This window comes from Streptomyces sp. NPDC018029 (genome assembly GCF_044327655.1).
Lineage (GTDB): Bacteria > Actinomycetota > Actinomycetes > Streptomycetales > Streptomycetaceae > Streptomyces.
Genome location: NZ_JBIRFV010000007.1, coordinates 1 through 461,373 on the forward strand (window position 1 = coordinate 1; position 461,373 = coordinate 461,373).

The 461,373-nt window shown below is 71.0% G+C and carries 353 protein-coding genes, 1 tRNA gene, 1 rRNA gene, 3 pseudogenes and 2 riboswitches (1 of these 360 only partly in view); of the genes and pseudogenes, 201 read left to right on the forward strand and 157 right to left on the reverse strand.

Features of this window, described 5'->3' with window-relative positions; all coding sequences use genetic code 11:
- Together rrf and ACH4D5_RS21690 are read left to right on the forward strand one after the other, a co-directional pair.
- Positions 1 to 93, forward strand: a 5S ribosomal RNA gene (gene rrf, locus ACH4D5_RS21685); the annotation flags it as partial.
- Positions 94 to 209: 116 nt separating this feature from the next.
- Complete coding sequence (locus tag ACH4D5_RS21690) at positions 210 to 881, forward strand: DegT/DnrJ/EryC1/StrS family aminotransferase (RefSeq protein WP_398305999.1); 672 nt, start codon at positions 210 to 212, stop codon at positions 879 to 881.
- 39 nt (positions 882 to 920) lie between these two features.
- Here ACH4D5_RS21690 and ACH4D5_RS21695 read toward each other — a convergent pair whose 3' ends face one another.
- Positions 921 to 1,793, reverse strand: coding sequence for an alpha/beta hydrolase family esterase (locus ACH4D5_RS21695; protein ID WP_398304909.1), 873 nt, complete (start codon positions 1,791 to 1,793; stop codon positions 921 to 923).
- A 158-nt stretch (positions 1,794 to 1,951) separates the two neighbouring features.
- Here ACH4D5_RS21695 and ACH4D5_RS21700 point away from each other — a divergent pair.
- Positions 1,952 to 2,024: transfer RNA gene (locus tag ACH4D5_RS21700), tRNA-Thr, on the forward strand.
- Between the two features lie 84 nt (positions 2,025 to 2,108).
- Here ACH4D5_RS21700 and ACH4D5_RS21705 read toward each other — a convergent pair.
- The gene (locus tag ACH4D5_RS21705) at positions 2,109 to 4,730 is read right to left on the reverse strand and encodes a SpoIIE family protein phosphatase (RefSeq protein ID WP_398304912.1); all 2,622 of its coding nucleotides are present in this window, start codon (positions 4,728 to 4,730) and stop codon (positions 2,109 to 2,111) included.
- 446 nt (positions 4,731 to 5,176) lie between these two features.
- Between ACH4D5_RS21705 and ACH4D5_RS21710 the strand changes: the two genes are divergently transcribed.
- The 10 genes from ACH4D5_RS21710 (at position 5,177) to ACH4D5_RS21755 (ending at position 20,435) form a co-directional block, all read left to right on the forward strand.
- Entirely contained in the window at positions 5,177 to 10,585 is a 5,409-nt protein-coding gene (locus ACH4D5_RS21710; RefSeq protein ID WP_398304915.1) for a HAMP domain-containing protein, read from the forward strand.
- Positions 10,586 to 10,829: 244 nt separating this feature from the next.
- Complete coding sequence (locus ACH4D5_RS21715; RefSeq protein WP_069886868.1) at positions 10,830 to 11,513, forward strand: two-component system response regulator; 684 nt, start codon at positions 10,830 to 10,832, stop codon at positions 11,511 to 11,513.
- A gap of 146 nt (positions 11,514 to 11,659) precedes the next feature.
- Entirely contained in the window at positions 11,660 to 14,473 is a 2,814-nt protein-coding gene (locus ACH4D5_RS21720; protein ID WP_398304918.1) for a DNA translocase FtsK, read from the forward strand.
- Positions 14,474 to 14,685: 212 nt separating this feature from the next.
- Positions 14,686 to 15,618, forward strand: a complete 933-nt coding sequence (locus ACH4D5_RS21725; protein ID WP_398304920.1) for a helix-turn-helix domain-containing protein — start codon at positions 14,686 to 14,688, stop codon at positions 15,616 to 15,618.
- Positions 15,619 to 15,767: 149 nt separating this feature from the next.
- The gene (gene rimO, locus ACH4D5_RS21730; protein ID WP_398304922.1) at positions 15,768 to 17,240 is read left to right on the forward strand and encodes a 30S ribosomal protein S12 methylthiotransferase RimO; all 1,473 of its coding nucleotides are present in this window, start codon (positions 15,768 to 15,770) and stop codon (positions 17,238 to 17,240) included.
- A complete protein-coding gene (pgsA, locus tag ACH4D5_RS21735; protein WP_398304925.1) occupies positions 17,237 to 17,935 on the forward strand; it encodes a CDP-diacylglycerol--glycerol-3-phosphate 3-phosphatidyltransferase in 699 nt (232 codons plus the stop codon). Before rimO ends, pgsA begins: the two co-directional genes overlap by 4 nt.
- Before the next feature lie 68 nt (positions 17,936 to 18,003).
- The gene (locus tag ACH4D5_RS21740; protein ID WP_398306002.1) at positions 18,004 to 18,615 is read left to right on the forward strand and encodes a CinA family protein; all 612 of its coding nucleotides are present in this window, start codon (positions 18,004 to 18,006) and stop codon (positions 18,613 to 18,615) included.
- Positions 18,616 to 18,724: 109 nt separating this feature from the next.
- Complete coding sequence (locus ACH4D5_RS21745) at positions 18,725 to 19,102, forward strand: helix-turn-helix transcriptional regulator (protein WP_361166030.1); 378 nt, start codon at positions 18,725 to 18,727, stop codon at positions 19,100 to 19,102.
- A 215-nt stretch (positions 19,103 to 19,317) separates the two neighbouring features.
- Positions 19,318 to 19,788 carry a Dps family protein gene (locus ACH4D5_RS21750; RefSeq protein ID WP_398304928.1) on the forward strand — a complete coding sequence of 157 codons (471 nt, stop codon included), beginning with the start codon at positions 19,318 to 19,320 and terminating at the stop codon, positions 19,786 to 19,788.
- 305 nt (positions 19,789 to 20,093) lie between these two features.
- On the forward strand, positions 20,094 to 20,435 hold the full coding sequence (locus ACH4D5_RS21755) for a hypothetical protein (RefSeq protein WP_398306005.1): 342 nt from the start codon (positions 20,094 to 20,096) through the stop codon (positions 20,433 to 20,435).
- Here ACH4D5_RS21755 and ACH4D5_RS21760 read toward each other — a convergent pair.
- The 3 genes from ACH4D5_RS21760 to ACH4D5_RS21770 all read right to left on the reverse strand — a co-directional run bounded on the left by ACH4D5_RS21760 (position 20,383) and on the right by ACH4D5_RS21770 (position 26,943).
- Positions 20,383 to 21,213 carry an SDR family NAD(P)-dependent oxidoreductase gene (locus tag ACH4D5_RS21760; RefSeq protein ID WP_398304931.1) on the reverse strand — a complete coding sequence of 277 codons (831 nt, stop codon included), beginning with the start codon at positions 21,211 to 21,213 and terminating at the stop codon, positions 20,383 to 20,385. The genes ACH4D5_RS21755 and ACH4D5_RS21760 overlap by 53 nt on opposite strands.
- 69 nt (positions 21,214 to 21,282) lie before the next feature.
- Positions 21,283 to 22,083 carry a DNA-formamidopyrimidine glycosylase family protein gene (locus tag ACH4D5_RS21765; RefSeq protein ID WP_398304934.1) on the reverse strand — a complete coding sequence of 267 codons (801 nt, stop codon included), beginning with the start codon at positions 22,081 to 22,083 and terminating at the stop codon, positions 21,283 to 21,285.
- 174 nt (positions 22,084 to 22,257) lie between these two features.
- Positions 22,258 to 26,943, reverse strand: a complete 4,686-nt coding sequence (locus ACH4D5_RS21770; protein WP_398304937.1) for an ATP-dependent helicase — start codon at positions 26,941 to 26,943, stop codon at positions 22,258 to 22,260.
- Between the two features lie 79 nt (positions 26,944 to 27,022).
- On the opposite strand from ACH4D5_RS21770, the gene ACH4D5_RS21775 reads away from it, so the two are divergent.
- The 3 genes from ACH4D5_RS21775 (at position 27,023) to ACH4D5_RS21785 (ending at position 29,114) form a co-directional block, all read left to right on the forward strand.
- Positions 27,023 to 28,024: an AraC family transcriptional regulator gene (locus tag ACH4D5_RS21775; RefSeq protein ID WP_398304940.1), complete on the forward strand. Its 1,002-nt coding sequence runs from the start codon at positions 27,023 to 27,025 to the stop codon at positions 28,022 to 28,024.
- Positions 28,025 to 28,113: 89 nt separating this feature from the next.
- Positions 28,114 to 28,809 (forward strand): AzlC family ABC transporter permease, encoded by a 696-nt coding sequence (locus ACH4D5_RS21780; RefSeq protein WP_398306007.1) that lies wholly within the window; start codon positions 28,114 to 28,116, stop codon positions 28,807 to 28,809.
- Positions 28,806 to 29,114: an AzlD domain-containing protein gene (locus ACH4D5_RS21785; RefSeq protein ID WP_398304943.1), complete on the forward strand. Its 309-nt coding sequence runs from the start codon at positions 28,806 to 28,808 to the stop codon at positions 29,112 to 29,114. The genes ACH4D5_RS21780 and ACH4D5_RS21785 overlap by 4 nt, the downstream gene beginning before the upstream one ends.
- A gap of 54 nt (positions 29,115 to 29,168) precedes the next feature.
- Here ACH4D5_RS21785 and ACH4D5_RS21790 read toward each other — a convergent pair whose 3' ends face one another.
- Both ACH4D5_RS21790 and ACH4D5_RS21795 read right to left on the reverse strand, forming a co-directional pair.
- Entirely contained in the window at positions 29,169 to 30,488 is a 1,320-nt protein-coding gene (locus ACH4D5_RS21790) for an MFS transporter (protein ID WP_398304946.1), read from the reverse strand.
- A 166-nt stretch (positions 30,489 to 30,654) separates the two neighbouring features.
- Positions 30,655 to 31,617, reverse strand: coding sequence for a hypothetical protein (locus ACH4D5_RS21795; protein ID WP_398304949.1), 963 nt, complete (start codon positions 31,615 to 31,617; stop codon positions 30,655 to 30,657).
- Between the two features lie 79 nt (positions 31,618 to 31,696).
- Here ACH4D5_RS21795 and ACH4D5_RS21800 point away from each other — a divergent pair, with 79 nt between their 5' ends.
- The 6 genes from ACH4D5_RS21800 to ACH4D5_RS21825 all read left to right on the forward strand — a co-directional run bounded on the left by ACH4D5_RS21800 (position 31,697) and on the right by ACH4D5_RS21825 (position 38,913).
- Complete coding sequence (locus ACH4D5_RS21800; protein ID WP_362992571.1) at positions 31,697 to 31,891, forward strand: DUF3046 domain-containing protein; 195 nt, start codon at positions 31,697 to 31,699, stop codon at positions 31,889 to 31,891.
- Between the two features lie 104 nt (positions 31,892 to 31,995).
- Positions 31,996 to 33,273 carry an AI-2E family transporter gene (locus ACH4D5_RS21805; RefSeq protein ID WP_398304952.1) on the forward strand — a complete coding sequence of 426 codons (1,278 nt, stop codon included), beginning with the start codon at positions 31,996 to 31,998 and terminating at the stop codon, positions 33,271 to 33,273.
- 328 nt (positions 33,274 to 33,601) lie between these two features.
- Positions 33,602 to 34,723, forward strand: coding sequence for a recombinase RecA (recA, locus tag ACH4D5_RS21810; RefSeq protein WP_398304955.1), 1,122 nt, complete (start codon positions 33,602 to 33,604; stop codon positions 34,721 to 34,723).
- A 3-nt stretch (positions 34,724 to 34,726) separates the two neighbouring features.
- Positions 34,727 to 35,458 (forward strand): recombination regulator RecX, encoded by a 732-nt coding sequence (gene recX / locus ACH4D5_RS21815; protein WP_398304958.1) that lies wholly within the window; start codon positions 34,727 to 34,729, stop codon positions 35,456 to 35,458.
- A gap of 144 nt (positions 35,459 to 35,602) precedes the next feature.
- Entirely contained in the window at positions 35,603 to 36,340 is a 738-nt protein-coding gene (locus ACH4D5_RS21820; RefSeq protein WP_398304961.1) for an ArsR/SmtB family transcription factor, read from the forward strand.
- Complete coding sequence (locus tag ACH4D5_RS21825; RefSeq protein ID WP_398306010.1) at positions 36,340 to 38,913, forward strand: FtsX-like permease family protein; 2,574 nt, start codon at positions 36,340 to 36,342, stop codon at positions 38,911 to 38,913. Before ACH4D5_RS21820 ends, ACH4D5_RS21825 begins: the two co-directional genes overlap by 1 nt.
- Positions 38,914 to 38,982: 69 nt before the next feature.
- Here the strand turns inward: ACH4D5_RS21825 and ACH4D5_RS21830 are convergent, their stop codons facing one another.
- The 8 genes from ACH4D5_RS21830 to ACH4D5_RS21865 all read right to left on the reverse strand — a co-directional run bounded on the left by ACH4D5_RS21830 (position 38,983) and on the right by ACH4D5_RS21865 (position 45,645).
- Positions 38,983 to 39,429, reverse strand: a complete 447-nt coding sequence (locus tag ACH4D5_RS21830) for a rhodanese-like domain-containing protein (protein WP_398304964.1) — start codon at positions 39,427 to 39,429, stop codon at positions 38,983 to 38,985.
- Positions 39,426 to 39,965 (reverse strand): cysteine dioxygenase, encoded by a 540-nt coding sequence (locus ACH4D5_RS21835; protein ID WP_398304967.1) that lies wholly within the window; start codon positions 39,963 to 39,965, stop codon positions 39,426 to 39,428. Before ACH4D5_RS21835 ends, ACH4D5_RS21830 begins: the two co-directional genes overlap by 4 nt.
- A gap of 80 nt (positions 39,966 to 40,045) precedes the next feature.
- Positions 40,046 to 40,132, reverse strand: a complete 87-nt coding sequence (locus tag ACH4D5_RS21840; RefSeq protein WP_336621184.1) for a putative leader peptide — start codon at positions 40,130 to 40,132, stop codon at positions 40,046 to 40,048.
- A 143-nt stretch (positions 40,133 to 40,275) separates the two neighbouring features.
- Positions 40,276 to 41,961 carry an FAD-dependent monooxygenase gene (locus tag ACH4D5_RS21845; protein ID WP_398304970.1) on the reverse strand — a complete coding sequence of 562 codons (1,686 nt, stop codon included), beginning with the start codon at positions 41,959 to 41,961 and terminating at the stop codon, positions 40,276 to 40,278.
- A 211-nt stretch (positions 41,962 to 42,172) separates the two neighbouring features.
- Positions 42,173 to 43,159, reverse strand: a complete 987-nt coding sequence (locus tag ACH4D5_RS21850; protein ID WP_398304973.1) for an amino acid ABC transporter permease — start codon at positions 43,157 to 43,159, stop codon at positions 42,173 to 42,175.
- The gene (locus ACH4D5_RS21855) at positions 43,156 to 43,803 is read right to left on the reverse strand and encodes an amino acid ABC transporter permease (RefSeq protein ID WP_398304976.1); all 648 of its coding nucleotides are present in this window, start codon (positions 43,801 to 43,803) and stop codon (positions 43,156 to 43,158) included. The genes ACH4D5_RS21850 and ACH4D5_RS21855 overlap by 4 nt, the downstream gene beginning before the upstream one ends.
- A 95-nt stretch (positions 43,804 to 43,898) precedes the next feature.
- Positions 43,899 to 44,819, reverse strand: coding sequence for a glutamate ABC transporter substrate-binding protein (locus ACH4D5_RS21860; protein WP_398304979.1), 921 nt, complete (start codon positions 44,817 to 44,819; stop codon positions 43,899 to 43,901).
- A gap of 46 nt (positions 44,820 to 44,865) precedes the next feature.
- A complete protein-coding gene (locus ACH4D5_RS21865; RefSeq protein ID WP_398304982.1) occupies positions 44,866 to 45,645 on the reverse strand; it encodes an amino acid ABC transporter ATP-binding protein in 780 nt (259 codons plus the stop codon).
- Between the two features lie 303 nt (positions 45,646 to 45,948).
- On the opposite strand from ACH4D5_RS21865, the gene ACH4D5_RS21870 reads away from it, so the two are divergent.
- Both ACH4D5_RS21870 and ACH4D5_RS21875 read left to right on the forward strand, forming a co-directional pair.
- On the forward strand, positions 45,949 to 46,638 hold the full coding sequence (locus tag ACH4D5_RS21870) for a response regulator transcription factor (protein WP_398304985.1): 690 nt from the start codon (positions 45,949 to 45,951) through the stop codon (positions 46,636 to 46,638).
- A 16-nt stretch (positions 46,639 to 46,654) separates the two neighbouring features.
- Positions 46,655 to 48,070 carry a sensor histidine kinase gene (locus ACH4D5_RS21875; RefSeq protein WP_398304988.1) on the forward strand — a complete coding sequence of 472 codons (1,416 nt, stop codon included), beginning with the start codon at positions 46,655 to 46,657 and terminating at the stop codon, positions 48,068 to 48,070.
- A gap of 56 nt (positions 48,071 to 48,126) precedes the next feature.
- Here the strand turns inward: ACH4D5_RS21875 and ACH4D5_RS21880 are convergent, their stop codons facing one another.
- A complete protein-coding gene (locus ACH4D5_RS21880) occupies positions 48,127 to 49,122 on the reverse strand; it encodes a TAXI family TRAP transporter solute-binding subunit (protein WP_398304991.1) in 996 nt (331 codons plus the stop codon).
- Positions 49,123 to 49,260: 138 nt separating this feature from the next.
- Between ACH4D5_RS21880 and miaB the strand changes: the two genes are divergently transcribed.
- Both miaB and ACH4D5_RS21890 read left to right on the forward strand, forming a co-directional pair.
- Positions 49,261 to 50,751: a tRNA (N6-isopentenyl adenosine(37)-C2)-methylthiotransferase MiaB gene (miaB, locus tag ACH4D5_RS21885; protein WP_398304994.1), complete on the forward strand. Its 1,491-nt coding sequence runs from the start codon at positions 49,261 to 49,263 to the stop codon at positions 50,749 to 50,751.
- A 47-nt stretch (positions 50,752 to 50,798) separates the two neighbouring features.
- Entirely contained in the window at positions 50,799 to 51,524 is a 726-nt protein-coding gene (locus ACH4D5_RS21890) for a class III extradiol dioxygenase subunit B-like domain-containing protein (protein WP_398304996.1), read from the forward strand.
- Between the two features lie 212 nt (positions 51,525 to 51,736).
- On the opposite strand, the gene ACH4D5_RS21895 is transcribed toward ACH4D5_RS21890, so the two are convergent.
- Together ACH4D5_RS21895 and ACH4D5_RS21900 are read right to left on the reverse strand one after the other, a co-directional pair.
- Entirely contained in the window at positions 51,737 to 52,012 is a 276-nt protein-coding gene (locus tag ACH4D5_RS21895; protein ID WP_398304999.1) for an antitoxin, read from the reverse strand.
- A gap of 24 nt (positions 52,013 to 52,036) precedes the next feature.
- Positions 52,037 to 52,327, reverse strand: a complete 291-nt coding sequence (locus ACH4D5_RS21900; protein WP_398305002.1) for a hypothetical protein — start codon at positions 52,325 to 52,327, stop codon at positions 52,037 to 52,039.
- A 182-nt stretch (positions 52,328 to 52,509) separates the two neighbouring features.
- On the opposite strand from ACH4D5_RS21900, the gene miaA reads away from it, so the two are divergent.
- From miaA to hflX, 6 genes are all read left to right on the forward strand, one after another.
- The gene (miaA, locus tag ACH4D5_RS21905) at positions 52,510 to 53,448 is read left to right on the forward strand and encodes a tRNA (adenosine(37)-N6)-dimethylallyltransferase MiaA (RefSeq protein WP_398305005.1); all 939 of its coding nucleotides are present in this window, start codon (positions 52,510 to 52,512) and stop codon (positions 53,446 to 53,448) included.
- Positions 53,449 to 53,555: 107 nt separating this feature from the next.
- The gene (locus ACH4D5_RS21910) at positions 53,556 to 54,017 is read left to right on the forward strand and encodes a hypothetical protein (protein ID WP_398306013.1); all 462 of its coding nucleotides are present in this window, start codon (positions 53,556 to 53,558) and stop codon (positions 54,015 to 54,017) included.
- Between the two features lie 73 nt (positions 54,018 to 54,090).
- Complete coding sequence (gene dapF, locus ACH4D5_RS21915) at positions 54,091 to 54,969, forward strand: diaminopimelate epimerase (protein WP_398305008.1); 879 nt, start codon at positions 54,091 to 54,093, stop codon at positions 54,967 to 54,969.
- 142 nt (positions 54,970 to 55,111) lie between these two features.
- On the forward strand, positions 55,112 to 57,250 hold the full coding sequence (locus tag ACH4D5_RS21920) for a RelA/SpoT family protein (RefSeq protein WP_398305011.1): 2,139 nt from the start codon (positions 55,112 to 55,114) through the stop codon (positions 57,248 to 57,250).
- A 111-nt stretch (positions 57,251 to 57,361) separates the two neighbouring features.
- Positions 57,362 to 58,846, forward strand: coding sequence for a M1 family metallopeptidase (locus ACH4D5_RS21925; protein ID WP_398305014.1), 1,485 nt, complete (start codon positions 57,362 to 57,364; stop codon positions 58,844 to 58,846).
- A gap of 194 nt (positions 58,847 to 59,040) precedes the next feature.
- Positions 59,041 to 60,531, forward strand: coding sequence for a GTPase HflX (gene hflX / locus ACH4D5_RS21930; protein ID WP_398305017.1), 1,491 nt, complete (start codon positions 59,041 to 59,043; stop codon positions 60,529 to 60,531).
- 90 nt (positions 60,532 to 60,621) lie between these two features.
- Here hflX and ACH4D5_RS21935 read toward each other — a convergent pair whose 3' ends face one another.
- Together ACH4D5_RS21935 and ACH4D5_RS21940 are read right to left on the reverse strand one after the other, a co-directional pair.
- Entirely contained in the window at positions 60,622 to 61,827 is a 1,206-nt protein-coding gene (locus ACH4D5_RS21935) for a trypsin-like serine peptidase (RefSeq protein WP_398305020.1), read from the reverse strand.
- Between the two features lie 254 nt (positions 61,828 to 62,081).
- On the reverse strand, positions 62,082 to 63,311 hold the full coding sequence (locus ACH4D5_RS21940; protein WP_398305023.1) for a trypsin-like serine peptidase: 1,230 nt from the start codon (positions 63,309 to 63,311) through the stop codon (positions 62,082 to 62,084).
- A 326-nt stretch (positions 63,312 to 63,637) separates the two neighbouring features.
- On the opposite strand from ACH4D5_RS21940, the gene ACH4D5_RS21945 reads away from it, so the two are divergent.
- The 5 genes from ACH4D5_RS21945 to ACH4D5_RS21965 all read left to right on the forward strand — a co-directional run bounded on the left by ACH4D5_RS21945 (position 63,638) and on the right by ACH4D5_RS21965 (position 72,225).
- Entirely contained in the window at positions 63,638 to 65,296 is a 1,659-nt protein-coding gene (locus ACH4D5_RS21945) for a diaminobutyrate--2-oxoglutarate transaminase family protein (protein ID WP_398305026.1), read from the forward strand.
- Between the two features lie 99 nt (positions 65,297 to 65,395).
- A complete protein-coding gene (locus tag ACH4D5_RS21950) occupies positions 65,396 to 67,384 on the forward strand; it encodes an IucA/IucC family protein (protein ID WP_398305029.1) in 1,989 nt (662 codons plus the stop codon).
- Positions 67,385 to 67,420: 36 nt separating this feature from the next.
- Positions 67,421 to 68,137, forward strand: a complete 717-nt coding sequence (locus ACH4D5_RS21955) for a GNAT family N-acetyltransferase (protein WP_398305032.1) — start codon at positions 67,421 to 67,423, stop codon at positions 68,135 to 68,137.
- A 58-nt stretch (positions 68,138 to 68,195) separates the two neighbouring features.
- Positions 68,196 to 70,214 carry an IucA/IucC family protein gene (locus tag ACH4D5_RS21960; protein WP_398305035.1) on the forward strand — a complete coding sequence of 673 codons (2,019 nt, stop codon included), beginning with the start codon at positions 68,196 to 68,198 and terminating at the stop codon, positions 70,212 to 70,214.
- Between the two features lie 40 nt (positions 70,215 to 70,254).
- Entirely contained in the window at positions 70,255 to 72,225 is a 1,971-nt protein-coding gene (locus ACH4D5_RS21965; RefSeq protein WP_398305038.1) for an ATP-dependent DNA helicase, read from the forward strand.
- Between the two features lie 163 nt (positions 72,226 to 72,388).
- Here the strand turns inward: ACH4D5_RS21965 and lexA are convergent, their stop codons facing one another.
- Entirely contained in the window at positions 72,389 to 73,174 is a 786-nt protein-coding gene (gene lexA, locus ACH4D5_RS21970) for a transcriptional repressor LexA (RefSeq protein ID WP_030778599.1), read from the reverse strand.
- Positions 73,175 to 73,670: 496 nt separating this feature from the next.
- Here lexA and nrdR point away from each other — a divergent pair, with 496 nt between their 5' ends.
- Complete coding sequence (gene nrdR / locus ACH4D5_RS21975; RefSeq protein ID WP_362992630.1) at positions 73,671 to 74,216, forward strand: transcriptional regulator NrdR; 546 nt, start codon at positions 73,671 to 73,673, stop codon at positions 74,214 to 74,216.
- A 137-nt stretch (positions 74,217 to 74,353) separates the two neighbouring features.
- On the forward strand, positions 74,354 to 77,248 hold the full coding sequence (locus tag ACH4D5_RS21980; protein ID WP_398305042.1) for a vitamin B12-dependent ribonucleotide reductase: 2,895 nt from the start codon (positions 74,354 to 74,356) through the stop codon (positions 77,246 to 77,248).
- A 176-nt stretch (positions 77,249 to 77,424) separates the two neighbouring features.
- Here the strand turns inward: ACH4D5_RS21980 and ACH4D5_RS21985 are convergent, their stop codons facing one another.
- Entirely contained in the window at positions 77,425 to 78,000 is a 576-nt protein-coding gene (locus tag ACH4D5_RS21985; protein WP_398305044.1) for a TerD family protein, read from the reverse strand.
- A gap of 121 nt (positions 78,001 to 78,121) precedes the next feature.
- Between ACH4D5_RS21985 and ACH4D5_RS21990 the strand changes: the two genes are divergently transcribed.
- Both ACH4D5_RS21990 and ACH4D5_RS21995 read left to right on the forward strand, forming a co-directional pair.
- Positions 78,122 to 78,943 carry an arylamine N-acetyltransferase gene (locus ACH4D5_RS21990; protein ID WP_398305047.1) on the forward strand — a complete coding sequence of 274 codons (822 nt, stop codon included), beginning with the start codon at positions 78,122 to 78,124 and terminating at the stop codon, positions 78,941 to 78,943.
- A gap of 33 nt (positions 78,944 to 78,976) precedes the next feature.
- Positions 78,977 to 79,582 (forward strand): YdbC family protein, encoded by a 606-nt coding sequence (locus ACH4D5_RS21995; RefSeq protein ID WP_398305050.1) that lies wholly within the window; start codon positions 78,977 to 78,979, stop codon positions 79,580 to 79,582.
- 116 nt (positions 79,583 to 79,698) lie between these two features.
- Here ACH4D5_RS21995 and ACH4D5_RS22000 read toward each other — a convergent pair whose 3' ends face one another.
- Positions 79,699 to 80,232 (reverse strand): TetR/AcrR family transcriptional regulator C-terminal ligand-binding domain-containing protein, encoded by a 534-nt coding sequence (locus tag ACH4D5_RS22000; protein ID WP_398305053.1) that lies wholly within the window; start codon positions 80,230 to 80,232, stop codon positions 79,699 to 79,701.
- Between the two features lie 569 nt (positions 80,233 to 80,801).
- Here ACH4D5_RS22000 and ACH4D5_RS22005 point away from each other — a divergent pair.
- From ACH4D5_RS22005 to ACH4D5_RS22015, 3 genes are read left to right on the forward strand one after another with little or no spacing between them, the layout of a single operon-like run.
- A complete protein-coding gene (locus ACH4D5_RS22005) occupies positions 80,802 to 82,412 on the forward strand; it encodes an ABC-F family ATP-binding cassette domain-containing protein (protein ID WP_398305056.1) in 1,611 nt (536 codons plus the stop codon).
- Positions 82,413 to 82,446: 34 nt separating this feature from the next.
- Complete coding sequence (locus ACH4D5_RS22010; protein WP_398305059.1) at positions 82,447 to 83,106, forward strand: histidine phosphatase family protein; 660 nt, start codon at positions 82,447 to 82,449, stop codon at positions 83,104 to 83,106.
- A 13-nt stretch (positions 83,107 to 83,119) separates the two neighbouring features.
- Positions 83,120 to 84,028, forward strand: a complete 909-nt coding sequence (locus ACH4D5_RS22015; protein WP_398305062.1) for an ADP-ribosylglycohydrolase family protein — start codon at positions 83,120 to 83,122, stop codon at positions 84,026 to 84,028.
- A gap of 376 nt (positions 84,029 to 84,404) precedes the next feature.
- Here ACH4D5_RS22015 and ACH4D5_RS22020 read toward each other — a convergent pair whose 3' ends face one another.
- Positions 84,405 to 85,964 (reverse strand): MFS transporter, encoded by a 1,560-nt coding sequence (locus ACH4D5_RS22020; RefSeq protein WP_398305065.1) that lies wholly within the window; start codon positions 85,962 to 85,964, stop codon positions 84,405 to 84,407.
- Between the two features lie 137 nt (positions 85,965 to 86,101).
- On the opposite strand from ACH4D5_RS22020, the gene ACH4D5_RS22025 reads away from it, so the two are divergent.
- The 3 genes from ACH4D5_RS22025 to ACH4D5_RS22035 all read left to right on the forward strand — a co-directional run bounded on the left by ACH4D5_RS22025 (position 86,102) and on the right by ACH4D5_RS22035 (position 88,196).
- Entirely contained in the window at positions 86,102 to 86,716 is a 615-nt protein-coding gene (locus ACH4D5_RS22025) for a TetR/AcrR family transcriptional regulator (RefSeq protein ID WP_398306016.1), read from the forward strand.
- Positions 86,717 to 86,785: 69 nt separating this feature from the next.
- Entirely contained in the window at positions 86,786 to 87,487 is a 702-nt protein-coding gene (locus ACH4D5_RS22030) for a ribonuclease HII (protein WP_398305068.1), read from the forward strand.
- Positions 87,488 to 87,566: 79 nt separating this feature from the next.
- Positions 87,567 to 88,196: a hypothetical protein gene (locus ACH4D5_RS22035; RefSeq protein WP_398305070.1), complete on the forward strand. Its 630-nt coding sequence runs from the start codon at positions 87,567 to 87,569 to the stop codon at positions 88,194 to 88,196.
- A 252-nt stretch (positions 88,197 to 88,448) separates the two neighbouring features.
- Here ACH4D5_RS22035 and ACH4D5_RS22040 read toward each other — a convergent pair whose 3' ends face one another.
- Positions 88,449 to 89,087: a hypothetical protein gene (locus tag ACH4D5_RS22040; protein WP_398305073.1), complete on the reverse strand. Its 639-nt coding sequence runs from the start codon at positions 89,085 to 89,087 to the stop codon at positions 88,449 to 88,451.
- Between the two features lie 386 nt (positions 89,088 to 89,473).
- On the opposite strand from ACH4D5_RS22040, the gene ACH4D5_RS22045 reads away from it, so the two are divergent.
- Positions 89,474 to 91,633, forward strand: a complete 2,160-nt coding sequence (locus ACH4D5_RS22045) for a RecQ family ATP-dependent DNA helicase (protein ID WP_398305075.1) — start codon at positions 89,474 to 89,476, stop codon at positions 91,631 to 91,633.
- A gap of 154 nt (positions 91,634 to 91,787) precedes the next feature.
- Here the strand turns inward: ACH4D5_RS22045 and ACH4D5_RS22050 are convergent, their stop codons facing one another.
- Positions 91,788 to 92,735: a methionyl-tRNA formyltransferase gene (locus ACH4D5_RS22050; RefSeq protein WP_398305078.1), complete on the reverse strand. Its 948-nt coding sequence runs from the start codon at positions 92,733 to 92,735 to the stop codon at positions 91,788 to 91,790.
- Between the two features lie 289 nt (positions 92,736 to 93,024).
- Between ACH4D5_RS22050 and ACH4D5_RS22055 the strand changes: the two genes are divergently transcribed.
- The 8 genes from ACH4D5_RS22055 to ACH4D5_RS22090 all read left to right on the forward strand — a co-directional run bounded on the left by ACH4D5_RS22055 (position 93,025) and on the right by ACH4D5_RS22090 (position 113,443).
- Positions 93,025 to 94,389 (forward strand): lysine N(6)-hydroxylase/L-ornithine N(5)-oxygenase family protein, encoded by a 1,365-nt coding sequence (locus tag ACH4D5_RS22055; RefSeq protein ID WP_398305081.1) that lies wholly within the window; start codon positions 93,025 to 93,027, stop codon positions 94,387 to 94,389.
- A 99-nt stretch (positions 94,390 to 94,488) separates the two neighbouring features.
- Entirely contained in the window at positions 94,489 to 95,547 is a 1,059-nt protein-coding gene (locus tag ACH4D5_RS22060; RefSeq protein ID WP_398305084.1) for a FecCD family ABC transporter permease, read from the forward strand.
- A 92-nt stretch (positions 95,548 to 95,639) separates the two neighbouring features.
- Positions 95,640 to 96,701 carry a FecCD family ABC transporter permease gene (locus ACH4D5_RS22065; protein WP_398306019.1) on the forward strand — a complete coding sequence of 354 codons (1,062 nt, stop codon included), beginning with the start codon at positions 95,640 to 95,642 and terminating at the stop codon, positions 96,699 to 96,701.
- A 95-nt stretch (positions 96,702 to 96,796) separates the two neighbouring features.
- A complete protein-coding gene (locus tag ACH4D5_RS22070) occupies positions 96,797 to 97,645 on the forward strand; it encodes an ABC transporter ATP-binding protein (protein ID WP_398305087.1) in 849 nt (282 codons plus the stop codon).
- 144 nt (positions 97,646 to 97,789) lie between these two features.
- Entirely contained in the window at positions 97,790 to 98,842 is a 1,053-nt protein-coding gene (locus ACH4D5_RS22075; RefSeq protein WP_398305090.1) for an ABC transporter substrate-binding protein, read from the forward strand.
- A 46-nt stretch (positions 98,843 to 98,888) separates the two neighbouring features.
- Positions 98,889 to 100,688 (forward strand): ABC transporter ATP-binding protein, encoded by a 1,800-nt coding sequence (locus tag ACH4D5_RS22080; protein ID WP_398305093.1) that lies wholly within the window; start codon positions 98,889 to 98,891, stop codon positions 100,686 to 100,688.
- Positions 100,689 to 100,746: 58 nt separating this feature from the next.
- Positions 100,747 to 111,717 (forward strand): amino acid adenylation domain-containing protein, encoded by a 10,971-nt coding sequence (locus ACH4D5_RS22085; protein WP_398305096.1) that lies wholly within the window; start codon positions 100,747 to 100,749, stop codon positions 111,715 to 111,717.
- Positions 111,707 to 113,443 carry an ABC transporter ATP-binding protein gene (locus tag ACH4D5_RS22090; protein ID WP_398305099.1) on the forward strand — a complete coding sequence of 579 codons (1,737 nt, stop codon included), beginning with the start codon at positions 111,707 to 111,709 and terminating at the stop codon, positions 113,441 to 113,443. The genes ACH4D5_RS22085 and ACH4D5_RS22090 overlap by 11 nt, the downstream gene beginning before the upstream one ends.
- Before the next feature lie 319 nt (positions 113,444 to 113,762).
- On the opposite strand, the gene ACH4D5_RS22095 is transcribed toward ACH4D5_RS22090, so the two are convergent.
- Positions 113,763 to 114,932: an alpha/beta hydrolase-fold protein gene (locus ACH4D5_RS22095; protein ID WP_398305102.1), complete on the reverse strand. Its 1,170-nt coding sequence runs from the start codon at positions 114,930 to 114,932 to the stop codon at positions 113,763 to 113,765.
- Positions 114,933 to 115,052: 120 nt separating this feature from the next.
- On the opposite strand from ACH4D5_RS22095, the gene ACH4D5_RS22100 reads away from it, so the two are divergent.
- Positions 115,053 to 115,265 carry an MbtH family protein gene (locus tag ACH4D5_RS22100; protein WP_398305105.1) on the forward strand — a complete coding sequence of 71 codons (213 nt, stop codon included), beginning with the start codon at positions 115,053 to 115,055 and terminating at the stop codon, positions 115,263 to 115,265.
- Positions 115,266 to 115,340: 75 nt separating this feature from the next.
- Positions 115,341 to 116,909 carry an amidohydrolase gene (locus tag ACH4D5_RS22105; protein WP_398305108.1) on the forward strand — a complete coding sequence of 523 codons (1,569 nt, stop codon included), beginning with the start codon at positions 115,341 to 115,343 and terminating at the stop codon, positions 116,907 to 116,909.
- A gap of 18 nt (positions 116,910 to 116,927) precedes the next feature.
- On the opposite strand, the gene helR is transcribed toward ACH4D5_RS22105, so the two are convergent.
- Positions 116,928 to 119,138, reverse strand: a complete 2,211-nt coding sequence (gene helR, locus ACH4D5_RS22110) for an RNA polymerase recycling motor ATPase HelR (RefSeq protein ID WP_398306022.1) — start codon at positions 119,136 to 119,138, stop codon at positions 116,928 to 116,930.
- Between the two features lie 354 nt (positions 119,139 to 119,492).
- Between helR and ACH4D5_RS22115 the strand changes: the two genes are divergently transcribed.
- The gene (locus ACH4D5_RS22115) at positions 119,493 to 120,050 is read left to right on the forward strand and encodes a GNAT family N-acetyltransferase (protein ID WP_398305111.1); all 558 of its coding nucleotides are present in this window, start codon (positions 119,493 to 119,495) and stop codon (positions 120,048 to 120,050) included.
- A gap of 89 nt (positions 120,051 to 120,139) precedes the next feature.
- On the opposite strand, the gene argB is transcribed toward ACH4D5_RS22115, so the two are convergent.
- The 4 genes from argB to ACH4D5_RS22135 form a co-directional block, all read right to left on the reverse strand.
- Complete coding sequence (gene argB, locus ACH4D5_RS22120; protein ID WP_398305114.1) at positions 120,140 to 121,147, reverse strand: acetylglutamate kinase; 1,008 nt, start codon at positions 121,145 to 121,147, stop codon at positions 120,140 to 120,142.
- Positions 121,148 to 121,164: 17 nt separating this feature from the next.
- Positions 121,165 to 122,316, reverse strand: a complete 1,152-nt coding sequence (gene argJ, locus ACH4D5_RS22125) for a bifunctional glutamate N-acetyltransferase/amino-acid acetyltransferase ArgJ (protein WP_398305117.1) — start codon at positions 122,314 to 122,316, stop codon at positions 121,165 to 121,167.
- Positions 122,313 to 123,353 (reverse strand): N-acetyl-gamma-glutamyl-phosphate reductase, encoded by a 1,041-nt coding sequence (argC, locus tag ACH4D5_RS22130; RefSeq protein ID WP_398305120.1) that lies wholly within the window; start codon positions 123,351 to 123,353, stop codon positions 122,313 to 122,315. Before argC ends, argJ begins: the two co-directional genes overlap by 4 nt.
- Before the next feature lie 65 nt (positions 123,354 to 123,418).
- A complete protein-coding gene (locus ACH4D5_RS22135) occupies positions 123,419 to 124,075 on the reverse strand; it encodes an isochorismatase family protein (protein WP_398305122.1) in 657 nt (218 codons plus the stop codon).
- 247 nt (positions 124,076 to 124,322) lie between these two features.
- Here ACH4D5_RS22135 and ACH4D5_RS22140 point away from each other — a divergent pair, with 247 nt between their 5' ends.
- From ACH4D5_RS22140 to ACH4D5_RS22170, 7 genes are all read left to right on the forward strand, one after another.
- Positions 124,323 to 125,696, forward strand: coding sequence for a DUF4192 domain-containing protein (locus ACH4D5_RS22140; protein ID WP_398305125.1), 1,374 nt, complete (start codon positions 124,323 to 124,325; stop codon positions 125,694 to 125,696).
- A 162-nt stretch (positions 125,697 to 125,858) separates the two neighbouring features.
- The gene (locus tag ACH4D5_RS22145; RefSeq protein WP_398305128.1) at positions 125,859 to 127,931 is read left to right on the forward strand and encodes a glycogen debranching N-terminal domain-containing protein; all 2,073 of its coding nucleotides are present in this window, start codon (positions 125,859 to 125,861) and stop codon (positions 127,929 to 127,931) included.
- 117 nt (positions 127,932 to 128,048) lie between these two features.
- On the forward strand, positions 128,049 to 128,810 hold the full coding sequence (locus ACH4D5_RS22150; protein WP_362992694.1) for an NUDIX hydrolase: 762 nt from the start codon (positions 128,049 to 128,051) through the stop codon (positions 128,808 to 128,810).
- Positions 128,811 to 128,963: 153 nt separating this feature from the next.
- Positions 128,964 to 130,949, forward strand: a complete 1,986-nt coding sequence (locus ACH4D5_RS22155) for an ATP-binding cassette domain-containing protein (RefSeq protein WP_398305131.1) — start codon at positions 128,964 to 128,966, stop codon at positions 130,947 to 130,949.
- A 162-nt stretch (positions 130,950 to 131,111) separates the two neighbouring features.
- Positions 131,112 to 131,999, forward strand: coding sequence for a FadR/GntR family transcriptional regulator (locus ACH4D5_RS22160; RefSeq protein WP_398305134.1), 888 nt, complete (start codon positions 131,112 to 131,114; stop codon positions 131,997 to 131,999).
- Positions 132,000 to 132,467: 468 nt separating this feature from the next.
- Positions 132,468 to 134,012, forward strand: coding sequence for an RNA polymerase sigma factor (locus ACH4D5_RS22165; protein ID WP_398305137.1), 1,545 nt, complete (start codon positions 132,468 to 132,470; stop codon positions 134,010 to 134,012).
- Positions 134,013 to 134,177: 165 nt separating this feature from the next.
- A complete protein-coding gene (locus tag ACH4D5_RS22170) occupies positions 134,178 to 135,008 on the forward strand; it encodes a serine protease (protein ID WP_398305140.1) in 831 nt (276 codons plus the stop codon).
- Between the two features lie 174 nt (positions 135,009 to 135,182).
- On the opposite strand, the gene ACH4D5_RS22175 is transcribed toward ACH4D5_RS22170, so the two are convergent.
- A complete protein-coding gene (locus ACH4D5_RS22175; protein WP_362992703.1) occupies positions 135,183 to 135,413 on the reverse strand; it encodes a hypothetical protein in 231 nt (76 codons plus the stop codon).
- A 443-nt stretch (positions 135,414 to 135,856) separates the two neighbouring features.
- Here ACH4D5_RS22175 and ACH4D5_RS22180 point away from each other — a divergent pair, with 443 nt between their 5' ends.
- The 3 genes from ACH4D5_RS22180 to ACH4D5_RS22190 all read left to right on the forward strand — a co-directional run bounded on the left by ACH4D5_RS22180 (position 135,857) and on the right by ACH4D5_RS22190 (position 140,250).
- Positions 135,857 to 137,980, forward strand: coding sequence for a type IIA DNA topoisomerase subunit B (locus tag ACH4D5_RS22180; protein WP_398305143.1), 2,124 nt, complete (start codon positions 135,857 to 135,859; stop codon positions 137,978 to 137,980).
- 132 nt (positions 137,981 to 138,112) lie between these two features.
- The gene (locus ACH4D5_RS22185) at positions 138,113 to 138,661 is read left to right on the forward strand and encodes a DUF485 domain-containing protein (RefSeq protein ID WP_398305146.1); all 549 of its coding nucleotides are present in this window, start codon (positions 138,113 to 138,115) and stop codon (positions 138,659 to 138,661) included.
- Entirely contained in the window at positions 138,658 to 140,250 is a 1,593-nt protein-coding gene (locus ACH4D5_RS22190) for a cation acetate symporter (RefSeq protein WP_398305149.1), read from the forward strand. Before ACH4D5_RS22185 ends, ACH4D5_RS22190 begins: the two co-directional genes overlap by 4 nt.
- A gap of 46 nt (positions 140,251 to 140,296) precedes the next feature.
- Here ACH4D5_RS22190 and ACH4D5_RS22195 read toward each other — a convergent pair whose 3' ends face one another.
- The 4 genes from ACH4D5_RS22195 to ACH4D5_RS22210 are packed head-to-tail and all read right to left on the reverse strand — an operon-like array spanning position 140,297 to position 145,000.
- Positions 140,297 to 140,974 (reverse strand): response regulator, encoded by a 678-nt coding sequence (locus ACH4D5_RS22195; RefSeq protein ID WP_398305152.1) that lies wholly within the window; start codon positions 140,972 to 140,974, stop codon positions 140,297 to 140,299.
- Entirely contained in the window at positions 140,971 to 142,662 is a 1,692-nt protein-coding gene (locus tag ACH4D5_RS22200; RefSeq protein WP_398305155.1) for an ATP-binding protein, read from the reverse strand. The genes ACH4D5_RS22195 and ACH4D5_RS22200 overlap by 4 nt, the downstream gene beginning before the upstream one ends.
- Before the next feature lie 28 nt (positions 142,663 to 142,690).
- A complete protein-coding gene (locus ACH4D5_RS22205; protein ID WP_398305158.1) occupies positions 142,691 to 143,707 on the reverse strand; it encodes a sucrase ferredoxin in 1,017 nt (338 codons plus the stop codon).
- A gap of 36 nt (positions 143,708 to 143,743) precedes the next feature.
- A complete protein-coding gene (locus ACH4D5_RS22210; protein ID WP_398305161.1) occupies positions 143,744 to 145,000 on the reverse strand; it encodes a citrate synthase family protein in 1,257 nt (418 codons plus the stop codon).
- Between the two features lie 120 nt (positions 145,001 to 145,120).
- On the opposite strand from ACH4D5_RS22210, the gene ACH4D5_RS22215 reads away from it, so the two are divergent.
- Positions 145,121 to 146,311: a citrate synthase/methylcitrate synthase gene (locus ACH4D5_RS22215; protein ID WP_398305164.1), complete on the forward strand. Its 1,191-nt coding sequence runs from the start codon at positions 145,121 to 145,123 to the stop codon at positions 146,309 to 146,311.
- A 16-nt stretch (positions 146,312 to 146,327) separates the two neighbouring features.
- On the opposite strand, the gene ACH4D5_RS22220 is transcribed toward ACH4D5_RS22215, so the two are convergent.
- Positions 146,328 to 146,567: a hypothetical protein gene (locus tag ACH4D5_RS22220; RefSeq protein ID WP_362992718.1), complete on the reverse strand. Its 240-nt coding sequence runs from the start codon at positions 146,565 to 146,567 to the stop codon at positions 146,328 to 146,330.
- A 246-nt stretch (positions 146,568 to 146,813) separates the two neighbouring features.
- Complete coding sequence (locus ACH4D5_RS22225) at positions 146,814 to 147,368, reverse strand: DUF6082 family protein (RefSeq protein ID WP_398305167.1); 555 nt, start codon at positions 147,366 to 147,368, stop codon at positions 146,814 to 146,816.
- Between the two features lie 340 nt (positions 147,369 to 147,708).
- Between ACH4D5_RS22225 and ACH4D5_RS22230 the strand changes: the two genes are divergently transcribed.
- Entirely contained in the window at positions 147,709 to 148,773 is a 1,065-nt protein-coding gene (locus ACH4D5_RS22230) for a CobW family GTP-binding protein (RefSeq protein WP_398305170.1), read from the forward strand.
- 41 nt (positions 148,774 to 148,814) lie between these two features.
- On the opposite strand, the gene ACH4D5_RS22235 is transcribed toward ACH4D5_RS22230, so the two are convergent.
- Positions 148,815 to 151,268, reverse strand: coding sequence for a DNA topoisomerase (ATP-hydrolyzing) subunit A (locus tag ACH4D5_RS22235; protein WP_398305173.1), 2,454 nt, complete (start codon positions 151,266 to 151,268; stop codon positions 148,815 to 148,817).
- 213 nt (positions 151,269 to 151,481) lie between these two features.
- Here ACH4D5_RS22235 and ACH4D5_RS22240 point away from each other — a divergent pair, with 213 nt between their 5' ends.
- From ACH4D5_RS22240 to ACH4D5_RS22255, 4 genes are all read left to right on the forward strand, one after another.
- Complete coding sequence (locus tag ACH4D5_RS22240) at positions 151,482 to 152,837, forward strand: M16 family metallopeptidase (RefSeq protein ID WP_398305176.1); 1,356 nt, start codon at positions 151,482 to 151,484, stop codon at positions 152,835 to 152,837.
- Positions 152,834 to 154,219, forward strand: a complete 1,386-nt coding sequence (locus tag ACH4D5_RS22245; protein ID WP_398305179.1) for a M16 family metallopeptidase — start codon at positions 152,834 to 152,836, stop codon at positions 154,217 to 154,219. Before ACH4D5_RS22240 ends, ACH4D5_RS22245 begins: the two co-directional genes overlap by 4 nt.
- 206 nt (positions 154,220 to 154,425) lie before the next feature.
- Positions 154,426 to 154,588, forward strand: a riboswitch (cyclic di-AMP (ydaO/yuaA leader).
- A 12-nt stretch (positions 154,589 to 154,600) separates the two neighbouring features.
- Positions 154,601 to 155,404, forward strand: a complete 804-nt coding sequence (locus ACH4D5_RS22250; protein WP_398305182.1) for a M23 family metallopeptidase — start codon at positions 154,601 to 154,603, stop codon at positions 155,402 to 155,404.
- 215 nt (positions 155,405 to 155,619) lie between these two features.
- Positions 155,620 to 156,306 (forward strand): GntR family transcriptional regulator, encoded by a 687-nt coding sequence (locus ACH4D5_RS22255; protein ID WP_398305185.1) that lies wholly within the window; start codon positions 155,620 to 155,622, stop codon positions 156,304 to 156,306.
- A 176-nt stretch (positions 156,307 to 156,482) separates the two neighbouring features.
- Here the strand turns inward: ACH4D5_RS22255 and ACH4D5_RS22260 are convergent, their stop codons facing one another.
- Complete coding sequence (locus ACH4D5_RS22260; protein WP_362992734.1) at positions 156,483 to 156,764, reverse strand: HPr family phosphocarrier protein; 282 nt, start codon at positions 156,762 to 156,764, stop codon at positions 156,483 to 156,485.
- Between the two features lie 152 nt (positions 156,765 to 156,916).
- Here ACH4D5_RS22260 and ACH4D5_RS22265 point away from each other — a divergent pair, with 152 nt between their 5' ends.
- The 4 genes from ACH4D5_RS22265 to ACH4D5_RS22280 are packed head-to-tail and all read left to right on the forward strand — an operon-like array spanning position 156,917 to position 162,307.
- On the forward strand, positions 156,917 to 159,751 hold the full coding sequence (locus tag ACH4D5_RS22265; RefSeq protein ID WP_398305187.1) for a GNAT family N-acetyltransferase: 2,835 nt from the start codon (positions 156,917 to 156,919) through the stop codon (positions 159,749 to 159,751).
- Between the two features lie 47 nt (positions 159,752 to 159,798).
- Positions 159,799 to 160,386: a DUF5998 family protein gene (locus ACH4D5_RS22270; protein ID WP_362992738.1), complete on the forward strand. Its 588-nt coding sequence runs from the start codon at positions 159,799 to 159,801 to the stop codon at positions 160,384 to 160,386.
- Positions 160,386 to 161,573: an alkaline phosphatase family protein gene (locus tag ACH4D5_RS22275; protein WP_398305190.1), complete on the forward strand. Its 1,188-nt coding sequence runs from the start codon at positions 160,386 to 160,388 to the stop codon at positions 161,571 to 161,573. The genes ACH4D5_RS22270 and ACH4D5_RS22275 overlap by 1 nt, the downstream gene beginning before the upstream one ends.
- A 53-nt stretch (positions 161,574 to 161,626) precedes the next feature.
- A complete protein-coding gene (locus tag ACH4D5_RS22280; protein ID WP_398305193.1) occupies positions 161,627 to 162,307 on the forward strand; it encodes a thymidine kinase in 681 nt (226 codons plus the stop codon).
- Here ACH4D5_RS22280 and ACH4D5_RS22285 read toward each other — a convergent pair.
- The gene (locus ACH4D5_RS22285; RefSeq protein WP_398305196.1) at positions 162,290 to 163,015 is read right to left on the reverse strand and encodes a VOC family protein; all 726 of its coding nucleotides are present in this window, start codon (positions 163,013 to 163,015) and stop codon (positions 162,290 to 162,292) included. The genes ACH4D5_RS22280 and ACH4D5_RS22285 overlap by 18 nt on opposite strands.
- 498 nt (positions 163,016 to 163,513) lie before the next feature.
- Between ACH4D5_RS22285 and ACH4D5_RS22290 the strand changes: the two genes are divergently transcribed.
- Positions 163,514 to 164,341: a sulfurtransferase gene (locus ACH4D5_RS22290; RefSeq protein ID WP_398305199.1), complete on the forward strand. Its 828-nt coding sequence runs from the start codon at positions 163,514 to 163,516 to the stop codon at positions 164,339 to 164,341.
- Between the two features lie 53 nt (positions 164,342 to 164,394).
- Here ACH4D5_RS22290 and sepH read toward each other — a convergent pair whose 3' ends face one another.
- Positions 164,395 to 165,495, reverse strand: coding sequence for a septation protein SepH (gene sepH / locus ACH4D5_RS22295; RefSeq protein ID WP_362992748.1), 1,101 nt, complete (start codon positions 165,493 to 165,495; stop codon positions 164,395 to 164,397).
- Between the two features lie 481 nt (positions 165,496 to 165,976).
- Between sepH and ACH4D5_RS22300 the strand changes: the two genes are divergently transcribed.
- On the forward strand, positions 165,977 to 167,218 hold the full coding sequence (locus ACH4D5_RS22300; protein WP_398305202.1) for a hypothetical protein: 1,242 nt from the start codon (positions 165,977 to 165,979) through the stop codon (positions 167,216 to 167,218).
- Positions 167,219 to 167,227: 9 nt separating this feature from the next.
- On the opposite strand, the gene ACH4D5_RS22305 is transcribed toward ACH4D5_RS22300, so the two are convergent.
- Together ACH4D5_RS22305 and ACH4D5_RS22310 are read right to left on the reverse strand one after the other, a co-directional pair.
- Positions 167,228 to 168,553, reverse strand: a complete 1,326-nt coding sequence (locus tag ACH4D5_RS22305; protein WP_398305205.1) for a D-arabinono-1,4-lactone oxidase — start codon at positions 168,551 to 168,553, stop codon at positions 167,228 to 167,230.
- On the reverse strand, positions 168,507 to 169,751 hold the full coding sequence (locus ACH4D5_RS22310; protein WP_398305208.1) for an MFS transporter: 1,245 nt from the start codon (positions 169,749 to 169,751) through the stop codon (positions 168,507 to 168,509). Before ACH4D5_RS22310 ends, ACH4D5_RS22305 begins: the two co-directional genes overlap by 47 nt.
- Positions 169,752 to 169,914: 163 nt before the next feature.
- Between ACH4D5_RS22310 and ACH4D5_RS22315 the strand changes: the two genes are divergently transcribed.
- Together ACH4D5_RS22315 and ACH4D5_RS22320 are read left to right on the forward strand one after the other, a co-directional pair.
- Positions 169,915 to 171,042, forward strand: a complete 1,128-nt coding sequence (locus ACH4D5_RS22315) for a ferrochelatase (RefSeq protein ID WP_398305211.1) — start codon at positions 169,915 to 169,917, stop codon at positions 171,040 to 171,042.
- 18 nt (positions 171,043 to 171,060) lie between these two features.
- The gene (locus ACH4D5_RS22320) at positions 171,061 to 171,858 is read left to right on the forward strand and encodes an inositol monophosphatase family protein (RefSeq protein WP_398306024.1); all 798 of its coding nucleotides are present in this window, start codon (positions 171,061 to 171,063) and stop codon (positions 171,856 to 171,858) included.
- 77 nt (positions 171,859 to 171,935) lie between these two features.
- Here ACH4D5_RS22320 and ACH4D5_RS22325 read toward each other — a convergent pair whose 3' ends face one another.
- Positions 171,936 to 172,109: a hypothetical protein gene (locus tag ACH4D5_RS22325; RefSeq protein WP_361731879.1), complete on the reverse strand. Its 174-nt coding sequence runs from the start codon at positions 172,107 to 172,109 to the stop codon at positions 171,936 to 171,938.
- Positions 172,110 to 172,421: 312 nt separating this feature from the next.
- On the opposite strand from ACH4D5_RS22325, the gene ACH4D5_RS22330 reads away from it, so the two are divergent.
- The 4 genes from ACH4D5_RS22330 to ACH4D5_RS22345 all read left to right on the forward strand — a co-directional run bounded on the left by ACH4D5_RS22330 (position 172,422) and on the right by ACH4D5_RS22345 (position 175,972).
- Positions 172,422 to 173,075 (forward strand): response regulator transcription factor, encoded by a 654-nt coding sequence (locus ACH4D5_RS22330; protein WP_365354778.1) that lies wholly within the window; start codon positions 172,422 to 172,424, stop codon positions 173,073 to 173,075.
- Positions 173,076 to 173,081: 6 nt separating this feature from the next.
- The gene (locus ACH4D5_RS22335; RefSeq protein WP_398305215.1) at positions 173,082 to 174,329 is read left to right on the forward strand and encodes a sensor histidine kinase; all 1,248 of its coding nucleotides are present in this window, start codon (positions 173,082 to 173,084) and stop codon (positions 174,327 to 174,329) included.
- Between the two features lie 394 nt (positions 174,330 to 174,723).
- The gene (locus tag ACH4D5_RS22340) at positions 174,724 to 175,020 is read left to right on the forward strand and encodes a DUF4193 domain-containing protein (protein WP_055544889.1); all 297 of its coding nucleotides are present in this window, start codon (positions 174,724 to 174,726) and stop codon (positions 175,018 to 175,020) included.
- Between the two features lie 13 nt (positions 175,021 to 175,033).
- On the forward strand, positions 175,034 to 175,972 hold the full coding sequence (locus ACH4D5_RS22345; protein ID WP_398305218.1) for a hypothetical protein: 939 nt from the start codon (positions 175,034 to 175,036) through the stop codon (positions 175,970 to 175,972).
- 72 nt (positions 175,973 to 176,044) lie between these two features.
- Here the strand turns inward: ACH4D5_RS22345 and ACH4D5_RS22350 are convergent, their stop codons facing one another.
- Complete coding sequence (locus tag ACH4D5_RS22350) at positions 176,045 to 176,497, reverse strand: DUF3093 domain-containing protein (RefSeq protein WP_398305221.1); 453 nt, start codon at positions 176,495 to 176,497, stop codon at positions 176,045 to 176,047.
- Between the two features lie 58 nt (positions 176,498 to 176,555).
- Between ACH4D5_RS22350 and ACH4D5_RS22355 the strand changes: the two genes are divergently transcribed.
- The 11 genes from ACH4D5_RS22355 to ACH4D5_RS22405 all read left to right on the forward strand — a co-directional run bounded on the left by ACH4D5_RS22355 (position 176,556) and on the right by ACH4D5_RS22405 (position 191,157).
- Positions 176,556 to 177,140, forward strand: a complete 585-nt coding sequence (locus tag ACH4D5_RS22355; RefSeq protein WP_398305224.1) for a PaaI family thioesterase — start codon at positions 176,556 to 176,558, stop codon at positions 177,138 to 177,140.
- Positions 177,140 to 177,697, forward strand: coding sequence for a dUTP diphosphatase (gene dut / locus ACH4D5_RS22360; protein WP_398306027.1), 558 nt, complete (start codon positions 177,140 to 177,142; stop codon positions 177,695 to 177,697). The genes ACH4D5_RS22355 and dut overlap by 1 nt, the downstream gene beginning before the upstream one ends.
- A gap of 1 nt (position 177,698) precedes the next feature.
- On the forward strand, positions 177,699 to 178,481 hold the full coding sequence (locus ACH4D5_RS22365; RefSeq protein WP_398305227.1) for a DUF3710 domain-containing protein: 783 nt from the start codon (positions 177,699 to 177,701) through the stop codon (positions 178,479 to 178,481).
- A gap of 129 nt (positions 178,482 to 178,610) precedes the next feature.
- Entirely contained in the window at positions 178,611 to 181,886 is a 3,276-nt protein-coding gene (locus ACH4D5_RS22370; protein WP_398305230.1) for an FtsX-like permease family protein, read from the forward strand.
- 111 nt (positions 181,887 to 181,997) lie between these two features.
- A complete protein-coding gene (locus ACH4D5_RS22375) occupies positions 181,998 to 184,823 on the forward strand; it encodes a hypothetical protein (protein WP_398305233.1) in 2,826 nt (941 codons plus the stop codon).
- Positions 184,816 to 185,739, forward strand: a complete 924-nt coding sequence (locus ACH4D5_RS22380) for an ABC transporter ATP-binding protein (protein WP_398305236.1) — start codon at positions 184,816 to 184,818, stop codon at positions 185,737 to 185,739. Before ACH4D5_RS22375 ends, ACH4D5_RS22380 begins: the two co-directional genes overlap by 8 nt.
- A 14-nt stretch (positions 185,740 to 185,753) precedes the next feature.
- A complete protein-coding gene (locus tag ACH4D5_RS22385) occupies positions 185,754 to 186,422 on the forward strand; it encodes an ABC transporter ATP-binding protein (protein WP_398306030.1) in 669 nt (222 codons plus the stop codon).
- A 170-nt stretch (positions 186,423 to 186,592) separates the two neighbouring features.
- Entirely contained in the window at positions 186,593 to 189,139 is a 2,547-nt protein-coding gene (locus tag ACH4D5_RS22390; protein WP_398305239.1) for an ATP-binding protein, read from the forward strand.
- A 70-nt stretch (positions 189,140 to 189,209) separates the two neighbouring features.
- Complete coding sequence (locus ACH4D5_RS22395) at positions 189,210 to 189,893, forward strand: response regulator (protein WP_362992807.1); 684 nt, start codon at positions 189,210 to 189,212, stop codon at positions 189,891 to 189,893.
- A 133-nt stretch (positions 189,894 to 190,026) separates the two neighbouring features.
- Positions 190,027 to 190,425, forward strand: coding sequence for an OB-fold nucleic acid binding domain-containing protein (locus ACH4D5_RS22400; RefSeq protein WP_362992781.1), 399 nt, complete (start codon positions 190,027 to 190,029; stop codon positions 190,423 to 190,425).
- A 3-nt stretch (positions 190,426 to 190,428) separates the two neighbouring features.
- Positions 190,429 to 191,157, forward strand: coding sequence for a DUF3159 domain-containing protein (locus tag ACH4D5_RS22405; RefSeq protein WP_398305242.1), 729 nt, complete (start codon positions 190,429 to 190,431; stop codon positions 191,155 to 191,157).
- Positions 191,158 to 191,313: 156 nt separating this feature from the next.
- On the opposite strand, the gene ACH4D5_RS22410 is transcribed toward ACH4D5_RS22405, so the two are convergent.
- From ACH4D5_RS22410 to ACH4D5_RS22425, 4 genes are all read right to left on the reverse strand, one after another.
- On the reverse strand, positions 191,314 to 191,982 hold the full coding sequence (locus ACH4D5_RS22410) for a TrkA family potassium uptake protein (RefSeq protein ID WP_362992296.1): 669 nt from the start codon (positions 191,980 to 191,982) through the stop codon (positions 191,314 to 191,316).
- On the reverse strand, positions 191,982 to 192,650 hold the full coding sequence (locus tag ACH4D5_RS22415; RefSeq protein WP_356249822.1) for a TrkA family potassium uptake protein: 669 nt from the start codon (positions 192,648 to 192,650) through the stop codon (positions 191,982 to 191,984). Before ACH4D5_RS22415 ends, ACH4D5_RS22410 begins: the two co-directional genes overlap by 1 nt.
- 128 nt (positions 192,651 to 192,778) lie before the next feature.
- Complete coding sequence (locus ACH4D5_RS22420; RefSeq protein ID WP_398305244.1) at positions 192,779 to 193,018, reverse strand: hypothetical protein; 240 nt, start codon at positions 193,016 to 193,018, stop codon at positions 192,779 to 192,781.
- Positions 193,018 to 193,368, reverse strand: a complete 351-nt coding sequence (locus ACH4D5_RS22425; protein ID WP_398305246.1) for an ArsR/SmtB family transcription factor — start codon at positions 193,366 to 193,368, stop codon at positions 193,018 to 193,020. Before ACH4D5_RS22425 ends, ACH4D5_RS22420 begins: the two co-directional genes overlap by 1 nt.
- Before the next feature lie 238 nt (positions 193,369 to 193,606).
- Between ACH4D5_RS22425 and ACH4D5_RS22430 the strand changes: the two genes are divergently transcribed.
- The 3 genes from ACH4D5_RS22430 (at position 193,607) to ACH4D5_RS22440 (ending at position 199,664) form a co-directional block, all read left to right on the forward strand.
- Positions 193,607 to 196,030, forward strand: a complete 2,424-nt coding sequence (locus ACH4D5_RS22430) for an MMPL family transporter (protein WP_398305249.1) — start codon at positions 193,607 to 193,609, stop codon at positions 196,028 to 196,030.
- A gap of 60 nt (positions 196,031 to 196,090) precedes the next feature.
- Positions 196,091 to 198,145 carry an APC family permease gene (locus ACH4D5_RS22435; protein ID WP_398305252.1) on the forward strand — a complete coding sequence of 685 codons (2,055 nt, stop codon included), beginning with the start codon at positions 196,091 to 196,093 and terminating at the stop codon, positions 198,143 to 198,145.
- A gap of 154 nt (positions 198,146 to 198,299) precedes the next feature.
- On the forward strand, positions 198,300 to 199,664 hold the full coding sequence (locus tag ACH4D5_RS22440) for a class I SAM-dependent RNA methyltransferase (protein WP_398305255.1): 1,365 nt from the start codon (positions 198,300 to 198,302) through the stop codon (positions 199,662 to 199,664).
- Between the two features lie 61 nt (positions 199,665 to 199,725).
- Here the strand turns inward: ACH4D5_RS22440 and ACH4D5_RS22445 are convergent, their stop codons facing one another.
- The 9 genes and pseudogenes from ACH4D5_RS22445 to pglW form a co-directional block, all read right to left on the reverse strand.
- Positions 199,726 to 201,888, reverse strand: coding sequence for a DEAD/DEAH box helicase (locus ACH4D5_RS22445; protein WP_398305258.1), 2,163 nt, complete (start codon positions 201,886 to 201,888; stop codon positions 199,726 to 199,728).
- Positions 201,888 to 203,213, reverse strand: a complete 1,326-nt coding sequence (gene brxD, locus ACH4D5_RS22450; RefSeq protein WP_398305261.1) for a BREX system ATP-binding protein BrxD — start codon at positions 203,211 to 203,213, stop codon at positions 201,888 to 201,890. Before brxD ends, ACH4D5_RS22445 begins: the two co-directional genes overlap by 1 nt.
- A 57-nt stretch (positions 203,214 to 203,270) precedes the next feature.
- Positions 203,271 to 205,019 carry an AIPR family protein gene (locus ACH4D5_RS22455; RefSeq protein ID WP_398305263.1) on the reverse strand — a complete coding sequence of 583 codons (1,749 nt, stop codon included), beginning with the start codon at positions 205,017 to 205,019 and terminating at the stop codon, positions 203,271 to 203,273.
- Between the two features lie 42 nt (positions 205,020 to 205,061).
- The gene (gene pglZ / locus ACH4D5_RS22460) at positions 205,062 to 207,980 is read right to left on the reverse strand and encodes a BREX-2 system phosphatase PglZ (RefSeq protein WP_398305266.1); all 2,919 of its coding nucleotides are present in this window, start codon (positions 207,978 to 207,980) and stop codon (positions 205,062 to 205,064) included.
- The gene (locus ACH4D5_RS22465) at positions 207,977 to 211,864 is read right to left on the reverse strand and encodes a DUF6079 family protein (RefSeq protein WP_398305268.1); all 3,888 of its coding nucleotides are present in this window, start codon (positions 211,862 to 211,864) and stop codon (positions 207,977 to 207,979) included. Before ACH4D5_RS22465 ends, pglZ begins: the two co-directional genes overlap by 4 nt.
- A gap of 92 nt (positions 211,865 to 211,956) precedes the next feature.
- Positions 211,957 to 213,263, reverse strand: a pseudogene (locus ACH4D5_RS22470) (DNA/RNA helicase domain-containing protein).
- A gap of 160 nt (positions 213,264 to 213,423) precedes the next feature.
- Positions 213,424 to 213,714 (reverse strand): hypothetical protein, encoded by a 291-nt coding sequence (locus ACH4D5_RS22475; RefSeq protein ID WP_398305271.1) that lies wholly within the window; start codon positions 213,712 to 213,714, stop codon positions 213,424 to 213,426.
- Positions 213,715 to 214,022: 308 nt separating this feature from the next.
- The gene (gene pglX / locus ACH4D5_RS22480; RefSeq protein ID WP_398305274.1) at positions 214,023 to 217,649 is read right to left on the reverse strand and encodes a BREX-2 system adenine-specific DNA-methyltransferase PglX; all 3,627 of its coding nucleotides are present in this window, start codon (positions 217,647 to 217,649) and stop codon (positions 214,023 to 214,025) included.
- Positions 217,621 to 222,345: a BREX system serine/threonine kinase PglW gene (gene pglW / locus ACH4D5_RS22485; RefSeq protein WP_398305277.1), complete on the reverse strand. Its 4,725-nt coding sequence runs from the start codon at positions 222,343 to 222,345 to the stop codon at positions 217,621 to 217,623. Before pglW ends, pglX begins: the two co-directional genes overlap by 29 nt.
- A 297-nt stretch (positions 222,346 to 222,642) precedes the next feature.
- On the opposite strand from pglW, the gene ACH4D5_RS22490 reads away from it, so the two are divergent.
- From ACH4D5_RS22490 to ACH4D5_RS22505, 4 genes are all read left to right on the forward strand, one after another.
- Positions 222,643 to 222,864, forward strand: a complete 222-nt coding sequence (locus tag ACH4D5_RS22490) for a hypothetical protein (protein ID WP_398305280.1) — start codon at positions 222,643 to 222,645, stop codon at positions 222,862 to 222,864.
- A gap of 149 nt (positions 222,865 to 223,013) precedes the next feature.
- Complete coding sequence (locus ACH4D5_RS22495) at positions 223,014 to 223,526, forward strand: restriction endonuclease (protein ID WP_398306033.1); 513 nt, start codon at positions 223,014 to 223,016, stop codon at positions 223,524 to 223,526.
- Between the two features lie 87 nt (positions 223,527 to 223,613).
- Positions 223,614 to 224,018: a hypothetical protein gene (locus tag ACH4D5_RS22500; protein ID WP_398305283.1), complete on the forward strand. Its 405-nt coding sequence runs from the start codon at positions 223,614 to 223,616 to the stop codon at positions 224,016 to 224,018.
- The gene (locus ACH4D5_RS22505; protein WP_398305286.1) at positions 224,015 to 227,713 is read left to right on the forward strand and encodes an AAA domain-containing protein; all 3,699 of its coding nucleotides are present in this window, start codon (positions 224,015 to 224,017) and stop codon (positions 227,711 to 227,713) included. Before ACH4D5_RS22500 ends, ACH4D5_RS22505 begins: the two co-directional genes overlap by 4 nt.
- Here ACH4D5_RS22505 and ACH4D5_RS22510 read toward each other — a convergent pair.
- Genes ACH4D5_RS22510 through ACH4D5_RS22520 form a run of 3 tightly spaced genes read right to left on the reverse strand, consistent with a single transcriptional unit; the run spans position 227,700 to position 231,520 of the window.
- Complete coding sequence (locus ACH4D5_RS22510; protein WP_398305289.1) at positions 227,700 to 229,862, reverse strand: hypothetical protein; 2,163 nt, start codon at positions 229,860 to 229,862, stop codon at positions 227,700 to 227,702. The genes ACH4D5_RS22505 and ACH4D5_RS22510 overlap by 14 nt on opposite strands.
- A gap of 3 nt (positions 229,863 to 229,865) precedes the next feature.
- A complete protein-coding gene (locus ACH4D5_RS22515) occupies positions 229,866 to 230,687 on the reverse strand; it encodes a hypothetical protein (protein WP_398305291.1) in 822 nt (273 codons plus the stop codon).
- Complete coding sequence (locus tag ACH4D5_RS22520; RefSeq protein WP_398305294.1) at positions 230,684 to 231,520, reverse strand: vWA domain-containing protein; 837 nt, start codon at positions 231,518 to 231,520, stop codon at positions 230,684 to 230,686. The genes ACH4D5_RS22515 and ACH4D5_RS22520 overlap by 4 nt, the downstream gene beginning before the upstream one ends.
- Before the next feature lie 699 nt (positions 231,521 to 232,219).
- Between ACH4D5_RS22520 and ACH4D5_RS22525 the strand changes: the two genes are divergently transcribed.
- The 3 genes from ACH4D5_RS22525 to ACH4D5_RS22535 all read left to right on the forward strand — a co-directional run bounded on the left by ACH4D5_RS22525 (position 232,220) and on the right by ACH4D5_RS22535 (position 238,582).
- Complete coding sequence (locus ACH4D5_RS22525; RefSeq protein WP_398305297.1) at positions 232,220 to 233,731, forward strand: sigma-70 family RNA polymerase sigma factor; 1,512 nt, start codon at positions 232,220 to 232,222, stop codon at positions 233,729 to 233,731.
- 181 nt (positions 233,732 to 233,912) lie between these two features.
- Positions 233,913 to 236,300: a non-reducing end alpha-L-arabinofuranosidase family hydrolase gene (locus tag ACH4D5_RS22530; RefSeq protein ID WP_398305300.1), complete on the forward strand. Its 2,388-nt coding sequence runs from the start codon at positions 233,913 to 233,915 to the stop codon at positions 236,298 to 236,300.
- A gap of 92 nt (positions 236,301 to 236,392) precedes the next feature.
- Entirely contained in the window at positions 236,393 to 238,582 is a 2,190-nt protein-coding gene (locus tag ACH4D5_RS22535; protein WP_398305303.1) for a carbohydrate-binding protein, read from the forward strand.
- Between the two features lie 96 nt (positions 238,583 to 238,678).
- Here ACH4D5_RS22535 and ACH4D5_RS22540 read toward each other — a convergent pair whose 3' ends face one another.
- The 5 genes from ACH4D5_RS22540 to ACH4D5_RS22560 are packed head-to-tail and all read right to left on the reverse strand — an operon-like array spanning position 238,679 to position 249,279.
- Positions 238,679 to 239,173 carry an acyl-CoA thioesterase gene (locus tag ACH4D5_RS22540; protein ID WP_398305306.1) on the reverse strand — a complete coding sequence of 165 codons (495 nt, stop codon included), beginning with the start codon at positions 239,171 to 239,173 and terminating at the stop codon, positions 238,679 to 238,681.
- Positions 239,174 to 239,176: 3 nt separating this feature from the next.
- A complete protein-coding gene (locus ACH4D5_RS22545) occupies positions 239,177 to 245,194 on the reverse strand; it encodes an SDR family NAD(P)-dependent oxidoreductase (RefSeq protein WP_398305309.1) in 6,018 nt (2,005 codons plus the stop codon).
- 4 nt (positions 245,195 to 245,198) lie between these two features.
- Complete coding sequence (locus tag ACH4D5_RS22550; protein WP_398305312.1) at positions 245,199 to 246,260, reverse strand: hypothetical protein; 1,062 nt, start codon at positions 246,258 to 246,260, stop codon at positions 245,199 to 245,201.
- Complete coding sequence (locus tag ACH4D5_RS22555; protein WP_398305315.1) at positions 246,257 to 248,221, reverse strand: CRTAC1 family protein; 1,965 nt, start codon at positions 248,219 to 248,221, stop codon at positions 246,257 to 246,259. Before ACH4D5_RS22555 ends, ACH4D5_RS22550 begins: the two co-directional genes overlap by 4 nt.
- Positions 248,218 to 249,279: a DUF1702 family protein gene (locus tag ACH4D5_RS22560; RefSeq protein ID WP_398305318.1), complete on the reverse strand. Its 1,062-nt coding sequence runs from the start codon at positions 249,277 to 249,279 to the stop codon at positions 248,218 to 248,220. Before ACH4D5_RS22560 ends, ACH4D5_RS22555 begins: the two co-directional genes overlap by 4 nt.
- A gap of 455 nt (positions 249,280 to 249,734) precedes the next feature.
- Between ACH4D5_RS22560 and ACH4D5_RS22565 the strand changes: the two genes are divergently transcribed.
- From ACH4D5_RS22565 to ACH4D5_RS22585, 5 genes are all read left to right on the forward strand, one after another.
- Positions 249,735 to 250,538, forward strand: a complete 804-nt coding sequence (locus ACH4D5_RS22565) for a helix-turn-helix transcriptional regulator (RefSeq protein WP_398305321.1) — start codon at positions 249,735 to 249,737, stop codon at positions 250,536 to 250,538.
- Between the two features lie 75 nt (positions 250,539 to 250,613).
- The gene (locus ACH4D5_RS22570; protein ID WP_398305324.1) at positions 250,614 to 252,044 is read left to right on the forward strand and encodes an MFS transporter; all 1,431 of its coding nucleotides are present in this window, start codon (positions 250,614 to 250,616) and stop codon (positions 252,042 to 252,044) included.
- Positions 252,016 to 252,414, forward strand: a complete 399-nt coding sequence (locus tag ACH4D5_RS22575) for an ArsR/SmtB family transcription factor (RefSeq protein ID WP_398305326.1) — start codon at positions 252,016 to 252,018, stop codon at positions 252,412 to 252,414. Before ACH4D5_RS22570 ends, ACH4D5_RS22575 begins: the two co-directional genes overlap by 29 nt.
- Before the next feature lie 122 nt (positions 252,415 to 252,536).
- Positions 252,537 to 253,022 carry a hypothetical protein gene (locus ACH4D5_RS22580; protein ID WP_398305329.1) on the forward strand — a complete coding sequence of 162 codons (486 nt, stop codon included), beginning with the start codon at positions 252,537 to 252,539 and terminating at the stop codon, positions 253,020 to 253,022.
- Between the two features lie 59 nt (positions 253,023 to 253,081).
- Positions 253,082 to 253,537 carry a pyridoxamine 5'-phosphate oxidase family protein gene (locus tag ACH4D5_RS22585; RefSeq protein ID WP_398305332.1) on the forward strand — a complete coding sequence of 152 codons (456 nt, stop codon included), beginning with the start codon at positions 253,082 to 253,084 and terminating at the stop codon, positions 253,535 to 253,537.
- A gap of 41 nt (positions 253,538 to 253,578) precedes the next feature.
- Here the strand turns inward: ACH4D5_RS22585 and ACH4D5_RS22590 are convergent, their stop codons facing one another.
- The 8 genes from ACH4D5_RS22590 to ACH4D5_RS22625 all read right to left on the reverse strand — a co-directional run bounded on the left by ACH4D5_RS22590 (position 253,579) and on the right by ACH4D5_RS22625 (position 262,630).
- A complete protein-coding gene (locus ACH4D5_RS22590; RefSeq protein WP_398305335.1) occupies positions 253,579 to 255,081 on the reverse strand; it encodes an MFS transporter in 1,503 nt (500 codons plus the stop codon).
- Positions 255,082 to 255,312: 231 nt separating this feature from the next.
- A complete protein-coding gene (locus ACH4D5_RS22595) occupies positions 255,313 to 256,419 on the reverse strand; it encodes a methyltransferase (protein ID WP_398305338.1) in 1,107 nt (368 codons plus the stop codon).
- Positions 256,420 to 256,488: 69 nt separating this feature from the next.
- Positions 256,489 to 256,851 carry a VOC family protein gene (locus tag ACH4D5_RS22600; protein WP_398305341.1) on the reverse strand — a complete coding sequence of 121 codons (363 nt, stop codon included), beginning with the start codon at positions 256,849 to 256,851 and terminating at the stop codon, positions 256,489 to 256,491.
- A 35-nt stretch (positions 256,852 to 256,886) separates the two neighbouring features.
- Positions 256,887 to 259,343 (reverse strand): ATP-dependent Clp protease ATP-binding subunit, encoded by a 2,457-nt coding sequence (locus ACH4D5_RS22605; RefSeq protein ID WP_398305344.1) that lies wholly within the window; start codon positions 259,341 to 259,343, stop codon positions 256,887 to 256,889.
- 34 nt (positions 259,344 to 259,377) lie between these two features.
- The gene (locus ACH4D5_RS22610) at positions 259,378 to 260,652 is read right to left on the reverse strand and encodes an ABC1 kinase family protein (RefSeq protein WP_398305347.1); all 1,275 of its coding nucleotides are present in this window, start codon (positions 260,650 to 260,652) and stop codon (positions 259,378 to 259,380) included.
- A complete protein-coding gene (locus ACH4D5_RS22615; RefSeq protein WP_398305349.1) occupies positions 260,649 to 261,374 on the reverse strand; it encodes a hypothetical protein in 726 nt (241 codons plus the stop codon). The genes ACH4D5_RS22610 and ACH4D5_RS22615 overlap by 4 nt, the downstream gene beginning before the upstream one ends.
- A 17-nt stretch (positions 261,375 to 261,391) precedes the next feature.
- Positions 261,392 to 262,120, reverse strand: a complete 729-nt coding sequence (locus ACH4D5_RS22620) for a DUF6073 family protein (protein ID WP_398305352.1) — start codon at positions 262,118 to 262,120, stop codon at positions 261,392 to 261,394.
- Between the two features lie 69 nt (positions 262,121 to 262,189).
- The gene (locus tag ACH4D5_RS22625; RefSeq protein WP_398305355.1) at positions 262,190 to 262,630 is read right to left on the reverse strand and encodes a hypothetical protein; all 441 of its coding nucleotides are present in this window, start codon (positions 262,628 to 262,630) and stop codon (positions 262,190 to 262,192) included.
- A gap of 351 nt (positions 262,631 to 262,981) precedes the next feature.
- Between ACH4D5_RS22625 and ACH4D5_RS22630 the strand changes: the two genes are divergently transcribed.
- From ACH4D5_RS22630 to asnB, 3 genes are all read left to right on the forward strand, one after another.
- Positions 262,982 to 264,211, forward strand: coding sequence for a cytochrome P450 (locus ACH4D5_RS22630; RefSeq protein WP_398305358.1), 1,230 nt, complete (start codon positions 262,982 to 262,984; stop codon positions 264,209 to 264,211).
- Positions 264,212 to 264,247: 36 nt separating this feature from the next.
- Positions 264,248 to 264,808 carry a carboxymuconolactone decarboxylase family protein gene (locus ACH4D5_RS22635; protein ID WP_398305361.1) on the forward strand — a complete coding sequence of 187 codons (561 nt, stop codon included), beginning with the start codon at positions 264,248 to 264,250 and terminating at the stop codon, positions 264,806 to 264,808.
- Between the two features lie 73 nt (positions 264,809 to 264,881).
- On the forward strand, positions 264,882 to 266,723 hold the full coding sequence (asnB, locus tag ACH4D5_RS22640; RefSeq protein WP_398305364.1) for an asparagine synthase (glutamine-hydrolyzing): 1,842 nt from the start codon (positions 264,882 to 264,884) through the stop codon (positions 266,721 to 266,723).
- A gap of 60 nt (positions 266,724 to 266,783) precedes the next feature.
- Here the strand turns inward: asnB and ACH4D5_RS22645 are convergent, their stop codons facing one another.
- The 4 genes from ACH4D5_RS22645 to ACH4D5_RS22660 all read right to left on the reverse strand — a co-directional run bounded on the left by ACH4D5_RS22645 (position 266,784) and on the right by ACH4D5_RS22660 (position 272,443).
- Positions 266,784 to 268,133 (reverse strand): FAD-dependent oxidoreductase, encoded by a 1,350-nt coding sequence (locus tag ACH4D5_RS22645; RefSeq protein ID WP_398305367.1) that lies wholly within the window; start codon positions 268,131 to 268,133, stop codon positions 266,784 to 266,786.
- A 19-nt stretch (positions 268,134 to 268,152) separates the two neighbouring features.
- Positions 268,153 to 269,601 (reverse strand): aminotransferase class V-fold PLP-dependent enzyme, encoded by a 1,449-nt coding sequence (locus ACH4D5_RS22650; RefSeq protein WP_398305370.1) that lies wholly within the window; start codon positions 269,599 to 269,601, stop codon positions 268,153 to 268,155.
- Between the two features lie 96 nt (positions 269,602 to 269,697).
- Entirely contained in the window at positions 269,698 to 271,164 is a 1,467-nt protein-coding gene (locus ACH4D5_RS22655) for a M1 family metallopeptidase (RefSeq protein WP_398305373.1), read from the reverse strand.
- Positions 271,157 to 272,443 (reverse strand): aminotransferase class V-fold PLP-dependent enzyme, encoded by a 1,287-nt coding sequence (locus tag ACH4D5_RS22660; protein WP_398305376.1) that lies wholly within the window; start codon positions 272,441 to 272,443, stop codon positions 271,157 to 271,159. The genes ACH4D5_RS22655 and ACH4D5_RS22660 overlap by 8 nt, the downstream gene beginning before the upstream one ends.
- Before the next feature lie 63 nt (positions 272,444 to 272,506).
- Between ACH4D5_RS22660 and ACH4D5_RS22665 the strand changes: the two genes are divergently transcribed.
- Positions 272,507 to 273,856 (forward strand): amidase family protein, encoded by a 1,350-nt coding sequence (locus ACH4D5_RS22665; protein WP_398305379.1) that lies wholly within the window; start codon positions 272,507 to 272,509, stop codon positions 273,854 to 273,856.
- Here ACH4D5_RS22665 and ACH4D5_RS22670 read toward each other — a convergent pair.
- Complete coding sequence (locus ACH4D5_RS22670; protein ID WP_398305382.1) at positions 273,853 to 274,563, reverse strand: winged helix-turn-helix transcriptional regulator; 711 nt, start codon at positions 274,561 to 274,563, stop codon at positions 273,853 to 273,855. The genes ACH4D5_RS22665 and ACH4D5_RS22670 overlap by 4 nt on opposite strands.
- 178 nt (positions 274,564 to 274,741) lie before the next feature.
- Here ACH4D5_RS22670 and ACH4D5_RS22675 point away from each other — a divergent pair, with 178 nt between their 5' ends.
- Positions 274,742 to 276,394 carry a class I adenylate-forming enzyme family protein gene (locus tag ACH4D5_RS22675; RefSeq protein ID WP_398305385.1) on the forward strand — a complete coding sequence of 551 codons (1,653 nt, stop codon included), beginning with the start codon at positions 274,742 to 274,744 and terminating at the stop codon, positions 276,392 to 276,394.
- A gap of 158 nt (positions 276,395 to 276,552) precedes the next feature.
- Positions 276,553 to 277,533: a TIGR03557 family F420-dependent LLM class oxidoreductase gene (locus ACH4D5_RS22680; RefSeq protein WP_398305388.1), complete on the forward strand. Its 981-nt coding sequence runs from the start codon at positions 276,553 to 276,555 to the stop codon at positions 277,531 to 277,533.
- A 74-nt stretch (positions 277,534 to 277,607) separates the two neighbouring features.
- On the opposite strand, the gene ACH4D5_RS22685 is transcribed toward ACH4D5_RS22680, so the two are convergent.
- From ACH4D5_RS22685 to ACH4D5_RS22710, 6 genes are all read right to left on the reverse strand, one after another.
- Positions 277,608 to 278,024, reverse strand: coding sequence for an SRPBCC family protein (locus tag ACH4D5_RS22685; protein WP_398305391.1), 417 nt, complete (start codon positions 278,022 to 278,024; stop codon positions 277,608 to 277,610).
- Positions 278,025 to 278,038: 14 nt separating this feature from the next.
- Positions 278,039 to 278,365 carry a plasmid stabilization protein gene (locus ACH4D5_RS22690; protein ID WP_398305394.1) on the reverse strand — a complete coding sequence of 109 codons (327 nt, stop codon included), beginning with the start codon at positions 278,363 to 278,365 and terminating at the stop codon, positions 278,039 to 278,041.
- A gap of 207 nt (positions 278,366 to 278,572) precedes the next feature.
- Positions 278,573 to 280,417 (reverse strand): thiamine pyrophosphate-requiring protein, encoded by a 1,845-nt coding sequence (locus ACH4D5_RS22695; protein WP_398305397.1) that lies wholly within the window; start codon positions 280,415 to 280,417, stop codon positions 278,573 to 278,575.
- A 160-nt stretch (positions 280,418 to 280,577) separates the two neighbouring features.
- Entirely contained in the window at positions 280,578 to 281,264 is a 687-nt protein-coding gene (locus tag ACH4D5_RS22700) for a GAF and ANTAR domain-containing protein (protein ID WP_398305400.1), read from the reverse strand.
- Positions 281,265 to 281,388: 124 nt separating this feature from the next.
- Positions 281,389 to 282,117, reverse strand: a complete 729-nt coding sequence (locus ACH4D5_RS22705; protein WP_398305403.1) for an ANTAR domain-containing protein — start codon at positions 282,115 to 282,117, stop codon at positions 281,389 to 281,391.
- Positions 282,114 to 282,854: an ANTAR domain-containing protein gene (locus ACH4D5_RS22710; RefSeq protein WP_398305406.1), complete on the reverse strand. Its 741-nt coding sequence runs from the start codon at positions 282,852 to 282,854 to the stop codon at positions 282,114 to 282,116. The genes ACH4D5_RS22705 and ACH4D5_RS22710 overlap by 4 nt, the downstream gene beginning before the upstream one ends.
- Before the next feature lie 292 nt (positions 282,855 to 283,146).
- Between ACH4D5_RS22710 and ACH4D5_RS22715 the strand changes: the two genes are divergently transcribed.
- Together ACH4D5_RS22715 and ACH4D5_RS22720 are read left to right on the forward strand one after the other, a co-directional pair.
- Complete coding sequence (locus ACH4D5_RS22715; protein WP_398305408.1) at positions 283,147 to 283,887, forward strand: ANTAR domain-containing protein; 741 nt, start codon at positions 283,147 to 283,149, stop codon at positions 283,885 to 283,887.
- Between the two features lie 157 nt (positions 283,888 to 284,044).
- Positions 284,045 to 284,401, forward strand: a complete 357-nt coding sequence (locus ACH4D5_RS22720; protein ID WP_398305411.1) for an STAS domain-containing protein — start codon at positions 284,045 to 284,047, stop codon at positions 284,399 to 284,401.
- Here the strand turns inward: ACH4D5_RS22720 and ACH4D5_RS22725 are convergent.
- Positions 284,398 to 284,745 (reverse strand): hypothetical protein, encoded by a 348-nt coding sequence (locus tag ACH4D5_RS22725; protein ID WP_398306036.1) that lies wholly within the window; start codon positions 284,743 to 284,745, stop codon positions 284,398 to 284,400. The two genes, ACH4D5_RS22720 and ACH4D5_RS22725, sit on opposite strands and share 4 nt — an antisense overlap.
- Before the next feature lie 322 nt (positions 284,746 to 285,067).
- On the opposite strand from ACH4D5_RS22725, the gene ACH4D5_RS22730 reads away from it, so the two are divergent.
- On the forward strand, positions 285,068 to 285,265 hold the full coding sequence (locus ACH4D5_RS22730) for a hypothetical protein (protein ID WP_398305412.1): 198 nt from the start codon (positions 285,068 to 285,070) through the stop codon (positions 285,263 to 285,265).
- Between the two features lie 121 nt (positions 285,266 to 285,386).
- Here ACH4D5_RS22730 and ACH4D5_RS22735 read toward each other — a convergent pair whose 3' ends face one another.
- Entirely contained in the window at positions 285,387 to 285,587 is a 201-nt protein-coding gene (locus tag ACH4D5_RS22735) for a hypothetical protein (protein WP_398306039.1), read from the reverse strand.
- Positions 285,588 to 285,766: 179 nt separating this feature from the next.
- Here ACH4D5_RS22735 and ACH4D5_RS22740 point away from each other — a divergent pair, with 179 nt between their 5' ends.
- On the forward strand, positions 285,767 to 285,964 hold the full coding sequence (locus ACH4D5_RS22740; protein ID WP_398305415.1) for a hypothetical protein: 198 nt from the start codon (positions 285,767 to 285,769) through the stop codon (positions 285,962 to 285,964).
- Positions 285,965 to 285,971: 7 nt separating this feature from the next.
- Here ACH4D5_RS22740 and ACH4D5_RS22745 read toward each other — a convergent pair whose 3' ends face one another.
- The gene (locus tag ACH4D5_RS22745; RefSeq protein WP_398305418.1) at positions 285,972 to 286,634 is read right to left on the reverse strand and encodes a histidine phosphatase family protein; all 663 of its coding nucleotides are present in this window, start codon (positions 286,632 to 286,634) and stop codon (positions 285,972 to 285,974) included.
- A 125-nt stretch (positions 286,635 to 286,759) separates the two neighbouring features.
- Here ACH4D5_RS22745 and ACH4D5_RS22750 point away from each other — a divergent pair, with 125 nt between their 5' ends.
- The gene (locus tag ACH4D5_RS22750; protein ID WP_398305421.1) at positions 286,760 to 288,064 is read left to right on the forward strand and encodes an amidohydrolase; all 1,305 of its coding nucleotides are present in this window, start codon (positions 286,760 to 286,762) and stop codon (positions 288,062 to 288,064) included.
- Here ACH4D5_RS22750 and cobN read toward each other — a convergent pair.
- The gene (cobN, locus tag ACH4D5_RS22755) at positions 288,016 to 291,633 is read right to left on the reverse strand and encodes a cobaltochelatase subunit CobN (protein WP_398305424.1); all 3,618 of its coding nucleotides are present in this window, start codon (positions 291,631 to 291,633) and stop codon (positions 288,016 to 288,018) included. The genes ACH4D5_RS22750 and cobN overlap by 49 nt on opposite strands.
- Before the next feature lie 37 nt (positions 291,634 to 291,670).
- Positions 291,671 to 291,790: riboswitch (cobalamin riboswitch) on the reverse strand.
- A gap of 282 nt (positions 291,791 to 292,072) precedes the next feature.
- On the opposite strand from cobN, the gene ACH4D5_RS22760 reads away from it, so the two are divergent.
- The 3 genes from ACH4D5_RS22760 to cobJ all read left to right on the forward strand — a co-directional run bounded on the left by ACH4D5_RS22760 (position 292,073) and on the right by cobJ (position 295,598).
- A complete protein-coding gene (locus ACH4D5_RS22760; RefSeq protein ID WP_398306041.1) occupies positions 292,073 to 293,434 on the forward strand; it encodes a cobalamin biosynthesis protein CobG in 1,362 nt (453 codons plus the stop codon).
- A gap of 11 nt (positions 293,435 to 293,445) precedes the next feature.
- Positions 293,446 to 294,072, forward strand: a complete 627-nt coding sequence (locus ACH4D5_RS22765; RefSeq protein WP_362992512.1) for a precorrin-8X methylmutase — start codon at positions 293,446 to 293,448, stop codon at positions 294,070 to 294,072.
- A gap of 65 nt (positions 294,073 to 294,137) precedes the next feature.
- Complete coding sequence (gene cobJ / locus ACH4D5_RS22770; protein ID WP_398306044.1) at positions 294,138 to 295,598, forward strand: precorrin-3B C(17)-methyltransferase; 1,461 nt, start codon at positions 294,138 to 294,140, stop codon at positions 295,596 to 295,598.
- A gap of 119 nt (positions 295,599 to 295,717) precedes the next feature.
- Here the strand turns inward: cobJ and ACH4D5_RS22775 are convergent, their stop codons facing one another.
- A complete protein-coding gene (locus tag ACH4D5_RS22775; protein ID WP_398305427.1) occupies positions 295,718 to 296,464 on the reverse strand; it encodes a cobalt-precorrin-6A reductase in 747 nt (248 codons plus the stop codon).
- A gap of 17 nt (positions 296,465 to 296,481) precedes the next feature.
- Between ACH4D5_RS22775 and ACH4D5_RS22780 the strand changes: the two genes are divergently transcribed.
- Positions 296,482 to 297,615, forward strand: coding sequence for a cobalt-precorrin-5B (C(1))-methyltransferase (locus ACH4D5_RS22780; RefSeq protein WP_398305430.1), 1,134 nt, complete (start codon positions 296,482 to 296,484; stop codon positions 297,613 to 297,615).
- Between the two features lie 39 nt (positions 297,616 to 297,654).
- Here the strand turns inward: ACH4D5_RS22780 and cobM are convergent, their stop codons facing one another.
- Complete coding sequence (gene cobM, locus ACH4D5_RS22785) at positions 297,655 to 298,404, reverse strand: precorrin-4 C(11)-methyltransferase (RefSeq protein WP_398305433.1); 750 nt, start codon at positions 298,402 to 298,404, stop codon at positions 297,655 to 297,657.
- Positions 298,401 to 299,669 carry a precorrin-6y C5,15-methyltransferase (decarboxylating) subunit CbiE gene (cbiE, locus tag ACH4D5_RS22790; RefSeq protein ID WP_398305436.1) on the reverse strand — a complete coding sequence of 423 codons (1,269 nt, stop codon included), beginning with the start codon at positions 299,667 to 299,669 and terminating at the stop codon, positions 298,401 to 298,403. Before cbiE ends, cobM begins: the two co-directional genes overlap by 4 nt.
- 155 nt (positions 299,670 to 299,824) lie before the next feature.
- Between cbiE and tsaD the strand changes: the two genes are divergently transcribed.
- The 6 genes from tsaD (at position 299,825) to ACH4D5_RS22820 (ending at position 304,532) form a co-directional block, all read left to right on the forward strand.
- Positions 299,825 to 300,895: a tRNA (adenosine(37)-N6)-threonylcarbamoyltransferase complex transferase subunit TsaD gene (tsaD, locus tag ACH4D5_RS22795; protein ID WP_398305439.1), complete on the forward strand. Its 1,071-nt coding sequence runs from the start codon at positions 299,825 to 299,827 to the stop codon at positions 300,893 to 300,895.
- Complete coding sequence (locus ACH4D5_RS22800) at positions 300,892 to 301,524, forward strand: GNAT family N-acetyltransferase (RefSeq protein WP_398305442.1); 633 nt, start codon at positions 300,892 to 300,894, stop codon at positions 301,522 to 301,524. The genes tsaD and ACH4D5_RS22800 overlap by 4 nt, the downstream gene beginning before the upstream one ends.
- Before the next feature lie 150 nt (positions 301,525 to 301,674).
- Positions 301,675 to 302,067, forward strand: coding sequence for a cell division protein SepF (locus tag ACH4D5_RS22805; RefSeq protein ID WP_398305445.1), 393 nt, complete (start codon positions 301,675 to 301,677; stop codon positions 302,065 to 302,067).
- A gap of 195 nt (positions 302,068 to 302,262) precedes the next feature.
- Positions 302,263 to 303,429, forward strand: coding sequence for an AAA family ATPase (locus tag ACH4D5_RS22810; protein ID WP_398305448.1), 1,167 nt, complete (start codon positions 302,263 to 302,265; stop codon positions 303,427 to 303,429).
- Positions 303,426 to 303,779 carry a nucleotide pyrophosphohydrolase gene (locus ACH4D5_RS22815; protein WP_398305451.1) on the forward strand — a complete coding sequence of 118 codons (354 nt, stop codon included), beginning with the start codon at positions 303,426 to 303,428 and terminating at the stop codon, positions 303,777 to 303,779. Before ACH4D5_RS22810 ends, ACH4D5_RS22815 begins: the two co-directional genes overlap by 4 nt.
- 210 nt (positions 303,780 to 303,989) lie before the next feature.
- A complete protein-coding gene (locus ACH4D5_RS22820) occupies positions 303,990 to 304,532 on the forward strand; it encodes a DUF6099 family protein (protein ID WP_398305454.1) in 543 nt (180 codons plus the stop codon).
- A gap of 65 nt (positions 304,533 to 304,597) precedes the next feature.
- Here the strand turns inward: ACH4D5_RS22820 and ACH4D5_RS22825 are convergent, their stop codons facing one another.
- The gene (locus tag ACH4D5_RS22825) at positions 304,598 to 304,852 is read right to left on the reverse strand and encodes a hypothetical protein (RefSeq protein ID WP_398305457.1); all 255 of its coding nucleotides are present in this window, start codon (positions 304,850 to 304,852) and stop codon (positions 304,598 to 304,600) included.
- A 247-nt stretch (positions 304,853 to 305,099) separates the two neighbouring features.
- Here ACH4D5_RS22825 and ACH4D5_RS22830 point away from each other — a divergent pair, with 247 nt between their 5' ends.
- From ACH4D5_RS22830 to ACH4D5_RS22845, 4 genes and pseudogenes are all read left to right on the forward strand, one after another.
- Positions 305,100 to 306,023 (forward strand): LLM class F420-dependent oxidoreductase, encoded by a 924-nt coding sequence (locus tag ACH4D5_RS22830; protein WP_398305459.1) that lies wholly within the window; start codon positions 305,100 to 305,102, stop codon positions 306,021 to 306,023.
- A 239-nt stretch (positions 306,024 to 306,262) separates the two neighbouring features.
- On the forward strand, positions 306,263 to 307,678 hold the full coding sequence (locus tag ACH4D5_RS22835) for a family 2B encapsulin nanocompartment shell protein (RefSeq protein ID WP_398305462.1): 1,416 nt from the start codon (positions 306,263 to 306,265) through the stop codon (positions 307,676 to 307,678).
- Positions 307,593 to 308,874: pseudogene (locus tag ACH4D5_RS22840) on the forward strand (family 2 encapsulin nanocompartment cargo protein terpene cyclase); the annotation flags it as partial. The gene ACH4D5_RS22835 and the pseudogene ACH4D5_RS22840, both read left to right, overlap by 86 nt.
- A gap of 16 nt (positions 308,875 to 308,890) precedes the next feature.
- On the forward strand, positions 308,891 to 309,769 hold the full coding sequence (locus ACH4D5_RS22845; RefSeq protein ID WP_398305465.1) for a geranyl diphosphate 2-C-methyltransferase: 879 nt from the start codon (positions 308,891 to 308,893) through the stop codon (positions 309,767 to 309,769).
- A gap of 61 nt (positions 309,770 to 309,830) precedes the next feature.
- Here ACH4D5_RS22845 and ACH4D5_RS22850 read toward each other — a convergent pair whose 3' ends face one another.
- The 7 genes from ACH4D5_RS22850 to ACH4D5_RS22880 all read right to left on the reverse strand — a co-directional run bounded on the left by ACH4D5_RS22850 (position 309,831) and on the right by ACH4D5_RS22880 (position 317,154).
- Positions 309,831 to 310,976 carry an NADase-type glycan-binding domain-containing protein gene (locus ACH4D5_RS22850; protein ID WP_398305468.1) on the reverse strand — a complete coding sequence of 382 codons (1,146 nt, stop codon included), beginning with the start codon at positions 310,974 to 310,976 and terminating at the stop codon, positions 309,831 to 309,833.
- Between the two features lie 74 nt (positions 310,977 to 311,050).
- Positions 311,051 to 311,644 (reverse strand): phage tail protein, encoded by a 594-nt coding sequence (locus tag ACH4D5_RS22855; RefSeq protein ID WP_398305471.1) that lies wholly within the window; start codon positions 311,642 to 311,644, stop codon positions 311,051 to 311,053.
- Positions 311,641 to 313,602, reverse strand: a complete 1,962-nt coding sequence (locus ACH4D5_RS22860; protein WP_398305473.1) for a putative baseplate assembly protein — start codon at positions 313,600 to 313,602, stop codon at positions 311,641 to 311,643. Before ACH4D5_RS22860 ends, ACH4D5_RS22855 begins: the two co-directional genes overlap by 4 nt.
- A 6-nt stretch (positions 313,603 to 313,608) precedes the next feature.
- Complete coding sequence (locus ACH4D5_RS22865; protein ID WP_362991588.1) at positions 313,609 to 314,022, reverse strand: GPW/gp25 family protein; 414 nt, start codon at positions 314,020 to 314,022, stop codon at positions 313,609 to 313,611.
- 12 nt (positions 314,023 to 314,034) lie between these two features.
- On the reverse strand, positions 314,035 to 315,954 hold the full coding sequence (locus ACH4D5_RS22870; RefSeq protein WP_398305476.1) for a VgrG-related protein: 1,920 nt from the start codon (positions 315,952 to 315,954) through the stop codon (positions 314,035 to 314,037).
- A complete protein-coding gene (locus ACH4D5_RS22875; protein WP_362991592.1) occupies positions 315,951 to 316,715 on the reverse strand; it encodes a LysM peptidoglycan-binding domain-containing protein in 765 nt (254 codons plus the stop codon). Before ACH4D5_RS22875 ends, ACH4D5_RS22870 begins: the two co-directional genes overlap by 4 nt.
- Position 316,716: 1 nt before the next feature.
- A complete protein-coding gene (locus tag ACH4D5_RS22880; RefSeq protein ID WP_362991594.1) occupies positions 316,717 to 317,154 on the reverse strand; it encodes a phage tail protein in 438 nt (145 codons plus the stop codon).
- 1,273 nt (positions 317,155 to 318,427) lie between these two features.
- On the opposite strand from ACH4D5_RS22880, the gene ACH4D5_RS22885 reads away from it, so the two are divergent.
- A complete protein-coding gene (locus ACH4D5_RS22885) occupies positions 318,428 to 320,482 on the forward strand; it encodes a hypothetical protein (RefSeq protein WP_398305480.1) in 2,055 nt (684 codons plus the stop codon).
- A 634-nt stretch (positions 320,483 to 321,116) separates the two neighbouring features.
- Here the strand turns inward: ACH4D5_RS22885 and ACH4D5_RS22890 are convergent.
- Genes ACH4D5_RS22890 through ACH4D5_RS22905 form a run of 4 tightly spaced genes read right to left on the reverse strand, consistent with a single transcriptional unit; the run spans position 321,117 to position 323,802 of the window.
- Positions 321,117 to 321,275 carry a DUF6760 family protein gene (locus ACH4D5_RS22890; protein ID WP_398305483.1) on the reverse strand — a complete coding sequence of 53 codons (159 nt, stop codon included), beginning with the start codon at positions 321,273 to 321,275 and terminating at the stop codon, positions 321,117 to 321,119.
- Positions 321,272 to 321,712 carry a hypothetical protein gene (locus ACH4D5_RS22895; RefSeq protein ID WP_398305486.1) on the reverse strand — a complete coding sequence of 147 codons (441 nt, stop codon included), beginning with the start codon at positions 321,710 to 321,712 and terminating at the stop codon, positions 321,272 to 321,274. The genes ACH4D5_RS22890 and ACH4D5_RS22895 overlap by 4 nt, the downstream gene beginning before the upstream one ends.
- Positions 321,712 to 322,155 (reverse strand): phage tail protein, encoded by a 444-nt coding sequence (locus ACH4D5_RS22900; protein ID WP_398305489.1) that lies wholly within the window; start codon positions 322,153 to 322,155, stop codon positions 321,712 to 321,714. The genes ACH4D5_RS22895 and ACH4D5_RS22900 overlap by 1 nt, the downstream gene beginning before the upstream one ends.
- Positions 322,156 to 322,209: 54 nt before the next feature.
- Positions 322,210 to 323,802, reverse strand: coding sequence for a phage tail sheath family protein (locus ACH4D5_RS22905; protein WP_398306047.1), 1,593 nt, complete (start codon positions 323,800 to 323,802; stop codon positions 322,210 to 322,212).
- A 397-nt stretch (positions 323,803 to 324,199) separates the two neighbouring features.
- On the opposite strand from ACH4D5_RS22905, the gene ACH4D5_RS22910 reads away from it, so the two are divergent.
- The 3 genes from ACH4D5_RS22910 to ACH4D5_RS22920 all read left to right on the forward strand — a co-directional run bounded on the left by ACH4D5_RS22910 (position 324,200) and on the right by ACH4D5_RS22920 (position 331,105).
- Complete coding sequence (locus ACH4D5_RS22910; protein WP_398305492.1) at positions 324,200 to 327,697, forward strand: AfsR/SARP family transcriptional regulator; 3,498 nt, start codon at positions 324,200 to 324,202, stop codon at positions 327,695 to 327,697.
- A 391-nt stretch (positions 327,698 to 328,088) separates the two neighbouring features.
- Positions 328,089 to 329,717: a peptidoglycan-binding protein gene (locus ACH4D5_RS22915; RefSeq protein ID WP_398305495.1), complete on the forward strand. Its 1,629-nt coding sequence runs from the start codon at positions 328,089 to 328,091 to the stop codon at positions 329,715 to 329,717.
- A 5-nt stretch (positions 329,718 to 329,722) separates the two neighbouring features.
- Positions 329,723 to 331,105, forward strand: a complete 1,383-nt coding sequence (locus ACH4D5_RS22920; RefSeq protein ID WP_398305498.1) for an RICIN domain-containing protein — start codon at positions 329,723 to 329,725, stop codon at positions 331,103 to 331,105.
- 15 nt (positions 331,106 to 331,120) lie between these two features.
- On the opposite strand, the gene ACH4D5_RS22925 is transcribed toward ACH4D5_RS22920, so the two are convergent.
- Positions 331,121 to 332,215, reverse strand: a complete 1,095-nt coding sequence (locus ACH4D5_RS22925) for a GlxA family transcriptional regulator (RefSeq protein WP_398305501.1) — start codon at positions 332,213 to 332,215, stop codon at positions 331,121 to 331,123.
- A 141-nt stretch (positions 332,216 to 332,356) separates the two neighbouring features.
- Between ACH4D5_RS22925 and ACH4D5_RS22930 the strand changes: the two genes are divergently transcribed.
- Positions 332,357 to 333,220, forward strand: a complete 864-nt coding sequence (locus ACH4D5_RS22930; protein WP_398305504.1) for a S1 family peptidase — start codon at positions 332,357 to 332,359, stop codon at positions 333,218 to 333,220.
- A gap of 107 nt (positions 333,221 to 333,327) precedes the next feature.
- Positions 333,328 to 334,314 carry a GlxA family transcriptional regulator gene (locus ACH4D5_RS22935; RefSeq protein WP_398305507.1) on the forward strand — a complete coding sequence of 329 codons (987 nt, stop codon included), beginning with the start codon at positions 333,328 to 333,330 and terminating at the stop codon, positions 334,312 to 334,314.
- Between the two features lie 25 nt (positions 334,315 to 334,339).
- On the opposite strand, the gene ACH4D5_RS22940 is transcribed toward ACH4D5_RS22935, so the two are convergent.
- The 3 genes from ACH4D5_RS22940 to ACH4D5_RS22950 all read right to left on the reverse strand — a co-directional run bounded on the left by ACH4D5_RS22940 (position 334,340) and on the right by ACH4D5_RS22950 (position 337,822).
- On the reverse strand, positions 334,340 to 336,370 hold the full coding sequence (locus ACH4D5_RS22940; RefSeq protein WP_398305509.1) for an AAA family ATPase: 2,031 nt from the start codon (positions 336,368 to 336,370) through the stop codon (positions 334,340 to 334,342).
- Positions 336,367 to 337,029, reverse strand: a complete 663-nt coding sequence (locus ACH4D5_RS22945) for a DUF4255 domain-containing protein (RefSeq protein WP_398305512.1) — start codon at positions 337,027 to 337,029, stop codon at positions 336,367 to 336,369. The genes ACH4D5_RS22940 and ACH4D5_RS22945 overlap by 4 nt, the downstream gene beginning before the upstream one ends.
- Before the next feature lie 109 nt (positions 337,030 to 337,138).
- Entirely contained in the window at positions 337,139 to 337,822 is a 684-nt protein-coding gene (locus tag ACH4D5_RS22950; protein ID WP_398305515.1) for a DNA-binding response regulator, read from the reverse strand.
- A gap of 303 nt (positions 337,823 to 338,125) precedes the next feature.
- Here ACH4D5_RS22950 and ACH4D5_RS22955 point away from each other — a divergent pair, with 303 nt between their 5' ends.
- The 7 genes from ACH4D5_RS22955 (at position 338,126) to ACH4D5_RS22985 (ending at position 347,964) form a co-directional block, all read left to right on the forward strand.
- The gene (locus ACH4D5_RS22955; protein WP_398305518.1) at positions 338,126 to 338,836 is read left to right on the forward strand and encodes a DNA polymerase ligase N-terminal domain-containing protein; all 711 of its coding nucleotides are present in this window, start codon (positions 338,126 to 338,128) and stop codon (positions 338,834 to 338,836) included.
- Positions 338,833 to 339,843: a non-homologous end-joining DNA ligase gene (gene ligD, locus ACH4D5_RS22960; RefSeq protein ID WP_398305519.1), complete on the forward strand. Its 1,011-nt coding sequence runs from the start codon at positions 338,833 to 338,835 to the stop codon at positions 339,841 to 339,843. Before ACH4D5_RS22955 ends, ligD begins: the two co-directional genes overlap by 4 nt.
- A gap of 55 nt (positions 339,844 to 339,898) precedes the next feature.
- Positions 339,899 to 341,374 carry a 3' terminal RNA ribose 2'-O-methyltransferase Hen1 gene (locus tag ACH4D5_RS22965; RefSeq protein ID WP_398305522.1) on the forward strand — a complete coding sequence of 492 codons (1,476 nt, stop codon included), beginning with the start codon at positions 339,899 to 339,901 and terminating at the stop codon, positions 341,372 to 341,374.
- Positions 341,371 to 343,977 carry a polynucleotide kinase-phosphatase gene (locus ACH4D5_RS22970; RefSeq protein ID WP_398305525.1) on the forward strand — a complete coding sequence of 869 codons (2,607 nt, stop codon included), beginning with the start codon at positions 341,371 to 341,373 and terminating at the stop codon, positions 343,975 to 343,977. Before ACH4D5_RS22965 ends, ACH4D5_RS22970 begins: the two co-directional genes overlap by 4 nt.
- A 60-nt stretch (positions 343,978 to 344,037) precedes the next feature.
- Entirely contained in the window at positions 344,038 to 345,270 is a 1,233-nt protein-coding gene (locus tag ACH4D5_RS22975; protein WP_398305527.1) for an arginine deiminase, read from the forward strand.
- A 152-nt stretch (positions 345,271 to 345,422) separates the two neighbouring features.
- The gene (gene argF, locus ACH4D5_RS22980) at positions 345,423 to 346,421 is read left to right on the forward strand and encodes an ornithine carbamoyltransferase (protein WP_398305530.1); all 999 of its coding nucleotides are present in this window, start codon (positions 345,423 to 345,425) and stop codon (positions 346,419 to 346,421) included.
- Positions 346,422 to 346,506: 85 nt separating this feature from the next.
- Positions 346,507 to 347,964 carry an amino acid permease gene (locus tag ACH4D5_RS22985; RefSeq protein WP_398305533.1) on the forward strand — a complete coding sequence of 486 codons (1,458 nt, stop codon included), beginning with the start codon at positions 346,507 to 346,509 and terminating at the stop codon, positions 347,962 to 347,964.
- Here the strand turns inward: ACH4D5_RS22985 and ACH4D5_RS22990 are convergent.
- Entirely contained in the window at positions 347,927 to 348,376 is a 450-nt protein-coding gene (locus ACH4D5_RS22990; RefSeq protein WP_398306050.1) for an ATP-binding protein, read from the reverse strand. The two genes, ACH4D5_RS22985 and ACH4D5_RS22990, sit on opposite strands and share 38 nt — an antisense overlap.
- Before the next feature lie 207 nt (positions 348,377 to 348,583).
- Between ACH4D5_RS22990 and ACH4D5_RS22995 the strand changes: the two genes are divergently transcribed.
- Positions 348,584 to 349,411, forward strand: a complete 828-nt coding sequence (locus ACH4D5_RS22995; RefSeq protein WP_398305536.1) for an enoyl-CoA hydratase family protein — start codon at positions 348,584 to 348,586, stop codon at positions 349,409 to 349,411.
- A gap of 2 nt (positions 349,412 to 349,413) precedes the next feature.
- Entirely contained in the window at positions 349,414 to 351,699 is a 2,286-nt protein-coding gene (locus ACH4D5_RS23000) for a bifunctional salicylyl-CoA 5-hydroxylase/oxidoreductase (protein ID WP_398305539.1), read from the forward strand.
- Positions 351,700 to 351,708: 9 nt separating this feature from the next.
- Here ACH4D5_RS23000 and ACH4D5_RS23005 read toward each other — a convergent pair whose 3' ends face one another.
- Genes ACH4D5_RS23005 through ACH4D5_RS23015 form a run of 3 tightly spaced genes read right to left on the reverse strand, consistent with a single transcriptional unit; the run spans position 351,709 to position 354,792 of the window.
- Positions 351,709 to 352,272, reverse strand: coding sequence for a HutD family protein (locus ACH4D5_RS23005; protein ID WP_398305542.1), 564 nt, complete (start codon positions 352,270 to 352,272; stop codon positions 351,709 to 351,711).
- Between the two features lie 45 nt (positions 352,273 to 352,317).
- Complete coding sequence (locus tag ACH4D5_RS23010; RefSeq protein WP_398305545.1) at positions 352,318 to 353,133, reverse strand: PaaX family transcriptional regulator C-terminal domain-containing protein; 816 nt, start codon at positions 353,131 to 353,133, stop codon at positions 352,318 to 352,320.
- 9 nt (positions 353,134 to 353,142) lie between these two features.
- Positions 353,143 to 354,792 carry an AMP-binding protein gene (locus ACH4D5_RS23015; RefSeq protein ID WP_398305548.1) on the reverse strand — a complete coding sequence of 550 codons (1,650 nt, stop codon included), beginning with the start codon at positions 354,790 to 354,792 and terminating at the stop codon, positions 353,143 to 353,145.
- 108 nt (positions 354,793 to 354,900) lie between these two features.
- Between ACH4D5_RS23015 and ACH4D5_RS23020 the strand changes: the two genes are divergently transcribed.
- The 3 genes from ACH4D5_RS23020 to ACH4D5_RS23030 all read left to right on the forward strand — a co-directional run bounded on the left by ACH4D5_RS23020 (position 354,901) and on the right by ACH4D5_RS23030 (position 357,491).
- Positions 354,901 to 356,178 (forward strand): acyl-CoA dehydrogenase family protein, encoded by a 1,278-nt coding sequence (locus ACH4D5_RS23020; RefSeq protein ID WP_398305551.1) that lies wholly within the window; start codon positions 354,901 to 354,903, stop codon positions 356,176 to 356,178.
- The gene (locus tag ACH4D5_RS23025; protein ID WP_398305554.1) at positions 356,175 to 356,576 is read left to right on the forward strand and encodes a RidA family protein; all 402 of its coding nucleotides are present in this window, start codon (positions 356,175 to 356,177) and stop codon (positions 356,574 to 356,576) included. The genes ACH4D5_RS23020 and ACH4D5_RS23025 overlap by 4 nt, the downstream gene beginning before the upstream one ends.
- Before the next feature lie 168 nt (positions 356,577 to 356,744).
- A complete protein-coding gene (locus ACH4D5_RS23030) occupies positions 356,745 to 357,491 on the forward strand; it encodes a hypothetical protein (RefSeq protein ID WP_398305557.1) in 747 nt (248 codons plus the stop codon).
- Positions 357,492 to 357,570: 79 nt separating this feature from the next.
- Here ACH4D5_RS23030 and ACH4D5_RS23035 read toward each other — a convergent pair whose 3' ends face one another.
- Positions 357,571 to 359,100, reverse strand: coding sequence for a helix-turn-helix domain-containing protein (locus ACH4D5_RS23035; protein WP_398305560.1), 1,530 nt, complete (start codon positions 359,098 to 359,100; stop codon positions 357,571 to 357,573).
- A gap of 103 nt (positions 359,101 to 359,203) precedes the next feature.
- Entirely contained in the window at positions 359,204 to 361,099 is a 1,896-nt protein-coding gene (locus tag ACH4D5_RS23040; protein WP_398305562.1) for an amidohydrolase, read from the reverse strand.
- 100 nt (positions 361,100 to 361,199) lie between these two features.
- Between ACH4D5_RS23040 and ACH4D5_RS23045 the strand changes: the two genes are divergently transcribed.
- Positions 361,200 to 362,240 carry a LacI family DNA-binding transcriptional regulator gene (locus ACH4D5_RS23045; protein WP_398305565.1) on the forward strand — a complete coding sequence of 347 codons (1,041 nt, stop codon included), beginning with the start codon at positions 361,200 to 361,202 and terminating at the stop codon, positions 362,238 to 362,240.
- Between the two features lie 45 nt (positions 362,241 to 362,285).
- On the opposite strand, the gene ACH4D5_RS23050 is transcribed toward ACH4D5_RS23045, so the two are convergent.
- Positions 362,286 to 362,873, reverse strand: coding sequence for a TetR/AcrR family transcriptional regulator (locus tag ACH4D5_RS23050; RefSeq protein WP_398305568.1), 588 nt, complete (start codon positions 362,871 to 362,873; stop codon positions 362,286 to 362,288).
- 46 nt (positions 362,874 to 362,919) lie between these two features.
- On the opposite strand from ACH4D5_RS23050, the gene ACH4D5_RS23055 reads away from it, so the two are divergent.
- Together ACH4D5_RS23055 and ACH4D5_RS23060 are read left to right on the forward strand one after the other, a co-directional pair.
- Complete coding sequence (locus ACH4D5_RS23055) at positions 362,920 to 363,747, forward strand: class I SAM-dependent methyltransferase (protein WP_398305571.1); 828 nt, start codon at positions 362,920 to 362,922, stop codon at positions 363,745 to 363,747.
- A gap of 23 nt (positions 363,748 to 363,770) precedes the next feature.
- Complete coding sequence (locus ACH4D5_RS23060; RefSeq protein WP_398306053.1) at positions 363,771 to 364,418, forward strand: formylglycine-generating enzyme family protein; 648 nt, start codon at positions 363,771 to 363,773, stop codon at positions 364,416 to 364,418.
- Between the two features lie 43 nt (positions 364,419 to 364,461).
- Here ACH4D5_RS23060 and ACH4D5_RS23065 read toward each other — a convergent pair whose 3' ends face one another.
- A complete protein-coding gene (locus ACH4D5_RS23065; protein ID WP_398305574.1) occupies positions 364,462 to 365,256 on the reverse strand; it encodes an MBL fold metallo-hydrolase in 795 nt (264 codons plus the stop codon).
- Positions 365,257 to 365,347: 91 nt separating this feature from the next.
- Between ACH4D5_RS23065 and ACH4D5_RS23070 the strand changes: the two genes are divergently transcribed.
- The gene (locus ACH4D5_RS23070) at positions 365,348 to 365,977 is read left to right on the forward strand and encodes a CGNR zinc finger domain-containing protein (protein ID WP_398305577.1); all 630 of its coding nucleotides are present in this window, start codon (positions 365,348 to 365,350) and stop codon (positions 365,975 to 365,977) included.
- 85 nt (positions 365,978 to 366,062) lie between these two features.
- Here ACH4D5_RS23070 and ACH4D5_RS23075 read toward each other — a convergent pair whose 3' ends face one another.
- On the reverse strand, positions 366,063 to 366,428 hold the full coding sequence (locus tag ACH4D5_RS23075) for a DoxX family protein (protein ID WP_398305580.1): 366 nt from the start codon (positions 366,426 to 366,428) through the stop codon (positions 366,063 to 366,065).
- Positions 366,429 to 366,488: 60 nt separating this feature from the next.
- On the opposite strand from ACH4D5_RS23075, the gene ACH4D5_RS23080 reads away from it, so the two are divergent.
- Both ACH4D5_RS23080 and acnA read left to right on the forward strand, forming a co-directional pair.
- Positions 366,489 to 367,370 (forward strand): LysR family transcriptional regulator, encoded by an 882-nt coding sequence (locus ACH4D5_RS23080; RefSeq protein WP_398305583.1) that lies wholly within the window; start codon positions 366,489 to 366,491, stop codon positions 367,368 to 367,370.
- Positions 367,371 to 367,641: 271 nt separating this feature from the next.
- Positions 367,642 to 370,356, forward strand: coding sequence for an aconitate hydratase AcnA (gene acnA, locus ACH4D5_RS23085; RefSeq protein ID WP_398305586.1), 2,715 nt, complete (start codon positions 367,642 to 367,644; stop codon positions 370,354 to 370,356).
- Between the two features lie 133 nt (positions 370,357 to 370,489).
- On the opposite strand, the pseudogene ACH4D5_RS23090 reads toward acnA, so the two are convergent.
- A pseudogene (locus ACH4D5_RS23090) lies at positions 370,490 to 370,777 on the reverse strand (VOC family protein); the annotation flags it as partial.
- Between the two features lie 155 nt (positions 370,778 to 370,932).
- Between ACH4D5_RS23090 and ACH4D5_RS23095 the strand changes: the two are divergent.
- Positions 370,933 to 372,096, forward strand: coding sequence for a S1 family peptidase (locus ACH4D5_RS23095; RefSeq protein WP_398305589.1), 1,164 nt, complete (start codon positions 370,933 to 370,935; stop codon positions 372,094 to 372,096).
- 46 nt (positions 372,097 to 372,142) lie between these two features.
- Here ACH4D5_RS23095 and ACH4D5_RS23100 read toward each other — a convergent pair whose 3' ends face one another.
- Together ACH4D5_RS23100 and ACH4D5_RS23105 are read right to left on the reverse strand one after the other, a co-directional pair.
- Entirely contained in the window at positions 372,143 to 373,816 is a 1,674-nt protein-coding gene (locus tag ACH4D5_RS23100; RefSeq protein WP_398305592.1) for an FAD-binding oxidoreductase, read from the reverse strand.
- A 116-nt stretch (positions 373,817 to 373,932) separates the two neighbouring features.
- Positions 373,933 to 374,835 carry a sigma-70 family RNA polymerase sigma factor gene (locus ACH4D5_RS23105; RefSeq protein ID WP_398305595.1) on the reverse strand — a complete coding sequence of 301 codons (903 nt, stop codon included), beginning with the start codon at positions 374,833 to 374,835 and terminating at the stop codon, positions 373,933 to 373,935.
- Positions 374,836 to 374,921: 86 nt separating this feature from the next.
- Between ACH4D5_RS23105 and ACH4D5_RS23110 the strand changes: the two genes are divergently transcribed.
- A complete protein-coding gene (locus ACH4D5_RS23110) occupies positions 374,922 to 375,380 on the forward strand; it encodes a carboxymuconolactone decarboxylase family protein (protein ID WP_398305598.1) in 459 nt (152 codons plus the stop codon).
- Here ACH4D5_RS23110 and ACH4D5_RS23115 read toward each other — a convergent pair.
- The gene (locus ACH4D5_RS23115; RefSeq protein ID WP_398305601.1) at positions 375,365 to 375,628 is read right to left on the reverse strand and encodes a DUF397 domain-containing protein; all 264 of its coding nucleotides are present in this window, start codon (positions 375,626 to 375,628) and stop codon (positions 375,365 to 375,367) included. The two genes, ACH4D5_RS23110 and ACH4D5_RS23115, sit on opposite strands and share 16 nt — an antisense overlap.
- Positions 375,625 to 376,410: a Scr1 family TA system antitoxin-like transcriptional regulator gene (locus tag ACH4D5_RS23120; RefSeq protein ID WP_398305604.1), complete on the reverse strand. Its 786-nt coding sequence runs from the start codon at positions 376,408 to 376,410 to the stop codon at positions 375,625 to 375,627. Before ACH4D5_RS23120 ends, ACH4D5_RS23115 begins: the two co-directional genes overlap by 4 nt.
- Before the next feature lie 126 nt (positions 376,411 to 376,536).
- Between ACH4D5_RS23120 and ACH4D5_RS23125 the strand changes: the two genes are divergently transcribed.
- Complete coding sequence (locus tag ACH4D5_RS23125; RefSeq protein WP_398305607.1) at positions 376,537 to 377,073, forward strand: ATP-binding protein; 537 nt, start codon at positions 376,537 to 376,539, stop codon at positions 377,071 to 377,073.
- A gap of 525 nt (positions 377,074 to 377,598) precedes the next feature.
- Here the strand turns inward: ACH4D5_RS23125 and ACH4D5_RS23130 are convergent.
- On the reverse strand, positions 377,599 to 382,089 hold the full coding sequence (locus tag ACH4D5_RS23130; RefSeq protein WP_398305610.1) for a DUF6531 domain-containing protein: 4,491 nt from the start codon (positions 382,087 to 382,089) through the stop codon (positions 377,599 to 377,601).
- A 137-nt stretch (positions 382,090 to 382,226) separates the two neighbouring features.
- Entirely contained in the window at positions 382,227 to 382,856 is a 630-nt protein-coding gene (locus ACH4D5_RS23135; protein WP_398305613.1) for a hypothetical protein, read from the reverse strand.
- Positions 382,857 to 383,023: 167 nt separating this feature from the next.
- Between ACH4D5_RS23135 and ACH4D5_RS23140 the strand changes: the two genes are divergently transcribed.
- Positions 383,024 to 383,608, forward strand: a complete 585-nt coding sequence (locus tag ACH4D5_RS23140; protein WP_398305616.1) for a hypothetical protein — start codon at positions 383,024 to 383,026, stop codon at positions 383,606 to 383,608.
- Between the two features lie 71 nt (positions 383,609 to 383,679).
- Here the strand turns inward: ACH4D5_RS23140 and ACH4D5_RS23145 are convergent, their stop codons facing one another.
- On the reverse strand, positions 383,680 to 387,579 hold the full coding sequence (locus tag ACH4D5_RS23145) for a GH92 family glycosyl hydrolase (protein ID WP_398305619.1): 3,900 nt from the start codon (positions 387,577 to 387,579) through the stop codon (positions 383,680 to 383,682).
- A gap of 155 nt (positions 387,580 to 387,734) precedes the next feature.
- On the opposite strand from ACH4D5_RS23145, the gene ACH4D5_RS23150 reads away from it, so the two are divergent.
- The 7 genes from ACH4D5_RS23150 to ACH4D5_RS23180 all read left to right on the forward strand — a co-directional run bounded on the left by ACH4D5_RS23150 (position 387,735) and on the right by ACH4D5_RS23180 (position 395,762).
- Positions 387,735 to 388,709: an epimerase gene (locus ACH4D5_RS23150; RefSeq protein WP_398305621.1), complete on the forward strand. Its 975-nt coding sequence runs from the start codon at positions 387,735 to 387,737 to the stop codon at positions 388,707 to 388,709.
- A 371-nt stretch (positions 388,710 to 389,080) separates the two neighbouring features.
- Positions 389,081 to 390,514 (forward strand): N-acetylglucosamine/diacetylchitobiose ABC transporter substrate-binding protein, encoded by a 1,434-nt coding sequence (gene ngcE, locus ACH4D5_RS23155; protein ID WP_398305624.1) that lies wholly within the window; start codon positions 389,081 to 389,083, stop codon positions 390,512 to 390,514.
- Between the two features lie 116 nt (positions 390,515 to 390,630).
- Complete coding sequence (locus ACH4D5_RS23160; protein ID WP_398306056.1) at positions 390,631 to 391,578, forward strand: carbohydrate ABC transporter permease; 948 nt, start codon at positions 390,631 to 390,633, stop codon at positions 391,576 to 391,578.
- A 21-nt stretch (positions 391,579 to 391,599) separates the two neighbouring features.
- On the forward strand, positions 391,600 to 392,493 hold the full coding sequence (locus tag ACH4D5_RS23165; protein WP_398305627.1) for a carbohydrate ABC transporter permease: 894 nt from the start codon (positions 391,600 to 391,602) through the stop codon (positions 392,491 to 392,493).
- Positions 392,494 to 392,643: 150 nt separating this feature from the next.
- Positions 392,644 to 393,906 carry an extracellular solute-binding protein gene (locus ACH4D5_RS23170; RefSeq protein WP_398305630.1) on the forward strand — a complete coding sequence of 421 codons (1,263 nt, stop codon included), beginning with the start codon at positions 392,644 to 392,646 and terminating at the stop codon, positions 393,904 to 393,906.
- Between the two features lie 27 nt (positions 393,907 to 393,933).
- Positions 393,934 to 394,881, forward strand: coding sequence for a carbohydrate ABC transporter permease (locus ACH4D5_RS23175; protein WP_398305633.1), 948 nt, complete (start codon positions 393,934 to 393,936; stop codon positions 394,879 to 394,881).
- The gene (locus tag ACH4D5_RS23180) at positions 394,881 to 395,762 is read left to right on the forward strand and encodes a carbohydrate ABC transporter permease (RefSeq protein WP_398305635.1); all 882 of its coding nucleotides are present in this window, start codon (positions 394,881 to 394,883) and stop codon (positions 395,760 to 395,762) included. Before ACH4D5_RS23175 ends, ACH4D5_RS23180 begins: the two co-directional genes overlap by 1 nt.
- Before the next feature lie 73 nt (positions 395,763 to 395,835).
- On the opposite strand, the gene ACH4D5_RS23185 is transcribed toward ACH4D5_RS23180, so the two are convergent.
- From ACH4D5_RS23185 to ACH4D5_RS23220, 8 genes are all read right to left on the reverse strand, one after another.
- Positions 395,836 to 396,138 (reverse strand): putative quinol monooxygenase, encoded by a 303-nt coding sequence (locus tag ACH4D5_RS23185; protein WP_362991708.1) that lies wholly within the window; start codon positions 396,136 to 396,138, stop codon positions 395,836 to 395,838.
- A gap of 96 nt (positions 396,139 to 396,234) precedes the next feature.
- Positions 396,235 to 397,518, reverse strand: coding sequence for a homoserine dehydrogenase (locus ACH4D5_RS23190; RefSeq protein WP_398305638.1), 1,284 nt, complete (start codon positions 397,516 to 397,518; stop codon positions 396,235 to 396,237).
- Entirely contained in the window at positions 397,515 to 398,045 is a 531-nt protein-coding gene (locus ACH4D5_RS23195; protein ID WP_398305641.1) for a flavin reductase family protein, read from the reverse strand. The genes ACH4D5_RS23190 and ACH4D5_RS23195 overlap by 4 nt, the downstream gene beginning before the upstream one ends.
- On the reverse strand, positions 398,042 to 398,809 hold the full coding sequence (locus tag ACH4D5_RS23200) for a transporter substrate-binding domain-containing protein (RefSeq protein WP_398305644.1): 768 nt from the start codon (positions 398,807 to 398,809) through the stop codon (positions 398,042 to 398,044). The genes ACH4D5_RS23195 and ACH4D5_RS23200 overlap by 4 nt, the downstream gene beginning before the upstream one ends.
- Positions 398,799 to 399,353, reverse strand: coding sequence for a gamma carbonic anhydrase family protein (locus ACH4D5_RS23205; protein WP_398305647.1), 555 nt, complete (start codon positions 399,351 to 399,353; stop codon positions 398,799 to 398,801). The genes ACH4D5_RS23200 and ACH4D5_RS23205 overlap by 11 nt, the downstream gene beginning before the upstream one ends.
- Before the next feature lie 3 nt (positions 399,354 to 399,356).
- Entirely contained in the window at positions 399,357 to 400,505 is a 1,149-nt protein-coding gene (locus tag ACH4D5_RS23210; RefSeq protein ID WP_398305650.1) for a MupA/Atu3671 family FMN-dependent luciferase-like monooxygenase, read from the reverse strand.
- Positions 400,498 to 403,512, reverse strand: a complete 3,015-nt coding sequence (locus ACH4D5_RS23215; protein ID WP_398305653.1) for a beta-ketoacyl synthase N-terminal-like domain-containing protein — start codon at positions 403,510 to 403,512, stop codon at positions 400,498 to 400,500. Before ACH4D5_RS23215 ends, ACH4D5_RS23210 begins: the two co-directional genes overlap by 8 nt.
- Positions 403,513 to 403,541: 29 nt before the next feature.
- Positions 403,542 to 405,392: a non-ribosomal peptide synthetase gene (locus ACH4D5_RS23220; RefSeq protein ID WP_398305656.1), complete on the reverse strand. Its 1,851-nt coding sequence runs from the start codon at positions 405,390 to 405,392 to the stop codon at positions 403,542 to 403,544.
- Positions 405,393 to 405,956: 564 nt separating this feature from the next.
- Here ACH4D5_RS23220 and ACH4D5_RS23225 point away from each other — a divergent pair.
- From ACH4D5_RS23225 to ACH4D5_RS23265, 9 genes are all read left to right on the forward strand, one after another.
- The gene (locus ACH4D5_RS23225) at positions 405,957 to 406,673 is read left to right on the forward strand and encodes an XRE family transcriptional regulator (protein WP_398305659.1); all 717 of its coding nucleotides are present in this window, start codon (positions 405,957 to 405,959) and stop codon (positions 406,671 to 406,673) included.
- Between the two features lie 140 nt (positions 406,674 to 406,813).
- A complete protein-coding gene (locus ACH4D5_RS23230) occupies positions 406,814 to 407,692 on the forward strand; it encodes a DMT family transporter (protein WP_398306059.1) in 879 nt (292 codons plus the stop codon).
- 140 nt (positions 407,693 to 407,832) lie between these two features.
- Positions 407,833 to 409,032, forward strand: a complete 1,200-nt coding sequence (locus tag ACH4D5_RS23235; RefSeq protein ID WP_398305662.1) for an ROK family protein — start codon at positions 407,833 to 407,835, stop codon at positions 409,030 to 409,032.
- Between the two features lie 122 nt (positions 409,033 to 409,154).
- Positions 409,155 to 410,255: a sugar ABC transporter substrate-binding protein gene (locus ACH4D5_RS23240; protein ID WP_398305665.1), complete on the forward strand. Its 1,101-nt coding sequence runs from the start codon at positions 409,155 to 409,157 to the stop codon at positions 410,253 to 410,255.
- Positions 410,256 to 410,450: 195 nt separating this feature from the next.
- The gene (locus tag ACH4D5_RS23245; protein WP_398305668.1) at positions 410,451 to 411,251 is read left to right on the forward strand and encodes an ATP-binding cassette domain-containing protein; all 801 of its coding nucleotides are present in this window, start codon (positions 410,451 to 410,453) and stop codon (positions 411,249 to 411,251) included.
- Entirely contained in the window at positions 411,248 to 412,567 is a 1,320-nt protein-coding gene (locus ACH4D5_RS23250; protein WP_398305671.1) for a sugar ABC transporter permease, read from the forward strand. Before ACH4D5_RS23245 ends, ACH4D5_RS23250 begins: the two co-directional genes overlap by 4 nt.
- 126 nt (positions 412,568 to 412,693) lie before the next feature.
- The gene (gene dxs, locus ACH4D5_RS23255) at positions 412,694 to 414,622 is read left to right on the forward strand and encodes a 1-deoxy-D-xylulose-5-phosphate synthase (RefSeq protein ID WP_398305674.1); all 1,929 of its coding nucleotides are present in this window, start codon (positions 412,694 to 412,696) and stop codon (positions 414,620 to 414,622) included.
- A 134-nt stretch (positions 414,623 to 414,756) separates the two neighbouring features.
- On the forward strand, positions 414,757 to 416,286 hold the full coding sequence (locus ACH4D5_RS23260; RefSeq protein ID WP_398305677.1) for an amino acid permease: 1,530 nt from the start codon (positions 414,757 to 414,759) through the stop codon (positions 416,284 to 416,286).
- A 21-nt stretch (positions 416,287 to 416,307) separates the two neighbouring features.
- The gene (locus ACH4D5_RS23265; protein ID WP_398305680.1) at positions 416,308 to 417,831 is read left to right on the forward strand and encodes an ArnT family glycosyltransferase; all 1,524 of its coding nucleotides are present in this window, start codon (positions 416,308 to 416,310) and stop codon (positions 417,829 to 417,831) included.
- Here ACH4D5_RS23265 and ACH4D5_RS23270 read toward each other — a convergent pair.
- The gene (locus ACH4D5_RS23270) at positions 417,828 to 418,823 is read right to left on the reverse strand and encodes a hypothetical protein (protein WP_398305683.1); all 996 of its coding nucleotides are present in this window, start codon (positions 418,821 to 418,823) and stop codon (positions 417,828 to 417,830) included. The genes ACH4D5_RS23265 and ACH4D5_RS23270 overlap by 4 nt on opposite strands.
- 23 nt (positions 418,824 to 418,846) lie before the next feature.
- On the opposite strand from ACH4D5_RS23270, the gene ACH4D5_RS23275 reads away from it, so the two are divergent.
- The 5 genes from ACH4D5_RS23275 (at position 418,847) to ACH4D5_RS23295 (ending at position 425,720) form a co-directional block, all read left to right on the forward strand.
- Entirely contained in the window at positions 418,847 to 420,049 is a 1,203-nt protein-coding gene (locus ACH4D5_RS23275; protein ID WP_398305686.1) for a CapA family protein, read from the forward strand.
- A gap of 215 nt (positions 420,050 to 420,264) precedes the next feature.
- Positions 420,265 to 422,502 carry a HAMP domain-containing protein gene (locus ACH4D5_RS23280; RefSeq protein WP_398305689.1) on the forward strand — a complete coding sequence of 746 codons (2,238 nt, stop codon included), beginning with the start codon at positions 420,265 to 420,267 and terminating at the stop codon, positions 422,500 to 422,502.
- Positions 422,503 to 422,508: 6 nt separating this feature from the next.
- The gene (gene pgsB, locus ACH4D5_RS23285) at positions 422,509 to 424,152 is read left to right on the forward strand and encodes a poly-gamma-glutamate synthase PgsB (RefSeq protein WP_398305692.1); all 1,644 of its coding nucleotides are present in this window, start codon (positions 422,509 to 422,511) and stop codon (positions 424,150 to 424,152) included.
- On the forward strand, positions 424,149 to 424,631 hold the full coding sequence (locus tag ACH4D5_RS23290) for a poly-gamma-glutamate biosynthesis protein PgsC/CapC (RefSeq protein WP_125515658.1): 483 nt from the start codon (positions 424,149 to 424,151) through the stop codon (positions 424,629 to 424,631). The genes pgsB and ACH4D5_RS23290 overlap by 4 nt, the downstream gene beginning before the upstream one ends.
- A 15-nt stretch (positions 424,632 to 424,646) precedes the next feature.
- Positions 424,647 to 425,720 carry a C40 family peptidase gene (locus ACH4D5_RS23295; protein ID WP_398305695.1) on the forward strand — a complete coding sequence of 358 codons (1,074 nt, stop codon included), beginning with the start codon at positions 424,647 to 424,649 and terminating at the stop codon, positions 425,718 to 425,720.
- Positions 425,721 to 425,785: 65 nt separating this feature from the next.
- On the opposite strand, the gene ACH4D5_RS23300 is transcribed toward ACH4D5_RS23295, so the two are convergent.
- On the reverse strand, positions 425,786 to 426,160 hold the full coding sequence (locus tag ACH4D5_RS23300; protein ID WP_398305698.1) for an NTP pyrophosphohydrolase: 375 nt from the start codon (positions 426,158 to 426,160) through the stop codon (positions 425,786 to 425,788).
- Positions 426,161 to 426,227: 67 nt separating this feature from the next.
- On the opposite strand from ACH4D5_RS23300, the gene ACH4D5_RS23305 reads away from it, so the two are divergent.
- Positions 426,228 to 427,298 (forward strand): hypothetical protein, encoded by a 1,071-nt coding sequence (locus ACH4D5_RS23305; protein WP_398305701.1) that lies wholly within the window; start codon positions 426,228 to 426,230, stop codon positions 427,296 to 427,298.
- A 63-nt stretch (positions 427,299 to 427,361) separates the two neighbouring features.
- Here the strand turns inward: ACH4D5_RS23305 and ACH4D5_RS23310 are convergent, their stop codons facing one another.
- The 5 genes from ACH4D5_RS23310 to ACH4D5_RS23330 all read right to left on the reverse strand — a co-directional run bounded on the left by ACH4D5_RS23310 (position 427,362) and on the right by ACH4D5_RS23330 (position 434,328).
- Positions 427,362 to 429,494 (reverse strand): 3-hydroxyacyl-CoA dehydrogenase NAD-binding domain-containing protein, encoded by a 2,133-nt coding sequence (locus ACH4D5_RS23310; protein ID WP_398305704.1) that lies wholly within the window; start codon positions 429,492 to 429,494, stop codon positions 427,362 to 427,364.
- Complete coding sequence (locus ACH4D5_RS23315) at positions 429,491 to 430,717, reverse strand: thiolase family protein (protein ID WP_398305706.1); 1,227 nt, start codon at positions 430,715 to 430,717, stop codon at positions 429,491 to 429,493. The genes ACH4D5_RS23310 and ACH4D5_RS23315 overlap by 4 nt, the downstream gene beginning before the upstream one ends.
- A 636-nt stretch (positions 430,718 to 431,353) precedes the next feature.
- Positions 431,354 to 432,631 (reverse strand): HRDC domain-containing protein, encoded by a 1,278-nt coding sequence (locus ACH4D5_RS23320; RefSeq protein WP_398305709.1) that lies wholly within the window; start codon positions 432,629 to 432,631, stop codon positions 431,354 to 431,356.
- A 78-nt stretch (positions 432,632 to 432,709) separates the two neighbouring features.
- Complete coding sequence (locus tag ACH4D5_RS23325; protein WP_016643199.1) at positions 432,710 to 433,372, reverse strand: response regulator transcription factor; 663 nt, start codon at positions 433,370 to 433,372, stop codon at positions 432,710 to 432,712.
- Between the two features lie 296 nt (positions 433,373 to 433,668).
- Positions 433,669 to 434,328 (reverse strand): DUF3000 domain-containing protein, encoded by a 660-nt coding sequence (locus ACH4D5_RS23330; RefSeq protein WP_398305712.1) that lies wholly within the window; start codon positions 434,326 to 434,328, stop codon positions 433,669 to 433,671.
- 85 nt (positions 434,329 to 434,413) lie between these two features.
- Here ACH4D5_RS23330 and hemE point away from each other — a divergent pair, with 85 nt between their 5' ends.
- The gene (gene hemE, locus ACH4D5_RS23335) at positions 434,414 to 435,487 is read left to right on the forward strand and encodes a uroporphyrinogen decarboxylase (RefSeq protein ID WP_398305715.1); all 1,074 of its coding nucleotides are present in this window, start codon (positions 434,414 to 434,416) and stop codon (positions 435,485 to 435,487) included.
- 99 nt (positions 435,488 to 435,586) lie between these two features.
- On the opposite strand, the gene ACH4D5_RS23340 is transcribed toward hemE, so the two are convergent.
- The 3 genes from ACH4D5_RS23340 to ACH4D5_RS23350 all read right to left on the reverse strand — a co-directional run bounded on the left by ACH4D5_RS23340 (position 435,587) and on the right by ACH4D5_RS23350 (position 439,244).
- A complete protein-coding gene (locus ACH4D5_RS23340; protein ID WP_398305718.1) occupies positions 435,587 to 436,513 on the reverse strand; it encodes an NAD-dependent epimerase/dehydratase family protein in 927 nt (308 codons plus the stop codon).
- A gap of 329 nt (positions 436,514 to 436,842) precedes the next feature.
- A complete protein-coding gene (locus ACH4D5_RS23345) occupies positions 436,843 to 438,228 on the reverse strand; it encodes an FAD-dependent oxidoreductase (RefSeq protein ID WP_398305720.1) in 1,386 nt (461 codons plus the stop codon).
- 38 nt (positions 438,229 to 438,266) lie between these two features.
- On the reverse strand, positions 438,267 to 439,244 hold the full coding sequence (locus ACH4D5_RS23350) for a DUF4349 domain-containing protein (protein ID WP_398305722.1): 978 nt from the start codon (positions 439,242 to 439,244) through the stop codon (positions 438,267 to 438,269).
- Between the two features lie 122 nt (positions 439,245 to 439,366).
- Between ACH4D5_RS23350 and hemG the strand changes: the two genes are divergently transcribed.
- Both hemG and hemQ read left to right on the forward strand, forming a co-directional pair.
- Positions 439,367 to 440,833, forward strand: coding sequence for a protoporphyrinogen oxidase (gene hemG, locus ACH4D5_RS23355; RefSeq protein WP_398305725.1), 1,467 nt, complete (start codon positions 439,367 to 439,369; stop codon positions 440,831 to 440,833).
- A 4-nt stretch (positions 440,834 to 440,837) separates the two neighbouring features.
- Entirely contained in the window at positions 440,838 to 441,566 is a 729-nt protein-coding gene (gene hemQ / locus ACH4D5_RS23360; protein ID WP_398305728.1) for a hydrogen peroxide-dependent heme synthase, read from the forward strand.
- Between the two features lie 16 nt (positions 441,567 to 441,582).
- Here hemQ and ACH4D5_RS23365 read toward each other — a convergent pair whose 3' ends face one another.
- The 7 genes from ACH4D5_RS23365 to ACH4D5_RS23395 all read right to left on the reverse strand — a co-directional run bounded on the left by ACH4D5_RS23365 (position 441,583) and on the right by ACH4D5_RS23395 (position 449,260).
- Entirely contained in the window at positions 441,583 to 443,184 is a 1,602-nt protein-coding gene (locus tag ACH4D5_RS23365; protein ID WP_398305731.1) for an alpha/beta hydrolase, read from the reverse strand.
- 109 nt (positions 443,185 to 443,293) lie between these two features.
- Positions 443,294 to 444,070, reverse strand: a complete 777-nt coding sequence (locus tag ACH4D5_RS23370; RefSeq protein WP_398305734.1) for a TIGR04222 domain-containing membrane protein — start codon at positions 444,068 to 444,070, stop codon at positions 443,294 to 443,296.
- 93 nt (positions 444,071 to 444,163) lie between these two features.
- Positions 444,164 to 444,919 carry a DUF4142 domain-containing protein gene (locus ACH4D5_RS23375; RefSeq protein WP_398305737.1) on the reverse strand — a complete coding sequence of 252 codons (756 nt, stop codon included), beginning with the start codon at positions 444,917 to 444,919 and terminating at the stop codon, positions 444,164 to 444,166.
- 142 nt (positions 444,920 to 445,061) lie between these two features.
- Positions 445,062 to 446,153 carry a TIGR04222 domain-containing membrane protein gene (locus ACH4D5_RS23380; RefSeq protein WP_398305740.1) on the reverse strand — a complete coding sequence of 364 codons (1,092 nt, stop codon included), beginning with the start codon at positions 446,151 to 446,153 and terminating at the stop codon, positions 445,062 to 445,064.
- A gap of 4 nt (positions 446,154 to 446,157) precedes the next feature.
- Positions 446,158 to 447,474: a DUF692 domain-containing protein gene (locus tag ACH4D5_RS23385; protein ID WP_398305743.1), complete on the reverse strand. Its 1,317-nt coding sequence runs from the start codon at positions 447,472 to 447,474 to the stop codon at positions 446,158 to 446,160.
- 82 nt (positions 447,475 to 447,556) lie between these two features.
- Positions 447,557 to 448,324, reverse strand: coding sequence for a DUF4142 domain-containing protein (locus ACH4D5_RS23390; RefSeq protein WP_398305746.1), 768 nt, complete (start codon positions 448,322 to 448,324; stop codon positions 447,557 to 447,559).
- A gap of 168 nt (positions 448,325 to 448,492) precedes the next feature.
- Positions 448,493 to 449,260, reverse strand: a complete 768-nt coding sequence (locus ACH4D5_RS23395; RefSeq protein WP_398305749.1) for a peptidyl-tRNA hydrolase — start codon at positions 449,258 to 449,260, stop codon at positions 448,493 to 448,495.
- Between ACH4D5_RS23395 and ACH4D5_RS23400 the strand changes: the two genes are divergently transcribed.
- Together ACH4D5_RS23400 and ACH4D5_RS23405 are read left to right on the forward strand one after the other, a co-directional pair.
- Positions 449,259 to 450,188 (forward strand): ATP-binding cassette domain-containing protein, encoded by a 930-nt coding sequence (locus ACH4D5_RS23400; protein WP_398305752.1) that lies wholly within the window; start codon positions 449,259 to 449,261, stop codon positions 450,186 to 450,188. The two genes, ACH4D5_RS23395 and ACH4D5_RS23400, sit on opposite strands and share 2 nt — an antisense overlap.
- Positions 450,189 to 450,223: 35 nt before the next feature.
- On the forward strand, positions 450,224 to 450,892 hold the full coding sequence (locus ACH4D5_RS23405) for an ABC transporter (protein WP_398306062.1): 669 nt from the start codon (positions 450,224 to 450,226) through the stop codon (positions 450,890 to 450,892).
- A gap of 59 nt (positions 450,893 to 450,951) precedes the next feature.
- On the opposite strand, the gene ACH4D5_RS23410 is transcribed toward ACH4D5_RS23405, so the two are convergent.
- The 3 genes from ACH4D5_RS23410 to ACH4D5_RS23420 form a co-directional block, all read right to left on the reverse strand.
- Positions 450,952 to 451,164, reverse strand: coding sequence for a hypothetical protein (locus ACH4D5_RS23410; RefSeq protein ID WP_398305755.1), 213 nt, complete (start codon positions 451,162 to 451,164; stop codon positions 450,952 to 450,954).
- Positions 451,165 to 451,174: 10 nt separating this feature from the next.
- Positions 451,175 to 452,038 (reverse strand): polysaccharide deacetylase family protein, encoded by an 864-nt coding sequence (locus tag ACH4D5_RS23415; RefSeq protein ID WP_398305758.1) that lies wholly within the window; start codon positions 452,036 to 452,038, stop codon positions 451,175 to 451,177.
- A 120-nt stretch (positions 452,039 to 452,158) separates the two neighbouring features.
- A complete protein-coding gene (locus ACH4D5_RS23420) occupies positions 452,159 to 452,851 on the reverse strand; it encodes an alpha/beta fold hydrolase (protein ID WP_398305761.1) in 693 nt (230 codons plus the stop codon).
- Between the two features lie 212 nt (positions 452,852 to 453,063).
- Between ACH4D5_RS23420 and ACH4D5_RS23425 the strand changes: the two genes are divergently transcribed.
- From ACH4D5_RS23425 to ACH4D5_RS23455, 7 genes are all read left to right on the forward strand, one after another.
- Positions 453,064 to 453,582 carry a hypothetical protein gene (locus tag ACH4D5_RS23425; protein ID WP_398305764.1) on the forward strand — a complete coding sequence of 173 codons (519 nt, stop codon included), beginning with the start codon at positions 453,064 to 453,066 and terminating at the stop codon, positions 453,580 to 453,582.
- Between the two features lie 199 nt (positions 453,583 to 453,781).
- Positions 453,782 to 454,990 (forward strand): methyltransferase, encoded by a 1,209-nt coding sequence (locus ACH4D5_RS23430; RefSeq protein WP_398305767.1) that lies wholly within the window; start codon positions 453,782 to 453,784, stop codon positions 454,988 to 454,990.
- A gap of 139 nt (positions 454,991 to 455,129) precedes the next feature.
- The gene (locus tag ACH4D5_RS23435) at positions 455,130 to 456,347 is read left to right on the forward strand and encodes a Cmx/CmrA family chloramphenicol efflux MFS transporter (protein ID WP_398305770.1); all 1,218 of its coding nucleotides are present in this window, start codon (positions 455,130 to 455,132) and stop codon (positions 456,345 to 456,347) included.
- A complete protein-coding gene (locus ACH4D5_RS23440) occupies positions 456,344 to 456,763 on the forward strand; it encodes a RidA family protein (protein WP_398305773.1) in 420 nt (139 codons plus the stop codon). Before ACH4D5_RS23435 ends, ACH4D5_RS23440 begins: the two co-directional genes overlap by 4 nt.
- A 45-nt stretch (positions 456,764 to 456,808) precedes the next feature.
- The gene (locus ACH4D5_RS23445; RefSeq protein ID WP_398305776.1) at positions 456,809 to 457,387 is read left to right on the forward strand and encodes a TetR/AcrR family transcriptional regulator; all 579 of its coding nucleotides are present in this window, start codon (positions 456,809 to 456,811) and stop codon (positions 457,385 to 457,387) included.
- A 122-nt stretch (positions 457,388 to 457,509) separates the two neighbouring features.
- Positions 457,510 to 457,623 carry a tryptorubin family RiPP precursor gene (locus ACH4D5_RS23450; protein WP_398305779.1) on the forward strand — a complete coding sequence of 38 codons (114 nt, stop codon included), beginning with the start codon at positions 457,510 to 457,512 and terminating at the stop codon, positions 457,621 to 457,623.
- A gap of 139 nt (positions 457,624 to 457,762) precedes the next feature.
- Positions 457,763 to 458,815: a cytochrome P450 gene (locus ACH4D5_RS23455; RefSeq protein ID WP_398305782.1), complete on the forward strand. Its 1,053-nt coding sequence runs from the start codon at positions 457,763 to 457,765 to the stop codon at positions 458,813 to 458,815.
- On the opposite strand, the gene ACH4D5_RS23460 is transcribed toward ACH4D5_RS23455, so the two are convergent.
- Positions 458,812 to 459,582 carry a class I SAM-dependent methyltransferase gene (locus tag ACH4D5_RS23460; protein ID WP_398305785.1) on the reverse strand — a complete coding sequence of 257 codons (771 nt, stop codon included), beginning with the start codon at positions 459,580 to 459,582 and terminating at the stop codon, positions 458,812 to 458,814. The two genes, ACH4D5_RS23455 and ACH4D5_RS23460, sit on opposite strands and share 4 nt — an antisense overlap.
- A gap of 342 nt (positions 459,583 to 459,924) precedes the next feature.
- Between ACH4D5_RS23460 and sph the strand changes: the two genes are divergently transcribed.
- The gene (gene sph, locus ACH4D5_RS23465; RefSeq protein ID WP_398305788.1) at positions 459,925 to 460,911 is read left to right on the forward strand and encodes a sphingomyelin phosphodiesterase; all 987 of its coding nucleotides are present in this window, start codon (positions 459,925 to 459,927) and stop codon (positions 460,909 to 460,911) included.
- 16 nt (positions 460,912 to 460,927) lie between these two features.
- Here sph and ACH4D5_RS23470 read toward each other — a convergent pair whose 3' ends face one another.
- Positions 460,928 to 461,373, reverse strand: the 3' portion of a protein-coding gene (locus ACH4D5_RS23470) for a DinB family protein (protein WP_398305791.1). 160 nt of this gene lie beyond the right edge of the window; 446 of the gene's 606 nt are visible here — the last part of the coding sequence; its start codon lies off the right edge, out of view; its stop codon occupies positions 460,928 to 460,930.

Consider the following 461,373-nt stretch of genomic DNA (forward strand, 5'->3'; position numbering starts at 1 on the left):
ACGCCCGGTTACATTCCGAACCCGGAAGCTAAGCCTCATAGCGCCGATGGTACTGCAGGGGGGACCCTGTGGGAGAGTAGGACGCCGCCGAACTCATCTTGATAAGAGCTGGTCCCTGAACTTCGGTTCAGGGACCAGCTCTTTTTTGTTTTGCGTTACTTGCCGTTCACGTTGCGCAGCCAACCTCCGTAGGCATGGGGACAGTTGGAATGTTGCGCGCCGCGGGTGTCGGTACCGGCGACGAGGTCATCGTGCCGGCCTACGGGAACGCCGAGGTCGCCGAGGACGTGATCCTCGCCGGAGCGATGCCCGTCTTCGCTGACATAGAGCCGGCCACGTACTGCCTCGACCCCGATGCCGTCGCCGCCGTGGTGACCCCGCGTACGGCCGCCGTCGTGGTCGTGCACCGCTTCGGTCACCGGGCCGACGTACGGCGACTGCGAGAGCTGGGGCAGCGGCAGGGGCTTCTCGTCCTGGAGCAGCTGGAACAGGGCGAGTCGGAGACTCCGTCCGACGGGCTGGAGCTCCGGCGTGCGCATGCCGCGTACCTCAGCGGGCGGCTCAGCGGAGTCGTGACGCCCGACGAAGGCGAAGGGCACAGCTTTCAGGAGTACGTCGTGCGCGTGCCCGGGAACGGGCGGCCCGACCGGGACGCTTTCGCGCGTGCCGTCCGGGCCAAGGGCATCGACTGCCGGGTGCCGGTGAAGACGCCTGTGCACCGCACGCCGCGGTTCTGGCGGGACATACAGCTGCCGGAGACCGAGCGGGCGGCCGACGAGACGCTGGCACTGCCGGCCGGCGCGTCGATGACGCGGCGCGACCTCCAGCGCGTCGTGTCCGCGTGCAACGCGCTCGGTGGGCTACTGCAGCCGGCCTTCTGACTTCGCTGCCGGCCTTCTGAACCCGCTAGGAGTCCGCCTTTAAGAGGCCGCCTTGCTGTGGGACTTGAAGAATTCCCACATCAGGTCCGTCGCGTCGACGCCCGCCGTCGGGTCGGACATTCCGCCGCCCGCGCCGTTCGGCCAGGAATGGCCCATGTCCGGCAGCCGGTAGACGACCACGTCCGAGCCGTCACGGCACTTCGCTGTCGTCTTCCTGATGTTGTTCTTCAGTTTGCCCGGTCGGCCCGGCTTGCAGGACAGGCGTCGCTGCCAGGTCTTGATGCCCTCGTCCATCGCCGCATAGTGCTTGTCGAGCCCGCCCAGGAACGTCAGCACCGATACCGGGGTCTTCGGCATGTACGACGCGTCCTCCGCGTCGCTCCCGAGATATCCGCCGCTGACCGGGGCGATGGCCGCGAAGGTGTCGGGGAGTTCGACGGCGAGTTTGTACGCCATGTCGCCGCCGTTGGAGATGCCGGTGGCGTACACGCGGTCCGGGTCGGCGTTCCACGTGCCGGTCAGCCGCTTCGTCATCGTACGGATGAAACCCACGTCGTCCTCGGAGCCGCAGCAGATCATGGCGTTGAAGCCTTTGTTGAGCCCGTCGGGATAGGCGACGAGGAAGTTCTCCTTGTCCGCCTTGGCGCTCAGGCCGCTGATCGCGGCAGCGGCTCTGCCGTCTCCCGGATAGGGGTGCATGGCGATGACGAGCGGGAGCTTCTCGGTGCGCCGGAAGCCGGGTGGCGCGTGGACGGTATAGACGCGCTTCTCGCCCTTCCAGGAGATCGTGACCTTCTGGGTGCCGGGACGCGGGGTTTCCGCGGCGGCCGGCTTCTTGGTGGACTTCGGGGCCGAGTTGTCGTCGTCGGACCCGCAGGCCGCGAGCGGCAGGAGCAGGGCGGCGAGAGCCATGGGCAAGGCGTGCCGCAAAGGTGTACCGGTTCGGGTCGGCATGCGCGCAGAGTGGCAGCGCCGGGAAGGGCGGTCCAGAGGAAGGGGCGGTTCGAGGCAGCTTCGATTTCAGGTATGATCTATTCCGTTGCCGAGGGGAAAACCCCGAAGCGCAGCAGGCCCCTATAGCTCAGTCGGTAGAGCGTCTCCATGGTAAGGAGAAGGTCAGCGGTTCGATTCCGCTTGGGGGCTCAAGTAATGAAGGCCTCCGCCCAGTTGGGCGGGGGCCTTCGTCATGTCCGGGGCACACCCTGCGGTCGGTGCGCCCCGGCGCGGTCAGTCCTTCTGGAGGCCGGGGACCCGCATCGCGAGGATCGCCATGTCGTCCGAGGGGGCGTCCGTCGCGAAGCGCTCCACCGCGCGCATGATGCGCGCCGCGACCGCGCCCGCCGTCAGGCCCGTGCAGGTCGTGAGGACGTCCGCCAGGCCGTCGTCGCCGAGCATGCGGGTGCCCTCGCGGCGCTCGGTGACGCCGTCCGTCACACAGAGCAGGACGTCGCCCGGGTCGAGCGTCATCGTCTGCTCGTACAGTTCGAGGTCGTCCATGACGCCGAGCAGGGGCTGCGGTTCCGCGTACGGCTCCACGGTGCCGTCCTGGCGGAGGCGGAGCGGCAGCGGATGGCCGGCGCAGACGATCTTCAGGACCGCCGAGCCGTCCTCCTGGGGCCACAACTCGCCGTAGAGGAGGGTGAGGAAGCGGCTGCGGGAGCCCTCGTCGAGGATCGCGGCGTTGAGGCGCTCCAGGACCGCGGGGCCGCCGAAGCCCTCACGCGCGAGCAGGCGCAGGGCGTGCCGGGCGAGACCCGTGACGGCCGCTGCCTCCGGGCCCGTGCCGCAGACGTCGCCGATCGCGAAGCCGTACGCGCCGTCGCGGATGGGGAAGAGGTCGTAGAAGTCACCGCCGACCTCGTTGCCCTCGCCGGCCGCGCGGTAGATGACCTCGACCTCGACGCCCGGGACCTGTGGGAGCCCCGGCGGCAGCAGGCTGCGCTGGAGGGACTGGCTGATGGCCATGCGCTCGGAGTAGAGACGGGCGTTGTCGAGGGCGAGGGCCGCCCGGCGGGAGAGATCTTCGGCCAATTCGAGGATCTCTTGGCGGAAGTGTTCGTCGGCGGGCTTACCGAGGGTGAGCATGCCGATGACGCGGTTGCGGGCGACCAGCGGGAGGACCACCGTCTCGCCGCCCACCGCCGACGCGGTGGAGAGCGTCGTGCCGATGCCCGAGCCCAGCGTCATGGGCTCGCCGAGGCCCACGCTGCGCATGGAGGTGCGCAGGGCCGCCTGGTGCGCGGCTTCGGAGGGGGCTGCCCAGACGCGGGCGCCCGGGGTCGGCACCGGATCCGGCGGGGCGATCTTGGAGAGCAGGGCCTTGAGGCCGTCGATGCGCTCCTCGTCCTCGTGCAGGACGTACGACAGATAGGGCTCGGCCGACTGGTCCGCGATGGTGTAGACGGCGCACCAGGTGGCGAGCGTCGGGACCGTCATCTGGGCCATGAGGGCCAGGGTCTGGTCGCGGTCGAGGGTGCCCGCGAGGAGGTCGGAGGCCTCGACGAGGAAGGAGAGCGAGCCGCGGCGGAGCCGCTCCAGCTCGCCGAGGCGCGCGGACTCCACGGCCAGGGCGATGCGGTCGGCGGCGAACTGGAGGCGCAGGGCCTCTTCGTTCGAGTACCGGCCGGAGGCCTCGGCGGCGACGCCCAGCGAACCGGTGAGGCGGCCCTCCACCTTCAGCGGGACGGTGACGACGGAGCGCATGCCCGTGCCTTCGAGGAGGGGGACCGCTCCCGGGACCACCGTCAGATCCTCGTGAACGGCCGGCATACGGGCGGAGCCGTAGCGTCCGGGGGCCGACTCGACCTGGACGCGGGCGAAGCGCTGGCGGGCCGACGGCAGGCCCGTGGAGGCGCGGACCTCCAGCTCCGTCTCGTCGTCGGTGGCGAGAAGCAGGAAGGCCGCGTCGCCGTCGAGCATGTCGCGGGCGCGCTCCACGGTGCGCTGGAGCAGTCCGTCGAGGTCGTCGGGGGCAGGGGAGCCGATGAACACCTCGAAGGGGTCCGCGGTGTGCGACTCGCTGCGGGCGCCCGGCTCCGGAGCGGCGCCGCGCAGCGGGGTCTGGAGCACGGCGCGCTCGTCGTCGCGCACGAGCAGGCAGACCGTGGACGGTTCGCCGTCGGCGTCGCGGACGCGCAGGTGCGAGGCGTAGACGGGGATGACGCGGCCGTGGGCGCCGCGGACGCCGTAGCTGCCCTCCCAGCGGGAGAGCCGCAGCGCCTCGGCGATGCCGGTGCTGGTGCCCGGGGTGTGCGGCCAGGCCGCGAGGTCCATGAGCGGCTTGCCCACGACCTGCTCGGCGGCGTACCCGAAGAGTTCTCCGGCGTCTTCGTTCCAGGCGGAGATCGCGCCGAGGCGGTCGATCTGGATGACGGCGACGCGGACCCTGCCGTCGGCGATGGGCAGCAGGTCGGCCGGGAGCGAGGGGCCCGCGGTGCGGGTGCCCACGGGGCGGTGGGGCAGGTCGAGCTGGAACCAGACCTGCTTGTGGGTGGGGCTGTAGTCGACGCCCCAGCGGGTGGCGAGCGCGGCGCAGAGCTGGAGGCCGCGGCCGCCCTCGCGGTCCGGGCTGCCCATGTTGACGGAGGACTGCTGAAGCGGGATCTCGCGTTCCGGATAGCGGTCGGAGACCTCGATGCGGACGGCGTCCTCGCTGCGAAGGCACTCGACGTCGGCGGCGGTGCCGGCGTGCACCACGGCGTTGGTGACCAGCTCGCTGGTGAGGACGACGGCGTCGTCGACGATGTCGGAGAACCCCCAGCCCTGGAGGGTGTCGCGCACGAAGGAGCGGGCCGTCGCGACGGAACGCCCGACGGGTTCGAAGGTGGCAGCCGCACGCGCGGTGATCACAGCACTCCTCGTACGAGTATCGACGGCGTCGACAGTGGCGATTGTCTCGACGCCCAGTTCTCCCGAACCCATGGTGCGGCCGCCCCTCCGATGCCCGCTTGTTTCGTGTACCACCGCCCTGGCCGGGCAGGACCGGGGTGGTTGGACAGCCGGATGCAAGGTTACTTACCTTCGCCGTCCATGCTGATGCCGGTCGTCAGTGTTTCCGCCCGGAGGGTGTGCGGACGGTGTGCGAAGCTGCCGAACTGTTATGGCCTGGTTCGGCCATGGTGAAACACTGGGCAAGCTTCATGGGACAGGTCAGAACAACCCGAGCAGTACCGGTCGACCCTTGCGGGAGGGACACAGTGGAGTCTGGCGCAGCGACGCGGGGCACAAACACGCGCGCGAAAGACGGACAGTCCCTGAACAAACAGCGCAAACCGCGCAACGGGACGACGGCTTCGGTGGACGCTGCGGCTCTGAACAGGCTGCTCGCGGCCCTGGTGGCGATGCGGGACGGCAACTTCCGCAAGCGGCTCACGGTCTCCGGCGACGACGTCATGTCGGAGATCGCGGCCGTTTTCAACGAGGTGGCCGACCGGAATCTGCACCTGACGGGCGAGCTTTCGAGGGTGCGGCGCACGGTCGGACGTGAGGGAAAACTCACGGAACGGCTCGAGACCGGAGCGAGCGAGGGCTCCTGGGCCGCCGCGATCGACGCGTCGAACGCGCTCGTAGACGATCTCGTACGACCGGTCTCCGAGGTGGGCCGGGTCCTCTCCGCGGTGGCGGAGGGTGACCTTGAGCAGCGCATGGAGCTGCGGGCGCAGGGTGCCGACGGAAACGGTCATCCGCTGCGCGGGGAGTTCCTGAAGGTCGGGCGGACGGTGAACAACCTCGTCGACCAGCTGTCCACGTTCACGGACGAGGTCACGCGGGTGGCCAGCGAGGTCGGCACCGAGGGCAAGCTCGGCGGGCAGGCCAGGGTGCGCGGGATGTCCGGGTCGTGGAAGGACCTCACGGACTCCGTGAACACCATGGCGTACCGGCTGACCGCCCAGGTGCGGGACATCGCGCTGGTGACGACGGCGGTGGCGAAGGGCGACCTGTCGCGGAAGGTCACCGTCCATGTGGCGGGCGAGATGCTGGAGCTGAAGAACACCGTCAACACGATGGTGGACCAGCTGTCGTCGTTCTCCTCCGAGGTGACGCGCGTCGCCCGGGAGGTCGGCACGGAGGGCGAGCTCGGCGGCCAGGCGCAGGTGCCGGGTGTGGCGGGTGTGTGGAAGGACCTCACCGACTCGGTGAACCTGATGGCCGGCAACCTCACCGCCCAGGTGCGCGGGATCGCCGAGGTCACCACGGCGGTCGCGAGCGGTGACCTGTCCCGGAAGGTGACGGTGAGCGCGCGCGGCGAGGTCGCCCAGCTCGCCGAGACGATCAACCAGATGACCGAGACGCTCCGTACGTTCGCGGACGAGATCACCCGCGTGGCGAACGAGGTCGGGGCCGAGGGCCAGCTCGGCGGTCAGGCCAATGTGCCGGGAGCGGCGGGCACTTGGAAGGACCTGACCGACTCGGTCAACACGGTCTTCCGCAACCTCACCACGCAGGTGCGGGACATCGCGACGGTGACGACGGCGGTCGCGAACGGCGACCTGTCGCAGAAGGTCACCGTCGATGTCGCGGGCGAGATGCTCGAGCTGAAGAACACCGTGAACACGATGGTCGACCAGCTCTCGGCCTTCGGTTCCGAAGTGACGCGGGTGGCGCGGGAGATCGGTGTCGAGGGTGAGCTCGGCGGCCAGGCGCAGGTGCAGGGCGCGGCCGGTACGTGGAAGGACCTCACCGACTCGGTGAACACCGCCTTCCGCAACCTCACCGGACAGGTGCGGAACATCGCCCAGGTGACGACGGCGGTCGCGAACGGCGATCTGTCGCAGAAGGTCACGGTGGACGTCTCCGGAGAGATGCTCCAGCTGAAGAACACCGTGAACACGATGGTGGACCAGCTGTCGTCCTTCGCCGACCAGGTCACGCGGATGGCGCGCGACGTGGGCACCGAGGGCCGCCTCGGCGGTCAGGCCCGGGTGGACGGCGTGAGCGGTACGTGGAAGGACCTCACGGACTCCGTCAACTTCATGGCGGGGAACCTGACGTCGCAGGTGCGTCAGATCGCGCAGGTGACGACGGCCGTGGCGCGCGGTGACCTCTCGCAGAAGATCGAGGTCGACGCGCGCGGCGAGATCCTGGAGCTGAAGAACACCATCAACACGATGGTCGACCAGCTCTCCGCCTTCGCGGACCAGGTGACCCGGGTGGCCCGCGAGGTGGGCACCGAGGGGCGCCTCGGCGGTCAGGCGCAGGTGCCCGGCGTGGCCGGTGTGTGGCGCGATCTGACGGACTCCGTGAACGGCATGGCAGGGAACCTCACCGCGCAGGTGCGGAACATCGCGCAGGTCGCGACCGCGGTGGCCCGCGGTGACCTGTCGCAGAAGATCGACGTGGACGCGCGCGGCGAGATCCTCGAGCTGAAGAACACCCTGAACACGATGGTGGACCAGCTGTCCGCCTTCGCCGAGCAGGTCACGCGGGTCTCCCGCGAGGTGGGCACCGACGGCATCCTGGGCGGTCAGGCCGAGGTCCAGGGCGTCTCGGGCACCTGGAAGGACCTCACGCAGTCCGTGAACGGCATGGCGAACAACCTCACCTTGCAGGTGCGGAACATCGCCGAGGTCACGACGGCCGTCGCCATGGGCGACCTCTCCAAGAAGATCACCGTCGACGCAAAGGGCGAGATCCTCGAACTCGTCACGACCGTCAACACCATGGTCGACCAGCTGTCCTCGTTCGCCGAGCAGGTGACGCGTGTGGCCCGCGAGGTGGGCACGGAGGGCCAGTTGGGCGGCCAGGCGCGCGTGCCGGGTGTCACGGGCATCTGGAAGGACCTGAGCGACAACGTCAACCTGATGGCCAACAACCTGACCAGCCAGGTGCGGAACATCTCCCAGGTCTCGGCGGCGGTCGCCAACGGCGACCTCACCAAGAAGGTCACGGTCGAGGCGCGCGGCGAGGTCGCGCAGCTCGCCGACACGGTGAACACCATGGTGACGACGCTGAGTTCGTTCGCCGACGAGGTCACGCGCGTGGCCCGCGAGGTGGGCACGGACGGCATCCTGGGCGGCCAGGCGCGCGTGCCGGGCGTCTCCGGTACGTGGAAGGACCTCACCGAGTCCGTGAACTCGATGGCGTCCAACCTGACCGGCCAGGTCCGCAACATCGCGATGGTCACCACCGCGATCGCCAAGGGCGACCTGACCAAGAAGATCGACATCGATGCCCGGGGCGAGATCCTGGAGCTCAAGACCACCATCAACACGATGGTCGACCAGCTGTCGTCCTTCGCCGAGCAGGTGACCCGCGTGGCCCGCGAGGTGGGCACCGAGGGCCAGCTGGGCGGTCAGGCACGCGTGCGGGACGTCGACGGCACGTGGCGCGACCTCACCGAGTCCGTGAACGAGATGGCCGGAAACCTGACCCGTCAGGTGCGCGCCATCGCGAAGGTCGCCACCGCGGTGACCCGAGGCGACCTCAACCTGAAGATCGAGGTCGACGCGGCGGGTGAGATCCAGGCCCTCCAGGACAACATCAACACGATGATCGCGAACCTCCGCGACACGACCCTGGCCAACAAGGAGCAGGACTGGCTCAAGGGCAACCTCGCGCGGATCTCCGGCCTGATGCAGGGCCGCCGGGACCTGGAGGACGTCGCCTCGCTGATCATGAGCGAGCTGACGCCCGTCGTCTCCGCGCAGCACGGCGCGTTCTTCCTCGCGATGCCGACGGACGACGCCCAGGACCTCGGGGGCGACCAGGAGGACGCGTACGAACTGCGCATGCTCGGCAGTTACGGCTACTCCATGGGGTCCATGCCGACGTCCTTCCGGCCCGGCGAGACCCTCATCGGGACGGCCGCCAAGGAGCGGCGCACCATCCTCGTGGAGAACGCGCCCTCCGGCTATCTGCGGATCGCGTCCGGCCTCGGTGAGGCGCCGCCCGCGCAGGTCATCGTGTTGCCGGTGCTCTTCGAAGGGACCGTCCTCGGCGTGATCGAGCTGGCTGCCTTCCAGCCCTTCACGCAGATCCAGAAGGACTTCCTCAGCCAGATCGCCGAGATGATCGCGACGAGCGTCAACACGATCAGCGTCAATACGAAGACCGAGGTGCTGCTCAAGCAGTCGCAGAAGCTGACCGAGCAACTGCGCGAGCGCTCCGCGGAGTTGGAGAGCCGGCAGAAGGCGCTCCAGGACTCGAACGCGGAGCTGGAGGAGAAGGCCGAGCTGCTCGCCCAGCAGAACCGTGACATCGAGGTCAAGAACACCGAGATCGAAGAGGCCAGGCAGGTCCTGGAGGAGCGGGCCGAACAGCTCGCGGTCTCGATGCGCTACAAGTCCGAGTTCCTCGCGAACATGTCGCACGAGCTGCGCACACCGCTCAACTCCCTGTTGATCCTCGCCAAGTTGCTCGCGGACAACGCCGACGCGAACCTCACCCCGAAGCAGGTCGAGTTCGCCGAGACGATCCACGGGGCGGGCTCGGACCTGCTGCAGCTGATCAACGACATCCTCGACCTGTCGAAGGTCGAGGCGGGCAAGATGGATGTCTCCCCGACGCGCATCGCACTCGTCCAACTCGTCGACTACGTAGAGGCCACTTTCCGGCCGCTGACCGCCGAGAAGGGCCTCGACTTCTCCGTACGGGTGTCTCCGGAGCTGCCCGCGACGCTGCACACGGACGAACAGCGCCTGCTGCAGGTGCTGCGCAACCTCCTGTCCAACGCGGTGAAGTTCACCGACTCCGGAGCGGTCGAGCTGGTGATCCGGCACGCCAGCAACGACGTGCCCAACGCGATCCGCGAACAGCTCCTGGAAGCCGGTTCGCTGCGCGACGCCGACGCCGACCTGATCGCCTTCTCGGTGACGGACACCGGCATCGGCATCGCGGCCAGCAAGATGCGGGTCATCTTCGAGGCGTTCAAGCAGGCCGACGGCACGACCAGCAGGAAGTACGGCGGCACCGGCCTCGGGCTCTCCATCAGCCGGGAGATCGCACGGCTGCTCGGTGGCGAGATCCACGCGCAGAGCGAGCCGGGCCGCGGCTCCACCTTCACGCTCTATTTGCCGCTGCACCCGAGCGAACTGCCGCCCCAGGGTTACGCCCAGCTGGCGCCCGCGCCGCAGTCGCGCGAGCTGCCCGCCCTGGAGGAGGCGCCCGCGGCCGAGGAAGCGGAGCGGCAGCCGGCACCCCCGGCGCACCGCGAGGAGCCCACGAGCCCTGCCGCGCTGTTCCGCAGGAGGCGCCGTGCCGCGCCCGTCCAGGAGCCCTCGTCGCTGCCGGGACAGCCGGCCCCCGGCGCCCCGGAGGCCCAGCGGACGCAGGAGCCGTGGCCCAACGCGGGCCAGGAGACACCGGTCGCGCCGCGGACCGGTTTCCAGTTCGGCGGCGAGAAGGTCCTGATCGTCGACGACGACATCCGCAACGTCTTCGCGCTCACCAGCGTCCTGGAGCAGCACGGTCTGGCGGTGCTGTACGCGGAGAACGGCCGCGAGGGCATCGAGGTGCTGGAACAGCACGACGACGTGACGGTCGTTCTGATGGACATCATGATGCCGGAGATGGACGGGTACGCGACGACGACGGCGATCCGCAGGATGCCGCAGTTCGCCGGACTCCCGATCATCGCGCTTACCGCGAAGGCGATGAAGGGCGACCGGGAGAAGGCGATCGACTCCGGAGCTTCCGATTACGTCACGAAGCCGGTCGACCCGGATCATCTGTTGTCGGTGATGGAGCAGTGGATGCGCGCTCAGTGACCGAGAACCGGCGTCGTCACACGGAGTTGCTGACAGAGTGTGGCCGAGGTCGTGTAGAACCGCGGTATTCGGGGAACCTTCTGGTCTCCCACCGCGTTTCTGCTACGTGCACAGTGACATCGCGGTGACAGGGTGTGGCGACAAGCGGGGTGCGGCTACGATGACCGGCACAAGGACGGGCGGCGCAAGGGAGTCGTCCCCTGGGGCGGCGCCCGGTGTACCGCCGGGGCGAGGAGGGCGGGCCATGGTGCAGAAGGCCAAGATCCTCCTGGTCGATGACCGGCCGGAGAATCTGCTGGCGCTGGAGGCCATCCTCTCTGCGCTCGATCAGACACTGGTGCGGGCATCGTCCGGGGAGGAAGCGCTCAAAGCACTACTCACGGACGACTTCGCGGTCATTCTGCTGGACGTCCAGATGCCGGGAATGGACGGTTTCGAAACCGCGGCGCACATCAAGCGGCGGGAGCGGACCCGGGACATCCCGATCATCTTCCTCACCGCCATCAACCACGGGCCGCATCACACCTTCCGCGGCTATGCCGCCGGCGCGGTGGACTACATCTCCAAGCCGTTCGACCCGTGGGTGCTGCGCGCGAAGGTGTCGGTGTTCGTCGAGCTGTACATGAAGAACTGCCAACTGCGGGAGCAGGCGGCGCTGCTGCGTCTCCAGCTCGAGGGCGGCGGCAAGGCCGCGGCCGGGGACGCGAAGGAGCCCGCGGGTCTGCTCGCGGAGCTGTCGGCGCGGCTCGCCGCGGTCGAGGAGCAGGCCGAGGCGCTGTCCAAACAGCTCGACGACGAGTCGGCGGACGCGGCGGCGGTCGCCACCGCCGCCCATCTCGAACGCAAACTGACCGGTCTGCGGCGGGCTCTTGACGCCCTGGAGCCGGGCACCGGCAGCGGCGCCCCCTCGGTCCCCTCGCAGAACTGACGCGGCACGGAGCCTCACTGACGAGGTTTCGTGCCGGGTCCACCCGGTGAACCACCGTCAGTTCTCGGCCTCCGCAGGGACGACACGAACGGGTGAAGCAGTAGGCACACGTGTCCACAGTGGTCGGCAACGGTAACCTCACACCCATGGCCTCACGTCAGCCCGCAGCCAAGAAGACGCCCGCGAAGAAGGCGGCCGCGCCGACAAAGGCTCCGGCGAAGAAGGCCGCTGCCAGACCGCCCGCGAAGAAAGCCGTGGCGAAGAAGGCGCCCGCGAAGAAGGCACCGGCCAAGAAGATCGCCGCGAAGCCCGCGCCCAAAGCGGCGCCCAGCCCCACAGGGGGCGTGTACCGGCTCGTGCGCGCCGTCTGGCTGGGCCTGGCGCACGGGGTCGGCGCGATGTTCCGCGGCATAGGACGCGGCGCCAAGGGCCTCGACCCCGCCCACCGCAAGGACGGCCTCGCGCTCCTGCTGCTCGGCCTGGCGCTGATCGTCGCCGCGGGCACCTGGTCGAATCTCCGCGGCCCGGTCGGCGACCTCGTCGAGATCCTGGTGACCGGCGCCTTCGGCCGCCTGGACCTGCTCGTGCCGCTGTTGCTCGGCACCATCGCCGTCCGCCTCATCCGGCACCCGGAGAAGCCCGAGGCGAACGGCCGCATCGTGATCGGTCTGTCCGCCCTCGTCATCGGCGTGCTCGGCCAGGTCCACGTCGCCTGCGGCTCACCGGCCCGCAGCGACGGCATGCAGGCGATAAGGGACGCCGGCGGCCTCATCGGCTGGGGCGCCTCCACCCCCCTGATCTTCACCATGGGCGAGATCCTCGCGGTGCCGCTCCTGGTGCTCCTCACCGTCTTCGGGCTGCTCGTCGTCACGGCGACGCCCGTCAACGCCATCCCGCAGCGGCTGCGGCTGCTCGGCGTCAGGCTCGGCGTGATCCAGCCGGCACCCGAGACCGTCGAGGGCTACGAGGGCTACGAGTACACGGACGACGAGCGCTATGAGGAGCAGTGGCGCGAGGCGCTGCCCGCCCGTCCCTCGCGCCGCCGCGGCCCCGCCCCCGGCCAGTACGACCCCGACCAGGCCGAGGAGCAGGCGCTCTCCACCCGTCGCAGGCCGCGCCGGGCCCCCGTACAGCCGGACATGGACCGGCCGATGGACGCCGTGGACGTGGCCGCCGCCGCGGCGGCCGCCCTGGACGGCGCGGTGATGCACGGCATGCCGCCGTCGCCGCTGGTCGCCGATCTGACGCAGGGCGTGTCGGGGGAGCGGGAACAGCGCGAGGAGCGGGAGCAGACGGCCCCTGTACCGACCGCGCGCGCCACGGACGCGCCGGTGCCCGGCAAGCTCAAGAAGAAGCCGCAGAAGCCCGCTGACGGCGCCGACAGGGCGGGCGGCGCCTCCGGACCCGTACCGGACCTCACCAAGGCCGCGCCCGAGCCCGAGCGCGAGCTGCCGCCGCGCGCCGAGCAGCTGCAGCTCGCCGGGGACATCACCTACGCGCTTCCCTCGCTCGACCTCCTGGAGCGGGGTGGCCCGGGCAAGACCCGCAGCGCCGCCAACGACGCGGTCGTGCACTCGCTGACGAACGTCTTCACCGAGTTCAAGGTCGACGCGGCCGTCACCGGCTTCACGCGCGGCCCGACCGTCACGCGCTACGAGATCGAGCTCGGCCCCGCCGTGAAGGTCGAGAAGATCACGGCACTGGCCAAGAACATCGCGTACGCGGTCGCCTCCCCGGACGTCCGGATCATCTCGCCCATCCCCGGCAAGTCCGCGGTCGGCATCGAGATCCCGAACACCGACCGCGAGATGGTCAACGTCGGCGACGTGCTGCGCCTCGCGGACGCGGCCGAGGACGACCACCCCATGCTCGTCGCGCTCGGCAAGGACGTCGAGGGCGGCTACGTCATGGCGAACATGGCGAAGATGCCGCACATCCTGGTCGCCGGTGCCACGGGATCCGGCAAGTCGTCCTGCATCAACTGCCTGATCACGTCGATCATGATAAGAGCGACGCCCGAGGACGTCCGGATGGTCCTCGTCGACCCCAAGCGCGTCGAGCTCACCGCGTACGAGGGCATCCCGCACCTGATCACGCCGATCATCACCAACCCCAAGCGGGCCGCCGAGGCGCTCCAGTGGGTCGTACGCGAGATGGATCTGCGCTACGACGACCTCGCGGCGTTCGGCTACCGACACATCGACGACTTCAACCAGGCCGTCCGCGAGGGCAAGCTCAAGACGCCCGAGGGCAGTGAGCGGGAGCTCCAGCCCTATCCGTACCTGCTGGTGATCGTCGACGAGCTCGCCGACCTGATGATGGTCGCGCCGCGCGACGTCGAGGACTCGATCGTGCGCATCACGCAGCTCGCGCGCGCGGCCGGCATCCACCTGGTGCTCGCCACCCAGCGGCCCTCCGTGGACGTCGTGACCGGCCTGATCAAGGCGAACGTGCCGTCGCGGCTCGCCTTCGCGACCTCCTCGCTCGCCGACAGCCGCGTCATTCTCGACCAGCCCGGTGCGGAGAAGCTCATCGGAAAGGGTGACGGCCTGTTCCTGCCGATGGGGGCGAACAAGCCCGTCCGTATGCAGGGCGCGTTCGTCACCGAGGACGAGATCCACGCGGTCGTGCAGCACTGCAAGGACCAGATGGCGCCCGTCTTCCGGGACGACGTCACCGTCGGCACCAAGCAGAAGAAGGAGATCGACGAGGACATCGGCGACGACCTCGACCTGCTGTGCCAGGCCGCTGAACTGGTGGTATCCACCCAGTTCGGGTCCACGTCCATGCTGCAGCGCAAGCTGCGCGTCGGCTTCGCCAAGGCCGGCCGGCTGATGGACCTGATGGAGTCCCGCTCCATCGTCGGGCCCAGCGAGGGCTCCAAGGCGCGTGACGTTCTTGTGAAACCTGACGAACTGGACGGAGTGCTCGCCGTGATCCGCGGGGAGGCTCAGCCATAAGGGTGGGAGAGGCTCACCCATAAGGGATCGACAGGCAACCGTTTCCTCTCGACACACGTCAAGTTGAGGAAGAGAAGAGCACGATGTCCCACCATCAGGATGTCCGGCCATTCTGATGGCGTACAAAGTCCGTCCGTCCGGTTGCCCCACCCTTTCAAGACCCGCCTAAACTGAACCTCCGGCAGGTGGCTACACGCTCGAAAGGCGCCCCCGTGTCCATCGGTAACTCCCCTGAAGACGACCGACCTTCGGACGACCGCCTCGACCGCCCCGACCACGTCGCGGACGGCCCTGACCATGCCGCGGAGAACATCCCGGCAGACGAGACCCGGACCGGCGAACAGCAGGCGGCCGAGCGCCCCTCGATCGGCCGTGTCCTGCAGCAGGCCCGTGTCGCCTCCGGCCAGACCGTCGACGAAGTCAGCTCCTCCACGCGCGTGCGCATCCCGATCGTGCACGCGATCGAACAGGACGACTTCTCCCGGTGCGGCGGCGACGTGTACGCCCGCGGCCACATCAGGACGCTGGCGCGCGCCGTCGGACTCGATCCGGCCCCGCTGATCGCGCAGTACGACGAGGGCCACGGCGGCCGTCCGCCCGCGCCCACGCCGGCGGCGCCCCTCTTCGAGGCCGAGCGCATCCGCTCCGAGCCGCGCAGGCCGAACTGGACCGCCGCCATGGTCGCCGCGATCGTCGCGGTGATCGGCTTCGTCGGCTTCACCGCGTTCAGCGGCGACGACGGCGACGACGGTTCGAAGGCGGTGGCCGAGGGCTCCGCCCCCGCGAGCACCAAGCCCGCGGAGAAGCCGAAGCCCAGCAAGCCCGCCAAGCCCGCCGACCCCAAGCCCGACCCGTCGGACAGCGCCATCGCCGGTGTCCCGCGCGACAAGGTCACCGTCAAGGTCGACGCCGCGGACGGCCGCAGCTGGATCTCGGCCAAGGACCACAGCGGGCGCACCCTCTTCGACGGCGTCCTGGAGCAGGGCCAGGACAAGACGTTCCAGGACAAGCAGAAGATCGACCTCGTCCTCGGCGACGCGGGCGCGATCAACCTGTACGTGAACGGAAAGCCGGTCGAGAACGAATTCGAGCCCGGCACGGTGGAGCGCCTCAGCTACACGAAGGGCGACCCCCAAGCAGGCTGACCGGCCCCCTGAAGGGTGCTGACAAGCCGCCGACCAGCAGAGCTCCACGAGACACGGTGACGGGCGGGTGACGTACCGGCGGCCGGTGGCGGACCGGCCGGTAACCCTCGCGGCCGGTGCCGAGGCGCGGACGAAGTAGTCTTGAGACCATGCCTGAACGCCGCACCGTCGCCCTTGTCACTCTTGGCTGCGCCCGTAACGAGGTGGACTCGGAGGAGCTCGCAGGCCGCTTGGAGGCGGATGGCTGGCAGCTCGTCGAGGACGCCGAGGACGCGGATGTCGCCGTCGTCAACACCTGCGGCTTCGTCGAAGCCGCCAAGAAGGACTCCGTCGACGCCCTCCTCGAAGCCAATGACCTGAAGGGCCACGGCAAGACCCAGGCCGTCGTCGCGGTCGGCTGCATGGCCGAGCGGTACGGCAAGGAGCTCGCCGACGCGCTGCCCGAGGCCGACGGCGTGCTCGGCTTCGACGACTACTCCGACATCTCCAACCGCCTGAACACCATCCTCAGCGGTGGCAGTGTCGAGGCCCACACCCCGCGTGACCGGCGCAAGCTGCTGCCGATCAGCCCCGCCGAGCGACAGGCCGCCGGAGCCGGGGTCGCCCTGCCCGGGCACGCCCCCGCGGAGGCGCCGCAGGACCTGCCCGAGGGCGTCGCGCCCGCGTCGGGACCGCGCGCCCCGCTGCGCCGCCGCCTCGGCAGCAGCCCCGTCGCCTCGGTGAAGCTGGCCTCCGGCTGCGACCGGCGCTGCTCGTTCTGCGCCATTCCTTCCTTCCGCGGCTCCTTCATCTCGCGCCGCCCCTCCGACGTCCTCGGTGAGACCCGCTGGCTCGCCGAGCAGGGCGTCAAGGAGGTCATGCTCGTCTCCGAGAACAACACCTCGTACGGCAAGGACCTCGGCGACATCCGGCTCCTGGAGACGCTCCTGCCCGAGCTGGCCGCCGTCGACGGCATCGAGCGGGTGCGCGTCAGTTACCTGCAGCCCGCCGAGATGCGGCCCGGCCTCATCGACGTCCTCACGTCGACGGAGAAGGTCGCCCCGTACTTCGACCTGTCCTTCCAGCACTCCGCGCCCGGCGTGCTGCGCGCCATGCGCCGCTTCGGGGACACCGACCGCTTCCTGGAGCTCCTGGACACCATCAGGAGCAAGGCGCCGCAGGCCGGCGTGCGCTCCAACTTCATCGTGGGCTTCCCCGGCGAGAGCGAGTCGGACCTCGCGGAGCTGGAGCGGTTCCTGACCGGCGCACGCCTGGACGCCATCGGCGTCTTCGGGTACTCCGACGAGGAGGGCACCGAAGCGGCCACGTACGACCAGAAGCTCGACCAGGACGTCGTCGACGCGCGGCTCGCGCACATCGCGCGGCTCGCCGAGGAGCTCACCTCGCAGCGTGCCGACGAGCGGCTCGGCGAGACCGTCGAGGTCCTCGTCGAGTCCCTCGACGAGGAGGAGGGCCCGCTCGGCAGAGCCGCGCACCAGGCCCCCGAGACGGACGGCCAGATCCGCCTGACGGGCGCCGCGGCCGATGACGGGCTGCAGGTCGGCCGTATGGTCGTGGCAAAGGTCGTCGGCACGGAGGGCGTGGACTTGGTGGCTGAGTGTCTCGAGGAGGCCGGCAGATGACCGGTGTCCCGGCATCCGCGGGCGGCTCCGGCGCGCAGGGCGCTTCGAGCGCCAAGCCGGTGCGCGGCGGAAAGCTGGGCGCCGCGGCGGTCGATCAGGCCAGCCTGTGGAACGTCGCGAACCTGCTGACCATGCTGCGGCTGCTGCTCGTGCCCGGCTTCGTGATGCTGCTGCTCGGCAACGGAGGGTACGACCCGGCCTGGCGCTCGTTCGCCTGGGCCGCCTTCGCCGTCGCCATGATCACCGACCTCTTCGACGGCCACTTGGCGCGCACGTACAACCTGGTCACGGACTTCGGGAAGATCGCCGACCCCATCGCCGACAAAGCGATCATGGGCGCCGCGCTGATCTGTCTGTCCTGGCTCGGCGACCTGCCCTGGTGGGTGACGGGAGTGATTCTCGGGCGCGAGCTCGGGATCACGCTGCTGCGTTTCTGGGTGATCCGTTACGGGGTCATTCCGGCCAGCCGCGGCGGAAAGATGAAGACGCTGGCGCAGGGCACCGCCGTCGGGATGTACGTTCTCGCCCTGACCGGCCCGCTCGCCAGCCTGCGGTTCTGGGTGATGGCGGTCGCCGTGGTGCTGACCGTGGTGACCGGGCTCGACTATGTGAAGCAGGCCGTCGTGCTGCGCAGGCAGGGCATGGCCGAGGCGCGTGCGGCGGCCGCTGAGTCCGCCCGGGAGGCCGCGAAGTGACGTTCCCCGGGGTCTCGGGCGCTGAGCTGTCGGTGCAGTCGGTGCAGTCGGTGCAGTCGGTGCAGTCAATGCAGTCGGCCGGTGAGCTGCCGGCGAGCGCACTGGTGCGTCTGCTCGCCGCGCGCGGCGAGACGCTCGCCGTCGCCGAGTCGCTGACCGGGGGCCTGGTGGCCGCCGAGATCACGTCGGTGCCCGGGGCCTCGAAGGTCTTCCGGGGGTCCGTGACCGCTTACGCCACGGAGCTGAAGCGGGACGTGCTCGGGGTCGACGGCACTCTGCTGGACGAGCGCGGTGCGGTGGATCCCGAGGTCGCGCGGCAGATGGCGGACGGTATCCGCGAGGTGCTCGGCGCGGACTGGGGACTGGCGACCACCGGGGTCGCCGGGCCCGACCCGCAGGACGGACAGCCGGTCGGAACGGTGTATGTGGCGATTTCGGGGCCGGATATCGCGGTTTCGAGGCCGGAAACCGTGGTTACCGAGTCAGAAGTCGAAAGCATGCGCGGTTACGCCGATGGCGGACCGCGTGGGAAAGTTGCCGCCCTGCGGTTGAACGGTGACCGTTCGGAAATCCGTATGGAGAGTGTACGGAGCGTGCTCACGTTGCTTCTCGAGCAGCTATCCGGAGAACGTGCCGAGAATGGGCGGGCACAGGATACGGAACAGAACGGGGGGAATTGATGTTTGCAGCCCTGAGTGAACACGACATCGCTCCCCGCACGGCCGCCGCGCAAGGCGGTACGGTGGGGCGTGAAGGATGCGGCTACGCGGTCCGAGGAGGGAGCCACCGATGATTCTGCTCCGTCGCCTGCTGGGTGACGTGCTGCGTCGGCAGCGCCAGCGCCAGGGCCGTACTCTGCGCGAAGTCTCCTCGTCCGCCCGAGTCTCGCTCGGCTATCTCTCCGAGGTGGAGCGGGGGCAGAAGGAGGCTTCCTCCGAGCTGCTTTCCGCGATCTGCGACGCGCTTGACGTACGGATGTCCGAGCTCATGCGTGAAGTGAGCGACGAACTGTCGCTCGCCGAGCTGGCTGAGTCTGCAGCAGCAGTCCCCGAGCCGGTGCGCGCACCGGTTCGCTCGATGCTCAATTCCGTCTCCGTGGCCGGAGTGCCACCGGAACGGGTCACGATCAAGGCACCCGCGGAGGCGGTCGACGTCGTCGCCGCGTGACGCGGCGCTGCCCTGAGCAGCTCCGAAGTGTGTGGAAGCCCCTGCCGGGTACCCGGTAGGGGCTTCTGCGTCGTATGAGCAGAGGTTTTCGTGTTTTACGTGTTGTGCCGAGGTGGTACCCGAGGGGCTGGATGGCCCCGAATCGACCTATTTGCAGCTTTTATGCCATGGTTGGTGGGGATTTACCTCATTCGCTCGTGAGTTGGAGGAGACAGATGTACGCCGTGAAGAGCCCGCTGTCCGAGGGAGATCTGAAGACGGTCTCCGAGGCCCTGCAGGGCGCACTCGTGGACCTCGTCGACCTGTCCCTGGTGGCCAAGCAGATCCACTGGAACGTGGTCGGCCCGCGCTTCCGCTCCGTGCACCTGCAGCTCGACGACGTCGTCGACACGGCCAGGCAGCACTCCGACACCGTCGCGGAGCGCGCCTCCACGCTCGGCGTCTCGCCGGACGGGCGCGCGGCGACCGTGTCGCAGAGCAGCGGGATCGGAAAGGTCCCCGAGGGCTGGGTCAAGGACGTGGACGCGGTCGGGACGCTCGTGGACGCGCTGGGTGCGGTCATCACCCGGATGCGGGAACGCATCGACGCGACCGGTGAGGCGGACCCGGTCACCCAGGACATCTTCATCCAGATCTCGGCCGATCTGGAGAAGCACCACTGGATGTTCCAGGCCGAGAACAGCTGACGCGTTCGGCACGCCCCGGCCGGGAATGCAATCGGCCGGGGCGTGCTGTGTGAGGGCGTCTGGTGGGCGAGGCGGCTGGTGGGTGAGGCGTTTGCTGAGCGAGGCGTCTGCTGGGTGAGGCGTTTGCTGGGTGAGGCGTCTTCTGTGGGGCGGTCCGCCGTTCGTGCGCTGTGGGCCGGTCTCGTGCTCGGTTTCGTGCTTCCGGCGCCGCGAGTACGCCCTCCCGGGGAGTGAACCCCTGCGTTTAGCGTCGACCTCGCGTTGGGCGGGAGGTGGCATCTGTGGCAGCCGTGAGCGGGAGGACCGTGACATGGCGGGCCGTGCGATGGGTGTCTGTCCTGGCGCTCGGCGCGTTGTGGTGGTGGGGCGTGCTGAGACTGGCCTTCGCGCCCGATGCCGGGGTGCTGGAGGGGGCGGTCGCGGCCGGCGGATGGGGATTGAGCGTGCTCCCCGTGCACTGTGTGCCGAAGGCGCGCGCCGAGGGCGAGGTGGCGGCGGCCAGGCATGGTGGCAGGCGGCAGGTTCCCTCCGTAGCCGCCGGGACGTCGGACGGAGGGCGGTGGTGGCCCTGGGGCACGAGGACGCGTGCCGGCGCTACCAAGGCATGGCGACGCCGCCGTTGGGGCGGAGGATCTGGCCCGTCGTGAAGGACGCGGCGTCGGACGCCAGGTGCAGCACGGCGTGAGCGATGTCGTCCGGTTCGCCGACGCGGCCGAGGGGTGACATGCGCTCCATGAGTCCCTCGGTGTGGCGCTGGGCCTGTGCGTGGTTCTGGTCCTGAGTGTCGTGCCGGGCCGTCATGGGCGTGCGGATCCAGCCCGGTGCGACGGCGTTGACGCGGATGCCGTGCGGGCCGACCTCCGTGGCCAGGGTCTTGGTGAGCTGGACGACGGCCGCTTTGGACGCGCCATAGCAGAGGAGGCCGGGGCCGCCGGTGTCGACGGCGCCCGAGGCCATGGTGACGATGCTGCCGCCGGATCCTGCCTCGATCATGACGCGGGCCGCGGCCCGGCAGGCGTACAGGACGCCCTTGAAGTTGATGTCCAGGACGCGGTCGAGGTCTTCGTCGCGGGTCTCCAGGACTGTGCTGTTGTGCATGACGCCGGCGATGGCGGCGAGGATGTCGAGGCGGGGGATCTGGGGGGCGGCTGTGTCGGCCGGTGTGGCTGTGGAGATCGTTGCCGCTGCCGTGATGGCCTGTTCGACCTGTGTTCTGTCGGCCACGTCCAAGGGGTGGGTGTGTGCGGTGCCGCCTGCCGCCTTGATGTGGGTGGCGGTCTCGTGGAGGCCCTGCTCGTCCCGGTCGGCGCAGTGGACGGTGGCGCCCGCCTCCGCGAGGAGCAGGGCCGTCGCACGCCCGATGCCGCTGGCGGCGCCGGTGACGAAAGCGGTGCGTCCGGTGAGGTCGTACGCCTTGACGGGCATGACGGGACGGTACGGCTATTTCTGACGGAGCGTCAACTAGGCGGTGTGGGTGCGGGGTTGTCGGGAAGGCTACTGGGTCGGGCCGCGCTGGCAGGTGGGGCACCAGTAGGTGGGGCGGCTGCGGGAGCCGTCGCCCTGCTCGCCGACGCGGATCGGGGTGCCGCAGCGCATGCAGGGACGGGGCGCGCGCCCGTACACGAAGAGGCGCTGGCCGTTGACGTCGCGGCCCGTGGTGGTGCGGGAGGGCCGGTTGCGATTGGCTTCCAGGAGCTTCTTGGAGAGGGCGGGGAGTCGGGCGGCCTTTTCCTCGGGGAGCTCGCCGATCGGGAGCCACGGGGTGACGCCCAGGATGAAGCAGATCTCGCTCTTGAAGACGTTGCCGATGCCCGCGAGATTGCGCTGGTCCAGAAGGGCCTCGCCGAGAGGTCGCTCAGGTGCGGCCAGGAGGTTGCTCAGGGCGCGCTCCGGGTCCCAGTCGGGGCCGAGGAGGTCGGGGCCCAAGTGGCCGACGGCCTTGTCCTCGTCGGTGGTGCGGAGCAGTTCGAGGACGGGCAGGCGGTAGCCGACGGCGGTGCGCTCGGCGGTGCCGAGGATCGCCCGGATCTGGTGCCCGGGGCCGCCGCGCCACCGCTCACCGGGGTCGAACAGCCGCCAGGAGCCGTCCATCCGGAGGTGCGAGTGCAGGGTGAGGCCGCCCTCGATGCGGGTGAGGAGGTGCTTTCCGCGCGGGGTGACGTCCAGGACGGTGCGCCCGGTGAGGTCGACCGTCGCGAGCTTGGGCACGCGGAGGTCGGAGCGCGTGAGGATGTGCCCGGCGAGGGCGGAGTCCAGGCGCCGGGCCGCCTGGTGGATGGTGTCACCTTCGGGCATGGGTCCAGGGTGGCATGGAGGGGGCGCGAGTGCCGGGGCTCGGGTACCGGGGCGCGAGTGCGGGTGTCGGTGCGCGCCTGGGTGCGGGTGTCGGTGCGCGCCTGGGTGCGGGTGACGGTGCGTGCGTGGGTGCGGGTGAGGGTGCCCGCGCGGGTGCGCTCGTGATGTGCGTCGTCACGCGCGCAGGCGGAGGCCGCGTGGGGTGGCGTGGAAGCCGGCTCCTTCCAGGAGAGGGGCGAAGGGGGACGTCAGGGCGGCGGAGCCGTTCACCCGCTCCACGGTGACCGTGCCGAGGGAACCCGCTCGGGCGGCCGCGGCCAGCGCTTCGGCGGCGGCGTGCAGCCTGGGGTCGTCGGCGACCGGGTTCTCCGGAGTGGCGGGCCAGGCCAGCAGTGTCTTGCCGCCGCGCTCCATGTAGAGCGTCAGCTCGCCGTCGACGAGGATGACGAGGGAGCCCGCCTTGCGGCCGGGTTTGTGACTCGCGCCGTTCGGTGGCTCGGGCCAGGGCAGGGCTGCCCCGTACGCGTTGGCAGGGTCCGCGGCGGCCAGGACGACGGCGGCCTGGGCGTCGGAGGGGCGTGAACCGTCCGTACGATCCCGGGCGTTCGCCGTGGCGCGCAGGCGGTCCACCGCGCCGTCCATCGCGAACTGTGCTGCGCCAAGGCCCTCGACGACATAGCCGCGGCGCGCCTGCCCGCTGTCCTCGAAGGCCGACAGGACGCGGTACGTCGCCGAGAAGCCGCCCTCGACCCCTTCGGCCGCCACCGCGCCGCGGGTCACCACGCCGTGCCGGTCCAGGAGGGCGCGGGCCAGGGCGTGGGCGCGCAGGGTCGGGTCGGGCTCGCGGGAGGGGAGCAGCGACCAGCGGCCCGCGACGGTGGGAGGGCCGCTGCGGGAGGCGGTGCGGGCGGCCGCGGTGAGGCTTCCGTACCGCCCGCGCGGGGTGCTGCGCTTGGCGCGGTGGGCTGTGGCTCCCGCGGTGCGGCCGGAGCCGAGGAGGGAGCGCATCGGGCCGAGTGTGTCGTTCGTGAGGAGGCCCGACCAGGCCAGCTCCCAGATGGCGTCGGCCAGCTGTGGATCCAGGGCGTCCGGGTGGGTGGTGGCGCGGACCTGGTCGGCGATCTGGCGGAAGAAGAGGCCGTATCCCCCGGAGAGGGTGTCCAGGACCGACTGGTGCAGGGCGGTGAGCTCCAAGGGGTGTGGGGGAGGCAGGAGCAGGGGCGCGGTGTCGGCCAGGTAGAGGGAGACCCAGCCGTCCTTGCCCGGCAAGGAGCCCGCGCCGGCCCAGATGACCTCGCCGGCCGCGGTCAGCTCGTCGAGCATGGCCGGGTGGTAGCCCGAGACGCGCGAAGGGAGCACGAGCTTCTCGAGCGCGGAGGCGGGGACGGTGGCGCCCTGGAGCTGTTCGACGGCGCGTGCCAGGCCGTCGATGCCGCGCAGGCCGTGTCCGCTCAGGTTCTGCCACTGGGGCAGGAACTGGGCGAGCGCGGCCGGCGGCACCGGCTCCAGCTCGTGCCGCAGGGCTGCCAGGGAGCGGCGGCGCAATCGGCGCAGTACCGCGGCGTCGCACCACTCCTGGCCGATGCCCGCCGGGTGGAACTCCCCCTGCACCACGCGGCCGTTCGCCGCGAGGCGTTGCAGGGCGCCCTCCGTGACCGCCGCTCCCAGGCCGAAGCGGGCGGCGGCGGTGGCGGACGTGAACGGGCCGTGCGTCCGCGCGAAGCGGGCGAGGAGGTCGCCGAGAGGGTCCTTGACGGGCTCGGTGAACGCCTCGGGGACGCCTACGGGCAACGCCGTGCCGAGGGCGTCGCGCAGCCGGCCCGCGTCCTCGATCGCCGCCCAGTGGTCCGCGCCGGCGATGCGGACCCGGATCGCGCGGCGGGCGGCCGCGAGCTCCTCGGCCCAGCCCGGCTCGGCGCCGCGCTCGGCCAACTCCTCCCCGGTGAGCGGCCCGAGGAGCCGCAGCAGGTCGGCGACGCCTTCGGGGTCCTTGACGCGGCGGTCTTCGGTACGCCACTGAAGCTCCTGCTCCAGCTCCGTCAGGACGTCCGCGTCGAGCAGCTCGCGCAGCTCCGCCTGGCCGAGCAGCTCCGCGAGCAGCCGGGAGTCCAGGGAGAGTGCCGCCGCGCGCCGCTCGGCGAGGGGGGAGTCGCCCTCGTACAGGAACTGGGCGACGTACCCGAACAGGAGGGAGCGGGCGAAGGGGGAGGGCTCGGGCGTGGTCACCTCGACGAGGCGGACGCTGCGGGCCTCGATGTCGCCCATCAGCTCCGTCAGTCCCGGTACGTCGAAGACGTCCTGGAGGCACTCCCTGACCGCTTCGAGGACGATGGGGAACGAGCCGTACTCGCTGGCGACCTCCAGGAGCTGGGCGGCGCGCTGGCGCTGCTGCCACAGCGGGGTGCGCTTGCCGGGGCTGCGGCGCGGCAGCAGCAGCGCGCGGGCGGCGCATTCGCGGAAGCGCGAGGCGAACAGTGCCGAGCCGCCCACCTGGTCGGTGACGATCTGGTTGACCTCGCCCTTGTCGAAGATCACGTCGCCGGCGCTGACCGGGGCCTTCTCCGCGTCGTACTCCACAGGGGGCGCGGTGGGCTCTTGGTCGAGCAGGTCGAAACCCATCAGGTCGGCGTCGGGCAGCCGCAGCACGATGCCGTCGTCGGCGTGCATGACCTGTGCGTCCATGCCGTACCGCTCGGTGAGGCGGGCGCCGAGGGCGAGGGCCCACGGGGCGTGCACCTGGGCTCCGAAGGGGGAGTGCACGACGACCCGCCAGTCGCCCAGCTCGTCGCGGAACCGCTCGACGACGATCGTGCGGTCGTCCGGGATGTGCCCGCAGGCCTCGCGCTGCTCCGCGAGGTACGCCAGGACGTTGTCCGCGGCCCAGGAGTCCAGGCCCGTGGCGAGGAGCCGCCCGCGCGCGTCCTCCTGGGAGAGCGCGCCGACTTCTCGGAGGAACGCGCCCAGAGCGCGGCCCAGCTCCAGCGGGCGGCCCAGCTGGTCGCCCTTCCAGAAGGGGAGGCGGCCCGGGACGCCGGGGGCGGGGGAGACGAGCACCCGGTCGCGCGTGATGTCCTCGATGCGCCAAGAGCTCGTGCCGAGCGTGAAGACGTCGCCCACCCGGGACTCGTACACCATCTCCTCGTCGAGCTCTCCGACCCGGCCGCCGCCCTTCTTGGGGTCGGCGCCCGCGAGGAAGACTCCGAAGAGGCCCCGGTCGGGGATGGTGCCTCCGGAGGTGACCGCCAGGCGCTGCGCCCCCGGCCGCCCGGTGACCGTGCCCGCCACGCGGTCCCAGACCACGCGCGGACGCAGTTCGGCGAACGCGTCGGAGGGATAGCGCCCCGCGAGCATGTCCAGGACCGCCGTGAACGCGGACTCCGGAAGCGAGGCGAAGGACGCCGCCCGGCGGACCACCGCCAGCAGGTCGTCGACCTGCCAGGTGTCGAGCGCGACCATCGCCACCAGCTGCTGGGCCAGCACGTCCAGCGGGTTGGCCGGGATGCGGAGGGACTCGATGGAGCCGGTGCGCATCCGCTCCGTGACGACGGCGGCCTGGACCAGGTCTCCGCGGTACTTCGGGAAGACGACTCCCGTGGAGACAGCGCCCACTTGGTGTCCCGCCCGGCCCACGCGCTGCAGCCCGGAGGCCACCGACGGCGGCGACTCGACCTGCACGACCAGGTCGACCGCGCCCATGTCGATGCCCAGCTCCAGGCTGGACGTGGCGACGACGGCCGGCAGCCTGCCCGCCTTCAGGTCCTCCTCGACCTGTGCGCGCTGCTCCTTGGAGACGGAGCCGTGGTGGGCGCGGGCCAGGAGCGGCGGGGCGCCCTTGGCGGCACCCGACTCGGCCATCAGCTCCGCCGGGGAGTGGTCTTCGGGGAGTGCTTCGCCGGTCGCTCTCTCGTACGCGATCTCGTTGAGCCGGTTGCAGAGGCGCTCGGCCAGGCGGCGGGAGTTGGCGAACACGATCGTCGAGCGATGGGCCTGCACGAGGTCGGTGATGCGCTCCTCGACATGCGGCCAGATCGACGGGCGCTCCGCCTCGGCCCCCGCGCCGTCCTTGGAGTCACTGGCCGGGGACCCGCCCAGCTCCCCCAGATCCTCCACAGGAACGACCACCGACAGGTCGAACTCCTTGCCGGACGGCGGCTGGACGATCTCGACCTTGCGCTTGGGGGACAGATAGCGCGCCACCTCGTCGACCGGGCGCACCGTCGCTGACAGGCCGATGCGGCGCGCGGGCTTCGGAAGCACCTCGTCGAGCCGCTCCAGGGACAGGGCGAGATGGGCGCCGCGCTTGGTGCCCGCGACCGCGTGCACCTCGTCGAGGATCACTGTCTCGATGCCGGTCAGCGCGTCCCGCGCGGCCGACGTGAGCATCAGGAAGAGCGACTCGGGCGTGGTGATCAGGATGTCCGGTGGGCGGGTCGACAGGGCCCGGCGCTCGGCGGGCGGGGTGTCACCCGAGCGGATGCCGACCCGCACCTCGGGCTCGGGCAGGCCGAGCCGCACCGACTCCTGGCGGATGCCGGTCAGGGGGCTGCGCAGATTGCGCTCCACGTCGACCGCGAGGGCCTTCAGCGGTGACACGTACAGCACCCGGCAGCGCTTCTTCGGGTCGGCGGGCGGCGGTGTCGAGGTCAGCTGGTCGAGCGCGGCGAGGAACGCGGCCAGGGTCTTCCCGGAGCCCGTGGGCGCGACGACCAGCACGTCGGAACCCTCGGAGATGGCGTGCCACGCCCCGGCCTGCGCGGAGGTGGGCGCGGAGAAGGCCCCCGTGAACCAACCGCGGGTCGCGGGGGAGAATCCGGCTAGGGCGCTGGGGGCGCCGGGCGCACTGGACGCGGAGCTGACCATGCCCCCATCGTGCACCCCACCACTGACATCGGCGCCGACCTGCGGAAAAGAGGTTGCGTGCCCGTCGCAGAATGGGTGCATGGCGGGTGCGGTGGGGCAGGCGCGGGGTGGGGGCGGGGCGGGTTCGGCGGAGCAGACCCGGAGTGGGGAGGGGGCAGGCTCGGCTGGGCAGGCGCGGCATGGGGCCGAGACGGGTCCGGCGGAGCAGGCGCGGCATTGGCGGTACGCGGAGCTGCCGGGCGTCGACCTCCTGCGGGCGCACTACATCCGCAGGACGTTCGTGCGGCACACCCACGAGCACTTCGTCATCGCCGGGATCGCCGAGGGCGTCGACGTCTTCCGGCACAGCGGGGCCGACCGGCACGCGGGCCCGGGAACCCTCGCCCTGATCAACCCCGACACCCCGCACACGGGCCGGGCCGGCGCGCCCGACGGCTGGCGCTACGGGGCGGTCTACCCCGCGCCGGAGGTGGTCGCCGCCATCGCGGCGGAGACGACGACCCTTCGGGGTGCGCCCGGATTCGTCCGCCCGGTGCTCGACGATCCGTACTCCGTGGCGCTCGTGCACCGCGTGCTGCGCGCGGCGGAGGACGGCAACGCCCTCGCTGCCGACACGCTGTTGCGGGTGGCGGTGACCCGGCTGCTGCGCCTCAACGGCGGGCCCCTGCCGCAGCGCACCGTGCGCACGGCGGGTGCGAGGACGGCGGCACGCGCGCGTGCCGTCCTGGAGGACAGCCTCGCGGACCCGCCGAGTCTGGAGCGGCTCGCCACCGACCTCGGCACCAGCCCCTTCGCCCTGCTGCGCGCGTTCCGGGACACGTACGGCATGCCGCCGCACGCCTGGCTCACCGACGCGCGGGTGCGCCGGGCCCGGCACCTCCTCGACGCGGGCACGGCGCCCGCCGACGCGGCCGTCGCCGTGGGCTTCACCGACCAGCCGCACCTCAACCGGCACTTCACCCGGATCGTGGGGGTGCCCCCAGGGGCGTATCAGCGCGAGCGCAAGAACGTACAAGACCCGGTAGTGGGGCCGCTCATAACGTCCGGGGCGTGGCAGAACAGACGCCCGCGGCGGGCCTAGACGCATCAGACAGCACGTGCATACGCGCACAAGAACAGCTCAGTCCTCCGGAGGAGAGCGGCGCACTTCCGGAGGAACCGGGCACACCCCTGGAGAAACCCGACGCAGCCGTCGTCCGTGACGCGCTCGGCGTCGGGGTCGCCGTCGGACTCTCCGGCTTCGCCTTCGGAGTGACCTCTGCGGGCAGCGGCCTCACCCTGCTCCAGACCTGCGCGCTGAGTCTTTTCGTGTTCACCGGTGCGTCGCAGTTCGCCCTGGTGGGGGCGCTCGCCGGCGGCGGGAACCCGTTCACGGCCGCCGCGGGCGCCTTCTTCCTCGGAGTGCGCAACGCGTTCTACGGGCTGCGCCTCTCGCAGCTGCTCGCCCTGCCCCGCGCGGTCCGGCCGTTCGCCGCGCACTGGGTCATCGACGAGACCGCGGCCGTCGCCCTGGCCCAGCCCACGCGGCGCAGCGCCCGCATCGGCTTCACCGTCACCGGGCTCAGCCTCTACGCGCTCTGGAACCTCACCACGCTGCTCGGCGCGCTGGGCGCCGAGGCGATCGGCGACACCGACGCGTGGGGGCTCGACGCGGCCGGTCCCGCGGTCTTCCTCGCGCTGCTCGCGCCGATGCTGCGTACCTCTACGGAGCGTGCCGCCGCGTGCGGCGCCGTGATTCTCGGGCTGGGCCTGCTGCCGGTACTGCCCGCGGGCGTGCCTGTCCTGGTTGCTGCTCTCGCCGTGCCGATCGTCCTCTACGTAGAGGGCCGACGGGCCCGCCACCACGCGCGGAGGGAGGACCGGTGAACGTCTGGATCGCCATCGGAGCGACCTTCGTCAGCTGCTACCTCGTCAAGCTCGCCGGGCTGCTGGTACCCGCGGGCGTGTTGGAGCGACCGCTCGTCCGACGGATGGCAGCGCTGCTCCCGGTGGCCCTGCTCGCGGCTCTCACGGCCCAGCAGACCTTCGCCGAAGGGCAGGCACTCGTCCTGGACGCCAAGGCGGCAGGGCTCGCCGCAGCGGCCTTGGCGCTGCTGCTGCGCGCGCCGTTCCTCGTCGTCATCGCGACGGCCGTCGTCGTCACGGCGGGACTTCGGGCGCTCATGGGCTGACGCGGTGACACGTCGGTTCAGGGGATGAGCGGCACCCGCGGGTGACACGTCGGTTCAGGGCACGAGCGGCACCCGCGCCGACGGGACCTCGGAAACCCCGAGCCGTTTCGCGGTCGCTTCCGGACGGCAGAACAGCGCCGCCAGGGCGCCTGCCGCCAACAGCAGCCCCGAAGTCAGCAGCCAGCCCCGCTCATAGCCCACGGACACCGTCGCCGCCCGATCCACCACGCCGCCGAGAACCAGCGGGGACAGGATGCCGCCGAGCGCGTACACGAAGGTCAGTACGCCCAGGACGACGCCCCGCTGGGAGGGCGGGGCGATGCGGGCGCACGCCGTCATGGCCACCGTGAGCGTGACCATGGCCAGGGTGACGGGGCCCAGCAGCAGAGGCACCTTGCACCACATGGAGTCGACCAGTCCGAACACGGCGACAGCACAGCCCGAAACCACCATGAGCAGTCCGGCGCCCGATCCCACCGGCAGCCGCCGGCCGGTCGGCTCCCGCCGGGCGGAGCGCTGTGAGATCAGGCCATGGACGAGCAGCACCACGCCGTTGGCGAGGGCCCCGACACCCACCAGCGTGCCCGCTTGGTCGAGGTCCCAGCCGACGACGCTCTCCAGGTAGTCCGGTGTCCACGTCAGCAGGGTGCTCATCAGCCAGTACGCGGCGAAGGCGCCGAAAGCCGCCGTCATGAAGGTGCCCGACAGCAGAACGGCACGCAAGGGGACGCTGTCCGACGCGGGTGCGTCGCCGCCGCCCTTGCTGTTCTCCGCGGCCCTGCTGCTCTCCGCAGCCCTCCCGACCTGTGGGGCGAGCGGCCCCTCGGTGCCCCAGATCTGCCAGGCCACGGCCCAGACGAGACCGACGAGCCCCACCACTCCGAACGACCAGCGCCAGCCCCAGTGGGTGATCACCCAACTCAGCACGGGCGCGGCCACGGCCACTCCGGCCGCCGCGCCGAACAGCAGGACCGCGGTCGGGAGGGCCCGCTCACGCTGCGGGAACCAGCCGTGGACGTGGTGGATGGCCACCGGTGCTGAAGGGCCCTCGGCCGCGCCCAGGAGCACCCTCGTGGCCACCAGCGTGCCGAATCCCGCGGCGCCCCACACCATCGGCAGCTGAGCGGCCGACCACAGCAGTACAAGTACCAGGAGCAGCGGGGTCGTCCGCACGCGCCGGGTCAGCAGGGAGACCCCGAGGGCCGCTACGGAGAAGAGTGCGAAGAACGCCGACTGTGCCGCGCCGAACTCCTGTCGGCTGAGGTCGAAGTCCGCGCGGATCTCCGGCCCCGCGAGCCCGAGGACTGCCTTGTCGGCGAAGTTGACCACCATGAAGGCCAGCAACAACCACGTGGTGCGCCAGGCCCCGCTCACCAGCGGCGACCGTTCGGGGGTGTGTGCGGCTCTGGCGGATGCACAGGCACGAGTGTCGGGCTCCGGAGCCGGATCGACCAGCGTTCGTACGAAAAGAATCGACCAGTGTTCGTACGGAGAGAGCGGAAAGGAGTGTCGGCGGAGCGGGAGGGGAGGGCCGTCCCCGTCAGGTGATGGGCCGCCCGTACGCCCGGAGCGTGCGCAGTGCCTCGATGGTGACGATCGGGCGTGACTCCAGGGCCGTGCCCGGTGCCCACTGCCGCCAGCGCACGGGCCAGCCGCCGTCCGCCTGCTGTTCCCGGGCCAGGAAGTCGAGTGAGCGGTCCATCTCCGCGTCGGTGAACCACGCGCGCGCGAGCGACTCGGGGACCTTCGCGTAGTCGTGCGGGAAGTGGTGCTCGCCCGGCGCGTAACCGGGCGCCACCGGATAGGCGTCCAGGTCGTCGGGGTCCAGCGCCGCGAGCCGCTGCTGCCGCACGAGGCGGCCGAGGCGATCGGCGGCGGCACGCGCGCGTGAACGGTCAGGAACGCCGTCCAGGAAGGCGACGGCCGCCTGGATCTCGTAGGGATGTGACTTCTCCAGCGATTCGACGGCCGCCCAGCAGAAGTCCGTGGCCCGGAAGAGCCAGGCGTGCCACACCTCGTTGCGGTGGAGCAGGCCCACCACGGGGCCGGTGGCGAGCAACTCGCCGGGCGGGTTGTCCACGACCGGCACGAACGGCGCCGAGGGGTAGCCGCGCTGGCTGGGATGGATCGCGGGAAGGGCGCCCTCCGGAGTCGACACCGAGGTCAGATACCGGCACACGCGCTCCACCCGCTGCCCGCCGCAGCGGCGGATCGAGTCCAGCACGCGCAGTGCGTGCCCTGTGTGCAGCGGCTGACTGACGGGGCCGCGCAGATCGGGTTCGAGCGCGTAGCCGTACCCGCCGTCACCGGTGGCGTACGAGGTCAGAGCGGTCTCGACCGCGTCCGCGGCCGCGTCGCCGCCCGCGCCGTCGAGGAAGTGGTACGCGAACCGTCGCTGCTCGAGGACGCGTGCGGTGAGCCAGACGAAGTGCTCGGCGCGGGCCAGCGGGGAGAGCGCGCCGGGGGAGGGCACTGCGTCGGGGGATGCTCCGGTTTCGGCCATGCTCCGACGGTAGGGCGGAAAACGTTTCCGGCAAGCCCCCTGTGCCCGGCTGCACTCTCAGGGGCGCGATACTGGAGGCATGCGGTTGACGGTCTTCTGGCAGCGGATGGCGGCTCACTTCGGTGCGGCGTACGCCGACTCCTTCGCGCGCGATCACGTGATGACGGAACTGGGCGGCCGTACGGTCAACGAGGCGTTGGACGCGGGCTGGGAGGCCAAGGACGTCTGGCGTGCGGTGTGCGCGGCGATGGACGTACCGGCCGACAAGCGCTGACCACGGGCGGTTCACCGCCGCCGGAGGGCGCCACGCGCGCGTGGAGCCGTCCCAAGATGTGAGGGTGGCGGCCGATTGCCCGCGGCGTGAGTGAGACTTGCTCCGTGGCACCGACAGAAGAGACCGCGCAGGTCACCCAGGACACCGTTCCGCCCGGCACGACGCCGCCCGCACAGCCCCCCGCCGGGGCCGAGGCAGGGCACGGCGCCCGCATGCCGCGCTGGCTGCCGCGCGCCATGGTCCTCGCCCTCGCGCTCATCGCGTGCTTCCAGTTGGGCAGTTGGGCGTTCCACCAGCTGACAGGACTGTTGATCAACGTTCTGATCGCGTTCTTCCTGGCGCTCGCGGTCGAGCCGGCGGTCAGCTGGATGGCGGCGCGCGGGCTGCGCAGGGGCTTCGCCACCTTCCTCGTCTTCCTGAGCGTCGTGATCGCGAGCGCGGGCTTCGTCACGCTGATGGGGTCGATGCTCGCGGGCCAGATCGTCGACATGGTCGAGGACTTCCCCGACTACCTCGACAAGGTCATCAGCTGGGCCAACCAGACCTTCCACACGGACCTCTCCCGCGTCGAGGTCCAGGACAGCCTGGTCCACTCCGACTGGCTCCAGAAGTACGTGCAGAACAGCGCCAGCGGCGTCCTGGACGTCTCCGCGCAGGTCCTCGGCGGCCTCTTCCAGCTCCTGACGATCCTGCTGTTCTCGTTCTACTTCGCGGCGGACGGGCCGAGGCTGCGGCGCGCGCTGTGCTCGGTCCTGCCGCCCGCCAAGCAGGCCGAGGTGCTGCGGGCCTGGGAGATCGCGGTCGACAAGACCGGCGGCTACCTCTACTCGCGCGGCCTGATGGCGCTGATCTCCGGCATCGCGCACTACATCCTGCTCCAGGTGCTGGACGTCCCCTACGCGCCCGTGCTCGCCGTGTGGGTGGGCCTCGTGTCGCAGTTCATCCCCACCATCGGCACCTATCTGGCGGGCGCCCTGCCGATGCTGATCGCTTTCACGGTCGACCCCTGGTACGCGCTCTGGGTGCTGATCTTCGTAGTCGTCTACCAGCAGTTCGAGAACTACGTGCTGCAGCCCAAGCTCACCGCCAAGAGCGTCGACATCCACCCCGCGGTCGCGTTCGGCTCGGTCATCGCGGGCACGGCGCTCCTCGGCGCGGTCGGGGCGCTCATCGCCATCCCCGCCGTCGCGACGCTGCAGGCCTTCCTCGGGGCGTACGTGAAGAGGTACGACGTCACGGACGACCCCCGGGTGCACGGGCACCGACGCCAGGTGGGAGCACCTCTCCTCGCGCGCATGCGGGGCGCCCTGCGGGGGCCGAACAGGCCGGAGGCGCCGCCGGAGTCGGACAGCGCGGAGCCGAAGCGGGACGGGCGCCAGTAGCGGTCGGGGGATGTCGCGGGCGGGGGCTGCGGCCCGGGCTTCGGCCCCGGCTTCGGCCGCCGCACCGCTGTGCGCCCGAGCGGCGTGCCACGCTTGACACTAAATTCGAACATCTATTCTCATGGGGTGGCCGGGCGGTGATTCTGCAAGGTGAGCGGGGGAACCAGCGGGGGGAACCCCGGCACGCTCCGGAGGATTTCGGCGAGGGAACGACGAGGGATCGCCGTGAGTTATCCACAGGCTGGACGGGCGTCGGGGCGGATTGTCAGTGGCAGGCGTTAGCGTCTTTGACGTGAAGCGATCGACTCAAGCAAATCGGGTGGAACCCATGGCAGGAACCGACCGCGAGAAGGCGCTCGACGCCGCGCTCGCACAGATTGAACGGCAATTCGGCAAGGGCGCAGTGATGCGCATGGGCGAGCGGCCGAATGAGCCCATCGAGGTCATCCCCACCGGGTCGACCGCGCTCGACGTCGCGCTCGGCGTCGGCGGCATCCCGCGCGGCCGCGTGGTGGAGGTGTACGGCCCGGAGTCCTCCGGTAAGACGACTCTCACCCTGCACGCCGTGGCCAATGCCCAGCGGGCGGGCGGCGCGGTGGCCTTCGTGGACGCCGAGCACGCCCTCGACCCCGAGTACGCGAAGAAGCTCGGCGTCGACATCGACAACCTCATCCTGTCCCAGCCGGACAACGGCGAGCAGGCCCTCGAGATCGTCGACATGCTGGTCCGCTCCGGCGCCCTCGACCTCATCGTGATCGACTCCGTCGCCGCCCTGGTGCCGCGCGCGGAGATTGAGGGCGAGATGGGCGACTCGCACGTGGGTCTTCAGGCCCGCCTGATGAGCCAGGCGCTCCGAAAGATCACCAGTGCGCTCAACCAGTCGAAGACCACCGCGATCTTCATCAACCAGCTCCGCGAGAAGATCGGTGTGATGTTCGGCTCTCCGGAGACCACGACCGGTGGCCGGGCGCTGAAGTTCTACGCCTCGGTGCGCATGGACATCCGCCGCATCGAGACCCTGAAGGACGGCACGGACGCGGTGGGCAACCGCACCCGCGTCAAGGTCGTCAAGAACAAGGTCGCGCCGCCCTTCAAGCAGGCCGAGTTCGACATCCTCTACGGCCAGGGCATCAGCCGCGAGGGCGGCCTGATCGACATGGGCGTCGAGCACGGCTTCGTCCGCAAGGCAGGCGCCTGGTACACGTACGAGGGCGACCAGCTCGGCCAGGGCAAGGAGAACGCCCGCAACTTCCTGAAGGACAACCCCGACCTCGCCAACGAGATCGAGAGGAAGATCAAGGAGAAGCTGGGCGTGGGCGTGAAGCCCGAGGCCCCGGCCGCCGAGCCGGCCCCGGACGCGGCAGGCGCGGCCCCGGCCGACGACGCCAAGACGGTGCCCGCGCCGGCGGTCAAGACGACCAAGTCCAAGGCCGCGGCGGCCAAGAGCTAGTCCGTGACACGACGAACCGACTGGGCGGACCACACCGCCCCCGAAAGCCGCACCGGCCCCGCCGGGCGGGGCCACGGGGACGGTGTGGATCAGGACGGCACAGGCCGGGGCGGCGGCCACCAGGACGGAGACGGCCGGAGCCGTGGGCGCCGACGGCGGCGCGGCGGGTTCGACGGCCAACAGGACAGCGGTTCCCCTTCCTCGTCGAGGGCCGAGAAGGGGGAGCCGCCGACGGGGGACCCGGCTGAGCGGGCGCGGGCCATCTGCCTGCGCCTGCTCACCGGTACGCCGCGCACGCGCAAGCAGCTCGCCGACGCGTTGCGCAAGCGGGAGATCCCCGATGACGTGGCGGAAGAAGTGCTCTCCCGCTTCGAAGAGGTCGGACTGATCAACGACAGCGCCTTCGCGGACGCCTGGGTGGAGTCCCGGCACCACGGCCGGGGCCTGGCCCGCCGTGCGCTCGCGCGGGAGCTGCGAACCAAGGGCGTGGAGTCCACGCTGATCGACGAGGCCGTGGGGCAGCTCGACTCGGAGCAGGAGGAGGCGACCGCACGCGAGCTCGTCGCCCGCAAGCTCCGCTCCACGCGAGGCCTCGATCGGGACAAGCGCCTGCGCCGCCTCGCGGGCATGCTCGCCCGCAAGGGGTACGGCGAGGGCATGGCCCTCAGAGTGGTGCGGCAGGCGCTCGAGGAAGAGGGCGAGGACACCGAGGACTTGGGGTACGGGGCGTTCTGAGCGGGCCGCCCCCACGGGGGTGGGGCGGCAACCAGAGCGATCCACGTATCCCGACCCGCGCTCCGCAGGGTGGGGTTATCCCCCCTGCGGAGACGCCGGGCCACCGCAGTGCACAGCGACCTGTGCACAGACGACTGTGTACGCATGGCACAGGAACCCGGCACGAACGACGCGGCACGCACCGCGCGACCCGACGCCCCGCCCCATGCCGAGGCGCAGCCGTCGCATGCCGACGCCCCGGTCCCGGTCCCGGAAGAGCTGAGTGACCTGCGCGTCCTCAAAGCGCTCGCGCAGCCACGGCGGCAGCAGATGCTGCAGCACCTCACCGTGCACGGCCCGGCCACCTCCGCGACGCTCGCCCGCGCCCTCGGCCTCAACACGGGGGCGACCAGCTATCACCTGCGCGAGCTCGCCCGTTACGGCTTCGTCGAGGAGACCCGCGGCTCGGGGCGCGAAGGCGAGCGGGACGGAGGTGGGCGGCACGGACGTGAGCGCTGGTGGCGGGCCGTCCCGGGTGACCGGCGCTTTCCGCCGCGCAGTCGGCAGAGCCCCGAGATGCGGCTCGTCATGGACGAGCTCAACCACCTCTCGTACGCCGCCGACCTGGAACTCTTCGCTCGACTGCAGCGGGAGAGGAGCCAGGAAGAACGCCGGTCGAACGCCGCCGAACCCGATGAGTGGGCCGACGCGCTGCCCTACTCGCGCGGCACGATCCGGCTGACCCTCTCCGAACTCCACGCGTTCTTCGAGGAGTACATCGCGCTGCTCAACCGCTACAAGCGACCCGAAGCGGACACCCCGGCAGACGCCCGCACCGTCCTCACGCGCTTCCTCGCCTTCCCCGCACCGAAGGCCTTCCCCGAGCCGGAGACCTCCTCATGATGATGCTGCGCTACGCACTGCAGACGGTCAGGGACCGCAAAGGCGGATTCCTCGGCGCCTTCCTCGCGCTGATGTGCGCCGCGGCCCTCATCACGGCCTGCGGAACCCTCCTGGAGACCGGCCTGCGCGGCACGATCAAGACCGAGCGCTACGCCGCGACATCCGTGATCGTCTCCGCGGACCAGAACGTCCACCAGACCACGGTCAAGCACAAGAAGGGCAAGACGAAGGTCAAGCACAAGGCGAAACCGATCGCCGAGAGGGCCTGGCTGCCGGCCGACGACATCGAGGACAGGCTCAAAAGGGTCCCGGGTGCCGCTTCCGTCGTGCCCGAACTCACCTTCCTTGCACACCCGTTGGCACCCGACGGCGGCGTGAGCGGCGGCGACAAACCCTCGTACGGGCATGCCTGGGAGTCCGCCGTGCTCACCCCCTTCCGCATCGTCGACGGAAGGGCCCCGCGCGCGGCCCACGATCTGGTCGTCGATCGCGACCTCGCCGAACGCGCAGGTCTGAAGCCGGGCGACCATCTCACCGTCCAGTCGACGCAGAGCCCGCGCGACTACCGCATCACCGGTGTCGCCGCACCCGCACCCGCACCGCCCGCCGGGCCCAAGGCCGGCGCTCTGGCGCACCAGACCTCGCTCTTCTTCTCCTCCGGGGAGGCCGAGCGGCTCGCCGCACACCCCGGAAAGGTGACCGCCTTCGGTGTCGTACCGGACGAGGGCACCGCCGTCGCCGACCTGAAAGAGGCGGTCGAACGCGCCCTCGACGGGACGACGGCGCAGGTCAGCGCGGGGAACGACCGTGGGCCGGTGGAGTTCCTCGACGCGGCGGGAGCGCGTGTCAAGCTCGTCAGCATGGGTGGTGCCATGGGCGGCACCTCCCTCTTGGTCGCCGTCCTCGTGGTCGTCGGCACCTTCGCCCTCTCCGTCCAGCAGCGCCACCGCGAACTCGCCCTGCTGCGCGCCGTCGCCGCGACCCCGAGGCAGATCCGCAGGCTGCTCGGCCGTGAGGCGTTGATCGTCGGCGCGGTCGCGGGGACCATCGGCGCGCTCGCCGGACTCCCGCTCGGCGGTTGGCTGCACGGCCAGTTCGTGGAATCGGGAGTCGTGCCCGCCACCCTCGAACGCGCCGTCAGCGCCTTCCCGCCCCTCGTGGCGGTGGCTGCCACCCTGTTGGGCGCCTGGGCCGCCGCCCGCGTCGCGGGGCGCAGGATCGCCGGGATCCGCCCTGCTCAGGCTCTCGCCGAGGCGCGGGTCGAGCGGCGTGGGCCCGCCTGGGGCTGCGTCGTCGCGGGTCTGGTGCTTCTCGCCGGAGGGGCCGTCCTGGTCGCCGTGCTGAGCGTGCTGCACACCGAGGCGGCATCGACTCCCGTCACCTTCCTGGCCGTGGTGGTCTTCGCCTGTGCCATCGCGCTCCTGGGGCCGCTCGTGGTCCGGGCGGCTGCGGCACTTCTGCGGGGCCCTCTCCGGCTGACAGGGCCCGGCGGCAGGCTCGCCCACGCCAACCTGCGCGGCAACGCGGCCAGGATGGCGGCCGTCGTCACTCCGCTCGCCCTGCTCACCGGCATGACTTGCACGGTGCTCTTCGTCCAGCCCACCCTTGACGACGCCGCCCGCGCCCAGGCCCGCGAAGGCGTCCGCGCGAACTGGGTACTGGCCGCGCAAGGTCCCGGCGTCCCGGCGGAGGCCGCACGGAAGCTGCGTACGACCGAAGGCGTCGAAGCCGCCACCGAGATCGTCCGCACGACGGTCCGCGTCGGGCTCGACAAGTACCCCGCGCAGGGCGTCACCCCCGAGGGCCTCACCCGGACCTGGGACCCGGACGTCACCGCCGGCTCGCTCGAGGACTTCGACGAGGACGCCGTCGCCGTCAGCGAACTCGCCGCCGACCGGCTCGGCCTGAAGCCGGGCAGCACGCTCAAATTCACCCTCGGGGACGGCACGAAGGCGGAACTCACCGTCCGTGCCGTGTACGCACGCGGCCTCGGATTCGGCGACCTGACCATGGCGCACGACCTGGTCGCCCGCCACGTGGACAACCCGCTCGCCAGCACGGTCCTCGTCAAGAGTGACCGTACGCAGGAACAACTCGCGGCAGGCGTCCAGAAGTTCCCCGGCGTACGCGTTCTCTCCCCGGCGGCCGTGGACGGTCTCCAGGCCGAGAGCCGACAGGCCAATGCCGAGGTGAACCTCCTCGCGATGGGTCTTGTGCTGGCCTTCACCGCCATAGCTGTCGTCAACACCCTCGCCATGTCCGTCTCCGAGCGCGTGCGCGAGTTCGCGATGCTGCGTCTCGCGGGTGCCACGCGCCGCCAGGTCCTGCGGATGCTGCGCGCCGAGGCGCTGTCGGTCCTGCTCATCGGCGTCGCGCTGGGCAGCGGGGTGGCGCTCGCCGTCCTGACGGCGTTCAGCGTGGGCATGACCGGCAGCGCGGCACCGACGGTCGTCCCCTTGGTGTACGTCTCCGTAGTGGCCGTCGCCGGGCTGCTCGCCCTCGCCGCGACCACCCTGCCGGGCCGCGTCGCCCTGAGGCCTCTGCCTGTCACGGTGGCGACGGCCAAGGAGTAGAGCCTGTACGCGAAGGGTGCCCCCTCCTATGGAAAAGTTGAGGAAAAGGGGGCACCCACGCGCGCGTGCTCACGTTCCGGCGGCCACCACCGGCAGCCCGGCCGCCCGCCACGCCTGGAAGCCGCCGACGAGATCGGTGGCGTGGCGCAGCCCCAACTGCCGCAAGGAGGCGGCCGCGAGGCTGGACGCGTACCCCTCGTTGCAGACCACGACGACGCGCAGGTCGTGACCGGTGGCCTCCGGGGCGCGATGGCTGCCCTGTGGGTCGAGGCGCCACTCCAGTTCGTTGCGTTCGACGACGAGCGCTCCGGGGATCAGCCCGTCGCGCTCCCGCAGCGCCGCATAGCGGATGTCGACCAGCAGCCCTCCGCTCTCGGCGGTCTCGTACGCCTTCTCCGGAGAGAGCCGATCGAGGCCGAGGCGCACGCGCTCCAGCAACTCGTCGATGGAGACAGGCCCTTCACTGACCGGCTGCCAACCGCTTCGCTCTCCGTCGCTTCGCTCTCGGTCACTCACTGCCAGTCCTCCGGGCGCTCCACGGACTCCAGGCGGAGCACGTCACCGGTGCGGCTGTAGCGGCGGATCCGCGGCAGCGGCGGGTAGTAGGCGTGTACGGAGACGGCGTGTTCGGTGGTGGACTCGTTCAGCACCTCGTGCACGTGGTTGCGGCCGAAGGCGCGGCCCTGGCCGGCCGACAGTTCGCGTTCGCGGTCGACGTCGTCGGAGAGCTCCAGGGTCTTCCACCCGTCCGTGGGCAGACGGGCGGCGAGCGAGTTCTCCTTGAGGGTGCCCGTCGCGGTGAGGAAGGCGCCGACCGACTCCGCGTGGTCGTGCCACCCGGTCCCGGTGCCGGGCGGCCAGCCGATCAGCCAGGCCTCGCTGCCGCCGGGCCCCTGCAGTCGCACCCAGGTCCGGCCCTCGGGGTCGAGCGGCAGGGAGGCGACGAGCTCGGGGTCGGACGCGGTGCGGCGGACGAAGTCGAGGAGATCGGCGGCGGTGGGCGCCGAGGAACGTGCGGTCGAGGGCGCGGGGGAGGAAGGGGCAACAGACACGGGTACCGTCCTGGAGATTCGCGGAAGCGCGCGCGAGACAGCCCGGAACGGGGCTCAGCGCGCGAGGGAGAGATGCGAGTTCAGCAGGACGGGTGACACACGCAGCCTGCGTAGCGGACGAGGTCCATGTGGACCCTCCGCCACAGGCGCACATCGGTGTCGGTCACGATCCGGAGTAGACCACGGGGTCGGAGGCCGGTCAACCCTGGCTCAGCATGCGAGCCGGCGACCCACGTGGCGGCTCCCGTCTCACGCCGTGGCCCTCGCCCACACCTAGGCTCGCCCCCACGCAGAGGCTCGCGCCCACCGCCTAAGGCCGCGTGGCCCCCGCCGCGCGCTGCGCCTTGTCTGCTCGGTCTGCCCCCTTCGACCCAGTCCCGACCCCGACCCCGGCCCCACCCTCGCCCCCGTCCCCGTCCCCGGGCCCCGGCTTCGCCGGGCCGCCCAGCGCCGCTTCGGCCGCGGCGTACAGCTCGGCGGGCCGCACTCCGGAGAGGGCGGTGACCAGATGGCCGTCGGGCCGTACGAGCAGGAGCGAGTGGGCGGCGGCCCCGGGGTAGCTCTCCGCGACGAGCAGCTCGGCGGGGTGGGGCAGCGCCGTGACGGCCGCGGCGAGCCGCGGCATGATCCCGGCAGTCACCCAGTGCCGCCGCTCCCACACCACGGTGCCGGGCGCGACGAGGACGACGAGCAGGTGACCCGTCCCGAGCCGGTCCCGGAGCTGTACGAAAGAGCCGTCCGGTGCCGTCACCCGCACATCGGCGACCGGCGCCCCGGGCTCCGTCCCGACGACCGTGACGGACTCGGACGGAGCGGCCGCCAGGGGCGATTCGGCGTACGACGGGGGGGCTCCCAGCGGGCCGCGCCCCACGTGGCCGTCCGTGAGGAGCGTGTCGTGCCCGCGCGCGGAGCCGGGGACGTACGAGCGCAGGCCCTTGCCGCCGCGCAGCGCGGGCAGCGACTGGTCGGCGGCGCGCAGCCGCGCGGCCACGCCGGCCCGCCGCTCGACCTGATAGCTGTCGAGCAGGGATTCGCGGGCGCCGTGGTGCCAGGAGAGCGCCAGTTTCCACGCGAGGTTGTCGGCGTCCCGCAGGCCTTCGTCGAGCCCCTGGCTGCCGAGCGCGCCGAGCAGGTGCGCGGCGTCCCCGGCGAGGAAGGCGCGGCCGACCCGCCACCGTCGGGCGAGCCGGTGGTGGACGGTGTGCACGCCCGTGTCGAGCAGTTCGTACGGCGGTGTCGAGCCCCCGCACCAGCCCGCGAGGGTCTCCCGGATGCGCACGACGAGGGCGTCGGGCGTCACCAGGTCACCGCGCGGCGGAAGCAGCCAGTCGATCCGCCACACCCCGCCGGCGAGGGGACGGCCGGTCACCTCGGCGCCCCCGTGGCGCCACGGAGGCATCCGGTGCAACAACGCCTGACCCGGCCAGGGAAGTTCCGTGCGCAACGCGGCCACGGCGTGTCGCTCGACGGCCGTACGTCCCGGGAAGCGCACGTCGAGGAGCTTGCGCACGGTGGAGCGGGACCCGTCGCAGCCCACCAGGTAACTGCCCCGCCACCACGTGCCCTTCGGCCCGCGGGTGTGCGCGGTCAGCCCGCCGGCGTCCTGTTCCAGGGAGACGAGTTTGTTCTCGACCGCGACCTTGACGAGCGGTTCGTCGGCGATGGCGTCGCGCAGAGCGCCCGTCAGGACGTGTTGCGGCAGGTGCAGCGGACCGGGGGTCTCGTCGTCGAACTCCAGCTCCCGCATCAGCTGCTTGCGCCGCACGGAGCGCCAGCCGGTCCAGCGTGCACCCGACTCCGTGTCGCCGAACGAATGACCCGCGAGGCGTTCCACGAACGCCGCCGTGTCCTCACGGAGCACGACGGTCCGCGCGAGCCGCTGCTCGTCCTTGCCCGGACCCTCGTCCAGGACGACGGTGGGCACCGACTGGCGGGCGAGAGCGAGAGCGAGGGCGAGCCCGACGGGGCCCGCGCCGACGACGATCACCGGGTCCACGGCGCACACCCTCCGGCCCGCCGGGCCCGGACTGCCCGGAAGCGCTGGACGTACGTACAGAAACTGGCAGTTGGAGCCCGGTGCACGATCACAGAACGTATGCAACCCATTGCCGGTGCTTGCGTCAAGTGACGATGGCACCGGTGTTCACCCGACAACGCGTGTGGGGGACGGTGCCATCACCGTCCCCCACAACTGTACCTACAGAGCGTCAGTTGGACTTTCCAACGGGGCCCTTGGGGTCGTCCTCGGGCCCATCCGCGCCGGCGTCGGCAGGCGCGGCCGGAGCGGTCGGGGCGGGCTCCGCGGCGACCGACGGGCCGAGCGGCGTGGCCGCGTCGAGCACGCCGGGAGCCTCCGCGGGCTCGGCGGCCGCGGCCACCACGATGCCCGTCTTGGTGCGGCGTCCGCGCTTCTCGATCCAGGTGGCGAGCGAGGAGAGCGCGAGGCAGAGGGAGATGTAGATGACACCGAAGACGGTGACCGTCTGGACGTAGGGGTAGTTGCCGTTCACCGGCGTGTTGTTGGCGATCAGCCGGGCCGAGTACAGCAGCTCGGGGTAGAGGATCATGAAGCCGAGCGAGGTGTCCTTGAGGGTCACCACGAGCTGGCTGATGATCGTCGGCAGCATCGACCGCACGGCCTGCGGGAACAGGATGGTGGTCATCACCTGGGTCTTGCTCAGACCCAGAGCGTAGGCCGCTTCCTTCTGGCCCTTGGGCACGGCGTTGATGCCCGCGCGCAGCACCTCCGCCTGGACGCAGCCGTTGTAGATCGTCAGACCCAGGACGAGCGCCCACAGCGGGGTCATGTCGCCGAGGATGCCGACCCAGAGGGCGAAGATCGTGATCAGCAGCGGGATCGACCGGAACAGGTCGATGAAGATGACCGACAACCAGCGGATCGGGCGGTGGTCGGAGAGCCTGCCGACACACAGCACGACCGCGAACGCCAGCGACAGGACACCGGCGAGGGCGAAGGCCTTCAGTGTCGCCAGCAGCGCGTCGAAGATGTTCTCGCGGATGCCCGAGTAGTTGAAGATGTCCCACAGGGCGCCGTCGAACTCGCCCTTCTCGTTGAGCCGCAGCACCACCCAGGCGATGAGGCCGAGCACTGCCACGGTGCCGACGACGGAGTAGATCCTGTTGCGGAACTTGGCCTTGGGGCCCGGTGCGTCGAAGAGAACGCTGGCGCTCATCGGGCGACCTCCATTCGGTGCTCCAGCAGCCGGAAGGCGCCATTGATGGCGTACGTGATGATCAGGTAGGCGACCGTGACCCAGACGAAGATCATCGTGATGTCGTAACCATCATTGCTGAGGGTCTTGGTGACGTTGAACAGGTCGACGTTGTCGAAGCCACCCGCGATCGCGGAGTTCTTCGTCAGCGCGATGAAGATCGAACCCATCGGGGCGATGACCGCGCGGGTGGCCTGCGGGAGCACCACGACCCGCATGACCTGGGTGAAGCTCATGCCGATCGCACGGGCCGCCTCGGCCTGGCCCATCGGCACGGTGTTGATGCCGGAGCGGAGCGCCTCGGCCACGAAGGACGACGTGTAGAAGCCCAGTGCCGTGACGCCGAGGGCGAAGGAGTCCATGTCCGGGAAAAGGATCTTCGGCAGGATGAAGAAGGCCACCAGGAACAGCAGCGTCAGCGGGGTGTTCCGGAGGATGTTCACCCACAGGGTGCCGAAGACGCGCAGCGGCGGGACCGGGGAGACCCGGAAGGCGGCGATGATCACGCCGAGCACCATGGCTATGACGCCGCTGACGACGGTCAGCTCCACGGTGCCGATGAACCCCTCGCGGAACAGCGACAGGTTGTCGGTCAGTACGTTCATGAATTCTCCGCGAGAGGGCGGTCGGACGGCGATGTGCTCACAACACGCCCCGCCCCGCACGGCCCGTCAGACCGTACGAAGCGGGGCGCGGGGTGTCACTTGGGGTCGGTGAAGGCCGGCGGGTCCTTGTACTCGGAGCCGGACTTGCCGATGGTGGCGTCGAACGCCTTCTTGTAGTCGCCGTTCTCCTGGTGCGCCTTGATGGCGTCCGCGACGGCCTTCTGCAGCGCCTTGTCGCCCTTCTTCAGGCCGACGCCGTAGGGCTCGTCGGAGAAGGGCTTGCCGACGACCTTGAGCTTGCCGGGATTCTGCGCGGCGTAGCCCATCAGGATGGCGTCGTCGGTGGTGACGGCGTCGACCTGGTTGTTGAGCATCTGGGCCACGCACTCGGAGTACTTGGACAGCTCGGTGACCTTGGCGCCGTACTTCGGCTTCTTGATGTTCTGCAGCGGCGTGGAGCCGACGATCGAGCAGACCTTCTTGCCGCGGACGGTCTCGGGGCCCTTGATGTCCTTCTCATCCTTGCGGACGAGGAGGGAGGCACCGGCGTGGTAGTACGGGCCGGCGAAGTCGATCTGCTTCTTGCGCTCGTCGTTCATCGTGTACGTGCCGATCATCAGATCGACGTCGCCCTTGGAGACGGCGGTCTCACGGGCGCCGGAGTCGATCGTCTTCCACTCGATCTGCTTCGCCGAGAAGCCGAGATCGGCTGCGATCATCTTGGCGATCTCGATGTCGAAGCCGGAGTACTCCTTGGTCGACTGGTCCTGGAAGCCCAGGTACGGCTGGTCGGCCTTGGCGCCCACGATGAGCTTGCCGCGCTCCTTGGCGGCCTTGAACACGGACGAGTCGACCGAAGCGTCCTTCTTGACCGTGTAGCTGAGGGCCTTCGTGTCCTTGCCGTTCGGGCCTTCCGGCTTGTCGCCGGCCGAGCCCTCCTTGCCGCCGCAGGCGGTGGCGGTCAGCGCGATGGCAGCGACGGCTGCCACGGCGGCAGCGGACTTGCGGAGCTTCATGGTGAACATCCTCTGTTTCGACTGGTGTTGAGACGGCGTGGGAGCCTCAGTGCTTAAGGATCTTCGACAGGAAGTCCTTGGCCCGGTCGCTGCGCGGGTTGTTGAAGAACTGGTCGGGCACGGCCTCTTCGACGATCCGGCCGTCCGCCATGAAGACGACGCGGTTGGCCGCGGAGCGGGCGAAGCCCATCTCGTGGGTGACGACGACCATCGTCATCCCCTCCCGGGCGAGCTGCTGCATCACCTCGAGGACCTCGTTGATCATCTCCGGGTCGAGCGCCGATGTCGGCTCGTCGAAGAGCATCACCTTGGGGTCCATCGCCAACGCGCGCGCAATGGCGACGCGTTGCTGCTGTCCGCCGGAGAGCTGCGCGGGGTACTTGTCGGCCTGGGAGGCGACGCCCACGCGGTCCAGCAGACCGCGCGCCTTCTTCTCCGCCTCGGCCTTGCCGATCTTGCGCACCTTGGTCTGGCCCAGCGTCACGTTCTCGAGCACGGTCTTGTGCGCGAAAAGGTTGAAGGACTGGAAGACCATGCCCACGTCCGCGCGGAGCCTGGCCAGCTCCTTGCCCTCCTGGGGCAGCGGCTTGCCGTCGATCGAGATGTCTCCCGAATCGATCGTCTCCAGGCGGTTGATGGCGCGGCACAGAGTCGACTTGCCGGACCCCGAGGGGCCGATCACGACGACGACCTCACCGCGGGCGATGGTCAGGTCGATGTCCTGGAGGACGTGCAGAGCGCCGAAGTGCTTGTTGACGTTCTTCAGCACGACAAGGTCGTCCGCCCCAGGCGGTATGGCGTCCTTGGTCACCGATACTTCGGTCACGGCTTGTTGCTCCATCCTCCTCGGTTGGGAGGACAGTAATAACCCAGTGCGACCAGCGTCATTACATCTGAGGGGAAATTGAGCATAACGATCCGGCCGCAACCGGACACACCGTGTGAAGACGGCCCACGGAGTGCGTACCGGGTGGGTAACGGAACGTGCCGACGCCCTGAACCCTCTTGACGCGGTCCTTATCCATCGGCGTGGATGCCTTGGGGCGCTCGCGCCACCACCGGCCACGACTACCGGCCACACACGATTACCGGCCACAACGGAACGACCGATGAACTGGAGGGGGCCCTCATGCGACTGCTTCTCGTCGAGGATGACGATCATGTGGCCGCCGCCCTTTCCGCGATCCTGGCCCGGCACGGCTTCGACGTCGTGCACGCCCGCAGCGGCGAGGAGGCCCTGCAGGCCCTGCTGCCCGCCGAAACGCCCCCCTTCGGAGTGGTGCTTCTCGACCTGGGCCTGCCCGACCAGGACGGCTACGAGGTGTGCGGCAAGATCCGCAAGCGCGGCTCGATTCCCGTGATCATGGTGACCGCGCGCTCCGACGTACGCTCGCGGATCCACGGCCTCAACCTCGGAGCCGATGACTACGTAGTGAAGCCGTACGACACCGGGGAGCTCATCGCCCGTATCCACGCGGTCATCAGGCGCCCCGCCCCCGCCGAGGCGTCGACCCCCGGCGACAGTGACCTGCGGCTGGGACCCGTACGCATCGAACTTCCCACCCGGCAGGTCAGTGTGGACGGTTCGGTTGTCCAACTGACCCGCAAGGAGTTCGACTTGCTCGCTCTCCTCGCCCAGCGCCCCGGAGTGGTGTTCCGCCGGGAGCAGATCATCAGCGAAGTGTGGCGGACCAGTTGGGAAGGGACGGGCCGCACTCTGGAGGTGCACGTGGCCTCCCTGCGCTCCAAGCTGCACATGCCGGCCCTGATCGAGACCGTGCGCGGCGTGGGCTACCGCCTCGTCGCCCCGGCCGCCTAGTCAAGAGCGAGGACAGGTGCGCTCTCGCCTCCTCCCGCTGCTGATCATCCTGATGGCGGGCGTCCTGCTCGCGCTCGGCTTTCCGCTCGCAGTCAGCGTCGCCGCAGCCCAGCAGCAGAAGGTGGTCGTCGACCGGATCGACGACACGGCCCGCTTCGCCTCACTCGCGCAGTTCGTCACCAAACGCCCCACAGGGCCGCTCGAAATGGGCAGCACGGACGAGCGCCGCGAGACCCTCCAGAAGGAACTCGACGACTACCACGATGTGTACGGCATCCGCGCGGGCGTCTTCTACCGCGACGACGGCGCCATGGCCCAGTCCCCGAACGACTGGTTCCTGCCCCGTCGCGGAGCCCTGCGGGACGCCTTCGAAGAAGCGCTCCGCTCCCGAGGCAGCCACGACCCCGAGCAGGTGTGGCCCTGGCAGCGAGGACGGCTGGCCGTCGCCTCCCCGGTGATCAAGGACGGCGACGTCATCGCCGTCGTCGTCACGGACTCGCCGACCGGGCGCATGCGTTCGCAGACACTGCACGGCTGGCTGCTCATCGGCGCCGGCGAGTCGGCGGCCATGCTCCTCGCGGTCGGCGCGGCGCTGCGGCTCACCGGCTGGGTACTGCGCCCGGTGCGCATCCTGGACGCGACCACGCACGACATAGCGACAGGGCGCCTCAAGTCCCGGGTCGCGCCGGCCGGCGGGCCCCCGGAACTCAGACGCCTCGCCCGGTCGTTCAACGAGATGGCCGACAACGTCCAGGACGTCCTGGAGCAGCAGCGCGCCTTCGTCGCCGACGCCTCCCACCAGCTGCGCAACCCGCTCTCGGCCCTCCTGCTCCGCATCGAGCTCCTCGCCCTCGAACTGCCCGAGGGCAATGAAGAGATCGCCTCGGTCCGCACCGAGGGCAAGCGCCTGGCCCAGGTCCTCGACGACCTGCTCGACCTGGCCCTCGCCGAACACGTCGCGGCCGACCTGAGCCTCACCGACATCGGGGAGCTGGCCGCCGAGCGCGTCGCCTCCTGGCGGCCGCTCGCCGACCAGCGGGGCGTGCGGCTGACGGGCGACTGCCCGGCCACCACCGGCTGGGCCGACCCGGTGGCCCTCTCCAGCGCCCTGGACGCGGTGATCGACAACGCCCTGAAGTTCACACCCGAGGGCGGGCCGGTCCATGTGGCGGTCTCCGCCTCCGACGGGACGACGACCGTCGTGGTCACCGACGGCGGCCCCGGCCTCACCGAGGACGAGCTCGCCCGCGTCGGTGACCGCTTCTGGCGCAGCAACCGCCACCAGAACGTGAAGGGCTCGGGGCTCGGCCTGTCCATCTCACGGGCCCTGCTTTCGGCGGGCGGCGGCTCCATCACGTACGCACACCATGAACCGCACGGACTGAAGGTGACGGTCAGCGTCCCGCGCGGCGAGCCCCTCCGGCAGCCGTAGAGCCCCTCCGGCAGCCGTAGGCCGCACATGACGGCGGGAACCCGCCTCACGACGGCTCAGGGCTTGACCGAGCGGTAGTAGCGGCGCGCCCCCTGGTGCAGCGGCAGCGGGTCCGTGAACAGGGCGGTGCGCAGATCCACCAGTTGTGCCGCGTGCACCTCGTCGCCGATGTGGTCGCGGCTGTCGATGACGGTGCGGGTCAGCCGTTCGGTCAGTTCGGAATCGGCCCGGTCCGTGGTCACCAGGAGGTTCGCCACGGCCAGTGTCGGCACGGCGGAACCCAGCTGCGCCTCGGGGTAGGCGTCGGCCGGCATCGTCGCGGCACGGTAGTAGCGCGAGGCGCCCCCCTGCTTGTGCAGCGAGTCGACGAGGTAGCCGAGCTTCACGAGCTTGATGTCCATCTCGTTCGAGAGCGCGCGCACGGAGGTGGTCGGGAGCCCGCCCGACCAGAAGAAGGCGTCGATGGAGCCGCTCTTCAGGAGGTCGGGCATCGTGTCGATCCCGGCGGACACCGGCTTGACGTCCCTCACCGGATCCAGACCGCCGGCGTCGAGCACCCGGTCGGCTATCAGCCGCACCCCGGAGTGCTCCTGGCCCACCGCCACACGCTTGTTCCGCAGGTCCGCGACGGTGTCGATCTTCGAGGACCGGGCCACCACGAGCTGCACGTAGTCGTCGTACAGCCGTGCGCAGCCCCGCAGCCGGTACCAGCCCGGCTCGGCGTTCAGACGGTACGTCTCGACGGCGTCGGCGGCCGCGATGGTGAAGTCGGCCTTCCCGGTGGCCACCCGCGCGACGTTCTGCTGCGAACCCTCGCTGTTGAGGAGCTCCACGTCGACGTCCGGCATGTCCTCCGAGATCGCCGTCCGCAGGAGCTTGCCGTATCGCTCGTACACACCCTTCTTCACGCCCGTACTGAACGTCATCCGTCCGCTCGGGGAGTCCTCGCCCATGGGCACGAGCCACCACAACAGCAGCCCGAACACCACGAGGGCCGCGGCCGAACCTTGCAGGGCGCGGCGCCTGCTGATGTGGGGGAGTGCCTTGAGCATGCGCGCGATCCTGCCAGCCCGGTCACCGTGATGACCAGGGGCGAGGTCACACCGCACCGCTCCGGAGAGTCCCCTCCGGCTGCCCTGGTCGGAATCCGGGCCACGCGCGCGTGGCGACCCCGTACCCTGGGGGGCGAGATGAGCGCGAAGACTTACGAGGTGCGCACCTACGGGTGCCAGATGAACGTCCATGACTCCGAGCGGCTGTCGGGCCTCCTGGAGGACGCCGGCTACGAACGTGCGCCCGAAGGGGCGGACGGCGATGCCGACGTCGTCGTCTTCAACACGTGCGCCGTGCGCGAGAACGCCGACAACCGTCTGTACGGCAATCTCGGCCGCCTGGCGCCGATGAAGACCAAGCGTCCGGGGATGCAGATCGCCGTCGGCGGCTGCCTGGCCCAGAAGGACCGCGACACCATCGTCAAGAGGGCGCCCTGGGTCGATGTCGTCTTCGGCACGCACAACATCGGCAAGCTGCCGGTCCTCCTGGAGCGCGCCCGCGTCCAGGAAGAGGCGCAGGTCGAGATCGCCGAGTCCCTCGAAGCCTTCCCGTCGACGCTGCCGACCCGCCGCGAGAGCGCGTACGCGGCCTGGGTCTCCATCTCCGTCGGCTGCAACAACACCTGCACCTTCTGCATCGTGCCCGCGCTGCGCGGCAAGGAGAAGGACCGCAGGACCGGCGACATCCTCGCCGAGATCGAGGCCCTCGTCGCCGAGGGCGTCTCCGAGATCACCCTCCTCGGGCAGAACGTGAACGCGTACGGCTCGGACATCGGCGACCGCGAGGCCTTCAGCAAGCTGCTGCGCGCCTGCGGGAAGATCGAGGGCCTGGAGCGCGTGCGCTTCACCTCCCCGCACCCGCGTGACTTCACGGACGACGTGATCGCCGCCATGGCCGAGACGCCGAACGTGATGCCGCAGCTCCACATGCCGCTGCAGTCCGGCTCGGACCGGATCCTCAAGGCGATGCGCCGCTCGTACCGGCAGGATCGTTTCCTGGGCATCATCGAGAAGGTCCGGGCCGCCATGCCGGACGCGGCGATCTCCACCGACATCATCGTGGGCTTCCCGGGCGAGACCGAGGAGGACTTCGAGCAGACGATGCACGTGGTCCGCGAAGCCCGCTTCGGCAGCGCCTTCACCTTCCAGTACTCCAAGCGTCCCGGGACCCCGGCGGCGACCATGGAGGGGCAGATCCCCAAGGAGGTCGTCCAGTCGCGTTACGAGCGTCTGGTGGCCCTCCAGGAGGAGATCTCCTGGGAGGAGAACAAGAAGCAGGTCGGCCGCACCCTGGACCTGATGGTCGCCGAGGGCGAGGGCCGCAAGGACGGCGCCACGCACCGCCTGTCCGGCCGCGCCCCCGACAACCGCCTGGTCCACTTCACCAAGCCGGACACCGAGGTGCGCCCCGGCGACGTCGTGACCGTCGAGATCACCTACGCCGCGCCGCACCACCTGCTGGCGGAGGGCGCCGTGCTGAACGTGCGTCCCACGCGCGCGGGCGACGCCTGGGAGAAGCGGAACGCCGAGGCGGCCGCGAAGCCGGCCGGAGTGATGCTGGGTCTGCCGAAGATCGGTGCTCCCGAGCCACTCCCGGTCGCGACGGGCAGCGGCTGCGGCTGCGACTGACCGCTTCGGTATCTACTGCCTCCGAGAGGCGCGTTACGCTGCGGATCATGCTTGTCGCCGCAGCCGTCTGCCCTTCTCCGCCGCTGCTCGTACCCGAGGTCGCCGCGGGCGCCGCTCCCGAACTGGACGCCGCGCGCGCGGCGTGCTCGGACGCCATCGGAGTGCTCGCCGCCGCGCGGCCCGGCCGGCTCCTCGTGGTCGGCCCGACCGGGCAGAGCGGGCGCGGGACGTATGCGCAGGGCGCGCGCGGGTCCTTCCGGGGGTTCGGGGTGGACGTCGACGTACGTCTCGGACCGGCGCCCCGGCAGACGCCGGACGAAGCCGGGCCGCGTGAGCTTCCTTCGTCGCTCGCCGTGGCCGCCTGGCTGCTCGAACGCACGTCGTGGTCGACCGCTCCGGTGGAAGGCCTCGGTGTGTGGGAACCACTTGCCGCCGAGCGGTGTATTCAACTCGGAGGGGAAATGGGGGCCCGGGCGGACCGGGTGGCACTGCTGGTGATGGGCGACGCGAGCGCATGCCGCACCCTGAAGGCGCCGGGGTACCTCGATGAGCGTGCGGCCGGTTTCGACGCGGAGGTGGGGCGTGCGCTGGGTGCGGCCGACATCGCGGCGCTGAAGGCGCTGGACGCGGGTCTCGCGGCGGAGCTGAAGGCGGCGGGCCGTGCGCCGTGGCAGGTGCTCGCCGGTGCGGCGGACGGGGCGGCGCTGAGTGGTGAGCTGCTCTATGAGGACGCGCCGTACGGCGTGGGGTACGTGGTGGCTGCCTGGTCGTAGCGGGGCTTCCGGGGGCGCTCCCAGGGGCGCGTCGCCGGAACCGGGTGCGCAGCGGGGCCCGGCATGCGCGCCGTAGCAGTCACGCACGGCGTCGCCATCGTCATGGCGTGCGGAGGCCTCAGGACGCACGCTGGCCTCAGGGCGTGCGGAGGCCTCAGGACGTGCGGAGGCGGCCGCGAAGCGGGTGCTCCGCGGCCGTCCGCCGCTGTGGTTCAGGAAGCCGGAGGGGGTGACGGAGGCGTCGGCGGGGTGGTGCCGCCGCCCGCGTCCCTGCCCTGGTCCGGCCCGGCGAGGCGGTCGACGGCGTCCTTGGCCTTTCCCGTACCCGTCCGGATCTTGTCGCTGTACTTGCCCTTGGTCTTCTCGTCGACCACCTTCGCGGCCTTGTCCAGGCCCTGGTCGATCTTGTCCCCGTGCTGCTGCGCGAGGTGCGAGACCTTGTCCTTCGCAGGGGCGAGCTTGTCTTTCAGTCGGTCCAGGAAGCCCATGGGTCCACCTTCCCTCGCCGGGAGCTACTTGCGGGCGCTCTCACCGGCCTCGTTGTCGGCGGCCTTCTCCGCGGACTGCTGCTTCGGGATGTCCACGCCGTCCGCGTCGGCCCCGTCGGCGGCGGCGTCGGACTTGTCCTCGGCAACGCCCTCGGCGTCCTTGTCGGCCTCGGCAGCGGGCTTCGCGTCGGCTTCGGCCTCGGAGGGCTCCGCGGCCGCCTCCGGCTCAGCCGACACCGTTCCGGCAGCCGCCTCGGCCGTCGAGGCCTCTTCGCCGTCCTTGGCCTTCCGACGGAACCGTGCAAAAACGCCCATATCTACTCCATACGTTACTCGTGTGGGCGAAATCCCGCCCCGCCCGGTGCGTCTCATTGCGTCGCCCGGGTGATCGGTCCTCGAAACCGGCGGCCGGAACCTCGCAACAGGCAACGACCTCGGAGCCGTGCCGTCACGTCGCTCGTTCGGGAAGGAGGCCCGGCGTTTGCGAGACTGGGGCGGTGAGTAGTGCAGCTCCCGCCCCGCGGGTCATCGCCGTCGTCGGTCCGACCGCGGCCGGAAAGTCCGATCTGGGCGTTTTCCTCGCCCAGCGTCTCGGCGGCGAAATCGTCAACGCCGACTCGATGCAGCTCTACCGAGGGATGGATATCGGTACCGCCAAGCTGACGCCCGACGAGCGCGGCGGTGTGCCCCACCACCTCCTCGACATCTGGGACGTCACCGAGGCGGCCAGTGTCGCCGAGTACCAGAAGCTGGCCCGTGCCGAGATCGACCGTCTCCTCGCCGAAGGGCGCTGGCCGATCCTCGTCGGCGGCTCCGGCCTCTATGTCAGGGGGGCGGTGGACCACCTGGAGTTCCCCGGCACCGACCCCGCCGTGCGGGCCCGCCTGGAGGAGGAGCTCACGCTGCGCGGCTCCGGAGCGCTGCACGCCCGCCTCGCCGCCGCCGACCCCGAGGCGGCCCGGGCGATCCTGCCCAGCAACGGCCGCCGGATCGTCCGCGCCCTGGAGGTCATCGAGATCACGGGCAAGCCCTTCACCGCCAACCTCCCCGGCCACGACTCCGTGTACGACACCGTCCAGATCGGCGTCGACGTGGCACGCCCCGAGCTCGACGAACGCATCGCCACGCGCGTGGACCGCATGTGGGACCGGGGTCTGGTCGACGAGGTGCGCGCGCTGGAGACCGAGGGGCTGCGGGAGGGGCGTACGGCGTCCCGCGCGCTCGGTTACCAGCAGGTGCTCGCGGCGCTCGCGGGAGAGTGCACGGAGGACGAGGCGCGCGCCGAAACGGTCCGCGCCACCAAGCGCTTCGCGCGCCGCCAGGACTCGTGGTTCCGCCGCGACCCGCGGGTCCATTGGCTCAGTGGGGCGGTGGCCGACCGCGAGGAACTCCCGGCACGCGCACTGGCGTTGGTCGAACGACCGGTCACAGCCTGATCACGTGATGGCATCGGGACGCTCCGGCGGTCATCCCGGCACCTGACGCCGTGCCATCATCGACCATCGATCGACCGGTGAAGTCCGAAGTGGGAGGGCGCGTGGCGATGGAGGCCGGCCCTCGTGACACCGCACATGACGGCGGGGAGCAGTTGAGTCCCGACGGTCCCGACGAGACCCGGGACAGCGTGACGGACGACGGCCCCGACCCGGACGAGATGTCCCAGGAACCCGAGGTCGAGGTCGAGCTGCGCCCGCAGCCCCGGCTGCGCGTCTGGCAGCTCGCACCCATCGTGATCCTGGCCGCGGTCGGCTCCCTGATGTTCGCGTTCCCGCTCGCCTTCGAGTTCGGCGACGGCGGCGCCGTCGTCGCCATGCTCGGGCTGCTGCTCAGCTGCTGCGCCGCCGGCTGGGGCATGATGGCCGCCCGTCGCGTGGGGCACACCTGGCCCGGGCTGCCCGAGCGCGGCTCCGGACGCCGCCCGGACTGGCGGGTCGTCTCCGGGTACGCCCTGCTGTTCCTCGGCGCCGTGGTCCTCGCCGTGTGGCGGGTGGCCAGACTCCGCTGAGGTCGCTCCCTGTGGGGCCCACCCGTACCGCACCGCGTGACCGGGTGTCGTACCCACCCCGTACGATCGAGGAATGAGCACGCGGATCGCCTTCCTCAAGGGGCACGGGACCGAGAACGACTTCGTGATCATCCCCGACCCCGACAACACCGTCGACCTGCCCCCGACCGCAGTGGCCGCCCTCTGCGACCGCCGCGCGGGCATCGGCGGGGACGGCCTCCTGCACGTCGTGCGCTCCGCCGCCCACCCCGAGGCGCGCCACCTGGCGGACCGCGCCGAGTGGTTCATGGACTACCGCAACGGCGACGGGTCCATCGCCGAGATGTGCGGCAATGGAGTGCGCGTCTTCGCCCGGTACCTGCAGCACGCGGGGTATGTCGGCGAGGGTGATCTCGCGGTGGCCACCCGCGGCGGCGTGAAGACCGTGCACATCGCCAAGGCCGAGTCCGGCGGCGACATCACCGTCGGGATGGGCAAGGCGCTGCTCCCCGAAGGGGACGTCACCGTCTCCGCCGGCGACCACCGCTGGCCCGCCCTCAACGTGAACATGGGCAACCCGCACGCGGTCGCCTTCATCGACGACCTCTCCGAAGCGGGCAACCTCTACGACCCGCCGCCCCTCAGCCCCGCCTCCGCCTACCCGGACGGGGCGAACGTGGAATTCGTCGTCCCCCGCGGCCCGCGCCACGTCGCCATGCGGGTGCACGAGCGCGGCGCGGGCGAGACCCGCTCCTGCGGCACGGGCGCCTGCGCCGTGGCGGTCGCCGCGGCTCGCAAGGACGGCCTGGACCCTGCCGTGACCGGCGCCCCGGTCACGTACACCGTCGACCTGCCCGGCGGGCGCCTGGTGATCACCGAGCGGCCCGACGGCGAGATCGAGATGACGGGCGGCGCCGTGATCCTCGCCGAGGGCGAGATCATGCCCGAATGGATCGAAACGGCAACCTCATGAAGTGTCGCTCGAATGGGTGATCCGTTTCACGCTCGGCGAGAGGCGGTCAGCACCGCGTGATGGGCTCGGTAGCATCAAGCACCGGCCCGGACGGAGTACGCCACCGTCCGATCACCGCCGGTCGAAGCAGCCGGAGGTGCTCATGAGTGCGGAGGCCACGAATCCGGCCACGCCCGGCCCCGTCGCGTCAGGGGTCCAGCGCAGGCGCGGCCGCGCCCGTCTCGACCTGCGCAGGCTGGGTCGCGCCGCCCTCCTCGGATCCGGCACCCGGGACCGTCTCCCCGACGCGATCGGCCATGTGGCGGAGGCCCACCGCGCCCACTACCCGGACGCGGACCTGGAGCCCCTCCGCCGCGCCTACGTCCTCGCCGAGTCCTCGCACCGCGGCCAGACCCGCAAGAGCGGCGAGCCGTACATCACCCACCCGCTCGCGGTGACCCTGATCCTCGCCCAGCTCGGCGCGGAGATCACGACCCTGACCGCCTCCCTGCTCCACGACACGGTCGAGGACACGGACGTGACGCTCGACCAGGTGCGCGCCGAGTTCGGCGACGACGTCTGCTATCTGGTCGACGGCGTCACGAAGCTGGAAAAGGTCGACTACGGAGCGGCGGCGGAGCCCGAGACGTTCCGCAAGATGCTCGTCGCCACCGGCAACGACGTACGCGTCATGTCGATCAAGCTCGCCGACCGGCTGCACAACATGCGCACCCTCGGTGTCATGCGCCCCGAGAAACAGGCCCGCATCGCCAAGGTCACCCGGGACGTGCTCATCCCGCTCGCCGAGCGCCTCGGTGTGCAGGCACTCAAGACGGAACTGGAGGACCTCGTCTTCGCGATCCTCCATCCGGAGGAGTGCGCGCAGGTCAAGGCCATGATTGCCGCAAATGAGGCGAGCGCGGACGACCCCCTCGGGGACATCGCGGGCGAGGTGCGCGGCGTGCTGCGCGACGCGGGCATCACGGCCGAAGTACTCATCAGGCCCCGGCACTCCGTCTCCGTGCACCGCGTGCACCGCAAGCGCGGCGAACTGCGCGCCTCCGACTTCGGCCGTCTCCTCGTCCTCGTGAACGAGGACGCCGACTGCTACGGAGTCCTGGGAGAGCTGCACACCTGCTTCACACCGGTCGTCTCGGAGTTCAAGGACTACATCGCCGTACCGAAGTTCAACCTCTACCAATCACTGCACACCGCCGTGACCCGGGCCGACGGAGAGGTCGCCGAAGTCCTCATCCGCACCCATCAGATGCACCAGGTCGCCGAAGCGGGCGTCGTCGCCCTCCGCAATCCCTACGCTCCTCCTTCGGAGGAGCCGTCCGACGGCGCCGACGACGAGCGCGTGGACCCGACCAGGCCCGGCTGGCTCTCCCGGCTCCTCGACTGGCAGCAGGCCGCCCCCGACCCCGACACGTTCTGGTCGACGCTGCGCGAGGACCTCGCCCAGGACCGCGAGATCGCCGTCTTCCGGCCCGACGGCGGCACGCTCGGCCTGCCCGCGGGCGCCAGCTGTGTGGACGCCGCGTACGCCCAGTACGGCGAGGACGCGCACGCCTGCATCGGCGCCCGGGTCAACGGCCGTCTGGCGACGCTCAGCACCGTCCTGCGGGACGGCGACACCGTGCAGCTGCTCATGGGCCAGGACCTCACCTCCGGGCCGTCACGCGAGTGGCTGGACCACGCGCGCACGCCCGCCGCACGGATCGCCATCAGGCGCTGGCTCACCACGCACCCGGCGCCCGCGCCCACCCCCTCGGTGCAGCGGCCGCCCCAGCAGGCCCCGGCCCCCGTGCCCAAGCCGGAGCCGGCCGGAGTCCTGCGGCCGGCCGCCGCGAACGCCGTCGTGGACCGCGAGGGCGCCAGCGTGCGCCTCGCCGGCTGTTGTACGCCGGTGCCGCCCGACGACATCACCGCCTTCGCCGTCCGCGGGGGAGTCGTGACCGTCCACCGCACCGGCTGTCCCGGAGTGGAGCGCATGAAGGAAGCGGGGCGTGCGGAGGTCGGCGTGCGCTGGGGAGACACCGCCGAGTGCCGCGTCACCCTGATCGCCGAATCGTTCGGCCGGGCGCACCTGCTCGCCGACCTCACCGAAGCGATCGCCCTCGAAGGAGTGGCGATCATCTCGGCCACCGTGGAGCCGCCGACCCAACAGCGCGTGCGCCACACGTACACCCTGCAACTCCCCGACGCCGCCCACCTGCCAGGGCTGATGCGCGCGATGCGCGCGGTCCCCGGGGTGTACGACGTGAGCCGCGCCCAGCATCCGGCGGCCGCCGCTCACTGAAGAGCCCGCCCTCGCGGTGCCCTGGTCGGAGGGGCGCACCGGGCGACCCGTTCGAGTGGCTCGGCGCGCGCCGTCACGTGCTGACAAGACGCGCGCTGATAGCGGTGGTTCATGCTGCTCACCCCTCGGACCACGGCCTCTCGGCCGAAGGCCCTCCGTACCCCCCGCATCGCCGCCGCCCTGATCGCCGCGGCCGCGTCCACCGCGCTCCTCGCGGCCGGCGCACCGTCACCGGCCACCCCGCTCGGCATCGGCGACCGGCTCTTCCCGCACCTGGGCAACCCCGGATACGACGTCGAGACGTACGACATCGCCTTCACCTATCACGGTGACAACCGCAAGCCACTGGACGCCGTCACCAAGATCTACGCCCGCGCGACCGACTACCTGGAGCGCGTGAACCTCGACTTCGCGCACGGCACAGTGCGCTCCGTCGAGATGAACGGCGAGCGCGCACGCTTCGAAAGCAGCGGCGAGGACCTGGTCGTGACGCCGACCGCGTCGGTCGGGCGCGGCGACCGGATGCTGATCACCGTCCGGCACACCAGTGACCCGGTGCCCTCGAAGGACACCGAGGGCGGCTGGCTGCGCACCGGCGACGGACTGGCCATGGCCAACCAGGCGGACGCCGCGCACCGGGTCTTCCCCTGCAACGACCATCCCGCGGACAAGGCGGAATTCACCTTCCGGATCACCGCGCCCAAGGGGCTCACCGCCGTCGCCAACGGCCTCCCGGCCGGCACGACCCGGAACGGCGCCGCCACCACCTGGGCGTACCGCTCCCACCACCCCATGGCGACCGAGCTGGCCCAGGTGTCGATCGGGCGTTCCACCGTGGTGCACCGGGAGGGGCCGCATGGCCTTCCGGTACGCGACGTGGTGCCCACCAAGGACCGCAAGGTCCTGGAGCGCTGGCTGAAGAAGACGCCCGGCCAGATCGGCTGGATGGAGCAGAAGGTCGGCCGCTACCCCTTCGAGGTGTACGGGATCCTGGTCGCCGACGCGAGGACCGGCTTCGAACTCGAGACGCAGACACTCTCTCTCTTCGAGAGAGACATCTTCACCCGCCCCGAGTACCCGGAGTGGTACGTCGACGCGATCATGGTGCACGAGCTGGCACACCAGTGGTTTGGCGACAGTGTCAGCCCGAAGTCGTGGTCGGACCTCTGGCTCAACGAAGGCCACGCCACCTGGTACGAGGCTCTCTTCGCCGAGGAGAAGGCGGATCGGCCGCTGGCCGACCGGATGCGGAACGCCTACCGCCATTCGGACCGGTGGCGCGCGGCCGGCGGGCCCCCGGCCAGGCCGAAGGCGCCCGCGCCCGGACAGAAGATCAGCATCTTCCGTCCCGTCGTCTACGACGGCAGTGCCCTGGTGCTCTACGCCCTGCGGCAGGAGATCGGCCACGAGGCCTTCGACCGTCTGGAGCGGGAGTGGGTCCGCATTCACCACGACGGCAACGCCGAGACCGCCGACTTCGTGCGGCTCGCGTCCCAGGTGGCCGGGCGTGATCTCGGCGGATTCTTCGACGGCTGGCTCTACGGCGAGAAGACGCCGCCGATGCCGGGGCATCCGGAGTGGAAAACCGGGAAATAACCCGGATGACGAGACGGGCCGTGCCGTGCAACCATCATCGGGTCGACGGCACGCCCGTCAGGGACATCCCCTCGGGGACATCTCAGGGCACCATCGGCCGGTTCCGGGAATCTCCGGACCACGCCGGGCGTTGTCGACTGTGACGGATCCCGCATCCGTCGCCTTTCCCATCGACGAATCGACGTAAGGACCAAATGACCTCCTCTTCTTCCCCTTCCCAGGACGCACAGAGCTTCGCGCAGAACTACCCCGAAGGTCTTCGGGCCGATGCCCTGATGGAAGAGGACGTCGCCTGGAGCCACGAGATCGACGGAGAGCGGGACGGCGAACAGCTCGACCGCTCCGAGCGCGCGGCTCTGCGCCGCGTCGCGGGCCTCTCCACCGAGCTCGAGGACGTCACCGAAGTCGAGTACCGACAGCTCCGCCTGGAGCGAGTGGTGCTCGTCGGAGTGTGGACTTCGGGAACGGTCCAGGATGCGGAGAACTCCCTCGCCGAGCTGGCCGCCCTCGCCGAGACGGCGGGCGCGCTCGTGCTCGACGGCGTCGTCCAGCGCCGCGACAAGCCCGACCCCGCGACGTACATCGGCTCCGGCAAGGCCCTGGAGCTGCGCGACATCGTGCTCGAGACCGGAGCCGACACCGTCGTCTGCGACGGTGAGCTGAGCCCCGGCCAGCTGATCCACCTCGAAGACGTCGTCAAGGTCAAGGTGGTCGACAGGACCGCCCTGATCCTCGACATCTTCGCCCAGCACGCCAAGTCCCGAGAGGGCAAGGCGCAGGTCGCCCTCGCGCAGATGCAGTACATGCTGCCGAGGCTCCGGGGCTGGGGTCAGTCGCTCTCCCGTCAGATGGGTGGCGGCGGCGGTGGCGGCATGGCCACCCGTGGACCCGGTGAGACCAAGATCGAGACGGACCGGCGACGGATCCGCGAGAAGATGGCGAAGATGCGCCGGGAGATCGCGGAGATGAAGACGGGCCGCGACATCAAGCGGCAGGAGCGCCGGCGCAACAAGGTGCCTTCGGTAGCGATCGCCGGCTATACGAACGCGGGCAAGTCCTCGCTGCTCAACCGCCTCACCGGCGCGGGCGTACTGGTGGAGAACGCGCTGTTCGCCACCCTCGACCCCACCGTGCGCCGGGCCGAGACGCCGAGCGGCCGGGTCTACACCCTGGCGGACACCGTCGGGTTCGTGCGGCATCTGCCGCACCACCTCGTGGAGGCCTTCCGCTCCACGATGGAGGAGGTCGGCGACTCGGACCTCATCCTGCACGTGGTGGACGGTTCGCATCCGGTGCCCGAGGAGCAGCTCGCCGCGGTGCGCGAGGTGATCCGCGACGTGGGGGCCACCGACGTGCCCGAGATCGTGGTGATCAACAAGGCGGACGCGGCGGACCCCCTGGTCCTCCAGCGCCTGCTGCGCAACGAGAAGCACGCGATCGCGGTCTCCGCGCGGTCCGGTGCCGGAATCGAGGAGCTGCTCGCGCTCATCGACACCGAGCTGCCACGGCCCGAGGTCGACATCGAGGCCCTCGTTCCGTACACCCACGGCCAGCTCGTCTCGCGGGCGCACGCCGAGGGCGAGGTGCTCTCCGAGGAGCACACCGGCGAGGGCACGCTGCTCAAGGCGCAGGTGCACGAGGAGCTGGCCGCGGAGCTCGCTCCGTATGTGCTCGCCGCGCACTGAGCCGAGCCGCCTGACCCGGTAGCGCACGTGGCGAAGGCCCGCCCCCTTTCGTAGGGGGCGGGCCTTCGCCGTGTCAGGTGTGCCGTGCGGCTACTGAGCGCCGTACTTCTTGCTCATCATGTCGTAGACCTGCTCGGCGCCCCTGCCGAGCTGGGGGCCGGCCAGCCAGGTGTTCTCGGCCGGGCCGATCGAGGTGTTCGACACGAGCTTCGTCTTGCCGTCCACCATCCGGAACCAGCCGCCCCCGGACGAACCGCCGGTCATGGTGCAGCCGATGCGGTACATCGTCGGCAGGGACGGCGACAGCGAGAGCCGACCCGGCTTGTCCACGCACTTGTGCATGTTCAGGCCGTTGTACGGCGGGGCGGCCGGGTAGCCCCAGGCGCCCATCGAGCTCACGCTCTGCGCGGCCGGGGTCGAGAAGTCGACGTCGAGCGCGTTGCCGACGGTCTCCTCCAGGGACTTGCCGCCCTGCTCCGGCTTCACGTGCATGACGGCGTAGTCGTACGTCGCACCAGCGCCACCCGTCGGACCGCCGTCGTTCATCCACTCGCTCGAGGTCGAGACCCAGTCCGCCCAGTACTGGCCGTAGGGGGCGATTTCCTGCGGGGCCGCGTTGCGCAGCTGGGCCTCGGACTTGCCCAGGTCGTTGTAGGACGGCACGAAGGCGATGTTGCGGTACCAGCCGCCGTTCTGGCCGGCGTGCACGCAGTGGCCCGCGGTCCACACGAGGTTGGACTTGCCGGGGTTGCGCGGGTCCTTCACGACCGTGCCGGAGCAGACCATCGACCCCTCGGGGGAGTCGAAGAAGATCTTGCCGACCGGGGCGGCGTGCTTGTGGTACGGCGTCTTCTCGGGCTTGGCCTGGACCGGAGTCGGCTCCGGATCGGTCGCGCCTTGGCCGGCGGACGCGTCCTTCGCGGCGATCGTCTTGTTCGGGTCCTTGGCCTTCCGCATCCGCTCGGGCTTCCAGAGCCCTTCGATGACCGGGTTGGCGAAGTCCTTGGCCTCGCGCACCCAGTCGTCCTTGTCCCAGTTCTTCCAGGCGCCGTTCTTCCAGTCGTCCAGGTCGATCCCGTTGTCCTTCAGCTTGTCGGCGAGGCCGTCGGGAAGCTTGGTGTCGGAACCGGAGCCGTCGGCTCCCTGGGACGTGGTGGTGTCCGGCTTGTCGCTCGCCTTGTCGTCGCTCGGGCCACAGCCCGTGGCGGTGAGCGCCAAGGTCGCCGCGAGCCCGGTGGCGGCGAGCGCGACCCGCCGTCCACGGCTGCGCGCGAACGGCGCACGAGTGGAACGCATGGTGCTGGTACCCCCGTTGAAACGTGTGATTGCCATGTACGTGTCATGCGTCGGCGCAGGGCTCCGTGGCACCCGCTGTGACGCGACACCTCACTATGCCTGTGAGGTTGGGGACGAACGGCGGCGGGGTCGTGAAGGTTTTCGGCGCCCCGCCGCCGTGCTTCTCCAGCGGACTTCTCCGCTGGGCTTGTCTTCCGGCCTTGTCTCCCGGGGCCGCTGCGGGCTTGTCTCCCCGGCCTGCCCCAGAGGCGTGTCTACTGGTCGGCGAACTTCTTGCTGACCGCGCTGTAGATGCCCTTGGCCTCCTTGCCGAGGCGCGGACCGGCCAGCCAGCCCGCCGTCACCGGACCGATGGAGGTGTTCGACACCAGAGCGGGCTTGCCGTCCTGGCCCTCGGCGACCCAGCCACCACCGGACGAACCGCCCGTCATGGTGCAGCCGACGCGGTACATCGTCGGGTCGGGCTTGCTCAACGAGAGCCGGCCCGGCTTGTCCGCGCACTGGAACAGCTTCTGGCCGTCGTACGGCCGCGCCGCCGGGTAGCCGGTCGCCGTCATGGTGTCGATCTGGGGCACCGCCGGGGCGTCGAAGTCCACCGGAAGCGCGGAACCGACCGTCTCCTCGAGCGACTTGCCCTCACTGCCCTTCTCCGGCTTCACGTGGATGACCGCGAAGTCGTACGGCGCACCCTTGCCGCCCGTCGGACCGCCCTGCTCGATCCACTGGTCGGAAGTCTGCGCCCAGTCGCCCCACCACACGCCGTACGGAGCGACCTCTTCCTTCGGAGCGTTCTGCAGCTCCTCGGCCGACTTGCCGCTGTTGTTGTACGAGGGGACGAAGATCATGTTGCGGTACCAGCCGCCCTCGGCGCCCGCGTGCACGCAGTGACCCGCGGTCCACACCATGTTGGACTTGCCCGGGTGGGCCGGGTCCTTCACGACGGTCGCGGAACAGACCATCGAACCCTTGGGGCCGTCGAAGAAGAGCTTGCCGGACTCGGCCGCCCGGTCGTGGTACGGCGCGCTCACGGCGGCCGCCTGCACGGGCTTGGGCGTCGGGTCGGTCACGCCCTGGTCACCGGAGATGTCGCTGTCGTCGACGCTCCGGTCGGGGTTCTTGTCGGCGTCCCGCATCCGGTCCGGGTCCCAGAGGTCCTCGATGATCGGGTTGACGAAGTCGCCGGCCTCGCGCAGCCAGTCGTCCTTGTTCCAGTTCTTCCAGGCGCCGTTCTTCCACTCGTCCAGATCGATCCCGTTGTCCTTGAGCTTGTCCTTCCAGGCGTCCGGGATCTGGATCTTGTCGTCACCGTTGCTGTCGCCGGGCTGTGCCGAGGGCGAGTCGCCGCCGGCGTTGTCCTCGGTGGGACCGCAGGCCGTGGCGGTCAGAACGAGCGCCGCGCCGAGCGCCACAGCCGCCACGGGGGCGGTCCTGGTGCGCGCGCTCCTCCTATTGCGAACGGTGAAGAGCGGACGTATGGGTCGCATCGTGAGAATCCCCCTGGGCCTCGAAATTGTTTCAAAGTGCTGGACATCCGGGTGTGGAACACCCGTCGCCACCGGTGCGGCACCCCTTGGCCATGCTTGCGTTGGGTTTGCTCTGATTTGCTCGGGGGAGCGGTGCACCTGTCGCTGATGAACGGCCCCCACACTATGCCGGTGCCGTTGGGGACGGCCGACGGAAGGGCAACGGTTCCGTCACGGCAAGGATCTTCGGGTTGCCCGTGATCCCCCGGCGTTTTCGTCGTTGGTACGTACGGGGGAGTCGCGGCCTGCGTTCATCCCCCTGCCAACTCGCCCGCGCAGCCGCCCACATGAGCTCCCCGAGCCGCATCGGACGGACGCGCTCGTCCGCAGCGGGAGGACCAACAGTCGTGGCCGTGACCGAGCCTGCGCCCGCGGCAGTGTCCGCAGGGAACTCCGTAACGCAGTCCGTGGCGCAGTCCGTGGGGCAATCCACCGCGCAATCCGCAGCCCAGGAAGGGATCCTGCGCCGCCAGTCGGCGCGCGAGTCTGCGGCGCGCACCTACGCGCGTGCCCTGCCGATCGTGCCGGTGCGGGCCCGCGGCCTGACGATCGAGGGCGCGGACGGGCGACGCTACCTCGACTGTCTCTCGGGCGCCGGAACCCTGGCCCTCGGCCACAACCACCCCGTGGTGCTTGAGGCGATCCGGAAGGTCCTTGACTCCGGGGCGCCGCTGCACGTCCTCGACCTGGCCACACCGGTCAAGGACGCCTTCACCACCGAGCTGTTCCACACGCTGCCGCGAGGCCTCGCCGAGCGCGCGCGGATCCAGTTCTGCGGCCCCGCGGGGACGGACGCGGTGGAGGCGGCGCTGAAACTCGTCCGCGCCGCCACCGGCCGCAGCCACCTGCTCGCGTTCACCGGCGCCTACCACGGGATGACGGCCGGGGCGCTCGAAGCATCCGGCGGCGCATCCGATGTACGGGTCGCGCGCCTGCCCTATCCGCAGGAGTACCGCTGCCCGTTCGGCCTGGGCGGCGCGCGCGGCGCCGAGCTCTCCGCCCGGTGGACCGAGAACCTCCTGGACGACCCCAAATCAGGCGTGACCACACCCGCCGGCATGATCCTCGAACCGGTCCAGGGCGAGGGCGGAGTCCTCCCCGCTCCCGACGCCTGGCTCCGCCGGATGCGCGAGATCACCGCCGCGCGTGACATCCCCCTCATCGCGGACGAGGTACAGACGGGCGTCGGCCGCACCGGAGCCTTCTGGGCCGTCGAGCACAGTGGCGTCGTCCCGGACGTGATGGTGCTCTCCAAGGCGATCGGCGGCAGCCTTCCCCTCGCCGTCGTGGTCTACCGGGACGACCTCGACGTCTGGCCGCCCGGCGCACACGCCGGCACCTTCCGCGGCAACCAGCTCGCCATGGCAGCGGGCGCGGCGACCCTCGCCTACGTCCGCGAGAACGGCCTCGCCGAACGCGCCGCCACCCTCGGCGCCCGCATGCTCGCCCAACTACGCTCCCTGGCCGCCCAGCACCCCTGCATCGGCGAGGTCCGCGGCCGGGGGCTGATGATCGGCGTGGAACTGGTGGACCCGGCTGCGGAGCCAGGGGCGCCGGATTCGATGGCCGGACCGAAGGTGAGGCCGGAGTCGGGAATGATCCCGTCACCCACCACGCCCACCACGCCCGCCACGCAAGGGCACCCAGAGACTCCGTCAGCGGTCACCCGGGCCGGAGCCGCGCCCACCCCGCCAGCCGCCACCCGGCTCAGCCCACCCCCGGACGACCCCTTCGCCGCCTCGCAGCCCCGCCCGCCGGCCCCCGAGCTGGCCGCGGCCGTGCAGCGCGAGTGCCTGCGCCGTGGCCTCATCGTCGAAATCGGCGGCCGCCACTCCAGCGTCGTACGACTCCTGCCTCCCCTTACCCTCACCGACGAACAGGCGACCGCGGTCCTCGACCGCCTCGCCGACGCGCTGGCCACCGCGGCGCGTGCCCACCACGCATAGCCAAGACGGACCCGGGCCGCTCCGGCTGACACGAGCCGCCGAGCGCGTACCCGTCCCGTTGCCACACGGAGCCCCGAACAACCTCACAAGGAAGCCCTCTTGAACGCCACCCCCGCATCCGAAGGCCGCCCCCAACCCCACGCCCCGGGTGCGTGCGGCGCACACACCTCACTGGTGGCGGAGTCCAACACGGTCCCCCGGCAGAAGGGTGGCGGCCAGGACGCCGAACGCCTGCGCGGGACGTCCACCGACCTGTTGGAGCACCCCGACCCGCACGTCGCCGCACAGACCGCGGCCGTCGAGAACCTCCTGCGCTGCTGGGTCAGGGAGAACAACATCCCCGCTCCGGACCGCGGTGTCCTGCGCATCCCTCTCCAGGCCAGCGGAACGGCCCTGCTCGTCCCCGTGCACTACTGGTCGGCCACCGGCTGGCACCGCTTCAGCCTCCCCTATCTCGAGGACGGCCCTGCGAGCGCCCCACCCGTGGACGCCGTCACCGTCGCTGCCCTCCTCGGCCGCGAGACGGCCCGCCGCGCCACGGATCCGCCACCGGACGATGCGACCGAAACGACTGCACCGAACGAATCAGCCTTGACTGAAGCGGCCGAGCCGGGCGAGCCGACTGACCCGGGCGACGGTGCCGACCTGGTCGGCCGGGTCGCCGACTCGGTCCGGCGCACGACCGCGTTCATCGCCTACCGCCGCAACAGGCCCGACGACGAGCCCGACCTCTTCCTCGCCGCCGAACAGTCCCTGCTCCTCGGCCACCCCCTGCATCCGACCCCCAAGAGCCGCGAGGGCCTGTCCGACACCGAATCCCGCCTGTACTCCCCGGAGTTGCGCGGCGCCTTCCCGCTGCACTGGCTGGCCGTCGACCGCTCCGTACTCGCTTCCGACTCGGCCTGGACCGAACGCGGCCGCGCCGTCCCCGCCGACCGACTCACCGCCCGCCTCGCAGGTCCGGACCTGCCGCTCCGCGACGATCGCGTCGCCCTGCCCGTGCATCCCTGGCAGATCCGCGAGCTCCGGCACCGCCCCGCGCCCGCCGCGCTCCTCGACGCCGGACTGCTCCAGGACCTCGGCCCTCATGGCGCCCCGTGGCACCCCACCTCCTCCGTACGCACCCTGTACCGCTCCGGCGCGGCCGCCATGCTGAAGCTCTCGCTCGGCCTGCGCATCACCAACTCCCGTCGCGAGAACCTCCGCAAGGAACTGCACCGCGGCGTCGAGGTCCACCGGCTGCTGCGCAGCGGTCTCGGCGAAGAGTGGCAGTCGGTCCACCCCTGCTTCGACGTGGTGCGCGACCCGGCATGGCTCGCCGTCACCGGTCCCGACGGCACGCCGGTCCTCGGGCTCGACGTCATGATCCGACACAACCCCTTCCGTCCCGGTGACGACGCCACCTGCATCGCCGGCTTGGTCTCACCGAGGCCCACACCGCTGCCTGCCTGCCAGGAACCTCGTGCGATGCGCTCCCGGCTCGCCGAGACCGTCACCCGGCTCGCCGGACGAACGGGCCGGTCCCGGGGGGCCGTTGCCACCGAGTGGTTCCTGCGCTACCTCGAAGCCGTTGTGCGCCCTGTGCTGTGGCTCGACAGTGAAGCGGGCGTCGCCCTGGAGGCGCACCAGCAGAACACCCTCCTCCTGCTCGACCCCGACGGGTGGCCCGTGGGCGGCCGCTATCGGGACAACCAGGGCTACTACTTCCGCGAGTCCCGCCGCGCCGAACTCGAACGACGCCTTCCCGGCATCGGCCAGGACAGCGACACCTTCGTCTCCGACGAGGTGACGGACGAGCGGTTCGCCTACTACCTCGGCATCAACAACGTGTTCGGCCTCATCGGAGCCCTCGGCGCCGAACGGCTCGCGGACGAGCGGCTCCTGCTCGCCGCCTTCCGCCGCTTCCTCGGCGATGTCGCGACAGGGCCCGACAGGCTGCGCAGCTCTCTGCCCACGACCCTGCTCGACTCACCCGTGCTGCGGTGCAAGGCCAACCTGCTGACCCGGTTGCACGGCCTCGACGAGCTCGTCGGCCCCGTCGACACCCAATCCGTCTACGTCACCATTCCCAACCCCCTTCATTCCTGAGGGATATGCCCCACCTCTGCTGACAGGAGCGACGACGTGCCTCCCACCGATGCGAGCACCGATGCCGGGACCGAATCCGCCGCTGCCGGCGCCGACTGCACGGACACTCTCGACCTGCGCCTGCCCGAGGAGCTCGTCGCCCTGCTGGCCGAGGGCGATGGGCATGGGGCCGCGGTGGAGGACGATCTCCTGGACGGCGTCGGAGGGTGGGGCCCTGTCACCACTGCCGCCGGTGTCTTCCAACTCGTACCTGTACGTCTCGAACGCGACCTCCCGCTGATCAGCCGATGGATGAACGACCCCGCCGTGGCGGCCTTCTGGGAACTGGCGGGGCCCGAAGCCGTCACCGAGGCCCACCTGCGCCGACAGCTCGACGGGGACGGGCGCAGCGTCCCCTGCCTCGGCGTGCTCGAGGGCATGCCGATGAGCTACTGGGAGATCTACCGGGCAGACCTCGACCCCCTGGCCCGTCACTACCCCTCGCGTCCGCACGACACAGGGATCCACCTCCTCGTCGGCAGAGTCGCCAACCGCGGCCGAGGCCTCGGCACCTCGCTGCTCAGAGCCGTCGCTGACCTGGTGCTCGACTGTCGCCCCGCATGCGCACGCGTCGTAGCTGAACCCGACCTGCGCAACACCCCCTCCGTCTCCGCATTCCTGAGCGCCGGCTTCCGCTACTTCGCCGAAGTGGAACTGCCCGACAAACGCGCGGCCCTCGTGGTCCGTGATCGGGCCCTGCGCGCCGTGCTCTGACCCGATCACTCTTAGTACACCGCTCGCCCCGATCCGGTTCCCTCCCCGAGGAGTCCCCGTGCCGAATCCGTCCCCCAGTCCGATTCCCAGCCCCTCCGCCGAGCTGTACGACCCACCCGAGCTGACCCAGGACAGGTGGCGCGAGGCCGGGCGCCGCCTCCTGGCCAAGATGATCGGAGAATTCGCGTACGAGGAGATCATCCGGCCCGTACCCGTACACACAGCCATTCCCGTACACGCGCCCATGCCCGTATCCACACCCGCACCTGCATCCGCAGCGGACGGGAAGGTCGGCACCTACCGGCTCCACCTCGAACCGGCCGAGCCGGAGGAGCCCACCGCGTCGGTGGGGGAGCAGGGCGGGGCAGCCACGCCGACGGGGGAGCAGGACGGGGCAGCCACGTCCACAGGTGAGCCGAGCGGGACGGCCAAGGTGGCCCGGCGGCAGGGCGCCTGCCTCACTTTCCGCGCGCGCCGCGGCTCGTACGGCAGTTGGCATGTGGACCCGGCCGGCCTGACCCTCACCGAGGGCGACGGGCCGGCTGTCTCCTTCAGCGACCCCCTGCGGTTCCTCGTCATGGCCCGCAGGACCCTGGGCCTGGACGGTGCCACACTCGGACACCTGATCCGCGAGCTCACCGTCACGCTGAGCGCCGACACCCGCATAGATCACACGGCGCTCAGCGCCGCCCGACTGGCCGACCTCGGCTACGCGGAACTCGAGGGGCACCAGACCGGCCATCCCTGGCTCGTCCTCAACAAGGGACGCATCGGGTTCTCCGCCTGCGACACCGATCGATGGGCGCCCGAGGCCCGCCGCTCCACGACGCTCCCGTGGATCGCCGTCCACACCAGTCTCGCCGTGTACAACGGAGTCACGGGGCTGGAGACCGCGCAAAGCCTCTATGCCCGCGAGCTCTCCGCCGCCACCCGCACGTCCTTCGCGGACTTACTCCGCGCACGCGGACTCAATCCGCAGGAGTACCTCTACCTCCCCGTGCACCCCTGGCAGTGGGACGAGATCGTGCTGCCGCTCTTCGCTCCGTCCATCGCCGCGGATGCCATCGTCCCGCTCTGCAGTGACGGTGACCTACGCCTGCCTCAGCAGTCCATCCGTACGTTCCTCAACGCTTCCCGCCCCGACCGGCACACCGTGAAGCTTCCGCTGTCGGTCCTCAACACGCTCGTGTGGCGAGGTCTCCCCACAGGCCGCACGGTCGCCGCGCCCGCCGTCACGGCTTGGATGCACGCGCTGCGTGACGCGGACCCCTTTCTGCGCGACGAATGCGGAGTCATCCTTCTGGGCGAAGTCGCGTCGGTGGCCGTCGAGCACCCTCTGTACGACGAGTTGGCGGAAGTGCCCTACCAGTACAGGGAATTGCTCGGCGCCATCTGGCGTGAGCCGGTCAGCCGGTACCTCGCACCGGGGGAACGCGCCCGTACGCTCGCCTCGCTCACGCACACCGACCCCGACGGCCGTGCGTTCGTCGCGGAGCTCGTGGAGCGCTCAGGGCTGACTCCCAGGGTATGGCTGAAGCGGCTCTTCGCCGCTCTGCTGCCTCCCCTGCTGCACTTCTTGTATCGCTACGGCACAGTGTTCTCCCCTCACGGGGAGAACACCATCGTCGTCTTCGACGACAAGGACGTCCCTGTCCGGCTGGCGGTGAAGGACTTCGTGGACGACGTCAATGTGAGCGCCGTGCCACTTCCCGAGCAGGATTCGATGCCGGACGACGTCCGCGACGTACTCCTCACCGAGCCCCCCGGCTTCCTCACCCAGTTCATCCACTCGGGTCTCTTCGTAGGCGTCTTCCGGTATCTCGCGCCCCTCTGCGAGGAGCAACTCGGCGTTCCGGAGCACGACTTCTGGTCCTGTGTGCGTGCGGAGATCCTCCGGCATCAGGCACGCGCCCCGGAGCTGAAGGAGCGGTACGAGATGTTCGACCTGCTCACACCCCGTATCGAGCGGCTCTGCCTGAACCGGAACCGGCTCCATCTCGACGGTTACCGCGACCGGCCCCAGCGCCCGCACGCCGCCGTGCACGGAACCGTGCCCAACCCTCTCCACCAGCCTTGATCGCCGGATTGTCAGTGGGGCACCGTAGGGTGGTCGCGCTATGACGAAGCCCTCCCTCCCCGAGCTCCTGCACGCCGCCGTCACCGCTGTCGGCGGCACGGAACGCCCTGGCCAGGTGTCCATGGCCGAGACCGTCGCCGAGGCGATCGACGACGGCTCACACCTGCTGGTCCAGGCCGGCACCGGCACGGGTAAATCCCTCGGCTATCTGGTGCCGGCCCTGGCCCACGGTGAGCGCGTGGTGATCGCGACGGCCACCCTCGCCCTGCAGCGTCAGCTCGTGGAGCGAGACCTGCCGCGCACGGTGGACGCGCTGCATCCACTGCTCCGCCGCCGCCCTCAGTTCGCGATGCTCAAGGGCCGCTCGAACTACCTGTGCCTGCACCGTCTCCATGAGGGCATGCCACAGGACGAGGAGGAGGGGCTTTTCGATCAGTTCGAGGCGGCCGCTCCCACCAGCAAGCTGGGCCAAGACCTCCTGCGCATGCGGGACTGGGCGGACGAGACCGAGACCGGCGACCGCGACGATCTGACCCCCGGGGTGTCCGACCGTGCCTGGTCCCAGGTCTCCGTCTCCTCCCGGGAGTGCCTGGGCGCTTCGAAGTGCGCCTATGGGGCGGAGTGCTTCGCCGAGGCGGCCCGCGAGCGCGCCAAGCTCTCCGACGTCGTCGTCACGAACCACGCGCTGCTCGCCATCGACGCCATCGAAGGCGCACCCGTGCTGCCCCAGCACGAGGTGCTGATCGTGGACGAGGCCCATGAGCTGGTCTCCCGCGTCACCGGCGTGGCCACGGGCGAGCTCACCCCGGGGCAGGTCAACCGCGCCGTGCGGCGTGCGGCGAAGCTCGTCAACGAAAAGGTGGCGGACCAGCTCCAGACGGCGTCGGAAGGCTTCGAGCGCCTGATGGAGCTGGCTCTGCCGGGTCGCCTGGAAGAGATTCCGGAGGACCTCGGATATGCGCTGATGGCCCTGCGGGACGCCGCCCGGGGGGTGATCACGGCGCTCGGTTCGACCCGCGACAAGTCGGTTCAGGACGAGGACGCGGTCCGCAAGCAGGCGCTCGCCTCCGTGGAGTCGATCCACGACGTGGCGGAGCGCATTACGAACGGCTCCGAGTACGACGTCGTCTGGTACGAGCGCCACGAACGCTTCGGCGCCTCACTGCGTGTGGCCCCCATGTCCGTGTCGGGCCTCCTGCGGGAGAAGCTCTTCGCCGACCGCTCGGTGGTCCTCACCTCCGCCACGCTCAAGCTGGGCGGCGATTTCAACGGCGTGGGGGCCTCGCTCGGCCTGGCACCCGAGGGCACCGAATCCGAGGACGCCCCGGTCTGGAAGGGCCTCGACGTCGGCTCCCCCTTCGACTACGGCAAGCAGGGCATCCTGTACGTCGCCAAGCACCTGGCCCGGCCAGGGCGTGAAGGCACCCGGAGCGACATGCTCGATGAGCTGGCCGAACTGATCGAGGCGGCCGGTGGCCGCACGCTCGGCCTGTTCTCCTCGATGCGGGCCGCTCAGGGCGCGGCGGAGGAACTGCGGGAGCGACTGGACATGCCGATCCTCCTCCAGGGTGAGGAGACTCTGGGTGAGCTGATCAAGGGCTTCGCGGCGGACGCGAAGACGTGCCTCTTCGGGACCCTCTCGCTCTGGCAGGGCGTCGACGTGCCCGGTCCCAGCTGCCAGCTGGTGATCATGGACAAGATTCCGTTCCCGCGCCCCGACGATCCGCTGATGAGCGCCCGCCAGAAGGCGGTCGACGAGGCCGGCGGCAATGGCTTCATGGCGGTCGCGGCCACCCATGCGGCACTACTGATGGCGCAGGGTGCGGGACGTCTCGTACGGGCGTCCGGCGACCGCGGGGTGGTCGCCGTCCTGGACCCCCGGCTGGCCACCGCGCGCTACGGCAGCTACCTGCGGGCTTCGCTGCCCGACTTCTGGTACACGACGGACCGTAATCAGGTACGGCGCTCTCTGGCCGCGATCGACGCTGCGGCGAAGGCGGACGGGGCGTAGCGGGGCAGGGCCGTGGCCGCGAGGGCGCTGTGGCCGCCGGGCTGCGGCCACTCAGGCGGCTGCGTCCGCCGAGGCTCGCCCGCTCTGTGGGTGTCCGGCTCCAGACGCAGCAGGGCCCCGGAACCGGCGCAGTTGGTTCCGGGGCCCGGTCAGGGGCGGGGCCTCAAACCCGCCGCAGCACCGCCACGACCTTGCCGAGGATCGTCGCCTCGTCGCCGGGGATCGGCTGGTACGCAGAGTTGTGCGGCAGCAGCCAGACGTGGCCGTCCTCGCGCTTGAATCGCTTGACCGTCGCTTCGCCGTCCAGCATGGCGGCCACGATGTCGCCGTTCTCCGCGACGGGCTGGCGGCGCACCGTGACCCAGTCGCCGTCACAGATCGCGGCTTCGATCATCGAGTCACCGACGACCTTCAGTACGAAGAGCTCGCCGTCCCCCACGAGCTGGCGGGGGAGGGGGAAGACGTCCTCCACCGACTCCTCGGCGAGGATGGGCCCACCGGCCGCGATACGGCCGACGAGCGGGACGTACGACGCGGCGGGCTTGCCGGTGGTGTCGGTCGGCTGGCTGCTGGGCTGGTCCGAGCCCCGCACCTCGTACGCGCGAGGGCGGTGCGGGTCGCGGCGCAGGAAGCCCTTGCGCTCCAGAGCCATCAGCTGATGGGCGACGGAGGAGGTGCTGGAGAGGCCGACGGCCTGCCCGATCTCCCGCATCGACGGCGGGTACCCGCGCCGCTGCACGGAGTCCCTGATGACCTCGATCACGCGGCGTTGCCTGTCGGTGAGCCCCGAGCTGTCGGCTCGGATGCCTGGAGGTCGGCCCGGCAGGGAGCGAGTGGGCTTGGGCCCCTCCTGGTTCGTGGCTGCGTCATTCATGGCATGCACCGGCTCGAGTCGGCTCTGGGAGCGGTCCTGGGCAGTGATGGTGGCGCTGTCTGCGGTGGTGGTCACGTCGGTCGGCCCCTCTCGAGATGTTCTCTCCCTAGCTAGCCAACGGTAGTTGCTTTCGAAAGGTTGCGCCAAACACACGTTCGAGTGAAAAAACGCAGATTACCCGCCGTGATCATGTGTTTGGGTGTATGGCTGACGCTCGGGCCGAACGGCATTTCGGTTCATTACGGTACGCTTCACCGCCGGGACCGTGAGCCCCTCGACGGGGCTCCCATACTGCCACTCGGCACCCCGTCAACCCGGCACCGGCCCCCCGCCCCGAGCGGCGTGAGTGACGGCCCTGTGCGGTTGATGTCTTTCGAGGCGGTACGACACGCGCGGTGCTGAAAAAGCAGCCAAACCCCAGATCTAGTGGTTGGATTGCCGCAGCAGCCCAGAAGTTGTGGTCCCTGGTCTTTCAGGGGCTCCGGGATCGCCTATGCTTGGGGCTGCTTCGAGGGCCCCGAGGGCCCGTTGAGGCTTATGAGTCGTGCCGTGAAGGAGGGTTGGAAGTTCCATGCACTGCCCCTTCTGCAGGCACCCCGACAGCCGCGTGGTCGACAGCCGCACCACCGACGACGGCACGTCGATCCGCAGGCGCCGTCAGTGCCCCGACTGCTCCCGTCGTTTCACGACCGTGGAGACGTGCTCACTGATGGTGGTCAAGCGCAGCGGCGTGACGGAGCCCTTCAGTCGCACCAAGGTCATCAACGGCGTCCGCAAGGCGTGCCAGGGGCGGCCGGTGACCGAGGACGCCCTCGCCCTGCTCGGCCAGCGGGTCGAAGAGGCGGTGCGTGCCACCGGAAGCGCCGAGCTGACCACTCACGACGTGGGCCTCGCCATACTCGGCCCGTTGCAGGAGCTCGACCTCGTCGCCTACCTGCGCTTCGCGTCCGTGTACCGGGCCTTCGACTCGCTCGAGGACTTCGAGGCTGCCATCGGGGAGCTGAGGGAACAGCGGCTCCAAGCGGAGCCGTGCGACGCGGGCGGAGAGCGCGTCGTGAACGACTGCGGGCCCGGAGGGACTGTCGAAGTCCCGGTGCCCGCCACTGCCGCCGACTGACCGGCTGACCGACCGGCCGGCGGCGAACCAGACCTGTTGAGGGCGTCCTCTGCGATGTCCGCAACATCAGACACACATCCGTGCCACGGGAAGAACGTGGCACTTCAGGGCGTTTTAGCCTGATACAGGGAGGCGGCATGACCGAGACGACGAGCGGCCCGGCACGAGGTTCCCGCGCGAAGGGTTCCAAGGCCAAGGGCCTGCGTATCGAGCGCATCCACACGACGCCCGGCGTGCATCCGTACGACGAGGTGGCCTGGGAGCGCCGTGACGTCGTCATGACCAATTGGCGCGACGGCTCGATCAACTTCGAGCAGCGTGGCGTCGAGTTCCCCGACTTCTGGTCGGTGAACGCGGTCAACATCGTCACCAGCAAGTACTTCCGCGGGGCCGTCGGTACCCCGCAGCGTGAGACCGGCCTCAAGCAGCTGATCGACCGCATCGTGAAGACCTACCGCAAGGCCGGTGAGGACTACAACTACTTCGCCTCGCCCGCCGACGCCGAGATCTTCGAGCACGAGCTGGCCTACGCCCTCCTGCACCAGATCTTCAGCTTCAACTCGCCGGTCTGGTTCAACGTCGGCACGCCCCAGCCGCAGCAGGTGTCCGCCTGCTTCATCCTGGCCGTCGACGACTCCATGGAGTCGATCCTCGACTGGTACAAGGAAGAGGGCATGATCTTCAAGGGCGGCTCCGGCGCCGGCCTGAACCTGTCCCGCATCCGTTCCTCCAAGGAACTGCTGTCCTCCGGAGGCAACGCCTCGGGTCCCGTCTCCTTCATGCGCGGTGCCGACGCCTCCGCCGGAACCATCAAGTCCGGTGGCGCCACGCGCCGCGCGGCCAAGATGGTCATCCTCGATGTCGACCATCCCGACATCGAGGGCTTCATCGAGACCAAGGTGAAGGAAGAGGAGAAGATCCGCGCCCTGCGCGACGCGGGCTTCGACATGGACCTGGGCGGCGACGACATCACGTCCGTCCAGTACCAGAACGCCAACAACTCGGTCCGCGTGAACGACGAGTTCATGAAGGCCGTGGAGTCCGGCTCCAAGTTCGGTCTGCGGGCCCGGATGACCGGTGACGTCATCGAGGAGGTCGACGCCAAGTCGCTCTTCCGCAAGATGGCCGAGGCCGCCTGGGCGTGTGCCGACCCCGGCATCCAGTACGACGACACGATCAACGCCTGGCACACCTGCCCGGAGTCCGGCCGGATCAACGGCTCGAACCCGTGCAGCGAGTACATGCACCTGGACAACACGTCCTGCAACCTCGCCTCGCTGAACCTCATGAAGTTCCTGAAGGACGACGGCAAGGGCAACCAGTCCTTCGACGTCGAGCGCTTCTCGAAGGTCGTCGAGCTGGTCATCACCGCGATGGACATCTCGATCTGCTTCGCGGACTTCCCGACCCAGAAGATCGGCGAGAACACCCGCGCCTACCGTCAGCTGGGCATCGGCTACGCCAACCTGGGTGCCCTCCTGATGGCCACCGGTCACGCGTACGACTCCGACGGCGGCCGTGCTCTCGCCGGCGCCATCACGTCGCTGATGACGGGCACCTCGTACAAGCGCTCCGCCGAGCTCGCCGCGGTCGTCGGTCCCTACGACGGCTACGCCCGCAACGCGACGCCGCACAAGCGCGTCATGAAGCAGCACGCCGACGCCAACGGCGCGGCCGTCCGCATGGACGACCTGGACTCGCCGATCTGGGCCGCCGCCACGGAGGCCTGGCAGGACGTGATCCGCCTCGGTGAGAAGAACGGTTTCCGTAACTCCCAGGCGTCCGTCATCGCCCCGACCGGCACCATCGGTCTCGCGATGTCCTGCGACACCACGGGCCTGGAGCCCGACCTCGCCCTGGTGAAGTTCAAGAAGCTCGTCGGCGGCGGCTCGATGCAGATCGTCAACGGCACCGTGCCGCAGGCCCTGCGTCGCCTGGGCTACCAGGAGGAGCAGATCGAGGCGATCGTCGCCCACATCGCCGAGAACGGCAATGTGATCGACGCCCCGGGTCTGAAGACCGAGCACTACGAGGTCTTCGACTGCGCCATGGGTGAGCGCTCCATCTCCGCGATGGGCCACGTCCGCATGATGGCCGCGATCCAGCCGTGGATCTCGGGTGCCCTCTCCAAGACGGTCAACCTTCCGGAGACGGCCACCGTCGAGGACGTCGAAGAGGTCTACTTCGAGGCGTGGAAGATGGGCGTCAAGGCGCTCGCCATCTACCGCGACAACTGCAAGGTCGGTCAGCCGCTCTCCGCCAAGAAGAAGGAGGAGGAGAAGGCCGAGATCACCGAGAAGGCCGAGGACACGATCCGTGCCGCGGTCGAGAAGGTGGTCGAGTACCGCCCGGTCCGCAAGCGTCTTCCGAAGGGCCGTCCCGGCATCACCACCTCCTTCACCGTGGGTGGCGCCGAGGGCTACATGACCGCCAACTCCTACCCGGACGACGGTCTCGGCGAGGTCTTCCTGAAGATGTCCAAGCAGGGCTCGACCCTCGCGGGCATGATGGACGCCTTCTCCATCGCCGTCTCGGTCGGCCTGCAGTACGGCGTGCCCCTGGAGACGTACGTTTCCAAGTTCACGAACATGCGCTTCGAGCCGGCCGGTATGACGGACGACCCGGACGTGCGGATGGCGCAGTCGATCGTCGACTACATCTTCCGCCGCCTGGCGCTGGACTTCCTGCCCTTCGAGACGCGTTCCGCGCTCGGCATCCACTCCGCCGAGGAGCGTCAGCGGCACCTGGAGACCGGGTCGTACGAGCCGACCGAGGACGAGGTCGACGTCGAGGGTCTGGCTCAGTCCGCCCCGCTGCAGACCGAGACCTTGAAGGCCGTCGCCACGCCGAAGGCGGAGACCGAGGGCGTCAAGGCCGCGCCGCAGCAGGCGCACACCAGCGCGGAGCTCGTCGAGATGCAGCTGGGCATCCAGGCCGACGCGCCGCTGTGCTTCTCCTGCGGTACGAAGATGCAGCGCGCCGGTTCCTGCTACATCTGCGAGGGCTGCGGCTCGACCAGCGGCTGCAGCTGAGACCAGTGAGTCGTGCTTCCGGGCCGGGCCGTGATGCCGCGCCAGTACCGGGAGTGACCTGACCGCCAAGGGCGGTGGAGCCGATTTCTCTCGGCGCCACCGCCCTTTGGCGTGGTCCCTGTGACCACGCACCCGGCAGGCGCTCGCCGACCGGGCAGGGCTTGCCCGGCGACCGGTCAGCGCTCGCCGCCCATGAGCGAGGCGAACGTCGTCGGATCGGCATCGAAGCCTCGGATGACCTCGCGGAACGACCACGTCCCGGACTCGTCCCGGGTGAACTCGGCGAGGGTCGCGGCCGTGCAGCCGGCGACACTGGAGAGGTCGCTCTGCGCCAGGTCCGTGTAGCCCTCGCGGATCCGGACCGCGGTGTTCCCGATGTCGCCGAACACCTTTTGCTCCGCCTTCTGCTGTATGGCCACCCCTACGACGACCCGGGCGAACGTGGAGGCGAGACGGTCCAGCTCCAGGGTCATGACCTCGTCGAAACCGAAGCCCTGACCCGTCCTGCTGTCCCGGTTCAAGGTGATGGTGCCGTCGGGGGAGCGGCTGTCGAAGTGCACGAGGTAGACGGGGTTGCCGTACGGAGCGTCCGCGGCGTACGTCGCGGCGATGATGTCGAGGTCGTTGGACGGGGTCCCCGCCGGGCTCGGATCCCACTTGAGTCCGACTTCGACCTTCTTGATTCCCTTGCTGACACTGCTCACTGGACTTCCCCCTCCTCGTGACCTGGCCGCTGCGGATTCACCAGGCATGTCCGACACACACGCTACGGCGTATGACTGACAACGACGTAGCGTCGCTGGTCAGAGGCGGACAACAGGGCCGGAGCGGAACGTGGTTGGTGTGCTGTCCGGCGAAGGAGATCATGAACCCATGACATTCAACGGGGAAGAACTCGACATCGAGGCCTACTTGGCGAGACTCGGGCACACGGGCGGGGCCAAGCCGGATCTCGACACTTTGCGCGTGCTCCACAGAGAGCACGTGGCGGCGATTCCCTTCGAGAACCTCGAGATCATGCTCGGCCGTCCGGTGCAGCTGGACCTGCCGGCACTGCAGGACAAGCTGCTGCACAGTCGGCGGGGCGGCTACTGCTACGAGCACAACCTGCTCTTCGCGGCCGCTCTGGAACGCATCGGCTTCGATGTCACGGGGCTCGCGGCTCGGGTCAGGGCCGGGGCCTCCTCCACGCGCGCGGTGACCCACATGGTCCTGAAGGTCGAGGTGGACGGCGAAGCGTGGCACTGCGATGTCGGATTCGGCGCCGACGGGCTGCTCGAACCGATCCCGCTGCGTGGCGGCGTGGAAATGCAACAAGGAGAGTGGCGTTTCGGGCTCCAGCAGGAAGCCGAGGGCGTCCTGGCGCTGCGCACATGGCACTCCGACGGCTGGCTAGACCTCTACGCCTACACCCAGGAGCGGCGCCTTCCCGTCGACTACGTAGTGATGAACCACTACACGTCGACTCACCCCAGGTCGTCGTTCATCAGGCGCCCGGTGGTGCAGAAGGCGGCCCCAGCGGTGCGCCGCAAGCTGGTGGGCGATCAGCTGACGGTGGTGCACCCGGACGGTTCTGTGGACGAACGAAGCGTTCCTGTGGGCGAATTGGTGGATGTTCTCGACCGGGAGTTCGGTATTGAGCTGGACGCTGATGACTCAGCCGAGCTGATCCGGGTGCACTACGCCGGAGCGTGACCCGGGCCGCGCTCCGCGCCGTACGATGGCGCGGTGCTGGTCAAGTGGATTCGCTGCACCGTGGTGGACCGTCGGGGGTTCGAACGAGGGCAGCGAAAGTGGGCGGGGCTTTTGGGCGAGCCGGGGTTCCGGGGGCAGGGCGGGGGGTGGAGCCGGGGCCGTCCGGGTGTCGCTCACGTCTTCGCTTTCTGGGAGAGCCGGGCCTTCTACGACTCCTTCATGGCCCGCTCGCACGACCGCCTGGCGGCCGCGCAGTCGGGCACCTACAAGAACCTCCAGGCCAAGCTCTTCGACTACCGCTTCGACGTGAAGACCGGGTTCGAACCGCGCTTCACGGACGTGGATGTGGTGCGAGTGGCGCACTGCCGGGTCCGGGAGGCGCGGGTGGAGCACTTCGCACTGATGCAGGAGAAGGTGTGGAACCCCGCGATGGCCGGCTCCCCGGGAATGGTGCGCGGGCTTTTCGGCGAGGCGCCGGGGCACGAATTCCTGGTGCTTTCCATGTGGCAGTCGGCGGCTGAGCACGGCAAATACCGTGTCGAGCGGGTGGAGCGTCTCTCGCTGCGGGCGCAGACGGACGCCGATGTCTCCGCGCTTGCGGGCGACATCGTGCACTTGGAGCCGTCGTGGACGGTCTGATCTCTTACCTTTTCTGATCTGCCCTTTCCCTGACTCCTGCCCGACTCGTTACCCGTCTCTACTGAGGCTCTTCTGACTTCCGTGTCGCTTTCCGGGTAGCTCCCCTGTTGCTCGGGTCATCGCCGGGCGAACGCGCCCTCACGGGTGGCGGCGACGGCTGCCGCCGCGGCCTGGTCCGCCAGCGCCCTGTCGATCGGCTCGCGTGTGATGAACACGCGGAGCAGCAGCGGGGCCGAGACGGCGCGGACGAGTGCCGCCGCGTCGGTGTCCGGCGGCGCGTCGCCGCGTGCGACAGCGCGGGCGACGACCGCCTCGCAGCGGCCGAACCGGTCGGCGTAGAAAGCGTGCAGGGCCTCGGCGGCCCGTGCCGACTGGAAGGAGGCCGCGACGAAGGCGGTGGGGGCCGCGGCAGCCGCCTCGTCGGAGAAGGAGTCGACCACTTCGCGGGCGAGCTCACGCAGGTCGCCCTCGAGGCTTCCGGTGTCCGGCGGGGTCCAGGTGTCCTCTCCCGCCATGTCCAGGGCGTCCGCGACCATGCCTTCGAGGCCGCCCCAACGCCGGTACAGCGTGGTCTTGTGCACGCCCGAGTGATCGGCGATGTATTCGACGGTGAGCCCGGGATAGCCGTGGTCGGCCAGGCCGCTCAGCACGGCGTCCCGGACGGCGGCGCGGGTGCGGGCCGTGCGGCCACCGGGGCGGCGGGTGCCGGGAGCGGGTGACGGAGGAGCTGCTTCCGCCTCCTTGGGCGACGGCGCTGCTGCTTTCGCGGTCGCTTCTGCTCTGGCCGGTCGGGTCGGTTGTGCTTTCGCGGTCGCCGCCGATCCGGCAGGTCGGGTCGCTTGTGCTTTCGCGGTCGCCGCCGATCCGGCAGGTCGGGTCACTTGTGCTTTCGCGGTCGCCGCTGATTCGGCAGGTCGGGTTGCTTCTGCTTTGACGGTCCGTGCCGAGCTGCGCTGCTGGGCCTCGCCGCGGCGGGATCCGCCCCTTCCGGCCCCGCTCCGCCCCGCTGTTCCACTGAGCCCGCGATGCTCAGCGCTTGCTGCGTCACCGCCCTGACCAGCTGCGACAGGCTTGTCCGCCATGGATTCGGCCCTTCTCCGTCGTCCCACCCGAAAAGTAATCACAACTTGCGTTGCGTTAGGTCGGTCAGTGTGTCACACTCATCGTAATGCGACAGACGTTGCGTTTGTCCGAGGTGGACGCGAAACCGGGGGTGCTCTTGCCTACTCAGATCTCTCTGCATGGCGTGACCAAGACTCGTGGGGATCGGCTGCTGCTCGACGGGGTCTCCCTCGCGGTCCGGCCGGGCGAGCGCATAGGCGTCGTGGGGGAGAACGGCGCGGGGAAGTCCACCCTTCTGCACCTGATGTCCGGGGATGAACGGCCCGACGACGGCGAGGTCGTGACCGTCGCCGAGCGCGGGGCCGGGCTTCTCGATCAGACTCCCCGGCTCCCGGCCGACCGTTGTGTCGGCGACGCGATCGACGCGGCGCTGGTCGAACTGCGGGCAATGGAGCGCCGGTTGCGCGGCATGGAAGCGGACCTCGGTTCCGCGACGGAGAAGGGGCTGGCGGAGTACGGCGACTTGCTCACGGCCTTCGAACTGCGCGGCGGCTATGAGGCGGACGCCCGTGTGGACAAGGCGATGCACGGGCTGGGGCTCGGTCACATCGGGCGGGACAGGGTTTTGGGCAGTCTGTCCGGCGGTGAGCAGGCTCGGCTGGGCCTTGCCTGCCTCCTCGCGGCAGCACCCGAAGTCATGTTCCTGGACGAGCCGACCAATCATCTGGACGAGAGCGCCCTGGACTGGCTGGAGGGCGCCCTGTCCGCGCATCGCGGAACCGTGGTCGCGGTCTCCCACGACCGCACCTTCTTGGAGCGCGTGGCCACCGCGATCCTCGAAGTGGACGCCGACCGCCGGACGGTGGTGCGACACGGCGGCGGCTATCAGGGCCTCGTGGCCGAACGGGCAGCCGCCCGACTGCGCTGGGAGCAGCAGTACGCGCAGTGGTGCGAGGAGACACGCAGCCTTCAGGAGTTCATGGCGACCACAGCCCACGCGGTAGCCGGCGGCCGGGGCATGAAGGACAACAACAAAATGGCGTACGACCGCGCCGGGGGCCGAGTCCAGGCCTCGGTCTCCGGACGCGTGCGGAACGCGCAAGAGCGGCTCCGCAGACTGCGGGAGAACCCGGTGCCGAGGCCTCCGGAACCTCTGCGCTTCACGGCACGCCCCGTGACAGGTGCGACCGAAGGGGCCCTGGTGACCTTGCGGGACGTGCGGGTGGGGGAGCGGCTGGCCGTGGAGTCGCTCACTGTCTCGGCCGGCGACCGACTGCTGATCCACGGGGGCAACGGCGCGGGGAAGTCCACTCTGCTGCGCACCATGGCGGGGGTGCTCGAACCCGACGAAGGCTCCGTCGTCCGCAGAGGCCGGATCGGCTATCTCGCCCAGGAGATACCGGTACGACGTCCCGCCGAGCCTGTCCTCGAAGTGTTCGGCAAGGGTCTGGGGCTGACCGAGGAGGAGCAGCGGGCGCTGATCCTGTCGTACGGTCTGTTCCGACCCCGCGACCTGCACGTACCGGTGGGTTCCCTGTCCGCAGGGCAGCGCCGGAGGCTGGCCCTGGCGCGGCTGCTCGCCAGACCCGCCGACCTGCTGCTGCTCGACGAGCCCGCCAATCACCTGGCACTCGGCCTGGTCGAGGAGCTGGAGGCAGCACTCGACCAGTGGACGGGAGCGCTGGTCGTCGTCTCGCACGACCGGCTCCTCCGTCGACGCTTCAGGGGCCGAATACGCCGGATGGAGGCCGGACGGCTACCCGACTGAGCAGCCCACCAGGGACCCGATCTAGGGTTTCCCTATGGCACGCCCGCGGCGCATCATCCTGGTCCGGCACGGCGAGTCGGCGGGAAACGCCGACGACACCGTGTACGAGCGCGAGCCCGACCACGCGCTCGCCCTCACCGAGTCGGGGTGGTCCCAAGCGGCTGACACGGGGAAACACCTGCGGGAACTGCTCGGTCGTGAGCGGGTGAGCGTGTACGTCTCGCCGTACCGCCGCACCCACGAGACGTTCCAGGCGTTCCGGCTCGACCCCGAGCTGGTGCGCGTGCGGGAGGAGCCGAGGCTGCGGGAACAGGACTGGGGCAACTGGCAGGACCGGGACGACGTAAGGCTGCAGAAGGCGTACCGCGACGCGTACGGGCACTTCTTCTACCGCTTCGCGCAGGGAGAGTCGGGGGCCGATGTCTACGACAGGGTGGGAGCTTTCCTGGAAAGCCTCTACCGGAGCTTCGAGGCCCCGGACCACCCGCCCAACGTCCTGCTGGTCACGCACGGATTGACCATGCGACTGTTCTGCATGCGCTGGTTCCACTGGACGGTGGCGGAGTTCGAGTCGCTGTCCAACCCGGGCAACGGGGAGATGAGGATGTTGGTGCTCGGTGACGACGGCAAATACACGCTGGACCGACCGTTCGAGCGCTGGCGCGAGCCGGAGCCGTACGGGATCACCGGATAGAGTGGGCAGGGCGATGACCGCTGACTCCTCTCCCGACCGGCGCCTTGAGCGCGCCATGGCCAGCCTGCGCGGACTGGCGGTGGGGGACGCGCTGGGCTCACAGTTCTTCGTGCCCGCGCACTACCCGCTGCTGAAGCGCCGAGAGCTGCCCGACGCCCCTTGGCAATGGACCGACGACACCGAGATGGCCTGCTCCGTGCTGGCCGTCCTCAGGAAGCACCGTCGGATCGACCAGGACGCACTCGCGCAGTCCTTCGCCGAGCACCATGACGTCGACCGCGGATACGGCCCTGCCGTGAACCGGCTGCTCGAGCAGGTGCGGGAGGGCGGGGACTGGCGGGAGCTGGCCTCCGCGCTCTTCAAGGGGCAGGGATCCTGGGGGAACGGCGCGGCGATGCGGATCGCGCCGCTCGGTGCCTGGTACGCCGACGACCCCGAGCAGGCGACGCACCAGGCGGAGATCTCGGCGTACCCCACGCATCAGCACCGCGAGGCGGTCGTCGGGTCGATGGCGGTGGCCGCTGCCGCGGCGCTGACGGCCGACCCTGCTGGGCCGCCGACGCCGAAGGAGCTCCTCGACGGGGTCATCGAGCTGGTGCCCCGCAGCGCTGTGGGAGCGGGGCTGCGCCGGGCGCGGGACATGCTCGACTACGGCGATGCCGGGACGGTCGCGGCGGTGCTGGGCTGTGGTCGGCGTACGACGGCGCATGACACGGTGCCGTTCGCGTTGTGGTCGGCGGCTCGTGGACTCGGGGCGTACGAGCGGGCCATATGGGACACGGCGCAAGTGGGCGGCGACATGGACACGACCTGCGCCATCGTGGGTGGCGTGGTCGCGTGCGGTGACGGTGGAGCGCCGCCCGCGGAGTGGCTGGCGCGCACCGAGGCGCTGCCCGGCTGGGTCACCGGCGACGCGGTCTGACCTCCAGGCGGCCGCGCCCGGTGCCGAATACGCCCCGAAGGCGGGGCTCAAGGGCTGGGGCTGGGGCTGGGCCCATCTGGGCGGCAGGCAGAGCCGGACTGAGGCCGGCTGTTAGTTGTAGTTGATCTTGGCGTGCGTGCGTTGAACGAGGTGCCGGTGTCGGCAGCTCTCTGGCCATTGGCGTGTGTCGCGTGCTGCTGCCTGCGTGCGTGCACCGGCCGGAAGGGATCCCGTGTCCGATACATGCGGCAGGGCGCTGGCATCACGCCGCAGGGCGCGGGCGTCGGCGGCACGTCGTCCGTGCGCCGGCGCCCGCGGCCCCGTCGTGTCGGCTGCCTGCGGCCCCGCTGCGTCAGCCGTTCGTGGCCCGGGCCCGTCAGCCGCCCGCGGGACCCGCGGCGCTCGCTGTGCCGGCGAGGGCGTCGAGGTCGCTCTTGCGTACACGGATCACCAGTGCTGCGGTGATCAGGGCGAGCACGGCCATGGCGGCGGCCGGTATGAAGGCGGTGGAGATGCCCTCGGACAGCACCTCGTGGCCCCAGGGTGCGGGGAGCTCATGAGTCTTGGCGAACTCGGCCTTCTGTTCCGGTGTCGCGTGGGCCATGAAGTCCGCCATCTGTTCCTTGGCCTCGTCGCGGCTGGCCGTGCCGAAGACCGTGGTGAGGATGGAGAGGCCGAGGGAGCCGCCCACCTGCTGGGTGGCGTTGAGCAGGCCGGATGCCGCGCCCGCTTCGTGGAGGGCCACTCCGGAGACGGCGGTCAGCGTCAGCGTCACGAAGTTCAGTCCCATGCCGAAGCCGAACAGCAGCATCGGGCCGAGCACTCCACCGACGTACGAACTGTCCGGGCCGATCAGTGTCTGCCAGCCGAGCCCCAGCGCGACGATGACCGAACCCGTCACCATGAACGGCTTGGGGCCGAGCACCGGGAGGAACTTCTGCGACAGAGCCGCCCCGATAGCGATGACGACGGTGACCGGCAGGAAGGCCAGGCCTGCCTCGATCGGCGTGTAGTTCAGGATGTTCTGCACGAAGAGGACGATGAAGAAGAACATGCCGAACATCGCGGCGGCCAGGCTGAGCATGATCACGTATGTGCCGGATCGGTTGCGGTCGGCGAACATCCGGAGGGGCGTGATCGGCTCCTTCGCGCGCTTCTCGATGAACACAAAGGCCAGGAGAAGAACCACCGCTGCGGCGAACGAGCCCAGGGTGAGGCTGTCGCGCCAGCCCTCCTCGGAGGCGCGGATGAATCCGTAGACCAAGGAGGCCATGCCGAGTGTCGACGTCGTCGCGCCCAGGATGTCGAAGCGGCCGGGGTGACGCTCGGACTCGTTGATGTAGAGCGGGGTGAGGATGGCTATGAGGACGCCGATGGGCACGTTCACGAACAGCACCCAGCGCCAGTCGAGCCACTCGGTGAGCATGCCGCCCGCCAGCAGGCCGATGGCGCCACCACCCGCGGAGACGGCGGCGAAGACGCCGAAAGCACGGTTCCGCTCGGGGCCTTCGGGGAAAGTCGTCGTGATGAGTGCCAGCGAGGTGGGCGACGCGATGGCGCCGCCGACGCCCTGCAGGGCGCGCGCGGCCAGCAACTGCCAGGGCTCCTGGGCGAATCCACCGAGGAGCGAGGCGGCCGTGAAGAGGATGATGCCGGCCATGAAGACGCGGCGGCGTCCCAGAATGTCACCGGCGCGGCCGCCGAGCAGCAGCAGTCCGCCGAAGGTGAGGGTGTACGCACTGACGACCCAAGTGAGGTCGGTCGTCGAGAAGTTGAGCGCTCCCTGGATGTGTGGAAGCGCGATATTAACAATCGTGGCATCCAGGACCACCATGAGTTGGCAGGCCGCGATGACGGTGAGAGCCAGGCCGGGGTGTCCCTCTCGGCGGGCGGCCCCCGGATTTTGATTCTTCGTCAGCTGAGAGGTGGTCGTCATGATCCCCCACAAGTTCCTTAGTGAACGGCCCCGTTCACTGTTCTTATGACGGTAGTGACTCCCCTTGAGTGAACGCAAGCGTTCACTCGCCCTTCCCGTGTACTCACCCTTCCTTGCGTGCTCATGGAGAGAGAATGATGGCTACTTCCCGCTGGGCGGCCGTGCCCGCTCGAACGGTCTCCCCGCGTCGTCGGGGTGCTGTCCTGGAGCAGGCGATCCTCGATGCCGCCCTCGAGCAGCTCGGCACCGTCGGCTGGAGCGGGCTGACGATGGAAGGGGTGGCGGCGGGCGCCCAGACCGGCAAGGCCGCCGTCTACCGCCGCTGGCCTTCCAAGGAGGATCTGGTCGTCCACGCGCTGCGGGCCGGGCTGCCGCGGCTCGACAGCGTCCCGGACCTCGGGAGCGTCCGGGAGGATCTGCTGGAGCTGTGCAAGCGGGTGCGGGTGACGATGTTCTCGCGCCCCGGGCACGCCCTGCGCGCCGTGCTTCACGAGTGCGACACGGCAACGGCCGAGCGCTTCCATGACGTGATCTTCGAAGGCGTCGTCGAGCCGAGCGTGCAGTTGATCAAGGAGGTCATCCGGCGCGGAATCGAGCGCGGAGAGGTGCGTTCCGGGGGGCTCGACGCGTACGTCTGTGACGTCATTCCCGCCATGTTCATGTACCGCTCGAAGGTGTGCGGAAGTGAATGGCGGGACGATGAGTTCGAGGCCTTGATCGACCGCGTGATGGTCCCGCTGCTGCGCCCCTGACCGGGTCCGGAGCTTTTGGGCAAGCCTGGGTGTCGCGGGCGGTTCCCGGCGGCGTAGGCTATTGGCGCCATGCCGTACGAAGCACCCACCCACACCGTCGAGCGCTCCCTGCGCGCCACCACCGGAGCGAAGATCGTCGCCGGTGTCGACGAGGTCGGGCGCGGCGCGTGGGCGGGACCGGTCACCGTCTGTGCGGCGGTCACGGGACTGCGCCGGCCGCCCGAAGGGCTCACCGACTCCAAGCTGATCACTCCGAAGCGGCGCACCGCGCTCGCCGCGGAGCTGGAGAGCTGGGTCACGGCGCACGCCCTCGGTCATGCCTCGCACGAGGAGATCGACGAACTGGGGATGACGGCCGCCCTGCGGCTCGCCGCGGTGCGTGCCCTGGAGGGGCTGCCGGTCCGCCCCGACGCGGTCATCCTCGACGGGAAGCACGACTACCTCGGGACTCCCTGGCAGGTTCGTACGGTGATCAAGGGTGACCAGTCCTGTGTGGCTGTCGCCGCGGCTTCGGTGATCGCCAAGGTTCAGCGCGACAAAATGATGGCCGAACTGGGCATCGAACATGCAGACTTCGGTTTTGCGGCCAACGCCGGCTATCCGTCGCCGGTGCACAAGGCCGCGCTGGCGGAGCGGGGGCCCACCCCGTACCACCGGCTTTCGTGGGCGTATCTTGATGCGTTGCCCCAGTGGCGACATCTCAAGAAGGCCCGCAGCTGGGCGGACGGAAAAGTTCCGGAAATCGAGGGTCAGCTCGGCTTTGAGTTCTGACGCTTTTCCGGCGCTTCCGATCGCACTCATGTGCCACCCGCCGACGCGAGTCGTGTCGGCGTTTGATAGACAACACTTCATGCCTCTCATTCCCGAGGAGCCTCAGATTCACGAGAGTGCCCAGGGTCCCCGCGCCACGCAGGCCAGTGGCCGCACCGCGCCGACCCCCCGCCCCGTACCCGGTCCGCGTCCCGCGGCTCCGCCGCGTCCCGGCCGTCCGGGTCCTGCCCGGCCGATGCCGCCCGCGCAGCGCGCGCCGCGCGACACGGCCGCCAAGCCCGGGGCGCCCGCCCCGGCTGCCCCCGACGCTTCGGCCTCGGTTCCGCAGGTCCAGCTGATCCCGGCTTCGGCCGAGGGCGCGCTGGACGCGGCCGAGGAAGCCGTCGACCTCCTGCTCGACTCCGGGCGTGCCCCCGGCGACGTCCTGGTGATCAGCACCGGTGACCCGCACCCGTGGGCCGCGCACGAGCTGTCCTTCGGCGAAGCCGCCTACTGGGCTCAGCACGACGCGGGTGACGACGTCTTCTACGCCGACGCCGCCGCGCTGCATCGTGCCGCACCCCGGCCCGTGGTCGTCGTCGCCGTCAACGGCGGCAGCGAAGAGACCGCGGTCGCGGCGCTGCCGACGGCGCTCACGCGTGCGAAGGCCCTGCTGATCGTCTGCGGCGACCCGCAGCGGATCAACGCGATGCTGGGCGCCGGCGTCTGACACCGACGTCCGCGCGGTGGCCGCCTGTCCGGCGGCCGCTTACCGGGCGGCCGCTGTGCGGTGGCCGTTCGCGCGGTGCCACGGTGAGATCACGGCTGCGCTGGAGCAGCCGAAAGCACAGTGCGGTGGCCGACGTATGCCGTGGGCTTCCGTGCCGTGCGTTCGGTTGCCGGTGAGCCGAACGGGCCGTGCGGGCCGACCGTGCCCTCCGTACGGAAGGCGTCGCGCTTGGCGCGGGACAGGAGCCCGCCGTCAGCGTGCCGCCGCGCGCCGCAGCACTTCGGAGGCGGCGCCTCCGGTACGTGTCGTGGGCGGATCGGCCTCGCCGAGCTCCTCGGGCAGTGACCCCGCGCTCGGCCGGCGGCCGCCGCGTCCCTCGCCGAGCACCTGCCAGCCGTCACGCGTCAGCGTGATGTACGCGCCGCAGCGCAGCCCGTGCAGGGTGCAGGCGTCCCGCAGCCCCCACATCCAGGCCCCGTCCTCCTGGGTCCAACGGGCGTCCCCGTCACGGCAGTAGAGCAGTACGGCGGTGCGCACCGGGGTGCGGCGCCGCAGGTCGTGCGGGATGATTCGGCGCAACTGCGTGAGCAGCGCGTTCCGGAAGACCCAGCCGTCCGTCACGGTCGCGCGCCGGCTGAACGAGGCGCTCGCCCGCAGCCGCTCGTCCGGATCGAGCACGGCCACGACGGCCGTCGCCGGGGTCGGCCGATGGCGTGCGTGCAGACCGCTGACGACCTCCCTGGGGTTGCGCAGCAGCGGGATCCCCGCGGCTGACCACTCGGAGGGCTCCAGCATCCGGGCGAGTCGGTGGTCGGAATCGGCGTACAACTCGGCCGAGGCCGGGGGCTCCGGCACCGGTACGGCAGGGGACGAAGCGAATCCGAAGGTCACGGTCCTCCCTTCGGCTACGCGCCCTGGTGCGGGCGGGGTCGGACTGGGGGAGCGCAGCGCGGCACAGCCCTACCGGACCACGGGGAGCCGCACGGGGGAGCGACTCCGATTCTTCCCGTCGCAGTCGTCGGCGGCAACGAGCAATCGGCACCGCATGCCGGTATCGGATGATGCGCTGCTTATATCCCTGCCCAGTTCATGGTCTTCCGACGCTTGCGCCCTCCTCGCACGGCAGGAACCAGTGGCAACGCACGGCAGGAACCAGCCGCGACGCGCGGCCGCAAGCAGCGCCAGCGCACGCCCAGGAGCAGTGACAGCACGCCCATTGCGCGGAGCGTGCCGTGGCAGATTGGGCGATTGTCAGTGGCATCGGGTTGCATGGGGTCATGGACAACCTGGAGCTCCGCACCGAAGCCGATGCCATCCTCGCCGAGCTCGTCGGCGACCCCGGGGGCTCGGCGCGGCTGCGCGAGGACCAGTGGCAGGCGGTGGCGGCGCTGGTGCGGGAGCGGCGGCGCGCTCTGGTGGTGCAGCGCACCGGCTGGGGCAAGTCGGCGGTGTACTTCGTGGCCACCGCTCTGCTGCGGCGGCGCGGCGCGGGACCGACGGTGATCATCTCGCCGCTCCTCGCGCTGATGCGCAACCAGGTCGAGTCGGCGGCCAGGGCCGGCATCCAGGCCCGCACCATCAACTCGGCGAACCCGGAGGAGTGGGACACGATCTACGGGGAGGTCGAGCGCGGCGAGACCGACGTCCTCCTCGTCAGCCCGGAGCGGCTGAACTCGGTGGACTTCCGCGACCAGGTGCTGCCCAAGCTCGCCGCCACCACCGGACTCCTCGTGGTGGACGAGGCGCACTGCATCTCCGACTGGGGGCACGACTTCCGGCCGGACTACCGCAGGCTGCGGTCGATGCTGACCGAGCTCCCGGCCGGCGTGCCCGTCCTCGCCACCACCGCGACGGCGAACGCCCGCGTCACCGCGGACGTCGCCGAGCAGCTGGGCACCGGCGCAGGTGAGGCCCTGGTGCTGCGCGGCCCGCTGGACAGGGAGAGCCTGCGCCTCGGCGTGGTCCAACTCCCCGACGCCGCACACCGGCTGGCCTGGCTCGCCGAGCACCTGGACGAGCTGCAGGGCTCCGGCATCATCTACGCACTGACGGTCGCCGCGGCCGAGGAGGCCACCGCCTTCCTGCGGCAGCGCGGCTTCAAGGTGGCCTCGTACACGGGCCGCACGGAGAACGCCGACCGGCTGCAGGCCGAGACCGACCTCCAGGAGAACAAGGTCAAGGCGCTCGTCGCCACCTCGGCGCTCGGCATGGGCTTCGACAAGCCGGACCTCGGATTCGTGGTGCACCTCGGCTCGCCGTCCTCCCCGATCGCGTACTACCAACAGGTCGGCCGTGCGGGGCGCGGCGTCGAGCACGCCGATGTGCTGCTGCTGCCCGGCAAGGAGGACGAGGCGATCTGGCGCTACTTCGCCGATACGGCGTTTCCGCCCGAGGCGCAGGTCCGCCAGACCCTCTCGGCCCTCGCGGATGCCGGGCGGCCGCTGTCCGTGCCCGCCCTGGAGGCCCTGGTCGAGCTGCGCCGCACCCGCCTCGAGACCATGCTGAAGGTGCTCGACGTGGACGGCGCGGTCAAGCGCGTGAAGGGCGGCTGGATCTCCACCGGCGAGCCCTGGGTCTACGACTCCGAGCGGTACGCCTGGGTCGCCAGGCAGCGCCAGTCCGAGCAGCAGGCCATGCGGGACTACGTGAGCACGGCCCAGTGCCGCATGGAGTTCCTCCGCCGGCAGCTGGACGACGAGGGGGCCACCCCGTGCGGCCGCTGCGACAACTGCGCGGGCCCCTGGACCGATTCGTCCGTGTCGACGGAGGCACTGTCGGGCGCGGCGAAGGAGCTGGACCGCCCGGGGGTCGAGATCGAGCCGCGCAGGATGTGGCCGACGGGCATGCCCGCGCTCGGCGTCGACCTCAAGGGCCGCATTCCGGCGAAGGAGCAGTGCTCAACCGGGCGCGCCCTCGGCCGGCTCTCGGACATCGGCTGGGGCAACCGCCTGCGCCCGCTCCTCGCCGACGGCGCACCCGACGGTCCGGTCCCCGACGACGTCCTGCGCGCCGCGGTGGCGGTCCTCGCCGACTGGGCGCGCTCTCCCGGGGGGTGGGCGTCGGACGCCGCGGATGCCGCCGCCCGGCCGGTGGGTGTGGTGGCCGTGCCGTCCCTGACCCGTCCGCAGCTCGTCGGCTCCCTCGCGCAGGGCATCGCGTCCGTCGGCCGGCTGCCCTTCCTGGGCACGCTGACGTACACGAGCCCGGACGGCGCGCACGCGGCGCGCCGCAGCAACTCCGCCCAGCGGCTGCGGGCGTTGTCCGGCGCCTTCAGCGTCGAGGGGGAGCTGGCCGCCGCTCTGGCGGGCGCACCGGGACCGGTCCTGCTGGTGGACGACTACACGGACTCCGGCTGGACCCTCGCGGTCGCCGCCCGCCTCCTGCGCCGGGCGGGCGGCGAGCAGGTGCTGCCCTTGGTCCTCGCCGCGGCGGGCTGAGCGGCGGGCCGAGCGGAGGGCTCGGCCCACGGCCCCGGCCCGCCGCGGCGACAGCTCAGGACGACCCCTCAAAGGACGACCCATCGAGGGCGATCGCTCAAAGGACGACCCCTCAAGGGCGCCCGCTCAAGGGCGCCCGCTCAAGGACGACCCCTCAGGGACGGCTGGTCAAGTAGCCGCCCATGGAGGTGAAGTACTCCGTCGCGGGCAGCTCACGGCCGTCCTCGGTCCGGACGCGTGTGATGGCCAGGCCGTGGTTGCGGCCGTACCGGGCGTCGGCTCCGGCGACGATGACCACGCCGTCGCCCTCGCGGTAGAAGATGCGTCCGGGCGTACCGCCGTAGCGGCCCTCGGAGACCACCGCGGAGACGATCTCCAGCCGCTTGCCCTTGTGGAAGGCGAAGGCGCTGGGGTACGGGGCGGACTGGGCGCGGATCAGGCGCTCCAGGTCCTCGGCCGGCCAGGTCCAGTCGATGCGGATGTCCTCGGCGGACCGCTTGTGGAAGAAGCTCGCCTGCGAGCGGTCCTGCTTGGTGAACTCCGTCTGGCCGCTCGCGATGAGGTCGAGCGCGCCGATGGTGACCGGGGCGATGAGGTCGACCGTCTTGTGGAAGAGGTCGGTCGCGGTGTCCTTCGGTCCGACCGGGACGGCCTCCTGGCGCACGATGTCACCGGCGTCGAGCTCGTCGTCCATCATGTGCGCGGTCACGCCGACTTCGGACTCGCCGTTGATCATCGCCCAGATGATCGGGGAGAAGCCGGCGTACTTCGGCAGCAGCGAGTCGTGGACGTTCAGCGTGCCGTGGCGGGGGAGGCCGAAGATGCGCGGGGGAATCCACGTACGCCAGTTGTTGGCGACGATGATGTCCGCGTCCGCCTCCTTGAGGCGCTCGAACAGCTCCTCGTCGTCGGGGCGGTTGCGGATCAGTACCGGTACGCCGTGCTCCTCGGCGAGGTCGGCGACGGAATCGCTCCAGATCTTCTCGTACGCGTGCTCGCTCTTGGGGTGCGTCACGACCAGTGCCACGTCGTGTTCGGAGTCCAGGAGGGCTTGCAGGGTGCGGTGCCCCCAGGTCTGGTAACCGAACATGACGACCCGCATGGGGTTCCTCCTCAGAGCAGGGAAAGGCAGGGAAAGACAAAGAAAGGCAGAGCAAAGCTGACGATAAGTAAAGCAAGCCTTACCTTAGTATGCAACGAGTCTACTTTGCGCCTCAGTTGACGAGACCGGATACCCGCACCAAAGGGCCGGTTGTCCGTTTTGCCCGGTCGACAGTCGCGTCTGATTAGCTTAGGCTCACCTAAGTTCGAGTGGGTCGCTCTGTCGACGTGCCCACCATCTGTACCTTCCCCACGCCTGACAGGCGGCTTCCCCGCACGATGGGAGTGACATGTCACAGGTTCTTCCTGGCGACGCACCACTGGTCCACGACCTCATTGGCATCGGCTTCGGCCCGTCCAATGTGGCGATGGCGATCGCGCTCAGCGAGCACAACGCAAGCGTCGGCAGGGAGGAGACGGTCACCGCTCACTTCTTCGAGCAGCAGCCGAGCTTCGGCTGGCACCGCGGCATGCTGATCGACGACGCGACCATGCAGGTGTCCTTCCTCAAGGACCTGGTGACACAGCGGAATCCCACCAGCGAGTTCAGCTTCCTCTGCTACCTGAAGAGCAAGGGGAGGCTGACCGACTTCATCAACCACAAGAACCTCTTCCCGCTGCGGGTGGAGTTCCACGACTACCTGGAGTGGTCCGCGGCCAAGGTCGACGACATGGTCTCCTACGGTCACGAGGTCGTCGGCGTCACGCCGTTCGTCCGTGACGGAGTCGTGGAGTACCTGGACGTGACGGTCCGTTCGGCGGAGGGCCTCGCGGTCCACCGCGCCCGCAACCTCGTCATAGGCACCGGCCTCCGCCCCCTCATGCCGGAGGGCGTGGAGCGCGGCGACCGCGTCTGGCACAACTCCGAACTGCTCACCAAGGTCGAGCAGTTGGAGGGCACATCGCCCTCCCGCTTCGTCGTCGTGGGCGCCGGCCAGAGCGCCGCCGAGAACGTCGCCTACCTGCACCGCCGCTTCCCCGAGGCCGAGGTCTGCGCCGTCTTCTCCCGCTACGGCTACAGCCCCGCCGACGACAGCAGCTTCGCCAACCGGATCTTCGACCCGGACGCCGTCGACGAGTACTTCGAGGCGCCCGAGGACGTCAAGCGACGGCTGATGGACTACCACGGCAACACCAACTACTCCGTGGTGGACATCGACCTGATCGACGACCTATACCGGCAGATGTACCAGGAGAAGGTCCTCGGCACCCAGCGGCTGCGCTTCCTCAACGTCTCCCGCCTCACCGGCGTCAAGGAGACCGCCGACGGCGTCCAGGCCGCGGTGAAGTCGCTCGTCACGGGCGAGGAGAACCTCGTGGACGCCGACGTCGTGGTGTTCGCCACCGGTTACAGCCCCGCCGATCCCGTCGGCCTCCTCGGCGAGGTCGCCGACCGCTGCCTCCGCGACGACCAGGGCCGCGTCCGCGTCGAGCGCGACTACCGCATCACGACCGACCCCGACCTGCGCTGCGGCATCTACCTCCAGGGCGGCACGGAGCACACGCACGGCATCACCTCGTCGCTGCTGTCCAACATCGCGATCCGCGTCGGTGAGATCCTGGACTCGGTCCGTGCCCGGGGCACCGAGTCGTCCGCCTCCGCTGCCGCCGAGGCCCGCCCGGTCGCCGGCGAAACCGGCAGCGCCGCCCGCTAGTCCGGCCGCCACCGCGCCCACGGCTCGGCTCCCCGCACACCGGGAGCGCCCCACCCGGCCGTGCGGCGCGGGCCGATCAAAGGGATAACGTACGTCGACATGAGCACGACTGCAGTGGAGCGCCCCGTGCCGAAGGGCGTGACGGAGGCCCGAAGGCGGCGGGTTCTGGGCCTTGCCCTGCTCGCCGTGGTCCTGGTGGTCGCGGCGGCGGTGTCGCTGGCCGTGGGCGCGCGCGCACTCAGCCCCGCCGAGGTGTGGCACGGACTGTTCGCGGCACCGGAATCCGACCAGCGGCTCACCGAGATCAGACTCATCGTGCAGACCGTGCGGGTGCCGCGGACCGTGCTCGCGATGGTCGCGGGCGTCGCCCTCGGCGTCGGCGGGGCGCTCATCCAGGGCTACACGCGCAACCCGATCGCGGACACCGGACTGCTGGGGGTGAACGCGGGCGCGTCGTTCGCCGTGGTGTCGGTGATCGCCTTGTTCGGCTTGTCCAACCCGTTCCAGTACGTATGGTTCGCCTTCCTGGGGGCGGCCGTGGCGGGTGTCGTCGTGTTCGGCCTCGCGAGCATCGGCCGCGGGGCCGGCAACCCCCTGACGCTCGCGCTGGCCGGGCAGGGCATCACGGTGTTCCTCGCGGCGATGACGACGGCGGTCGCGCTCTCGGACCAGAAGTCCCTGAACGCGCTGCGGTTCTGGAACGCGGGCTCCGTGGCCGGTGTCGGATTCGACGTCATCTGGCCGGTGGCCGCGTTCATCGCGGTCGGACTCGTGCTGGCCATGACGACGCTGCCCGCCCTCAACCTGCTCAACCTGGGTGAGGACGTGGCGCGCGGGCTCGGCGTGAACATCGCCGTCAGCCGTACCGTCGGCATCCTCGCCATCACGCTGCTGGCGGGCGCGGCGACGGCGGCCTGCGGCCCCATCGCGTTCCTCGGACTCATGGTCGCGCACGTGGCGAGGTACTGGACCGGCCCCGACTACCGCTGGCTCGTGCCGTACGCGGGACTCCTCGGCGCCGTCGTCCTGCTGGTCTGCGACATCGTGGGCCGACTGGTCGTGCGGCCCGGCGAGTTGGAGGCGGGGGTCGTCGTGGCGCTGCTCGGGGCGCCGTTCTTCGCGGTCCTGGTGTGGCGAGGAAAGTTCAAGAGCGCATGAGCGGGACGCGAGGGCACATGAACGCGACAGAAGCCGACGCGACAGAGGCCAACGCGACAGAGGCCAACGCGAGGGCAGCGAACACGGCAGAAGTGAACGCGACGGAAGCGAAGGCCTCCGTGGCGCCGGGCGTGCGGCTCGGCCAGATGTCGTTCGTCTGGCGCCCCTGGCTCGTCCTCGTCACGCTGCTGCTGATGGCGGCGACCTTCCTGGTGTTCTGTCTCTCCATCAGCGTCGGGGACTTCTCCATCGGTCTGTCGCGGGTGATGGCCACGCTCGTCGGCCGGGGCGAGCAGGTCGACGAGTTCGTCATCATGGATCTGCGGATGCCGCGGGCGCTGGCCGGGCTCGTCGTGGGGGTCGCGCTCGGCGTCTCCGGCGCGATCACCCAGTCCGTCGCGCGCAACCCGCTGGCCAGCCCGGACATCCTGGGGATCACCGGGGGCGCCAGCGCGGTCGCGGTGTTCTCGGTGACGGTGTCGGGCGGCACCGCCGCGGCGGTCGTCGACTCCGTGGGCCTCTCCGCAGCGGCGCTCGCCGGCGGTCTCGGCACGGGACTCCTCGTGTATTTCCTGGCCTGGCGCCGCGGGGTCGACGGCTTCCGGCTCATCCTCATCGGCATCTCCGTGAGCGCCGTGATGGAGGCGATCACGACCTGGCTGCTCGTCTCCGCCGACATCAGGGACGTGGCCCGCGCCCAGGCGTGGCTGGTCGGTTCGCTGGACAACCGGTCGTGGGACGAGGTGTGGATCGCGCTCTGGTGCTCACTCGCCCTGTTGGTCGTGGTGGCCTGCGCCGCCTTCCAGTTCAAGCCGATGCACCTCGGCGACGACGTCGCCGCGGGACTCGGCGTCCGGCACACGCGCGTGCGTGCGGTCCTGCTGCTGTGCGCGGTGCTGCTGGCCGCGGTGGCGGTGAGCGCGGCAGGACCGGTGCCGTTCGTCGCGCTCGTGGCGCCGCAGGTGGCGATGCGTCTGACGCGCCGTCCGACGCCCCCGATGGTGGCGTCCGGCCTGGTCGGAGCGCTGCTGCTGATCGGCGCCGACCTGACGACGCGCGTCGTGCTGCCCAACAGCCTGCCCGTCGGCGTGGTCACCGCCGCGATCGGCGGGCCCTTCCTCGTCTACCTGTTGGTGCGGGCGAACCTCAAGTAACCGCGGGCCACTCGATCAACCGCGGGCCACTCGATGGCGGCTCCGGCTCGAATAGCTGGTACAAAGGTGAGGCAAACCTAATAATAGGGGGGCTTGTGGTCGCTCAGTACATCACCGAGATCGAGTCGAAGGTCGAGGACGCCGACACCACCGCACGGCTGGCCGCCAAGGGCGTCTCGGTCGGCTACGGCGGCCGGACCGTCATCGACGACCTCGACGTGACCATCCCGCCCGGGGTGATCACCACGATCATCGGCCCCAACGGCTGCGGTAAATCGACCCTGTTGCGCACCCTCACGCGGCTGCTCAAGCCGGTCAAGGGCTCCGTCGTGCTCGACGGCAAGGACATCGACAAGCTCAAGACCCGGGACGTGGCGAAGAAGCTCGGCCTGCTGCCGCAGACGCCCGTCGCGCCGGAGGGGCTGACGGTGGCCGACCTCGTCGCAAGGGGACGCCACCCGCACCAGAGCTGGCTGCGCCAGTGGTCGTCGGACGACGCGGGCGTCGTGGAGCGCGCGCTGGCCATGACCGGCGTCTCCGACCTCGCCGACCGCCCGGTCGACTCGCTCTCCGGCGGGCAGCGGCAGCGCGTCTGGATCTCGATGACGCTGGCCCAGGGCACCGACCTGCTGCTCCTCGACGAGCCGACCACCTACCTGGACCTGGCGCACGCCATCGACGTGCTCGACCTCGTGGACGACCTGCACGAGTCGGGGCGCACGGTGGTCATGGTGCTGCACGACCTGAACCTGGCCACGCGGTACAGCGACAACCTCGTCGTGATGAAGGCGGGTTCGATCCTGGCGCAGGGGCACCCGCGTGAGGTGATCACGGCGGAGCTGCTGCACGAGGCGTTCGGGCTGCGCGCCAGGGTGGTCGAGGACCCGGTGGGGGACCGGCCGCTCATCGTGCCCATCGGCCGCACACACGTCCAGCTCGACTGACCGGCACTCCGACGGTTCCTCAACTCGACCTGTCCCGCCGACGAATACTCCGGTAAGGCTAGGCTAACCTCATCTCGGCAGGTTAAGGTTTGGCTGCCCTTAGACACGGGGCGCAGCGGTCAGCGCGAAAGCAAGGGAATCCGGATGCTCCTCAACCGAACGAAGCTCACGACGCCACGGCGGCGGCTGGCGGCGGTACTGACCGCCGCGACCCTCGGCGTCGGCCTCCTCGCGGGATGCGGTTCCGACTCGGAAGACAAGGCGGGCGAGGAGACCCCGGCGGCCGCCGGCGGCGGCACGTTCCCGGTCACCGTGGACCACGCGTTCGGCTCGACGAAGATCACCAAGGCTCCCAAGCGCGTCGTGACCGTCGGCTACACCGACGACCAGACCGTCCTGGCGCTCGGCACCAAGCCGGTCGGCATGGTCGACCAGTACCCGAACCCGGAGGGCAAGTCCCCCGACATCAACACCCAGTGGCCCTGGGTGAAGGACAAGTGGGGCAGCACCAAGCCCGAGGTCGTCATGAAGAACGGCGACAGCGGCCCCAACTACGAGAAGATCGCCTCGCTGCGGCCGGACCTGATCATCGCGGTCTACTCCGAGATCGACAAGGCCGCCTACGACAAGCTCTCCAAGCTCGCCCCGACGGTGGGTCGCACCAAGGGCGAGAAGGAGCTGTTCAGCGCTCCGTGGCAGGACAACGTGGTGCACATCTCCAAGGCGCTGGGCAAGGAGGACGAGGGCAAGAAGATCGTCCAGGGCGTCGAGGACAAGCTGGCCGAGGCCAAGAAGTCGCACCCGAAGTTCGCCAAGCAGACCTCCGTCGCGCTGTCCTGGTACAAGGACTCCATCAACCCGTTCACCTCCACCGACGTGCGTGGACGGCTCCTGACGGGCATGGGCTTCAAGTACCAGACCAAGATCGACAAGATCGCGGGCGGCAAGTTCTCCACCGAGCTCTCTCCGGAGCGCACGGACCTGATCGACGTGGACCGCATCGTCGTCATCAACGACAAGGCGGACACGGAGGCGTTGAAGAAGTTCAAGCTCTTCAACAACCTGGACGCCGTGAAGAAGGGCAACGTGTCCTACCTCCTGGACAGCGAGGGCCCGGCTGTGGGCGCCGCGATGTCGCAGGGCACCGCGCTGTCCCTCCCGTACGCGATCGACGAGCTCGTCAAGTCGGTCGAATAGAGATGCTGTTCAACCCGTCCCGTCCCCGTCCCGACTTGGCCACCGCGTGAGCACCACCGAAACACCCACCGACATCGGCACCGCCCCGGCGACTCTGCGCACGGCGACCGGACGCGAGGCCACCAGGTGGGTCTTGGCGCACTGCCGCGAAGTGCCGTGGCTGACCACGGCCACCGTCGCCTCGACGGTGGCCGGGGCGGCGCTCCAGATCCTCCCGGTCCTCCTGCTCGGCCGGGTGGTCGACGGAGTGGTGGAGGGCGATTCGCGCTCCGTCCTGGTCACCATCGGGGTCTTGATGGGAGCCGCCGCGCTGCTCGGCGCGGCGGCCACCGCGGCGTCGACCTACCTGATCGGGCGGCTCGGCGCCGACCTCCTCGCGCGGCTGCGCGAGGGTGCCGTCCGTGCCGTGCTCGGGATGCCGAGCGCCCGGATCGAGCAGGTCGGCCGGGGTGACGTGCTCTCCCGGGTCGGTGACGACGTGGCCGTGCTGTCCAAGGGAATCCGGACGGCCATCCCCACGGTGTTCTCGGCCGGCGTGCTGGTCTTCATCGCCACGGTCGGCATGTTCGGCCTCGACTGGCGGCTCGGCCTCGCGGGTGCCGGCGCGCTGCCGGCGTACGCGCTGGCCCTGCGCTGGTACCTCCCGAGGTCCGCCCCGCTCTACCGCAAGCAGCGGGTGGCGCAGGCCGACCGCGCGCAGGCGCTGATCAGCGGTCTGAACGGGATCGACACGGTCCGGGCCTACCGCCTGGAGGACTCCGTCCGGGAGAAGGTCACCCAGGAGTCGTGGCGGGTGCGCAATCTCGGTATCGACGTGTTCCGGTTCTTCGGCCGGTTCGTGGGCCGGGAGAACCGCGCCGAGTTCATCGGACTCGTCCTCATCCTCGTGGTCGGTTACGCCCTGTTGGAGGCCGACGCGGCCAGCCTGGGCGAGGTGTCGGCGGCTCCGCTGATGTTCCACCGCCTCTTCACGCCGCTGGGCGCCATCATGTTCACCTTCGACGAGGCGCAGAAGTCGGGCGCGAGCCTGACCCGCCTCGTCGGCGTCCTCGGGGAGTCCGGGGACGAGCGGCTGGTGGGCGACGCGTCCGTGCAGGTGGCGGACGCCGTGCCGCACCAAGTGACGGTGGAGGGGCTGACGTTCAGCTATCCCGGCACCGACGAACCGGTTCTGCGGGACGTCGACCTGACGATCCCGGCGGGCGGTTCGCTGGCCCTGGTCGGGGCGACGGGCGCGGGCAAGTCGACCCTGGCCGCGCTGATCGCGGGCATCGGGACACCGCAGGCCGGCTCGGTGCGCGTGGGGGAGCACGACCTCGGCGGCCTGGACGAGGCCGGGGCGCGGGCCCTGGTGAGCATCCTGACGCAGGAGACGCACGTGTTCTCCGGTCCGCTCGCCGAGGACCTGCGGCTCGCCGCGCCGGAGGCGACCGACGCCGAACTGATGGCCGCCTTGCGCACGGTGGGCGCCGACGGGTGGGTGGAGCACCTTCCCGAGGGGCTGGACACCATGGTCGGCGAGGGCGGTGAGCGCCTGGACGTCACCAAGATCGCCCAGATCGCCCTGGCCCGCCTTGTGCTGAGCCGCACGCCGGTGGTGGTGCTCGACGAGTCGACCGCGGAGGCGGGCAGTGAGGGCGCCGCAGAGCTGGAGCGCGCCGTGCTGGCCGCGTGCGCGGGCCGGACCACGCTGTTCGTGGCGCACCGGCTGACGCAGGCGATGGCGGCCGACCGGATCGCCGTGCTGGACGCGGGGCGCGTGGTGGAGCTGGGCACGCACGACGAACTGGTGGCGCTCGGTGGCCGGTACGCGCGACTGTGGCGGGCCTGGCGAGAGGGTAGTTAGGCAAGCCTAATTTAGGTTAGCCTTACTGCGATTACCTGGAAGGGACGCTGAGTCTTCGATGATGGAACCGAGCGCCGGCCTCGTGCTGCTTTCCCCCGCCCGCCTGGCCGACGTACGTCGGCGCGCCGGCGACTACTCCGACCGGACCGTGGCCGAGGCGTGCGCCATCGGCCTCTCGTACTGGGCGACCGGCCGGAGCCCCGAAGGCATCGAGCTCACCCCCGGCACCCTCTTCGCCGACGTCCTCGGCTGGGTCGACAACGGCGGTACGGGGCCCGGCAGTCGGGACGCCGGCGCGGACGGCTGGCACATACCCGTCCCCGACGGCGTCGAGCCCGCCGAAGCGCAGCTCGCCCTTGACGACCTCGCCGACTTCCCCGACCGGCCCCTCGGCACCATCAGCCCGTCCGGCCCGGCGGCCAGGCTCAAGGCCCTCGCCGAGTGGAACGACACCCACGCCGACCGGGTCCGCCCGACCATCGTCGAGATGTTCCGCGAGCAGGCGCGGCTCAGGCCGGACGCCGTCGCCATCGTCGACGAGCACCGCTCCCTGACCTACCGTGAGGCGGCCGACCGCTCCGCCCAGTTGGCCCACCACCTCGTCGCGCGCGGCCTCACCGCCGAGCAGGTCGTCGGCATCTCGCTGAGCCGCTCCGCCGACATGGTCGTCGGGCTGCTCGCCGTGCTCCAGGCGGGCTGCGCGTTCGTGCCGCTCGACCCGCAGTGGCCCGCCGCGCGCCGGTCCGTCGTCATCGAGGACGCCCGCGTCGTGCTGCAGCTCAACGCCTCGGGCGAGCACGACCCGCAGGAGCCGGAAGCCGTCGCCGTCGACCTCGGCGCCTGGCGGTTCGGCTCCCTCCCCACCGAGCCGACCGGGATCACCGTCTCCGGCAACGCCCTCGCGTACGTGATCTTCACCTCCGGCTCGACCGGGCGGCCCAAGGGCGCGATGATCCGCCACGAGGCGATCAGCGAGCGCCTGCTCTGGCAGGTCGACGAGATCCTGCACTTCGGCCCCGACGACGCGTCGCTGTTCAAGGCGCCGCTGTCCTTCGACATCTCCATCAACGAGATCTTCCTGCCGCTGGTCTGCGGCGGCCGCGTGGTGGTCCTGCGGACCGGCGGCGAGCGCGACCCGCACCACCTGCTCGGTGTGATCGCCGAGCAGCGCGTCACCTTCACGTACCTGGTGTCGTCCATGCTGGACGTGCTCCTGGAGATGGCGGGCGACTCCGGCCGCCTCGACAGCCTGCGCCATGTCTGGTGCGGCGGCGAGGTGCTGACCCCCGAGCTGTACGAGCGGTTCCGCGCCCGGCTCGACATCCCCATGTACCACGGCTACGGCCCGGCCGAGACGACGATCGGCGTCTCGCACGTCATCTACCGCGGCGAGGCCGAGCGCCTGTCGACGTCGATCGGCAAGGCCAACCCCAACACCCAGCTGTACGTCCTCGACGACGAGCTGCGGCCCGTCCCGGTCGGCGTCGGCGGCGAGCTGTACGTCGGCGGCTTCCTCCTCGGGCGCGGCTACGTCAACGCGCCGGGCCTGACGGCCTCCCGGTTCGTCGCCAACCCCTTCGCCTCGGACGGGTCCCGGCTCTACCGGACCGGTGACCTCGCGCGGTTCGCCCCCGACGGGTCCCTCGACTTCCTCGGCCGGGCCGACAACCAGATCAAGATCCGCGGCATGCGCCTGGAGATCGAGGACGTCGAGGTCGGCCTCGCCGAGCACCCCCACGTACGTCACACCTGTGTCGTCGCCAAGAAGAACACGGCGGGCGGCACCTATCTCGTCGGGTACGTGATCCCGGCCGCGGGCCACGAGGAGCTGCGGGCCGACGAGGTCAAGGCGTGGGCCGCCGACCACATGGTCGAGTACATGGTGCCCACCCACATCGTCGTCCTCGACGCGTTCCCCCTCACCGCGAACGGCAAGCTCGACCGGAACGCGCTGCCGGAACCCACCACCCCGAAGGGGACCGTCGCCCCGCCCACCACCGAGAACGAACGCGTGGTCTGCGCCGCCGTCGCCGCGGTGCTCCAGCTCGACGAGGTCGGCGTCGACCAGGACTTCTTCCAGCTCGGCGGCGACAGCATCCTGACGATCTCGCTGCTGAGCGCGTTGCGCGACGCCGGGCTCTACGTCACGGCGCGGCAGATCTTCACCAACAGCGTCGTGGGCGCGCTCGCCGCGGTGGCGAGCCGCGAGGACGTCTCCACGGTGGACCACGGCGACGTCGCCACCGGTGCCGTGGCGGGCTCGCCCATCGTGCAGTGGCTCGGCGAGACCACGGACGCGATCGACGGCTTCGTGCAGTCGGTCGTCCTGAACACCCCGGCGGAGCTGACCGCCGAAGCGCTCGACCGGATACTCGGCGCCGTCCTCGCACGGCACGACATGCTGCGCGCCAGGCTGGTGCGCGGCGACCGGTGGAGCTTCGACATCCCGGCGGCGGCCCCGGCCGCCCCGGCGTGGCAGGAGAGCGATCTGCCGCTCGACGACTGCGTCGCGCTCGCCACCGACGGGCTCGACCCCGACAACGGCGTGATGCTGCGTGCCGTCTGGCGCCGGGAGGCGCGCCAGCTGGTCATGGTCGCCCACCACGTAGTGGTCGACGGCGTGTCCTGGCGGGTCCTGATGGAGGACCTGGCCACGGCGTGGCGCCAGTTCACCTCCGGCGCGACCGTCGAACTGCCGGCGGTGGGCACGTCGTTCCGCCGCTGGACGCAGCTCCTGGAGCGCGCGGGCTTCGAGGCCGACCTGCCGTACTTCCAGCGCCCCCTGCCCGGCACGGACCAACCGGTCGGCAGGCGCGCCCTGACCGCCGCCGACACCGTCGCACGCGAGCGGCTCCAGACCGTCTCGGTCGGCCCCGAGGTCACCGCAGCCCTCCTCGGCGAGATCCCCGCGAAGTTCCACGCGGGCGTCAACGACGTCCTCCTCACCGCGCTCGCCGTCGCCCTCGCCCGGTGGCGCCGCGACCTCGGCCAGGACCAGACGTTCGCGCACATCGAGCTGGAGGGCCACGGCCGCGAGGGCCGCTTCGTGGCGGACACCGCCGGCTTCGAGCCCGAACTGTCCCGCACGGTCGGCTGGTTCACCACCCTGTTCCCGGTGACCGTGGACCCCGGCACCGCCCCCGACCTCACCGCCCCCGAGTACCTCGCCGCCGCCCTCAAGGCGGTCAAGGAAGACCTCTCGCGGGTGCCGAGCAACGGCATCTCGTACGGCGCCCTGCGCTACCTCGCCGACACCGAGTTCGACGCTCCCGCGCCGCAGGTGCTCTTCAACTACCTGGGCCGCTTCGACGCGGGCGCCGCCGGCGACTGGCAACTCGCGGGCACCACGGGACAGTTGGGCGAGAAGCGCGACCCGAACATGCGCCTGCCGCGCGCCCTGGAGTTCAACGCCATCGCCGAACCGGCCTCCACCGGCGGCGAGTACGAACTCGTCACCACCGTCTCCTGGCCCGACGGCATGTTCACCGACGAGGACATCGCGACGCTCGGCGGCTACTTCCGGGTGGCCCTGGCCGGCCTCGCCGCGCTCGACGAAGGCGGCCACACACCCAGCGACTTCCCGCTGGTGCCGCTCACCCAGGCCGACGTCGACGCCCTGGACGGCCCTGCCCTGCGGGACGTACTGCCGCTGACGCCGCTCCAGGAAGGCCTCTACTTCCACTCGGTCTTCGACGACGACTCGGCGGGCGCGTACGTCGAGCAGCAACTCCTCACGCTGGACGCGCCGGACGGGGAGGTGGACGCCGACCGGCTCGCGGCCGCGGCCACCCGGCTGCTCGCGCTGTACCCGAACCTGGCCGCGCGGTTCACCGCCCTCGCCGACGGCCGCGTCGTCTCCGTCCTGGAGAACGGCGTCCAGGCGCCCTTCACCACCGTGGACCGCCCCGGCATCACCGACGAGGAGATACGCGACCTCGCCGAGAGGGACCGCCGCGCCGGGTTCGACCTGGCCACCGGCCCGCTGATGCGGTACACGCTCGTCCGCGCCGGCGACGGCAGGAACGTCCTGGTGCAGACCGTGCACCACATCATCGCCGACGGCTGGTCGGTCCCGCCGATGCTGCGCGCGCTCCTCGCCGAGTACCACGCACCGGGGACCGTGTACCCGATCGGCGGCTTCCCCGACTACGTGCACTGGCTCGCCGGACGCGACGACGACGAGAGCGACCGGGTGTGGCGCGAGGAGCTCGCCGGGCTGCCCGGGCCCTCGATGGTCGCCGAGGGACACACCCCCTCCGACCGGTTCGCCGACACCGCCGCCGAGGCGGAGGGCGACATCGACGCGGCCGTCCGGACAGCCGGCGTGCCCCTGAGCGTGGCCGTGCACAGCGCCTGGGCGGTGACACTCGGCGGCATCCTGCACGGTGAGGACGTCGTCTTCGGCTCCACCGTGTCCGGCCGCGACGCCGACGTGCCCGGCATCGGCGACATGGTCGGTCTGTTCATCAACACGATTCCGGTGCGCGCCCGTTGGTCCGCGTCGACCACGGCCCGCGAGCTCCTCGCGTCCGTGCGGGAGCACCAGAGCGCCGTCCTGCCCCACCAGCACGTGTCGCTCGCGCGCATCGGCCGCCAGGCCGGCGTCGGCTCGCTCTTCGACACCCTCGTGGTCTTCGACGTCGCCACCGACCTGGACAGCCTGCGCACCGCCGACGCCGAACTCGTCATCGCCGACGTCGTCAACGAGGGCGCCCCGCACTACCCGCTGACGCTCGTCGTCGAGCGCGCGCTCGACGGCCGCCCGCGCTTCAACCTGATCTACGACGGCGAACTCCTCGGCGAGACCACCGCCCAGGAGATCCTGCGTACCTTCACCTCGATCCTCACCGGTCTGCTCACGCGGCCGGACGCCCCGGTCGCCGAGCTGGCACCCGCGGCCGCCCGCCGCCCCGCGCCCGTCGAACGGACCACTTTGGGCGGCCTGTTCGACGCCGCCGCCCGGCGCGACCCGGCGGCCACCGCCGTCACCCAGTGCGCGCTCGACGGCTCCACCAGGTCCCTGACGTACGGCGAACTGGCCGCCGCCAAGGACGAGTTGGCCGCGTCGCTGCGCGCGGCGGGCGTCGGCCCCGGCAAGCGGGTCGCCGTCGCCGTGCCGCGCTCCGTGGAGCAGGTCGTCGCCCTGGTCGCGATCGTCGCCGCGGGCGGTGCCTACGTACCGCTGGACCTGGCGTACCCGGACGAGCGCCTGGAGTACATCCTCGCCGACGCCGCTCCGCAGGTCGTGCTCGTCGACCGCGAGCAGCGGGACCGCTTCGCCGCACTCCTCGACCGCACGGGCGTCCCGGCCCGCGTCCTCGTCCAGGGGGAACAGCCGTCGACGGAGGCCACCGAGGCGCAGGAGCAGGCGCCGGGGGCGGGCTGGCACGACCCCGCGTACGTCATCTACACGTCAGGGTCGACCGGCCGCCCCAAGGGCGTCGTCGTCCCGCACTCCAGCGTGGTGACGCTGCTCGCCAACACGCGGCCCGACATGGACTTCGGACCGCACGACGTGTGGGTGCAGTTCCACTCCTTCTCCTTCGACTTCGCGGTCTGGGAGCTGTGGGGCGCGCTGGCGCACGGCGGTGAGCTGCTGGTGCCCGAGTACGGACTGACCCGCTCCCCGGTCGACTTCCACCGCCTTGTCCGCGAGCGCGGCGTGACCGTGCTCAACCAGACGCCGTCGGCGTTCTACCAGTTCATCGAGGCCGACCGGCACGCCGGCGAGCCGCTGCCCGCGCTGCGCCGGATCATCTTCGGCGGCGAGGCCCTCGACCTCGGGCGGCTGCGCGGCTGGGGCGAGCGGCACGGCACCGCGTCGCCCGAGCTGGTCAACATGTACGGCATCACCGAGACCACCGTCCACGTCACCCACCGCGTCCTGACCGACGACGACTTCACCCGTGGAGAAGACGTCAGCCCCATCGGCGGACCGATCCCCGGCCTCGTCACCTACCTGCTCGACGACCGGCTTCGGCCGGTGCCGCCGGGCCGGGTCGGCGCCATCTACGTCGCCGGCGACCAGGTGTCGCTCGGCTACCTGGGCAGGCCGGGCCTGACCGCGGGCCGGTTCGTGGCGAACCCGTTCGCGGACGACGGCTCCCGCATGTACCACACGGGCGACCTCGCCCGCCGTACGCTCGACGGCGAGCTGGAGTTCGCCGGGCGCGCCGACGACCAGGTGCAGCTCAAGGGCTTCCGCATCGAGCTCGGCGAGGTCGAGTCCGCGGTCCGGGAACTCGACGGCGTGGTCGACGTGGCCGTCACCGTCGCGGACAGCGGCGACCACCTGGTCGCGCACGTCGTGGGCAGCGCACCCGAAGACCTCGCGGGGCTGCTCGCCGCCAAGCTGCCCGTGCACATGGTGCCGGGCCGGGTCCTCACGGTCGACGCCCTGCCGCTGACGGTCAACGGCAAGCTGGACCGCAAGGCGCTCGCCGAGCGCGCCGCGCGCGACGACGCCCCGGCTGTAGCGGGCGATGCGGTGCCGGCCGACGTCGCGGGCGACTCCGTACTGGCCGCACTGGTCGGCATCTTCTCGGAGACGCTGCCCGGCGACACCACCGCGGACGCCGACACCGACTTCTTCGCCGCCGGCGGCGACAGCATCGTCGCCATCACCGTGATCAACCGGGCCAGGGCGCTCGGCCTGCGGATCGCGCCGCGGGACGTGTTCCTGTTCAGGACGCCTCGCGCACTCGCCGAGCACCTGGGGTCGAACGCACCGCAGGCCGGGGCATCCGCGTCCGCCCCCGCCTCCGCCCCCGCCCGCCGCGAGGACGGCCCGCTGGCACCGACGCCGATCGTCCTCCGCCAGCGCGAACTGGGCGGTTCGCTCGACCGGTTCGCCCAGGCCAGGACGCTGGTGGCGCCCGAGGGCACCGGATTCGCCGACGCCGAGCGCGCCGCGAACGCCGTCGTGGCCGCGCACCCGGCGCTCCGGCTGCGGCTGCGTGTGGAGCACGGCGTGTGGGCGCTGCGCACCGAGCCCGCGCGCGAGATCACCGTCGTACGCGGTGACACGACCGACGCGACCGTCGCCGCGAACGAGGCCGCCGGACGGCTCGACCCCGAGGCCGGGGACGTCATCGCGTTCACCTGGCTGGAGGCGAGCCGCACCCTGGTCGTCGCCGTGCACCACCTCGCCGTCGACGCGGTGTCCTGGCTGATCCTCCTCGACGACCTCGCCACCGCCATGGGCGGCGCGGACCTGGCCCCGCCGACCACGTCCTACGCCGAGTACGCCGAGGCGCTGACGCTCGGGGCCGCCGACGCGATCGACGACCTGGGGCACTGGATCACCACGCTCCAGGCGCCCGGCCTGCTGCCGGCGGTCCGGAACCCGCGCGAGACCACCGTCGTCCTCGCGCCCGACACCAGCGACCGCGTCACCCGCACCGCGCCCGCCGCGCTCGGCGTCGGCCTCACGGAGCTGCTGTGCGGCGCGCTGCGCACCGCGCTGACCCACGTGCAGGCGTCGCCCACCGACCTCGCGGTCGAGCTGGAGCGGCACGGCCGGGTCCCGGTCCTCGAACAGCACGACTACAGCCGTACCGTCGGCTGGTTCACCTCCATCGCGCCCGTACGGCTCACCGCGCACACCGACCCCGTCGCCGCCGCGCGCGAGGTCGCCGAGCGCCAGCCGGACGAGCGCGGGCACGTCGCGTACGGCCAGTTGAGGTACCTGAACCCGCAGACGGCGCCGTTGCTCACCGCCCGCCCGCAGGTCCTGTTCAACTACCTCGGCCGGGGCAGCGAGTCCCAGGCGGTGCACATCACCGGCGGCGACCAGGGCAGCCCGTACGCCGTCGAGGTCAACGCCTGGGTCGACGACGCCACCGGCAGCCTGCACGCGGCCTTCACCCTCGCCGACGGCATCCCCGACACGATCACCGAGCACTGGTCGAACGCCCTGGAGCGCGTCGCCGACGCCGCCACGACCGCCGAGCGCACCGCGCCGGTCACCCCCCTCCAGCGGGGTCTGTTCTTCCAGGCCCAGATGGCGGGCGAGGCCGGACACTACGTCGCGCAGAGCTGGTTCACCTTCGACCGGCGGCTGGACACCGACGCGCTGGCCGAGGCGATGGCGCACGTCATCGCACGGCACCCGGTCGTCGGCGCCGGCTTCACCACCGACGACGACGGCGACCCCGTCCAGGTCCTCAAGGCCGGGCGCCGTGTCGACGTCCGCACGGTCGAGCTGACGGACGACGCGGAGGTCGAGGAGCTGCGCACCCGCGACCGCGACGCCGGATTCGACCCGGCCGAGCCGCCGCTGATCCGCCTCACCGTGGTCCGCCTGCCCGGCGGCCACGACGGCCTGCTGCTCAGCTACCACCTGCTGCTGTGGGACGGCTGGTCCCGCGAGATCGTGCTGCGCGACCTCTTCGACGCCTACGAGGCCGTCGTCGCGGGCGAACCGCTCGACGACGCCCCGGCCACGCCGAGCTTCGAGGAGTACGCAAGGGCGCTCGACGCCAAGGACGCAGCCGCATCGGAGCGCTTCTGGGCGGAGCACCTGGCCGGACTTCCCGGCCCGACCCTGCTCGCAGGACCGGCACCGGCCCTCTCGCAGGACCTGCCGCCCGCGCTCGTCCACACGCTCTCCGCCGAACAGTCGGAGCTGCTGCGGGACGCCGCCAAGGCGCACGGCGTCACGCTGAACTCGGTGCTGACCGGCGCGTTCGGCCTCCTGCTCGGCGCGCACACCGGCCGCAGCGACGCCGTGTTCGGCGTGACCGTCTCCGGCCGCGACGGCGAGGGCCTGTCCGACATCGTCGGCGTGCTGCTCAACACCGTGCCGCAGTGGACGAAGGCCAGGCCGGACGAGACCGTCCGCGAGTACCTGACGGCCGTCCAGGCGGCCCGTGTCGAGGCGATGGAGCACGAGCACCTCGGGCTCGGCGAGATCCAGCGCGCCAGCGGGCACGACACCCTGTTCGACAACCTGTTCGTGCTCCAGAACTTCCTGGACATGGACGCCTTCGCCGAGATGAACTCCCGGCACGGCATCACGTCGGTGAAGGCCGACGACTCCACCCACTACCCGTACACCTGGGTCGTCACCCCCGGCGACCGGCTCACCGTCAAGCTGGAGCACCGCCACGGCGACACCGCCGGCGCCCGCAGGCTCCTCGACGACTACGTGCGCGTGCTGGAGGACCTGGCCCGCTCCACAGGACCGGTCGGCGCGCTGCCCGGCCTCGGCCGGCTCCCCGAGCCCGCCGCACGCACGGACGTCGGCACGGACACCGTCGTCGACCGCTTCGACCGGGCGGCCGACCGCGACCCGGAGCGGGTCGCCCTGGTCGCCCACGGCGCGACGATGACCTTCGCCGAGCTCCGGGACCGCAGCCGCGCGGTGGCGGGTGTGCTCGCCGGGCGCGGGCTCGGCCCCGAGACGACCGTGGGACTCGCGATCCCGCGCTCCCTCGACTCGATCGTGGCGCTGTTCGCGGTGCTGCGCGTCGGCGCAGCGTACGTCCCCCTCGAACTGGACCACCCCGACGAGCGGATCGCGGCGATCGTCGCGGACGCCCGCCCGGACGTGATCCTCACCGTGAGCGCGGTGTCACCCAGGCTCACCGGCGGTCCCGTCGGGACCGGTGACCTGATCGAGCTGGACCGTCCGCTGCCCGAGGCCGAGCCGTTCGTGACGTTCGCGCCGGACGACCCGGACCGGCTGCGGCACCCCGCGTACACGATCTACACCTCCGGTTCGACCGGCAAGCCCAAGGGCGTGGTGACCGAGTACGCCGGACTCACCAACATGCTCGTCAACCACCAGCGCCGGATCTTCGAGCCGGTCCTCGCCGAGCACGGGCACCGGACCTTCCGGATCGCGCACACCGTGTCGTTCGCCTTCGACATGTCGTGGGAGGAGCTGCTGTGGCTCGCCGACGGCCATGAGGTGCACATCTGCGACGAGGAGCTGCGCCGTGACGCGCCCGGCCTCGTCGAGTACTGCCTGGAGCACGCGATCGACGTCATCAACGTGACGCCGACGTACGCCCAGCAGCTGGTGGCCGAGGGCCTGCTCGCCGACCCGGCACGGCGCCCGGCGCTGGTCCTCCTCGGCGGCGAGGCGGTCACGCCGACGCTGTGGCAGCGGCTCGCCGAGACCGAGGGGACCGTCGGCTACAACCTGTACGGCCCCACCGAGTACACGATCAACACCCTCGGCGTCGGCACCTTCGAGTGCCAGGACCCGGTGGTGGGCGTCGCGATCGACAACACCGACGTGTACGTCCTCGACCCGTGGCTGCGGCCGCTGCCGGACGGCGTCCCCGGTGAGCTGTACGTGTCGGGCGTCGGCATCGCCCGCGGGTACCTCGGCCAGGCCGCGCAGACCGCGCACCGCTTCGTCGCCTGCCCGTTCGGCGCCCCCGGCGAGCGCATGTACCGCACCGGTGACCTGGTGACGCGCCGCCCCGACGGCAACCTCACCTACCTGGGCCGCACCGACCAGCAGGTCAAGATCCGCGGTCACCGGGTCGAACTGGGCGAGGTCGAGGCCGCGTTCGCGGCGCACCCCGCGGTGCGGTTCGCCGCCGCGGTCGCCCAGCCCGACCCGCAGGTAGACGGGGCGTACCGCCTCGCCGCCTACCTCGTGCTCGACGGCTCCGACCTGGCCGCCGTCGCCGCCGAGGTCGGCACCGGACTGCCCGACTTCCTGCGCCCCACCCACTACGCCGAGGTGGACAGCATCCCGCTCACCGTGAACGGGAAGGCTGACACCAAGGCGCTGCCGGAGGCCAAGCCCCTCGGCGCGCTGACCACGGCGGGGGAGCGCGGCCCCGAGACCGAGACGGAGACGGTGGTCTGCGAGTTCTTCGCCGAAGCCCTGGACCTCGACGACGACGAGGTGAGCGCGGTGAGCGATTTCGTGTCCCTCGGAGGACACTCCATGCTGGCGGTACGGCTGATCGGCCTGCTCCGCCGCGAGTACGGTCCCGTGATCACGATCCGAGACCTGTTCACCCTGCGAACCCCGGAAGCGATTGCCCGCCACCTCGATGAAAACTGAGACTGCGACACCTCCGAACAGCCCTGACGCGAAGCGGCCCCGCCGGCCCCACCCGGGGTCCGACATCCTCAGGACCGCCCTGCGCCGCAACATCGGCGCGATGGTCTGGGGCACCGTCCTCATGGGCCTGTACCAGGCGGGTGAGACGGCCTTCCCCATCGCGCTCGGCATGATCGTCGAGCACACGATGCGGGACGACCGCACGCTCACCGCGCTCGGCCTGTCCATCGGCGCGCTCGCCGTGATCATCACGACGGTGTCGCTGTCGTGGCGGTTCGGCATGCGCATCCTGCAGAAGGCCAACACGACGGAGGCGCACCGCTGGCGGGTGAAGGTCGCGGGCTGCGGCCTCCAGCCGGTGGCCAGGGACGTCGACCTCAAGTCCGGCGAGGTCCTCACCATCGCCACCGAGGACGCCGACCAGACCGCCGACATCATCGAGGTGGTGCCGCTGCTCATCAGCTCGATGGTCGCGGTGCTCGTCGCGGCGGTCGCGCTGGGCATGGCCGACTACCGGCTGGGCCTGCTCGTGATCGTGGGAACGGTCGCGATCCTCTCCATCCTCAGCGTGATGTCCAAGCGGATCGGCTCCAGCACGCGGGAGCAGCAGGCCCGGGTGGCCAGGGCCGGGGCGAAGGTCGCCGACCTGATCAGCGGCCTGCGCCCGCTGCACGGCTTCGGCGGCAACCACGCGGCGTTCCGCTCCTACCGGACCGTCAGCACGGAGGCGAAGCACCAGGCGATCACCGTCGCCAAGGTGAACGGCGTGTACGCGGGCACCGCGCAGGCCCTCAACGCGGTCCTCGCTGCGGCGGTGACCCTGACGGCGGGCTGGCTGGCCTTCGAGGGCCGGATCACCATCGGCGAACTGGTCATGGCCGTCGGCCTCGCCCAGTTCATCATGGAACCCCTCAAGATGTTCTCGGAGATGCCCAAGTACGTGATGATCGCGCGGGCGTCGGCGGAGCGGATGGCGCTGGTGCTCTCGGCGCCCCCGGTCACCGCCCCCGGCCCCGAACGCCCGTCGACGGGCGGCGACCTGGAGATCGACGGCGTCCGTTACGGCTCGTTGCGCGACCTGAAGTTCACGGTTGCGGCGGGCGAGTTCGTGGCGATCGCCGGCTACCAGCCGCGCGCGGTGGCCGACCTGGCGTCGATCCTGGCGGTGAACGTGCCGCCGGACGCGTACGAAGGAGTGGTGCGGGTCAGCGGTCAGGAGCTCGCCGCCCTCTCCGTCGAGGCGGTGCGCGAGCACATGCTGGTCAACCCGTACGACGCGGAGATCTTCGCCGGCACCCTGCGCACGAACATCGACCCGTCGGGTACGAGTGTCTCCGTCCCCGAGGCGGTCGAGGCGTCCATGCTCACCGACGTCGTCGCGCTGCACCGCGAAGGCCTCGACTACGCCGTCCGCGACCGCGGCGCGAACCTCTCCGGCGGACAGCGCCAACGCCTCTCCCTGGCGCGCGCCCTCGCCGCCGACACGGAGGTCCTCGTCCTGCACAACCCGACGACGGCCGTCGACGCGGTCACCGAACAACTCATCGCCCGCAACATCGCGAAGCTCCGCAAGGGCCGCACCACGCTGGTCATCACCAGCAGCCCGGCCCTCCTGGACGCCGCCGACCGCGTCCTGATCCTGACGGACGGCACCATCACAGCCGAAGACACCCACAGAAACCTACTCGCCACAAACGAGGCCTACTGCGCAGCAGTGGCCCGCTAGCGAGGCCCTGCCCAGGGGGGGCGGGGTCCGGGCGCTGGGGGCTGGGGGCCGGGGACGTACACGCGGAAGGGCGGCGTGGGCCCCGCCGGGGGGCGCGGGGAACGGCGCGAGAAACCCCCACGGGCCCGCAGATGAACGAGGGCCGCTTGTCCAGGGGCGCGGGGAACTGCGCGACAAACCCCCACCGGCCCGCAGACGGGCGACGGCGGTATGGGCGCGGTCAGGGGCGCGGGGAACTGCGCAAAAAAGCCCCCACCGGCCCGCAGACGGGCAACAGCGGCGTGTCCAGAAAGGGGGCGCGGGGAACTACGCAAAGGCCTCACCGCCCCCCGAGCCCACCCCCACCCTCCAGCGAAGCGCCCAGCACCCAACCAACATCCCTGACCAACGCATGCCGCCACCCCACCCGATCATGCCCCGCCGCCCCCCGAGACACCTTGACCTCCGCCCCGGCCCCCCGAACCAACGTCTCGGTCAGCTCACAGTGAGGCAGCATCCGCACCTCGTGCTCCCCGACGTCGAAGGCGACCCGCAGCCCGGACAGGTCGAACCGCCCCTCCGCGAGCCGCGCGGCCACCGCACCCCCCACCGGCCCGCCCAACGGATCCGCCGAGCCCACCGCATCCGGCGTCCACCAGAACGACCCCGACTGGCAGGCGACGCGAGACACCAACTCCGGGAACTCCAGCGCCGCGTACACCGCGCTCAGCCCACCGAGGCTCTGCCCGGCGACCACCAGCCGCTCCAAATCAACATGCACGCCGCACTCCGCCACCAGCGGCAGCAGTTCGTCCCGGACGGCCTCCCACAGCGCGGGATCGCACGCGAACTCGGCTTCCCGGTCCTTGGCCGGCAGGAAGACGAGGGTGACGGGAGGCATGTCACCGGCGGCGACGGCCGCGTCGAACGCGGTCATGGCCGGATGCAGGTACAGCCAGTCGTCCCCGTCGAGCAGCAGGACCAACGGCCCGCCACCGCCCGCCGCGTGAACCCGCACGGTACGCCGCCCGCCGAGCCGCCGGCTGGCCCACCGGATCCGGGTGCTCGGCAGCGGCAGGATGTCGTCGGGGCCGACGGAGGGCCAGTGGGGCTGGGCCGGGGCGTCCGGGGTCGCGGCGATGGACCGGTCCCCGCCCGCGCCGTCCGGGTTGAACGGGTCGGCGTGCGCCTCCCCGTCCACGAGGATCTGGTAGGTCACCCGCAACCGCGCGGGCATGCGCACTTCCGCGTACCAGCAGTCCGTGTCGGCCCACCGGCGCAGGGGCACCGGCTCCGACCAGCTCTCGAAGACGACGCTCGCGGCGGAACCACGCCACAGAAAAAGCGCCCTCCAGCCACCGCTCCCGTCCCCGACACCATCCCCGTGCCCGTCGTCGTCGGCGGGCACGCACACGGGGGTGCGAGCAGCCGCCCAGAACGCCTCGGTGCCGGGTTCGCCGGCCAGTCCGAACTCGGCGAAGGCGCTGTCCGTGTCGGCCGCCAGGCGCATGAACGTCTCCTTGTGAGAGGGAAGGAAGAAAGGCTAAGCTCGCATTAATTTAGGGGAGCCTAACCTAATCCCTCGGTCCTGCCCAAGATACCTACGTCCCGCCCAAGGAGGCACCGACACATGAGCACCAACCCCTTCGACGACCCCGATGGCCGCTTCCTGGTCCTGGTGAACGACGAGGGGCAGCACTCGCTCTGGCCGTCCTTCGCCGAGGTCCCCGGCGGGTGGACCATCGCCTTCGAGGAGAACACGCGGGACGCCTGCCTGGCGTACATCGAGACCAACTGGACCGACCTGCGCCCGCGTTCCCTCGTGGCCTCCGTGGACGGCTGACCTCCTCGGGGCCCCGCGCGCCCGGCGCGCCCCGCCCGCCCCGTACGCGTTCCGCACCGCGGAGGGACACCGTCGATGCTCTGCACCAGACTGACGAACGCGCGCTTCCTCACCATGGATCCGGACCACCCCGTCGCCCACGACCTGGGCATCTGGCGGGGCCGGATCGCGGGCCTTGACGAGGCCGTGACCTCGCTGCCCGCGCGCGAGGTGATCGACCTCCAGGGCGCCACCGTGCTGCCCGGCTTCGTCGACGCCCATGTGCACCTGGCCTGGACCGGGTTCAAGGAGACCACCGCGAGCGTCGCGGGCCGCACGCGGATCGACGACGTGCTCGCCGTGGTGGACGCGGTGGCCGCCCGCGAGGGCGCCCCCGGCTCCTGGCTGAGCATCGCCGGCTACGACCAGCGGCCCCTCGGCCGCCATCTGACCGCCGCCGAACTGGACCGGGTCAGCCACGGCCGCAAGGGCCTCCTGCTGCACGACTCCGGGCACGGGTGCGTCGTCAACTCCGCTGTACTGGACCTGCTCCCCGCCGATGTCCCGCACGAGAACGGCTTCCTGGCCGAGGGTGCGATGGGCGCCGCCCGCGCGCTGCGGCTACCGTACTCCCAGCGCGAGTTGGCCGAAGCGATCGGGCGCGCCGCCCGGACCTGTCTGGCCGAGGGCGTCACTGCCTGCGCCGAGGCGGGCATCGGCGGTACTCTCTTCGGCCACAGCCCGGTCGAGCTGGGCGCTTACCAACTGGCCCGCGATGAGGGCCTGTTGCCGCTGCGCGTCCAGCTCATGGTCTCCGCGGACCGGCTGAACCCGGTCGCCGCGCACCCGGCCGACGGCATCCCGAGGGCGCTCGACCTCGGCCTGCGCACCGGGTTCGGCGACGACCGGCTCTCCGTGGGCGCGCTCAAGATCTACACCGACGGCGGCATGATGGCCCGTACCGCCGCGCTCACCCGTCCGTACGAAGGCCTCGACCACGCGGGCCAGTTGCAGGACGACCCGCGGGCGCTCGCCGACACGATCGTGGACGGCCACCTCGCGGGCTGGCAGCTCGCCGTCCACGCGATCGGCGACCGCGCGGCCGACCTCGCCCTGGACGCCCTGGAGCGCGCCCAGCGCCTGCGGCCGCGCCCGGCGGCCCGGCACCGTGTCGAGCACGCCGGACTGATCCGCCCCGACCAGCTCCCGCGCTTCGCACGGCTCGGCGTCACCGCGGTCGTCCAGCCCAACTTCCTGCGCTACTTCGGCGACGACTACGCGGCGATCATGGGTGAGGAAAGGGCACCCTGGCTCTACCGCGGCCGCGGCTTCCTCGATCACGGCATCCCTCTCGTCGGCAGCTCCGACCGGCCCGTCACGGACGGCTCCCCGTTGCGCGCCGTCCAGTTCATGGTCGAGCGCGCCTCCGTGTCGGGCCAGGTGATCGGCCCGGACGAGGGCATCACGGTCGATGAGGCCCTCCACGCCTACACGGTCGCCGGCGCCCACGCCTGCCACTGGGAGGACACTTTGGGCAGCCTCACCCCGGGCAAGCGCGCCGACCTGGTCGTGCTCGGCGACGACCCCCGCCGCGTCGACCCGTCGCGCATCGGTGCCATCGAGGTGGCGGCGACGTACGTCGACGGGCGCGCGACGGGAGAGTAGGCGTGCCGTCCCCTGACCTCAGGAGCCGGTGAGGATCACGAGTTGCCGGGTCGCCCGCGTCATCGCGACATAGCGGTCGACCGCCCCCTCGATCCCCGCACCGAACGTGTCCGGCTCGACGAGGACGACCAGGTCGAACTCAAGACCCTTCGACAGCTCGGGGGTCAGGCAGCTCACCCGCGGCGGAGCCTGGAACTTCTCGTGGAACGCGGGGTTGCCGATGACGCACGCCACCCCGCCCTCGTGCTCGGCGAGCCAGTCGTCGAGCACCGACTCCAGGTCCACGACCGCCCCGTGGACGACGGGGACGCCGCTGCTGCGGATGGACGTCGGCACGTTCGCGTCGGGGAGCTCGGCCCGGATGACCGGCTCGGCCTCCGCCATGACCTCTTCCGGCGTGCGGTAGTTGATGCTCAGGGAAGCCATCGTGATCCGGTCGATCCCGGCTCGCGCCAGACGCTCCTCCCACGACTCGGTGAAGCCGTGCCTCGCCTGGGCGCGGTCGCCGACGATGGTGAAGCTCCGGGACGGGCAGCGCAGCAGCAGCATCTGCCACTCCGCGTCGGTCAGCTCCTGCGCCTCGTCCACGACGACGTGCACGAACGGGCCCGCGAGCCGGTCCGGGTCCTCGGTCGGCAGGGCGCTCTCGTCGATCAGGCTGTCCTGGAGGTCCTTGCCGTGCAGCATGCGCACGGCGCCTTCGCTGTCGTCACCGGCCGAGGCGAAGTCGGCGGCCGCCAGGATCTGGTCGATGACGCCGGACATGCGCTCGCGCTCGGCGGCGACCGCGATGTCGTGCCGCCGCCTGCGCCGCGCGGCCGCCGGGTCGCCGAGCCGCTGCCGCGCCGCGTCCAGGATCGGCAGGTCGGACACGGTCCAGGCCTGAGGGGCGTCCTTGCGCTGCAGCCGCATGACGTCGTCACGGTCGAGCCAGGGCGCGCACATCCGCAGATACGCGGGGACCGTCCACAGGTCGGAGACGACATCGGCGGCTTCGAGCAGCGGCCACGCGCGGTTGAGGGTCGTGACGAGTTCCCTGTCCTGCCGCAGCGACCGCAGGAACATCTCGGGGGACACGCCGTCCTCCTCCTCGTCCATGCCCTGCTTGTCCATGAGGATCGTGGCCAGCTCCTCCCAGATCAGCTCGCGCGCCTCGTTGTGCGCGGTGGCCGGACCCGGTGCCCGGAACGCCTCGGCCCAGTCCGCTTTGCTCACCCTCACCTCGGACCAGGGTGTCCTGACCGTGACGGCCTCGGTCGGCGGCTCCTCGTAGAACGCGACGGCCTTCTCGACCGCCTTCACCATGTCCGCCGACGACTTCAGGCGGGCCACCGCGGGATCGGCCTCCGGGGCCGCCGCGGCGCCCTCGGCGACAAGGTCCCGCAGCGTGCAGGTCTGCACGCCCTCCTCGCCCAGGCTGGGCAGGACGTCGGCGACGTAACCGAGGTAGGGCTCGTGCGGCCCGACGAAGAGCACGCTGCCGCGGCGGTTCTTGCCGAGGCGGGGGTCGGAGTAGAGGAGGTACGCGGAGCGGTGCAGGGCGACGACGGTCTTGCCGGTGCCGGGACCGCCGTCGACGACGAGGGCGCCGCGGGAGCTCGCGCGGATGATGGCGTCCTGGTCGGCCTGGATGGTGCCGAGCACGTCGCGCATCCGGGCCGACCGGTTGCCGCCGAGGCTGGCGATGAAAGCGGACTGGTCGTCGAGGGCGGCGTGGTGTTCGAGGCCGTCGGCCGTGAACACCTCGTCCCAGTAGTCGCTGATCCGGCCGCTGGTCCAGCGGTACCTGCGGCGGCTCGCGAGACCCATCGGGTTGGCGTGGGTCGCCGCGAAGAACGGCTCGGCCGCGGGCGACCGCCAGTCGACGAGGAGCCGGTTGCCCTCGCTGTCGGTGAGGCCGAGCCGTCCGATGTAGAGGGGCTCCGCGTCGGCGTCGTCCGTGGTGACGACGTGCCCCAGACACAGGTCGAGACCGAAGCGGCGCAGGGTGCGCAGCCGGCTGCTCAGCCGGTGGATCTCCGAGTCCCGGTCCATCGCCTCCCGGCCGATGCCGCCGGGCGCCTTGCGCAGGACGTCGAGACGGCCGGAGAGTTCGCCGATGGCTTGGTCGAGGCTCTCCGCGATGGCGGCGAAGTGTTGTTCGTCGCGGCCGATCAGCGCCGGGTCGGCCTTGGCCGAAAGGTTGGCGGGCAGGTTGAACGCACTGGTGGTCAGGGGGGTCTCCGATATCCGCAGGATCAGGCCTAGGCCCAGGATCAGGCTTAGGCGAGTGATTGTCCGGGACGACCGGGGCCTTGCCGCAAGCCCCCCAGTGCGCTATAAGTTGAGAGTGGCAAGAGGTGAGTACACCCTCTTGCCTTTCGTTGTTTTCGGACCTGTGCTCCCTCGATGCCCTGCGCTCCCCGTCGGGGATTGCCTCGTGCTCCCCGGTCGGCCGTGCCCGTCGGGGTGGAAGATCACCCCAACTGGACTCGCTAGTTAGGTAAGGCTAGCCTTATCTCGCTTGTCCCGTTGACGTGACACGGCAGTGAAACACGGCGACGAGCCGTTCTCCTACCGTGGAACACCGAGGAAGGTACAGCCTTGATCACGGCTACGCCGCGCCCAGCCCCGCCGCAGTACGAGCTCTCAGCCCCGCTGCGGCACGAGCTCCCCGAGGGGATGCCCACCGTGCGCGCCGCCCGTGAGGAGGACGCCGCCGCGCTCGTCGCCCTGTCCCGGCCCTTCGTGCGCTCCGGTGCGCTGCGGGAGCGCCCGCCCTCGCTCTACGCGGCCCACGCCGCCGACTTCCTCGTGATGGACGTACCGGGCAGCCCCCTTGAAGGCTGCGTGGGCCTCCGCGTGCACCCGGCCGAGCCTGCGGAGGGCCGCGAGGAGGGCCGTGGGGCCGCCGGCGTCCTGTACAACTTCTGCGTGGCCGGGCACCGGCAGGGCCGCGGAGTGGGCGCGGGGCTGCTGCGCGCCGTACTGGCCGTGGCGCACGCCAAATCGCTCACCGCCCTGTTCACGGCGACGACGGGCGGTGGCGACCTCTTCCTCCGGTACGGCTTCGCCCCCGCGGACGCGCGCCTGGCGCCCCCGTCCTGGACACGCTCCCTCGACCCCCGGCGCAACGCGCGGATACTCGCGCGGCATCTCTGACACGTCGCGACACGTACGGCTCCCGTCCCGGATCACACCCCGGGACGGGAGCCTTCGTCCTTCGTCTGCTTCCTTCGTCCGCGACGCGCTCAGACAGCGCACTCCGCGAGGTCCGTACTGCTGTCGGGAACCACGGTCGTGCCGGGGCTGGTCCTGTCCAGGATGCCCCGCAACACCGCGTGCGGCACCCGCCCGTCGAGGACGTGCGCCTTGCGCACGCCGCCGCGGACGGCCCGCAGGCACCCCTCCATCTTCGGCAGCATCCCGCTCGCCAGCTCCGGCAGCAGCCCGTCCAGCGCATCGGCCGTCAGGCGCTCGATCACCTCGGTGCTGTGCGGCCAGTTCGCGTACAGGCCCTCCACGTCGGTGAGCATCACCAGGCGTTCGGCGTCGAGGGCCACGGCGAGGGCCGACGCCGCGAGATCGGCGTTGACGTTGTAGACCTGACCGTCCTTGCCGCGTGCGACGGGGGAGACGACCGGTATGTGCCCCTGCTCCAGAAGCGTGCGCACCGCGCCGGTGTTCACGTCCACGATGTCGCCGACGAGGCCGATGTCCACCGGCCGGCCGTCCACCCGGGCGGACCGTCGCACGGCCGTCATCGTGTGCGCGTCCTCGCCCGTCATGCCCACGGCGAAGGGCCCGTGGGCGTTGATGTGGCCGACCAGATCCCGCTGGACCCGGCCGGTCAGCACCATGCGGACCACCTCCATGGTCTCCGGCGTGGTCACCCGCATGCCCGCCGCGAACCGGGTCTCCAGGCCGAGGCGGTCGAGCATCGCGTTGATCTGCGGGCCGCCCCCGTGCACGACGACGGGGCGCAGGCCCGCGTGCCACAGGTCCACGACGTCACGCGCGAAGGTCCGCTGCAGGTCGGCGTCCACCATGGCGTGACCGCCGAACTTCACGACGATCACGCTGCCGCGCAGCTCCTCGGAGACCTGCGGTTCCCCGGAGCCTTGCGGTGCCTCCGACCGGAGCAGCGAGGCGACGGCTGAATCCGTCGCACCCGAACCCGCGCCCGAATCCGCGCCCGAACCCGCGCCTGCATCCGTGTCCGAGGCAGGACCCGCGTGCTCCCTGACGACCGTTCGCATGTCTGTCCCTACTCCGTTCACGAGCTGTACGCGCTGTTCTCGTGGACGTACGCCGCGGTGAGGTCGTTCGTCCAGATCGTCGCCGACGCCTCGCCCGAGCGCAGGTCGACGGTGACCGTCACCTGGCGCCCCGACAGGTCCACCCGGTCCCGCGGCTCGCCCGCCGCGCCGTCCCGGCACACCCATACGCCGTTGATCGCCACGTCGAGGCGGTCCGGGTCGAAGACGGCGGAGGTCGTGCCGATCGCCGAAAGGACCCGGCCCCAGTTCGGGTCCTCGCCGTGCAGGGCGCACTTGAGGAGGTTGTTGCGGGCCACCGACCGGCCGACCGTCACGGCATCCTGCTCGGACGCGGCGCCGACCACACGTATTTCGATGTCCTTGGAGGCGCCCTCCGCGTCCGCGACGAGCCGGAGCGCCAGGTCGAGACAGACGCGGTGCACGGCCTCGGTGAACTCGGCCGGGTCCGGCCGCACCCCCGAGGCACCCGACGCGAGCAGCAGCACGGTGTCGTTGGTGGACATGCAGCCGTCGGAGTCCACCCGGTCGAAGGTGGTGCGTACCGCCTCCCTGAGCGTGGAGTCGAGCACCGGGGCGGTCACGTCGGCATCAGTGGTGAGGACCACCAGCATGGTCGCGAGGCCGGGGGCCAGCATGCCCGCGCCCTTCGCCATGCCGCCCACGGTCCAGCCGGGGCCGGAGGCCACCGCCGTCTTGTGGACCGAGTCGGTCGTCTTGATCGCCACGGCGGCGGGCTCGCCGCCGTCCTCCGACAGCTGTGCCGCGGCGGCTTCGATGCCGACCGTCACGCGCTCCATCGGCAGCCGAACACCGATGAGCCCGGTGGAACACACCGCGACCCGCCCGGGTTCGGAGCCCACCGCACGCGCCGTGCGCTCGGCCATCACCCGGGTGTCGTTTTCGCCCGCCGGGCCCGTACAGGCGTTGGCGCCACCGGAGTTGAGGACGACCGCGGTCAGCGTGCCGTCCGCGAGCGCGCGCCGGGACCAGCGCACGGGTGCGGCCTGGACGCGGTTCGACGTGAAGACGCCGGCCGCGGTGCTCGAAGGGCCGCGGTTCACCACCAGCGCCAGGTCCGGGGCGCCGGACTCCTTGATCCCGGCGGAGACTCCGCTCGCGAGGAACCCCCGGGCAGCGGTCACGCTCACGGAGCCACTCCGTTCATGGGCAGGCCCGTTCCTTCGGGAAGGCCGAGGGCGACGTTCATGCTCTGCACCGCGCCACCCGCGGTGCCCTTGGTCAGGTTGTCGATGGCGCTGACACAGACGACGCGACGAGCGGCCGTGTCCACCGCCACCTGCAGCTGGGCGGTGTTGGAACCGAGGACGGCGCCCGTCGACGGCCAGGCGCCGGGCGGCAACAGGCGTACGAAAGGCTCGTCGGCGTAGGCGTTTTCATAGGCGGCACGCACCTCGTCCTCGGCGGTGTCGGCCGGTATGCCCGGGCGCAGGCGCGCCGAGCAGGTCGCCAGGATGCCCCGGGGCATCGGTGCCAGGGTCGGGGTGAAGGACACGGTCACGCGCTCACCCGCGACGTGGGACAGGTTCTGCGTCAGCTCCGGAGTGTGTCGGTGGCCGCCGCCGACTCCGTAGGGCGTCATCGAGCCCATCACCTCGGAACCGACCAGGTGGGGCTTGGCCACCCGGCCCGCCCCCGACGTGCCGCTGGCAGCGACGACGACGGCTTCCGGCTCCACCAGCCGTGCCAGGAAGGCCGGGAAGAGCGCCAGGGTCACCGCCGTCGGATAGCAGCCCGGCACGGCGACGCGGTCGGCTCCCTTCAACGCCTTCCGCGCTCCCGGCAGTTCGGGGAGCCCATAGGGCCAGGTCCCGGCATGCGGGGAGCCGTAGAACCGCTCCCAGTCGGCCGGGTCCCGCAGCCGGAAATCCGCCCCGCAGTCCACGACGAGCGTGCTCGCCTCCAACTGGCGCGCCAGTGCGGCGGACTGGCCGTGCGGCAGCGCGAGGAACACCACGTCGTGGCCGCGCAGGGACGCGGCCGACGTCTCCTCCAGGGTCCGGTCCACGACGGCGGACAGGTGCGGTTGTACGTCCCCGAGTCGCCGTCCCGCGCTGCTGTGCGCGGTCACCGCGCCGATCTCGACCTCCGGATGCGACAACAGCAGGCGGAGGATCTCCCCGCCGGCATAGCCACTGGCTCCGGCCACCGCGGCCCGTACTGTCATGGTCTCCGTCTCTCGTGGTGTCCGTCTGTCCGTCTGTCCGTGCGCCCTGCGTGTCTCGGCCTGTCTCAGGCGTGGTTCGGCTCCCTGTGCAGGAGCAGGCCGCGCAGCAGGCCGTCCGTCGTGCAGACCATGCCGGTGCGTGCCGCCCAGCGAAGCGCCAACGTGTGTTCCTCGGCGGAGAGGTCGGCCACCGCGTCGGCGACGATGAACGGCTGTATGTCGTTCATGAAGGCGTCCGCCGCGGTCAGCAGAACCCCCAGGTGTGCGTACACCCCGCAGATGATCAGCTGGTCGCGGCCCTTCGACCGCAGCAACCTGCCGAGGTGGCTGCGCAGGAAGGCGTTGTGGCGCACGTTCGACAACAGGTGCTCGCCGGGCCGGGGGGTGAGCGGCGCGACGATGGCGGCGGCGCCCGGCTCGTCCCCGATGCCCGGCCCCCACATGTCGGCGACGAGCCCTCGCTGCCCGGGACCCTGCTCGGCCGGCTCCGCGCTGAAGACCACAGGTATGCCCAGGGTCGCCGCGAGTTCCCTGAGCGTGGCGATGTTGTCGACGAGCTCCACCACCGGGGAACGCCCCGTGGGGAACGCGCCCACGAAGTGGTTCTGCATGTCGTGGACCAACAGCGCGGCACGCACCGGATCGATCCTCCAGGAGACATGCGACTGGGGGAGGGCGGTGCGGTCCGGCATCGGGTAGGAGCCGATGGCGGGTAGGCCCATGGGTGATTTCCCTCCCCTGAAGACGCGCGCACCGCTGGGTCCGAACTGCGAATTGACCTTAGCTTAGCCTAACCTAAATAGCCTCATGGCTGGTTGGGTCGGCCGGTCAGCCGAGCGCTGGTGTGAGACACATCTTGACGCCGGAGCGGGCGAGTTCGCTGAGCCTGTGGATAACCATTGGCGTGCCCCTGACCGGGGTTATCCACAAGGCCAACAGGAATCCCGCGATCCGCGGGAGAGTCGGCGCATGACGAATCACAGCGAAGCAGCCGACTCGCTCGACGAGCCGGTGGTCACCCTGCGCACCCCGGCCGAACTGGCGGACGCCTTGCCGTACTTGCTCGGATTCAAGCCCGAGGAAAGCGTCGTGCTCATCGCCCTGCACGGCGAGCGGGGGCGGTTCGGCGGCCGTGTGCGCCTCGGCGTCCCCGAGCGCGCGGGGGACTGGCCCTGCGTCGCGGAGCAGCTGGCGCAGTGCCTGGTGAGCGGATGCGAGAGGAGGGGAGAGCGCCCCGACGGGATCGTCGCCTTCCTCTGTCAGGAGCCCGTCGGCGCGGAGACCGGACAGCAGGTCGTGGCGCGCCTGCGGCCGCTGGCCCAGGTGCTGCGGACAGCGTGCGGCCGCCTCGACGTCCCGGTGCTCGAAGTCGTGTGCATCTCGGCAGGCCGCTTCTGGACGTACTGCTGCCCGGACACCCGCTGCTGTCCGCCGGAGGGCACCCCTCTGCTCAGGCCGGGCACCTCGGTTCTGGCCGCCGCCGCGACCTACATGGGCGTCCGGGCGAGCGCCACGCAGAGCGAGATCAGGGGACGGCTGACCCCTTGGAACACCGCCGCGGCGACGGACCAGGAGCGAGCGCTCGACGCGGCAGCACGCGAACTCGTTCCCAGAATGCTGAGCGAGGAGGGCCTCGAAGACGACGGAGGCGATCAGGAGGTCCACGGAGTCGCCGCCGAGACACTCGACCTGGCCCGCCGGATCATGGCACGGCTGATGGCCGCTCCCGCACTGCCCCATCTCCTCGACGCGGACAACAGGGACGACGAGCTGATCGCGCACGACGAAGCAGCCGCCCTGCTCCTCGGCCTCCAGGACAGGGAGACCCGCGACCGCGCGGCGGAATGGATGGAGGGCGCCGACGGGCCGCCCGCGCTGCGCCTCTGGAGGGCCCTGGCCAGGCGCTGCGTCGGTGCGTACGCAGAGCACGCGGCCGCGCCGCTGGCCCTCGCCGGCTGGGTCGCCTGGTCCCTCGGAGACCTCGCGGAAGGCCAGGAGGCCCTCGACATGGCGCTGCGCGCCGACGCCGACTACACCTTCGCCGTGCTCCTCAACCGCGCCTGCAACGAAGACTTGGACCCCGAGTCGATCCGCCGCTGCCTGCGCAGGAGGCGCGACGAACGCGGCGGCGAGGCGGCGCCGGGCGCCCCGGCCCCCGAGACACCGGAAGACGCTTCTCCCCGGCGCCGCCGCCGACGGCCGCACCGCCCGGCGGCGGGCGACGGACCCCGGGCTTCCGGCGGCCCTCGGACAGTCGGCGGTCCGCGAAGCCCCGGTGGCCAGGGCCAAGGCCCGCGAAATCGTCGCCACACCACCAGGCGCGGCGCGAGGGACGACCAGTGAGCGCACGGTTCCGGTGCTGGGCCAGATGGTCGGCTTCCTGCCAGGGGGCGTTACTTGGGGCCGGGTCGGCCCGTTCACCTGAGTGGCGGTACCCGCAGGCGGGTCGCGCCGCCGCACCGCCCCCGACCTCCCGTAGCGCAGACAACGCAGAAGAAGCTGCCCATGTCTCTTCCCGCTCCGTCTTCCGTCTTCGACAGAGAGGGGCGCCGGCGAGCCCCGTCGGCCCCCGCCCCCTTCTCCGGCGGACCGGCACCGGCTCTGCCCCCGGCCCCCGTGCCGCGCGGCCCCGGCGAGCTCCCGCCCGCGCACGCCGTGCTGACCTGCGTCGCCCTGCCCGCCTTCGCGATCTCGACCGACCAGGGGCAACTGACCGGCCGAGGACTGGAGGGTTTCTACCGCGCGGGGCGCCGCACCCTGTCCCGATGCCAGGTGCGCGTGGCGGGACGCGAGCCGGTCGCCGTGCAGGCCCGCATGTTGTCCGCCGACAGCGCCCGCTTCGTCGCGACGCTGCGCCTGTCGACGGACAGCGGCCCGGACCCCGAGATCGTCGTCGAGCGGATCCGCCACGCCGACGGCACGGAGCGCATCACACTGCACAGCGCGTCCGGGCGCCCCCTCCGGCTGCCCCTCGAAGTCTCACTCGGCACGGACCTCGCCGAGGTCGGCGCGGTCGCCTCGGGCAGAGCCGGCCCCGAACTGCCCGCCACCGTGCACGACTCCGGCATGCGCTGGTCCTCCGCCACGGCCCACTGCCTCGTCACGGCCGACCCCGCGCCCGCGGACGCCCTTGCCTCCGCGGGCCTGCTGCGCTGGGAGATGCACCTGCCGCCGGGCGCCTCCCGCAGTGTGGAGCTGCGGGTGCGACCCGACGGCGCCGGGCCGGTCCGGGCCGCGGCCCACGGCGCGTCGCGCTCGGGATCCGGGGCACGGGCCGTCGGGGACGACCCGCGGGTCCAACCGCTCCTCGCCCGGTCCGTCGAGGATCTGCAGGCGCTGCTGCTGCGCGACCCCCGGCATCCGACCGACCTGTATCCGGCCGCGGGGGCGCCGTGGCGCTGCGGACTCGCGCCGGCCGAGGCGCTGGCCGCCGCCCGCATGGCGCTGCCGCTGGGCACCCGCATCGCCACCGGGACGCTGCGCACCCTCGCCCGCAGCCAGCTCACGGAAGCTGGCCCCCGCTCCGGCATGATCCCCGGGCCATTGCGGGACGCCGGACCGCACCTGCCACCCGGCTGCACGGGCACCGAGGCGACCCTGCTCTTCCCGGTGCTCCTCGCGGAGGCGTGGCGCTGGGGGCTCCCCGAGCCCGAGGTCGAGGAGCTGCTGCCTGCCGCGGAGCGGTGCCTGCGATGGCTGCGCACCTCGGTCGGCGACGGCACGTTCCTGTCCGACGCCCGCCCGGGTGGACTCGCGCGCGGCGAGATCCAGGCCCTCGCCCACCGCGCCGCGCTCCTCGGCGCCGACCTGCTCGACGCGCACGGCCGCGCGGACCCCACCGGACTGCGGCAGTGGGCAGCACGGCTGCGGTCCGCGTTCCAGGACGAGTTCTGGGTGGAGGACCGGGCCGGCGGCAGACCCGCCGCCGCCCGCCTCGCCGACGGACGGCCCGTGCCCCACCTCACCGGCGGAGCGGCCCACCTCCTGGACACCGGCCTGCTCGGATCCGGCACCCACGCCCCCGGACTGCTCGACAAGGTCAGGACCGAACAACTCGCCCGGCTCCTCGGCGGCCCCGCCATGGACTCCGGGTGGGGGCTGCGCAGTCTCGGCGCGAAGGAGGCCGCGTACAACCCGTTCGGACACCGGGGAGGAGCGGTCCGCGTGCACGAGACGGCGGTCGCCGTCTCGGGACTGGCCGCGGCGGGATACGAGAAGGAGGCCGACTCGCTGCTGCGCGGCCTGCTCCGCGCGGCCGAGTCCTTCGACCACCGGCTCCCGGAGATGTACGCGGGGGAGCAGCGCACCGAAGGCGGGGCTCCGCTGCCGCACCCGGCCGCCTGCCGCCCGGCCGCCACCGCCGCGGCCGCCGGGGTGCACGTCCTCGTGGCACTCGCGGGGATCCGGCCCGACGCGCCCGCCCGCACGGTGAAGCTGACCCCGGTCCGCAGCGCCCCGCTGGGCGAGCTGGGGCTGAGCGCGCTGAGCGTCGCGGGTGCCCCGTTCTCCGTGCGGGTCACCAGGCTCGGTCTCGCCATGGTCGAGGAGGCGGCCGACGGGCTGCAGTTGGGGGTGTGACCCCGCCGAACCACGCGGCGGCGCGCGGAGGAACGGCCGGGTGCCCCCGGCGCCCCGAACCGTGCAGCAATGGGCGAAGGAGGTGTTTATCGTCAGGCAGACGACTATGATCGCGGCATGTCGCCCTACGACCCGTCGGCCTTCCCGCCCTTCGCAGTCACCGTCGACCTGGTCGTGCTGACCGTGCGCCGGCACGCGCTCTGCGCACTGGCCGTGCGGCGGGGTGAGCAGCCGTTCCAGGGGCGTTGGGCGCTCCCCGGAGGTTTCGTACGAGCCGATGAGGACCTGTCGGCGGCGGCCGCGCGCGAGCTGATCGAGGAAACGGGCCTGTGCGCCCACGACCCCGACGCACCCGCCCAGGCCAACGGAGCGCATCTCGAACAGCTCGCCACCTACGGCGACCCCAAGCGCGACCCGCGCATGCGCGTGGTCAGCGTGGCCCACCTCGCCCTCGCGCCCGACCTGCCCGCGCCCCGGGCCGGCGGCGACGCCCACAGCGCCCGCTGGGCCCCGGTCGAGGCCCTGCTCCAGCAGGGGGGCTACGGCCGCGAGGACGAACAGGCCGCGCCACTCGCCTTCGACCACGCCCAGATCCTCGCGGACGGCGTGGAGCGCGCCCGCTCCAAGATCGAGTACTCCTCGCTGGCCACCGCGTTCTGCCCGCCGGAGTTCACCGTCGGCGAGTTGCGGCGGGTGTACGAGGCGGTCTGGGGCGTCGTCCTCGACCCGCGCAACTTCCACCGCAAGGTCACCGGCACGCCGGGCTTCCTCGTGCCCACCGGCGGGACCACCACCCGGCAGGGCGGCCGCCCCGCCCAGCTCTTCCGCGCCGGCGGCGCGACGCTTCTCAACCCGCCGATGCTGCGCCCCGAGGTCTGACGCCGGTCCAGCAGGGACACAACTGGCCCAAGCCCTGACCGAAAAGCCGTAAATGTCGCGTTATCTTGCTGCAGTACCCACGGGGTTCGTCCGTCCCCGATCCGGCGGACGGGCCCCGGCCGCCGAGCGGTCGCACATCCTGCGAGAGAAGCGATGATCCAGGCCATCGGACTGACCAGCAACCCCCGCCAGGAGCTCCCGCCCGCCGTGGACGACGTGTCCTTCGAGGCGCGCACCGGCCGCGTGACGGCGCTGCTCGACGCCGACACCGCCGACGCGACCACGGTGCTGCGGCTGATGCTCGAACTCCAACAAGGCCGTGGAATCACCTACTTCAGAGGCCGCCCACTGCACCGCATCGCCCGGCCCTCGCGCGAGGTGGGCGTCCTCCTCGGCGAGGTCCCCGGGCACCCCGCCCGCTCGGTCCGCGGCCATCTGCGCATGCTCTGCGCGGCCGTGGGCGTGCCCGCCGGGCGCGCCGACGACGTCCTGGAGGTCGTCGGACTCGTCAGCCTCAGGGAGGAGCGCCTCGGCACCCTCTCACGCGGCATGGACCGCCGTCTGGGGCTCGCGTGTGCGCTGCTCGCCGACCCGCACGCCCTCGTCCTGGACGGGCCCGGTGATGGTCTCTCGGCCCGCGAGAGCGCGTGGCTGCACGGAATCCTGCGGGCCCACGCCGACCGCGGCGGCACGGTCCTGTTCACCACCGACGATTCCAAGGAGGCCGCCCGGACCGCCGACCGCGTCGTCACTCTGGAGTCGGGACGGCTGGTCGCCGACCAGGAGGCCGCGGACTTCGCCCGGACCAGGCTCCGCCCCCGCGTCGCCGTCCGGAGCCCGCACGCCGCCCGCCTCGGCGCCCTGCTCACCAAAGAGGCACGCGCGGGCCGACGCTCGATCGAGGTGGTGACGGAGGACGGCAACAGGCTCTCCGTGTACGGAAGCAACTGCGCCGACGTGGGGGAGACCGCGTACCGGCACGGCATCCTCGTCCACCAACTCGCCGACGAAATCGGCGACACGGGCCCGCAGCAGCCGGAGCCCGCGGAGCCACCCCGCACCGCCATCACGGTCGCTGCCTCCACCGAACCCGACACCGCACTCGGCACCGCACTCGGCACCGCGCGCGGCACCGCACTCGGCACCGCACTCGGCACCGCGCGCGACACTGCACCCGGCGCCGACCCCGACCCCGGGCTCCCCGCCAGGGCCCCGCAAGAAGCCCTTTCGCTCACACTCCCGCTCCCAGTCGAAGGCGACGACACGGTCCCGCTCTCCGAGGTCGCGCACACCGCGCACACCGCGCACGCCCCGCATGCCCCGCGAGGCGCGCTGTCCCCCCTGCCGCCCCCCATCACCGTCCGCCCCAGCCGAAGCCCCCTCAACCCCTTGCGCTACGAAGTGCGTCGTCTGCTGGGCGTCGGCGCGGGCTACTTCACCCTGGCCGCCGTCCTCGCCGGCTCCGCCCTGCTCTGCGTCCTCCTGGCGCGGACCGGACACACGCCACAGCCGCGCCTCCTCGCGGCCTGGCCGCACGAACTCCCCCTGCCCCCCGCGGCCCTTGGCGCCGGGCTGCTGGGAGCCCTCGCCTTCGGCGACGAGTTCCGCCACCCCGCGCTCGCCGCGGACCGGGGCACCGTCCCGCGCCGCCTCGGGCTGCTCGGCGCCAAACTGCTCGTCGCGGCCGCCACCGCACTGCTCCTGAGCATCGTCGCGGTGGCCTCCGACGCCGCGCTGCTCCACCTTGTATACGGAGACGAGCTCACAAAGGTTCCCGCCGACTGGCTTTCCTTGGGCGCGAGTTGGGTGGCCCTGGTGACGGGCTGCGCCTGGGCCGGGGTGCTGGCCGCGGGTGTCTTCCGCTCCACGGCGGCCGGCCTCGCCGCGGTGCTCGCGGTGCCGATCGTCGTCGTACCCCTCGTACAGAAAGCCGTCGAGGGGCCGTCTGTGCGATCAGCGGCCGGACTTCCCGCGCGGCTCAGGGACCTCGCTCTGGTGCAGTGGCCGTTCGGTGCCGAGCGGTATCTGGCGGCGGGAGTGCGCATGATCGCTCAACCCGTGGGCGGCGCGCTGATGTTGTCGCTGACCGCTCTGCTCTGCACGTATCTGCTCACGGCGACGCGTGCCAGGGTCCGCTGAGGGCCGTCCGGGGCCTTCCGGTGAGGCGTTGTGCACAACTCCCCGGAGGGCGTCCGTTTCTTTCCGATAAGGCGTCAATTGCGGCGGGGTAAGCGATCACCCTTTCGTGTGCTTTTCACCAAAGACCTCAAGGGAGTTGGAGGCAACGCCGACAACTGATCCGTGAGTACCCTTGCGCACACCATGATGACCACCGCCCGCTCCGCCGACTCCGGCCTCGCAGGACCGGGCGACCTCGACCGATACCCGTACGCGGAGCCCGCCGGTGGCGACCGCGTCGTCGCCCCCGTGTGGGACGGCCCCGACCAGGATCTGGGGCGCATGGGCCGGCGCGCCGCCGGAAGTCGCGGCCGCGGGCTGCACGGCCAACTCGTCCAGCAGCTGGGCCAGATGATCGTCTCCGGCGACCTCGGAGCCGACCGCCCCCTCGTTCCCGAGGAGATCGGCCAGCGCTTCGAGGTCTCCCGGACCGTCGTCCGCGAGTCCCTCCGCGTGCTCGAGGCCAAGGGCCTCGTCAGCGCCCGGCCCAACGTCGGCACGCGCGTGCGCCCCGTCAGCGACTGGAACCTGCTCGACCCCGACATCATCGAGTGGCGCGCCTTCGGCCCGCAGCGCGACGACCAGCGGCGCGAGCTCGGCGAGCTGCGCTGGATGATCGAGCCCCTCGCCGCCCGCCTCGCCGCCGGGCACGGCCGCGAGGAGGTGCAGCAGCGCCTCTCCGACATGGTCGAGATCATGGGCCACGCGCTGGGCCAGGGCGACGTGATCACCTTCTCCCGCGCCGACGCGGAGTTTCACTCGCTGCTCATCCAGGTCGCGGGCAACCGCATGCTGGAGCACCTGTCCGGCATCGTCTCGGCCGCCCTCCAGGTCTCGGGCGGGCCGATCACCGGCTGCGACCGTCCCAGCGAGGCGTCCCTCGTGCACCACTCCCGCGTCGTCGAGGGCCTCGCGGCGGGCGACGGAGCCGGCGCCGAGGCCGCCATGCGGCAGCTGCTCGTCGTCCACCCCGAGGTGGAGCGCGTCGTGCCCGCCCCGCGCGAGCACTGACCGCGCGGCCACCCCGGCGCCGCTGTCGTGCGCGTGCCCCGCGGCGGCGCTGAGCCGTCGCGTACGCCACTCCGCGACCGTCGACGACTCCCGCCCCGCTGTCCTGTGTCGCCGGACCTCCGCGGGCTCCTCAGGAGCCCCACGGAGTCCGGCGACACGATTGTGGGGGTTTCTTCGCCGGGCATCCGGGGATCATTCGTGCATGCGTATAGGTGGCTTCTGACCGTGTCTGGATGCTTTTGTGCGCTTACGTGGTGTGACTCGGGCCACGTAGATTGGGCGTAACGCTCCAAGGAACAGCGCGATGACCTAAGAGGTGATAGCCGAGGAGGGAATACAGACGTCGTCCGCGACGCTGTGCAGCTCCCCGGCCCCCGCCCGCGCCGTCGGCACAATCCCCAGCCGCCGGTCGTCGGCTCCGGTCCACAATGGACGGGGCCGGAAGCCGTTTTCCAACGTTCCGAGAGGTTGTTCGTGTCGGCCAGCACATCCCGTACGCTCCCGCCGGAGATCGCCGAATCCGTCTCTGTCATGGCGCTCATCGAGCGGGGAAAGGCTGATGGGCAGATCGCCGGCGATGACGTGCGTCGTGCCTTCGAAGCTGACCAGATCCCGGCCACCCAGTGGAAGAACGTTCTGCGCAGCCTCAACCAGATCCTCGAGGAAGAGGGTGTGACGCTGATGGTCAGTGCCGCGGAGCCCAAGCGCCCCCGCAAGAGCGTCGCAGCGAAGAGCCCGGCCAAGCGCACCGCGACCAGGACGGTCGCCGCCAAGGCCGCCACGGCGAAGCCCACCGCCACCGCCGCCACTGAGGCACCGACCGCGGACGGTGCCTCCGAGGACGCGCCCGCGAAGAAGGTCGCAGCCAAGAAGACGACGGCAAAGAAGGCCGTCGCCAAGAAGACCACCGCCAAGAAGACGGCGGCCAAGAAGACCACCTCCAAGAAGGACGCCGACGAGCTCCTGGACGAAGAGGTCACCGAGGAGGCACCCGCCGCCGGCAAGCCCGGCGAGGGCGAGCCCGCCGAGGAGGGCGCCCAGGGCTTCGTCCTGTCCGACGAGGACGAGGACGACGCGCCGGCCCAGCAGGTCGCCGCGGCCGGCGCCACCGCCGACCCGGTCAAGGACTACCTGAAGCAGATCGGCAAGGTCCCGCTGCTCAACGCCGAGCAGGAGGTCGAGCTCGCCAAGCGCATCGAGGCCGGCCTGTTCGCCGAGGACAAGCTGGCCAACGCCGACAAGCTCGCCCCGAAGCTCAAGCGCGAGCTGGAGATCATCGCCGAGGACGGCCGCCGCGCCAAGAACCACCTCCTGGAGGCCAACCTCCGTCTGGTGGTCTCCCTGGCCAAGCGCTACACCGGCCGCGGCATGCTCTTCCTGGACCTCATCCAGGAGGGCAACCTCGGTCTGATCCGCGCGGTCGAGAAGTTCGACTACACCAAGGGCTACAAGTTCTCCACGTACGCCACCTGGTGGATCCGTCAGGCGATCACCCGCGCCATGGCCGACCAGGCCCGCACCATCCGTATCCCGGTGCACATGGTCGAGGTCATCAACAAGCTGGCCCGTGTCCAGCGCCAGATGCTCCAGGACCTGGGCCGTGAGCCCACTCCGGAGGAGCTGGCCAAGGAACTCGACATGACCCCGGAGAAGGTCATCGAGGTCCAGAAGTACGGCCGTGAGCCGATCTCCCTCCACACCCCTCTGGGTGAGGACGGCGACAGCGAGTTCGGTGACCTCATCGAGGACTCCGAAGCGGTCGTGCCGGCCGACGCGGTCAGCTTCACGCTCCTCCAGGAGCAGCTGCACTCCGTCCTGGACACCCTCTCCGAGCGTGAGGCGGGCGTGGTCTCCATGCGCTTCGGCCTCACGGACGGCCAGCCCAAGACCCTCGACGAGATCGGCAAGGTCTACGGAGTGACGCGTGAGCGCATCCGTCAGATCGAGTCGAAGACGATGTCGAAGCTGCGTCACCCGTCGCGTTCGCAGGTCCTGCGCGACTACCTCGACTAGGCACGTCGGCCGCCCCGGCGGCTGACGAAGCACTCCACGAAAGGCCCGGAGCCCGCAGCACGCGGCTCCGGGCCTTTCGCGCGCGTGACGCGGGGTGCGGGTGCGGGGCGGGTGATACTGCATGACTCTGGGGTACTAACTGGCAACCCAGAGTGAGGAGATCGCATGCGTCGTCCCTTCGCCCGAGCGTGGACCGGGGCGCTGGTCGCGGCGGCCACAGCCGCCGCCCTGCCGCTGGCCGCACCGGCGCCCGCGACGGCCGACAGCGTGATCGTCGGGGGCAGCCCGGTGGAGGTGTCCGAGAGTCCGTGGGTGGTGGCGATCGCCAGTCGTGACCGGTTCGGCGGTGACCGCTCCGGGCAGTTCTGCGGTGGCGTGGTCACCGGGCGCTCGACCGTCCTGACGGCGGCCCACTGCATGAGCAAGGAGGTCCTGGGGGTGCCGCTGGGCCAGGTGCCGGACCTGAGGGTCATCGTCGGCCGCGGAGACCTGCGGTCGACGGAGGGCCAGGAGGTCCGGGTGAGCAAGGTCTGGGTCAACCCGGAGTACGACAGCTACACGAACTCCGGCGATGTGGCGGCGCTGACCCTGGCCGAGCCGCTCTCCGAGACGCACACGATCCGCATGGCGGGCCGGGGCGATCCCGCGTACGAGGCGGGGACGGGCGCCACCGTGTACGGCTGGGGCGACACCACGGGCAGCGGCGACTACGCCCGTACGCTGCACGCGGCGCGTGTGGAGGTTCTGGCCGACGCGGAGTGTGAGAAGGCGTATCCGGGCAGTGCCGACGGGCGCTTCGTGGCCCGCAGCATGCTCTGTGCCGGTGAGGCGGGCGGTGGGCGGGACGCCTGCCAAGGGGACAGCGGCGGGCCGCTGGTCGCGCGAGGGCGGCTCATCGGGCTCGTGTCCTGGGGGAGCGGCTGTGGGCGCCCCGGCAGGCCGGGCGTCTATACGCGGATCTCCGAGGTCGTCGACGCGGTGAACGCCCGCGGCTGAGGCTCAGGCGGCCCCAGGGCTGGAGATCGGGCCAGGAGGGGGCTCAGGAGGCCCGGGAAGGGGCCTGGGAGGCCCTGAGACGAGAGCGGGCGGCCGCTCCTGCTTGTCGAGCAGGAGCGGCCGCCCGTTCACCGGCCTGGTGTGCCGGAGCTGGCTCGTCGTGGATGCGAAGTGTCAGCGTTCCTCTTCGGTGCTGCTGTCGGGAACGGCGGTCAGTCGCTCCGTCTCATCCTGTATCTCAGCGGCGATCTTCTTGAGTTCCGGCTCGAACTTGCGTCCGTGGTGGGCGCAGAAGAGCAGTTCACCGCCGCTCAACAGGACGACGCGCAGGTATGCCTGGGCGCCGCAGCGGTCGCAGCGATCAGCGGCCGTCAGGGGGCTCGCGGGGGTCAGAACAGTAGTCACGTCGCCTCTTCTCTAGCTCGACGAGCTGTCGTACCAGGGTCAACATCCAACCAGGCCGAAAACGTTCCCGCTCGTGGCTTTTCCTCGAATGTTTCTTTCCGAGGAGGTTGTCCGTTGCCGGTTGGCGGCGAATGTGCCGTATTGCGTCTCTTACGTGTCTTACGGTTTCGCGCTGTCTGTCAGGGTCAGATCCTCCCCGGCTGGCTTGCCGGTTGTTCATGAGGACGTGCCCGGAGCCTAAATGGTTCATGCCTCGAAGGGAACGTGACGTGCGCTTCACTCCATCGAGGGATCGAACATGTATGCGAGTCTGGACTAGTCTGAGTTGAGACGAGGGTGGCGTTACAACGGCTCTACCAGGCCTCGGTACCCTCGGACCGGCAACCGAAGCCGCGTCCTTACCCCAAAGGACTCCCCTTGAAATTCAGCGAGGAGCGAACCGCGTGACCGCCGAGACGTCCGTGCCGTCCACAGCATTGCTGACAGGAGCAGACCGGGACGGTTCCAACTACACCGCGCGGCACCTGCTCGTCCTGGAGGGGCTCGAGGCGGTCCGCAAGCGTCCGGGCATGTACATCGGGTCGACGGACAGCCGCGGCTTGATGCACTGCCTCTGGGAGATCATCGACAACTCCGTCGACGAGGCCCTGGGCGGGTACTGCGACCACATCGAGGTCATCCTCCACGACGACGCCTCCGTAGAGGTCCGGGACAACGGCCGGGGCATCCCGGTCGACGTCGAGCCCAAGACCGGCCTCTCCGGAGTCGAGGTCGTCATGACCAAGCTGCACGCGGGCGGAAAGTTCGGCGGCGGTTCGTACGCCGCGTCGGGCGGTCTGCACGGCGTGGGCGCCTCCGTGGTGAACGCGCTCTCCGCGCGGCTGGACGTCGAGGTCGACCGCGCCGGGCACACCCACGCGATCAGCTTCCGGCGCGGCGTCCCCGGCGCTTTCGCCAAGACAGGGCCCGACGCGCCCTTCGACCCCTCCGCCAAGCTGACCAAGGTCAAGAAGATCCCCAAGGCCCGCAGCGGCACCCGTGTGCGCTACTGGGCGGACCGGCAGATCTTCCTCAAGGACGCCAAGCTCTCCCTGGAGAACCTGCACCAGCGGGCGCGGCAGACCGCGTTCCTGGTGCCGGGCCTGACCATCATCGTGCGGGACGAGTTCGGTCTCGGCGAGGGCGGCACGAAGGGTGAGGAATCCTTCCGCTTCGACGGCGGCATCAGCGAGTTCTGCGAGTACCTGGCGCAGGACAAGGCGGTCTGCGACGTCCTGCGGTTCTCCGGGCAGGGCAGCTTCAAGGAGACCGTCCCCGTTCTGGACGACCACGGCCAGATGACGCCGACCGAGGTCACCCGTGAGCTCGGCGTGGACGTGGCGATGCGATGGGGCACCGGTTACGACACGACGATCAAGTCGTTCGTCAACATCATCGCCACTCCGAAGGGCGGCACCCATGTCAGCGGTTTCGAGCGTTCGCTGACCAAGACGATGAACGAGGCGATGCGCGCCCAGAAGGTGCTCCGCGTCGCCGAGGACGACATCGTCAAGGACGACGCCCTGGAGGGCCTCACGGCGGTCGTCACGGTGCGTCTGGCGGAGCCGCAGTTCGAGGGGCAGACGAAGGAGGTGCTCGGTACCTCCGCGGCCAACCGCATCGTCGCCAATGTGATCGCCAAGGAGCTCAAGGCGTTCCTGACGTCGACCAAGCGGGACGCGAAGGCGCAGGCCCGCGCGGTCATGGACAAGGCGGTCGCGGCCGCGAGGACGCGTATCGCGGCGCGCCAGCACAAGGACGCCCAGCGGCGCAAGACCGCCCTGGAGTCCTCGTCGCTGCCCGCGAAGCTGGCGGACTGCCGCAGCGACGACGTGGAGCGCAGCGAGCTGTTCATCGTGGAGGGCGACTCCGCGCTCGGCACCGCGAAGCTCGCGCGGAACTCGGAATTCCAGGCGCTGCTGCCGATCCGGGGCAAGATCCTGAACGTGCAGAAGGCGTCCGTGACGGACATGCTGAAGAACGCCGAGTGCGGTGCGATCATCCAGGTGATAGGAGCCGGGTCGGGCCGGACCTTCGACATCGACGCGGCGCGCTACGGAAAGATCATCCTGCTCGTGGACGCCGACGTCGACGGCGCGCACATCCGGATCCTGCTGCTGACGCTGTTCCAGCGGTACATGCGGCCGATGGTGGAGGCGGGGCGGGTGTTCGCCGCGGTGCCGCCGCTGCACCGCATCGAGCTGAGCCAGCCGAAGAAGGGCCAGGACAAGTACATCTACACGTACTCGGACCGGGAGCTGCGGGAGACGCTCCTGGAGCTGCAGCGCAAGAACGTGCGGTACAAGGACTCCATCCAGCGGTACAAGGGCCTGGGTGAGATGGACGCCGACCAGCTGGCCGAGACGACGATGGACCCGCGGTTCCGCACCCTGCGCCGGATCAACATCTCGGACCTGGACTCGGCCGAGCAGGTCTTCGACCTCCTGATGGGCAACGACGTCGCGCCCCGCAAGGAATTCATCACCAGCTCCGCCGCGACGCTCGACCGCTCCCGCATCGACGCGTAGCCCGGCTCCTGCCGGGAGCTGGGCGGCTTCACCTGATGGGGTGAAGAGCGCTGGGAGGAGAGTCACGGATCTTCCCGTTCTGCCCATCCTTGGGCACGTGGCCGAACAGGGCCGCGGGCTAAGGAGAGTTCGGTGGAGAAGCACGACGGGCCCGATGTGGTGCCGGGCCGGGCCGATGCCGGCCGGGGCCGGTCCGGAGACCTGAGGGATCCCTGGTACGACGCGCTCGCGTCCGGCTGGGGAGAACCGGACGGCACGGGGGCGCCGGCCTCCGTGGTGTCGCCCCGGACCGTGGCCCCGCAGCGGAGCGTGAGCCCGGCCGACATCTACCTGGAAGTGCAGCGCAGCGACGCCTTCCAGGAGGTGCGCGGCAGGTACCGGCGGTTCGTCGTCCCGGCCTGCGCCGTCTTCTTCACCTGGTACGTCGCGTACGTCGTGACCGCGACGTCGGCGCCGGCCCTGATGGCACGGCCCGTCGCCGGAGCCGTGAACGTGGCGATGCTGGCGGGGCTCGGACAGTTCCTCACCACGTTCCTGCTGACCTGGGCGTACGCGCGACACGCGAGGCTGCGGCGGGACCGGGCGGCGCTCGACCTGCGCTGGGCCGTCTTCGAGCAGAAGAGGCAGCAGGAGCAGCGACGGGAGCAGGAGCAGCGGCGGGAGCAGGCGGCCGGCCGATGACGGGGGATCACCAGGGCCTGGCCCTGCTGCTGTTCGGGGTGTTCGTGGCCGTCACCCTCGCGATCACCACCTGGGCGAGCCGCAACCGCCACGGCACCGCGGAGGAGTTCTACGCGGGCGGGCGGCTCTTCTCCCCCATGGAGAACGGTTTCGCCATCGCCGGTGACTACATGTCGGCCGCCTCCTTCCTCGGCATCTCCGGCCTGATCGCCCTCTTCGGATACGACGGGCTGCTCTACTCGGTGGGCTTCCTCGTCGCCTGGCTGGTCGTGCTGTTCCTCGTGGCCGAACTGGTGCGCAACTGCGGCCGGTTCACGCTCGGGGACGTCGTCGCCGCACGGATGAGGGAGCGTCCGGTACGGATCGCGTCCGGAACTTCCTCGGTGACCGTGTCCGTTCTCTACCTGGTGGCGCAGATGGTGGGGGCGGGCTCACTGGTGGCGCTGCTGCTCGGCGGGACGAGCGGCGCGGCGCAGACCTGGACCGTGGTCGGCGTCGGCGCGCTCATGGTGTTCTACGTGTCGTTCGGAGGGATGAGGGCCACCACCTGGATCCAGATCGTCAAGGCGGTCCTGCTGATGGGCGGGGCGATCGCGCTGACCGTGCTCGTCCTGGTGCGCTTCCACGGGGACTTCGACCAGCTGCTGCGGACCGCGGCGGACCGGAGCGGCCACGGCGACCGGTTCCTCGCGCCCGGTCTGCGGTACGGCGGCGACTGGACCGCGCGCCTCGACTTCATCAGTCTCGGTCTCGCGCTCGTGCTCGGCACAGCCGGTCTGCCGCACATCCTGTCCCGCTTCTACACCGTGCCGACCGCGCGCGCCGCCCGCCGCTCGGTCGTCTGGTCCATCGGTCTCATCGGCAGCTTCTACCTGATGACGATCGTGCTCGGCTTCGGCGCGGCGGCCTTGGTGGGCCCGGACGCGGTGCGCGGGTCGAACGCCGCGGGGAACACGGCGGTTCCGCTCCTCGCGCTCGACCTGGGAGGCGGCGCCCACACCACAGGCGGAACGGTTCTGTTCGCGGTCGTCGCCGCCATCGCCTTCGCGACGATCCTCGCCGTGGTCGCCGGCATCACCCTCGCCTCCTCGGCGTCCGTGGCCCACGACCTGTACGCCTCCCTGCGGCGGCGGAACGCGAAGCCGCGCAGCGAGGTGGCGGTCGCCCGGCTCGCCGCGGCCGGGGTCGGCGTGGTCGCGATCGGCCTCGGCCTGCTGGCCCGCGACCTCAACGTCGCGTTCCTGGTGGGCCTCGCCTTCGCGGTCGCCGCCTCCGCCAACCTGCCCGTGCTGCTCTACTCCCTGTTCTGGCGGAACTTCACCACGCGGGGTGCGGTCTGGACGGTGTACGGGGGACTGTTGCCCGCTCTCGCGCTGGTGATCCTGTCGCCCGTCGTCTCCGGAGAGCCCGGTTCCCTGTTTCCCGGGGTGGACTTCCAGTACTTCCCCCTGGAGAACCCCGGCCTCGTCTCCATCCCGCTGGGCTTCCTCGCGGGGTGGCTCGGCACGGTGACCTCGCGCGAGGAGGCGGACGAGGCCAAGCACGCGGAGACGGAGGTGCGGTCGCTCACGGGCGCGGGCGCGGCGTAACGGTTCCGCCGATGACCGGGAGGCCACCGGACGGCTCCCGGAGCGCTCAGACGCCTGCCGTCCACTCGTAGCGGTGCTCCGGACGGCCCGTGTCGCCGTACTTGAGACTGAGCCTGACCCGGCCCGTGCGCTCCAGGAGTTTCAGATAGCGCTGTGCCGTCTGCCGGCTGAGCCGGGTGCGGTCCGCCAGCTCCTGGGCCGAGAGCGGCCCCTCAGCGGCCATCAGGGCCCGCCGCACCAGCTCCGCCGTGGTGGGGGAGTGGCCCTTGGGCAGCTCGGGGGCCGGAGTGGCCGAGAGGGCGCCGAAGATGCGGTCCACCTCGGCCTGCTCCGCCTCGCCTCCGCCGTCCAGGGTGCGGCGCAGCGTCGCGTACGCGTCGAGCTTGGCGCGAAGCCCGGCGTACGAGAACGGTTTGACGAGGTACTGGAGTGCGCCGTGCCGCATCGCCGCCTGCACCGTGGCGACGTCACGCGCCGCGGTCACCATGATCACGTCGGTCTGATGGCCGCGCTCCCGCAGACTGCGTACGACCGAGAGGCCCGTCTCGTCCGGCAGATAGTGATCCAGCAGCACCAGATCGACGGGGACGTCCTCGACGAGCCGCAGGGCCTCGGCGGCGTTGTGTGCCTTCGCCACCACCCGGAAGCCGGGGATCTTCGCCACATAGGCGGCGTTGACGTCCGCGACCCGGATGTCGTCGTCCACGACGAGAACCTCGATCATCGTGGCTCCTTCGGGGCCCTTGTCATCGTCGCTCCTTCGTGCGCGCGGTCGTCGTGTTCCTCCGGCGCGGCGAGCTCGGGCCGCGTGAGCGCCTCGGGCAGGACGACGGTGAACTCCGCGCCCCCGTCCGGCGCCTCACCGGCCCGGGCGGAGCCGCCCTGCCGTTCGGCGAGCCTGCGGACCAGCGCGAGGCCGATGCCGCGCTTGCCGTGAGCCGGGGGCTCCTTGGTGGTCCAGCCCTCGGTGAAGATCGTCTCGCGCCGCTCGGCGGGGACTCCCGGGCCCGAATCGCAGACCTGGAGGACCACGGTTCGCCCTTTGGCGCGCACATCGACCTCCACGCGCGCGTGGCGGGTGCCCGCGGCGGCGTCGAGCGCGTTGTCGACGAGGTTGCCGACGATCGTGACGAGCCCGCCCGGATCGACGAGCCGGTCCGGCAGAGCGGTCTCGCGCCGTACAGAGAGCGCGACGCCCCGCTCCGCGGCGACCGTGGCCTTGCCGACCAGCAGGGCCGCGAGCAGCGGATCGTGGATCTTCTCGGTGATCTGCTCGGCGGTCACGCGGTGGGCCCCTGCCACCTCGCCGACGAACTCCGCCGCCTCCTCGTACATCTCCAGTTCGAGCAGGCCGAGGAGCGTGTGCATGCGGTTGGCGTGTTCGTGGTCCTGGGCGCGCAGGGCGTCGATGAGGCCGCGGGTGGAGTCGAGCTCGCGGCCGAGCTGCTCCAGCTCCGTCCGGTCGCGCAGGGTGGCGACGGCGCCCCCGTCGTCGGTGGGCATGCGGTTGGCGACCAAGACGCGCTGCCCGCGCACCGTCAGCAGGTCGGTGCCGGTCACCCGGCCGGCGAGCACGTCGGTCGTCCGGCCGGGGCCGAGCGCCGCGTCGAGCGGCTGGCCGATCACTTCGGTGCCGAGACCGAGGAGGCGCTGCGCCTCGTCGTTGAGCAGCCGGATCCGGCCGGTGCGGTCGAGGGCGACGACGCCCTCACGGATGCCGTGCAGCATCGCCTCGCGCTCCGCGAGCAGGGCGGAGATGTCCGAGAAGGCCAGGTCGCGGGTCTGCCGCTGCACCCTGCGGGAGATCAGATACGCCGCCAGCGCGCCGACGGCGAGAGCCCCGCCCGCGTAGGCGAGCAGCCCCGGGATCGCGTGGACCAGGCGAGCCCGCACACTGTCGTACTCGATGCCTACGGAGACGGCGCCCACGATGTCCCCGTGCGCGTCCCGCAGCGCCACCTTGCCCCGGGCCGAGCGGCCCAGGGTGCCGTTGTCGATCTCCATGACGTCGCGGCCCGCGAGGGCGTCGCTCGGGTCCGTCGAGACGACCTTGCCGATCTGGGTGCGGTCGGTGTGGGACCAGCGCACACCCTTCTTGTTCATGATCACCACGTACTCGGCGCCGCTGGCCCGCCGGATCCGCTCGGCTGCCGCCTGGACCGGCCCGTCGGCCGTGGGCCGCGAGGCGGACAGGTCCTCGGCGATCTCCGGCTGGGCGGCCGTCGTCTGGGCGATGGCGAGCGCGCGGCGCATCGCCTGGTCGTCGAGCTGATCGCTCAGCGGTGCGAGGAAGAGGCCGGTGGCGAGCACCGCGACCCCGGCGGCGATGGCCAGCTGCATCAGCAGCACCTGCGAGAACACGCGCCGCGGCAGGCCGAGGCGGAGGCGTCGCGCAGGGGAGGTGGGGCTCATGTGTACGAACGGTACGGCGGTGAGCGGTCTACTCCGAAGTCACTGTGGCGGGGATCTCGTCCCCCGGTCCGCCGGGGCCGTCAGGGAGCGCCCGGATCGCCACCACGTCCATCCGCGCGGGCGACGCGAGGGCCGCGCCGCAGCTCTCCGGGCGGGGCGGCAGGGAAGCGCCCTGCTCGACGGTGACCCGCCACCGGCGGCCGTCGGCGTGCGCGACGGTCACCTCCAGACGCGGAGCCGTGCCGTGCGGATCCGTGTCGTCCGAACCTGTCCCGCGTGAACCCGTCCCGTGCGAGTCCGTGCCCTCCGTGGCGACGACGTTCAGCGTCCCCGCCGCGTCTTCCCCGGTCGACCTGCGCACCGCCAGCTCGGCGGCCTGCCCCGGCCGCTCCCATGCCGAGCTGCCCCGGCAGCCCTCGGTGACGACGCGGTCCGCGCGCACCGCCTCCAGGACTTCCTTGACGGCCGGCACGTCCATCCGGCCGTACGCGTATCCGTGGGGCAGCACGAGCAGGGTCGGGGAGAACCGATGACCGCCCAGATGAGTGATTTCCCAGGCGCCCTCTTCACCCGAGGCGGTGAGTGCGGCGGCGAGCGGCCTGCCGAGCAGGGCACAACAGCGGTCGCGCTTGCCGTTCGTGCAGACGAATGCGAGCGGGGCGCCGGTGTGCGGGGCCCCGAAGCCGCCGTGGTCACCCGCGCCGAGGGCGGCGAAGTCGAGGTCCAGCAGTCGCCGCGGGTCGTCGAGCACGGCGCCGCGCAGCCAGGTGCGACCGGGGACGGTGTGTCCCACGTACACCTGGTGGCGGCGCGGCGTGTGACAGTCCGCGTGGCGTCCGGGGCGGCGGATGAGGGCGACGCGCACGCCGGTTCCCTCAGCGGCCTTCTCCAGGGCGCGGCCGATCTCCGGGTCGAGGTGGCTGGACTTCAGCGCCTTGGCGCCCCAGGGGCCCGGCTGTTCCAGCAGGAGCCATGTCCTGGCGGTGGCGGCGGTTCCCGCGAGAGGCTCGGCCAGGTCCCGCGAGGCAGTCGCACACGTACTCACACAGGCGAGCCTAAGCTACGCCTCACGTCGGGCGGTTCACCCCTCCGGGGAGGGCTTCGGACGGGGCGGACGCAGGCCCACGTACTGGCCGCTGGGGCGCATGCGCAGCGGTCGTTCCTCGTACTCCTCCAGGGCGTGCGCGATCCAGCCCGCCGTGCGCGCCACCGCGAAGATCGTCTCGCCCGCCTCCGCCGGCATGCCCGAGGAGACCGTGAAGACGGCCAGCGCCAGGTCGACGTTGGCGTGCAGATCGGTGTGGCGGGCGGTGGTGGCCACCACGTCCCGGGCCGCGGCGAGGGCGGGTCCTGCCTTCGGCATCGCCTCCAGGAGGGCGAACAGCGCCTGCGCGCGCGGGTCCTCGCCCTGGTAGAGGCGGTGGCCGAGGCCGGGGACGCGGCGTCCTGCCCGGAGTTCGTCGGCGACCACGGGGCTCGCGCTGCCCCGGTCGAGCACGTCGAGCAGCATGCGGTGGGCGAGGCCGCTCGCCGCACCGTGCAGGGGGCCCTCCAGGACGCCGAGCCCCGCCGACACCGCGGCGTAGGGATGGGCGCGCGCCGAGGCGGCGACCCTGACGGCGAGCGTCGAGGCGGCCAGGTCGTGGTCGACGAGCAGCGCGAGTGCCGTGTCCAGCGCGTGCAGCGCTGCCTCGTCGGGCTTGTTGCCGGTCAGCCGCGCCCACAGGCGGCGGGCCAGGGGGCCCTCGTCGCGGTGGCCGGACAGGACCGGCGGCAGCGCGGTCACGAGGGTGGGGATCAGCGTGCGCGCGGTCCCGATGACCGCCTCTTCGGAGAGGTCGAAGCGGAGCGGGTCGGCGGCCGCGGCGGAGATGGCGGCGACGCGGAGCCGGTCGGTGGGTCCGCTGTGCTCGGGCAGCGCGTTGACGGCGCGACGGGCCGCGGCGACGGTCTCCTTCGGGGCGGTGAAGCGGATGCCGGGGCGCAGGACACCGGTCCACAGCCACTCGGCGACCTCTTCGTAGGAGTGGTTCAGGGCGAGCTCCGCGGCGTCGACACCGCGGAAGTAGTAGCGGTCCTCGTCGATGAGCGTGATGCGGGTGCGCACGGAGAGTTCGTTGCCCGTGGTCGGTGTCGCGGGCTCCCGCCTGTTCCTGCGGGCCAGCGCCTCGACCTCCCCGGCGTCGAACGTACTGCCCCGGGACCCCGGGCCGCGGCGGCTGCTGAGCTGACCGCGGCTCACGTACGCGTACACGGTCTCGGGCTTCACGCCGAGCAGCTCGGCGGCTTCCTTGGTGCTGAGCCGCCGGCCTTCGCGCGTGGCTCCTTGATCCGTCATGGGCGTCACCGTATCCGCATCCCGACGTCTGTATGCGTACATTGATTTAATCAATATTGACAGACTGTCAGTCAAGCATAGACAGTCGAATCAAGTCCAGGGAGGAAGTCGAGGAACAACATGCCGATCAATGGCTCCGCCGCCACCCCCACCGAGCCCGTGGAGGTCCCACGAGGACTCGCGGGTGTCGTCGTCACCGAGACCGAAGTCGGAGACGTCAGGGGACACGAGGGCTTCTACCACTACCGCCAGTACTCGGCCGTCGAGCTCGCGCAGAGCCGCAGCTTCGAGGACGTGTGGCACCTGATGCTCCACGGCGAGCTGCCGGACGCCGGGCAGAGCGCCGCCTTCGCCGCGCACACGGCGTCGCTGCGCCACCTGCCCGCGGAGGTGAGCGCCGCGCTGCCTGCCGTGGCGCGCGCGAGCGTGCTGTCGGGTCCGCTCTCCGGACTCCGCACCGCCCTGTCGCTCTTCGGGGCGTCGAAAGGCTTCCGCCCGGTGTACGACATCGACGACGACCGGCGCCGCGCGGACGCCCTTGCCGCGTCCGCCGTCGTGCCGACGCTGCTCACCGCGCTGTACCGGCTCGGGCAGGGCCTCGACCCCGTCGAACCCCGCGACGACCTGTCGTACGCCGCCAACTACCTCTACATGCTCACCGGTTCGGAGCCGGACGCCACCCGCACCCGGGCGATCGAGCAGTACTTGATCTCAACGATTGACCATGGCTTCAACGCGTCGACGTTCACCGCCCGGGTCATCACCTCGACCGGCGCGGACGTGGCCGCCTGCCTGGTGGGCGCGGTCGGCGCGCTGTCGGGCCCGCTGCACGGCGGTGCGCCGAGCCGCGCCCTCGACACCCTCGACGCGATCGGCACGCGCGACCGCATCGACGGCTGGATCCGCGAGCGCGTCCTGGCGGGGGACCGCATCATGGGCTTCGGGCACCCCGTCTACCGCACGGAGGACCCGCGCTCGCGCATGCTGCGGGGCATCGCCCAGCGGTTCGGCGGCGAGCTGGTCGAGTTCGCGGTCGAGGTCGAACGGCACGTCGAGGCGATCCTGGCGGAACTGAAGCCGGGGCGCGAACTGCACACGAACGTGGAGTTCTACGCGGGCGTGGTCATGGAGCTGTGCGGGCTGCCCCGCGAGATGTTCACGCCCACGTTCGCCTCGGCGCGCGTGGTGGGCTGGAGCGCCAACATCCTGGAACAGGCCCGCGACCCGAAAATCATCCGGCCTGCGGCACGGTATGTGGGGGTGGCTCCTCCGGTGCCGGTGCCGGTGCCGGTGCCGGTTCCGGAGGAGTGAGGCACCGGACCGACTGTCAGGCGTCGGGGATGTCGGCCTTGGCCCGGATGAGCGTCTCGCGGGAGATCGTGACGATGCGTTCGTAGTCGGCTCGCGAGGCGTCGGCGGGGAGGCCGGCATCCAGCGTGGCTGTGACGTCGGTGCCGATGACAGCGAAGCTTCCGTCGGACAGTTCGAAGATGTCGGGGCAGTTCTGGCCTGTCGCACAGCCTCGCGCACGAGGAGATGCCCCGATCCGACGGATGATCTGGCTCACTGTCGTTTCCCTTTGATCTCGCGGCCGACGCGTCTTGCCGCGCCGTGAGACCCGGGTCGGAAGGGCTCGCAGACAAACGGGTGGAACACCGGCGCTCTTGTGGTGGTGAAGTCCCACGCGGACGAACGCGCGTGAAGCTGCGTTCACCGTCTGGCACTGCAAAACGCACAGTGCCAAATTTGGTTACGCGCAGTGTTCGCGACACGAGCGGGACGTTCACCATCCCCCAGGTGGGCTCAGGCGGACTCAGGCGGGATCGGTCGGCGGCGGCTCGCCCACGACCCACCAATCATCGATGTCCGCCTCCTCCAACTGCCGTAGGAGGTCGTCGACCAACAGGCCCAGTTGGGCCTCCTCCGTGGCGCTGTCCAGCGTCGCCCGGTGAGGCTGCGTCGCGTGCCAGTACTCGCGGACGATCGGGTTCTGGAGCATGCCGCGGGCATATCCGTAGAACTGCTCCCGGGTGAAGTTCCCGATGCGGTAGTTGAGCACCATGTTGGTGTACATGGCATTGGCGTAGAGGTACTGCCGTTGCCGCTTGGCGGAGACGCCCTCTCCGTAGGCGTCGAGGACCTCGGCGAGGTCGGCGTCGTCCATGGCCTTGCTGAGCAACTCCCAGTGGAGCCGCTGCTGGCAGGTCAGATTCGTGTGGCGCTGGGTCCGCGCCGACCGCTCCAAGCACCTGAGTCGCTCGTCGAGCGCGTCGAAGGCGCGTCGCTGAGCGGCCGAGGTGGCGACGGCGCCCGCGGCGATGCCAAGCCCTGCTGTGACAACGCAACGCAGCATCTCTGCCGCGTGCATCTTTGTGAACATGTCAACCCCCGATTCGGGCGACCGTCCGCCGGTCGTCGGGTGCGGGTCGACGGGGAGCGGACCGGCGAGCGGTGGGCGGTGCGCTTGCCGTCTCCCAGAGTGCCGAGCGGCTCTGATCGGCGGGGAGGTGGCACGGCGGCGCACGGGGAGCAGAAGCAGTCGCGCATCCCGGCGCCGTGTCTGACGTGTGCCCCGCGAGCGCCGCTAACAATCGTTCACTTCGCGGCCCGGCTACGCCCGCCTATCCTTGGCCGGTCTTCATTCGTCGTACGGGATCCGTCGCGGGATCCGCCGGGGTCCGTACCAGCGTCGACACGAGAGGTCCGCGTTGAACAAGCAGCAGATTCCGGTCGTCGTCCTCGCCGGCTTCCTGGGCTCGGGCAAGACCACCCTGCTCAACCATCTGCTGCACCGCAGCGGCGGCAGCCGGATCGGAGCGATCGTCAACGACTTCGGTTCGATCGAGATCGACGCCATGTCGGTCGCGGGGCAGCTCGGCGACTCGACCGTCTCCCTCGGCAACGGGTGTCTGTGCTGTGCCGTGGACGGCAGTGAGCTCGACGAGTACCTGGAGCGGCTCGCCCGGCCCGCCGCCGGGATCGACGTCATCGTCATCGAGGCGAGCGGGCTCGCGGAGCCGCAGGAGCTCGTGAAGATGCTGCTCGCCAGCGAGAACCCGCACATCGTCTACGGAGGGCTCGTCGAGGTCGTCGACGCCGCCGAGTTCGACGCCACCAGGGAGCGGCACCCCGAGGTGGACCGGCATCTGGGCATCGCCGATCTCGTCGTGGTCAACAAGACCGACCGTGTGCCCGCGGAGGAGCGTGAGCGCGTCCTGGATGTCGTGCGCGGGCTCGCGGGGCGCGCGGCCGTCGTCGCCGCCTCCTACGGCCGCGTCGACGTCGAGCTGTTCTTCGACCGCGCGCCGGTGGGGGAGCGGGTCGGACAGCTCTCCTTCGACGATCTGCACGATCACGACGCAGACGGTGAGGACCATGAGGGCGGTCATCACGACCACCTGCACTCCGCCTACGAAAGCCTCGCCTTCACCTCGGACGTGCCCATGGGGCCGCGCCCCTTGATGGCCCTGCTCGACAGCCGTCCCGAAGGGCTCTACCGCATCAAGGGGTACGTCGATTTCGGCCCCGCCGACCCGCGCAACCGGTACGAGGTGCACGCCGTGGGGCGGTTCCTCCGCTTCTACCCGGAGCCGTGGGCTCCGGACGAGCCGCGGCTGACCCAGCTCGTGCTCATCGGGTCACACATCGACGTACCGGCCCTTGAGAAGGAGCTGGAGGGGTGTCGCGAATACGCCCCACAGGCCGACGAGCGTGGCATGTGGGGCGTACTGCGGTACGTGCAGGAGCCTGAGGAGGCTGACGAGGAGGTGTAGCCGCTGCGGCTGCACCGGTCCGCGGCTGCAGCGGCTCCGCGCTACACCGGTCCCGCCACCGCCGTCACCGGCTTGCCCAGCGAGACGCCCGAGCCGTCGCGGCGCGGGTCGATCTCCGGCAGCTCCGCCGGGGAGCCGTTGCGCTGGGCCGCGCGCGGCGGCGTCGGGCCCGCCCAGGCGAAGCTCAGGCAGTCCTCGCCCTTCAGGAACCGCTGGACGCGCACACCGCCCGTGGCGCGGCCCTTGCGCGGGTACTGGTCGAAGGGCGTGAGCTTGGCCGTCGTCTGCACCGAGTCGTCGAGCGTGCCGCGCGAGCCCGCCACCGTGAAGACCACGGCGTCCACCGCCGGGTCCACCGCCGCGAAGGAGATGACCTTCGCGCCCGCGGCCAGCTTGATGCCCGTCATGCCGCCCGCGGGGCGGCCCTGCGGGCGGACCTGGGAGGCCTGGTAACGCAGGAGCTGGGCGTCGTCCGTGACGAAGACCAGGTCCTCCTCGCCGGTGCGCAGCTCGGCCGCGCCGACGATCCGGTCACCGTCCTTGAGGGTGATGACCTCCAGCTCTTCCTTGTTGGACGGATAGTCGGGGACCACACGCTTGACGACGCCCTGCTCGGTGCCGAGCGCGAGGCCCGGCGAGGACTCGTCGAGCGTCATCAGGCAGATCAGCTTCTCGTCCTTCTCCAGGGTGAGCAGCTCCGCGACGGGTGCTCCTCCGGAGAGGTTGGGCGCGCTCGCCGTCTCCGGCAGCTGGGGAAGGTCCACTACGGAGAGGCGCAGCAGCCGCCCCTGGGAGGTGACCGCACCCACCTCGCCGCGCGCCGTCGCCGGCACCGCCGAGACGATCACGTCGTGCTTGACGCGCTTGGTGTCGCCGTCGGCGAAGGGGTCGCCGTTGGCCGTGCGGGCCAGGAGGCCCGTCGAGGACAGGAGCACCCGGCACGGGTCGTCCGCCACCTGGAGCGAGACCGTGGCGGCCGGGGAGCCGGCCGACTCCAGGAGCACGGTGCGCCGGTCGGTGCCGAACTTCTTGGCGACGGCGGCCAGTTCCGAGGAGACCAGCTTGCGCAGCTCCGCGTCCGATTCGAGGATGCCGGTCAGCTCGTCGATCTCGCCGTTGAGCTTGTCGCGCTCGGACTCCAGCTCGATGCGGTCGTACTTGGTCAGCCGGCGCAGCGGCGTGTCCAGGATGTACTGCGTCTGGATGTCGCTGAGCGAGAAGCGCTCGATCAGGCGCTCCTTGGCCTGCGCGGAGTTGTCACTGGAGCGGATGAGGCGGATGACCTCGTCGATGTCCAGGAGGGCGACCAGGAGGCCCTCCACCAGGTGCAGGCGGTCGCGCTTCTTGCCGCGGCGGAACTCGCTGCGGCGGCGCACCACGTCGAACCGGTGGTCGAGATAGACCTCGAGGAGCTCCTTGAGGCCGAGGGTGAGGGGCTGACCGTCCACCAGCGCGACGTTGTTGATGCCGAAGGACTCCTCCATCGGCGTCAGTTTGTAGAGCTGCTCAAGGACGGCCTCGGGGACGAAGCCGTTCTTGATCTCGATGACCAGGCGCAGGCCGTGCGAGCGGTCGGTGAGGTCCTTGACGTCCGCGATGCCCTGGAGCTTCTTCGAGCCGACCAGGTCCTTGATCTTGGAGATGACCTTCTCGGGGCCGACCGTGAAGGGCAGTTCGGTGACGACGAGGCCCTTGCGGCGCGCCGTCACGTTCTCCACGGAGACCGTCGCGCGGATCTTGAAGGAGCCGCGGCCCGATTCGTACGCGTCCTTGATGCCGTTGAGCCCAACGATCCGGCCGCCCGTGGGCAGGTCGGGGCCCGGCACGTACTTCATCAGGGTCTCGAGGTCGGCGCCCGGGTGCTTGATCAGGTGACGGGCGGCGGCGATGACCTCGCCGAGGTTGTGCGGCGGCATGTTCGTCGCCATGCCGACGGCGATGCCGGACGCGCCGTTGACCAGGAGGTTCGGATACGCCGCCGGGAGGGCGGACGGCTCCATCTCCTGGCCGTCGTAGTTCGGCTCGAAGTCGACGGTGTTCTCGTCGATCGACTCCGTCATCAGGGAGGTGGCGTCGGCCATCTTGCACTCGGTGTACCGCATGGCGGCCGGCGGGTCGTCGTTGCCGAGGGAGCCGAAGTTGCCGTGGCCGTCCACCAGGGGGAGGCGCATCGAGAAGGGCTGGGCCATGCGCACCAGCGCGTCGTAGATCGACGCGTCTCCGTGCGGGTGCAACTTACCCATGACCTCGCCGACGACGCGGGCGCACTTCACATAGCCGCGGTCGGGGCGCAGGCCCATCTCGTTCATCTGATAGACGATTCTGCGGTGGACCGGCTTCATGCCGTCGCGGGCGTCCGGCAGGGCGCGGGAGTAGATGACCGAATACGCGTACTCGAGGAAGGAGCCCTGCATCTCGTCGACTACGTCGATGTCGAGGATCTTCTCCTCGTACGCGTCGTCGGGCGGCGGGGTCTTCGTGCTGCGGCGGGCCATCGCTGCTGCGGCTCCTTCACCAAGCAAGTGCGGGTTCTGACGCCGACCATTGTGGACTGTCCCACTGACAACGCCGACCACGACCCGTGCACCGGCGGTGTCACACGCGACTACGCCGAGGGCGGACCGGGAACTTCGTCAGGTGTCCACACGCTTGCATACAGTGGCAGGACTGGCAGAACCAGCAATGTTTTAGCGATCGAAGGGACGTACATGCCCATGGGTCACACGGCCACAGCCGAGGCCGGCTCCGGCGGCCTGACAGCGACCGAGCACCGGCTGGCCAACGGCCTGCGCGTGGTGCTCTCCGAGGACCACCTGACCCCCGTCGCCGCGGTCTGCCTCTGGTACGACGTCGGCTCACGCCACGAGGTCAAGGGGCGAACCGGCCTCGCGCACCTCTTCGAGCACCTCATGTTCCAGGGCTCGAAGCAGGTGCACGGAAACGGCCACTTCGAGCTGGTCCAGGGCGCGGGCGGCTCGCTCAACGGCACGACGAGCTTCGAGCGCACCAACTATTTCGAGACGATGCCCGCCCACCAGTTGGAGCTCGCCCTCTGGCTCGAGGCCGACCGGATGGGCTCGCTGCTCTCCGCCCTCGACGAGGAGTCCATGGAGAACCAGCGCGACGTCGTCAAGAACGAGCGCCGCCAGCGCTACGACAACGTCCCGTACGGCACCGCCTTCGAAAAGCTGACCGCCCTCTCGTACCCCGAGGGCCACCCGTACCACCACACGCCGATCGGCTCCATGGCCGACCTGGACGCGGCCACCCTGGAGGACGCGCGCGCGTTCTTCCGCACGTACTACGCGCCCAACAACGCCGTCCTCTCGGTCGTCGGCGACATCGACCCGGAGCAGACGCTCGCCTGGATCGAGAAGTACTTCGGCTCGATCCCCGGTCACGACGGCAAGCAGCCGCCGCGCGACGGGTCCCTGCCCGAGCGCATCGGCGAGGAGCTGCGCGAGGTCGTCGAGGAGGACGTCCCGGCCCGCGCCCTGATGGCCGCCTACCGCCTCCCGGAGGACGGCACGCGCGCGTGCGACGCGGCCGACATCGCCCTCACCGTCCTCGGCAGCGGCGAGTCCTCCCGGCTCTACAACCGCCTCGTGCGCCGGGACCGCACCGCGGTCGCCGCGGGCTTCGGCCTGCTGCGCCTCGCCGGGGCGCCCTCGCTCGGCTGGCTGGACGTGAAGACGTCCGGCGACGTCGAGGTCCCCGTGATCGAGGCCGCCGTCGACGAGGAGCTGGCCCGCTTCGCCGCCGAGGGCCCCACTCCGGAGGAGATGGAGCGCGCCCAGGCGCAGTTGGAGCGCGAGTGGCTCGACCGGCTCGGCACGGTCGCGGGCCGCGCCGACGAACTCTGCCGGTACGCCGTCCTGTTCGGCGACCCGCAGCTCGCCCTCACCGCCGTCCAGCGCGTCCTCGACGTCACGGCGGAAGAGGTCCAGGAGGTCGCCAAGGCCCGCCTGCGCCCGGACAACCGCGCCGTGCTCGTGTACGAACCCGTGACCGCCGCCGACGAGGGCGCAGAGGCCGCCGAGGAAGAAGAGGAGGCGGCGAAGTGACCGAGGCCGCGACGATGCAGTTCCACCCCCAGCCCCAGGCCGGACAGGCCAGGCCCTGGGCCTTCCCGGCGCCCGACCGCAGCACGCTGCCCAACGGCCTCACCGTGCTGCGTTGCGACCGCCCCGGCCAGCAGGTCGTCGCCGTCGAGATCAACCTCGCAGCGCCCCTGGACGCCGAGCCCGAGGGCCTCGACGGCGTCGCCACGATCATGGCGAGGGCCTTCAACGAAGGCACCGACAAGCACTCCGCCGAGGAGTTCGCCGCCGAGCTCGACCGCTGCGGCGCGACGCTCGACGCACACGCCGACCACCCGGGCGTGCGGGTCTCCCTGGAGGTCCCGGTCTCCCGGCTCCCGAAGGCGCTCGGCCTGCTCGCCGACGCCCTGCGGGCCCCCGCCTTCGCGGACAGCGAGATCGAGCGGCTCGTCCGCAACCGCCTGGACGAGATCCCGCACGAGGCCGCCAACCCGGCCCGCCGCGCCGCCAAGGAGCTCTCCAAGGAGCTCTTCCCCGCGACCTCGCGCATGTCCCGCCCCCGCCAGGGCACCGAGGAGACGGTCGCGGCCATCGACTCGGCGGCGGTGCGCGCCTTCTACGAGAAGCACGTCCGCCCCGCCACGGCCACCCTCGTCGTGGTCGGCGACCTGACCGGGACCGACCTGGACGCCGTCCTCGCCGACACGGTCGGCGCCTGGACGGGCTCCCCGGGCGAGCCGCGCCCGGTGCCGCCGGTGACCGCCGACGACCGCGGCCGCGTCGTCATCGTGGACCGCCCCGGAGCGGTCCAGACGCAGCTGCTGATCGGCCGCATCGGGGCCGACCGGCACGACCGCGTCTGGCCGGCCCAGGTCCTCGGCACGTACTGCCTGGGCGGCACCCTCACCTCGCGTCTCGACCGCGTCCTGCGCGAGGAGAAGGGATACACCTACGGCGTACGGGCGTTCAGCCAGGTCCTTCGTTCGGCGCCGGACGGCTCGGGCGCCGCGATGCTCGCCATCAGCGGCTCCGTGGACACCCCGAACACGGGACCGGCGCTGGAGGACCTGTGGCAGGTCCTGCGCGTCCTCGCCGCCGAAGGTCTCACGGACGCCGAGCGCGACGTGGCCGTGCAGAACCTCGTGGGCGTCGCCCCGCTCAAGTACGAGATGGCGGCCTCCGTGGCGGCCACCCTCGCCGACCAGGTCGAGCAGAACCTCCCGGACGACTTCCAGGCGCAGCTGTACCGCCAGCTGGCCGCCACCGGCACCGTGGAGGCCACCGCCGCCGTCGTGAACGCCTTCCCGGCGGACCGCCTGGTGACGATCCTGGTCGGGGACGCCGCGCAGATCGAGGAGCCCGTCAGGGCGCTCGGCATCGGCGAAGTGAGTGTCGTCACGGGCTGAGTGACGGCTGAGTCACAGTCAGGACATATCGGGACCCCGGTGACCGCTTCAGGCGCCGGGGTCCTCATATGTCCGAATTCATACGGTGGTTGCCTGTCTGCCGTGTGGCGTGCGCTACAAAAGGCGACTTCTGTTTGTCGATTGAAGACGGCGCGTTTAGCGTCGACCCGGCTGTTCGTCGCGCAGTACGCCGCATCCGCGGCACCGGACAGTCATCGCCGAGTCCCCGTACGGCGCGAGCCAGGGGAGCCGGGGACCCACATGTCCCCTGGGGTGAATCGGGCACCTTGCCGCGAGGCGAGGGACCCGTAGGAGACCTTCCTGCTCCGAACCCGTCAGCTAACCCGGTAGGCGAGAAGGAAGGAAAGGATCACCCGCCACATGGCGTTCACCCGTGCCACCGGGAAGCACCGTCGTCCGAGCCGCCTCACGCGTACCACCGCGAACGTCGCCGGTGTCGCGGCGCTCACCACCACCGGTGTCATCGGCGGCCTCGCCGCCCCGGCGCTCGCCGCCCCCGACGAAGCCGCCATGGAGCACACCGGCCTCACCCAGGCGATATCCGTCGGCGACTCGCTCGCCGCGAGCATCGACGCGCAGGCCGCGGCGCAGCAGCAGGCCGCCGACGACGCCGCCGCGGCCAAGAAGGCCGAAGAGGCCGCCAAGAAGAAGGCCGCCGAGGAGAAGCGCAAGGCCGAGGCCGAGGCCAAGGCGAAGGCCAAGAAGGAGCGCGAGGCCAAGGAGCGCGCCGCCCGCGAGGCCGAGCGCAAGCGCCTGAACACCTACGTCTCCCCGATCAGCGGCTCGTACGTCTCCACGGGCTACCAGACCGGCGGCGCCATGTGGTCCTCCGGCAGCCACACCGGCGTGGACTTCCACGCGGCGTCCGGCACCCCGGTCCACGCGGTCGGCTCCGGCACCGTCGTCGAGGCCGGCTGGGGTGGCGCCTACGGCAACAACGTGGTCATCAAGATGAACGACGGCACGTACACCCAGTACGGCCACATGTCCTCCCTCGGCGTCACCGTGGGCCAGACGGTCACCCCGGGCCAGCAGATCGGCCTCTCCGGTTCCACCGGCAACTCCAGCGGCCCGCACCTCCACTTCGAGGCCCGCACCGGCGCTGAGTACGGCTCGGACATCGACCCGGTCGCGTACCTCCGCTCGCACGGCGTCAGCGTCTGACGGACGACGGACGACGGACGACGGACGACGGACGGCAGACGCCGACCCCGCACAGCTCCGAAAGCCCCGGCTCGCCCAGAGCCGGGGCTTTCGCGTTGGCCAAAAGATATCCATGATTTCCGGCCCGCCGTCGGAAATTCCCGCGCTCTGCAATAGAGTCACTGAATGAGCGTCGGTCGACCGCGTTTCGCGGGGATTAAGGCGGAGGTCCGATCATGCGCGTGCCCGCGCACTCTGTATGCACGGCCATTCGGGACGATATTGTCGCCGGCGTCCACGAAAGGGGCGGCCGGCTCACCGAGGAACTCCTCGCGCGCCGCTACGGCGTCTCCCGGGTGCCTGTGCGCGAGGCCCTGCGCACGCTGGAGGCCGAGGGCTTCGTCGTCACCCGCAGGCACGCGGGCGCCTGCGTAGCCGAGCCCACCGAACAGGAGGCGGCCGACCTCCTGGAGGTCAGGACGCTGCTCGAACCGCTCGCCGCGGCGCGGGCCGCGCAGCGCCGCACGGACGCGCACCTGAAGGTGTTGCGCGGGCTCGTCAGGCTGGGGCAGGAGCGCTCCAGGAGCGGCCTGGGGGAGGAGCTGCGCTCACTGGGCGGCTGGTTCCACGAGACGCTCGCCCAGGCCTCCGGAAGCCCCGGCCTCAGCGCGCTGCTCACCCAGCTCCGGCACAAGGTCGCCTGGATGTACGTCGTGCAGGCCCCGGCGGCGCCCGGTGAGTCCTGGTCGGAGCACGCCGCGATCCTCGACGCGGTCGCCCGCCGGGACCCCGAGCGGGCCAGGGCACTCACCGCCGCGCACGCCGAACGGGCCGCGGCCGCCCACCGATTGCGCCCCGCACGCCGGGCCGGCCATGTGAGGGATTCGCAACATGCCGTAAACACGGTGAGCCTCCGGAATTAACGGAGGCTCCGTATATTCCGTATACGAGAAGAAAGCTATTTCTCCGAGCGGATAATCCCGCATACGTCGCTGCATCTGTCGAGTCGATGCATCCGTCGATGCGTACGCCCGCATACGTCGATGGGGTCACCCGGGAATTCCGGGCGACCCCATCCACGTAATGCGGGAAACGTGTCCTAGACCGTCTCCGGAAGCTCCTCGAGCCCCTCCGAGACCAGCTTCGCCAGGCGGTCGAGCGCGGCGTCGGCACCCTCGGCGTCGGAGGCGAGCACGATCTCCTCGCCGCCCTGGGCGCCCAGGCCGAGCACGGCGAGCATCGAGCCGGCGTTGACCGGGTTGCCGCCGGCCTTGGCGATCGTCACGGGGACGCCGGCGGCCGTGGCCGCACGGACGAAGATGGAGGCGGGTCGGGCGTGAAGGCCCTCGGCCCAGCCGACGTTGACGCGGCGCTCAGCCATGTGTTGCTGCCCTTCCAGGTGTCTCACACTTGTCTAGACCAGTGTCTCATGCCGTCACGGGTGCTCTGCCGACCCGCGTCCGGCCCGGGCCGCCCTCGACCCGTCCCAGCTTGCCCCGGCCCCGACGGCCGCGCGACCCGTACCCTGGCCCCATGCAGACCCCGTCGGATCAGCAGGATCGGCACGACTACCCCTCCCACTGGGAAGCCGATGTGGTGCTGCGCGACGGAGGCACCGCCCGGATCAGGCCCATCACGGCCGAGGACGCGGACCGCCTGGTCAGCTTCTACGAACAGGTCTCGGACGAGTCGAAGTACTACCGCTTCTTCGCGCCCTACCCACGGCTGTCCGCCAAGGACGTGCACCGCTTCACCCACCACGACCAGGTGGACCGGGTGGGCCTCGCGGCCACGGTGGGCGGCGAGTTCATCGCCACCGTGCGCTACGACCGCATCGACGAGCGCGGCATGGCCGCCAGCGCGCCCGCGGACGAGGCCGAGGTCGCCTTCCTCGTGCAGGACGCCCACCAGGGCCGCGGCGTCGCCTCCACGCTCCTGGAGCACATCGCGGCCGTCGCCAGGGAGCGCGGCATCCGGCGCTTCGCCGCCGAGGTGCTGCCCGCCAACACCAAGATGATCAAGGTGTTCACGGACGCGGGCTACCAGCAGAAGCGCAGCTTCGAGGACGGCGTCGTACGCCTGGAGTTCGACCTGGAGCCGACCGCCCGCTCGCTCGCCGTGCAGCGCGCCCGCGAACAGCGCGCCGAGGGACGGTCCGTGCAGCGCCTCCTGACCCCCGGCTCGGTCGCGGTGATCGGCGTGGGCCGGGCCCCCGGCGGCGTCGGCCGCAGCGTGCTCGCCAACCTCCGGGAGTCCGGCTTCACCGGGCGCCTGTACGCGGTGAACAGCGCCTTCGAAGAGGAGCCCGAGGGCGCCCGCGTCGACGGAGTGCCCGCGCACCGCTCTGTAGCGGCCATCGAGGAGCCCGTGGACCTCGCGGTGGTCGCCGTGCCCGCCGAGCGCGTCCCCCAGGCCGTCGCCGAGTGCGGTGAGCGCGGCGTGCGCGGCCTCGTGGTGCTCTCCGCGGGCTACGGAGAGAGCGGCCCACTCGGCCGCGAGCGGCAGCGCGAACTGGTGCGCCAGGCCCGCTCCTACGGCATGCGCATCATCGGCCCGAACGCCTTCGGTGTCATCAACACCTCTCCGGAGACGCGGCTCAACGCCTCACTCGCCCCGCAGTCCCCCGCGCGCGGGCGGATCGGCCTGTTCACCCAGTCCGGCGCGATCGGGATCGCCCTGCTGTCCGGACTGCACCGACGGGGCGCGGGCCTCTCCACGTTCGTCGGATCCGGCAACCGCGCCGACGTGTCGGGCAACGACCTGCTGCAGTACTGGTTCGAGGACCCCGACACCGACGTCACGCTGATGTACCTGGAGACCATCGGCAACCCGCGCAAGTTCACGCGTCTCGCGCGGCGTTCGGCCACCACCAAGCCCCTCGTCGTCGTCCAGGGCGCCCGGCACAGCGGCATCACCCCGACCGGCCACGCCGTGCAGGCCACCCGCCTGCCGCACGCCACCGTCTCGGCACTGCTGCGCCAGGCGGGCGTCATCCGCGTCGACACCGTCACGGAGATGGTCGACGCGGGGCTGCTGCTCGCCGGGCAGCCGCTGCCCTCAGGACCCCGCGTGGGCATCCTCGGGAACAGCGAGTCCCTCGGCCTCCTCACGTACGACGCCTGCGTCGCCGACGGACTGCGGCCGCTGCCGCCCCGCGACCTCACGACGGCGGCGACCCCGGCCGACTTCCGTGCCGCGCTCGCCGAGGCGCTGTCGGACGACGGCTGCGACGCGGTGATCGTCAACGCGATCCCCTGGGTGGGTGAGGACGGGGCCGCCACCGACCCCGAGACGCTGGCCACGGAGTTGCGGGCCGCCGCCGCGGGCTGCCCGGCGAAGCCCGTCGCCGTGGTCCACGTCGAGCTCGGCGGGCTCGCCGAGGCGCTGGCCGCCGCGGCCAGCACCCGCCCCGACGCCCCCGCCCCGCCGACCAGCAGGCAACCCGCCGAGGAAGCCGCACCGGACGCCCCGGAGGAGCCAGCACCTGCCACGGAGCAGTACCGCATCCCGGCCTACCCCGCCGCCGAGCGGGCCGTCCGCGCCCTCTCCGAAGCCGTCAAGTACGCCCAGTGGCGGCGCGAGGCCGCCGAGCCGGGGCGCGTGCCCGAGTACGACGACATCGACGAGAGCGGAGCCGCCGACCGCATCGCGGAGCTGCTCGCCGAGGACGGCGACCCGCGCGGACTCACCCTCGCCCCGGCCGACGCCCACGAGCTGCTCGGGCGCTACGGCATCCGCGTACGCCAGGCCCTGCCCGCGCCGGGACCCGACGCTGCGGCAGAGGCCGCGCGCACCCTCGGCTACCCCGTCGCCCTGAAGACCACGGCCCCGCACCTGCGGCACCGCGCCGACCTCGGCGGAGTGCGCCTCGACCTCGCCGACGAGGAGCAACTGCGCCGGACGTACCAGGAACTGACGGACGCCTTCGGGAGCCCCGCCGAGCTGCGGCCCGTCGTGCAGGGCATGGTGCCGCGCGGCGTCGACACCGTCGTGCGCGCGGTCATCGACCCGGCCGCCGGAGCGGTGCTCTCCTTCGGCCTGGCGGGCGCCGCGTCCGAACTGCTCGGCGACACCGCCCACCGCCTCGTCCCGGTCACCGACCGCGAGGCGGGCTCCATGGTCAGGTCCATCCGGACCGCGCCGCTCCTCTTCGGCTGGCGAGGCTCCGCCCCCGTGGACACCCCGGCCCTGGAAGAACTGCTCCAGCGGGTCTCCCGGCTCGTCGACGACCACCCCGAAGTGGTCACCGTCTCCTTGGAGCCCGTGGTCGTCGCCCAACGGGGCCTCTCCGTGCTCGACGCCTCGGTCCGGCTCGCGCCCCCGCCCGCCCGCGACGACCTCGGCCCACGCACCCTTCCCGGGTACTGAGGCCGCGGGGCACCGTGCGCCCCGCACCGGGCCGTAGGATGGACGGCATGGCAAAGACCGGTACGACGACCCAGGGGCTGCGCGCGGCGATCGAGCGCAGCGGCTACTACCCGGCCCTCGTGGCCGAGGCGGTGGAGGCCGCGATCGGCGGCGAGGCCATCGGGTCCTACCTGGTCCACCAGGAGACGACGTTCGACGCCAACGAAGTGCGCCGGCACGTCACCGTCCTCGTCCTGACCGGCACGCGCTTCATCGTCAGCCACACCGACGAGCAGGCGGCGGACAGCACGTCCCCGACGCCGTACGCGACGACCTCCACCGAGTCGGTCAAGATCGGCCGCATCTCCTCGGTCGTGGTCAGCCGCGTCGTCGGCAACCCCGAGAAGTACGTTCCGGGCACCCCGCCCCGCGAGGTCGTCCTGACCATCGGCTGGGGCGCCGTGGCGCGCCTCGACCTGGAGCCCGCGGCCTGCGGCGACCCCAACTGCGAGGCGGACCACGGGTACACGGGCAGCTCGACCGCCGACGACCTGAGCCTGCGCGTCAGCGAGGCGGGCGACGGCCCCGACGCCGTGCGGCAGACCCTCGCCTTCGCCCAGGCCCTGTCCGAGGCGACCGCGGACACCGCCCGCTGATGTCGCTGCCCGCCTGGGACGACGTACAACCGCTCGCCCTCGACACCGCCCCCGTGCCCGCGTACGGCACCGGCTCGCTGGCCGACCTGCTGCCCACGCTCGTCGCCCACCAGGGCGTCGACGGCTTCACACCCGTCATCCCCGAACTCGCCCCGGCCGACCGGAACTGCGTCTTCCTGATCGACGGCCTGGGCTGGGAGCAGCTCAAGGCGCACCCGGCCGAGGCTCCCTTCCTGACCTCGCTGCTGGAGAGCTCGCGCGGCGGCACCGGGCGGCCCGTCACCGCGGGCTTCCCCGCCACCACCGCGACCTCGCTCGCCTCGGTCGGCACGGGCCTGCCGCCCGGCGCGCACGGCCTGCCCGGCTACACCGTCCGGGATCCCGCGACCGGCGAGCTGATGAACCAGCTCCGCTGGAACCCGTGGACCGACCCGCACGCCTGGCAGCCGTACCCCACCGTCTTCCAGCGCGCCCACGAGGCCGGTGTGCACACCGCGCAGGTCTCCTCGCCGACCTTCGAGCACACCCCGCTCACCAAGGTCGCCCTGAGCGGCGGTTCCTTCCGGGGCAGGGTCTCCGGAGAGGACCGCATGGACCTCGCCGCTGAGCAACTCGCCGCCGGGGACCGCTCTTTGGTCTACACGTACTACGCGGAAGTGGACGGCAAGGGCCACCGCTTCGGTGTCGACTCCGATGCCTGGCGCGGCCAGCTCATGTACGTCGACCGGCTCGTGCAGCGCCTCGCCGAGCAGCTGCCCCCGCGCAGCGCCTTGTACGTGACCGCGGACCACGGCATGCTCGACATCCCCTTCGACGACGAGTCCCGCATCGACTTCGACGCGGACTGGGAGCTGCGCGCCGGCGTCGCCCTCCTCGGCGGCGAGGGCCGCGCCCGGCACGTCTACGCGGTCCCGGGTGCCGAGAACGACGTCCTGACGGTCTGGCGCGAGGTCCTCGGCGAGCAGTTCTGGGTGGCCGGACGTGACGAGGCGATCGCCGCGGGCTGGTTCGGTCCACACATTGATCAACGTGTGTACGGGCGCATCGGCGATGTCGTCGCGGCGGCCCACGCGGACGTGGCGATCATCGCCTCGGAGCGTGAGCCCAAGGAGTCCGCCCTGGTCGGTATGCACGGCTCCATGACCCCCGTGGAGCAGCTCGTCCCGCTCCTCGAAGTACGCTCCTGACCGGCCCCCGCCCACCCCTGTCTCCCCGAGTCCCGAAAGGTCTTCGACCCCCCATGCCCGAGCTGGTGTTCTTCTCCGGAACGATGGACTGCGGAAAGAGCACGCTGGCTCTGCAGATCGAGCACAACCGCTCCGCCCGCGGACTCCAGGGGATGATCTTCACTCGGGACGACCGCGCGGGCGAGGGCAAGCTCTCCTCCCGCCTCGGGCTCGTCACCGACGCGATCGAGGCCGCCGACGACTTCGACTTCTACGCCCACCTCGTCGACCACCTCTCGCGGGGCGGCCGCGCGGACTACGTGATCGCGGACGAGGCGCAGTTCCTGGCGCCGGACCAGATCGACCAGCTCGCCAGGGTCGTCGACGACCTCGGCCTCGACGTCTTCGCGTTCGGTATCACCACGGACTTCCGCTCCAAGCTCTTCCCGGGCTCGCAGCGCCTGGTCGAACTCGCCGACCGCGTCGAGGTCCTCCAGGTCGAGGCGCTCTGCTGGTGCGGCGCCCGCGCCACGCACAACGCCCGCACCATAGGCGGCGAGATGGTCGTCGAGGGCGCCCAGGTCGTCGTCGGCGACGTCAACCAGTCGGCGGACGAGGTGGGGTACGAAGTGCTGTGCCGCCGCCATCACCGGCGCAGGACGACGGCGGCGACCGCGCGTGCCGGAGCCCTGTCGCCGGACGTGCTGCCGGTCGACACGGCGGCCGCCGCGCCCGGCTCAGCCGTCCGTGTGTGAGCGTACGAGAGTGAAGGACGCGCCGTCCGGGTCGGCGACCGTCGCCATCCGGCCGTAGGTGCCGACCCAGGGGGGCCTGACGACCTGGCCGCCGAGGTCGAGGACCCGCTCCACCGCCTCGTCGACGTCGGCGACTTCGAAGTGGGTCATCCAGTGCGGGCCCCGGTCGCGCGGGAGCGCCTGGCCCACGCCGTGCACGCCCGCCACCGGCCGGTCGTCCACGCACAGCGTCACATAGTCGAAGTCGGCCGAGACGACGGCCTCCACGGTGCAGTGGAAGACGTTCTGGTAGAACTTGACGACGCTCGCCGTCTCCAGGGTCACCAGTTCGTTCCAGGTCGGCGTGCCGGGCCTGCCGACCACCGCGGTGCCCAGGTGGGCCGCCGCCTGCCAGACGCCGAACACCGCGCCCATCGGGTCCGACGCGATGATCAGCCGCCCGGCCTCGCCCGCGTCGAGCGGACCGACGCCGACCGTGCCGCCGCAGTGCCGCACCGCCTCCGCCGTCGCGTCCGCGTCGTCCGTGGCCAGATAGGGCGTCCAGGCGATGGGCAGATGGCGTCCCGCGGGCAGCTGGCCGATGCCCGCCACCTCCTGGTCGTCGAGCAGGGCCCGCACATACGGGCCGAGCTGCTGCGGGCCCGGCCGGAACTTCCACCCGAAGAGTGACCCGTAGAACTCCTGGGTCGCGCGCAGGTCATGTGTCATCAGACTCACCCAGCAGGGCGTCCCGGGCTTGTCCCGCAGGCCGGTCCACGCACCGTCCCGCCGGACCTTCCCGAAGGGCTCCGACGAGCTCTGTTCAGACGAGCTCCGGTCAGGGGAGACCCCATTCGCCCGCGCCTCGGTCATCGTCACCCTCTCCTCGGTCTTCGTGCGACCGCTCAGCTTCATTCTCGAATGCGCGTACGATGCCGCGCGGACTCGTGCCCGTGCAGATGCTCGCACCGCCTGCCGCCTCACGCGCCCCGACGGCGCCGCTCCGTCCGGCTTCCCGCGGTAGATGCCCGATTTCCCGCTTCTCATCCGTGAACACGTGACCGTGTCCATGAACACGTGACTGCGCTCCGGTGACCATCAGCCGGACAGGCCGTGTCAGCCGAACAGGCCGTGCATGGTTCCGTACGCCCCGTGGTCGGGCGTCGTCCGGCGGGCAGGGTAGCCGGACCTTGGCGAGTCGACCACCCCGTGCGCAAGGATGGGGCCATGAATGCCATCATCTCCGCATCCGAACTCGCGAGCGAGCTGGCCGGCGAGAATCCGCCGGTCGTGCTCGACGTCCGCTGGCAGCACGAGGGCTCCCTGCGCTCCGCATACGAGGAAGGGCACATCCCGTCGGCTGTCTTCGTCGATCTGGACGCCGACCTGGCCGGTCCCGCGGGTGCGGGCGGCCGGCACCCGCTGCCCGACGTGGACCGGTTCGGCGCCGTGATGCGGGCGGCCGGGGTCTCGCAGGACCGGCCCGTCGTCGTCTACGACGGTGGCCAGAACTGGGCGGCGGCCCGGCTGTGGTGGATGCTGCGCTGGACGGGCCACGCGTCCGTCCGGGTCATCGACGGGGGCATCGGCTTCTGGACGGGCCCGTTGGAGCAGGGCGCGGGCCCGGCTCCGGCCGAGGGCTCCTTCGAGCCGGCCCCCAACAGCAAGGACCTGCTGGACGCGGAGTCCGCCGCGGCCCTGGCGCGCTCCGGGCTCCTCCTGGACGCCCGCGCGGCCGAGCGCTACCGCGGCGAGGTCGAGCCGATCGACCGTGTGGCCGGCCACATCCCGGGCGCGGTCTCGGCGCCGACCACGGAGAACGTCGCGGCGGACGGCCGCTTCAAGCCGGCCGACGAGCTGGCGGACCGCTTCAAGGCGCTCGGCACGTCCGGCACTTCGGAGGTCGGCGTCTACTGCGGCTCGGGCGTCTCGGGCGCCCACGAGGTGCTCGCCCTCGCGGTGGCGGGGATTCCCGCCGCGCTGTACGTCGGCTCGTGGTCGGAGTGGACGGCCGACCCCTCGCGCCCTGTGGCGACGGGCCCCGACCCGCAGTAGGAAGCGGCCGGTCCCCGCACCCGGAGGGCGCGGGGACCGTGGCCGTCCGACGGTTACTCCTGCTTCTTGCGGCGGGTGCCGAAGACGATCTCGTCCCAGCTGGGGACCGCCGCGCGGCGGCCAGGACGCACCCCGTCGGCCTCGGCCTGACGGTCCGTGGAGCCGACGAGCCGGTCGCGGTGGCTGGCCACCGAGCGCGGCATGAGGACGTCCGCATAGGCCGCGCCGGCACCGGCCGACGCCGCCGGGGGCTCCTCGGCGTCCGGCTCCTGCTCGGGCTCCTCCTGGGCGGGCGGCGGCAGTTCCGTGGTGGTCGCGGCCGAGGGGCGCTCGGGCACGACCATGTCGCCGCGGAAGCTGGGCACCGCCTCCAGGAGGCTGGTCAGGGAGTCGCGCTCCTGCTCGGCGACCGCGCCACCGGCACCGGTGCCCTCCTCCGCGGGGTCGGCGGGAGGGGCGGGGATGCTCGGGCGGTCCAGCTGACGGTCCAGGGCGCGGTCGAGCGGCCGGTCCGCAGGGCGGTCCCTGGGGAGGCGCGCGATGCGCGGCACGAACGGGAAGCTGGGCTCGGGCGCGGAGATGTCGTCCGTCTCGCCGATCAGCGAGCGCGCCTCGTCGTCCACGGCCTGGACGAGCCGCCGGGGCGGGTCGTACGTCCAGCACGCGGAGTGCGGCTCGGCCGCGACGCGGTAGACGAGGAGGACTTCCCAGGTGCCGTCGTCGCGGCGCCAGGAGTCCCACTGGACGGTGTCCTTGTCGACGCCCCGCAGCATCAGCCGCTCCTGCACGGCCTCGCCGAGCTGGGGGCCGGTGTTCTCACCGGGGCGGCGTACGGGCGTCTTTCTGGCGCGCTCCGCCATGAAGGCGCGCTCGGCGAGCACGGGCCCTTCGAAGCGGCGGACACGATCGACGGGGATGCCCGCGAGCTGGGCCACTTCTTCGGCGCTGGCACCCGCGCGTATCCGCGCCTGGATGTCGCGCGGTCGGAGGTGGCTCTCCACCTCGATCTCGATCTGTCCGAGTCGGGGCCTGTCGCCGCGGACGGCCGCACGCAGCCGCTCGTCGATCGGAAGCGTGTACTCCGTGCTGTCCGCAGCCTTCAGCACCAGCCGTGTGCCGTCGTTGCTGACGGCCACGACACGCAGTTCGGGCATGGGGACCTCCCGGGTGGTGCCTGCCGACGTCACGTGCGTCGCTGCTTCCGCTAGTCGAGTGTGGCCTGCCCGGGTGCAGCCTGCCACAACCTTGCCGAGTTGCCCGGCGTGTCGGGCAGGGGCCCTGGATCGCCGTTATGGCACGGTTACCATTTTGCAACGCTAAGTGACGACCTTCGCCACCCTGTGCGGCCAGCCCCCCACCCGGCGGTTCTGGAAGGCCCCGGGCACCCTGGCGGGAGACCGGACCCAGGGCTCGCAACAGTACTCCATTCGGGCCACGCGGGTGGACCGCCGCGCCGCCGAAGTTCTCGTGGTGGAAGGGAGTTGGCGGTCGCCCCGCCCTGCCGCGCCCGCGTGCGCGTGGCGCACTTCACGGAAAAGGCAGAAACGGAACTAATCGCTTCGCCCATACGTCCCTGTCTCGTGTAGTCGGCCGAGAAAAGGTTGAGAACAGCGAGAAAGCAGGCAAGGGTCGGAGATGCGTGAAAAGCCGGATTCCGGCAAGGAGTCGAAGGACCAGGAGGAGCCGGAGGAGAAGCGGCGCCTCGATCTGAGCGTGCCGCAGGTGGCGGGCAGCGCCATCGCCGCGGTCGTGGCGGCGAAGCTCGCCTCGAACCTCGGGGTCTACGGGACGATCTTCGGCGCCGGTGTCGTCAGCGCGATCGCGACCTGTGGCGGCACCGTCTTCCAGCACTTCTTCAAGCGTACGGGCGAGCAGATACGTGACGTCACGGTGCAGGCCAAGCCGAAGGCGCGGCAGGTGCCGGTGCCGGCCGCGAAGCAGGTGCCCGAGACGTTCAGAACCGCTGCCTACACGGGCGGAACAGCCGCCTATAGGGGAGCCGTCGGCGCGACGGGCCCCGTGACCACGACGTGGGGGAGGCCACAGCCGACCGACGCGGACAAGAGCGCCGAGGCCGACGCGACCACGGTGCTGCCCACGGCCGGTGACGCGGATCCCACGACAGTGCTGCCCACGGTGGGGGACGCGGATCCCACGACGGTGCTGCCCTCCGTGGCGGCCGGGCTCGAGCCCGACGCGGACAGGACCCAGCTTCTCGGCTCGGTGGACCCCGCGGAGCTGGACGCCACGCAGCTGGTGCCGCGGGACGACGCCACGCGCGTACTGCGCACCGCGGGCCAGGACCCGGCGCCCTCCTACGAACCGCCGCTCCCCTCGGAGGAGTTCACCGAGGGCACCACGCACCGCTCGCAGGTCCGCAGCTGGAAGCGGCCGTTGATCGCCGCGGCCGTCGTCTTCGGAGTCGCCATGGCGGGGATCACCACGTACGAAGTGGTCTCCGGGCAGGACCTCAGCGGCGGCAAGGGCACCACGATCGGCAACGGCATCTCGGGCCGCAACTCCTCTCCGGAGAAGCCGTCCACGCCCTCCGTGGAACCCTCCGGGCAGCCCTCGGACAACGGCACTCCGGAGACGGGTGACGGTTCGGGGAAGGACGGCGGGGCCACCCAGGACCCGAACGGGACCGGCACCCCCACTCCGGGCAACGGCACCGGGAACGGCAACGACTCCGGCTCCAAGGACGACCAGGGCACCGGCACCGGCACGGACCCCGACAAGGACCAGGGCAACGACTCCGGAGACGACGGTTCCAAGACGGACCCGACGCCCACGCCGACCCCGACGCCCACTCCGTCGAGCGGCACGGGCACCGGTACGGACGGCGACCCCCAGCAGGGCGGGACACCCACTCCGTAGAGCGGGGGTTCAGTCGCCGAGGACCCGCCGCAGGTAGGCGTTGCCGAACAGGCGGTCCGGGTCGAGGCGGTCGCGCAGGGCCGTGAACTCGCCGAAGCGGGGGTACGCCTTGGCGAAGTACTCCGCGTCGCGCGTGTGCACCTTGCCCCAGTGCGGCCGCCCCTCGTGCGCGGTGAAGATCCGCTCGGCGGCCGTGAAGTACGCCTGGTAGGGCGTGCCGCGGTACATGTGGACGGCGATGTAGGCGCTCTCCCGGCCCGAGGCCGTGGAGAGCGCCATGTCGTCCGCGGGTGCCGTGCGGACCTCCACGGGGAAGCTGATCCGCAGCCGCGAGCGCTCGATCATCGCCCTCAGCTCACGCAGGGCCGGGACGAGCGCTTCGCGCGGGACGGCGTACTCCATCTCCATGAACCGCACGCGGCGCGGGCTGGTGAAGACCTTGTAGGGGATGTCCGTGTACGTACGCGCGGAGAGCGCCTTGCTGGAGATCTTGGCGATGCCGGGTATGGCGGCAGGGACGGCGCGGCCGAGGGAATTGACCACCTGGAAGAGGCCGTTGGAGAGCAGTTCGTCCTCTACGAAGGCGCTGATCCTGCCGGGCGGCTCCGCCGGTCCGGGGCTGCGGTTGTTGCGCTTGGTGTTGCAGTTGCCGGTGTGCGGGAACCAGTAGAACTCGAAGTGCTCGTTCTCGGTGACGAGCGCGTCGAAGTCGTCGGTGACCTTGTCGAAGGTCATCGGCTCCTCGCGGGCCGTGAGGAAGAAGATCGGCTCCACGGCGAAGGTGATCGCGGTGATCACGCCGAGCGCGCCGAGTCCGACCCGGGCCGCGGCGAAGACGTCGGGGTTCTCATCGGCGGAGCAGGTCAGGACCGTGCCGTCCGCGGTGACCAGTTCAAGGGCCGTGATCTGGGCGGCGATCGAGGCCGAGTCGCGGCCCGTGCCGTGCGTGCCGGTGCTGACGGCTCCGGAGACGGTCTGCTCCATGATGTCGCCCATGTTCGTGAGCGACAGGCCCTCGCGGGCCAGCGCCGCGTTCAGGCGCTTCAGCGGAGTGCCCGCCCCGACGGTGACCGTGCCGGCCGCGCGGTCGATCCCGCGGATGCCCGTGAGCAGGTCGGGGCGTATGAGGACGCCGTCGGTCACGGCGGCCGCCGTGAAGGAGTGCCCGGAGCCGACCGGCTTCACCTTGAGGCCGTCGTCCTTGGCCCGGCGCAGCGCGGCGGACAGTTCATCGACCGAAGCGGGAGTGACCTCCCGGGCCGGTCGTGCGGTGACGTTGCCCGCCCAGTTACGCCACGTCGCTGTGTTCTTCCCGCTGCCCGTGCCCCTGCTCATGGGTCCCTCCCTGTTGCGGCACCGGCCTCTTCAGCCGGCGATACCCGAGGAACCCGACCGCGACCGCGACGGCTCCGGAGACCCCCGGCACCCCGTACCCCGCCTCCGAGCCCGCGGCGTCGATGACCCAGCCGGCCGCGGAGGAGCCGAGCGCGACGCCGACCGCGAGTCCTGTGCTCACCCACGTCATGCCCTCGGTCAGTTTCGCGCGTGGTACGTGCTGCTCGACGAGGGCCATCGTCGTGATCATTGTCGGTGCGATGGAGAGGCCCGCTACGAACAACGCCACGGCCAGCAACGGAAGGTTCCCGACCAGTTGAAGCGGGATCATACTCACGGCCATCGCGCAGACACCCAGCAGCCACCGGGGCGCGGGCGCCCCCTTGAAGTGCAGCAGCCCGAAGGCCGCGCCGGCCAGGCACGAGCCGAGCGCGTAGACGGCGAGGACCAGGCTCGCCGCGGACTTGTGGCCCTGGTCCTCCGCGTACGCCACCGTGACCACGTCGATCGACCCGAAGATCGCGCCGGTCGCGACGAAGGTGAGGACGAGCACCTGGAGGCCCACGGAGCGCAGCGCCGACTCCTTGGTGTGGTGCTCGCGCGGGTGCGGCACCGGTTCGGTGGCCCGCTGGGCGGTCAGCCAGAAGACGCCCACGGCGAGGAAGACGCCGGCGAGCAGCGGACCCGCCTCCGGGAACCACACCGTGGACAGGCCGATCGAGATGATCGGTCCGAAGATGAAGCAGACCTCGTCCACCACCGACTCGAACGAGTACGCGGTGTGGAGCTGCGGGGTGTCGCGGTACAGGACGGCCCAGCGCGCGCGGATCATCGAGCCCACGCTCGGCACGCAGCCGACCAGGGCGGCGAAGACGAACAGCGTCCAGTCGGGCGCCTCGAACTTCGCGCAGAGCAACAGCCCGGCGACGGCGGCCAGGGACACCAGCGTCGCGGGCCGCAGCACGCGGCGCTGGCCGTGCCGGTCCACCAGCCGGGAGATCTGCGGTCCGATCGCCGCGGCGGACAGCGCGACGGTCGCCGACAGGGCGCCCGCGAGGCCGTACCGCCCGGTGAGCTGGGACACCATGGTCACGATGCCGATGCCCATCATCGACAGCGGCATGCGGCCGAGGAACCCGGCGCTGGAGAAGGCCTTGGTGCCGGGGGCGGCGAAGATGGCGCGGTAGGGGCTGGGCACGTGGGACTCCGCTGAGGGACCGGAGCGGCTCCCGGGAGAGGCTCCGGTAAGGCGTAAAGATGGCCGATACAGCTTACGGCTCCGGGGTGGTCGGCCGCACCGGGTTTTCCGGTCGGCGGAGGCCGTTTTCCGCGTGTCAGTGGCGGGTGGCAGGATCGGAGACATGTCCGATGCGCTGGATCCCACTCCGTACGACGCCCTGCTGCTGCTCTCCTTCGGCGGCCCCGAAGGCCCGGACGACGTCGTCCCGTTCCTGGAGAACGTGACGCGTGGCCGCGGCATCCCCAAGGAGCGGCTCAAGGAGGTGGGGCAGCACTACTTCCTGTTCGGCGGGGTCAGCCCCATCAACGACCAGAACCGCGCCCTGCTCGACGCCCTGCGCAAGGACTTCGCGGAGCACGGCCTGGACCTGCCGGTCTACTGGGGCAACCGCAACTGGGCGCCCTATCTGACCGACACCCTGCGCCAGATGGTCACCGACGGCCACCGCCGCATCCTGGTCCTGGCCACGAGTGCGTACGCCTCGTACTCGGGCTGCCGCCAGTACCGCGAGAATCTCGCGGACTCCCTCGCCGTCCTGGAGTCCGAGGGTCTGGAGCTGCCCAAGGTCGACAAGCTCCGGCACTACTTCAACCACCCCGGCTTCGTCCGCCCCATGATCGACGGCGTCCTGAAGTCCCTCGCCGACCTCCCCGACGACGTGCGGGAGGGCGCGCACCTCGCCTTCACCACGCACTCGATCCCGAACTCCGCGGCGGACACCTCGGGCCCCGTCGAGGAGCACGGCGACGGCGGTGCGTACGTGCGGGAGCACCTGGACGTGGCCCGCCTCATCGCCGACGCCGTCCGCGAGGAGACCGGCGTCGAGCACCCCTGGCAGCTCGTCTACCAGTCGCGCAGCGGCGCCCCGCACATCCCGTGGCTGGAGCCCGACATCTGCGACCACCTGGAGGAGCGGCACGCGGCGGGGGCACCCGCCGTGGTCATGGTCCCCATCGGCTTCGTCTCGGACCACATGGAGGTCCTGTACGACCTCGACACGGAGGCGAAGGCCAAGGCGGCGGAGCTGGGCCTGCCGGTGCGCCGCTCGGCGACCGTCGGCGCCGACCCGCGGTTCGCCGCGGCGATCAGGGAGCTCGTCCTGGAGCGGGCCGCCACGGAGAGCGGCACGCCCGGCACCCCGTGCGCCCTGGGCTCCCTCGGCGCGAGCCACGACCTGTGCCCGGTGGGCTGCTGCCCCGCCCGCGCCCCGAAGCCCGCCGCCGCGGGCGCCGACAGCCCGTACGCGTAAGGACCCGAAGTGAGTGACGTGACCGACCTCAAGGCAGAGCTCCTCGCCGTCGCCCTGGAGGCCGCGCACCGCGCCGGGGCCTTCCTGCGCGACGGCCGGCCCGACGACCTGGGCGTCGCCGCCACCAAGTCCAGCGCCGTCGACGTCGTGACCGAGATGGACATCGCCTCCGAGAAGCTGATCACCGACTTCCTCGCCGAGCGCAGGCCGGCCGACGGTGTGCTCGGCGAGGAGGGCGCGAGCTCCGAGGGCAGCAGCGGTGTCCAGTGGGTCGTCGACCCCATCGACGGCACGGTCAACTACCTCTACGGACGCCCCGACTGGTCGGTGTCCATCGCCGCCCGCAAGGACGGCGAGACGCTCGTCGGCGTCGTGCACGCCCCGATGCGCGGGGAGACGTACCGCGCGGTCCTCGGAGCGGGCGCCCACCTGAACGACCTGCCGGTCCGGGTGCGTCCCGCGCCGCCGCTCGACCAGGCGCTGATCGGCACCGGCTTCGGGTACGTCGCCGAGCGCCGCGCCCAGCAGGCCGAGGTCGTGCGCCACCTGATCCCGAAGGTGCGGGACATCCGGCGCGCCGGATCGGCCGCCATCGACCTGTGCGACGTGGCGGCGGGCCGCCTCGACGCGTACTACGAGCGAGGGCTCAACCCCTGGGACTTCGCGGCCGGTGACCTCGTGGCGCGGGAAGCGGGCGCGCTGACCGGTGGCCGCCCCGGAGAGGCCCTTTCGGGCGAGCTGGCCATCGCGGCCCCGCCCGCCCTCTTCGAGACGCTCCAGGGCCTCCTGGAGGACCTCGGCGCCTGGCACGACTGAGCCGCCCACACACACGGAAGGGCCCCGGCACCTGTCACAGGTGCCGGGGCCCTTCCGCTCATGTCCCGAGGCGTCGGTCAGGCGTGGAGTGCGCCCACCTCGACGCCGTGCTCGGCGGCCAGGCGGTGGAGATCCTCCAGCTCCGCCAGCTCGACCTCGGCCAGGAAGTCGTCTCCCGTCTCACGGGCCTTCGTGAGGTCGGACTCCGTGGCCTCTATGCGCTGCAGGAGACCTGCGGTGAATGCGTCCATGGTTGCGCCCCCTCGGCTGGGTCGTGGGTCGATGGCACGGGGGTGTGCCCTCAAGGAGTGGGGCGATCACGTCTCAAGCCGCTCTGGAAAAGCGGTTCGTGGCGCACCACATACAAAGCGTGATCGCGGGTGTAAGGCCGTCCTCCCCTGGCTCCGTTCCGCAGAAACCTCAACCGGCGGAGAAAATCCCGCATTCCCGGGTGCCGATCCCGGAGCCAGGCCGCCTTACAGCCGGTTTATGGCCGAAAGGGGCAGGATGGAGGCCTACCCAAGACAGTTCTGCCCGCAGGGGCACAGAGGAAGGACAGCCACGTGCGCGTACTCGTCGTCGAGGACGAGCAGCTGCTCGCCGATGCGGTGGCCACCGGACTGCGCCGGGAGGCCATGGCCGTCGACGTCGTGTACGACGGAGCGGCCGCCCTGGAGCGCATCGGTGTCAACGACTACGACGTGGTGGTGCTCGACCGGGACCTCCCGCTCGTCCACGGCGACGACGTCTGCCGCAAGATCGTCGAGCTCGGCATGCCGACCCGCGTCCTGATGCTCACCGCGTCGGGCGACGTCAGCGACCGCGTCGAGGGCCTGGAGATCGGCGCGGACGACTATCTCCCCAAGCCCTTCGCGTTCAGCGAGCTCACGGCACGCGTGCGTGCCCTCGGGCGGCGCACCAGCGTGCCGCTGCCGCCCGTCCTGGAGCGCGCCGGGATCAAGCTCGACCCCAACCGCCGCGAGGTGTTCCGCGAGGGCAGGGAGATCCAGCTGGCCCCCAAGGAGTTCGCCGTCCTCGAAGTGCTGCTGCGCAGCGAGGGCGCGGTCGTCTCCGCGGAGCAGCTCCTGGAGAAGGCCTGGGACGAGAACACGGACCCGTTCACGAACGTCGTCCGGGTCACCGTCATGACCCTGCGCCGCAAGCTCGGTGAGCCGCCCGTCATCGTGACGGTGCCGGGCTCCGGCTACCGGATCTGACCGGCGGTGGCCGCGACCCCGGCGCCACCAGCCGCGCCCCCGAAGCCGACGTGGGACCCGAGGAAGGTCGAGCCGCCGTTCCCGTGGCTGCGCCCGACCATCCGTATACGGCTCACGCTGCTGTACGGCGGCATGTTCCTGATCGCGGGCATCCTGCTCCTCTCGATCATCTACCTGCTCGCCGCCCAGGCCCTGAACGTCGGCAGTGACCTGCCGTTCCGGGTCACGGGCAAGTCCACGGTCAGCAGCAGCACCTGTACCAACTTCCAGGGGCTCCCGGAGCACCCCTCGGAGGTGCAGCTCAACGCCGCGCTGAACGAGTGCGTCAACCAGATGCGCCAGAGCGCCCTCGACAACCTCCTGAGCCGTTCGCTGCTCGCCCTGCTCGGCCTCGCCGTGATCGCCTTCGCCTTCGGGTACGCGATGGCGGGCCGCGTGCTCTCGCCGCTCGGCCGGATCACGCGCACCGCCCGCAGGGTGGCCGGCACGGACCTGACCCGCCGCATCGAGCTGGACGGCCCGGACGACGAGCTGAAGGAGCTCTCGGACACCTTCGACGAGATGCTGGACCGCCTGGAGCGGGCCTTCACCGCCCAGCAGCGGTTCGTCGGCAACGCGTCGCACGAGCTGCGCACGCCGCTGGCGATCAACCGCACGCTCCTGGAGGTCCACCTCTCCGACCCCGGGGCGCCCCCCGAGCTCCACCAGCTCGGCAAGACGCTCCTGGCCACCAACGAGCGCAGTGAGCAGCTCGTGGAGGGCCTGCTGCTGCTCGCCCGCAGCGACAACCAGATCGTGGAGCGCAAACCGGTCGACCTCGCCGAGGTCGCCGACCGCGCCGTCGACCAGGTCAGCGCCGAGGCCGAGGCCAAGGGCGTGGAGATACGCGGGGAGCGCGGCCCCGCGGTCGTGCAGGGCAACGGCGTCCTCCTGGAGCGGATCGCCCTGAACCTCGTCCAGAACGCCGTCAGGTACAACGTGCCGGACGACGGCTGGGTCGAGGTCACCACGGAGGCCCAGCACGGTCAGGCGGTCCTGGTGGTGTCGAACACGGGCCCGGTGGTGCCCGCGTACGAGATCGACAACCTTTTCGAGCCGTTCCGGAGGCTGCGGACCGAGCGGACGGGCAGCGACAAGGGCGTGGGACTCGGCCTGTCGATCGCCCGGTCGGTGGCGCGGGCCCACGGGGGCCGTATCATCGCGGAGCCGCGTGAGGGGGGAGGGCTCGTGATGCGAGTCACCCTGCCCCTCTGAGGCGCAGGATCGGACACACCGCCGTGTTCGCTTTGCGCGGAATTTCCAGGGGTCCTCCCCGGGGAAGAAGTGTGCGATCGATCACATGGCCGATTTTTCGGCCATCTACTCTCTGTGATCGTGAAAGTCGTCGGAAAGCCGGGAAAATCCGGGTTTTCGGGTGTCTTGATCACGGGAAGTACACGGGGTGGCGCCCGTGAAGTGCGACATTCGGACCGTGTACGGTCCGATCGCCATCCAACCCGAGCACCTCTTCGGGGGTGCGGTTGGGTGTCGATTGAGTAACAGACCTTGATGTGAGGCAAAATCTCCGCCTCGGGTCGGGCACAAGTCCGGCCTCTCACGCGTTACGTGCGCTGGAGACACCCGCAGACACCCAGAGGGGGAGAGCGACATGGCAACGGACTACGACACCCCACGTAAGACCGACGATGACGTCAACGAGGACAGCATCGAGGAACTCAAGGCACGTCGGAACGACAAGTCGACGTCAGCCGTAGACGTCGACGAGTTCGAGGCCGCAGAGGGCCTCGAGCTGCCCGGCGCGGACCTTTCGAACGAGGAGCTCGCCGTCCGCGTGCTCCCGAAGCAGCAGGACGAGTTCACCTGCATGAGCTGCTTCCTGGTCCACCACCGCAGCCAGCTGGCCAGGGAGAAGAACGGCCAGCCGATCTGCCGCGACTGCGACTGAGGCGGGGTCGGCCGTGACTGGCTCGACCCCGTCCAGGAAGCGCCGCTTCCGCAAGGGCGGAGCGGACGAGGCCGGCGTCCAGGACGCCGGTGTACGTGATGACGGGCGAGGCTCTTCCGCCACCGGAGAAGCCTCGCTCGAACCGGCGAACGCCCTGGAGGCGGTGCCGGACGCGACGGCGGCCGACGAGGCTCCCAGGGCCACCCGGAAGGCGGGGGGCGGGTCCGGACTTGGCCGCGTTGCCGCCGTCACGCGCGGAGTGAAGGAAGGCGTGCGCAAGGGCGGGCGCGGCGCCAGGGCCGGTATCGGATATCTCGCCGACCGGCTCATCGAGAACGCCCCGCGGATCCCGGTCCGCGATCTCGCGACCCTCCGCAAGCAGTTCCCGGGCCTCGGCCCCGAGCAGCTCGCGGACAAGCTCGTCGCGGGCGCCGCCAACGCCACGTCCACCGTGGGCGCGGGAGTGGGCGCCGCCGCGATGATGCCGGTGCCGCCCGCGATGCCCGCCGAGCTCGCGGCGGAGATCACCGGCGTCGCCGCCATCGAACTGAAACTGATCGCCGAACTGCACGAGGTCTACGGACAGCGGCCCGGCGGCAATCTGAAGCAGCGCAGCACCGCGTATCTGAACTCCTGGTCGGAGGAGCGCGGCGTCGACGTCACGAAGCCGACGACCTTCAACGCCGCGCTGGGCGGCCAGATGAAGCGGGAGCTGCGGCAGCAGATCATGAAGCGGATGGTCCGGAACCTGCCGAACCTCATGCCCTTCATGGTGGGTGCCGCCGTCGGGGCGGTCATGAACCGCCGGGACACGAAGAAGCTGGCCGCGAAGGTTCGTGCGGATCTCCGCAGGAGTCAGGTGCCGTGGGATGCGTTGCCGGAGCTGCCGCCTCTGGAGAAGCCGGATGATCCTCTGCGGGTGGGGGGTCTTCCGAAAGAGCTCGGGAGCTGATCTGCCGTTCGGCCTGCGGGTTCGTTGTGGCTTGTCGCGCAGTTCCCCGCGCCCCTGAAGGGGCGCCTTCGGTTATGCGGCGCTCTGGCGTACCGCGTCCAGTGCCTTCGACAGCTCCTCCGGGTGCCTCGTCGAGACGTACGCGTACGGAGTCGGGTCGTCCGGGTCCGTGATCGGGATGCGCAGTGCCGTGGGGATGTAGGCACGCAGCAGCATGTACGCGCGGGGGTCGGCCTTGTAGCTCCGCCAGGCGCGGGTCTCCTCGCCGGTCAGGACCTCCGCGTCACCCAGCGCGGACACCGGGATCTTCGCGTCGCCCGCGACCAGCGACTCCGCCACCACCCGGATCCGCACGGCGCCGTACGCGCTGGTGACGACGGCCGCCACGGCGGTGCCGCCGACCAGGCCGCCGAGGAGCGGCAGCGTGCCGAACGGCAGCAGGATCAGGGCCATCGCGACACCCACCAGGACCGAGGCGAACCACCACGAACGGGGCGCGGTCAGGCGTTCTTCGTAAGGCTGCATGGAACCAAGCTTGGCACGGTGCGGTTGCCGCGCTGACGCGGAGGTAAGGTCTGCGCCTGTGAGTGGTACATCTGCAGCTCTGACGCCCCCGGCCGACGCGATAGCGCCCGTCCGCCACCCCGACGCACCCGCCCCCGGCGAGCTCATCGGCGCCCACTACGAGCACTGTTTCGGCTGTGGTGAAGGACAGGCGCACGGACTGCACCTCGCGGCGCGGGCCGGCGAGGGTGTCACCGTCACCGCCGAGTTCACCGTGCGCGAGGCGCACCAGGGCGCCCCGGGCCTCGCGCACGGCGGCATCCTCGCCACCGCGCTCGACGAGACGCTGGGCTCGCTGAACTGGCTGCTGCGCGTGATCGCCGTGACCGGCCGTCTCGAGACCGACTTCGTGCGGCCCGTGCCGCTGGGGACCGTGCTGTTCCTGGAAGCCGAGGTCACCGCCGTCGCCGGACGGAAGATCTACTCGACCGCCACCGGGCGGATCGGCGGCCCCGACGGGCCCGTCGCGGTCCGCGCCGACGCCCTCTTCATCGAGGTGAAGGTCGAGCACTTCATCGACAACGGCCGCCCGGAGGAGATCCAGGCCGCCATGAACAACCCGGACCAGATCCGGCGTGCCCGCGCTTTCGAGGTGAACCCGTGATGCCGCCCTCCGACGAGACGCCCTCCACCGAGCTGAACGTACTGATCAGGCGTGTCGACCCCGATGTACCGCTGCCCGCGTACGCGCAGCCCGGTGACGCGGGCGCCGATCTGCGGACGACGGAGGCCCACGAACTCGCGCCCGGTGAGCGGGTGGTGCTGCCGACCGGAGTGTCGATCGCGCTCCCGGAGGGGTACGCGGCCTTCGTGCACCCCCGTTCCGGGCTCGCCGCCCGCTGCGGTGTCGCTCTGGTGAATGCCCCGGGGACGGTGGATGCCGGGTACCGTGGAGAGATCAAGGTGATCGTGGTGAATCTCGACCCGCGCGAGACCGTGCGGTTCGAGCGCTTCGACCGGATTGCCCAACTGGTCGTCCAGCAGGTCGAGAAGGTTCGCTTCCAGGAGGTGGCGGAGCTTCCCGTATCGGCGCGGGCCGAGGGGGGCTTCGGGTCCACCGGTGGCCATGCCGCCGTGGGCGGCGGTCCGGGCGTGAGCCCGGGCGAACAAACGGGTGGGAATCGATACGCATCGGTCGTATCCGACCGGGAAGGACAGTGACGTGTTCGGACGTCGCAAGAAGGACAGTGCCGCCGAGGACGCGGCGGGCGCGGACGAGCAGGTCGTCGACGGCGTGCACGGCGACGAGTCCGCCGACGCCGCTGACTCCGGCGTGGCGCGGTCGCGCGTGAGGCTCGAGCCCGAGCCCCGCCCCGACGGTCCCTGGGACCTCTCCGAGGTCCGCGAGCCCGGCGAGGGCCGGGTGGACCTCGGTGGGCTCTTCGTGCCCGGTGTCGAGGGCATGGAGCTGCGGGTGGAGGTCGCGGGCGACGCGATCGTCGCGGCCACCGTGGTGCTCCAGGACAGCGCCATCCAGCTGCAGGGCTTCGCCGCCCCCAAGAGGGAGGGCATCTGGGGCGAGGTCCGCGAGGAGATCGCCTCCGGCATCACCCAGCAGGGCGGTGTCATCGACGAGGTCGAGGGCCCCCTCGGCTGGGAGCTGCGTGCCCAGGTGCCGGTGCAGCTGCCGGACGGCACGGGCGGCGTGCAGGTCGTGCGCTTCATCGGCGTCGACGGCCCGCGCTGGTTCCTGCGCGGAGTGATCTCCGGGCAGGGCGCGGTGCAGCCGCAGACCGCCGGCCTCCTGGAGCAGATCTTCCGGGACACCGTCGTCGTGCGCGGCGACGGCCCGATGGCGCCGCGCGACCCGATCGTCCTGAAGCTGCCGGACGACGCGCAGATGGTCGCCGAGGGCAGCGTCCAGCAGGAGCAGCAGGAGGGCTCGCGCTTCTCCGGTGGCATGGGCCAGCTGCAGCGCGGCCCCGAGATCACCGAGGTGCGCTGACCCGTCGAGGTCCGCTGACAGGTACTCAACTGCCTGGTGGCCCGCAGTGGTTCCGGTTCGTCCGGACCATTGCGGGCCACTTTCGCGTACGCCCATACTGTGCCGGTCACTCGGGGGGAGACCGGTGCGGTGAGGGGACGACGCCTGCCCGCGGCAGTGCGGGGGAGCCGGCACCACGGACTTGTGCTGGGCGCGGCCGGGCTCGCCGTGCTGCTCGCCGCCACCGTGCTCGCCGCGCTGGCGGCGCTGTCCGAGAAGGCTGTCGAGGGCGGGGTGCAGCGCAGGCTCGCCGCCGACCGCGAGGCCGTCGTCGAGGTCGCGGGACCCCACAGGGCCGACGGCGCGGGGCAGGTGGACCGGGACGTACGCACCGCGCTCGACCGCACGTACGGCGACGTGCCCCACCGCACCTGGTCCGCGCTGCGGGCACCCGCCGCCCGCAACGACGAACTCGCCGTCACCGAGGCCGCGGGCCGCCCGCGCGAGGACGCCACCCTCTCCGTCGTCGCCCTGCAGGGCCTGGGACGGCACGCCTCACCGGTGGCCGGGCGGTGGCCGCGCCCCGGAAACGGGCCGGTCGAGGTCGCGCTGACCGAGGTCGCCGCCGCGGAGCTCGCCGTGCGCCCCGGCGACCGGATCACGGTGCGGGGCGCGGACGAACGGCCGGTGACGCTGCGGGTCGTCGGGCTGTACGCCGCCGAAGAGCGCTCGCCCGCTCTGTGGGCCTCACTGAGCAGTACGTTCGGGACGCCCGACTCGATCGCGGTCGTGCCGCGCCGGGCCTTCGCCGGGAGCGGCGGGCTCGCCGGGGACGCCACGGCGCTGTGGCTCGGGGTGCCCGAGACGGGCGGGCTGCGGCTCGGGGACATCGGGGCGCTCCAGGAGCGGGCCGACCGGTTCGCGGGCAGCGACGCCTCACGCTCCGTGTCACGCGGGGCGGCCGGGGACGATCTGACGCTGTCGGCCGGGCTGCGCAGGGCGCTCGACCGGCTCACCACACCGATCGCCGTGGCCCGCGCCGGGCTCTACGTCCCCGCGACGCTCCTCGCCGCGCTCGCCGTCGCCGCCCTCGTGCTCACCGCGCGCCGGCTCGTCGAACACCGCCGCCCCGAGCTGGCGTTGCTGGCCGCGCGAGGGGCGGGCCCGCGCCGGATCGCCCTGTCGACGGCCGCACAGTGGGCCTGCGCCGCCGTGCCCGCCGGGCTGGCCGCGCCGTTCCTCGCGGGCCCGCTGCTCCACGCGCTCGAAGGCGCCGGGCTCGTCGAGGGCGAGGTGCCCGCGTCGGCGGTGACCGGCGCGGGGTGGGCGGCCGTCGGGGGCGCGCTGGCCGTGCACGGCCTCGCGGTGCTCGTCCCGACCGTGCGGATCGTGCGGGACCGGCGGGCGGGGGCCCGGCTCCGGTGGCGGATCGCGAGGTTCGCCGGGGTCCAGCGGTTCGGGGCCGACCTGGCGCTCGCCGCGGTCGCCGTGCTCGGCTGGCTGCAGCTGCGGCAGTACCGCTCGCCGGTGACCGGCGGTGGCGTCGGGGGCATGGGCGGTGTCGATCCAGTCCTCGTGTTCGCGCCCGTCGCGATGACCGTGGCGGCCGCACTGCTCGTCCTGCGGTTCCTGCCGCTGCTCGCCCGCTTCGTCGATCCGCTCGCGCGGCGTGGCCGCGGTCTCGTCCTGCCGCTCGGCGGCTGGCAGATCGGCCGGCGCGCGGCCCGGCACGCCGGACCCGCCCTGGTCGTGACGCTCGCCCTCGCGGTCGCCGCGCTCAGCAGTACCGCCCTGGCCGTGCTGGACCGTGGCGACCGGGACCAGGCCGCCTTCCAGGTGGGTGCCGACCTGCGCGTCGAGCCGGGCGACGGGGTGCCGCCGGGCGAGCGGCGCGCCGCGTACGAGGCGCTGCCGGGCGCCGAGTCCGTGACGCCCGTGATCACTTCGGAGGGGTACGTCGGACAGGACGCGGTGGCCGTCACCGGCATCAACACGGAGCGGGGGCCGGTGCCTTCGCTGCGCGGCGACCTCGCGGACCGGCCCGTACGGGAGCTGGTGGCGCCGCTCGGCAAGGGGATCCCCGTGCACGGTCTGCCGGTGGAGGGGGCGGGGCGGCAGCCCGAGGGGGAACTGCCACTCCGCGTACGGATGTCGGCCGACGGCGGCGGCACCGTCGTACCCGTCCGGCTCACCGTCTTCTTCGAAGACGGCGACGGGCTTGTCCACGAGAGTTCCGTGATGATCGAAGAGGGTGGCGCCAGGACCGTGCCGCTGAAGGTGGGGGCACGCGGCGACGCTGTCCGCATCCTGCAGATCGACCTGAGCATGGTCGGCGAGCGGGTCCGGCGGACGTACCGCCTGACCGTCGACCAGGTGCCGGGGCTCTCGCGGGAGGCGCGCTGGCGCGACCTGCGGGCCGACCGGCCCGACCGGCGTGCGGCGGGGTGCCCGGGGGCCGCGCGGGAGCGTGCGCGGGAGCAGGGGCGGCCGCCGTCCGGGCAGGCGCCCGGGCCCGTCCTGTGCGCCGACCGGCCCGGCTGCGGAAAGCTCGTCGACGCGGTGCTGCGCGGCCCCGACGGGCGGCTGAAGTACCCCACGTGGAGCGTGCGGCTCGGCACGGATCGCGCCACGGGGCGCCCGGCCGCGCCCGCGCTCGCCGACGACGCGCTGCTGGCCTCCGGGGCGGTCCGGGTCGGGGACACCGTGACGGTCCGCGGGAGCACGGGCGGGAGCGCGCGGGTCGAGATCGTCGGGCGGCTCGCGGCGGTGCCGGGGATGCCGCGCGACCGGCCGCGGCTGCTCGCCGACTCCCGTGCGATGGCCGCCCAATGGGCCCTGAGCGGGGCGTTGCCGGGGGCGGAGAGCGCCTGGTGGGTGGGGGTCCGTGGCACGGACGCGGCGGCGGCCGCGGCGGCGGTGCGGGCGGACCCGCGGCTGGGGCACGCGGTGGACGTCCCGCAGGTCAGGAAGGAGCTGGCGGCCGACCCGCTGCGGCGCGGGGCGCGCGGGGCGCTCGTGCTGTGCCTGGCGCTCGCCCCCGCCTTCGCGGTCATCGCGTTCGCCCTGCACACCGTGGTCTCCGCACGGGCCAGGGAGCGGGAGTTCGGGTTGCTGCGGGCGCTCGGGATGCGGCGGGGGCAGCTGGCGGCCTACCTGTGGACGGAGCAGCTGGCGCTGGCCGGCGTCGCGGCGGCGCTCGGCACGGTGCTCGGGGCCGCCCTCGCTTCGCTGATCATGCCGGTGGTGACGGTCGACGCGGAGGGGGAGCCGGTCTTCCCCGAACTGACCGCCTCCGTGCCGTGGGTGCGGGTGGCGGTGACGGCCGGGGCGACCGCGGCGGTGATCTGCGCGGTCGTGACGGTGGCGGCGCGACTCCTTGGACGGGTGGATCTGGCGCGGGTGCTCCGGGCGGGGGAGGACGTGTGAAGGAGCGCCGGTGGGGTGTGGCGGGGTGGTGGCCCGTGGGGTTCGGGGGGTCCGGGGGGCGCTGTGCGGCGTGAGTGGTGGCGGCGAGTGCCGCTGGTGGTGGGTCTCGGGATGGTGATCGGAGTGCTCGTGGCCGTCGCCGCTGCCGGTCCCGGGCTGTTCGAACGGCTGGGCGGGGACGCGCTGGCGGGCCGGTTCGAGCAGGTCCAGCGCGCGGCGCCCGGGGTGGTGCACAGCGCGCGGATCGACCCGGAGCAGCCCCGTCCGGGTGAGAAGGGCGAGCTGGGGGCCGATCTCGCGCGGTACGCGACCGTCATCGAGAACGCCTCGCCGGGCCGGCTGCGCGGCGGACTCGTCCACGACTCGACCCGGATCGAACTGCCCACGGTGGACGGGGACGTGGCGGGTGGCGTCTCGCTGTCGCTGGTGTACGCGTCCGACGCCCCGGGGCGGAGCGCGTACGTCGCAGGACGGGCGCCCCGCGCGCACGGGCAGGTGGTGGAGCTCGCCGTGTCCGAGCGGACGCGTGACGCGCTCCGGCTGCGTGTCGGGCAGCGGATCGGGCTGGAGGGCGGCGCCATGGCGAACGTCCGTGCGGTCGGGCGGCTCGTCGGGGTGTTCCGGGCGGCGGGTCAGGGCTCCGGCTCCGGTTCTGCCGCGGGTTCTGACGCCGGCTCCGGTTCCGGGGCTGACCCCCGCTCCGGGGCCGACTCCGGCTCCGACTCCGACTCCGGCTCCGGCTCGGGATCCGGGTCCGACTCCCGCTCCGGCTCCGCGAAGGGCACGCGGCTCTGGGTCGAGCAGCCGCTGCTCGCACGGCCGGTGCCCGGCGTGGCAGGGGCCGCCCCGGACGTCGGTGCGCTCATCGCGCCTCGCGGCGCCGAGATCCTCCAGAACCAGGCGAACGCCGAACTCACCGTCGAGTGGAACATGCGGCTCGACCTGACGGAGGAGGTCGCGGGCCGGTTCGTGGGGGAGCGCGGCGCGCGGGACTTCCAGCGGCTCATGGCCCGCTACCCGCCCGCGGCCAAGGAAGCCTTCTGCGACATGGAGTCGTACGGCGGGAAGTGGTGCGTCCTCGGGTCCCACCCCGCGACGGAGCTGGAGAGCGACACCGAACTGGTCGACGTCTTCGAGGAGTTCCGGCGCCAGTGGCGGCAGGCGGGCGTCGTGATGTCATTCGCCCTGGCCTCGCTGCTCGGCGTGGGGTTCGCCGCCGCCGTCGTGACCTCGCTCCTTGTGGTGCGGCGGCGGCTCGACGGGGCCCGGCTGCTGCGGGCGCGCGGGGCGTCGGCCGGCGGGCTCGCCCTGGGGCGTGCTGTGGAGAGCGCACCGGCTGCGCTGCTCGGCTTCGGCGTCGGCTGCGCGGTCGCGGCGCTGACACGGGCGCCGGGGAGTTCACCCTCGTACGCCGAGGGGCTGGCCGTCGCCCTCCTCTGCTGGCTGCTGCTGCCCGCCCTCACGTGGTTCGCGGTGCGGGACCGGGCCGTGCTGGGGGAGCGCGCGCCGCAGGGCGCCGGGCGCCGGATCGTGGTGGAGGCGCTGGTGCTGCTGCTCGCCGCGGGCGGGGTCCTCGCGCTGCGGGCACGGGGCACGGAGGGGGCGGCCGGGCCGGATCCGCTGCTCGCCGCGGTGCCCGTGCTGCTGGGGCTCGCGACGGTCGCCGTCCTGGTGCGGTGCTACCCCTGGCCGGTGCGCGCGGTGGCGCGGTGGTCGGCACGGGGGCGGGGCACCGTCGTCCTCGTCGCGCTGTCCCGCGCCGCCAAGGAGGCTCCGGCGCGCGGCCTCGCGCTGCTCGTCCTGGTGGTGACGCTCGCCGGTGCCGTCTTCGGAGGGCTCGTCTCGGGGACGCTGGTGGAGGGGCGGCGCGCCGCGGCGGCCTGGCAGGTGGGCGCCGACGCCTCCTTCCTGGGCGCGGACCGCGACCCCGGCACGGCGGAACGGCTGGCACGCGCGCGTGGAGTGCGGAAAACGGTGACGGTGCGGCAGCTGAGGGTCGATCCGGTGAGCGGGAAGGACGGCGGGCGGTTCGGGATCTCCAGCCTGGTCGGGGTGGACGGGGCGAGGCTGCGCGAGGCGGCGCGGGGTTCGGCCGCCGCCCGCGCGCTGGACGACGCGGGCCTCACCCGGGGCAGGGGCGGCCGGGACATCCGGGTGCTCGCCTCCGAGGGGCACGCCGGTGACCTGCTCACCTTCACCCTGCACGGCAAGGAGGCGCGGCTGCGGGTCGTCGGGCCGCTGCCGGAGGATGCGGCGCGCGACGCCGCCCTCGGACCCGTGCGCGGCGCCACCGAGTCCCGGCAGCACCTGCTCCTCGCCGACAACCGTGACCTGCGCGCCTTGGCCGCCTCGGACTTCGAGGAGTCCGCGCTCCTGCTGTACGGCGCGCGCATGGACACGGAGGCACTGCGTTCCCTCGTACCGCGTGCCGCCCCCGGAGCGACCGGCGGAGAGCTCCGCATCCGCGCCGAGGAACAGGCCGAGGCCGCCGACGACCGGCTGACCGCCGCCGTGACCCTGGCGCACACCGCCTGCACCGCGCTCGCCGTGCTCCTCGCCCTCCTCGCCCTCGTGCTCGAACTGCTCCTGTCCGCTCCCGCGCGCGGACGCACCACCGCCTACCTGCGCACTCTCGGCCTCGGTGGGCGTGCCGCGGCCGCGCTGCAACTGCTGCAGCTCCTGCCCCTGGTGCTCGCGGCCGTCGTGGGCGGCGTCGCGCTCGGCCTCGTGCTGCCCGCGCTGCTCGGTCCCGCCCTCGACCTGCGGGAGTTCACCGGCGGGCCCACCGCGCCCGCCCTGCACGTCGACGCGCTGTTCACCGCGGCCCTGAGCGCGGGACTCTGTGTCCTGGTGGCCGCGGCGGTGGGCGTGGAGACCTGGCTCGGCCGGCGCCGGGGGCTCGGCGCCGTCCTACGACTCGGGAGAGCGGATGACTGAACTGGCCGAGCTGGAGGCGCGGGCGCGCGCCGCCGGGCGTACCGCCGCTGACGAGGGTCTTGTCGTCTGCGACAACCTCGTCCGCGTCTACCGCACCGAGGAGGTCGAGGTGCAGGCGCTCCAGGGCCTGGACCTGGTCGTCGCCGCCGGTGAGTGCGTGGCGCTGGTCGGCGCGTCGGGGTCGGGCAAGTCCACGCTCCTGGCGATCCTCTCCGGCCTCGACCTGCCCACCGCGGGGCGCGCGAAGGTCGCGGGCCACGATCTGCTCGCGATGGGGCGCCGCGAGCGCCTCGGCTACCGCAGGAGCACCGTGGGCTTCGTCTGGCAGCAGACCGGGCGCAATCTGCTGCCCTATCTGACCGCGCTGGAGAACGTGGCGCTGCCGATGAAGTACACGCGCGTGCCGCGCCGTACGCGTCGGGAGAGGGCCGCCGAACTGCTCGGCGTGCTCGGCGTCGCGCACTGCCGCGACCGGCGGCCGACCGAACTCTCCGGCGGCGAACAGCAGCGCGTGGCCGTCGCCGTCGCCACGGCCAACTCCCCGCGCGTCCTGCTCGCCGACGAGCCGACCGGCGAACTGGACACCGCCTCCGGAGAGGACGTCTTCGCCGCCCTGCGCCGCGCCAACGAGGAGCTCGGCGCGACCGTCCTGGTCGTCACCCATGACCCGCTCGTCTCCGAGCAGGTCCGTCGCACGGTCCGTATCCGTGACGGCCGTACGTCTACGGAGACGCTTCGCGAACACGGCGGCACGGGTGAGGAGTTCACGGTTCTGGACCGGGCGGGGCGGCTGCAGCTGCCGGGGGAGTACGTGGAGCGGTACGGCCTGCGGGGGCGGGTACGGCTGACGGCGGAGCCGGACCACGTGGGGGTGTGGCCGGACGGGCCCGGCACCGGACGAGGGGAGGTGCGGTGAGGGTGGCCGAGGCCATGGTCGTCGTAGAGGATCTGCACCGGACCTACGGCAGCGGTGCCGCCGCCGTGCACGCCCTGCGCGGCGTCTCCTTCGCGGTGCCGCGCGGGGAACTCGTCGCTCTCAAGGGCCGCTCGGGGTCCGGCAAGACCACGCTGCTCAACCTCGTCGGCGGGCTCGACGTCCCGGACCGGGGCAAGGTCACCGTGGACGGCGTGGGGCTCGTGGGTCTCGGGGAGAAGGGGCTGCTCGAACTGCGCAGGGACCGTCTGGGGTTCGTCTTCCAGTCCTTCGGACTCATCCCCATCCTCACCGCCGCCGAGAACGTCGGCGTCCCCCTGCGGCTCCGCAAGGCCGAGCCACGCGCGCGTGAGGAGCGGGTCGCCCTCCTCCTCGCTCTCGTCGGCCTCGCCGACCACGCGGGCCAGCGGCCCGGCGAGCTCTCCGGAGGGCAGCAGCAGCGCGTGGCCATCGCCCGCGCCCTCGCCAACAAGCCCGCCCTGCTGATCGCCGACGAACCCACCGGACAGCTCGACGCCGAGACCGGGCTCGCCGTCATGGAACTGCTGCGCGCGGTCGTCCGCAGCGAGGGCGTCACCGCCTTGGTGGCCACGCACGACGCCGCCCTGCTCGACCTGGCCGACCGGGTCCTGGAACTGCGCGACGGAGAAATCGTCGCGAACTGAACACGTGCGGCCCACCGACCGCACCGACCGGGGCGCGAGGCCGTCCGGCGGGCAAGGCATCAGGGTTGTGTCAAGGACCCCACCCCCGCACCCCCTCATCCGTAATGCCGGAATTGTTGGCCGTAAGGTCGACGCTGCGTACACAGCAGTTTCGGGAAGACAATGAGGCCATGGCACGCGGCAAGCTTCGGATCTACCTCGGTGCGGCACCGGGCGTCGGCAAGACGTACGCGATGCTCTCCGAGGCCCACCGCCGCATCGAGCGCGGCACCGACTGCGTGGTCGCCTTCGTGGAGCACCACGACCGGCCGCGCACCGAGGTGATGCTGCACGGCCTCGAACAGGTGCCCCGCAAGGAGCTGGAGTACCGCGGCACGGCCTTCACCGAGATGGACGTCGACGCCACCCTGGAGCGCGCCCCGGCCGTAGCCCTGGTCGACGAACTCGCCCACACGAACGTCCCCGGCTCGCGCAACGCCAAGCGCTGGCAGGACGTCGAGGAACTCCTCGCGGCCGGCATCGACGTCGTCTCGACGGTCAACATCCAGCACCTGGAGTCACTCGGCGACGTCGTCGAGTCGATCACCGGAGTGCGCCAGAAGGAGACCGTCCCGGACGAGGTGGTGCGCCGCGCCGACCAGATCGAACTGGTCGACATGTCGCCACAGGCGCTGCGCCGCCGCATGGCGCACGGCAACATCTACAAGCCCGACCGCATCGACGCGTCCCTCTCCAACTACTTCAGGCCCGGCAACCTCACGGCGCTGCGCGAGCTCGCGCTGCTCTGGGTCGCCGACCGCGTCGACGAATACCTCCAGCAGTACCGCGGCGAGCACAACATCCGCTCCACCTGGCAGGCCCGCGAGCGCATCGTCGTCGGCCTGACCGGCGGACCCGAGGGCCGCACGCTGATCAGACGCGCGTCCCGGATGGCCGCCAAGGGCTCGGGCAGCGAGATCCTCGCCGTCTACATAGCCCGCAGCGACGGCCTGACCGGCGCGTCCCCCAAGGAACTCGCCGTCCAGCGCACCCTCGTCGAAGACCTCGGCGGCACCTTCCACCACGTCATAGGCGACGACATACCGGCCGCGCTCCTCGACTTCGCACGCGGCGTCAACGCCACCCAGATCGTCCTCGGCTCCTCCCGCCGCAAGACCTGGCAGTACGTCTTCGGGCCCGGCGTCGGCGCCACCGTCGCCCGCGACTCGGGCCCCGACCTGGACGTGCACATCGTCACGCACGGCGAGGTCGCCAAGGGGCGCGGGCTACCCGTCGCGCGCGGGGCGCGCCTCGGCCGCTCCCGGGTCATCTGGGGCTGGCTGGTCGGCGTCGCGGGCCCCACGCTGCTCACGCTGCTGCTCACCCATGTCGACGCCGACCTCGGCCTCGCCAACGACATGCTGCTGTTCCTGACGCTCACCGTCGCCGCCGCGCTGGTCGGCGGGCTCTTCCCGGCGCTCGCCTCGGCGGCCGTCGGCTCGCTGCTCCTCAACTACTACTTCACGCCGCCGCTGCACCTCTGGACCGTCTCCAACAACAAGAACATCGTCGCCATCGCGGTGTTCGTCGGCGTCGCGGTGTCGGTGGCCTCCGTCGTGGACCTCGCGGCCCGGCGCACCCACCAGGCCGCCCGGCTGCGGGCCGAGGCGGAGATACTGTCCTTCCTCGCCGGCAGCGTGCTGCGCGGCGAGACCAGCCTGGAGGCCCTCCTGGAGCGGGTCCGCGAGACCTTCGCCATGGAGTCCGTGGCCCTCCTCGAACGCGCGGGCGACACCGACCCCTGGACCTGCGCGGGCAGCGTCGGCGACGGCCGCCCGCTGGAGCGCCCCGAGGACGCCGACGTCGACATGCCCGTCGGCGACCACATGGCGCTCGCCCTGTCGGGCCGGGTCCTGCCCGCCGCGGACCGCCGGGTCCTCGCCGCGTTCGCCGCGCAGGCCGCGGTCGTCCTGGATCGCCAGCGCCTGCAGTCCGAGGCCCACCAGGCTCGCACCCTCGCGGAGGGCAACCGCATCCGCACCGCCCTGCTCGCCGCCGTCAGCCACGACCTCCGCACGCCGCTCGCGGGCATCAAGGCAGCCGTCTCCTCCCTGCGCTCCGACGACGTCGAGTGGTCCGACGAGGACGAGGCCGAGCTCCTGGCGGGCATCGAGGAGGGCGCAGACCGGCTCGAACACCTCGTCGGGAACCTGCTCGACATGTCCCGGCTGCAGACCGGCACGGTCACCCCGCTGATCCGTGAGATCGACCTCGACGAGGTCGTCCCCATGGCCCTCGGCGGCGTACCCGACGGCAGCGCCGAGCTGGACATCCCCGAGACGCTGCCCATGGTCGCCGTCGACAAGGGCCTCCTGGAGCGGGCGGTCGCCAACATCGTCGAGAACGCCGTGAAGTACGCACCCGAGGGCGCGCCCGTGAAGGTCTCCGCGAGCGCCCTCGGCGAGCGCGTCGAGATCCGGGTCGTGGACCGCGGCCCCGGCGTCCCCGACAGCGCCAAGGACCGCATCTTTGCCCCCTTCCAGCGCTACGGTGACGCTCCACGGGGTGCCGGTGTGGGCCTCGGCCTCGCCGTCGCCCGCGGCTTCGTCGAGGCCATGGGCGGCACCCTCGCCGCCGAGGACACCCCAGGCGGCGGCCTCACGATGGTCCTCACCCTGCGGGCGGCCGCCGGCCGGCCGCCGGTCCGCCCCGAGCTCTCGTCCCGGGCCACCTCGTGACCCGGAACCGGAACCCGGACCCAGAACACAAGCCGTGCTCCAGAACCAGAAGCCGGAAAGGCAGGTACGCATGACCCGGGTGCTCGTGGTCGACGACGAGCCGCAGATCGTACGCGCCCTCGTGATCAACCTGAAGGCGCGCAAGTACGAGGTGGACTCGGCCCCCGACGGCGCCACGGCGCTGCAGGTCGCCGCGGCCCGCCACCCCGACGTGATCGTGCTCGACCTCGGTCTGCCCGACATGGACGGCGTGGAGGTCATCCGGGGCCTGCGCGGCTGGACGCGCGTCCCGATCCTGGTCCTCTCCGCGCGGCACAGCTCGGACGAGAAGGTCGAGGCGCTGGACGCCGGCGCCGACGACTACGTGACCAAGCCCTTCGGCATGGACGAACTCCTCGCCCGGCTGCGCGCCGCCGTCCGCAGGGCGGAGCCCACCGGCCCCGGCGACGACGACGTCCTGGTCGACACCGGCGACTTCTCCGTCGACCTGGCCGCCAAGAAGGTCAACCGCGGCGGACGCGACGTACGCCTCACCCCCACGGAGTGGCACCTCCTGGAGGTCCTGGTGCGCAACACCGGCCGCCTGGTCAGCCAGAAGCAGCTGCTCCAGGAGGTCTGGGGCCCCTCGTACGGCACGGAGACGAACTACCTCCGCGTCTACATGGCGCAGCTGCGCCGCAAGCTGGAGGCGGACCCGGCGCACCCGCGGCACTTCATCACGGAACCGGGAATGGGATACCGGTTCGAGAAGTGACCGGAATACCGGCGGCCCCGACACTGACCGGATTCCTCGCTTCAGCGGCCCCCGGAGCGGGTACTGAGCGGACATAAGCACAGATGAGCGCACCCCTGTCCCTGGTGTCGGCGCCCACCGGTACGCTTCTTGTATGAGTGCTGTTTCTGGTTCCGACAAGCCGGCGGGCCGTTTCCGGCGCATGCTCGACCGGCTCTCCTCCTCCCAGGAGGACCTGGAGTCGGAGGAGCTGCGGGAGGACGCCGAGACAGCGGGCTGCGTCCGTATCGGCGACTGCCAGGACCGCCAGATAGTCACCGTTACTGGTACCTTGCGCACGGTCACTCTGCGACCACGCGCCGGGGTTCCCGCCCTGGAGGCCGAGCTGTTCGACGGCTCGGCGGCGCTGGACGTGGTGTGGCTCGGCAGGCGCTCCATCGTCGGGATAGAACCGGGGCGCAGGCTGATCGCATCGGGCCGGATCTCGATGAGCCGCGGCCGCCGGGTGCTCTTCAACCCCAAGTACGAACTCAGACCCCTCGGACGGGAGTAACCGGTGACGTCCCTCGACAAGCCGACGGACCAAGGGAGCGCCGATCAGGACGCCGATTCCAGGGCCGTGACCGAGGCAGCGCTCTTCGAAGCCTTCGGCGGCGTGCGGGGCATGGTGGAGACGGTCGTTCCCGGCCTGCTCTTCGTGACCATCTTCACGATCAACAAGGACCTGCACATGTCGGCCATCGCGGCCCTCGCGGTGTCCCTGGTGCTCGTCGTGGTCCGCCTGGTCATGAAGGACACCGTCAAGCACGCCTTCAGCGGCGTCTTCGGTGTCGCCTTCGGTGTGGTCTTCGCGATGATGACCGGCAACGCCAAGGACTTCTACCTGCCCGGCATGCTCTACACCCTGGGCCTCTCCCTGGCGTACATGATCACGACCCTCGCGGGCGTTCCGCTGATCGGCCTCATCCTCGGCCCGGTCTTCAAGGAGAACCTCTCCTGGCGCACCCGCAACCCCGGCCGCAAGAAGGCGTACGCGAAGGCCAGTTGGGCCTGGGGCCTGATCCTGCTCGCCAAGTGCGCGATCCTCTTCCCGCTGTACTGGTGGGCGGACACCACGCAGTTCGGCTGGGTCCTGGTCGCCCTGAAGATCCCGCCGTTCCTGCTCGCCGTCTATCTGACCTGGGTGTTCCTCGCGAAGGCCCCGCCGCCGATCGACGTGTTCGCCGAGATGGAAGCGGCGGAGAAGGCGGAGGAGGAGCGCGAGCGGGAGCGCCGGAGCGCCTGAGGCTGCCCCGCAGGGGCGCTTCAGGAGCGCGAGGAACTGCGCGCCCAGCCCCAACGCACCCGCAGCAGACGTACGAGAGCGCGCCGTCAGCAGACGTACGAGAGGGGGGCGCCCGGAAATCACCGGGCGCCCCCCTCTGCGTACAGAGCCCAGAAGCTAGCTCTCCCGCCGCACCGACAGCAGATCCTCCAGCTGCTCCTCACGGGCCTGCGCCGCGACGAAGAGCAGCTCGTCCCCCGCTTCGAGGGAGTCGTCCGCGGTCGGCGCGAGGACGCGCGTACCGCGGATGATCGTGACCAGCGAGGTGTCCTCGGGCCACTGCACGTCGCCGACCTGCGTGCCCGCGAGGGCCGACTCGGGCGGCAGCGTCAGCTCCACCAGGTTCGCGTCGCCGTGGCTGAAGCGCAGCAGCCGGACGAGATCGCCGACGCTCACCGCCTCCTCGACGAGCGCGGACATCAGGCGCGGCGTGGAGACCGCGACGTCGACGCCCCAGGACTCGTTGAAGAGCCACTCGTTCTTCGGGTTGTTCACGCGGGCGACGACCCGCGGGACGCCGTACTCCGTCTTGGCGAGCAGCGAGACGACGAGGTTCACCTTGTCGTCGCCGGTCGCGGCGATCACGACGTTGCAGCGCTGGAGCGCCGCCTCGTCGAGCGAGGTGATCTCACAGGCGTCGGCGAGCAGCCACTCGGCCTGCGGGACGCGCTCCACCGAGATGGCGGTCGGCGCCTTGTCGATGAGCAGGATCTCGTGCCCGTTCTCCAGGAGCTCACCGGCGATGGAACGGCCCACCGCGCCTGCTCCGGCAATGGCGACCCTCATCAGTGACCGCCTTCCTCGGGGCCTTCGGCGAACGCCGCTTCGACCTTGTCGACCTGGTCGGTGCGCATCATGACGTGCACCAGGTCGCCTTCCTGCAACACCGTCTGCGAGGTCGGCAGGACCGCTTCGCCCAGCCGGGTGAGGAAGGCCACGCGGACGCCGGTCTCCTCCTGCAGCTGGCTGATCTTGTGCCCGATCCACGCCGCCGAGGCGTGCACCTCGGCGAGCTGCACGCCGCCGGTGGGGTCGCGCCAGAGCGGCTCGGCACCGGAGGGCAGCAGCCGGCGCAGCATCTGGTCGGCGGTCCACCGGACCGTGGCGACCGTCGGGATGCCGAGGCGCTGGTAGACCTCGGCGCGGCGCGGGTCGTAGATGCGGGCCGCGACGTTCTCGATGCCGAACATCTCGCGGGCCACGCGGGCGGCGATGATGTTCGAGTTGTCGCCGCTGGAGACGGCGGCGAAGGCGCCCGCCTCCTCGATGCCGGCCTCGCGCAGGGTGTCCTGGTCGAAACCGACGCCGGTGACGCGGCGGCCGCCGAACCCGGAGCCGAGGCGGCGGAAGGCGGTGGGGTCCTGGTCGACGACGGCGACCGTGTGCCCCTGTTGTTCCAGGTTCTGGGCGAGAGCGGACCCGACTCTCCCGCAGCCCATGATGACGATGTGCACCTGTCCTTTACCCCGCACTCCTGGTCATCCCGCTGACCTGCGAAAACATCGTGCTCACTCTTCTCTCTCACTCTGGTGGCAACCACGGGGCAACAGCGTGCGGCGTTGCCAAGAGACGAGCTTAAGCCTCAGTCGACGCTGCGCAGCAGCCCCTCGACCTTCTCCAGCCGGTGGCCGAGCTCGACGAGCTGGAGGCGGGTCGACTCCTGCTCGGACCTGGCCCGCTCGACGGCCTCACGGTACCCCTGCATGGCCTCGGCGTACTGCCGGTCGCGCTCGCGGTTGCGCTGCGTCTGGAAGTACGCGACGGCGACGATCGCGCCGGCGAGTATCAGGAAGAAAGCGACGGGAATGATCACGTCGTCCACTAGGGCGTCCCCTTTGCTGAGTGCTGTCCGTCATCGCCCGACCGGCCTGGCTGCCCCGACTGGTCGTGGCGGACGGCCGCGACGATCGTATCCACGTTCAACTGCACGTCGAACGGCGCCAGTTCGAAGTACTTGAGCGCCTTGCCGTCGTCGGAGAGCTCCAGGTGGCCGACGACGAGGCCGGCCTTCTCCATGCGTTCGAGGTGCATGTAGAGCAAGGGGCGGGACACCCCGAGCCGCCGGGCCAGCTCGCTGACGTACAGCCTGCCGGACGCGAGCTCGGTGATGATCCGGATGCGCTGTGCATGGCCGACCGCCGCGAGAAAAGCCAGCAGCTCCTCGCTGTCCATGGTCCGCCTTCGCGCTGCTCCGAAACCTGTCAGTCAAGGCTTACGTATGACGGGATCCGCTGTCAATCCGCGGCCCGCCGGCTCCTTCCCGCGCCCCCGGCGGCAGCCGCATGACAGTTGACGGCTCGCTCCGTCACCTGTCAGTGTCTTCTTACACGTGAAGCACATGAGGCACGTGAAGCATGCGTACATCCGTACATGGCACGGCAGGACGATGCCGAAAGGGCGGGGGACGGACATGAGAAAGCGATCGGTCACGGTGCGCGTGGCCCGGTGGAGCGCGCTGCACCCATGGCGGGCGATCGTCGGCTGGCTGGTCTTCGTGGCGCTCTGCCTCGGCGGCGGAATCGCCGCCGGGACGAACAGCGCGACCTCGGAGGACTTCCGCGTCGGCGAGGCGGGCCGGGCCGAGGCCCTGGCGACCGGGGGCGGCATCCCGCTCCGGTCCACGGAACACATACTGATCCGCGCCGCGGCGGGCTCCTGGGACAAGCCGGGGCCGCTGGACAGGGCGGCGGCCGACGCCGCCGTCAAGGACATCACCGACCGCATGCGGGCCCTGCCCGAGGTCGCCTCGGTCAAGGCCCCGGTCCCCTCCGCCGACGGACGCGTCCTGCGGGTCCCGGTGGAGCTGACCGGCTCCGAGCAGGACGACCAGGACCGCGTCCCGCCGCTTCAGGCCCAGACCGAGAAGGCCGCCGAGGCCCACCCGGACCTGCGGATCGAGGAGACCGGCGACGCCTCCGTGAGCAAGGGCGTCGACGGCCAGCGTGACAAGGACCTGAAGTTCTCCGAGGCGATCACCCTGCCGGTCACGCTGATCACGCTCGCCGTGGTCTTCGGCTCGGTCGTCATGGTCGGCGTACCGCTGCTGCTCGCCATCACCTCGATCATGGCGACGATGGGCCTCGCGATGGTGGCCTCGCACCTCCTGCCCGACACCGGCGTCGGGATGAGCATGATCCTGCTCATCGGCATGGCGGTCGGCGTCGACTACACGCTCTTCTACCTCAAGCGCGAACGCGAGGAGCGGGCTCGTGCGGGCGGCCGCCTCACCTCGGAAGCCCTGGTCGAGGCCGCCGCCGCGACGGCGGGCCGGGCGATCGTGGTCTCCGGGCTCGCGGTGATCGTCTCCACCACCGCGCTCTTCCTCGCCCGTGACGTCATCTTCGACTCACTCGCCACCGGCACCATCCTGGTCGTCGCCGTCGCCGTGGTCAGCTCCGTGACGGTCCTGCCGGCGCTCCTGGTCACGCTCGGCCGACGGACCGAGCGCCGCGCGGCCAAGCGCGCGGCGCGGGGGAAGCCGGTCCGGTCGCCCGGGTCGCACAGGTCGCACGGGTCGCACGGGTCGCAGGGATCGGACTTTTCGGACGGATCCGACGTGTCGTACGGATCGGATGTGTCGTACGGCGAGAAGAAGCCCGGCCGCGCCTGGAGCGCCCTGCTCGCCCCCGCCCGCAAGCGCCCCGCGCTCACCCTCTGCCTCTCCGTCCTCGTCATGCTGGGCCTGGCGGTGCCCGCCCTGGACATGAACCTCAAGAACCCCGCGCGGGACAGCTTCTCCCGCGAGATCCCGGCGATGCGGGGGTACGACACGCTGCTCGAAACCTTCCCCGAACAGCGCCTCCGCCACCTGGTCGTGGTGCGGGCCGAGGCCGCGCGGGCCGCCGACGTGAAGGCGGCCCTGGAAGAGCTGGACCGCAGGGCACAGGACGACCCGCTCTTCTCGCACCCCGCACGCACCCCGCTGCTCCGCACCTCCGAGGACCGGCGGACCACCACGCTGGAACTCAACGCTCCGCACCCGACGTACTCGAAGAAGGCCGAAGACTCGCTCGACCGCATCCGTCACGACCACCTCCCCGCGACCGTCGGCAGGCTGCCCGGCGTCGAGACGGCCGTCACCGGTGAGGTCGCGCGCGGCGTCGACTACGTAGGACACCAGAACGAGAAGCTGCCGCTCGTCCTCGGCTTCCTGCTCCTGATGACCTTCGTCATGACGGTCTTCGCGTTCCGCTCGGTCGTCCTCGGACTGCTCGGCGTCGTCCTCAATCTGCTCTCGGCCGCGTCGGCGCTCGGCATCCTCGTCCTCGTCTTCCAGGGCGAGTGGGCCGAGGAGCTGCTCTCCTTCATCTCGCTCGGCGGAATCTCCTCGCGCGTGCCGCTCTTCCTCTTCGTGATCCTCTTCGGGCTCTCGATGGACTACCAGGTCTTCGTGGTCAGCCGCATCCGCGAGGCCGCCCTGAACGGCGTCCCCACGCGGCAGGCGGTCATCGACGGCATCACCTCCTCCGCCAAGGTCGTCACCAGCGCGGCGATCGTCATGGTCACCGTCTTCGCGAGCTTCGTGATGCTGCACATCTTGGAGATGAAGCAGATGGGCCTCGTCCTCGCGGTGGCCGTCCTGCTCGACGCGTTTGTGATCCGCGTCATGATCCTGCCCGCCGCGCTTCTCCTGCTCGGCCGCGCCACGTGGTGGCCGTCCGGCGCGATCCGCCGCGCGGGGGCGCGGGCCGCGGGGCGCCGGGGGACGGGAGAGCAGGTCGCGGGGGAGCAGGTCGAGGGGGAGCGGGCCGTGGCGGAGCAGGTCGCGGGGGAGCGGCACACGGGGGCGGACCACGCCCGTCCGGAGGGGCGCAGGATCGCACAAGGCCGATAGTCGGAGCAGCTGGGGGTGGTGGGTGGGCGCGCCCCCATTCGAACGCTTACGATCCTCTCCGTGTCCAAACTGACCGACGTGCCCAAACGGATCCTCATCGGGCGCGCACTGCGCAGTGACCGGCTCGGAGAAACGCTCCTGCCGAAGCGCATCGCACTCCCCGTCTTCGCCTCCGACCCGCTCTCGTCTGTGGCGTACGCGCCGGGAGAGGTTCTTCTCGTCCTCTCCATCGCGGGTGTGTCGGCCTACCACTTCAGCCCGTGGATCGCCGTCGCGGTCGTCGTGCTGATGTTCACGGTGGTGGCGTCCTACAGACAGAACGTGCACGCGTACCCGAGCGGTGGTGGCGACTACGAGGTCGCCACCACCAACCTCGGCCCCCGCGCCGGACTCACCGTCGCGAGCGCCCTGCTCGTCGACTACGTCCTGACCGTGGCCGTGTCGATCTCCTCGGGCATCGAGAACCTCGGCTCGGCGGTCCCGTTCGTGGTCGAGCACAAGGTGCTCTGCGCGGTGGCCGTCATCGTCCTCCTCACCCTGATGAACCTGCGCGGCGTGAAGGAGTCCGGAAAGCTCTTCGCGATCCCGACGTACGTCTTCGTGGCCGGCGTCTTCCTCATGATCGCGTGGGGCGCCTTCCGGGGCATCGTCCTGGACGACACCATGAAGTCGCCGACCGCCGACTACGAGATCAAGCCCGAGCACCAGGGCCTCGCGGGCTTCGCGCTCGTCTTCCTGCTCCTGCGGGCCTTCTCCTCGGGCTGTGCGGCGCTGACCGGCGTCGAGGCGATCAGCAACGGCGTCCCGGCCTTCCGCAAGCCGAAGTCCAAGAACGCCGCGACGACCCTCGCGCTCATGGGCGGCCTGGCCGTCACGATGTTCTGCGGCATCATCGGCCTCGCCATGGCGACCAACGTCCACATGGCCGAGAAGCCGGCCCACGACCTGATCCACAACGGCGTGCCGGTCGGCAGCGACTACGTCCAGAACCCGGTGATCTCCCAGGTCGCCGAGGCCGTCTTCGGCCACGGCAGCCTGCTGTTCATGATCCTCGCCGCGGCCACCGCGCTGGTCCTCTTCCTCGCGGCCAACACCGCGTACAACGGCTTCCCGCTGCTCGGCTCGATCCTGGCGCAGGACCGCTACCTGCCGCGCCAGCTGCACACCCGCGGCGACCGCCTCGCGTTCTCCAACGGCATCGTGCTGCTCGCCGGCGCGGCCGCGCTCCTCGTGGTCGTCTACGGCGCGGACTCGACCCGCCTGATCCAGCTCTACATCGTCGGCGTCTTCGTCTCCTTCACGCTCAGCCAGATCGGCATGGTCCGGCACTGGAACCGCCACCTGGCCACCGAGAAGGACCAGAACAAGCGCCGCCGCATGGTCCGCTCGCGCGCGATCAACACGTTCGGCGCGTTCTTCACGGGCCTCGTCCTGGTCGTCGTCCTGGTCACCAAGTTCACGCACGGCGCCTGGGTCGCCCTGCTCGGCATGTGCATCTTCTACGCGACGATGACGGCGATCCGCCGCCACTACGACCGCGTGGCCGAGGAGATCGCGGCCCCGGAGACGCCGGGCGACGACAGCGTGCGCCCCTCCCGGGTCCACTCGATCGTCCTGGTCTCCAAGATCCACCGCCCGACGCTGCGCGCGCTGGCCTACGCGAAGCTGATGCGCTCCAACACGCTGGAGGCGCTCAGCATCAACGTCGACCCGGTGGAGACCAAGGCCCTCAAGGAGGAGTGGGAGCGCCGCGGCATCACGGTCCCCCTGAAGGTCCTCGACTCGCCGTACCGCGAGATCACCCGCCCGATCATCGAGTACGTGAAGAACCTGCGCAGGGAGAGCCCGCGCGACGTGGTCAGCGTGATCATCCCCGAGTACGTGGTGGGCCACTGGTACGAGCACCTGCTCCACAACCAGAGCGCACTCCGCCTCAAGGGCCGCCTGCTCTTCACGCCGGGCGTCATGGTGACCTCCGTCCCCTACCAGCTGGACTCCTCGGAGGCCGCGAAGAAGCGGGCCCGCAGGCGTTCGGAGTGGAACGCGCCGGGAGCGGTGCGGCGGGGCCCGGTGGAGAAGCCGAAGCGCGTGAAGGAGCCGAGCAAGAAGGCCTGACGCGGTCGGACCACACTGCACGCCTGGTACGGCGCGCTCCTCCTGGTAAGGCGGCCGGACGACACCCACGTAGACTGGTGGGCTGTGGTCCGGCCGTCTGCGGTCCGGCCGTTCCCCGCCCTCTTTCCCCCTTACGTTGTGGAGTCACCCCGCCATGCAGGCAGAACCGAAGAAAACGCAGGCGGGGGACTCGTCGGCAGCGTCGGCCTCACTGGTCGGCAAGGAGTACGAGGTCGAGATCGGCCCCGTCGCGCACGGCGGCCACTGCATCGCCCGCACGGACGAGGGCCAAGTGCTCTTCGTACGGCACGCGCTGCCCGGCGAGAAGGTCGTCGCACGCGTGACCGAGGGCGAGGAGGGCGCACGCTTCATCCGGGCCGACGCGGTGGAGATCCTGACGCCCTCCAAGGACCGCGTGGAGGCCCCCTGCCCCTACGCGGGCCCGGGCCGCTGCGGCGGCTGCGACTGGCAGCACGCGAAGCCGGGCGCGCAGCGCCGCCTCAAGGGCGAGGTCATCGCCGAGCAGCTGAAGCGGCTCGCGGGCCTGACTCCGGAGGAGGCGGGCTGGGACGGCACGGTCATGCCCGCGGAGGGCGACAAGCTCCCGCCTGGCGAGGTCCCGTCCTGGCGCACGCGCGTCCAGTACGCGGTGGACGCCTCGACCGGCAAGGCGGGGCTGCGCCGCCACCGCTCGCACGAGGTCGAGCCGATCGAGCACTGCATGATCGCGGCGGAAGGCGTCTCCGAACTCGGCATCGAACAGCGCGACTGGTCGGGCATGGCATCGGTCGAGGCGATCGCGGCGACGGGCTCCCAGGACCGCCAGGTGATCCTGACCCCGCGCCCCGGCGCCCGCCTCCCCATCGTCGAACTGGACAAGCCGGTCTCGGTGATGCGCGTGGGCGAGAAGGACGGCGGGGTCCACCGGGTCCACGGCCGCCCCTTCGTCCGCGAGCGGGCCGACGGCCGCACGTACCGGGTCGGCAGCGGCGGCTTCTGGCAGGTCCACCCGAAGGCGGCCGAGACCCTCATGCTGGCCGTCATGCAGGGCCTCACGCCCCGCAAGGGCGAGTCGGCCCTCGACCTCTACTGCGGCGTCGGCCTCTTCGCGGGCGCGCTGGCCGACCGCGTCGGCGAGAAGGGCGCGGTGCTCGGCATCGAGTCCAGCAAGCGCGCGGTGGAGGACGCCCGCCACAACCTCGCGTCGTTCGACCGCGTCCGCATCGAACAGGGCAAGGTCGAGTCGGTCCTCCCGCGCACGGGCATCACCGAGGTCGACCTCATCGTCCTGGACCCGCCCCGCGCAGGCGCCGGCAAGCAGACGGTCCGCCGACTGGCGGGTCTTGGCGCACGACGCATCGCTTACGTGGCCTGCGATCCGGCCGCGCTGGCGCGGGACCTCGGGTATTTCCAGGAGGGCGGGTATCGGGTGCGGACGTTGAGGGCGTTTGATTTGTTTCCTATGACGCATCATGTGGAGTGTGTGGCGATTTTGGAGCCTGCTGCGAAGGCCGTCTGACCCGTAGGTAAGGCGTCACTCGCCCAGTTGCGAGGCCCGTGAGGCGGCTGGCGCGCCCGCGTCACCAAACGGTCGAGAACCGGTTCGGTTCTGCCAGGACGGCGTGTGCGCCGTCGAAGTCGGCCAGCCTCGCCGAGAGGGTGGCCACGGCCAGCCGCTGGGGGAGCGCTGCCGAGAACTTCAGGCCACGCACTGCCCGCTGGTCGACTTCGGGCATGACCAGTGCCGGACCGGCCCGTACGACGTCCAGCGCGGCGCGCCACATGCCGGGGCTCAGATCCTCTCGTAGCCGTAGGTAGGAATCTGTCGGCCGCTGAACGGGATCGGCGATGGACGACAGCGTCGCGCCCAGCGTCGCATTGGCCCGATAGCCCGCCCACGTCCACCAACGGACGTCGTTTCCGCGCCGCGCGACCAGCGTCCCGCCGGGGTGGACGAGGTGCGGGGCGTCGTCGTCGCGCCACTCCTGAAGGCAGACCTCGGCTCGCTGGGTGAGCGAGACCTGGGGGTCGGCACCCAGAAGGACATCCCGCATGGCTCGCGTCAACTCGTACGAGAGCCCGACGAGCATGCCTCCGGACCACTTGGCGATCCCGCCGCCGTCGACCGGCTCGACGAACACCCGCTTGCGCCCCCAGTCGATGAACGTCACCTGCCAGCTGCGACCCGCCAGCAGCAGTCGTCGCGGGCCCGGGCGTTCCTCCGTGAGTAGGGACGGATCCATCCGGCCGATTTCGGCGCGACCGGACAGGACAGTGAATTGCGGTGGCGCGGTGAACGACGCCGTCAGCTCGATGAAGTGGCGTCGTCCGAAACGCCGTTCGGCTTCCAGGCCGATGAACAGCATGCCGTCGTCGGTGTCAAGGAAGCCTTCCTCCGTCAGGTGACGCAGGATGGGAGCGGCGGAACGGTCGAAGGGGGCCAGACCGTTCCACTGCTCGGGCCACGTCTGATCGCCCAGCTTGTGTTCCTGGAGCGTGGCGGCGAGCAGTTGTTGTGCGACGAGATGGCGCGGCGCGGGCGGTGCGACAACCGGCTCCACCCAACCGCGGCCCCATAGGAGCAGCAACGCCGCGGCCTGCAGCAGAGTGTCCTTGCGGGTGGCCAGGAACAGGCAATTGCGGGTGTGGCCCTCACGGCGGCCCGTACGCCCGACACGCTGAAGGAACGAGGCGACTGTGCTGGGCGAGTCAATCTGGACGACTCGGTCGAGGTCACCGACGTCGATGCCCAGTTCCAGGGTGGACGTGGCCACGATGACACAGTCGCGAGCCTCGGCGAACGCCTTCTCGGATCGGGCGCGTTCGTCGGCCGAGAGGGAGGCGTGAGACAGGAAGACCGTGACGTCACGCGCCCGGAGCGCCGCACCCAGCTCCTCGACGTGCCGTCGCGACTCACAGAAGACCAGCCGCTTTTCGCCCCTGTGCAGTGCCGCGATGACCTTTGCCGCATTGGACAGCGATCCCACGTAGTCGAGTGTGATTTCGCCGGGTGGAGGCCCGGTCGCGTCGCCCGCCGGCACCTGCGTGGACGTCACGACCGAGGGTGCCGTGAGCTCCGGGCCGATGACCCGCCCCGCCCGCCGACCGGCACCGGACCCTTGTAGCCAGGTGAGCAGTTGGCGAGGATTACCGACGGTTGCCGACAATCCGATCCGCTGAATCGGATGCCTGGTGACCCGTTGGAGGCGTTCGAGGACCGCCAGGAGATGCCATCCCCGGTCGTCGCCCGCGAACGCGTGTACCTCGTCGACAACGACGGACCGGACACCCCCCAGCAGGTGTGCGTGATCCGTCTTCACCCCGATCAGCATGGCTTCCAGCGACTCGGGCGTCGTCAGCAGGATGTCGGGCTTGTCCGTGCGAATGCGCTGACGCTGCGACTCCTGCGTGTCCCCGTGCCACAGAGCCGCGCGCCGTCCGAGCCATTGCGCGTAACCGTCGACGCGTGTGACCAGGTTGTTGAGGAGCGCCTTGAGCGGGCAGAGGTAGAGAACCGAGGTGCCGGTCCAGCCCTGTGCCGACATGGCAGACAGGATCGGCAGACAAGCTGCCTCGGTCTTGCCGCCGGCGGTGGGTGCGAGGAGCACGGTGTCTTCGCCGTCCATCACCGGATTGATCGCGGCCCGCTGCAGGGGCCGCAGGTCCGGCCAGCCGAGCGTGTTGACCACGTGGTGCAGGATGACGGGGTCGAGCCGGTCGACAGGGTCCGCGGCCGACGTCATCACAGTTCCAGGTCGATGTCGTCGGCCGTCGGAGGCCCGGCCGAGTTCCGCTCCACTTCGGTGAGTTCACTGCCGTCGACCGTGAGCCGGTAGTGCTGCCGTGGGTCGAAGTCCGGAAACTGGTCGATGCGGTCGAGGACGTCGCCGACCAGCTTCTTGAGGAAGAGCCGGGGCGCGACCCCCACCTTGCCGCCGAGGGCCCCGCCCACCGCACGGGCGAGATCGGCGACATACGCGTCGTCCGCCAGGCTTTTGATCCGGTCGGGCGAGTCCGCTCCGGACGCGTAGAGATCCCGGATGGTTGTCCCGAGGCCGGTCAGCGACTCCAGGGTGAATCCGGACAGGCGCAGTTGGACCGCCCGCGGGTTGTCGAAGCGAGGATCGGACGTGAAATCGGTGGCGAGCCGTTGGGCGAGCGGCGGGAGTCGCTGGACACCCTGCTGGCCGTCGTAGAAGGCGGGTGTGCCGGTGATGACCAGATAGAGGCCGGGAAACCGCCCCGAGTGGACTTCGTCGATCAACTGACGCAGAGCGTTGAGTGCCTTGTCCCGTGCGTCCGAGCGCACTCTCTGGAGGGTTTCCACCTCGTCCAGTACGACGAAAAGTCCCCGGTGGCCGGAATCCCGCAGGACGGTGAGCAACCCCTGAAGAAAGCCCAGGGCTCCGAAGTGGTCGAGGTCGCCACGTACCCCCGCGGAACGGCGTGCCGCAGCCGCCACATGGGGCTGGCCGCCGAGCCAGGCGAGGATGGCCGCTGCCGTCGCCTCGTTGCCCTTGGCGAGCGTGGTCCGGTAGCCGCGCAGTGCTGTCGCGAAGGACGGGGCGTGCCGGGAGACCTCGGTCAGCCGGGCGGTCAGTAACTCCTCCACCGCGCCGCTCAGATCGTCCTCGTCGGCGCCGGCCGCGAGAGCATCCTCCTCCAGGGCGTAGAACCAGGCGTCCACCACGGGCCGCAGGGCACTTGGCGGGAAGCTCGGGGTGGACAGCCGCTCGGTGAGGCGCCGGTAGACGGTCTCCAGCTTGTGCAGCGGAGTTTCCGTCTCCGAGACCTGGATCTCGGCAACGGCGAAGTTGCGCTGCTTGGCGCGCTCTCCGAGCCACCGGGTGAAGAACGTCTTACCGGAACCGTACTCACCTCGCACCGCCTTGAAGACCGAGGCGCCCGAGGCGACCGCGTCGAGTTCCACATCGAGCGCGGACTCGAAACGGTCGAGACCGGTGGCAAGAAGATCCAGGCCGCTCTCGGGCACCGCACCGCGCCGGAGCGCGTCGAGGGCGGTACGTCGCCGGGCAGCAGATACAGGAGAAGAGCGGGGGTCGATCACTCGCTCATTGTCCCATCTGCGCACGGCGGAGGACCGGCCTCCGGCCCTCCGCCGAGGTCACCTGCGACGGTGGCTGCCGTATCCGAGGTTGGCCGTGAGGTAGGAGACGAATTCACTGCTCTTAGCGGTCTTGTCGGCCCCTGACCGGTTCTCCCGCTGAAAGTTCTCGAACTGCTCCTGAAGCGATGCCCACAACCACTCAAGGCGCGCCGCGCTCGGGAAGACGTCTTCCCGAGCGGCGTTGTCCAGGGTCTCCGGCTTGCTGAACACGCGGCCTATGAGGTCGACGGCACCGAGCATGGCGAGGTGGAAGTGGAGGTTTGTATGCAGTGAGCGGGAGTTGGGATCCGACGTCGACTGCAGGAACTCGTCCACCTGACGTTGCGCCTTGGCCAGCCACAGATAGACGGGGAGTTCTGTCCTCGCCGAGAAGACCCGCCTGTAGTCGGTGTCGGACTTCAGCAGACTCGAGGGGCGGGCGCGGGCGTAGTCGGGTTGGCCAAGGGCCATGGCCATCACGGACTGTGCCAACAGGGGAATGCTGACGATACGGTCGGCCGGCTTTCCCTGGTTCCGGTAGAAGTTCTTGCGCCGGTCGTAGAACCAGTCGTGTTCCAAGAAATACGACTCGATCTGCCGTTGAATGTCGTCCGTGGCCCGGAGAGAGGCGACGGGCACGCTCGTCTGGCGGTTGGTGGCGCGGATGACGGAGTCCCTGGCGGCCTGGTCCACGGTGACGAGAATGCGCACCTGCACGAGCCTGTCGAAGACAGGGTCGGCCGGGTCGGTCAAGTAGAGGTCGTACAGCGTTTCGTGGAGCGTGTACGACGTCTGAAGACCGTTGACTATCTGTACGTCGGAGAGGCTGAGCCGCTTTCCGACGGAGGTCGCCTGCGAGCACACGATGGTGATGCCGTTGTTGAGCCACCAGAACTCGGGCGCCTCAGGGTTCTGGAGGGAAGCCGTGATTTCCCGGTTCACCTCGACGTTGCCCTGATAGTCACGGACGTTCCAGTCGAAGATGTGGGACTTGATCGCCCCGCTCTCGTGGCTGAGGAAATCGAGGTACTCACCCAGGCCGACGAGTGCGATGTGGCTGGTGCCGTGGGTGATGCTCTCCCTGTAGGGCAGTTCCAGGGTGTACGAGGGGAGTGTGCTGGCACGCTGCCAGAGTTCCGAGGGGCCGAGGAACTCGACCTCGCCGGTGGAGATGGCGAAGGCTTTGGTGAACTGCGTCTCCAGGATCTTGGCCTTCGCCTGGACCTTGGGGTGCACCTCGCTCGCTTCGCCGCGCGTCACGTAGGAGAACTTGATGAGTACGGTCGGATGGCGGGTTAGGAGCCGCGTCAACGCCGTTCTGAAGAGCCTGAAGCGGGCGAGGAGATCGGCGGTGTACAACACCCCGACGGTCTCGTCGTCGACCTCCATGTTCAGCAGGTTCGCGCAGGTGGAAGCCACCTTGTCCAGAGCTGTTTCGGAGAAACCGGCACTGGTCTTGGCCTGGATGAGCCAGAGGGTCAGCTGGCTTCCCTGCTCCACGTTCGAGACAGCGGAGTGCTGCTGAAAGATCTCGCTGTCCTCGTGGAGGAGCCGGCCGCCGAGAAAGACGTAGGCCCCGTCGATGCCGCCGTCGTTGGCGCCTCCGATCACGCCGGCCTCGATCTCCTCCTCCGAGAGGTCGAAGCCGTGCAGCGCGTGCTCGCTGGCGAACCTCTCGAAGGCCGCGTCGAACGAGAGAGGGACGGAGCGAGTGGTGCGGCGCTCCTCGATCATTTGGTTGATCAATACGCGGTCGTTGGCGCTCATGGCTCCTGGCTCATCGGTGGTGGTGTGGCGGCATGGGGAGTTTCAGTCCAGGTCGAACTGCATGCGGAGCAGGGAGACATCGAGGCGAACGGTCCGTCCGTCCGGCAGCGTTTCCAGGACTTGCACGCCGTCATAATTGAGGAGTTGGCGCAGGATCGCGGCAAACCCGTCTGCTCGGGTCACCGGGTAGGACACGCGCTGCGCCAGCGCGGACACCGGCAGCGTTCCCCCGGCATCGAGCAGGGCCCGAATCGCCCCTTCGACCTTGTCCATGGGTGGCTTGCGGGCGAGCAGGCCGATCTGTCCCTGGAACGCTTCTGAAGCGAACAGGGCCGGGACAAGGACGTCGTCGTGACCGACGAAGGCGGTGGTCACCAGTGTCTCCGCGGCATCGGGCGACGGGATCACCGCGACCTCGAACAACGAGTCGTGTGTACTCGCCACTTGGGCCTGAGCCTGTGCCTGGGCCTTCGTCGGCTTCTGTCGCGTCTGCCGCTTTGCCGTAGCCGTAGGGGCGGGCAGGGCGGCGACGGGGACAGCTGGAGGAGCGGACTCCTCCAGCAGCCACCAGACCGGTCGCTGATCCGCCAGCTCCCGCCAGGCCGGAGGAGGGGCCGCGCCGAACGGCAGGAAGGCCAGCACAGGAATCGTGAACTCGGCGAGGGACGCCCCACCGTGGTATCCGGCCTTGCGCGCTGTGTACCGCGAGTCCGCGTCCCACAGCGCGACGATCGATCCCCCGGGTTCGGGCGCGACGACCCGGGTGCCGTGCAGCGCGACCTCGGTCGCGCCCACCTCGCTGCCCGGAGCCCGGTGCCGGGCGGAGAGCGGCGAGTCGACGTCGACTTTCACTCCGTGCCGGTCCACGACATGCCCGTGGTCGCTGGTGATCACCACCGCCATCCCCTGCGAGGCAGCGATCCGCAGCAGATCCGTAAGGCCCGGGATGTGCCCGGCCTGCCAGGCGCCGTCGCCCAGCTTCTGCTCCTTGGCGAGCCGGTCGTCAATCGCGTTGAGGACCACGGCCACATGCGTGCGCCCGTCCATGAGCGCTTCGGTGAGGGCTCCCCCGAATGTGTCTCCCGCGCTGTCGGCCCGCAGGTCGTCCTTGTGGAAGACGGCGGCCTGCGCACCGTTCCAGAGCGGAAGGGCGGGAAAGAGCTGGGCCTCGTCCTTCTGCGTTCCCTGCGTCAGTCTGCCCGCGAACAGCGAAGTACGGGATACGGAGGTGAGAGTGGGAAGAGCCGCCGCCATGGCGCGGCGAAGCGGAGCCCCCTGAGCAGCCACCGGATCGAACTCTGCCCAGGTGGCGCGCAGCTCCTCGCCCAGTTCGGTGGCGATGGCCGCGCTCATCCCATCCAGGACGATCAGCAGCACGCGCCGGTCGGACGCACCGCGGACCACGGGCTTCACCACCCGGTCCAGGAACGTCTCCACCGTAAGCATTCCGCCGGGATCGGAGCCGGCCGCGGTCCAGGTCGCCAGGACGGGCGCGAAACCACGGTCGATCTCGTGGCGCCGCTCGCGCACACGCACGGCCAGTGAGTCGTACGCGGTTCTCAGCCGGTCGTCGGAGTCACCTCCGGCCTCGATGTGCTCAAGGGCGCGATCCACCCAAGCGGTCTCTTTGAGGTGGCGCTCGATGGCTCCGCCCACGTGGGACGCCTCGGTCTGTGGCTCGGTGGCCAGCCATCGGACGAGCCGTTGGGCCATCCGGGTCCGCTCGATCCGTGAGCGAACCTCTGGCCCCTGTGCAAGCTGGTGTCTGCTCAGGGAACGCACGGCGGCATCGAGCGGTCCCGGCACACCGGCCGTCAGAGCGTCTCCGACGGCTGTGAACCTGGCGTCCAGGCCTGCCGACAGGATGGGACTGGTCCTGGCGGCGGCTTCCGCGCCGAACTGGCGCACCAGTGCCGAGGCGCGCTCCAGCACCGTATCGCTGGTCCTGCGGGCCTCGCGGGTCGTCTCCGAACCTGCCGCACGGTCCCTGGCGGCTGCGGCGAGCAGCGTGCCCACGTAATCCTCCGAGGCCCGGCCGAAGGCGGTTGCCATGGCGTCCAGCTGCTCTCCCTGGGCTGAAGGACGCTCTCCGAACCAGCGCTCCGCGCGACCGCGCGCCGTGTAGACGGCAGCATCCGGCTCGCCATGGCACCACAGTGCGGCGCAGACGAGTCCGAAGGCCACCGCGTCAGGACCGTGCTCGGCCTCGACGAGGTCCAGAAGTGCCCGCCCCGCGAGTCCGGCTCGGTCGTCCTCGCCCAGGAACTGCGCCAGGCCGCCGCGCTCGGGGCCGCGGAGCGCCAGGAAGTGCTCCGGACGCCCCGGAAGCAGGGACCATTCCAACAGCGCGTGGGTGTCCAGGCGGTCGGCGGACGTGGTGTGGTCCTGACGTGCGGCCTCGTCCTCGTAACTGCCCAGCCTCAGGCGGCGCAGCGCCAGCGCGGACAAGGCCGTGCCGCGCGACAGGATGCCGCCTCCCAGCCGGGGCCAGCCGCCCCTCGGCGGCGCGGCGTCGAGGAGGGCCTCCGCAGCCCACTTGTCGTCCCTGAGGCGCTGGTCGACCTGATGTGCTCCGAAGGCGTCCCGCACCACGTCCCAGCTGTCCACCGTGTCGATGCGCTTCTTGTGGGCGCGGGCCAGGATGGCGGGGTCGAGTTCGTTCTGTTCGCGGTCGGTCAGGACTACGAGCAGGGCGGGGCCGGACGCCGTGTCCGGTAGATGGGCGAGCAGCAGTTCGTGCACGGCAAGCGGGGAGGGCGCCGCCACGATCCGTGCCGAAAGGCCGTCGCCCCAGACGTGCTCGGCGGGCCCCTCCCACTGCGGTGCGGAGCGGAGCAGCACCGCCCGTCGCCGGCCCAGGCCAGTCAGGGCGTCTGCGAGGGAAGTCTGGGTCGCCAGGTACTGGGTGATCGTCGCGAGGTTCAGTCGCACGGCCACCCTGCTGGGCGTGGCCGTGCTCATCCCTCGACGGCCTTCCAAGTGATCTCGACCTCAACGCCGGGTTCGCGTGCGGCCAACTCGGCTATCTCGGCGTGGAGCTCGGCCACCGCCCTGGAGGCGGTCGTCCGTCCGCCCCCTGAGCGCTTCACGCGTCCCGTAGCCGACGTGTCTGTGCCCGATCGCTGCGTGGGGATCGGCGGATGACTCGTGTGCGTGTCGAGGCGTACGTCACCGGGGCTCGGTACCGGGGGAGCGGGCACCGGAGCCGTCGTCGCCCGGTTGCGCTTCACCAGCGCGAGGACCTCGCGCTGCGTCCTGGCCAGGGCATCCTTCAGGTCGTTGGTCCGCTGGTCGCTCTGCGCGGCGTTGCGCAGGGACTCAAGGAGCGCTTCCCCCTCCGGACCTTCCGAGGTGGCCAGGTCGAGCGTGGTCCAGGATGCCGAGTTCAGTGCTTGCGCCACCCCACGGGCCTGCGTGATGGAGGTCCCGAACCGGTCGGCGCCGACCGAACCGAAGTCGAAGGCAGCCAGGGCCTCGACGGTTTTCCGGGCGCCTGCAGCGCCCTGACCGGCCGAACGCGTCAGCCCTTGGAGGAGTTCGACGGCCCGCCGAGCGAGGGCGAGGCGTCCGCCCTCGGCGGTCTCGTCGAGCTGGAGAAAGCCGGCGTGCCGCTCCAGCTGGGTCACCAGCTCACGGGCCGCCTCGAGGTGGGCGCCCGCCTGCTGGGCGATCTGCCGGGCGAGCTGGTTGACCATGCGCCCGCGTCGCAGCGTGGGAGCAGGATCGCCGAAAACCGTGGAGAAACGCTCGCGAGCGGCAGACCAGTCCTCCTCGGACGGCAGCGGCTGGCTGCGCAGCGCGTCATGGTCCTTGATCTCGTTCAGTTGGGGCGCCGGGTCGAGCGGGGTGCCCGCGCGAACCCACACCCGGTCGTCCATCTCGGCGAACGAGGCCACGACAAGGCGGGCGAGGAAGACCGGCAGACCGCGCGGTGTCGGCCGGTCCGTCCAGTCGGTGAGGGTGATCAGGCTGAGGTCTCCGGTCACGCCCTGCCCCCTGGCGAGTTGCCGGAAGTGATCGGCCCAGTACTCCGACACCTCGAAGTACGCCTCCTTCTGCTGCCCGAGGCGCAGCGGAGCAGCTACGCGGCGCATCAGGCTCCGGTCGGAGGCGGGGACTTCGACGCGTCCGTCGCGGGCCTCGGCTGCGGCTTGTACGTGCGTAAAGACCTTCTTGGCGTCGGCAGGCCTGACGACGGTTCCGGTGCCTTCGGGATCGAGGTCCGGGTGGTCCGGGTACTGGCTCGCGAGCAGCTTGCCGGCGATGTGCCGGATGCCGTCCCGCAGCGACTGGCCGAAGGACAACGTCAGTCCTTCGACCTCGCGGAGGGACTGCAGATGGTCGCCGAAGCCGAGTTCCACATCGGTGGCCTTCTTGTCGGCGAGGCCGTATGCCTGCTTGAAGGCCGCCTTGACGTTCTTGAGCAGTGACTCCCGCTGGGTCTCCAGGAGCCCCTTCGCGCGAGCGCGGTTGTCGGGGCTCAGGTGGCTCGCGTACTGGCCGTCGAACCGCTGACTGTCGGACAGGGCCTTGTCGATGACGACGAGGCGGCGGAAGTCGGCGTACCGTTGGCTGGAGAGGTGGGTGGGCAGCCAGGCGACGCTGCGGGACGGCTCGCCCTGCCGCTCACGCAGCCGCTGCATCCGGATGGCGTCCTCGCGAGGGCCCCACTCGCTCTCGTCGAAGGGCAGGTCGATCACGAGCCGCCAGTGCCCGTCCTGCTGAGGCATGAGGTCGTGGTCCGGCAGCTCGTCCACATCGGCGACATTGCCGAACACCACCTCGACGCTGCGCTCCGTGCCCCGCCACGCGAAGTGCAGCTCATTGATCAACTGGTCCTGATCGACGCAGAGTTCCTCGACGAGGAGGCGCTTGGCGAGGGCCTCGCGGTTGCCGGGATTGTCGTTGACGTTGGCATTGGCGATCACCGAGTCGACGTCGACGCCGGACAGTTCGAGTCGCACACCCGGGTTGGCCTCGGTGCCGGTCTCTTTGATCTCGGGGAAGCGGCCCGCCCACTCGGCCACCTTGTTCTTCAGGATGCCGTACTCGCGGCCGGGGATCGGGGCGGTCACCGAGCCGTAGTTGAGCGCGGAGAGGCGCCGGATGGTCAGATCGGACAGGGCCGGGACGCTCGGGGCTAGCGCGGAGAGCAGGAGCGTGCCGATGATGCGGTTGTCACCGATGAACTGCTTGATACGGGTGAGCAGGTCCGGGTCGGTGATGCTGTCGGGCCGATTGGCGTACTGCTCGATGACCTCCTCCGACACGTTGTGCGTGAGGATGAGGTAGGGCCGCAGCTTCGTCCGGTACAGCTTGTCGGCTGCCTCGAAGACCACCTTCAGGCTGTCGGTGAACGGCTTGTCGCCGCCCGCCGTGATCAGCGGGTAGAGATCGCCGACCGGGATCAGGTCGCCGAGCCGTAACTCGGCCCGGTGCTCGGCAAGCAACTGTCCCATGAGCTTCATGCCGGTCCGGTTGCGCTGGAGCGCGGACGACACGTGCACGAGGGTGTCCATGAAGGCGGGCGAGAAGGGGTACGTCAGCCGGAAGCTCTCCTCGTCCGCGCCGACGCCGTCCGCCCCACGATCGGAGCCCAGGAGGGTGTCCCACACCTCTTGGCGGATCCTGCGGGTCTTCTCGAACTCCGCGTTCACGAGGGCGGCGGCTTCGTCGTCCTTGGGCTTGAGCAGCCGGGCGTGCGCGACCTGCGGAAGGTTGCGGTCCTCGAGCGTGATCTTGTCGAACCGCCCCGAGGCAAGGTTGAGCGTGTCCTGGATGGACGCCTCGGCCGCCCCCGACACCTCCTCGCCGACCAGCTCACGAAGGTCGCGCTGACGGGCGATGAACGAGATCACCGGCACGGCACGGCGGGCGTCGCCGCCCTCCACGAAGTTGGTGATCTTGCCGGCTTCCCGGGCCACGAACTTCTGGTCGTGGATGAGGGTCGCGAGCCACAGGATCAGCTCGTCCATGAAGAGGATCAGCCCGTCGTAACCGAGCGCCTTGGCGTGTTCGGCGATCACGGACAGGCCGGCGTCGAGTGAGACGAAGCCGTGCTCGTCCTCGACGGCGTTCTTCGCGAAGCCGGGCAGCAGGTGTGTACTCGCGTCCTGGACGAGGCGCGCCCGCAGCTCGGCGGGTGTCGACGGGCTGACCAGGTTGAGAGCCTGGCCGCCCTCGCGGATCTCCTCGGCGGCGAGGGCGGTGTCGAGCAACTGAGGCGTCCAGCCGAAGGCCTCGCCCCACTCGTCCTCTTCCTCCGCGCCGTCGCCGCCGTCCGCCGAGGTGAGGCCGCCGATCACCGCCTGGTCGCCCATGCGGGACCGCATCGCGCGGATGTCATCGAAGAGGGCGTCCGTCCGGTACACCTGCGGTGTCGGAGCCTCGGGATGCAGCTTCTTGACATGACTTACGTATCCACCGAGGATCCGCTGCTCCAGGGCCTTGGCCCCGAGCATGTGGTACGGCACGAGCAGGAATCGCTTTCCCTCCGTGCCGAGCCAGTCGTGCTTGGTGAGAACCGGGTCCAGGTCGGTCCGGGCGCGTGCCGCCGGGGCCCCGCTGAGCAGTGCGTGGAGCACCGCCATGAAGTGCGACTTACCGGAACCGAATGACCCATGGAGGTAGGCCGCCTTCGACGTGTGTCCGTCGAGAGCGGCCCGGATGAGACCGAGTGCCTCGTCGAAGTTCTCCAGCAGCCGCTCCGTGACCACGTAATCTCGGAGAGCGCGCTCGGCGCCCTCCGGGGCCGTCGCCTCCGAGAGCTGGAGGACGAAGTCTGACGTGGATATGGACTCCTTGATGTCGATGACATCCCGGAGTAAGAGCGGCTGTTGAGCCATGGACGATCACTCTCCGACGGGCGGTTGCGCGGGTTCATCTGATCGTATGACTTGCAACGGTCGTCGGATGACCTCTTTCCGCATATGCCCGACTACACGAGGACGTTTGCCTCCGCCTCGGACGTCGAACTCACGAGCGAGCGCAGCTTGTCGCGTGTCTCCGGGTCCGTCGAGTAGATGATCGTGCCGACCATGCCCCGCGTCAGCAGCACCTTGTAGGTGTTGCGGATCAACCGGTTGATTTCGCTGTCCGGCGTCGCCTTCGTGAAGATCGGGTCCTTCGACGCGGACCGATCCACGACCCAATGGTCCGTACGCCACACCAGATCGGGGCCGATGATCACACCCGACCAGTCGTACTCGAACCCCTGCGCGGTGTAGACGCAGCCGACCTGTCCGAAACCGTCCGGGTCGGTGGCCCACAGGGGCGCGGGCGGTGCACCGAGGACGGACCGGTCGCCGTACACGTTCCAGGGCCGCGCCCACTGACCGATGACGACATCGGCGTGCAGAGCGGTCATCCCGCGCCCGTACAGCTCGCCGAGGACCGACAGGGCGACGACGCTCTTGCCGGAGCCGGGACCGCCGGTCACCACGACGACCTGCTTGTGGTTGGACCGCTTGGCCTTGCGGACGGCGGACGTCACCTTCTCGTAGACGACCCGCTGTTCGGCGATGAGGACGAACGGCTCGCGGTCGCGGATCTCAGTCGCCGCCAGGCCATCAACTGCTTCGACGGCCGGATCTTGCCGTCGAGCAGGAGATCTGCGGCCTGTGCGCCCGGCTTCGGGGTGAGCCGTGAGCGCAGGAAGCCCAGAAAAGGCGCCGCGCTGCTCGCCGGTGTACAGGCCAGCCGTGCTGGTCCTCCTCGACGCCCCGCAGGCCCGCAATGCGGGATCCAGCGGCGTTGTGCAGGGACGCGACCTCGGCCAGGGACTTCGGCATCCGCTCAAGCGCGCCATTGACCGACAGCAGGTAAGTAGCCCCGGACCTGCTCGATCGGATTGAGAACGGCTTCCGGCTGCGCGTCGATCCGGCCCAGCAGCGGCTCGTCCTCTCCCGGGTGGGCCGTGCTCCACTGCTTCAGTTCGACGATGACGTACGGCGGTTCGCCCGTGGTGGGGTGTACGCCCGCGAGTACGGCGTCCGCGCGCTTGCTGGTGAGGGGCAGGCTGTACTCGATGAGTACTTCGACGTCGTCGAGCCTGGCCCCGATGAGGGCGTTTGCTAGAGCCGGAAGGCTGCGTTCCCGCGACCTGACTTCCGACTGCCCGGCGTTCCAGCCGTGCAGATGACGGAAGTTCTCGGACAGGTGCAGCGTCAGCGACCCTTCGAGGATATGGGCGGCCACGGATGCCGCGGTCTCACGGAAAGCAAGAAAAATGCCCCCAGGCAGCACGAAGAAGACTCGTACGGGTGGGGGGCATGTCTTTCGGGGTCCACCGTGCGCTCTCGCGAGATGGATCAGGAAGCCCGTCGGGCCGCTGAGGTTGGTCCTGACCGTCCTAGGTGAGGGTGTTGATCACGGGGGGGCGGGTCGGCAGGAGAGGGCGGCTCTGTCAACTGGGCTGCCTGCTCCGGGCGCTCACCTCGGCGAGGAGGGCACTCAGCAGCTCGCTTTGCGTGAGGATGCGGAGGCGGCCGGGGCCGGCGTCCCACTCCTGGCCGCCAGCTAGCGGACGCAGTTGGACGTACGGGCCCTCGTGGCCCATGACGTGTCCGACGCGGTCACGCCCGCTGTCGTGGACGGCCTCGCCTACGGTGGGCGCCCGGTCGGCGTCGTCGGTCACCCGGGGATCCCCCTTCGCGATCACGTCCGCGAGCATGAGGGCGATCGGGGCTGAGCACACGCCGAGGCGGATGAGGGCGTACTGTGCTTCGGCCTCGCGGTCGTCCGCGCCTAAGGGGTGCGGATGTCCATTGTGGGGAGCTGGATTCCTGCTTGGGAGAGTGTAGTGGCGAGGGCGTCGCGGGCTTCGAAACGGCTTCCCGGGCCTTGAGGTGTGGGGAGCGTGCGGTGTGGTGGTTCATGTGGGTCCTGGTTGGTATTGCTCGTTCGCCTCGGCAATCAGCGGCGGGCTGTTGGGCGACTGACCAGGCGAGACAACGGCCCCCGCGATCTGTTCCGATCGTGGGGGCAGTTGGCGTAGCTGGTGGGCTACTTCTTGGTGGTACGTCGCCCTCTGGTCGCGGCAGCCGGGCGCCAGGCACGCAGGTCATCGTCGGTGAGACCGTGCTTGCCCTGTTCCATCTGCCGGTCGCCCTCGAAGAACTTGGCGGGGGTCGGGGAGAAGAGAGGGTCGGGTTCGTTGTGCCACTGGGTCAGCCACGGCTGGAGTTCGAGCATCCCGGCCAGTAGGGGGGTGGCTTCTTCGGTGGTCAGGCCCTCGTGGGTGGCGATGTACGTGTCGAGCGCGATCGCCTGCTCTCGATGGTCCCAGCCAGCCCAGCCGTACAGGTCCGGGGTGGCGACATTGGCCCGCGCGTACGAGATGAACCGCTCCTTGGGCACGTCCAGCTTGCCGCGTGCGCGCCAGTAGGAGGGGCGCAGGAAGTCGGCCGAGGTGTACTTGGGCGGTACGGGGATTCTGTCCCGGATCTTCCGCTTGGCCGGCTCATCGGGAGCGGCGTCCTCCTGCCGTTGGAGATCCCAGACGTGCTCCCAGTCCGCGCGCTTCTTGAGGGCAGCGGGCTTGTAACGCAGAGCGGCCAGGAAGGGCACATGCTCGTCCGTCATCAACTCGGTGATGACGGCGTGCAGTTCCTTTCGGGGCGCGTAAATCTTGGTGACGGAGACGAAGTCCTCGTCGCGGGAGAGATTGTCGGTGAGGCGGGAGAGGGTGACGAGTGCGGGCATCCCGTTCTCGTCGAACCAGTGCGCACGGTCCTCGATCCGGTCGAGCAGCCAGCTCCGCAGAGCTTTCTCCTGGAGCGAGTCCCACCCTTCGGTAGCCCAACGCCGCTTGTACTCCGGCCGCTCGACCATACCGATGGCGCGGGACGACTCGATGGCGTCAATCCGCTTCTGCACGACCTCACGATAAGCGGGGGGCCAGTGCTCGGGGATCTCGGTGATGGGCATAGAGCCATGCCGCTTGAACCACTCGTCGCTCGCCTCACCTTGCGTGACCCGACGCGCAAGCACAATTTCAAAGGCACGCTCGCCAAGAGCGAGGCTAGGGATGTCGAGGGAGTGCGGGTCCTCGGAGACACGTAGATCCTCAAGGTGTAAACCGTAGAGTGAGTAGACCTGCCAGTCCAGCTCCTCCTGGAGCCCGATCACCCGCGCGCGGGCGGAGTGCCAGGCGTCGCGAGCCTCTCGTAGGGAATGGGCAGTAGCAGCAGAGGATCTACCCGTGAGCGGTGAAAAGGCCGCACCGTTGAGTTGATGGGACAAAGTGTCTATGGCTGTGGCGAGAGCGGTGGGATATCTTTCTGGTAGCGGGAACCTTTCGACGTTTGCTCCATTGAATTGGTAGCGATTCTCCCATTCTTGATCTTGGAAGCCCCGGCCGAGACCGCTGCCGCCCTTGTTGTGGCAAGCCATTTTGAGCCACAGGGCGGCGACCGAACTATTTAGTACACCGAGAAGTTGCAGGTGCTCCTCTGTGCTGGCGCCTTCGCGCAGTTTGATCGCGGGAGCGGTTTGCTTGAACGCTCGCCCTTCGCGATCGAGAGCAAAATGGTTGTGGGTGGCGACCTCTGCGAAAGTGATGGACAGGGGTGTGCGTAACTTGTGAGAATAGTTCTCCAGGTGTACATACCAAGGATAGTGATCGGTGATGCGCTTGCCGAAGATGATCCGTCGCGATAAGAGGGTGCGCGACGGCCAGAGGAACCTCTTGACGAGAGGGTGGCTCTCATCTACAGGTTTGGAATTCGACAAATCCTGGTAAGGGTTTGCTACCTTCACTGTTTTGGTAATGGTGAAGTCCCGAACGTACTCGCCTATCACGAGATCACGAAAATGCTCCTCGGTTCCTATTCTTTTGACTGTGGCGATATCTGCCACGAAGAACGCGTCGTCAGTTCCGCTATTTGTTGTACGGCCAATGCTTTCTGATATTGACCCCAAGAGTTGCGAATTGGTCTTCGTGATGAGCTCTACCATTTCGAGTCCGCCGTCGGCCAAAACCCATGGTTGCTTGCCGAAGTAGCGCTCACGTTCCAAATCGTCCACTGAGACCCATTGGCTGGCGGACCCCGGGTTGTCTATCTGTTGCACGATCGCGTTCCAAACCAGCCCATCCTCTCCGTTCTCTGGTGCGGCAGGCTCGCCTTGGATGCTTCGTACTGTACGGATCATTGCTGACCGATTACTTCCCCCGCGTGGCTTGCCAATAAGGATCACCGTGGGCGTTCCGTGGCCGGGAATGTACGCGCCCGAGGTGTCAATGACCTCGGTTAGTTCTGTTTCGTGCCCAAAGTACGTCTCGATGAGCTTTGACCCGAACTCCCGCTTCATGAATGAGTTCGCTGTTATCTGACCGACAGTGCCGAATGCGAGTCCGGTCTTGACGTCTCCGGTCTTTGCCAGTTCGAAAAAGCGCTGAGCGAACGGAACCGAAAGCGCATAAGTGCCTGCACATGCCCTGTATAGATGCCGGTAAAGTTCGTTGAGATTTCGATCCTGTACTGTTATGTATGGCGGATTACCCACTACCACGTGATACCGCCCCGGTTCCAAGATCCCCGGGTGTTCATGCACATCCTCAATCTCATACTTGAAGTCGGCCAGCTCATCAGCCCCCTCCTCCAAGCCATCAAACAAGTTTCCCTGCTTGTGCCGGTGCTTGATAAGTGAGTCGCCCACCGCCAAATGAATCGGCCACTCGTACTTGGCCGCCTCCGCCAGCGTCCGAACCCCACCCGCAGCCATAGCCGCCACCAGCAACCGGAATCGAGCAATGGCCACCGCGAACGGGTTCAAGTCCACCCCGTGTACGGAGTCCAGCGCCTCCCGCACCCGCTCATGCACGTCCTTGCCCGGACGGCCGTCCGCCCACAGCCGCACCAGCCGCCGAAACGCCCCCAGCACAAAGTGCCCCGACCCGCACGTAGGGTCGATCATCTTCAGGCCCTCGTACCCGAACTCCCGTACCGCCGGATTCATCGTCCGGTCGAGGATGAACTCCTCTACGAACTCCGGGGTTTGCAGCAGCGCGTACGTCTTCCGGGCCGCCTCGCTCAGGTCCTGATACAGGTCACCCAGGAACCGCGTATCCCAGCCCCGCGTCCCGTCGCCGTCTTCCTCCAGTGGGTCCGTGAAGTCGTGGATGAGGCAGCCGTCCTCATCTCGCCCCCTCCAGAAGTCCACCAAGTCCCGCGCCGCGTCATGCGACAGCGGAATCTGGAACAGCGGATTGTGCCGCCGGTCGAACAGCAGCCGCCCCGCCTGCCCGGCCCCCAGCTCCTCGAACGCCCGCTCAAGCCAGCCCCGGTACGTTGGGTCCTCCGACTTCGCGACGTACTCCTCGAACCGGGCAAGCGCCAAGTCACGCCGGTCCGGCTCCGGAGCCGTCAGGTACGGCTCGGGTATCAGTCGGTTGTCCTCGCAGAACCGGACGAAGACCGTGCCCAGTATCCACGCCACCGCGACCTGGGTTATTCGCTCGTCCAGCCAGGAGTTCCACGTAGCGCCCGTGCGGCCCAGCTTGCGCGCCCGTTCGTACTCAACGCGTAGCTTCTCCCCCTCCGCGACCACTTTGACCTGCTTGCCGAGGTCGGCCTCGACTAACTTGACCTGCTGCTTAAGGTCATTCAACAGCTCCTTGCGGTCGATCACTTGCCGCACCCCTCATCGCGTTCACGTCCACTTCGCCCACATCCCCCGCCGTCCCGGAGAGGTAGTCCTTCTTGACCCACGAGTCCGGAAGATCGATCCATTCGCCCAGGCCGGCCTGGTACGCCACCGCCCTATGCCCCAACTTCGGCTCACGCGACGGGTCCGCCTGCGGCACCAGCAACCACAACCCCCGCCCACCCTGCCGAGCCGCCTCCGCGAGCCGGTCGAGGACGCCCATGCCGTCGTACCGGGCGAAGACAGCGGCCTCGGTCAGCAGCACCGGGCCCGAACCGGCGAGCCCCGGCGCCAAAAGTTCCCGTACCCGCGGCTCCACCGAGCCCCACGCGGTCCGCGCGTACTCGCTGAACTTCAGCGCACCCCGCGAGCCGGGCTCCGCCACGTCCGCCTTCAGCAGCGTCTCCCATGTCGGCTTAGTGCCCGGCGGGACGAGCGCGTGCATCGACGACAGGAAGAGCTCGGTCACCGATACCGCCTGCGCGCCGATGCGCTGCCCCGCCAGTCTCCGTACCGCCTCGACCGTACGGGCGTGGTGCACCGTCAGAACCCGGTAACCGTCCCGACAGGCCGAGGCGAGGAGGCGCTCGTCGGCGCGGACGCCGCTCGCGACCAGCGGGTCGTCGGAGTAGCGCGTCACCGCGCCGGCCTCGGTCGACTGCCGCCATTCCGCGACCGTCAGGTAGGTCGAGGCGCTGTCCATCCGCGTCGGCAGATAGCGGAGCGTCTTCGTGTCCTCGCGCGTCGACAGTGTGAGGTCGAAACCGGCGTCGCGCAGCGCCTTGGTCAGCGGGCCACCGGTCGGCAGTTCGTGCGTACTCGTGCCCCGAGCGTCCCTGATGACCAGCTCCGGGAAGCGGGCTCGGACCCGATCATGGACGTCCTCGCCCGTCAGACCGGGCTGCCGCTCTTCCGGTACGCCCGGGATCAGCCGCACCAGACCGGCCTGGGTGAGGCGCAGGGCCCGGACCAAAGGCAGGTCACGCGGATAGACCTCCAGGCGGGGAGTGGCCGCCGCGTTCACGGACGCGGCGGCAGCCAGGACGACCAGTCGCCGTTCGTCCCAGTCCACGACACCGGGCGGCGGGGTCAGCGCACCCAGCTCGCTCAGGACCGTCGTGGCCGTCGGCAAGGTGTCCAGACGGGTCAGGCGATCGGCTGTCCTGCCCAGGCGGGTCGCGTAGTCGAGGAGTCCCGGAGCCGTTGGGGTATCCGGAGCGTCGCCCTCACGCACATCCAGCGCGAGCAGACCCGCCGCCAGTACGTCCTCCGTCGCCCTGCGGTTGGCCTGGTGCTGGAACTCCGCCTCGTCCGGGTGGAGTTGCTCAACCTCTACAACAGCCCGGACAGCGGCCAGCGCCAGGGCCCGTCGCTGCTCGCGTCCCGGCAACTGCGTACCGCGTCGTACGGCGAGGGCATCGGCGATCTCCACGGCGGGGGCGACCCGGCCGAGGCCCACCAGCAGGCCGACGATCTCATCCCGTAGAGCCTGGATCGCAGGGTGCTTCTTCCAGCGCTTGCGCTCCTCCTTCAGCATCTGCAGAATGCGCCCGGCGGACAGGCCCAGGGCTTCGGCGACATCCTTCTGCTTGGGCCAGACGCCGATGCCGGGAAGTTCTCCGCGCTCGTCGGGAAGGCGCAGCAACAGCCGTACCATCTCGACCTTGTTGCTGTTTGAACGGTTGTTGTTCAGCTCAGGCACGAAGAGGGTGGCGAGAGTGTCCAGGCTCACCGAGCGCAGGACTGTCTCCGTCAGGCGCGCCGCTCCCTCGTCCGTGGCCAGGGCTCCGGCTACCACCGATTCGGTGGCGGTGAGCTGGGCGAGTTCCTCCTTCGCCTCCGCACGGCCCTTCGGCGTGAGTGGCGAGAGTGCGGCCTCGCGCAGCAGCTTGCCCCACTGGCGCTGTCGGCGCTGTATCTCGGTGCGGGTCTTGGTGCCGAGGCCCGGCGCGTTGAGGAGTTTGCTGCGGCTGTAGTCGAGGAGGCCGCCGACGGTCGTGATGTCGAGGCCGTAGAGGAAGGACTCCGCGGCCGGGGTGAGACCGGCCGCAGAGAGGTGAGTGTCGCGGGTGACCGCCGCCGCCAGACGCTCACGCTGCTCGTCCGCGGTGAGCGGCTCCGCGTCCGCAATCGCCGCCGCATGCTCGCCCGCCACGGCTTCCTGCGGTGCGGGCTCGGGGTGGCGGGAACGGTGAGTGGACGGCACCGTCTGTGTGGCATCCAGGAAGATCTTCCGCCAGGCGTCCCGCATCGGCTTCAGCTCGGCGAAGCGCTTCGTCGCATCCCGGTGGAGGGCCTTACGGAAGAAGGTGACCAGGCTGTCCCGTACGGCGGGTTCGAAGGCGTCGGCCTGGACGGTCGGGTACGGGAAGTCCTTCGGATCCGTCATCCTCGGCGGGAGCGAGCCGTCGCCCCACTTGGGCAACTCACCCGAGGCCATCTGGTGGAGGGTGACGGCTATCGCGTACCGCTCGGCGTGCGAGTCGTACGCGGTGCGGGTCAGACTGCCGATGAACGGATCGAGGTAACCGTCGGTGCCGGCCTCGTAGTCCTTCGCCGGGTAGCCCGCGAGGGAGAAATCTATGAGGACCAGTTCGCGGGTGCGGTTGGGACGGATGCGTATGGCGATGTTGTCCGGCTTGATGTCGCGGTGCCAGACGCTCTCGCCCTCCAGGAAGTCCACGGCCCCGAACAGGTAGTCGCCGTACGCCTCCAGCTGGTCCATCTTCAAACGGCCATGCTCGCGCAACTGGCGCGCGACCGTCTCCTCGCGGCGACGGGTGCGCGTGTGGGTGCTGGTGCTGGATTCGGGGGTCTCGGCGTTCGGTTCCGCGGCTTCGCGTTCGTCGCCCACGTACTCCAGAGCCAGGACGGTACGCGAGCCGATGCGCAGGGGTTGCGGCTCGACGAGCCGGATCACGCGGGAGTCGGGCCGCAGCCGGTTCATCACCTCGGCCTCGCGCACCAGGACCTGGCCCCTGCTGTCCGACAGGGCTACCTTCAGGACGGCGAGGGGCCGGGTCTTGCGTGCCTCGGCCTCCAGGTCGCGTACGAGGAAGGCCCGGCTGGTGGAACCGGTCCCGAGGCGGCGCCGAACTTCCCACCGTCCGCCGAGCACATCTCCGGTCACCGCTTCGAGGGGGTCCTTCTCCGGGGGCTCGGCCGGTTCGGGGTCGGGCGCCGAGACCGGGGCGGTCAGACCGTCCTCGACGATCTCCAACATCTCCAGGAACTCGTCCACGGAGGACAGGCGTTGACCGGGGCGGTAGGCGGTCGCCGCCTGCACCAAGAAGTCGATGTCCTCGGACAGGTCGTCGACCAACGAGCTGGGACGCAGGCCCTCGCCCGCCTCAAGGCGGGCAAGGAGTTCGGCCTGGCTCGCGGCCGGAGCGCGGCCCGTGACCAAGAGGTACGTGAGGACGCCGAGGCCGTACACGTCCAGGTAGACCGGGTCGGCCTTGAGGGCGGTCAACTCCGGTGCGAAATACGGGTCGGAGCCCTCCGCCAGGTGCATCGCCGATAACGCGGTCGGCGCGAAGCGGGTGGCTCCCTGCCCACTGACGCCGTCCGTGCCGGATGCGCGCTGGGTGGCGATCTGCCAGTCCGATATCTCCAGGCGGGGGGTGAGCCAGGCGGCGTCCTCCCCGACCGCCCGACCGCGGCGGCCCCGGTCGCGGGGGATGACGTGAACGGCGCGGGCGGCCAGCGCCCGGTGGTGGATGCGGGCGGAGTGCGCGGAACGTATCGTCTCGGCGAGCTGGCGGACCAGCGCCATCCGGCCGAGGATGTCGAGATCCTTGCCGTGCTGGAGCAGATACTCGTCCAGGCGCAGCGTGCGCGGGTCGTAGTCGAAGATCAAGGACGGGCCCGCGGAGTGCCCAGACGGGTAGTACTGCTTGAGCTGGACCACGCCCGGGTGCTTGAAGCGCTGCAGCACGGCCGCTTCGCGGCGGGCCGCGTTCTCCACCGACCGCCGGAGCGAGGCGTCCGATCCGCGTTCACTGAGGTAGACGCGGACCCGGGCCACCTCGGGCAGCTCGCTGTGGTTCGCCTTGTAATCGGTCCAAGTCGGCCCGGAATCAAACGACTTGCGGTCCAGTTGGTACGGGCCGACCTTGTACTCGGCGTCACTGCGCCGGATACCGATCCGTTCGAGCTTGGTCTTGATCTCACGGGACTCGACGGCGTTGATACGGCGCCGCTCGTCGCGCGGCGGTTGCTTCAACATGGTGACCAGCTCGTCGACCGTGTGGACGCCGTTCTGATCGTGGGCGGGCAGGCGGACACGTAACCCGCCGTCGGTGAAGCAGACGGCCTCGCCGACCCACACCCGCCTGCCGTTCTGGCCGAGCAGCGTGGCCAGTTCCTTCGCCTTCTTGTTGACGAGGTGGAGCGGGTTGCCGTGCGGGCGACGATGGCCCCCAGGGGTGGTCTGCACCCAGGTGCCGTTCTCGCTGGTCACGGAGCCGTGCCAGTCCTTGAGCTCGATCATGTGGACGCCGCCGGGCGCGACGACGAGGAGGTCGACCTCGCGGACGTGTCCGGTGTGGGCGGTGAAGGTGAAGTTCGACCACGCACGCCAGGGGTCGGCGTCCGGCAGCCTCTCTCGGATGGCTTCCAGGCCACGGTGTTCATGGTCGAACTCGGACTCGGTGACCGTGGTCCACCGGCCTTGCCGCATGCGCTTTCCCCGCCCCTTGAATCTGTCCCCAGCCACTGCCCGTTCGTGTTTACGTGCCGCTTCCACCACGTCACGGACCTGGTGAATCCTAACCGTGGCCGACGACGGCGGGTAAGTCGTGCGTGGAACCGCAGTTTTCGATCCTGTGGGGGCGCGTGTCAGGGACACGTGCGGAACGCAACGATGCCGGCGCTCCCACGCGCCCCCCTTCCGGCCAGCTCGGCCGAAGAAGTACTGGTCGGGGCGGAGGGCGTTCGCGAATACTCATAAGGCATAGGGCGGGGGACGGGGGATCTGATGCTGCTTGCCATGGCATTACTGGTGATCGGTGGCACTGCACTGGTGTCGCGTTGCGGCGGTCCGACAGCCTTGCACCGGCCGTGTCGCCGTAGGCGCCGGGGGCTCTTCGCGCGATGCCGCGACCACACCTTCACCTTGGTCACGATCACCGACCTGGCGGGCCTCGCGCTGTTCGCTCTTGCCGGTGGCATGCTGGCGCTCTTCGGCCCGGCCGTCTGATGCGGCGCAGGCGCAGCCAAGGAGGTTGGGCGGCCATTCCCTGGTGGGTGTGGGGCTCAGGCGTTCTGGCGGGGGCCAGCGGTCTGTGGCATGCGGCCGAGCAGTGGCCGGTGGGGACGGGCATCATGCTGGCCGCAGCGGCGGTCGGGATGGGCTTGAAGCCTGGACGGTCGGCCTTGCGGAGATGGAATGAGCGCTCGGTGCTTTCCTCGGGGCCCGTGCGTTATTCGCTGGGTCATCTCGACGCTCTGGACCCCCGGGCGTTCGAGCTGGCGGTCTGTTCTTTGCTGCGCCGGGACGGACTGGTGGCGGAGCATGTGGGCAGAGCCGGGGACAAGGGAGCTGACGTACTCGTAGTCGACCGTTCGCGACGACGTGTCGTCGTGCAGTGCAAGCGGCTGCGTCCGGACCGCAGAGTCGGAGACCAAGACGTGCAGCGGGTCAACGGCACGTACCGCCACGATCACGGTGCCCACTTCGCGGTGATTGTCACCACCGGAGGCTTTACGGCAGCCGCGAGAGCCAGCGGCCCACGTTATGGGATCCACCTGGTGGACCGGGACATGCTGGAGAGGTGGGCGGACATGGGTGAGCCGCTCTACAGAATCCTGCGGATACCGGACGTGGGTACACCACGCAGGCGCTGGGCGACCGGCACCTAGCGCCGGGAAAAATCACGAGGCTGACGGCCTGCCAACGAAACGACAACCCTGCTAACAGACGGCAGAGTTGACGGCGCGAGGGAGAGTATGTCCGACGAGATCGAGTCCACACAGATCCACGTCTTCGGCGCCGACCCGCGGCATGCGGAGCTGGAAGCACGGGAGCTCCGCGAGGTTCTGCAACAACTGGACGGCGCCCAGGTGCGCTTCGCCCGCCCTGAAGCGACGCGAAGCACGGAGGGTGCGAAAGGGCAGGAACTGCTGACCCCGGAGGTCGTGCTCATCCTCACCACAGGCACTCTCGCGCTGGCGAGGACGGCGATCAGGGCGTGGGTCGACGTTCGTAAGAGCCGCAAGGTGCGTGTCACGTACTCCGACGGCACGGTCACGGAGTTCCAGGGCGGGGTATCCGGGCGTGAGGTGAAGGCGCTGCGGGACGTCCAGGACGGACCGAGTGGGAGGTCTGGTGCAGGCCCAGGAGATGAACGATGAGCCGTCAGCACGCCTTGCTCGTGGGCACCGCTGCCTACGATGACGCGCACTTTCCCGCCCTGCCGTCTGTACGGGCGGACGTTCACTACTTGAGCCAAGTCCTGGAGATGCCGGCGGTTGGCAGGTACGAAGAGTGTGAACGGGTCGAGGACTCGTCGAAGGCAGCGATCAAGCAGGCCGTCGAACAGTTCCTCAGGGACCGCGAGCCGGACGAGCTGGTCGTGCTCTATCTCAGCGGCCACGGGGCCTATGACCGTGAGGACGGTCAGCTCTACTACGTCACCACGGACACCGAAGGAGATCGGCTCCAGCAGACGGCCCTCGAAGCCTCCTATGTGACCGACCAGTTGGAGAAATGCGCGGCACGGCGCAAGGTCCTGCTGCTCGACTGCTGTTTCAGCGGCAGCGCGGTGCAGGGATTTCGCAGCAAAGGGGCCTCGCTCTCGGCCACCGCACCGGTGGTCGAGGCCAGCGGGGTGTATGTCATCACCGCGTCGCAGCACTGGGAGCAAGCCTTCACCACCGATGCGGACCAGCCCTCGCAGTTCACCAAAGCGATCGTCGAAGGCCTCCACTCGGGACAAGCGGACCTGGACGGTGATGGGAAGGTCTCGGCGAACGACCTGTTCCGGTACATCAGCCGTGACCTGCGAAAAGCACCTGACGGCCGTCGGCAGACGCCGACACAGTCCAGTCTTCAGGTGACCGGTGACATCTATCTGGCCGTTGCCTCCACCGGCCGTCAGATTCCTGCACTGAAGCCGTTGCCCGCCGGACTCACCGCAGTCACCGACGGGACTGGAGGGGTGGCGCCTGCACCGGTCAAGGCCGTCGAGGCAGTGCACGACGATTCCGCCTTCACCGGCGCCGACTGGTCTCGGTTACTGGCGTACTACCAGCACTGCCTGGAGGCGGAGAACGCCACCGACGAACTACTGCCGTTGGTGGGCAGCGACCCTCCACGCGCAGTCTGGCCCGCAGGAGAAGAAGTCCTGCTCTCCGGTACGGAGACCGCGGTACAAGCGCCAGAACGCGTCGTGGACCTCGCCGAGCGTGCCCAGAAGGACGGCGCAGACCTCTGGTATGGATATCCCGTCGCCGTCCTCTACGACGGCAAGCGCCAGGTATGCGCGCCACTCGCCATGCGTCAGATCGAGGTCGAGCACAATCCGCAGGGACGCAGTGTGGTCACGCCCACAGGGCCGATCGTCCTGCATCCCAAACTTGTTCTCGATCGGTTGGGCAAGGACGAAGGCAAGGAACTGCTCGCCGCCTACCAGCCGAACTGGCGCCCGGGCTTCCGGGAAGACATGGTCCGCGACCTGCGCAGCCTGCTGCAGGAGCTGGGCCTGCCCGATACAGAGCACCTCGATCCCGGATCGCTGGGCGACGGCAGCTCGCTCCACGCGGCGCATGAGGGCGCCCGCAATGTGGCGATCGTCTTCGCTGCACGCTCGGATTCAGCAGCCACCGCACAGCTGATGAAGGACTACAAGACGCTGCAGAAGAGTGTTGGGCAGTTCGCCGGCACTGCTCTTGGAGCACTCGCCGCGCAGGCGGACCAAGAAGTGGACGAGCGCGCCGAGCAGGAGGTGCAGGTCGTCGCTCCATTGGAACTGAACGAAGGGCAGGAAGGGGTGATCCGCGCCGCCATGGTCCGCAAGCTCACCGTCGCGACTGGGCCGCCCGGCACCGGGAAGAGCCAGCTCATCGTCAACGCGGTCGCCACGGCCAGAGCGGCCGGCCAGACCGTGCTCGTCGCCTCGACCAACAACAAGGCGGTGGACGAGGTCTGGGAGCGCTGCGAAGCTCTGGCTCCGGGACTTCTTGTACGTACGGGCAACCAGACAGCTGTCGAGGAAGAGCTGCGGTCGCTGGAGCAGTTGACCCGCAGAGCTCCGCCCCACCAGTCCTCCCAGACGCATCAGGGCGAACTGCGAAACCACCTCCGGGAGCAGGCGGGGCTGCGTCATCGGCTCGCGGAGGTCGCCCGTCGGGAACAGGAACTGGCCGGCCTCGGACACCTGCGCTTCTCCTACGCCGAACAACACCGGACCGACCCTCAGGCGCTTGCCACGGCTCTGGGCGACGACGTCTCCCTCGGAAGGTGGCTGCGCCGGGCTCACATGGCAGCGCGCCTCGGGATCTTCGGCGGGTGGCTGCGACACCGGTGCCTGCGTGGTTTTGCCCAACTGTCGGGACAGGTCGCAGGGCGTCGGGAGTTCGATGACCTGGTGCGCTTCGCGGAGGCCGAGGCAGCCTGGCGGCAGAAAGGCACCGAGGCCGACACAGATGCGGACGACTCCCAACTCCTGGCGATGCTCCGCGAGACCGATGGGCGGGTCCGGGAGACGGCAACAGTATTGTTGCAAGCCTTGGTGGCGGAGCAGGCAACCACCGCGCGTACGGCCATCCACGACCGCATCGAAGCCGTGAAGTCACGGTCGGCACGCCAATGGTCGTCCTTGGAGCGGGTTTTGCCGCAGGTGTCCGGCTGGGCCGTCACTGCGAGATCCCCACGACGGTTCCGGGACCGGGCCGCACTTTTCGACCTGGTGATCGTCGACGAGGCCAGCCAGTGTTCCACGCCTGACGTGCTACCGCTGCTCTTTCGCGCACGGCGGGCCCTGGTGATCGGTGACCCCGTGCAGTTGCAGCACATCACGACACTTCAACCTCGGCAGGAAGCCGAGGCACACCGCGGGTCGGGGTTGCGGGCGAGCTGGCTCGACGAGCACCGGCTCGAGCACCGTCGTTACTCCTCGTTCCATGCGGCTGCCCACGCGGCTGGACAGACCCTGCTGCTGGACGAGCACTTCCGTTGTCACCCGGACATCGTCGGTATCTCCAACAGGCATTGCTACGGCGGTCGGCTGACCGTCCTCACCGAGCTCCGGTCGTTGCGACGCCTCGAAGGGGTCGACGCGGTGCAGTGGCTCGATGTGGAGGGGACGGCGCGTAGAGGCGACAACGGGTCGTGGATGAATCACGAGGAGGCGGACCGCGTCCACATATCGGTGGAGCGGTTGCTGAAGCGGCTGCCTGAAGGCTCAACGGTAGGCGTCGTAACCCCTTTCCGGGCTCAGAAAGACCTGATCGCCAAGTGCTGGACGCACGAGCCGCGTGTGCGGGTCGGAACGGTGCACACGTTCCAGGGAGGGCAGCAGGACGTGATTCTGTTGTCACTCGTCGCCGGCGAGAGAATGCGTTCAAGTGCGGTCAGCTGGCTCTGCCGCGAGGTCAACCTGTGGAACGTGGCCATCACTCGCGCTCGTTCGCATCTCATCGTGTTCGGCGACCGTGACTTCTGGTCTCTCCGTGCAGGGATGCCGCATGCGCTGCTGGAGGCGGCTGAGGCCAAGGCCGCGCAGGTTTCGCCCCGCGCGGAACCCGGACAACAGTACGAGCTTGTCGGTGACCGGCTTCAACGCCTCCTGACGGACGAAATCTCCGGAGTCCTTCTCGACAGGCAGGTTACGGCCGGTGGCTACCCCTACGACTTCGACGTACGCCGGGGCACAGGCGCGGTCCAGGTTCAGCTGGATCACGGAGCATCACCCGGCACCGAAGACGCACGTCACCTGAGGCTCGCTCTCAGCCACGCAGCCTTGCTGCCGAACGGCGTGCGACTGCCTGCCTGGCATGTGTGGGCCGGCCGGGCGGAGCGAGTTACGCGGCGGCTCAGCGGCCAGTGAGTGCGAAACGTAGATACCGGAAGGAGGACAGCGTCCGCGCAGACCTCCTGGCGGCCGCGATCTCGGCGTCCACATCGGTCAGGCGGCCGTGCGCGTCACCGAGTTGTGTGGCCTGCTGGGCGAACAGCTGACGCTGCTGGGAGGCGCGCCCAGCAGCGAGTTGGTCTTCGCTGGCGAGCTGGGCGAGCCCCGACCGCATCTTCTGCTCTGCGTCCTCGCGTGCTGTCCGGGCCGTCGCCTCCGTCTCCAGACGTCGGCGGAACAGGTCTGACTCACGCCACTTGAAGTCGGCTTCGATGGATTGGCGCCTGGCTGCGTGCAGGGTCGACGGCGCGCGAGAGGAGATACGGGCGTACTGCCGTACTCGCCATGCCTCCAGAGTTCTGGCGCGGCTCTCCCCGATGCCTTTGATGTTGAGTCTGCGTCCGTCGGCCGTATTGATCAGCCCTGTGACGTTGTTGTACCGACCGCCGGCACTGACCAGGGTGATACCGGTGAAGTCCGCCGCTGTCCGGACCCCATGCGCGGCAAGGGCTTGGACGAGTGCCCGTCCGATGCCGGTCAACTCCCGCTCGTGCAGCCGGACCTTGCGCAGTTCGCGGTCGATGAACTCCTTGCGGTCGCTCGCGAAGGCGCGGTCCAGAGCCGCCCGGAGCTCTCCGGCGAGGGCGGCGATGCCTCTGTCGATAGCTTGCTGCTCCTGGACCTTCTTCTTCCCGGCCTTCTTGATGGCCTTCTGGTGCGCGCTCTCCAATTCCTTCTGAGCAGCCGTGAGCCGCCTTTTCCGGTCAGCCTCCGAAGCGTCGAACTCCTGCCGCTGACGCTGGAGCTGCTCAGCTGCTCTGACCGGCCCGAGCGCGGCGCGGCGCTTCTCCCGAAGTTGGCTCAGGTGGGCTCGCAGGAGTTTGGTCTCCGGCCGTGTGCCGCGGGCCGCGCGAGTGGTGAGTGCTGTTGCGCCCAGGGTGCCACCGTAGGACAGAGCTGTGACGAGTGGAGAGATCAGCTCAGCCAGAGCGAGGGCGCTCGGCGTGAGCACCGCGAGCGGGAGCAGGAGCCCGAGCAGTACGTCCGCTATACGGCGGTGGCTGTATGCGCGTGGCAGAGGGTGCGTCGCGGGTGTGCCTGGGCTCGACGTGGTGGTGGAGGTGACGTGGTGATCGAGCCAGTCGGGCCGGCGCCCTGTACCTGCTCGGGGGCTGGGAATGTGGACCCCGGGCGTCGGAGTGGCCACCACCGAGAGACGTGGGACGAGTGATAACGGTTGCCAGGCCAATGCCTTGATCTGTTCTGCAAGGCCACGCACCGTGCTTTCGGTGTGGCCGAGAAGGGCGGAGAGGCGGACGGACCCGGCAGGATTCTTGAAGTCGTCCTCCATCAGTAGGAGGTACTCGCCATCCGGCTCGTGTAGGCGTGTCCACAAGGAGGAGTCGACCGCGATGGCCTGCAGGGCGAGATAGATGACCCAGTTCGAGAAGTGGTCGAGGGTGCTGTCGAAGTCATCATCTCCCCGGGCTGGAGACTGGTAGTTCCGGTGCCCGCGCTCTGTGCTGCGGCGGCCGTTCAGGGCCGGTACGAACATGCCGTCGTAGTCGACCAGCCGGAAGGTGCCATCCTGAGCGACCAGCAGGTTTCCGTGCTGCAGATCGCCGTGTGCGATGTCGTGCGCCGCGAGATCCGTGGTGAGCTGGGCGAAGCGCTCGGCGAGGTTCCGTACCGCCACGCTGTCCGTGAAGTGGTGGTCGAGCCAGTTGGAGAGTGTCACGGCCTCCACCCAGTCCATCTTCAGCACCGGGAAGCGGGACCCATTGACAAGAATTCCGTCCGGAACGTAATCGAAGCCGATCCGCCAGGGCTGCGAGAGCGAACCAGGATCGATGCCGGAAAGCTTGTTACTGATGGCCTCATACCGGTCCTGCTGATCGCGTACGTGAGAGGTGAAACACTTCAAGGCATAGCGACGGCCCGCAGTAGACGTCAGGGAGAAGACGCTCGCGAACTGTCCGGAGATGGGTCGGGGGAGGCCGAGTTTGTTGGCCTGCGGCCGGGCTCCCCGCAGGTCGTGATCTCGTAGGCACACGTCAGTGTTTTGCAGGGCTTCCTGATACTCACGTCCCGAAGGAAAGGCCAGGGGCCCCCGCGCGGTGCTCATGCCTCATTTCCCTTCGACATCGATGCGCACGACAGCCACGTCGTCGTTGTGGAGTGCACCTTCGCTGCGTAGCTTTTGAAGCCAGTCTGTGAAACGAGGTCCGTCGTGAGGGCCCGAAAACTCTGAGAGTTCACCCAGAACCTGCGCGTGGTCCGTGGCGGAAAGAAACCAGTGGGCAAGTGCGTCAGTCATGAGAAGCAGGCGGTCACCCGCTTCGCAGGCGCCTTCGAGGAAAAGGGTCCGGGCCGCTATAAGTGCGCTGTCGTGGTTCAGGCTGTTGAAGAGATTCGGAGTGACGCCGAACTCGTCCGGCTCTTGTACCGGGAACGACCTGAGTACCTTTCCTTCCCGGACGTGAAAGAGGCAGCTGTCCCCCAAGGCGGCGCAGCGCCACCGCCAGCCGCCTCCCGGTGTCGGGTCCATACGCAACATCAGTAAGGTGGCGGACGCTCCGGCCGTCAGTTTTGCCTGCTCGTACCACTTCAAGGGATTCCCCCGCGTGGTGCGTTCCGCAGTGTACTTTTCCAGCCACGGCTCCCAGAGCGAGACAGCGGAGCGGGCGAACGACTCAAAAGAAGATCCAGCGCCGAAGACGTTGTCGTTCTCCCAGGCGTGTTGTGCGGCAGACCGAGCCAACAGGTGCGCCCAGTCCTTGGCCAGGACGCTTTCCGTCGCCCCGTCGGACATGCCCACGGCCAGTGGGGCATCGACCAGTTCGTCGAAGAGCGGAGCTGGGACGACGTGGGCAGCATCCTCACACTCGGCTTCCGTACTACCGTTCTTGGGCGCAAGAAGCTTAGTGAGATAAAGGCCGCTCGAGGTCACCGGAGTTCGGTGGCGCGGGTGCCGATGTCGAGGAATTGGACCACCGATGTGACGTCGGCGTTGTAGACGAAACCGCGGGTGTTCTCGCTCACGCGCTGGCCCTGGGAAGCGGCGTAGGAACGCATGTGCGTGGGCAGGGGGCTGGACATGGCGAACAGTGCACGGGCGTAGTCGTCCGGCAGGTCTGCGTCCGAGTCGGGGAACGCGCTGGGAGCGCCGCCGGCCGCCGAGACGTGGAGATTGAACAGGAGCACGGAGCCGTCAGCCGTCGCGTGCGTGGTGATCGCAGCCGCCGACTCGGCGGGATCCCCGTCGGTCGACTCTCCGTCTGTCAGGTTGAGAACGATGGGCGGAAAGCTGCCGGGATAGCGCTCGGTCCAGCCTGCTACCAGGGTTTCGGCGTACTTGAGCGCCCGATTCATCGGAGTACCGCCTTGCGCGACAGGATCCATCCAGAGGGGGAATTTCACCGCCGTTTCGACGAGACCTCCGGCCCCGTCCGATACCTTCTTAGCCCGGTTCTCGATTCTCGCGGGCGCGTCGGCGACCTCACTCAGAGGCACCAGGTCCCGTCCGGTGAGTTCCCCCTGGAAAGCCGAGCCCACGGCGCTTCCGTAGCCGATCACCGCGATGTGGAAATAGTCGCGTACGCCTTCCTCTTTGGCGCACTTGACCGACAATTCGGTCAATAGTCGATTGATGGCGTCGGCCACCACATCGGCTTTCCTCATGGGATCGTCTCCGCCGATTGGATCAGCCATGGAAGTGGACTGGTCGACCAGGAAGATGAAACAGGTCGGACTGGTGCGGCTGATCTCGGCTGTATAGGGCATGCCTGTGGGTCCTTCCCCGTCGTTGTGAAAGACTACGCCGGGTGTTGATAAGCAACTCGCCGACCCCGTCCTTCCTGGTCAGAAGCTAGGCTAGCGAACCCGGTGCAGGCGTCGCAGAGGAACAGAGATGCTGGCCCGGCAATTAATGGCCATTTCTGTACTCGCTTCGTCGCTTTTCGGCCAGAGGCTCTCAAGCCTGGTAGCACGAGCGGCCGGGCACTTCGCAAACGGGCCATCGATGCCGGAGTGTGTGGCGCTGCTCGTCGGTGCACAAGACTTCGTTGCCGACGATCCGCTTCCGCACCACGAGCATGTTCACTGAGCGGGAGCCGGGCGTGGTGGTGGACCGGGCCTCTGCTCTCCTTGACGCAGGATGTGCGGCATCAGTGCCGCAATGTAGACGCGAGCCCGGTCGATCAGGAGATGTACCGGACCTCTTCGTCATGACGCTGATGTGACGCTCGGTGTGTGCGATGACTGCTGAGGAAGTCCCTGAATCGCTCGCGAACTGCGGTCGCCAGGTCCCCTCGGGGTGACGTGTTTCCGATGCCGCACCATGTGGAGTGCGTCGCGATCCTGGAGCCTGCCCGGAAGGGCAACTGACCCGCCCGTCGCGTGATCGTTACCCCTGGGGGATGGCCTCGTGGTCCACACGGTTAAGGTGTGGCGCCGTACTCGGCGGATCACTTCCCTGGAGAGATGGGACTGGCGCTCATGGACGCGGATCACGTGAGGCTGGTCGTCGCGGCGCAGGGTGGTGACGAGCGGGCGCGCGAAGAGCTCGTTTCCGCCTATCTGCCGTTGTTGTACAACATCGTCGGGCGGGCGCTGAGCGGCCATGCCGACGTGGACGACGTGGTCCAGGAGACGCTGCTGCGCGCGGTGCGCGACCTGCCCGCCCTGCGGGCCCCGGAGAGCTTCCGTTCGTGGCTGGTGTCGATCACGCTCCGGCAGGTCAATACGTACTGGCAGAGGCAGCGCACACTCGCCGAGCGGACCACGCTCCTCGACGAGGCGCTTCCGGTGCCGGACGCCGCCGCCCCTCTGGAGGACACGACGATCCTGCGGCTGCGCATGTCGGAGGAGCGCGGACAGGCCGTCGAAGCCAGCCGCTGGCTCGACCCGGAACACCGGATGCTCCTTTCGCTGTGGTGGCAGGAGTGCGCCGGGCTGCTCAGCCGCCAGGACATCGCCGATGCGACAGGTCTCGGTGTCTCCCACACCGGGGTTCGCCTGCAGCGCATGCGCGAGCAGCTGGAACTGAGCCGGACCATCGTCGCCGCGCTGGCGGCCGACCCGCGCTGTCCCGGCCTGAGCGCGACCGTCTCCGGCTGGGACGGTGCGCGAACGTCCGTGTGGCGCAAGCGGATCGCCCGGCACACGCGCGACTGCGCGAGATGTACGGCGACGGCGGCCGAGCGGGTACCGGCCGAGTTGCTCCTGTCCGGCCTCACGCCGCTGGCCGTGCCGGCGGCGCTCCTCGGGGCGCTGGTCGCGAAGGGCCTGCTGTCGAGTACGACGGTGACGGCGGTGACGACCGCAGCGACCGCGAGCGCCACGGGTACGGCGGCAGGAAGCGGCGCTCTGTTCGGCAAGCTCCACGCGGTGACCGCCCATCCGATCGCTGCCCTCGCCACCGGTGCGGTGCTCGTCACCGGGACCGCCACGTATGTCGCCTGGCCCGAACCGGAGCGCCGGGCGCCCGGTGTCGCCACCGCGCCGACGGCCGGTCCGACCACCCCGGCTCCGTCGACCACCCCGACTCCGTCGGCCACGCCGTCGCCGTCGTCATCGGGTCCGGCCGTGGTTCCGCTGGGTCTGCGGTCCCTTGAGTCCGTGGACCGGCCCGGCCAATTCCTCACGTACGACGGTGACTTCGCGACGCTCGGCAGCGGTGCGGCCACCTTCACCGTCAGCAAGGGGCTCGCGAACAGCCGGTGCGTCACGTTCCGGGCGGCCGACGGCCGGTATCTGCGCCACCACTATCTGCGGCTGCGCCTGAGCGCCGACGACGGCAGCCGGTTGTTCCGGGAGGACGCCACCTTCTGCCCGCGCCCCGGCACGGTCGACGGATCGGTGACTCTGTACGCGCACAACTACCCGGGCTCCGCCCTGCGCCCCCGCGACGGATCGATCCGCCTCGACGGCTTCAACGGCACGCGTACCTTCACCGGCCAGGCCTCTTTCGTCGTCCGCGCGCCGCTGACGTGAGCGCAGGGACCCGCTGACACCAGGACCGCGCCCCGCATTACGTTTTTCTGCTGCGAGATCCCTCACTGCGCGGGCGCGCGCATTTTTCGTTACGCCGTCCCACCTTCCCCGGCCTCCTCTTCAGGGGCGCTCCTTCACAAGCGTCCCCCGCTGATCTGTCCCCTGAAGAAGGCCACCGCCCATGACCAGACATACCGACGAACCCCGCAAAGGCCTGCACCGTCTCCGCCGGCCCCGCCGGGCGCTGACGACCGGCCTGACAGCCTCGGCGCTCGTGGCCGGGGTCGTGACGATGCTCCCCAACTCCGCCGGGGCCGCGAGCCTGGAGGACGAGGCGTCCTCGTCGGGCCGGTACTTCGGCACGGCGATAGCCGCGGGGCGGCTGAGCGACTCGACGTACACGTCGATCGCCGACCGCGAGTTCAACATGATCACCCCGGAGAACGAGATGAAGTGGGACGCGGTCGAGCCGTCCCGCGGCACCTTCCGGTTCGCGGCCGCCGACAAGATCGTCAACCGGGCCCTGGAGCGCGGCCAGCGGCTGCGCGGCCACACCACGGTGTGGCACTCGCAGTTGCCGGACTGGGTGAAGGCGATCAACGACCCGAGCACGCTGCGCGGCGTCACGAACAACCACATCAAGACCACGATGGGCCGCTACAAGGGCAAGATCTACGCCTGGGACGTCGTCAACGAGGCCTTCCAGGACGGCGGCAGCGGTGCGCTGCGCGACTCGGTGTTCAAGAAGGTGCTCGGCAGCGGCTTCATCGAGGAGGCGTTCCGCACCGCCCGCGCGGCCGACCCGGCCGCGAAGCTCTGCTACAACGACTACAACATCGAGGACTGGACGGCCGCCAAGACCCAGGGCGTGTACCGCCTGGTCAAGGACTTCAAGGCGCGCGGTGTCCCCATCGACTGCGTCGGCTTCCAAAGCCACTTCGGGGCGGGTGGACCGCCCGCCAGTTTCAAGAAGACCCTCGACAGCTTCGCCGCCCTCGGCGTCGACGTGCAGATCACCGAGCTGGACATCGCCCAGGCGTCCCCCAGGCACTACGCGAGCGCGGTCAACGCCTGCCTCGGCGTGAAGCGTTGCACCGGCATCACGGTGTGGGGCGTCCGTGACAGCGACTCGTGGCGCGCTGACGAGAAGCCGCTGCTCTTCGACGCGGCCGGCAAGCCGAAGCCCGCGTACGACGCCGTCAAGGAAGCGTTCGACGCCGGGTCGGCGTCGGGTACGACCCCGGCCGACCCGGGCGACGGCACCGGCCAGATCAAGGGCGTGGCCTCCGGCCGCTGCATCGACGTCCCCGACTCCACCACCGCCAACGGCACTCAAGTACAGCTGAGGGACTGCAACGGGCAGTCGAACCAGAGCTGGACACGCACCGCCGCCAAGCAGCTGAAGGTGTTCGGCAACAAGTGCCTGGACGCGAAGGCGAAGGGCACGGCGAACGGCACCGAGGTGGTCATCTGGGACTGCAACGGCGGCACGAACCAGCAGTGGAACGTCAACACCAACGGTTCGATCTCCGGTGTTCAGTCCGGCAAGTGCGTGGACGCGGTCGGCGCGGGCACATCCAATGGCACCAAGATCCAGCTGCACACCTGTGCCGGCGTCGGCAACCAGAAGTGGACCGCCCCCTCCGGGTCGGCCGGTGGCACGTGCGCGCTGCCGTCCACGTACAAGTGGAAGTCGACCGGCGCGCTCGCGCAGCCCGCGGGCGGCTGGGCCTCGCTGAAGGACTTCACCCACGTCCCGTACAACGGCAAGCACCTCGTCTACGGGTCGATGTCGACGGGCACCTCGTACGGCTCGATGGCGTTCGCCCCGTTCAGCGACTGGTCCGGCATGGGGGCGGCCAAGCAGACGAAGATGAACCAGAACGCCGTCGCGCCCACCCTCTTCTACTTCGCGCCGAAGAACATCTGGGTGCTCACGTACCAGTGGGGGGCCTCGCCCTTCAGCTACCGCACCTCCGCCGACCCGACCGACCCCAACGGCTGGTCCGCGCCGAAGCCCCTGTTCACCGGCAGCCTGCCCGGCGCCGGGACCGGTCCGATCGACCAGACGCTGATCGGCGACGACCAGAACATGTACCTCTTCTTCGCCGGTGACAACGGCAAGATCTACCGGGCGTCCATGCCGATCGGGAACTTCCCCGGCAACTTCGGCTCGTCGTACACGACGGTCATGAGCGACACGGTCAAGAACCTCTTCGAGGCACCGCAGGTCTACAAGGTCCAGGGCCAGAACCAGTACCTGATGATCGTCGAGGCGCGGGGCGCCAACGAGAACCGCTACTTCCGCTCCTTCACGGCGACCAGCCTGAACGGTACGTGGACCCCGCAGGCCGCCACCGAGTCCAACCCCTTCGCGGGCAAGGCCAACAGCGGTGCGACCTGGACCGACGACATCAGCCACGGTGACCTGATCCGCTCCAACCCGGACCAGACCATGACCGTCGACCCGTGCAACCTTCAGCTGCTCTACCAGGGCAAGGACCCCAAGTCGGACGCCCCCTACGACGCGCTGCCGTACCGGCCGGGCGTTCTGACCCTGCAGCGCTGAGCAATTCCGCGGGCAGCCCGTCACGTACAAGCGGAGAGCCCATCCCGTACAAGCGCACAGCCCATCACGTACAAGGAGCACAAGTCCCCTCCATGAACACCTCACCCCCCACCCGCACGAACTCCCGGCGGCGCGGTCTGCACCGTCGCCGCCGGGGCGCCATAGCCCTGCTGCTCGCCGTGCCCGCCGCGGCCGTGCCGTACCTGCTCCTCACGCAGGACGACTCCCAGGCCGCGAAGGCGCGGCCGTCCGCGGCAGCACCGTACAAGTGGAAGAACGCGCAGACCGTCGGCGGCGGTTACGTCCCCGGCCTCGTCTTCAACCAGCGTGAGCGGGGTCTGCTGTACGCCCGCACCGACATGGGCGGCGCGTACCGCTGGGACGCCCGCGCCGAGAAGTGGATCCCGCTGACCGACTGGCTCGGCGAGAAGGACTGGAACCTGCTCGGCATCGACTCCCTCGCCACCGACCCCGTCGACCCCGACCGGCTCTACCTCGGCGCGGGCACGTACACCAACGACTGGGCGGGCAACGGCGCGATCCTCCGCTCCACCGACCGCGGCCGCACCTTCAAGCGCACCGAGCTGCCCTTCAAGCTCGGCGGCAACGAGGACGGCCGCGGCGCCGGGGAACGCCTCGTCGTCGACCCGTCGGACCACTCGAACCTGCTCCTCGGCTCCCGTAAGAACGGGCTGTGGCGGTCCACCGATTACGGTGCGACCTGGCGGCAGGTCGAGTCGTTCCCGGTGAAGGACGGGGCGGGCAGCGGTGCCGGCATCTCGTTCGTGACGTACGGGCCGAAGGGCAGCGGCGTCGTGTACGTCGGTGTCGCCGACAGGTCCAGGTCCCTGTACCGCTCGACCGACGGCGGAGCCACCTGGCAGGCGGTCGCCGGGCAGCCGACCGGCCAGCTGCCGCAGCACGGTGTCGTCACGGGCGACGGCACGCTGTATGTGACGTACACCGACAACCTCGGGCCCAACGGCGTCACCGGTGGCTCGGTCCACAAGTACGTGCCTAACAGCGCCCGTTGGCAGAACGTGTCCCCCTCGCAGGGCTCGTACGGCTTCTCGGGGCTCGCGGTCGACCCGCGCAAGCCGTCCACGGTGATGGTCACGACGCTGGGCCGCTGGTACCCGGAGGACGAGATCTACCGCACCACGGACGGCGGTTCGAGCTGGAAGGCCCTCTCCGGCAAGTCCGTACGGGACGCCTCCGGTGCGCCGTACGTCGGCACCCACACCGGTCACTGGATGACGGCCCTCGCGATCGACCCGTTCGACTCCGGGCACGTGCTGTACGGCACCGGCAACGGGATCTGGCGGAGCGAGGACGCCGACGCCCGTACGAGCCACTGGACCGCAGGGGCCAAGGGACTTGAAGAGACGGCGATCCTTGACGCCATCACCCCGCCCGGCGGCGCGACCGTCCTGACCGCCATGGGTGACCAGGGCGGATTCCGCCACACCGGCCTGACGCGGGTGCCGTCCGGGCGGATGAAGAACCCGCTGATGAGCAACAGCACCGACATCGACTACGCCGCGTCGAAGCCGTCGGTGATGGCGCGGGTCGGTACGGGCGGCAAGCAGGACGGCACCTACTCCACCGACGGCGGCGTCACGTGGCGGGGCTTCGCCGCCGAACCGGTGGCCGGCGCCCACAGCGGCCGTATCGCCCTCGCGGCGGACGGCTCGACGCTGGTGTGGACCCAGTCCGGGCAGGCCCCGTACCGCTCGACGGACAAGGGAGCGACCTGGGCGAAGGTGCGGGGGCTCGGGACGGGGGCGGAGGTCGTCGCCGACCGCTCCTCCGCCCGCACCTTCTACTCCCTGACCGGCGGCACCCTCTATGCCAGCACCGACGGCGGCGCGACCTTCACCGTCCGCGCGACCGGCCTGCCCGCCGAGGGCCGCCTCAAGGCCCTTCCGGGCCGGGCCGGCGACCTGTGGATCGCGGGCGGCGGCAAGGGCCTGTTCCACTCCACGGACGGTGGCGGCACGTTCACCCGGCTCACCTCGGTGACGTCCGCCTCGGCGGTCGGCTTCGGCAAGGCCGCGCCGCGCGCCTCGTACCAGACGCTGTACCTGATCGGCACGGTCAAGGGCGTCACCGGCGTCTTCCGCTCCACCGACAAGGGCGCCACCTGGACCCGCGTCAACGACAAGGCCCACCAGTGGGGCGCCATCGGCAGCCAGGGTGTCGTCACCGGCGATCCCGACACGTACGGCCGCGTCTACGTCGGCACCAACGGCCGCGGCCTCCAGTACGGCGACCCGTCCTGACGCCCGTGCAGCATCCGTGACAGCGGGCCGCCCTCCTGACCGAGGCGACATCACGGTCAGGAGGGCGGCCCGCGGCACAAGCGACCCGTTGCGCGGCTACTGACCCGCGCCGGGCACTCCCGCGCCGGGCACTCCCGCACCGGACGCCACAGCCCCGCCCCTCGCGGCACCATACGGTTCCAGCGCCCGTCGCAGGCTCTCCGGGACGCGGGTCGGCGTGGCCTCGGTGCCGTCGCCGCGCATGCACGCGACGCGTTGGCGGCCTTTTGCGACCAGGTGCTCGGTTCCGCTCGGCTCGTCGATCTTGACGTAGGTGAACTCGAACTCGATCTGGGTCTGGGTGAGGTCGACGAGCGTCATGCGGATGGACAGTCGGTCGAAGGCCGTCAGTTCGGCGAAGTACTCGCATTCGCACTTGATGGTGAACAGCTTGAGACCGTGGGCGATCTCGTCCAGGACGTCCGGGGCCTTCTCCTTGAGGAACATCTCCCTGCACCGGCCCTGCCAGCGGAAGTAGTTCACGAAGTAGACGTTGCCGACGAGGTTGGTTTCCTCGAAGCCGACGAGGTGGGCGATGTCGAAGCTCGGCACGGTTCAGCCCTTCTCGGTCACGGCGATCACGATGACCTCGTCCGGGGTGGGCGCCGCCAGCGTGGCGGCGAACGTCCACACCAGGTCGCGCCCATGACGCAGCACGAGCCAGCCGTTGTCGTGGGCTCGCCCGTCCAGGATCAACTTGGGCCGCGTCACGGTCACACCGAGCTTCATGACCGCCTCGCGGGCGCTCCAGACTCTGGTGGCCGCGGTGGCGAACGACTCGTTGCCCGCGGTGCTGCACATCTCCGCGAGCGCGACGCCGGACAGCCCGAGCAGGTCGCGCCACTGCTCCATGGTGCGTTCCCGGACCGCTTCGATGTCGCAGCCGACCGGACGAGAGGAGGCCACGGCGGCGGTGAGGCCGGGGCCGTGGGTCGCGCTCATCGGTTCGGTCGTCTCGGGCCTGCCGTCGGGGCGATGCCGCAACGCCACCGGGTGCCCGAACGCGGCAGCCAGCGCGCGCTCCGTGGTGGCCCGGCGACTCGGCATGCGCCGGGCGCTGCCGGGACCGGCGGTCGCCCCGCTGCCGCGGAGCGAACCCGAGGAGGCCGAGGGGCGATCACGAATGATCGCGAGACGCAGCGGTTCGGGGAGCACACCGTCGAGATGACGCTGCAGGTACGGACCGAGCAGCTCGGGTGTCCACGCGCGGCCCGTGCGATGTGATGGGACGGCGGTCAGTTCGAGCGACTCCCAGATCGCGACCGGCGCACCTTGGTCGTCACGGACCAGCACGTCGTAGACGTAGGTGTTTCCGCCGTGGGCGCGTTCGGCGGCCGCCAGAGTGACTTCTCCGGTCTTCTGCCGGTGGGGGAACGACCGTACTCGGCCGATCTTGGACGGCAGCAGGGTGGCGTCGGGGACACACACTTGCAGCGCATGCATGAACGCGTCCCTCGCAGCCGGGTCCGCGAGCAGCAGCGCGCCCGGCAGGACGGGAGAGAACCAGCGGCTGTCGGAGCATCGGATCCGCGCGACACATCGCCGCGCCGATATCAGGCGGAAGTCGGTCACCGAGCGGAACCGGGGGCCGTGGAACATGATCCGGTCATAGAAGTCGACTTCGATGTCCATCGTCGTCGGACCGATGTCCGCGGCCCGGTCGGCAGCCTTGATCAGCTGATCCCAGCGCTGCGTCCCGGCCGTCGACTCCCACGCCCCTTGGCGCCCGGTGCGAGCCAGGTCGGGATCGTCTCGGCGTAGGCACACTCCACGGAAGTGATCGACTTGGAACAGCGTTTCGGCCGATCGGATCGCGACCTGGACTTCATCACCGGTCCGCAGCGCGGCGAGCCGGATCGTCGTCGTCCCGTCCGCGGAGACCCCGATGGGGCGGTTGAACTCGATGTCGCGGAACTCGACCGGGCTTTCGTCACCGAACAGCGCCGCCGCGACCTGAGCCATCGCCTCCATCCCCATGACCGCCGGGAACAGCGCAAGCCCGGACAGCCGGTGGTCGTCGAGATACGGGTCGGCCGTCGAGGAGAGGTCGGCCTCGACGATCAGCTCGATACCGGGGAAGTGCAGGAGCGGACGTTCGAGGAAGCGCAGCAAGGGCAGTTCGGCCGGCGCGAACGTGATGGTCGGGAGGCCGATGGCCCTGCCGAGCACCACCACGTTCGACGGGGCCGACCGCGTGCGCAGCAGATCCAGCAGGGCGGTGACACCGACGTCCGTGGGGATCGGCTCGATCCCTTCCCGGGTCAGTACGTCGAGCACGCCGAGTCGTTCGCCCATCCCGGTGCCCGACCACACCGACCACTCGATGTTCAGGCAGCGGCACTGCGGCAGTTGTGCGTCGAGCGAGTCGATCGCCGACCGCAGCCAGTCGTTCGCGGTGGCGTAATGGCCTTCGCCGCGCAGCCCCGCGCGTCCGATGATGCTGCCGAACCCGACGACGAGCCGCAGGTCGGAGGGGTCCACATGGTTCAGGACGTTGCGGAACCCGTCGACCTTGACGGCAACGGTGCTTTCGAGTTCGTCGTACGTCAACGAGCCGATGGACACAGGGGTGTTGATGCCGGCGCCGTGGAGGATCCCCGTGATGTCGCCCAGTTCCTTCCGGATCGCCTCGGTGGCGGCGGCCACCTGTCGTACGTCGGTGACGTCGGCGGAGTAGTAGCTCACCTTGGTGCCCGAGTCCCGCAGACGGGCGACGTTCGCTGCGACCTCCTCGTCGGCTGCGGCGTCGGCCCGCCCCATCAAGGCCAGCGTGCAGCCCGTCTCGTTGGCCAGGGCGGCGGCGCACTCGACCGTGATGCCGCGCGCGCCCCCGGTCACGACGACGACGTCGCCGGCACCGACGGGATAGCCGTCGCGCCCGGTGGTCAGTTCACGGAGAACGGGTTCGGTCCGCCGGGCGTCGCCGTCGTAGGAGACCTCACGGAAGGAACGCGTGGTGGCCACCTCGGCGCAGACCAGCCGCGCCGCCTGGTCGGGCGCGAGGCGGTCGGCGAGGTCCACGATCGTCGTGCGTACCGCCGGTGCCTCCAGATGGACCGTCTTGGCCAGGGCGGAGGCACTGCGGTCACGGTTGACGACGACGAATCGGGTACCGCGCTCGACGGCCAGCCTTGCCGCGTCGACCATGCGGGCGGTCATGCCGGCGGGGTCTTCGTCCTCGGACGCGCCGCTGACGAGCAAGATCCCGTCGCCGACGGGGGCGGCCTCCAGCCGCTGCCGAACTGCTTGCGCGAGCGGTTCACCCGCGTCGTCCGGGGGAGCGAACACCTCCCACGTTCCGTGCCGTTCCTCGTCCGGGACGGGCGGCAGCGGGGTCGGGGCGTGCTCGACCACGAACGGCCGAACCCAGGTACCGACGCCCGTCAGGTCGTCGACCGCCTTGCTGTCCGCTCCCTCACCGGCTGTGTGCGCGAGGTCGTCGATCGCCTCTGCCAGCTCCGCGATGGTGGCGGTCGCCACGCTGGTGCTCGGCTCGGGTATCGGTGCGCCGAACGTCTTGAGGACTTCGCTCATCAGCTGGGTGATCGTGATGCTGTTCAGATGCAGATCGTCGAGGGGGCGGGTCTCGGGCTGGATCTGGGCGACCGGAAGCTCGACGTGGTCGGCTATGAGGTGGCGCAGTGTGTCCAGGGGGCTCCGCACGTCGGCAGGGACACCGGCAGGTGTGTCGGCAGGGACACCGGCAGGCGCGTCGGCGGGGACGTCGGTACGCTCGGCCCCGGTCCGGGGAGGCCGGGCCGCTGCCCGAGGGACATGGGAGACGTCCGGCGCCTGTTCGCAGGGGCTCTCGATGAAGGTGAACTGCTTGTCCAACGAGATGGGCCGGTTGAACCGCTCGGCCGCGAGGGCCACCAGATCAGGTCCCGAGCCCAGCACATAGCATCCCGCGAGCGTTCGGAGGGTGCCGGTGACCGAGCTGTCGTCGGTGTCCATCGAGACGACCGGAACGGTCGGGCACACCTCGGCCGCAAGGCCGGACAGGATCGTGCCCGGCCCCACCTCGATGAGCAGGTCGCACTCGTCGGCGAGCCGCTCGAGGGCGTCGGCGAACCGCACCGGTGCCACGACCTGCCGTGCCAGGAGATCGACGACGCTCGATCCGGGCTCCACCGGTTCCGCCGTGACCGTCGAGAACAGCCCCGTCCGTTTGACCTCGCCGATGCGGATCTCGTCGAGGTATCCGCGCAACTTGTGGGCGGCCGGGGCGACCAGCGGTGTGTGGAAGGCATGGGAGACGGCGAGCTTGGCGCCGTGCAGCCCGGCCCTCCTCGCCGCGTCGACCACCGCGTCGACGTCGTTCACGGGACCCGCGACGACAGTCTGGTTCGGGCCGTTGTAACCCACGACGGTGACCTGAGTTCCGGCGAGCAAGGGCTCGACCTGTGCCGCGGAGGTGCGGATGGACGCCATCGAGCCGGACTCGGACGGCGCCTCCCCGGACTCGGATCCCGCAGGTCCCGAGGTCGCGTTGCGCATCGCTTCGCCGCGGAAAGCAGCGATCTCGACGGCCGACCTCTCGTCGAAGACCCCCGCCCAGTACAGGCCGGTGAGTTCGCCGAGGCTGTGCCCGACACAGCCGGAAGCCGACACCCCTGCCCGGTCGAGGATCCGCAACCCGGCAAGGGAAGCAGTGACGATGCGCGGCTGAGCGTCCTCGGTCGCGGCGCCCGCGGGCCGAGTGCCCACCTGCTCGTAGAGATCCTGGACGACTTCGAACCGGTGCGCGGGACCTCCGCCGTCACCACGTCCTGGGGCGCCCTGGCCCGGGAACAGGAACCCGATCCGGGGCGCCTTCGCGGAGTGGGCCAAGAACTGACCACGATGTGGCGCGAACACATGAGTCTCGCCTGCCGCGATGGCATCGGCGAGCGCGCGGAGACTCGACGCCGCCGCTGCGGGCTCGGCCGCGACCACCGCCGCCTTGTACGCGAACTCGGAGCCGGTGCGCGTGAGTTCGGCGGACAGGTCGCCGAGTTCGGCGTAGGAACAGACGGCCGCGACGTCCGCGGTGTGCCGGAGTCTGCCCTCCAAGTCGTCGAAGCAGGATGCCGACAGCACCAGCAGTTCGGCGTCTTGGGGCGCGTGTGCCAGATGCCTGTGGAGAGCCGCGGGAAGCGCTTCCACGGGCTGGGTGGACTCCAGGGCGACGTGGGCGTTGATCCCTCCGAACCCCAGCGACGACGTGCCCGCGCGGCGCGGCCGCTCACCTGCTGCGCTGCCCGGTGGACCTGAAGGAGGCGACGTCGGCCACGGCCGCGGCGTGCGGGGAAGCCGCAGCCGCGTGTCGGGGCTGTCGAGCATCGGGTGCGGCTCGCTGTTGCCGGCGATGGGCGGGATCGTGCCGTGGTGCAGGGCAAGGACGGCCTTCATCAGGCCGGCGACGCCGGCGGCGGCCTTCGTGTGCCCGATGTTGCCTTTGATCGTGCCGAGGTAGACGGGCTCGCCGTCGGCCGGCCGGTCCGCGCTCACGCGGTTGAACACGTCGAGCTCGGTCCGGTCGCCCAACGCCGTACCGGTGCCGTGCCCCTCGAAGTAGTCGACGGTCTCGGCACCGAAGCCGGCCATCCGATAGGCGCGTTCTATGGCGAGCAGGTGGCCGTCCGCCTCGGGCCGGGAGATGCCGCCGTGGCCGTCGGACGACACGCCCCAGCCCGCGATGGTCGCGTAGATCCGCATGCCGTGCGCGACCGCGTCCTCCTCGCGGACGAGGACCAGGATGCCGCAGCCTTCGCCCGGCCAGAAGCCGTTCGATTTACGGTCGTAGACCGTCATCTGCGAGGTCGCGAGTGCTCCGGTCTTGGCGAAGCCGACGAGCTCGAACGGGTCGATGGAGGTGTCGACTCCGCCGACGACGGCGGTGTCGATCTGCCCCGCGGAGAGGGCGTTGCCGGCGTTCGCCACGGCGAGCAGGGACGACGAGCAGGCCCCGTCCACGATGAAGCCGCCACCGCCGAAGTCGAAGTGGTTGCAGATGCGTCCCGCGATGGTGTTCGCGAGGCCGCCGGCCAGGCTGTCCTCGTTGATACCGGGGTAGGGGGCCTTGTACAGGGTCTCGTACGCGTCGAGGAAATCGGCGATCTCGTCGACCGGCCAGCCCTTGTCCTCAAGGGCCTTCGCCAAGGTACGTCGTACGTAGGGCCACCTGAGCCGCATGCCGGTGGCCCGAGTCATGTCTCCGGTCAGCGTGTTGCCGAGGATGACGCCGGTGCGGGAACGGTCCAGCCGCTCGCCTTCCGGGAAGCCGGCGTCCGCCAGCGCTGCCGCGGCGGTGTCCAGGGCCAGCCAGTGCGCGATGTCGGTGGACCGGTACACGCTCGCGGCAACGCGGTGTTTCGCCCGGTCGAACTCCCAGCCCTCGATGACCGCGGCATGAGTGGCGTAATGCCGGTCCGGTGTGGCCGGATCGGCGGAATAGTAGTCCGCCGTGCTCAGCCGCACGTCCGGCAGGCGTCGGAACGCCCGGCGTCCGGCAAGAACGTTTTCCCAGAGCTGCCTCGGGGTCTCCGCGTCAGGGAATGTGCAGGCCATCCCGACGATCGCTATGCGTGTCATGGAGCTAGGCCTCCTGCGCGCCTCGCCGACGGTTCGGTGTTGCGGACGACTCGGCCACGGCCCTGCGCCTGGCGATGAGTACGCCGATCCACACGGAGATCCCGCGGATCGCGCACACGATCGTGAGGGCGAAGAACAGCGTGTAGACGACGTTCAACACCATCAGCACTCCGTAGACCATCGCGGTCGAGGCGCCGAACATGAACTGGGCCCGTGGCTTGAACGGTGTGGTGCCGGGGTCGGTGATCATGTAGTTGGTGAACAGGAGGAAGGCCGTGCCGGTCATGGTGCCGAGCGCGGCCATCAGCGCGACGTCGAACAGCTCGTGGCGCAGGATCGCCTGGATCACGAACCCGCCGAGCCACCCCACGATCAGCGGAATCTTGCCGGTGAGCTTCGCGTTCAACACCGTGCCGGCGGTGGCGAGGATGACGGGGATCGCGATCCTGAACAGCGAGTTGATGTTCTCGCCGAACTGATAGGGCGGCGCGACGCTGACCCAGGATCCGAAGCACAGCAGCGCGACGCTGATGCCGAGGTTCGACGGGTTCATGTAGTGGCGCATGCGGCCACCGATCGGCGCCTGGAACACGTACTTTCCGGTGACGGCGACGGCGACGCCGAAGAGGACCGGCCAGAATTGGTTGTTCGCGTACAGCAGCATGTTCACCGCGAGTGCCGTGATGTGCGCGGGAAGCAGGAACTCGTAGACCCCGCGCATGCCCCGGCCGCGGAAGCGGGGTGCCCGGCGCTGTGCCCACGCGCTGAGTGTCTCGAAGGCCAGATCGATGGCGTACGCGCCGGCCACCGCCAGGAACGGCCACAGGGGCGGCTGTTCGAACCCCAGCAGGGTGTAGCCCAGGATGTTGAAGACCGTGATGGAGAGGGCGAAGTTCCGCAGTGCGAGGTAGCGCGTGTCCTTCCCGGGTGCCGGGGCAGCCGGTGGCTTCGAGTCGGCGCTCGGTGGCTTGGCGGGCGATGACGTGGGTGACGGTGAGGTCGTTTCGGGGAGAGGAGACTGTTCCCGGACGTTCCGGTCGACGGGCTTGGGGCTCTGGGTCGTCACGGGGCGCTGACCTCCTCGGCCGTGTCGGTGAGCATGAAGGTGTACGTGCCCGGGGTGAGCCGGACGGTCTTCCGGTGGCGCTCGCCCTGGTTGTCGAGCCATGCGATGGTGGCGCTCACGGGCTGGTCCTCGGTGCCCAGGCCGAAGTGCACGTCGAAGCCCCGCTTGCCGCTGTGCCCGCTGCCGCCGTCGAGTTGGCTCCGCATCGTGCGGCCGTCGGCCGTCCGTACGGTGACGGTCGCGTTGTAGGCGGGCGTTCCGGGCGCTGACAGGTCGCCGCTGTCCTTCTTGTCGGCGGGCCGGTACAGCTGGAGTTTGAGGTAGCGGCCCATGTCCGGTGAATCGTTCCGGTAGAAGGCCGGCGGACCCCACTGCCGGGCGACAGCGAAGTCCAGCGTCCCGTTTCCACGGGTGTCGCCGACGGCGATCCCGCGGGTCGGGGTCTTGGAGTCGATGCCGACCTCGTCGGCGATGTTGACGTACTCGCCGGAGTCGGTCGGTGCGTACACGGCCATCGGCTGGTGGCCCGCGATGTCGTCGTCGGGGCCCACCTTGGGCCACATGCCGGGCTCTCGCAGGAGTACGTCGTTGCTGGTCGCCAGTTCCTGCAGCCACGGCCAGCGGTTGTGCTTGGCGCCCTGGACGAAGCCGGCGGTCTGCAGGACATCGAGCTTGCCGGAGTTCTGCAGATCGGCGCCCTTGATGTCCCAGGCCCAGCCGGACCAGGCCAGGCCGGCCTCCTGTGCCTGCTGGGAGAAGGGGGCATGGCCGGCGCCGAGTTCGGAAGCCATCTTCTTCGGGGTGCGGGCGTCGTTGCGCCACACGTAGTTGCTCTCTTCGAGGCCCCAGGCCGTCGCGATGTTGCTGGCGATCATGTCGAACTTGCCGCGGCCGTAGAGGTCGACGAAGTCCACGCCCATGCCTTTGAAGGAGTCCTGGCCCAGGACGAACGACTTGGGTGTGGTCCAGCCGCGCTCGCCGGTCGCGGTGCCGAACCGGATGTTGCCGGGCGTCGACTTGTTGTGGAACAGGTGGTCGTGCCCGAAGTCGTTCGCCGCATAGACCTCGGGGAGAAGGTCGTCGGTGAGGTCACCGCTGCCCAGGGCGAGGGTCCATCCGGTCGCGTCGTCGTACGGGACGGCCTTCTTGTCCTCCGCGTACACCGGGCGCCCGTCGTCGTTGCGCACCCAGCGCAGCATCCGGATGCCGCCGCCGTTCTTCGCGTTCGACATGGAGTCGTTCATGACGACGTCGTCCTGGCCGTCGGGGTCGAGGACGGAAGAGTTCGGGAAGTAGTTTCCGATCATCAGATCGGGGTGACCGTCCCCGTCGTAGTCGGCGATCGACACGGCGTTGGTGTTCCACTGTTCGCCCGTGTACCTGTCCACACCCTTGGCCGACGGGACCACTTCGGTCGGGCGGTACGCCGGAGAGCGGCCCGGTGCGGACTCGTCCGCCATGAACAGAATCGGTGTGCGTCCCCAGTAGTAGACCAGCAGGTCCATTCGCCCGTCGCTGTCGAAGTCGCCGGGCGCACAGCCCATCGGCGCCATCGTCGAGTCGATGTGGAGAGGGGCGGCATCGAGGGTGAAGGGAGTGAAGCGGTCGGCTGCCGGAGCGGTCGGAGTGTGGGTGACGACCACCGAGTCCGTGCGGGTGTCCACGAGACACACGCCGTTCGCCCGCCCGTGCCCGGTCAGGTCGTTGATGGCGACACTGGCGCCGACGGACGAGATCCACGAACGGATCTTGTGATAGGAGGGGTTGACCTCGCGGACCTTCTTCTTCGGAAGCTTCTCGTAACCGGGCGGCATCGGGAGCGACATGGACGCGAACTTGTAGTCCGGTGCCACCTCCTTCGGATCCGGCGCCGCGACCGCTGCTCGGGTCACCGCGAACAGGGAAGCGGCGAGCAGGACGGCGCAGAGGGCAGGCGTGAGCGTTCGGATGCGTTCTCTCATGAGCCGTCCTTCACCCCGTCGGTGTCGGGCTGTCGAGATGTCGAGGGCTGTCGGGATGTCGAGGGGGCACCCGCCCCGTCGGCCGCTGTGTCGTCGGTGGCCCAGCGCCGCATGATGCGGCGACGCCACACCTCGAACGCCACCTGCCCGTCGACCGTGTGTCCCGACGGACGGCTCTGCGTGGCGATGGCGGCCGCCTCGGTGACGCGCAGCCCCGTGATCGCCCGGACCGCGGTCTCGGTGTGCGGCTGCGCGATGTGTGCCCGTGCCCGTGCTTCGGCGGCGAACACGGACCCTTGCGCGAGGGCGGCCCGGTGCCTGCCCGCGCGCTCGGCGAGTTCAGCGAGCTCCTCGGGGGGCGCGCCGCCCGCGTAGGTCGCGGCCAGCCCGAGTCCGGCGAAGAGATCCTCGTGCCGCCGCGGTGCGAACGCCTCGATCAGCCGCACCGCCCGGTTCGGATCGGCACCCGCGACGAACCAGAGGGCTCGTCCGATTCCCTGGTCGATCGCGTGCGGGGCGTACTCGGGGTGGTGGTTCGTCGGCACGGGCGGATCGGGGTCGATGTACTGCCGCTTCACGTACTTGTCCGTGTGAAAGAAGGCCTGATGGAAGCCGTAACCGTCCAGGGCCAGCCACGTGAGGGTGGGGTCGGTCAGGCCGGCCGCCGCCGCGCGCCGCAGCGGCCGGGGGAGCCGGGCGAACGACCAGCCGACGCCGACGTGAATCATGTAGATGTGATCGTCGGCCGCTTCGAGGAGGTCGGAGACGTGGCGGCGGTGGCCCAGCGGCAGCGCGTCGCGTATGGCCATGGCCATGGCCGCGCCCTCGAAGGCGAATCCTCGCCGGATGCCGTCGATCCTTGCCAGCGTGACGGTGGCCTCAGCGGCGGTCGAACTCTGGGCCGCGACGCCGAACCCTTCGATGAACGATCCGCCGGCCATCTCCAGGGACGTCTTCGCATGAAGGTCGCGTTCGGGGAAGCCGCGTTTGCGTAATAAAGCCTGATTCGCGCCGGGAGTGAGTGATATACGACGGATGTGTCCTAACCACGAAACCATGCCAGCACCTCGCGTCCGACTGCGCCACGTCACCCAGAGACTCGCATCGAACAGCCATCGAGCGTTTCTCTCTCATTGCTCAATTGAAAAAAGGTTAGTAATCTCTCTCCCTCACGGCCGTTGACGGGCCGGCGCGCAGAGCGAGGTCGGCGCTGGTCAGGGGCGGCTCGCGCGGAGCGTTACGAGGGAGTCGGGGGAGGGGGGCGACCCGGCGCGTGGTGGAGGGGATGTGGATTCCCCGGTTCCTGTTCCGGCAGGGTCAGCCGACTCACCCGGGCCTTGCACAACCGCAATCGTGCCGCAGCAGAGCATCATCCAGCTGTACGTCTGCCATTTCCGTCAGAGCATTGCGCGGCAGCACATGGTGCGCCGTGCGACGGCGAGCTGTGCCTATTTGTAGAAACGCACCTTGTAGATCCCCTGGCAAATATTCGATCACGCGATCGGAGGTAGCCATGTCTGATCCAGTTGCGGACAGCATGATCTACATGTGGGAGAACTGCGGATACCCACTGAGTCTCGGCGACATCGCAACGTTCGTCAGGTACAGCAAGTTTCATTTCGCCCGGAAGTTCAGACGAGAAGCGGGATGCTCACCCGGCCGCTTTCTCTGCGCGGTCCGGATGGCGCGGAGCAAGCAGCTTCTGTCGACAAGCGTGGCAACGGTGTCCGACATCGCGTCCTCGGTCGGATACCGGAGCCTCGGGACCTTCACGACTCGGTTCACCGATGTCGTCGGGCTCACCCCGTCCCAGTACAGGCGGTCGTCACGAGCCGATCTCACGCTCTTCGACCTGGTCGTGCCAGGGGTCGTCCACGATTTCAACCCCCGTGGCTGCGTCATGGGCCGGCTGATCGGTACTCCACGGAATCGCGGGACGCGCACCCACGTGAGCGTGTTCTCGAGCACGAGGCCGCTTATGCCGCCGATCGCCGCGAGGTTCGTGGACCCCGAAGAGGGTTTCTCCTTCGGCGGCCTGCCGTCCGGCAAATGGCTCATGCGGGCGATTGCGGTCGAGAGGGGATCCGAGGACTCAATGGCGGAAGCTCTCGTCGGCGTGAGCGAAGAGTTCGACGTCCGTCCGGCCGGCCGGATCAGCGCCGACGTCGTGCTGCGGAAGCCCACGACGGGGATGGCGCCCTCGCTGCTCTCGGTCCCGGGGCTCGATCGTTACCTCTCCAGCCTCCTGTGGAGCAGCATGCGAGCTCCCGTGGCGCAGGCACGCGTGCGTGACTGCCCTGCCTTGACTCACATGTAAGTCCTCACTAACGTAATAAATCGTTAGGGAGCTGTCCTTGGGCGTTCTGCTGAGGTGCAAGACAGGAGCAGGGTGATGCAGCCAGCACGAGACACATTTCCCAAACAGCAGGTGGCCTGGACGATCGCCCTTGCTGCACTCACCAACTTCATGGTGAGTCTGGACAACCTGGTCGTGGCCACCGCTTTGCCGACGCTGCACGAGGACCTCGGAGGGGACGCGGGCAATCTGAGCTGGGCGGTCAACGCGTACACGTTGGCCTTCGCGTCGCTGATCCTCACGGGCACGACCTTGGCCGACCGCTTCGGCCGCCTGCGGGTCTTCTCCATCGGCCTGACGGTCTTCACGGTCGGCTCCATCCTGTGTGCCGTCAGTCCGTCGCTGGGGTTCCTCATCGGCGCGCGGGTCGTGCAGGGCATCGGTGGCGGGATCGTTCTCCCGCTGACCCTCGCGCTCATCACCTCGGTGACCCCGCCCGAGGAGCGAGGAAAAGCCATCGGGATCTGGGGTGGCGTCATCGGCATCGCCGTCGCGTCCGGACCGGTCGTCGGCGGCGCGATCATCCAGGGCTTCAGCTGGCACTGGATCTTCTGGCTCAACGTGCCCATCGGGATCGGCGTCGTCGTCCTCGCCCGCATGCACGTGCCCGAGTCCTTCGGCGGCTCGAGGAAGATCGACCCGGTCGGCCTCCTCATGGCCACCTCCGCGGTCCTGCTCATCGTACAGGCGCTCATTCGCGGTCCGGAGCGGGAGTGGACCGATGTCACGATCCTCGGAGGGCTCATCGTCGGGCCGCTCCTGCTCGTGTGCTTCGTCCTGTGGGAGCGTCGGGTGGCGGAGCCCATGATCAATATGAGCCTGTTCCGAAACCAGAACGTGTCCGCGGGATGCGTATCCAACTTCATCCTCAATGCGGGAATGTTCGGTCCGGCGTTCCTCCTCACCCAATACATTCAGCTCGGGCTGAGGCACGATCCCATCGAAGTCGGTGTACGCCTGCTGCCGTGGACGGCATTGACTCTGGTGATTTCACCGTTCGTCGGTCAGTTGGCGGACAAGATCGGTGAGCGATACCTGGTCACCGTGGGCCTGCTGTTGCCCGGCGTGGCATTTATTTGGATCGGCGCAGAAATGTCCGATTCGGCGGTAGGGTACGGCAGCCTTTGGCTTCCGCTCCTCTGTGCCGGCGTGGGCACCGCGATCGCGTTCCCCTCGGTCTCTTCCGCGGTGATGCGGTCGGCGACTCCCAAGCAAGCCGGGATGGCTTCCGGGTCCAGTGAGACGTTCGCGTACGTCGGCGCGGTATTCGGCGTCGCGATGGTAACCGCGTGGTTCGCCGCATTCGGCGACTACGGCACTGCTGCTAGTATGGCCGAAGGGGTTAGTCCCGCCTTGGTCGGGATCGGCGTGCTCAGTATCTTCGGAGCGATTGTCGCCGTACTGGTCATCCGACAGCAGAAGACGGCGGCGCCGGACCATGATGAGGCTCTCGAAACAGCCGGATGAAGCATCGACCGTAGCGGTCCTGCGGGCGTTCTCGGACGAGAACCGCCGCACCATGCTCGAACTGGTGGCCACAAAGGAATTGTCCGCCGGTGAGATCGCGGGGCACTTCACGGTCACCCGCCAAGCCGTCTCGCAACACCTTCGAGTTCTCAAGGAGGCGGGACTAGTCGAGGAGCGTCGCGCCGGAAGAAACCGGCTCTACCGAACACGGGCCGACGGAATCGCGATACTGCACCAATACTTCAACGACCTGTGGTCCAACAGTCTCGCGCTTGCCAAGGAAATCGCGGAGGAAGCCGAGAGTGACACGCACGGCGACAGCGACCACGGCGATGAATCGGCCAGTCCCGGGAAAGGGATGCCGGTCTAGAGCACGGACGGTATCCTGGCGGCGTCGCGGACTGTCAAGGCGAGCTGCTGCTGTCGAACGGTGTCGTGCGGACATGACGCCAGGACACGCACCGTTGCCGAACAACACCGAGGGCTAGGTTGATGAGCTCAGCAAACGCCGGGCACCCGAGTGTCGTAGCCGACCAGCATGTTGTGCGGGCGAGTGTCGTCGTGAATTGCAGTCAGGAGTCTGCGTTCTCGACGTTCGTCGGCCGGGTTGCGGACTGGTGGCCGCTGCAGTCCTACTCGCTGGGGCGGGACCAGATCAAAGAAGTCGTCGTGGAGAAGCGTGTCGGCGGCCGTATGTACGAGGTCAGGGCGGACGGCGAGGTCAATTGGGGCGTGATCACCAGCTGGAATCCGCCACATGGATTCGTGCTGCAGTGGGATGTGATTCCCGGCTCCGCGACCAATGTCGAACTGATTTTCCAAAAGCTGACCGACCGCTCGACGCGTGTGTCCATCGAGCACACCGGCTGGGAGAATGTCGACCCCTCATCGCTGCCCACGGACTGCAGTTATGGGGAAGGGTGGCGGGTCACCCTGTCCCATTTCGCCGAGGAATGCGCGAAGCAGTCCGAGCAGTAACGTGACCTGATCTCGGCAGTAACTGGTGACCTGATCTCGGGGGCGCTCGTTGTCTGGATATGCCGACGCCTCGTACCCATGACGAACGCCTGGCGGTCGCCCGCCACCGGCTCCAGCAGGAACGGCAGATGTGGCTGTCGACCGGTGGGCGCTCGGGGCCGCACCTGATTCCCGTGGCGTTCGTCAGCGACGACGACGCCATCGTGACTGCCACCGGCGAGAACAGCAAAACCGTCCGCAACCTCCGGGAGACCGGGCGAGCACGCGTGGCAGTGGGCACCACGGCTGATGTGGTGATGATCGATACCGTTCTCGACGGTCTCGTGCAGGTTCCAGAGGTCGCCACGGACCTCGCCGACCGCTTCGCCGCCGTCTCTCATGACCCGCGGCAGATGCAGGGCTACCTTTACATCCGACTGCGCCCTCGCCGTGTTCAGGTGTGGAACGGATTTCACGAGCTGCGTGGCCGGACAGTGATGCTCAAAGGGGAGTGGCTGCCGTACCCCGTCGACTGAACTCGGCTGCGCCGAACGCTGACTGACGTGGAGACAGGTGCTCAGCGGTCTGCCGGCGAAGCGGCCTCGGTGGCCAGCAGCTCGCCGGTGATCTCCTCGACGCTTCGGTGCTTGGTCTCGGGCCCGAACCACAGGAACATCGCGGCCGCCAGGAGCAGCGGCACGGCTCCGATGAGCGCGGTCGCGGCGATCGAGGGGACGGTGGTGCTGGCCACGACCACCGCGATGATCAGGACGCCGCCGAGCTTGGTCATGCCGGCCGCGAGGCCCGAGCCGCGCGAGCGCAGCATTGTGGGGTACACCTCCGCGGCGTACGCCGAGACGACCGCCGTCACCGAGCTGACGGCGGAGAGCGGCACGATGAGCAGCAACGAGAGCGCGAGGTGGTGGTCGGCCAGCGAGTCGCCCGCCACCACGAAGCCGCCCAGTGCCAGCGCCGACACCACCGAGAGCGTGATGATCGTCTTGCGGCTTCCCCACCAGCCGTAGGCCACCGCTACGAGCACGGTGAAGGGGAGTCCGAGCAGCGCCGCGTTGCGCACGACGTAGTCCGATTTCACCGACGAGTATCCGAGGTGCTGCAGATTGGTCGGCACCCAGAGCTGGAAGCCGAACGTGATGAGGCCGGCGCCGGCGGCGAGGACCAGGATCGCGAGCGTGGAACCGGCGAACGGGCGCCGGAAGAGCTGGTGATAGCCGCGCAGGGCGGGCGTCTCCGAAGCCGCTGACTCGCTCGGGGTCTCCTGCACCTTCGCGCCGTACCTGGTCATGATCGCCTTTGCCTCCTCGTTCCGGCCGCGGGCGATCAGATAGCGGGGCGATTCGGGGATCCAGTAATTCAGCGCGATGAACAGCACCCCCGTCGGCAGGCCGATGAGCCAGAGGATGCGCCAGCCGTAGGTCGGGGTCAGCCAGCCGGACAGCCAGCTCGTGATGAGGTACGCGCCGGCGATGTCACCGCCGATCAGGACCATCAGCCAGCCGCGGTGGCGGGCGGGGATCGTCTCGGCCATCAGCGCGAAGGCGATCGGGATCATGCCGCCGACGCCGAGCCCCATCATGAAGCACATCAGCAGGTTCCACTTGAAGCCGGGCATCGCGCCGCAGATCGAGGTGGTGATGAACAGTATTCCGGCGAGGAGGATCGAGGAGCGCCGGCCGATGCGGTCACCCAGCACACCCCAGATCAGCGAACCGATGACCGTTCCGGTGATCCCTGCGAGCGGGAGCCAGGAGACGGGAATGTCCCCGTGCGGATTCGCCGGGGATTTGAGCCCGTACTCCTGGGCGAAGCCGGGCGCGACGAACGCCAGCGTCGCGGGCTTCATGACGTCGATGGTGATCGCGACGGCGAGAACGATGAGCAGTGCGATGTGCTGGCCCCGTATCGGGGCGTCGTCGATGGCGGTGACGCGGATGGACCGCGCCGAATTCCTGATCTGGGCTCCGCGTCGGGGCAGCAGGCCGTAGACGACCGCGATGAGTCCGAGGACGATGAGCACCATTCCGGTGATCATGGCGGCGTCCGGTTGCATTCCGGACATGACGTAATTCATGTGGTGCGCCGAGAAGTACATCGGCAGGTGGAGTGCGACGCCCGCGGTGCACGCCAGGACTCCGAGCCAGAATGCAACGGGGTGTTCGAAATCCCCCCGGATGAGACCGAGTCCCCTCATCGCCATGAGCATCCCCCTCATCAGTCGAAACCCTGATGAGATTAGCGGGCCGCGGTGGCGAGCGTCCTCGTCCCGGTTTACCCGATCGCATTACAGCAATCAGGGAGAAGTCGGGGGTTCCGGCTGACGGGAGGTGTCCGCCGTGCAGACGAGAATGCTCAGCGGACTCGGTGTCGCGATGATCTCGTCGAGTTGAAGATCGGCATTCCTGAGGAGTTCACGGAACTCGTCGGCCGTACGCTCCGCGCCGTTGAGGTTGATGAGCATGTTCAGGTCCTGGAACTTGCTGAGATCGGGTTCGTTCGCGGGCCGGACCACACGCGTGATGATCAATAGCGTCGCGCGGTCGACCATCGCGTCCCGGCAGGTACGGAGCAGCTGCGTCGCGCGCTCGTCGTCCCAGTCGTGGAGAACCGACTTCATGATGTAGCAGTCGGCTCCGGACGGGATGGTGGAGAACATGTCCCCGGCTATCGCCTGGCACCGGTGCCCCAGTCCGTTCGCGACGAATTGGTCGCGGGCCTCGCGGGTCACCTCCGGCCGCTCGAAGAGGATGCCTTCCACGTGCGGATACTTGTCGACGATCGCGGCCAGGAGGTGCCCCTGCCCGCCGGCGACGTCGACCACCGTGACGGCATCCGAGAAGTCGTAGTTGTCGAGGATCGCGCGGACTTCGGCGATGGAGAACGCGCTCATCGACGCGTGGAACAAGGCGTGCGCGTCCGCGTGTGTGGCGAGGTACTCCCACATCGTCATCCCGAAGACGTGCTCGAACGCCGGCTCCCCCGTTCTGACCGTGTGGCCCAGATGGCCGAGCGTGGGCCACTGAAGGTCCGAGCCGATCAGCCGTGCGATCGGCTGCAGCGACCCGGGGGCGTCAGAGCGCAACAACTCGCCCGTGGCGGTGAGTTCGAAGGAACCGTCGTCGCGTTCGTGGAACACCCCGATGCCGGCCAGGGCCCGGAGGAGCCGGTACATGGCCCGGGCATCGCACTGCGTGTCGCGGGCGAGGTCGGACGGCCGCTGCGGTGCCTCGTGCAAGTGGTCGGCGATCCTGAGATCAGCGGCCACCGCGAGGCACTGTGAGGCGTAACAACCCATCAGCAGCGAGAACATCTGCTGTCGAGGGCTTGCGCCGGGAGCAGCGTGACTGCCCGCAGGTGACGCCGACGACGATCCCTTGCGGCCACCAAGCTCTGAGGTCATGGTTGCTCCGATCCCTGATCAGGTCGTCGTCACAGGCCGGTCCCGCTCGCCCGCCCGGGCGCCGGTGAGTCAGGCGGAAGGCTGATCCCACAGGCCGATGGTGTTTCCGTCCGGGTCGGCGAACGCCGCGACGTTGCCGAAGCCGGGCAGCTCGGTCGGCTCCATGACCCTCGTGCCTCCCAGCTCCTCGGCGCGCTTCAGCGCGGCACCGAGGTCGGGCGCGTGGAAGTACACCCGGACGCCGGCCTCGCCCATGGCCGGACCGATCCCGCCGGTCACGGAGCCTTCGCCGGACTGAGTGTCGACGAGGGCGTATCCACCCATGTCGGGCACCTGGTTGACGGTCCAGCCGAACAGGTCGGCGTAGAACGACTGGAGACGCTCGGCGTCCTCGGACGAGGTGATTTCGAAGTACGCGAGTCGCTGTCCCATCCCGTGCTCCTCCCAGATAGGTATCACTTCTTAAGTCAGTCTGAACTTACCTTACGGTCTTTCAGAGCGTCAACGGCGCACTCCTGCGCGGGGTGGGAGGGCTTGAAGTCGCCGTTCGCCTCGATGGCGATCTCGCTATCCAAAGTGTCGCCATCCATAGCGGAAGACGGATTCAGAGGGGTCAGCGTGAGCTCGCCGGAGTCCGTGTCGGTGTCGATCCGGACTGTCTGGCCGGCGGTGACCCGTTCGGTGAGCACCATCTCGGTCAGCGGATCCTCGATGTGGGTCTGGATCGCTCGACGCAGCTGCCGCGCCCCTTCCTTGGGGTGGTGCCCGTGGTCCGCCACGTGCGCGCGGGCGGCCGGGGTGACTTCGATCGAGATGCCGTTGGCGCTCAGCCGGGCGTCCAGGCCGCTCACCAGCAGGCCGACGATGGCCAGGATGTCGTCGCGCGTCAGCTCGGGGAAGACGATGATGTCGTCGAGGCGGTTGAGGAATTCGGGGCTGAAGTGCTGTTTGAGTTCGGCGGTCACCACTTGCTTCAGGCGCTCGTACCGACGGTCACGGTCGCGGCCACGGTCGCGATCACTGCCGCTGCCGCTGCCGCTGCCGCCGTCGCCGTCACTTTCGGTGAAGCCGAGACGACCTCTGGCGAGGTCGCGCGAGCCGAGGTTGGTGGTGAGGATGATGACCGTGTTCGTGAAGTCCACCCGGCGGCCCGCGGAGTCCGTCAGATGCCCTTCGTCGAGCACCTGCAGCAGTGTGTTGAACACATCGACGTGGGCCTTCTCCACCTCGTCGAACAACACGACCGAGAACGGCTTGCGGCGGACGCGTTCGGTCAGCTGGCCGCCCTCGTCGTGGCCCACGTACCCGGGCGGCGCACCGACGAGTCGTGAAGCCGTGTGACTCTCGCCGAACTCGGACATGTCGAACCGCACCAGACTGTCCTGGTCGTCGAAGAGGAACTCGGCCAACGCCTTGGCCAGCTCTGTCTTGCCCACACCTGTCGGGCCGGCGAATATGAACGAGCCGGTCGGCCGGCGCGGATCCCGGATTCCCGTGCGGGCGCGTTTGATCGCTTTGCTGACGGCCTGGATCGCCTCGTCCATGCCGACGACGCGCCGGTGCAGCCGGTCTGCCATCTGTCCGAGCCTCTGCGACTCGTAGCGGGACATCGTCGACACCGGTACGCCGGTCTGCTGCGACACGACCGCCGCCACGTCGTCGGCCACCACCTCGGTCGACGTCGCGTCGAGCCGGAGCGCGACTTCCGCCGCGGCCTCGTCGATCAGGTCGATCGCCTTGTCGGGCAGGAACCGTGTGGGCAGATAGCGGCAGGACAAGTCGACGGCCGCCCGGATCGCCGCGTCGGCGATCGTCACTCGATGGTGCGCTTCGAAAAGCGGCCTCAGCCCGTTCAGGATGGCGACGGCGTGGTCCGGGGTGGGTTCGTCGACGCTGATCCGCTGGAAACGCCGGTCGAGAGCCGAGTCCTTCTCCAGCGACTTGCGGTACTCGTCGTGGGTGGTCGCGCCGATGAGCTTCATCTCGCCGCGGCTGAGCATGGGTTTGAGGATGTTCGCGGCATCGATCGACCCCTCGGCGGCACCCGCACCGACCAGCATGTGCACCTCGTCGATGAACACGATGATGTCGCCGCGCCCCAGAACTTCCTTGAGGACGTCCTTGATGCGTTCCTCGAAGTCGCCCCGGTAGCGCGAACCGGCGACGATCGACGCCAGATCGATCGAGTAGAGCTGCTTGTCGGCAAGCGACGGGGGCACCGCACGATCGACGATGTTGCGGGCCAGTCCTTCTACGATGGCTGTCTTCCCCACACCGGCGTCCCCGAGCAGCACGGGGTTGTTCTTCACGCGCCGCGAAAGCACTTGGGTCAGCCGTCGAATCTCCGCGGTACGGCCGATGACGGGGTCGAGTTTCCCTTCGGCGGCCTGTCGGGTGAGATTGACACCGAACTGATCCAGGAGCTGCGATCCCGCAGGCTTGAAAGGGACCGGCTCGACCGCGGGGGACCGGAGTTCGGTCGCCGCCTCCGCCGCCATGGCGTTCAGAAGTTCGGAACGCAGATTTCCCGGGTCGAGTCCGAGGCTGAGCAGAATGTCGACGCTGAGATTGTTCGAGGTCTGAGCGAGGAGGGCCAGCAGGATGTGCGCGGGCTCCACCGTGGGGTCACCACGGCGCTCGGCCTGCCGAGCCGCGGCGCTGAGCACCTCGGTGACCTGCGGGGTCGTGGGCAGCTCCGTCGCCGGACGAGGTTCGGATTCCCCGAGGATGAAATGGACCCGCTCATGGAGCGTGTCCACGGAAGCGCCGTTGTCCTGGAGGACGCGTGCGGCCGCCCCTTGCGCGTGATCGGCCAGTCCGAGGAGCAGGTGCTCGGGGCCGACGTAGGGATGATTGAAGCGTTGCGCCTGCCCTTCGGCCAAGCTGAGCACACGGTCGGCGGCGTCGCTGAACTTGTCGGGCATAGGTCTTCCCCGGCTACTGATAGGTCTTCCCCGGCTACTGGTCGATAAGGCTGGACATGATGTAGGGAGCGGCCTCTATCTGGAAGTCCATGTGTGGCGCCAGCTCATTGACGGTTCCCTCAAGGGCGATCAGGCACAGCAGCGGGAACATCATCTCGGGCTCGGCGTAATAGCCGTTGCTCTGCTGGATCTGGAACAGCCGCGCGGCGAAGCGGGGAACGGAGAAGCTCGCGACATCGAGTTCGGCGGACTCCTCCACGAGCCGGACGACCTTCGCCTGGAACCGGGCCAGGTTCTGACCGTGGTGGTCGACCCCTTTCGTCGTGGTGAGCAGAATCTCCGCGCACTCCTGTCCGCGCCCGGTCACCATGCCGCCGAAGAACCGGGTGAAACGCTCGCGAGAGAATTCGCTGAGCACGTGCGCGAATCCGACGTCGAGCAGAACGAGCCGCCCGTCCGGGAGCAGGTAGGCGTTTCCCTGGTGCAAGTCGATATGGACGAACCCATGCACGAAAACGAGTTCGTACATGGCGCGGACCAGAGTGGTGATGCCCTCGTCGCGCAGGCTCGGTGCGGCGGTCGCGAACATCTGACGGTCCAAGCCGGTGATGAACTCCATGGCGAGCAGTTCCGCGTTGGAGTACTCATCGACCGGTGCCGGAATGACGATGCGTGCTTCGTCCTTCAGGGCCTCCCGTAACCGGGTCAGCATGACGCGTTCACGATCCAGGTCCAGCTGGTTGAGGACGGCGGCGCACAGATCATCGACGATCGCGACGACCGGGCTGGAACGCATCCACGGCGTCTTCGCACACAGCCGCGCGCACCAGCGCAGCATGGCCGTGTCGACGGGCACCGTCGCGGCCGCGTCGGGCCGCCGTAACTTCAACGCCACGGGAGCGGCGCCGGGTTCGGGCTCCCACCGGTACACACAGGCGATCGAACCGCTTGCCACGGGGCCCTTCGCCACCGCCGCGTACGCACTCGCCGGCAAGGGCGGTCGCGTACGGTCGAGCACCGCGAGCGCGTCGGTGGTGCTCATCGCGGCGACGTCGTCCTGCAGTCGCGACAGCCGATGTGCGAGGCGTGGACCGATGAGGTCCGACCGGGTGGCCAGCAGCTGGCCCACCTTGATGTAGGCCCCGCCGAGCGACTCGACGGCGCGGACGAGGGCATCGGCGGCCGCGTCCCCCGCCCGCCCCGGGTGGACGAGTGCGGCACCGGCCACCCGTGCCGTCGCTGCCGCCACGGACACGAGCCGAGCCGTGGTACGCACGGCGCCCCGGCCGCGATTCGCTGCACGCTTCATACCGACCCCGTGCCGAAGAGTTGTCGATGGGCCTCGTCCAGGAGTGGCACGGCGTCCTCGACGCCGGGATGCCGAGCCAAAGCGGTCACCGGAGTGACCCGTTCGAAGATCGTCGGTTTCTTGACGCCTGCTCGACCGACCCGCAGCCGCACGGGCATGCCGTGGTCGGCTTCGCTGCCGAACTCCAGGACCTGCCAGCACCGTTCGAGCACGTCGTTCCGGTGCACCAGCCTGGCCACGGGTGTCGCATGGTCGTCGACGAGGAACTCGGTGACCGCCACGTCGCCCGACCGGTACAGCACCTGGGCCGACGCGCCGAGCGACGTCGCCCACGACGATCCGTTCGACGCCACCTCGGCACAGGCCGGGGAAAGCAGACTCGGACAGATCGTGCGCATGAGGTCCAGATAACTGATGTCCGTCAGCGGGAGGCAGTCGAACATCTGCGGCCGGTCGATCTCCTTGGGGGCGCGCATCGTCGGAATGAAGGTACGGATCCGGCAGCCACCGGGCCGCGTCAGGTCTTCCCAGATCGCCACCTCGGTACGGCTCAGGGTCTGCGGGGCGTCGATCCGCACCGCGGTCAGGAACCGATGGTCGCGCGCGGCGCGGGCGAAGGTGTAGCGCATCGCGCGATGACCGATCGAGGAGGAAACACCGAATGCGTACGCTGTGAGCGGGCCCGCGCCCAGATTGACGCGGGCCCGTCCACGATCATTCACCGCCGGTTGCTCCTGGCTCAGGCGGAGATGGTTGCGAACTCGACCGGGTTGGTCGCGTTCTTCACCGGGATGTGGTGCAGCAGGGCACCGATCTCGAGGTCCGCCGCCAGCAGCGTCCCGACCCGGCGGTCGCCGTCGTACAGCGCGTACGACGTCGACGTCCGGGACACGTCGCCGATCGGCGGAACCATGTTGACGCGCGACTCGACATCGACGCGGACGTCGCCCGTGTCGATGATCGCGCCGAGGTTCTCGATGTCGAACCGCGGGTACAGCGCGGTGACGCAGTTCTTCATCGGGGTGATCTCGGGGTCCACCGGGCCCGGGACGAGGTTCGGCGACACGGTGGCGCCTTCACTCTTGCTCGGGGTGTTGGTCACCCTGATCTGCCCGAACACGTCGCTCTCGCCGACGACCTGCAGCGAGAGGAACTGTGCGCCGATGGTCGCCGTGCGCCACGTGAGCTCGGTCTCGCCCTCGGCGCCGATCCGCGGCTCGTGCCGGCGGTAGACGCCGATGCCGTGGAGGTCGACCAGGTCTTCGCCGAGCCCGTCGATCGCGACGTGGATGCGCTCGCGGACGGTGAAGGCCTCCAGCGCGGCCGGACCCAGGGTGTAGGGACGGATGGTGTAGAGGTCGCCGCCCCAGGCGAGATCGTGTCCCTTGACCACTTCGGCGTTGTGCAGCGCCGAACCTTCGGCGCCCTCGACAGCCGCGCCCTCGCGCAGCTCCTTCATGAGGCTCATCAGATCCTCCGGTTGAAGTTTTCGCGGTCTGGTTGAACCTGTTGTGTTGTGTCTTGGGCCGAGCCTGGATCAGGACTTGCTCGACAGCGACTGCATCAAGCCCTCCAGGGCGTCGATGACGTACGCGAAGTCGATGATCCGCTCTGGCAGTTTGGTCGAGCCGGCGGTCCGCTCCCCGAGCTCGACCTCGAGTACGTCGATGAGCCGCTCGAGGTTGTTGTGCGAGATGGTCACCGGGAAGTAGCGGAGCTGCTCGGCGTACTTCGGGTCGGCCAGCGGCGGGCCGGGCTCGATGCCGCGGTCGGGGCCGTAGGCGGCACGCCAGGCTTCCTGGACGGCCCTCTCGTAGGCGAGGAAGGGACCTCGGAAGTAGGGCAACCAGATCGCGCGGAGGTCCCGTGCCGACATGCGGCCCCTGACGAATTCGGCGGCCGCGGGCACCACTTTGGAGCGGTACTCGTCGAGCAGAACCGTGGTGTCGAGACTGTGAGGAGCGGCGAGGTCGGTCATGGCGGTTCCTTCCGCGAGTCGTCGGGGCGGGCACCACACACACGCGCGTCATCAAGAGGTCTGAGCAGCTGCGTACCACTCACTAGATCACTCTTTTTTTATGTAGTCAATAGCCGATCGCTCGCGAAATGTGCGGTATCCCCTCTCTGTCACCAGGGTTCTTCGAGGTCGCTGAACGTTCCGGCGGGCTCATCGGCCCCCCGCTCGACGGTTCCGCCGGCCGCGCGGAATCGGTAGAACATGCCGTAGCGACCCGAGGGGAGACTTCCGTTGCGCTGTAGGGAGGTTGACTCGGTCAGGCGGCGGTAATACCGTTTCGATACTCAAACATGTAGCTACTGGGGTGCGCTGATGACCGACATCACCGAGTCGACCAGACAGAGGTTCGGTGAGATGAGCGCGCTCTTCGCCGACCCGTACCCGCTCTACCGTCGCCTTCGTGACAAGGAGCCGGTCAAGTTCTCGCCGGAACTCAATGCCTGGGTGGTCAGCCGATACAACGACATCAAGGCGGTGTGCGGCGACCCGGAGACGTACTCGTCGCAGGGGCTGACGCGCCCCTTCGACGATCCGCACCCCGAGGTCGCCGAAGTGCTGGCGACGGGCTACCCGATGGTGCCGATCGCGATCAGTACGGACGGCGAGGCGCACATGCGGTTCCGCCATCCGTACGTCCAGGCCATGGCCCAGACCCGGACCGACGGATTCGGCTCGGTCGTCGACGGCATCGTCGACCGACACCTGGACCGCATCGTTCCGTCGGGGAAGTGCGATGTGATCGCGGACCTGGCCCGGCCCGTCACCGTCGAGGTCATCCTGCGCTTCATGGGCATCTCGGCAGACCACATCGAAGACGCGTCCCGGTGGAGCAAGGACCTCGTATCGTTCCTGTTCGCACCAGCCGAGCTGGACGAACGCTTGCGTCAAGCACGCAACCTGGTGGCGTTCCAGCACTTCATCGCCGCCGAGATCGAGGAGCGACGGGCCCGGCCCACATCCGACGTCATCAGCGTCATGGTCCACGAGCAGCTCCCCGACGCCGCGCCCCTGACGATGAACGAGCTCGTCAGCGCCCTGTGCGGGCTGGTCATGGCAGGGCACAAGACGACCATCGACACCGTGGGCAACGGCCTGGCCGTCCTCCTGTCGGAGCCCGGCCGTTGGGCACGCCTGTGTGCCGATCCGTCGACCATCCCGACGGTCGTCGAGGAGATCCTGCGCTACGACGCCCCGCTGCAAGGTCTGTGGCGGACGACGACCCGGGACACCACCCTCGGGGGCGTGTCCATACCGGCCGGCGGCAGGCTGTTCATCCTGTTCGGCTCCGGCAACCGCGATGAGAAGGCGTTCGACTCTCCCGACGAGGTGCGCATCGACCGCACACCGAATCGGCATCTGTCCTTCGGACACGGCGCGCACTTCTGCATCGGGGCGCCGCTGGCGAGGGCCGAGGTGCAGAAGCTCCTCGCGGGTCTCGCGGAACGGCTCCCGAACCTGTCGCTCTCGCCCGAATTCACCGGCGAGCGTCACACACCCGTCCTGGGGTTCCACGGATACACCCGACTGCCGGTCGCATGGTAACGACCACCCTTCTGCCTACCAGGCTAGGAGCACGTGATGCCACACATCACCGTTGACGCCCGGATGCCCGGCATCTTCGGGCTGTTCAACTACCGCCCCGAAACCGCCAAACCACTCCTCGAGTTCTGCGAGGCACTGCTGCGCGACAACACCTCCCTCTCGCGGGGCGAGCGTGAACTGATCGCGGGGCACGCGTCCCACCTCAACGCCAGTCCGTTCTGTGCCAACGGGCACTTCGCGATCGCGGCGGCCCAGCTGGACGACGGTGAGGCCATCGTCGACCGCGTCAGGTCGGGATCGGCCGACACCGCGCTCAGCCCGAAGATGAGGGCGTTGCTCGACATCGCGACCAAGGTGACCGCCGACGGCAAGAGCGTCCAGGAAGCGGATGTCGCAAAGGCACGCGAGGCCGGGGCCACGGAGCGCGACGTGCACGACACGGTCCTCATCGCTGCCGCCTTCGCCATGTTCAACCGCTATGTCGACGGCCTGGGTGCCGTGGTGCCCGAGGACCCGGAGTTCTACAAATCCATGGCCGCGGGGCTCGTCAGTCAGGGATACGCCGCCGGCGTCCGCTCCAAGACCGCGCCGGCCTAGCGCCACCTCTCTTCGTACGCCGTGCCGATCACGCGCGGCGGGGGATCGAACGGACCGGAGTGGGAGATCATCGATGTGCGGAATCACCGGCTGGGTCTTGTTCGATTCGAGTTTCGGTGCCCGGCCGGCCGATGTCATCGAGTCCATGACATCGGCCGTGTCGCGCCGCGGCCCGGACGCGACCGGAACGTTCGTCCGCGCGAACGTCGCTCTCGGCCACCGGCGCCTGGCCGTGATCGACCCGGCAGGTGGCCGGCAGCCGATGGTGGCAACCGACACCGGCCGGGAGATCGCGCTCGTCTACAGCGGCGAGATCTACAACTACACCGAGCTGCGGACCGAACTGAGGGCGCGGGGCCGCAGATTCGAGACGAGCAGCGATACCGAAGTCCTGCTCCAGGGCTATCTGGAGTGGGGGGAGTCGGTCGTCGAGCGGCTCAACGGCATGTTCGCCTTCGCGGTCTGGGACGAGCGGCGGGAGCGGTTGTTCCTCGCGCGGGACCGCCTCGGCATCAAGCCCCTGTACGTCTACCGCATACCCTCGGGGATCGTCTTCGGGTCGGAGCCGAAGGCGATCCTCGCCCATCCACTGGCCGACCGCACGGTCACCACCGACGGTCTGCGTGAACTGTTCGCGATGACCGGCCGGCCCGGCTGGTCGCTCTGGCGCGACATGGACCAGGTCCGGCCGGGCACGACGCTCACGGTCGAGCGCAAGGGCATCACTCCGCACACCTACTGGAGTCTGCAGACCCGGCAGCACACCGACGACCTGCCCACCACGGTCGAACGTGTACGCGGACTGCTCGACTACATCGTCGAACGCCAGCTCGTCTCGGACGTCCCCCTGTGCCTCCTGCTGTCCGGCGGCCTGGACTCGAGCGCCCTCACCGGACTCGCCACCGCGACCGACGCGGCGAAACGCGGGACGCTGCGGACCTTCTCCGTCGACTTCGAGGACCAGGAGGCGACGTTCGTACCCGACGAAATCCGCGATACGCCGGACGCCCCGTTCGTCCGGGAGGTCGTCGAGCTCGTCAAGACCGACCACCACCGCGTCGCCCTCGACCAGAGCACCCTTTCGAGGCCGAGCGTGCGCCGTGCCGTCGTCAGCGCCCGTGACATCCCCGCCGGGCTCGGCGACATGGACAACTCGCTGTACCTGCTCTTCCGCGCGATTCGCGAGCAGTCCACCGTCGCCCTGTCGGGAGAGTCCGCGGACGAGATCTTCGGCGGGTACATCTGGTTCCATCACCCGCAGTCGGTCAACGCGGACAACTTCCCCTGGCTGGCGTTCCGCAGCGCCTTCACCGCGGACCGGTTCGCCCTGCTGAACCGCGACCTGCGGGCGAAGCTGGAGCTGGAGGATTTCATCGCCGACCAGTACGCCGTCTCCCGCAAGGAGGTGGAACAGCTCCCAGGAGACGACGACCACGAAAGGCGGATGCGGCGCATCAGCCACCAGCACCTCACCCGGTTCCTTCCCATGCTGCTCGACCGCAAGGACCGCGCCTCGATGGCCGTCGGGCTGGAAGTCCGCGTTCCGTACTGCGACCACCGCCTGGTCGAGTACGTCTACAACACACCGTGGTCGTTCAAGACCTTCGACGGCCGCGAGAAGAGCCTGCTGCGCGAGGCCGCAGGCGCCGTGGTGCCCCAGGCTGTCCGCGACCGTGTGAAGAGCCCCTATCCGACGAGCCAGGACCCCCGGTACGCCGCGAGCCTCATCAGCCAGCTGTCCGACATCCTCGCGCAATCCGACCACCCCGTCTTCGCGATCGTCGACCGGGAGTGGGCGCAGGCTGCGACCGAGATCCCACCGCACGAGATGCCGGGGGACGTCCGAGCCGGACTGGACCGGATACTCGACGTGTATCACTGGCTCGACATGTACTCGCCGAACCTACTGGTGTAGAGCTCAACTACTGGTGTAGAGCTCACCTACCGGTGCAGCGCTCACCCGCTGGTGTGGATCTCATCGAGGCCTGATCGGCTCGCAGTTGCCCAGGGGCCTGCGCCCGGAGTTGCGCACCATTCTCGCGAGAGCCGGTGGGCTCAGCAGCGATGCGGGGGACTTCACCATGTTGGCCACGTCCCACAGCCTCGTCGCGACGGTCGGGTCGTGCTGGCCCGCCACCACACATCGGGTGACGTACCGATTGATCATCTTCGTCGGCCAGGGGCGATGCCCGCGGGTCTCGGGATAGACGAAGTCGGCTCCCGTAGCCGTCGCCCAGGCCGGCGACACCGCACGTGCGGACAGTCGGTAGAAGGTGCGGGCGAACTCCGGATCCATGACATCGGACCGTGCCAATGCTTGTTGCAGTGCGACGACCTGAACCGCGGCAGAGGTCATGCCCTGCCCGTACAGGGCGTTGAGGCTGCACACGGAGTCGCCGACACACACGAAGCCGCGTGGGTGGGCCGGAAGCCGCTGGAACAGCCGCCACTCGCTTCCCGGCAGTCGATGGCGAACCGCGGGGCCGATGGGCCGTTCGTCCTCGATGATGGACGCGATCTTGGCCGTGGGGAGGGTCCGGGCCCAGCTGAGATATCCGGCCGGGTCGGTCGGCGCTCCCTCGCCGTGCAGCCCGGCGAGGGTGATGATCCATCTGTCGCCCTCGATCGGCATCGCCGTGCCGAACCGCTTCTTGGCCTGTGGGTCGCTGATGACGAAGTATCCGGCGGCGCCATCGGTCCGCACCCGCGTCGACCGGTGGAAGACGCGGGTCGTGTACCGCACGTCGGACCGGACCCGCCGCACCTCGGGGCCGTGGTATCCGAGCCCCGTCAGCCAGTGGTCGGCCCTCGACCGCCGTCCGGAGCAGTCCACGACGAGATCGGCGTCGATCACCGCTGAGCCGCCGGACGGGTCGCGGACGCGGACCCCGCGGACGGCGCCGTCGCCGCCGACCAGATCGACCGTTTCACCGGTGCGGAGTTCGACGACTCCGTTGGCCCCGACGTGCTCGCGTACCAGGAACTCCAGCAGCGGGCGCGAGCACGAGACGATGGGGGCCGCGTCGGGGACCGCCGCACGGTAGCCCCTGTGCTGCCACCACCACACGCGGTCCATGGGCATCACGACCGCGCCATGCCGGATCAGGCTGTCCGTGATGCCGGGGAACAGGGCGTTGAGGATCTGCTCACCGCGGCGAAGGAGCGTGTGAGGGTGCCGCGCCTGCGGGACGCCGCGCCGGACACCGCTGCTCGTCGTGTCCAGGTCGTCCCGGTCGATGACGACGACCTCGTCGAACGCGGCCGAGAGCGCCTGCCCTGTCAGCAGGCCGGCGATGCTGCCGCCGATCACCACGGCTCTCTGCAAGGTGACCCCGCCTTCGGTCTCAACAACGCTCGCGCGGTGGCAGACCGGCGAGGCTCTCGGTGGTCTGGACGAAGTTCCGCCAGCTCAGCATGAAGGAGTCAAAACGGGAAATGTCCTGGAAGTTGGAGACCGGCCCGAGCGATATCCGCAGCGCACCGCCGGTCTGAATGCCGACTTCATGTCGATAATGTTCGACCGTGTAGGGGCCGTCGCCGAGTTGGCCGGCTCGTAACAGGTCGTCCGTATCGAGGCGGAACGCGGCCTCTCCGACGCCGGGGTTGCAGAAGCAGCCGGTCCTCAACGCTATGTTCATGTCGACGGACCGGCTCTCGACAAGGCGTTCGTCGACGACGTGACCATTTCTGTCCAGGACGTTGAACGCGATGGTGGGCCCCCTGTCGACAACATCGCCCGGGCCGTAGACGGCGCACATCGGCATGCCGTTGTCGTGCTTCAATTCCGCGATTCGATGCAACGTGTACTGCAAGAGACTCGTCATGCGTGCCCGTGCCAGGTCCCGTTTGACGATGTTCGTGACATAGTCGAGCCCGATGCCGACCCCGACGACGCCGAGGAAATTCGGCGTGCCGTCCTCGAACCCCTCCGCTCCCGGCGCGAGCGCGTGCCAGCCTCCCATCGCGCTGGACGCGATCACGGTGCCGCCCGAGAACCAGGGGCGCCGCAGCTCGGCCAGCGCCTCCTTCCTCGCGACGAGGCAGCCGATGCCGGTCGGCCAGCCGAAGATCTTGTAGAACGAGATCGGCACGAAATCGGGTTTGTGCTCCGTCAGGTCGAGGTCCTGTGACAGTACGAGGGCGGCCGCGTCGAGCAGCACCTTCCAGCCGTGGCTGTGAGCCACGTCGATCCAGTCGAGCGAATGGCGCACCCCGGAGAAATTGCTCTGCGCCGGATAAGCGAAAAGGGATGGGCCGTCCGTCCCGTCGGCGAGTACCCGGGTCGTCTCGTCGACGTCGGCTCTCAAGTCAGCGCCGAGCGGGACGGTCGTCACTTCGGCGCCCATCCGCTCGGCGTATTCACGGATGCCGAGGACGGAGTTGTGGTTGTCCTGGAGAAGGCCGAGGCGGGACGGTGCGGCGAAGGGGAACGATTCGGCGACCAGCCGGATCGCGGCCGAGGCGTTCGCGCAGAAGATCACGGTGTATTCGTCGGGCGGGCCGTTCAGGAAGTCGAGCACAGCCCGCCTGGCCGCTGCGATCGCTTCCGTCGAGCGCCGCGAGGGCAGGTGTACCGAGTGCGGATTGCCCCAGATGCCGTCGCAGACGGAGTCGCGGTATCGGTCCAGCTGGTATCGGCCGGGAAGCGCGCTGCCGGTGTAGTCCAGGTACACCTGGCCGAGACGGTCCAGTTGTGAGAAGTCCCGGGCACGTATCTCGTCGAGATGATCCGCGGCAGCGTACTGCCAGTGATGGTGCGTGAAGTCCGCGAAGCTCAGCTCGGCGGCCGACATGACGGTCTCCTCTCAGGTCCGACTGGCTCGGCGGACAGCAACGGGAGATAAATACATAATTATTAAGCTAACTCCGTCGGCTTGTCCCCGCATCTCTCACTTCTGTGACTGAGGGTCTCCGGTGCGGCGGATGAACCGGAGCGAGGGCGGTTCGACGTGGGTGCGGGCGGACACTCCCGGTGGCGGGTCCGGGCAGCGGCGCGCGAACAGCCAGGGCCGCAGGAGCGCGGCCACGTCGGCCCCGCCGGCCGACGCGACGGTGGCGAGGAACTGCTGCAGCGATCCGTGGTGGTGGCGGTGGGCGTCGCACCACGTGCGCAGACAGTTGAAGAACGCGTCGTCGCCGATCGACCGGCGAAGAACATGGGCCGCCATCGCTCCGCGTTCATAGACCTGGGTCGACAGGAGGTGGGCGGGTGAGGGGTCGCCGGGCGGGACCCGCCAGTAGTCCGTGTCCGCGGCTCGCAACTGATAGAAACTGCCGAACAGTTCGTCCGTGGTGCCCTCGTCGTTCTCCTCCGACCACATCCATGACAGGTAGGTGGCGATGCCCTCGCTGAGCCAGATGTCGTTCCAGGCCGAGAGACTGACCGAGTTGCCGAACCAGTGATGGGCCATCTCGTGTGCCACGACGTACGAGTCGAGGCTCTGGCCGAAGAAGCGGTCGCCGTAGATCGGATGGGTCTGCGTCTCCAGTGCGTGGGGGCCGGCCATGCGGGTGACCACTCCGCCGATGGCGTCGAACGGGTAGGGGCCGAGCAGGGTCTCCAGCCATGCGCGGACCGCCGGCGTGGTTTCGATGGAGGCCCGCGCCATCGGTGCGTGCTCGGTGACCCCGTCGCCGTAGGCGGAGACCCACTGCAAGCCGCCGTCATCGAGGGTGTCGAGCTCGATCCGCATCCTGTCGATGAGCAGCGAATAGAGGTAAGAGGCCACGGGTTCGGCCGTCACCCAGCGGAAACGATCCACCTGTGAGGTGCGCGAGTGCTCGACGAGGCGGCCCGGGGCAATGGCGACGAACCCGCGCGGCACGGTGATGGTGAGGTCGTAGGTCCCCTTGCGTGACGGGTGGTCATTGGTGGGGAACCAGAAGGCCGCCGCATGCGGTTCCCTCGCGGCGAGCGCTCCCAAAGGTGTGTTCAGCCAGGATCGTTCGCCTCGGATTTCCACCTCCCCGGGCGAGCCCGCGTAAGCGATCTCGACGTGATGACGTCCGGCGCCGAAGCCGGTGCCGGGTTCGACGACGAGCTTCCCGGGGAGTGCCTTGGGGGCGACCGTGGAGCCGTCGACGACCACTTCACGGGCCGGCAGTCCGAAGTCGAGCGCAATCGCGGGTACGTCCACACTGACGGCGATCTCCAGGCGTGCCAGCCCCTGGAGCACGCCACTGGCGACGTCGAAATCGACCTCCAGGGCGTGGTGGGTGAGGGTGAACAAGTCGGAACCGTCGACGGGGAAATAGGGGTCTCCCACACCGGCCAGATCCGAGCCGGCCAGCAGCGAGGAGCCGGCGTGGCGGGCCGCTTCGGCCAGCACTCTGTCGAATTCCGTCTGGTCAGTCATGGCCGAGATCCCTCGATCGTGGCGGTCCGTGCCCCGGCGGGTGCGACAGGCCGGCGACCGCGTCGATCGCGTGGTCGACGTCGCTTTCGGAGTTCTCGATGGTGGCGGCGAACCGGGCGTACGACCGCAGGTACGGAGTCGTGGCCGATCGGATGTGCCGTGCCGCCAGCCCGGCCACGACTTCACGGGGTTCGAGTCCGTCGACCTCGAAGCACACGATGCCCGCACTCATGTGCTCAGGCAGGGGAGTGATCAGGCGGACTCCGGGAAGTGCGGCCAGCCCTTCCCGGAGCCGCGTGTTCAGGCTGAGCACGCGCCGACTGATCTCGGTCTTCCCGATGCTCGTCAGGAAGTCGATCGCCGCGGGAACGGCGTACAGATACTCATAGGCGACGAAGCCGCCGGGCGAGACGAACGAAGCACGTGTGGGCGGCAGACGGCTTCGGCCGACCCAGGCCCCGAACACGTCCGCGTCGATCTCGAAGGTGGGAATCGTGGGCTCCACGTACCGCCAGCTCGCGGTGGTGCCCCAGATGAATCCCGTGCCGCGGGGGCCGTGCAGCCACTTGTGGACCCCTGACACGAAGAAGTCCGCGCCCAGCCCGTCGACCGGCTCGTCGAGCACTCCGCAGCCATGGACGCCGTCGACCACGATCAACGGACTCGGACGCGCCCCGTACCAGGAGCGGATCGCATCCGCCGCCTTGCGCACCGGCATCCGCACCCCGCTGCCGGAGTACACCCAGGTCAATCCGACGACGCGGGTACGACCGGTGAGTGCGCCGAGGACGCGGTCGATCAACTCGTCCTCCGTGACCGCCGCGCCGTCCTCGTAGAGCGACACGAAGCGCGTGGCGGCACCGCATTTCTCGGCCTTGCGCCGGGCCGCTTCGTGATGCGAGTAGTGGTCGTGCTCGGAGAGCAGGATCTCGTCGCCCGGGTGGAGTTGCAGTCCGGCGTACAGCAGACCCAGTCCGGCGGTCGTGCTCTGCACGAGGGCGAACTCGTCCGGCCGTGCTCCCACGTAACGGGCGATCGCGGACTTCACCTGGAAGATCATGTTCGCTTCGCCGGGTTCCAGTGCGGCCAGTTCGGCCCACTCCGGTCGTGCGTCGATTCGGGCGGCCAGTTCCGCGATCGCCTCGCGGACCGGTTTCGGGTGCGAGGACAACATGAACGATGTGAAGTCGGCCCAGTCCGGCTGGAGATTGAAGTTCGCCCGCACCTCCGCCCAGTCGACGCCATCCGTTGCGGCTTTCCCTCGCTGGTGCTTCTGCATAGGCGGATCGTTCCTCCGCGAGCACGGGGGCTTGGTAGGTCACTATATGTTGGATATAGTGGCATGCTGTCGGTGTCGCCTGCAAGACATGGGAGGGTGCTGGGCGTGAGTGACCACTCTGTGGAGGTCCGCGAGCACGTCACCCGCCTCGATGCCGCTCTGAAGTTCATGGCGACGGCACTTCCACCCGCGTCGCCCCGGCCGGCGGCGCCTTTCGCGGGCGAGCCGCTGCTGGTCAAGGACCTCGACCTCAAGCTGGCCGACGCGCCGTTGTGGCGCGGGAACCACGTCTTGCGCGAGCACGGCACCGTCTCGGGTCACGACGACCCTCTGGGGCGGCGTCTGCGGGAACTCGGGTTCGACATCGTCGGGCGCACCAAGTCCGCCGAATTCGGCCTCGCGGTGACCACCGAGCCGCTGGCCTACGGTCCGGTGCACAACCCGTGGGAGCACGGTCGCGGCGCCGGAGGGTCGTCGGGCGGCTCGGCGTGCGCCGTGGCGGCAAGGGCGGTGCGGATCGCGCACGGCACGGACCTGGGCGGGTCTCTCCGTATCCCGGCGGCTCATTGCGGGGTCTTCGCTTTGAAGCCCGGTCTCGCGCGGCCCGCGACGACGCCGACGCTCGCGGCCTGGAACCAGCACGGGTTCCTGGCGAGCAGGGCCGGCGACCTGCGCCGCATGCTCCCGGTGCTGGGCCTGGACAGGGTGCCCGACGCGGACCGTGCCGGTACGGAGGGTGCGACTCGGCGACTCCGAGTCGGCGTACTCACCTCGGCCGTGAGCTCCGCGATCGACCTCGGCGCCGGCACCGTGGAGGCGGTCGAACGGATGGCGGCCAAGCTCAGCGATCTGGGCCATCAGGTGCTCCCGGCCCATCCACGAGTTCTCGAGCAGTTCGACCAGTTCACTGTGAAAACCACTCCCATGCTTGCCGGTTGGCTGGCGGAGGAGGTGGCGGACGCTTCGAAGGATCTCGGCCGACCGCTGACCGAAACCGATATGGAGCCGGGAACCGCCCACATGCTGGCCATGGCAGCCCTCGCGACGCCCGAAGCCGTCCGGGACACGGCGCAGTGGCTGCACCGACTCGTCATGGATCTCACGGCGTGGTGGGAGCGGTTCGACGTCCTGTTGAGCCCCACGGTGCCCGTTCAGGCGCCGCGGCTCGGGTGGTTCGACGATCCCGACACCGCGATGCACCGCACCTTCGGCATGATGCAGTACACCGCGATGTTCAACGCCAGCGGCCAGCCGGCCGTCAATGTTCCCTGCGCGGGGGCGGGGGCGCTGCCGTACGGAGTGCAGCTCGTCGGAGCGCACGGATCCGAGGCGAAACTGCTGGACCTCGCCGAAGAGTTGAGCCCCGGGGAGGCGCCGACACCGCCGGTCTCCGGCGATCGCGGCCTGGGCTAGGACACCGCCTCGACGAGACCCTCGCCGGCCGGCGGCTTGTCCCCGCCCGAGTCGAGACTGAGACCCAGCAGTTTCAGACAGCGCGACAGCGCCGTCGAGTCGCCGCTGATCGACATCCTTCCGGACAGCACCGCATCGAGCGGGCTGACCTGTCCGGTCCCGATCCTGATGAACGTCTCGGGGTCGGAGTCCACGACCAGCGCCGCCTTCCGCGGGGCGGGCCCTTCGGCGACGGTGGCGGTCCCGTTCTCGCACAACACGCAGAAGACGTGGTCCCCGATGCGGAACTCATATGCCTCGTCGGCCTCCGGCGCGGGGCCGGCCGCGACCATCGCCTCCACCGCCACCATGCCCCACTCGGCACGCACCAGATCGGTGGGCTCGTACGAGCTGATGTGCGACAGACCCCAGGAAGCCAGACCGAGAATGACCGGCTTGAGCGCTTCACCGCTCTCCGTCAGCCGGTACTCGACTCCACGGCCGTCGCCGGGGACCGGCTCCCGCTCGATCAGCCCCTCATCGGTCAGCATTTGCAGGCGTGAGGCGAGGAGATTCGGGCCGATGCCGACCAGGCTCTCGCCGAGGAGCTGGTTGTACCGCTTCGGCCCGTTGATCAGGTCGCGAATGATGAGAAGGGTCCAGCGCTCCCCGACGATGTCCAGCGCCGCCGCGACAGCGCACATCTGCCGATATCGCTTCGTTCCCATATACCCTCTCACCTCCGTGCGCAGGAAGCCACGCACTCTAGAGCCCACTCTCAGTATATGTTGGGTCCGTTTCTGGAAGCGGCCTCTTCCTGAGCCGGGGCATATTACTCCCCGCCCGCCTGGCCGAACTCACCCCCTGTCAGCTCGCCGTCGCCGAGCGGCATGTTTGCATGTGCTCATGATCGTTAACGCACCGGAAACGTCCGAGCCCCGGACGTACGTGGACCGCATCCTGGAGCACTGGCACGAGGACGAGGGCGCCGAGGCGCTTGTTCAGGGTGAGCGGCGGTTGACGCGGGGAGAGGCCCGGCGGCGGCTGTTCGGACTGGGGCACGCACTGCGTCGGCAGGGGCTCGAACCCGGCGACGGAGTGGGGCTGTTCCTCGCCAACCGTGTCGACTCCGTGCTGGTGCAGCTCGCCGTCCATCTCATCGGCTGCCGCGTCGTGTTCCTGCCGCCCGAGCCCGGTCCCGGCGAACTCGCCGCGCTGGTCGAGCAGTCCCGGGCCCGCGCCGTCGTCACCGACCCGCTCTTCGCGCAGCGCGCCGCCGACGCGGCAGGCCGCAGCGTCCACGCCCCCGTGCTGCTCAGCCTCGGCCCCTGCGAGCAGCAGGAGCAGGACGCCGTGGAAGCCGTGGACCTGCTGGCCGTCGCCGACGAGTGCCCGGACGTGCGGCCCGAGCGTGTGCCCGCCCCCGGAGCCGACGAGGCCGTCACCGTCCTCTACACCGGCGGCACCCTCGGCCGCCCCAAGCTCGCCGCGCACAGCCACCGGCTCTACGACGCGCTGGTGGACCTGGCGGAGGACAGCCGGCGGGGGCTCCGTCCCGCGGGCCTCCCGGTCGTGGCCGCGGAGGGCGGCACGGACCGCGTCCTCGCCGCCACGCTCCTCACGCACGGCAGCGGCCACCTCACCTCGGTCCAGGCGCTGGTGACGGGGTCCGTCCTCGTCGTGCTGCCCGAGTTCGAGGCGGGTGCGGCGCTCGCGGTGCTGCGCGAGGAGCGGATCACCGCCACCATGTTCGTGCCGCCGATGCTGTACGCACTTCTCGACCACCCGGAGTGCGTACCGGGCGTACTCCCCGAGCTGCGCCGGATCGTCGTCGGCGGCGCGGCCTCCTCGCCCAGCCGGCTGCAGCAGGCGGCCGAAGTCTTCGGGCCCGTGATCGGCCAGGGGTACGGGCAGTCGGAGGCGCTCGGCATCGCCGCCTTCGGTGCGGAGGAGCTCGCCTCGGAGAGCGCCGAGCGGCCCGAACTCTGGCGCAGCTGCGGGCGCGCGATATCCGACACCGAGATCGAGATCCGCGGTGAGGACAGTGACGTGGCGCTGCCCGTGCGGCAGGTCGGCGAGGTCTGTGTCCGGGGCGAGACGGTGATGCTCGGCTACTACGAGGACCCGGAGCGCACCGCGCAGGCGCTGCGCGACGGCTGGCTGCGCACCGGGGACCTGGGCTATCTCGACGACGAGGGGCACCTCTTCCTCGTCGACCGTGCCAAGGACATCATCGTCACCGGCAGCACCAGCGACAACGTCTACTCCCGCGTCCTTGAGGACTTCCTGCTCACGCTGCCCGGGGTGCGCAACGCGGCGGCGCTCGGCGTGCCGGACGAGGAGTACGGGGAGGCCGTCCAGGTCTTCCTGGCCACGGCCGAGGACGCCGACGTCGACCCGGACGCCGTCGGCGCGGCGGTGACCGCCGAGCTGGGCGACCTGTACACCCCCCGCAAGACGGTCCTGCTCGACCGGCTGCCGACGACCAAGGTCGGCAAGGTCGACAAGAAGGCCCTGCGCGCCGCGTGGACGGACGGGGCGGTCACGAGCGCTCCATAGGCGCCCTCGTCGCGGACCGGGTGGGTGACCTTCGGCGGCGTCGGCGTGGCCTCGGCGGATGTGTGCGTTATGCCCGAAGGCCGGCGGGTACCTCTAAGCGGGCAAAAGGGCAGAAGCCGCAGCGACAGAAGTGGCGCACGCAAGGAGACGAGACGCACATGAAGATCGGTTACAAGCTCGCCGCCGAGGCCTTCGGCCCGGCGGAACTGGTGCGGCAGGCGGTGCTGGCCGAGCAGGCCGGGTTCGATTTCGTCGAGATCAGCGATCACTACCATCCCTGGCTCGACAACCAGGGGCACTCGCCGTTCGCCTGGACGGTGCTCGGCAGCATCGCGGCCAAGACCGAACGGATCGAGCTGGCGACCGGCGTGACGTGCCCGACGGTGCGCTACCACCCGGCGATCATCGCGCAGGCGGCCGCCACCCTCGCCCTGCTGTCGGAGGGTCGTTTCGTGCTCGGACTCGGTTCGGGCGAGCGGCTCAACGAGCACGTCACCGGCGTCGGTTTCCCGGACGCCGTGTCCACCCGGCACGAGATGTTCAGGGAGGCCCTGGAGATCATCCGGCTGCTGTGGAGCGGCGGCTACCAGTCGTACGAGGGGAAGCATCTGCGGCTCTCGGACGCCCGCGTGTTCGACCTCCCGGAGACGCTTCCGCTGATCGCGGTGGCCGCGAGCGGCAAGGCCTCGACGGCGCTCGCCGCGGAGCTGGGGGACGGTCTTTTCGCCACCGAGGACAAGCCCGAGATCGTCCGGCAGTACCGGGAGGCCGGCGGTTCCGGTCCGCGGTACGCGGAGGTGCCGATGGCGTGGGCGCCCGACGAGCACGCCGGGGCCAAGGCCGCCCTGGAGACGTCGCGTTGGGCCCTGACCGGGTGGAAGGTCATGAGCGAGCTGCCCAATCCGGTCAACTTCGACGCCGCGACCACGACCGTGCGCGAGGAGGACATCCTGGAGAAGTTCGCCTGCGGCACGGATCCCGCGCGGTTCGTCGAGGTGGCGCAGAAGTTCGTGGACGCGGGCTTCGACCGGCTCGTCATGCAGAACGCCGGCCCCGACCCGGACGGGTTCATCGACTTCTACCAGCGTGAACTCGACGGCCGCATGCGGCAGTTGCGGCCGAGTGACGGGCAGGGCTGAACTCGGCCAGGACCGCACCCGCGGCGTCGAGGCCGGCCGCGTCGAGCACGCGGCCGGCCTCGACGGCGTCGGCGTCAGCCTGCGGCGTTGTCGACGCGCAGCCGGACCTGTTCCTCCAGCCGCTGCAGGCTGCGGTCGAGAGCGGTGTGCACGGCCTCTTCACCCGGGTCGTGCCCCTCCTCGAAGAACGACAGATGCACCGTGACCTCACTGGTGCCGCTGTCCAGTCCCGCGACCTGGAGCCAGCCGGTGTAGCCGCCCTGCTCGCGGGTGCCCCACTCCAGCCGCAGCTGGTCGCGCCGGGCCCGCAGCAGGGCGGACACGTCCTGGTCGGTGCGGTCCTCGTGCACGGTGACGGCGGGCGGTTCCTCCCCGGCGTCCACGTGCAGGTCCTGCGGCAGCCAGGCGTCCATCTGGTCGACGTCGGCGGCCTGGTCGAAGACGTGCTCCGGCAGGGCGGGCATCGTGCGTGAACGTTCGTACTCGGTCATCGCGCGCGCCGCGGTCAGCGGCCGAGGGCCTTGGCGAGTTCGTCCTTGTTCATCGACGAACGGCCGTCGATGTTCTTCTTCTTCGCCTCCGCGTACAGCTGGTCCTTCGTCGGCCCCTGGGAGCCGCTGTGCGAACGCTCGCCGCCGCGCTGCGGGGCGGACTTCCTGTCCTGGGTGGACGTCTTGCTCGCGGTCTTCGACTCACCGGAGCGGGCCCGCTCCTTGTTCACGGTGCGCGCGGCGATCTCCTTCGCGCGGCCCTTGGAGGTGCCGCGCTTCTCGGCGCCCTCCTTGATGTGCTCGTACTGACGCTCGCGCTTGGGGCTGGAACCCTGCGGCATGGTGTTCTCCTTCCAGACCGGATGGGCTGCTTGACCGCATCCGCTTCACGGTGACTTCTCGCGTACCCGACGGTCGGCTCCTCACCCGGGAATCACAGAATTCGGGAAATCCGGGCAGATCGGATGGAATCCATCTGATGCGGGGTGCCGGTGGTGTGCGAGCAGACAGCGACCGAACGGATGAGGAGGCGAGTCGCGGCCCGCCTGTCACTTGTCCTGTTCGCCGCTGTCGTGCTCTCCGGCGCCGGGCCGGTCACCGCGGTGCCGGCTGCCCGGCAGCATCTCCTGCACCTTGGCCTTGAAGCCCTGCTTGATCACGGAACCGCGGTCGCTGTCGCCGTGCAGGATCGCCGAGGCGGCGGCCTCGATCTGGTCCAGCGACGCGTGCGGCGGGATGGGCGGGACGGCCGGGTCCGTGCGGAAGTCGATGACGAAGGGCCGGTCCGCGGCGAGCGCCTGGTCCCAGGCGGCCTCGACGTGCTTGGGCTTCTCCACCCGTACGCCGCCGAGGCCCATGGACCGCGCGATGTCGGCGTAGGGCAGATCGGGCAGGTGCTGCGACTCCTCGAACTGCGGGGCGCCTGACATCGCCCGCATCTCCCAGGTGACCTGGTTGAGGTCGCTGTTGTTCAGGACGGCCACGATCAGGCGCGGGTCGGACCACTCGTGGTGGTACTTCGCGGCGGTGACCATCTCCATCATGCCGTTCATCTGCATGGCGCCGTCGCCGACGATGGCGATCGCCGGGCGGTCCGGGTGGGCGAACTTGGCGCCGATGGCGTAGGGCACGCCCGGCCCCATCGTCGCCAGCGTGCCGGAGAGCGAACCGCGCATGGTGCCGCGCAGCCGCAGATGCCGGGCGTACCAGTTGGCGGCGGAGCCGGAGTCGGCGGAGAGGATGGCATCGTCCGGCAGCTTGCCGTCCAGGGCGTGGACCACGTACTCCGGGTTGATGGGGTCGGCGTCCACGGCGGCACGGCGCTGCATGACCTCCCACCACCGCGCGACGTTCTTCTCGACCTTCTCGCGCCAGGCCCGGCTCTCCTTGCGGTGCAGGCGCGGCAGGAGGCGTCGCAGCGTCTCGCGCGCGTCGCCCACGAGGTTCACCTCGAAGGGATACCGCAGCCCGATCATGTGCGGGTCGATGTCGATCTGCACCGCCCGCGCCTGGTCGAAGTCGGGCAGGAACTGCGCGTACGGGAAGCTGGAGCCGATCATCAGCAGGGTGTCGCACTCCTGCATCAGCTCGTACGAGGGCCTCGTGCCGAGCAGCCCGATCGCACCGGTGACGTAGGGCAGGTCGTCCGGCAGCGCGTCCTTGCCGAGCAGCGCCTTGGCCACGCCCGCGCCGAGCACGTCCGCGAGCCGCTCGACCTCGTCGCGGGCGCCGCGGGCACCCTGCCCGATGAGGACGGCCACCTTCTCGCCGGCGTTCAGGACCTCGGCCGCCCGCGCGATGTCCTCGTCGGCCGGCACGGGTGCGTACCGACCGATGCCCAGGCTGGAGGGCACCATCTTGAACGCGTGGGTGGGCGGGGAGTAGTCCAGCTCCTGCACGTCGGCGGGGATGATGACCGCCGTGACCGTGCGCTTGGCGTAGGCCGTGCGCATCGCGCGGTCGATGACGTTGGGCAGCTGCTCGGGAACCGTCACGGTCTCGCAGAAGTCCGACGCGACGTCCTTGTACAGGCTCGCGAGATCCACTTCCTGCTGGTACGAGCCGCCCATGGCGCTGCGGTTGGTCTGGCCCACCAGCGCCACGACAGGGACGTGGTCGAGCTTCGCGTCGTACAGGCCGTTGAGCAGGTGGATCGCGCCGGGACCCGAGGTGGCGGCACACACGCCGACCTTGCCGGAGAACTTGGCGTACCCCACCGCTTGGAAGGCCGCCATCTCCTCGTGGCGGGCCTGCACGAACTTCGGTTTGTTGTCGGCGCGCCCCCACGCCGCGAGCAGTCCGTTGATCCCGTCCCCGGCGTAGGCGAAGACGTGCTCCACGTCCCACTCGCGCAGGCGCTGGAGGATGTAGTCGGAAACCTTCGTGGTGGACATGACGAATCTCCGGTGTGGTGTCGTTATGTGCGGTAGTGCCCGCCCTGTACCCCTAACACCGGGTGACATGCGGGAATCCGACGTGACGGCACCGACCGGGGAACGGATGACACCGGGCCCGCCATGTGGGCCAGCACGGGAGCCGTGCCGGAGAGACCGGTCAGTCGAGCCGCTGGTGGTCGATGACGTGTTCGGCGGTGCGCAGCAGGGGCTGGTTGTGCCGGAAGGAGTGCGCCCGGAGGCGGGCCAGGGCGTCGTCGGCGCTGAGCCCGTACTTGGCGGCGATGACGCCGGCGGCCATGTGGACGGTGGGCGGATAGCCGTGCGGCCCGGGCTTGGCGGGCCGGGTCGGGGCGGCGAGCAGGTGGGGGTGCTCGTACAGGGCGAGGACGGCCAGGACGCGTGCGTAGGCCTCACCACGCTCCCGCTGCACGGGGGTGAAGCGGATGGGCACGCAGCGGTAGAGGTCCAGGGCGCCGATGGTGAGCGTGCCGATGGCGAGGGGCAGCGCGAGGACGCTGCGGGCGCCCTGCTCGCAGGCGCTGGGCGCGAAGACGGGCCATCGGTCGGCCGCGTGGTGCAGGTCCTGCACCAGGACAGGGGCACGGCGGGCGAAGGCGTCGGTGCACGGCCCCTCCCCGGTGACCAGCTGGGCGTCCTCCACCAGCCGGGCGCGCTCGTCGGTGGCCGCGCCCATCAGGCGCAGTTCGCCCGCGGTCACGAGGTTCACGCCGGCGAAGTCGGCTTCCAGATCGTCGGCGCAGGCCCGGCAGCCGGCGGCGAGCGTGGGGCTGCCGGTGGCTGCGCTGACGCGCTGCCAGGCCGCGGCATGGTGGTCCTGGTTCACGAGGCGTCCCTACGACGGGTGCGTACCGGGCAGGCGGCGAAAGGGACGTGCCTTCCGCCGGGGGCCGGGGCGGATGCGGGAGGTGGACGGGTGGGGCCGGGGGCGTGCGGGCCGGGGCGGGTGGTCAGGGGCGGCGGATGGCGGAGGTGTCCAGGGAGCCGTCGATGAGCTGACGGCACAGCTCGGTCAGGGACTGCTGGTGTCTACGGGCGTGCTGGCGCAGGGCGTCGAACGACTCGTCGAGGGTGGTGCTCCAGCGTTCGGCGAGTATTCCCTTGGCCTGCTCGATGACGATGCGGCTCGACAGCGCGGCCCGCAGCTGGGTCCGCTCGATGTTGCCGTGCATGATCGTGCGGTGCTGCAGGATGGCGATGGTCGCCACGTCGGCCAGTGCCTGCGCCACCCGCGCGTCTCGTTCGCTGAGCTTCTGCTCGCGGACGTCGAAGAGGTTCAGTGCGCCGACGACCTGCTGCCGCATGCGCATCGGCAGGGCATGGGTGGTGGTGAAGCCGGCCTGGCGGGCGCGCTCCGCGAAACGCGGGAAGTCGGCGGTCCGCACCGGTGACGTCAGGGTGATGTTGAGCTGGGCGGTGCCGCTGCGGAAGCACTTGACGCAGGGTCCCTCCTCGCTCTGGATGGCGAAGAGCTCGAGCAGCCGGGTGTGCTCGTCCGACGCGGCGATCAGCTGCAGGCCGCCGCTGGGGTCGCTGAGCATGACGCCGACGGCGGAGACGTCGAGCAGGTCGTTGCACCGGTCGCACAGCTGGTGCAGGAAGTGGATCAGGTCGAAGTCGTCGACGAGGGTGTCTACGGCCTCGACCATGGCTGCCAGCAGTTGTTCTTCACGTGTCATGGCCCTTCAGTCCCTTCGCCGGCAGGAGTACCCGGCCCGTTTTCATCATTCTGGAAGCTCAGCCGCCTGGCTACCACGTCCTCGGCGACCTCCACCACGGGCCTCCCGTGCCGGTAGGCGTGGGCGCGCAGCCGCAGGAGAGCCTGGGCCAGGGAGACCCCGGCCTGCACGCTCACCATGCCGCTGGCCTGATGCACCACGGCGCGGTAGAAGTCCGAGGAGTCGTCCGCGTCGGCGAAGGAGGTCTGTTGCGGGCCGTCCTCGAGGAGGAGAGCGACCAGGGCGTTGGCCACGAGCAGGACGTCGGTCATGGTGGTGTCCGTGATCGGACCGGGTGTGCCGCGCTGCAAGGTCATGGTGCCCAGGCAGGCGGACCCGAGGGAGAGCGGGAAGCAGAAGATCGCGCCGATGCCCAGCGCCGCGGCCTCGGGCGACAGCGCGGGCCAGCGGTCGGCAGGCAGGGACGCCAGGTCCGGTACGAGGACGGGGGTGACGGAGGCGGCGGCGTCGAGCCCCGGCCCCTCGCCCAGGGCGAACTGCAGGTCCTCCAGGCGTGCGCTGGCGCCCGCGGTGGACCAGAGCAATTCGCTCGGTCCGCTGTCCGTCGTCGCGGAGACGGCGATGCCGTCCACCCGCAGGATCTGTGCGCACAGCCTCGGGTCGGCACCGATCAGCCCCATATGGCCGGAGGAGGGACGCAGGCTCTCCAGCACGGTGGCCAGATCGTCGGTGCCCACAGCTCTTCACCTCCCGATGCGGCCGCCTTGAGGAGCACCCCTCCGGTGCGGGGGCGCGCTCCGGAGGGTTCAGTCTAGGGACAGTCCCGCGGGCACGGGTGCCGGAAACCTGTGGCGGGCCGGGAACGGGCGTAGGGTGAAAGCGCAAGTTACCCGCGTGCGAAAGCCGCCCTACTCGCCGACACCGGCTTCCCCGTCGGGGCGGCATCGGCGGTGCATGCCGGAGATCGGATGCCAAGATGCCCGCGCGCCACAGGGCGGCTCGTCCGCACGTACCCCCCGCGAGACTCCGATGACCCCGCCCCGGCCGGAAGCCGTGGTCCTCGCCGCCCGCCACACGGGCCACGCCGACCCGGCGGGCCGCATCGGCGCGTCGTGCCGTTCGGCCCTGCGCGGCGCCTATTCGGTGGGCCTCACGCTGGCGGTCGACGCCGCCCTTGCGCAGCGGGTGTCGCTGTGTGCCGTCGGTCCGCTGGCCGCCAAGGGCGAGGCACTCCAGATCAACCTCGGAGAGGGGCCGTGCGTGCAGGCCCTGGACCGGCGCGTCCGCGTTCTCGCCGACGACCTCGACGACCCGGACCTCACCCGCGAGTGGCCCTTCTACGCCCACGACGCCAAGGCCCACCACATCCGCGCCGTCTTCGCCCTGCCCATCCTCAACGGCAGCGACCCGGCACGGCAGGCCGGTCTCGTGCTCTGCCTCTACCGGCACCGTCCCGGCCCGATCTCCGACGCCGACCTGCACACCGCCCAGGACCACGTCGACGCGGCCGATCTCCTGCTCCTCGCGGCGCCCCTGCCGGCCGAGGACGACCTCGCGAGCGCCTGGCTGCTGCCCGTCGACGCCGCCGTCCACCAGGCCATCGGCATGATCAGCTACCGCCACTCGCTCACCGGCAGCCAGGCCCTGGCCCTGCTCCGGGCGCACGCCCACGCCCAGGAGACGGACCTGACGGCTCTCGCCCACGCCGTCGTCCACGATCACCTGACCCTCCCCGACCCGCCCCCCTCCGGCCCCACAGGTGCCCAATAGGCTCGGCAGTCCCATTAGCAGGTGCGAGGCAGGCGTCGCAGCGGATCGGCTGAATCGCCGCGACAGGCGCTTTCCGGCCGTTACCGTGAAGCGCCGGCCCAGACCCCGTTGGCGACCGGTCCTCAGGGACGTACTGCTACTCAGCCAAATGAGAGTCATGCCGTCTTCGACGCCGACGACGTCCTGCATCGCGTCCGTGCACGCGCACGGACACGACCTCGTGGTCAGCCTGCGGGGGGAGATCGATGTCGCCACCGCTCCCGCCATCACCTCATACCTCGACACCCTGACGCCCGGGCACCACGCCGATCTGCTGATCGACCTGCGCCGTGTGACGTTCATGGACGGTTCCGGCGTACGGGTTCTGACGCGCGCCCGCGCCAGACAGGGCGGACGGCTACGCCTGATCTGCACGCAGTCGATGACGCTCAAGCTGCTCCGCCACCCGAGCCTGCGTCTGCACTTCGAGATCCTGGACCATCTCCCGCCACCGGCACCGCGGACAGTGGCCTAAAGGCGCAGCAGCCGTTGGGTGATCTCCCGGTACTGGCGCAGCGCGAGCCGGAGTTCGACGGCCTCGGTGCCGGGGTCCTGCTCCTGCCAGTCCGCGCGCAGCGCGCGTCTCCGTTCCGCGATGGCCTCCATCAGCAGGGCGGAGGTCTCGTTCAGGGCGGCGTCCGCCTCTTCCAGCGCGTCGCGCGGGGTGTCGGCGAAGGTGTTGATCGCGTGGCCGAGGCGCCGGGTGATCTTTTCGCGCTCGTCCGACGGCAGCAGCGGCTCGGGGCCCGCCGCGGCGGGTTCGGCACGGTCCCGCGGCTGGTCCGCGGGTTGCTGGGCGCGTCTCTGGTCGTACATCATCGGTGCCGCTTCCGTCCGCATGTGGGCGTTCTTAGGTCTTCTGTGCGGCCCGTTCCTGGCCGGCGTTCCGTAGCGACATGGCTCTGCGCCGTGCAGCCAGTCAACGTCCGGCGGCGGTCCGTGTCAACGCGATACGGCGGCCGGGGGCGATGTCATCGCCGCGCCATCACCGTGAGCGGAAGGACCTGAGCCAGGTGAATCGTTACTTCTTTCACGTACGGGTGATATCGGGCGTATCGCGATCCGGGGTTGGGGAGTCACGGAGCGGCTCGCGTTGATCGTCGAGCCGGAGGCAACTTCGCTGACATGAAGGAGAGTTCACATGCGCCGTTCCGCCGCCGTCATTCTCGGTGCCGTCGCGTTGCTGGGAGTCCTCGCGGCGCCCGCGAGCGCCGTGCCGGATCCCGTCGCGACCGTCGACTGTCTGGCCCAGGCGCCCGCGGAGATCACGGCGCTCGTCGACCCGGCGAGCCCCGGCCTCCCCACGGAGATCCCGCTCACGGGGTGTCTCGCGCCGTGACCTGAGCGCCCGCTCTCACCCGCACCGCACTTGCGTCTCCCGGACCGGACCGGTTGGGGCCGGATCGGATCGGGAGCCGCAAGTGCGGGTGTCGGTCGCTCGCGCCCCGGCGCTCAGGCCGTCAGCCCCACCGGTAGCCGTCGCCGAAGTTCAGGGTGTGTTCCAGCACGTCTTCCAGCGGGTCGTCGATCTGGCCGGTGTTGATCAGCCCGACCCTGGGCGCGTTGTGCGAGTTGTGGTTCTCCTCGTCGGCGTGTGCCGTGCCGGAGCACAGGACGGCCGGCGTGGCCGTCATCGCCGCGACCAGCGCCCAACGGGACATCTTCTGCGCCCAACTGCCGTTCACTGCGGCCTCCTTGAAGCGTGCGTGTCCGGGCCGTCGAGCACGGCCCGTTCGCCCTGTGTAACCCCGGCGCGGTCAGGAAGTCACCGACGATCATACGAACGGGTTGTCTCCCGCTCCCCGGTTCGTCCAACCTCCCCACGCAGGAAGGCTGTTGCATGTCGCCTCGGCACGTCGTCGCCGTCATCACCCTCGCCGCCGCCCTCGTCGGCGGGCTCGTCCTCTCCACCGCAACGGCCGCGACCGCCGCGGCGAATCCCATTCCGCTGCCCGTCATCGACACGCTGATCAACGAAGGGATCTCCGTCGAGGGGCCGTTGATCAACAACATCGTGCTGCCGGGCGGGCCGCCGTAAGGAGGGCTCAGGCGCGGAGCTCCGGGGGGAAGCCGGTCCAGCGCAGTTCGTCGGGCAGGTGGCGCATGTCGTTGTAGAACACCAGGGCGGCGGGGCGGCCCGGGGTGTAGCGGATGGCCGTCAGCGCCGCGTTGCAGTGGTTGAGGCCCAGCCAGCGCGCCGGTGGGGCCTCCAGCGCGGCGCGGACCAGCCAGCCGATCAGGAAGTTGTGGGTGACGAGCAGTTCGTGGCGCGGCTCGTCGCCGGGGACCGGGCCGGTGAAGCGGGCCAGGGCCTCCTGGGCCAGGGCGGGGCCGTCCACGCGCTCGGCCTCGGGGAACTCCGCCAGGCGCGCCAGCGTCGCGTCGGCCGTCTCGGGCGGCAGTTCGTCCCTGTGCGGGAGGTGGGGGAGATAGTCGCCCGCCGGGGCCGAGCGGTGCAGGGGGACGGCGCCGTTCAACTGATCGGCCACCAGACGGGCCGTCTGTTCGGCGCGGGGGAGCGGGCCGTGGTGGATCGCCGAGAGGGGCACGCTCCGGAGGCGTTCGCCGAGGAGGACCGCCTGTCTGAGGCCGCTCTGCGTCAGCCCGCTCTCGTCCGGGGTGGCCTCGCCGTGCCGGGCGATGTAGAGGTGGCGCGTGCTGTGCGTGGGGTGCGCGGTGTGCGGGGTGGTCGGGGGCGGTGTGGTCATGGCGCGGCGGTCCCTTTCCGATCTTCGGTGACGACTGGGGTGACGTGCTCGCGGTGTGACCGGTTCCGGGCGCCCCTGAGCGTCGTACGTAGGGTGGCGGGAGTACGACAGACGAGGAGCGTGACATGACCGCCGCCGAACGGACCGCCTCCGCCTTGCGGGGCCTCGACGCCATCAAGGGCGAGCTCGCCGATCTCTACCGCGATCTGCACGCCCACCCCGAGCTGTCCTTCGAGGAACACCGCACCGCCGCCGAGGTCGCCCGGCGCGCCGCCTCGTACGGGTACGAGGTCACGACCGGCGTCGGCCGCACCGGTGTGGTCGCCGTCCTGGCGAACGGTGAGGGCCCGACCGTCCTGCTGCGCGCCGACTTCGACGCGCTGCCGGTGACGGAGCGCACCGGACTTCCGTACGCGTCCGTCAACGACGGCGTGATGCACGCCTGCGGCCACGACATGCACGTCACCTGTCTGCTGGGAGCGCTGCGGCTGCTCGCGGACGCCCGCGACGGCTGGTCGGGCAGGATCGTCGGCGTCTTCCAGCCCGCCGAGGAGACCGCGCAGGGCGCGCGGGCGATGGTCGAGGACGGCTTCTACGAGCGGTTCGGCATCCCGGACGTCGTGCTCGGGCAGCACGTGGCGCCGCTCCCCGTCGGCATGATCGGGGCGCACGCCGGGCCCGCCTTCGCGGCGACCGACGCCCTGCGCGTGCGGATGTTCGGCAAGGGCGCGCACGGCTCGCGCCCCGAGGCGTCGATCGACCCCGTGGTGATGGCCGCCGCGACCGTGATGCGGCTGCAGACCGTCGTGTCGCGGGAGATCGCGGGCGGCGAGACGGCCGTGGTCACCGTCGGCTCGCTGCGGGCGGGCACGAAGGACAACATCATCCCGGACGAGGCCGAGCTGCAGATCAACATCCGGACGTACACGCCCGAGGTCCGCAGGCGGGTCCTCGCCGCCGTCGAGCGCATCATCAAGGGCGAGGCGGCCACGGCGGGGGCGGAGCGGGAGCCCGAGATCACGGAGATCGACGCGTTCCCCGTCCTCGACAACGACGCGGCCGCCGTCGAGAGGACGATGGCGGCGATCGGCGCGGTGCTCGGCGAGGACCGGATCCTCGACCCGGGCCCCGTGACCGGCAGCGAGGACGTCGGGTACTTCGCGACCTGCGCGGATCGCGAAGTCCCGCTCTGCTACTGGCTGTTCGGCGGCGCCGGCCCCGCGGAGGTGGTCACCGCGCAGAAGGCGGGGACCTTCGAGCGCGACATCCCGTCCAACCACTCGCCGTTCTTCGCCCCGCTGGTCGAGCCGGCCGTCACCACCGGCGTCACGGCGCTGACGACGGCCGCACTCGCCTGGCTCGGGGGTGCGAAGACCGGCCCTCAGCCCTCGTCGCCGCCGTCCTCCAAGTCGCCCTCGGACTCCAGGTAGGCCTGCCGCAGCGCTTCGAGCACGGCCGGGTCCGGCTTGGCCCACATGCCGCGCGACTCCGCCTCCAGGAGGCGTTCCGCGATGCCGTGCAGCGCCCAGGGGTTGGCCTCCTGGAGGAACTGACGGTTCGTCGGATCCAGGACGTACGTCTCCGTGAGCTTGTCGTACATCCAGTCGGCGACGACGCCCGTCGTGGCGTCGTACCCGAACAAGTAGTCCACGGTGGCGGCGAGTTCGAAGGCTCCCTTGTAGCCGTGGCGGCGCATCGCCTCGATCCACTTGGGGTTGACCACGCGGGCGCGGAACACCCGCGAGGTCTCCTCGACCAGCGTGCGCGTGCGGACCGTCTCGGGGCGCGTCGAGTCGCCGATGTACGCCTCCGGTGCCGTGCCCCGCAGCGCGCGCACGGTCGCCACCATGCCGCCGTGGTACTGGAAGTAGTCGTCCGAGTCCGCGATGTCGTGCTCGCGGGTGTCGGTGTTCTTCGCGGCGACGGCGATGCGCTTGTACGCGGTCTCCATCTCGGCGCGGGCCGGGCGGCCTTCGAGCCCGCGGCCGTACGCGTAGCCGCCCCACACCGTGTAGACCTCGGCGAGGTCCGCGTCGGTGCGCCAGTCGCGGGAGTCGATGAGCTGGAGCAGGCCCGCGCCGTACGTACCGGGGCGCGATCCGAAGATGCGGGTGGTGGCCCGGCGCTCGTCGCCGTGCTCGGCCAGGTCGGCCTGGGCGTGGGCGCGTACGTAATTCTGGTCGGCGGGCTCGTCGAGCGAGGCGGCGAGCCGCACCGCGTCGTCGAGCAGGCCGATGGTGTGCGGGAACGCGTCGCGGAAGAAGCCCGAGATGCGCAGCGTCACGTCGATGCGGGGGCGGCCCAGCTCCTCGTACGGGATGGCCTCCAGGCCCGTGACGCGGCGCGACGCGTCGTCCCAGACCGGGCGGACGCCGAGCAGCGCCATGGCCTCGGCGACGTCGTCGCCCGCCGTGCGCATCGCGCTCGTGCCCCACAGGGAGAGGCCGACGGACGTGGGGTACTCGCCGTTGTCCGTCCGATACCGCTCGATGAGGGAGTCGGCGAGGGCCTGGCCCGTCTCCCACGCGAGGCGGGACGGGACGGCCTTCGGGTCGACCGAGTAGAAGTTGCGGCCGGTCGGCAGGACGTTGACCAGGCCGCGCAGCGGGGAGCCCGAGGGGCCCGCAGGGACGAAGCCGCCGTTCAGCGCGTGCACGGAGTGGTCGAGTTCGGCGGTGGTGGCAGCGAGGCGCGGGACGACCTCGCGGGCGGCGAACTCCAGGACGGCGGCGACCTGTTCACCCTGGTCGCGGGGGACGGCGGCGAGGTCCCAGCCCGCGTCGTCCATCGCCTGGACCAGCGCGCGGGCCTGCTCCTCGGCCGCGTCGGCGGTGGTCCGCGTCGCCGCGGACTCGTCGAGGCCGAGGGCTTCGCGCAGGCCGGGCAGGGCGGTCGTGCCGCCCCAGATCTGGCGGGCCCGCAGGATCGCGAGGACGAGGTTGACGCGGTCACCGGCGGCCGGTGCGGTGCCGAGGACGTGCAGGCCGTCGCGGATCTGCGCGTCCTTGATCTCGCAGAGCCAGCCGTCGACGTGCAGCAGGAAGTCGTCGAAGCCGTCGTCGTCCGGACGGTCCTCCAGACCCAGGTCGTGGTCGAGCTTTGCGGCCTGGATGAGCGTCCAGATCTGCGCGCGGATCGCCGGAAGCTTCGCCGGGTCCATGGAGCTGATCTGCGCGTACTCGTCGAGGAGCTGCTCCAGGCGCGCGATGTCGCCGTAGGAGTCGGCGCGCGCCATCGGCGGCACCAGGTGGTCGATGAGCGTGGCGTGCACGCGGCGCTTGGCCTGCGTGCCCTCGCCCGGGTCGTTGACCAGGAAGGGGTAGATCAGCGGCAGGTCGCCGAGCGCGGCGTCGGGGCCGCAGGCGGCGGACAGGCCCGCGTTCTTGCCGGGCAGCCACTCCAGGTTGCCGTGCTTGCCGAGGTGGATCATCGCGTCGGCGCCGAAGCCGCCGTCGGCCGCGGGCGCCGCGATCCAGCGGTACGCCGCCAGGTAGTGGTGCGACGGCGGCAGGTCCGGGTCGTGGTAGATCGCGATGGGGTTCTCGCCGAAGCCGCGCGGCGGCTGGATGAGGATGAGGAGGTTGCCGCGGCGCAGGGCGGCGAGCACGATGTCGCCTTCCGGGTCCCCGCCGTTGCCGACCCGCGAGCGGTCCAGGAACATCTCGCCGGGCGGCGGCCCCCAGTGCTGCTCGACCGAGTCCCGCAGCTCCTGCGGCAGCGTCGCGTACCACCGCTTGTAGTCGGCGGCCGGGATGCGCACCGGGTTGGCGGCGAGCTGTTCCTCGGTGAGCCACTCCTGGTCGTGGCCGCCCGCGTCGATGAGCGCGCGGATCAGCTCGTCGCCGTCACCGGAGACGAGGCCCGGGATGTCGGCCTCGGGGCCGAAGTCGTAGCCCTCGGCGATGAGCCTGCGCAGGAGCGCGACGGCGGACGCGGGGGTGTCGAGGCCGACCGCGTTGCCGATGCGGGAGTGCTTGGTGGGGTACGCGGAGAGGACCAGCGCGAGGCGCTTGTCGGCGGCCGGGATGTGCTTCAGGCGTGCGTGCCGTACGGCGATGCCGGCGACCCGGGCCGCCCGCTCGGCGTCGGCCACGTACGCGGGAAGGCCGTCCTCGTCGATCTCCTTGAAGGAGAAGGGGACCGTGATGAGGCGCCCGTCGAACTCGGGCACCGCGATCTGGCTCGCGGCGTCCAGCGGCGAGACGCCCTCGTCGTTCTCCTCCCACGCGGAGCGCGACCCGGTCAGGCAGAGCGCCTGGAGGATCGGCACGTCGAGGCCGGTCAGCGCGCCCGCGTCCCACGACTCGTCGTCGCCGCCGGCCGACGCCTCGGCGGGCCTGGTGCCGCCCGCCGCGAGGACGGTCGTCACGATGGCGTCGGCGGCGCGCAGCTCGTCGATCAGCTCGGGCTCGGGGGCGCGCAGCGAAGCCACGTACAGCGGCATCGCGCGGGCGCCCGCGTCCTCGATCGCGCCGCACAGCGCGTCCACGAAGGCGGTGTTGCCGCTCATGTGGTGGGCGCGGTAGTAGAGCACGGCGACCGTGGGGCCCTCGACGTCGGCGCGGGCGGTGCGCTCCAGCGGGCCCCAGGAGGGGGCGGCGGCGGGAGGCTCGAAGCCGTGGCCGGTGAGCAGCACGGTGTCGGAGAGGAAGCGGGCCAGCTGCTCCAGGTTGGCGGGGCCGCCGTGCGCGAGGTAGGCGTGCGCCTCGGCGGCGATGCCGATCGGCACGGTCGACGACGCCATCAGCTGGGCGTCGGGCGCCTGTTCCCCGGTGAGCACGACGACCGGGAGGCCGGTGGCGATGAGCTGGTCGAGGCCGTCCTGCCAGGCGCGGACGCCGCCGAGGAGGCGTACGACGACGAGGTCGACGCCGTCCAGTAGGGCGGGCAGCGCGTCGAGGTCCAGACGGGACGGGTTGGCGAACCGGTAGTCGACCGGGCCTCCCGCCGCGCGGGCGCTGAGCAGGTCGGTGTCGGAGGTCGACAACAGCAGAAGCATGCGGGCGCAGGCCTTCCTCGGGGTGTCCGCGCCCCGGGTGGTCGTATGGACGGCAGGAGTTCCTGGCTCACCCCACACAGGTGGGGCTCACAGTGGCGGGACCGCGCCGGATTCGCACCGGGCTTCCTCCCTGGGGTCCTGGTGGACCCACGCCGTCGCTGGCGTCGGCGGACCCCAGCGGTCTCGGGGCAGTGTGGCACGCGCCCACGCCGCCCGGCACGCCCTCTCGCCGCGCCGGGCGAAGTCCCAAGTACGTCCAGTACGAGGGCCTCCGCCCAGCACGCCGAGAGCACGCACCGAACGACGCGGACCCGCACCCCACTGCCCCGAGACCGCTGGAGGCCCGCCGCCTGCATAGTAAGTCCTGCCCGCCGCCGATGGGGCGGCCACCTGCCAGGACGGTCCGTCTCGGGAGGCGACCGGCCGGATCCGCGTGGGTATGCTCGCCGCCATGCCGCCCACCCGAGCACCATCCCCAGACCAGGGCGAATCCCTCATACGTGACCGGGGTGACGCCTGCCCCGGAGCCCTCCGCCTGCACCTCGCGGACGACGGGCGCCTCGCCCGACTCCGGCTGCCCGGCGGTCTCCTGACGGGGCATCAGACGTCCGTGCTGGCGGCCGCGACGGAGCGTCTGGCGGACGGGAACCTCAGCGTCACCTCGCGCGGCAACATCGAGCTGCGCGGTCTCGGCGACGCGTGCGGCGGCGAGCTCTCCCGGCTGCTCGCGGACGCCGGCCTGCTGCCCTCCGAGCGCCACGAGCGGGTGCGGAACGTGGTGGCGTCCCCGCTCGCGGGAACCGACGGACTCGGCCACGCCGACGTGCAGTTGTGGGCCCGTGAGCTGGACCGACTCCTGTGCGCGGAGGAGTGGACGACAGCGCTCTCCGGCCGCTTCCTGTTCGCCCTCGACGACGGCCGCGGGGATGCGGCCGGGCTCGGCGGCGATGTGACCTTGATCGCAGAATCCGGCGGGACCGCAGTCGTACGTCTCGGGGGCCACGCCTGCCGGGTCGCCGGGGCCGACGTCCCGCGCGCCGCCCTCGCGGCCGCCGCGGCCTTCCTCGACGCCGCGCGCGAGGCGGGCAACGGGGCGTGGCGGGTGCGCGAACTGCCCGAAGGGACGACCGCGGACCTGGCGGGAGCACTGTCCCGGGCCGACGTCTCCGCGACGCCGGTCGGCGTATCCGCGACGCCCACCGACGTTTCCGCGACGCCCGCCGACGTCTCCGCCACTCCCGCCGACGTCTCCGCCACTCCCGCCGACGTCCCGCGGCCGCCGATCGCCGCGCCGCCCGCCCCGGGCGTCGTCGGCCGCGCAGTGGTGGTCCACGCCCGCCTCGGCCGCGTGAGCGCCGCCCAGTGGCGGGCCCTCCTGCCGCTCCCCGCCGACGAGCTGCGGGTCACGCCCTGGCGCGGCTTCGTGCTCCCCGGCTTCGCCGACGGGGCTGCGGCCCGCGGACGGCTGGCCGCGCTGGCCGCCGCCGGATACGTCACCGCACCCGACTCGCCCTGGCTGGGCGTCGGCGCCTGCACCGGCCGCCCGGGCTGCGCCAAGTCCCTCGCCGACGTCCGCGCCGACGCAGTGCCCGGCACCGGCGGACTCCCCGTCCACTGGTCCGGCTGCGAGCGGCGCTGCGGTCACCCGCACGGCGACTGGGTCGACGTCCTCGCCACCGGCGACGGCCGCTACGAGGTCACGCGGCACACCGGCGGCTCGACCGAGGCCGTGACGGGCAGCACCCTGACCGAGACGGTCACCACGGCACGTAACACCACGAAAACGACGGCCACGAGATGAGCGAGAGCACAGTGTTCGACTACGAGAAGGACGGCGCGGCGATCTACCGCGAGTCCTTTGCCACCATCCGCGCGGAGGCGGACCTCCACGGCCTGCCCGCCGACGTCAGCCAGGTCGCGGTCCGGATGATCCACGCCTGCGGGATGGTGGATCTCGTGAAGGATCTCGCCTACAGCCCGCGGGTGATCGCCGACGCCCGCAAGGCGCTGCGCGACGGCGCGCCGATCCTCTGCGACGCGAACATGGTCGCGAGCGGCGTCACCCGCAAGCGGCTGCCCGCCGACAACGACGTGATCTGCACCCTCGCCGACCCGTCCGTGCCGGACCTCGCCGCCGAGCTCGGCACCACCCGCAGCGCCGCCGCCATGGAACTCTGGCGCGACCGCCTCGAAGGCTCCGTCGTCGCCATCGGCAACGCGCCCACCGCCCTCTTCCGCCTCCTGGAGATGATCGAGGAAGGCGCGCCGCGCCCGGCCGCCGTCCTCGGCATCCCGGTCGGCTTCGTCGGCGCCGCCGAGTCCAAGGACGCGCTCGCCGAGCACTCCTCCGGCCTGGAGTACCTGGTCGTACGAGGGCGGCGCGGCGGCAGCGCGATGGCCGCGGCGGCGATCAACGCGATTGCGAGCGAGGCGGAGTGAACACCGAGACCACTTCCCGGGGGAAGCTGTACGGCGTCGGGCTCGGCCCCGGCGACCCCTCCCTGATGACCGTGCGCGCCGTCGAGGTGATCGCGTCCGCCGACGTGATCGCCTACCACTCGGCCCGGCACGGGCGCTCCATCGCCCGCTCCATCGCGGCGAAGCACCTCAGGGACGACCACATCGAGGAGCCGCTGGTCTACCCCGTCACGACGGAGACCACGGACCACCCCGGCGGTTACCGCGGCGCCCTCGACGAGTTCTACGAGGAGGCCGCGGCCCGCCTCGCCGCCCACCTCGACGCGGGCCGCACGGTCGCCGTCCTCGCCGAGGGCGACCCGCTCTTCTACGGCTCCTACCAGCACATGCACAAGCGCCTCGCGCACCGCTACCCGACCGAGGTGATCCCCGGCGTCACCTCGGTGAGCGCGGCGGCGGCCCGCCTCGGCGAGCCCCTGGTGGAGGCCGAGGAGGTGCTGACGATCCTGCCGGGCACGCTCCCCGAGGAGGAGCTGGCCGCGCGCCTCGCGGCGACGGACTCGGCGGTCGTCATGAAGCTCGGCCGTACGTTCGGGAAGGTGCGCGGCGCCCTGGAGAGCGCGGGCCGCCTCGACGAGGCCCGCTACGTCGAGCGGGCCACCATGGAGGGCGAGCGCACCGGCCGCCTCGCCGACGTGGACCCCGACTCGGTGCCGTACTTCTCCGTGGCGGTGCTGCCGAGCCGGGTGGCGCCCCTGACGGGCGGGCCCGCGCCGGAACCGCCCGCGGAGCGGTGCGGAGAGGTCGTCGTGGTCGGCACGGGACCCGCGGGGCCGCTGTGGCTGACCCCCGAGACGCGCGGCGCGCTCGCCGCCGCAGACGACCTGGTCGGCTACACCACGTATGTCGACCGTGTGCCGCACCGCGCCGGGCAGCGGCGGCACGGGTCCGACAACCGCGTGGAGTCCGAACGCGCCGAGTTCGCCCTGGAGCTGGCGCGGCGCGGGCGGCGCGTGGCCGTCGTGTCGGGCGGTGACCCCGGCGTCTTCGCGATGGCCACGGCGGTCCTTGAGGCGGCCTCGCAGGACGCGTACGCGGATGTTCCGGTACGGGTGCTGCCCGGTGTGACGGCCGCGAACGCGGCGGCGGCCCGGGCGGGGGCCCCGCTCGGCCACGACTACGCGACGATCTCCCTCTCCGACCGGCTCAAGCCCTGGGAGGTCATCGCGGAGCGCCTTGCCGCGGCGGCCGCCGCGGATCTCGTCCTCGCGCTCTACAACCCGGGCTCGCGCAGCCGGACCTGGCAGGTGGGCAAGGCACGGGAACTGCTGCTCGAACACCGGGCGCCGGACACGCCGGTCGTCCTCGGACGGGACGTGGGCGGCCCCGAGGAGAGCGTGCGGATCGTACGCCTCGGGGACCTCGACCCCGCCGAGGTCGACATGCGGACGCTGCTGATCGTCGGGTCTTCGCAGACCCAGTGGGTACGGAGGCGCGGGGGCGCGGAGCAGATCGTGTGGACGCCCCGGCGGTATCCCGAGGGGTAAGCGTCTTCGTCTGCGGGTGCGTGGGGGCTGGTCGCGCAGTTCCCCGCGCCCCTGAAAGCGGGGCTGCGCCCCGTCAGGGGCGCGGGGAACTGCGCGCTCGGCCACAACGCACCCGCACCTCACCACGCAGCGGAACGCACCCACTCGACGGCCTCCTCCGGTGTGGCGACCTCGCGGACTCCCCCCGGCAGGGCAGGGCGCCGGACCACCACGACCGGAACCCCCGCCTCGCGCGCAGCGACAAGCTTCGGCGCCGTCGCCGCGCCCCCGCTGTCCTTCGTCACCACGACGTCGACCCGGTGGCGGCGCACCAGCTCCCGCTCCCCGTCGAGCGTGAACGGACCCCGGTCGAGGAGCACCTCCATCCGGGAGGGGTACGGCGGCTCGGGCGCGTCGACGGAGCGTACGAGGAACCACAAGGCGGCCGTCCCGGGGCCCGCGAACGCCGCGAGGCCCATCCGCCCGGTGGTGAGGAACACCCGCTCGCCGAGGGCGGGCAGTACGCGTGCAGCCTGCTCCAGGGAGTCGACCGTATGCCAGTCGTCCCCGTCTTCCGCGACCCAGCCGGGGCGGCGCAGGGCGAGCAGGGGAACATGGGCCGTGGCGGCGGCCCGCGCCGCGTTGAACGAGATCGTCCCGGCGAAAGGATGGGTGGCGTCGATGAGCGCGTCCACGTGGTGTGCGGTCAGCCACGCCGCCAGCCCCTCGGCCCCGCCGAAGCCGCCCACGCGGACCTCGCCGGGCGGCATGCGCGGCGCCGCGACCCGTCCCGCCAGGGAACTGGTCACCCGCAGTCCCGCATCGGCCGAGAGGAGCTCCGCCAGGCGGCGGGCTTCGGTCGTTCCCCCCAGAATCAGTACGTGCACGGAGTTCGGTTCCATTCATGAGTGAGGCAAGCGGGGCGGGCGAGGCCAAGGGCGGGCGCAGCGCTCAACTCAAGCACACCGGTCTGCGGCCCGGCTGGACGACCGGCGCCTGTGCGACCGCCGCCACGACGGCCGCGTACACGGCGCTGCTGACCGGCGGCTTTCCCGACCCGGTGACCATCACGCTGCCCAAGGGCCAGACCCCGGCCTTCGCGCTCGCCGCCGAGGAGCTGACGGACGCGTACGCCATGGCGGGCATCGTCAAGGACGCGGGCGACGACCCGGACGTCACGCACGGCGCGCTCGTGCGCTCCACGGTGCGGCGGCTGCCGCCGGGCTCGGGCGTCGTCTTCAAGGCGGGCCCGGGGGTCGGCACGGTCACCCGTCCCGGGCTGCCGCTGGACGTCGGCGAGCCCGCGATCAACCCCGTGCCGCGGCAGCTGATGCGCGACCACGTGGCGCTGGTGGCGGAGCGCGCCGGGGCCGCGCCGGACGTCGAGATCACCGTCTCCGTGGACCACGGCGAGGAGATCGCCCGCTCCACCTGGAACCCGCGGCTCGGCATCCTCGGCGGCCTGTCCATCCTCGGGACGACCGGCATCGTCGTGCCGTACTCCTGCTCGGCGTGGATCGACTCGATCCGGCGCGGCGTCGACGTGGCGCGGGCGGCCGGGCGCACGCACGTCGCCGGATGCACGGGATCGACGTCGGAGAAGACGGTCGTCGCCGAGTACGGGCTGCCGGAGGACGCGCTCCTGGACATGGGGGACTTCGCGGGCGCGGTCCTGAAGTACGTGCGCCGCCATCCCGTCGACCGGCTCACCATCTGCGGCGGCTTCGCCAAGCTGTCGAAGCTCGCGGCGGGCCACCTCGACCTGCACTCGGCCCGCTCCCAGGTCGACAAGGGCTTCCTCGCGGAGCTGGCCCGCAGGGGCGGTGCATCCGCCGACCTCGCGGAGCAGGTCGCCGCCGCCAACACGGGCCTCGCGGCACTCCAGTTGTGCGCGGCGGCGGGCGTGCCGCTCGGTGACCTGGTCGCCGGGGCGGCCCGCGACGAGGCGCTCGCCGTGCTGCGGGGCGCGCCGGTCATGGTCGACGTCATCTGCATCGACCGGGCCGGCACGGTCGTGGGCCGCAGCGCCCTCAAATAGCACCGCGGGCGGGTCGCCGGGCGGCGCCCCGGGCCACGGTCAGCAGACGTGCCGGTCCCGCTCCGCCGAGTACAGGTGGCTGTCGCGGAACTGCGAGGCGCCCAAGGTCCGCCCCACCATGATGACGGCGGTCCGCACGATGCCCGCCTCCTTCACCTGCCCCACGATGGTCTCCAGCGTGCCCCGCAGGATCACCTCGTCGGGCCGGCTGGCGAGGGCGACCACCGCGGCGGGGCAGTCGGCGCCGTAGTGCGGCAGGAGCTCCTCGACCACCCGGTCGACGTACCCCGTGGCCAGGTGGAGGACGAGCAGTGCGCCGCTGCGGCCGAGCGTGGCCAGGTCCTCGCCCTCGGGCATGGCCGTCGCGCGCTGGGCGATGCGGGTGAGGATGACGGTCTGGCCGACGGTCGGCACGGTCAGCTCCCGCTTCAGCGCGGCCGCCGCGGCGGCGAACGCCGGGACGCCGGGCACCACTTCATAGGGCACCCCGGCCGCGTCGAGCCGCCGCATCTGCTCGGCCACCGCGCTGAACACGGACGGGTCGCCGGAGTGCAGCCGCGCCACGTCGAGCCCCTGCTCGTGCGCGTGCACCAGCTTCTCGGTGATCTGGTCCAGGTTGAGCTGCGCGGTGTCGACGAGCTGCGCGCCGTCCGGGCACTCGGCGAGCAGTTCGCGCGGCACCAGGCTGCCCGCGTACAGGCAGACCTGGCAGCTCGCGATCCGTCGCGCGCCGCGGACCGTGATCAGGTCGGCGGCGCCGGGTCCCGCGCCGATGAAGTACACGGTCATCTCTGGTCAACTCCTGCTTGCTGGGCCTGGACTGGCTTGGTGACGGACCATTGGGTGACCGGCATGGCCTGCCGCCAGCCGGTGAAGCCGCCCACGGGGACGGCCTGCGCGACCGCGAGCCGCACCAACTCGCCGCCGTGGCGCCGGTACCACTCCGTGAGGAGCGCCTCGGACTCCAGCGTGACGGTGTTGGCGACGAGCCGTCCACCGGGGGGCAGCGCGGCGAAGCCGGCGTCGAGGAGGCCGGGCGCGGTGAGGCCGCCGCCGATGAACACGGCGTCGGGCGTGGGCAGTCCGGCGAGCGCGGCGGGCGCGGCGCCGGTGACGACGCGCAGCCCCGGCACGCCGAGCCGCTCGGCGTTGCGGGTGATCCGCTCGGCGCGCACGGGGTTCTTCTCGACGGTGACGGCACGGCACGACGGGTGCGCCCGCAGCCACTCCACGGCGATCGACCCGGAGCCGCCGCCCACGTCCCAGAGCAGTTCGCCGGGTGCGGGTGCGAGCGCGGCGAGCGTGGCGGCGCGGACGTACCGCTTGGTGAGCTGCCCGTCGCTCTCGTACGCGGCGTCGGGCAGCCCCGGCACGACGCCGAGCCGCAGCGCGTCGGGGGAGCGGCGGCACTCGACCGCGACGACGTTCAGCGCGTCGCCGGGCTCGTGCGACCAGGTGTCGGCGACGCCTTCGTACGTCGACTCGCGCTCGCCGCCGAGCTGTTCGAGGACGCGCAGCCGGCTCGGGCCGAAGCCGCGCTCGCGCAGCAGGGCGGCGACCTCTGCGGGCGTGGCCGCGTTCGCGCTGAGCACGAGGAGGCGGCGCCCGTCGTGCAGCGCGGCGGCGACGCGGGCGGCCGGGCGGCCGACGAGCGTGACGACCTCCGTGTCCTCGACGGGCCAGCCGAGGCGCGCGCAGGCGAGGGAGACGGCGGACGGGTGCGGGAACACGCGCAGCGCGGCCGCGCCGAGTTCCTCGGTCAGGGCGCGTCCGATGCCGTAGAACATGGGGTCCCCGCTGGCGAGCACGGCGACGCGGCGTCCCGCGTGGGCGGCGAGCAGGCCCGGCACGGCGGGCCGCAGCGGCGAGGGCCAGCGGACGCGCTCGCCGGGGCACCGGCCGGCGGGCAGCAGCTCCAGCTGGCGGGGTCCGCCGATGAGCACATCGGCCTCCGCGAGCGCGGCTTGCGACGCGGCCGGGAGCCCGTTCCAGCCGTCGGCCCCGATCCCGACGACGGCGACGGCCGGTGTTCCTGCGGGGGGTGCGGGGGTCACTGCTGGTACCTGACCTCGGGGTTCGGGGGGAGACTGCGCAGCCGCACTCTACTGGGGACCTGACGGCGTACCCTTATTGCACATAACTTGCAGGTACATACTTGGTGCTATAGGTACCCAGGCAAGAGCCGAACGGACAGAAGGGCCAACCCGCGATGGACTCACCGGTGGTGCTCGGCATCGAGTCGTCCTGCGACGAGACGGGCGCGGGCCTCGTCCGCGACGGACGGCTGCTCGGCCACGCGGTGGCGTCGAGCATGGACGAACACGCCCGCTACGGCGGCGTCGTCCCCGAGATCGCCGCTCGCGCCCACGTCCACGCGCTCACCCCGGTGGTCCGCCGCGCCTTGGACGAGGCCGGGCTGCGCATGTCCGACATCGGCGCGGTGGCCGTCACGACCGGCCCGGGCCTCTCCGGCGCCCTCCAGGTCGGCCTCGCCGGCGCGAAGAGCCTCGCGTACGCCCTGGACGTACCCCTGTACGGCGTGCACCACCTGGCCGGGCACGTCGCCGCCGACACCCTGGAGCACGGCCCGCTCCCGGACCCCTGCATGGTCCTGATCGTCTCCGGCGGCCACACCTCCCTCCTTCTCGTACGCGACCTCGCGCGCGACCCGATCGTCCACCTCGGCGACACCCTCGACGACGCGGCGGGCGAGTGCTTCGACAAGGTCGCGCGGGTCTTCGGGCTGCCCTACCCGGGCGGCCCCGCCATCGACCGGGCGGCCCGCGACGGGGATCCGTCCGCCGTACCGTTCCCGCGCCCGCTGACCGGCCCGCGCGACGCCGCGCACGCCCACTCCTTCTCCTTCTCCGGGCTGAAGACGGCCGCCGCGCGCTGGGCCGAAGCGCACGCGGGGCGGCCGCTCCCCGTCGCCGACGGGGCGGCGTCGCTCCAGGAGGCCGTCGCCGACGTGCTCACCCGCAAGGCGGTCGCCGCCTGCCGCGAGCACGGCGTCGGCACGCTCGTCGTGGTCGGCGGCGTCGCGGCCAACTCCCGCGTGCGCGCGCTCGCCGAGGAGCGCTGCCGGGCGGCGGGCATCGCGCTGCGCGTCCCGCCACTGAGGCTCTGCACCGACAACGGCGCGATGATCGCAGCGGTCGGCGACCTGCTCGTGCACGCGGGCGCGGAGCCCGCACCCCTGAACGTCTCGATCGACCCGTCGGCGCCCCTGGAGTTCGCCTCGCTCCACCCGGTGGGTGCGGTGTTCGGGCGGGCGGCGTGAAGGGGCTGCGGGTGGTCGTGCGGCGGGTGACCGGGGTCGAACTGCTCACGCGCTATGCCGACGGCGTGCGTTCCGTCTACGCGGAGGCCTTTGCGCAGCCGCCCTGGAACGAGGATCCGGCCGAGGCGGGCCAGTACCTGGAACGCCTCGCGGACGACGTCGTGCGCCCCGGATTCACCGCGGCGGTCGCCTTCGACGACGGCCCGCACGGGCCCGGCGCGGACCGGCCGCCGCGCCTCATCGGGTTCACGACCGCCTGGACGACCGACACCCCGCTTCCCGGGACCCGCTCGTATCCCCTGGTCACCGCCACCCTCGGGGCCCGCGTCCACGACTGGCTCGGCGGCTCCCGCCAAGTCGACGAACTCGCCGTGCGGCCCGACGTCCAGGGCCTCGGCGCCGGGCGCGCCCTGCTCGCGGAGGTGACGCGGGACGCACCCGACGGCCGCTGCTGGCTCCTGACCGCGGCCCGCGCCGTCGACGTGGTCCGGTTCTACCGCCGCGTCGGCTGGCACCAGGTCGCCCACCCCGCCCCGGACAGCCGGGACGTGGCGGTTTTCCTCGGGCCGGAACACCCGGCCGCGCCGATGTCGGAAGGTGGCGAAGCTCACGGCGTGGAGCGTCGTTGAACCTCGTTGAACGCCGGAGAGAAGGGGCACCCGCCCCCTGACGGCCCGCGCCGACGGCCGGCGACCGTGTCGCTGTTGGGCTGAACGGGTGACTTGGCGTAAGAATTGGCCGGTGCAGAGAACAAGTGCGAGCCAGGACGGGGTGGGCAAGTGAGCAGCAGTCAGCGCCACGACGTCACCGATGAACAGTGGGAAGGGCTCGCCCAGGTCGTACCGCTGCGCAGCCGCAACGAGTGGCCTTCGTGGCCGGGACACCGCGCGCTGCCCGACGCGGAGACCGAGACGCGCCGCCGCTTCGTGGTGATGCGGGTCAACGTCTTCTCGGACGCCCGCGAGGTCGCCGAGACCGTGATGGCGCAGATCCCGGTCCTGCTGGACCTGACGGGCGCCGAGACCGAAGTCGCCAAGCGCGTCCTGGACTTCAGCAGCGGTGTGGTCCTCGGCCTCGGCTGCGGCATGCACCGGGTCGACAAGAACGTCTTCCTTCTCGCGCCGCCCGGCACGGAGGTCCAGGGCCTGGTGGAGGCGGTCGCGCAGCCGTAGCGCCTGGGCACCGTAACGCCCGGGCATCGTGACGCCTGGGCTCCGTAACGCCCGGGCATCGTGACGCCTGGGCTCCGCACCGGCCGTAGCCCCTCGACGGCCGGTGCGGGCCTTCTTCAGGGGGAATCCCCCGATCGTAGGAAGGTCGGTTGGGCGTAACGGTTCGCCGTGACGGCCGCCGCCTACCTTCCGGGCATGACGGTGCATTCCCGGATCGCGGTCACTGAGTCGCCGGCGGGCCAGGGCCGGCCGCAGGTCACCGAACTGCGGCTGTCCGCCTTCGCCGGACACCGCGCCGCGGTGCTCCCGTTCGGCCCGATGACCTTGCTCACGGGGCCGAGCGGCAGCGGCAAGTCCAGCGCCCTCGGCGCGTACGAGGCACTGGCGCGGCTCTGCGCCGGCGCGGAGCTGCCCGACGTCTTCGCGGACCCCGTGGCGTGCGTACCCGAACGCGCCCGCGCCGACGGCCAGCGGCGGCGCGGCTTCCGCATCGGCTGCACGGTCGAGGGCCCCGCGGGCACCGTCCGGCTCGACCTCGCCGTGCAGGCCGAGCCCGAACTGCGCGTCGTGGGCGAGCGGCTGACCCGCGACGGGCTCGTCCTCCTGGAGACGGCGCTGCGCGACCCCGGCAGGCGCGTGGTCCAGGCGGCCTGGCACACCGCGGGCGCGTCGCCCGTGACGCGGGCCCCGATGCCGGACGACCGGCTCGGCACGGCGCTCGTGCCGCTGCGCGTGGCGGGGAAGACCGACGGGCAGCGGCTGGTCCTCGCGGCGGCGGAACAGGTCGTGGTCGCGCTCCGCTCGGCGTATGCCTGCGACCCGCGGCCCAGCCGCATGCGCGCCCCCGTCCCGGCCGGCCTGATCGGCACGGGCCGCCTCCTGAGCGGCTGCGACAACCTCGCCGAAGTGCTGTGGCGCACCCGCTCGGAGTGCGCGAAGCGCCACGCGATGCTCGTCTCCGCGGTGCGTTCCGGCTGCGCCGGCCCGGTCGTCGACGTGTTCGCCGAAGAGGTCGAGGACGGCGCGGTGCACGCCTTCATCGACCGGGGCGGCGGGGTGCGTACGCCTCTCGGGCGGCTCGGCGACGGGGAGCTGCGGTACCTCGCCCTTGCGCTGGTGCTGCTCACCGGGCCCGGCGTGCTCGCCGTCGACCCGGTGGCCGAGGTGCCGCAGGCGTACCAGACCCTCACGGTCCTCGCCGACGGCCTGGACCGGCGCCTCGACGCGCGGCAGTCGCGGGCCCTCGGCGAACTGGCGGCGCGCACCTGCGAGCGCGGGCACATCCGGCTGGTGGGCGCGGTGGGGGACGCGTCCTGGGCGGCCGACGCCGGGGGAGCTTCGGTGGTAGACCTGGGGCCGTGACAGAACGACTTGATGTAGCGGTACTGCAGCGCAGGCTTGCGGAGTTCGCGGCGGCGCGCGACTGGGAGCAGTACCACACCCCGAAGAACCTGGCCGCCGCGCTGAGCGTGGAGGCGTCGGAACTGGTGGAGATCTTCCAGTGGCTGACGCCCGAGGAGTCCGCGCGGGTGATGGCGGACCCCGACAGGGCGCCCCGGGTGGCGGACGAGGTGGCCGATGTCCTCGCGTATCTGCTGCAGTTCTGCGAGGTGCTGGGGATCGATGCGCTGGCGGCGCTCGCTGCGAAGATCGAGCGGAACGAGCGGCGCTTTCCGGTACCGGCCTCGGATCCCGCCGCGGACGGGCCCTGAGCCCTTCCCTAAGTCCTTCCCGACGTCCCTCCCGAAGTCCCCCCTGGAGCCCTTCCCGCAGTGCTGGAACTGATCGTTCCGGTAGTTTCGTCACTCTCCGGAGTGGATGGCTTGTCCAAACTCGATTACTTGTCCACAGAATTCCGGCTACCCCTGGCTTTTCGCCCCGATGGGCATCACTCTGGGTAGTGGACAGGGAGGGGGCCGGACATGGACGCGATGCGGCTCATCGAGGCGAACCGTCGTGCGCTGGCGCGCAGTCGGGAGCCCGCGGACATCGTCGTGGAGGTCTGGCAGTCGCAGGCGCTGGCGCAGGCGATCGGCAGTCACCTCGCGGTCGCGGGCCCGCCGGAGTTACGGGGCGAGGCGCTGGGCCTGAGCGAAGTGGGCGGCAGGGCCTGCGGAGTGCTCGACGCCCCGCGGCTCGGCACCGAGGACATAAGGGCGGCCCGGCTGACGGAGACGGGCGACGCGCACCAGGTCCTGCTCGGCCTCGGCAGGCTCCTCGGCGAGGTCGGCATCGCGCTGGTCGGCGTCGCGATGGGCGCAGAGGAGGGGATGTACTGGCAGTGCATGGAGGCGATCGACGCCGCCGACGAGTCGAGGGACCGGGTCCTCGAGATGCTGCGCAGACTCGCGGTCCGGGAGGAGGGCCTGCCCGGGGCCGAGTCGGCTGCGGGCTCGGCGGGATCGGCGGGGGCGGCGGGATCCGCGGGGGCGACGGGATCGGCCGGATCAGCGGGTCCGTCATGAGGTGGCTCCGTGCCGACCCCGCGGGGGAGCAGGGTCGCGCGGGCCCCGGAGGAGCGTTGGTGCGGTCAGGGGTGACCGGGCTTGTCGTCGCTCTGCTGGTGGGTGCCCGCGGGGGCGCCGGCGGACGTGGACTGCTGCAGATCGGCGTCGAGCCGGGTCAGGTCCGCGTTGAGCGCCGCCATCAGCTCCTCCATCTGCTGCAGCAGGCCCTTGGGTGCGCCCTGCTGTGCGGGCACGGCCGGATCCTGCGCGGCCTCCTGATCGGGCGTGGCCTCCTGATTGGGCAGGGCGTCCTGATCGGGCATGGCTTCCTGGGACATGGCGGCCTCCTCGGCCCTGGCCCTCCCGCGCGGGGAAGGCGGTTGACGCGGGCGACACGCCGGCTGCGACCGCCGGCGCGGATGCCGGTCGGTCCGGCTCCGCCCGAGCCAACGATCACCCGGTGGGCATGGTCACTGCGCCGGGCCCGCGCCGCCACGGGGTTGACGGTATTTCACCCGACCGGGGCGGCGGGGGATCGGCGGGACCGGCGGGGTCGACAGGCGTTCGAGCGTGCAGGATGGAGCCATGGATCTTCGAATCTTCACGGAGCCCCAGCAAGGGGCCACCTACGACACCCTGCTCACCGTCGCCAAGGCCGCAGAGGACCTCGGCTTTGACGCCTTCTTCCGCTCCGACCACTACCTCCGGATGGGTTCGGCCGACGGCCTGCCGGGGCCCACGGACGCGTGGATCACGCTCGCCGGTCTCGCCCGCGAGACCAAGCGGATCAGGCTCGGCACGCTCATGACGGCCGGCACGTTCAGGTTGCCCGGCGTCCTCGCCATCCAGGTGGCGCAGGTCGACCAGATGTCGGGCGGCAGGGTCGAACTGGGCCTGGGCGCGGGCTGGTTCGAGGACGAGCACAAGGCGTACGGCATCCCCTTCCCCAAGGAGAAGTTCGCCCGCCTCGAAGAGCAGCTGGAGATCGTCACCGGACTCTGGTCGACCGAGGTCGGCAAGACCTTCAACCACGACGGCAAGCACTACCAGCTCACGGATTCCCCGGCCCTGCCCAAGCCCGCGCAGGCCAAGGTGCCGGTCCTGATCGGCGGCCACGGCGCGACCCGCACCCCGCGCCTGGCCGCGCAGTTCGCCGACGAGTTCAACATCCCCTTCGCCTCGATCGAGGACAGCGAGCGGCAGTTCGGGCGGGTCCGGGCGGCGGCCGAGCAGGCCGGGCGCAAGGGCAGCGACCTGGTGTACTCCAGCGCGCTGGTGGTCTGCGTCGGCAAGGACGACGCGGAGGTCGCCCGCCGCGCGGCGGCCATCGGCCGCGAGGTGGACGAGCTCAAGGCGAACGGCCTGGCGGGTTCGCCCGCCGAGGTCGTCGACAAGATCGGGCGGTACGAGGCGATCGGCGCGAGCCGCATCTACCTCCAGTGCCTGGACCTGGCCGACCTGGATCACCTGGAGCTCATCTCCTCGCAGGTGCAGTCGCAGCTGTCGTAGAGCGACGGCCTGCCCCTGGTACGTGGCCGCCGGGCGCACCCCTCCGGTGCCCGGCGGTCACTTGTGTGGTGTCGGTTTCCGGCCCGGTGGCCGGATAAACCCGACATCCGGATAAACCTGATGCGCGGCAAGATCGCTGCATCGAATTAACTGCACAGGGTTTCCAGGCGAGTTGGTTGTGACGGCCGTTAGCTTTCCCGTGGATCTGGACGGATACGTCACAAAGGAGAACTCGCCTGATGACCGTTGAGACCGGCCCGGACGAGCGGCTGGAGCCGCCCCGGCAGTCCAGCCTGAGCACAGCGGCGGCCCGTAATCTCGCCACGACGACCAAGTCCGCACCCCAGATGCAGGAGATCACTTCGCGGTGGCTGCTGCGGATGCTGCCGTGGGTGGAGACCAAGGGCGGCACCTACCGGGTGAACCGCCGGCTGACCTACACCGTCGGCGACGGGTGCATCGAGTTCGTTCAGGAAGGCGCCGACGTCAGGGTGGTGCCGCGTGAGCTCGGGGAGCTGGCCCTGCTGCGCGGTTTCGACGACGGCGAGGTGCTGACGGCGCTCGCCGACCGGTTCGTGCAGCGCGAATTCCGCGCCGGTGAGGTGCTGGCCGCGCGTGGCACCCCCGCCGAGCAGCTCCATCTGATCGCGCACGGCCGGATCAGCCAGACCTCCGTCGGCAAGTACGGCGACGAGGTCGACGTCGCCGTACTTGCCGACGGAGGCCGGTTCGGTGAGGACGCCCTGCTGGGGGACGCCGGCGCCAGGTGGAACTTCACCGCCACCGCAGAGACGGCGGGCACCCTGCTCACCCTGTCCCGCTCCGACTTCGCCGCCGTGCTGTCCACGGCGCCCGGTCTCCAGGCCCACATCCGGCAGTTCACCTCGCGGTCCGTGCCGCGGCAGACCCGGCACGGCGAGGCGGAGATCGCGATGTCCGCCGGACACACCGGCGAGGCCGCGCTCCCGGGCGCCTTCGTCGACTACGAACTCCACCCCCGGGAGTACGAACTCTCCGTCGCCCAGACCGTTCTGCGGGTCCACACGAGGGTCGCCGACCTCTACAACGGGCCGATGAACCAGACCGAGGAACAGCTCAGGCTCACCATCGAGGCGCTGCGCGAGCGCCAGGAGCACGAGCTGATCAACAACCGGGAGTTCGGCCTCCTCCACAACGCCGCCTTCAAGCAGCGGATCCAGCCGCACTCGGGCCCGCCCACCCCGGACGACCTCGACGACCTGCTCTGCCGTCGCCGCGGCACCAAGTTCTTCCTCGCCCACCCGAGGACGATCGCGGCCATCGGCCGGGGCTTCACCGCCTGCGGCCTCTACCCGGACAACGTCGACCTCGGCGGCCAGCAGGTCCCCGCCTGGCGCGGCGTCCCGATCCTGCCCTGCAACAAGATCCCCATCACCGAGCAGAACACCAGCTCCATCCTTGCGATGCGTACGGGCGAGGAGAACCAGGGCGTCATCGGCCTGCACCAGACCGGCCTGCCCGAGGAGTACGAGCCGGGCCTGTCCGTGCGCTTCATGGGCATGAGCGAGCAGGCGATCATCTCCTACCTCGTCACCGCCTACTACTCGGCCGCCGTCCTGCTGCCCGACGCGCTGGGCGTCCTCGAGAACGTGCAGATCGCCCGCAGGCGCGGCTAGCCCCCCGCCCCGGCACTCACCCAGTGACCCAGGAGCCACGGATGCCCGATCTGGAAAGAATCCTGCGCGGCCCGAGCGGCCTCGGCACGGCGGGCCTGTACCTGAGCCGGCCCGAGCCCGAGTCCGAGTCCGAAGAACCTTTCGCCCCTGAAGAACTCGCACCGCCCGCCGCTTCCCCGGACGTCGCTGCTCCTCCGGAGGCCGGGGGGCCGGTCGAGGGCAAGGCGATCCCGGGGCTCTACCACCACCCCGTACCGCCGCCCGACGAGGCCCGGGTGGCGGAGGTCAGCCGCCGGATCAAGGAGTGGGCGGTGGACGAGGTGCAGGCGTTCCCACCGGAGTGGGAGGACCAGTTCGACGGCTTCTCCGTCGGCCGCTACATGGTCGCCTGCCATCCGGACGCCCCCACTGTCGACCACCTGATGATCGCCACCCGGCTGATGGTCGCGGAGAACGCGGTCGACGACTGCTACTGCGAGGACCACGGCGGCTCGCCCGTCGGACTCGGCAGCCGCCTCCTGCTGGCCCACACGGCCCTCGACCCGCTCCACACGACGAAGGAGTACGAGCCGCAGTGGACGGAGTCGCTCCACTCGGACGCGCCCCGGCGCGCCTACCGCTCGGCCATGGCGTACTTCCTCCAGCACGCCACCGCCTCGCAGGCCGACCGGTACCGGCACGACATGGCGCGGCTCCACCTCGGTTACCTCGCCGAGGCCGCGTGGTCCCAGACGGATCACGTGCCCGAGGTGTGGGAGTACCTGGCGATGCGCCAGTTCAACAACTTCCGCCCCTGCCCCACCATCACCGACACCGTCGGTGGCTACGAACTCCCCGCCGACCTGCACGCCCAGCACGCCATGCAGCGGGTCATCGCACTCGCGGGCAACGCCACCACCATCGTGAACGACCTGTACTCCTACACCAAGGAGCTCGACAGCCCCGGCCGCCACCTGAATCTGCCCGTGGTGATCGCCGAGCGGGAGGGCGTCTCCGACCGGGACGCCTATCTGAAGGCGGTCGAGGTCCACAACGACCTCATGCACGACTTCGAAGCCGAGGCCGCCGCCCTGGCGGCCGCCTGCCCCGTCCCGAGCGTGCTGCGTTTCCTCCGAGGCGTGGCCGTGTGGGTCGACGGCAACCACTACTGGCACCGGACCAACACCTACCGCTACCGCCTGCCCGACTTCTGGTAAAGGAGCCGACACCACTGTGACCAGCACCGAACTCGCCAACGCCACGTCCCTCCCCATCCCCGCCCCCGCGTCCCCCTATCAGGGCGACATCGCCCGCTACTGGGACGGCGAGGCCAGGCCGGTGAACCTGCGCCTCGGCGACGTCGACGGGCTCTACCACCACCACTACGGCATCGGCGACGTCGACCACGAGGCCCTCGGGAACGTCGACGACAGCGGTTACGAGAAGAGGCTGATCGCCGAGCTCCACCGGCTGGAGTCGGCGCAGACCGACGTCCTCCTGGAGCAGCTCGGCCCCGTCGGGCGTGACGACACGGTCGTCGACGCGGGCTGCGGCCGGGGCGGTTCGATGGTCATGGCCCACCAGCGCTTCGGGTGCAAGGCCGAGGGCGTCACGCTGTCGGCCAAGCAGGCCGAGTTCGCCAACCGGCGCGCCCGGGAACTCGGCATCGAGGACCACGTCCGCGCCCGCGTGTGCAACATGCTCGCCACGCCGTTCGACACCGGCCAGGCCAGGGCGTCGTGGAACAACGAGTCGAGCATGTACGTCGACCTGGACGACCTCTTCGCCGAGCACTCCCGCATCCTCGCGCCCGGCGGCCGCTACGTGACCATCACCGGCTGCTGGAACCCGCGGTACGGACAGCCCTCGAAGTGGGTCTCCCAGATCAACGCGCACTTCGAGTGCAACATCCACTCCCGCAGGGAGTACCTGAAGGCCATGGCCGACAACCGTCTCGTACCGCAGGCGATCGTCGACCTGACCGACGCGACCCTGCCCTACTGGGAGCTGCGGGCGACGTCCTCGCTGGTCACCGGCATCGAGGAGGCCTTCATCAACTCGTACAGGGACGGTTCGTTCCAGTATCTGCTGATCGCGGCCGACCGTGTCTGACCGGCCGAGCGCCGACTGACGGGGCCGGATCCGGTGGTGTTCACCGGATCCGGCCCCGCTGTCACTGCCCGGTGGAGGAGCGGCCGAAGAACTCCAGCTCCGCGACGGCCACTTGGCGGCCCTTGCCGGCGCCGTAGGCGGAGCGCAGGACCAGCCGCGCGCTCACCGCGTCCCGCACGCGGACGTCGACCTTCTGCACGCCGCCGTCGTTGATCCGGCGGTGCATCGTGTGCTCCTTGCCCGCCGAGTCGCTGACGACCAGGTCGAACTCCATCGGCCTCGCCTGCGCGGCGGCCTGCGCGCTGCGCGGCGAAGTGCCCGGGGTGATCAGGAGGTTGAGCAGGTCGGTGGGCTGGCCGAAGTCGGCCTGCAGCCACTGGCCCGCCGAGTCGCCCGAGTAGCCGGTGCCCCACCAGGTGTTGGAGTAGCCGTCGAAGGCGAGCTTCGCCGCCTGCTTCGGGGCGGAGTGCGAGGCGCTTTGGCCGGTCGGGTGGACGGGCACCCGCTTGGCGAAGTGGTCCTGCACGGCGCGGGCGGCCGGCGGCCCGCCGAAGATGCCGCCCGCCACCAGGCCGACGACCACCGCCACGCCCACGGCCCGGGCGATCCAGCGGGTGCGGTCGCGGTGCAGCCGGGGCCGCTGACCGGCGTACGGGCCCTCGGCGGCGGGGGCGGCGGAGTCCCTGAGGGGGTTCGCGCAGCTGCGGCAGAAGTGCCTGCGGGGCGCGTTGGGCGTCCCGCAGCTCGGGCACGGCGCCCCGGACTCCGGCTCCGCGGGCACGGCGGCCTGCCGTACGCGCGGCCGGGCCGCCTCGGGCCTGCCCGGCAGCACGCTGCCCGGCGTCTCCGGCGGCGCGACGGTCTCCCCTTCCGGCACCGGCACGAGCAGCGACCGTATGGCCGTGTCGGAGGAGGACGAGGACGGAGGTGCGGGCGCGGTCGGTCCAGCGGGCGTGGGCTCCGCCGGACCGGTGGACGGGAGAGGGACGGTGGTGTCCGTGGCACCGGCCGCGGCGGGGGACGACGTGTCCGGGCCGTCGGGTGCGGGTGCGGGTGCGGGTGCGGAAGCGGGTGCGGGGCCCGCGACGCCGGCCGGGGAGTCCCAGCGCAGGAAGGCGCCGCAGGAGTCGCAGAAGGACTGGCCGTGCTGACGGGCCGGGGTGCCGCACTCGGGGCACGGGCGCATGGGGGCGGAGGAGTTCGGCATGTCGTTGGTCCCGGGCTGGTCGGTCGATGAGGGCTGGTCGGTCGATGGGGGTCGGTGGGGCTCGGCGGACATGGCTAGGTCCCTTCGGGGGCAGGCGTGGACGTCACCTCGGCCGTGAAGGGGAGGTGTGCGGGGCGGGCCGCCGCGACGACGGACCGCAGCCGGTGCGGGTCCACCGACGCCGCGTCGTGCACGCGCAGCGTGACGTGCAGCGCGGGGCGCGGGGTGCCGGGGAAGGCGCCGAGCGGGCGTGCGGACCACGTCGCGCCGCCGCTCTCCACGATCTCCGGGCGTACTCCGAAGGCGAGTTCGACGGCGGCGGACAGGCCGCGGCGGGTGCCGCGCACCCGGTGCAGGTCGACGGCGGAGGCGACGGCGTGCCTGCGCGTGCGCAGCGGTTCGGTGCCGTCGAGCTCCGTGCCGACCCAGTCCGTCAGCCAGCCGAGGAAGTCCTCGGGCGCCAGGGACGGCGTGAAGTACGCCTCCAGGCTGTCGAGGACGGTGAAGACCGGCGCGAGCACGACGTCCAGGCCGGAGACGAAGCGCAGCGCGAAGTCGTCGTCGGCGAACACGGCGGGCAGCTGCTCCCCGAGGGGATGCGCGGACCGCACCCCCGGGAGCGCTCCCCGGGAGCTCCGGGCCGCGGCTTCCGTCTCGTGCGCCGTCATCGGGCCTCGATCACGCGGACGCGGTGGTCGAAGGGGAAGAGGAGCGCGGAGGGCGCCAGGTCGATGCGGTCCGTGGCGTCGCCGCGGCGGCCCGTGAGGGGGTCGGCGGGGTGCAGCAGGACCTCGTCGACCAGCTCCACGCCGGGCACCCGCTGCAGCGCGGCGAAGATCTCGCCGGCGCGCAGCGGACGGCCGAACGGCCAGCCCTCGCCGTGCGCGCCACCGGTCAGCGGGTCGAGGTAGGCGTACAGCGCGTCGAGCGCCTCGGTCCGCACCCGTTCGGCCTGCGCGGCGCGGAAGGAGTGCAGCGTGGCGACGACGGTGACGCCCTGGTAGAAGGGCGGCCCGACGGAGAGGCGGGTGCCGAGCGGGCGGCGGTCGTCGAGGAAGTGGGTGACGCGGGAGAGGAGTTCCTCGCCGGGCACCAGCTGCTCGAAGCGGAGCCGGCCGCCCCGGTCCGGCACGGCCTGGGGGACGACGAGGACCCGGACCGCGTTCTCCCCGGCCTCCGCGGAGTCCGCGGCCAGGCAGTGGATGCGGGCCGTCTCGGGTGCGGCGCGCCGCGCCAGTTCCTCGTAGTCGCGCGCCGTCACCGCCCGCTCCTGGGCGCGCAGCGCGATCGGCGCGCGGACCTTGGCCTCCTGGACCGTCTCGCCGTCCACGCCGCCGCGCGCCGCCTCGCGGTTCTCCACCCGGGCGACGTACGGAATGGAGCTGCGCAGGACCTGGATGGCGCCGCGGGCCACGTTGCCCGTGCGGCCACCGCCGGTGCGGTAGCGGGTCGCGCGGATCGCCGCGCCCTTCTCGGGCACCGCGCCGAACTGCCGCAGGGAGCCGTCCGGTTCGCGTACGGCGGGGCCGAAGGCGATCTCGCCGGTCGTCGCGTCCAGGGTGACGTGCGGGTCGTACGGTCCCGATGAGGCGAAGTCGTCCACGACCTGCCACTCGGCCCAGCCCGCCCCCTCGCCGTCGGAGACCTCGAGGATCAGCGGCGGCCGGTCCGCGACCACCGGTGCCTGGGCGAGCCGGACGCGCTGTCCGGGCACGCCCGTGGAGTCGCCGAGGAGTTCGTCGCGTACGACGTCGGCGTGTGCGACGACGGTCGTGCCGCCGATGGTGAACGCGGACGCGGCCCGCACGGTCGGCGACGCGCTGTAGAACGGCTGGCCCTTGGCGGCCTCGACCACCCGGCAGCGCACCCAGCCCGCGTCGAGCCGGCCCACGCGGGAGACGATGTGACCGGCGGGGACGTGCAGGACGACCTCGCCGGGCCGGTTGAGCCCGCCGGTGGAGTCCTCGTCCACCTCGCACTCCGTCCAGCCGTCCGCCGTCCACGCCTCCCACACCAGCGGCGGCTGGCGCGGGTCGACGCCGACGCCGTCCACGCGGCTGTCCAGCTGCAGCACGGCCGCGCAGCGCGGGACCGCGGCGCTCAGCCCGAAGAGCAGCGTGTCACCGGGGCGCGGCGCGGCCGCGAAGGCCGCCACGTCGCGGCCGCCGAAGACGTCCTGCCCGCAGTCCTGCGGGGTGCCGCCCTCCTCCTGCCGCAGTACGGCGGAGAGTTCGCAGGGCACGACGGTCAGGTCCGCCTCGGTCGCGAAGGCCACCGCCTCCTCGGTCTCGGTGCGGCCGGTCGCCACCTCCGTACCGGCGGGCAGCACCACGGGCTCGGCCTGCGGCGCGGACAGCCAGAAGGTGACGTCCGCGCGGGCCGCGGAGGGCGGGAAGAGGGTGACGCCGAGCAGGTCGAGGAAGGCCAGGTGGTTCTTCTCCGGCACGCGGTTGAGGCGGTAGACGATCTGGTCGGCCATGTGTGCGACCGCCTCGACGAGGGTGACACCCGGGTCGGAGACGTTGTGATCGGTCCACTCCGGGCAGCGCTGCTGGATGTAGCGCTTGGCGTCGTCGACGAACTGCTGGAAGCGCCGGTCGTCGAGGTGGGGTGCGGGCAGGGCCATCGGACTTCAGACTCCGCTCTCTGATTCCGTGGACGGGATCACATAGAAGGGGAAGACGAGACTGCGCGGGTTGTTGGTGCCGCGCACGGTGTAGCTCACGTCGATGAACAGGACGGACGGCTCGTCGGGGGCCGGGCTGACCTCGACGTCCAGGACCTCGATGCGCGGCTCCCAGCGGTCGAGCGAGGACCGCACCTCGTACCGGATGCGGCCCGCCGTGGCCTCGTTGACCGGCGCGAACACCATGTCGTGGACGGCGCAGCCGAATTCGGGCCGCATCGGACGCTCGCCCGGCGCGGTGGCGAGCACGAGCCGGATCGCCTCCTCGATCTCGCGTTCGCGGCGCGCCAGCGCGATGCCGCCGCCGGCGTCCGTGCGCAGCGGGAACGTCCAGCCCGCACCGACGAACTGCTCACTCATGTCTGTCCCCCCTTAGAACGGAATGCCGTTGCGCAGTACGGCCGGCGCGGTCAGCGCGACGGTCGCGGGCGAGGTGATGGCGGCCGCGGCGCCCGCGTTCACGGCGACGGCGCCGGCCGCGGTGACGGAGACCGCGCCGACCGCGTTCACGGCGACCGCGCCCGCCGACTTGAGGCTGACGACGCCGGTCGCGTTGATGTCCGCCATGCCGCCCGCGTTGACGCCGAACTTCGCGCCCGCCTTGATGTCGACCGCCCCGCCCGCGCTCATCGTCAGCGAGCCGCCCGCGGTCAGCGACAGGTTGCCGCCCGCCCGGATGCTGACGTTGCGCGTCCCGTGGATCGACACCGAGCCGTCGCTGCGGATGGTCACGCTGGTCCGTGTCTCGTCCATGTGGACGGTGAGGCGGCCGTTGCCGGTCTGCAGCCGGATGCCGCTCTTCATACGGGACTTGGCGTCCACCAGCTCGACGATGTGGCCGCTGCGCGAGGCCATCGAGCGCCAGTTGACGCGGCCGCTCGTCGGGTCGATCGGCTGCAAGCCGTCCGTGTTGGGCGTCGGCTTGTCGACGCCGTTGTACAGCCCGGCGAGCACGTACGGATGCTCCAGCGAGCCCCGGTCGAAGGCGACGAGCACCTCGTCGCCCACCTCGGGCAGCATCAGGCCGCCGCCCCGGACGCCGCCGAGCTGCGCGATGCGGCACCAGTCGCTCTCGTACGTGTCGGAGAGCCACGGGAAGCGCAGCTTGACGCGGTTCATCCTGAGCGGGTCCTTGGCATTGCTGACCAGCGCCATCGCCACACCCGGCATCGGCGGGGCGGCGTCCGCGCCACCGGAGGCGAGCCCGTAGAGGGAGCGGAACTGCCGCCCGGACACGGTCAGCCAGGTCATGAACTGCCGCCCGGACTCGAAGAGATGCCGCACCCCGGTCGCCGTGTACTTCCCCTCGAACGGGAATCCGGCGCCCTTCAGCGCGACGGGCTGCCCCGGCCGCAGGTCCGGGTTGCCGGTGACCGCGACCTCGAGCTCCGCGAACGACCCCGCCACGTCGTCGGCCAACGCCCGCGCCGCGTGCGTCACCTGGGCCTGCGCGGTGTACGGCGTCCCCGTCTCGGTCAGCTCGGCCCTGCCGAACGGCTGCGAGAGCTGCGCGGGAGTGATGTCGGCGACGATGTCCTTGCTCTTGAGGGCCGGGGACTGCGCGGACAGCGCCCGCTTGGCCCGCATGTCCCAGCCCCGCACCCCGGCGGTGGCGACCTGCCCGGCCGCCGTCACCGCGACCCGGCTGTGCAGCGCGTTGTGCCCGAATTCGAGGACGTACGGGCTCTGGGCGGCCGGTGTCGTGTCGGACGGCGCGCCCGCGGCGGGCTTCAGCTTGCCGAAGCACAGCTTCCCGTCCTCGTCGAAGGACAGGTGGACGTCGTTCTCCTGGGCGAGCCGGGAGAGGAAGTCCCAGTCGGTGATGTTCGGCTGGGTGGCCAGTTCGTAGACCGTCGGCGTGGACTCGATCTTGCCGAGCTTGAGCTTGCTGAGCCCGGCGACGCGACGCACGATGTCGGACGCCGTCATGTTCGGATAGCCCTGCACGCGGCGGTTGCGCAGCAGCCGGTGCCCCGGGTCGTAGCCGCGGACGACGAGGGACTTGCCGCCCCCGTCCGCGTCCACCTCCAGGGCGGTGACCTCACCGGTCAGCATGGGCTTGCCGCGCACCCCGTCCGTGAACGGGCTGAGCACCGCCTTGGCACCCACCTTGATCTGCGGAAACTTCTCCAGGATGTCCCCGCCCGTGTCGGCGAAGGTCAGCTGGAAGGCGGACGGCACGTTCACACTGGAGTCCACCCAGCCCTCGACGAGCAGCACGGCCAGCTTGTTGGGCAGGACGGACCCGCCGATCTCGGCGTGCAGGACGCTCGTGTACGTCTTCTCACTCATGCGGACTCCATCGGCGTGGGGACGGCGGCGGGGCCGCCGGGGCGGGCCTCGTCGGCGGCGGGCAGCAGCAGCTCGGTGCCGGGCCGCAGCCGCATCGGGTCGTCGATGTCGTTGGCCTCCGCGATGAGCCGCCAGCGCGTCGCGTCCCCGTACTCCCGCCAGGCCAGCGACGCCAGCGAGTCACCGGCGACGGTGCGGTGCACCCGGCGCGCCGAGAGCGCGCCCGAGGTCGGGTTCTGCCCCTTGGTCGGCATCGCGACCTCGGTGAGCGAGAGCGAGCAGGTGGCGCGGATCGGCTCACCGGTCGGATTGAACAGGGTGTACGTGGCACTGACGTCGGTCACGTACGCCACGAACTGCACGGTGTTGAACGAACCCCACGAGAACCGCACCCACGGCGGCGAAGGACGCTTGGAGGTGACGCTCTGCGGCGTCACCTCGCAGCACGACAGAAGCATCTCCACTTGCTTCTGCACCTTGCCGGCGTTGGGCGTGCCGGACGAGTCGAGAAACACTTCGAGTTTGAGGGTGGCGGGGGCGGCGCCGGTGAACTTCGGCGGGGCGCCGCGCGTGTAGGCGACGGCGCGCTGCGTACGCCACTCGGCGGAGCGCCCCATCTGCAGCTGCGTCGGATTGAACTGGAACTCCACTTCACCGATCCGCCCGCCCATCGACCCGCCCAGGTCGGTGGGCGGCTGGTGGATGGCGAGTGCGGCGCGCACCAGGCTCGCGCCGGCCCGGCCGCCGGTCGGCGCGGCCATCTCAGGCACCTCCCGCGTCGGTGAAGCCGTGATGCGCGATCTCCAGCGTCTCTGTCGCCACGGACGGACTGTCCGGGCTGAGACTCGGCCCCTGCCAGCGCACGGGCAGCACCTCGACGAGCCCCCACTGCGCGACGACGGAACCGTCCGCGCGGAGCGCCGCGATCTGCGCCGTGGGCCGCGAGATCCCCGTCGCGATGGACGAGATCCAGGCGGCCACGCGGGACGTGTCGGCGGTCAGGGGCCGGGTGAGCCGGATGGTGGAGAAGGTCACCCGGGTGGGCAGCTGCCAGACGAACCCGTTGTTGCCGCCCTCCTGCCGCTGCTCCACCTCCACCTCGGAGGACAGCCCGTCACACCCGTTGAACAGGCCGAGGTCCTGGCCGTCGATGGTGAGCTTGAAGAAGACGGTCGAGCCGGGGTCCAGTGTCGAGGGCATGGGTTCTCTTTGCTGTGGAGGTGACGGACGGAGTGGTGCGGGCGAGGGGGCAGGGGCGGGCGGTGGCTAGCGTCCGTGGTCGCGCAGGCGGCCGACCCGCTCCCGGTCGCTGCGGAGTTCCGCGCGGAGCAGCCGCGAGAGCGGGGCGAGGAGCCGTCGCGCCAGGTCGTCCAAATCGGCGGGGGTGGCTTCGGCGGATGCGGGTGAGGGGGCGGGCGTCGGTGCGGGGTCAGGGGTGGCGGCGGGTGTGGGCGTGGGCGTCGGTGCGGCGGGGGTGTGGGTGCGTTGGACGGGGCGGGGAGTGGGGCTTTGACGGGGTGGTGCGGCTGGGGCGGGGGCCGGGGCGGGCGCGGCCGGGGGTGCGGGCGCGCTTCGCTGGACGGTTCGGGGGCGCACGGGTGCCGGGGTGGGAGAGGGGGTGGGGCGGGGCGCCGTTCGGGGGCCGGGGGCGCCGAGCGGTACGACGACGGGGGTGGCCCGGTTGGTGGTTCGGGCCTCGGTTGCCGCAGAGCGCTGGAGCGGTACGGGGGTCGGTGCCGGTCCGGCCGGGGTGGCTGGCCTGGTCGGCGCCCCGCCAACTGCCGGCCCCGTGCCGGGTGTTGAGTCGCCGGACGTCGCCGAGGTCCGGGTCGTCAGGCCGCGTGAGGTGGAGAGGGGTAGGGGGAGGGGGGCGGTGGTGGGTGCTGCGGGCCGGTAACCGCCGGGCGCGATGCGGCGGTTGACGGGGACGACGGGGAGGGGCTGGGGTTTCGCTTCGGGCTGGGGCTGGGGCTGGGGCTGGGGCCGGTGTTGGTGCTGGGACTGCTTGGGCGCGGGTGCGGTCGTAGTCGCGGGGCCGGGGGTGGTGGTGGCCGGGGTGGGGGCGGCCCCGCGGGTTGCCGACTTCTGCGCGGGGGTGACCGGCGCGCCGATCGGGGTCCGGCGCGGGCGGTCCTGCGGCGCCGGGCCGGGGTGGGCGGAGGTGCTGGACGACTGGCTCAGGGGCTGGCCGAGGCCGGGCCTGGGCGCGCCGGTTGCCGCGCCACCGGCATCCTGCGCGCGCCGGACCCGGCGTACGAGAGGCCGCCGCTGTACGGGCTCAACGGGGGATTTCGCCCGTACAGCGGCGGGGTTCGTGGCCGCGGACGCGGCAGGCGTCCCCGGACCGGTGGGGGGCACCGGCCCGGGGACATCGGTGGGCCGGACGCGGGCGGGGGCGGCGTCCGGCGGAACGGGGCGTGAGGGGGCGCTGCCCGCCGGGGCAGCACCGGTCGGGCCATCGGTGGACGGCCTGTTGACAGCCGGGCCGGCGGTGGACGGCCTGGTGGCCGTCGGGCCCTCGGCGGGCGGCCTGTTGGCGTACGAGCGGGTGGCAGCCGGACGTGCGGCTGACGGCCCGTTGGTGGTCGCGCTGCCGACGGACGGTCCATCGCCGGAGGGCCTGCTGGCAGTCGGACCGGCGGCGGACGACTTGCTGGCGGGCGACCCACCGGCGGTTGACCTGTTGACGGTCGGGCTGTCAGCGGACGGCCCTGCGGTGGAGGGCCCGTTGGTGGACGAGCGGGTGGCGGCCGGACCGGCAGCGGACGACTTGTTGGTGGGCGTCCCACCGACGGTTGACCTGTTGACGGTCGGGCCGGTGGCGGACGGCCCCGCGGTGGAGGGCGCGTTGGCGGACGAGCGGGCGGCGGCCGGCCCACCGGCGGTTGACCTGTTGACGGTCGGGCCGGTGGCAGACGGCCCCGCGGTGGACGGCCCGTTGATGGGCGAGGGGGCGGCGGCCGGGCCTGCGGTTGGCGGCCTGTTGGCGTGCGACCCACCGGCGGTCGGCCTGTTGGCGGTCGGGCTGTCGGCGGTCGGTCCAGTGGTGGAGGGCCCGTTGGCGGTCGAGTGGGCGGCGGCCGGGCCTGCGGCTGACTGCCTGTTGGCGGACGGTCCGTCGCCGGTCCGCCTGTTGACGGTCGGGCCGGTGGCGGACGGCCCCGCGGTGGACGGGCCGTTGACAGGCGAGGGGGTGACGGCCGGGCCTGCGGCTGGCGGCCCACCGGCGGTTGACCTGTTGGGGGTCGGGCTGTCGGCGAACGGCCTGGCCGTGGACGGCCCGTTGATGGGCGAGCGGGTGGTGGTCGGGCCTGCGGCCGACACCTCGTCGGCGGACGAGCTGTCGGTGGGGCGGCCGGCGGCAGGCGGTGTCGTACGCGCGGGCTCCACGGGGAAGATCTGCCGCTCCGGCACCACCGCAGGCGCGGCCGACACGAGCGGGGAACGCCCTGTCCGGGACCGCTGCACCACGGGTACGGCACGTGCCCCGGTCTCCGCCGAGCCGCTCGCTGACGAGGTGCCGCCCGCGCCGGGTACGGGGATGGCCCGGGCGCCGGTGAGCGGTGCGGTGCCGGACGCGGATGTGGCCGGGCTCGTGGTGGCGCCGGGCGTGGTTGCGGCGTGCCTCGTTCCGGACCGGTTTCCGGACGCGGGTACGCCGACGTCCGGCACGGCATCCCTGGGGGCGCTGCCGCTTACGTCGCTCTGCGCGGGGGAGTCGGCGGCGGGTGTCACTGCTCCGTGCGAGGGCCTGCCCGTGGGGCTCGGCGAGGTGGTGGTCTCTCGCCGGACGGGGTGGCCCGAGTCTCCGAGCAGGGGCTTGGTCGCGGAGGTATCGGTGCCGGTGGTTCGGGGGGCCTGTGCTCCGGGGGCGGAGGGTGTCGGTCCCGGAGCGGGTGTCTTCGTACCGTCGGCGTGCGGTGCGTCGTGCTCGTCGCTCGGCGATGTGTCGGCGAGGCGTCGGCCAGGGTGGTTCGCGTCTCCGAGCAGGGGCTTGGTCGCGGGGGAGTCGGTGCGCGACGGTGCTTCGTGCTCCCGGCCGGGCGACGTGGTGGCCCGGCGCTGGACCGGGCGGTCGGTGTCGGTGCCGGCGTCGGGGGCCGTGGGCCGGGGTGCGGGCAGGGGCGTGCTCGTCCCGGGGGCCGCCTGGGTGGTGGCCTGGCGCTGGACGGGGCGGGCCGTGTCGGTGCCGGGAGCGGAGGTTGCCGTCCCCGGGGGCGGCGTGGTCGTGCCGCTGTCGCGCGGGGCTTCGTTCTTGATGTTCGCCGGGGTGGCGGTGCGGCGTTGGGCGGGGCGGTCCGAGTGGGCGCCGGGGGCGGACGTGTTCGTACGGGCGGTGGCGCCCGGTGCTCCGTGTTCACGGCTCGGTGACGCGGTGGCGTGGCGCTGGACGGGGGAGTCCGTCGCCGCGCCGGGAGTCTCGGGACCGGTTGCCTCCGCGTGCCGCTCCCTCGCGGGTGCCATCGTACGACCGCCACCCCTCGTCGCGTCCTGGCCCGTACGAGCGTCCCGCGCGGCCTCGCGCTGAACGGCACGACCGGAGGGGGAAGACGGCAGAGGCGAAGGAGAGGTGGAGCTCGCAGGGGAGAACGCGGACGGTGCGGCCGACTCGTCCGGCACTTCCGCTCCCGCCTCTGCCCCCGCCTCCGGCACTCCCCGCACGGGCAGCCGCAGCTGCGGCAGGTCGAGGTCGCCCGGGCGGCCGGCGACCGGGGTGAGGACGCCGTGGAGCAGGCCCCCGGGGGCCGAGGCCCGCACCGCGTGGCCCAGCTCGCCGCCGAAGGACGGGTTCTGGTGCGTGGCGAGCATCGCGCCGAAGCCCTGCTCCGCGACCGTACGAGGCGCCGCGAGCACGCGCTGGACCGGCGGCAGAGCAGCCCAGCCACCGGCACCGGCACCGGCACCGGCACGGGCACCAACGCCCGCACCCGCACCCGCACCCGCAGCCGCGTCGGCACCCGCACCGGCCTCAGCACCAGCCGCAGCCTCAGCACTGCCACCGAAGTCACCGCCGCCGAAGTCACCGCCACCGAAGTCACCGGCATCGCCGCCCCGCGCCGAGGCCACCGCCTCGCCCCGCGACCCCCGCCGCCACCTGAACAAGCCCATCACTTACCTCGACTCACCGACCGCTACCGGTCACCCCACCGGCCTTCCGACCTTCACTGCCTCGCCTCCGCCTGTTCCACCAGCTTTCCGGTCCGCGTCACGTACGCGCGCCGGTCCGCGTGTTCGAGGTCGAGGATGTCGTCCATGCCCCAGTGGAAGTGGTAGGCGAGGTACGCGACTTCTTCCTCGATGCGTTCGGCCGCGTACGTCACGATTCCCCCAGGCGGCTCCCGGCCAGCTCCACCTCGAAGGACTCCGAGCAGTGCGGGCAGGCCACGGCCGCGCGGGTGTGGCCCTCCGCGTTGATCTGCCGGTAGAAGTCCTGGAGGAAGGCCAGGTCGGAGGCGAACATGTTCTCCACCGTGCCGTCGTGGACGGAGCCGAGCGTGCCGAGCCGGGTGATGACCCGGCCCAGCAGCACCACGGACAGGTAGGCGGGGTTCTCGCGCACGCGGACGTCCCGCAGCGGCACCAGTTCGTCGCGTGCCGTCGCGAGCCGCATCGCGCCATTGCGGTGCACGGTGCCGGACTCGTCCACGAAGCCGCGCGGCAGCTCGAACTCGAACTCCGTGCGCAACGGTTCACGAGCCCCGGCCACCGCTGCCCCGGCCACCCCTGCCCCGGGCACTCCCGGGCCTTCGCGCCGCATTATTCGATGACCAGCTCTTCGAAGACGATGGTGACCGCCTCGGTCAGCGCGGCGGCGTCGCCCGCCTTGACCCCGCTGGTGTCCACCTTGCTGCACCAGGCGTTGCGCAGGTTGTACCGCTTCACCGGGTTGTTCTGGTAGTCCATCATCATGATCGTGGCGTTCTTGCGCGCCGAACCCATGTCGCCCGCGATGGACTTGTTGATCCACTCGCTGAAGACGGGGCTCTGCGTCATGCCGCGGGTGACCGTGCACTCGCCGGCCTTCTTCACGCCGGGCATCTTCTTCACGACGGGCTTGCCGTCGGCCGACACCTGCTGGTACTCGATGACGTCCTGCTCCATGGAGAGGCCGCTGACCTCCTGGAGGTACTCGACCATGACGCCGTCGATCTGGAGGCCGAAATTGTGTGTGGTGAGGGCGTCACCGGGCTGCAGAGACAAGGGGTTTCACTCCTGTTGTGATGGTTCTCGGGGGACGTGGGGCGAGTACGCGGTCTACTCCTCCAGCTCGCCGCCCCCGCCGGAGAACTGGGCCAGCCGGAACACCACGAACTCGGCGGGCTTGACCGGCGCGATACCGATCTCGCAGACGACCCGGCCGAGGTCGACCGACTCGGCGGGGTTGGTCTCCTCGTCGCACTTCACGTAGAAGGCGTCCTCGGGGCGCTGGCCGAACAGGGCGCCCGAGCGCCACTCGTTGACCAGGAACGCCGAGACGTTGCGGCGGATGCGCGCCCACAGGGCGTGGTCGTTCGGCTCGAAGACGACCCACTGGGTGCCGATGAGGATCGACTCTTCGAGGTAGTTGAAGTAGCGGCGCACGTTCAGGTAGCGCCAGGCCGGGTCGGACGCCATCGTGCGCGCGCCCCACACGCGGATGCCGCGGCCGGGGAAGGCGCGGATGCAGTTCACGCCGACCGGGTTGAGCAGGTCCTGCTCGCCGCGGGTGATCTGCAGCTCCAGGTCCACGGCGCCGCGCACGATCTCGTTGGCGGGCGCCTTGTGCACACCGCGCTCGGCGTCGTTGCGCGCCCAGATGCCGGCCATGTGGCCGGACGGCGGCACGACCACCGACTGGCCGGACGCCGGGTCGAAGGACTTGATCCAGGGGTAGTAGAGCGCGGCGTAGCGCGAGTCGTAGCCGGCCAGCTCCTGCCGCCACTGGCGGACCTGGCGGGCGTTGAGCGACGGCGGCGGGTCGATGATGGCCATCCGGTCGCCCATCAGCTCGCAGTGCGCGATGAGGCCGAGCTGGACCGCCTTGACCTGCTCCTCGTCGATCAGGCCCTGCTGGTAGGCGGCCATCAGGTCGGGCACCGCCACCATGTTGACCTCGTCGAGGGCCTCCAGGCCGCCGAAGCCGGTGCGGTCCGCGGAGTCGCCGATGAACTGGGCGGTCTCGACGCGGTCGACGGCACCGTTGGACGCGGGCACGGCGGGCGTGGCGGGGGCCGGCGGCGCGAGCGTCACCGTCTGCGCGTCGGGCTTGGCCAGCTGGCCGCCGGCCGCGGCCTCCTCCAGGGCGATCGTCTTGGAGCGCTGCTTGACCTGGGTGACGACGTAGTTCCGCGCGGTCTTCTTCGCGCTGACGTCGAAGCTCTCGACGACCTTGTCGCCGTCCTTGACGATCAGCTTGAAGCGGTCGGCGGCACCCTCGCCCTCGCCGTCCTGCACCTCGACGGTCAGGGCCCCGCCGTTCGCGGTGCCCGCGGTGAGCGCGGAGACCGAGAAGTTGCCGAGCGCCACGGGCTCGCCCGCGGTGAGCTCCTTGGGCGCCTGAGCCTGCGCGGGCGCCGCGGACCGCTGCTGCGGGTCGCCGGCGTCGGAGCCGCCGACCCGCACGACGTACGCGGCGGAACCGCCGTTGTTGAAGAACCCGTACACGGAGTGCGCCAGGTAGTACCCGTCCGTGAACTCGCCGAACGCGGCCACGTACTGGGACCAGTTGGTCACCAGCGTGGGCTCGTTGAGCGGTCCCCGCGGTGCCAGGCCGACGAAGGCCGCAACGGACGTGCCGACCCCTTCGATGGGGCGTGAACCGCTGGCGACTTCCTCGATATAGACGCCGGGGGACAGGTAGTTGGGCATGCTGCTGTGCTCCAAGGTTCGAGGGTGTGCGGGACCGGCGCACAGCCGGCACGGATTCGTACCGTGTCGACGATGTCCCACGCGCGGGCCGGTGCGTAGAGACGGAAGGACGTCAGCGAGGGCAGATGCCGCTGCCCGTTCAGCCGTCGGACGGCAGCCGCCGACCTGCGCGTTCGCGCCGACCTGCGGTCCGGGGGCAGCGGGGCGGCGCGGGTTGCCCGTCCGGTCACCCGCACGGTGTGCGGCACGGGGTGCCTGCCGCTACCGGCCTGATGTCAGCGGTCGTTGGCGCATATGCCCCGCCCCATGCGTCCACAGCGTCAATACCTGGTCAACAGGTGGCGCAAGTGCCCCGCGTGGGGCGGGCCGCCCACCGGGCTGACGTAACGTTTGGTGCGTGCGGTCATGCGTGGCCGGTATGAACGGGCACTTCCAGGTGCGTCACAGGGCAAGGGGTGCGGGGCTGACGATGCGGGGCGACGCGGGCGGCCGGCCGGGCCGGGACGGCGAGCGGAGAGCCGGCCCGGACGATCCGGGCGGGGCGCTGTGGTTCCAGGTCCTCGGGCCGGTGCGGGCCTGGCGTGCCGGGCAGCCCCTCGTGCTCGGGCCGCCGCAGCAGCGCGCGACCCTGGCGGCCCTGCTGCTGCGCGGCGGGCATCCGGCGTCCGCGGCCGAGCTGGTGGACGCGCTGTGGGACGAGGAACCGCCGCCGCGCGCGGTCGGCACGCTGCGTACGTACGTCTCCCGGCTCCGCTCCCTCCTCGAACCCGACCGGCGCGCCCGCGAACCCGCCAGGATCCTCGTGTCGGCCGGCGACGGTTATGCCCTGCGGCTGCCGCCCGGCGCCGTCGACGCGTCCGAGCTGGAGGACCGGGTGGCCACGGCGCGCGCGATGCGGGCCGCCGGTGAACACGCGGACGCCTATGCCGAACTGACCGCGGCGCTCGCGCTCTCCGACGGCGCACCGCTGGCCGGGCTGCCCGGTCCGTACGCCCGCCGCCAGCGGGACCGGCTCACCGAACTGTCCGTGACCGCGCAGGAGGAGTTCTTCGCCTGCGCGCTCGAACTGGGCTGTCACAGCGAGACGACCGCCCCCCTCACCGTCTTCGCCGCCGAACACCCGCTGCGCGAGCGCGCCCAGGCCCTGCTGATGCTCGCCCTGGACCGCGGCGGGCGGCGCGCGGACGCCCTCGCCGTGTACGAGGCGACGCGCCGCACGCTCGCCACCGAGCTCGGCGTCGACCCGGGCAAGGAGCTCACCACGCTGTACGAGGGGCTGCTGAGGGGCACGCCGCTGCCGGCGGCCGCCGTCCCGTGGCCGGTCCCGCCCTCCCCCCTGCCCTCGCCGTACGCGCCGGCGCCGCGCGTCGGCGAGCAGCGGCAACGCATACCCGTACGACCGGATCACCGGGGGCGACAGGCGCGGGCCGAGGCGTGGGGACCGCCCACGCACCCGCAGGGTCACGAAAGCACGGCCCCGCCCACGCACCCGCAGGAGCACGAAAGCACGGCCCCGCCCCCGACCGCCCGCGCGGAGCGCGCGACCCGCCCCCTGCCTCTGAACGGGGCGTCCGCGACCCCTGTCCGCACCTCCGCCCCCACCCCCCTCGTCCCCGCCCAACTCCTCCCCGACGTCACCGACTTCGCGGGCCGCGAGGCCGAGGCGCGGCTGCTCACCGAGACCCTGCGCACCGCCACCTCCGGCAGCACGATGGCCGTGGCCACGCTCACCGGCCTCGGCGGCGTCGGCAAGACCGCGCTCGCCGTGCACGTCGCACACGCCTTACGCGAGGAGTTCCCCGACGGGCAGCTGTACGTGGACCTGCGCGGCGCCGACCCGGCGCCCGGCGTCGACAGCGGCAGCGCGCTCACCGGATTCCTGCGCGCCCTCGGCATTTCTGAGAGCGCTCTTCCCGACGGCCTCGACCAGCAGACCGCCCTCTACCGCTCGCTCCTCGCCGGGCGCCGCGTCCTCGTACTCCTCGACAACGCCCGCGACACCGCCCAGGTGCGGCCCCTGCTGCCCGGCACCCCGGGCTGCGCCGTCCTGGTGACCAGCCGCTCGCGGACCATCACCCTGCCCGGCGCGCGCCTCGTCGACGTCGAGACGATGGACGAGCCGCAGGCGCTCGGCCTGCTCTCCGCCATGGCCGGCGCCCAGCGCGTGGCCGCCGAACCGGAGGCCGCGCGCGAACTCGTCGCCATCTGCGGCGGCCTGCCGCTCGCCGTCCGGATCGCCGCCGCCCGTCTCGCCGCCAGGCCGGGCCGCCCCGTCGCCGACCTCACCGCGCGGCTGCGCGACGAGCACCGCAGGCTGGACGAGCTGCGGGTGGACGACATGGGCGTCGAGGCCACCTTCCGGCTCGGCTACGAAGCCCTCGAACCGGAGCTCGCCCGCGCCTTCCGCATGGTCTCGCTCTGCTACATGCCGTCCTTCTGCCGCGGCGCCGCGGGCGCGCTCCTCGACGTGAGCGACGAGGAGGCGGAGACGGCGGTGGAACGCCTCGTCGACGCCGGGCTCATGGAGCTGCACGGCGAGGACCGGTACCGCTTCCACGACCTGGTGCGTCTCTTCGCGCGTCAGCAGTGCGAGCTCCGCGAGAGCGCGCGGGAACGCACCGCCGCGCGGCTCCGCTTCCTCGACTACGTCGTGGCCACCGTCATCACCGCGATCCGCCGCACGAAACCGCACAGCGTGCTGCCGCGCCTGCTGCACAGCCCCGCGTCCCCGGGCAAGAAGCTGCCCGACGAGGCCGCCGCACGGGACTGGCTGGTCGTCGCGCACTCCCGGCTGTGCGCCGCCGCGGAGGAGGCGCTGCGGCACGTACCGCAGCCCGTGGGTCACCGGCCGGACGCGGGCCACGCGCCCGACGCCGGCCACCGGCCTGGCGCAGCCCACGAGGGCGACCTGCGGCACGGCCCGGGCACCGCCGGCCTTCCGCCGGACGCGCCGTCCGACGGCCCTCCCGGGCTGCGCCCCACCGTCGACCTGCTCACCGCCTGGTCCCACCTCGTGGTCGGCACCACCCGCCACCGCGACCTGGAGCCGCTCGCCGAACTCGCCCTGCGCACCGCGCGCAGCCACGGCGACGACCGGTCCGCCGCCCGCGCGCTGCGCCTCCTCGGCGCCCCGCACTACGGCACGGAGACCTTCGGCCGCGCCGAGCGGGCCCTGCGCGAGGCCCTGCGCCTCGCCGCGGCCACCGGCGACCTGCTGGTCGGCGCCGAGGGCGGCCACGAGCTGGGCATCGTCCTGATGGGCACGGGCCGGCACGAGGAGGCGCTGGAGCAACTGCGGCTCGCGTACGCCAGGTTCGGCGCCCTCGGCGGGCACGACGACCGGATCCGCATCCTGTCCCACATGGCGCGGGCGTACGTCAGCCTGGGCCGGCGCGCGGCGGCCGACACCGCGCTCGTCGAATCGGTGCGCCAGGCACGGCGGTCGGGCAGCACGTCCACGCTCGCGCACGTCCTCTACCAGGCGGGCTGCGCGCTGCTCACGGACGGCCGGGCGGCCGCGGCGGCGGAGCGGCTGCGCGAGGCCCAGCGCCTGCACGGCCGCACCCGCGACCCGCGCTGGGAGGCCCTCTGCTGGGCCCGCCTCGCCTACTGCGAACTCGACGAGAACCGGCCCGGCGAGGCGATGCGCTGCGCGGACGCGGCGCTGGCCGTCGAGGGCGAGCTGGGCGACGCGTTCTGCCACGCCCTCGCGATGGCCGCGCGCGGCCGGGCCCTCCTCGCCCTCGGCGACCTCGACCGGGCCAGGGCCGCGCTCCGGATCGCCCACCGTGTCATGGAGCGCAGGGGCGCCGCGGAGGCCACGGAGATAGCCACCCTGCTGGCCGACTTGCGGCGTGCCGTGCCCCCGAGTTCCGTGCTGACGGCACTCTGCTGACGCGTTCTTGTCCCGCGGGCCGACGTGTGTCCCGCGTGATCGCTCGGGGTGCCGCGGAGGCCACGGAGATCGCCGCTCTGCTGGCCGACTTGCGGCGTTCCGCGGCCACGAATTCCGTGCTGTCGGCACTCTGCTGACGTGTCGTCGGTCCCCGGCCGACGTGTGTCCCGCGCGATCGCTCGGGGCGCCGCGGAGGCCACGGAGATTGCCGCCCTGTTGGCCGACTTGCGGCGTTCCGCGGCCACGAATTCCGTGCTGTCGGCACTCTGCTGACGTGTCGTCGGCCTCCGGCCGACGTGTATACGGCGCGATCGCTCGGGCAGGGCGTACTGCCCTTGGCGTCGCCCTTTCGTACAAGGAGACGGGGCGGGTCGCCCTCTACCGTGCCCGTATGACGTGGTGGAACTCCCTTGACCCGGCCGCGGTGACCGTGGACCCCGGTGGCCGAGCGACCGTACGGCTTCGCGTACGCAATACGGGAGACACGGTCGAGGAGTTCCGGCTGGGGATCGTCGGCGCGCCCGCCGGCTGGGCCCGCGTCGAACCCGAGGTGCTGCGGCTCTACCCGGGCAGCGAGGGCACGGCCGAGGTGTCCTTCGCGCCGCCCCGCTCGTCCGACACGAAGGCCGGGCCCACGCCCTTCGGTATCCGCGTCGAGCCCCGGGAGCACCCCGAGGGACGCGACGTCGTCGAGGGCCAGGTCACCGTCACGCCCTTCTCGGAGATCCGGGCCGAGCTCCTGCCGCCCACCATCGTCGGACGCTTCCGCGGCCGGGCCTCGGTCGCCGTGGACAACCTCGGCAACACCCCGCTGACCGCGTCGCTCACCGTCCGCGACGACGCGGGCCGGCTGGCCTTCGACATCACTCCCACCGCGATCCAGGCGGCCCCGGGCCGCGCCGCTTTTGCGCGGTTCACCGTACGTCCGCAGCAGGTGCTGTGGACGGGGTCCGCGCAGGCGCACCCGCTGACCGTCGCCGTGCGCAGGTCCGGCGACGAGCAGGCCCACGAACTGCCCGGCAGCTTCGACCAGCGCCCGGTCCTGCCCCGCTGGCTGCTCGCCCTCGGCAGCGTCGTCGCGGCGCTCGGCATCGCCTTCATGGTGGTCTGGTTCTCCTACGCGCCCAAGTTCAACGGATCGGCCCGCGAGAACCAGGCGGCCGCCGCGGCCCCCGACGCGGTCCCGCAGGGCGGCGAGAAGGACAAGCTCGCGGACGCCCCGCCGCCGCCGAAGGAGAAGGCGAAGGGCGGCGGCCCGGGTGGTGGCAGCAGTGCGGGTGACGGCTCCGGCGGAGGAGGCGGCACGGGCGGTTCCGGTTCCGGCTCCGGGGGCGGCGGCTCGTCCGGCGGAGGCGGCGGCAGCGGAGACGGCGGCGACGGCGGAGGCGCCGAGAAGCCGGTGGCGGACCGCAGGACCGCCGCCCGCGGCGGCCCGCCGTGGCAGCGCGGCTACAAGTCCGACGTCGTCGTCGAGTACGCCCAGCGCCGCCTCGCGGCCCTCGGCTCGAAGAACCCGTGCACACTCACCGGCTCCTACACCCCCGGCGTCATCGACGCCAAGACCGAGGACAAGTTGATCTGTTACCAGCAAGCGGTGGTCCGCTCCGGCCAGACCTCCGGCAAGAACACCGCGCAGATCTTCGAGACGGACGACCTGGGCGAGCTCGGCCGGGCCACCCTCACCTCGCTGTGGGCGCAGGGCGTCCGCCCCGACCACGTCCGCTCCGGGGCGGACAACTGGGAGGTCGTGCAGGTGCAGGCGGCGTTCTGGTGGGCCTCGCAGGCCGGCATCAGCGACAAGGACCTGGACCGCGACCGGGCCTACGCCGAGCACGGCGTGGCCTACTTCGAGCACGGCCGCCGCGCGCCCGTCACGGCCAGGTACAACAGCAGCACGGCCGCCCACATCAAGGAGTACCAGGCGTCCGTCGGCCTCCCGGCGACCGGCGTCGCCGACAGCAGGACCCTGCAGGCCATGGTCGGCGGCAGCGTCAAGAACCCCGGCGTGAAGGGTCGTTGAGCCAGATGTGGACCGCACTCGAACCCGCCGCGACCACCGTGGAACCCGGCTCCACCACGAGCGTACGGCTGCGCGTGCGCAACACCGGCGACACCGTCGAGGAGTACCGCCTCCAGGTGGTCGGCGCCGCCGCCGGCTGGGCCCGCGTACAGCCCGACGTACTGCGCCTGTACCCGGGGGCGGAGGGCACCGCGCAGGTGGAGCTCGCGCCGCCGAGGACGCCGGACGCGCAGGCAGGACCGACGCCGTTCGGCGTCCGGGTGCAGCCCCGCGAGGCCGCGCACGCCGCGGACGTGGCCGAGGGCCAGGTGACCATCACCCCGTTCGCCGAACTGCGCACGGAACTCCTGCCGTTGGTGGTGAGCGGCCGGCTGAGCGCCAAGGCGTCGGTCGCCGTCGACAACCTCGGCAACCAGCAGCTGACGGCCTCCTTCTCCGGCCGTGAGAACGGCGACGCGCTGGAGGTCGAGGCCGAGCCGGGCTCCGTGCAGGTCGCCCCCGGCCGCGCCGGATTCGCGGAACTGCGGCTCAAGCCCGGCGCGGTGAGCTGGGTGGGCGGCACCACCAAGCACCCGTTCACCGTCTCCGTGCTGCGGGCCGGGGTGCCCGAGCCGGTGGAACTGCACGGCACCTATGTGCAGCCGTCGGTGATCCCGCGCTGGGCGATGGCGGTGTGCTCGGTGCTGTTCGCGCTGGGCCTCGCGTTCGCCGTGCTCTGGTTCCAGCACAAGCCGAGCATGGCCACCCAGGCCAGGGAGAAGCCGGGGAAGCAGCAGGAGCTCCCGCAGACCGACGGCATGAAGAAGGCGCCGAGCCCGAAGCCGAGCGACGACACCGAGGAGAAGGAGAAGAAGGAGCCCGCGCCTCCGCCGGAGGACAAGGACGACGCTCCCGAGTCGAAGCCGGGCGGCGGCGAGAAGAAGGACGACGAGCCCAAGGGCCCCAAGACGCACACCATCCGTAGCAGCGAGGGCAGCGGCTGGTACCTGGAGGTCAAGAAGGGGGAGCAGGCCGACGGCACCTATGTCGGCCAGAACCCCTCCCTCACGGACGAGTTCGGCGACAACCAGAAGTGGATCCTGCACCACTATCCGGAGTCCGACACCTACGCCCTGGAGCCCGCCAACGCCCCCGGCACCGTCCTGGACCAGAAGGTGAACACGAACATCGCGCAGATCTTCCACGCGCCGCCGGAGAACATCAAGACCGGTCAGCTGCCGGACAACCAGAAGTGGAAGCTGGAGAAGCGCGGCGACGGGCTGACACGGATCGTCGCCGTCGGCTCCGGCGAGTGCCTCGTCGACATGCAGAACGACACGAGCGCGGTCACGTGGAAGTGCGACGACCGCAAGAGCATGGGCTGGACGATCTCCGACTGGCCGGAGTGACCGGGGCCGACGCCGTTAGGGCCGGCCGTCGGGGCGTTCCGGCCAGGTCATGCCCGAGACCACCGCGCGGAACGCCGTGCGGTAGGTGGTGGGACTGGTGCCGGTGGAGCGCTGGAAGTGGTGGCGCAGGTTCGCGGGGGTGCCGAGGCCGGTGCGGGCCGCGATGCGCTCCACCGGGTCGTCGGTGCGTTCCAGGAGCCGCTGGGCGCTCTGGAGCCGGGTGCGGAGCAGGTACTGGAGCGGGGTGAGCCCCGTCTCGGCGCGGAAGCGGCGGGTCAGGCTGCGGACGCCGAGCCCCGCCCGGCCCGCGATGTCGTCGAGGGTCAGCGGCCGGTGCAGATTGGCCTCCATCCACCGGGTCACCGGTTCGAGGCTGCTGCCGGGCGGGGTGACGGCGTTGTAGGCGGCCTCCGCGAGGGCGCCGTGTGCCGCTTCCCGGTCGGCGTCCGCGAGAGCGCTGTGTGCCGCTTCCCGGCCGGCGCCGGAGGTCGGGCCGGCGCCGGAAGTTGTCCCTCCGGTGTCCTCCGCCTCCGCGTGCAGGTGCAGGAAGAGCTGCCGTTCCGTCTCGATGGCCACGACCTCTCCGTGATCCTGGGTGATCAGGTGCAGGCACAGGTCGACACCTCCGAGCACCCCGGCCGCACTGTGGAAGGGGCCGTCGGCCACCGCCGACCCCTCGGGGTCCACGTCGATCCGCGGGTATGACCGCGCCAGTTCCCGCGTGTGCCGCCGACTGGTGGCCGCCCGGCGCCCGTCCAGCAGACCGGTGGCCGCGAGGGTGAACGTGCCGGTCCCGACGGCGCCGACCCGGCCCCCGCGCTCCACCACGCCCCGCAGCGCGTCCACGACACCGGGCGGCGGCACAGCACGGAAGCCCTCGTGCCCCGGCAGCAGCACCGTGTCGGCGTCGTCGAGACCCTCCAGGCCCCAGGGCGTGTCGATGCCGAAGGGCGCGGGCCCGCCCGTGCTCCGGAACCCCGGCCCCGCACAGATCCGCACCTCGTACGCCACCGGGTGGTGGTGCCTGGCCGCCGTGGCGAAAGCGAGCCCGGGGGCGGAGAGCTGAGGTCCCGGCACCCCGTCGAGGGCGAGGACGGCGATCACTGACATGTCCAGAATTTAGCCGAGGGTGACATCACGGCCGCTGTTTGCGGGGCCCGTCCGCGACGGATGATCGCAGCGCGGTGGGACGAAGGCGGACAGACGCCTCGTCCGCGCACCGCACCGGCACTCTCCGCGAAAGGCCCGTTCATGCACCACACCACTCCCGCCCCCGCGACGCCCTCCGTCGCGCCCCCGGACCACTCCGGCCGCTCCCCACGCCGGCTGCTCGCCCGGGGTGCCGCGGCCCTCGGCGCGACCGCGCTCCTCGGCGCCACGGTGCTTACCGGCAGCGCGAGCGCCGTCGTCAACGGCGAGGACGCCACGCAGCACTACCCGTTCATGGCGACGGTGCCGGTCAAGGAGTACGGCGCCCAGTGCGGGGCGACACTCGTCGACTCCCGGTGGGTCCTCACGGCCGCGCACTGCGTCAACCCCGAGCTGGCCACCCTGACCGGCAAGATCCGCGTCGGGAGCGACCACCGTACGACCGGCGGTTCCGTCCGGAACATCGACAAGATCGTCACCGCGCCCGGCTACGTGCAGGACATGACGGGCACGACGTACAACAAGAACGACCTCGCGCTGATACGCCTGGACCGCCCCGTCTCCCAGCGGCCCGTCCGCATCGCCGACAAGGCGGGACCGGTCGGCACGCCCACCCGCATCCTCGGCTACGGCACGGTCGTCGAGGCGCCGACGCTGGAGGACGCGAAGTTCCCCGACCGCCTCCAGCAGCTGGACACGCGCAGGGGCGCGGCGAGCGAGTGCGCGCCCGGCTGGGCGGGCAGGACGCGGCTGTGCACGGTCAGTACGAAGCCGAAGGCCATGGCGTGCAACGGCGACTCCGGCGGCCCGCAGCTGCAGCGCGCGAAGAACGGCCGCTGGGAGCTGATCGGCGCCACGTCCGGACCCGGCAGCCTCCGTGAGGGCTGCGGGACGGGACCCGGGCTCTACTCCAACGTGCCCGCCTTCAAGCACTGGATCCACAAGACGATCCACAAGAGCGGCTGATCCGGACCCGCACGGCCGAGCCGCCAGCCGCGAGGCCTGAGCCGTGAGCCGCGAGCCGTGAGGGCGGCGGGCACCGGCCGGGCCCTGCGGATGGTTGGATTCCCGACATGTCAGTGATCGCCGTCCTGGCCCTCGACGGAGCCCCGGGCCATCACCTCACCACGCCCGGCCTCGTCTTCGGCACCGCCTGCCGCGAGCACCCCGGCGTCTCCTACGAGGTCAGGCTCTGCGCGGCCCCCGGCTTCCGGGCGACCGGCGGCCCGGGGCCCGCGCTCGCCGTCCGTCCGCCGCACGGCCTCGAAGGCCTGGCGGACGCCGACGTCGTACTGATCCCCGGGCACACCGGCCCCCGCGCCGGGCGGCCCCCCGAGGGCGTCGCCGCCGCCCTGCGCGCCGCGGTGGGCAGGGGCGGCCGCGTCGCCGCCGTCAGCACCGGCACGTTCACGCTCGCGGCGACCGGGCTGCTCGACGGACGGCGGGCCACGACCGGCTGGCGGCACATGGCGGAACTGGCCGCGCTGCACCCCCGGATCGACGTCGACCTGGTCGGCACGGTCGTCGAGGACGGGCCCTACTGCACGGCGGCCGGAGTCTTCGGGGGCCTGGACGTCTGTCTGCGGCTGCTGGCCCGCGACCACGGCCGGCGGATCGCGGGGGAGACGTCACGGGAACTGATCACGCCGCTGCACGTGGACGCGGACAGCGTCCAGGAGACCATCGACCGTGAGGTCGCAGGAAGCGCGGGACTCGAACCCACCCTTCGGTGGATCGACGCGCACCTCCATCTCCCGCTCACCCTCCCTGAGATCGCCGCCCACGCGCGCACCTCCACCAGCAGCGTGACGCGCCGCTTCCGCGACCGCACCGGGCTCAGCCCGCTCCAGTACGTGCTGCGTGCGCGCCTGCACGAGGCGATGCGGCTCCTGCGGGAGACCGACACGCCCGTCGAGGACATCGCGGGCGCGACCGGCTTCACCTCACCGGCCGCCCTGCGCCACCACTTCCGTGCCCTCACCGGCACCACGCCCCGCGACTACCGCCGCGCCCACAAGCCTGCCGCCCCACCGGACCCTGGGGGCGGGCCCCACGGATGACCGCGCCCTTCCGGGCGCCCTCTCACTACTGCCAGGGCAGCGTCGTCCCCGGTTCCAGGCGGCCCATCTTGCGGTACTCGCGCCGCGCCCCCGCCCGCACGTCCTCACCCGACACCGGGCCGCCGTGCCCCGCCGCCAGATAGGCGGCGGTCACCGCGGCCGACCGGATGCCGCCGCCGGCCAGCTCGAACTCCTTGGCGCAGACGGCGAGTTCGGCGTCCAGGTCCGGAGCGCAGGGGGTGCCCGCCAGGCAGCTCCGCCACAGCGTGAGGCGCAGCTCGGCGTCCGGGAACGGGAAGTCCACCACCAGGTCGAGACGGCGCGTGAACGCGTCGTCGATGTTGGCCCGCAGGTTGGTCGTCAGCACGGCGATCCCGTCGAACGCCTCAAGGCGCTGGAGCAGATACGCGCTCTCCAGGTTCGCGTACCTGTCGTGCGAGCTCTTGACCTCCGAGCGCTTGCCGAAGACGGCGTCGGCCTCGTCGAAGAGCAGCACCGCGTCCGTGCGGTCCGCCTCGGCGAAGATCCGCTCCAGGTTCTTCTCCGTCTCGCCGATGTACTTGTCGACGACCGCCGACAGGTCCACCACGTACAGATCCAGGCCGAGTTCACCGGCCACCACCTCGGCCGACAGCGTCTTGCCGGTGCCGGAGTCCCCGGCGAACAGCGCGACGACGCCGCGCCCGCGCCCGCCGCCCGTGCGCAGCCGCCACTCGCCGAGCACCTTGTCGCGGTGCCGGGCGCGCATCGTCAGCTCCCGCAGCATGCCGAGCGGTTCGTCCGGCAGGACGAGGTCGTCGAAGCCGACCTCGGGCCGGATCCGCCGGGCGTGCTTGTCGAGCAGCGGCGCGGACTGGAGCCGGGCGCTGTGCTGGAGATGCGCGGCGGTCGGCGCGGTCCCGTCGAACGCGGCGAGGCCGGTGGCGTCCCGTGCCGCGCGGCGGATCTGCGGCTCGCTGAGCCGGTAGGGCGCGACGGCCTCGCCGAGGTCGAAGTCCGGCTCGTACGCGGGGGTGTGCAGGGCCAGTTCGGTGTGCCAGGTGCGGGAGGTGTCGACGCCGTCCTGCGGCGCGTCCAGCGCGAGCAGCCCGGCGTCGGGCGCCCACCCGGGGTCGTACGGCTCGCTCCCGAAGAACACCACCGGCACGTTACCGGTCGCCAACGCCCGTACGAGAGCGCCGGGTTCGGGCGGCAGTGGACCCACGACGAGCGCGGCCCGCCGCAGCCGTGCCTCGCGGACGAGCGCGACGGCCACCGCGGCCGTGTCGTCCCCCGTCCGGTGCGGGGGCCGGTGGAGCAGCACGGGCAGGCCGGCTGCCCGCAACGCGTCGGCCACGGGGGCGGCGGCGGTGCCCTCCCTGCGCTCGCGCAGATGGACGGCGAGCGGCCGCTCGGCGGCGAGGGCGGCGATACGGGTGGCGAGCGGGTGGGCCGGGGCCGACGCGCCGTCCGGCAGCAACTCGACTCCACAGCCGACCAGTTCGGGGTCCAGTGCGTCGTCGCCCAGCAGGTGCGACACCACGCGCTCCGGTACGCGCAGGGCCCGCCCCGGCAGTGGCCGCTCCTCGTCCTCGACGGCGATCAGGCCGCCTGCCCGCAGCGGCGCCAGCGGGTGGAAGCGGGCGCGGGCGAGCGGGTCGTGCGGTCCGGTGCCCGCGAGGTCGAGTGCGAGGGCGACCGTGGCCCTGCGGCGTCCGACGTCGTCGTTGAGGTAGCCGTACAGCGGCTCGAAGCGGCGGTCGACGTCGGGGGCGAGGGCGGCGAGCAGGATGTGCCGGTCGAGCGCGCTCAGCCCGAAGGCCCGCGCCAACTCGCCGAGCGTGCCGCCGGGTTCGGCCCCCTCGTCCTCCGGCGCGGGGGCGGGCTCCGGCGGGGGTGCCGTGGCCAGCCGGTGCGCGGTCTCCGGCGTCACGTACAGCCCGCGCAGCGGATCGGCCGCCGTCGGGTCGTCCGCGCCGCGCCGTGCGACGAGCTCGGCCACGCGACCGCGCAGCGACTCCAGCCGCGCCGGTATCGCGTCGTGCGGTGCGCCGTTCGCCGCGTCCGGGGAACTCACCGCGCACCGGTCCCGTCGTCCGACGTGTTGTTGTCCGCCGCGTCCCGCTGTTTGCGGAGCATCCGGGGCCGCGAGTCGCCGGGCTCGCCGTCGATGCCGCGGACACCCACGACCGCGCCCTCGGTGACCGGCGGGGCCACGGGGTACGTCGGGGACACCGGGAACGGCACGGTGATCACGACGTCCAGGGACGGCTTGAGCTCACCGCCGAGCGCCGACCACACGTCCGCGAGGGACCGGGACTCGGTCGGCGGCACCGCCACGGTCAGCGGCAGCGGGGCCCGCAGCGCGGCGAGCGCGTCCGGCAGGGCGTCGGGCGGCAGCAGCTCGTGCCCGAGCAGGGTGCCGAGGGCCGCGGAGAGCAACCGGTGCTCGTCCTCCGGCCGGTTGGTCCAGGCGGTGAGCAGGTAGGAGAGCCGGAACCAGCGCGGCGGCTGCCGCCTGCGCAGCACCGCGCCGTCCGGCCCGCGCTCGGCGTACGCGCCGCGCTCGCGCCGGGCGACGTCCTCACGGATGTCGTACAGGTACGAGTTGAGGGTGGGGGCGTTGCGCCGCGCGGCCCAGTCGCGGGTCGGCGCCTCGAAGACGACCTCGCCGGTCCCCTCGGGAAGCGCACCGCGCAGCAGCGCGCGCAGCGCCTCGTCGACTTCGTGGATCACGGTCGGACTCCCCGGGCGGGAAGCCGGGCTCCCCGGGCAGGAAGCAGGGCCCCCTGGGCAGGAAGCCGGACTCCCCGGACGGGAACGGGGAGGTGGTTCGGGTGCCGCATCAGATGTATCCCTCCCGCAGCGCGTACGCGACGGCATGCGCGCGGTTCTGCAGCTGCAGGCGCGTCATGAGCGCGTGCAGGACGTTCTTGACGGTGCGTTCGGAGTAGGCAAGCTTTTCAGAGATCTGTTTGGTGTCCAGACCTTCCGCGATCAGCCGCACCACGTCCACCTCGCGGGGCGCCATACCCAGCGTCGGCACGAGGGTGGCGGCGGACGGCGGCCCGTCGAGCGCCGAGAGCCTGAGCCGTCCCAGCTGCGTCATGAGCCGGTTGATCAGGTCGGGCGGCAGCTCGCCCTCGCCGCGCGCCGCGCTGTGCACGGCGCGCAGCAGCTTCTGCGGGGTCGCCTGGTGCCGCCACAGGATGGCCCGCACGCCGTACTCGACGACGGCGAGCAGCTCCGGCTCGCGCAGCTCGCTCGCGATCAGCACGACGCGCTGCTCGGTCGACCTGGTCAGCCGGCGCAGTTCGCTGCCCGCCGGGTCGTCGAGCCGGTCCACGAGCATGACGGCGACGCGTCCCGGGGCGGGCGTGGCCGTCGGTCCGGGCGGGGACGTCTGCGAGCCGTCCCCGGCACGGTCCACCAGCTCGACGGTGGGCTCGTGCCGGAGGTGGCTGATGACTCCGGCTCGGCTGAGGGGGTCGGTGGCGTGCACGGCCACCGATATACGTGTATCCGACAACTGAGGTTTTCCTGTCTTCCCCCGAATAGCGACGGGCACAGGGTGATCGGAACCGATCAACATCTGATTGCCGCCGGATCAACGCGGACGTTTATCGGTCACGGGGCCCTTGTCGGCGGGTCGCGGGGCCCTTGTCGGCGGCAGGAGCCCGGGGCCGGGCCGGCGGCGCGATGCCGACCGTCCCGGTGTCCCGTACCGTCACAAACAGGGCGAGTGCCCCGCCGCCGGACAGCGCGTGCCGGTGGCGATCACGGGGTACCCGGCGGCCCGGACGGATCAGCGACCCGACGGAAAGGGGCCTCCGTGAGCGAGGAGGACAAGCTGCGGACCTATCGCGGGAAGCGGCACTTCGACAGGACGCGCGAGCCGAGCGGCGAGCATACGACGGCCGGGCAGGCCGGGCAGGCCGGGCAGGCCGAGCCTGACCGGGACGGTGACGAGCCCGCCTTCGTCGTGCAGATCCACGACGCGAGCACCATGCACTTCGACTTCCGTCTGGAGGTCGACGGCGTGCTCAAGTCCTGGTCCGTCCCCAAGGGGCCCTCCACCGACCCGCACGACAAGAGGCTCGCCCTCCCCACCGAGGACCACCCCATGGCGTACCGGGACTTCGAAGGCGTGATCCCCGAGGGCGAGTACGGGGGCGGGACCGTCATCGTCTGGGACCGGGGCACCTACCGGCCGATGGGCCACGACAAGAAGAAGCGCCCGGTGCCGTTCGGCGAGGCCCTGGAGAACGGCCACGCCACGTTCGAGCTGCACGGCGAGAAGCTGCGCGGACAGTACGCGCTCACCCGGTTCCACGGCCGCGAGGAGCGGAGCGGCGGGTCCGCCAAGCCGACCTGGCTGCTCGTGCGGAAGAGCGCTGGGGCGGGCGGCGCGGGGGCGGGCAGGAGCGGCGGCACCCCCGACCCGCGGCGCGCCCGCTCCACGCTCAGCGGCCGCACCCTGCGCCAGGTCGCCGAGGCACCGGACGCGCCCAGATGGGAGCCGGACGGCGGTGAGAAGGGGTGACCGGCCTCCTCGACACGCTGCCCCCCGAGCTGCACGCCCGCACCCGCGACGCGGCCCCCGGCGTCGAACTCGCCGCCTCACCCATGCTGGCCACCCTCAGCGACCGGCGTGACTTCCCACAGGGCTGGATCTTCGAGCGGAAGCTGGACGGCATCCGGGTCCTCGCTGTCCGCGAGAACGGCGAGGTGACGCTCCGCTCCCGCAGCGGACGGCGGCTCGACGCCACGTACCCGGAGATCGTCGACGCCCTCACCGCGCAGGACTGCGCGGACTTCACCGTCGACGGCGAGATCGTCGCGTACTCGCACGGCCGGACCGACTTCGCGCGCCTCCAGCAGCGCATGGGACTCACCCGGCGGGCCGACGTCGAGGCGAGCGGCGTCGCCGTCACGTACTACGTCTTCGACCTCCTGCGCCTGGACGGCGTGGACGTGCGACGGCTGCCGCTGCGCACCCGCAAGTCCCTGCTGCGGCGCGCGATCACCTTCACCGCCCCGCTGCGCTTCTGCGCCCACCGCAACGAGGGCAGCCCCGAACTCCTCGCCGACGCGTGCCGGCGCGGCTGGGAGGGGCTCATCGCCAAACGCGCCGACAGCGCGTACCGGACGCGCCGCTCCGACGACTGGCTCAAGCTGAAGTGCTCCCAGGGCCAGGAGTTCGTCGTGGGCGGCTTCACCGAGCCCGCGGGCAGCCGGGTCGGCATCGGCGCGCTGCTCATCGGCTACTACGACGACGGGCGGCTGCGTTACGCAGGGAAGGTCGGCACCGGCTTCGACCGGCGCACCCTCCTCGCCCTCCGCGAGCGACTCGACGGGCTGCGCACATCCCGGTCCCCGTTCGCGAGCCGGGTCGCGGAGCGCGCCGCCCACTGGGTCGAGCCGAGGCTCGTGGCCCAGATCGCCTTCACGGAATGGACCCGCGACGGCATGCTGCGCCACCCCCGCTACCAGGGACTGCGGGACGACAAGGACCCGGCGCTGATCGTCCGCGAACACATCGCGTCCTGACCGGCGAGTGCAAATTCCGTGGCCTTCGCACCCCGGCGCGACGATACTCGACCACGTGTTCCTGACGATCTCGACCTCTGGCGACGCGCGGAACCCGGCGACCGACCTGGGATTCCTGCTGCACAAGCATCCCGACAGGACGCAGGCGTTCGCCACTTCCCATGGCACCGCCCACGTCTTCTACCCCGAGGCGGCCACCGAGCGCTGCACCGCCGCGCTGCTCCTGGAGGTCGACCCCGTCGCGCTCGTGCGGCGCGGCAAGGGGAAGGGCAAGGGGCGCGGCGGCGCACCCGACGCGGCACTCGCCCAGTACGTGAACGACCGGCCGTACGCGGCCTCCTCGCTGCTCGCCGTGGCGCTGAGCGCGGTGTTCTCCAGCGCGCTGCGCGGCGTGTGCGCCGCCCGCCCCGAGCGGGCCGCGCGGCCGCTGCCGCTGCGCGTCGAGGTGCCCGCCCTGCCCGCGACCGGCGGCGCCGGCCTCGTGCGCGCCCTGTTCGAGCCGCTCGGCTGGACGGTGACGGCGACGCCCGTCCCGCTGGACGTGCGGTTCCCCGCCTGGGGCGACTCGCGGTACGTGGGGCTCGTCCTCGAAGTGCCCGACGGGAAGCTGACCCTGGGCGAGGCGCTCCGGCACCTGTACGTGCTGCTGCCCGTCCTCGACGACGCCAAGCACTACTGGGTCTCGCCGGACGAGGTCGACAAGCTGCTGCGGGCCGGCGAGGGCTGGCTCGCCGACCACCCGGAGCGGGAGGTCATCACCAGCCGTTACCTCGCGCGCCGCCGGTCCCTGACCCGTGAGGCGAGGGAGCGTCTCGAACTGGTGCGGCTCGCCGACGCCGACGACACGGACGTCGAGGAGCTGGACAACGCGGTGGACGAGGAGTCCGACACCGAGGAGAGGCCCGTGCCGCTCGCCCTGCGCCGCCGCGAGGCGATCCTCGCCGCACTCACCGCCGCCGGCGCGTCCCGTGTCCTCGATCTCGGCTGCGGGCAGGGCCAGTTGGTGCAGGCGCTGCTCAAGGACACGCGGTACACCGAGATCGTCGGACTCGACGTGTCCGTGCGCGCGCTGACCGTCGCGGCGCGGCGGTTGCGGCTCGACAGCATGGGCGAGCGCATGGCGGAGCGCGTCAAGCTCCTCCAGGGCTCGCTCGCGTACACCGACAAGCGGCTCAAGGGGTACGACGCGGCGGTGCTCAGCGAGGTCATCGAGCACCTCGACGTGGAGCGCCTGCCCGCCCTGGAGTACGCGGTGTTCGGCTCCGCACGCCCCCGCACCGTCCTCGTCACGACGCCGAACGTCGAGTACAACGTCCGGTGGGAGACCCTCCCCGCCGGGCACGTGCGCCACGGCGACCACCGCTTCGAGTGGACGCGGGAGGAGTTCCGCGCCTGGGCCCGCACGGTGGCCGAACGGCACGCGTACGCCGTGGAGTTCGTGCCCGTGGGCGACGACGACCCTGAGGTGGGACCGCCCACACAGATGGCCGTGTTCACGCAGACCGACAGAGAGGAGGTGCGGGCCGCATGAGGAACGACACCGACAGCAGCGGTACCAATAACAGCGACAGCAGTACCGGCACGGAAGCCCGGGGCCCGCGCCGCGTGCTGCCCGTCACCGACCTGTCCCTCGTCGTCCTGATCGGCGCCACCGGCTCCGGCAAGTCGACCTTCGCGCAGCGGCACTTCAAGCCCACCGAGGTCGTCTCCAGCGACTTCTGCCGGGGGCTCGTCGCCGACGACGAGAACGACCAGAGCGCCAGCCGCGACGCCTTCGACGTGCTGCACTACATCGCGGGCAAGCGCCTCGCAGCGGGCCGCCGCACCGTCGTCGACGCGACCAGCGTGCAGAGCGACAGCCGCAAGCAGCTGATCGAGCTGGCCAGGCAGTACGACGTGCTGCCCATCGCCATCGTGCTCGACGTGCCCGAAGAGGTGTGCGCCGCACGCAACGCCACGCGCGAGGACCGCGCGGGCCTGCCGCGCCGCGTCATCCAGCGCCACCAGCGCGAACTGCGCCGCTCCCTGAAGCACCTGGAGCGCGAGGGCTTCAGGAAGGTCCACGTCCTGCGCGGGGTGGACGAGATCGAGAGCGCCACCGTCGTCACCGAGAAGCGCTACAACGACCTCTCCCACCTCACGGGCCCCTTCGACATCATCGGCGACGTCCACGGCTGCGCCGCCGAGCTGGAGACCCTGCTCGACAAGCTCGGCTACGCCGACGGCGTCCACCCCGAGGGCCGCACGGCCGTCTTCGTCGGCGACCTCGTCGACCGCGGCCCGGACACCCCGGGCGTGCTGCGCCGCGTGATGGGGATGGTCGCGGGCGGCACCGCGCTCTGCGTGCCCGGCAACCACGAGAACAAGCTCGGCCGCCACCTCAAGGGCCGCGGCGTCCGGCACACCCACGGACTGGCCGAGACCATCGAGCAGTTGGGGCGCGAGAGCGAGGAATTCCGCGCCCAGGTGAGGGAGTTCGTCGACGGGCTCGTCTCCCACTACGTCCTCGACGGGGGACGGCTCGTCGTCTGCCACGCCGGCCTGCCCGAGAAGTACCACGGCCGCACGTCCGGCCGGGTGCGCTCGCACGCCCTGTACGGCGACACGACCGGCGAGACCGACGAGTTCGGCCTTCCGGTGCGCTACCCGTGGGCGGAGGAGTACCGGGGCAGGGCCGCCGTCGTCTACGGCCACACCCCGGTGCCCACCGCCACCTGGCTCAACAACACCATCTGCCTGGACACCGGCGCCGTCTTCGGCGGCAGGCTGACCGCGCTGCGCTGGCCGGAGCGCGAGCTCGTCGACGTACCGGCGGAACGCGTCTGGTACGAGCCGGCCAAGCCGCTGCGCACCGAGGCGCCTGGCGGCCACGACGGGCGGCCCCTCGACCTGGACGACGTGCACGGCCGCCGCGCGGTGGAGACCCGGCACGCCGGCCGCGTCGCCGTGCGCGAGGAGAACGCGGCGGCGGCCCTTGAGGTCATGAGCCGCTTCGCCGTCGACCCGCGCCTGCTGCCGTACCTGCCGCCGACGATGGCGCCGACCGCTACATCGCGGCGCGAGGGCTATCTGGAACACCCCGCCGAGGCCTTCGCGTCGTACGCGCAGGACGGTGTCGCCCGCGTCGTGTGCGAGGAGAAGCACATGGGCTCGCGCGCGGTGGTCCTGGTCTGCCGGGATGCCGACGTGGCCCGCGAGCGCTTCGGTGTCGAGGGCCCCACCGGTTCGCTCTGCACCCGCACAGGACGCCCCTTCTTCGCCGACGCCGCCGTCACCGAGGAGGTGCTCGGCCGGGTCCGTGACGCCGTCACCGAGGCGGGTCTGTGGGAGGAGCTGCGGACGGACTGGCTGCTGCTCGACGCGGAGCTGATGCCGTGGTCGCTGAAGGCGTCCGGCCTGCTCCGCACCCAGTACGCCGCCGTGGGCGCCGCCTCCGGTGCCGTCTTCCCCGGCGCGCTCGCCGCGCTGGAGGCGGCGACGGCGCGCGGCGTCGACGCGGACGCTCTCCTCGCCCGCCAGCGGGAGCGCGCCGCGGACGCCGCCGCGTTCACCGACGCCTACCGCCGCTACTGCTGGCCGACCGAGGGCCTGGAAGGCGTGCGCCTCGCGCCGTTCCAGATCCTGGCGGTCCAGGGCCGCAGCCTCGCCGGGCTGCCGCACGACGAGCAGCTGGCCCTGATCGACCGCATGGTGGAGCACGACAACAGCGGCCGCGGCTCCGACCTGCTGCAGACCACCCGCCGCCTCTACGTCGACACGGGCGACCCGGAGTCGGTCCGCGCGGGCGTCGACTGGTGGCTGGAGATGACCAGCCGCGGCGGCGAGGGCATGGTCGTCAAGCCGGTCGAGGCGCTGGTCAGGGACGGCCGTGGCCGGCTCGTCCAGCCCGGCGTCAAGTGCCGCGGCCGCGAGTACCTGCGCATCGTCTACGGCCCGGAGTACACGCGCCCGGAGAACCTGGCGAAGCTGCGCGAGCGGTCCCTCGGCCACAAGCGCTCCCTCGCCGTCCGGGAGTACGCGCTCGGCCTGGAGGCCCTGGACCGCCTCGCGGACGGCGAGCCGCTGTGGCGCGTGCACGAGGCGGTGTTCGCGGTCCTCGCCCTGGAGTCCGAACCGGTGGACCCGCGGCTCTAGTCGACCGCGGCTTTGAACAACGATGAGCGTCGGCCGTCCGGCCGGGGAAAGATGGACCCCATGGGATTCCATGTCGACTCCGAGGCCGGGCGGCTGCGCCGCGTCATACTGCACCGCCCCGATCTGGAGCTCAAGCGGCTGACTCCGAGCAACAAGGACACCCTCCTCTTCGACGACGTCCTGTGGGTGCGCAGGGCCCGCCAGGAGCACGACGGCTTCGCGGACGTGCTGCGCGACCGGGGCGTGGCCGTCCACCTCTTCGGCGACCTGCTGACCGAGACCCTGGACGTGCCCGCGGCCCGCCTCCTGGTCCTGGACCGCGTCTTCGACGAGAAGGAGTACGGCCCGCTGGCCACCGACCACCTGCGGGCCGTGTTCGCGACGATGCCGTCGGCCGAGCTCGCCGAGGCGCTGGTCGGCGGGATGACGAAGCGGGAGTTCCTGGAGCGGCACGCCGAGCCGACGTCCGTCCGCTTCCACTGCATGGACCTGGACGACTTCCTGCTCGGCCCGCTGCCCAACCACCTCTTCACCCGCGACACCTCCGCCTGGATCTACGACGGCGTCTCCATCAACGCCATGCGCTGGCCCGCCAGGCAGCGCGAGACCGTGCACTTCGAGGCGATCTACCAACACCACCCGCTGTTCCGGAGCGAGAACTTCAACATCTGGTCGCAGGGGCAGGCGGACTACCCCTCCACCATCGAGGGCGGCGACGTCCTGGTGATCGGCAAGGGCGCGGTGCTCATCGGCATGAGCGAGCGCACCACCCCGCAGGCCGTCGAGATGCTCGCGCACAAGCTGTTCGCGGCGGGCTCCGCGCAGACCATCGTGGCCCTCGACATGCCGAAGCGCCGCGCCTTCATGCACCTCGACACGGTCATGACGATGGTCGACGGCGACACCTTCACGCAGTACGCGGGCCTCGGCATGCTCCGCTCGTACACCATCGAACCAGGCGTCGGGGAGCGGGAGTTGAAGGTCACCGACCATCCGCCCGAGCACATGCACCGGGCCATCGCCGCGGCGCTCGGCCTCGACGCCATCCGGGTGCTCACCGCCACCCAGGACGTGCACGCGGCCGAGCGCGAGCAGTGGGACGACGGCTGCAACGTCCTCGCGGTGGAGCCCGGCGTCGTCGTCGCGTACGAGCGGAACTCGACGACCAACACGCACCTGCGCAAGCAGGGCATCGAGGTGATCGAGATCCTGGGCAGCGAGCTGGGGCGCGGCCGGGGCGGCCCGCGGTGCATGAGCTGCCCGGTGCAGCGGGACGCGGTGCCGGGGCTGTAGCGAGCCGGTACGGGGAGCCCAGGGCCCGCGGTGCGGGGAGCGCAGGGCCCGGTACGCCGAGCACAGGGCGCCTGTATATAAATGTGGAGCGTCGTATATAGTTTCAATGTCAACGTGTCCCGTCACCTTTATCCCGCACTCTGGAGCGCCTCATGGCCACAGACCTCACCGGCCGCCACTTCCTCAAGGAGCTGGACTTCACCGCCGACGAGTTCCGCGGCCTGCTCGACCTGGCCGCCGAGCTGAAGGCGGCCAAGAAGGCCGGGACCGAGACGCGGCGGCTGCGGGGCAAGAACATCGCTCTGATCTTCGAGAAGAGCTCGACGAGGACCCGCTGCGCCTTCGAGGTGGCCGCCGCCGACCAGGGTGCGTCCACGACGTACATCGACCCGTCCGGCTCGCACATCGGCAAGAAGGAGTCGGCGAAGGACACCGCCCGGGTGCTCGGCCGGATGTTCGACGCCATCGAGTTCCGCGGGGACGCGCAGGACACGGTCGAGACGCTCGCCGCCCACGCGGGCGTGCCCGTCTACAACGGCCTGACCGACTCCTGGCACCCCACCCAGATGCTCGCCGACATGCTCACCATGACCGAGCACGGCACCAAGCCCCTCACCGGCACCGCCTTCGCCTACCTCGGTGACGCCCGCTTCAACATGGGCAACTCCTACCTGATCACCGGCGCCCTGCTCGGCATGGACGTGCGCGTCGTCGCGCCCCGCGCCTACTGGCCCGCCGAGGACATCGTCGCGCGGGCCCGCGAGCTCGCCGCAGCCAGCGGCGCCCGCCTCACCCTCACCGAGGACGTCGAGGAAGGCGTCCGGGGCGCGGACTTCGTCGGTACCGACGTATGGGTGTCGATGGGGGAGCCCAAGGAGGTGTGGGCCGAGCGCATAGCCGCCCTCGCGCCCTACACGGTGACGATGGACGTCCTGCGCGCCACCGGCAACGCCGACGTGAAGTTCCTGCACTGCCTGCCCGCCTTCCACGACCTGGGCACCCAGGTCGGACGCGAGGTCCACGAGACGTACGGCCTGGAGGCGCTGGAGGTCACCGACGAGGTCTTCGAGTCGGCACACTCCGTCGTCTTCGACGAGGCTGAGAACCGTATGCACACGATCAAGGCGGTCCTGGTCGCGACACTGACCTGACGGCAGCCCCGGGCGGTGCCCCTGACGGCCGCCGCCCCCGCCGCACCAGCACCACCCCAGCACCACCGGAAACGAGAATCACCCCATGAGCCCCACACGCACCAATGGGCTTCGCATCAAGTCCCCCGACCAGCTCGTCGCGGAATCGGGGGCGGACCTGGAGGGCCACGGCCTCAGGCGCACCATGGGGCTCTTCCAGCTCGTGTGCTTCGGCGTCGGCGCCATCGTCGGCACCGGCATCTTCGTCGGCCTCTCCGACTCGGTCGCCGAGGCCGGCCCCGCCGTCGCGGTCTCCTATGTCCTCGCGGCCGTGACCTGCATCTTCACCGCGTTCTCGTTCGCGGAGCTGGGCGGCGCGATCCCGGTCTCCGGCAGCTCGTACTCGTTCGCGTACGCCTCACTGGGCGAGCGCACCGCGTTCCTCGTCGGCTGGTGCCTGCTCCTGGAGTACGGCGTCTCGGTCTCCGCGGTCGCGGTCGGCTGGAGCCAGTACCTGAACGAGCTGCTGCACAGCCTCACCGGCTGGGAACTGCCCGCCGCGCTCTGCGCCGGACCCGGCGAGGGCGGCGTCCTGAACCTGCCCGCCGTCGTCGTCATCCTGCTCGCCGCCGTCCTCCTGGTGCGCGGCATCCGCGAGAGCGCCGGCGCCACGGCGGCCATGGCGGTGCTCAAGATCGGCATTCTGCTGCTCTTCCTCGCCATCGCGTTCACCGCGTTCGAGGACGGCAACCTCACGCCCTTCGCGGGCGCGGGCGTCTCCGGCATCACCGCGGGCGCCTCGCTCGCCTTCTTCTCCTTCATCGGCTTCGACGCGGTCACCACGGCCGGCGAGGAGGTGAAGAACCCGCGGCGCAACATCCCCCTCGCCATCATGATCTGCATCGGCGTCGTCACGCTGCTCTACGTCGCCGTGGCGCTCGCGGCCATCGGCGCGCTCGGCTCCGACGCCGTCGCGGACAAGCCCGCCGCCCTCTCCCTCGTCGTCAACCAGGTCACCGACTCGACCGTCGGCGGCGGCATCATCGCCTTCGGCGCGGTCGTCGCCATCGCCTCCGTGGTGCTCGCCGTGATGTACGGCCAGACCCGCATCCTGATGTCGATGTCCCGCGACGGCCTCGTGCCGCGCGTCTTCGAACGCGTCTCGCCGCGGACCGCGACACCGGTCGCGGGCACCTGGATCGTCGCGGCGGTCGTCGCCGTGCCCGCCGCCTTCTCGTCGCTCGACGTCGTGGTCAACCTGACCACGATCGGCACCCTGGCGATCATGGCCGTGGTGAACGTGGCCGTGCTCGCGCTGCGCCGCTCGGCCCCGGAGCTGCGCCGCACCTTCCGCGTGCCGCTGTACCCCGTCAGCCCGGTCCTCGGCGTGGGCTTCTGCCTCTATCTGATCTGGGGCACGGGCTGGACGACGTGGCTGCAGTTCGCCGTGTTCCTCGTGGTCGGCGCCGTGGTCTACGCGCTCTACGGCCGCGGCCACTCGCGGCTCGGCCGGGGCGAGGTCCCGGTCAGTGCCGGGGGCGCGGGGGAGTCGCGGGAAGCGTGAACCAGACCGCCTTGCCGGACGCGGTGGGGCGGTGGCCGCAGGACGAGCTGAGGGTGCGGATCAGGAGCAGGCCGCGCCCGTGCTCCTGCCAGGGGTCCGGCTCGCCGGGCGGCTCCGGGGCGGTGAGGTCGCCGGGCGGCAGCGGGTTGGAGTCGTGCACCTCGACCTGGCAGCCGGTCGGCAGCAGCTCGATCACCAGCTCTATGGGGTCCTGTCCCGCGGTGTGCTCGACGGCGTTCGCGACCAGCTCGGCGGTGAGGAGCTCGGCGGTGTCGGTGTCGGCGGACATCTCGATGTCGTTGAGCGCCGTACGGACCAGGGCGCGCGCGACCGGCACGGCCGCCGCGGTGTGCGGCAGCGCGATGCGCCAGGAGGCGGGGAAGGGGGGCTCGTGCAAGGCGGGTCCGTTCAGGGCAGGCAAGCGGTCCTGCTTTCAACCGTACGAATCCTAAGCGCTGTGGCGGCAGGGTCGACGGTCGGGCGTTCCCGGGCCGTACGACCCTGTGCCGTTTCGCCGTCGTCCCGGTGTTGTATCGCGCACTCCTGACGACAGTCACAGAAGAGTGATAACTTCGAGAGTGGCGCCACTCCAGCCCCGAGGCCGAGGAGGCCGCACCTGATGAGTCCCTTCACCGGCTCCGCGACCCGCACCCCCGACTGGCGGCACCTGCGACTCGCCGTCGACGAAGGGGTCGCCACGGTCACCCTCGCCCGCCCCGACAAGCTCAACGCCCTCACCTTCGGTGCCTACGCCGACCTGCGCGACCTGCTCGCCGAGCTCTCCCGCGACCGGTCTGTGCGCGCGCTCGTGCTCGGCGGCGAGGGCCGCGGCTTCTGCTCGGGCGGCGACGTCGACGAGATCATCGGTGCCACGCTCGCCATGGACACCGCCCAGCTCCTCGACTTCAACCGCATGACCGGCCAGGTCGTCCGGGCGATCCGCGAGTGCCCCTTCCCGGTGGTCGCCGCCGTGCACGGGGTGGCGGCGGGCGCCGGCGCGGTCCTCGCCCTCGCCGCGGACTTCCGCGTCGCGGACCCCTCCGCCCGCTTCTCCTTCCTCTTCACCCGCGTCGGCCTCTCCGGCGGCGACATGGGCGCCGCCTATCTCTTGCCGCGCGTCGTCGGCCTCGGCCACGCCACCCGGCTCCTCATGCTGGGCGAACCAGTCCGCGCCCCCGAGGCCGAACGGATCGGCCTCATCAGCGAGCTGACGGAGGAGGGCAGGGCCGCCGAGGCCGCGCAGACCCTGGCGCGCCGCCTCGCCGACGGCCCCGCCCTCGCGTACGCGCAGACGAAGGCACTGCTCACCGCCGAGCTGGACATGCCCCTCGCCGCCTCCGTCGAACTGGACGCGGCCACCCAGGCCCTCCTCATGAACGGCGAGGACTACGCCGAGTTCCACGCGGCCTTCACGGAGAAGCGCCCGCCGAAGTGGCAGGGGCGGTGACCATGGCCACCGCCCACCGGATCGCGGTCATCGGCGGCGGCCCCGGCGGTCTCTACGCCGCCGCGCTGCTCAAGCGCCTCGACCCCGCCCGCGAGGTGACCGTCTGGGAGCGCAACGCCCCCGACGACACCTTCGGCTTCGGCGTCGTCCTCTCCGACGAGACCCTCGGCGGCATCGAGCACGCCGACCCCGCCGTGTACGCCGCGCTCCAGGCCGAGTTCGTGCGGTGGGACGACATCGACATCGTGCACCGAGACCGGCGGCACACCTCCGGCGGCCACGGCTTCGCGGCGCTCGGCCGCCGCAGGCTCCTGGAGATCCTGCACGAGCGCTGCCGCGGCCTCGGCGTCGAGCTCCGCTTCCGCACCGAGGCACCCCCCGCCGCCGAGCTGTCCACGGCGTACGACCTGGTCGTCGCCGCGGACGGCGTGCACAGCCTCACCCGCGAGGCGCACGCCGACGTCTTCCGGCCGAGCCTCACGACGCACCGCTGCCGCTACATCTGGCTGGCCGCGGACTTCGCCTTCGACGCGTTCCGGTTCGAGATCGCCGAGACCGAGCACGGCGTGATGCAGCTGCACGGCTATCCGTACTCCCACGACCCCGACGCCTCCACCGTCATCGTCGAGATGCGCGAGGAGGTCTGGGAGGCCGCCGGCTTCGCGGAGCTCGACGAGCGCGAGTCCACCGAACGCTGCGCCAAGATCTTCGCCGACGCGCTCGGCGGCCGCCCGCTGCGCGGCAACAAGTCCGCCTGGATCAACTTCCGCACGGTCGTCAACGACCGCTGGTCCCACGGCAACACGGTCCTGATCGGCGACGCCGCCCACACCGCGCACTTCTCCATCGGCTCCGGCACCAAGCTCGCCGTCGAGGACGCCCTCGCGCTCGCCGCCTGCCTCCGGGAACAGCCCGACATCCCGAGCGCCCTCACGGCGTACGAGACGGAGCGCCGCCCCGTCGTCGCCTCCACCCAGCGCGCCGCCCGCGCCAGCCTGGAGTGGTTCGAGCGGCTGCCGGACCACCTGGACCAGCCGCCCCGCCAGTTCGCGTTCAACCTCCTCACCCGCAGCCGCCGCGTCACCCACGACAACCTCCGGCTGCGCGACGCGGAGTTCACCCGCGCCGTCGAGCGCGACTTCGGCTGCCCCGAAGGCACCCCGCCGATGTTCACGCCCTTCCGGCTGCGCGACCTGACCCTCCGCAACCGCGTCGTCGTCTCCCCGATGGACATGTACTCCGCCGTGGACGGCGTCCCCGGCGACTTCCACCTGGTGCACCTGGGCGCGCGGGCACTCGGCGGCGCGGGCCTGGTGATGACCGAGATGGTGTGCGTCAGCGAGCGCGGCCGCATCACGCCGGGCTGCGCCGGCCTCTACACCGCCGAACAGGCCGAAGCCTGGCGCCGCGTCACCGACTTCGTCCACGCGCAGGCGCCCGGCACGGCGATCGGCGTCCAGCTCGGCCACTCGGGCCGCAAGGGCTCCACGCGCCTGATGTGGGAGGGCATCGACGAACCGCTGCCCGACGGCAACTGGCCGCTCGACGCCGCCTCACCGCTCCCGTACAAGCCGTACAGCCAGACCCCCCGTGAACTCTCCCGCGCCGGACTCACCGAGATCCGCGAACAGTTCGTCGCGGCGGCCCGGCGCGCCGACCTCGCCGGGTTCGACCTCCTCGAACTGCACTGCGCCCACGGCTATCTGCTCTCCGGCTTCCTCTCCCCGCTCACGAACCACCGCACGGACGCGTACGGCGGCTCCCTCCGGGCCCGCCTCCGCTTCCCCCTCGAAGTCTTCGACGCGGTACGGGAGGTGTGGCCGGACGGCAGGCCCATGACGGTCCGCATCTCCGCCACCGACTGGGCCGACGGCGGCACCACCGCGGCCGACGCCGTCGAGATCGCCCGCGCGTTCGCGGCACACGGGGCCGACGCGATCGACGTGTCGACGGGCCAGGTGGTCTCCGACGAGCGCCCCGCGTTCGGCCGCTCCTACCAGACGCCGTACGCCGACCGCATCCGCAACCGCACCGGCATCCCCGTGATCACGGTCGGCGCCGTCTCCTCCTGGGACGACGTCAACTCCCTGCTCCTCGCCGGCCGCGCGGACCTCTGCGCCCTCGCCCGCCCGCACCTCTACGACCCGCACTGGACCCTGCACGCCGCCGCCGAACAGAACTACGCCGGGCCGGGCGTGAGCTGGCCCGTGCAGTACCGCGCGGGCAGCCGGCGGCCCCAGACGGGACGCACGGACGCCCCCAAGCCGAGGCTGACCCTGGGCGGCTGAGCGTCCGCATCAGTGCGGCGCGGTGATCCTGACCTCGGCCACCGTGCCGTCACCGCGCAGCACCAGCGTGCCCGGCCCGTCCCGGCGTACGCAGTCGAGGCGGCCGAGCGGAGTCTCCGGCCCGTCCTGTCCGCCGACAGCGATCCCCTCCGTGACAGCCATGACGAGCAGGGTCTCGCCCGCCTCGCTCGACGTCTCCGTGTCTCGTCCGGCGGTGACGGTGACGATCCGCACGCGGGCCGTCGCGTGGCCTCTGCGGGTCATGACGTTCAGGTTGCGCACCGCGCCGCCCACCAGTCGGCAGTCCGTCGCCGCGTCACCGGCGAAGGCGAAGGGCCGCAGTGGCTCGACGGGGCGCGGTGCGGCCCCGGCCACGGTCAGCAGCATGCCGTCGCCCTCGACCGGGGTGATCACGCGGTCGGTCCCGGGGAACACCGAGAAGGGGCCGTCCCCGGCCACGTCCGCGACGCTCACCCGCCAGTCGGTGCCGTCCGCGACCTCCCTGGTCGTACCGCCGCCGTTCTTCCACGGCACGGCGCGGTACTCGCTCCAGCGCAACACGTCCTCGCCCACCCGCCGCCTCCTGCCCGACACATGATCACCGAATCCGGGGTCAGCCTATGCGGGGCGCACGAACAGCGCCCCGGCCTCCCGCAGCCGGCCGTCCAGCGCCGCGAACACCGCGGCGGAGCGGTCCCCCGGCCAGTCGGCGGGGAGCAGGTCGGCGGGCAGGCCGGGGTCGGCGTAGGGGAGTTGGCGCCAGGAGTCGAGGGCGAGGAGGTAGTCGCGGTACGCCTCCTCGGGCGGCGGGGGAGCGCCCTTGCGGGTCTCCCAGGAGCGCAGCACCGGTTCGTGGCGGTCGAGGAACGCCTCGTGCTGTTTGGCCAGGGACGACAGGTCCCACCAGCGCGCGACCGCTTCCGCCGTCGGGGCGAAGCCCAGGTGCTCGCCGCGGAACAGGTCGACGTACGGCGAGAGGTGGAGGCGCTCCAGGGTGTGCCTGGTCTCTTCGTAGAGGTGCGCCGGGGCGATCCAGACGCCCGGTGCCGCCGTGCCGAAGCCGAGGCCCGCGAGGCGGGAGCGCAGCACGTGCCGCTTCTGGCGCTCGGCCTCGGGCACGGAGAAGACGGCGAGGACCCAGCCGCCGCCCCGCCGCGCGACCTCGGTGCCGTAGATGCGGCGGTCGCCGTCGTCCAGGAGCTGGCGCGCGTCGGGCGAGAGCGCGTAGCCCGCGGCGCCCGTCGCCGTGCGCGCGGGCACGAGCAGGCCGCGCCGTTTGAGCCGGGACACCGACGACCGCACCGACGGCGCGTCCACGCCGACCGGCGAGAGGAGGCGCACCAGCTCGGCCACCGGGACGGGTCCTGGCGCGGCCCGGCCGTAGGCGCCGTAGAAGGTGACGATCAGGGACCGTGGGGTGTGCTGCTCGGACACGTGATCACTCTACGGGCCCGGTTCCGCCGGGGACGCGGCGCGCAGCCTGAACCGCTGCAGCTTCCCCGTCGCCGTCCTCGGCAGGGCGTCCAGGAAGACGATCTCGCGCGGGCACTTGTACGGCACCAGCTCGCCCTTGACGAACTCGCGCAGCCGGTCGGCGTCGGGCGTCGCCCCTTCGCGCAGGACCACATGGGCCACGACCACCTGCCCGCGCAGCTCGTCGGGGCGCCCCACGACCGCGGTCTCGACGACGTCGGGGTGGCGGAGCAGGGCCTCCTCGACCTCGGGGCCCGCGACGTTGTAGCCGGCGGAGATGATCATGTCGTCGGCGCGGGCGACGTAGCGGAAGTAGCCGTCGGCGTCGCGGACGTAGGTGTCGCCGGTGATGTTCCAGCCGTGCCGCACGTACTGGAGCTGGCGGTCGTCGGCGAGGTAGCGGCAGCCCACCGGGCCGCGCACGGCGAGCAGTCCGGGCTCGCCGTCCGGCACCGGGGCGCCGGAGTCGTCGACCACGCGCGCGTGCCATCCGGGCACGGGGCGTCCCGTCGTGCCGGGCCTGATGTCGTCGTCGGCGGCGGAGATGAAGATGTGCAGCAGCTCCGTCGCGCCGATGCCGTTGATGATGCGGTGTCCGGTGCGCCGGTGCCAGGCCTGCCAGGTGGCCGCGGGCAGGTTCTCCCCGGCCGAGACGCAGCGGCGCAGCGAGGAGATGTCCTGCCCGTCCAGCTGGTCCAGCATCGTGCGGTACGCGGTCGGCGCGGTGAAGAGCACCGAGATCCCGTGCCGTCCGATGGCGGGCAACAACTGCTTGGGTCCGGCCTGTTCGAGCAGGACCGACGACGCGCCGAAGCGCAGCGGGAAGACGACGAGACCGCCGAGTCCGAAGGTGAAGCCGAGCGGCGGGCTGCCCGCGAAGACGTCGTCGGGCACCGGCTTGAGGACGTGCCGCGCGAAGGTGTCGGCGATGGCGAGCACGTCGCGGTGGAAGTGCATGCACCCCTTGGGCCGGCCCGTCGTGCCGGAGGTGAACGCGATGAGCGCGACGTCGTCGGCCGCGGTGTCGACCGCCGCGTAGACCGCCGGTTGCCGGGCGGCACGCACGAGCAGATCGTCGGGACCCTCTCCGCCGTACGTGGTGACGCTCAGCCCCGGCACCCCGGCCTTGATCAGGTCGTCCACCGACCGGACGTCGCAGAGCGCGTGCCGCACCTCGGCGATCCCGCACATGGTGGCGAGCTCCTGCGAGCGCTGCTGGGCGAGGACGGTCACGGCGACCGCGCCCGCCTTCATCACGGCGAGCCAGCAGGCCGCGAGCCACGGGGTGGTGGGCCCGCGCAGCAGGACGCGCTCGCCGGGCCGCACGCCGAGCTCGTCGGTCAGCACGTGCGCGATCCGGTCGACGTGCTGCCGCAGCAGGCCGTACGTCCAGGTCTCGCCGGACGCGGTGTGGAAGGCGGGGCGCTCGGCGCCGAACCGCTCGGCGGACCGGTCCAGGAGCTCCGCGCCGCAGTTGAGGCGGGCGGGGTAGTGCAGCTCGGGGCGGTCGTGGACCAGCGCGGGCCACTGCTCGCGCGGCGGGAGGTGGTCCCGGGTGAACGTGTCGACGTGGCCGGACGGTGTCTGACCCGGTTCGGCCGGATTGCCGGTGGGTTCCATGGCGGCTCTGCCCCCTTGCCTGCCGGACGGGCGCTGTGGTGGGCTCGCTCCATGAGCGTATCGTGATGGTGACGACAGTCAACGGTGCGCGATAAAGAGGGGACCGGGATGACGGCATTCTCGCTCAATCCTGAACAAACCGCCCGTTGCGCGGAGCTGCGCACGCTCGCGGCGGAGCGGTTGCGCCCGTTGGCGGAGAAGGGCGAGCCGGGCCAGGTGAACCGCCCGCTGGTGGCGGCGCTGGGCGAACTCGGCCTGCTGGATGTGCTGTTCGAGGGGGACGGAGGCCCCCCAGGGGCGCGGGGCGGTGACATGAGCGGCTCCGCCGGAGGGGCGCGACCAGCCCCGTCCGAGCCGCAGATCGGAACCGGCCCCCACAGCGGAGCGTCCGGCACTCTCGACCTCTGCCTGACCCGCGAGTCCCTCGCCTACGCCTGCACGGAGGCGGAGACGGCCTTCGCCCTGCAAGGCCTCGGCGCCCACCCCGTCCACACCCACGGCAACCCCGCCCAGCGGGAACAGTGGCTGCCGCAGGTCCGCCGCGGCCACGCCGTCGCCGCCTTCGCGCTCTCCGAGCCGGACGCCGGCTCGGACGCGGCGGCCCTGCACCTCGCCGCGACGGCCGACGGCTCCGGCGGCTGGCGCCTCACCGGCGAGAAGTGCTGGATCTCGAACGCCCCCGAGGCCGACTTCTACACCGTCTTCGCCCGTACGTCCCCGGGCGCGGGAGCCCGTGGCGTCACCGCGTTCCTGGTCCCCGCCGACCGCGCGGGCCTCACCGGCACCCCCCTCGACATGCTCTCCCCGCACCCGATCGGCGCCCTCGCCTTCGACGGCGTGCGCGTCACCGAGGACGACGTGCTCGGCGAGGTGGACCGCGGCTTCCGGGTCGCGATGACCACGCTCAACCGGTTCCGGCCGAGCGTCGGCGCGTTCGCGGTCGGCATGGCGCAGGCCGCGCTCGACGCCACCCTGGCCCACACCGCGGAACGGACCGCTTTCGGCGGCCCGTTGAAGGACCTGCAGGCCGTCGCCCACCAGGTCGCCGAGATGGCCACGCGCACGGAGGCGGCCCGCCTGATGGTGTACGCGGCAGCGGCGGCGTACGACAGGGAAGGGCCCCAGGGCCCCGGCATCGCCCGGCGCGCCGCGATGGCGAAACTCATCGCCACGGAGACCGCCCAGTACGTGGTCGACGCGGCCGTCCAGCTGCACGGGGCCCGCGCGCTGCGCCGCGGACACCTCCTCGAACACCTCTACCGCGAGGTGCGGGCGCCCCGCATCTACGAGGGGGCGAGCGAGGTCCAGCGCACGATCATCGCCAAGGAGCTGTACGCCAAACCGGACGCGCAGCCGCACACCCAGCCGGAGGAGCCGCCCGCATGAGCAGCCTGGACCGCGTCAACCCCGCCGAACTCTCCCCGCCCAAGGGCTTCTCGCACGCCGTCACCGCCACCGGTTCCCGGCTCGTCTTCCTCGCCGGGCAGACCGCGCTCGACGGCGAGGGCAAGATCACCGGCGCCACCCTGCCCGAGCAGTTCGAGCGGGCGCTGACCAACCTCCTCACCGCCCTGCGCCACGCGGGCGGCACCCCGGCCGACCTCGCCCGCGTCACCGTCTACGCCACGGACGTCGCCGACTACCGCGCCTGCGCGCCCGAACTGGGCGGCATCTGGCGCCGGTTGGCGGGCCGTGACTACCCGGCGATGGCGGTGGTGGGCGCCGTACGCCTGTGGGACGAATCCGCGCTGGTGGAGCTGGACGGAGTGGCGGTGCTCGACTGAGCGCCGGGCCCGCTGCCGGTTTCCGTCCCTATTCACCGACCCTCGCCATGATGGGCGGAATGCCGGATTCCGGGTGAGTGCGGGGAATCCGCGGGTACTCGACGACGACCGCGGCCAATGGGGCCGCGGATGACGGAACGTCGAGTGTTCCGCGGGAGGGATGACCACGTGCGTTCGAGAAGGGTTACGGGTGTCATCGGAGCGACCGTGCTGTCGGCGGCGCTGCTGTCGAGCTGCGGCGACAGCGACGACGGAGGCGGCTCCGACAAGCCGTTCGCCGGGGACAGCGCCGACCAGATCGCCGCCAAGGCGGTGAAGGCCACCAAGGGCGCCGACTCCATGCGCATCAAGGGCGACATGCGGCAGAACGGCAAGCCGGTGAGCGTGGACATCGCGGTCGACCAGGAGAAGAACTGCGAGGGGACGATCGGCACCGAGGGCTCGAAGGCCGAGGTGCGGCACACGAACGCCACCTTGTACATGCGCGGCAACGAGGAGTACTGGAAGACCGCTCTGAAGGGCCGGTCGGGCTCCGACAAGGTGCTGTCGAAGGTCGTCGACAAGTGGGTGAAGATGCCAGCCGACGACGCCTCCACCTCGGGCCTGTGCGACAAGCAGGGCCTGGTCGCGTCGATGGACGAGAACAAGTCCGAACGCAAGGGCATGAAGAAGGGCGACACGACGTCCGTCGACGGCAAGGACGCGATCGCCCTGACGAAGAAGGGCTCCGGCGGCGAGACGAACACGATGTACGTCGCCACGGAGGGCAAGCCGTACATCCTCCGCGTCACCACCAAGGGGGGCGACACCCCCAATGACGCGACGTTCGGCGACTACGACAAGCCGGTGAGCCCGAAGGCCCCGGACAAGGGCGAGACGGTCGACCTCAGGGAACTCGCCGCTTCCGGTCAGTAGTCGGCGGGGCGGTACCGGAACACCGGCATGGGCGTGGCGTCCGACGCCACGCCCATGCCCGCGCACGGCCTCCCGGGGCTCAGATGTCCCGGAACGTCTCGATCTGCGCCCCCACCGAGTTCAGCCGCTCCGCCAGGTCCTCGTAACCGCGGTTGATCACGTACACGTTGCGCAGGACCGAGGTGCCTTCCGCCGCCATCATGGCGAGCAGGACGACCACGGCGGGGCGCAGCGCGGGCGGGCACATCATCTCGGCGGCGCGCCAGCGGGTGGGGCCCTCGACCAGGACCCGGTGCGGGTCGAGGAGTTGGAGGCGGCCGCCGAGGCGGTTGAGGTCCGTGAGGTAGATCGCCCGGTTGTCGTAGACCCAGTCGTGGATCAGCGTCTTGCCCTGCGCCGCAGCCGCGATGGCCGCGAAGAAGGGGACGTTGTCGATGTTCAGGCCCGGGAACGGCATCGGGTGGATCTTGTCGATGGGCGCCTCCAGCTTGGAGGGGCGCACGGTGAGGTCGATGAGGCGGGTGCGGCCGTTGTCCGCCGCGTACTCCGCCGACCGGTCGTGGTCGAGGCCCATCTCCTCCAGGACCGCGAGCTCGATCTCCAGGAACTCGATCGGCACCCGGCGCACCGTCAGCTCGGACTCCGTGACCACGGCGGCCGCGAGGAGGCTCATCGCCTCGACCGGGTCCTCGGAGGGGCAGTAGTCGACGTCGACGTCGATGGTGGGCACACCGTGCACGGTCAGCGTGGTCGTGCCGATGCCCTCGACCTCGACGCCCAGCGCCTCCAGGAAGAAGCAGAGGTCCTGGACCATGTAGTTCGACGAGGCGTTGCGGATCACCGTCGTGCCGGCGCTGCGCGCGGCGGCGAGCAGGGCGTTCTCGGTGACGGTGTCCCCGCGCTCGGTGAGGACGATGGGCCGGTCGGGGGTGACGTCGCGCGCCACCTCGGCGTGGTACAGCCCCTCGGTCGCCGCGATGTCCAGGCCGAACCGGCGCAGCGCGATCATGTGTGGCTCGATCGTGCGGGTGCCGAGGTCGCAGCCGCCGGCGTAGGGCAGCTTGAAGTGGTCCATGCGATGCAGCAGCGGGCCGAGGAACATGATGATCGAGCGGGTGCGGCGCGCGGCCTCCGCGTCGATCGCGTCCATCTCCAGCTTGGCGGGCGGCACGATCTCCAGGTCGACGCCGTCGTTGATCCAACGGGTGCGCACGCCGATGGAGTTGAGCACCTCCAGGAGGCGGTACACCTCCTCGATGCGGGCGACGCGGCGCAGCACCGTGCGGCCCTTGTTGAGGAGGGACGCGCAGAGCAGCGCCACGCACGCGTTCTTGCTCGTCTTGACGTCGATGGAGCCGGAGAGCCGGCGGCCGCCGACGACTCGCAGATGCATGGGGCCCGCGTACCCGAGCGAGACGATTTCACTGTCGAGAGCCTCGCCGATTCGGGCGATCATCTCAAGGCTGATGTTCTGGTTGCCCCGCTCGATGCGGTTCACGGCGCTCTGGCTGGTGCTGAGCGCCTCGGCGAGCTGCGTCTGTGTCCAGCCCCTGTGCTGCCGGGCGTCACGGATGAGCTTGCCGATGCGTACGAGGTAGTCGTCTGCCATGAGTCGCAGGCTATCTCAGATATGAGATGAAGCGCGCGCCGGGGTAGGCCATTCGAGGAGCCGCCGTCCGGGGGGCCTTTCGGACCCTTCCCCGCGCGGCAGTTCAGCCGCAACCGCACGAGGCGTGCCGCCCGCCGTGCACCGACGTGAACGCCGTGGGCCGGGGCCCCGCCGCCGCCCGCGTCACTCGGGCGGCGGCCGCGCGTCCTGCCGACGACTCGGCGTCGTGCACCACTGTGCCCCCGACGAGCGTGAGGCGCACGTCGACCGAGCTGATATCGGCCACCGGACACCGCGTCACATCGCGGTCGAGCACGACGAGATCGGCCGCCTTCCCCCGCTCGACGGTCCCGGTGACGTGCTCCATACGAAGTTGACGTGCGGTGCCCGAGGTGTGCATGAGCAGGGACGACGTACGACTGAGGCCTTCCTGCGCGCGGTAGAGGTCGCCCTCGCCCTCCATGCCCGTACGGTCGATCGCGGTGCGTATCTGGTTCCAGACCTGCAGAGGGTCGACCGGCCAGTCCGAGCCACCCGCGAGCGCCGCGCGCCGCTTTTCGAGGCTGCGCGCCGGGTACTGCCACCGGTGCCGTTCCGCGCCGATGTAGGGCAGCAGGGCGTCCATGGTCCAGGTGTTGCGGGCGGCCCACTGGAGCTGCAGACAGGCGACGACGCCGAGCGCGGCGAAGCGGGGGAGGTCGGCGGGGTCGACCAGTTGGAGGTGCGCCGTGGTGTTGCGGAGATCACGGCGGCCCGTCTTCCGCAGGGCGTACGCGTATCCGTCGAGGGAGGTGCGCACGGCGCGGTCGCCGATGGCGTGGGCGTGCATCTGCCAGCCCTCGGCGTTGAAGGCGGCGCTCAGCCGTCCGTAGTCGGCGGCGGACACGTACAGGTCGCCGCGGTGGCCGGTCGGCCTGCCGTCCTTGTCGAGGTAGGGCTCCAGGAGGGCCGCGGTCTGCGCCGGGTGCTCGATGACGCCGTCGAGGAAGACCTTGACCGTGCCGAAGCGCAGGCCGCGTACGTCCTCGAACTCCGCGCGCAGCTCCTTCGCGTACGCCACCGCGGCGGCCGGATCCTTCGTCAGCCCGGTCTCGACGCGCAGGGCGGGCACGATGCGCTGGAGGAGCCGCCCCGACTCGGCGAGCCGCTGATAGAGCTTCAGCTCCGGCCGCCCCACCACGGCTTCCATGAAGGTGGTGATCCCGGACGCGGCGGCCTCGGCGAGAGTTTTCGCCGCGGCTTGCGCCAACCGTGTCTCGTCGGGCTCGGGGATGTGCCGGGAGACGAGCGGCTGGGCGTCGTCCTTGAGCACTCCGGTCGGTTTGCCGTCCGCACCCTTCACGATCCTGCCGCCGACCGGGTCGGGGGTGGTGGCGGTGATCTTCGCGATGTCCAGGGCACGCTGATTGGCCCACAGGTTGTGGCCGTCGCCGCCGCGCAGCGCTATGGGGCGCCTGGTCGGCAGGGCGTCGAGCATGGTGTGGTGCGGGGCGGTGCCGTGCGGCAGGAGCCCGACCGGGTTCCAGTCCTCCACGACCAGCCACCCGTCCGGCTCCTGTTCCGCCGAGTCCTGGAGGAACCCGGTCAGCGTCTTCCGCAGCTCCTCGACGGTCTGCTCGGCGCCGCCCAGCGAAGGCCGCAGCGAACGGCTCGCGGCGTCCATCGGATGGGCGTGCCCGTCGTGGACGCCGCTCATGACGGTGCCGCCCCGCGCGTCCACGACGTCGGTGTCACGGCCCACGAAGCGCTTGACGGCGGCGTCCGTGCCGACGGCGAGGATCCGCCCGTCCCGGCCGACCGCCACCGCCTCGTGCCGGGCGCGGCTCGAAGTGCCGGTGAACACGCGGGCGTTGTGCACGACGAGGGCGGCCGACCGGCGCCGGGACGAGGCGGCGGCGCCGGGCGCGCCGACGGTGGCGGCGGCACCGGCGGCCCCGGCGGCGGCCAGGAGGCCGCGCCGGGAGAGGGCAGAGGACGAAGACGCGTACGACGGGGACACGACCACACTCCAACGGATGGCGGTGACGGGTAGAGGTGGAGGGAACCCTCGACGAGTAATCCGTTAACCAGAACCCGCCGCCGACGACGGATTCCGTACGATGTGCCGCGTGCCAGGGCCGACTCTCGCCGACATAGCCCGCGCCGCGGAGGTCTCGACGGCGACGGTCTCGCACGCCCTCAACGGCACCGGCAGGATCGGCGAGGCCACCCGCCGCCGCGTCCGCGAGACCGCGACACGGCTCGGCTACGGCGCCCCGGGCCCGCCGCGCTCCCGCACGCTTGGCATCGCCGTCACCACCTTCGCCACCGCCTGGAACTACACGGAGATCGCCTACTTCTCACGTGCCGTCACGGCCGCCACCTCGGCCGCCCACGCGCGTGGCTACGCCCTCACCACGCTCCCCGCCGACCGCGCCGCCGACGACTCCTGGCACGGCCTCGCCGTCGACGGCATGCTGATCATGGACAGTCCGCGCGGCGACCCGATGGTCCGCGCGCTGCGCGCCCGCGGCATCCCGCTGGTCTTCGACGGCGTGCCCGGCGACCCGCGCCCGGGCGACCACTGGGTCGACAACGACCACGACGCGACCACCCGCGCGGTCCTCGACCACCTCGCCGCCTCCGGCGCCCGCCGGATCGCCCTCCAGTCCGGCAACGGCGACGAGCACTACGCCCGCGCGGTGACGGCGGCGTACGAGCGCTGGTGCGGCGAGCGCGGCGCGGCCCCGCTGATCGTGCCCTTCGACGCGGCCGACACCCACGGGCACGCGTTCGACACGCTGTTGGGGACCCGCGACACCGGCGCCCGTGACCGCCCCGACGCCGTCTACGCCGCGTACGACCCGGGCGGCCGTCAACTGCTCGCCGCCGCGGCCCGGCACGGTCTGCGCGTCCCCGGCGACCTGCGCGTGGTGTGCGCGAGCGAGGACCCCGCCTACGCGACGACCGCACCGCCCGTGACCACGGTGACCCTCGACCCGGAGCGGACCGCGCGCGCCGCCGTCGCACTCCTCGTCGGCCTGATCGAGGACGGCGGCGCGGCCGGGCCGGGACCCGTGGTCGTACCCGCGCGACTGCTGGTCCGCGCGTCGTCGGGCGGCGGCCGAGGGGCTCACCCGGCGGCGGGACCGTCCACGTGACCGCGGGGTCCGACCCGCCCCGAAATCACGACTCCCGTACGACCATCACGACTCCCGTACGACCCCGGCGACCACCGAGCGGACCACCTTCCGGACGGCGTCCCGCGAGGCGTCCTCGCGTCCGGCGAAGAGCAGGTGCCCGCTCCCGACGAGCGTGAACGCGAGCGTGTCGGTGTCGGAGTCCGGGGCGAGGCGGCCGAGTTCGCGCTCCGCCGCGAGGTAGCCGGCGAGCGCGGCCCCCGCCTCCGTGAGGAGGGGGACGCCGGTCGGCGTGGTCCGCCGCAGCCGGGCCCGGAGCGCGTCCCGTGACGTGATCAGGCCGAGGACGCCCAGGGCGACGGGCCCGAACAGGTCCGTCAGCGCGTTGGTGACGTTGTCTGCGACGGTGCCCGTCCCCGCGGCCGCCCGCAGCGCCGCGCCCCGCTCCTCGACCCCGCGGACGCGGTCGAGCACCAGCTCGGCGAGGAAGGCGTCGAAGTCGGCGAAGTGCCGGTGCAGGACGCCCTTGGCGCAGCCCGCCTCCGTGGTGACCGCGCGGCTGGTCAGCGCGTTCGGCCCGGCCCGGAGCAGGACGCGCTCGGCGGCGGCGAACAGCTGCTCGCGCACATCACGGATGGCTACTCCTGTCGGCACGGGTACCTCCCTTGACGAGTGGGCATGTGCCCACCAGAGTGGGCGCATGCCCACTATCCCCGGGAACGAACCCCACCGCCACCGTCGGATGGCGGAATCCTTCGGCGTGGACGCCGAGCGCTACGACCGGACGCGCCCCCGCTACCCGGACGCCCTGGTGGACCGCGTGGCGTCCCGTGCGGACACCGGTCGCCCGCCCGCCGTCCTGGACGTCGGCTGCGGCACCGGCATCGCCGCCCGGCAGTTCCGCGCGGCGGGCTGCACCGTGCTCGGCGTGGAGCCCGACGAGCGGATGGCGGACTTCGCGCGGCGGCTCGGCGTCCCGGCCGAGGTCGCGACGTTCGAGGCCTGGGACCCCGCGGGCCGGGAGTTCGACGTGGTGGCCGCCGGCCAGTCCTGGCACTGGGTGGACCCGGCCGCGGGAGCGGCCAAGGCCGCGCGGGTGCTGCGGCCCGGGGGCTCTCTCGTCGCGTTCTGGAACGTGCCCGAGCCGCCGCCCGCCGTCGCGGAGGCATTCGCCGAGGCCTACGAGAGCGTGGCCCCCGACGCGCCGATCGACGTCCGCGCGACACCGAATCGGGGCGGGGACGGCTACTGGTCGCTGCTCACCAAGGCCGCCGACGGCATCCGCGGGACGGGCGCGTTCGGCGAGCCCGAGCAGTGGCACTTCGACTGGCAGGCGACGTACACAAGGGACGCCTGGCTGGACCAGCTGCCGACACAGGGCGCCCTCACCCGGCTCCCGCCGGACGACGTGGCCCGGGTCCTCGACGCGGTCGGCGCGGCCGTCGACGCGATGGGCGGCAGCTTCCCGATGCGGTACGCGACGGTGGCACTGACGGCGGAGCGCCTGGCCGGAGGCACCGGCCGATGAACACCGGCAACACAGGCCCGGAGATGATCGCCGTCCCGCCGGGACGGGTCACGCTGTCGGACCGCCGGACACGGCGAAGCTGGCAGGTCGAGGTCGCGCCGTGTCTGCTGGGGGCGTTCCCCGTCACGCAGGAGCTGTACGGGGCGGTCACCGGGGAGTGGCCCGGCGCCACCCCAGGGGACCGGCTGCCGGTCGAGGGAGTCTCCTGGTGGGACGCGGTCCGCTTCTGCAACGCGCTGTCGCTGCGCGACGGACACACCCCCGCGTACCGCCTGGGCCCGGACGAGACCGTCGAGTGGGACTCGACCGCCGACGGCTACCGGCTGCCGACCGAGGCCGAGTGGGAGCACGCCTGCCGCGCGGGCACCACGGGACCGCACTACGCCCCGCTCGACGAGATCGCCTGGTACCGCGGCAATTCGGGGGAGCGTCTCCACGAGGTCGGCGGCAAGCGCCCCAACGCGTGGGGCCTGTACGACATGCTCGGCAACGTCTGGGACTGGTGCTGGGACGTCTACGACGCCGAGGTCTACGGCTCGTACCGCGTCCTGCGCGGCGGCGGCTGGTTCGACGAACACTGGAGCTGCCGCTCCTCGGCCCGCCGCCGCAGCCATCCGACCTACCGGGTGGACGACGTGGGCTTCCGGGTGGCGCGGTCGGCGGCCCGCTGAGCCGGGATCACGCACCCGGCGTATCGCGCGACGTCGCCCGGGGTCAGCCGCGGACGCCGAAGTCGACGCGGTCGGTGAGACCGGCGGCGGCGAAGGCGGCGACGAGCTCGTCGCGGCCCTCGGTGAAGTGGGCCCAGCTGTCGTAGTGGACGGGCACCACGCGGCCGGCGTCGAGGATGGTCGCGGCCTGCGCGGCCTGGGCGCTGTCCAGGACGATCAGCTCGCCGTCGAAGACATCGGGGAAGCGGGGTGCTCCGGCGAAGAGGAGCGCCGTGTCCACCGGGGCGAAGCGCTCGGCGATGTCCTTGACCGCGTCGAGCGAGGCGTTGTCGCCGCTGACGTAGACGGTGGGCAGGCCCTCGCCGGTCAGGACGAATCCGACGACCTCGCCGCAGATCGGCTCGACCTGCTCGCGCGGGCCGGGGCCGTGGATGGCGGGCACGCCGGTCACGGTGACAGTGCCGGGCCCGCCGTCCCTGCGCTCCAGCTCGACCGACTGCCAGTCGGCGAGGCCGGTGGCGGTCTCCCCGAGACGCTCCCCGCCGCCGGGGGTGGTGAGCGTCAGCGGGACGTCGGCGAGGAGGGCACGGCCGGAGGTGTCGAGGTTGTCGGCGTGCTCGTCGTGCGAGAGCAGGACCACGTCGACGTGGCCGAGATCGGCGGGGCTGCCGGCGGCCGCCGCCGTCTTGGTCAGCACGACAGCCGGTGCCGGGTGGTCGCCGGGGCCGTCGAAGGTCGGGTCGGTGAGAAAGCGCAGGCCGCCGTAGTCGAAGAGGGCGGTCGGGCCGCCGAAGACGCGGACGGGGAACGAGGTGGCCTGCGGGGTCGGAGAAGACATGAAAAAGATTCCTCATGGATAGGTGGCGTATTAACCGTGAGATGACAGTACGCATGTCTCACGGATGAAAGCAACCCGTACCATGAGAGGCATGGAAGAGTTCGTGACGGAAGAAGCCGCGGAAGTAGCCGCGGCAGAGGGCGCGGGAGAAGTCGCCCTCCCCCCGGCGCCGGGTGAGGCGGAGCACCCCGCCCTGGCCCTGGCGAACAGCGCGGTCGCCCTGCCCGGTGGGCACACGTCCGACCTTCTGGGGACCCCGGCGCGGGCCGAGCAGTGGCTGGTGCGGCGCGACCTCGCCCCGGCCGGCACGGGTTTGGCGGAGGTGTGTGCGACGCAGCTGCGCTCGTTGCGCGAGCAGGTCAGGTCGCTGCTGGCTTCGCGCGTCGCAGGGCAGCCGGCGCTGACCGCCGCCGTCGCGGCGGTCAATGACGCGATGACCCGCGTCCCGACCGCGTCACTTCTGGTGTGGGACGAGAAGACCGGTCCGTACCGCGCCACTCCCCACCCCACCACCGCGATCGTCGAGCACGCCCTCGCGGTCATCGCCGCCGACGCCGCCGACCTGCTCACGTCTCCCGAGGCCGCCCGGCTGACCGCCTGCGCGTCCCCGCCCTGCAACCGCTTCCTGGTCAGGCACGGGCGCCGCCAGTGGTGCTCCACCCGCTGCGGCGACCGCGTACGCGCCGCCCGCGCCTATGCCCGCCGCACCACGGGGGAGTGAGCGGGCGCATCGACGGGATGCGGGCAGGCGCGACCTGTCGCAGCGAAGACCGAGTGTTCTCGTCGGACGTTGAGCGGTGCCGGCATCAGGAGGACACGGTCAAGGCCAACGAGGCGACGGCGGTGGCGAAGTAGAAACCGGGAAACGCGAGGTTGTAGAGCACGCGGGCGCGCAGATGGAAGGCGAGCGCGCCCAGGTAGAGCAGGACGAGACCGCAGGCTGCAGCGGCACCGAGGGGGCGCAGCGCCGCGTCGAAGAGGCCGAGGAGGAGGCCCGCCGCACCTGCCAGCTTGAGGGCGGCCAGCCGGGGCAGCCAGGATCGGGGCACACCCACCTGCGCCGAGTTGGCCAGCACGAAGCGCGCCCCGGCGAGGTCGGCTGCGGCGATGCCGACGTTGACAGCGGCGGTGAACAAGGTGACGACGAGGAACGCGAGCTGGGTACCGGTCATGCCTTCAGGGTCCGCAGGCACTTCGGTGCCGTCCAATACCTGCTTCTATAACCTGGTGGCATGGACGTGGACACGCGCCTGCTTCGGTACTTCGCCGCAGTGGCGGAGGAGGGCAGCCTGACCGGGGCGGCGCACAAGCTGTTCGTCTCGCAGCCCGCGCTGACCAAGCAGATCCGGCGCTTGGAGGGCGATCTCGGGGTACCGCTCTTTGCTCGTTCGCGGTCCGGGATGGCGCTGACCGAGGCCGGTCGAGAGCTCGCCGCGCGGGTGCCCGCACTGCTGGACGGCTGGGACGAGACGGTAGAGGCAACCGGCCGGGCGGCGCGGACGCTGCGCCTGGGCTTCCTGGACGCGGGCGCCGTGGGCGCCGTCCACGAGGTCGTCGCCGAGTTCCGCCGGGCGCAACCGGCGTGGCGGGTGAACCTGCGCCAGTTCGACTGGTCCGACCCGAGTGCCGGCCTGGCCCGGGGCGAAGTGGATGCGGCAGTGGTGCGTTTGCCGTTTCCGGGGCAGGAGCGGCTGAACGTACGGGAGTTGTTCGTCGAGGAGCGTGGGGTGCTGCTGCCGGCTCGACATCCGCTGGCGAACAGCGGGACGGTGGAGTTCCGGGAGCTGTGGGACGAGCCCTTCGTCGCGGCCGGAGCCGAGACCGGAGCCTGGAGGGAGCACTGGCTGGCGACGGAGGAGCGGGAAGGGCACCCGGTCCAGATCGGCGCCGTCACCAGCCGGCCCGACGAGTGGCTCGGAGCGGTGGCTGCCGGCTGCGTAGCACTGGCCCCGGCGTCGGCGGCCCGTTTCCATTCCCACCCGGACGTGGTGTTCCGTCCGGTCCGCGGGGTCCCACCGAGCCGGGTAGGGCTGGCCCGGCCAACGGGCCGGACACGCAAGGTGGCGCTGGACGAGCTGCTGGAGGCCATCGTGCGGCGGTTGAGCCGGAGCTGACGACGGGGCCGAAGGACCGTCGGCGCGCCGTCCTGCCGGACCGGCGCCACTCCCGTCGGCAGCCGCCTTCGCTGCGACAGGGCAGGCTGCCGTGCCTCGTCGTACCCAGGGGTGATGTACTAGAGTTATCTCGACATCGAGATATCTGCCGAGGCGCACCAGAAGCCGCCACTCGGTAAGGGTTACCTAACTAAGCCTTACCTTAGCGGATCGACGAGGAGTCGTGGCGGCAGGATGTGACGGAACGCGCACAAAAATGAAGGAGACTGTCGTGTCGGCGAACAGCTTCGACGCCCGCAGCACGCTGCGCGTGGGCGACGAGTCGTACGAGATCTTCAAGCTGGACAAGGTCGAGGGCTCCGCACGCCTTCCCTACAGCCTGAAGGTGCTGCTGGAGAACCTGCTCCGTACCGAGGACGGCGCGAACATCACCGCCGACCACATCCGCGCGCTCGGCAACTGGGACTCCCAGGCCCAGCCGTCGCAGGAGATCCAGTTCACCCCGGCCCGCGTGATCATGCAGGACTTCACCGGCGTCCCGTGCGTCGTGGACCTGGCGACCATGCGTGAGGCCGTGAAGGAGCTCGGCGGCGACCCGGCGAAGATCAACCCGCTGGCCCCGGCCGAGCTGGTCATCGACCACTCCGTCATCGCCGACAAGTTCGGCACCGCCGACGCGTTCGGCCAGAACGTCGAGCTGGAGTACGGCCGCAACAAGGAGCGCTACCAGTTCCTGCGCTGGGGCCAGACCGCCTTCGACGAGTTCAAGGTCGTCCCCCCGGGCACCGGCATCGTCCACCAGGTGAACATCGAGAAGCTGGCCCGGACCGTCATGGTCCGCAACGGCCAGGCCTACCCCGACACCCTCGTCGGCACCGACTCGCACACCACCATGGTCAACGGCCTCGGTGTGCTCGGCTGGGGCGTCGGCGGCATCGAGGCCGAGGCCGCGATGCTGGGCCAGCCGGTCTCCATGCTCATCCCGCGCGTCGTCGGCTTCAAGCTGACCGGTGAGCTGCCCGCCGGCACCACCGCCACCGACCTGGTGCTGACCATCACCGAGATGCTGCGCAAGCACGGTGTCGTCGGCAAGTTCGTCGAGTTCTACGGTGAGGGCGTCGCCGCCACCTCCCTCGCGAACCGCGCCACCATCGGCAACATGTCGCCCGAGTTCGGCTCCACCGCCGCGATCTTCCCGATCGACGACGAGACGCTGAAGTACCTGCGCCTGACCGGCCGTGACGAGCAGCAGGTCGCGCTCGTCGAGGCGTACGCCAAGGAGCAGGGCCTCTGGCTGGACCCGGCCGCCGAGCCGGACTTCTCGGAGAAGCTGGAGCTCGACCTCTCCACGGTCGTCCCCTCCATCGCCGGTCCGAAGCGTCCGCAGGACCGCATCGTCCTCGCCAACGCCGCCGAGCAGTTCAAGACCGACGTCCGCAACTACGTGGACAGCGTCGACGAGGCGGGCAAGGAGTCCTTCCCGGCCTCCGACGCCCCGGCCACCACCAACGGCGTCCCGTCGAACCCGGTCCTCGTGACCGCCCCCGACGGCTCGACGTACGAGCTGGACCACGGCGCCGTCACCGTCGCCGCGATCACCTCCTGCACCAACACCTCGAACCCGTACGTGATGGTCGCCGCCGCGCTCGTCGCGAAGAAGGCCGTCGAGAAGGGTCTGACGCGGAAGCCGTGGGTCAAGACCACCCTCGCGCCCGGCTCGAAGGTCGTCACCGACTACTTCGACAAGGCGGGGCTCACCCCCTACCTCGACAAGGTCGGCTTCAACCTCGTCGGCTACGGCTGCACCACCTGCATCGGCAACTCGGGCCCGCTGCCCGACGAGGTCTCGAAGGCCGTCAACGACCACGACCTGGCCGTGACGTCCGTCCTCTCCGGCAACCGGAACTTCGAGGGCCGCATCAACCCCGACGTCAAGATGAACTACCTGGCGTCCCCGCCGCTCGTCGTCGCCTACGCCCTCGCCGGCTCGATGAAGATCGACATCACGACCGAGGCGCTCGGTGTCGACCAGGACGGCAACCCGGTCTACCTCAAGGACGTCTGGCCCTCCGAGGCCGAGGTGAACGACGTCGTCGCCAACTCCATCGGCGAGGACATGTTCAACAAGTCCTACCAGGACGTCTTCGCGGGCGACGCCCAGTGGCAGTCGCTCTCGATCCCGACCGGCAACACCTTCGAGTGGGACACCGAGTCGACGTACGTCCGCAAGCCCCCGTACTTCGAGGGCATGACGATGGAGACCACCCCGGTCTCCGACATCACGGGCGCCCGCGTCCTCGCCAAGCTGGGCGACTCGGTCACCACCGACCACATCTCCCCGGCCGGTGCGATCAAGGCCGACACCCCGGCCGGCAAGTACCTGACGGAGCACGGCGTGCAGCGCCGCGACTTCAACTCGTACGGCTCGCGCCGCGGCAACCACGAGGTCATGATTCGCGGCACGTTCGCGAACATCCGCCTGCGCAACCAGATCGCGCCGGGCACCGAGGGCGGCTTCACGCGTGACTTCACGCAGGAGGACGCGCCGGTCTCGTTCATCTACGACGCCTCGCGCAACTACATCGAGCAGGGCATCCCGCTGGTCGTCCTCGCGGGCAAGGAGTACGGCTCCGGCTCGTCCCGCGACTGGGCCGCCAAGGGCACCGCGCTCCTCGGCGTCAAGGCCGTCATCGCCGAGTCGTACGAGCGCATCCACCGCTCGAACCTCATCGGCATGGGCGTCCTGCCGCTCCAGTACCCGGAGGGCCAGACCGCCTCGTCCCTCGGCCTGACCGGCGAGGAGACCTTCTCCTTCACCGGCGTGACCGAGCTGAACAACGGCTCCACGCCGCGCACGGTCAAGGTCACCACCGACACGGGTGTCGAGTTCGACGCGGTCGTCCGCATCGACACGCCCGGTGAGGCGGACTACTACCGCAACGGCGGCATCATGCAGTACGTGCTGCGCAGCCTGATCCGCAAGTAGGCTTACGCGTAGCAACAGTTGAGGGCCGCACCCCGTTCGTCCAGGGGTGCGGCCCTCGTGTGTTGTCCGCGGGCCGTGGGGGCTGGTCGCGCAGTTCCCCGCGCCCCTGAAAGCGCCCCTCGCGGGGCGCTCCCTAGGGCTGCGGCCAGCCGCCGTACGGGACCGTGATCAGTTCCATCGCGTGGGACGACGGGTCCAGGAAGTAGACGCCCTTGCCGCCGTCGTTGCGGTTGATCTCGTCCGGCTGCTTCTGGTGCGGGTCGGCCCAGTGCCGGATGCCGCGCGCGCGGATCTTGTCGTACGCCGCGTCGAACTCCGCCTCCGAGGCGAGGAAGGCGTAGTGCTGCGGGGTGATGTGCTCGGCGGGAATCGTGGCGAAGTCCAGCGTGACTTCGTTGCTCAGGGCCACCGCGATGAACGGGCACCGCGTCCTGATCGGGCCTGGACTTGTCCGCGTGGGCTCTCTACGCTCATCCGCACCACGGTGTGAGAGCGCTCTCTTCTCGCTCCGCATCTTCACGGCTCCTCGCAATTCCGGTCCACCACACCCCTGTTGGAACGACGAGAGGTCCCCCTGTGAGACGCAAGACCAGTGCACGTCTCGGCCTGTCCGCGTTATTGCTCGCGACCGCCTGTGTCGGCACCGCGCTCGTCCCCGCCGCTGCCGCCGACCCGGGCACCACCTCCTCCGGCTCCGCGAAGGCGCCCGCCTCCGACGGTCTGCTCCGGGCCATGGAGCGCGACCTCGGCCTTTCACCCGCCGCCGCGCGTGAGCGGCTCGCCGATGAGCGGCGGGCCGTCAAGACCGAGAGTGCGGCGCGGAAGGCGGCCGGTGCGGCGTACGGCGGGGCGTGGTTCGATGCCGGGCGCGGGCGGCTCACTGTCGCCCTGACCGAGCGGAAAGCCGCCGCCGACGTGCGTGAGGCGGGCGCCGACGTCCGGTTCGTCGCGCACAGCGCCGCCCGCCTCGACGCGGCGAAGAAGCGCGTCGACAAGCTCAAGGCGCCCAAGAATGTAGCCAGTTGGCGGGTCGACCCGCGGGCCAACCGCGTCGTCGTCGACGTCGTCGAAGGGCACCGTGCCGACAACGATGTCAGCACCTTCCTCCGGCGCGCCCGCGCCACGGCGCCCGTACGCGTGGACACCGTCCCCGAGGCGCCGAGCACCTTCGCCGCCGGGACCGTGGGCGGCGACCCGTACTACACCGGCAACGTCCGCTGCTCCATCGGCTTCTCCGTGCACGGCGGCTTCGTCACGGCCGGGCACTGCGGCGGCGTGGGCGCGGGTGTGCGCGGCTGGGACGGGTCCGCCATCGGCTCGTTCCAGGGCTCCTCGTTCCCGGACAACGACTACGCGTGGGTGTCGGTGGGCAACGGCTGGTGGACCGTGCCGGTCGTGCTCGGCTGGGGCACCATCCCGGACCGGCTCGTGCGCGGTTCGGCGGAGGCGCCGGTCGGCTCGTCGATCTGCCGTTCCGGCTCCACCACGAAGTGGCACTGCGGCACTCTTCTCGCCAAGAACGAGACGGTCAACTACTCGGGCGGCGCCGTCGTCCGCCAGCTGACCAAGACCAGCGTGTGCGCCGAGGGCGGCGACTCGGGCGGCTCGTTCATCAGCGGCGACCAGGCGCAGGGCGTGACGTCCGGCGGCTGGGGCAACTGCAGCAGCGGCGGCGAGACGTGGTTCCAGCCGGTGAACGAGATTCTCCAGCGGTACGGGCTGCGGCTGCACACCGCGTGACCCGAGGTGCGCCCGGCGCGTTCGACCGCCGGGCGCACCCCGCTCGTCACCGCGCCGGGCGGATCGCCAGCCGGTGCCGGAACTCGTCGCGCGGGTCGTACTTCGCCTTCACCCGTTGCAGGCGCGGGTAGTTGTCCTTGTAGTAGAGCGTGTACCAGGGCACGCCCGAGGTGTTCTGCTCCGGGTCGGCGAGGTCGGCGTCGGGGTAGTTGATGAACGCGCCGTCGCTGACGGCGCCCGGCACCGGGACGCCGCCGCTGTCGGCGTACACCCCGCGGTACAGCGAGCGCACCCACTCGGTCTCGCGGGTGCCGTCCTGCGTCTCCGCGTCCCAGCCCGCCATGTAGACGGCCTTCAGGATCGAGTCGCGCTGGGCGACGGCGGTGGCGTCGGGGGCGACCTTGCGGGCGGCGCCGCCGTACGCGACGAGCCACAGCGTGCCGCTGATGCGCCCGGCCGGGTCGTCGGACGGCCGCAGGTGTTCGTGCAGGACGTCGATCTGCCGGTCCGTGAAGGTCTTCCGCAGGTACGCGCTCTTGACCTTGAACGGCGAGGATCTGGTGTCCGTGATGGAGGTCAGCGCGTTCAGCCACGACAGCGGGGGCCTGCGGATCGCGGGCTCGGCGCCCACCCCGCGTCCGACGGCGGCGATGTAGTCGTCCACGAGCCGCCGCGCGCCCGGCACCGCCGCGTCGATGACACCGGCCAGGACGGCGCCGGAGCCCGCCGCCTGGGTGGTGTTGACCATCAGCACGCTGAACAGGTTCGCGTACGGCGAGTCGGGGTCGCTGTTGCGCTCGTGCCACTCGCCGTGGTTGCGCAGCAGGGCCTTGAAGCCCCGCGCGTCGAGGTCCTTCCAGGTCCAGCCCGCCCGGAAGGCGAGGAAGGAGCCGGGGGCCTTGGGCAGCAGCTTCGTCGGGTCGTCGCCCCGGGCGCCGGGGGTGCGGAACCAGTAGCGCGTCACGATGCCGAAGTTGCCGCCACCACCGCCGGTGTGCGCCCACCACAGGTCGTGGTGCGGGTCGTCCGGGTCGCGCTTCGCGACGACCGCGCGGGCGGTGCCGTCCGCGTCCACGACGACGACTTCGAGGGCGTGCAGGTGGTCCACGGAGACGCCGTCGCGCCGCGACATCACGCCGTACCCGCCGCCGACCACGTGCCCGCCGATGCCGACCTCGGCGGTCGCGCCCGCCGGAATGGTCACCCCCCACCCCAGGAACAACTCCCGGTACACCTCGGCCAGTTGGGCGCCCGGCTGCACGCAGAACGCCCGCTGCTTCGCGTCGTACGAGATCTCGCGCATCGGCGACATGTCGATGACGGCCTTGATGTCCGGGTGGTCGACGAAGTCCTCGAAGCAGTGGCCGCCGCTGCGTACGGCGATGCGTCTGCCCTCGCGCACGGCGCGCTGGACGGCGTCGACGACCTCGGCGGTGGAGTGCACCACGCGGTAGTAGTCGGGCTTGCCGATGAACCGCCCGTTGCAGCCGCGCTGGGTGAGGGAGAGGTAGCGGGGGTCGTCGGGGCGGATGGGGTCGGTGGGAGCGCCGGCCGTGCCGACTGCCGCGACGGGCGCTCCGGTCGCGCCGGCTGCGGCGGTCGCGGTGCCTGCGGGCGCGAGGACCGGCGCCGCAAGCGCCGCCGCGCCACCCGCCGCCGTGGCCGCGAGCACGCGCCTGCGGCTCGGGGCGGGTGATGAATCGGATCGTGGCTCTGTCATGGGTCGTCCCCCGAACGGTGAGGTGTGGTTGACCCACCACCATCACGACGCGTGTGACCCCACACATCCACCGTGCGGCCAAGCGACGCGTGCTCCGCAGGGTGCAGACGCACCCCTTAGGGGTGGGCCCGCAGACGGAGCGCTTTCCGGCCAGCGGGGAGATTCATGCGCGCGAGTTCGGCCGGGTCGACCACGGCGGTGATCTCCGTGATGCGGCCGTCGGCGACGGTGAAGGCGAGGAGGGAGAGCGGGGTGCCGTCCTCGCTCCAGGAGATGACGCCGGGGTGACCGTCGACGTGCACCGGATGCGCCCGGACCACGCTGCGCGCCACCCGCGCACGCGTGGCGACCTCGGTCGCTCCGAGCGTGACGAACCGGCCCTCCGGCGTGTGAACGGTGAACTTCACCTCGGGGTGGAGAATCTCCAGCAGCCGCTCGAACCGGCCCTCACCGGCCGCAGCCAGGAAGGCCTGGACCACCTCGCGCTGTTGCCGCCCGGCGCTCTCCTGCTGCCGGGCAGCCCGCACTTTCCTGCGGGCGCGGCTGGTGAGCATCTTGGTCGCGTCGGCGGACTTGCCGAGAATCGTGCCTATCTCCCCGTGCGGTACGGCGAACACGTCGTGCAGCACGAACGCGAGCCGTTCGTCCGGGCGCAGCGAGTCGAGGACCGTGAGCAGCGCGAGGCCGACGGAGTCCCCGAGCGCCACGAACTCCTCCGGAGCGGGCGCGTCGTCGAGCGTCACGGTGCATTCGGGCAGCCGGTCGTCGAGAGAGACCTCCGGGCGGGTCCGCCCCGACCGCAGTACGTCGAGGCTGATCCGGCCGACCACCGTCGTCAGCCATCCGCCGAGATTGTCGATGGTGCCGGCGTCCTGGCGGGAGAGCCGCAGCCACGCTTCCTGGACGACGTCCTCCGCGTCGGCGTGCGAGCCGAGCACGCGGTGCGCGACGGCTCGGAGCCGGTCGCGCTGCGACTCGAAGGCCTCGGCGATCGAGTCCGTGGGCCGGGTGCCGGTCATGTTGTTACCTCTCTCGAAGCCGCTCCGTCATAGGGGTGACGGGCACGAGCCCCGGAACGTAACGCGATGACGAGGAGCACACTCACATGGAAAACCGTCTCAAGAACAAGAACACGCACAACCCCGACCTGTGGACCGCCATCCAGCACCTCCACAAGGCGATCGGCGCCGGAGGCGTCGACCCGAAGCTGCTCACCCTGGTCCACCTGCGCGCCAGCCAGATCAACGGCTGCTCGGCATGCGTCTACGCCAGTGTCACCGGCGGCAAGAAGGCCGGCGAGACCGACGAGCGGCTGCACAACGTGGCGGCCTGGCGCGAGGCGCCGTTCTACACCGACGCCGAGCGTGCGGCGCTGGCACTGACCGAGGGCGCCACCCGCCTCCAGGACGGCGCGGAGGGTGTCACCGACGCGGTCTGGGACGAGGTCAACGTCCACTTCACCGAGGAGCAGATCGGCGCGATCAACCTGGAGATCGCGCTGACCAACTTCTTCAACCGGCTCAACCGCACGGTCAAGGAACCGGCCGGTCAGACCTGGGGCTGAGCCCCGGCGCGGGTCTGCAGGGGCAGGAAGGCGGTCCAGGTCTCGGGCGAGACGGTGAAGTGCGGGCCGTCCGGGTTCTTGGAGTCACGGACGTGTACGGCGGTGGGGTGGGCGGCGATTTCGAGGCAGGCGCCGCCTTCGCTGCCGCTGTAACTGGACTTGCGCCAGGCGTAGGCGACTTCAAGGCACTCGCCGCCCTCGCTGCCGCTGTAGGTCGACTTGAACCACATAAGCGCGGTGCCGCTCATTGCTCTCCTAGCAGACGGTCCAGCAGGTCCCTGGTGTCCTCGGGATTTAGGGCCTGCGTCCGCAGCATCGCACATTTCTGCGTCAGGATCGCCACCTCGTCCGGATCGGCGATCAGTTGGCTTCCGCGCTGGGTTTCGGTGTACGCGAGCCGCTGATGCTCGGGTGTCTCCAAGAGCACGAATGGGCCGTCGAGAGCGGCGTGAGTGGTGCGACCGAATGGCAGGATCTGTAGGGCGAGGCCCGGCAGTACGGCGTACTCTCGCAGGCGGTCCAACTGCTCGAAGTAGACCTCGTCGCCCCCGAGGCGGTCGTGCAGCACTGCTTCCCAGATCACGAAGCTCGTGGTCGGTGGCACTCTGCGGTGGAGGATCTCCTGGCGTTCTACCCGCATCGCGACGAACTGCTCAAGTTCGTCCTGGTCGAGAACAGGAACACGGCTACGGAAGACCGCGCGCGCATACGCATCCGTCTGGAGCAGCCCCGGAAGCACCAGGCCCTCGTACCACGAGATGGCAATCGCCTCCCGCTCACAGTCCAGGTACTCCTCCGCCCACCTCGGAACCAGGTCCACCTCCGGCATGTGCTCGACCGCCGTCTGCAACGTCCGGTTCGTGCCGAGGAAATCGTCCAGCTGGATCGCCAGGTCCATCTTCAGGGGGCGCCGCCCCTGCTCGATGGACGCGATCAGCTCCTCGCTGATGAGCAACTGCTGGGCCAGCGCCCGCTGTGTGTACCCGGCCGCCTCCCGGTGGACGGCGAGCAGCGCGCCCACCATCTTCATCGCCGACGCGTTCCTGCGTGACCGTCGCTTTGGGCTGCTCATACGGTTCAACTCCCCACCAGAAGCCGTGCCTTCACACAGTGAACCCGTACATAACAGCTGTACGGGTTCACGCAGTGCTCCATCATGGCCACGGAGCGTGACACTCGTCACGTGAACCGAGAAAGTTTCTACCGGCGCGAACGCCAGTCCATCCCGGCGGCCCGCGCCTTCGCCGCCGCCGCCCTCGTCGACTGGGGGATCGACGGCGAGCGCGCGGACGATGTGACGCTCTGCGTCAGCGAGCTGGCGACCAACGCCCTGCTGCACGGCGTCCCGCCGGGGCGGGGATTCCGGCTGCACCTGAACCACGCCGACGGCGTGCTCCGCGTCGAGGTGCACGACAGCGGAGGCGGCTGGCCCCGATGCGGCGGCATCGAGGACGACGACGATGCCGACGAATCGGGGCGGGGCCTGCTGCTCGTCGCCGCGCTCACGGACAAGTGGGGCGTGACGGAGCGCGACCCGGGAAAGATCGTCTGGTTCGAGATCAATACCGGCGTCAGTTCCCGAGCATTTCCTCCAGCGCGTGCCCGTACTCGCGGTAGCGCGTTCGCGCCTCTGGGCGAGCAGGTGAGTCGGGCAGCAGGAGATCAGCCAGGAAAGCGACCCGCCACATCCTGAACACCTCCCGCCGGGCGGCCGGGTCGCCGTCCGACGCCCCCACGACCAGCCCGGTCGCGATCCGCAACACCTCGGCGATCAATTCCGCGCCCCGCGCGACCTCGGGGCCGCGCGCGATCGCTGCGTCGACCAGCGCCTGGAGAAGCCGGGTCAGCTGCAGATCAGCACCCAGGCGGCTCATCCGCCGCACCGCGACGGGATCTTCGAGCCGGGACGACACCTCTTCGTAGCCGGAGGACCACAGCAGCAGGGACGGCGCCGCCACGGCGTGGTCCCTCGCGTAACCCAGTTCATCGAAGATCGCCATGACCGGCTCCGTGAAGTCACCGATGTCCCGGATCGTCTCCAGGAGACGCGTCACGTCGTCCCGACGCTCCGACACGAACTCGCCCACGGAGACGTCCGCGAGCGACCAGGTCCCGGTCGCGGCGACCGCGCCGATCTCGATGATCCCACCAAGTGGTCCGAAGACGGCACGGCCCAGAACGCTCTCCGACATGCTCATCCTCAACTGCTTTGCTCCACTCAGAAATTGCCCATGAAGTGCTGCATGATCGCCTCACCCTGCGGCAGCACGCGTGGCCCGCCGTTGTTGAGGACGTCCACACCCTCGGGGGTGTTCACAAAATACTCCGGAAGGTTACCGGCGGGCCCACTGTGGTTGCGCAGCACACTGTCGGCGAACTCCCGCGGGACCTCGACCCGCACGACATGGCCGGACGGACCCGCGTATTGCGTGGCGGCCCTGTTGAAGTCGTCGGTCAGATAGACACCCGCGTCCGGCGTGTAATCGCGCTGGTCCTGGATGGACCGGGGCAGAGAGAACTGATCCCCGTGCCAGTTCTGTGAGCCGTGGTAAAGGACGACCGTCTCGCACCCCGAGAGACCGAACGGGTCGATCTGCCGGAATGGATTGGTGACGTATCCGTAAGGGTCGGGTGCCGGTGCCAGCCCGAGGGGGTCGAGCGTGCTGTAGCGGGCGGTTTCCGGGTCGTAGTAACGCTGATAGTTGTAGTGGAGCCCCGATTCCGGGTCGAAGTACTGGCCGGGGAAGCGCAGCGGGGTGTACGCGCTGCTGCGGGCAGGCCAAGTGGTGACGCCCCAGACGGTTCTGCGGGCCTGCCACGCGGTCGTCCCTTGTGCGTCGACCAGTTCCGTAGGCGTCCCGACCAGGTCGGTGACGATGGCGAAGAAGCGGGAGTCGATCTCCGCCCGGTCGGCCTGGCCGATGAGCCGCTCCGTCTGGGCGATCGGGCGCAGCCCGTCGTAGTCCCAGGTCAAAGCGATGTGGTGCGACACACCCTGGACCGTGGTGAGCTGCTCGGCGACGAGCGGGCCGTCCCAGGTGAAGTCGGTCTGTTCCACCACGTCCGTACCGCCGTCGGCCAGGCGCACTTTCGCGGTGCGGCGGCCCAGCGGGTCGTACACGTAGCGCCAGACCGTTCCGTCGGGTGTGGTCAACGAGGTCAGCCGGTCCTCGGCGTCCCAGGAGTAGCGCCAGATGTCGGGTTTCCGCGACAGCCGGGTCTTGCGGCGGAGCACCACACGGCCGGCTTCGTCGTACTCATAGCGCACCGCCCCCGCACCGGTGAGGCGGTTTCCTGCATGGGCGCGGGTGCCTCGCACCTCCCGGCCGGGGTGGTGGTCGGGCCAGTCGGCCACCGACTGGCGTCCTGCCCCGTCGTACGCGTACGTCTCCGTCCAGTCCTGCGCCCGGACTCCGGTGACGCGGCCGGCCGCGTCGAGCCCCAAGGTGACCTCACCGAGGTACGGGTCGGTGACACCGACGAGGTGACGGTCCGGGCGGTAGTCGTAGGCGCGGCGCAGGACGGGACGGTCCGGGGCCACCACCGTCTGTTCGAGCGGCCGGCCGAGTGCGTCCCACGTCTGGGTGATCGCCAGCGAGTCGTCCATGACACGTCCGGTCTCGCGGCCGCATGCGTCGTGCGAGAACGACACAGCATGACCCGACGAGTCCAGCGCGCACGGCCGGCCCACCGCGTCATAGCTGTGGTGGGCCAGGGCGCCCGTGGGCGTGGTGCGCCGCACGCGGCGCCCCATGGCGTCGTAGGCGAAGGAAAGCGGACGGCCATTGACGCGCTCGGTCAGTACCCGGCCGTTCCTGTCGTGCTCCCAGGTCACCTCGCAGTCAGGCCCCGCGGCCCGCACCAGGCGGCCCGCCGGGTCGTAGGCGAAGGTGCTGACCTGCCCGTCCGCGTTCTTGGCTCGCGGCCGGCCCAGCGTGTCGTAGGAGAGAACGACGCGCTGTCCGGCCGGGTTCATCCGCTCGGCCAGACGACCCGCGGCATCCCGCGTGTAGCGGGTCAGCCGGTCGTCGAAGTCGCTCTCGGCCACCAGATGCCCGGCCGCGTCATAGGTGTAGTCCCAGGTGAGGCCCAGGGGATTGGTGACCTGGACGAGCCGCAGGGAGGCGTCGTGGCGGAATTCGTGACGCACTCCGTCCGGACCGGTGCGCGCGCGGACCAGGTCGAAGTGCGTGTATTCGTACGTGGTGGTCGCGCCGCCGGCGTTCGTGTGGCGGACACAGTTGCCCTCCCCGTCGTACTCCCACGACTCCTGAGAGCCGTCGTGGCCCATCACGCGGGCTATGCGGCCCTCGACGGTCCACCACATACGGGTCGTCGCGCCCATCGCGTCGGTGGTCCGGATGAGGCGGCCGAACGCGTCGTATGCGCGGTGGACGCGTTCCCCGAGCGCGCTGGTGATCTCGATGTGCAGCCCGGCGGCGTTGCACCGGACGGTGGTGGTGGCGCCGAGGGGATCGGTGACCGAGGCGGGGCTGCCCATCCCGTCGTAGGTGAACCGCGTGATCGCACCGTCGGGGCCGACGAGTTCGAGACGGTTGCCCCGCTCGTCGTAGACGTGTTCCCAGCACGCGCCGTCCGGCGTCACCACCCGCACGGGCAGGCAGAGGTCGTTGTACTCGGCGTGCGCCTCGGTGCCGTCGGCACGGGTGACCGTGAGGGGCTGCCCGTAGGCGTTGTTGGTGAAGGACGTGGTGTTCCCGAGCGGGTCGGTCCGGGACAACAGGTGGTGGTGCTCGTCGTACGTACTCCGTGTGACCGCGCCGTTCCCGTCGACCTCTCCGACGACCTGGCTGAGGTCGTTGATCAGGAAGCGGTCGGTGTGACCTTCGGCGGAGGTGACGGTGGTGACGCGGAGACCGGGCCAGGCGGGATCGGCGCCGTCGTAGTGGAATGTATGGGCGAGGTGCCCCGCCTGGCCGCCCTGGGCCACGCAGCGGTCCCGGTGGTCGTAGGTGTAGTCGTAGCGGCTGTGATTGGTGTCGGTCCACGAGGTGATGCGCAACCGCTCGTCGTAGCTGAACCTCTGCGGCTTGCCGGACGAGTTGACGACTTCGGTGAGGTTGCCTTCGGTGTATCCGTACCTCTTGACGACGGTGTCCGTGCCGTCCGCGCCGCCACCCGCGAGGACGAGCTCCGTGAGACGTCCGTCCTCCACCGACAACTTGAGGTGGTAGCCCCCGGAATGGCGCAGGGCCATCGGAGTGCCGTGTCCGTCGTAGTCGAAGTCGATGGTGTTGCCGTTGCGGTCGCCGACGCGCTCGATGCGCGAGACACCGCCTTCGGGGACGGAGAAGTGGTAGTGGAGTCCGACGAGGGGGTCCTCGATCCGGAAACCCCCGCCCTGCAGCCGCGTCAACGGACGGCGGGGACCGGACTCGGGCAGCACGGACTGATGGGGCGGGCAGGGGTGGGGATAGGCGAGGAGCATGCCGTCTTCTGTAAGGAAGACGATGCCCTCGTCGTCGACTTCGAGATGTTGGTCGATGGTGGAGGACCAGGACGGGCCGAACCAACGGCCGCTGCGGTAGTCGGAGGCGGCGCGGCGGGTGAACGCGAAGGGGAGGGTGCCGGGGAGGTCGATGTCGGTCTGCGTCAGGAACATCTGCCCGGTGGCCGCGTCCACGGGGTCACCGCACCCCTTGACCTTGCTCTTGACCCGGTTGTAGGCGCCCTTGGCGCCGTTGGTGATCGTGTCACGGCCGGACTTGGCGAGTCCGCGGACGCTGTCGGCCATGCCCTTGAGGCCCGCCCCTTTGAGCCCCTTCAAGCCCTTGCCGAGTTTGGCGGCGGTGGTCAGGCCCTTCATGCCGGGTACGCAGTCCAGGGCGGCGAAGGCGACGTCCATCAGGCCGGCTTGGCCTTTTCGGTATTTGTTGAGGGTGTCCGCGAGGACGATGGCTCCGGCGACGATGACGATGGCGGCGAGGATGGGGCCGCCGATGATGATCGCGATGACGCCGACGACGGCGACGACGACCTTGCAGACCGCGACGATGGCGTCCCAGTTGTCGGTGACCCAGTCGCCGATCTCTTCCCACCACTTGCGGTTGCGTATGCCCGCGTCGGAGGCTTCGTCGATCTTGCGTTTGGCGGTTCCGGCGGCCTCCTCGCGCATCCTGCGGGCGTCGGCGGCCATCTTCTTGGCCGCTTCCAGCGCACTCGTGGCGGCATCGACATCGCCCTGGGCGGACTTCTGGGCCTTTTCGGCGGAGGCGGCGTTGCGGGTGGCGGCCTTGACCTTGTCCGGGTCGGGCGGGGGCACGTCCTTGCCTCCACCGGAGGCTTTGTCGTCCTTGTACTTGTCGGCTTCCTTGCCGGCCTTTTCCATCCAGGAGTCGGCTGAGGTGAGGCGGGACTTGGCGGAGGACAGGTCGGCTTGTGCCTCGCGGCCCTTGACGAGGGCCTTGTCGGCCAGGGCCTGGGCGCGTTCCAGTTCGGGCCAGTAGGCGGCGAGGGCGTCGCCGGCCATGCCGTAGGACTTCTTGAGCTTTTTCAGCTTGTCGGGGGCCTTCTCGAACTTCTCGGTGAAGGCATCGGCGGTCTTGCCCGCCCACTGGAGGATGGCGTCCTCGCCCGCCATTCCCTTGATGTCGCGAAGCACCTTGCCGACGTCGTCGGAGAAGTCGTGCAGGTCCTTGGCGAGTTTGCGCACCCGGTCCGGGTCACCCGGCGTCGGATCCTTGTCCAAGTCCAGGACATGCCAATCTCGCGGCCGATTGCCCGCCATACCGCAACCCCCGTCACTCCCGGCCCCGGTCCGGCCGGGGTCTTCGCCCGCACCGGCCAACGACTCCTCGCCCACTGAAGACGCAGGACTCATTTCGTCTAGTGCGGCTGCTTCTTGCTGATCATGTGGGCCACGCCGAAGGCGCCACCCGCGGCCACGGCGAGGCCCGCGAGGGCGACCCCGCTCTCCAGGCGCTCCCACCAGAACTTGTGCGGGGCCATGGGCTCGTGGTCCAGCACCGCTTCGAGCAGGTCGGTGCCGCCGGCGTCGAGGATGGTGAACACGTAACCGTTGGCGACGCCGAAGTACGCGCCCAGCGCGGCGAGGATCGCGGCCCAGACGTGCGGTCCGGCCCCGCGGCCGCCGGTGCGGCCCACCACGGCTCCGACGGTCACCGCGAGCACGGCGGCGACGGCCAGATAGCTGGCCTGGAGGCCGCCCTGTGACAGATCCTCGTTGGAGGCGAGCAGGATGCCCGCGTAGACGAGCCCGAGGCCTCCCGCGACGAGCAGGCCGAGGAAGAAGGCCTTGCCGGGCTTCGCGCCGCCGCCGGGAGGCGGGAAACCGGGAGCGAAGGGGTAGGGGTTGCCGGGCTGCATCGGCTGCATGGGCTGCATCGGCTGCTGCTGGTACGGGGCAGCCGGGTAGCCGTACCCCGGCTGCGGCTGCACGGGCTGCTGCCCGTACGGGTTGTGCTGCGGCGGCTGTGGCTGCCAGGGCTGGTTCATGTTCCGGTTCCCCCGATGGTGAATGCGATCCCCGCGCAGGTGTGCGCGAGCGGCGCCCAAAGTACCAACATGGCTCGATCCGGTAGCCTGCCCCGGGCTCTTCGCCCTTCAAGCAACCGTTCGCATCATCAGACAATCTGCGCATTCTGTTTTCGGGGGATCATCACATGCGTGTCCGTCGCGCCGTCGGCGCCGCCACTCTCGCTCTCGCCGCCATAGCCCTGCTCACCGGCTGCACCGACAATCCGAACGACAAGGCCTTCGGTGGCCTCGGCGGCGACATGCCCTCGGCGCCCTCCATGCCGAGCATGCCGACTCCGTCGCTCACGCTGAGCCCGCCGAGCGGAATGCCGAGCGACCCCGGCACCTCCTCCGGCGGCAGCTACGGCGGCGGCTACGGCGGCAGCAGCTCCACTCCCACCGCGATGCCCTCGTACAACGCGGACGCGCTCAGCGAGGTGATCGGCGAGAACTGCCGGTACGAGCGCTCCGCCGGGCGGATCAGCTACGACGTCGACATCCAGAACGCGTCGACCGACTTCGCCTACCGGTACAACTTCACGGTGGAGTTCAAGATCGGCGAGTCCGCCAACTCCGCCGTCGCGAGCAGGAGCATCGGCTCCCGGTTCGAGACGGTGACGGTCACCCCGGGCGGCGACCGCTCCGTCACGGTGCATGCCTCGCACAGCACCAACGACCGGCTCGTCTACTCCTGCCAGGTGACCTCCGCCACGAAGTCCCCGTCGTCGTAACACGGCAGCGCGGGGACGGGGTGAGCGCGCACGCGCCACACCCGTCCCCGCGCCGACGGCATCCCGCCGGATCAGTGGAGCAGCTCCACCTCCGCCAGGGTCGCGGAGCCGTCCGGCACCAGCCGGTAGTGGTCGTACGTCCCCGGACGGGTGACCGTGAAGACCCGGGTCTGCTGGTCCCACGCGAAGGACTCACCGGACCGCTTGTCCAGCCGCTTCCAGCTCTCGCCGTCCTTCGAACCCTCAAGGACCCAGCCGCGCGGCGCCTTCGCCCGGTCGGCGGACGACGTAAGCGTGTACTGGACCGCCTTCGTCCCCTTGGCCGCCGGCAGTTCGATCGCCGAGCCCGCGGCCGACGTGGCGTCCGTCGCCGACGTGTCGTCGAAGAGCGCGCCCTCGCCCTTGAGGGCGTCCTTCCGCGGTGACGGCACCTTGTCGTCCTGCGTGATCGACACGGGCTGGGCGTTCTTGCCGCTGCCCCACGCCGACGGCTTCGGGCCCATGTCGAACTCCAGGACCCCGCCGCGCGCGACGATCTCGTGGGGGAGCGCGGTCGACTTCCACGCCTTGCCGTTGACCTTGAGCCCCTGCACGTACACGTTCTCGGCGCTGTTCTTCGGCGCCTTGACGACGAGGTCGCGGCCGTTGTCCAGGTGCACGGTCATCTTCGTGAACTGCGGGGAGCCGATGGCGTATTCGCCGCTGCCCATGACCAGCGGATAGAAGCCGAGCGACGAGAAGAGGTACCAGGCCGACTGCTCGCCGTTGTCCTCGTCGCCGTGGTAGCCCTGCCCTATCTCGCTGCCGGTGTAGAGGCGGCGGAGGACCTCGCGGACCTTCTCCTGCGTCTTCCACGGCTGCCCGGCCGCGTCGTACATGTACGCCACGTGGTGGGCGACCTGGTTGGAGTGGCCGTACATCCCCATGCGTACGTCGCGTGCCTCGGTCATCTCATGGATGACGCCTCCGTAGGACCCCGCGAACTCGGCGGAGCCGGTCTCCGGAGTGGCGAAGTACGTGTCGAGCTTGGTGCCGAGGCCCTTGCGGCCGCCGTACAGGTTCGCCAGGCCGCGCGAGTCCTGCGGGGCGGTGAAGGCGTACCCCCAGGCGTTGGTCTCGGTGTAGTCGTGGCCCCACACGCGCGGGTCGAACTTCTCCGAAGGCACCCGCCAGACGCCCTTCGCGTCCTTGCCCTGGAAGAAGCCGGGCGGTGTGCCCGCGCCGGCCGCCTTGTCGTCGAAGAGGTTCACGTAGTCGCGGGCGCGGTTGAGGAAGTACTCCGACTCCTCCTTGTAGCGCTTCTCGCCCGTCTTCTTGTAGAGGGCGGCCCCCATGCGGGAGATGCCGTAGTCGTTGAGGTAGCCCTCCAGCGCCCACGACAGGCCCTCGTGGGTCTCGCTGGGCGTGTAGCCGAGGAACGGCGACGTCTTCATGCCCTTGCGGCCGACGCCCGCACTCGGCGGGACGACCGTCGCGTTCTTCAGCGCGGCCTCGTACGCGGCCTTCGCGTCGAACTTCACGCCCTTCACGTACGCGTCGGCGAACGCCACGTCCGACGACGTGCCCGTCATCAGGTCCGCGTAACCGGGCGAGGACCAGCGCGACGTCCAGCCGCCGTCCTTGTACTGCTGCACGAAGCCGTCGACCAGCTCACCCGCCTTCTTCGGAGTGAGCAGGGAGTAGGCGGGCCACGTCGTGCGGTACGTGTCCCAAAAGCCGTTGTTGACGTACGGCTTGCCCTCGACGATCTTCGCGCCCGTGTGGGTCGGGGTGTCGGGGCCGGTCTGCGGAGAGAAGGGAGAGGCGTACTTGTACGTGGACTTGCCGCCCGCCGACCGGACCTTCTCGAAGCCGGAGTTGGGGTAGAGGTACAGGCGGTACAGACTGGAGTACAGGCTCGTGCGCTGGCCCTCGCTCGCGCCCTCGACCTCCACCTTGCCGAGGATGTCGTCCCACTGCTTCTGGGCCCGGCCCTTGACGCGGCCGAAGGAGGTGCCGGACGGGATCTCCTGGGCGAGGTTGGCCTTCGCCTGGTCCAGGCTGATGAGGGAAGTGGCGAGCCGCAGGTTGACCGTGCGGTCCTTGCCGGGACGGAAGCGGAGATAGCCCGTGACGTCGCCGCCACCGCCGCCCTCCAGCTTGCCGCCCGCGGTGACGGGGGAGTCGAAGACGCCGTACACGAAGAGCCGCGTCGCGCCCGTGGACAGGCCGGACTTGACGTCGGAGAAGCCGGAGACGATCCCCTTCTCCTTGTCGAGGGTCAGCCCGCCCTTCTCCGAGACGTTGTCGAAGATGACGCTCGCGTCGTCACCGGGATAGGTGAACCGCATCATCGCCGCGTGGTCGGTCGGCGCCATCTCGGCCTTCAGGCCGTTCTCGAACGTCACGCCGTAGTGGTGCGGGCGCGCCGTCTCCTTCTCGTGCTTGAAGGGCAGCGCCCGCTTGGTGCGGGACGCGCTCGGCGTGTCCTTGTCGACGGACGGCATCAGCTGGAACGTCTGCCGGTCACCCATCCACGGGCTCGGCTCGTGGCTCGCGCTGAACGCCTGGATCGTCGGCAGGTTGTCGTCGTTGTTGCCGCGCGCGTAGTCGTAAAGCCAGCTCAGCGAGCCCGCGTTGGTCACCGGCGTCCAGAAGTTGAAGCCGTGCGGGACCGCGGTGGCCGGGAAGGTGTTGCCGCGTGAGAAGCCGCCGCTGGAGTTGGTGCCGCGCGTCGTGTCGGCGTAGTCCGAGGGGTGCGCCTTGGGCTTCGCCGGGGCCTTCTCCTTCAACGACACGTCGTCGAGCCAGCCGCGGAACTTCGCGGGACCCTTCGGGGCGTCGTACGCCAGCAGGATCCGGTCGACCGTCTTGCCGCCCGCGACCCGCCCGATGCGCGCCTCGACGTTGTTCCACTGGTTCACGTAGAGCGCCTTGGACGCGCCCTGGCCCCGCGGGGTCAGCGGGAAGCCGTGCTGGTCGACGGCGCTCAGGTCGCTGAGGTACGTGCCGTCGGTGAAGGCGAGGTCCACGGAGACGTTCGTCGCCTGGTAGTCGAGGTCGCCCTCGGCCATCGAGGGGAAGACGCGGTAGCCGAGCTCGGTGTTCCGGCGCACCTTGACGTTGACGTCGAAGACCTTGTTGTACGAGTAGCCGCGCCCGTCCACCTTGTGGGTGCCCGCGTACCGCAGCGCCTGCTTCCCCGTGAACCCGGCGCGGGACTTGGCGGTGGGGGAGCCGCTGGGTCCGCGGTCCACCAGGCTCAGCATGTCCTCGGGCGCGGGGGCCTCCGTGCCGCCGACCGACAGCTGGAGGTCGGCGAGCTGAAGGGCGTCCGCGGCGCCGTTGTTCGCGGTGACGTCGAGGCGGTAGTGCGCGTACGCCGTCCCGTTCTGGAAATCGTATTTCTTCGTCTTGTGCCGGCCGTCGAAGGTCTCGCCCTTGCGCTCGTCGAGGACCTTCCACTCCTTGCCGTCCGTCGAGCCCTTGAGCGTCCAGTCCTTCGGGTCGCGCGGGGCGTGGTCGTTGGCGGAGGTGAGCGCGTACGTCACCGCCTTGGCGGGGCGGTCCAGTTCGAACTCGACCCAGCCGTCCTTGGCGAAGGTCAGCCATTTGCTGGTCGCCTCGCCGTCGACGAGGTTCGCGGCGACCTCGCCGGAGCCGGTGTTCTCACCGCTCGCCCGGACCTCGGTGACGTGGTCGTTCACGCTGCCCGGGAGCCCGGAACTGAACTCGCCGTTCACGCCGGACGCCTTCTTCTTGCCGTCGGGGCCCGTCTCGACGGTGCTCAGCCAGTCCGGCAGGGCCTCGCCCGCCTCGAAGGACGAGGCGAACTCCCGCTCCGCACGGGGCGGCCGCTCGGGCTCGGCGACGGCGGCGCCCTGAGCGGCCACGACGACCGCGAGCGCGAGCACCGGCGCGCCGATGACGGCTGCCGGACGTTGGTGTCTGTAGCGGGATCTGCGTGCGGTGTTGCGTGCCGAGTACGGCATCCCCGAGCCCCTCCTTGCGAGTTGGACAACGTTGTCACGATCGCTGCGCAAGGTCTAGTAGGGCGGCAAGTGTCAAGTGGTGTCAAGGGTGCTGACGGGGCAGCGGATACCGACCCGTACGCTCGCCGTACGGCGTCGGCGTCAGGGGAGGGCCAGTGAAGATCGTGCTGCCGGGAGGGACCGGCCAGGTGGGCGGCGTGCTGCGGCGCGCGCTGACCGCCGCGGGACACGAGGTCGTGGTCCTGACCCGACGTCCGGTGCGGGACGGTGAGGTCCGGTGGGACGGCCGGACGCCCGGCCCCTGGACGGAGGCGGTCGACGGCAGCGACGTCGTGATCAACCTCGCGGGCCGCAGCGTCAGTTGCCGCTACACCGACGAGAACCTCCGCGCCATGATGGACTCGCGCGTGGACTCCGCACGCGTGGTCGGCGAGGCGATCGCCGGTGCCAGGAAGCCGCCCCGGGTCTGGCTCCAGATGAGCACGGCGACCATCTACGCCCACCGTTTCGACGCGCCCAACGACGAGGCCACCGGTGTGATCGGCGGGGCCGAGCCCGGCGTCCCCGACTACTGGGCGTACAGCGTCGAGATCGCCCGGAACTGGGAGCGGGAGCAGGAGCGGGCCGCGACGCCCCGGACGCGCAAGGTGGCCCTGCGCTCGGCCATGGTGATGAGCCCCGACCGCGGCGGTGTCTTCGACTATCTGCTGTGGCTGGCCCGGCTCGGCCTCGGCGGGCCGGTCGCGGGCGGCGCCCAGTACGTGTCCTGGATCCACGACCACGACTTCGTGCGTGCCGTGGAGTTCCTGATCGACCGGGACGACATCACGGGGGCGGTCAATCTCGCGGCCCCCGGCCCGCTGCCGCAGCGGGAGTTCATGCGCGTGCTGCGCGGTGCCTGGGGCATGCCGGTCGGGCTGCCCGCGACGCGCTGGATGGCCGGGCTCGGCGCCTTCGCGCTGCGCTCCGACACCGAACTCCTCCTGAAGAGCCGGAGGGTGGTGCCCGGGCGGCTGACGGAGGCCGGGTTCGGCTTCGAGCACGGTGCCTGGCCGACGGCGGCGGCCGACCTCGTGGGCCGGGCGCGCCGTGAGCGGTCCCGCTCCCGGCGGAACGCGGCACGTTCCTGAACACGGCCGCGGCACGTTCCCGAGCACGGCCCCGCGGCACGTCCCCGGGCACGGCCGCGCCCCGCACCCGGCCACTCGGGTGACCCGAGGGAAAGTCCATGGAAACCGGCGCGAAAGTCCACGCTTTTGGACGGTGATGTGCGAGAGGTTCGACCGGGGATCGTCGCAGGTCTCAACTCGGACAAGGCTGCCGGGCAAAGTCGTATTCGATCTTGCCCACCCGACGGCGAGTGGACTATACCTGTCCGCGTCCGACGTCAACTGCCCTGGCCGGTGGGAGAACCCGGCGCACGACCCCAGCTTCACACCGCCGCGGTGCCGGGGAGGGTCCGGTTCACCGCCTGAGTCCTGGAGAAGGCGAGGACTTGAGCATGGGATCCACCAGCGTCAACCGTCGTGATGTCATGAAGAGGGCGGCGGCCGCCGGTCTGTTCGCGGTGCCGGCCGTGGGGGCGCTCAGCTCCTGCGCCAGCGGAGGCGGCGGGGAGAACAAGGCCGAGAAGGGCACGAAGTCCAAGAAGAACCCGCTCGGGGTGAAGGAGGACGCGGGCCTCTCGGTCTACATCTTCAACGGCGGATACGGCGACAAGTACGCCCAGTTCGTCACGGACATGTACGCCAAGAAGTACCCGAAGTCCGATCCCGAGCAGAAGTCCACCGAGAAGATCGCCACCCAGGTCCAGCCGAAGATCGTCCGGGGCAAGCCCACGGCGGACGTCGTCAACAACAGCGGCGCCGACCAGATGAACCCCGGCAAGCTCGTGCACAACAAGCAGGTCGCCGACCTCAGCGAGGTCCTGGACGCCCCCTCCTGGGACGACCCGGACGTCACCGTGCGCGAGACCCTGGTGCCGATCGTCGAGGAGATGGGCCGCTTCGGCGGCCGGGAGTGCTACAGCCTGAACATCGCGCTGACGGTGTACGGCAACTGGTACTCCAAGAAGCTCCTGGAGGACGGGCTCGACTCCTCGTATCCCAAGACCTGGGACGAGATGCTCGCCGTCTGCAAGAAGGCCAAGGCCAAGGGCATCCACGGCTGGAGCTACCCCGGCGGCCACCCGCGCTACATGTTCTTCAGCATGTACGCGATGTTCGCCCAGCGCGGCGGCCGCGAGGTCACCACCGCCATGGACTACCTGGAGCCGGGCGCCTGGAAGCACGACGCGGTCAAGGACGTCTTCGAGGCCTGGGAGGAGCTGGTCGCCAAGAAGTACGTGCTGACCGGGTTCGACGGCACAGAGGCCCACACCGAGATGCAGACCGCGTGGACGAAGGAGGGCAAGTGCCTCTTCGTGCCGAACGGCTCCTGGGTGGAGAACGAGGCCAAGGACACCACGCCGAAGGACTTCCGCATGACGGTGGGCGCGACGCCCTCCCTGGACTCCGACGACAAGATGCCGTTCGGCACCCTCTTCGCCCCGGCCGGTGAGCCCTTCATCGTCCCCGCCAAGGCCAAGAACCGGCAGGGCGGCCTGGAGTGGCTGCGGATGATGTACAGCAAGGAAGCCGCGCTCAACCTTTTCAAGGAGATCGGCTCGATGCCGGTCGTCAAGGGCGCCATCGACGGCCTCGAACTGCCCTCGGGCGCGGCGAGCGCGCAGGCGGCGATCAAGGCCGCCGGGGACAACGTCGTGATCCCCAAGTTCTACGACTGGTACAACGAGCTGTTCCGCGAGGACTTCAACAACATGATCCACAAGTTCATGCAGGGCCAGATCGGCACCAAGCAGGCCATGGACACCATGGAGAAGGCCTCCCAGCGGATCCTCAAGGACCCCGACATCACCAAGGTCAAGAAGGCCTGAGCGGCGTGAAGACCGACACCCGGGTGGCCGGCACCCCACCGCCGAAGCCAACGAAGAAGCGGGCGGAGGCCAAGCCTCCGCCCCGCCCGGCCAACTGGCCGCTGCTGTGTCTCGCGATGCTGCTCCCGCCCCGCTTCACCCCCCGCCGCGTCCGCTACGACCGGCGCTACCGCACCCTCGACAAGTACCGCTTCATCGTCGGCTTCCTGGCCGTGCCGCTGGCGTTCTACGCCCTTTTCGTCATCTCGCCGTTCCTCCAGGCGATCTACTACTCGTTCACCGACTGGTCCGGCGGCCCCGTCGCGAACTTCGTCGGGTTCGACAACTACCAGAAGATGTGGAACGACGACCGCTTCTGGGACTCGCTCCAGGTCAGCACCCTGCTGCTGGTCATCGCCCCGGTCGTCACGCTCGTGCTCGGCATGTTCTTCGCCTTCATGATCACCTCGGGTGGCCGGCACCGCAGGGGACAGGCCATCGCGGGCGTCGCGGGCTCCTCGGTCTACAAGGTCGTCTACTTCTTCCCGCAGGTCCTGTCCGTCGCCATCATCGCCGTGGTGTGGGGCCGCGTCTTCAACACCAACAGCGGCCTGATCAACGGCGGCCTCGACAAGGTGGGTGTCGACGGCCCCGCCTGGCTCGGCGGCGACCAGACGCTCGGCCTCGTCGCGCTGCTCACCGTGATCAGCTGGAGCTTCGTCGGCTTCTACGTCGTGCTCTTCTCCGCGGCGATGGGCGCCATCCCCAAGGAGATCTACGAGGCGGCGCTGCTCGACGGCGCCGGCCGCGCCCGCACCTTCTTCAACGTCACGCTCCCGCTGATCTGGGACACGGTGCGCACCGGCTGGATCTACATGGGCATCCAGGCCCTCGACACCTTCGCCATCTGCCTGGTCATGGTGCCGCCGCACGTCCTGAAGGTGACCCCGGTCTTCCTCTACGAACGGTTCCGGGACGGCCAGTACGGCTACGCCACCTCCATCGGCGTGGTCCTCCTCGTCCTGAGCATGGCGTTCTCCCTGATCGTCATGCGGGTCGGGAACCGCGACCGGATCGAATACTGAGACCGCGGGAGCCACTGCATCATGACCACCACGACCACCACCGCGCCCCGCCCCGCCACCACCGACGCGCCCCGCCGCGAGAAGGAGACGGGCACCACCCTCAACGTCTTCTCGCACGCCTTCCTCGTCCTGTGGGTGCTCCTCGCCGCCGGGCCCCTGATCTGGGTCGCCCTCACCGCGTTCCGCCCCTCGGCGGAGATCCTCAGCGACCCGATGGGCTGGCCCGCCTCCTTCCACTGGGAGAACTTCACCAACGCGTGGAACAAGGCCAACATCGGCCAGTACACCCTCAACTCACTGATCATCCTGGCCGGTTCGCTGACCGGCACCATGCTGCTCGGCTCGATGGCGGCCTACGTCATCGCCCGCTTCACCTTCCCCGGCAACCGCGTCGTCTTCATGCTGTTCGCGGGCGGCATGATGTTCCCCGTCATCCTGGCGCTCGTCCCGCTCTTCGCGGTGATGGAGAACTTCGGCCTCCTCGACACCCGGCCGGGGCTGATGATCGCGTACATCGCGTACTCACTGCCCTTCACCACCTTCTTCCTGACCTCCTTCTTCCGCACGCTGCCGACCGGCGTGCAGGAGGCGGCGATGGTCGACGGAGCCTCGCACACCCGCACCTTCTTCCAGATCATGCTGCCCATGGCCAAGCCCGGCCTCGTCAGCATCGGCATCTTCAACTTCCTCGGCCAGTGGAACCAGTACCTGCTCCCGCTGCTGCTCAACAACGAGGACGAGAAGAGCTACGTGCTGCCGCAGGGACTCGCCTCCCTCGCCGTCTCGCAGGGCTACCGGGGCGACTGGGGAGCGCTCTTCGCGGGCCTCACCATCGCCATGCTCCCGGTGCTCGTCGTCTACGCCGTCTTCCAGCGACAGGTACAGGCCGGTCTGACGGCAGGAGCCCTCAAGTGACCTGGTGAGGCAGGTGATTTCAGCTTGGCCACGAAAGTGGTCTAGGCCTGTCGAGGCGAATCGGGCCGTGAGTAGTGTCTGCGCCACGGCGCCGCGGGGGGCGACTGGAAGCGCTCAAGTCGACACCGATGTCGAAGGGTTGAAAACAGCATGAGGAACCGAATGGTCGCCACCGGCGCGGCAACACTCGCCATGGTGCTGGGACTTACCGCCTGCGGCGGCGACAGCGACAGCGGCGACAGCAAGACGATCAAGCTCGTCGCCGCCGACTACGGGGACAAGGCGTCCAACGCCTCGAAGGTGTACTGGGCCGAGGTCAAGAAGGAATTCGAGGCGGCCAACAAGGGCTACAAGGTCGACGTCCAGGTCATCAACTGGAACGAGATCGACAAGCAGGTCAAGAACATGATCCAGGCGGGCAACGAGCCCGACCTGCTGCAGACCGGCGGCTACGCCGACAAGGTCGCCGACGACCTGCTCTACAAGGCCGACGAGGTGATGTCCGCCAAGACGCGCGACAACCTCATCCCCAGCTTCGCCAAGGCCGGCGAGGTCGACGGCACCCAGTACGGCATCCCGTGGGTCTCCTCCAGCCGCGTCATGTTCTACAACAAGTCCGTCCTCAAGAAGGCCGGCGTCAAGTCCCCGCCGAAGACCTGGGCCGAACTCGCCGACGCCGCGAAGAAGATCAAGGCCAAGAAGGCCGCCGAGACCCCCTACGCCCTGCCCCTCGGCCCCGAGGAGACCCAGGGCGAGACGATGATGTGGGAGCTCGGCAACGGCGGCGGATACACCGACGCGGACGGCAAGTACACCCTCGACAGCCCGCAGAACATCGAGACCTTCGAGTGGCTCAAGACCAACCTGGTCAAGCCCGGCCTCACCTACGCCAACCCCGCCTCCACCGACCGCAAGACGGCCTTCGCCGACTTCGCGGCCGGCAAGGTCGGCATGCTCAACGGCCACCCGAGCCTCATCCAGATGGCGAAGGAGGGCAAGGTCGACTACGGCGTCACGCCCATCCCCGGCAAGGAGGGCCCGCTGGAGTCCACCCTCGGCGTCGCCGACTGGATGATGGCGTTCAAGGACGGCGGCGCGGAGAAGGAGGGCGTGAAGAAGTTCCTGGACTTCACGTACTCCAAGAAGATGCTGGCGTTCGACGAGATGTACAACCTGATGCCCGTCACCCAGGACGCGCTCAAGGAGATGAAGACCAACGGCAAGCACAAGGACCTGGAGCCGTTCTTCGAGGTGCTGCCGAACGCCAAGTTCTACCCGCTCGGCGACACCTCCTGGGACCTCGTGTCCGCCGAGATGAAGAAGACCGGCGGCAAGGCCGTCTCCGACGACCCGAAGCAGGTCCTCGGCGACCTCCAGAAGAAGGCGGAGTCGGCGGCGGCCGACGCCAAGTAGCGGCCGACGCCGAACGAAGGAGTTTCCGTGTCGCTGAAGGCCCCTCCGTCCCCGGCCGGGTCCGGCCGGGGACGGGGCGGGCGCGCACCCAGGCCGGTGAGCCGCCGCAGCGGCCTGGCCCGGCTCGGCCCGCTGCCCTGGATAGCGCCCGTCATCCTGCTGATCCTCGCCGTCGTCGTCTGGCCCGTCGTCGAGCTGATCCGCACCTCGTTCCTCAACATCTCCATCTCCGGCAAGGTGCGCGGCAGCGCCGGGACCGACAAGTTCAAGAAGCTCTTCGAGGAGAGCGACTTCGGCGCCGTCCTCACCTGGACCGTGATCTGGACGGTCGTCGTCGTCACCGCGACGATGCTGCTCTCGCTCGCCCTCGCCCAGCTCTTCAACCAGAAGTTCCCCGGCCGCCGCATCACCCGCTGGGCGCTCATCGCCCCCTGGGCGGCATCCGTCCTGATGACCGCCATCGGCTTCAAGTGGATGCTCAACCAGACCGCGGGCGTGCTCAACACGCTGATGCTCGACCTCGGCCTCATCGACAGCTCCAAGGACTGGCTCGGCAAGCCGGAGACCGCCTGGCCGTGGATGATGGCCGTCGCCGTCTTCGTGTCGCTGCCCTTCACCACGTACACGCTCCTGGCGGGCCTGCAGACCATCCCGCAGGACGTCTACGAGGCGTCGCGCATCGACGGGGCCGGGACCTGGCAGACGTACCGCCACATCACGCTCCCGATGCTGCGGCCCGCCTTCCTCGTCGGCGTCGTCATCAACCTCATCAACGTCTTCAACTCCTTCCCGATCATCTGGGCCATGACCCAGGGCGGCCCGGGCTACGACACCTCCACGTCGATGGTGTTCATGTACAAGCTGAAGGAGACCGACATCGGCGAGTCCGCGGCCATGTCGGTCGTCAACTTCCTGATGGTCGTGGTGCTCGTGCTGATCTTCCTGAAGGTCAGCCGGTGGAACGAGGAGGACTGATGGCCACCGCGACGGCGACCCGCCCCGCGCCCCGGAAGGACGGCGGGCAGAAGAAGCCCCGGCGCGCCTTCCGGCCCCGCACCCTGGTCATCACGGCCTGCGCGTGGCTCCTTGCCGCGGTCTTCCTCGCGCCGTACCTGGAGATGATCGTCACCGCGCTCCGCCCCAAGGAGGAGCTCCGCGACCGCACATACCTGCCCCAGAACCTGGAGTGGGCCAACTTCATCGACGTGTGGAAGGAGTCCGAGCTCGGCCAGAACCTCCAGGTGACGCTGCTCGTCGCCGGCGGCGCGACCCTGCTGGTCCTGCTCGTCTCGCTGCCCGCCGCGTACTACACGGCCCGCATGCGCTACCGCGGCCGCAAGCTCTTCCTGCTCCTCGTCCTCGTCACCCAGATGTTCCAGCCCACGGCGCTCCTGGTCGGCCTCTACCGCCAGTTCCACCAGCTGGACATGCTCAACTCGGTCTGGACGCTGATCCTCACCAACGCGGCGTTCAACCTCGCCTTCGCGGTGTGGATCCTGACGGCCTACATCAGCTCGATCCCGCCGGAGCTGGAGGAGGCCGCCATGGTGGACGGCACAAGCCGCTTCGGCGCCATGATCAAGGTGACGCTGCCGCTCGCCCTGCCGGGCGTCGTCACGGCCGTGATCTTCACCTTCATCACGTCCTGGAACGAGTTCGTGATGGGCCTCACCCTGACCACCGAACCGGACAAGCAGCCGCTGACGGTCGGCATCAACAACTTCATCGGCAACTACACGGTGCAGTGGAACTACCTCTTCGCCGCGTCCGTCGTGGCGATCGTGCCGGTCATCGTGCTGTTCGCCTTCATCGAGAAGCACGTGGTGTCGGGCCTCACGGCAGGCTCCGTCAAGTAGTCGGCGGATACGCGGAACGGCCGTCCGGAGGGCTCCGGACGGCCGTTCTTCGGGTTACGGGTACGGGCGCGCGTCAGGCCAGCGGCTCGGCGTCGAGCCGTACGACCTGGGCGGGACCGGCGCGGAACGCGGGGCTCGCCGCGTCGGCCTCGACCATGTGCGGGGTGGCGTCGTGCGCGTCGAGCGCCTCCTGCGACGCCCACCGCTCGATGAGGACGAACCGGTCGGGCTCGCCGCTCACCTGGTGCAGGTCGTACTGCAGGCAGCCGTCCTCGGCCCGGACGAGTGGCGCGAGACGCTCGAAGGCGGCGATCTGCTCCTTGCCGCGGCCCGGCTGGGTGGTGATGTGGATGACGAGCTGGATCGGCTGGGACATGGGTGGGACTCCTCTGGTGCTGTGCTGTGCTGTGCTGTGCTGTGTCGTGCTGTGGTGTTGTCGTTTTGTGCGGCGTCAACGGGCCGCCGGTGATGGCTACTTGTAGATGCGCAGCACCCGGCCCACCCGCCGCACCTGGCCGAGGCCCCGCAGCTCGTCGAGCGCGGCGTGCAGCGCGTGCTCGGGTGCGGGGAACGTGATGAACACGATGCGGGCCCGCGACTCCGAGCCGTGCTGGTCCACCGTGCGGATCGACACGCCGTGCCGCGCGAACACCCCCGTCACCTCGGACAGGACGCCCGGCGCCTCGTCGACGTCCGCGCGGACGTAGTACGAGTGCACCAGGTCCCGCGTCGGCCGCATGACCGCGGGCGGGCCGACGGGGACGCGCCGGTGCGTGCCGCGCACCAGCTGGTCCGCCGCGCCCGCCACGTCGCCGAGGATCGCGGACGCGGACGGGCGGGGGCCCGCCCCGTGCCCGTAGAACATGAGCTCACCGGCGGCGGAGGTGGTGAGGAACACCGCGTTGAAGCTGTCACGGACGCTGGCCAGCGGGTGCTCGCGCCCGATCAGGGCGGGGAAGACCTGGGCGCCCACCGCCCCGCCGCCGGAGAAGCGCTCCGCCACGGCGAGGAGCTTGATGTCGAACCCGAACCGGTCGGCCAGCTCGAAGTCCTCCCGTTCGAGCCCGGCGATGCCTTCCCTGCTGACGTCGTCCGCGACGACCGACCGGTTGAAGGCCAGCGAGGCGAGGATGGCGATCTTGGACGCCGCGTCGGCGCCCTCGACGTCTGCGGTCGCGTCGGGCTCCGCGTACCCCAGCTCCTGCGCCTTCGCCAGCGCCTCGTCGAAGTCGAGGCCGTCGGCCGTCATCCGGGTCAGCATGTAGTTGGTCGTGCCGTTGACGATGCCGACCACCCGCGTCACGTCCTCCGCCTGCAAGGACTCCCGCAGGGGGCGCAGGATGGGCACCGCGGCCACCGCGGCGGCCTCGAAGAAGAGGTCGACGCCCGCCCGGTCGGCCGCGGCGAACAGTGCGGGGCCCGCGCTCGCGATGAGCTCCTTGTTGGCGGTCACGACGGGTTTCCCGGCGTCAAGGGCCGCCATGACCAGCTCACCGGCGGCCGACGTGCCGCCGATCAGCTCGACCACGAGGTCGACGTCGTCGGCCTTGACCACGTCGTGGGCGTCGCCGGTGAACAGCTCCGCGGCCAGCGCGGGCGGCCGCGGCTTGAGCGGATCGCGCACCGCTATTCGTACGAGCTCGAGCGACAGGCCCGTGACGGACTCGATCGCCGCCCGCCGCTCGACCAGCAGCGCGGCGAAGTCCGCCCCCACCGTGCCGCAGCCGAGGAGCCCGATCCTGACCCGGTGCGTCATGCCGGCACCCCCCGGGCGGGGTCGTGGCAGGGCTGGTGGGTCCCGAAGCGGCGCCGGTGGTAGACCAGCGGCGCCCGGCCCGCCGCGGCCTCCGCGGCGTCGACGCGGCCGAGGACGATGACGTGGTCGCCGCCGTCCGCGAAGTCGGCCACGGTCGAGGCGATCCACGCCGACGCGCGGGCGACGCGGGGCAGGCCGTGCTCGATGCTCCAGGACGTCCCGCGGAACTTGTCGGCCCCGCCCTTGGCCGCGAACGACATCGCCAGGTCGCCCTGGTCGGCGCCGAGCACATTGAGCCCGAAGCGCCCCGACTCACGGATCACCTCAAGGGTCCGCGACCTTCTGTCCAGGCTGACCAGGACCATCGGCGGGGAGACCGACAAGGAGGAGAAGGCGCTGACGGTCGCACCGCACGGCGCGCCGTTGTGGGCCAGGGCCGTCACGATCGACACGGGCGTCGCCACGCCGGCCATGACGTCCTTGAACGTGTCCTGCAGTACGGAGGGAGCGGTGTCGGTGGTGTTCATCGCGGGTGCCTGTTCCGGTCGGGGGAGCTCGTCGGATCGGGGAGCTCGTCGAACCACGTGTCGAGGAGCGTGGGGTACGCGTCGGACGCGAACACGTCGGCCAGCGCGGCGTCGACGGCACGGACGAACTCCGGGTCGTCCTTCCGCAGGAGGAATCCGTAGCTCTCCTCGCCGAGCCGCACGTCGAGCAGGCTGACGTCGTCCCCGGCCCGGCCGGCGCCGCGCAGCAGGGACAGGAGGATCACCTCGTCCGCCACGATCGCGTCGACGAGCGGGTCGTCGAGGAAGGCGTCCAGGGCCGCCCCGATGGACGGCACACCGGTGAAGGTGAAGGCGAAGCCCGGGTCCGGTGCGCTTTCGAGCGCGGCCTGGCTCGTCGATCCCTGGATGCCGACCACGCGCAGCGGGCCCGCCCGCACACCGGACTTCACGGCGACCCGGTGCGAGGTCCGGAAGATCGGCCTGCTGAACGCGTGGCGCCGCAGCCGCTCCTCGGTGATGGTCGTCGACCCGCACTCGATGTCGATGCGGCCCTCGGCGAGCAGGCCCTCCCTCGTGGTGGACGTGACCTCGACGGCCTCGATCCGCGGCACCGGCTCCGTGCCGTCGAAGACCTTCGCGAGGACGAGGCGGGCCAGATCGACGGAGTAGCCGACGGGCTCGAAGGCCGTGCCGTCCGTGCCGGGGGCGACGTAGGAGAACGGTGGAGTGTGCCGCTGGAACCCGACGCGGAGGGTCCCACGCTCGCGTGCGCTACTCGACAACGCCGGCCGCCTCGGGGCGGGGGCCGAGGGGGCGCAGGCCCGCGCGGTACCGCGCGGCCAGCTCCCGGTACTCGGCGGCCGTCTCGTCGAGCACGGCCACGTCACTGTCGCTCAGCGTCATCAGGACGGTCGCGGGGTTGCCCGCGATGAGGCTCCTGGGCGGGCGGACGGGCCCGGCACTGAGCACCACACCCGCGGAGACCCGTGAACTCGCCCCGACCGAGACGCCGTTCAGCAGGACCGCGCCGATCCCGACGACCGTGCCGGCCCCGACCGAGCAGCCGTGCAGGACCGCGCTGTGGGCGATCGTCACGTCGGGCCCGATGGTCAGCGGCTGCCCGGGGTCCGAGTGCAGCATCGCGTGGTCCTGGATGTTCGACCCGCGGCCGATCCGCACACTGCCCTTGTCGCCGCGCACGGTCACACCGGGCCAGAGGCTGACGCCCTCCTCGATCTCGACGTCCCCGATCACCACGACGTCGTCGAAGGCGTAGACGCTGGGGTGGATACGCGGCTCGATGCCCTCGAAGCTGTACGTCTTCACGGCTCAGGCCCCCTTCTTCGGCAGCAGCGGGGAGAGGCGGGCGAGGCTCGCGAGCACCTCGTCCTTGGAAAGTCCGAAGTCGACGAGGCAGGCGACCTCGTCCACGCCCATCTCGTGGAAACCCTCAAGGGTCGCGCGGGCCTGCTTCGCATCACCGATGAGGGAGCTCGACGTGACGTACCGCTGGAACACCATCTCCAGGAATTCCTGCCGGTCCCGGTCGAGGCTCCGCAGCGTCTCGGACTTGTCGCGCGACTCGCTCTGGCCGGAGGTCGCGTGCTGGGTCACGAAGGAGCTCAGGTACTCGATCATGGCCGGCCTGACCGTCTCCACGGCCTCGTCCATGTCGGCGCCCACGTAGGTGTGCAGCATCAGCGACACGACGCCGGAGTCGGGGTCGAGCCCCACCCGGGACCGCGCCTCGCGGTAGATGTCGATCCGCTTCTTCAGCTCGGGCGGGCCGAAGTTGATGAGCGCCGACAGGACGTTGAAGCCGTTCTCGCCCGCGAACCGCCACGCGTCCTCGCTCTTGGACGAGGTCAGCCAGACGGGCAGCTCCGGCTGGACGGGCCGCGGGAAGGTCAGGATGTCGTGGCTCTCGCCCAGGGCGTCGGTGCGCTGGACGGTGTTCCCGCGCCACAGGTCCTGCAACTGCTCGCGCGACCGGTTGAGCACCTGGGCCCGGTCCTCGAACGCGTCGGGGTTGAGGACGAAGTCCCGCGCGTGCCAGCCGGGCGCCACCGCGAGATCCACGCGCCCGCCGGACAGGTTGTCCACGAGCGCCCACTCCTCGGCGGCGCGCAGCACGTTGTGGAGCGGGAGGTTGATGCTGCCCGCCCGGATCCGCACGTTCTCCGTGATCATCGCGAGGGCGGCACCGAGGACGGCCGGGTTGGGATAGGCGCCGCCCGCGTCGGTGAAGTGCCGCTCCGGCGTCCAGATGGCGCCGAACCCGGCCCCGTCGACATAGCGGGAGACTTCGAGCAGCAGGTCGTAGGGGTCACTGTCGCCGCTCAGCCCGGAGAAGAAGATGACGCCCAGGTCGGGCAGGGACGGCGGCGGAGGCGCGTCGGCGGCGGGCTCGGACCCGGACCTCAGCTTCGCCTTGAGGCTCGCCAGCTGTCCGGCGTCGAGGAAGGAACTGTCAGACACGGGCGGGCTCCTGGAGCAGCAGTGACTTGATGACGTTCGTGGTGGCCGCGACCGAGCTGTTCTCGTAGAAGTCCCGGACGGAGAAGTCCAGTTCGAACGTCTCGCGCAGCTTGTTGATCAGCTGGATGGCCATGAGAGAGTTCCCGCCGAGCTCGAAGAACTCGCGGTCGTGGTCGGCGGCCGGGCCCCCGAGGAAGGTCTCGAAGACCTTCGCGACGACCTTGCGGATCTCTTCGGTCGGTCCGTCGAGGTCGTCGTCGGCAGGTGTCGCCGAAGGCGCGGCCACCGGAGCGGAGGCGGGTGCGGGGGCGGGTGCGGAAGGGGCCGGGGTCGCGGGCGCAGGCGTGGCGGGAGCGCTCACGTCCTCCGTCCCGAAGCCGAGTACCGGCTCCACCCAGTGCACATGCCGTTCGAACGCGTACGTCGGCAGGGGCACCATCCGCGGGGCGCTCGCGTACTCCTCGATGGGCACCTCGGGGTCGACGGCCCAGCCGAGCGCGACCGCGTCCGCGAACGACTCCTCCTCGTGCTCCGGCTCGCCCAGGGTCTGCGCGAGGTCGAGGCCAGGACCGGACTCGGACGCGAGGTTGGCCCGCACCAGGTTGCTCATCGAGCGGCCGGGGCCGATCTCGACGAACCTGCGCACGCCCGCCTCCCGCAGCGTCTCCATCGACCCGGCGAAGTCGACGGGGCGCAGCAGGTGGTCCGCCCAGTAGTGCGGGCTCCTCGCCTCGTACTCCGTGAGGAGGCGGCCGGTGATGTTCGAGACCAGCGGGATGCGCGGCGCGTGCAGGGTGACGGTGCCGAGGAACTCGCGGAACGCTTCCGCGGCGTCCCGCATGAGCGGCGAGTGGAAGGCGTGCGACGTCGCGAGACGCTGGTGCCGGACCCCGGCGTCGGCGGCCCGTGCGGCGGCCGCCTCGACGGCCTCGTGGGTGCCGGACAGCACGTGCTGGGCGGGCGAGTTGGTCGCCGCCACCACGAGGTCGCCGCCGGCCAGGAGGTCCGCGAACGCGTCGAGGCGGTCCACCGCGAGCATCGCCCCGCTCGGGCAGCGCCCCATGAGCCGCGCCCGCGTCGCGACGAGCGCCGCCGCGGTCGGCAGGTCGAAGACGCCCGCGACGGTCGCGGCGACGATCTCGCCGAGGCTGTGGCCGAGGACGTGTCCCGGCCGGACGCCTGCGTCGATGAGCGAGGTCGCCAGGGCGTACTCGACGGCGAAGAGGAGCGGCTGTGCCACCGAGGTGTCGATGCCGTCGACCTCGCCGTCGGGGCCGAGGTGGGCCCGCACGTCGAAGTCCGTGTGCTCGTTCACCGCGTCGACGGCCTCGTCGAGCCGCCTGGCGAAGTGCTCGTTCGTCGCGGTGAGCGCGGCGCCCATCGCCCGGCGCTGCGTCCCCTGCCCGGCGAAGACGAACGCGATCCCGGCCGGGTCCGCCTCGGCTCCCCGGTGGTAGCGCCCGGCGCGCAGCCGGGTGATCGCCTCGGCCCGGTCGACGGCGGCCAGCGACGCGCGGTAGGGGTGCAGCGTCCTGCCCTCGCGCAGCGTGTACGCGGCCGCGGCGAGGGAGGTGTCCGGGTGGGCGGCGAGGTGGTCGGCCAGCGCGGCGGCCTGGTTGCGCAGGGCGGCCTCGGACCGGGCCGAGAAGGTGAGGACGCTCGGCCCCTCGGCGGCTCCGGGGACGGTGGCGGGCCCGTCGGCGGCCTTGGCCGGGTCCGGCTCGAAGCTCTTGAGGATGACGTGGCCGTTCGTACCGCCCATGCCGAAGGCGCTCACCCCGACCCAGTTGTCCGTGTCGCGGTCGAGGGGCAGGCCTTCGGTGGTGACGAAGTAGCGCGAACCGTCCAGCTCAAGGGCCGGGTTGACCTCGTCGACGTTCACGGTCGGCGGCACGTACTTGTGCTTGAGGACCAGCGCCGCCTTGATCAGGCCGATGATGCCCGCGGCGATGTTGAGGTGGCCGAAATTGCCCTTGAGCGAGCCGATGCCGCAGGGGTCGCCGTCGAGGCCGTACGCCTGCTTGATCGCCTCGATCTCGATGGGGTCCCCGAGCGCGGTGCCCGTGCCGTGCGCCTCGATGTACGCGATGTCCGTCTGCTTGGCGCCGGAGATCTGGAGGGCGTCGCTCAACACGTCGACCTGGCCGGAGACGCTGGGTGCGGTGAAACTCACCTTCTCCGCACCGTCGTTGTTCACCGCGGAGGCGGCGATCACGGCGTGCACCTCGTCGCCGTCGGCCACCGCGTCGCGCAGCCGCTTCAGCAGGACGAGCCCGATGCCGTTGGTGAAGACGGTGCCGTTGGCGCCGGAGTCGAAGGGCCGGCAGACCCCGTCGGGCGAGAGCACGCCGCCGACCTGGTGGCGGTATCCGGCCTGCTGCGGCAGGCGCACGTGCACGGCACCGGCGATGGCCGCGTCGCACTCGTCGAGGAGCAGGCTCTGCACGGCGGAGTGGACGGCCACGAGCCCGGTCGAGCACGCCGTCTGCACATTGACGCTGGGGCCCCGCAGATTCAGCTTGTACGAGGTCCGCGTGGCGAGGAAGTCCTTGTCGTTGCCGTGCCGGATGACCATTTCGCCGAGGGATTCGACCAGGTCGCGACGGCGCAGGGCACCGAAGAGGTACGTGCTCATCCCGGAACCGGCGAAGACGCCGATCCGCTGCCGGGTGCGGTGCGGATCGATGTTGGCCCGCTCCAGGAGCGACACCGACGACTCCAGCATGAGGCGCTGCTGCACGTCGAGGATGTCCGCTTCGCGTGGCGAGTAGCCGAAGTACGTGGAGTCGAACTCGGCGAGGCCGTCGAGGACTCCGGCCCGCTTCACGTAGTCCGGGCGCGAGCGCTGGTCCGCGGGGACGCCGGCCGCGGCGACCTCCGCGTCCGTGAGGTCGCTGATGGCGCTCTCGCCGGCCACCAGCTTCCGCCAGAACTCCTCGACGCCGTCGGCCTGCGGCAGCCGGCACTCCATCGACACGATGGCGATCAGCTCGTCGTCACTTTCCATGTTCATCCTTGCTCGGGTAAAGGGAGTGGTTACGGGCGGCGACGGGCGCGCCGGGTCGACAGCACACGGCTCCGCGTGGCGCGGCCCACGGCGGCCGGGGCGCTCGGCGCGCGGTCGCGCGGCTCGTCGGTCACGGAGGTGAGGAAGCGCCGCTGGGCGTTGAAGGACGCGTGCTCGAAGAGGCGGACGAGCGGGAAGCGCACGCCGAACTCGCGCTGGAGTTCGGAGTGGAGGACCACGATGGTCAGCGAGGTCCCGCCGACGTCGAAGAAGTTCGCCTCGCGGTCGGCCAGCGGCCCCGCCCCGCCACCGGCCACGTCCAGCCAGATGCGTTCGAGCCGGTCGGCCACCGAGCGGCTCTGCTCGCCCGGCTCCCGCGCGGCGGCTGCCCGCTCGTCGGCGGCGCGCCGGGCCCGCTCCTGGACGTGCACCCGGGCGGCCTCCGAGAGCGCCTTCCGGTCGGCCTTGCCGTTGGGCAGCTTCGGCAGTTCGGGCAGGAAGAGGAAGGCGGACGGGAGCATGACGCTCATCAGGCGCCCGCCCAGATAGTCGCGGAGCTCCCGCTCGGCCGAGGCGTCGCCCTCCACGACGGCCACGATGACCTTCGTGAACCGGTCCTCCTGCGCGCAGACGAACACGTCGCGGACGCTCGGATGCGACTGGATCGCGGAGCGGACCTCCTGCAGCTCGATGCGGACACCGGCGATCTTGATCTGGTCGTCGGCCCGGCCGAGGATCTCCAGGCCACCGTCCGCGCCGCGCCGCCCGAGGTCTCCCGTCGGATAGGCGACGACCCGCTCCCCGTCGATCCGCAGCTCGACGAAGGGCGAGACCATCCGGCCGTCGACCAGATACCCGTGCGAGGGGTGGCCGGCGGCGATGTGGATCTCACCGGCGGTGCCGTCGGGGCACACCTCCCGCTTCTCGTCCAGCACGAGGCTGCGCGAGCCGGGGAGGCTCTGGCCCACGGGCTGGATCCCGGGGGCCGGGTCCCGCGGGACGCGGTGGAAGTGCTGGGCCAGCGTCGTCTCGGTGGGGCCGTAGAGGTTCACCACCTGGCACTCCGGGAAGAGCGTCTGCCAGCTGCTCACCAGGGCGCCGTCCAGCGGCTCGCCCGCGAAGAAGGAGAGGCGGACGGTGGGCAGCGGCGCGGTCTGCGCGGCGGCGGACAGCCACACCTTGCCGAGCGAGGGCACCAGGTGGAAGCCCGTGATCTCGTTGTCCCGCAGGAAGGCGAGGACGCCGTCGGCGTCGAGGTGCCGCTCGTCCGGGACGCACAGCGTGGCGCCCGATATCAAGGGCGTCAGGGCGTCGCGGAACCAGACGTCGAAGGAGAGATTGGTGAGGTGGGCGAAACGGTCGTCCGGGCCGATGCCGAATTCGGCCGACTGCCACTCCAGGAAATGGGAGAGGCCCGTGTGGCTGCCGACGATGGCCTTGGGCCGGCCGGTGGAACCCGAGGTGAAGGCGATGTACGCGTAGTCCTCGTCGTCCAGGTCCGCGGGTGTGGCGCCCTCTTCCCCGGGGGCGAGGGGCCGCAGCGCGACGCGGTGACCGTCCGCGCAGTCGACGGTCGCGCGGGCGGGACCGGAATTCAGCATCGTCTCGCGCCGCACTTCGGGCAGCGAGTCGTCGACGAGCATGACGATCGCCCCGGACATCCACACGCCGAGGACGGCCACGACGGCCGCCGCGCCGCGCCGCCCGAGAATGCCGACGACGTCGCCCCTGCCGATGCCCTGCGCCCGCAGCTCGTCCGCCACCTGCCCGGCGCGGGCCAGCAGCGCGGAGTACGACATCGAATCGGCAGAAGAGGTGATCGCGGTCGCGTCAGCGAATTTCTCGCACGCCCGCTTCAAAAGGGTGTCGACCGCCTGCACGGGTAACTCTCCATGGGATGGGGTTTCGGCCTGAAACGGAAGCGAAACAGAATCGGAAACGAAACGGAGAAGGAAGCGAATCGGAGACGAATCGGAACCGAATCGGGAACGAATCGAAGGAGGAATCGGAGACGGAACGAATCGGAAACGTTCTCCGTGACATCTGGCGATGATGCTTCCAGTGAAAAACGATCACCGTCAAGCGGCAAATATCTGCCGCCTCGCACCGCATGGCATCGCGTAACCGGCAAATATTTGCCGCTCGTTGGGCGACCCGCGCTGCCGCACCGGCCCACCGGCAGGTCAGGGGCGCGGGTGCCGGAGATCACACTGCGTGCTCTGGGAGTGACGGTAGTATGCGGGCTCGGCCGTGATGATCTTGTTTCGGCGGGCCCGTTTCCATTTCGGGCCCGTGCGCGACGCGTGTATGGCGCAACTGAGAGGTAATTCCAGGTGGTTCAGCACACCGCGAGGCTCCCGGACTTGTTGCGTGCGTGGCGGGCCACCGCCGGAAAGAAAATGCAGCGCGGCAAGCCGCTGCCCCAGAAAGAAGTCGCCCGGCGCATGGAAGTGAGCGAGCGCTGGTACCGCAATCTGGAGAGCGACGCGGGCGTGCCGCTCACGCCCGACGCGCTGATGCGGCTCTCCACGGCGCTGGCGCTCGGCCCGGACGAACGCCTGGCCCTGTACGGGAACGTGCACGCCGACGCCGACCCGGCCGTACCCGGACGCACCGTCGACGGAGCGCCCCGGTGCGCCCTCTCCCAACTCCTCGCCACCCAGGAGCAGTTCCCCGGCTACCTCGTCGACCAGGCCTGGAACATCCTCGACCACACGCCGACCATGGCCACCTGGTTTCCGTGGGTCCTGGAGCCCGGCGCCAACCTCCTGCGCTGGGTCCTCCTCTCGGCCGAGGCGCGCGAACAGCTCACCGACTGGCCGGGCCATGCCGGCGTCTACCTCGCCCAGCTGCGCTTCGCCCTGGTCACGAGCCGCGGCGACCGCCAACTCGGCGCGCTCCTCGACGAAGTGCTCGACGACCCCGAGTGCCGGAGCAGATGGAGCCAGGACCTCAACGTCATCGCGTACCGGCAGGGCCACCGCTTCAGACTGCGCCTCCCGCACGTCTCGGCGGAGGAGATCACCGTCACGTCGCAGGTGCTGCTCCCCGCGTACCGGCAGGAGATCCGTTACGTCCTCCTGCTGCCCGACCCCGCAACCCCGACCCCCATCCCCACCGCGGGCCCGGACCCGGTGACTTCCAGGAGGACACGAACGTGAGCCGAGAGTCGGGAACAACACCGGGAACAACAGGGGCGGCACAAGAGGCGGCGACGCCAGAAGCGGCGGGCACGCCGACAGCGGCCGACGCTCCCGAGCAGCCGAAGAAGAACGAGCAGCCGAAGAAGAGGGAAGGCCTCGTGCTCGCGGCCGCCTCCGTCACGGTGGTGCTGTGGGCCTCGTCGTTCATCTCGATCCGCAGCTCCGGCGAGCACTTCGGCCCCGGCGCGCTCGCCTTCGGCCGCCTCGCGGTGGCGTCCCTCGTGCTCGGCGCCATCCTGCTGGTCCGGCGCGAGGGATTCCCGCCCCGCGAGGCCTGGCTCGGCATCGCCGCCTCCGGAGCCCTCTGGTTCGGCGCGTACATGGTCGCGCTGAACTGGGGCGAGCGGGAGGTGGACGCCGGGACGGCCTCCATGATCGTCAACGTCGGGCCGATCCTGATGGCGCTCCTCGGCGGCTGGCTGCTCAAGGAGGGCTTCCCGCCGAAGCTGATGGCCGGCATGACGGTCTCGTTCGCCGGGGCCGTGGTGGTCGGCATCGCCACCTCCGGCGGGGGCGAGTCGTCCTCTGTCCTCGGCGTGCTGCTCTGCCTGGTCGCGGCGGTGGTGTACGCGGTGGGCGTGGTGCTGCAGAAGCCGACCCTGAAGCACGCCACACCGCTGCAGGTGACGACGTTCGGCGCGCTCGTCGGAGCGGTGGCGTGCCTGCCGTTCGTCGGGCAGTTCGTGTCGGAGGTGGGCAGGGCCCCGACGTCGGCGACGCTCCAGGTGGTGTATCTGGGCGTCTTCCCGACCGCCCTCGCGTTCAGTACCTGGGCCTACGCGATCTCCCACAGCACCGCGGGGAAGATGGGCACGACGACCTACGCGGTGCCGGTGCTCGTCATCCTCATGTCGTGGCTGTTCCTCGGTGAGGTGCCGGGCTGGCTCGCGCTCCTCGGCGGTCTCCTCTGTCTGTCCGGTGTCGCCGTGTCGCGCATGCGCGGCAAGCCGCGCGAGGAGAGCTCCGCCGACTCCTGATTTCCGTCAACGACTTGACTGCGGCAGCTCCTTCAGCGGAGTTTGGAGTTCACAACTTGTACATGGCCCGGTACCCGTTCCAGAGGCCGGTGTCACGGGGGACCACAGGTCGCCCGAATGAGGGCAAAGGGTGAGAGTCAATGGAGACTCCGGGGTCGCAGTCGTCTCTGCACCGGGCCAATCTCGAGCGGGTCGTGCGCGCGGTGCGGCTCGCGGGATCGCTCACGCAGGCGGAGATCGCGAGGACGACGGGCCTGTCGGCCGCGACGGTCTCCAACATCGTCCGGGAGCTCAAGGACGGCGGGACGGTCGAGGTCACACCCACCTCGGCGGGCGGCAGGCGGGCCCGCAGCGTCTCGCTCAGCGGTGACGCGGGCATCGTCATCGGCGTCGACTTCGGCCATACGCACCTGCGCGTGGCGGTCGGCAACCTCGCCCACCAGGTGCTCGCGGAGGAGTCCGAGCCGCTGGACGTGGACGCGTCCGCCGCGCAGGGCTTCGACCGGGCCGAGCAGCTGGTCAGCAGGCTGATCGCGGCCACCGGCGTGGACCGTACGAAGATCGCCGGAGTGGGGCTCGGCGTGCCGGGACCCATCGACGTCGAGTCCGGGACCCTCGGCTCCACGTCGATCCTGCCGGGCTGGACCGGCACCAAGCCCGCCGAGGAGCTCGCGGGCCGCCTCGGCGTGCCGGTGCAGGTCGACAACGACGCCAACCTCGGCGCGCTCGGCGAGCTGGTCTGGGGGAGCGGCCGTGGGGTCAAGGACCTCGCGTACATCAAGGTCGCGAGCGGTGTGGGCGCCGGGCTCGTGATCAGCGGGCGGATCTACCGGGGCCCCGGCGGCACCGCGGGCGAGATCGGGCACATCACGCTCGACGAGTCGGGCCCGGTCTGCCGCTGCGGCAACCGCGGCTGCCTGGAGACCTTCACCGCCGCCCGTTATGTCCTGCCGCTCCTCCAGTCGAGCCACGGCACCGACCTGACCATGGAGCGGGTGGTCGGCCTCGCGCGCGACGGCGACCCGGGCTGCCGGCGCGTGATCGCCGACGTCGGGCGGCACATCGGCAGCGGCGTCGCGAACCTCTGCAACCTCCTCAACCCCTCCCGTGTCGTGCTCGGCGGTGACCTCGCCGAGGCGGGTGAGCTGGTGCTCGGGCCGATCAGGGAGTCCGTCGGGCGGTACGCGATCCCGAGCGCCGCGCGTCAGCTGTCGGTCCTGCCCGGGGCGCTCGGCGGCCGCGCCGAGGTGCTCGGCGCGCTGGCGCTCGCGCTCAGCGAGATGGGGGATTCGACCCTTTTGGACGGAACGCTGCCCGCGAGCACCCCTGCCTTCACTTAGATAACGCATGGCACCGTTGTCATCTCGTTAAGGATTTACTCCTTGACGCTGGTGTGGCGGCCGAGTTGACTTCGAGCCACCTCGGCCGCAACGACGCGGCCTCGTCAGGGAGGCACCCCACCATGAACGCAATGACGCGTCGCGTCGTCATAGGCACGGCCGCGGTTTCGATGGCACTCGCCATGACCGCCTGTGGCAAGGCCGGAGACGGCGACGACGACAAGGCGAGCGGCGGCGACGGCAAGACCATCGGCCTGCTGCTGCCCGAGAACAAGACCACGCGCTACGAGACCTTCGACCGCCCCATCATGGAGGCGAAGATCAAGGAACTCTGCTCGGACTGCAAGGTCAAGTACAACAACGCCGCTCAGGACATCGAGAACCAGAAGAAGCAGTTCGACGCGCTCGTCACCCAGGGCGTCAAGGTCATCATCCTGGACGCGGTGGACTACAAGTCGACCAAGTCGTGGGTCAAGCAGGCCGAGAAGCAGGGCGTGAAGGTCGTCGCGTACGACCGCCTCGCCGAGGGCCCCCTCGCCGCCTACGTCAGTTACGACAACGAGAAGATCGGCCGCCTCCAGGGCGGGGCCATGGTCAAGGCGCTCGGCTCCGAGGCCAAGAACGCCAACGTCGTCATGATCAACGGCTCGCCGACCGACCCGAACGCCCCCTTCTTCAAGAAGGGCGCCCACTCGGTGCTCGACAAGAAGGTCAAGAAGATCGCGTACGAGCAGGACATCCCGGACTGGTCGCCCGACGAGGCGAACAAGAAGATGTCCTCCGCGATCGACAAGCTCGGCAAGGACGGCATCCAGGGCGTCTACGCCGCCAACGACGGCATGGCGGGCGGCGTGATCACCGCCCTCAAGCAGCGCGGCATCAAGGTCCCGGTCGGCGGCCAGGACGCCGAACTCGCGGGCGTGCAGCGCCTGCTGAGCGGCGACCAGGACTACACGATCTACAAGCAGATCCGGCCGGAGGCCGAGACCACCGCCGAGATCGCCGTGAACCTGCTCAAGGGCAAGAGCATCGACACCCTCACCGACCGCAAGGTCGACTCGCTGAGCGGCGACTTCAAGGGCATCCCGGCCAAGCTGTACGACGCGCAGGCGATCACCAAGGACGAGGTCGCGGACACGATCGTCAAGGACAAGGTGTACAAGGTCAGCGAGATCTGCACCGCCCAGTACAAGAAGGCGTGCGACGACGCGGGTATCAAGTAACTCCCGCTTGCGGTAAATCCGTTCGTACGAGACGCGGCCCGCGGGCGCGCGAGAGCGCTCCCGGGCCCCTGTACGGAACGGCATTCCCTTACCGGTCCGGTGGCCGCCCCATTCACACCGCCCCGCAAACGGGGGGCGGGCACCGGACCTGCCCTTGCTGCACCACCATTCCCCGCCGGTCAGGCGGCGAAGGAGATGATTCACGTGTCCGCTACGCCCGTGCTGGCGTTGCGCGGGGTCTCCAAGCGGTTCGGCGCCGTCCAGGCGCTCACGGACGTAGACCTCGAAATCCACACCGGTGAGGTGGTCGCCCTCGTCGGCGACAACGGCGCCGGAAAGTCCACCCTCGTCAAGACGATCTCGGGCGTCCACCCGATCGACGACGGCACCATCGAGTGGGAGGGCAGGCCGGTCCGCATCGGGCGCCCGCACGACGCCCAGAACCTCGGCGTGGCCACCGTCTACCAGGACCTCGCCCTCTGCGACAACCTCGACGTCGTCGCCAACCTGTTCCTCGGCAGCGAGCTGAAGACGGCCTCCGTCCTCGACGAGATCAAGATGGAGAAGCGGGCCAAGGAGCTCCTCGACACGCTCTCCATCCGCATCCCCAGCGTCCGCATCCCGGTCGCGGCGCTCTCCGGCGGCCAGCGCCAGGTCGTCGCCATCGCCCGCGCGCTCGTCGGCGACCCCAAGGTCGTCATCCTCGACGAGCCCACCGCGGCCCTCGGCGTCGAGCAGACCGCGCAGGTCCTCGACCTCGTCGAGCGGCTGCGCGAGCGCGGCCACGGAGTGATCCTCATCAGCCACAACATGGCCGACGTGAAGGCGGTCGCGGACCGCGTCGCCGTGCTGCGGCTCGGCCGCAACAACGGCACCTTCTCCGTCGCCGACACCAGCAACGAAGAGATCATCGCCGCCATCACCGGGGCCACGGACAACGCCGTCACGCGCCGCAGGGCGCGCACGGCCACGGCGACGAAGGAGGACGCGAAGTGAGCGACCTCGCCAAGACCCCCAAGACCTCCACGACCCCGGAGGCCCCCTCCGGCGCCGCGACCGACGCGCCGGCCTCCGCCGCGCCCGGCGCCGCCGTCGACCCGCGCCTGCTCGTCCGCGAGGAGGGCCTGGCCGGCTACTGGACCGAGTTCAAGCGCAAGATGCGCGGCGGTGAGCTCGGCTCGCTGCCCGTCGTCGTCGGCCTGATCATCATCGCGGTCATCTTCCAGCTGAAGAACGACCACTTCCTGGACGCGAGCAGCCTCGCGAACATCGCGGTCTTCACCTCCGGCCTCGGCATCATGGCCGTCGGCATCGTCTTCGTCCTGCTGCTCGGCGAGATCGACCTCTCGGTCGGCTCGGTGGCCGGCATGGGCGCGGCGGTCTGGGCCGTGCTGAGCGTCACCCACGAGCTGAACGACTGGCTCTCGGTGCTCATCGCCGTCCTGGCCGGCCTGGTCATCGGCGCCCTGCACGGCTTCTTCTTCGCCAAGATCGGCGTGCCCGCCTTCGTGGTCACCCTCGCGGGCTTCCTCGGCTGGAGCGGTCTGCAGATCTGGCTGATGGGCGGCGAGGGCAGCATCAACACGCCCGAGGGCAGCGTCGTCGAGGACCTCACCGGGCACTTCTTCGCCGAGAAGATCGCCGCGTACGGCCTCGCGGGCGTCGCGATCATCGCGTACGCGGGCTCCCTGCTCCTGGACACCCGGCGCCGCAAGGCCGCCGGGCTCCCGTCGCGGCCGGTCAGCGAGATCGTGCTGCGCTCGGCCGTCGTCGCCGTCCTCGCGGGCGGCGCGGCGTACGAGCTGAACGAGCCGGCCGGCGCCCGCGGCCTGCCGCTGGCCCTGGTGCTCTTCCTCGCCGTCCTGGTGATCGCGGACTTCGTGGCGCGCCGCACCACCTTCGGCCGCCAGGTCTTCGCGGTCGGCGGCAACGCGGAGGCCGCGCGACGGGCCGGCATCAACGTCGACCGGATCCGGATCACGGTCTTCGCCATCTCCGGCATGCTCGCCGCGTTCGGCGGCCTCTTCATCGCCAGCCTCTCCGGCGGCGCCACGAAGAGCCTCGGCGGCGGCAACACGCTGATGATGGTGATCGCCGCGGCGGTCATCGGCGGCACGAGCCTGTTCGGCGGGCGCGGCAAGGTCTGGTCCGCGCTGCTCGGCATGCTGGTCATCCAGTCGATCCAGCAGGGTCTGAACATGCTCGGCATGGCGAGCGAGATCCAGTTCATGATCACCGGAGCGGTGCTGCTGGCCGCCGTGGTCATCGACTCCGTTTCGCGGCGTACGCAGAAGTCCGCGGGCCGCGCGTAGCGTTCCCTGTCACAACCCCGCGCCCATCGGGGCGCGGGGTTCGTGCGTTCAGTAGCGGAACATTAGACTCGGCGGACCCGGCAAGGCTAGAACCGCACATCTCAGCTCTACTGCAAGGAGGCACGGGTGCCGCTGCTGACCCGCATCACGGGACCGCGCGATCTGGACCGTCTCAGCCCTGAGGAGCTGAATGAGCTGGCCGGAGAGATCCGCGGCTTCCTCGTCGAAGCAGTCTCCAAGACCGGCGGCCACCTCGGCCCGAACCTCGGCGTGGTCGAGCTCACCATCGCCCTGCACCGCGTCTTCGAGTCCCCGAAGGACAAGGTTCTCTTCGACACCGGCCACCAGAGCTATGTGCACAAGCTGCTCACCGGCCGCCAGGACTTCGACAAGCTGCGCAGCAAGGGCGGCCTGTCCGGCTACCCCTCGCGCGCCGAGTCCGACCACGACGTCATCGAGAACAGCCACGCCTCCACGGTCCTCGGCTGGGCCGACGGCCTCGCGAAGGCCAACGAGGTGCGCGGCAAGGACGATCACGTCGTCGCCGTCATCGGTGACGGCGCGCTCACGGGCGGTATGGCCTGGGAGGCGCTGAACAACATCGCCGCCGCCAAGGACCGCCCCCTCGTCATCGTCGTCAACGACAACGAACGTTCGTACGCGCCGACGATCGGCGGCCTCGCCAATCACCTGGCGACGCTGCGGACCACCGACGGCTACGAGCGGTTCCTGGCCCGTGGGAAGGACATCCTGGAGCGCACGCCCGTCGTGGGCAGGCCGCTCTACGAGACCCTGCACGGCGCCAAGAAGGGCCTGAAGGACTTCATCGCCCCGCAGGGCATGTTCGAGGACCTCGGCCTGAAGTACGTCGGCCCGATCGACGGCCACGACATCGAGGCCCTGGAGTCCGCGCTCCAGCGCGCCAAGCGCTTCGGCGGCCCGGTCATCGTGCACTGCCTCACCGAGAAGGGCCGCGGCTACAAGCCCGCCGAGGAGGACGAGGCCGACCACTTCCACGGCATCGGCCCGATCCACCCCGACACCGGCCTGCCCATCGCCGCCGGCGGCATGGACTGGACGTCCGTCTTCGGCGAGGAGATGGTCAAGCTCGGTCACGAGCGCGAGGACATCGTCGCCATCACGGCCGCCATGCTCCAGCCGGTCGGCCTGGAGAAGTTCTCCAAGGCGTTCCCCGACCGCGTCTACGACGTCGGCATCGCCGAGCAGCACGCGGCGGTCTCGGCGGCCGGCCTGGCCACCGGCGGCCTGCACCCCGTCTTCGCCGTCTACGCGACCTTCCTCAACCGCGCCTTCGACCAGCTCCTGATGGACGTGGCCCTGCACAAGTGCGGCGTCACCTTCGTCCTGGACCGCGCGGGCGTCACCGGCACGGACGGCGCCTCGCACAACGGCATGTGGGACATGTCCATCCTCCAGTGCGTGCCCACCGTGCGGATCGCCGCGCCGCGCGACGCCGACCAGGTCCGCCTCCAGCTGCGCGAGGCCGTCGAGGTCGACGACGCGCCGACCGTCGTGCGCTACTCGAAGGGCGCGGTCGGTCCCGCGGTCAAGGCCGTCGGCACGGTCGGCGGCATGGACGTGCTGCGCGAGCCGGGCGCCGACCGCCCGGACGTGCTGCTCGTCTCCGTCGGCGCGCTCGCGCCCATGTGCCTGGAGATCGCCGACCTGCTCGACAAGCAGGGCATCACCACGACCGTCGTCGACCCGCGCTGGGTCAAGCCGGTCGACGAGGCCATGGCGCCCCTCGCCGAGCAGCACCGCGTCGTCGTCACCGTCGAGGACAACTCGCGCGCGGGCGGCGTCGGCTCGGCGATCGCCCAGGCCCTGCGCGACGCGGGCGTGGATGTGCCGCTGCGCGACTTCGGCATCCCGCCGCGCTTCCTCGACCACGCGTCCCGCAAGGAGATCATGGCCGAGATCGGCCTGACCGCCCCGGACATCGCCCGTCAGGTCACCGGCCTGGTCGCCAAGCTCGACGGCCGGTTCGAGCGCGGCAACGCCGAGGTGGAGGCCGTGGAGCCCGCCCGCGACTGAGCGCCGCCGCCGGGCCGCGCCGTCAACGCGCGCCGCCGAAGGGCCGGTTTCAGCACCCTGTACGGGTGGTGGGACCGGCCCATTCGCGTGAAAGGGCCCGCGCCGGGGCGTACGGGGTACTCGCTCTCTCGATCATGTCGGGGACGACAAGCGTGGGAGGTACGCCCGTGAGCAGCACCCTCTTCAGGACGAAGAGCGTCGAGCAGTCCATCAAGGACACCGAGGAACCGGAGCACGCGCTCAAGAAGTCGCTGTCCGCCCTCGACCTCACGGTCTTCGGCGTCGGCGTCATCATCGGCACCGGCATCTTCGTACTGACCGGAAAGATCGCCAAGGAGACGGCGGGGCCCTCGGTGGCGCTGGCCTTCGTCGTCGCCGGACTCGTGTGCGGGCTCGCCGCGCTCTGTTACGCCGAGTTCGCGTCGACGGTGCCGGTGGCCGGGTCGGCGTACACCTTCTCGTACGCCTCGCTCGGGGAGTTCCCCGCCTGGATCATCGGCTGGGACCTGATCCTGGAGCTGGCGCTGGGCTGCGCGGTGGTCGCGGTCGGCTGGTCGGGCTATCTGCGGTCGCTCCTCGACACCGCGGGCATGCATCTGCCGCAGGCGCTGAGCGGGACGCACGAGGGGAGCTTCGGCTTCGATCTGCTCGCCTGCCTCCTTGTGCTCGCGCTGACCGGCATCCTGGTCCTCGGCATGAAGCTGTCGTCGCGCGTGACCGGCGTCGTCGTCGCGGTCAAGGTGACCGTGGTGCTGCTGGTCATCATCGTCGGCGCGTTCTTCATCACCGGCTCCAACTACGACCCGTTCGTCCCGCCGAGCGAGCACAGCGAGGGCGCGGGGGGCGTCGCCGCGCCGCTGGTCCAGCTCATCTTCGGGTTCACGCCGTCGAACTTCGGCGTGATGGGCATCTTCACCGCGGCGGCCGTCGTCTTCTTCGCGTTCATCGGCTTCGACATCGTCGCGACCGCCGCGGAGGAGACCCGCAACCCGCAGCGCGACGTGCCGCGCGGCATCCTCGGCTCGCTCTTCATCTGCACGATCCTGTACGTCGCCGTGTCGGTGGTCGTCACCGGCATGCAGAAATACAGCGAACTCTCCACGGACGCCCCGCTCGCCGACGCCTTCAAGTCCGTCGGGCACCCCTTCTGGGCGGGTCTGATCAGCTTCGGCGCGGCCGTCGGCCTCACCTCCGTCTGCATGATCCTGCTGCTCGGCCAGACCCGGGTCTTCTTCGCGATGAGCCGCGACGGGCTACTGCCCCTGACGTTCTCCAAGGTCCACCCCAAGTTCGGCACGCCGTACCGCTCGACCATCCTGCTCGGCGTGGTCGTGGCGGTCGTCGCGGGCTTCACCTCCATCGACGAGCTCGCCGAACTGGTCAACATCGGCACGCTGTTCGCCTTCGTCGTCGTCGCCCTCGGCGTCATCCTGCTCCGCAGGCAGCGCCCCGACCTGCCGCGCGCCTTCCGCACCCCGCTGGTGCCGCTCGTGCCGGTGCTCTCGGTGCTCGCGTCGCTGTGGCTGATGCTGAACCTGCCCGCCGAGACCTGGATCCGGTTCGGCGTCTGGATGGTGCTCGGCGTCGCCATCTACTTCGCGTACGGGCGCTCGCACAGCCGCCTGCACGCGCGTGACCCGCACGCCGCCGACAACGCACGGTAGTCACCCCTCTCCGTGCACCGTATGCTCGCGCCGCCCTCCGCGTCACCGGGCTCCGCACGCGGTCTGCGGGTGCCGGGCCCGCGCAAGGAGTACGTCCCCGAGGGCGGCGCGCGCGGCTCCTACTGGCTCCGGCTGCTCCCGCTGCTCGCCGCCCTGGCCTGCGCGACCCGGCTGCCGTCCTTCCGGTGGCCGCTGTGGAACCCGGACGAGGGCTATCTCGCCGTCCAGGCGCGGATGCTGGCGGACGGCGGCGCGCTCTACGAAACCGTCGTCGACCGCAAGCCGCCGCTCGTCCCGTGGCTCTACGCCGGGTCGTTCGCGCTCTTCGGCGACGGCACCCTCCTCCCGCTGAAGGCCCTCGCGGTGGCCGCGCAGCTCCTGACGGCGGTGCTCCTGGTCTCGCTGGCCCGGCGCCGCTGGGGCGACGCCGCCGGCCGCACCGCGGGCGTCCTGTACCTCCTGATCTCCATCGGCCTGCACCCGGAGGACACCCAGGCGGCCGCCTTCGAGGTCTTCATGCTGCCGTGCACGGCGGCCGCCATGTGGTGCGCCGACCGCCGCAGATGGGGCGCCGCGGGCACGGCGGTGGCCTGTGCCTTCCTCGCCAAGCAGACCGGGGGAGCGGTGCTGCTCCCGGTCGTCTGGCTGGTGTGCCGGGGCGGGGTGTCCCGGCGGGACGCGGGGCGCCTTGCGGCCGGGCTCGGCGGTCCCGTCCTCGCCGCGGCCCTCCTGACCGACCCGTCGGGCTTCGTCTTCTGGACGGTGACGGGGTCGGGCGCGTACGCCTCCTTCACCGGGTCCGAACTCCACGTCCTCGGCCGCGGTCTGGTGAACGCGGCGGTTCTCGCGGCGGCCTGCGCGGGGATCGTGCCGCCGGTCGTACGCGTCCTGCGCATCGCCCGCACCGGGGCGGCCGAGCTCTGGCTGTGGCTCGCCTCGTCGGCCGCCGCGGTCCTGCTCGGCTTCCACTTCTTCGGCCACTACTACCTGCAACTCATGCCGCCCATCGCCCTGCTGGGCGCGGCGGCCCTGCAGATCCTGCCGCGCGAACGGACCGTGCGGGCCATCACCGTCTCCGGCTGCGCGTGCGCGGTCTTCCTGGCCTGGGGCCTGCTCGCGCCCCGCCCCGAACTGGCCCACGCCACCCGCCTCGCGGACACCGTGAGGGCACGCACCGCCCCGGACGACCGGGTGCTGTTCTGGGGCATACACCCGGAGGCGTACTGGCTGGCCGACCGCGCCCCCGCCAGCCGCTACCTCACGGCCGGGCTGCTCACCAACTACAGCGGCGGCAGGAACGGCCCGCAGGTGGGCGAGAAGTACGGGGTCGAGGGCGCCTGGCCGGTCTTCCGCGACGAACTGCGCACCCACCCGCCGGCCCTCGTGATCGACGACTCCCGCGGCAAGCCGTACGCCCCCGCACGCGTCCCTTCGCTGCGCCGGCTCCTCGCGGTCGGGTACGAGCCGGTGACGCGGGTGGGGGGCGCGGTGGTGTACGTACGGGTGGGGCCTGGGAGCGCCGCCGGTCAGGGTGGGGACACCTAGGAGCGACGCCGCCAGGTGCGCGTGAGGTCCGCCAGCGCGCCCACCGCCTCCCGCGCGTGCTCGCGGTCCTCGCGGATCTTCGGGCCGAACTCGACGTGCAGGAACGGGACGTCGTGGGCGGTGGCGGTGCGGCCCTGGACGTTGGTGCGGCCCGCGAGGGGGCAGTCCCTGGCCCAGGCGCGGCAGACGTCGTAACCCCGTTCCCGGAGGGCGTCGGCGAGGGCGCGGCCCTCGGTGAGCGCCTCCCTGCCCTTGCCCGTGGAGGCGACCACGTCGTGATCCGGAGCCGAGTCGTCCGCCATGCCGTGCAGTTGCACACCGGGCAGTCCGCGCCGCACCAACGCGTCGCAGACGGCGTGGAACACGGTGTCCCGGCGGTGCGCCACGTCCGCCTCGTCCCCGCGCCCAGCTTTGCGATGTGCTCCCGCGATGACGAGTACGCCGCCGGGGGCGCGGGTCATGAGCTCCGCGCCGAGCCGTTCGGTGTACCGGTCGGCGACGGGGTGCGGGATCTGGACCGACCAGCGGACGGGGGAGCCGAGGTCGAGGTAGACGCGCCCCCAGCCGCGCGGGGCCGCGCCGCCCTCGGAGCGGTCGGCGATCTCCGCGTACCGCCGCCCGGTGGCCTCGTCGGTGACCGTGCGGACCGCGAAGTCCACGTCGGACAGGCGGTGTTCGGCCTCCTTGCGGCGGCCGTCCAGGAGCAGCTCGACGCCTTCGGCGACGGTCCGCCGGTCGGTGCGGGACGGCGGGCGGTATCCGGTGTCCTCGCCGAAGGCTGCGGTGTAGTCGATGACCGTCTGCTCCAGGCCGTCGCCGACGCGGTCGCCCGGCGCCGTGGAGGAGGGCCCCCGGCGCTCTCCCGAGGGCTTCTCGTCCTTCCCGGAGGAGCCGGACCCGCACTGGGCGAGCGTGAGGACGCAGGCGGTCACGACGGCGACAACCCCGAGCTTCTTTGCGACTGCCACCGACCGGGTGCGGGAGTTCATCATGGTTGTATAAAGATAGCCCTGTGATGACACGTCCCTCCCGCAGGCATCTTGTGACCTGTGCGGCCTCCGCGCTCCTGCTGCTCGCCACTGCCGCCTGCGGCCCCTTCGGCGACGACGAAAAGTCCGCCGACGGCGGTCCCTCGTTCACCGTCGCCGCCGCGGGCGACATCCTGATCCACCCCCAGCTCACCGACCAGGCCCGCAAGGACGCCAAGGTGACGGGCAAGGGCGAGAAGGGCATCGACTTCCGGCCGATGATGGCCGGGGTCAAGCCGGTCATCAGCAAGGCCGACCTGGGCATCTGCCACTTCGAGCCGGTGGTCGGCAAGCCCGGGGGGCCCTTCCAGAGCTACCCCGACTTCCTCGTGCCGCCGCAGATCACGACGGCGATCAAGGACGTCGGCTACGACCAGTGCTCCTCCGCGTCCAACCACACCCTCGACCACGGTCCGGCCGGCGTCACCCGCACCCTGAACGCGCTGGACAAGGCGGGGCTGCGGCACACCGGTTCGGCACGAAGCAAGGCAGAGGCGGACAAACCGCTCATCACCGAGGTGAAGGGCGTCAAGGTCGGGCAGATATCCTTCGCCTTCGGCTTCAACGGCCGCGAGGTCCCCAAGGACAAGCCGTGGATCGTCAACCAGAACCGGTTCGACGCGATCGCCGCCGCCGAGAAGAAGGCGCGCGCGGCGGGCGCCGAGGTCGTGATCCTCAGCATCCACTGGGGCCGTGAGAACCAGCCCAACGCCAGCGCCTCGCAGCTCAAGCTGGCGCGCAGGATCGCCGAGGAGACCGGGATCAACCTCGTCCTCGGCCACCACGCGCACGTCGTCCAGCCGATGGAGAAGGTCGACGGCACCTGGATCGCGTACGGCCTCGGCAACCAGATCGCCCGGCACGACGTGCCCAGCGGACTGACCGAGGAGGGCGTCATCGGCTGGTTCGAGTTCGTCAAGCGCGACGGGAAGTGGGACGTCGACGCCAAGTACGTGCCCACCTTCGTGGACATCCCGCCGGACCCGGACGAGACCGGCGCCCTGCCCAAGGGCGCGGTCAAGGACCACCGGCTCCTCGACGTCGCCGCCACGCTGCGGGACGGCGAGCACCTCAGCGAGCAGCAGCGCTCCCGCTACCGCCTCGCCTTCGAGCGCACCCAGGGCACGCTCCTCAACCGGGGCGCCAGCCAGGACGGCCTCGAACCGCTGGAGGAACTGCCCGCGGACTGAGTCCCTCCGGCTGCCCGATCGGGCGCCAAACCCCCGATCAACGCGATCTAGCTCACATTCGGCTTACTTCGTACATCCCTCCGGGGGTATCGCGGGTCAAAGCCTTCCGGAACGCATGACTGTGCGCTTCCGATCCCCGCGTCACTCCAGGAGAGGAGCACCCCTTGGCCGCTTCGCGTTCGAAGCGGCGGCACAAGGTCCGCCGAAGGACCGACATGTCCCTGCTGGGTGGCATACGTCCCCCCATTGCCGTGCTGTCGGTCCTGCTCCTCGCCCTCGCGGGCATCACCGCCCTCACCTTGGGCCGCGCAGGACAGGAAGCCGTCCCCAAAGCGGTCAAGCTGTCCCAGCAGCACTTCGCCGAGGACGGCGCCATCGCGCTGCGCGCCTCCATCGACGAGTCCGTCACCGACCTGAACCGGACCGCCGAGCTCTTCAGCGCCGGCGACCCGGTGCCCGCCGACGCCGTACTCGACAAGATCGGCAGCGTCTACCAGAAGTGGATGGGCACCGCCGTCGTCGAGATCTCCTCGGGCAAGCTCCTCGCCGCCCGGGGCGAGAACCTGCCGCTCACCGCCATCGACCGCGGCAAGCTCGCGGACGACGACGGGCTCGCGCCGCGCATGGTCCGCCTGGAGAACGGCGAGACCCGGCTGCTCTCCTTCGCCCTGCTCACCTGGAAGGGACAGCCGCAGCAGCTCCTGGTCGCCTCCAGCAGCCTGCGCTTCCCCGGCATCAGCCTCGGCAAGTTCCGCTCCATCGCCGTCGTCGGCCAGGACGGGCACGTCCTGAGCACCGACGGCATCCCCGAGCCCGAGCAGGTCCTCACCGACCTGCAGCGCGAAGAGGTCAAGCAGTCCAACAAGCAGCTCAAGTCCTTCGCCAGGTCCGCGGCGAAGAAGGCCCGCACCCATCCGCTCATGTCCAAGGAGCCGGGCTCCGGCGGCTTCCTCGGCGTCAGCGGCCACCTCACCGGCGAGCGCTACCTCGGTGAGCGCGCCGTAGCCGGCTACGCGGGCCTCGCCGGGCCCGAGGCGGGCGAGGCCACCGTCGCCACCCGGCTCGGCCTGACCGTCGTCGCGATGGTCCCGGTCGCCGAGGACCCCACGGCCACCAGCAGCTCGGCCTTCGGGCTGCTCGCCGCGGCCGCCCTGCTCGTCATCGGCGGCGTCACGGTCTTCCTGCTCCTGCGGACCGTGCAGCGCCCGCTGATCCGGCTCTTCCTGGAAGGCCGCCGGCTCAGCCGCGGCGACCTCGAACGGCCGGTGTCCGTGCCGAAGTCCGGCGAGGCAGCCCGCATCGGCGCCGCCCTCGAACGGCTGCGCCGCCAGCTGCTCGGCGCGCCCGCGGAACCGGCGGCTGCCCCCGCCCGCCGCCGCAGGTTCGGCAGCCGCACCCTCATCGCGGTCTGCGCCGTCCTGCTGCTCGCCTGGTCCGCCCCGCTCATGCTGCTGCTCAACCGCGCCGGCGACACCGTCGTCGTACCGCAGCAGATCGTCAACGACCAGCGCGAGCGCACCGACACCCTCACCGACCGGGTCCGCCGCGCCCTGAACGAAGGCCACGCGGACCTCACCTCCGTCGCGTCCCTCATGGGCGACCGCACCGAGGCGTCGGACATGGCCAAGGTCCTCGAAAGCACCCTGAACCAGCACACCCGCTACCAGTCGCTGTACGTCCTGGACGCCAAGGGCAAGATCGTCGCGAAGGCGGGCGGCGACCCCCGCAGCCCGGCCGGCAAGGGCCCCTCCGCCAAGCCCATCCGCGTCCTCGACGAGGGCGGCAAGGAACCCGTCATCCTCGGCACCGCCGAAGTGCCGGGACGCGAGGGCGCCGCCGTGGTCGGCGAGTTCCGCATCGACTTCCTCAACTCGCTGCTCAAGCGGCCCGGCCTCGGCGAGGTCCGCGTCATCGACGACGAGCGCAAGGTGATCGGCGCCAACACCGGCTACCGCGAGTTCGAGGGGCTGCCGAGCGGCCGCCTCAACGCGCTCGCCGAGGGCACCGGACAGAAGGTCGGCCTCAGCCCGCGCCCCAGCGGCGTCCTCTACCGCGACGGCGACGACATCCAGATCGCGGCTGCGGCACCGTTCGTCGGCGGCGGCGCCGCCGGATCGCTCGGCTGGAGCGTGCTCAGCTGGCAGCCCGCGTCGGGCCTCGCCATCCCCGAGTACACGTACCAGAACCGCACGGTCCTCGCGGGCATGCTCGGCATCACGGCGGCCGCCGCCTGCCTCGGCTGGCTGCACATCGTCGTCGTACGACCGCTGCGGCACCTCGCCGACCAGGCCGAGGCGCTCGCCGACGGGGACCGCAAGACCGTCCTCTACCCGCGCCACCACGACGAGGTCGGCGCCGTCACCCGCAGCCTGGAACTCATCAGGCAGCAACTGCCGACGGGCACACAGCGCAAGCGGGACGGCGTCACGGCCGGCCTCGCCGGAAGGAACTGAACCCCCGTGCTCTTCCTCTACACCGTGCTCGTGGTGTGCGGCGCCATCCTGCTGGCGGCCGGCGTCGTCGAACAGCGGCGGCACTTCGCCAGCCTGGAGCACATACCCTCGCGGGTCCTCGTCAACGGCATCCGCGGCAAGTCCTCCATCACCCGCCTGTGCGCGGGCGCGCTGCGCGGCGGCGGGCTCACCACGGTCGCCAAGACCACCGGCACCGCGGCCCGGTTCATCCACCCGGACGCCACCGAGGAGCCCGTCTACCGCAAGTTCGGCATCGCCAACGTCGTCGAGCAGATCGGCATCGTCAGGCGCGCCGCCGCGTACGACCCGGACGCCCTGGTCATCGAGTGCATGGCGGTCATGCCGGCCCTCCAGGAGATCAACCAGTCCAAGCTGATCCGCTCCACCATCGGCGTGCTCTGCAACGTCCGTGAGGACCACCTCGCCGAGATGGGCCCCACCCTCGACGACGTGGCGCGCTCGCTCTCCCGCTCCATGCCGGAGGGCGGCATCTGCGTCACCGCGGAGAAGGACCGCTTCGACATCCTCAAGGAGGAGGCCGACGCGCGGAACTGCGAGCTGATCTACGCCGACCCGGAGACGGTGACCGACGACGAGCTGCGCGGCTTCAGCTGGTTCACCTTCAAGGAGAACGTGGCGATCGCGCTGAAGGTCGCCGAACTCCTCGGCGTCGGCCGCGAGGTCGCCCTCCAGGGCATGTACGACGCTCCGCCGGACCCCGGTGTCCTCTCCGTCGAGCGGTACGCCACCGAGGACGGCAAGAAGCTCCGCTTCGCCAACGTCTTCGCGGCCAACGACCCCGAGTCGACGCTGATGAACATCAACCAGCTGCTCGACCTCGGCGCCATCCACCGGCCGCTCAACGTCGTCATCAACTGCCGCCCCGACCGCGTCGAGCGCAACGGCCAGATGGGCGAGATCATCCCGGACCTCCAGCCGGACAAGGTCTTCGTCATCGGCCACCCCGCGAAGTCCGCCATCGACGCGATCCCCGCCGAGTGGCGTTCCCGCGCCGTCGACCTCGGCGGCGACCGGCGCGACCCCGAGGAGTTCATGCGCGAGATGCTCGGGCAGCTCGGCCCCGACTCCTCGCTCGTCGCGATCGGCAACATCCACGGCCAGGGCGAGCTGCTCCTCGAACACCTCGCGGAGCTCCCGCCGGACGAGAGCGAGGAGCAGGCCCCCGAGGAGCCCGCGCCGTTCTACGAGCCGCACGTCGACCCGTACCAGCACTACCCGGAGGCGTACGAGAACAGGTACGCGCCGTCCCACACCCAGCCGATCCACGTGCCGGCGCAGCAGTACGGGGCGTACGCGCCCCAGGAGCAGCAGTACGTGTCCCACGAGGCATACGCGCCGCAGGAGACGTACGCGCCGCAGGAGACCTACGCCCAGCAGAGCGGCTACACGCCTCAGCAGCAGTACCCGCAGCACCACGAGCAGCAGCACCAGCAGTACCCCGAACAGCAGCAGCACCACCAGCAGTACCCGCAGCACCAGCAGCAGAACCAGCACCCCCAGCACCACGAGCCCCCCGCCCCCCGCGGCCTGTTCGAGCCGCGGGTGCCGCCCGCACCGCCCGCCGCAGACGACACCCAGCAGTGGCACAGCCCAGGAGAGCACCGTTGATTCCCTCCGTCCTCACCCCCGAGATCGCCGCGGTCGGCATCGCACTCGGGCTGCTCTTCTCGCTGGTCTGCTATCTGACGACCAACCTCTCGCCCGGCGGCATGATCACCCCGGGCTGGCTGGCGCTGACCCTCGTCGAGGACCTGCAGCGCGCCGCCATGGTGGTCGGCGTGACCGTGCTGACGTACGCCGGCACGCTCCTCATGCAGAAGTTCGTGATCCTCTACGGCAAGCGTCTCTTCGCCGCGGTCGTGCTGCTCGGCGTGACGCTGCAGGCGACCGTGATGATCGTGCTGTCGATCGAGTTCCCGCTCATGTACGCGAACCAGACCCTCGGATTCATCGTGCCGGGCCTGATCGCCTACCAGCTGGTGCGCCAGCCCAAGGGCCCCACCCTCCTCGCCACGGGCTCGGTGACGCTCATGGCCTACGTCGTCCTCACCGCCGGGATCCTCCTCGGCTTCATGCCGTCCGCCTGATTCCAGGAGCCATTCATGCCGCCCAAGAAGAAGCGCCCCGTCCTGCACGCCGCGACCGTGCTCGCCCTGCTCGCGGGCAGCGCGTACCTGACCGTCGAGCTGCGCAAGGACGAAGAGGCCAAGGCGCCCAAGGTGCAGGCCGTCACCGACACCCCGGGGCTGCACAGCAGCACCGGCCAGGAGTCGGGCGGAAAGCAGAAGTGGGAGCGCCTGAAGAACCCCGAGCGCTCCGTCCTGCGCACCGACGGCGGCAAGGTCCTCGCCACCTTCACGGACGGCGCCCGCACCGCGACCCTGACCGGTCCGAGCCGCACCTTCACCGAGCCCGCCAACACCAAGTCCCGCGTCGTGACCAACGACTGGGTGCGGCTGATGCCGGAGGTCTGGCGCGAGGGCGCGGAGAAGGAGAAGTGGTTCAAGGACTGGTACAAGGAGTTCTCCGGCAGCGAGGAGGACGACATCTTCGCGATGGCGTTCCAGTACGTGGAGGGCGCGCCGGTCAAGAAGGACGACGAGGGCATCGCGTACGCGGGCGACGCCAACTTCGGCCCGCTGAATCCCGACGGCAGCTCCGGCAACGACCTGCGCCTCGAACAGTCCGACTTCTTCGACTACCTCGGCATCCCGTACACGTTCCGCAACGGCACCACCGCGCAGCCGGAGAAGGCGCGCGCCCGCTCCATGGACTGCTCCGGCTTCATCCGCACGGTCTTCGGCTACCGCGCCCGCTACCCCCTGATGGCCAGCGACGGCGTCGGCGACGGCCTGCCCCGCACCGCCAACGGCATGGCGCGCGGCAAGGTCGGCACGGACGTCATCGAGCTCAAGGGCGTCGGCGCGGCCGACCGCCCCAAGTCCATCGACGTCGTCCAGCCGGGCGACCTCGTCTTCTTCAAGCTCGACGCCCGCACCAAGCAGCGCCTGGACCACGTCGGCATCTTCCTCGGCCACGACGCCGACGGCCACAAGATCTTCATCTCCAGCCGCGAAGAGGTCAACGGCCCGACGATCGGCGACAAGGGCGGCACGTCACGCCTCGACGGCAACGGTTACTACGCCTCCACGCTGCGCAGCGCGAAGCGGCTGTAGCGCTTCACCGGGTTGTTCGTGACCTGCGGGCCGGACGGGGCTGGTCGCGCAGTTCCCCGCGCCCCTTATGGGGCGGCCCGTACCGTCCTCGGGCCCGCGCACTCCGCGCCCATCTCGCCCACCCTGCGGCGCAGTTCGCGGTCGGCCGTGATCACTACGCACGGCCGGCCCGCCGCCTCGGCGGCGACCTCCACGATGCGGTCGTCGCCGCTGCCGGGCGCGCTCTCCACGCGCACACCCGGCACGGACTCCACACCCCGGGCCGCCCCCTCGACGACGAGGACGACCTCCACCGGCCCCGGATGCCCCGCGACCCCTCTTTCCGCGTACGGGACGAGCGCGTCCCGCAGCCGTTCCGCGGCCCCGCGGCGGTCCTTCCACCACCCGTCGGGCACGGATCCGACGACGTTCGCGGCATCGACGACGACGAGAGTTCTCATGCGGCAAACGTAAACTAATAGGCAAAACGCTGTGCGTCCGTGAACGTGGAAGGGTTGGCGCCGAGTCATGCCGTCGAGGTCCACCAGCACCGGTGCCCCGGATACCGCCCGCTGGCTGCTGCGCGGTCACGACGGCCGCCTCACCGCCTACGCCCGCGCCGAGGGAGGCCTCCTGCGCTGGACGGAGACCAGGCCCGGCGGACCGGAGTGGAGCGGCCCCGACTTCTTCGATGCGCCCGACCTCACCTACCTCACACTCGCCCAGGGCACCGACGGATACGTGCACTTCGTGGGCCGGCGGGAGCGGCCTGGGGACGACGGCAAGGCTGTCGTCGACCTCGTGCACTCCATCCAGTACCAGTCGGGCAGGCCGCTCATGGACTGGCGCTCGCTCGGCAACCCGCACACCAAGCTCGTCGAGCGCGCCCCGCACCTCGGCGCGCCCGCCGCCGCGGTGGACACCGCGGGCACCGTCCACGTCTTCGTGCGGGACGCGGTGGGCAGCGTACGGATGCGCCGCGAGGGCAAGGGCGGCAAGTGGGAGGGGTGGAAGGACTTCAAGGTCCGCGACACCCTGGACGGCATGGCCGCGGTCGCCACCTCCACGGGCCGCGTCGAGGTCCTCGCTCCCACGGGCAAGGCCACCCTGCGCTGGGCCCAGGAACAGCGCGGCGGCGAACCGCAGCGCGCCGACGACGTGCCGGTCGTCGCCGCCCCCGGCTCCGGCACGGCCCTGGAGACCGCGCCCGACCGCCTCACGTACTACGCGGCCGACGCGCTCGGCGACGGCGTCCTCGCCCACCGCCCGGCGAGCGGCGGCCCGCCGCTGCCCCTCGGCGGCGCCCCCGGCCCCGGCCCCACTGCGGCCCTCCGGACGGCCATAGACGGTTACGACTGCACCGTGCTCGCCCACCGCACGAGCACGGGCCGCCCCGCGCTCGCCGCGTTCCCCACGGAGGACGAGGGGGCGGGCCTGTGGTGGGCCGAGACCGGCGAACCGTGCCTGGGCGCCCCGGCGTTGGCGCTCGACGCGCGCGGCCGCGTGGTCATGGCGGCGATCGGCCTCGACGGCACACTCCGGCTCGCCCGGCAGAAGGCGGAGCCGGGCCTCGCACTGGCGGCGTGGACCCGCGTCTGAGCCGAACGGCAGTGGGCCGTACGGGAGTTGTCCCGTACGGCCCACTGCCGTTGTCGTGCGGTGTTACGCCGGGACGCTCGCCACGCCCTGCGCCAGGAACCGCTTCCCGTTCACGCGCTCGCTGACGCCCTCACGGTCCAGGTACGGCGTGATGCCGCCCAGGTGGAAGGGCCAGCCCGCACCGGTGATCAGGCAGAGGTCGATGTCCTGGGCCTCGGCGACGACGCCCTCGTCGAGCATGAGCCCGATCTCCTGCGCCACCGCGTCGAGCACGCGGTCCCGCACCTGCTCCTCGGTGAGGACCTTGTCGCCCTGCTTGAGGAGCGCGGCGACCTCCGGGTCGAGCTCCGGCTTCCCGCTGTCGTACACGTAGAAGCCGCGCTTGCCCGCCTTGACGACGGCCGCGAGGTTCGGCGAGACGGTGAAGCGCTCCGGGAAGGCGCGGTTCAGGGTCTCGGACACGTGCAGGCCGATGGCCGGGCCGACCAGTTCGAGGAGGACCAGCGGCGACATCGGCAGACCGAGCGGCTCGACGGCCTTCTCGGCGACGGCGACCGGGGTGCCCTCGTCGATGACGTTCTGGATCTCGCCCATGAAGCGGGTCAGGATGCGGTTCACGACGAACGCCGGAGCGTCCTTCACGAGCACCGCGGTCTTCTTCAGCTTCTTGGCGACACCGAAGGCCGTGGCCAGCGACGCGTCGTCGGTCTGCTCGCCGCGCACGATCTCCAGGAGCGGCAGGATCGCGACCGGGTTGAAGAAGTGGAAGCCGACGACCCGCTCGGGGTGCTTCAGCTTCGACGCCATCTCGGTGACCGACAGCGAGGAGGTGTTGGTGGCGAGGATCGCGTGCGCCGGGGCGACCGCCTCGACCTCGGCGAACACCTGCTGCTTGACGCCGATCTCCTCGAAGACGGCCTCGATGATGAAGTCGGCGTCGGAGAAGCCCTCGGCCTTGTCCAGGACACCGGAGACGAGCGCCTTCAGACGGTTCGCCTTGTCCTGGTTGACGCGGCCCTTGAGGAGGAGCTTGTCGATCTCCTCCTTGACGTACGACACGCCCTTGTCGACGCGCTCCTGGTCGATGTCGGTCAGCACGACCGGCACCTCCAGGCGGCGCAGGAAGAGCAGCGCGAGCTGCGAGGCCATCAGACCGGCGCCGACGACGCCGACCTTGGTGACCGGGCGCGCCAGGTTCTTGTCGGGCGCACCGGCCGGACGCTTGGCGCGCTTCTGCACGAGGTTGAACGAGTAGATGCCCGCGCGCAGTTCGCCGCCCATGATGAGGTCGGCGAGCGCGACGTCCTCGGCGTCGAAGCCCTGCTGCAGGTCGCCGTCCTTGGCGGCCGCGATGATCTCCAGGGCGCGGTAGGCGGCCGGAGCGGCGCCGTGCACCTTGGAGTCGGCGATGGCACGGCCGCGCGCGACGGCGGCGTCCCAGCCCTCGCCGCGGTCGATCTCGGGCCGGACGACCTCGACCGAGCCGTTCAGGACGGAGGCCGTCCAGATCAGCGACTGCTCGAGGAAGTCGGCGCCCTCGAAGATCGCGTCGGCAATGCCGAGCTCGAAGACCTGCTTGCCCTTGAGCTGGCGGTTCTGGTTCAGCGAGTTCTCGATGATGACCGAGACGGCCTTGTCGGCGCCGATCAGGTTCGGGAGCAGCGCGCAGCCGCCCCAGCCCGGGACCAGGCCGAGGAAGACCTCGGGCAGCGAGAAGGCGGGCAGCGCCTTGGAGACGGTGCGGTAGGAGCAGTGCAGACCGACCTCGACGCCACCGCCCATCGCGGCGCCGTTGTAGTACGCGAAGGTCGGCACGGCGAGGCCGGAGAGGCGCTTGAAGACCTCGTGCCCGCCCTTGCCGATGGCGAGCGCGTCCTCGTGGTGCTTGAGCAGCTCGACGCCCTTGAGGTCGGCGCCGACGGCGAAGATGAACGGCTTGCCGGTGATGCCGACACCGACGATGGTGCCCTCGGCCGCCTCCTTCTCGACCTGGTCGATCGCCGTGTTCAGGTTGGCGAGGGACTGCGGGCCGAAGGTGGTCGGCTTGGTGTGGTCGAAGCCGTTGTCCAGCGTGATGAGCGCGAAGCGCCCGGCACCCTGGGGAAGGTCGAGGTGGCGTACGTGCGCCTGCGTGACGACCTCGTCCGGGAACAGCTCGGCCGCACCCTTCAGAAGCTCAGTGGTCGTGGTGCTCACTTGTCGCCTCCGGCGTCCTTGTGGTTCGGGTTCTCCCAGATGACCGTCGCGCCCATGCCGAAGCCGACGCACATGGTCGTGAGGCCGTAACGCACCTCGGGCTGCTCCTCGAACTGCCGTGCCAGCTGCGTCATCAGGCGTACGCCGGAGGAGGCGAGCGGGTGGCCGAACGCGATGGCGCCGCCGTACTGGTTGACGCGGGCGTCGTCGTCCGCGATGCCGTAGTGCTCCAGGAAGGCGAGCACCTGCACGGCGAAGGCCTCGTTGATCTCGAAGAGACCGATGTCGGAGATGGAGAGCCCCGCCTTGGCGAGGGCCTTCTCCGTGGCCGGGATCGGGCCGTAGCCCATGACCTCCGGCTCGACGCCCGCGAAGGCGTACGAGACGAGGCGCATCTTGACCGGCAGGCCGTTCTCCCGCGCGAACTCCTCGGAGGCGATGAGGGAGGCGGTGGCGCCGTCGTTGAGACCGGCGGCGTTGCCCGCGGTGACGCGGCCGTGCGTACGGAACGGGGTCTTCAGCCCGGCGAGGTTCTCCAGGGTCGTCCCCGGACGCATCGGCTCGTCGGCGGTGGCGAGGCCCCAGCCGGTCTCACCGGCCTCGGCGTTGGTGCGACGCACGGAGATCGGAACCAGGTCGGCCTGGATCTTGCCGTCGGCGTACGCCTTGGCGGCCTTCTCCTGGGAGCGCACCGCGTACTCGTCGGCGCGCAGCTTGGTGATCGTGGGGTACCGGTCGTGCAGGTTCTCGGCGGTCATGCCCATGAACAGGGCCGACTCGTCGACGAGCTTCTCGCTCACGAACCGCGGGTTCGGGTCGACGCCCTCACCCATGGGGTGGCGGCCCATGTGCTCGACACCGCCGGCGACGGCGATGTCGTACGCACCGAAGGCGACGCTGCCCGCGACCGAGGTCACGGCGGTGAGCGCGCCGGCGCACATGCGGTCGATGGAGTAGCCGGGCACGGACTGCGGCAGCCCGGCGAGGATGCCGGCGGTGCGGCCGATCGTCAGGCCCTGGTCGCCGATCTGCGTGGTCGCCGCGATGGCGACCTCGTCGATCTTGGCGGGGTCGAGGTCCGGGTTGCGGCGCAGCAGCTCCCGGATGGCCTTCACGACGAGGTCATCGGCACGGGTCTCGTGGTAGATGCCCTTCGGACCCGCCTTGCCGAACGGGGTGCGGACGCCGTCCACGAAGACGACGTCCCTGACGGTACGAGGCACGATGGCTCTCCTCCAGGGTGCGGTTGCGCCACGCCTGCGGCGCGCTTCCTGAAGCCATGCTACTTGTCGGTAACTATGTGGCCAAGGGCTGGTCGGTGGTGCCGCGGCGAGGCGAAGGTCACACTCGGCCGTGGGGCTTCTCCGCACCGGTGCAGGGTCCGTTTTCCTACCCCGCGCGCGGGCCCGGGCAGGCCCAGCCCCGCCGCTCCGCAGCGGCCACCTCCCACCCACCCACCCGTTCACCCCGCACCTAAAGGTCCGGGTAGGAGCAGTCCCGCCGCTGCGCGGCGGATCGTCCCCACCCGCCCGCCCGTTTGCCCCGCACCTAAAGGCCGGGTAGGAGCAGCCCCGCCCGTTTGCCCCGCACGTAGCGGCGCAGGTGGGAGCAGGTCCGCCGCTGTGCGGCGGATGTCTCCTCCCCGGCTCGCGGCGGGAAGGTGCGGGCGTCGCGGTCACTGTGCGGTGCGGGGTGCACGGGTGGGTGGGTGGGAGGTATCCGCCGCGGAGCGGCGGGACAGTGGCGGGAGTGCACAGCGGTCGACAAAAGCACCCACCCGCCCACCCGCCCAGCCCGTCCGTCGTGCGGTGGGGTGAGTGAGTGGGTGGGTGGGTGTTGGGTTAGAGGGGAGTGTCGGCCTAGGAGAGGGCTGTGACCAAGGCCGGGGTGACCTGGGTGATCTGCCAGGGGCGGGCGCCGTAGGCGGCAAGGGCCGCCGCCACCGTGTCCTCGGTCACCTGAGCCGGAGGCTCCCAGCACACGCGCCGGACGGTGTCCGGAGTGATCAGGTTCTCCTGGGGCATATTGAGCCGCTCGGCAATCGCGGAGACCGCGGCACGCGCCGCGGAGAGCCGCGCCGCCGCGGCGGGATCCCGGTCCGCCCAGGAGCGCGGCGGCGGCGGCCCGCTCACCGTCTGGCCGGGCTGCGGCAGCTCGGAGTCGGGCAGCGCCTTGGCGCGATCCACCGCGGCCTGCCACTGCTCCAGCTGGCGCCGCCCCATGCGGTGCCCGAAGCCGGTCAGCCCCGCGAGCGCGTGCACGTTGGGCGGCAGGCCGAGCGCCGCCTCGACGATCGCCCCGTCGCTGAGCACCTTGCCCGGCGACACGTCGCGCCGCTGGGCGATCCGGTCGCGCGCGGTCCACAGTTCCCGTACGACCGCCATCTGGCGACGGCGCCGCACCTTGTGCATGCCGGACGTGCGGCGCCAGGGGTCCTTGCGGGGCGGCGCGGGCGGCGCGGAGGCGATGGCGTCGAACTCCTCGCGGGCCCACTCCAGCTTGCCCTGCCGGTCGAGCTCCTTCTCCAGGGCGTCGCGGAGGTCGACGAGGAGCTCGACGTCGAGCGCCGCGTACCGCAGCCAGGGCTCGGGGAGCGGCCGGGTCGACCAGTCGACGGCGGAGTGCCCCTTCTCCAGGACGTATCCGAGCACGCTCTCGACCATCGCGCCGAGCCCCACCCGCGGGAACCCGGCGAGCCGGCCCGCGAGCTCCGTGTCGAAGAGGCTCGACGGGACCATGCCTATTTCCCGCAGGCACGGCAGGTCCTGGGTGGCGGCGTGCAGGACCCACTCGGTGTCGCCGAGGGCCTCGCCGAGGCCGGAGAGGTCGGGGCAGGCGACGGGGTCGACGAGCGCGGTGCCCGCGCCCTCGCGGCGGAGCTGGACGAGATAGGCCCGCTGGCCGTACCGGTAGCCGGACGCGCGCTCGGCGTCGACGGCGACGGGTCCGGTGCCCGCGGCGAAGGCGGCGACGGTCGCGGCGAGGGATTCCTCGTCCTCGACCACCGGCGGAATGCCGTCGCGCGGTTCGAGCAGGGGGATCGGCAGCCCTTCGGGTGCGAGGCCGTCGTCGTCCGGAGGGCCGCCTCCGGTGGTTCGCAGTGAGCTGTCTGCTGCGGTCTCTTGGGCGTCGGTCACCTGTCAAGGGTATCTGTGTATGGACAGCGCCCGTCGACGGAACGTTCCGTCGACGGGCGCGCGGGGGGTGTAAATCAGTCAGTGGATGATGCCGGTGCGCAGGGCGACGGCCACCATCCCGGCCCGGTCACCCGTGCCGAGCTTGCGGGCGATGCGGGCGAGGTGGCTCTTGACGGTCAGGGCGGACAGGCCCATCGAGACGCCGATGGCCTTGTTGGACTGGCCCTCCGCGACCAGGCGCAGCACCTCGACCTCGCGGCCGGAGAGCTCGCGGTAGCCGCCGGGGTGGCTCGGGGTGCCCGGAGGGCGGCGGTGCATGCGGGCGGCGGCCGAGCCGATGGGGGCGGCGCCGGGACGGGTGGGGAGTCCGACGTTCGTACGGGTGCCGGTGACGACGTAGCCCTTGACGCCGCCCGCGAGGGCGTTGCGCACGGCGCCGATGTCGTCGGCGGCGGAGAGGGCGAGGCCGTTGGGCCAGCCCGCGGCACGGGTTTCGGAGAGGAGCGTCAGGCCGGAGCCGTCGGGGAGGTGGACGTCTGCGACGCAGATGTCCCGGGGGTTGCCGATGCGGGGACGAGCCTCCGCGATGGACGAGGCTTCGATGACGTCGCGTACACCGAGCGCCCACAGGTGGCGGGTGACGGTGGAACGGACGCGGGGGTCGGCCACGACGACCATGGCGGTCGGCTTGTTCGGGCGGTAGGCGACCAGGCTTGCGGGCTGCTCGAGGAGAACGGACACCAGGCCTCCTGGGGTGGCGGGACGGGGCCGGCTCGGGGATGAAGCCGGGACGAATCCGTGCTTTCAAGGTCACAAACCTCTTCGGCACCAATCCCTGCCGCCTTTAGGGGATGATCACGATTTGGTGAGCAATAATTCGGGCAATTCGGACATGCGCTCGATCATCCGAAGATCAAACCGAACGCGCCACCTTCCGGGTGACCCCAGCAAGGCAAACCCCCGCGGCGTGGGGCCACGGGGGGAATGGGTGTTCGGCGGTTCAGTGGATATTCGACGGTGCCGGGGGGCACGGCCAGTCAAGGGGAGAGCGGCCCCCGCCGTTGCGGCAGTGAGACCACGGACCCGTCACCGGGCCCGGCGGGCGGCAGCCCCGCGACCTGGCAGAGCAGGTCGCACCAGGCCGCCAGGTGCGCCCCCGTGTCCGGCACCCCGCCGGTGCCCTCCCGAGGGGTCCAGGAGGCCCGGATCTCGATCTGTGAGGCGGGCGGGCGCTCCGCGAGGCCCCCGAAGTAGTGCGAGGCCGCCCGCGTCACCGTGCCGCTCGCCTCGCCCGCGGTGAGCCCCCGCGCGTGCAGCGCCCCGGTCAGCCACGACCAGCACACCTCCGGCAGCAGCGGATCCGCCGCCATCTCCGGCTCCAGCTCCGCCCGCACGAGCGTGACGAGCCGGAAGGTGCCCTGCCACGCGTCGTGCCCGGACGGATCGTGGAGCAGGACGAGCCGCCCGTCCGCGAGGTCCTCGTCGCCGTCCACGACCGCCGCCTCCACCGCGTACGCGTACGGCGCGAGCCGCTGCGGCGGACGTGTCGGGTCGATCTCGATCTCCGGCCGCAGCCGTGCCCCCCGCAGCGCGTCGACCGCCGCGCGGAAGGGCAACGGAGCCGAATCCGCCACCTTCCCCTCCGAACTCTCCATCTCGCCAGCGCCGTCCGACCGTTGTCCCTGAGCCGCAGCCATGCGGGGAAGGTTAAGGGGAACGGCGCCTTCGCGCAGGGAGAGACACCCGTGAGGGGGTCCCCGGTCAACGTGCGAGACTTTCCGCGTGAGTGCCAATGACAGCCGTCGCCCCGAGGGCCGGCAGAACGCAGCGACGTACGACTCCCCCTTCATGAAGGCGTGCAGGCGCGAGGCCGTGCCGCACACGCCGGTCTGGTTCATGCGGCAGGCGGGGCGCTCACTTCCCGAGTACCGCAAGGTGCGCGAGGGCACGGCCATGCTGGAGTCCTGCATGCGCCCCGACCTCGTCACCGAGATCACGCTGCAGCCGGTCCGCCGCCACCACGTCGACGCGGCGATCTACTTCAGCGACATCGTCGTCCCGCTCAAGGCGATCGGCGTCGACCTCGACATCAAGCCGGGCGTCGGACCCGTCGTCGAGAACCCCATCCGCTCGCGCGCCGACCTCGCGCAGCTGCGGGACCTCACGCCCGAGGACGTCCACTACGTCACCGAGGCGATCGGGATGCTGACCGCCGAGCTCGGGTCGACGCCGCTCATCGGCTTCGCCGGTGCGCCTTTCACTCTCGCGAGTTACCTCGTGGAGGGCGGCCCGAGCCGCAACCACGAGCACACCAAGGCGCTCATGTACGGCGACCCGCAGCTCTGGGCGGACCTCCTCGACCGGCTCGCGGAGATCACGAGCGCCTTCCTGAAGGTGCAGATCGAGGCGGGCGCCAGCGCCGTGCAGCTCTTCGACTCGTGGGTGGGCGCCCTGTCGCCCGCCGACTACCGCCGTTCGGTGATGCCCGCTTCCGCGAAGGTCTTCGACGCCGTCGCCTCGTACGGCGTGCCCCGCATCCACTTCGGCGTCGGCACCGGCGAGCTGCTCGGGCTCATGGGCGAGGCCGGCGCGGATGTCGTCGGCGCCGACTGGCGGGTGCCGCTGGACGAGGCCGCGCGCCGCGTCGGCCCCGGCAAGGCGATCCAGGGCAACCTGGACCCGGCCGTCCTCTTCTCCACCCGCGAGGCCGTCGAGGCGAAGACCGACGAGGTGCTCGCCGCCGCCAAGGACCTGGAGGGCCACATCTTCAACCTCGGCCACGGCGTCCTGCCGACCACGGACCCCGAGGCGCTGACCCGCCTCGTGGAGTACGTGCACACGCGCACCGCCGTCTGAGAAAGTCCGAAAACGGTCCCTGCCTGCCCGGGCAGGGACTGTTCCACGGCCATCAGGTGCCGACCCGTACGCCGTATCGACGTCCAGCGGCCCGCAGGGTCATCGGGGCTTCCCCACGGCCCGCGTGGGGCGCGGGGCGCCGTCCGACGCCCAGAGCGCGGCGAGCGATTCCCGCAGGGTGAACCGCGGCCGCCAGTCCAGCTCCCACTCCGCGGCGCTGATGTCGGCGCACTGCCAGGGCATCGCCGTCGCACACCCCACCGTGCCGAGGGACTCCTCGACGCACCCGGTGAAGCCCGCCTCGACGACCAGCCCGTGTGCCAGGTTGCGCGCCGGGACCGCCCGGCCGCTGCCGATGTTGATCAGGCGCGGCAGCCGCCCCGGCAGGGTGAGCGCCTGCGCCACGGCCTGCGCCACATCGCGCGTGTCGACGAAGTCCCGGTGCGCGGACAGGTCGCCGACCCGCACCGTGCCGTGCGGGGTCCGGGCGACCGCCCGGCGCAGCTCGGCGGTGAGACGGCCCGGCAGTCCGGCCGGCGCCGCCCCGGGGCCCACCGGGTCGGTGACCCGCAGCACGATCGCGTGGAGCCCGGAGTCGACCACGGCGAGCGTGCCGGCCAGCTTCGTGGCTCCGTACGGCGTGACCGGGCGGGCGGGGGAGTCCTCAAGGGTCCGCTCGCCGATGCCCGTCGGCCCGTACTCGGCCGCCGAGCCGAGGTGCACCAGGCGCGCGGTCGGCACCGCCGCGCACAGGGCCTCGCAGAGCACCGCGGGGCCGCGGGCGTTGGCCTCGGCGAGGGTCAGCGGGCTGCCGCCAATCGCGCCCGCGCAGTTGACCACGGCGTCGGGCGCGGCCCGCGTCAGCTGCTCGGCGAGCGCGCCCCGGGTGATGGTGGCGAGGTCGATCCGGAGGTCGTCCCCGGGGGCCCGGCCGCCGCGGAGCAGCCGGACGCCCGGCAGGGCGCGCAGCCGCTCCATGACGGCCCCGCCCAGGTATCCGGTGGAGCCAAGGACGAGAATGCGCACGGCCGTCACGCCCCCTTGAGGAGCGGCGGGCGGTGCGCGGTGAACTCCGCGTTCGCGCGGTCGTGGTCGAGCAGAGCTCCGGCGTCGGGAGCCGTCGCTCGTACGGTGTGGTCCATGCGGTGTGTGGTCCCCTCCACGGTCGGGCCGCGGGGGTGTGTCCACCCCGAGGCCCGCCCCCCAACGGCAGGTTCACACGTCGCTGTGTGTGTCCGTGCCGCTCTGACGCGTCACATGGTGCGGCCCGCCCGTGGGGTCTGTGCTGGTTCTGTGAAAGGTGGCGGAAAAGAGACGACGTGCCCTTGGGAGGAGGGGCGGGAAAAGGGGGTGCGTCAGCTCCGATCCGCCCGCACCGCCGCCACCGCCTTGCGCGCCGCGATCAGGACCGGGTCCCACACCGGGGAGAAGGGCGGCGCGTACCCGAGGTCGAGCGCCGTCATCTGCTCCACCGTCATCTGCGCCGTCAGCGCGACGGCCGCCACGTCGACGCGCTTGCCCGCGCCCTCCCGGCCGACGATCTGCACGCCGAGGAGCCGCCCGGTGCGCCGCTCGGCGAGCATCTTCACCGTCATCGGGGCCGCGCCCGGGTAGTAACCGGCCCTGCTCGTCGACTCGATGGTCACCGTCACGAACCGGAACCCGGCGGCCCGCGCGTCCCTCTCGCGCAGACCGGTGCGGGCGATCTCCAGGTCGCAGACCTTGCTGACGGCCGTGCCGACGACGCCGGGGAACGTCGCGTAACCACCGCCCGCGTTCGAGCCGATGACCTGCCCGTGCTTGTTGGCGTGCGTGCCGAGCGCGATGTGCCGCTCGCGCCCCGACACCAGGTCGAGGACCTCCACGCAGTCCCCGCCCGCCCAGATGTTGTCGTGCCCGCGCACGCGCATCGCCAGGTCGGTCAGCACTCCGCCGTGCTCGCCCAGCGACAGCCCGGCCTCGCGGGCGAGCGTCGTCTCCGGACGTACGCCGAGACCGAGCACCACGACGTCCGCCGGATACTCGGCGTCCTCCGTCGCCACCGCCCTGACCCGCCCGTCGTCACCTGTCAGGACCTTGGTGACCTCGGCCTCGTTCACCATCCCGATGCCCATGCCGGTCATCGCGTCGTGCACGAGGCGCCCCATGTCCGGGTCGAGCGTCGACATGGGTTCCTTGCCGCGGTTGACGACCGTCACCTCGTACCCACGGCCGACCAGCGCCTCGGCCATCTCCACGCCGATGTAGCCCGCGCCGATGACGACGGCGCGGCGGCCCGGTGTCCGCGTCAGCGTGTCGAGCAGGGCCTGCCCGTCGTCGAGGGTCTGCACGCCGTGCACCCCCGGCGCGTCGATGCCGGGCAGCGGCGGACGGACGGGCCGGGCGCCGGTGGCGATGACGAGCTTGTCGTACGACGTCCAGTACTCCTCGCCCGCCGCCAGGTCGCGGGCCAGGACGCGGCGGCCCGGCACGTCGAGCCGCACCACCTCGGTGCGCATCCGCAGATCGATGGCGCGCTCCCTGTGCTGCTCGGGGGACCGTGCGATCAGCTCGTCCCGCTCCCCGACGGCGCCGCCCACCCAGTAGGGGATGCCGCAGGCGGAGTACGACGTGAAGTGGCCGCGCTCGAACGCGACGATCTCCAACTCGTCGGGGCCCTTGAGCCTGCGCGCCTGCGACGCCGCCGACATGCCGGCCGCGTCGCCCCCGATGACCACAAGTCGCTCTCGTGTGCTGCTCATACGGACACGCTACGACGCGCAGGCCCTACGGAAGCTCCCTAGTCGTCGTCCCCCTCACGCGCCGGGACGGCCGGGCCCGCGGGAGCCGCGGCCGGGCGCCGGGAGCGCAACGGGCGTACGACCCACAGCCACAGGACGAGCAGCAGCGCGGCCACCGCCGCGAACGGCAGCACCGCGGCGAGGACGATCCCGACCCAGCGCAGCGCCGTCACGAACGCGTCCCAGCCGCCCGCGAGCGCGTCCCCGAACGACGTGTCGTCGTCCTCGGCCCCGATCCCGGCCTTCGCGCGGCTCTCGGTGAGCGAGAGCGTGATCGTGGCCATGCTCGTGCGGTCCTTCAACGAGGCCTGCTGGGCGAGCAGCGCCTCCAGGTCGGACTGACGCGTGCTCAACTCCCCTTCCAGGGCCACCACATCGCTCAGTTTCGTGGCCTTGTCCATCAGCTCCCGCACCCGCGCCACGCTCGCGCGCTGCGACGTGATGCGGCTCTTCACGTCGACGACCTGGTCGGTGACGTCCCGCGCCTTCGCTTCCCTGCCGATGAGCCGGCCGGTGCCTTCGAGGGAGGCGAGGACGTCCCCGTACTTGTCCTGCGGCACGCGCAGGACGACACGGGAGCGCTCGCGCCCGTCGCCGTCGCGGGAGGTGTTCTCGTCGCCCACCATGCCGCCGGCGTCCTCGGCGATCCGCCGGGCCTCGTCGAGCGCTTCGGGCACGTCCTTGACGCGGACGGTGAGCTTCGCGGTGCGGATGACGTGGGTGTCGGCCGGCTCGGGCGGCTTGCGCGTGCCGGCGTCGCGGGCGCCGGAGTCGGAGTTCGCGGACTGATCGGCCCGCCCGCCGCCGACGCCCTTCTCCTTCCCTTCGGGGGCGACACCCGCGGCTTGGCCGTCGCCGCCGCTGTCACTGTCCCCGCCGCTGCCCGAGGTGCACCCCGTGAGCGCGAGCGCGATGGCGAGCAGCAGGCCGGCGAGGACCTGGACGGTGCGGTGGGCGGAGTTCCTTGACGCGTGCATCGGCGTACCCCCCGGGGTCGGTGAACTGATGCTCCTTCGACGCGGGAGAGGGCCGGAACGGTGTTGCCGACCGGTTCCGATGCGGTCACGGTCGGGACTCGCCGGTCTGAGAGAGTGGAGGCATGCGCGAAACGGACACACGTGCGGGGAACGGCCATGCCGTCGTCATCGGAGGCGGTATCGCGGGGCTGGCCGCCGCGCACCGCCTGCTCACCGCCGACCCGGACAGGCGGGTGACCGTCCTGGAGGCGTCCGGCCGGCTCGGCGGCAAGCTGCACGCCGCCGAGATCGCCGGGGTCCGCGTCGACCTCGGCGCCGAGTCGATGCTCGCCCGCCGCCCCGAGGCCGTCGCCCTCGCCCGCGAGGTCGGCCTCGCCGACCGGCTCCAGCCGCCCGCCACCGCGACCGCCGCCATCTGGACCCGCGGCGCCCTGCGCCCGATGCCCAAGGGCCACGTCATGGGCGTGCCCGGCGACGCGTCCGCCCTGGCGGGCGTCCTCTCCGAAGAGGGCCTGCACCGCATCGAGCGGGACCGCGAGCTGCCGCCCACCGAGGTCGGCGACGACGTCGCCGTCGGCGAGTACGTCGCCGCGCGCCTGGGCCGGGAGGTCGTCGACCGCCTCGTGGAACCGCTGCTCGGCGGGGTGTACGCGGGCGACGCGTACCGCATCTCGATGCTTTCGGCCGTCCCGCAGCTCTTCGAGGCGGCCCGCACGCACGCCTCCCTCACCGAGGGCGTCCGCGCCATCCAGGCGCGCGCCGCCGCGCGGAGCCCGCAGACCGGGCCCGTCTTCATGGGCATCGACGGCGGCGTCGGCGGGCTGCCGCTCGCCGTCGCCGATTCGGTACGCGCGCGTGGCGCCGAGATCCTGACGGACACGCCGGTCACGGAGCTGCGGCGGACGGCCGACGGCTGGCACGTGGTCACCGAAAGCGGCGTCCACGAAGCCGACGCCGTCGTCCTCGCGCTGCCCGCGCCCGCCGCCGCGAAGCTCCTGGACGCCGAGTCGCCCGCGGCCGCCGCCGAGCTGCGCACCGTCGAGTACGCCTCCATGGCCCTCACGACCCTCGTGTACCGCCGGAGCGAGACCGACCTCCCCGAAGGCAGCGGTTTCCTCGTGCCGCCCGTCGACGGGCACACGATCAAGGCGTCCACCTTCGCCAGCCGCAAATGGGGCTGGATCGACCGCCAGGACCCCGATCTGCTGGTGCTCCGCACGTCCGTCGGACGGTACGGCGAGACGGAGATCCTGGAGCGGGACGACGCCGAGCTGGTCGGGCTGTCCCGGCACGACCTGCGCGAGGCCACCGGCCTGACCGCCACCCCCGTCGCGACCCGCGTCACCCGCTGGGACGACGGCCTCCCGCAGTACCCGGTGGGCCACCACGCGCGCGTGGCCCGCATCCGCTCCCACGTCGCCGGGCTGCCGGGCCTCGTGGTCTGCGGGGCGGCGTACGACGGCGTGGGCATCCCGGCCTGCGTCGCGAGCGCCAACGCCGCCGTCGACCAGCTGGCGGGCGACTTCGCGGGTGTGCAGCAGCTCACCCGCAACCCGGTGCAGAGCCTGCACGGCGGCGGAGGAGAATAGCCGCATGAGTGACGCTCCCGCCGAAGTCATCGGCAAGACCCCGAACGCCGGCAAGAAGGCGAAGGACCTCAACGAGGTCATCCGCTACACGCTGTGGTCCGTCTTCAAGCTGCGCGACGTGCTCCCCGAGAACCGCGCGGGCTACGCCGAAGAGGTCCAGGACCTGTTCGACCAGCTCGCCGCCAAGGACATCACCGTCCGCGGCACCTACGACGTCTCGGGCCTGCGCGCCGACGCCGACGTCATGATCTGGTGGCACGCCGAGACCGCCGACGAGCTGCAGGAGGCCTACAACCTCTTCCGCCGCACCAAGCTGGGCCGCTCCCTGGAGCCGGTCTGGTCGAACATGGCGCTGCACCGCCCCGCCGAGTTCAACAAGTCGCACATCCCGGCGTTCCTCGCCGACGAGACCCCCCGCAACTACGTCTCGGTCTACCCCTTCGTGCGCTCCTACGACTGGTACCTGCTGCCCGACGAGGACCGCCGCCGCATGCTCGCCGACCACGGCAAGATGGCCCGCGGCTACCCCGACGTGCGCGCCAACACCGTCGCCTCGTTCTCCCTCGGGGACTACGAGTGGCTGCTCGCCTTCGAGGCCGACGAGCTGTACCGCATCGTCGACCTCATGCGTCACCTGCGTGCCTCCGAGGCCCGGATGCACGTCCGTGAAGAGGTGCCGTTCTTCACCGGCCGCCGCAAGTCCGTGGCGGACCTCGTGGCGGGCCTGGCCTGAGAACCCGTATCAGGCTCTAACGCTCGCGGGGCAGCTTCGCCGACCGCGCTCCGGACGACGGCTCGGGCTCCTTGTGCGGCGCGCACGACGCGTGCCGCCCGGGGAGCCTGCCCTCCAGGAGATACGCCTCGAAGTGTCCGTTGACGCACTTGTTGGGGCCGCCCGCGATGCCGTGCGTGCCCGCGTTCTCCTCGGTCACCAGGGCCGATCCCGACAGTCGGCGGTTCAGCTCCACAGCGCCCTGGTAGGGGGTCGCCGCGTCCCGCTCGGCGGCCAGGATCAGCGTCGGGGGCAGCGCGCCCGGGGCCGTCCGCACGTCGACGGGCCGTTGCCGCGGCGCGGGCCAGTAGGCGCACGGCAGGTTCATCCAGGCGTTGTCCCAGGTCTCGAAGGGGGCCACACGCGCGAGCCGGGAGTTGTCGCGGTCCCAGGTCTCGAAGTCGGTCGGCCAGGGCGCGTCGTTGCACTCGACGGCGGTGTAGACGGCGTTGCCGTTCTCGTTCTCCGCGGCCGCCTTCGGTTCGGGAGCGGCCTGCTCGATCAGCGGCTTCGGGTCGCCCTTCAGGTACGCGGAGAGCGCCGACGCACGCATCGGCCAGTAGTCGTCGTAGTAGCCGGCCTGGAGGAACGCGCCCTGCAGCTGCCCGGGGCCGACCTTGCCGCCCGCGGGCTCGCGGGCCAGCTCGGCGCTCACCTTCTCGTAGCTGCGCTGGACGGCATCGGGGGTCCTGCCGAGGTGGTACGCCTTGTCGTGCTTGGCCACCCAGGTGCGGAAGTCGGCCCACCGCCGCTCGAAGGCCAGGGACTGGTCGAGGTTGTTGCCGTACCAGACCTGCGCCGGGTCGGGGTTGACCGCCGAGTCGAAGACCATGCGGCGCACGTGCGAGGGGAACAGCGTCGCGTAGACGGCACCGAAGTAGGTGCCGTACGAGGCGCCCATGAACGTCAGCCTCTGCTCGCCGAGCGCCGCCCGCAGCACCTCCAGGTCGCGCGCGTTGTTCAGCGACGTGTAGTGGCGCAGCCCGCGGTTGCGCTCCGCGCACCCCCGCGCGTACGCCTTGGCCCGCGCGATGCGCTCCCGCTTGTACGCGGCGTCGGGGTGGGTCGGCGCCTGCGAGGGCGCCTTGCCGAACCGCTTCGGGTCCTGGCAGGACAGCGGCGCCGAGCGGCCGACCCCGCGCGGGGCGTAGCCGACCAGGTCGTACGCCGCCGCGATGCGCTTCCACTCGGGCAGGGCGCCCACGAGCGGGAAGTAGGTGCCGGACGCGCCGGGTCCGCCCGGGTTGTAGACCAGCGCCCCCTGCCGGCCGACCGCCTTCTTCGCCGCCTTCCCGGTGGCCTTGGTGCGGCTGACGGTCAGCTTGATCTGCTTGCCGTCGGGCCGGGCGTAGTCGAGCGGCACGGAGACCGTGCCGCACCGGACGGACGGGGGGAGGCCCTCGGTCTTGGCGCAGGCGCCCCAGCGGATTCCGGCGGCCTCGGCGCGCTGCGCCGCGACGGTGGTGCCGGACATCTCGGGGGAGGGCGGGCTGCCGCTCGCGCTGCCCGCGGGGGTGGCGACGAGGGCGGTCAGGACCAGGGATCCGGCGGTGCCATAGCGGGCGGCTGCTGCTCTCATCGCGCTGTCTACCTCTTTTGTCCGGCCGTGCGTTCCGGGTGCTGCTCGAACAAAAGTGATGATTCGTCTGGTATTTGGCGAAGTAAAGCACCGGCCTGCCGGTGTCGGCTCAATGACCCCGTTGCGTCGTCCCGCGCTGCGGCCGCTGCGAGAAGGCGGCCCGCAGCCCCGGATCGCCCGCCGCCCGCACCCCGCGCACGGCGACGGCGATGAGCTCCTCGCCGCGCGCGGGCAGCGCGCCGAGGAGCCGCTGGCCCGCGGGGGACGCCCACCGCGTGTACGGGTGGATCTCCATGCGGGCGATGAGCAGACAGGCCGTGCACAGCAGCAGCGGCAGCGCGAACCAGACCGCGACCGGCACCTGCCCGGCGGCGGCCCCCCGCTCCTGCGCCGGCATCAGCACCGCGACGGCGCCGAGGCCGAGGACCACCGCCGTCGCGGCCCACACCTGGCGCACCGCGGCCGCGACCCCCGAACCGATGCCGTCGGGGACGGCGAGACCCGCCGCGACGAGCCGGTCCGCGAGCGCCCGCACCGGGTCGGCGGCCGCCGCGCCCCTGCGTACCGGCGCTATCCGCGACTGACCCGCGGGGCCGATCGCGCCGAGCACCGAACGCTCCATGTCGTCGCGGCCCACCGGGTCGACGACGGTCGCCCAGCCGGTGTGCGCGATCAGCAGCCGCCGCGCCCTGGCCATCGCGACCAGCGTCACGTCGGCGACGCGCGAGGGGCCGCCGGACAGGAACGCCGCTTCATAGACGGTGAGTTCGTGCCCGCGCGCCACGGCTCTCTCCTGCTCGGCGGCGCGGCTCGCGGCGAGGCAGAGCCGACCGCAGGAGAGACCGGCCGCGGCCCAGGCGAGAAGGAGCAGGGGTACCCAGAACATGGCGGTTTTCTATGCGAAGGCGCCGCATGGCGCTACGCCCCATTCACTATGTGGACACTCGGTGACGGGTGGATAACGTTCCGTTTCCTGGTGCTATCGGTCGCGGGGTTTCGGCCGGGACGCCGCGGGCGGCAGCGGGAACGTGGGCGACGGCGTGACCGGCCGGGCCGAGCCGGGGGAGTCGGTGGGGCCCGGCGGGGCGGGTGACCTGGTCACGGGACCTGCTGGGCCGGTCGTCGCCGCGTCCCGTGCGAGGCCGTCGAAGTCGACGAGGCCGGTGGCCTCCAGGACCTTGATGTGGTCGAGGACGGTCGTGTTCGCGTCGTCGGCCAGGGTGCGCACCAGGGAGTTGCGGGTGTTCGCGCGCACCTCGGCCACCACGGAGAACACCTTGCCGTGGGCCCGGCGCAGGATGTTCGCGAACTTGGCGTCGTACGCCTCGCCGCGCGCGCCGCTCAACTCCGCCAGCCAGTCGCGCTGTTGGCGGCTCGGCTGGCTGGGCAGTTCGAGGCCGAGCCGGGCCGCGACCTCGCGTACCCGCGCGTCGAGGAACGTGTGGCCCTCGACGAGGTGCCCGCCCGCGGTCCGCACGGCCTCGGTGGTGCCGCGCTCCTCGGCCTGCTGCCCGGCGGGCAGCTCCCACAGGCCCGCGAGGCGCACCTTGGTGATGAAGTCCCTGTCCAGCGCGGAGAGCGGCCCGAAGTCGGTGGACACGGTGTCCGCGTGGAGCTGGTCGAGGGCGGTGCCCGAGCGGTCCTCGTAGGACCAGAGGGGGAAGATCAGCGCGGCCAGGGTCGCGACTAGGCCCGCGACGATGAGGCCGGTGCCGTTGATGGTTCGCAATCGCATGGCGCCTCCTGTTGCGGCACCGCACGTTAGTGCGCCCCGGGCGGGGCCCGGTCCGATACGGCCGGGAGTACGTCACCTGCCGTACCGGGACCGTGCGCCGACGGTCGCGGCGTGCGCCCTCAGAAGGAGGAGCGCGGGCTGCTCAACATGACCCGCCCCCGCCCCCGCCGCACGAGGAGCCGCCGCCCCCACCGCCGCAGGACGAGCCACCGCCACTGCTGCAGGACGAACCGCCGCCTCCGCCCCCGCCGGAGCAGGACGAGCCTCCGCCGCCGGAACAGGAGGACCCGCCGCCCCCACCACCGCCACCGCCCGAGCAGCAGAAACCGCCACCCCCGCCGCTGCTGCCCGAACCGCACCACACGGACGTGCCGCTCCCCGCGCTCCACGCGCTCGCGTTCGTGTACGGGGCCGGGAGCGGGCCGGCGGGAGCCATCGCCGGGACCCGGACGCGGGCGGCGGCGATCAGCTGGTCCCGCAGATCGGGGTGGGCCGCCGCGAGGCCGCGCGTGGCCACCAGGTGTGCCGCGCCCGTGAGGTGGCCCGACGAGGCGACGTACTCCCGCAGCGCGTACCGCCCCGCGACGGTGAGCTGCTTCGACGTGACCGCGAGGCAGACGAAGCCGCTGACCATGCCGAAGGCGGCGGCGGGCAGCAGCGCCAGGATGTCGGGGAGCGGAGTGTCGGCGCTGCCCGGCTCCAGATAGCTGTTCGCGAACCTGACCACGGTCAGGACGGCACACACCATGAACCCGAAGAAGGTCAGGAAGATCTGCGCCCCGGCCCAGCGCCGCCACTTCCGCTGCCGCCCCGGCCGCACGAGGAGACCGCGCCGCGCGAGCGCTTCGCCCGTCTCCTGCACCGGCGCGCTCCGCATCACCGCCACCCGCAGCCAGTGCAGCGCCCCGCTGGGCGCCGCGGAGTGGGCGTCGATGACCGCCTGTTCACCCGCGTTCCTGGCGGCCGGGCGGCTGATGCCGACGACACCGGGTCCTGCGACGACAAGGCGGCCGTCCTCGTGCAGGCCCGCGATCAGCGAGTCCGCGGCGCGGGCGGGCCCACCGGAGAGGAACGCGGCCTCCAGGGTGCCCCGGACGAAGACGCCGTGCTCGGCGTCGAGCGGCTGCCGCGCCGCGTGCGGGGACCTGGTGCGGCGGGCCGCCACCACGCCCCGGATCAGCTCGGCGGCGGCGAGCGAGACGACGACCGTGTACACCGTGACGATGATGCTCATGACGTCACCGCCTCTGCAGGACGCGGCGGGTGGCGTGCAGCAGCCGGGCGGCGGGCCGCCGCGACAGCGGCGCCGGACCCGACCGCTCCAGCCACCAGTCGCTCAGCCGCCGCCGGACGGCCGCGTCCGCGCCGTCGGGGCGCCCGGCGAGCAGCAGGTGCTCGGCGAAGTTCAGCGCGTCGTGACGGTAGCCGCCGGTCATGGGGCGGGTCCTGGCGTACGCGAGGAACTCGGCGCGGTACGCCGTGCCGAGGATCTCCGGCAGTTCCGGCGCGACCTTCGCGACGACGTCGGCCCGCTTGGCGGCCAGCGCGTGGCTCTGCACCTTCAGGCGCGCGTGGTCGAAGCCCTCGGGCGCCGGGGTGCCCGCGACGAGCGCGGAGAGCAGGGCGGCCTGGGCGACGGCGGTGCGCTGACGGGCGGCCGCGGTGGCGGGCGGGACCGCGCGGCGGTCGGCCGGGTCCTCTGCGGGCAGCTCGCCGGACGCCTTCACGGTCGCCCGGATGGCGTCCAACTCCCTCTCCAGCTCGGCCGGCTCGGGGAAGTTCTCGTCCCGCTCCAGGAGGACGCCGGGCGGGGAGACGCGGGACGCGAGGTCGGCGAGGATCGCGAGGACGGGCTCGGGCACCGGGTGCGCGTGGCTGTCGTGCCAGACGCCGTCCCGCTCGAAGCCGCCCGCCACGTGGACGTACGCGATGGCCTCGACGGGCAGTTCGTCGAGGGCCTTGGCCGGGTCCTCGCCGCGGTTGACGTGGTTCGTGTGGAGGTTGGCGACGTCGATGAGGAGCCGTACGCCCGTGCGCTCGACCAGCTCGTACAGGAACTGTCCCTCCGTCAGCTCCTCGCCGGGCCACGCGACGAGCGCCGCGATGTTCTCCACGGCGAGCGGCACGGGCAGCGCGTCCTGCGCGATGCGGACGTTCTCACAGAGGACGTCGAGCGCGTCGCGGGTGCGCGGCACCGGCAGCAGGTGCCCGGCCTCCAGCGGCTGCGTGGCGGTGAGGGCGCCACCGGCGCGCACGTACGCGATGTGCTCGGTGACCAGCGGCGAGCCGAGCGCCACGGCCCGCTCGGCGAGCGCGGTGAGGCGCCCCTCGTCGGGGCGGTCCGCGCCGCCGAGCCCGAGCGAGACGCCGTGCGGCACGACGGTCACGCCGCGCTCGCGCAGCCGCACCAGGGAGTCCGGCAGATGCCCCGGACAGACGTTCTCCGCGACGGCCTCAACCCAGTCGATGCCGGGCATCGCCTCCACGGCGTCCGCGATCTCGGGCCGCCAGCCGATCCCGGTCCCGAGCCGCCTCCGCTCCGCCACACGCTCCATGTCGCTCCCCCTTCGTCCCCCTGCGTCCCCAGGTCATGACCCTGCCGGGAGCGGGTGAACCCTCGGGTGAAGACGTTCAGAGCTACATTTGAGGTTCCGGCCGATCGGTGTTGACCTGGCCGGGCGGCGCGGGCGAGGGGCGGGACGTGGTGGAGACGTCGCCGCTCGGTCCGGCGGGCGCGGGCTCGGGGGGCGCGGCCCCGGAGGGCGGGGGAGGCCCGGTGGGGCTGGCGGTCGCGGTCGACGCGGCGCCGTTCGCGATCCCGTCGAAGTCGACGAGCCCGGTGGCCTCCAGCATCGTGATGTGGTCGAGGACGGTCTGGTTGGCGTCCGTGGCGAGCTGCCGGATCAGCGAGTTGCGGGTGCTGTCCCGCACCTGTGCGACGACGCTGAAGACCTTCCCGTGCGCGACGCGCAGCAGGTTCGCGAACTTCCGCTGATACGTCTCGCCGCTCGCCGCGGTGAGCTCCGCCAGCCACCCCTGCTGCTGCTCGGTCGGCTGGTTGGGCAGCTCCACGCCGAGCTGCGCGGCGACGGTCCTGGCCCGCTGGTCGAGGTCGGTGTGCCCGACGATCAGGTGGTCGCCCGCCTCCTTGATCGCCTTGGTCGGCGCGCGCTCGACGGCCTGCTGCCCCGCGGGTATCTCCCACAGCCCGGCGAGCCGCACCTTCACGAGCAGATCCCGGTCGGCCGCGGAGAGCGGCCCCCACTGGGTCGCCACGGACCCGGCGGCCAGATTGGCGGGCCCGGTACTGGAACGGTCGGCGTACGACCACACCGGGAACGCGATCGCGCCCAGTGTGGCGACGAGTGCCGCGATGATCAGAGCCGTGCCGTTGACGCGCCGCAAGGTGCCTCCCGAGGTGCTCCCGTGTCGCCGGTGATACCGGGGAGTACGGAAGATACGGGCGGGGCGTTCAACCGCGCGAGATGTCGGACGGGGCGGAGTTGTTCTCCCGAGCGGAGTCGCCCTCCGGCGCGGAATCGTCCTCGCGGGCGGGCGTCGACGGCGTGGGCGTCAGCGGCGCAGGGCCGGGTGGTCGGCCACCACAGTGCAGGAGCCCGGGGCGATCTCGGTGAAGCCCGCGTCGCGGACCACCGGGAGGCCGCTCGTCGTCAGGGTGCGCCAGTGCCCGGCCCCGGGGGTGCGGACGGAGAGCGGGAAGCCCGCCTCGCGCCAGGCCGTGCGCTCCTCGGCCGGCAGCTCCCACCAGGCCAGCTGTGCGCCGTGGCCCGCCTGGGCCATCGCCTTGCCCGCCGACATGTCGACCTCGGGGCTCATCCACAGGACCGGGTGCGCCGGGTCGGCACCCGCCGGGGGCTCCGGGTCGTCCAGGTCCGTGCCCGACACCTGGAGCCGCGCCAGCTCCTTGGGCCAGCCGTCCAGGGGGACCGGCGGGAAGACCCGGACCTCCGCCGACTTGCCGGTGACCGTGATGCCGGGCAGCGCCTCAGCCCTGCGCCACTCGGCGCCGCGCGCCCTGCGCACCACCTTGCGGATGCGGGCGTCCTGCCAGTCGCGCATCGCCTGCGCCCACTCGCCGTCGCCGAGGGACCGCTCGTCGCTCAGCATCACGAGGACGGCGCGGGCCGCGGTCTCCAGGGCGTCGGTGCGGGCTGGGGGAGCGGCGCGCTCGATGCGGGCGACGAGGGGCAGCACGTACTGCGGGGCCTCGTCGCGCGAGGTGCTCTCGTGGCGGAACGGGCTGTCCCGCACGTCGGGCGTGGTCGTCTCGTCGCTGGTCACGGCCACCAGTCTGCCAGCGTGCGCGAGGATGGCCCGCATGGAACAGGATCTCGCGGTGCGGCTCCACGGGGTGGGCCGCCGCTACGGCGTGGGCGGCGCGTGGGTGCTGCGCGGTGTCGACCTCGGCATACGGGCCGGGGCCCTGGTGCGCATCGAAGGGGCCAACGGCACGGGAAAATCAACCCTGTTGAGGCTGCTCGCCGGCATCGACGCGCCCTCCGAGGGCCGGGTGACCGGGCGGCCGCGCACGGCGTTCGTGCCCGAACGCTTCCCGGCCGCCCTGCCGTTCACCGCGGTGGGCTACCTCACGCACATGGGCCGCGTCCACGGCCTCGGGCGCACCGCGGCGCGGCGGCGCGCGACGGAGTGGCTGGAGCGCTTCGGCGCCGCCGGGTACGCGCGTACGCCGCTCTCGGAGCTGTCCAAGGGCAGCAGCCAGAAGGTCGCCGTGGCGCAGGCCCTGCTGGCCGAGCCCGGCCTGCTGGTCCTCGACGAGGCGTGGACCGGCCTGGACGCCCCGGCCCGCGCCGAACTCGACCGCGCGGTGGCCGACCGTACGGCGGCGGGCGGTGCGGTGGTCTTCGTCGACCACGATCCGCGCAGACTCGCGGGTGCGGCGGACGAGACGTACGCGGTGGTCGGTTCCGGCCTGAACCGCCGTACGCCCGAAGCGACTTCGGCGCAGTGGCAGGGGCCGACGGTCCTCATCGAGGTGCAGGGGCCCCAGGGTGCGGTGCTCCCGGCGCCCGTGGCGGAAGCGGCCGTGGGGGAGGCGGTCGTGGCGGAGGCGGTCGTGGCGGCGGGCCCCGGGGCCTCCGACGGCATCACGCGCCTCGTGGTCCCGGGACCGCACTCGGACCGGGTCCTGCGGGAGCTCCTGACGGCATGGCCGCCGTGGCACGTGGTGACGGTGAGGGCCGGGGAGACTGTGACGACGACGGCGGCGCACGGCGGAGAGGAACTGTGATGTCCTCGGCGTCCACGCGGTCCGCGCTGTCCCCGCTGCCCGCTCTGCTGCGCTATCAGACCGCCCTGCTCGTGCGCTCGCAGCGCTGGCTGCCGCCCGTCATCCTGTACGCCGTGTTCCTCGCCGTCGGCGTGCAGGGCGGGCAGCCCGTCCTGGAATCGCTCGCGTACGCGGCCGGGGTGTTGCTGCCCGTGGCGGCCTGGCTGGTACGGATCTGCGTGACCAACGAGCCGCCCGCGGCCCGCAGTTGCTCCGCGGCGGCCGCGGGGCCGGGGCGGGCCCACCTCGCCTCGCTGCTCGCCGCGTTCCTCGCGTCGGCCGCCCTCGGAGGCGTGGCGACGCTCGTCGTGACGGCCGTCAGCGACGCGGTGAGCACCAATGCGCGGGTGCCGGTGCCCCGGCTCCCCGCGGGCGCGGCGGGCCTCCTCGCGATGCTGGTCTGCGCGTCGCTCGGCACGGCGCTCGGAGCACTCGCGAACCGGCCGCTGCTGCGTTCCGCTGGGCGGGCCGTCCCCGCGATGCTGCTCGGGTCGCTGCTCCTCCTCGTCACCACGGGCTCCCCGGCGAAGTCGGCCCTCACCGCTCTGACGACGGGCTCGCGGGAGGGCACGGTACCGCTGCCGCTGGGCGCGACGGCGGGGGCGCTCGCCGTGGCTGCGGGGGCGGTGTGGGCGGCGTGCGCGCTGTGTTCGCGGCGGGGGTGAGCGGGGGCACCCTCTCTGCCCGGGGGCACCCTGTCTGCCGGGGGCACCCTCTTACCCCCTCAGCCGGAGCAGGCCGACCGTTGCGCCTCCTGCCACTCGCACGCCGGGCAGAGTGTGACGCCCTTGCGGGACTCCGGGTACTCGGTGGGTTCGCGGCACAGCACGCACTCGGCGCGCGGCTCGTCCGGCGCCGCGTCGCTCTCCCGAGCCGTGCCGCCCTCCGGCGCCGGGCCCGCCGAACCGTCCGCGCCGCAGTGGTCCTCATCCGCCATGCGGACCAGCCTAGCTCCGCGCCCCCGCCGCCCCAGCCGCCCCCGCAGTCCCGATCTGCTCCGAGACGCGGACGAACCGGAACCCGCGTTCCCGCAGTTCCGGGACGATGGTGCGCAGGGCGCGCTCCGTCGCGGGCGCCGCGCTGCGCGTGCAGTGCATGACGACCACCGAGCCTGGCCGCACCCCGTCCAGCACCTGCCTGGCCACCGCCGCGGCGTCCGTCGCGAAGGCGTCGCCGCTGACCACGTCCCACTGCACCGCGGTGACGCCGCCGGGCGCGAGCGCGCGCAGGGCCCGCCGGTCGTAACAGCCGCCCGGGAAACGGAAGTACGGCACCGCCCGCTCGACCCCCGCCGCGCGGAAGGCGGTGAAGGCGCGCTCCATGTCGGCGCGCATCCGGGCGGCGGGGACCGCGGGCAGGCCGTAGCAGCGGCCGGTGAAGGCGTGGTGGCTGTACGAGTGGTTGGCGACCTCGAAGAGGGGGTCGCGGCCGATGTCCTTGGCCTGGGCCGGGTACTGCTCGGCCCACCGCCCCGTCATGAAGAACGTCGCGGGTACCTTCAGCCGCCGCAGCGTGGCGACCAGCTCCGGGTTGTCGAACCGTTCGCCGGCCTTCGCGCGGGGGCCCTGGTTCGCGGTCATGTCGGCGTCGAAGGTGAGGGCGACGGTGCGGCCGCGCGTCCGGGACCCGTTCGTGAAGACGGGGGTGAGACCGGAGGGGCCCGGCGCGAGCGTGGGCGGGGCGGTCGCCGGGGGCCGGGCGGGGGGACTCGGGCGGCCGGGTGCGACGGTGTCGCCGGCGCACCCGGCGAGGACGGCGGTCAGGGTGCCGAGGGCGCAGAGCGCGGCGCATCTCCGTACGAGAGTGATCACCCGGTGACGATATATCCGTAAAGCTTACAAATAGGGAAAATCGGGCGCGAGTGCGTCGAACGCTCCGCGCCGCCACCCGTCCGGCGTCCGCCCCCCCCGCGATCCAGCCCCCTCCGGTGACTAGATCCAGCCGTCCAGCGAAGCCATGAACGCGTCGAAGTCGTCCCGGTGCATGGTGTGCCCGGCGCCCCGGACCGTCCGCACCTCGAAGCCGCGCCGCGCCAGCTCCTCCTTGAGCGGGCCCCCGACGACGGGGCTCGGGTCGGCGACCTGCACGAGCGAGGGCACGACGGGGACCGCCGGAGTGCGGTCGACCGCACCCGCGCCGGACAGCGACAGCGCGGTGTCCGGATCCCACACGGCGAGGGTGGCGGCCTCGATGTCCACGTCGATCTCCTCCCAGCGCGGGTTGAACTTCGCTATGACCTCGCGGGGGACCCGCTGGAACTCCACGAACACCGCGGGATCGACCGCGTCCTCGCCGCCGAGCGCCCACGCGGGGTCGGAGTACACGGCCCGCGCGGGCGCGAGCCGCTCGGCCGCGAGGGCGAGCGCGAGACCGCCGAGCGAGTGCCCGAGCGCGAGCTCCGCGCCGGTCGGCAGGGTGTCGACCAGGTCGTCCGCGAAGATCTCCGCGCCGTACGCGCCGCGCCCGCTCGCCCCGTGCCCGCGCAGGTCCACGCCGATGACGCGGTAACCCCTGGCGGCGAGAGCGGGGCCCACGCGACGCCACGTCCGGTGGTCCGACATGATCCCGTGGACCAGGAGGGCCACGCGGTCGCCGGTGCCCCATTCGTGGGTGTGCAGCTTCATCGTGCCGGTGCCTTTCTGGTGCGGGAGACGCGGGCGGTACACCTGGATCTTCCGGGGCGGACCCGCCCGCTCCGGCGGCGGGCTCCGCGATGTGACGCACGCAACGGGCTCCGGCCACGCACAATGCAGCACCGGGGCACGGGCCGAGGCAGTCTCGGAACGGCCCGGAAGGCGGCCCCGAGCGGGGCCCGAAGGTGACGGAAGGAACCACTATGCGTCCGGTACTCCGCGACGACGTACGGCAGTTAGCGAAGAGATGGGTGGACCAGGCCCGGGCCGACGCGCTGAAGAACGGCGAGGAGCCGCCTCCCGCGTTCTACGACGTGCCCGACGACCAGCGCGCCCCGCTGTTCCACGAAGCGCATTACTGGCACACGCTCGCCTCCGGCCTCTTCCTGGAGCAGTCCGTGCCGCCCCGCCCCTCCGAGACGAACATCCGGGCCATGCGCAGGCACCTCGCGGACTGCGCCGGGCAGCTGCGCTCGATGATGGACCGGCGCGGCAACCTGCTGCCCGAGGGCGCCCGCGAACAACTCGCCACCATCGAGCTGCGCGTGGCCATGGCGCTGGACCTGGTGGAGAACGCCGGTGCGGCCTGGGCCCGCGAGACCGACGCGGCCTGGCACGAACTGATGCTGCTGGCCAGGCTCCTCGACTACGACCCCTCGCGCACGACCGACGACTGGGTGCCGGAAGGGTGGAACAACTTCGCCGGCCTCTATCTGGTCTAGGTCGTGGTCTCCGGTCCGGTTCGTGGTCTCCGGTCCAGGTCGGGTCTCCGGTTCAGGTCGTGGCCCGGGATATCCTCGTCTCCGGTACGTCCAGTACATCCGGTACGTCGGTACGCCCGGTAGACCCTCAGGTCCCTGAGATCTCCCGCGTCGCAGCGCTCTACGTGCCCCAGCGCCCCGCGACCACAAGGAGTCCTTGATGCCCCGCATCGAGTGGACCGAGAACGACCGCACCGGCTCCGACACGGGCGCCGGCCCGGACGCTCCCGTGCACAGTGCCCGCTGGCACTCCGAGAGCGGCGCTCCGGCGCCCCGCCGCGTCGTCGTCGCCGACGACCGGACGAAGGCCGACGTGGCCTACCGGCTGGTCTGCGAGGGCACCGCTCTGCTGTGGCGCGGCGACTTCCACGGCGCCCGGCAGCTGCTGAGCGCCCTGGGCCGCCGCGTGGACCGGAAGGCGGCCGCGCCGCGCAAGGCGACGGCTTCCGGCAAGGCGGCCGCGCCCGGTGCCACGGTCGCCGACTCCTTCCACCTGCACCGTCGCGCCCGCGGCCACCGGGCCCGCGTGCTCGGCATGTTGCTCGTCCGCCTGGACGACGACCACGGCCTGGCGCTGCGCCGGGCGCCCGACGTGCGCGCCGCCTGCCGTGAGGCGTACGGACCGCCCGACGGGCCGATGGTGGTGTCCCTGCGTGAACTCCTCGGCGTGATCGGCGCCCACGAGTGGCGGTCCAAGGGGGTGCACGTGCCCGCTCTCGACGACCGGATCCACCCGCACTACGGCGTGTTCTCCCCGGTCAGGGGCGAGTACGTCGACCTGGTGGCGCGGGTGCCGCTGCCGGGCGCGGCCGAGCGGGGCGCGCCCCCGCGGCGTACGGCGTTCGACATCGGCACCGGCACCGGTGTGCTCGCGGCCGTCCTCGCCCGCCGGGGCGTCGACCGGGTGGTGGCCACCGACATCAACCCGCGCGCCATCGCCTGCGCGCGGGACAACGTCGAACGGCTCGGGCTCCAGGAGCGAGTGGAGGTCGTCGAGACGGGCCTCTTCCCGGCGGGCCGCGCCACGCTCGTCGTGTGCAATCCGCCGTGGCTGCCCGCCCGGCCGACCTCCGCCGTCGAGCAGGGCGTGTACGACCCGGGCGGCGCGATGCTGCACGGCTTCCTGAACGGGCTCGCCGAGCATCTGGAGCCCGCGGGGGAGGGCTGGCTCATCCTGTCCGACCTGGCCGAACACCTCGAACTCCGCACGCGGGAAGACCTGTTGGCGTCCTTCGACGCGGCCGGGCTGCGGGTGGCGGGGCGGCACGACATCGCGCCGCGCCATCCGCGCGCCGCGGACGCCACCGACCCGCTGCACGCCGCCCGCGCGGCCGAGGTGACCTCGCTGTGGCGGCTGACCCCGGCGTGAACTGACCGGGCAGGCCGGTCAGGTGGGCCGGACCTTTTTGAAGCAACCGTTTCGGAACATGCTAGCGTCGTCACTCGTCAGTTCTGAAGCAGTCGCTCCAAAAGCGGGGCGGCCGCATGCGACCGGGAGGGCCGCCGCCATGCCGCTTGCGGTGTACATCGTCGGGCTGGGCATCTTCACCCAGGGAACCTCGGAGTTCATGCTGTCCGGCCTGTTGCCCGGCATGGCCGACGACTTGGGCGTCTCCGTCCCCGACGCCGGACTGCTCATCTCGGCCTTCGCGGTCGGCATGGTCGTCGGCGCGCCCCTGCTCGCCGTCGCCACGCTCCGCTGGCCGCGCCGCACGGCGCTCGTCTCCCTGCAGGCCGCCTTCGTCGTGGCCCACGTCATCGGCGCCCTCGCGCCCGGCTACACCGTCCTGTTCGTGACGCGCGTGGTCAGCGCCCTCGCGTACGCCGGGTACTGGGGCGTCGCCGTGGCCACCGCCGTGGCGCTCGTACCGGCGGACGCCAAGGCGCGGGCGGTCGCCGTCGTCGCCGGCGGACTCACGCTCGCCACCGTCGTGGGCGTTCCCGCGGGCACGGTGCTGAGCCAGTTCTCCAGCTGGCGCGCCGCGTTCTGGGCGGTGGCCGCGGCCACCGCGGTGAGCCTGGTCGGCACGCTGCTCGCCGTCCCCGGCGGCCGCGGCGAGGACACCGGCCCCTCGGTCCGGGCCGAGCTGCGGGCCATGGCGCGACCGCAGCTGTGGCTCTCGTACGCCATCACCGCCTTCGCCTTCGGGGCGGTCATCGTCACCTTCAGCTATCTGGGAGCGCTGCTCACCGAGGCGAGCGGGGTCTCCGAGGGGTGGGTGCCCGCGGTTCTCGCGCTGTTCGGCGTCGGCGGCATGGCGGGCCTCGTGATCGGCGGACGCACCGGCCAGACCCGTCCCCTCGGCACGCTCGGTCTCGGGCTCGGCGCGCTCGCCGTCTTCTCCGCGCTGCTCGCGCTGACGGCGCACGTGACGGCCGTGGTGATCGTCCTGGTCTTCCTGCTCGGCCTCGTCGGCTACGTCACCAACCCGGCCCTGCAGTCACGGGTGTTCGGCCTCGCGCCGGGCGCGCCGACGCTGGTCGGCGCGACCAACACGGCCGCGTTCAACGTCGGCAACACCGTCGCCCCGCTGCTCGGCGGCATGGCCATCGATGCCGGGCACGGCTACGCCTCGGTGGCCTGGGTCGGCGCCGCGCTGGCCGCCACGGGAGCGGTGGGCGTGCTGTGGGCGGCCCGTCTTCAGAGGGTGGTGCGGGAACGGCCACCGCTGCCCGGGCACCGTAAGACCGTGACCGCTCACGACACCGCGAGGGCCGAAGCATGAGCACCACCGGGCAGCACCGGGACGGTGCCTCGCGCGTCCGCGTCACCGCCGACCCCGACTGGTACGAGTCGGCGGGCATCTCGCTCGGCATCCGCGTCGGCGACCTCGTCTTCACCTCGGGGCAGGCCCCGGTCGACGAGCACGGGCGCACCGTGGGCGCCGGGAACTTCGAGGCCCAGGCGCGCCGGGCCCTCGCCAACCTGTCCACCGTCCTCACCCACGCGGGCTCCGGGCTCGACCGGCTGGTCAAGCTGACGGTCTTCGTCACGGACGTCGCGCACCAGGACGCCTTCGCCCCGCTCCGCGCGGAGTTCTACGGCACGCCCCCTCCCGCGGAGAGCTTCGTCCAGGTCGCCGCGCTCGCCGACCCGGCGTGGCTGATCGAGATAGAGGCCGTCGGTGTCGTCGGAGGGTGACCTTCCTGTTTTGTAAGCACGTTCCAAAACCTTTACCGTGGGCGCATGGCCAGACCACGAGAGTTCAACGAGGACCGGGTCGTCACCGCGGCCATGGAGACGTTCTGGCGCCACGGGTACGAGGGCACCTCGACGCGCGACCTGTGCGACAGCACGGGTCTCGGCCCTTCCAGCCTCTACAACACCTTCGGCGGCAAGCGGCAGCTCTACCTCCGCGCCCTCCGGCGCTACTACGACACCGCCACCGCCGAGCAGGTCGAGATCCTGGGCGGGAAGGGGCCGGTGAAGGAGCGGCTGCGCGCCATGATGGTCCACGCCGTCGACGCCGACCTCGACGAGAGGGGCGCGCGCGGCTGTTTCGCGATCAACGCGGCCATCGAGATCGCCGGGCTCGACCCCGAGGTCAAGGAGGCGGTGCGGCGCAACTTCGACCGGGTGGAGGACGAGCTGTGCGCCGTCGTGGAGGAGGGGCGGCGCGCGGGCGAGATCCGGTCCACCGGCGACGCGAGGACGGTGGCGCGCCGGGTGCAGAGCACGTACTACGGCCTGCGCGTCCTCAGCCGCGTACAGGACGACCGCGAGACGCTGCTCGCCACGGTGGACGGGGCGCTCGCCGACCTGTGACCTCGCGGGGCGCGCGGCCTCTTGGCGCGCTGACGCCCCGCTCACGCGTCCCGCTCGTCCGTTTATCGGATGTTGATCGGGTGCCGCGACGCTCCACGAGTCCATGTCGCCCCTGTTCGGGCATGGGTCCGACGGAATCGACCGGAGGTACGCACATGAAGGTTGTCCGCTCCCTCAAGAAGAAGATCACCGGCGAGAAGAGCCTGAAGGCCTACGCCTGGTACCACTGGTACTAGGCCGACTCGAGCCACTCACCGCGCGCATCCCGCGCGGATGCGCATCCCGTAGGGACGTAATGCGCCGTTGAGGCCCGTGCCCGGTGTGCCGCCCCCAACCGGCCGCCGGGCACGGGCCTCCCGCTCCTGGAGATCTCCGATGGCCATATCCGGTACCGACCGGCTCGCGCGGACCACCGTCTTCACGCCGCGACTCGACGCCCTGCTGCGCGACCACCGCGGCCAGGACGTGTTCCGCCTCGACGCCGACACCGTCGGCGTCGCAGGGCCCGCCCTCACCGACCAGATCCTCGCCGCGCGACCCGCCACCGAACGCGAACGCCCCACCTTCAAGCCGCTGCACGGGCGCTCCATCCCGCGCACCGAGGCGTCCACCGTCATGCGGGCCATCGGCCGCGACGTGCGGGCGGCGCTGAAGAAGCCGGTGCCGGGAAACCTCGACCTCACCGGGGAGTGGCCGCACGTCGGCCACGTCCACCTGCGCGATCTGATCCTCGGCGCCGACCCGTACCGGCTGCGCATCCTCATGGACCGCACCCTGGAGCTGACGCCCAAGCTGACCTGGACGGTCATCGCCACCGGTGCCGCCCTGCCCCGCCGACTCCGGCCGGGCGCACCCGTCACGAGCATCGCGGGCCTGACCGCGGACGCCACCACCTACGGCGACCGCCGCTACGCCATGGGCCTGTACCGGCGTGCCGCCGCCCCCGTCTGCTTCACGGTCTCCACGCTCGTCGCCAACGCGTACTGGCTCGGGGCGCCCTTCGACGACGAGACGCCGAACGAGCACATCCTGTACGAGTCCATGCGGCTGCTGCCGCCGTCCTGGAACATCCTGCGGAACGCGTCCCCCGAGTACCCCGCCCTCGACGACCGCATCGGCACCGGCGACGACGTCCTGCTCCTGCCGCTGCTCAGCCACCGGGACCCGGAGCTCTGGGACGACCCGGACACGTTCCGCCCCGAGCGGTGGGCCGCCCTCGACCCCGACGACCACCCCGGCTACCTGCCCTTCGGCCACGCCTCCGAACGCTGCTGGGGACGGCACATGGTGATGCCGCTGGCCGGGATGCTGCTCGACGTCCTGCGCTCCGACGGGGTGACGGTCGACCCCCGGCAGACCACCGCGAAGGTCCCGCTCGCGGGACTGCTCGGCGTCGACAAGGTGCGGCTCGTCCGCGGCAGGCCTTAACGCGTCCCGGTGACGGTTCCGGTCCCGGGCTCGCGGCGGAACAGGGCCGTCCAGAGGAAGGGCTCACCGAAGAGCTCCGCATCGGACGGCTCGTCCCGCATCCTGCGCAGCTCGACCTCCGTAAGACCGGCACCGGTGAAGATCCCGCGGAGTGCGTCCGGCGTGTACGCGAGGCCGCCGTGCAGCCGGGCGTCGCGGTAGAAGTCCGCGTCGGACAGCTCGGATCCCATGCCCCCGTCACCGGCCGCGAAGCAGGTCAGGGCGAGATGGCCGCCGGGGGCCAGGACGCGGTCCAGGAGGGCGAGGTAGCTGACGCGGCGGTGCGGCGGCAGGTGGTGGAAGCACCCCGAGTCGTAGATCAGGTCGTACGGTCCCGCCAGCTCGGTCTCCGCGAGCGCGAAGGCGTCACCGAGGTGGAACCGGATGTCGGCCCCCGCCTCGCGGGCGCGCTCCGCCGCCCAGCCGAGGGCGGCGGGTGACAGGTCGACGGCATCCACCTCGTGGCCCAGGGCGGCGAGGTGCAGCGCGTTGCGCCCCGGGCCGCAGCCCAGGTCGAGGGCGCGGCCCGGCGTGAGGAGGCCCCGCTCGGCGTACGAGACGAGGTTCTCGTCCGGCTTGGCCGCGAAGAACGGCACCGGCTTGCCGCGGTCCGCGTAGAAGCCGTCCCACCACCGGGCCCCGTCGGCCGTCCAGCGGTCGGCCGCCGGCTCGAACAGGCCGTCCAGAAGTCTCATCACATCGTCGACCGTGCGAATGCTGCGATCCATCAAGTCCCCTTTCCCGAGGGGCAATTGTATGGGCCGGGCGGTGAAAACAGCAGGTCAGAGGCTTCTTGAGATGGCCGCTGGAAGGCGCCGTGAGGGCGCCCGCGGGCCGGATGTGCGCGCGCCGGACGCTGCCCCCGCTCACCGCCCCAAAAGGCGTCCGCGCACCCCTGGACGGCCGGCAAGGGCCCTTCCGGCGCCAGGCCGGGACCACGTGTTCACGTGAAGTATCCCCAGAAGTAATCACAGCTGCTTGGATGTTCGAGCGCCCGAACGGGGGCACCTCCCGCACCTCCCGCACCAGCCGTCACAGCAGCAACCACCCCCACACATCCAGGAGTTTCAGTGCCGCACACCGCGCTGCGCAGGACCCACGCCGCCGCGATCACCTCCGTGCTCGCCGCCGCCATGCTCGCCGCCGTCGCCCCGTCCGCGACCGCCGCCGACGCCTCCGCCGCTCCGCCCTCGCTCAAGGTGCTCACGTACAACGCCTTCCTGTTCAGCAAGTCGCTCTACCCCAACTGGGGCCAGGACCACCGCGCCAAGGCGATACCGGCCGCCGACTTCTTCCGGGGCCAGGACGTCGTCGTGCTCCAGGAGGCGTTCGACAACTCCTCGTCCGACGCGCTGAAGGCCAACGCGGCGGCCCGCTACCCGCACCAGACGCCCGTGATGGGCCGGGGCAAGAGCGGCTGGGACGCCACCGGCGGCGCGTACTCCTCGGTGACGCCGGAGGACGGCGGCGTGACGGTCCTGAGCAAGTGGCCGATCGTGCGCAAGGAGCAGTACGTCTACACGGACGCGTGCGGCTCCGACTCGTACTCCAACAAGGGCTTCGTCTACGCCGTCCTGGACGTGAACGGCACGAAGGCGCACGTCGTGGGCACGCACGCCCAGTCCACCGACCCGGGCTGCGGCAGCGGAGAGGCCGCGGCCACCCGCGCGAAGCAGTTCAAGGAGATGGACGCCTTCCTGGACGCCAAGAACATCCCCGCGGGCGAACAGGTCATCGTGGCGGGCGACTTCAACGTCGACTCGCACAGCTCCGAGTACGCCTCGATGCTCGCCGACGGCGGCCTCGCCCCCGCCGACACCCGCACCGGCCACCCGTACTCCTTCGACACCCGCGACAACTCGATCGCCGCCGAGCGCTACCCCGACGACCCGCGCGAGGACCTCGATCACGTCCTCCACCGCAAGGGCCACGCCCGCCCCGCCACCTGGCGCAACAACGTGATCAAGGAGCAGAGCGCACCCTGGACGGTCTCCAGCTGGGGCAAGGAGTACACGTACACGAACCTGTCGGACCACTACCCCGTGACGGCGTACTAGCGGACGTCACCGGCTGTCACTGGCCGACCCTGCCGTCGACGCACTCGCGCAGCAGGTCGGCGTGGCCGCAGTGCCTGGCGTACTCCTCGATGCGGTGCACCAGCAGCTCCCGGACCGAGATCCCTTCCTTCCCCAGCCGCTCACCGAGGTCGGGGTGGCCGGCGAGCACGGCGTCGGTGGCCGCCTGCTCGCGTGCCAGGTCGGCGAAGGCGGCGTCGACCACGGCCTGGTCGGCGACGGCTCCGTCGAAGTCCGCACCGCGCTCGCCGTACAGCTTCGGCACCGGGTCGCCGTCGCTGACCCAGTTGCGCCAGTCCCGCTCCACCTCGACGAGGTGCCGGACCAGACCGAGGAGCGACATCGTCGAGGGCGGCACCGACCGGCGGGCCAGCTGCTCCGGGTCCAGGCCCTCGCACTTCATGCGGAGGGTCAGGCGGTAGTTCGTCAGGAAGTCGAGGAGGG

Excerpts from the sequence above, each read along its gene's own strand:
- ACH4D5_RS21690 (WP_398305999.1), top strand. The coding sequence starts at position 210 with ATGTTGCGCGCCGCGGGTGTCGGTACCGGCGACGAGGTCATCGTGCCG.
- ACH4D5_RS21695 (WP_398304909.1), bottom strand. The coding sequence starts at position 1,793 with ATGGCTCTCGCCGCCCTGCTCCTGCCGCTCGCGGCCTGCGGGTCCGAC.
- ACH4D5_RS21715 (WP_069886868.1), top strand. The coding sequence starts at position 10,830 with ATGGTGCAGAAGGCCAAGATCCTCCTGGTCGATGACCGGCCGGAGAAT.
- ACH4D5_RS21720 (WP_398304918.1), top strand. The coding sequence starts at position 11,660 with ATGGCCTCACGTCAGCCCGCAGCCAAGAAGACGCCCGCGAAGAAGGCG.
- rimO (WP_398304922.1), top strand. The coding sequence starts at position 15,768 with ATGCCTGAACGCCGCACCGTCGCCCTTGTCACTCTTGGCTGCGCCCGT.
- pgsA (WP_398304925.1), top strand. The coding sequence starts at position 17,237 with ATGACCGGTGTCCCGGCATCCGCGGGCGGCTCCGGCGCGCAGGGCGCT.
- ACH4D5_RS21740 (WP_398306002.1), top strand. The coding sequence starts at position 18,004 with ATGCAGTCGGCCGGTGAGCTGCCGGCGAGCGCACTGGTGCGTCTGCTC.
- ACH4D5_RS21745 (WP_361166030.1), top strand. The coding sequence starts at position 18,725 with ATGATTCTGCTCCGTCGCCTGCTGGGTGACGTGCTGCGTCGGCAGCGC.
- ACH4D5_RS21750 (WP_398304928.1), top strand. The coding sequence starts at position 19,318 with ATGTACGCCGTGAAGAGCCCGCTGTCCGAGGGAGATCTGAAGACGGTC.
- ACH4D5_RS21760 (WP_398304931.1), bottom strand. The coding sequence starts at position 21,213 with ATGCCCGTCAAGGCGTACGACCTCACCGGACGCACCGCTTTCGTCACC.
- ACH4D5_RS21765 (WP_398304934.1), bottom strand. The coding sequence starts at position 22,083 with ATGCCCGAAGGTGACACCATCCACCAGGCGGCCCGGCGCCTGGACTCC.
- ACH4D5_RS21770 (WP_398304937.1), bottom strand. The coding sequence starts at position 26,943 with ATGGTCAGCTCCGCGTCCAGTGCGCCCGGCGCCCCCAGCGCCCTAGCC.
- ACH4D5_RS21775 (WP_398304940.1), top strand. The coding sequence starts at position 27,023 with ATGGCGGGTGCGGTGGGGCAGGCGCGGGGTGGGGGCGGGGCGGGTTCG.
- ACH4D5_RS21795 (WP_398304949.1), bottom strand. The coding sequence starts at position 31,617 with ATGGCCGAAACCGGAGCATCCCCCGACGCAGTGCCCTCCCCCGGCGCG.
- ACH4D5_RS21800 (WP_362992571.1), top strand. The coding sequence starts at position 31,697 with ATGCGGTTGACGGTCTTCTGGCAGCGGATGGCGGCTCACTTCGGTGCG.
- recA (WP_398304955.1), top strand. The coding sequence starts at position 33,602 with ATGGCAGGAACCGACCGCGAGAAGGCGCTCGACGCCGCGCTCGCACAG.
- ACH4D5_RS21820 (WP_398304961.1), top strand. The coding sequence starts at position 35,603 with ATGGCACAGGAACCCGGCACGAACGACGCGGCACGCACCGCGCGACCC.
- ACH4D5_RS21825 (WP_398306010.1), top strand. The coding sequence starts at position 36,340 with ATGATGCTGCGCTACGCACTGCAGACGGTCAGGGACCGCAAAGGCGGA.
- ACH4D5_RS21850 (WP_398304973.1), bottom strand. The coding sequence starts at position 43,159 with ATGAGCGCCAGCGTTCTCTTCGACGCACCGGGCCCCAAGGCCAAGTTC.
- ACH4D5_RS21855 (WP_398304976.1), bottom strand. The coding sequence starts at position 43,803 with ATGAACGTACTGACCGACAACCTGTCGCTGTTCCGCGAGGGGTTCATC.
- ACH4D5_RS21860 (WP_398304979.1), bottom strand. The coding sequence starts at position 44,819 with ATGAAGCTCCGCAAGTCCGCTGCCGCCGTGGCAGCCGTCGCTGCCATC.
- ACH4D5_RS21870 (WP_398304985.1), top strand. The coding sequence starts at position 45,949 with ATGCGACTGCTTCTCGTCGAGGATGACGATCATGTGGCCGCCGCCCTT.
- ACH4D5_RS21880 (WP_398304991.1), bottom strand. The coding sequence starts at position 49,122 with ATGCTCAAGGCACTCCCCCACATCAGCAGGCGCCGCGCCCTGCAAGGT.
- miaB (WP_398304994.1), top strand. The coding sequence starts at position 49,261 with ATGAGCGCGAAGACTTACGAGGTGCGCACCTACGGGTGCCAGATGAAC.
- ACH4D5_RS21890 (WP_398304996.1), top strand. The coding sequence starts at position 50,799 with ATGCTTGTCGCCGCAGCCGTCTGCCCTTCTCCGCCGCTGCTCGTACCC.
- ACH4D5_RS21895 (WP_398304999.1), bottom strand. The coding sequence starts at position 52,012 with ATGGGCTTCCTGGACCGACTGAAAGACAAGCTCGCCCCTGCGAAGGAC.
- ACH4D5_RS21900 (WP_398305002.1), bottom strand. The coding sequence starts at position 52,327 with ATGGGCGTTTTTGCACGGTTCCGTCGGAAGGCCAAGGACGGCGAAGAG.
- ACH4D5_RS21910 (WP_398306013.1), top strand. The coding sequence starts at position 53,556 with ATGGAGGCCGGCCCTCGTGACACCGCACATGACGGCGGGGAGCAGTTG.
- dapF (WP_398305008.1), top strand. The coding sequence starts at position 54,091 with ATGAGCACGCGGATCGCCTTCCTCAAGGGGCACGGGACCGAGAACGAC.
- ACH4D5_RS21920 (WP_398305011.1), top strand. The coding sequence starts at position 55,112 with ATGAGTGCGGAGGCCACGAATCCGGCCACGCCCGGCCCCGTCGCGTCA.
- ACH4D5_RS21925 (WP_398305014.1), top strand. The coding sequence starts at position 57,362 with ATGCTGCTCACCCCTCGGACCACGGCCTCTCGGCCGAAGGCCCTCCGT.
- hflX (WP_398305017.1), top strand. The coding sequence starts at position 59,041 with ATGACCTCCTCTTCTTCCCCTTCCCAGGACGCACAGAGCTTCGCGCAG.
- ACH4D5_RS21935 (WP_398305020.1), bottom strand. The coding sequence starts at position 61,827 with ATGCGTTCCACTCGTGCGCCGTTCGCGCGCAGCCGTGGACGGCGGGTC.
- ACH4D5_RS21940 (WP_398305023.1), bottom strand. The coding sequence starts at position 63,311 with ATGCGACCCATACGTCCGCTCTTCACCGTTCGCAATAGGAGGAGCGCG.
- ACH4D5_RS21945 (WP_398305026.1), top strand. The coding sequence starts at position 63,638 with ATGAGCTCCCCGAGCCGCATCGGACGGACGCGCTCGTCCGCAGCGGGA.
- ACH4D5_RS21965 (WP_398305038.1), top strand. The coding sequence starts at position 70,255 with ATGACGAAGCCCTCCCTCCCCGAGCTCCTGCACGCCGCCGTCACCGCT.
- nrdR (WP_362992630.1), top strand. The coding sequence starts at position 73,671 with ATGCACTGCCCCTTCTGCAGGCACCCCGACAGCCGCGTGGTCGACAGC.
- ACH4D5_RS21980 (WP_398305042.1), top strand. The coding sequence starts at position 74,354 with ATGACCGAGACGACGAGCGGCCCGGCACGAGGTTCCCGCGCGAAGGGT.
- ACH4D5_RS21985 (WP_398305044.1), bottom strand. The coding sequence starts at position 78,000 with ATGCCTGGTGAATCCGCAGCGGCCAGGTCACGAGGAGGGGGAAGTCCA.
- ACH4D5_RS21990 (WP_398305047.1), top strand. The coding sequence starts at position 78,122 with ATGACATTCAACGGGGAAGAACTCGACATCGAGGCCTACTTGGCGAGA.
- ACH4D5_RS22010 (WP_398305059.1), top strand. The coding sequence starts at position 82,447 with ATGGCACGCCCGCGGCGCATCATCCTGGTCCGGCACGGCGAGTCGGCG.
- ACH4D5_RS22015 (WP_398305062.1), top strand. The coding sequence starts at position 83,120 with ATGACCGCTGACTCCTCTCCCGACCGGCGCCTTGAGCGCGCCATGGCC.
- ACH4D5_RS22020 (WP_398305065.1), bottom strand. The coding sequence starts at position 85,964 with ATGACGACCACCTCTCAGCTGACGAAGAATCAAAATCCGGGGGCCGCC.
- ACH4D5_RS22025 (WP_398306016.1), top strand. The coding sequence starts at position 86,102 with ATGGCTACTTCCCGCTGGGCGGCCGTGCCCGCTCGAACGGTCTCCCCG.
- ACH4D5_RS22030 (WP_398305068.1), top strand. The coding sequence starts at position 86,786 with ATGCCGTACGAAGCACCCACCCACACCGTCGAGCGCTCCCTGCGCGCC.
- ACH4D5_RS22035 (WP_398305070.1), top strand. The coding sequence starts at position 87,567 with ATGCCTCTCATTCCCGAGGAGCCTCAGATTCACGAGAGTGCCCAGGGT.
- ACH4D5_RS22045 (WP_398305075.1), top strand. The coding sequence starts at position 89,474 with ATGGACAACCTGGAGCTCCGCACCGAAGCCGATGCCATCCTCGCCGAG.
- ACH4D5_RS22050 (WP_398305078.1), bottom strand. The coding sequence starts at position 92,735 with ATGCGGGTCGTCATGTTCGGTTACCAGACCTGGGGGCACCGCACCCTG.
- ACH4D5_RS22055 (WP_398305081.1), top strand. The coding sequence starts at position 93,025 with ATGTCACAGGTTCTTCCTGGCGACGCACCACTGGTCCACGACCTCATT.
- ACH4D5_RS22060 (WP_398305084.1), top strand. The coding sequence starts at position 94,489 with ATGAGCACGACTGCAGTGGAGCGCCCCGTGCCGAAGGGCGTGACGGAG.
- ACH4D5_RS22075 (WP_398305090.1), top strand. The coding sequence starts at position 97,790 with ATGCTCCTCAACCGAACGAAGCTCACGACGCCACGGCGGCGGCTGGCG.
- ACH4D5_RS22085 (WP_398305096.1), top strand. The coding sequence starts at position 100,747 with ATGATGGAACCGAGCGCCGGCCTCGTGCTGCTTTCCCCCGCCCGCCTG.
- ACH4D5_RS22090 (WP_398305099.1), top strand. The coding sequence starts at position 111,707 with ATGAAAACTGAGACTGCGACACCTCCGAACAGCCCTGACGCGAAGCGG.
- ACH4D5_RS22095 (WP_398305102.1), bottom strand. The coding sequence starts at position 114,932 with ATGCGCCTGGCGGCCGACACGGACAGCGCCTTCGCCGAGTTCGGACTG.
- ACH4D5_RS22100 (WP_398305105.1), top strand. The coding sequence starts at position 115,053 with ATGAGCACCAACCCCTTCGACGACCCCGATGGCCGCTTCCTGGTCCTG.
- ACH4D5_RS22105 (WP_398305108.1), top strand. The coding sequence starts at position 115,341 with ATGCTCTGCACCAGACTGACGAACGCGCGCTTCCTCACCATGGATCCG.
- argB (WP_398305114.1), bottom strand. The coding sequence starts at position 121,147 with ATGCGAACGGTCGTCAGGGAGCACGCGGGTCCTGCCTCGGACACGGAT.
- argC (WP_398305120.1), bottom strand. The coding sequence starts at position 123,353 with ATGACAGTACGGGCCGCGGTGGCCGGAGCCAGTGGCTATGCCGGCGGG.
- ACH4D5_RS22135 (WP_398305122.1), bottom strand. The coding sequence starts at position 124,075 with ATGGGCCTACCCGCCATCGGCTCCTACCCGATGCCGGACCGCACCGCC.
- ACH4D5_RS22140 (WP_398305125.1), top strand. The coding sequence starts at position 124,323 with ATGACGAATCACAGCGAAGCAGCCGACTCGCTCGACGAGCCGGTGGTC.
- ACH4D5_RS22145 (WP_398305128.1), top strand. The coding sequence starts at position 125,859 with ATGTCTCTTCCCGCTCCGTCTTCCGTCTTCGACAGAGAGGGGCGCCGG.
- ACH4D5_RS22150 (WP_362992694.1), top strand. The coding sequence starts at position 128,049 with ATGTCGCCCTACGACCCGTCGGCCTTCCCGCCCTTCGCAGTCACCGTC.
- ACH4D5_RS22155 (WP_398305131.1), top strand. The coding sequence starts at position 128,964 with ATGATCCAGGCCATCGGACTGACCAGCAACCCCCGCCAGGAGCTCCCG.
- ACH4D5_RS22170 (WP_398305140.1), top strand. The coding sequence starts at position 134,178 with ATGCGTCGTCCCTTCGCCCGAGCGTGGACCGGGGCGCTGGTCGCGGCG.
- ACH4D5_RS22190 (WP_398305149.1), top strand. The coding sequence starts at position 138,658 with ATGACGGGGGATCACCAGGGCCTGGCCCTGCTGCTGTTCGGGGTGTTC.
- ACH4D5_RS22195 (WP_398305152.1), bottom strand. The coding sequence starts at position 140,974 with ATGATCGAGGTTCTCGTCGTGGACGACGACATCCGGGTCGCGGACGTC.
- ACH4D5_RS22200 (WP_398305155.1), bottom strand. The coding sequence starts at position 142,662 with ATGAGCCCCACCTCCCCTGCGCGACGCCTCCGCCTCGGCCTGCCGCGG.
- ACH4D5_RS22210 (WP_398305161.1), bottom strand. The coding sequence starts at position 145,000 with ATGACGGATCAAGGAGCCACGCGCGAAGGCCGGCGGCTCAGCACCAAG.
- ACH4D5_RS22215 (WP_398305164.1), top strand. The coding sequence starts at position 145,121 with ATGCCGATCAATGGCTCCGCCGCCACCCCCACCGAGCCCGTGGAGGTC.
- ACH4D5_RS22225 (WP_398305167.1), bottom strand. The coding sequence starts at position 147,368 with ATGCACGCGGCAGAGATGCTGCGTTGCGTTGTCACAGCAGGGCTTGGC.
- ACH4D5_RS22235 (WP_398305173.1), bottom strand. The coding sequence starts at position 151,268 with ATGGCCCGCCGCAGCACGAAGACCCCGCCGCCCGACGACGCGTACGAG.
- ACH4D5_RS22240 (WP_398305176.1), top strand. The coding sequence starts at position 151,482 with ATGCCCATGGGTCACACGGCCACAGCCGAGGCCGGCTCCGGCGGCCTG.
- ACH4D5_RS22250 (WP_398305182.1), top strand. The coding sequence starts at position 154,601 with ATGGCGTTCACCCGTGCCACCGGGAAGCACCGTCGTCCGAGCCGCCTC.
- ACH4D5_RS22255 (WP_398305185.1), top strand. The coding sequence starts at position 155,620 with ATGCGCGTGCCCGCGCACTCTGTATGCACGGCCATTCGGGACGATATT.
- ACH4D5_RS22260 (WP_362992734.1), bottom strand. The coding sequence starts at position 156,764 with ATGGCTGAGCGCCGCGTCAACGTCGGCTGGGCCGAGGGCCTTCACGCC.
- ACH4D5_RS22265 (WP_398305187.1), top strand. The coding sequence starts at position 156,917 with ATGCAGACCCCGTCGGATCAGCAGGATCGGCACGACTACCCCTCCCAC.
- ACH4D5_RS22270 (WP_362992738.1), top strand. The coding sequence starts at position 159,799 with ATGGCAAAGACCGGTACGACGACCCAGGGGCTGCGCGCGGCGATCGAG.
- ACH4D5_RS22275 (WP_398305190.1), top strand. The coding sequence starts at position 160,386 with ATGTCGCTGCCCGCCTGGGACGACGTACAACCGCTCGCCCTCGACACC.
- ACH4D5_RS22280 (WP_398305193.1), top strand. The coding sequence starts at position 161,627 with ATGCCCGAGCTGGTGTTCTTCTCCGGAACGATGGACTGCGGAAAGAGC.
- ACH4D5_RS22285 (WP_398305196.1), bottom strand. The coding sequence starts at position 163,015 with ATGACACATGACCTGCGCGCGACCCAGGAGTTCTACGGGTCACTCTTC.
- ACH4D5_RS22290 (WP_398305199.1), top strand. The coding sequence starts at position 163,514 with ATGAATGCCATCATCTCCGCATCCGAACTCGCGAGCGAGCTGGCCGGC.
- sepH (WP_362992748.1), bottom strand. The coding sequence starts at position 165,495 with ATGCCCGAACTGCGTGTCGTGGCCGTCAGCAACGACGGCACACGGCTG.
- ACH4D5_RS22300 (WP_398305202.1), top strand. The coding sequence starts at position 165,977 with ATGCGTGAAAAGCCGGATTCCGGCAAGGAGTCGAAGGACCAGGAGGAG.
- ACH4D5_RS22305 (WP_398305205.1), bottom strand. The coding sequence starts at position 168,553 with ATGAGCAGGGGCACGGGCAGCGGGAAGAACACAGCGACGTGGCGTAAC.
- ACH4D5_RS22315 (WP_398305211.1), top strand. The coding sequence starts at position 169,915 with ATGTCCGATGCGCTGGATCCCACTCCGTACGACGCCCTGCTGCTGCTC.
- ACH4D5_RS22325 (WP_361731879.1), bottom strand. The coding sequence starts at position 172,109 with ATGGACGCATTCACCGCAGGTCTCCTGCAGCGCATAGAGGCCACGGAG.
- ACH4D5_RS22340 (WP_055544889.1), top strand. The coding sequence starts at position 174,724 with ATGGCAACGGACTACGACACCCCACGTAAGACCGACGATGACGTCAAC.
- ACH4D5_RS22350 (WP_398305221.1), bottom strand. The coding sequence starts at position 176,497 with ATGCAGCCTTACGAAGAACGCCTGACCGCGCCCCGTTCGTGGTGGTTC.
- dut (WP_398306027.1), top strand. The coding sequence starts at position 177,140 with ATGCCGCCCTCCGACGAGACGCCCTCCACCGAGCTGAACGTACTGATC.
- ACH4D5_RS22375 (WP_398305233.1), top strand. The coding sequence starts at position 181,998 with ATGGTGATCGGAGTGCTCGTGGCCGTCGCCGCTGCCGGTCCCGGGCTG.
- ACH4D5_RS22380 (WP_398305236.1), top strand. The coding sequence starts at position 184,816 with ATGACTGAACTGGCCGAGCTGGAGGCGCGGGCGCGCGCCGCCGGGCGT.
- ACH4D5_RS22385 (WP_398306030.1), top strand. The coding sequence starts at position 185,754 with ATGGTCGTCGTAGAGGATCTGCACCGGACCTACGGCAGCGGTGCCGCC.
- ACH4D5_RS22390 (WP_398305239.1), top strand. The coding sequence starts at position 186,593 with ATGGCACGCGGCAAGCTTCGGATCTACCTCGGTGCGGCACCGGGCGTC.
- ACH4D5_RS22395 (WP_362992807.1), top strand. The coding sequence starts at position 189,210 with ATGACCCGGGTGCTCGTGGTCGACGACGAGCCGCAGATCGTACGCGCC.
- ACH4D5_RS22400 (WP_362992781.1), top strand. The coding sequence starts at position 190,027 with ATGAGTGCTGTTTCTGGTTCCGACAAGCCGGCGGGCCGTTTCCGGCGC.
- ACH4D5_RS22410 (WP_362992296.1), bottom strand. The coding sequence starts at position 191,982 with ATGAGGGTCGCCATTGCCGGAGCAGGCGCGGTGGGCCGTTCCATCGCC.
- ACH4D5_RS22425 (WP_398305246.1), bottom strand. The coding sequence starts at position 193,368 with ATGGACAGCGAGGAGCTGCTGGCTTTTCTCGCGGCGGTCGGCCATGCA.
- ACH4D5_RS22430 (WP_398305249.1), top strand. The coding sequence starts at position 193,607 with ATGAGAAAGCGATCGGTCACGGTGCGCGTGGCCCGGTGGAGCGCGCTG.
- ACH4D5_RS22440 (WP_398305255.1), top strand. The coding sequence starts at position 198,300 with ATGCAGGCAGAACCGAAGAAAACGCAGGCGGGGGACTCGTCGGCAGCG.
- ACH4D5_RS22445 (WP_398305258.1), bottom strand. The coding sequence starts at position 201,888 with ATGACGTCGGCCGCGGACCCTGTCGACCGGCTCGACCCCGTCATCCTG.
- ACH4D5_RS22455 (WP_398305263.1), bottom strand. The coding sequence starts at position 205,019 with ATGAGCGCCAACGACCGCGTATTGATCAACCAAATGATCGAGGAGCGC.
- pglZ (WP_398305266.1), bottom strand. The coding sequence starts at position 207,980 with ATGAGCACGGCCACGCCCAGCAGGGTGGCCGTGCGACTGAACCTCGCG.
- ACH4D5_RS22465 (WP_398305268.1), bottom strand. The coding sequence starts at position 211,864 with ATGGCTCAACAGCCGCTCTTACTCCGGGATGTCATCGACATCAAGGAG.
- pglW (WP_398305277.1), bottom strand. The coding sequence starts at position 222,345 with ATGCGGCAAGGCCGGTGGACCACGGTCACCGAGTCCGAGTTCGACCAT.
- ACH4D5_RS22490 (WP_398305280.1), top strand. The coding sequence starts at position 222,643 with ATGCTGCTTGCCATGGCATTACTGGTGATCGGTGGCACTGCACTGGTG.
- ACH4D5_RS22495 (WP_398306033.1), top strand. The coding sequence starts at position 223,014 with ATGGGCTTGAAGCCTGGACGGTCGGCCTTGCGGAGATGGAATGAGCGC.
- ACH4D5_RS22500 (WP_398305283.1), top strand. The coding sequence starts at position 223,614 with ATGTCCGACGAGATCGAGTCCACACAGATCCACGTCTTCGGCGCCGAC.
- ACH4D5_RS22505 (WP_398305286.1), top strand. The coding sequence starts at position 224,015 with ATGAGCCGTCAGCACGCCTTGCTCGTGGGCACCGCTGCCTACGATGAC.
- ACH4D5_RS22510 (WP_398305289.1), bottom strand. The coding sequence starts at position 229,862 with ATGAGCACCGCGCGGGGGCCCCTGGCCTTTCCTTCGGGACGTGAGTAT.
- ACH4D5_RS22520 (WP_398305294.1), bottom strand. The coding sequence starts at position 231,520 with ATGCCCTATACAGCCGAGATCAGCCGCACCAGTCCGACCTGTTTCATC.
- ACH4D5_RS22525 (WP_398305297.1), top strand. The coding sequence starts at position 232,220 with ATGGGACTGGCGCTCATGGACGCGGATCACGTGAGGCTGGTCGTCGCG.
- ACH4D5_RS22530 (WP_398305300.1), top strand. The coding sequence starts at position 233,913 with ATGACCAGACATACCGACGAACCCCGCAAAGGCCTGCACCGTCTCCGC.
- ACH4D5_RS22535 (WP_398305303.1), top strand. The coding sequence starts at position 236,393 with ATGAACACCTCACCCCCCACCCGCACGAACTCCCGGCGGCGCGGTCTG.
- ACH4D5_RS22545 (WP_398305309.1), bottom strand. The coding sequence starts at position 245,194 with ATGACACGCATAGCGATCGTCGGGATGGCCTGCACATTCCCTGACGCG.
- ACH4D5_RS22555 (WP_398305315.1), bottom strand. The coding sequence starts at position 248,221 with ATGAGAGAACGCATCCGAACGCTCACGCCTGCCCTCTGCGCCGTCCTG.
- ACH4D5_RS22560 (WP_398305318.1), bottom strand. The coding sequence starts at position 249,279 with ATGGTTTCGTGGTTAGGACACATCCGTCGTATATCACTCACTCCCGGC.
- ACH4D5_RS22565 (WP_398305321.1), top strand. The coding sequence starts at position 249,735 with ATGTCTGATCCAGTTGCGGACAGCATGATCTACATGTGGGAGAACTGC.
- ACH4D5_RS22570 (WP_398305324.1), top strand. The coding sequence starts at position 250,614 with ATGCAGCCAGCACGAGACACATTTCCCAAACAGCAGGTGGCCTGGACG.
- ACH4D5_RS22575 (WP_398305326.1), top strand. The coding sequence starts at position 252,016 with ATGATGAGGCTCTCGAAACAGCCGGATGAAGCATCGACCGTAGCGGTC.
- ACH4D5_RS22580 (WP_398305329.1), top strand. The coding sequence starts at position 252,537 with ATGAGCTCAGCAAACGCCGGGCACCCGAGTGTCGTAGCCGACCAGCAT.
- ACH4D5_RS22585 (WP_398305332.1), top strand. The coding sequence starts at position 253,082 with ATGCCGACGCCTCGTACCCATGACGAACGCCTGGCGGTCGCCCGCCAC.
- ACH4D5_RS22590 (WP_398305335.1), bottom strand. The coding sequence starts at position 255,081 with ATGTCCGGAATGCAACCGGACGCCGCCATGATCACCGGAATGGTGCTC.
- ACH4D5_RS22595 (WP_398305338.1), bottom strand. The coding sequence starts at position 256,419 with ATGACCTCAGAGCTTGGTGGCCGCAAGGGATCGTCGTCGGCGTCACCT.
- ACH4D5_RS22600 (WP_398305341.1), bottom strand. The coding sequence starts at position 256,851 with ATGGGACAGCGACTCGCGTACTTCGAAATCACCTCGTCCGAGGACGCC.
- ACH4D5_RS22605 (WP_398305344.1), bottom strand. The coding sequence starts at position 259,343 with ATGCCCGACAAGTTCAGCGACGCCGCCGACCGTGTGCTCAGCTTGGCC.
- ACH4D5_RS22610 (WP_398305347.1), bottom strand. The coding sequence starts at position 260,652 with ATGAAGCGTGCAGCGAATCGCGGCCGGGGCGCCGTGCGTACCACGGCT.
- ACH4D5_RS22620 (WP_398305352.1), bottom strand. The coding sequence starts at position 262,120 with ATGAGCCTCATGAAGGAGCTGCGCGAGGGCGCGGCTGTCGAGGGCGCC.
- ACH4D5_RS22625 (WP_398305355.1), bottom strand. The coding sequence starts at position 262,630 with ATGACCGACCTCGCCGCTCCTCACAGTCTCGACACCACGGTTCTGCTC.
- ACH4D5_RS22630 (WP_398305358.1), top strand. The coding sequence starts at position 262,982 with ATGACCGACATCACCGAGTCGACCAGACAGAGGTTCGGTGAGATGAGC.
- ACH4D5_RS22635 (WP_398305361.1), top strand. The coding sequence starts at position 264,248 with ATGCCACACATCACCGTTGACGCCCGGATGCCCGGCATCTTCGGGCTG.
- asnB (WP_398305364.1), top strand. The coding sequence starts at position 264,882 with ATGTGCGGAATCACCGGCTGGGTCTTGTTCGATTCGAGTTTCGGTGCC.
- ACH4D5_RS22650 (WP_398305370.1), bottom strand. The coding sequence starts at position 269,601 with ATGTCGGCCGCCGAGCTGAGCTTCGCGGACTTCACGCACCATCACTGG.
- ACH4D5_RS22655 (WP_398305373.1), bottom strand. The coding sequence starts at position 271,164 with ATGACTGACCAGACGGAATTCGACAGAGTGCTGGCCGAAGCGGCCCGC.
- ACH4D5_RS22660 (WP_398305376.1), bottom strand. The coding sequence starts at position 272,443 with ATGCAGAAGCACCAGCGAGGGAAAGCCGCAACGGATGGCGTCGACTGG.
- ACH4D5_RS22665 (WP_398305379.1), top strand. The coding sequence starts at position 272,507 with ATGCTGTCGGTGTCGCCTGCAAGACATGGGAGGGTGCTGGGCGTGAGT.
- ACH4D5_RS22670 (WP_398305382.1), bottom strand. The coding sequence starts at position 274,563 with ATGGGAACGAAGCGATATCGGCAGATGTGCGCTGTCGCGGCGGCGCTG.
- ACH4D5_RS22675 (WP_398305385.1), top strand. The coding sequence starts at position 274,742 with ATGATCGTTAACGCACCGGAAACGTCCGAGCCCCGGACGTACGTGGAC.
- ACH4D5_RS22680 (WP_398305388.1), top strand. The coding sequence starts at position 276,553 with ATGAAGATCGGTTACAAGCTCGCCGCCGAGGCCTTCGGCCCGGCGGAA.
- ACH4D5_RS22685 (WP_398305391.1), bottom strand. The coding sequence starts at position 278,024 with ATGACCGAGTACGAACGTTCACGCACGATGCCCGCCCTGCCGGAGCAC.
- ACH4D5_RS22690 (WP_398305394.1), bottom strand. The coding sequence starts at position 278,365 with ATGCCGCAGGGTTCCAGCCCCAAGCGCGAGCGTCAGTACGAGCACATC.
- ACH4D5_RS22695 (WP_398305397.1), bottom strand. The coding sequence starts at position 280,417 with ATGTCCACCACGAAGGTTTCCGACTACATCCTCCAGCGCCTGCGCGAG.
- ACH4D5_RS22705 (WP_398305403.1), bottom strand. The coding sequence starts at position 282,117 with ATGACACGTGAAGAACAACTGCTGGCAGCCATGGTCGAGGCCGTAGAC.
- ACH4D5_RS22715 (WP_398305408.1), top strand. The coding sequence starts at position 283,147 with ATGACCCCGCCCCGGCCGGAAGCCGTGGTCCTCGCCGCCCGCCACACG.
- ACH4D5_RS22720 (WP_398305411.1), top strand. The coding sequence starts at position 284,045 with ATGCCGTCTTCGACGCCGACGACGTCCTGCATCGCGTCCGTGCACGCG.
- ACH4D5_RS22725 (WP_398306036.1), bottom strand. The coding sequence starts at position 284,745 with ATGATGTACGACCAGAGACGCGCCCAGCAACCCGCGGACCAGCCGCGG.
- ACH4D5_RS22730 (WP_398305412.1), top strand. The coding sequence starts at position 285,068 with ATGCGCCGTTCCGCCGCCGTCATTCTCGGTGCCGTCGCGTTGCTGGGA.
- ACH4D5_RS22735 (WP_398306039.1), bottom strand. The coding sequence starts at position 285,587 with ATGTCCCGTTGGGCGCTGGTCGCGGCGATGACGGCCACGCCGGCCGTC.
- ACH4D5_RS22740 (WP_398305415.1), top strand. The coding sequence starts at position 285,767 with ATGTCGCCTCGGCACGTCGTCGCCGTCATCACCCTCGCCGCCGCCCTC.
- ACH4D5_RS22745 (WP_398305418.1), bottom strand. The coding sequence starts at position 286,634 with ATGACCACACCGCCCCCGACCACCCCGCACACCGCGCACCCCACGCAC.
- ACH4D5_RS22750 (WP_398305421.1), top strand. The coding sequence starts at position 286,760 with ATGACCGCCGCCGAACGGACCGCCTCCGCCTTGCGGGGCCTCGACGCC.
- cobN (WP_398305424.1), bottom strand. The coding sequence starts at position 291,633 with ATGCTTCTGCTGTTGTCGACCTCCGACACCGACCTGCTCAGCGCCCGC.
- ACH4D5_RS22760 (WP_398306041.1), top strand. The coding sequence starts at position 292,073 with ATGCTCGCCGCCATGCCGCCCACCCGAGCACCATCCCCAGACCAGGGC.
- cobJ (WP_398306044.1), top strand. The coding sequence starts at position 294,138 with ATGACCGTGCGCGCCGTCGAGGTGATCGCGTCCGCCGACGTGATCGCC.
- ACH4D5_RS22780 (WP_398305430.1), top strand. The coding sequence starts at position 296,482 with ATGAGTGAGGCAAGCGGGGCGGGCGAGGCCAAGGGCGGGCGCAGCGCT.
- cobM (WP_398305433.1), bottom strand. The coding sequence starts at position 298,404 with ATGACCGTGTACTTCATCGGCGCGGGACCCGGCGCCGCCGACCTGATC.
- tsaD (WP_398305439.1), top strand. The coding sequence starts at position 299,825 with ATGGACTCACCGGTGGTGCTCGGCATCGAGTCGTCCTGCGACGAGACG.
- ACH4D5_RS22810 (WP_398305448.1), top strand. The coding sequence starts at position 302,263 with ATGACGGTGCATTCCCGGATCGCGGTCACTGAGTCGCCGGCGGGCCAG.
- ACH4D5_RS22820 (WP_398305454.1), top strand. The coding sequence starts at position 303,990 with ATGGACGCGATGCGGCTCATCGAGGCGAACCGTCGTGCGCTGGCGCGC.
- ACH4D5_RS22825 (WP_398305457.1), bottom strand. The coding sequence starts at position 304,852 with ATGTCCCAGGAAGCCATGCCCGATCAGGACGCCCTGCCCAATCAGGAG.
- ACH4D5_RS22830 (WP_398305459.1), top strand. The coding sequence starts at position 305,100 with ATGGATCTTCGAATCTTCACGGAGCCCCAGCAAGGGGCCACCTACGAC.
- ACH4D5_RS22835 (WP_398305462.1), top strand. The coding sequence starts at position 306,263 with ATGACCGTTGAGACCGGCCCGGACGAGCGGCTGGAGCCGCCCCGGCAG.
- ACH4D5_RS22850 (WP_398305468.1), bottom strand. The coding sequence starts at position 310,976 with ATGCCGAACTCCTCCGCCCCCATGCGCCCGTGCCCCGAGTGCGGCACC.
- ACH4D5_RS22855 (WP_398305471.1), bottom strand. The coding sequence starts at position 311,644 with ATGACGGCGCACGAGACGGAAGCCGCGGCCCGGAGCTCCCGGGGAGCG.
- ACH4D5_RS22860 (WP_398305473.1), bottom strand. The coding sequence starts at position 313,602 with ATGGCCCTGCCCGCACCCCACCTCGACGACCGGCGCTTCCAGCAGTTC.
- ACH4D5_RS22865 (WP_362991588.1), bottom strand. The coding sequence starts at position 314,022 with ATGAGTGAGCAGTTCGTCGGTGCGGGCTGGACGTTCCCGCTGCGCACG.
- ACH4D5_RS22870 (WP_398305476.1), bottom strand. The coding sequence starts at position 315,954 with ATGAGTGAGAAGACGTACACGAGCGTCCTGCACGCCGAGATCGGCGGG.
- ACH4D5_RS22875 (WP_362991592.1), bottom strand. The coding sequence starts at position 316,715 with ATGGCCGCGCCGACCGGCGGCCGGGCCGGCGCGAGCCTGGTGCGCGCC.
- ACH4D5_RS22880 (WP_362991594.1), bottom strand. The coding sequence starts at position 317,154 with ATGCCCTCGACACTGGACCCCGGCTCGACCGTCTTCTTCAAGCTCACC.
- ACH4D5_RS22895 (WP_398305486.1), bottom strand. The coding sequence starts at position 321,712 with ATGCGGCGCGAAGGCCCGGGAGTGCCCGGGGCAGGGGTGGCCGGGGCA.
- ACH4D5_RS22905 (WP_398306047.1), bottom strand. The coding sequence starts at position 323,802 with ATGCCCAACTACCTGTCCCCCGGCGTCTATATCGAGGAAGTCGCCAGC.
- ACH4D5_RS22915 (WP_398305495.1), top strand. The coding sequence starts at position 328,089 with ATGACGTGGTGGAACTCCCTTGACCCGGCCGCGGTGACCGTGGACCCC.
- ACH4D5_RS22920 (WP_398305498.1), top strand. The coding sequence starts at position 329,723 with ATGTGGACCGCACTCGAACCCGCCGCGACCACCGTGGAACCCGGCTCC.
- ACH4D5_RS22925 (WP_398305501.1), bottom strand. The coding sequence starts at position 332,215 with ATGTCAGTGATCGCCGTCCTCGCCCTCGACGGGGTGCCGGGACCTCAG.
- ACH4D5_RS22930 (WP_398305504.1), top strand. The coding sequence starts at position 332,357 with ATGCACCACACCACTCCCGCCCCCGCGACGCCCTCCGTCGCGCCCCCG.
- ACH4D5_RS22935 (WP_398305507.1), top strand. The coding sequence starts at position 333,328 with ATGTCAGTGATCGCCGTCCTGGCCCTCGACGGAGCCCCGGGCCATCAC.
- ACH4D5_RS22970 (WP_398305525.1), top strand. The coding sequence starts at position 341,371 with ATGAGGAACGACACCGACAGCAGCGGTACCAATAACAGCGACAGCAGT.
- ACH4D5_RS22975 (WP_398305527.1), top strand. The coding sequence starts at position 344,038 with ATGGGATTCCATGTCGACTCCGAGGCCGGGCGGCTGCGCCGCGTCATA.
- argF (WP_398305530.1), top strand. The coding sequence starts at position 345,423 with ATGGCCACAGACCTCACCGGCCGCCACTTCCTCAAGGAGCTGGACTTC.
- ACH4D5_RS22985 (WP_398305533.1), top strand. The coding sequence starts at position 346,507 with ATGAGCCCCACACGCACCAATGGGCTTCGCATCAAGTCCCCCGACCAG.
- ACH4D5_RS22995 (WP_398305536.1), top strand. The coding sequence starts at position 348,584 with ATGAGTCCCTTCACCGGCTCCGCGACCCGCACCCCCGACTGGCGGCAC.
- ACH4D5_RS23000 (WP_398305539.1), top strand. The coding sequence starts at position 349,414 with ATGGCCACCGCCCACCGGATCGCGGTCATCGGCGGCGGCCCCGGCGGT.
- ACH4D5_RS23015 (WP_398305548.1), bottom strand. The coding sequence starts at position 354,792 with ATGGAACCCACCGGCAATCCGGCCGAACCGGGTCAGACACCGTCCGGC.
- ACH4D5_RS23020 (WP_398305551.1), top strand. The coding sequence starts at position 354,901 with ATGACGGCATTCTCGCTCAATCCTGAACAAACCGCCCGTTGCGCGGAG.
- ACH4D5_RS23025 (WP_398305554.1), top strand. The coding sequence starts at position 356,175 with ATGAGCAGCCTGGACCGCGTCAACCCCGCCGAACTCTCCCCGCCCAAG.
- ACH4D5_RS23035 (WP_398305560.1), bottom strand. The coding sequence starts at position 359,100 with ATGGCAGACGACTACCTCGTACGCATCGGCAAGCTCATCCGTGACGCC.
- ACH4D5_RS23045 (WP_398305565.1), top strand. The coding sequence starts at position 361,200 with ATGTGCCGCGTGCCAGGGCCGACTCTCGCCGACATAGCCCGCGCCGCG.
- ACH4D5_RS23055 (WP_398305571.1), top strand. The coding sequence starts at position 362,920 with ATGCCCACTATCCCCGGGAACGAACCCCACCGCCACCGTCGGATGGCG.
- ACH4D5_RS23060 (WP_398306053.1), top strand. The coding sequence starts at position 363,771 with ATGATCGCCGTCCCGCCGGGACGGGTCACGCTGTCGGACCGCCGGACA.
- ACH4D5_RS23065 (WP_398305574.1), bottom strand. The coding sequence starts at position 365,256 with ATGTCTTCTCCGACCCCGCAGGCCACCTCGTTCCCCGTCCGCGTCTTC.
- ACH4D5_RS23070 (WP_398305577.1), top strand. The coding sequence starts at position 365,348 with ATGGAAGAGTTCGTGACGGAAGAAGCCGCGGAAGTAGCCGCGGCAGAG.
- ACH4D5_RS23075 (WP_398305580.1), bottom strand. The coding sequence starts at position 366,428 with ATGACCGGTACCCAGCTCGCGTTCCTCGTCGTCACCTTGTTCACCGCC.
- ACH4D5_RS23080 (WP_398305583.1), top strand. The coding sequence starts at position 366,489 with ATGGACGTGGACACGCGCCTGCTTCGGTACTTCGCCGCAGTGGCGGAG.
- ACH4D5_RS23100 (WP_398305592.1), bottom strand. The coding sequence starts at position 373,816 with ATGACAGAGCCACGATCCGATTCATCACCCGCCCCGAGCCGCAGGCGC.
- ACH4D5_RS23105 (WP_398305595.1), bottom strand. The coding sequence starts at position 374,835 with ATGACCGGCACCCGGCCCACGGACTCGATCGCCGAGGCCTTCGAGTCG.
- ACH4D5_RS23110 (WP_398305598.1), top strand. The coding sequence starts at position 374,922 with ATGGAAAACCGTCTCAAGAACAAGAACACGCACAACCCCGACCTGTGG.
- ACH4D5_RS23115 (WP_398305601.1), bottom strand. The coding sequence starts at position 375,628 with ATGAGCGGCACCGCGCTTATGTGGTTCAAGTCGACCTACAGCGGCAGC.
- ACH4D5_RS23120 (WP_398305604.1), bottom strand. The coding sequence starts at position 376,410 with ATGAAGATGGTGGGCGCGCTGCTCGCCGTCCACCGGGAGGCGGCCGGG.
- ACH4D5_RS23125 (WP_398305607.1), top strand. The coding sequence starts at position 376,537 with ATGGCCACGGAGCGTGACACTCGTCACGTGAACCGAGAAAGTTTCTAC.
- ACH4D5_RS23135 (WP_398305613.1), bottom strand. The coding sequence starts at position 382,856 with ATGAACCAGCCCTGGCAGCCACAGCCGCCGCAGCACAACCCGTACGGG.
- ACH4D5_RS23140 (WP_398305616.1), top strand. The coding sequence starts at position 383,024 with ATGCGTGTCCGTCGCGCCGTCGGCGCCGCCACTCTCGCTCTCGCCGCC.
- ACH4D5_RS23145 (WP_398305619.1), bottom strand. The coding sequence starts at position 387,579 with ATGCCGTACTCGGCACGCAACACCGCACGCAGATCCCGCTACAGACAC.
- ngcE (WP_398305624.1), top strand. The coding sequence starts at position 389,081 with ATGGGATCCACCAGCGTCAACCGTCGTGATGTCATGAAGAGGGCGGCG.
- ACH4D5_RS23160 (WP_398306056.1), top strand. The coding sequence starts at position 390,631 with ATGCTGCTCCCGCCCCGCTTCACCCCCCGCCGCGTCCGCTACGACCGG.
- ACH4D5_RS23165 (WP_398305627.1), top strand. The coding sequence starts at position 391,600 with ATGACCACCACGACCACCACCGCGCCCCGCCCCGCCACCACCGACGCG.
- ACH4D5_RS23170 (WP_398305630.1), top strand. The coding sequence starts at position 392,644 with ATGAGGAACCGAATGGTCGCCACCGGCGCGGCAACACTCGCCATGGTG.
- ACH4D5_RS23180 (WP_398305635.1), top strand. The coding sequence starts at position 394,881 with ATGGCCACCGCGACGGCGACCCGCCCCGCGCCCCGGAAGGACGGCGGG.
- ACH4D5_RS23185 (WP_362991708.1), bottom strand. The coding sequence starts at position 396,138 with ATGTCCCAGCCGATCCAGCTCGTCATCCACATCACCACCCAGCCGGGC.
- ACH4D5_RS23190 (WP_398305638.1), bottom strand. The coding sequence starts at position 397,518 with ATGACGCACCGGGTCAGGATCGGGCTCCTCGGCTGCGGCACGGTGGGG.
- ACH4D5_RS23195 (WP_398305641.1), bottom strand. The coding sequence starts at position 398,045 with ATGAACACCACCGACACCGCTCCCTCCGTACTGCAGGACACGTTCAAG.
- ACH4D5_RS23215 (WP_398305653.1), bottom strand. The coding sequence starts at position 403,512 with ATGGAAAGTGACGACGAGCTGATCGCCATCGTGTCGATGGAGTGCCGG.
- ACH4D5_RS23225 (WP_398305659.1), top strand. The coding sequence starts at position 405,957 with ATGGAAGTGAGCGAGCGCTGGTACCGCAATCTGGAGAGCGACGCGGGC.
- ACH4D5_RS23235 (WP_398305662.1), top strand. The coding sequence starts at position 407,833 with ATGGAGACTCCGGGGTCGCAGTCGTCTCTGCACCGGGCCAATCTCGAG.
- ACH4D5_RS23240 (WP_398305665.1), top strand. The coding sequence starts at position 409,155 with ATGAACGCAATGACGCGTCGCGTCGTCATAGGCACGGCCGCGGTTTCG.
- ACH4D5_RS23245 (WP_398305668.1), top strand. The coding sequence starts at position 410,451 with ATGATTCACGTGTCCGCTACGCCCGTGCTGGCGTTGCGCGGGGTCTCC.
- ACH4D5_RS23260 (WP_398305677.1), top strand. The coding sequence starts at position 414,757 with ATGTCGGGGACGACAAGCGTGGGAGGTACGCCCGTGAGCAGCACCCTC.
- ACH4D5_RS23265 (WP_398305680.1), top strand. The coding sequence starts at position 416,308 with ATGCTCGCGCCGCCCTCCGCGTCACCGGGCTCCGCACGCGGTCTGCGG.
- ACH4D5_RS23270 (WP_398305683.1), bottom strand. The coding sequence starts at position 418,823 with ATGATGAACTCCCGCACCCGGTCGGTGGCAGTCGCAAAGAAGCTCGGG.
- ACH4D5_RS23275 (WP_398305686.1), top strand. The coding sequence starts at position 418,847 with ATGACACGTCCCTCCCGCAGGCATCTTGTGACCTGTGCGGCCTCCGCG.
- ACH4D5_RS23280 (WP_398305689.1), top strand. The coding sequence starts at position 420,265 with ATGTCCCTGCTGGGTGGCATACGTCCCCCCATTGCCGTGCTGTCGGTC.
- ACH4D5_RS23295 (WP_398305695.1), top strand. The coding sequence starts at position 424,647 with ATGCCGCCCAAGAAGAAGCGCCCCGTCCTGCACGCCGCGACCGTGCTC.
- ACH4D5_RS23300 (WP_398305698.1), bottom strand. The coding sequence starts at position 426,160 with ATGAGAACTCTCGTCGTCGTCGATGCCGCGAACGTCGTCGGATCCGTG.
- ACH4D5_RS23305 (WP_398305701.1), top strand. The coding sequence starts at position 426,228 with ATGCCGTCGAGGTCCACCAGCACCGGTGCCCCGGATACCGCCCGCTGG.
- ACH4D5_RS23330 (WP_398305712.1), bottom strand. The coding sequence starts at position 434,328 with ATGGCTGCGGCTCAGGGACAACGGTCGGACGGCGCTGGCGAGATGGAG.
- ACH4D5_RS23345 (WP_398305720.1), bottom strand. The coding sequence starts at position 438,228 with ATGAGCAGCACACGAGAGCGACTTGTGGTCATCGGGGGCGACGCGGCC.
- ACH4D5_RS23350 (WP_398305722.1), bottom strand. The coding sequence starts at position 439,244 with ATGCACGCGTCAAGGAACTCCGCCCACCGCACCGTCCAGGTCCTCGCC.
- hemG (WP_398305725.1), top strand. The coding sequence starts at position 439,367 with ATGCGCGAAACGGACACACGTGCGGGGAACGGCCATGCCGTCGTCATC.
- hemQ (WP_398305728.1), top strand. The coding sequence starts at position 440,838 with ATGAGTGACGCTCCCGCCGAAGTCATCGGCAAGACCCCGAACGCCGGC.
- ACH4D5_RS23365 (WP_398305731.1), bottom strand. The coding sequence starts at position 443,184 with ATGAGAGCAGCAGCCGCCCGCTATGGCACCGCCGGATCCCTGGTCCTG.
- ACH4D5_RS23370 (WP_398305734.1), bottom strand. The coding sequence starts at position 444,070 with ATGTTCTGGGTACCCCTGCTCCTTCTCGCCTGGGCCGCGGCCGGTCTC.
- ACH4D5_RS23375 (WP_398305737.1), bottom strand. The coding sequence starts at position 444,919 with ATGCGATTGCGAACCATCAACGGCACCGGCCTCATCGTCGCGGGCCTA.
- ACH4D5_RS23380 (WP_398305740.1), bottom strand. The coding sequence starts at position 446,153 with ATGAGCATCATCGTCACGGTGTACACGGTCGTCGTCTCGCTCGCCGCC.
- ACH4D5_RS23385 (WP_398305743.1), bottom strand. The coding sequence starts at position 447,474 with ATGGAGCGTGTGGCGGAGCGGAGGCGGCTCGGGACCGGGATCGGCTGG.
- ACH4D5_RS23400 (WP_398305752.1), top strand. The coding sequence starts at position 449,259 with ATGGAACAGGATCTCGCGGTGCGGCTCCACGGGGTGGGCCGCCGCTAC.
- ACH4D5_RS23395 (WP_398305749.1), bottom strand. The coding sequence starts at position 449,260 with ATGCGGGCCATCCTCGCGCACGCTGGCAGACTGGTGGCCGTGACCAGC.
- ACH4D5_RS23410 (WP_398305755.1), bottom strand. The coding sequence starts at position 451,164 with ATGGCGGATGAGGACCACTGCGGCGCGGACGGTTCGGCGGGCCCGGCG.
- ACH4D5_RS23420 (WP_398305761.1), bottom strand. The coding sequence starts at position 452,851 with ATGAAGCTGCACACCCACGAATGGGGCACCGGCGACCGCGTGGCCCTC.
- ACH4D5_RS23425 (WP_398305764.1), top strand. The coding sequence starts at position 453,064 with ATGCGTCCGGTACTCCGCGACGACGTACGGCAGTTAGCGAAGAGATGG.
- ACH4D5_RS23430 (WP_398305767.1), top strand. The coding sequence starts at position 453,782 with ATGCCCCGCATCGAGTGGACCGAGAACGACCGCACCGGCTCCGACACG.
- ACH4D5_RS23435 (WP_398305770.1), top strand. The coding sequence starts at position 455,130 with ATGCCGCTTGCGGTGTACATCGTCGGGCTGGGCATCTTCACCCAGGGA.
- ACH4D5_RS23440 (WP_398305773.1), top strand. The coding sequence starts at position 456,344 with ATGAGCACCACCGGGCAGCACCGGGACGGTGCCTCGCGCGTCCGCGTC.
- ACH4D5_RS23445 (WP_398305776.1), top strand. The coding sequence starts at position 456,809 with ATGGCCAGACCACGAGAGTTCAACGAGGACCGGGTCGTCACCGCGGCC.
- ACH4D5_RS23450 (WP_398305779.1), top strand. The coding sequence starts at position 457,510 with ATGGGTCCGACGGAATCGACCGGAGGTACGCACATGAAGGTTGTCCGC.
- ACH4D5_RS23455 (WP_398305782.1), top strand. The coding sequence starts at position 457,763 with ATGGCCATATCCGGTACCGACCGGCTCGCGCGGACCACCGTCTTCACG.
- ACH4D5_RS23460 (WP_398305785.1), bottom strand. The coding sequence starts at position 459,582 with ATGGATCGCAGCATTCGCACGGTCGACGATGTGATGAGACTTCTGGAC.